The 461,373-nt window shown below is 70.5% G+C and carries 385 protein-coding genes and 6 pseudogenes (2 of these 391 cut by a window edge); 188 read left to right on the plus strand and 203 right to left on the minus strand.

Features of this window, described 5'->3' with window-relative positions; genetic code table 11:
• The 4 genes from OG406_RS04510 to OG406_RS04525 form a co-directional block, all read right to left on the minus strand.
• Window positions 1–1,395: the 5' end (the start) of an FAD-binding and (Fe-S)-binding domain-containing protein gene (locus tag OG406_RS04510; RefSeq protein WP_329184126.1), read on the minus strand. The gene continues 1,485 nt to the left of window position 1, outside the view; the window shows 1,395 of its 2,880 coding nt (coding positions 1–1,395); the start codon lies at window positions 1,393–1,395; its stop codon lies beyond the left edge, outside the window.
• 126 nt (window positions 1,396–1,521) lie between these two features.
• Window positions 1,522–2,688 carry an anhydro-N-acetylmuramic acid kinase gene (locus OG406_RS04515; RefSeq protein ID WP_329184128.1) on the minus strand — a complete coding sequence of 389 codons (1,167 nt, stop codon included), beginning with the start codon at window positions 2,686–2,688 and terminating at the stop codon, window positions 1,522–1,524.
• 166 nt (window positions 2,689–2,854) lie between these two features.
• Window positions 2,855–4,405 carry a sodium:solute symporter gene (locus OG406_RS04520; RefSeq protein WP_329184130.1) on the minus strand — a complete coding sequence of 517 codons (1,551 nt, stop codon included), beginning with the start codon at window positions 4,403–4,405 and terminating at the stop codon, window positions 2,855–2,857.
• 116 nt (window positions 4,406–4,521) lie between these two features.
• Window positions 4,522–5,502 (minus strand): N-acetylglucosamine kinase, encoded by a 981-nt coding sequence (locus OG406_RS04525; protein WP_329184132.1) that lies wholly within the window; start codon window positions 5,500–5,502, stop codon window positions 4,522–4,524.
• 195 nt (window positions 5,503–5,697) lie between these two features.
• Between OG406_RS04525 and OG406_RS04530 the strand changes: the two genes are divergently transcribed.
• The gene (locus OG406_RS04530) at window positions 5,698–6,645 is read left to right on the plus strand and encodes a MurR/RpiR family transcriptional regulator (RefSeq protein ID WP_329184134.1); all 948 of its coding nucleotides are present in this window, start codon (window positions 5,698–5,700) and stop codon (window positions 6,643–6,645) included.
• A gap of 228 nt (window positions 6,646–6,873) precedes the next feature.
• Here OG406_RS04530 and OG406_RS04535 read toward each other — a convergent pair whose 3' ends face one another.
• Together OG406_RS04535 and OG406_RS04540 are read right to left on the minus strand one after the other, a co-directional pair.
• A complete protein-coding gene (locus OG406_RS04535; RefSeq protein ID WP_329184136.1) occupies window positions 6,874–7,899 on the minus strand; it encodes a hypothetical protein in 1,026 nt (341 codons plus the stop codon).
• A 251-nt stretch (window positions 7,900–8,150) separates the two neighbouring features.
• Complete coding sequence (locus OG406_RS04540) at window positions 8,151–8,888, minus strand: hypothetical protein (RefSeq protein ID WP_329184138.1); 738 nt, start codon at window positions 8,886–8,888, stop codon at window positions 8,151–8,153.
• 54 nt (window positions 8,889–8,942) lie between these two features.
• On the opposite strand from OG406_RS04540, the gene OG406_RS04545 reads away from it, so the two are divergent.
• Window positions 8,943–10,196 carry a lanthionine synthetase LanC family protein gene (locus OG406_RS04545; protein WP_329184140.1) on the plus strand — a complete coding sequence of 418 codons (1,254 nt, stop codon included), beginning with the start codon at window positions 8,943–8,945 and terminating at the stop codon, window positions 10,194–10,196.
• A 782-nt stretch (window positions 10,197–10,978) separates the two neighbouring features.
• On the opposite strand, the gene OG406_RS04550 is transcribed toward OG406_RS04545, so the two are convergent.
• The 4 genes from OG406_RS04550 to OG406_RS04565 all read right to left on the minus strand — a co-directional run bounded on the left by OG406_RS04550 (window position 10,979) and on the right by OG406_RS04565 (window position 15,571).
• Window positions 10,979–11,515 (minus strand): DinB family protein, encoded by a 537-nt coding sequence (locus tag OG406_RS04550; protein WP_329184142.1) that lies wholly within the window; start codon window positions 11,513–11,515, stop codon window positions 10,979–10,981.
• A 22-nt stretch (window positions 11,516–11,537) separates the two neighbouring features.
• A complete protein-coding gene (locus tag OG406_RS04555; protein ID WP_329184143.1) occupies window positions 11,538–11,876 on the minus strand; it encodes a hypothetical protein in 339 nt (112 codons plus the stop codon).
• 259 nt (window positions 11,877–12,135) lie between these two features.
• Window positions 12,136–14,115, minus strand: coding sequence for a WD40 repeat domain-containing protein (locus OG406_RS04560; protein ID WP_329184145.1), 1,980 nt, complete (start codon window positions 14,113–14,115; stop codon window positions 12,136–12,138).
• 109 nt (window positions 14,116–14,224) lie between these two features.
• Window positions 14,225–15,571, minus strand: a complete 1,347-nt coding sequence (locus OG406_RS04565) for a hypothetical protein (RefSeq protein WP_329184147.1) — start codon at window positions 15,569–15,571, stop codon at window positions 14,225–14,227.
• A 762-nt stretch (window positions 15,572–16,333) separates the two neighbouring features.
• Between OG406_RS04565 and OG406_RS04570 the strand changes: the two genes are divergently transcribed.
• Both OG406_RS04570 and OG406_RS04575 read left to right on the plus strand, forming a co-directional pair.
• Window positions 16,334–17,536, plus strand: a complete 1,203-nt coding sequence (locus tag OG406_RS04570) for a hypothetical protein (RefSeq protein WP_329184149.1) — start codon at window positions 16,334–16,336, stop codon at window positions 17,534–17,536.
• A gap of 474 nt (window positions 17,537–18,010) precedes the next feature.
• On the plus strand, window positions 18,011–19,042 hold the full coding sequence (locus OG406_RS04575) for an ADP-ribosylglycohydrolase family protein (RefSeq protein ID WP_329184150.1): 1,032 nt from the start codon (window positions 18,011–18,013) through the stop codon (window positions 19,040–19,042).
• A 638-nt stretch (window positions 19,043–19,680) separates the two neighbouring features.
• Here OG406_RS04575 and OG406_RS04580 read toward each other — a convergent pair.
• Entirely contained in the window at window positions 19,681–22,989 is a 3,309-nt protein-coding gene (locus OG406_RS04580) for a S8 family peptidase (protein ID WP_329184152.1), read from the minus strand.
• Window positions 22,990–23,314: 325 nt separating this feature from the next.
• Between OG406_RS04580 and OG406_RS04585 the strand changes: the two genes are divergently transcribed.
• Window positions 23,315–23,710: an Imm7 family immunity protein gene (locus tag OG406_RS04585; RefSeq protein WP_329184154.1), complete on the plus strand. Its 396-nt coding sequence runs from the start codon at window positions 23,315–23,317 to the stop codon at window positions 23,708–23,710.
• A 13-nt stretch (window positions 23,711–23,723) separates the two neighbouring features.
• Here OG406_RS04585 and OG406_RS04590 read toward each other — a convergent pair.
• Window positions 23,724–23,834, minus strand: a pseudogene (locus tag OG406_RS04590) (IS5/IS1182 family transposase); the annotation flags it as partial.
• A 700-nt stretch (window positions 23,835–24,534) separates the two neighbouring features.
• On the opposite strand from OG406_RS04590, the gene OG406_RS04595 reads away from it, so the two are divergent.
• On the plus strand, window positions 24,535–25,173 hold the full coding sequence (locus tag OG406_RS04595; RefSeq protein ID WP_329184156.1) for a dihydrofolate reductase family protein: 639 nt from the start codon (window positions 24,535–24,537) through the stop codon (window positions 25,171–25,173).
• 250 nt (window positions 25,174–25,423) lie between these two features.
• On the opposite strand, the gene argG is transcribed toward OG406_RS04595, so the two are convergent.
• Complete coding sequence (argG, locus tag OG406_RS04600; protein WP_329184158.1) at window positions 25,424–26,872, minus strand: argininosuccinate synthase; 1,449 nt, start codon at window positions 26,870–26,872, stop codon at window positions 25,424–25,426.
• 234 nt (window positions 26,873–27,106) lie between these two features.
• The gene (locus OG406_RS04605) at window positions 27,107–29,926 is read right to left on the minus strand and encodes a helix-turn-helix transcriptional regulator (RefSeq protein ID WP_329184160.1); all 2,820 of its coding nucleotides are present in this window, start codon (window positions 29,924–29,926) and stop codon (window positions 27,107–27,109) included.
• A 112-nt stretch (window positions 29,927–30,038) separates the two neighbouring features.
• Between OG406_RS04605 and OG406_RS04610 the strand changes: the two genes are divergently transcribed.
• The 5 genes from OG406_RS04610 (at window position 30,039) to OG406_RS04630 (ending at window position 34,599) form a co-directional block, all read left to right on the plus strand.
• The gene (locus tag OG406_RS04610; RefSeq protein ID WP_266850512.1) at window positions 30,039–30,905 is read left to right on the plus strand and encodes an alpha/beta fold hydrolase; all 867 of its coding nucleotides are present in this window, start codon (window positions 30,039–30,041) and stop codon (window positions 30,903–30,905) included.
• The gene (locus OG406_RS04615; protein WP_329184165.1) at window positions 30,902–31,621 is read left to right on the plus strand and encodes an SDR family oxidoreductase; all 720 of its coding nucleotides are present in this window, start codon (window positions 30,902–30,904) and stop codon (window positions 31,619–31,621) included. Before OG406_RS04610 ends, OG406_RS04615 begins: the two co-directional genes overlap by 4 nt.
• A 157-nt stretch (window positions 31,622–31,778) precedes the next feature.
• Window positions 31,779–32,543 carry a DUF427 domain-containing protein gene (locus tag OG406_RS04620; RefSeq protein ID WP_329190648.1) on the plus strand — a complete coding sequence of 255 codons (765 nt, stop codon included), beginning with the start codon at window positions 31,779–31,781 and terminating at the stop codon, window positions 32,541–32,543.
• A gap of 170 nt (window positions 32,544–32,713) precedes the next feature.
• Window positions 32,714–34,111, plus strand: coding sequence for an FAD-dependent oxidoreductase (locus OG406_RS04625; RefSeq protein WP_329184167.1), 1,398 nt, complete (start codon window positions 32,714–32,716; stop codon window positions 34,109–34,111).
• A 179-nt stretch (window positions 34,112–34,290) separates the two neighbouring features.
• A complete protein-coding gene (locus OG406_RS04630; protein WP_164369248.1) occupies window positions 34,291–34,599 on the plus strand; it encodes a hypothetical protein in 309 nt (102 codons plus the stop codon).
• A gap of 104 nt (window positions 34,600–34,703) precedes the next feature.
• On the opposite strand, the pseudogene OG406_RS04635 reads toward OG406_RS04630, so the two are convergent.
• Window positions 34,704–35,627 (minus strand): annotated as a pseudogene (locus tag OG406_RS04635) (short-chain fatty acyl-CoA regulator family protein); the annotation flags it as partial.
• A 345-nt stretch (window positions 35,628–35,972) separates the two neighbouring features.
• Window positions 35,973–36,422 carry a hypothetical protein gene (locus OG406_RS04640; protein WP_266850516.1) on the minus strand — a complete coding sequence of 150 codons (450 nt, stop codon included), beginning with the start codon at window positions 36,420–36,422 and terminating at the stop codon, window positions 35,973–35,975.
• 771 nt (window positions 36,423–37,193) lie between these two features.
• On the opposite strand from OG406_RS04640, the gene OG406_RS04645 reads away from it, so the two are divergent.
• Window positions 37,194–38,300, plus strand: a complete 1,107-nt coding sequence (locus tag OG406_RS04645) for an alpha/beta hydrolase family protein (protein ID WP_329184170.1) — start codon at window positions 37,194–37,196, stop codon at window positions 38,298–38,300.
• 19 nt (window positions 38,301–38,319) lie between these two features.
• Here OG406_RS04645 and OG406_RS04650 read toward each other — a convergent pair whose 3' ends face one another.
• The 3 genes from OG406_RS04650 to OG406_RS04660 all read right to left on the minus strand — a co-directional run bounded on the left by OG406_RS04650 (window position 38,320) and on the right by OG406_RS04660 (window position 40,830).
• Complete coding sequence (locus OG406_RS04650; protein WP_329184172.1) at window positions 38,320–38,499, minus strand: hypothetical protein; 180 nt, start codon at window positions 38,497–38,499, stop codon at window positions 38,320–38,322.
• A 757-nt stretch (window positions 38,500–39,256) separates the two neighbouring features.
• Window positions 39,257–40,222, minus strand: a complete 966-nt coding sequence (locus OG406_RS04655; protein WP_329184175.1) for a CU044_5270 family protein — start codon at window positions 40,220–40,222, stop codon at window positions 39,257–39,259.
• 2 nt (window positions 40,223–40,224) lie between these two features.
• Entirely contained in the window at window positions 40,225–40,830 is a 606-nt protein-coding gene (locus tag OG406_RS04660) for an RNA polymerase sigma factor (protein WP_327408049.1), read from the minus strand.
• Between the two features lie 181 nt (window positions 40,831–41,011).
• Between OG406_RS04660 and OG406_RS39385 the strand changes: the two are divergent.
• A pseudogene (locus OG406_RS39385) lies at window positions 41,012–41,236 on the plus strand (DUF6207 family protein); the annotation flags it as partial.
• Between the two features lie 225 nt (window positions 41,237–41,461).
• On the opposite strand, the gene OG406_RS04665 reads toward OG406_RS39385, so the two are convergent.
• Window positions 41,462–43,201, minus strand: a complete 1,740-nt coding sequence (locus tag OG406_RS04665; RefSeq protein WP_329184179.1) for a carboxylesterase/lipase family protein — start codon at window positions 43,199–43,201, stop codon at window positions 41,462–41,464.
• 184 nt (window positions 43,202–43,385) lie between these two features.
• Between OG406_RS04665 and OG406_RS04670 the strand changes: the two genes are divergently transcribed.
• A complete protein-coding gene (locus tag OG406_RS04670; protein ID WP_266850521.1) occupies window positions 43,386–44,327 on the plus strand; it encodes a MerR family transcriptional regulator in 942 nt (313 codons plus the stop codon).
• 133 nt (window positions 44,328–44,460) lie between these two features.
• On the opposite strand, the gene OG406_RS04675 is transcribed toward OG406_RS04670, so the two are convergent.
• On the minus strand, window positions 44,461–45,222 hold the full coding sequence (locus OG406_RS04675; protein WP_329184180.1) for a hypothetical protein: 762 nt from the start codon (window positions 45,220–45,222) through the stop codon (window positions 44,461–44,463).
• Window positions 45,223–45,872: 650 nt separating this feature from the next.
• On the opposite strand from OG406_RS04675, the gene OG406_RS04680 reads away from it, so the two are divergent.
• A complete protein-coding gene (locus OG406_RS04680) occupies window positions 45,873–46,514 on the plus strand; it encodes a uridine kinase family protein (RefSeq protein WP_164369253.1) in 642 nt (213 codons plus the stop codon).
• A 567-nt stretch (window positions 46,515–47,081) separates the two neighbouring features.
• On the opposite strand, the gene OG406_RS04685 is transcribed toward OG406_RS04680, so the two are convergent.
• The 4 genes from OG406_RS04685 to OG406_RS04700 form a co-directional block, all read right to left on the minus strand.
• Complete coding sequence (locus OG406_RS04685; RefSeq protein ID WP_329184182.1) at window positions 47,082–48,515, minus strand: carotenoid oxygenase family protein; 1,434 nt, start codon at window positions 48,513–48,515, stop codon at window positions 47,082–47,084.
• A 54-nt stretch (window positions 48,516–48,569) separates the two neighbouring features.
• Complete coding sequence (uvrA, locus tag OG406_RS04690) at window positions 48,570–51,089, minus strand: excinuclease ABC subunit UvrA (protein WP_329184183.1); 2,520 nt, start codon at window positions 51,087–51,089, stop codon at window positions 48,570–48,572.
• Between the two features lie 492 nt (window positions 51,090–51,581).
• Window positions 51,582–52,769, minus strand: a complete 1,188-nt coding sequence (locus tag OG406_RS04695) for an Ig-like domain-containing protein (protein WP_443067139.1) — start codon at window positions 52,767–52,769, stop codon at window positions 51,582–51,584.
• Between the two features lie 908 nt (window positions 52,770–53,677).
• Window positions 53,678–53,884 carry a hypothetical protein gene (locus tag OG406_RS04700; RefSeq protein ID WP_266850525.1) on the minus strand — a complete coding sequence of 69 codons (207 nt, stop codon included), beginning with the start codon at window positions 53,882–53,884 and terminating at the stop codon, window positions 53,678–53,680.
• Window positions 53,885–54,209: 325 nt separating this feature from the next.
• Here OG406_RS04700 and OG406_RS04705 point away from each other — a divergent pair, with 325 nt between their 5' ends.
• Window positions 54,210–55,364 carry a hypothetical protein gene (locus OG406_RS04705; protein WP_329184186.1) on the plus strand — a complete coding sequence of 385 codons (1,155 nt, stop codon included), beginning with the start codon at window positions 54,210–54,212 and terminating at the stop codon, window positions 55,362–55,364.
• A 109-nt stretch (window positions 55,365–55,473) separates the two neighbouring features.
• Here the strand turns inward: OG406_RS04705 and OG406_RS04710 are convergent, their stop codons facing one another.
• Together OG406_RS04710 and OG406_RS04715 are read right to left on the minus strand one after the other, a co-directional pair.
• On the minus strand, window positions 55,474–55,797 hold the full coding sequence (locus OG406_RS04710) for a hypothetical protein (RefSeq protein ID WP_266850527.1): 324 nt from the start codon (window positions 55,795–55,797) through the stop codon (window positions 55,474–55,476).
• 629 nt (window positions 55,798–56,426) lie between these two features.
• Window positions 56,427–57,797, minus strand: coding sequence for an FG-GAP and VCBS repeat-containing protein (locus OG406_RS04715; protein ID WP_329184189.1), 1,371 nt, complete (start codon window positions 57,795–57,797; stop codon window positions 56,427–56,429).
• Between the two features lie 463 nt (window positions 57,798–58,260).
• Here OG406_RS04715 and OG406_RS04720 point away from each other — a divergent pair.
• Window positions 58,261–59,069, plus strand: a protein-coding gene (locus tag OG406_RS04720) for an IS5 family transposase (RefSeq protein ID WP_329184191.1) whose coding sequence is annotated in 2 segments (ribosomal slippage) — window positions 58,261–58,605 and window positions 58,608–59,069 — 807 coding nt in all. Because the reading frame shifts where the segments join, the coding sequence is not laid out codon by codon here.
• A gap of 16 nt (window positions 59,070–59,085) precedes the next feature.
• Here the strand turns inward: OG406_RS04720 and OG406_RS04725 are convergent.
• The 3 genes from OG406_RS04725 to OG406_RS04735 form a co-directional block, all read right to left on the minus strand.
• A complete protein-coding gene (locus OG406_RS04725; RefSeq protein ID WP_329184193.1) occupies window positions 59,086–59,622 on the minus strand; it encodes an SMI1/KNR4 family protein in 537 nt (178 codons plus the stop codon).
• Between the two features lie 93 nt (window positions 59,623–59,715).
• Window positions 59,716–60,516: a DUF4253 domain-containing protein gene (locus tag OG406_RS04730; RefSeq protein ID WP_329184195.1), complete on the minus strand. Its 801-nt coding sequence runs from the start codon at window positions 60,514–60,516 to the stop codon at window positions 59,716–59,718.
• A gap of 421 nt (window positions 60,517–60,937) precedes the next feature.
• Window positions 60,938–61,222, minus strand: a complete 285-nt coding sequence (locus OG406_RS04735) for a hypothetical protein (protein WP_326841642.1) — start codon at window positions 61,220–61,222, stop codon at window positions 60,938–60,940.
• A gap of 415 nt (window positions 61,223–61,637) precedes the next feature.
• On the opposite strand from OG406_RS04735, the gene OG406_RS04740 reads away from it, so the two are divergent.
• The 5 genes from OG406_RS04740 to OG406_RS04760 all read left to right on the plus strand — a co-directional run bounded on the left by OG406_RS04740 (window position 61,638) and on the right by OG406_RS04760 (window position 67,254).
• Window positions 61,638–62,078: a hypothetical protein gene (locus OG406_RS04740; protein ID WP_326841643.1), complete on the plus strand. Its 441-nt coding sequence runs from the start codon at window positions 61,638–61,640 to the stop codon at window positions 62,076–62,078.
• A 258-nt stretch (window positions 62,079–62,336) separates the two neighbouring features.
• The gene (locus OG406_RS04745; RefSeq protein ID WP_329184199.1) at window positions 62,337–62,720 is read left to right on the plus strand and encodes a DUF6188 family protein; all 384 of its coding nucleotides are present in this window, start codon (window positions 62,337–62,339) and stop codon (window positions 62,718–62,720) included.
• Between the two features lie 548 nt (window positions 62,721–63,268).
• Entirely contained in the window at window positions 63,269–64,615 is a 1,347-nt protein-coding gene (locus OG406_RS04750) for a hypothetical protein (RefSeq protein ID WP_326841645.1), read from the plus strand.
• A 711-nt stretch (window positions 64,616–65,326) separates the two neighbouring features.
• On the plus strand, window positions 65,327–65,875 hold the full coding sequence (locus OG406_RS04755) for a SigE family RNA polymerase sigma factor (RefSeq protein WP_266618306.1): 549 nt from the start codon (window positions 65,327–65,329) through the stop codon (window positions 65,873–65,875).
• Window positions 65,872–67,254, plus strand: coding sequence for an outer membrane protein assembly factor BamB family protein (locus tag OG406_RS04760; RefSeq protein WP_329184202.1), 1,383 nt, complete (start codon window positions 65,872–65,874; stop codon window positions 67,252–67,254). The genes OG406_RS04755 and OG406_RS04760 overlap by 4 nt, the downstream gene beginning before the upstream one ends.
• 1,527 nt (window positions 67,255–68,781) lie before the next feature.
• On the opposite strand, the gene OG406_RS04765 is transcribed toward OG406_RS04760, so the two are convergent.
• Window positions 68,782–69,198, minus strand: coding sequence for a hypothetical protein (locus tag OG406_RS04765; RefSeq protein WP_326841648.1), 417 nt, complete (start codon window positions 69,196–69,198; stop codon window positions 68,782–68,784).
• Window positions 69,199–69,721: 523 nt separating this feature from the next.
• On the opposite strand from OG406_RS04765, the gene OG406_RS04770 reads away from it, so the two are divergent.
• On the plus strand, window positions 69,722–70,252 hold the full coding sequence (locus tag OG406_RS04770) for a COG4315 family predicted lipoprotein (protein WP_329184204.1): 531 nt from the start codon (window positions 69,722–69,724) through the stop codon (window positions 70,250–70,252).
• 31 nt (window positions 70,253–70,283) lie between these two features.
• Here the strand turns inward: OG406_RS04770 and OG406_RS04775 are convergent, their stop codons facing one another.
• Window positions 70,284–70,805, minus strand: a complete 522-nt coding sequence (locus OG406_RS04775) for a DUF6529 family protein (RefSeq protein WP_266850535.1) — start codon at window positions 70,803–70,805, stop codon at window positions 70,284–70,286.
• 373 nt (window positions 70,806–71,178) lie between these two features.
• Complete coding sequence (locus OG406_RS04780) at window positions 71,179–71,562, minus strand: hypothetical protein (RefSeq protein WP_329184205.1); 384 nt, start codon at window positions 71,560–71,562, stop codon at window positions 71,179–71,181.
• A gap of 246 nt (window positions 71,563–71,808) precedes the next feature.
• Here OG406_RS04780 and OG406_RS04785 point away from each other — a divergent pair, with 246 nt between their 5' ends.
• Both OG406_RS04785 and OG406_RS04790 read left to right on the plus strand, forming a co-directional pair.
• Complete coding sequence (locus OG406_RS04785) at window positions 71,809–72,756, plus strand: alpha/beta fold hydrolase (RefSeq protein ID WP_329184206.1); 948 nt, start codon at window positions 71,809–71,811, stop codon at window positions 72,754–72,756.
• A 170-nt stretch (window positions 72,757–72,926) separates the two neighbouring features.
• The gene (locus tag OG406_RS04790; protein ID WP_081222282.1) at window positions 72,927–73,196 is read left to right on the plus strand and encodes a GlsB/YeaQ/YmgE family stress response membrane protein; all 270 of its coding nucleotides are present in this window, start codon (window positions 72,927–72,929) and stop codon (window positions 73,194–73,196) included.
• Window positions 73,197–73,683: 487 nt separating this feature from the next.
• Here the strand turns inward: OG406_RS04790 and OG406_RS04795 are convergent, their stop codons facing one another.
• Window positions 73,684–74,538 carry an ANTAR domain-containing protein gene (locus OG406_RS04795; protein WP_329184209.1) on the minus strand — a complete coding sequence of 285 codons (855 nt, stop codon included), beginning with the start codon at window positions 74,536–74,538 and terminating at the stop codon, window positions 73,684–73,686.
• Between the two features lie 400 nt (window positions 74,539–74,938).
• Window positions 74,939–75,559: a TetR/AcrR family transcriptional regulator gene (locus OG406_RS04800; RefSeq protein ID WP_164369073.1), complete on the minus strand. Its 621-nt coding sequence runs from the start codon at window positions 75,557–75,559 to the stop codon at window positions 74,939–74,941.
• A 161-nt stretch (window positions 75,560–75,720) separates the two neighbouring features.
• Here OG406_RS04800 and OG406_RS04805 point away from each other — a divergent pair, with 161 nt between their 5' ends.
• Together OG406_RS04805 and OG406_RS04810 are read left to right on the plus strand one after the other, a co-directional pair.
• Window positions 75,721–76,455: an SDR family NAD(P)-dependent oxidoreductase gene (locus OG406_RS04805; RefSeq protein WP_164369074.1), complete on the plus strand. Its 735-nt coding sequence runs from the start codon at window positions 75,721–75,723 to the stop codon at window positions 76,453–76,455.
• Between the two features lie 34 nt (window positions 76,456–76,489).
• Window positions 76,490–77,113 (plus strand): NADPH-dependent F420 reductase, encoded by a 624-nt coding sequence (locus OG406_RS04810; RefSeq protein WP_329184212.1) that lies wholly within the window; start codon window positions 76,490–76,492, stop codon window positions 77,111–77,113.
• 146 nt (window positions 77,114–77,259) lie between these two features.
• On the opposite strand, the gene OG406_RS04815 is transcribed toward OG406_RS04810, so the two are convergent.
• A complete protein-coding gene (locus tag OG406_RS04815) occupies window positions 77,260–78,219 on the minus strand; it encodes an NAD(P)H-dependent flavin oxidoreductase (protein WP_266618292.1) in 960 nt (319 codons plus the stop codon).
• Entirely contained in the window at window positions 78,216–78,830 is a 615-nt protein-coding gene (locus tag OG406_RS04820) for a redoxin domain-containing protein (protein ID WP_164369077.1), read from the minus strand. Before OG406_RS04820 ends, OG406_RS04815 begins: the two co-directional genes overlap by 4 nt.
• Window positions 78,831–79,145: 315 nt before the next feature.
• Between OG406_RS04820 and OG406_RS04825 the strand changes: the two genes are divergently transcribed.
• Window positions 79,146–79,616, plus strand: coding sequence for a VOC family protein (locus tag OG406_RS04825; RefSeq protein ID WP_329184215.1), 471 nt, complete (start codon window positions 79,146–79,148; stop codon window positions 79,614–79,616).
• 190 nt (window positions 79,617–79,806) lie between these two features.
• Here the strand turns inward: OG406_RS04825 and OG406_RS04830 are convergent, their stop codons facing one another.
• Window positions 79,807–80,856 carry an aldo/keto reductase gene (locus tag OG406_RS04830; RefSeq protein WP_329184217.1) on the minus strand — a complete coding sequence of 350 codons (1,050 nt, stop codon included), beginning with the start codon at window positions 80,854–80,856 and terminating at the stop codon, window positions 79,807–79,809.
• A gap of 121 nt (window positions 80,857–80,977) precedes the next feature.
• On the opposite strand from OG406_RS04830, the gene OG406_RS04835 reads away from it, so the two are divergent.
• Complete coding sequence (locus tag OG406_RS04835; protein WP_329184219.1) at window positions 80,978–81,529, plus strand: TetR/AcrR family transcriptional regulator; 552 nt, start codon at window positions 80,978–80,980, stop codon at window positions 81,527–81,529.
• Window positions 81,530–81,639: 110 nt separating this feature from the next.
• On the opposite strand, the gene OG406_RS04840 is transcribed toward OG406_RS04835, so the two are convergent.
• The gene (locus OG406_RS04840; protein ID WP_329184221.1) at window positions 81,640–82,335 is read right to left on the minus strand and encodes a hypothetical protein; all 696 of its coding nucleotides are present in this window, start codon (window positions 82,333–82,335) and stop codon (window positions 81,640–81,642) included.
• 175 nt (window positions 82,336–82,510) lie between these two features.
• Between OG406_RS04840 and OG406_RS04845 the strand changes: the two genes are divergently transcribed.
• Window positions 82,511–82,951, plus strand: a complete 441-nt coding sequence (locus OG406_RS04845; protein ID WP_329184223.1) for a DUF6086 family protein — start codon at window positions 82,511–82,513, stop codon at window positions 82,949–82,951.
• Between the two features lie 70 nt (window positions 82,952–83,021).
• Here OG406_RS04845 and OG406_RS04850 read toward each other — a convergent pair whose 3' ends face one another.
• From OG406_RS04850 to OG406_RS04875, 6 genes are all read right to left on the minus strand, one after another.
• Complete coding sequence (locus OG406_RS04850; RefSeq protein WP_329184225.1) at window positions 83,022–84,767, minus strand: caspase family protein; 1,746 nt, start codon at window positions 84,765–84,767, stop codon at window positions 83,022–83,024.
• Window positions 84,760–85,176, minus strand: a complete 417-nt coding sequence (locus OG406_RS04855) for an effector-associated constant component EACC1 (protein ID WP_266850544.1) — start codon at window positions 85,174–85,176, stop codon at window positions 84,760–84,762. The genes OG406_RS04850 and OG406_RS04855 overlap by 8 nt, the downstream gene beginning before the upstream one ends.
• Before the next feature lie 326 nt (window positions 85,177–85,502).
• Complete coding sequence (locus OG406_RS04860; protein ID WP_329184227.1) at window positions 85,503–86,195, minus strand: response regulator transcription factor; 693 nt, start codon at window positions 86,193–86,195, stop codon at window positions 85,503–85,505.
• Window positions 86,196–86,198: 3 nt separating this feature from the next.
• Window positions 86,199–87,341, minus strand: coding sequence for a sensor histidine kinase (locus tag OG406_RS04865; protein ID WP_329184228.1), 1,143 nt, complete (start codon window positions 87,339–87,341; stop codon window positions 86,199–86,201).
• A 127-nt stretch (window positions 87,342–87,468) separates the two neighbouring features.
• Entirely contained in the window at window positions 87,469–88,335 is an 867-nt protein-coding gene (locus tag OG406_RS04870) for a CPBP family intramembrane glutamic endopeptidase (RefSeq protein WP_329184230.1), read from the minus strand.
• 456 nt (window positions 88,336–88,791) lie between these two features.
• Complete coding sequence (locus tag OG406_RS04875) at window positions 88,792–89,733, minus strand: SDR family oxidoreductase (protein WP_329184234.1); 942 nt, start codon at window positions 89,731–89,733, stop codon at window positions 88,792–88,794.
• 178 nt (window positions 89,734–89,911) lie between these two features.
• Between OG406_RS04875 and OG406_RS04880 the strand changes: the two genes are divergently transcribed.
• Both OG406_RS04880 and OG406_RS04885 read left to right on the plus strand, forming a co-directional pair.
• Complete coding sequence (locus OG406_RS04880; RefSeq protein ID WP_329184236.1) at window positions 89,912–90,754, plus strand: helix-turn-helix transcriptional regulator; 843 nt, start codon at window positions 89,912–89,914, stop codon at window positions 90,752–90,754.
• 373 nt (window positions 90,755–91,127) lie between these two features.
• Complete coding sequence (locus tag OG406_RS04885; RefSeq protein WP_329184238.1) at window positions 91,128–92,639, plus strand: pyridoxal phosphate-dependent decarboxylase family protein; 1,512 nt, start codon at window positions 91,128–91,130, stop codon at window positions 92,637–92,639.
• Between the two features lie 258 nt (window positions 92,640–92,897).
• Here OG406_RS04885 and OG406_RS04890 read toward each other — a convergent pair whose 3' ends face one another.
• Window positions 92,898–93,074, minus strand: a complete 177-nt coding sequence (locus OG406_RS04890; RefSeq protein WP_267049401.1) for a CsbD family protein — start codon at window positions 93,072–93,074, stop codon at window positions 92,898–92,900.
• Between the two features lie 183 nt (window positions 93,075–93,257).
• Between OG406_RS04890 and OG406_RS04895 the strand changes: the two genes are divergently transcribed.
• Window positions 93,258–93,428, plus strand: coding sequence for a hydrophobic protein (locus OG406_RS04895; RefSeq protein ID WP_067385923.1), 171 nt, complete (start codon window positions 93,258–93,260; stop codon window positions 93,426–93,428).
• 191 nt (window positions 93,429–93,619) lie between these two features.
• On the opposite strand, the gene OG406_RS04900 is transcribed toward OG406_RS04895, so the two are convergent.
• On the minus strand, window positions 93,620–93,958 hold the full coding sequence (locus tag OG406_RS04900) for a MerR family transcriptional regulator (protein WP_329184241.1): 339 nt from the start codon (window positions 93,956–93,958) through the stop codon (window positions 93,620–93,622).
• An 876-nt stretch (window positions 93,959–94,834) separates the two neighbouring features.
• Between OG406_RS04900 and OG406_RS04905 the strand changes: the two are divergent.
• A pseudogene (locus tag OG406_RS04905) lies at window positions 94,835–95,419 on the plus strand (SigB/SigF/SigG family RNA polymerase sigma factor); the annotation flags it as partial.
• A 496-nt stretch (window positions 95,420–95,915) separates the two neighbouring features.
• Here OG406_RS04905 and OG406_RS04915 read toward each other — a convergent pair.
• The gene (locus OG406_RS04915; protein ID WP_164369089.1) at window positions 95,916–96,947 is read right to left on the minus strand and encodes a C40 family peptidase; all 1,032 of its coding nucleotides are present in this window, start codon (window positions 96,945–96,947) and stop codon (window positions 95,916–95,918) included.
• A 664-nt stretch (window positions 96,948–97,611) separates the two neighbouring features.
• On the opposite strand from OG406_RS04915, the gene OG406_RS04920 reads away from it, so the two are divergent.
• Entirely contained in the window at window positions 97,612–101,241 is a 3,630-nt protein-coding gene (locus OG406_RS04920; protein ID WP_329184242.1) for a BTAD domain-containing putative transcriptional regulator, read from the plus strand.
• Between the two features lie 37 nt (window positions 101,242–101,278).
• Here OG406_RS04920 and OG406_RS04925 read toward each other — a convergent pair whose 3' ends face one another.
• Window positions 101,279–102,481 carry a ricin-type beta-trefoil lectin domain protein gene (locus tag OG406_RS04925; protein WP_329184244.1) on the minus strand — a complete coding sequence of 401 codons (1,203 nt, stop codon included), beginning with the start codon at window positions 102,479–102,481 and terminating at the stop codon, window positions 101,279–101,281.
• A gap of 506 nt (window positions 102,482–102,987) precedes the next feature.
• Window positions 102,988–103,626: a helix-turn-helix transcriptional regulator gene (locus OG406_RS04930; protein ID WP_329184246.1), complete on the minus strand. Its 639-nt coding sequence runs from the start codon at window positions 103,624–103,626 to the stop codon at window positions 102,988–102,990.
• Window positions 103,627–103,900: 274 nt separating this feature from the next.
• Between OG406_RS04930 and eccCa the strand changes: the two genes are divergently transcribed.
• The 14 genes from eccCa (at window position 103,901) to OG406_RS05000 (ending at window position 137,573) form a co-directional block, all read left to right on the plus strand.
• A complete protein-coding gene (eccCa, locus tag OG406_RS04935) occupies window positions 103,901–107,929 on the plus strand; it encodes a type VII secretion protein EccCa (protein WP_329184248.1) in 4,029 nt (1,342 codons plus the stop codon).
• Entirely contained in the window at window positions 107,929–109,326 is a 1,398-nt protein-coding gene (gene eccD, locus OG406_RS04940; RefSeq protein WP_329184250.1) for a type VII secretion integral membrane protein EccD, read from the plus strand. Before eccCa ends, eccD begins: the two co-directional genes overlap by 1 nt.
• Before the next feature lie 11 nt (window positions 109,327–109,337).
• Window positions 109,338–110,630, plus strand: a complete 1,293-nt coding sequence (gene eccB, locus OG406_RS04945) for a type VII secretion protein EccB (protein ID WP_329184252.1) — start codon at window positions 109,338–109,340, stop codon at window positions 110,628–110,630.
• 5 nt (window positions 110,631–110,635) lie between these two features.
• On the plus strand, window positions 110,636–113,320 hold the full coding sequence (locus OG406_RS04950; protein WP_329184254.1) for a hypothetical protein: 2,685 nt from the start codon (window positions 110,636–110,638) through the stop codon (window positions 113,318–113,320).
• Window positions 113,317–116,559, plus strand: coding sequence for a right-handed parallel beta-helix repeat-containing protein (locus tag OG406_RS04955; RefSeq protein ID WP_329184256.1), 3,243 nt, complete (start codon window positions 113,317–113,319; stop codon window positions 116,557–116,559). Before OG406_RS04950 ends, OG406_RS04955 begins: the two co-directional genes overlap by 4 nt.
• 122 nt (window positions 116,560–116,681) lie before the next feature.
• Window positions 116,682–117,017 (plus strand): WXG100 family type VII secretion target, encoded by a 336-nt coding sequence (locus tag OG406_RS04960; RefSeq protein WP_164369096.1) that lies wholly within the window; start codon window positions 116,682–116,684, stop codon window positions 117,015–117,017.
• A 45-nt stretch (window positions 117,018–117,062) separates the two neighbouring features.
• A complete protein-coding gene (locus OG406_RS04965; RefSeq protein ID WP_164369097.1) occupies window positions 117,063–117,353 on the plus strand; it encodes a WXG100 family type VII secretion target in 291 nt (96 codons plus the stop codon).
• A gap of 1 nt (window position 117,354) precedes the next feature.
• Window positions 117,355–117,981: a hypothetical protein gene (locus OG406_RS04970; protein WP_164369098.1), complete on the plus strand. Its 627-nt coding sequence runs from the start codon at window positions 117,355–117,357 to the stop codon at window positions 117,979–117,981.
• A gap of 161 nt (window positions 117,982–118,142) precedes the next feature.
• Complete coding sequence (locus OG406_RS04975) at window positions 118,143–120,383, plus strand: WXG100 family type VII secretion target (RefSeq protein WP_267049391.1); 2,241 nt, start codon at window positions 118,143–118,145, stop codon at window positions 120,381–120,383.
• 58 nt (window positions 120,384–120,441) lie between these two features.
• Window positions 120,442–120,873: a YbaB/EbfC family nucleoid-associated protein gene (locus tag OG406_RS04980; protein WP_164369100.1), complete on the plus strand. Its 432-nt coding sequence runs from the start codon at window positions 120,442–120,444 to the stop codon at window positions 120,871–120,873.
• The gene (locus OG406_RS04985) at window positions 120,866–121,234 is read left to right on the plus strand and encodes a WXG100 family type VII secretion target (RefSeq protein WP_266850556.1); all 369 of its coding nucleotides are present in this window, start codon (window positions 120,866–120,868) and stop codon (window positions 121,232–121,234) included. The genes OG406_RS04980 and OG406_RS04985 overlap by 8 nt, the downstream gene beginning before the upstream one ends.
• A gap of 31 nt (window positions 121,235–121,265) precedes the next feature.
• Complete coding sequence (locus tag OG406_RS04990) at window positions 121,266–135,563, plus strand: WXG100-like domain-containing protein (RefSeq protein ID WP_329184261.1); 14,298 nt, start codon at window positions 121,266–121,268, stop codon at window positions 135,561–135,563.
• 212 nt (window positions 135,564–135,775) lie between these two features.
• Window positions 135,776–136,375: a hypothetical protein gene (locus OG406_RS04995; RefSeq protein WP_266618243.1), complete on the plus strand. Its 600-nt coding sequence runs from the start codon at window positions 135,776–135,778 to the stop codon at window positions 136,373–136,375.
• A gap of 586 nt (window positions 136,376–136,961) precedes the next feature.
• Complete coding sequence (locus tag OG406_RS05000; protein WP_203658508.1) at window positions 136,962–137,573, plus strand: response regulator transcription factor; 612 nt, start codon at window positions 136,962–136,964, stop codon at window positions 137,571–137,573.
• On the opposite strand, the gene OG406_RS05005 is transcribed toward OG406_RS05000, so the two are convergent.
• The 6 genes from OG406_RS05005 to OG406_RS05030 form a co-directional block, all read right to left on the minus strand.
• Window positions 137,548–139,647, minus strand: a complete 2,100-nt coding sequence (locus OG406_RS05005) for an ATP-binding cassette domain-containing protein (protein ID WP_443067050.1) — start codon at window positions 139,645–139,647, stop codon at window positions 137,548–137,550. The genes OG406_RS05000 and OG406_RS05005 overlap by 26 nt on opposite strands.
• Window positions 139,647–141,545 (minus strand): ABC transporter ATP-binding protein, encoded by a 1,899-nt coding sequence (locus OG406_RS05010; RefSeq protein WP_329184267.1) that lies wholly within the window; start codon window positions 141,543–141,545, stop codon window positions 139,647–139,649. Before OG406_RS05010 ends, OG406_RS05005 begins: the two co-directional genes overlap by 1 nt.
• Window positions 141,546–141,695: 150 nt before the next feature.
• Entirely contained in the window at window positions 141,696–141,824 is a 129-nt protein-coding gene (gene ramS, locus OG406_RS05015) for a mycelium formation morphogenetic lantipeptide SapB (RefSeq protein WP_058940762.1), read from the minus strand.
• Between the two features lie 58 nt (window positions 141,825–141,882).
• Window positions 141,883–144,468: a class III lanthionine synthetase LanKC gene (gene lanKC, locus OG406_RS05020; protein ID WP_329184273.1), complete on the minus strand. Its 2,586-nt coding sequence runs from the start codon at window positions 144,466–144,468 to the stop codon at window positions 141,883–141,885.
• Window positions 144,469–144,709: 241 nt separating this feature from the next.
• Window positions 144,710–145,576, minus strand: coding sequence for a hypothetical protein (locus OG406_RS05025; RefSeq protein WP_329184274.1), 867 nt, complete (start codon window positions 145,574–145,576; stop codon window positions 144,710–144,712).
• A 244-nt stretch (window positions 145,577–145,820) separates the two neighbouring features.
• Complete coding sequence (locus tag OG406_RS05030) at window positions 145,821–146,402, minus strand: TetR/AcrR family transcriptional regulator (protein WP_327408091.1); 582 nt, start codon at window positions 146,400–146,402, stop codon at window positions 145,821–145,823.
• Between the two features lie 114 nt (window positions 146,403–146,516).
• On the opposite strand from OG406_RS05030, the gene OG406_RS05035 reads away from it, so the two are divergent.
• Window positions 146,517–147,653 (plus strand): FAD-dependent oxidoreductase, encoded by a 1,137-nt coding sequence (locus OG406_RS05035; RefSeq protein ID WP_329184277.1) that lies wholly within the window; start codon window positions 146,517–146,519, stop codon window positions 147,651–147,653.
• Between the two features lie 73 nt (window positions 147,654–147,726).
• Here the strand turns inward: OG406_RS05035 and OG406_RS05040 are convergent, their stop codons facing one another.
• The gene (locus tag OG406_RS05040; RefSeq protein WP_329184278.1) at window positions 147,727–148,749 is read right to left on the minus strand and encodes a tetratricopeptide repeat protein; all 1,023 of its coding nucleotides are present in this window, start codon (window positions 148,747–148,749) and stop codon (window positions 147,727–147,729) included.
• Window positions 148,750–148,769: 20 nt separating this feature from the next.
• On the minus strand, window positions 148,770–150,125 hold the full coding sequence (locus OG406_RS05045) for an MFS transporter (protein WP_329184280.1): 1,356 nt from the start codon (window positions 150,123–150,125) through the stop codon (window positions 148,770–148,772).
• Window positions 150,126–150,728: 603 nt separating this feature from the next.
• Between OG406_RS05045 and OG406_RS05050 the strand changes: the two genes are divergently transcribed.
• From OG406_RS05050 to OG406_RS05075, 6 genes are all read left to right on the plus strand, one after another.
• Window positions 150,729–150,902, plus strand: a complete 174-nt coding sequence (locus tag OG406_RS05050) for a hypothetical protein (RefSeq protein WP_327408095.1) — start codon at window positions 150,729–150,731, stop codon at window positions 150,900–150,902.
• A gap of 123 nt (window positions 150,903–151,025) precedes the next feature.
• Window positions 151,026–151,997 (plus strand): tetratricopeptide repeat protein, encoded by a 972-nt coding sequence (locus OG406_RS05055; RefSeq protein ID WP_329190650.1) that lies wholly within the window; start codon window positions 151,026–151,028, stop codon window positions 151,995–151,997.
• A 212-nt stretch (window positions 151,998–152,209) separates the two neighbouring features.
• Window positions 152,210–152,467 carry a hypothetical protein gene (locus OG406_RS05060; protein WP_329184282.1) on the plus strand — a complete coding sequence of 86 codons (258 nt, stop codon included), beginning with the start codon at window positions 152,210–152,212 and terminating at the stop codon, window positions 152,465–152,467.
• Between the two features lie 19 nt (window positions 152,468–152,486).
• Window positions 152,487–155,228, plus strand: a complete 2,742-nt coding sequence (locus OG406_RS05065; RefSeq protein WP_329184284.1) for a helix-turn-helix transcriptional regulator — start codon at window positions 152,487–152,489, stop codon at window positions 155,226–155,228.
• A gap of 194 nt (window positions 155,229–155,422) precedes the next feature.
• Window positions 155,423–155,605, plus strand: coding sequence for a hypothetical protein (locus OG406_RS05070; RefSeq protein WP_329184287.1), 183 nt, complete (start codon window positions 155,423–155,425; stop codon window positions 155,603–155,605).
• 263 nt (window positions 155,606–155,868) lie between these two features.
• Window positions 155,869–156,453 carry a TetR/AcrR family transcriptional regulator gene (locus tag OG406_RS05075; RefSeq protein ID WP_329184288.1) on the plus strand — a complete coding sequence of 195 codons (585 nt, stop codon included), beginning with the start codon at window positions 155,869–155,871 and terminating at the stop codon, window positions 156,451–156,453.
• Window positions 156,454–156,526: 73 nt separating this feature from the next.
• Here OG406_RS05075 and OG406_RS05080 read toward each other — a convergent pair whose 3' ends face one another.
• Entirely contained in the window at window positions 156,527–157,003 is a 477-nt protein-coding gene (locus OG406_RS05080) for a tautomerase enzyme (RefSeq protein ID WP_329184289.1), read from the minus strand.
• Window positions 157,004–157,413: 410 nt separating this feature from the next.
• Between OG406_RS05080 and OG406_RS05085 the strand changes: the two genes are divergently transcribed.
• The 11 genes from OG406_RS05085 (at window position 157,414) to OG406_RS05135 (ending at window position 171,580) form a co-directional block, all read left to right on the plus strand.
• The gene (locus OG406_RS05085) at window positions 157,414–160,035 is read left to right on the plus strand and encodes a LuxR C-terminal-related transcriptional regulator (RefSeq protein ID WP_329184291.1); all 2,622 of its coding nucleotides are present in this window, start codon (window positions 157,414–157,416) and stop codon (window positions 160,033–160,035) included.
• A gap of 297 nt (window positions 160,036–160,332) precedes the next feature.
• Window positions 160,333–161,193: a hypothetical protein gene (locus tag OG406_RS05090; RefSeq protein ID WP_327408101.1), complete on the plus strand. Its 861-nt coding sequence runs from the start codon at window positions 160,333–160,335 to the stop codon at window positions 161,191–161,193.
• Window positions 161,194–161,555: 362 nt separating this feature from the next.
• Window positions 161,556–163,022, plus strand: a complete 1,467-nt coding sequence (locus OG406_RS05095) for an MFS transporter (RefSeq protein WP_382749848.1) — start codon at window positions 161,556–161,558, stop codon at window positions 163,020–163,022.
• Window positions 162,991–163,893, plus strand: coding sequence for a PhzF family phenazine biosynthesis protein (locus OG406_RS05100; RefSeq protein WP_327408103.1), 903 nt, complete (start codon window positions 162,991–162,993; stop codon window positions 163,891–163,893). Before OG406_RS05095 ends, OG406_RS05100 begins: the two co-directional genes overlap by 32 nt.
• A complete protein-coding gene (locus OG406_RS05105; protein WP_329184296.1) occupies window positions 163,890–164,891 on the plus strand; it encodes an ornithine cyclodeaminase family protein in 1,002 nt (333 codons plus the stop codon). The genes OG406_RS05100 and OG406_RS05105 overlap by 4 nt, the downstream gene beginning before the upstream one ends.
• Window positions 164,892–165,002: 111 nt before the next feature.
• On the plus strand, window positions 165,003–165,977 hold the full coding sequence (locus OG406_RS05110) for a threonine ammonia-lyase (protein WP_329184298.1): 975 nt from the start codon (window positions 165,003–165,005) through the stop codon (window positions 165,975–165,977).
• 174 nt (window positions 165,978–166,151) lie between these two features.
• Window positions 166,152–166,370, plus strand: a complete 219-nt coding sequence (locus OG406_RS05115) for a DUF1272 domain-containing protein (RefSeq protein ID WP_327408106.1) — start codon at window positions 166,152–166,154, stop codon at window positions 166,368–166,370.
• Between the two features lie 279 nt (window positions 166,371–166,649).
• A complete protein-coding gene (locus tag OG406_RS05120) occupies window positions 166,650–168,818 on the plus strand; it encodes an MMPL family transporter (RefSeq protein WP_327408107.1) in 2,169 nt (722 codons plus the stop codon).
• Window positions 168,819–169,053: 235 nt separating this feature from the next.
• Window positions 169,054–169,725: an enoyl-CoA hydratase-related protein gene (locus OG406_RS05125; protein ID WP_327408108.1), complete on the plus strand. Its 672-nt coding sequence runs from the start codon at window positions 169,054–169,056 to the stop codon at window positions 169,723–169,725.
• A gap of 310 nt (window positions 169,726–170,035) precedes the next feature.
• Complete coding sequence (locus tag OG406_RS05130) at window positions 170,036–170,611, plus strand: hypothetical protein (RefSeq protein ID WP_329184301.1); 576 nt, start codon at window positions 170,036–170,038, stop codon at window positions 170,609–170,611.
• A gap of 270 nt (window positions 170,612–170,881) precedes the next feature.
• Window positions 170,882–171,580, plus strand: a complete 699-nt coding sequence (locus tag OG406_RS05135) for a DJ-1/PfpI family protein (protein WP_329184303.1) — start codon at window positions 170,882–170,884, stop codon at window positions 171,578–171,580.
• A gap of 137 nt (window positions 171,581–171,717) precedes the next feature.
• On the opposite strand, the gene OG406_RS05140 is transcribed toward OG406_RS05135, so the two are convergent.
• A complete protein-coding gene (locus OG406_RS05140; RefSeq protein WP_327408111.1) occupies window positions 171,718–172,188 on the minus strand; it encodes a MarR family winged helix-turn-helix transcriptional regulator in 471 nt (156 codons plus the stop codon).
• A gap of 138 nt (window positions 172,189–172,326) precedes the next feature.
• Here OG406_RS05140 and OG406_RS05145 point away from each other — a divergent pair, with 138 nt between their 5' ends.
• The 5 genes from OG406_RS05145 to OG406_RS05165 all read left to right on the plus strand — a co-directional run bounded on the left by OG406_RS05145 (window position 172,327) and on the right by OG406_RS05165 (window position 176,738).
• Window positions 172,327–173,025 carry a DJ-1/PfpI family protein gene (locus tag OG406_RS05145; RefSeq protein WP_327408112.1) on the plus strand — a complete coding sequence of 233 codons (699 nt, stop codon included), beginning with the start codon at window positions 172,327–172,329 and terminating at the stop codon, window positions 173,023–173,025.
• Window positions 173,026–173,277: 252 nt separating this feature from the next.
• Window positions 173,278–174,078: a DsbA family protein gene (locus OG406_RS05150; protein WP_329184304.1), complete on the plus strand. Its 801-nt coding sequence runs from the start codon at window positions 173,278–173,280 to the stop codon at window positions 174,076–174,078.
• A gap of 195 nt (window positions 174,079–174,273) precedes the next feature.
• Window positions 174,274–174,798, plus strand: coding sequence for a GNAT family N-acetyltransferase (locus OG406_RS05155; protein ID WP_329184306.1), 525 nt, complete (start codon window positions 174,274–174,276; stop codon window positions 174,796–174,798).
• Between the two features lie 73 nt (window positions 174,799–174,871).
• On the plus strand, window positions 174,872–175,792 hold the full coding sequence (locus tag OG406_RS05160; RefSeq protein WP_327410946.1) for an NADP-dependent oxidoreductase: 921 nt from the start codon (window positions 174,872–174,874) through the stop codon (window positions 175,790–175,792).
• Window positions 175,793–175,871: 79 nt separating this feature from the next.
• Window positions 175,872–176,738 carry a class I SAM-dependent methyltransferase gene (locus OG406_RS05165; RefSeq protein WP_329184308.1) on the plus strand — a complete coding sequence of 289 codons (867 nt, stop codon included), beginning with the start codon at window positions 175,872–175,874 and terminating at the stop codon, window positions 176,736–176,738.
• A 782-nt stretch (window positions 176,739–177,520) separates the two neighbouring features.
• Here OG406_RS05165 and OG406_RS05170 read toward each other — a convergent pair.
• The 4 genes from OG406_RS05170 to OG406_RS05185 form a co-directional block, all read right to left on the minus strand.
• The gene (locus tag OG406_RS05170) at window positions 177,521–177,973 is read right to left on the minus strand and encodes an ATP-binding protein (RefSeq protein ID WP_327408117.1); all 453 of its coding nucleotides are present in this window, start codon (window positions 177,971–177,973) and stop codon (window positions 177,521–177,523) included.
• A 337-nt stretch (window positions 177,974–178,310) separates the two neighbouring features.
• Entirely contained in the window at window positions 178,311–178,556 is a 246-nt protein-coding gene (locus tag OG406_RS05175; RefSeq protein ID WP_329184310.1) for a helix-turn-helix domain-containing protein, read from the minus strand.
• 435 nt (window positions 178,557–178,991) lie between these two features.
• Complete coding sequence (gene galU, locus OG406_RS05180) at window positions 178,992–179,891, minus strand: UTP--glucose-1-phosphate uridylyltransferase GalU (RefSeq protein WP_329184312.1); 900 nt, start codon at window positions 179,889–179,891, stop codon at window positions 178,992–178,994.
• Between the two features lie 27 nt (window positions 179,892–179,918).
• Entirely contained in the window at window positions 179,919–182,222 is a 2,304-nt protein-coding gene (locus OG406_RS05185) for a bifunctional glycosyltransferase/CDP-glycerol:glycerophosphate glycerophosphotransferase (protein ID WP_329184313.1), read from the minus strand.
• Between the two features lie 1,119 nt (window positions 182,223–183,341).
• Here OG406_RS05185 and OG406_RS05190 point away from each other — a divergent pair.
• Window positions 183,342–184,094, plus strand: coding sequence for a hypothetical protein (locus OG406_RS05190; protein ID WP_329184314.1), 753 nt, complete (start codon window positions 183,342–183,344; stop codon window positions 184,092–184,094).
• A gap of 462 nt (window positions 184,095–184,556) precedes the next feature.
• On the opposite strand, the gene OG406_RS05195 is transcribed toward OG406_RS05190, so the two are convergent.
• The 4 genes from OG406_RS05195 to OG406_RS05210 all read right to left on the minus strand — a co-directional run bounded on the left by OG406_RS05195 (window position 184,557) and on the right by OG406_RS05210 (window position 188,061).
• Entirely contained in the window at window positions 184,557–184,850 is a 294-nt protein-coding gene (locus OG406_RS05195) for a DUF1330 domain-containing protein (protein WP_267049383.1), read from the minus strand.
• Between the two features lie 33 nt (window positions 184,851–184,883).
• A complete protein-coding gene (locus tag OG406_RS05200; protein ID WP_329184316.1) occupies window positions 184,884–186,317 on the minus strand; it encodes an MFS transporter in 1,434 nt (477 codons plus the stop codon).
• Complete coding sequence (locus OG406_RS05205) at window positions 186,314–186,676, minus strand: MarR family winged helix-turn-helix transcriptional regulator (protein WP_323178242.1); 363 nt, start codon at window positions 186,674–186,676, stop codon at window positions 186,314–186,316. Before OG406_RS05205 ends, OG406_RS05200 begins: the two co-directional genes overlap by 4 nt.
• Window positions 186,677–187,020: 344 nt before the next feature.
• Window positions 187,021–188,061, minus strand: coding sequence for a helix-turn-helix transcriptional regulator (locus tag OG406_RS05210; RefSeq protein ID WP_266618230.1), 1,041 nt, complete (start codon window positions 188,059–188,061; stop codon window positions 187,021–187,023).
• A 300-nt stretch (window positions 188,062–188,361) separates the two neighbouring features.
• On the opposite strand from OG406_RS05210, the gene OG406_RS05215 reads away from it, so the two are divergent.
• From OG406_RS05215 to OG406_RS05230, 4 genes are all read left to right on the plus strand, one after another.
• Window positions 188,362–189,735 carry an ATP-grasp domain-containing protein gene (locus OG406_RS05215; RefSeq protein WP_329184318.1) on the plus strand — a complete coding sequence of 458 codons (1,374 nt, stop codon included), beginning with the start codon at window positions 188,362–188,364 and terminating at the stop codon, window positions 189,733–189,735.
• Window positions 189,732–191,744: a PEP/pyruvate-binding domain-containing protein gene (locus OG406_RS05220; protein ID WP_329184320.1), complete on the plus strand. Its 2,013-nt coding sequence runs from the start codon at window positions 189,732–189,734 to the stop codon at window positions 191,742–191,744. Before OG406_RS05215 ends, OG406_RS05220 begins: the two co-directional genes overlap by 4 nt.
• Window positions 191,741–193,117, plus strand: a complete 1,377-nt coding sequence (locus tag OG406_RS05225; RefSeq protein WP_329184323.1) for an MFS transporter — start codon at window positions 191,741–191,743, stop codon at window positions 193,115–193,117. The genes OG406_RS05220 and OG406_RS05225 overlap by 4 nt, the downstream gene beginning before the upstream one ends.
• Before the next feature lie 504 nt (window positions 193,118–193,621).
• Window positions 193,622–195,265, plus strand: a complete 1,644-nt coding sequence (locus tag OG406_RS05230; RefSeq protein WP_329184325.1) for a M4 family metallopeptidase — start codon at window positions 193,622–193,624, stop codon at window positions 195,263–195,265.
• A 384-nt stretch (window positions 195,266–195,649) separates the two neighbouring features.
• Here the strand turns inward: OG406_RS05230 and OG406_RS05235 are convergent, their stop codons facing one another.
• The 3 genes from OG406_RS05235 to OG406_RS05245 all read right to left on the minus strand — a co-directional run bounded on the left by OG406_RS05235 (window position 195,650) and on the right by OG406_RS05245 (window position 199,473).
• Entirely contained in the window at window positions 195,650–196,225 is a 576-nt protein-coding gene (locus OG406_RS05235) for a DUF305 domain-containing protein (RefSeq protein ID WP_329184327.1), read from the minus strand.
• An 11-nt stretch (window positions 196,226–196,236) separates the two neighbouring features.
• Window positions 196,237–197,607: a DUF1996 domain-containing protein gene (locus OG406_RS05240; RefSeq protein ID WP_329184329.1), complete on the minus strand. Its 1,371-nt coding sequence runs from the start codon at window positions 197,605–197,607 to the stop codon at window positions 196,237–196,239.
• A 144-nt stretch (window positions 197,608–197,751) separates the two neighbouring features.
• Window positions 197,752–199,473: a discoidin domain-containing protein gene (locus OG406_RS05245; RefSeq protein WP_329184331.1), complete on the minus strand. Its 1,722-nt coding sequence runs from the start codon at window positions 199,471–199,473 to the stop codon at window positions 197,752–197,754.
• A 328-nt stretch (window positions 199,474–199,801) separates the two neighbouring features.
• Between OG406_RS05245 and OG406_RS05250 the strand changes: the two genes are divergently transcribed.
• Window positions 199,802–200,794: a LacI family DNA-binding transcriptional regulator gene (locus OG406_RS05250; RefSeq protein ID WP_267049374.1), complete on the plus strand. Its 993-nt coding sequence runs from the start codon at window positions 199,802–199,804 to the stop codon at window positions 200,792–200,794.
• Window positions 200,795–200,827: 33 nt separating this feature from the next.
• Here OG406_RS05250 and OG406_RS05255 read toward each other — a convergent pair whose 3' ends face one another.
• A complete protein-coding gene (locus tag OG406_RS05255; protein ID WP_164369124.1) occupies window positions 200,828–201,181 on the minus strand; it encodes an amphi-Trp domain-containing protein in 354 nt (117 codons plus the stop codon).
• 310 nt (window positions 201,182–201,491) lie between these two features.
• Here OG406_RS05255 and OG406_RS05260 point away from each other — a divergent pair, with 310 nt between their 5' ends.
• From OG406_RS05260 to OG406_RS05280, 5 genes are all read left to right on the plus strand, one after another.
• Complete coding sequence (locus OG406_RS05260) at window positions 201,492–202,865, plus strand: DUF2252 domain-containing protein (RefSeq protein ID WP_329184335.1); 1,374 nt, start codon at window positions 201,492–201,494, stop codon at window positions 202,863–202,865.
• A gap of 159 nt (window positions 202,866–203,024) precedes the next feature.
• Window positions 203,025–203,438, plus strand: a complete 414-nt coding sequence (locus OG406_RS05265) for an SHOCT domain-containing protein (protein WP_164369115.1) — start codon at window positions 203,025–203,027, stop codon at window positions 203,436–203,438.
• Between the two features lie 662 nt (window positions 203,439–204,100).
• Window positions 204,101–205,069, plus strand: a complete 969-nt coding sequence (locus OG406_RS05270) for a tetratricopeptide repeat protein (RefSeq protein ID WP_329190653.1) — start codon at window positions 204,101–204,103, stop codon at window positions 205,067–205,069.
• A 359-nt stretch (window positions 205,070–205,428) separates the two neighbouring features.
• A complete protein-coding gene (locus tag OG406_RS05275) occupies window positions 205,429–205,767 on the plus strand; it encodes a cyclic-phosphate processing receiver domain-containing protein (protein ID WP_329184337.1) in 339 nt (112 codons plus the stop codon).
• 406 nt (window positions 205,768–206,173) lie between these two features.
• A complete protein-coding gene (locus OG406_RS05280; protein ID WP_329184339.1) occupies window positions 206,174–207,196 on the plus strand; it encodes a DNA-directed RNA polymerase subunit alpha in 1,023 nt (340 codons plus the stop codon).
• Window positions 207,197–207,462: 266 nt separating this feature from the next.
• Here OG406_RS05280 and OG406_RS05285 read toward each other — a convergent pair whose 3' ends face one another.
• Together OG406_RS05285 and OG406_RS05290 are read right to left on the minus strand one after the other, a co-directional pair.
• The gene (locus OG406_RS05285) at window positions 207,463–208,059 is read right to left on the minus strand and encodes a nucleotidyltransferase family protein (RefSeq protein WP_329184340.1); all 597 of its coding nucleotides are present in this window, start codon (window positions 208,057–208,059) and stop codon (window positions 207,463–207,465) included.
• An 80-nt stretch (window positions 208,060–208,139) separates the two neighbouring features.
• Window positions 208,140–208,643, minus strand: a complete 504-nt coding sequence (locus OG406_RS05290; RefSeq protein WP_385444386.1) for an NUDIX hydrolase — start codon at window positions 208,641–208,643, stop codon at window positions 208,140–208,142.
• A gap of 349 nt (window positions 208,644–208,992) precedes the next feature.
• Between OG406_RS05290 and OG406_RS05295 the strand changes: the two genes are divergently transcribed.
• Window positions 208,993–209,961 (plus strand): DUF5996 family protein, encoded by a 969-nt coding sequence (locus OG406_RS05295; RefSeq protein WP_329184342.1) that lies wholly within the window; start codon window positions 208,993–208,995, stop codon window positions 209,959–209,961.
• A 344-nt stretch (window positions 209,962–210,305) separates the two neighbouring features.
• On the opposite strand, the gene OG406_RS05300 is transcribed toward OG406_RS05295, so the two are convergent.
• The 3 genes and pseudogenes from OG406_RS05300 to OG406_RS05310 form a co-directional block, all read right to left on the minus strand.
• Window positions 210,306–211,043: a flavodoxin family protein gene (locus OG406_RS05300; protein WP_267049370.1), complete on the minus strand. Its 738-nt coding sequence runs from the start codon at window positions 211,041–211,043 to the stop codon at window positions 210,306–210,308.
• A 142-nt stretch (window positions 211,044–211,185) separates the two neighbouring features.
• Window positions 211,186–211,314, minus strand: a pseudogene (locus tag OG406_RS05305) (cupin domain-containing protein); the annotation flags it as partial.
• Window positions 211,315–211,657: 343 nt separating this feature from the next.
• Window positions 211,658–212,242 (minus strand): TetR/AcrR family transcriptional regulator, encoded by a 585-nt coding sequence (locus OG406_RS05310; RefSeq protein WP_329184345.1) that lies wholly within the window; start codon window positions 212,240–212,242, stop codon window positions 211,658–211,660.
• Window positions 212,243–212,298: 56 nt separating this feature from the next.
• Between OG406_RS05310 and OG406_RS05315 the strand changes: the two genes are divergently transcribed.
• Window positions 212,299–213,078, plus strand: a complete 780-nt coding sequence (locus OG406_RS05315) for an SDR family oxidoreductase (RefSeq protein ID WP_267049368.1) — start codon at window positions 212,299–212,301, stop codon at window positions 213,076–213,078.
• Between the two features lie 167 nt (window positions 213,079–213,245).
• On the opposite strand, the gene OG406_RS05320 is transcribed toward OG406_RS05315, so the two are convergent.
• From OG406_RS05320 to OG406_RS05345, 6 genes are all read right to left on the minus strand, one after another.
• Window positions 213,246–214,451, minus strand: a complete 1,206-nt coding sequence (locus OG406_RS05320) for an ROK family transcriptional regulator (protein WP_329184348.1) — start codon at window positions 214,449–214,451, stop codon at window positions 213,246–213,248.
• Window positions 214,452–214,464: 13 nt separating this feature from the next.
• On the minus strand, window positions 214,465–215,745 hold the full coding sequence (locus tag OG406_RS05325) for a sugar ABC transporter permease (protein WP_329184349.1): 1,281 nt from the start codon (window positions 215,743–215,745) through the stop codon (window positions 214,465–214,467).
• On the minus strand, window positions 215,742–216,518 hold the full coding sequence (locus tag OG406_RS05330; RefSeq protein ID WP_266850582.1) for an ATP-binding cassette domain-containing protein: 777 nt from the start codon (window positions 216,516–216,518) through the stop codon (window positions 215,742–215,744). Before OG406_RS05330 ends, OG406_RS05325 begins: the two co-directional genes overlap by 4 nt.
• A 112-nt stretch (window positions 216,519–216,630) precedes the next feature.
• Window positions 216,631–217,728, minus strand: a complete 1,098-nt coding sequence (locus tag OG406_RS05335; RefSeq protein ID WP_267049366.1) for a sugar ABC transporter substrate-binding protein — start codon at window positions 217,726–217,728, stop codon at window positions 216,631–216,633.
• A 704-nt stretch (window positions 217,729–218,432) separates the two neighbouring features.
• Complete coding sequence (locus tag OG406_RS05340; protein WP_329184352.1) at window positions 218,433–219,419, minus strand: TDT family transporter; 987 nt, start codon at window positions 219,417–219,419, stop codon at window positions 218,433–218,435.
• Window positions 219,420–219,771: 352 nt separating this feature from the next.
• Entirely contained in the window at window positions 219,772–220,788 is a 1,017-nt protein-coding gene (locus OG406_RS05345) for a LacI family DNA-binding transcriptional regulator (protein ID WP_081220990.1), read from the minus strand.
• Between the two features lie 285 nt (window positions 220,789–221,073).
• Here OG406_RS05345 and OG406_RS05350 point away from each other — a divergent pair, with 285 nt between their 5' ends.
• The 4 genes from OG406_RS05350 to OG406_RS05365 all read left to right on the plus strand — a co-directional run bounded on the left by OG406_RS05350 (window position 221,074) and on the right by OG406_RS05365 (window position 225,989).
• Complete coding sequence (locus OG406_RS05350) at window positions 221,074–222,387, plus strand: ABC transporter substrate-binding protein (protein WP_329184354.1); 1,314 nt, start codon at window positions 221,074–221,076, stop codon at window positions 222,385–222,387.
• Window positions 222,388–222,491: 104 nt separating this feature from the next.
• Window positions 222,492–223,487, plus strand: a complete 996-nt coding sequence (locus tag OG406_RS05355) for a carbohydrate ABC transporter permease (RefSeq protein ID WP_443067051.1) — start codon at window positions 222,492–222,494, stop codon at window positions 223,485–223,487.
• 13 nt (window positions 223,488–223,500) lie between these two features.
• The gene (locus OG406_RS05360) at window positions 223,501–224,442 is read left to right on the plus strand and encodes a carbohydrate ABC transporter permease (RefSeq protein ID WP_267049364.1); all 942 of its coding nucleotides are present in this window, start codon (window positions 223,501–223,503) and stop codon (window positions 224,440–224,442) included.
• Window positions 224,443–224,528: 86 nt separating this feature from the next.
• Entirely contained in the window at window positions 224,529–225,989 is a 1,461-nt protein-coding gene (locus tag OG406_RS05365; protein ID WP_329184356.1) for a GH1 family beta-glucosidase, read from the plus strand.
• A gap of 130 nt (window positions 225,990–226,119) precedes the next feature.
• Here the strand turns inward: OG406_RS05365 and OG406_RS05370 are convergent, their stop codons facing one another.
• Entirely contained in the window at window positions 226,120–226,410 is a 291-nt protein-coding gene (locus tag OG406_RS05370) for a WhiB family transcriptional regulator (protein WP_329184358.1), read from the minus strand.
• A gap of 771 nt (window positions 226,411–227,181) precedes the next feature.
• Here OG406_RS05370 and OG406_RS05375 point away from each other — a divergent pair.
• Window positions 227,182–228,504 carry a phosphatase PAP2 family protein gene (locus OG406_RS05375; protein WP_329184360.1) on the plus strand — a complete coding sequence of 441 codons (1,323 nt, stop codon included), beginning with the start codon at window positions 227,182–227,184 and terminating at the stop codon, window positions 228,502–228,504.
• A 762-nt stretch (window positions 228,505–229,266) separates the two neighbouring features.
• Window positions 229,267–229,767, plus strand: a complete 501-nt coding sequence (locus OG406_RS05380; protein ID WP_329184362.1) for a TspO/MBR family protein — start codon at window positions 229,267–229,269, stop codon at window positions 229,765–229,767.
• A 280-nt stretch (window positions 229,768–230,047) separates the two neighbouring features.
• On the opposite strand, the gene OG406_RS05385 is transcribed toward OG406_RS05380, so the two are convergent.
• Entirely contained in the window at window positions 230,048–231,070 is a 1,023-nt protein-coding gene (locus OG406_RS05385; protein ID WP_329184364.1) for an ATP synthase F0 subunit B, read from the minus strand.
• 202 nt (window positions 231,071–231,272) lie between these two features.
• On the opposite strand from OG406_RS05385, the gene OG406_RS05390 reads away from it, so the two are divergent.
• Window positions 231,273–231,542: a hypothetical protein gene (locus tag OG406_RS05390; RefSeq protein WP_329184366.1), complete on the plus strand. Its 270-nt coding sequence runs from the start codon at window positions 231,273–231,275 to the stop codon at window positions 231,540–231,542.
• A 34-nt stretch (window positions 231,543–231,576) separates the two neighbouring features.
• Here the strand turns inward: OG406_RS05390 and OG406_RS05395 are convergent, their stop codons facing one another.
• The 4 genes from OG406_RS05395 to OG406_RS05410 all read right to left on the minus strand — a co-directional run bounded on the left by OG406_RS05395 (window position 231,577) and on the right by OG406_RS05410 (window position 233,800).
• The gene (locus OG406_RS05395; protein WP_081220975.1) at window positions 231,577–231,762 is read right to left on the minus strand and encodes a hypothetical protein; all 186 of its coding nucleotides are present in this window, start codon (window positions 231,760–231,762) and stop codon (window positions 231,577–231,579) included.
• A 449-nt stretch (window positions 231,763–232,211) separates the two neighbouring features.
• Complete coding sequence (locus OG406_RS05400; protein WP_164372316.1) at window positions 232,212–232,415, minus strand: cold-shock protein; 204 nt, start codon at window positions 232,413–232,415, stop codon at window positions 232,212–232,214.
• Window positions 232,416–232,691: 276 nt separating this feature from the next.
• Entirely contained in the window at window positions 232,692–233,165 is a 474-nt protein-coding gene (locus OG406_RS05405; protein WP_329184371.1) for a potassium channel family protein, read from the minus strand.
• An 80-nt stretch (window positions 233,166–233,245) separates the two neighbouring features.
• Window positions 233,246–233,800 (minus strand): hypothetical protein, encoded by a 555-nt coding sequence (locus tag OG406_RS05410; protein WP_329184373.1) that lies wholly within the window; start codon window positions 233,798–233,800, stop codon window positions 233,246–233,248.
• A gap of 272 nt (window positions 233,801–234,072) precedes the next feature.
• Between OG406_RS05410 and OG406_RS05415 the strand changes: the two genes are divergently transcribed.
• On the plus strand, window positions 234,073–235,536 hold the full coding sequence (locus OG406_RS05415) for an APC family permease (RefSeq protein ID WP_329184375.1): 1,464 nt from the start codon (window positions 234,073–234,075) through the stop codon (window positions 235,534–235,536).
• 173 nt (window positions 235,537–235,709) lie between these two features.
• Here the strand turns inward: OG406_RS05415 and OG406_RS05420 are convergent, their stop codons facing one another.
• The 3 genes from OG406_RS05420 to OG406_RS05430 form a co-directional block, all read right to left on the minus strand.
• Complete coding sequence (locus OG406_RS05420) at window positions 235,710–236,912, minus strand: serpin family protein (RefSeq protein ID WP_329184376.1); 1,203 nt, start codon at window positions 236,910–236,912, stop codon at window positions 235,710–235,712.
• 396 nt (window positions 236,913–237,308) lie between these two features.
• Window positions 237,309–237,935: a hypothetical protein gene (locus tag OG406_RS05425; protein ID WP_329184377.1), complete on the minus strand. Its 627-nt coding sequence runs from the start codon at window positions 237,933–237,935 to the stop codon at window positions 237,309–237,311.
• A gap of 171 nt (window positions 237,936–238,106) precedes the next feature.
• Window positions 238,107–239,438 (minus strand): glycoside hydrolase family 18 protein, encoded by a 1,332-nt coding sequence (locus OG406_RS05430; RefSeq protein ID WP_327408148.1) that lies wholly within the window; start codon window positions 239,436–239,438, stop codon window positions 238,107–238,109.
• Window positions 239,439–239,795: 357 nt separating this feature from the next.
• Between OG406_RS05430 and OG406_RS05435 the strand changes: the two genes are divergently transcribed.
• Entirely contained in the window at window positions 239,796–240,410 is a 615-nt protein-coding gene (locus tag OG406_RS05435; RefSeq protein WP_329184380.1) for a DUF1707 SHOCT-like domain-containing protein, read from the plus strand.
• Between the two features lie 278 nt (window positions 240,411–240,688).
• Here OG406_RS05435 and OG406_RS05440 read toward each other — a convergent pair whose 3' ends face one another.
• Window positions 240,689–241,468 (minus strand): hypothetical protein, encoded by a 780-nt coding sequence (locus OG406_RS05440; RefSeq protein WP_326841693.1) that lies wholly within the window; start codon window positions 241,466–241,468, stop codon window positions 240,689–240,691.
• A gap of 439 nt (window positions 241,469–241,907) precedes the next feature.
• Between OG406_RS05440 and OG406_RS05445 the strand changes: the two genes are divergently transcribed.
• Window positions 241,908–242,573 carry a hypothetical protein gene (locus OG406_RS05445; protein WP_329184382.1) on the plus strand — a complete coding sequence of 222 codons (666 nt, stop codon included), beginning with the start codon at window positions 241,908–241,910 and terminating at the stop codon, window positions 242,571–242,573.
• Between the two features lie 58 nt (window positions 242,574–242,631).
• Here OG406_RS05445 and OG406_RS05450 read toward each other — a convergent pair whose 3' ends face one another.
• Window positions 242,632–243,771 (minus strand): PucR family transcriptional regulator, encoded by a 1,140-nt coding sequence (locus OG406_RS05450; protein WP_266618174.1) that lies wholly within the window; start codon window positions 243,769–243,771, stop codon window positions 242,632–242,634.
• An 86-nt stretch (window positions 243,772–243,857) separates the two neighbouring features.
• Here OG406_RS05450 and OG406_RS05455 point away from each other — a divergent pair, with 86 nt between their 5' ends.
• On the plus strand, window positions 243,858–244,913 hold the full coding sequence (locus tag OG406_RS05455) for a ferredoxin reductase (protein ID WP_164372307.1): 1,056 nt from the start codon (window positions 243,858–243,860) through the stop codon (window positions 244,911–244,913).
• Between the two features lie 7 nt (window positions 244,914–244,920).
• The gene (locus OG406_RS05460) at window positions 244,921–246,039 is read left to right on the plus strand and encodes a fatty acid desaturase family protein (protein WP_267049350.1); all 1,119 of its coding nucleotides are present in this window, start codon (window positions 244,921–244,923) and stop codon (window positions 246,037–246,039) included.
• 215 nt (window positions 246,040–246,254) lie between these two features.
• Here OG406_RS05460 and OG406_RS05465 read toward each other — a convergent pair whose 3' ends face one another.
• Complete coding sequence (locus OG406_RS05465; protein WP_329184387.1) at window positions 246,255–246,578, minus strand: hypothetical protein; 324 nt, start codon at window positions 246,576–246,578, stop codon at window positions 246,255–246,257.
• A gap of 604 nt (window positions 246,579–247,182) precedes the next feature.
• On the opposite strand from OG406_RS05465, the gene OG406_RS05470 reads away from it, so the two are divergent.
• The 8 genes from OG406_RS05470 to OG406_RS05505 all read left to right on the plus strand — a co-directional run bounded on the left by OG406_RS05470 (window position 247,183) and on the right by OG406_RS05505 (window position 259,258).
• Window positions 247,183–250,110, plus strand: a complete 2,928-nt coding sequence (locus OG406_RS05470; RefSeq protein ID WP_329184389.1) for a helix-turn-helix transcriptional regulator — start codon at window positions 247,183–247,185, stop codon at window positions 250,108–250,110.
• A 132-nt stretch (window positions 250,111–250,242) separates the two neighbouring features.
• The gene (locus OG406_RS05475) at window positions 250,243–253,440 is read left to right on the plus strand and encodes a helix-turn-helix transcriptional regulator (protein ID WP_329184391.1); all 3,198 of its coding nucleotides are present in this window, start codon (window positions 250,243–250,245) and stop codon (window positions 253,438–253,440) included.
• Window positions 253,441–253,609: 169 nt separating this feature from the next.
• Complete coding sequence (locus tag OG406_RS05480; protein ID WP_329184393.1) at window positions 253,610–254,707, plus strand: MBL fold metallo-hydrolase; 1,098 nt, start codon at window positions 253,610–253,612, stop codon at window positions 254,705–254,707.
• Between the two features lie 256 nt (window positions 254,708–254,963).
• Window positions 254,964–255,767, plus strand: a complete 804-nt coding sequence (locus tag OG406_RS05485) for an alpha/beta hydrolase (RefSeq protein ID WP_329184394.1) — start codon at window positions 254,964–254,966, stop codon at window positions 255,765–255,767.
• 108 nt (window positions 255,768–255,875) lie between these two features.
• On the plus strand, window positions 255,876–256,664 hold the full coding sequence (locus OG406_RS05490) for an SDR family NAD(P)-dependent oxidoreductase (RefSeq protein WP_266850629.1): 789 nt from the start codon (window positions 255,876–255,878) through the stop codon (window positions 256,662–256,664).
• A gap of 73 nt (window positions 256,665–256,737) precedes the next feature.
• The gene (locus tag OG406_RS05495) at window positions 256,738–257,760 is read left to right on the plus strand and encodes an alpha/beta fold hydrolase (RefSeq protein ID WP_329184395.1); all 1,023 of its coding nucleotides are present in this window, start codon (window positions 256,738–256,740) and stop codon (window positions 257,758–257,760) included.
• Window positions 257,757–258,236 (plus strand): cupin domain-containing protein, encoded by a 480-nt coding sequence (locus tag OG406_RS05500; RefSeq protein ID WP_267049341.1) that lies wholly within the window; start codon window positions 257,757–257,759, stop codon window positions 258,234–258,236. Before OG406_RS05495 ends, OG406_RS05500 begins: the two co-directional genes overlap by 4 nt.
• A 185-nt stretch (window positions 258,237–258,421) precedes the next feature.
• Window positions 258,422–259,258, plus strand: coding sequence for an alpha/beta fold hydrolase (locus tag OG406_RS05505; protein ID WP_267049340.1), 837 nt, complete (start codon window positions 258,422–258,424; stop codon window positions 259,256–259,258).
• A 221-nt stretch (window positions 259,259–259,479) separates the two neighbouring features.
• Here OG406_RS05505 and OG406_RS05510 read toward each other — a convergent pair whose 3' ends face one another.
• On the minus strand, window positions 259,480–259,677 hold the full coding sequence (locus OG406_RS05510; RefSeq protein ID WP_443067052.1) for a YcxB family protein: 198 nt from the start codon (window positions 259,675–259,677) through the stop codon (window positions 259,480–259,482).
• A 78-nt stretch (window positions 259,678–259,755) separates the two neighbouring features.
• On the minus strand, window positions 259,756–260,016 hold the full coding sequence (locus tag OG406_RS05515) for a DUF3040 domain-containing protein (RefSeq protein WP_329184399.1): 261 nt from the start codon (window positions 260,014–260,016) through the stop codon (window positions 259,756–259,758).
• Between the two features lie 334 nt (window positions 260,017–260,350).
• Here OG406_RS05515 and OG406_RS05520 point away from each other — a divergent pair, with 334 nt between their 5' ends.
• Window positions 260,351–261,103 (plus strand): hypothetical protein, encoded by a 753-nt coding sequence (locus OG406_RS05520; RefSeq protein ID WP_329184401.1) that lies wholly within the window; start codon window positions 260,351–260,353, stop codon window positions 261,101–261,103.
• A 91-nt stretch (window positions 261,104–261,194) separates the two neighbouring features.
• Here the strand turns inward: OG406_RS05520 and OG406_RS05525 are convergent, their stop codons facing one another.
• On the minus strand, window positions 261,195–262,457 hold the full coding sequence (locus OG406_RS05525) for a DUF6357 family protein (protein ID WP_329184403.1): 1,263 nt from the start codon (window positions 262,455–262,457) through the stop codon (window positions 261,195–261,197).
• 82 nt (window positions 262,458–262,539) lie between these two features.
• The gene (locus OG406_RS05530; protein WP_327408156.1) at window positions 262,540–263,193 is read right to left on the minus strand and encodes a hypothetical protein; all 654 of its coding nucleotides are present in this window, start codon (window positions 263,191–263,193) and stop codon (window positions 262,540–262,542) included.
• A gap of 1,005 nt (window positions 263,194–264,198) precedes the next feature.
• Between OG406_RS05530 and OG406_RS05535 the strand changes: the two genes are divergently transcribed.
• Window positions 264,199–264,675: a hypothetical protein gene (locus OG406_RS05535; protein WP_443067053.1), complete on the plus strand. Its 477-nt coding sequence runs from the start codon at window positions 264,199–264,201 to the stop codon at window positions 264,673–264,675.
• 135 nt (window positions 264,676–264,810) lie between these two features.
• On the opposite strand, the gene OG406_RS05540 is transcribed toward OG406_RS05535, so the two are convergent.
• The gene (locus OG406_RS05540) at window positions 264,811–265,203 is read right to left on the minus strand and encodes a VOC family protein (protein WP_266618155.1); all 393 of its coding nucleotides are present in this window, start codon (window positions 265,201–265,203) and stop codon (window positions 264,811–264,813) included.
• Window positions 265,200–265,502: an ArsR/SmtB family transcription factor gene (locus tag OG406_RS05545; RefSeq protein WP_164372296.1), complete on the minus strand. Its 303-nt coding sequence runs from the start codon at window positions 265,500–265,502 to the stop codon at window positions 265,200–265,202. The genes OG406_RS05540 and OG406_RS05545 overlap by 4 nt, the downstream gene beginning before the upstream one ends.
• A 392-nt stretch (window positions 265,503–265,894) precedes the next feature.
• Between OG406_RS05545 and OG406_RS05550 the strand changes: the two genes are divergently transcribed.
• The 4 genes and pseudogenes from OG406_RS05550 to OG406_RS05565 all read left to right on the plus strand — a co-directional run bounded on the left by OG406_RS05550 (window position 265,895) and on the right by OG406_RS05565 (window position 270,026).
• The gene (locus tag OG406_RS05550) at window positions 265,895–266,812 is read left to right on the plus strand and encodes an NADP-dependent oxidoreductase (protein WP_329184407.1); all 918 of its coding nucleotides are present in this window, start codon (window positions 265,895–265,897) and stop codon (window positions 266,810–266,812) included.
• Between the two features lie 923 nt (window positions 266,813–267,735).
• Window positions 267,736–268,005: a hypothetical protein gene (locus tag OG406_RS05555; RefSeq protein WP_329184409.1), complete on the plus strand. Its 270-nt coding sequence runs from the start codon at window positions 267,736–267,738 to the stop codon at window positions 268,003–268,005.
• A gap of 224 nt (window positions 268,006–268,229) precedes the next feature.
• Window positions 268,230–268,908, plus strand: a pseudogene (locus tag OG406_RS05560) (DUF4166 domain-containing protein).
• A gap of 743 nt (window positions 268,909–269,651) precedes the next feature.
• Window positions 269,652–270,026, plus strand: a complete 375-nt coding sequence (locus OG406_RS05565) for a hypothetical protein (RefSeq protein WP_267049330.1) — start codon at window positions 269,652–269,654, stop codon at window positions 270,024–270,026.
• 209 nt (window positions 270,027–270,235) lie between these two features.
• On the opposite strand, the gene OG406_RS05570 is transcribed toward OG406_RS05565, so the two are convergent.
• Entirely contained in the window at window positions 270,236–270,784 is a 549-nt protein-coding gene (locus tag OG406_RS05570; RefSeq protein WP_329184414.1) for a hypothetical protein, read from the minus strand.
• 349 nt (window positions 270,785–271,133) lie between these two features.
• Here OG406_RS05570 and OG406_RS05575 point away from each other — a divergent pair, with 349 nt between their 5' ends.
• From OG406_RS05575 to OG406_RS05585, 3 genes are all read left to right on the plus strand, one after another.
• Window positions 271,134–271,868, plus strand: coding sequence for an alpha/beta fold hydrolase (locus OG406_RS05575; RefSeq protein WP_329184416.1), 735 nt, complete (start codon window positions 271,134–271,136; stop codon window positions 271,866–271,868).
• A 798-nt stretch (window positions 271,869–272,666) separates the two neighbouring features.
• Entirely contained in the window at window positions 272,667–273,527 is an 861-nt protein-coding gene (locus OG406_RS05580; protein WP_329184419.1) for an NUDIX domain-containing protein, read from the plus strand.
• Window positions 273,520–274,785, plus strand: a complete 1,266-nt coding sequence (locus tag OG406_RS05585) for a bifunctional class I SAM-dependent methyltransferase/NUDIX hydrolase (protein WP_329184421.1) — start codon at window positions 273,520–273,522, stop codon at window positions 274,783–274,785. Before OG406_RS05580 ends, OG406_RS05585 begins: the two co-directional genes overlap by 8 nt.
• Window positions 274,786–274,848: 63 nt before the next feature.
• Here the strand turns inward: OG406_RS05585 and OG406_RS05590 are convergent, their stop codons facing one another.
• Complete coding sequence (locus OG406_RS05590; RefSeq protein WP_267049323.1) at window positions 274,849–275,313, minus strand: ester cyclase; 465 nt, start codon at window positions 275,311–275,313, stop codon at window positions 274,849–274,851.
• An 88-nt stretch (window positions 275,314–275,401) separates the two neighbouring features.
• Between OG406_RS05590 and OG406_RS05595 the strand changes: the two genes are divergently transcribed.
• The gene (locus tag OG406_RS05595; protein ID WP_329184424.1) at window positions 275,402–276,307 is read left to right on the plus strand and encodes a LysR family transcriptional regulator; all 906 of its coding nucleotides are present in this window, start codon (window positions 275,402–275,404) and stop codon (window positions 276,305–276,307) included.
• Between the two features lie 45 nt (window positions 276,308–276,352).
• Here the strand turns inward: OG406_RS05595 and OG406_RS05600 are convergent, their stop codons facing one another.
• Together OG406_RS05600 and OG406_RS05605 are read right to left on the minus strand one after the other, a co-directional pair.
• Window positions 276,353–276,814: a hypothetical protein gene (locus tag OG406_RS05600; RefSeq protein WP_329184425.1), complete on the minus strand. Its 462-nt coding sequence runs from the start codon at window positions 276,812–276,814 to the stop codon at window positions 276,353–276,355.
• Between the two features lie 428 nt (window positions 276,815–277,242).
• Window positions 277,243–277,890: an RNA polymerase sigma factor gene (locus OG406_RS05605; RefSeq protein ID WP_329184427.1), complete on the minus strand. Its 648-nt coding sequence runs from the start codon at window positions 277,888–277,890 to the stop codon at window positions 277,243–277,245.
• A 265-nt stretch (window positions 277,891–278,155) separates the two neighbouring features.
• Here OG406_RS05605 and OG406_RS05610 point away from each other — a divergent pair, with 265 nt between their 5' ends.
• Both OG406_RS05610 and OG406_RS05615 read left to right on the plus strand, forming a co-directional pair.
• Window positions 278,156–279,415: a 2-isopropylmalate synthase gene (locus tag OG406_RS05610; RefSeq protein WP_329184429.1), complete on the plus strand. Its 1,260-nt coding sequence runs from the start codon at window positions 278,156–278,158 to the stop codon at window positions 279,413–279,415.
• A gap of 11 nt (window positions 279,416–279,426) precedes the next feature.
• Window positions 279,427–280,110 (plus strand): hypothetical protein, encoded by a 684-nt coding sequence (locus OG406_RS05615; protein WP_329184431.1) that lies wholly within the window; start codon window positions 279,427–279,429, stop codon window positions 280,108–280,110.
• A 68-nt stretch (window positions 280,111–280,178) separates the two neighbouring features.
• Here OG406_RS05615 and OG406_RS05620 read toward each other — a convergent pair whose 3' ends face one another.
• From OG406_RS05620 to OG406_RS05645, 6 genes are all read right to left on the minus strand, one after another.
• The gene (locus OG406_RS05620; RefSeq protein WP_164372288.1) at window positions 280,179–280,775 is read right to left on the minus strand and encodes an HD domain-containing protein; all 597 of its coding nucleotides are present in this window, start codon (window positions 280,773–280,775) and stop codon (window positions 280,179–280,181) included.
• A 203-nt stretch (window positions 280,776–280,978) separates the two neighbouring features.
• Entirely contained in the window at window positions 280,979–281,455 is a 477-nt protein-coding gene (locus OG406_RS05625; RefSeq protein WP_329184433.1) for a polyketide cyclase, read from the minus strand.
• Between the two features lie 152 nt (window positions 281,456–281,607).
• Window positions 281,608–281,982: a fic family toxin-antitoxin system, toxin component gene (locus OG406_RS05630; RefSeq protein WP_329184435.1), complete on the minus strand. Its 375-nt coding sequence runs from the start codon at window positions 281,980–281,982 to the stop codon at window positions 281,608–281,610.
• Window positions 281,979–282,215 carry a plasmid mobilization protein gene (locus OG406_RS05635; protein WP_267049315.1) on the minus strand — a complete coding sequence of 79 codons (237 nt, stop codon included), beginning with the start codon at window positions 282,213–282,215 and terminating at the stop codon, window positions 281,979–281,981. Before OG406_RS05635 ends, OG406_RS05630 begins: the two co-directional genes overlap by 4 nt.
• Window positions 282,216–282,310: 95 nt before the next feature.
• On the minus strand, window positions 282,311–282,922 hold the full coding sequence (locus OG406_RS05640) for a dihydrofolate reductase family protein (protein WP_329184436.1): 612 nt from the start codon (window positions 282,920–282,922) through the stop codon (window positions 282,311–282,313).
• 73 nt (window positions 282,923–282,995) lie between these two features.
• Window positions 282,996–283,838: a helix-turn-helix domain-containing protein gene (locus tag OG406_RS05645; RefSeq protein WP_329184438.1), complete on the minus strand. Its 843-nt coding sequence runs from the start codon at window positions 283,836–283,838 to the stop codon at window positions 282,996–282,998.
• A gap of 231 nt (window positions 283,839–284,069) precedes the next feature.
• Between OG406_RS05645 and OG406_RS05650 the strand changes: the two genes are divergently transcribed.
• Entirely contained in the window at window positions 284,070–284,753 is a 684-nt protein-coding gene (locus tag OG406_RS05650; protein ID WP_329184440.1) for a DUF4232 domain-containing protein, read from the plus strand.
• 130 nt (window positions 284,754–284,883) lie between these two features.
• Here the strand turns inward: OG406_RS05650 and OG406_RS05655 are convergent, their stop codons facing one another.
• Window positions 284,884–285,099, minus strand: a complete 216-nt coding sequence (locus OG406_RS05655; protein ID WP_267049311.1) for a hypothetical protein — start codon at window positions 285,097–285,099, stop codon at window positions 284,884–284,886.
• 255 nt (window positions 285,100–285,354) lie between these two features.
• Window positions 285,355–285,588, minus strand: coding sequence for a hypothetical protein (locus OG406_RS05660; protein WP_267049310.1), 234 nt, complete (start codon window positions 285,586–285,588; stop codon window positions 285,355–285,357).
• Between the two features lie 276 nt (window positions 285,589–285,864).
• Between OG406_RS05660 and OG406_RS05665 the strand changes: the two genes are divergently transcribed.
• Window positions 285,865–286,365, plus strand: coding sequence for a hypothetical protein (locus OG406_RS05665; RefSeq protein WP_267049309.1), 501 nt, complete (start codon window positions 285,865–285,867; stop codon window positions 286,363–286,365).
• A gap of 133 nt (window positions 286,366–286,498) precedes the next feature.
• On the opposite strand, the gene OG406_RS05670 is transcribed toward OG406_RS05665, so the two are convergent.
• Window positions 286,499–287,710, minus strand: coding sequence for a globin domain-containing protein (locus tag OG406_RS05670; RefSeq protein WP_329190662.1), 1,212 nt, complete (start codon window positions 287,708–287,710; stop codon window positions 286,499–286,501).
• A 93-nt stretch (window positions 287,711–287,803) separates the two neighbouring features.
• A complete protein-coding gene (locus OG406_RS05675) occupies window positions 287,804–288,244 on the minus strand; it encodes an RrF2 family transcriptional regulator (RefSeq protein WP_266850691.1) in 441 nt (146 codons plus the stop codon).
• Window positions 288,245–288,472: 228 nt separating this feature from the next.
• On the opposite strand from OG406_RS05675, the gene OG406_RS05680 reads away from it, so the two are divergent.
• Complete coding sequence (locus tag OG406_RS05680) at window positions 288,473–289,246, plus strand: glycosyltransferase family 2 protein (RefSeq protein ID WP_164372273.1); 774 nt, start codon at window positions 288,473–288,475, stop codon at window positions 289,244–289,246.
• Between the two features lie 235 nt (window positions 289,247–289,481).
• Here OG406_RS05680 and OG406_RS05685 read toward each other — a convergent pair whose 3' ends face one another.
• Both OG406_RS05685 and OG406_RS05690 read right to left on the minus strand, forming a co-directional pair.
• Window positions 289,482–290,003, minus strand: a complete 522-nt coding sequence (locus tag OG406_RS05685; RefSeq protein WP_266618106.1) for a hypothetical protein — start codon at window positions 290,001–290,003, stop codon at window positions 289,482–289,484.
• A 374-nt stretch (window positions 290,004–290,377) separates the two neighbouring features.
• Window positions 290,378–291,319: a helix-turn-helix transcriptional regulator gene (locus tag OG406_RS05690; RefSeq protein WP_203660213.1), complete on the minus strand. Its 942-nt coding sequence runs from the start codon at window positions 291,317–291,319 to the stop codon at window positions 290,378–290,380.
• 249 nt (window positions 291,320–291,568) lie between these two features.
• On the opposite strand from OG406_RS05690, the gene OG406_RS05695 reads away from it, so the two are divergent.
• Window positions 291,569–291,805: a hypothetical protein gene (locus OG406_RS05695; RefSeq protein WP_081220837.1), complete on the plus strand. Its 237-nt coding sequence runs from the start codon at window positions 291,569–291,571 to the stop codon at window positions 291,803–291,805.
• Between the two features lie 354 nt (window positions 291,806–292,159).
• On the plus strand, window positions 292,160–292,402 hold the full coding sequence (locus OG406_RS05700; RefSeq protein ID WP_241539850.1) for a response regulator transcription factor: 243 nt from the start codon (window positions 292,160–292,162) through the stop codon (window positions 292,400–292,402).
• A gap of 94 nt (window positions 292,403–292,496) precedes the next feature.
• Here OG406_RS05700 and OG406_RS05705 read toward each other — a convergent pair whose 3' ends face one another.
• From OG406_RS05705 to OG406_RS05785, 17 genes are all read right to left on the minus strand, one after another.
• Window positions 292,497–293,615, minus strand: coding sequence for an LLM class flavin-dependent oxidoreductase (locus tag OG406_RS05705; RefSeq protein ID WP_329184446.1), 1,119 nt, complete (start codon window positions 293,613–293,615; stop codon window positions 292,497–292,499).
• Window positions 293,605–295,248, minus strand: a complete 1,644-nt coding sequence (locus OG406_RS05710; protein ID WP_329184448.1) for an amino acid adenylation domain-containing protein — start codon at window positions 295,246–295,248, stop codon at window positions 293,605–293,607. Before OG406_RS05710 ends, OG406_RS05705 begins: the two co-directional genes overlap by 11 nt.
• Window positions 295,245–296,138, minus strand: a complete 894-nt coding sequence (locus OG406_RS05715) for an OAM dimerization domain-containing protein (protein ID WP_329184450.1) — start codon at window positions 296,136–296,138, stop codon at window positions 295,245–295,247. Before OG406_RS05715 ends, OG406_RS05710 begins: the two co-directional genes overlap by 4 nt.
• The gene (locus tag OG406_RS05720; RefSeq protein ID WP_329184451.1) at window positions 296,135–298,921 is read right to left on the minus strand and encodes a lysine 5,6-aminomutase subunit alpha; all 2,787 of its coding nucleotides are present in this window, start codon (window positions 298,919–298,921) and stop codon (window positions 296,135–296,137) included. Before OG406_RS05720 ends, OG406_RS05715 begins: the two co-directional genes overlap by 4 nt.
• The gene (locus OG406_RS05725; protein ID WP_266850704.1) at window positions 298,918–300,321 is read right to left on the minus strand and encodes a KamA family radical SAM protein; all 1,404 of its coding nucleotides are present in this window, start codon (window positions 300,319–300,321) and stop codon (window positions 298,918–298,920) included. Before OG406_RS05725 ends, OG406_RS05720 begins: the two co-directional genes overlap by 4 nt.
• 100 nt (window positions 300,322–300,421) lie before the next feature.
• Complete coding sequence (locus tag OG406_RS05730; protein ID WP_329184452.1) at window positions 300,422–301,045, minus strand: GNAT family N-acetyltransferase; 624 nt, start codon at window positions 301,043–301,045, stop codon at window positions 300,422–300,424.
• Window positions 301,042–302,139 (minus strand): pyridoxal phosphate-dependent aminotransferase, encoded by a 1,098-nt coding sequence (locus OG406_RS05735; protein ID WP_329184453.1) that lies wholly within the window; start codon window positions 302,137–302,139, stop codon window positions 301,042–301,044. The genes OG406_RS05730 and OG406_RS05735 overlap by 4 nt, the downstream gene beginning before the upstream one ends.
• A complete protein-coding gene (locus OG406_RS05740; RefSeq protein ID WP_329184455.1) occupies window positions 302,136–302,597 on the minus strand; it encodes a cupin domain-containing protein in 462 nt (153 codons plus the stop codon). Before OG406_RS05740 ends, OG406_RS05735 begins: the two co-directional genes overlap by 4 nt.
• Entirely contained in the window at window positions 302,597–303,946 is a 1,350-nt protein-coding gene (locus OG406_RS05745; protein WP_329184456.1) for an ATP-grasp domain-containing protein, read from the minus strand. The genes OG406_RS05740 and OG406_RS05745 overlap by 1 nt, the downstream gene beginning before the upstream one ends.
• A 10-nt stretch (window positions 303,947–303,956) precedes the next feature.
• Window positions 303,957–304,700 (minus strand): GNAT family N-acetyltransferase, encoded by a 744-nt coding sequence (locus OG406_RS05750; protein ID WP_267049299.1) that lies wholly within the window; start codon window positions 304,698–304,700, stop codon window positions 303,957–303,959.
• 43 nt (window positions 304,701–304,743) lie between these two features.
• The gene (locus tag OG406_RS05755) at window positions 304,744–306,150 is read right to left on the minus strand and encodes an MFS transporter (protein WP_267049298.1); all 1,407 of its coding nucleotides are present in this window, start codon (window positions 306,148–306,150) and stop codon (window positions 304,744–304,746) included.
• The gene (locus tag OG406_RS05760; protein ID WP_267049297.1) at window positions 306,147–307,211 is read right to left on the minus strand and encodes a methyltransferase; all 1,065 of its coding nucleotides are present in this window, start codon (window positions 307,209–307,211) and stop codon (window positions 306,147–306,149) included. The genes OG406_RS05755 and OG406_RS05760 overlap by 4 nt, the downstream gene beginning before the upstream one ends.
• 96 nt (window positions 307,212–307,307) lie before the next feature.
• Window positions 307,308–308,708, minus strand: a complete 1,401-nt coding sequence (locus OG406_RS05765; protein WP_267049296.1) for a CurL C-terminal domain-containing protein — start codon at window positions 308,706–308,708, stop codon at window positions 307,308–307,310.
• A 6-nt stretch (window positions 308,709–308,714) separates the two neighbouring features.
• On the minus strand, window positions 308,715–313,232 hold the full coding sequence (locus OG406_RS05770; RefSeq protein ID WP_267049295.1) for a non-ribosomal peptide synthetase: 4,518 nt from the start codon (window positions 313,230–313,232) through the stop codon (window positions 308,715–308,717).
• Window positions 313,229–313,639 carry an acyl carrier protein gene (locus tag OG406_RS05775; protein ID WP_267049294.1) on the minus strand — a complete coding sequence of 137 codons (411 nt, stop codon included), beginning with the start codon at window positions 313,637–313,639 and terminating at the stop codon, window positions 313,229–313,231. Before OG406_RS05775 ends, OG406_RS05770 begins: the two co-directional genes overlap by 4 nt.
• Window positions 313,640–313,716: 77 nt before the next feature.
• Entirely contained in the window at window positions 313,717–314,565 is an 849-nt protein-coding gene (locus OG406_RS05780) for a hypothetical protein (RefSeq protein WP_267049293.1), read from the minus strand.
• Between the two features lie 63 nt (window positions 314,566–314,628).
• A complete protein-coding gene (locus tag OG406_RS05785) occupies window positions 314,629–315,993 on the minus strand; it encodes a tryptophan 2,3-dioxygenase (protein WP_267049292.1) in 1,365 nt (454 codons plus the stop codon).
• 411 nt (window positions 315,994–316,404) lie between these two features.
• Here OG406_RS05785 and OG406_RS05790 point away from each other — a divergent pair, with 411 nt between their 5' ends.
• Window positions 316,405–317,076: a VOC family protein gene (locus tag OG406_RS05790; RefSeq protein ID WP_266618066.1), complete on the plus strand. Its 672-nt coding sequence runs from the start codon at window positions 316,405–316,407 to the stop codon at window positions 317,074–317,076.
• 144 nt (window positions 317,077–317,220) lie between these two features.
• Here OG406_RS05790 and OG406_RS05795 read toward each other — a convergent pair whose 3' ends face one another.
• Window positions 317,221–317,955 carry a hypothetical protein gene (locus tag OG406_RS05795; protein ID WP_329184463.1) on the minus strand — a complete coding sequence of 245 codons (735 nt, stop codon included), beginning with the start codon at window positions 317,953–317,955 and terminating at the stop codon, window positions 317,221–317,223.
• Window positions 317,956–318,121: 166 nt separating this feature from the next.
• Here OG406_RS05795 and OG406_RS05800 point away from each other — a divergent pair, with 166 nt between their 5' ends.
• Both OG406_RS05800 and OG406_RS05805 read left to right on the plus strand, forming a co-directional pair.
• Window positions 318,122–318,451 carry a putative quinol monooxygenase gene (locus OG406_RS05800; RefSeq protein WP_266850730.1) on the plus strand — a complete coding sequence of 110 codons (330 nt, stop codon included), beginning with the start codon at window positions 318,122–318,124 and terminating at the stop codon, window positions 318,449–318,451.
• 132 nt (window positions 318,452–318,583) lie between these two features.
• Entirely contained in the window at window positions 318,584–319,003 is a 420-nt protein-coding gene (locus tag OG406_RS05805; protein ID WP_329184466.1) for a GNAT family N-acetyltransferase, read from the plus strand.
• 68 nt (window positions 319,004–319,071) lie between these two features.
• On the opposite strand, the gene OG406_RS05810 is transcribed toward OG406_RS05805, so the two are convergent.
• From OG406_RS05810 to OG406_RS05820, 3 genes are all read right to left on the minus strand, one after another.
• The gene (locus tag OG406_RS05810; protein WP_266618058.1) at window positions 319,072–319,455 is read right to left on the minus strand and encodes a DUF2267 domain-containing protein; all 384 of its coding nucleotides are present in this window, start codon (window positions 319,453–319,455) and stop codon (window positions 319,072–319,074) included.
• A 209-nt stretch (window positions 319,456–319,664) separates the two neighbouring features.
• Window positions 319,665–320,120, minus strand: a complete 456-nt coding sequence (locus OG406_RS05815) for an ester cyclase (protein WP_329184468.1) — start codon at window positions 320,118–320,120, stop codon at window positions 319,665–319,667.
• A gap of 71 nt (window positions 320,121–320,191) precedes the next feature.
• Window positions 320,192–321,223: a medium chain dehydrogenase/reductase family protein gene (locus tag OG406_RS05820; protein WP_329184470.1), complete on the minus strand. Its 1,032-nt coding sequence runs from the start codon at window positions 321,221–321,223 to the stop codon at window positions 320,192–320,194.
• Window positions 321,224–321,522: 299 nt separating this feature from the next.
• On the opposite strand from OG406_RS05820, the gene OG406_RS05825 reads away from it, so the two are divergent.
• On the plus strand, window positions 321,523–322,986 hold the full coding sequence (locus OG406_RS05825; protein WP_404122410.1) for a hypothetical protein: 1,464 nt from the start codon (window positions 321,523–321,525) through the stop codon (window positions 322,984–322,986).
• Between the two features lie 37 nt (window positions 322,987–323,023).
• Here the strand turns inward: OG406_RS05825 and OG406_RS05830 are convergent, their stop codons facing one another.
• The 7 genes from OG406_RS05830 to OG406_RS05860 all read right to left on the minus strand — a co-directional run bounded on the left by OG406_RS05830 (window position 323,024) and on the right by OG406_RS05860 (window position 329,615).
• On the minus strand, window positions 323,024–323,491 hold the full coding sequence (locus tag OG406_RS05830; RefSeq protein WP_329184472.1) for a DUF5990 family protein: 468 nt from the start codon (window positions 323,489–323,491) through the stop codon (window positions 323,024–323,026).
• Between the two features lie 198 nt (window positions 323,492–323,689).
• The gene (gene pgm, locus OG406_RS05835; RefSeq protein WP_329184474.1) at window positions 323,690–325,330 is read right to left on the minus strand and encodes a phosphoglucomutase (alpha-D-glucose-1,6-bisphosphate-dependent); all 1,641 of its coding nucleotides are present in this window, start codon (window positions 325,328–325,330) and stop codon (window positions 323,690–323,692) included.
• A 114-nt stretch (window positions 325,331–325,444) separates the two neighbouring features.
• The gene (locus OG406_RS05840; RefSeq protein WP_329184476.1) at window positions 325,445–326,458 is read right to left on the minus strand and encodes an MASE1 domain-containing protein; all 1,014 of its coding nucleotides are present in this window, start codon (window positions 326,456–326,458) and stop codon (window positions 325,445–325,447) included.
• Between the two features lie 119 nt (window positions 326,459–326,577).
• Window positions 326,578–327,405 carry a PP2C family protein-serine/threonine phosphatase gene (locus OG406_RS05845; protein WP_267049283.1) on the minus strand — a complete coding sequence of 276 codons (828 nt, stop codon included), beginning with the start codon at window positions 327,403–327,405 and terminating at the stop codon, window positions 326,578–326,580.
• Window positions 327,406–327,585: 180 nt separating this feature from the next.
• Window positions 327,586–328,353: an LmeA family phospholipid-binding protein gene (locus OG406_RS05850; RefSeq protein ID WP_329184479.1), complete on the minus strand. Its 768-nt coding sequence runs from the start codon at window positions 328,351–328,353 to the stop codon at window positions 327,586–327,588.
• Complete coding sequence (locus tag OG406_RS05855) at window positions 328,350–328,967, minus strand: TetR/AcrR family transcriptional regulator (protein WP_329184480.1); 618 nt, start codon at window positions 328,965–328,967, stop codon at window positions 328,350–328,352. Before OG406_RS05855 ends, OG406_RS05850 begins: the two co-directional genes overlap by 4 nt.
• Window positions 328,968–329,066: 99 nt before the next feature.
• Window positions 329,067–329,615 carry a GNAT family N-acetyltransferase gene (locus OG406_RS05860; RefSeq protein ID WP_266618043.1) on the minus strand — a complete coding sequence of 183 codons (549 nt, stop codon included), beginning with the start codon at window positions 329,613–329,615 and terminating at the stop codon, window positions 329,067–329,069.
• A 96-nt stretch (window positions 329,616–329,711) separates the two neighbouring features.
• Between OG406_RS05860 and OG406_RS05865 the strand changes: the two genes are divergently transcribed.
• The 3 genes from OG406_RS05865 to OG406_RS05875 all read left to right on the plus strand — a co-directional run bounded on the left by OG406_RS05865 (window position 329,712) and on the right by OG406_RS05875 (window position 331,972).
• On the plus strand, window positions 329,712–330,146 hold the full coding sequence (locus tag OG406_RS05865; RefSeq protein ID WP_329184483.1) for an OsmC family protein: 435 nt from the start codon (window positions 329,712–329,714) through the stop codon (window positions 330,144–330,146).
• Between the two features lie 127 nt (window positions 330,147–330,273).
• Window positions 330,274–330,750: an ATP-binding protein gene (locus tag OG406_RS05870; RefSeq protein WP_266850748.1), complete on the plus strand. Its 477-nt coding sequence runs from the start codon at window positions 330,274–330,276 to the stop codon at window positions 330,748–330,750.
• Window positions 330,751–331,030: 280 nt separating this feature from the next.
• Window positions 331,031–331,972: a Ppx/GppA phosphatase family protein gene (locus OG406_RS05875; protein WP_164372243.1), complete on the plus strand. Its 942-nt coding sequence runs from the start codon at window positions 331,031–331,033 to the stop codon at window positions 331,970–331,972.
• A gap of 172 nt (window positions 331,973–332,144) precedes the next feature.
• Here the strand turns inward: OG406_RS05875 and OG406_RS05880 are convergent, their stop codons facing one another.
• Window positions 332,145–333,248, minus strand: a complete 1,104-nt coding sequence (locus OG406_RS05880; RefSeq protein WP_329184487.1) for a hypothetical protein — start codon at window positions 333,246–333,248, stop codon at window positions 332,145–332,147.
• A 350-nt stretch (window positions 333,249–333,598) separates the two neighbouring features.
• On the opposite strand from OG406_RS05880, the gene OG406_RS05885 reads away from it, so the two are divergent.
• Window positions 333,599–333,955, plus strand: a complete 357-nt coding sequence (locus OG406_RS05885; RefSeq protein WP_239155293.1) for a hypothetical protein — start codon at window positions 333,599–333,601, stop codon at window positions 333,953–333,955.
• Window positions 333,956–334,138: 183 nt separating this feature from the next.
• Here the strand turns inward: OG406_RS05885 and OG406_RS05890 are convergent, their stop codons facing one another.
• From OG406_RS05890 to OG406_RS05910, 5 genes are all read right to left on the minus strand, one after another.
• Window positions 334,139–336,682 carry a discoidin domain-containing protein gene (locus tag OG406_RS05890; RefSeq protein WP_329184490.1) on the minus strand — a complete coding sequence of 848 codons (2,544 nt, stop codon included), beginning with the start codon at window positions 336,680–336,682 and terminating at the stop codon, window positions 334,139–334,141.
• A 378-nt stretch (window positions 336,683–337,060) separates the two neighbouring features.
• Window positions 337,061–338,749: a tetratricopeptide repeat protein gene (locus OG406_RS05895; protein ID WP_329184492.1), complete on the minus strand. Its 1,689-nt coding sequence runs from the start codon at window positions 338,747–338,749 to the stop codon at window positions 337,061–337,063.
• Window positions 338,750–338,856: 107 nt separating this feature from the next.
• Window positions 338,857–341,130 (minus strand): M4 family metallopeptidase, encoded by a 2,274-nt coding sequence (locus OG406_RS05900; RefSeq protein ID WP_329184495.1) that lies wholly within the window; start codon window positions 341,128–341,130, stop codon window positions 338,857–338,859.
• 491 nt (window positions 341,131–341,621) lie between these two features.
• Complete coding sequence (locus tag OG406_RS05905) at window positions 341,622–343,145, minus strand: MFS transporter (protein ID WP_406379640.1); 1,524 nt, start codon at window positions 343,143–343,145, stop codon at window positions 341,622–341,624.
• A gap of 253 nt (window positions 343,146–343,398) precedes the next feature.
• Entirely contained in the window at window positions 343,399–343,572 is a 174-nt protein-coding gene (locus OG406_RS05910) for a CsbD family protein (protein ID WP_267049275.1), read from the minus strand.
• A 216-nt stretch (window positions 343,573–343,788) separates the two neighbouring features.
• On the opposite strand from OG406_RS05910, the gene OG406_RS05915 reads away from it, so the two are divergent.
• The 3 genes from OG406_RS05915 (at window position 343,789) to OG406_RS05925 (ending at window position 345,386) form a co-directional block, all read left to right on the plus strand.
• Window positions 343,789–344,346 carry a DUF5709 domain-containing protein gene (locus OG406_RS05915; RefSeq protein ID WP_329184497.1) on the plus strand — a complete coding sequence of 186 codons (558 nt, stop codon included), beginning with the start codon at window positions 343,789–343,791 and terminating at the stop codon, window positions 344,344–344,346.
• A gap of 489 nt (window positions 344,347–344,835) precedes the next feature.
• Complete coding sequence (locus OG406_RS05920) at window positions 344,836–345,015, plus strand: CsbD family protein (protein WP_164372238.1); 180 nt, start codon at window positions 344,836–344,838, stop codon at window positions 345,013–345,015.
• Window positions 345,016–345,017: 2 nt separating this feature from the next.
• On the plus strand, window positions 345,018–345,386 hold the full coding sequence (locus OG406_RS05925; RefSeq protein WP_081221963.1) for a low affinity iron permease family protein: 369 nt from the start codon (window positions 345,018–345,020) through the stop codon (window positions 345,384–345,386).
• A gap of 72 nt (window positions 345,387–345,458) precedes the next feature.
• Here the strand turns inward: OG406_RS05925 and OG406_RS05930 are convergent, their stop codons facing one another.
• Genes OG406_RS05930 through OG406_RS05940 form a run of 3 tightly spaced genes read right to left on the minus strand, consistent with a single transcriptional unit; the run spans window position 345,459 to window position 348,639 of the window.
• On the minus strand, window positions 345,459–346,355 hold the full coding sequence (locus OG406_RS05930) for a carbohydrate ABC transporter permease (protein ID WP_164372237.1): 897 nt from the start codon (window positions 346,353–346,355) through the stop codon (window positions 345,459–345,461).
• Window positions 346,352–347,332, minus strand: coding sequence for a carbohydrate ABC transporter permease (locus tag OG406_RS05935; protein WP_164372236.1), 981 nt, complete (start codon window positions 347,330–347,332; stop codon window positions 346,352–346,354). The genes OG406_RS05930 and OG406_RS05935 overlap by 4 nt, the downstream gene beginning before the upstream one ends.
• Window positions 347,329–348,639 (minus strand): ABC transporter substrate-binding protein, encoded by a 1,311-nt coding sequence (locus OG406_RS05940; protein ID WP_267049274.1) that lies wholly within the window; start codon window positions 348,637–348,639, stop codon window positions 347,329–347,331. Before OG406_RS05940 ends, OG406_RS05935 begins: the two co-directional genes overlap by 4 nt.
• A 553-nt stretch (window positions 348,640–349,192) precedes the next feature.
• Here OG406_RS05940 and OG406_RS05945 point away from each other — a divergent pair.
• Window positions 349,193–350,347, plus strand: a complete 1,155-nt coding sequence (locus tag OG406_RS05945) for a hypothetical protein (protein ID WP_267049273.1) — start codon at window positions 349,193–349,195, stop codon at window positions 350,345–350,347.
• A gap of 80 nt (window positions 350,348–350,427) precedes the next feature.
• Here OG406_RS05945 and OG406_RS05950 read toward each other — a convergent pair whose 3' ends face one another.
• From OG406_RS05950 to OG406_RS05970, 5 genes are all read right to left on the minus strand, one after another.
• Window positions 350,428–351,030 (minus strand): GOLPH3/VPS74 family protein, encoded by a 603-nt coding sequence (locus OG406_RS05950; protein ID WP_164372234.1) that lies wholly within the window; start codon window positions 351,028–351,030, stop codon window positions 350,428–350,430.
• Between the two features lie 345 nt (window positions 351,031–351,375).
• A complete protein-coding gene (ykgO, locus tag OG406_RS05955) occupies window positions 351,376–351,498 on the minus strand; it encodes a type B 50S ribosomal protein L36 (RefSeq protein ID WP_081220789.1) in 123 nt (40 codons plus the stop codon).
• 40 nt (window positions 351,499–351,538) lie between these two features.
• A complete protein-coding gene (locus tag OG406_RS05960; RefSeq protein WP_164372233.1) occupies window positions 351,539–351,799 on the minus strand; it encodes a type B 50S ribosomal protein L31 in 261 nt (86 codons plus the stop codon).
• 76 nt (window positions 351,800–351,875) lie between these two features.
• Complete coding sequence (gene rpmG, locus OG406_RS05965; RefSeq protein WP_164372232.1) at window positions 351,876–352,040, minus strand: 50S ribosomal protein L33; 165 nt, start codon at window positions 352,038–352,040, stop codon at window positions 351,876–351,878.
• A 188-nt stretch (window positions 352,041–352,228) separates the two neighbouring features.
• Window positions 352,229–352,822, minus strand: a complete 594-nt coding sequence (locus OG406_RS05970; protein ID WP_329184508.1) for a TetR/AcrR family transcriptional regulator — start codon at window positions 352,820–352,822, stop codon at window positions 352,229–352,231.
• A gap of 211 nt (window positions 352,823–353,033) precedes the next feature.
• On the opposite strand from OG406_RS05970, the gene OG406_RS05975 reads away from it, so the two are divergent.
• Window positions 353,034–353,921 carry a class I SAM-dependent methyltransferase gene (locus OG406_RS05975; protein ID WP_329184510.1) on the plus strand — a complete coding sequence of 296 codons (888 nt, stop codon included), beginning with the start codon at window positions 353,034–353,036 and terminating at the stop codon, window positions 353,919–353,921.
• A 249-nt stretch (window positions 353,922–354,170) separates the two neighbouring features.
• On the opposite strand, the gene OG406_RS05980 is transcribed toward OG406_RS05975, so the two are convergent.
• A complete protein-coding gene (locus tag OG406_RS05980) occupies window positions 354,171–354,857 on the minus strand; it encodes a DUF4232 domain-containing protein (RefSeq protein WP_329184512.1) in 687 nt (228 codons plus the stop codon).
• A 215-nt stretch (window positions 354,858–355,072) separates the two neighbouring features.
• On the minus strand, window positions 355,073–355,873 hold the full coding sequence (locus OG406_RS05985) for a hypothetical protein (RefSeq protein WP_267049268.1): 801 nt from the start codon (window positions 355,871–355,873) through the stop codon (window positions 355,073–355,075).
• 404 nt (window positions 355,874–356,277) lie between these two features.
• On the opposite strand from OG406_RS05985, the gene OG406_RS05990 reads away from it, so the two are divergent.
• The 5 genes from OG406_RS05990 to OG406_RS06010 all read left to right on the plus strand — a co-directional run bounded on the left by OG406_RS05990 (window position 356,278) and on the right by OG406_RS06010 (window position 361,772).
• The gene (locus OG406_RS05990) at window positions 356,278–356,982 is read left to right on the plus strand and encodes a response regulator transcription factor (RefSeq protein ID WP_203660203.1); all 705 of its coding nucleotides are present in this window, start codon (window positions 356,278–356,280) and stop codon (window positions 356,980–356,982) included.
• The gene (locus tag OG406_RS05995; RefSeq protein ID WP_329184515.1) at window positions 356,979–358,466 is read left to right on the plus strand and encodes a sensor histidine kinase; all 1,488 of its coding nucleotides are present in this window, start codon (window positions 356,979–356,981) and stop codon (window positions 358,464–358,466) included. Before OG406_RS05990 ends, OG406_RS05995 begins: the two co-directional genes overlap by 4 nt.
• A gap of 47 nt (window positions 358,467–358,513) precedes the next feature.
• Window positions 358,514–358,948: a hypothetical protein gene (locus OG406_RS06000; RefSeq protein ID WP_267049266.1), complete on the plus strand. Its 435-nt coding sequence runs from the start codon at window positions 358,514–358,516 to the stop codon at window positions 358,946–358,948.
• On the plus strand, window positions 358,948–359,139 hold the full coding sequence (locus OG406_RS06005; RefSeq protein WP_329184517.1) for a hypothetical protein: 192 nt from the start codon (window positions 358,948–358,950) through the stop codon (window positions 359,137–359,139). Before OG406_RS06000 ends, OG406_RS06005 begins: the two co-directional genes overlap by 1 nt.
• Before the next feature lie 275 nt (window positions 359,140–359,414).
• Window positions 359,415–361,772: an ATP-binding SpoIIE family protein phosphatase gene (locus OG406_RS06010; RefSeq protein WP_267049264.1), complete on the plus strand. Its 2,358-nt coding sequence runs from the start codon at window positions 359,415–359,417 to the stop codon at window positions 361,770–361,772.
• Window positions 361,773–361,813: 41 nt separating this feature from the next.
• Here the strand turns inward: OG406_RS06010 and OG406_RS06015 are convergent, their stop codons facing one another.
• The 3 genes from OG406_RS06015 to OG406_RS06025 all read right to left on the minus strand — a co-directional run bounded on the left by OG406_RS06015 (window position 361,814) and on the right by OG406_RS06025 (window position 364,199).
• Complete coding sequence (locus OG406_RS06015; RefSeq protein WP_329184518.1) at window positions 361,814–362,263, minus strand: ATP-binding protein; 450 nt, start codon at window positions 362,261–362,263, stop codon at window positions 361,814–361,816.
• 115 nt (window positions 362,264–362,378) lie between these two features.
• Window positions 362,379–363,626: an NAD(P)/FAD-dependent oxidoreductase gene (locus OG406_RS06020; RefSeq protein WP_443067054.1), complete on the minus strand. Its 1,248-nt coding sequence runs from the start codon at window positions 363,624–363,626 to the stop codon at window positions 362,379–362,381.
• 225 nt (window positions 363,627–363,851) lie between these two features.
• A complete protein-coding gene (locus OG406_RS06025) occupies window positions 363,852–364,199 on the minus strand; it encodes a PRC domain containing protein (RefSeq protein WP_081221959.1) in 348 nt (115 codons plus the stop codon).
• Between the two features lie 265 nt (window positions 364,200–364,464).
• On the opposite strand from OG406_RS06025, the gene OG406_RS06030 reads away from it, so the two are divergent.
• From OG406_RS06030 to OG406_RS06075, 10 genes are all read left to right on the plus strand, one after another.
• Window positions 364,465–364,836: a hypothetical protein gene (locus OG406_RS06030; protein ID WP_164372137.1), complete on the plus strand. Its 372-nt coding sequence runs from the start codon at window positions 364,465–364,467 to the stop codon at window positions 364,834–364,836.
• A gap of 547 nt (window positions 364,837–365,383) precedes the next feature.
• A complete protein-coding gene (locus tag OG406_RS06035; protein WP_266850775.1) occupies window positions 365,384–365,923 on the plus strand; it encodes a hypothetical protein in 540 nt (179 codons plus the stop codon).
• Window positions 365,924–366,402: 479 nt separating this feature from the next.
• Complete coding sequence (locus tag OG406_RS06040; RefSeq protein WP_329184524.1) at window positions 366,403–368,535, plus strand: hypothetical protein; 2,133 nt, start codon at window positions 366,403–366,405, stop codon at window positions 368,533–368,535.
• Between the two features lie 86 nt (window positions 368,536–368,621).
• Complete coding sequence (gene pelF / locus OG406_RS06045; protein ID WP_329184526.1) at window positions 368,622–370,160, plus strand: GT4 family glycosyltransferase PelF; 1,539 nt, start codon at window positions 368,622–368,624, stop codon at window positions 370,158–370,160.
• Window positions 370,157–371,527 carry a hypothetical protein gene (locus OG406_RS06050; protein WP_329184528.1) on the plus strand — a complete coding sequence of 457 codons (1,371 nt, stop codon included), beginning with the start codon at window positions 370,157–370,159 and terminating at the stop codon, window positions 371,525–371,527. The genes pelF and OG406_RS06050 overlap by 4 nt, the downstream gene beginning before the upstream one ends.
• 102 nt (window positions 371,528–371,629) lie before the next feature.
• Window positions 371,630–372,631: a GDP-mannose 4,6-dehydratase gene (locus OG406_RS06055; protein ID WP_164372218.1), complete on the plus strand. Its 1,002-nt coding sequence runs from the start codon at window positions 371,630–371,632 to the stop codon at window positions 372,629–372,631.
• Window positions 372,632–372,663: 32 nt separating this feature from the next.
• Window positions 372,664–373,377 (plus strand): nucleotidyltransferase family protein, encoded by a 714-nt coding sequence (locus OG406_RS06060; protein ID WP_164372217.1) that lies wholly within the window; start codon window positions 372,664–372,666, stop codon window positions 373,375–373,377.
• 7 nt (window positions 373,378–373,384) lie between these two features.
• Window positions 373,385–374,314, plus strand: coding sequence for an NAD-dependent epimerase/dehydratase family protein (locus tag OG406_RS06065; RefSeq protein ID WP_329184533.1), 930 nt, complete (start codon window positions 373,385–373,387; stop codon window positions 374,312–374,314).
• On the plus strand, window positions 374,311–374,973 hold the full coding sequence (locus OG406_RS06070; RefSeq protein ID WP_164372215.1) for a spherulation-specific family 4 protein: 663 nt from the start codon (window positions 374,311–374,313) through the stop codon (window positions 374,971–374,973). The genes OG406_RS06065 and OG406_RS06070 overlap by 4 nt, the downstream gene beginning before the upstream one ends.
• A gap of 291 nt (window positions 374,974–375,264) precedes the next feature.
• Window positions 375,265–377,127 (plus strand): M1 family aminopeptidase, encoded by a 1,863-nt coding sequence (locus OG406_RS06075; protein WP_329184535.1) that lies wholly within the window; start codon window positions 375,265–375,267, stop codon window positions 377,125–377,127.
• Between the two features lie 62 nt (window positions 377,128–377,189).
• Here the strand turns inward: OG406_RS06075 and OG406_RS06080 are convergent, their stop codons facing one another.
• Window positions 377,190–377,681, minus strand: coding sequence for a MarR family winged helix-turn-helix transcriptional regulator (locus OG406_RS06080; protein WP_266850791.1), 492 nt, complete (start codon window positions 377,679–377,681; stop codon window positions 377,190–377,192).
• Window positions 377,682–377,944: 263 nt separating this feature from the next.
• On the opposite strand from OG406_RS06080, the gene OG406_RS06085 reads away from it, so the two are divergent.
• Entirely contained in the window at window positions 377,945–378,907 is a 963-nt protein-coding gene (locus OG406_RS06085; RefSeq protein WP_164372212.1) for a quinone oxidoreductase family protein, read from the plus strand.
• A 154-nt stretch (window positions 378,908–379,061) separates the two neighbouring features.
• On the plus strand, window positions 379,062–380,036 hold the full coding sequence (locus OG406_RS06090) for an alpha/beta hydrolase (RefSeq protein WP_329184539.1): 975 nt from the start codon (window positions 379,062–379,064) through the stop codon (window positions 380,034–380,036).
• A 31-nt stretch (window positions 380,037–380,067) separates the two neighbouring features.
• On the opposite strand, the gene OG406_RS06095 is transcribed toward OG406_RS06090, so the two are convergent.
• Together OG406_RS06095 and OG406_RS06100 are read right to left on the minus strand one after the other, a co-directional pair.
• Window positions 380,068–381,438 (minus strand): vWA domain-containing protein, encoded by a 1,371-nt coding sequence (locus OG406_RS06095; RefSeq protein WP_266617980.1) that lies wholly within the window; start codon window positions 381,436–381,438, stop codon window positions 380,068–380,070.
• A complete protein-coding gene (locus tag OG406_RS06100) occupies window positions 381,435–382,292 on the minus strand; it encodes an AAA family ATPase (protein WP_164372342.1) in 858 nt (285 codons plus the stop codon). Before OG406_RS06100 ends, OG406_RS06095 begins: the two co-directional genes overlap by 4 nt.
• Window positions 382,293–382,549: 257 nt before the next feature.
• On the opposite strand from OG406_RS06100, the gene OG406_RS06105 reads away from it, so the two are divergent.
• From OG406_RS06105 to OG406_RS06115, 3 genes are all read left to right on the plus strand, one after another.
• Window positions 382,550–382,753 (plus strand): hypothetical protein, encoded by a 204-nt coding sequence (locus OG406_RS06105; protein ID WP_266617979.1) that lies wholly within the window; start codon window positions 382,550–382,552, stop codon window positions 382,751–382,753.
• A gap of 308 nt (window positions 382,754–383,061) precedes the next feature.
• Window positions 383,062–384,081: an LLM class flavin-dependent oxidoreductase gene (locus tag OG406_RS06110; RefSeq protein WP_266850799.1), complete on the plus strand. Its 1,020-nt coding sequence runs from the start codon at window positions 383,062–383,064 to the stop codon at window positions 384,079–384,081.
• Window positions 384,082–384,144: 63 nt separating this feature from the next.
• Window positions 384,145–385,647: a metallophosphoesterase family protein gene (locus OG406_RS06115; protein WP_329184545.1), complete on the plus strand. Its 1,503-nt coding sequence runs from the start codon at window positions 384,145–384,147 to the stop codon at window positions 385,645–385,647.
• 59 nt (window positions 385,648–385,706) lie between these two features.
• On the opposite strand, the gene sthA is transcribed toward OG406_RS06115, so the two are convergent.
• Window positions 385,707–387,110: a Si-specific NAD(P)(+) transhydrogenase gene (sthA, locus tag OG406_RS06120; RefSeq protein ID WP_081220762.1), complete on the minus strand. Its 1,404-nt coding sequence runs from the start codon at window positions 387,108–387,110 to the stop codon at window positions 385,707–385,709.
• A 231-nt stretch (window positions 387,111–387,341) separates the two neighbouring features.
• Here sthA and OG406_RS06125 point away from each other — a divergent pair, with 231 nt between their 5' ends.
• Window positions 387,342–387,815, plus strand: a complete 474-nt coding sequence (locus OG406_RS06125) for a hypothetical protein (RefSeq protein WP_266850804.1) — start codon at window positions 387,342–387,344, stop codon at window positions 387,813–387,815.
• 207 nt (window positions 387,816–388,022) lie between these two features.
• Window positions 388,023–389,924 carry an AMP-dependent synthetase/ligase gene (locus tag OG406_RS06130; protein WP_329184548.1) on the plus strand — a complete coding sequence of 634 codons (1,902 nt, stop codon included), beginning with the start codon at window positions 388,023–388,025 and terminating at the stop codon, window positions 389,922–389,924.
• A gap of 283 nt (window positions 389,925–390,207) precedes the next feature.
• Here the strand turns inward: OG406_RS06130 and OG406_RS06135 are convergent, their stop codons facing one another.
• Window positions 390,208–390,858: a DUF6629 family protein gene (locus OG406_RS06135; protein WP_266850808.1), complete on the minus strand. Its 651-nt coding sequence runs from the start codon at window positions 390,856–390,858 to the stop codon at window positions 390,208–390,210.
• 79 nt (window positions 390,859–390,937) lie between these two features.
• On the opposite strand from OG406_RS06135, the gene OG406_RS06140 reads away from it, so the two are divergent.
• Window positions 390,938–392,647, plus strand: coding sequence for an ATP-binding cassette domain-containing protein (locus OG406_RS06140; RefSeq protein WP_329184550.1), 1,710 nt, complete (start codon window positions 390,938–390,940; stop codon window positions 392,645–392,647).
• Between the two features lie 129 nt (window positions 392,648–392,776).
• Here OG406_RS06140 and OG406_RS06145 read toward each other — a convergent pair whose 3' ends face one another.
• Entirely contained in the window at window positions 392,777–394,285 is a 1,509-nt protein-coding gene (locus OG406_RS06145) for an aminotransferase class V-fold PLP-dependent enzyme (RefSeq protein WP_329184552.1), read from the minus strand.
• 168 nt (window positions 394,286–394,453) lie between these two features.
• Here OG406_RS06145 and OG406_RS06150 point away from each other — a divergent pair, with 168 nt between their 5' ends.
• The 9 genes from OG406_RS06150 (at window position 394,454) to OG406_RS06190 (ending at window position 402,618) form a co-directional block, all read left to right on the plus strand.
• Window positions 394,454–394,669: a DUF4177 domain-containing protein gene (locus OG406_RS06150; protein ID WP_081220757.1), complete on the plus strand. Its 216-nt coding sequence runs from the start codon at window positions 394,454–394,456 to the stop codon at window positions 394,667–394,669.
• Between the two features lie 191 nt (window positions 394,670–394,860).
• Window positions 394,861–395,670, plus strand: a complete 810-nt coding sequence (locus tag OG406_RS06155) for a VOC family protein (RefSeq protein ID WP_266850814.1) — start codon at window positions 394,861–394,863, stop codon at window positions 395,668–395,670.
• Window positions 395,671–395,865: 195 nt separating this feature from the next.
• Window positions 395,866–396,318, plus strand: a complete 453-nt coding sequence (locus tag OG406_RS06160; RefSeq protein WP_081220755.1) for a Crp/Fnr family transcriptional regulator — start codon at window positions 395,866–395,868, stop codon at window positions 396,316–396,318.
• Between the two features lie 117 nt (window positions 396,319–396,435).
• Window positions 396,436–397,251, plus strand: coding sequence for an N-formylglutamate amidohydrolase (locus tag OG406_RS06165; protein WP_164372200.1), 816 nt, complete (start codon window positions 396,436–396,438; stop codon window positions 397,249–397,251).
• 203 nt (window positions 397,252–397,454) lie between these two features.
• On the plus strand, window positions 397,455–398,756 hold the full coding sequence (locus OG406_RS06170; RefSeq protein ID WP_329184557.1) for a DUF4032 domain-containing protein: 1,302 nt from the start codon (window positions 397,455–397,457) through the stop codon (window positions 398,754–398,756).
• Window positions 398,757–398,850: 94 nt separating this feature from the next.
• On the plus strand, window positions 398,851–400,527 hold the full coding sequence (locus OG406_RS06175) for an FAD-dependent oxidoreductase (protein ID WP_267049249.1): 1,677 nt from the start codon (window positions 398,851–398,853) through the stop codon (window positions 400,525–400,527).
• The gene (locus OG406_RS06180) at window positions 400,524–401,993 is read left to right on the plus strand and encodes an ATP-binding protein (RefSeq protein ID WP_329184561.1); all 1,470 of its coding nucleotides are present in this window, start codon (window positions 400,524–400,526) and stop codon (window positions 401,991–401,993) included. The genes OG406_RS06175 and OG406_RS06180 overlap by 4 nt, the downstream gene beginning before the upstream one ends.
• Window positions 401,990–402,340, plus strand: a complete 351-nt coding sequence (locus OG406_RS06185; RefSeq protein ID WP_164372196.1) for a UBP-type zinc finger domain-containing protein — start codon at window positions 401,990–401,992, stop codon at window positions 402,338–402,340. Before OG406_RS06180 ends, OG406_RS06185 begins: the two co-directional genes overlap by 4 nt.
• A 62-nt stretch (window positions 402,341–402,402) precedes the next feature.
• Complete coding sequence (locus OG406_RS06190) at window positions 402,403–402,618, plus strand: hypothetical protein (protein WP_164372195.1); 216 nt, start codon at window positions 402,403–402,405, stop codon at window positions 402,616–402,618.
• Here the strand turns inward: OG406_RS06190 and OG406_RS06195 are convergent.
• Together OG406_RS06195 and OG406_RS06200 are read right to left on the minus strand one after the other, a co-directional pair.
• Window positions 402,603–403,085, minus strand: coding sequence for a hypothetical protein (locus OG406_RS06195; protein WP_329184564.1), 483 nt, complete (start codon window positions 403,083–403,085; stop codon window positions 402,603–402,605). The two genes, OG406_RS06190 and OG406_RS06195, sit on opposite strands and share 16 nt — an antisense overlap.
• Window positions 403,086–403,242: 157 nt before the next feature.
• Window positions 403,243–404,691 carry a serine hydrolase domain-containing protein gene (locus OG406_RS06200; protein ID WP_266850825.1) on the minus strand — a complete coding sequence of 483 codons (1,449 nt, stop codon included), beginning with the start codon at window positions 404,689–404,691 and terminating at the stop codon, window positions 403,243–403,245.
• 322 nt (window positions 404,692–405,013) lie between these two features.
• Between OG406_RS06200 and OG406_RS06205 the strand changes: the two genes are divergently transcribed.
• A complete protein-coding gene (locus tag OG406_RS06205; RefSeq protein WP_329184566.1) occupies window positions 405,014–406,723 on the plus strand; it encodes a serine/threonine protein kinase in 1,710 nt (569 codons plus the stop codon).
• A gap of 22 nt (window positions 406,724–406,745) precedes the next feature.
• Here the strand turns inward: OG406_RS06205 and tgmB are convergent, their stop codons facing one another.
• Window positions 406,746–407,702 (minus strand): ATP-grasp ribosomal peptide maturase, encoded by a 957-nt coding sequence (gene tgmB, locus OG406_RS06210; protein WP_164372191.1) that lies wholly within the window; start codon window positions 407,700–407,702, stop codon window positions 406,746–406,748.
• 13 nt (window positions 407,703–407,715) lie between these two features.
• Window positions 407,716–407,907: a putative ATP-grasp-modified RiPP gene (gene tgmA, locus OG406_RS06215; protein ID WP_164372190.1), complete on the minus strand. Its 192-nt coding sequence runs from the start codon at window positions 407,905–407,907 to the stop codon at window positions 407,716–407,718.
• A gap of 252 nt (window positions 407,908–408,159) precedes the next feature.
• Between tgmA and OG406_RS06220 the strand changes: the two genes are divergently transcribed.
• Window positions 408,160–409,188 carry a hypothetical protein gene (locus OG406_RS06220; protein WP_382751171.1) on the plus strand — a complete coding sequence of 343 codons (1,029 nt, stop codon included), beginning with the start codon at window positions 408,160–408,162 and terminating at the stop codon, window positions 409,186–409,188.
• Window positions 409,189–409,376: 188 nt separating this feature from the next.
• Here OG406_RS06220 and OG406_RS06225 read toward each other — a convergent pair whose 3' ends face one another.
• Both OG406_RS06225 and OG406_RS06230 read right to left on the minus strand, forming a co-directional pair.
• A complete protein-coding gene (locus OG406_RS06225; protein WP_164372189.1) occupies window positions 409,377–410,531 on the minus strand; it encodes an FAD-dependent oxidoreductase in 1,155 nt (384 codons plus the stop codon).
• Between the two features lie 76 nt (window positions 410,532–410,607).
• Window positions 410,608–411,342: a TetR/AcrR family transcriptional regulator gene (locus OG406_RS06230; RefSeq protein ID WP_267049243.1), complete on the minus strand. Its 735-nt coding sequence runs from the start codon at window positions 411,340–411,342 to the stop codon at window positions 410,608–410,610.
• Window positions 411,343–411,521: 179 nt separating this feature from the next.
• On the opposite strand from OG406_RS06230, the gene OG406_RS06235 reads away from it, so the two are divergent.
• Complete coding sequence (locus tag OG406_RS06235; RefSeq protein ID WP_327408218.1) at window positions 411,522–412,217, plus strand: DUF2238 domain-containing protein; 696 nt, start codon at window positions 411,522–411,524, stop codon at window positions 412,215–412,217.
• Window positions 412,218–412,245: 28 nt separating this feature from the next.
• On the opposite strand, the gene OG406_RS06240 is transcribed toward OG406_RS06235, so the two are convergent.
• The 6 genes from OG406_RS06240 to OG406_RS06265 form a co-directional block, all read right to left on the minus strand.
• On the minus strand, window positions 412,246–413,229 hold the full coding sequence (locus tag OG406_RS06240) for an aldo/keto reductase (RefSeq protein ID WP_081220740.1): 984 nt from the start codon (window positions 413,227–413,229) through the stop codon (window positions 412,246–412,248).
• A 72-nt stretch (window positions 413,230–413,301) separates the two neighbouring features.
• On the minus strand, window positions 413,302–414,258 hold the full coding sequence (locus OG406_RS06245) for a DUF389 domain-containing protein (RefSeq protein ID WP_266850834.1): 957 nt from the start codon (window positions 414,256–414,258) through the stop codon (window positions 413,302–413,304).
• A complete protein-coding gene (locus OG406_RS06250; RefSeq protein ID WP_266850836.1) occupies window positions 414,249–416,027 on the minus strand; it encodes a cation:proton antiporter in 1,779 nt (592 codons plus the stop codon). The genes OG406_RS06245 and OG406_RS06250 overlap by 10 nt, the downstream gene beginning before the upstream one ends.
• Window positions 416,028–416,091: 64 nt before the next feature.
• Entirely contained in the window at window positions 416,092–417,135 is a 1,044-nt protein-coding gene (locus OG406_RS06255; protein WP_267049242.1) for a cytochrome d ubiquinol oxidase subunit II, read from the minus strand.
• Complete coding sequence (locus OG406_RS06260) at window positions 417,132–418,610, minus strand: cytochrome ubiquinol oxidase subunit I (protein ID WP_327408220.1); 1,479 nt, start codon at window positions 418,608–418,610, stop codon at window positions 417,132–417,134. The genes OG406_RS06255 and OG406_RS06260 overlap by 4 nt, the downstream gene beginning before the upstream one ends.
• A gap of 48 nt (window positions 418,611–418,658) precedes the next feature.
• Window positions 418,659–419,498 (minus strand): SDR family oxidoreductase, encoded by an 840-nt coding sequence (locus tag OG406_RS06265; protein ID WP_266617947.1) that lies wholly within the window; start codon window positions 419,496–419,498, stop codon window positions 418,659–418,661.
• A 490-nt stretch (window positions 419,499–419,988) separates the two neighbouring features.
• Here OG406_RS06265 and OG406_RS06270 point away from each other — a divergent pair, with 490 nt between their 5' ends.
• From OG406_RS06270 to OG406_RS06280, 3 genes are read left to right on the plus strand one after another with little or no spacing between them, the layout of a single operon-like run.
• Entirely contained in the window at window positions 419,989–421,365 is a 1,377-nt protein-coding gene (locus OG406_RS06270) for an RICIN domain-containing protein (RefSeq protein ID WP_164372181.1), read from the plus strand.
• 37 nt (window positions 421,366–421,402) lie between these two features.
• Window positions 421,403–423,643: an RICIN domain-containing protein gene (locus tag OG406_RS06275; protein ID WP_266617944.1), complete on the plus strand. Its 2,241-nt coding sequence runs from the start codon at window positions 421,403–421,405 to the stop codon at window positions 423,641–423,643.
• A 22-nt stretch (window positions 423,644–423,665) separates the two neighbouring features.
• Complete coding sequence (locus OG406_RS06280; RefSeq protein ID WP_329184578.1) at window positions 423,666–424,958, plus strand: ThuA domain-containing protein; 1,293 nt, start codon at window positions 423,666–423,668, stop codon at window positions 424,956–424,958.
• A gap of 64 nt (window positions 424,959–425,022) precedes the next feature.
• Here the strand turns inward: OG406_RS06280 and OG406_RS06285 are convergent, their stop codons facing one another.
• The 3 genes from OG406_RS06285 to OG406_RS06295 form a co-directional block, all read right to left on the minus strand.
• A complete protein-coding gene (locus tag OG406_RS06285) occupies window positions 425,023–426,168 on the minus strand; it encodes a glycoside hydrolase family 88 protein (RefSeq protein ID WP_267049237.1) in 1,146 nt (381 codons plus the stop codon).
• A 259-nt stretch (window positions 426,169–426,427) separates the two neighbouring features.
• On the minus strand, window positions 426,428–427,261 hold the full coding sequence (locus OG406_RS06290) for a DUF1206 domain-containing protein (RefSeq protein WP_164372177.1): 834 nt from the start codon (window positions 427,259–427,261) through the stop codon (window positions 426,428–426,430).
• Window positions 427,258–427,416 (minus strand): hypothetical protein, encoded by a 159-nt coding sequence (locus OG406_RS06295; RefSeq protein ID WP_164372176.1) that lies wholly within the window; start codon window positions 427,414–427,416, stop codon window positions 427,258–427,260. The genes OG406_RS06290 and OG406_RS06295 overlap by 4 nt, the downstream gene beginning before the upstream one ends.
• Before the next feature lie 237 nt (window positions 427,417–427,653).
• Between OG406_RS06295 and OG406_RS06300 the strand changes: the two genes are divergently transcribed.
• The 5 genes from OG406_RS06300 to OG406_RS06320 all read left to right on the plus strand — a co-directional run bounded on the left by OG406_RS06300 (window position 427,654) and on the right by OG406_RS06320 (window position 432,712).
• The gene (locus tag OG406_RS06300; RefSeq protein WP_081220729.1) at window positions 427,654–428,577 is read left to right on the plus strand and encodes a MurR/RpiR family transcriptional regulator; all 924 of its coding nucleotides are present in this window, start codon (window positions 427,654–427,656) and stop codon (window positions 428,575–428,577) included.
• Between the two features lie 309 nt (window positions 428,578–428,886).
• Window positions 428,887–429,270, plus strand: a complete 384-nt coding sequence (locus OG406_RS06305; RefSeq protein WP_081220728.1) for a hypothetical protein — start codon at window positions 428,887–428,889, stop codon at window positions 429,268–429,270.
• Window positions 429,271–429,384: 114 nt separating this feature from the next.
• The gene (locus OG406_RS06310; RefSeq protein ID WP_081220727.1) at window positions 429,385–429,702 is read left to right on the plus strand and encodes a YkvA family protein; all 318 of its coding nucleotides are present in this window, start codon (window positions 429,385–429,387) and stop codon (window positions 429,700–429,702) included.
• Window positions 429,703–429,771: 69 nt separating this feature from the next.
• Window positions 429,772–431,187, plus strand: a complete 1,416-nt coding sequence (locus OG406_RS06315; RefSeq protein ID WP_329184583.1) for a CAP domain-containing protein — start codon at window positions 429,772–429,774, stop codon at window positions 431,185–431,187.
• A 259-nt stretch (window positions 431,188–431,446) separates the two neighbouring features.
• Window positions 431,447–432,712 carry a serine hydrolase domain-containing protein gene (locus OG406_RS06320; protein ID WP_329184585.1) on the plus strand — a complete coding sequence of 422 codons (1,266 nt, stop codon included), beginning with the start codon at window positions 431,447–431,449 and terminating at the stop codon, window positions 432,710–432,712.
• On the opposite strand, the gene OG406_RS06325 is transcribed toward OG406_RS06320, so the two are convergent.
• The 3 genes from OG406_RS06325 to OG406_RS06335 all read right to left on the minus strand — a co-directional run bounded on the left by OG406_RS06325 (window position 432,699) and on the right by OG406_RS06335 (window position 436,313).
• Window positions 432,699–435,086 (minus strand): glycoside hydrolase family 65 protein, encoded by a 2,388-nt coding sequence (locus OG406_RS06325; protein ID WP_329184587.1) that lies wholly within the window; start codon window positions 435,084–435,086, stop codon window positions 432,699–432,701. The two genes, OG406_RS06320 and OG406_RS06325, sit on opposite strands and share 14 nt — an antisense overlap.
• Window positions 435,083–435,823: a beta-phosphoglucomutase family hydrolase gene (locus tag OG406_RS06330; RefSeq protein ID WP_329184589.1), complete on the minus strand. Its 741-nt coding sequence runs from the start codon at window positions 435,821–435,823 to the stop codon at window positions 435,083–435,085. Before OG406_RS06330 ends, OG406_RS06325 begins: the two co-directional genes overlap by 4 nt.
• Before the next feature lie 88 nt (window positions 435,824–435,911).
• Window positions 435,912–436,313: a YybH family protein gene (locus OG406_RS06335; RefSeq protein ID WP_329184590.1), complete on the minus strand. Its 402-nt coding sequence runs from the start codon at window positions 436,311–436,313 to the stop codon at window positions 435,912–435,914.
• Window positions 436,314–436,416: 103 nt separating this feature from the next.
• Between OG406_RS06335 and OG406_RS06340 the strand changes: the two genes are divergently transcribed.
• Entirely contained in the window at window positions 436,417–437,115 is a 699-nt protein-coding gene (locus tag OG406_RS06340; RefSeq protein ID WP_164372170.1) for a nucleoside/nucleotide kinase family protein, read from the plus strand.
• Window positions 437,116–437,158: 43 nt separating this feature from the next.
• Here OG406_RS06340 and OG406_RS06345 read toward each other — a convergent pair whose 3' ends face one another.
• A complete protein-coding gene (locus tag OG406_RS06345) occupies window positions 437,159–437,824 on the minus strand; it encodes a peptidoglycan-binding domain-containing protein (RefSeq protein WP_329184594.1) in 666 nt (221 codons plus the stop codon).
• A gap of 170 nt (window positions 437,825–437,994) precedes the next feature.
• On the opposite strand from OG406_RS06345, the gene OG406_RS06350 reads away from it, so the two are divergent.
• Entirely contained in the window at window positions 437,995–440,460 is a 2,466-nt protein-coding gene (locus tag OG406_RS06350) for a polysaccharide lyase 8 family protein (RefSeq protein WP_266617919.1), read from the plus strand.
• Between the two features lie 54 nt (window positions 440,461–440,514).
• Here the strand turns inward: OG406_RS06350 and OG406_RS06355 are convergent, their stop codons facing one another.
• The 6 genes from OG406_RS06355 to OG406_RS06380 form a co-directional block, all read right to left on the minus strand.
• A complete protein-coding gene (locus OG406_RS06355; RefSeq protein WP_443067055.1) occupies window positions 440,515–441,441 on the minus strand; it encodes an alkaline phosphatase family protein in 927 nt (308 codons plus the stop codon).
• 53 nt (window positions 441,442–441,494) lie between these two features.
• Window positions 441,495–442,550, minus strand: coding sequence for a hydroxyacid dehydrogenase (locus OG406_RS06360; RefSeq protein ID WP_266850868.1), 1,056 nt, complete (start codon window positions 442,548–442,550; stop codon window positions 441,495–441,497).
• 2 nt (window positions 442,551–442,552) lie between these two features.
• Window positions 442,553–443,479 carry a carbohydrate ABC transporter permease gene (locus tag OG406_RS06365; RefSeq protein WP_329184598.1) on the minus strand — a complete coding sequence of 309 codons (927 nt, stop codon included), beginning with the start codon at window positions 443,477–443,479 and terminating at the stop codon, window positions 442,553–442,555.
• Complete coding sequence (locus OG406_RS06370) at window positions 443,476–444,438, minus strand: carbohydrate ABC transporter permease (RefSeq protein WP_329184600.1); 963 nt, start codon at window positions 444,436–444,438, stop codon at window positions 443,476–443,478. Before OG406_RS06370 ends, OG406_RS06365 begins: the two co-directional genes overlap by 4 nt.
• Window positions 444,439–444,542: 104 nt before the next feature.
• The gene (locus tag OG406_RS06375; RefSeq protein WP_329184603.1) at window positions 444,543–445,850 is read right to left on the minus strand and encodes an ABC transporter substrate-binding protein; all 1,308 of its coding nucleotides are present in this window, start codon (window positions 445,848–445,850) and stop codon (window positions 444,543–444,545) included.
• 115 nt (window positions 445,851–445,965) lie between these two features.
• Window positions 445,966–447,057, minus strand: a complete 1,092-nt coding sequence (locus OG406_RS06380) for a substrate-binding domain-containing protein (protein WP_329184605.1) — start codon at window positions 447,055–447,057, stop codon at window positions 445,966–445,968.
• 313 nt (window positions 447,058–447,370) lie between these two features.
• Here OG406_RS06380 and OG406_RS06385 point away from each other — a divergent pair, with 313 nt between their 5' ends.
• The 4 genes from OG406_RS06385 to OG406_RS06400 all read left to right on the plus strand — a co-directional run bounded on the left by OG406_RS06385 (window position 447,371) and on the right by OG406_RS06400 (window position 449,960).
• Entirely contained in the window at window positions 447,371–448,051 is a 681-nt protein-coding gene (locus OG406_RS06385; protein ID WP_327408230.1) for a DUF6445 family protein, read from the plus strand.
• A 197-nt stretch (window positions 448,052–448,248) separates the two neighbouring features.
• On the plus strand, window positions 448,249–448,608 hold the full coding sequence (locus OG406_RS06390) for a luciferase domain-containing protein (RefSeq protein ID WP_164372162.1): 360 nt from the start codon (window positions 448,249–448,251) through the stop codon (window positions 448,606–448,608).
• Between the two features lie 135 nt (window positions 448,609–448,743).
• The gene (locus OG406_RS06395) at window positions 448,744–449,415 is read left to right on the plus strand and encodes a TetR family transcriptional regulator (RefSeq protein ID WP_164372339.1); all 672 of its coding nucleotides are present in this window, start codon (window positions 448,744–448,746) and stop codon (window positions 449,413–449,415) included.
• Window positions 449,416–449,543: 128 nt separating this feature from the next.
• Window positions 449,544–449,960: a Zn-ribbon domain-containing OB-fold protein gene (locus tag OG406_RS06400; RefSeq protein ID WP_382752805.1), complete on the plus strand. Its 417-nt coding sequence runs from the start codon at window positions 449,544–449,546 to the stop codon at window positions 449,958–449,960.
• Between the two features lie 67 nt (window positions 449,961–450,027).
• Here OG406_RS06400 and OG406_RS06405 read toward each other — a convergent pair whose 3' ends face one another.
• Both OG406_RS06405 and OG406_RS06410 read right to left on the minus strand, forming a co-directional pair.
• A complete protein-coding gene (locus tag OG406_RS06405) occupies window positions 450,028–450,414 on the minus strand; it encodes a PPOX class F420-dependent oxidoreductase (RefSeq protein WP_164372160.1) in 387 nt (128 codons plus the stop codon).
• A 53-nt stretch (window positions 450,415–450,467) separates the two neighbouring features.
• Entirely contained in the window at window positions 450,468–451,109 is a 642-nt protein-coding gene (locus OG406_RS06410; RefSeq protein WP_266617906.1) for an HAD family acid phosphatase, read from the minus strand.
• A gap of 259 nt (window positions 451,110–451,368) precedes the next feature.
• Between OG406_RS06410 and OG406_RS06415 the strand changes: the two genes are divergently transcribed.
• Together OG406_RS06415 and OG406_RS06420 are read left to right on the plus strand one after the other, a co-directional pair.
• Window positions 451,369–452,721: an NAD(P)/FAD-dependent oxidoreductase gene (locus tag OG406_RS06415; protein WP_164372158.1), complete on the plus strand. Its 1,353-nt coding sequence runs from the start codon at window positions 451,369–451,371 to the stop codon at window positions 452,719–452,721.
• Window positions 452,722–452,874: 153 nt separating this feature from the next.
• Window positions 452,875–454,269, plus strand: coding sequence for a S1 family peptidase (locus tag OG406_RS06420; RefSeq protein WP_164372157.1), 1,395 nt, complete (start codon window positions 452,875–452,877; stop codon window positions 454,267–454,269).
• 1 nt (window position 454,270) lies between these two features.
• Here the strand turns inward: OG406_RS06420 and OG406_RS06425 are convergent, their stop codons facing one another.
• Both OG406_RS06425 and OG406_RS06430 read right to left on the minus strand, forming a co-directional pair.
• Entirely contained in the window at window positions 454,271–454,459 is a 189-nt protein-coding gene (locus OG406_RS06425; RefSeq protein WP_081220706.1) for a hypothetical protein, read from the minus strand.
• A 71-nt stretch (window positions 454,460–454,530) separates the two neighbouring features.
• Entirely contained in the window at window positions 454,531–455,226 is a 696-nt protein-coding gene (locus tag OG406_RS06430; RefSeq protein ID WP_266617901.1) for a L,D-transpeptidase family protein, read from the minus strand.
• 191 nt (window positions 455,227–455,417) lie between these two features.
• On the opposite strand from OG406_RS06430, the gene OG406_RS06435 reads away from it, so the two are divergent.
• A complete protein-coding gene (locus OG406_RS06435; protein WP_329184613.1) occupies window positions 455,418–456,815 on the plus strand; it encodes a pyridoxal phosphate-dependent decarboxylase family protein in 1,398 nt (465 codons plus the stop codon).
• A gap of 6 nt (window positions 456,816–456,821) precedes the next feature.
• Here OG406_RS06435 and OG406_RS06440 read toward each other — a convergent pair whose 3' ends face one another.
• From OG406_RS06440 to OG406_RS06455, 4 genes are all read right to left on the minus strand, one after another.
• Window positions 456,822–457,631, minus strand: a complete 810-nt coding sequence (locus OG406_RS06440) for an SDR family NAD(P)-dependent oxidoreductase (protein ID WP_266617897.1) — start codon at window positions 457,629–457,631, stop codon at window positions 456,822–456,824.
• Window positions 457,632–457,776: 145 nt separating this feature from the next.
• A complete protein-coding gene (locus OG406_RS06445; protein WP_266617895.1) occupies window positions 457,777–458,703 on the minus strand; it encodes an SDR family oxidoreductase in 927 nt (308 codons plus the stop codon).
• Between the two features lie 176 nt (window positions 458,704–458,879).
• A complete protein-coding gene (locus tag OG406_RS06450) occupies window positions 458,880–459,509 on the minus strand; it encodes an MBL fold metallo-hydrolase (protein WP_081220701.1) in 630 nt (209 codons plus the stop codon).
• Window positions 459,509–460,594 carry an S-(hydroxymethyl)mycothiol dehydrogenase gene (locus OG406_RS06455; RefSeq protein ID WP_329184618.1) on the minus strand — a complete coding sequence of 362 codons (1,086 nt, stop codon included), beginning with the start codon at window positions 460,592–460,594 and terminating at the stop codon, window positions 459,509–459,511. The genes OG406_RS06450 and OG406_RS06455 overlap by 1 nt, the downstream gene beginning before the upstream one ends.
• 145 nt (window positions 460,595–460,739) lie before the next feature.
• Between OG406_RS06455 and OG406_RS06460 the strand changes: the two genes are divergently transcribed.
• Window positions 460,740–461,373, plus strand: partial view of an ABC transporter ATP-binding protein gene (locus tag OG406_RS06460; RefSeq protein WP_329184620.1) — the 5' portion only. 1,121 nt of this gene lie beyond the right edge of the window; the window shows 634 of its 1,755 coding nt (coding positions 1–634); it begins with the start codon at window positions 460,740–460,742; the stop codon falls past the right edge of the window.

Genomic DNA, 461,373 nt, shown 5'->3' on the forward strand with positions numbered 1-461,373 from the left:
ATCGACCTCTGCGGACGAGTCGAAGTCCTGGGTCAGCATGAAGTGCACGTTGCCGTCCCGGGCATGCCCGAAAATGACGGTGTTGTCGTAACCGTGCTGATCGAAGAGACCGATGAGGCCTTCGCACGTCTCGGTGAGCCTGGACATGGGTACCGCGACGTCTTCGAGCAGCGCGGTGGTGCCGACGGGGCGGGCCGCGGCCACAGCTGTATAGAGGCCCTTCCGCAGGTGCCACAGCTTCGCTCGCGCCTTGGCGTCACGGGTGAACCGTGCGCCGCCGATGACCGGGATCCGCGACAGAGCCGGCCGTGCCGCGGCGAGGACCGACTCCAGTGCTTCCACCGTGTCTTCGGTGAACTCCACGAGCAGCGCGGCGTGGCTTTCGATCCGGAGCCCCCGTAGCTGTTCGTCTGCGCTTGCGTCCGTCTGGGCCACGCGCAGCGCAGCGGCGTCGAGCAGCTCGGCGGTTCGCGCTCCTGCGGCCAGCAGTGTCGGCAAGGCGTCGGTGGCTTCGGCCAGGCCGGAGAACATGAGCAGGCCCGTGGAGGCGTGCGGCATGACCGGAACGGTCCGGAAGACGGCGTGCGACACGAATCCGAGCGTGCCCTCGCTGCCGATCATCAAGTGGGCCAGGATGTCGACCGGCAGCGTGTGGTCGAGGAAGGAGTTCAGGGCGTAGCCCATGGTGTTCTTCATGGAGAACTGGTGCGCGATGGTCGTGCGAGAGGTCTCCGAGGCGCGAATCCGATCACGCAACCGGAGCAGGCCGGAGTGGAGTTCGGGTTCTCGCGCTCGCAGGAGACCGTCGGCGTCGTGGGCCGCCGAGTCGACGATCGTGCCCGAGGGGAGAACGAATTCCAGCGATTCCAGCGTGCGGTAGGTGTTGTCCTGGGTACCGCACGTCATGCCGCTGGAGTTGTTGGCCACCACCCCGCCGATCGTGCAGGCCGACTCGCTGGCCGGGTCGGGGCCCAGACGTCGGCCATGGCGCGCGAGCCGTGCGTTCGCCTGGCGGACCGTCAGGCCGGGTTGAACTCTGATACGCAGCCCGTCGTCGAGTACCTCGGCCTGACGCCAGTGGGTGCGCACATCGACCAGCAGGCCATCGGTTCCTGCCTGGCCGGACAGGCTGGTACCGCCGGAACGCAGGGTCAAAGGCAGACCCGTGGCGCGTGCGGCGGCCATCAAGGCCCCCACTTCCTGGGCGGAGGCCGCACGCACGACGGCCTGCGGATCCAGCAGATAGTGAGAGGCGTCATGTGCCGCGGCCGCTCGCTGCGGCACGCCCGTCAGGACCCTGGAAGGGTCACTGACGCAGGAGCGCAGCAGTTCGGCCAGTTCGCCGGCTCGGTTACCGCCGGCGGGGCTCGGTGGGACAACAGATGCAGGGCTCATGGGTCCTTCAGTACGTCGTGGCGGCCGGGGCCGTCTGCATGCACGCCGGTTGAGAGTTCCTCTGGGCGCCGAGCCTCGCCCGGCCTGCCGGTGACGGGGGTCCGCGGCCGTCGTTCCGGGGTGACGTCAGCTGACGATGCGCAGACGCCGCGGCGTATCTGCCACCGCCGGCAAGCTGAGGGGGCCGCGTCCCGGCGTGATGTTTCCCAGGATGGATTCGTGGCGGGCACCGGTGGTGGAGGGAAGCGCACCGCGCACGCCATGAACCGTCAGGAAGCCGAGGACGGCGAACGCCAGCGCCTCCTTCGCGTCGGAAGGCACGCCCAGGTCGTCACTGACCAGCAGGTGGACTCCCGGCAGTTCGTCGCCGATCATCGCGGTCATGACCGGATTGCGTACACCTCCACCGGACATGATCAGTTCGGTGACGTTGTACGCGCGACAGGCGTCAGCGACGGTGACGGCGGTGAGTCGGGTGAGCGTGGCAAGGACGTCGTCCTGGTCGGTCACCGGTTCTGCCGCGAGGACGTCCAGCAGGTACGGCAGGTGGAAGAGCTCCTTGCCCGTGCTCTTCGGTGCCGCCCGTCGGTAGTAGGGATCTTCGAGGAGGCGCGAGAGCAGTCCCGCGTGGACCTGCCCCGCAGCGGCGCGCTTCCCGTCCTCGTCGTAGTCGCGCGCCCCCTGGGTGAAGTGACGTACCGCGGCATCGACGAGGGCGTTGGCGGGCCCGGTGTCGAAGGCCACGGGGCCCTCGCCCGGCGCGACGACGGTCACGTTGGCGATCCCGCCCAGGTTCAGGGCCGCGGGCGTCCCGGTGCGGCCCTGCAGGAGAAGGGTGTCGAGCAGGCCGACCAGCGGTGCGCCTTGTCCTCCTGCCGCTACGTCCCGGGCGCGCAGGTCGGAGACGACCGGCAGGCCGGTCGCTTCGGCGATCCACGCGGGCTGACCCAGCTGCAGGGTTCCTCGCACGGTGCCGTCCTGTACCCAGTGGTGCACCGTCTGCCCGTGTGACACCACGAGGTCGGCGCCGTCCGGGCACAGTGCGCCGACGGCGTGGACAGCGGCCTGCGCGAAGGCCTGGCCCACAGCGGTGTCGAGCCGGCAGACGTCCTCCATCGTTACAGCGGCAGGCGGCAGTGCGGCGCTGATCCGCCCTCGCACGTCGTCGGGGTAGGGCAGGCTCACGGCGCCGCGGGGCCGCAGGACCAGCGCGTCCCCCTCGACCGTGATGTCGGCGGCGGCAGCCTCGATGGCGTCGTAGGAGGTTCCGGACATCAAGCCGATCACACGCATGACACGCCCCCTTCGCGGCGCCGCAGAGGTCCTACCGGTGAGACGAGAGGGCCGGCGAGGGTACGACCGGAGGTGCGCATCATGAGTGCTCCAAGATGGGCGGCCCGGGACGACTCCGGCGACGATGGCCGGGACCGCCCCAGGCCGGGGCGTGCTGCGGTGATGTTCAGGCCACGGTCACGGTGTCCGTCGCGGGTTCGTCGGCCGCTCCTGCCGGCTTCGGGACCGGTGCCTTGTGGAACAGGCTCATCACGCCACCCACGATCAGGGTGACGAGGACGCCCAGGGGCACCAGCCACTGGGCCGCGATGGCGGTCGGTACCGTTCCTCCGGCCGCCGTGACATCGATCTTGACGCTGCGCACGACGTACGTCATGACGCACACGGTGACGAGGAAGGCGATCACGGCGTCGATCTCGTTCGAACGCTTGACGAGCCGGCCCAGCAGGAACGCGCCGAGCAGTGCGCCGTAGGTGTAGCCGGCGATCGTCAGACCGGTGACGTACACGTTGCCGGTGCTGGTGCTGAAGGCACAGGCGAACACCGCCATCAGCGCGGCCCAGACCAGTGTCATCACCCGCGCCAGCTTGAGCAGTGCCTCGTCCGAAGGAGTCCGCTTGAAGAAGGCCTGGATGATGTCCGAAACGGTGGAGTTGGACATGGAGTTCAGTGCGGACGACAGGGACCCCATGGCAGCGCCCAGGATGCCGGCCACCAGCAGACCGGAGATGCCTACGGGCAAGTCGTGCAGGATGAAGTGCGGGTAGAGATTGTCGGCGCTGTCGAGCCCCATGTCCGCAAAGGTCTTCTCGCTGTTGTAGCTCCACAGCAGCGCGCCGACGAGAGAGAACGCCGCGAACTGGACGGCGACGAAAATGCCGGAGCCGATCATGGCCTTCTGGCTGTCACGCAGGCTGTTGGTCGCCAGGATGCGCTGGACGATCAACTGGTCGGAGCCGTGGCTCGCCATCGCGAAGATGGCGCCGCCGATGATCGCGGTCGGCAGGGCGAACGAGCTGGTCATGACGTGCGCCAGGTCGAAGTCGGTGTCGAACAGCTTGAACCGGCCGGCGTGCAGAGCGTCGGAGAAGCCTGCCCCGCCCACGTGACCGCTGAGGACGGCGATCGCCAGGATGGCTCCGCCGACGTACAGCACCATCTGGATGGCGTCGGTCCAGATGACGGCTTTGATGCCGCCCAGGTACGTGTACAGAACGGTGATCAGAGTCAGCACGATGATGATGAGTTTGTAGCTGGTGTGGACGCCGAGCTCGTCGAGCAGGAGCTTGATGGGGATCGCCGAGGCGAACAGGCGAACGCCTTCCGCGAGCAGCCGGGTGAAGACGAACGTCACCGAGGCGAGCCCCTGAAGCTTCAGTCCGAAGCGCTCTCCCAGGTACTGGTAGGCGCTGACGAACCCTCCACGCTTGTACAGCGGGATGAGGACCGTGGCGACGACCACGCGGCCGATGATGTAGCCGAAGGCAAGTTCGACGTTGCCGAAGCCACCGCCGTTGTAGGCGGCACCCGGCACGCTGATGACGGTCAGAACGCTGGTCTCGGTGGCCACGACCGAGAAACAGACGGTCCACCAGGGCATCTTGCCTTCGCCGACGAAGTACTCCTTCGCCGATCTTTGGCGTCCTGACAGGCGCAGGCCGATCCAGGCGATCGCGATCAGGTACGCGACGATCACCAGAAGGTCGAGGTGACGCACGGGCTCACTCCTTTGTGGGGCAGGTGCGGTCGCACCGAGAAGGGACGGCAGGTGCCGGTGCACCGGTGGGGGCGACGGAACGGGGTGGCGTCAACGGCGCGCTGCCCCTGTGGCCATCACCCAGGGGACAGAGACGGGCCGAGGGCCTCGCGTCGGACACGTTTGACGGACGCCTCGTGCGGCAGTCGGCCGGCGAAGGCAAGGGTGCGCGCTCCGGCCAGCGGGTCACCGAGTGGAGGGACCCTGTGCAGGGGCAGGCTCGAGGCCGTGATCAGTGCGTCGAACGGGCCGATCAGCGGCTCACCGAGGCCGACCAGACCACCCGTGACGGCGACGGGCAGGGAGCGCCGTCCGGCAAGGGGCCGGGCAGCCGCAATCACACTCCGGGCCAGAGCCGTCGCGGCCGCGTGCATGATCTCGCCGGCGGCGCCGTCCGCGGCGGCTGCCGCCAGGCCGACTCGGGGAGCGAACGACGCAGCGACGCGAGCAGGATTCTCTTCCTTGGAGAGGATGGCAGGAAGCCGGTCGAGGTCTCCGAAGAGTTCGGTCGCATCGTGACGCAGGACGGTGTCCGCGCCACGGCCGTCGTGGGCGTGCAGCGCCGCCCGGAGCCCGGCCAGCCCGATCCAGGCGCCACTGCCTTCGTCACCCAACCAGGGGCCCCATCCGTCGACGCGGGTGAAGGTCCCGTCGTCACCGATGCCCACGGCGACCGCTCCGGTTCCGGCAGCCAGCACCACCCCGGCCTGGGCCCCCAGCGCGCCTGCATGCGCTGTCACCGCGTCGCTGGTCACAGCGACCTCGTCGGCGGACAGCTGGGCGAGAAGACGTCCCGCCAGCTCTTCCGCAGCTTCGGGCGCCGCTGCGGCGCCGGCTGCTCCGACAGAGACGGCGGCCAGGTGCGTGCCGTGCCACTGTCGAAGAATCGGCCTGCTTGCGGCGAGCACCGCGGTCTCGGCGGTGGCTGCACCACCGAGTCCGGCCAGGCCAGGGGCGCCGGCCCCCTCGCACAGGAGCAGGGGCTCATCGCTGTGGTCGGTCCAGATCGCGGCGCGACAGCCGGTCTTGCCCAGGTCCACAGCCAGCACGGCTGTCATGCGAAGACTCTCCTATCGGAGACAGGCAGCTGGCCGTCTCGGTTCGTCAGTCCGCAGGGTCGTTCGATGTCCAGCGAGTATCGGAACAGCAACCTCCGCATGTCAATAAGTTACGGGCAATCATTTCTGAAGTTTATTTTTGACCCCCGACCCGGAACGTCGCTAGGCTGGCCCCATCCACAACAGGAGGACCGCATGGCGCATCCGGCCCCCCGACGCGACGCCGTCGACACCGCGCGAGAACCGGCGAGCGCAGACATCCTGATGCGCATCCGCGGGGCGCTGCCTTCCCTGGCCCCCTCCGAGCAACGCGTCGCGGAAGCCGTGCTCTCCAATCCAGCCGCGGCCGCGCATCTCCCCATCGGCGCCCTCGGCAACCTGGCAGACACCTCGAGCGCCACCGTCATGCGCTTCTGCCGAGCCATCGGTCTCGCCAAATATCCTCAGCTACGACTCGCGCTTGCCAGCGCGGCCGCACGCGAAGACGTCCTGGGCGGCGACAGGCCGGCAGTCACCACCGACATCAGCGCGACGGACACACTCGACCGCATCGTCGAGAAGATCATCTACAACGAGGTCCGAGCCCTCGAGGAGACCGGCACCGGAGTCGACATCGACACCCTCAGCCGCGCCATCGACGCCGTGAGCCACGCCCGCCGCGTAGACATCTTCGGCGTCGGCGCCAGCGGCTTCGTGGCACAGGACCTGCACCAGAAACTCCATCGCATCGGCCTGATGGCCTTCATCTGGACGGACACGCACGCCGCGTTGACGGCGGCAGCTCTGCTCAGGCCTGAAGACGTCGCCGTTGCCATCTCGCACTCCGGCACGACGCAGGACACGATCGAGCCCCTACAAGTCGCAGCGGAGCGTGGCGCAACGACCATCGCTCTCACCAACTTCGCCCGCTCCCCCCTCGCGCAAAGCGCAGACCTGGTGCTCACGACCAGCGTCCGGGAGACCCCGTTCCGCTCCGGCGCCACCGTCAGCCGGATCGCCCAACTCGCCATCATCGACTGCCTCTTCGTCGGAGTCGCCCAACGCTCCTACGACGAGTCGACAACGGCCCTGCAGAAGACCTTCGGCGTGATCCATCGCCGCACCCGCCAGCCGGCTTCCCGCCGCTCCCCTGGCGACGACTGAAGCGTTCACAGCGTGTCCGGGCAGCTCAACCATCCTGCCGTCGGCCGGTCGTGCACTTCAAAAACACGCGCTCCGAAGGTCCATCCCCGACGCCGCAGAAGGCATTAGCGCGTGCCTCCTAGTCGATGACGTTGTTGGACAAGCCGTGGCGCACTGGATCCGTCTTGACTCTGCGGAAGCGCGTAGTTGGAGAGCCCGAAGACGCCGCGGCTGCACGCTGCGGACGGGCTACGTCATCAACTCGATGTGCGGATGCTCGGGCTCTGCCGGGCAGACGAACAGGTGCTGCCGGTAGCCGCTACCTATCTGGACCCCGGTCGCGTTGTAGCCGCGGTGGCCGGGGTACGGTCCAGCACCGGGGTGGGGGTGCGGAGACCAGCTGTTCCCGGCGTCGTCCCCTTCCTCGAACGTGGCGACGGTCATCAGGACCTCCATGCCCGTGCCGCACTCGGAGCAGGATTGCGAGCTGGGGTCGGTGGAGTTCCAAGCGGGCCAGCCGCCGACCTTCCAACCAGGTGCGTTGGACAGCACACAGTCGTAGTACGTGTCCGGGTCCATGTCTTCCTCTGCTGCCTGCGGCACACTCCATTCCTTGAGCTGCTCCCGCAGTTCCTCGCTCAGCTCCAGATGGTCGGGGTACTCGGTGATCTGCTCCGGTTCGAGCACGCACGGTTCCGGTAGATAGCCGTCGAACTGCACTGCGGGCGGCTCGGGGGGCGTGTCGAGGATGTCGGTGACGGCGGCTGCCGAACGCCAGCAGAGCAGCGTCCTGGGCATGATCGGATGGTCGAAGGGGCACCACAGAACCTGCAGCAGGTCCTTGCCCTCGGGCGGGCTCAGATCGGGCACATCCCGTACGTACAGCTGCGCGACGGGCAGCATCGCCATGGGGCCGTCGTACGCCTGGGCCGCCCGCCTCACCGGATACGTCCGACGGGGCCGGATCCGCTCGAGACTCTCCCGTTCCTCCGGAGTCAGGTCCCGGCCGTGCGAGGCGGTGAAGATCCGTCGTTCCAGCCGCAGATCCGCCGGGGACTTGGCTGGGTTGATGCCATCCACCACATGCGGTTCCTCGCAGTGCGGCCACGGCTCCTCGGCGGGCCACAGCAGCGGCCCGCCGATCGAGCTGTCGTGCCACGTCGGCGCCCCAGGGCGGGGGTGCAGGCGGGTCGCCGTGCGGGCCAGCGGGGCCAGTTGGGGAAAGACCGCGGCAACGTCGATCGGCCGTGGCGGAGTGACGGGGGTGACATTCATGGCAGCAATCTTGCCAATCGCCTCTGACAACGGCCCTCGTGGCCGCCCCACGAAGAGCTCCGGCACGGGCGGCACCCGGGAGAACGCTACCGCCCGTCCGCTACTGGCAGTTGCCCCGCGAGCGGGTACACGATCGCCGGGTGGATGTCCGTCCACGCGGACTCCCTGTGGCCGCACACCGCCTGCTGATCAAGCCGGTCGGCAACGGGACAGGCGCCCGCCACCACCGGCATCAAGCGCGCTGCCTTTGTTCAGCTGTGCCGCATCCAGATGTTGGGCTCGCGATACACGCCGCGATCGGCAGATCGGTCGACCCGAAGCAGGCTCAACCCTCCTGGAATCACATAGTCACCCGACTCCGGGAAGGCCATCCCTGTCCACTGCTCCCACTCAGCAACCGTGCCGGTCATCGTCTGCGAAGCCGGCGCCGCCGCAAGGATCTCGGCACCGAGACGCTGATGGGTCCGTATCCACGGGTCAAGGGCCATCCCGTCCGCACGGCTCCACCTCATGAAGGCCTCGATGGGAGTCAACGGATACTGAGCCTTCATCGTCGGGCGAACCGGCGCGATGACCTGGACCAATCCGGCTTCCTCAGCGGTCCGGCGCAGGGCTTTGAGGGTCTCTCCCGCAAGTCCGCGCCCCTTGAGCGACGGGGTGACGACAGCTCCGCAGATGACCAGGGTGTTGGCTTCGACCCCCTGCTCACGGCCCTCGACCGCACGGACAAGGGCCTGGGTGTATCCGGTGGGGAGCGTCCCGGTCAGACCGTCCCAGTGGATCGGTACACCCCAGCCCGCCGCGACGGGCGCCTCATGCTCATCCACCAGCATGAGGTCCAGTCCGGCGAACCACTCGCGGACCCTGCCGATGTACTCCTTCACCAGCCGGTCAGCGGAGATGAACTCCTGAAAGCCCTCGCTGAAGAGCTCCTTCAGCTGCTCATCCCGCCACGTGCGCGCGTCAGTTCGCTCGATCTTCAATGCCATGCCTGTTCATAACACACAGGCTCTCAGCTTCCGTGTCTGTGGAAGGCTGGACTGATGATCACTAGCGCAAGGGCGGACTCGGAATCGCTGGCCGGCGGGGCTCTCGATTGGGTGTTGAGGGCGGCGAGGACCGTCAACGACGGTCTGACCTGGCCTAACAAGCTGGCCGACGAGCAGACCAGCCCAGATTTGTACTGCGGGACGTCGGGGGTCTTGCCGGCCCTGCTCGACGCGTGGCGCTACTTCGAAGACGACCGGTATGCGGATGCGGCCGTGCGCGGTGCCCGCAGCGTCGCAGCCGCAGTCGACGAATGGGAGGACAGCGGCCTCTACACAGGGGTGGCTGGCATGGCAGTCGCTCTGCGGGGCGTGCACCGGGTCTTGGGCGACACCGCCGCCGGAGCGTCCGCCGACCGTGCGCTCGACGTTCTGCGGGCGCGCTTCGACGGAACAGGGTGGAACGACTGCTACGAACTCATCGTCGGCAACGCAGGCATAGCGCTCGCCGCTCTGGAACTTGGTGATCTTGAGCTGGCTCAACTGGCCGTGCAGCGCTACGCACTTGCTGCTGAGCCCACCGCAGGCGGCGTCCATTGGGAAATCCGTGCCGGCGCTGAACCCCGCCTGCACCACATATCGCACGGCACTCTCGGCATCGTCCACGCCCTCGCTGCGGTAGGACACGCAACTGGCCGTCCGGACCTCGTCGAGCTGGCCCTGGCCGGGGCCGCCGACATCGTCTCCCGCAACGACGCCGGCCCCAACGGCTTCCTCGTCGCCCACTCCGACCCGCAACAACAGCACGAGAAGATCGAGCGCTACAGCTACGGCTGGTGCCACGGCACAGCAGGCGACGCCCAGGTCTTCCGCCTCCTGAACCACATCCAGCCCGACCATCCTGCTTGGGCCGGCCTCGCCCACCGTTGCTGGCACACACTGCTCAACTCCGGTATCCCTCAGCGCACCCGACCAGGGTTCTGGGACAACAACGGCCGCTGCTGCGGAACCGCCGGCGTCCTCGCCCTCGCCTGCGACCGGCACGTCGAACACGGCGACGGCCGCACCTTCGCCGACATCCTCGTCGCCGACCTCGCAACCCGCGCCACGACCGACGCCGACGGAATCCGCTGGTCCAACATCGAACACCGCGAAACACCCAGCGTCCTCCCCGCCACCACCGGCTGGGCCATGGGCAACGCAGGCATCATCCGCGAACTTCTGCGCCACGCGCGCATCTCCGCCAACAAAGACCCGCGATACGCCGTCCCCTTCCCTGACCACCCACCCACGGCCCGGCCAACAGGCTGATTGGAGTGGGGGGTTCATCGAGGGGCCTTTCTCGTTGATCGGCTCCATGGACGACACTACGGCCGAGCATGCGGCAGGGTTCCTTCGCTGTGCGGGCTTCACTCCACCGGGTACCGGGCCGTCGATTCGTGCGCACGCTGATCTGATCTGTTCTCTGAACCTTGCAGTCGGATGCCGCGAGCACCGTGAGGGCGATGGCTCAGGGCAGGTGCCTACGGACCCCCGTCCATGTGATGAGCTGGTCCTTGGCAGGTCCCGGCGGCAGGAAGTCCACAAGCCGCTCCAGATGAGCGTCTTGCTCTTGTAGCGGCGAAGTTCGCCGATCTGCTCGATCCGGAGTTCGCGCCAGTTCGTGGACAGTGTTGCGAGCTGACCGAGGTCGAGGGCGAGGGTTGCGAGGGTGTCGGCGGCGAGGGCTTCAGGATCCCCGTCTGAATCGGTGTCAGGGCCAAGGTGATCGATGATTCAGGTACGTAGCGCGAGGTTCTGGCGGACCTTCCGGTCGTGACTCCAGGGGGTGTCGCCGGGCAGACGTGCGTTGGCGTTCAAGGACAGCTTGGCCCAGCGAAGGCGGGCGGGCCGTGCCTCGTCGGATTGGTAGGCGTGGGACCCGGGCGTTGCGCGCCTGAGCCGGCGAAAGGGGTCAGGGGCGGTCGCAGGACCTCTGGTGACCAGCATGTGCTCACGGATAGTTGGCCATTTCGCTCAGAAGTAGCTGGTCAGTACGGTAGCGATTCGGCGCACGCTGGGCCGAAGCATGCTTCGTGGGGTGCAGCGGTCGGCTACTCGCCGGTGGCGCCATCGATGGCCTCGCGGAGGAGATCGGCATGACCGACGTGGCGGGCGTACTCCTCGATCACGTGCTCAAGGACGAACCGCACATCGGTGTCACCGAATTCCGGGTTCGGCACGATGCGCGCGACGTCGAGGGTCACCTTCGCGAAAACCTGCCGCGATTCCTCGCACGCCTCGAGGTAGTCCTCGTAGACGTCCCTGGCCGGCGTAGCGTCCGACTCGTCGTACCACTCGCCACCGTCAGCGGTGACGTAGGTCCGATGGGGAAAGAAGCGAGGGCTCGTGCCGGCCAACGTCCGCTGGAACCAGGCCCGCTCAACCCCCTGCAGATGGCGCATGAGACCCAGCAGGGTCAACGCCGAAGACCGCACAGGACGTAGCCGCAGTTGTTCATCCGAGAGGCCCTCGCACTTCCACAGGAAGGTCGCTCGGTGGTAATCGAGATTCGAAGCGATCACCTCCAGCCAAGGGCTCGATACTGCTCGCTCAGGCCGGACGATCTTCTGGACCACAATGTCGCTCACGGTGGAGTCTCCTCACTGGTCATCAAGCTTGGTCGATTTCGCATGTGCCCATGGTCCGGGAACTGGCCGGCACTCGCCGCCGAAAGGCCCCCGCCGCCCGGCCTTCCGCACTTCGGTACGCGCTCTGCGTCGCGAGGACCCCCAGGCGCCGGGCCCCGCGGATCGCCGCCAGCGGCGAGGACTTCGCCGGCTTCTCGACCCTCACCTCCAGCTGAGCCAGCAGACCGGTGACGGCTTCCGGGAGCGGGACGACCGAGCGCTCCACCTCAACGGAGTGCTCGTCCCAGTCCCGCATACAGATCTCCGACGCCATGGGAACCGCCGTCTGAAGGTCCTGGTCACCGATCTCCTCCCAGTCCAACGCTCCTCGGGCCCGTGCCAGCCGCAGGACCACACCGCGCGCAGCGCAGCTACGCGCGGGCCCTGCCAGGGCCGGCCGTCGTTGACGGTCCACTGGGACACCGCCCGACCGCCGCCACCTGAACTCGCGTCGAGGTGCACGGGCCGCGGGACCGCTCCGGCGTGGCAGGCCCCGAACCCGGTCGGCGGACCCTCGCCCGGCTGCGCGCGCCGATGACAGTTCAGGGTGCTGTGGCTGGCCGTTTTGCGGCCGAACGCGTTCACTGCCGCGCGAGCTGGAGGCTGAGGACTCCGCCGTCGCCTCCTACGATCAGGTCCGCACCGGCGGTGGTCACACAGGTGAGCGCCGCTTCGAGGGCGATGTGTTCCACCGTGCCGGTCTTCGGCTCCCACACCCGCAGTCGGTGGCCGTGGCGGGTGCCGGCGACCAGGACCGTGCGCCCGTCCTGCAGAGTGGTGGCGGTGATGAGCGGCACGCCGGCGGTGCCTGTGGAGGCGGGCAGACCGTCGCTGACCGGGGCACCGGTGGCAGGGTCCCACAGCATGACCACACCTTGGTTGTCTCCCGTGGCGAGCAGGGCTCGGTCGGATGTGGGCACTGCCGCCACAGCCGCCACCCGGTGGTCGGCATCGGCGAGCGCACGCGCGCTCAGCTGCACGGCCGCGCCAGACGTCCATGGGTCGTCGACGGCTGGATCCCACACGTGGAGGCGGCCTGCGGTGTCCGAGGCTGCGATCAGCGTATGGCCGTCGGAGATGGGGACGGCGGCGATCGACTGGATCGGACTGCCGTAAGGGTTGAGGCGTCCGACGCATTCACCCGTGTCCGGGTCCCACATCCGGACTGCGCCTCGGGGGGTGGCGGTGACGAGCAGGATGCGGCCGTCGGGGATGGCCGCGGCGCACATCCCGGTCAGCCCGCCGGGACAGTCGCCCGCCGATTCCCGAACCCGCTCCCTGGTGGCAGGGTTCCACACGGCGATCGTCCCTGTGTCGCCTCCGCTCGCCAAAAGGACGCGGTCGGCGGGCAGAGCCATGGCCGTCATCGAGCGGATGCGATCAGGATGTCCTGGCAGCAGGTCATGGACGAGTCGTCCGTCGGCCACGTCCCACAGGCACACCACGCCTCTGTCCCCGCCGCCGGCCACCAGCGTCGGCCGACCGGGACGGGACAGTACCGTCAGTGAATCGACGCTCCCGAACGAACCGGGAGCGGAGTCGGAGAACACGACCATACGGCTCCAGGGTGTGCCGTCGGCCGCGAGCACCCTGGTCCCGTCCTGCCGGAAACGAGTTCCCGTTCCCGCTCCTCCTGTTCGGCCGGCCGTCGCCGAGACAGTCGCCCCAGCGGCGTCCGTCGAAGCCTCCGTCGGACGCTCCTGGGGGTACGCGCCGTCCGGGTTCTCCGCCAGGCCGTCGGCGATCGTCCAGAGACGCTCGCAGTCCCAGCAGCGGAAGTGTCCGGTGAGCGACATCAAACTGCGGGCCCATTCCCTACCGGCCCGCCGCGGGCTGCCCTTGACCGCGACCATGCCGGCGACCAAGCACAGCACAGCCTGCCCCGGCATTTCGTCGGGTACCCCGGCCGCCGCGACCTCGCGTCCCACCCGCAGGAACGACTCCCACCCCTCCCCCAGCGCATCGCTCCGCAACGCTGCGGCGGCCTCGCCCCAGGGATGTCGTCCCGCACGGACGCGAACGGGATCAGGCAACTCCGGTGCCTCCAAGGGCGGATGCACCGGATCCCTGAAGAAGTCCGGGATCTCGGTGTCGCTCTCACACCCGGGACACACCAACTGAAGGCCACTTTCCCGGAGATCGCGAAGGCGCCACACTGCCTCGCCCATGTGATGGCCGGCGAAGGCCACACAGGAGAGCACGAGGTGGGCGCACACCTGCGCGGGAGCACCGGCAGAAAGGAGGCTCCGTATGGCCGCCTCCTCAGCCGCCCGCAGCGCTGTGCTGAACCCTGCCTCCAGATCGGCCGGGACGGGAGGCCTGTCCTCCGCGGTCACGATGCATCCCAGGTCCACCCAGAAGTCCACGGTCCGCCCCGGAGGCAGGGCCGCTGCCGCCTCGATGAGATGAGGCAGGGCCGCGTAGGCGCCGTCGAAGACGGTTCCGTCGTCCAGCAGACCACCGGCCAGGGCGGTCCAGCCCTGTCTCCACTCATCCCTGTCCTCGGTGTCAGCCGCCGAGGCCAACTGCGCCAGGAGCGCTTTCACCTCCTCGGCCTTCACACCACGAAGGTCACGCCAACGAGGGCTGTCCAAGGGCAACTTCGGAATCATGGATGAAGTCTCGCAATCGGCACTGACAATCGGAGGCTTGGCGTCCGACAGCCATCGCTCAGCTCGTCAGCTGGTCGACGACCACGGCCACTGAGCGGGGCATGATCCGCTCCAGGACCGGCAGAACAGGCTCCCAGCCGCCGAGAACCACCACCTGCGCAGCGAGCCTGCGGGCCCGGGGCGGCTCGGACAGCTCCACGAGTGCGGCCAGCGCGCGGGCTCGTGTCCCGCGACAGACGATCGAGCGGGTCAGCGTCTCGGCGCCGTCCAGATCACCGTGCCGGGCCATCCCTCGGGCGACAGCGAGAAGCGCCTCACCCTGTGCCCAACCGTCGTCGATCAGACGGGCCATGGCCTCGGCCCTGCCCTGCTCGCCGCGCAGCACCAGCTTCCGGACCACGTCGATCAGCGCCCTGTCATGCGCCCGACGGTCGGTGATCGCGTGCGCGAGAGCCTCAGCCCCGTCCGTGTCGCCAGAGCGGGCAAGTTCTCCGACAATATCCGCCTGCTGCGCCACGGACAGATCCAGGTCGAGCCCCTCGGTGAGGGCCATGGCCCTCTCGACCTGCCCATGGCGGGCGAGAAGGAGCGTCAGCGACCTCAGCAAAACATTGTGATCACGGCCATCACCGGTCTCGAGCAGTGTCTCGGCCCGGTCGGCCAAGGCCAGGGCAATGTCGAGGTCGGCGTTCTCGTCGACCGCATCCAGCACACACGCCAGGTCCCGGGCGTCGAGCGGGAGTCGGGCGGAGACTGGGTAAGCAGCGGACCCGTCCAGGTCTCCGTCCAAGAGCGTGCCCTGGTCACCCGGTTCGCCGAGTGCCCATCCGCATCGCCTGCCGCCGGCCCCGACGGCGGATCCGGGCGGGGGGCGCAGAAGAGCGTCGAGACGGCGGAAGTCCCCCTCACGCGCCTCCCGCGCCAACACCACCGCCAGGGGACGCGGCTTGAACCACCCGGTCGGGTTGCGAGACCGGGCCATCTCCTCCACACGATCGGCCAGTTCCGCCGCCCGGTCGTGGTCGCCGGTGGCGACGGCAACCTCCACGAGGAAGCCGAGCATCTCTTCCATGCCGTCGACGGCGCAGCGACGCGCCTCATCGTCGGCACGAGCGGCAAACCTGCGCGCCTCAGCGATGTCGCCGCGGTCCGCCATCGCCTTCGCCAGCAGGGCCCAGGCCCACCCCCAGTTGTGCGGGTAGCGGATCCTCTCCGCCAGAGCGACAGCCCTGTCCCCCTCACCGGCACGCGCCCACACCGGCACGAGAGAGACCAGTGCCTGGTCCCGCAACTGCCTCAGGGGAATCGACTCGGCCAGCGCCTGAGCACCGCTTAGATCTCCCGCGCCCACCGCAGCCTTCACCAGCTCCAGAAGCTCTGTACCCTGCTCGAGCTCGTCACCCATCGCGTACGCCAGCTCAGCCGCGCGGACGAGGTGACCGGTGCGGGCGAGCGCCCTCCGGAGCCATCCACGAGTGAGACCGGCGCCCGGCTCTCTTCCCACCGACAGCCGCAGAAGGGTCAGCAGGCAGGGCTCGAACCCCCCTTGCGCGATGCTTCTTCCCACGTCGTTCTCCGGTGCCGGGCCGCGGCGTCGCTCCCATTCCCGCAACATGAAGAGCTCTGGCCCCCACTGGGCCAACCCCTCTGGCATACCTGGTACCCCCCTGGTACAGCACCCCGGCTGTCCGCCCGCGCAGCCGGCCCAACAATACGGCGGGACTCCATCGGATCGTCACCAAGTTCCCCTCGCCATCTGGGCGTTCGCCGATGACGTACGGCCATGATGGCAAGAGCCCATCGGTGACCGGCGGGCAGAGGACGGGCCGGGCTCGGGGGCAGGCCGTACAGCGGTACGCGCCCGGAATGACGAACTCGATGCCGGCAACCCGAAACTCCGCCCGGCAACGCATGAGCAACGGCCGACTCCCGATTCCGAACAAAGCGCGGACGCAATGAAGTTCCCGCACGATCATCACGATCGTGCCCGCAATCTCAGCGTCCGGCCGTGGTCGGCAGAACGGGTGATCAACCCGCTCCCTTTCGACCGGCAGACGGCTCCGGCGCCGAAGTGGCCTCGACTGCATGGTTACCCGGATGCGGAGATCCGCCAACAGCAACTACAGTCATCTCGGGCATATTTCAGGGGGTGGACATGAAATATCGAATGCTGACCGCGGACGTGGTGAACCTGCTTCTCGGAGGCGGGGAGGCAACCCCGAAAGGCATCGAGACCACCGCCCTGGAAATGGTCCGCACGGGCCGACTTCAGGGTGAACAGAAGGCCGACGGAACACTGACCGTACGGACGATTCCGCCCACCGCCGACTCGGCAGCGCTGCGGCCCGTCGAGACACTGGTGGTCGAACGAATCCGCCAGCGCAGCCGAAGCGGTGTCGACCGTGTGCCGATAGGCGCCCTCGGGCCGGGCGACGGCGACGAGTTCTGGGTATGGTGGCGCGACTTCCAGAAACGTGTCCGCGACGAGACGACGGCCCTCGGCCTCATACGGCCGGCCCGGAACAAGTACGTGACGCTGACGTATCGGGGTGCGGCTCTCGCCGCCTGGTTCGGCGCCCTGTGGGCCGGAGTGTCGTGGAGTCCCTACGGGATACGGATTCTTCTCCAAGCAGTCCTCGTACTCAGCCTGTTGGGGCTGGTACGGCTGTCGGACGTCCCGCTCGGATCCGAGCCCAGGTTGACCGCCGAAGGACGGCAGGCCGCGCGCGAGTGGCGGACCCACGACCGCGACGGAGAACATCGGCTGCCCAAACACCAGGTGGGAACGGCTGGTCCCGAATCGGCGCTTCCCGTACGCGAGCCGCGGCAGATCTGGTCCTCGTACGGCAGAACCTGGCACGTCGTGGACGCCGGGCCGCTGGATCCCCCGCGCTGGGGACACCTGTGGCAGTTCGTCGTGCTGGCCGTGACCGTGTGCGCCGGCTTTGTCGCCATGCTCGTGGTGAGCCTGACCGCGCGCCCGCCCTACGGCTGGGAATGGGACACCGCTCCGGTCCTCACCGGCGTACTGCTGTGGAGCCTGTGGCTACCGGCCCGCCGTCATGTCCTGGCTGTTCCCGACGAGTCCAGCTTTCGCGGCGCCGTGATCTCGCGCTGGGACTACGACACTCACTATGACGACCCCCACACGGATGTCACACACTACTGCTGCTCCATCGAGGATCCGGCAACGCGGAAAGCTTGGTCCTTCGAGGTGGACCGGTGGAGCCGACCGATGTATTCACACAAGGCGAACCCGCAGCTCAAAGACCGGTTCCGAGTGGGGGACATCGTCGATGTCCACTGCAGTCCGCGTCAGCGCAAGATCCATCGGATCAGTGTGGTCGAGGCCGTGTCGCGGGCCGACTGACGATCGGACCCGCTCTCCGACACCCCTGCGGCCGCCCGCCTCGCGCCTTCACGAGGTCGGGTGCCTGATGCTTGGTCAAATAGGCGGAGATACCCATTTACTCCTGAGCGACCAGGACTGTGATGGACGGGGTCTCCATGTGGATGCCCGGTGTGGACGTCTACGAAGGGGCGTCCGCACCGGGCACGAAGGCCGGCCCCGAAGGACTCCCGCGGCCGCGTGACCAGGTGCATGCGCAGGTTTCCCACACGAGGGCGACAGTAAGCATCGGACCCCAATAAGCGTCCCATTGACGATAAGTGGAGCGTCGTGCGAGGCTGACGTAGTCGTCGCGCCGGAGATGTCCTGCACGAGCATCTTGCTGTGACCAGCGCCGTTCTGATGGTTCCGATCAGGACGACTGACCACTCCCCACCACCTGACGCCACCTTCCGAGCCCGGTGTACGCGGGCCATCGCACCGTCTGGAGTCCGCATGGCACGCATTCCCGCACCCCACCCCGAGCTGGACGCACGGGCTGCCGATCGGGCCGCCGGAGTGCTGCTCGGCGCTGCGGTGGGTGACGCACTGGGCGTGCCGTACGAGTTCAAGGCGACGCTGCGCGAGGATCAGCGGCCGATGATGATCGGCGGCGGCCTGGGACCGTACGAGCCCGGTGAGTACTCCGACGACACCCAGATGCAGGTCTGCATCGCCCAGGTGGCGGCGACCGGAGCGGATCTGCGCGACCCGGAAGCCCTGGACGCGATCGCCGCCAACTTCCAGCACTGGCTCGGCGAAGGCGCCAGCGATGTCGGCAACCAGACCAGCATGATCCTGAGCATCGCCGCCCGCGCACCCGGGTCGGCGGGCACGGCGATGCGGGAGGCGGCCCGCGAGTACACCGCCCGCAACGCGCGCAGCGCGGGGAACGGCTCCCTGATGCGCACCGGGATCGTCGCCCTCGCCCACCTCGGTGACCCCGCCGCGATGGCCGAGGCCGCCATCGCCGTCAGCGCGCTCACCCACCCGGACCCCGACTGCGCCGATGCATGCGTGTTGTGGTGCTCCGGCATTCGTACCGCCGTACTGGACGGGACCTTCGACGGGGTGCGTGCCGGCCTGAACTTCCTGTCCGCCGAACGCCGGGGCATGTGGGCGGAGCGGTTGGACGGGGCCGAGGCCCACCCACCGCGCCACTTCACCAACAACGGCTGGGTCGTCCACGCACTCCAGGCCGCCTGGTCGGCGATCACCCGTACCGGCGTGCCTGAGTTGCGTCCCGCCGAGGGCAGTTTCCCCGCTCAGCACCTTCAGTTGGCCCTGGAGGCGGCGGTGCGTGCCGGAACGGACACCGACACCGTCGCGGCGATCGCCGGTTCCCTGCTCGGCGCGCGCTGGGGCAGTTCCGCTGTCCCGCTGGAGTGGCAGCGGGCCGTAACCGGCTGGCCAGGCCTGAAGGGGGCCGATCTGGTCCGGCTGGCACTGCTCACGGCCCGCGGCGGCAGCGACGACATCGCCGGCTGACCCTCGACGCCGCAGCTGCCGTCCTCCCACCCCGGCTTCGCCGTACCCCACCCGCACGACCCCGGGGTGATACTGGGCAGCCTGACCACGGCCCAGGGCGTCGAGCCGGTCGATGTCGATGCCGTGGTGTCACTGTGCCGTACGGGCACGGGACCGGTCCTGGACGGTAGCGACGTCGGTTCAGCATCACGAACCCCCACGTGGCCCTCAACGACCGCGACTTCAGCACTCTCGGATCGGATTTTGAACGATCTGAAGGTGCAAGGGTGAGGATCCGGATGATCAGCTCCGCCGAGTGCCGGCTGCTGGGTTCCTGGACCACCTCACCTGACCCGGCGCCTCGACCGCAACGGCGTCAGGCCGGGGTATGAAGCACCCCGACCTGACGCACTACCTATGCAATTGCCTGAACCCGCATCACTCTCTTGAACTGCCAAGACGTCTACGGGCCATCGACAGCCGCGGACGCCTGCCCAAGCGATTCAGGATGCGCGCAGACTGAGGTTCCGGCACCGTCCAGGTGCAGGTTTTCCCAGTTCCAGCCCGGTCCCGTACTGATCTGGCGGGGCCGGGCTGCCCGCTACCCGGGGTACTGCCGGGGCCTGTTGCGAACAGCGATGAGGGGCCCGGCAGTGGTTCTACTTGCCGTAGTACGCGTTGTAGATCGAGACCGTCGACTTGTTGCCCTTCTTGTCGGCGATCTTCGCGTGGAAGGAGATGGCCTTCCCCTTCGCCGGGTTCTTGACCTTGATCTTGCCGTTGACCACGGTGACCTTCTTCCAGGTCTGGCCGTAGTCGTAGGACACGTACACCGCGAGCGACTTGAGGTTGCTGCCCTTGGCGGCGCCCTCGACGACGACCGGGAAGGTGACCTTCTTACCGGCCTCGACCCGGTTGTCGAGGCCGGTGGTCGCCGCGAAGCGGGCGACGGAGACGGGCAGCTTCACCAGGTTCGCGGTCTTCTTCGAGCGGAACGTGAAGCTCGTGTCGACGCGCGTGGCGGCCGACGCGATCTTGACGCTGCGCTTGACCGACGTGGTCAGCTTGTATTCGGCGTCGCCCGAGGGGACCTTGAACTCCTTCTCACCGAACAGCGGGTCGTCGTTGGAGCCGACCTTGGTGCCGTTGCGGTACAGGGTCGAGGTGACCGAGGTGAAGGCGGAAGAACCCGCGTGGGACTTGCCGTCGGCGAACAGCGGGAGGTAGCCGGAGATGCTGTTGCCGTCGCGGTAGACGCCGAAACCGGTGTTGAGGTGCGGTCCGAACACGGCCGTGTTGAACGTCTTGGAGTAGGTCTGGCCCGCCGTGAAGGTCTGCGAGCCGCCGAGCGTGTAGAACGCCTCGGAGACCGGGAAGCCGTCCTCGTCGACACCGCCCGACTGCTCGAAGTCCAGGTCCCACTTCACGCCGCCGGACGTGGACAGGTAGAGCGTCCGCGTGCCGGGGAGCTTCTGCGAGATGCCCATGGAGGACGAGCCGGAACTGCCGGGCAGCCAGCCGGCCGCGGCCACCGAGCCCTTCTTGCCGCTCGCGCCGGAGCCCATGCCGACCTTCACCTTGGCGAAGTCGCCCGCCTTGTAGTGCTTCGTGTAGCCGGTGGCGAGTTCCTTGACCACGGCGCCGGTCGTGGTGTCGTACTCCTTGGCGGCGCCGCTGCTCCAGTGACTGTCCCACTGCTGACTCAGCGAGCCGTCGGTGACCTGCGGACCGAGGTGCGCCGTACGGAAGTTGGCGTACGTGTCCAGGAACCAGCCGAAGCTGATCCCCATGTCGGAGGAGTCGATCGCGTACGACGGTGACGCGAACTCCGACTTGGCTGCCGTGTCCGGCACGGTGAGGTCGACCGGCTTGGCGACGCGCGCGTCCAACGTGAGCGTCGTGTTCCTGGTGACGCTCAGCTTCGGACGGGCCAGCCAGTCGGCACCCTTGCTGAAGTCCTCCGGGTCCACGTACACGCTGGCGTTGAGGATGTAGCCGCCGCGGGGCACGCGGACGGTGACGGTGCCGTCGGGGTCGTAGGGAGAGTAGAACTTCTCCTTGCCGAGACCGGTGAGGCCGAACAGGTCGGTGCTGTAGTACTGCGCCGGCTTGCCCTCACGGTCGAGGAACTTCAGCGTGACGTCGTAGGACTCCACCTCGCGCTGCACCGCGGCCGCCGTGCGCACGGTCTGGCCGGCGCCCGTCGCGGTCACGTACGCGGAGTACGCGCCGTCGGTGGTGCCGCCCAGCTTGGTGTTCACGGTCATGTCGACGGAGGCCTTGCCGCCCGCCGGGACCGTGACCGTGGTGGCGCCGAGCTTGAAGAAGCCGGCCGGAGCGGCCTGCCCCTTCGGGTTGGTGCCGGCCACCGCCAGCTTCAGCGTCACGTCCTTGGTACCGAGGTTGCGGTACGTCAGCTGCTTGGCGACCGGCGTGTCGTCGGTGTGCGGCCACTGCTGAAGTCCGAAGCTCAGCGACGACGGGTCGGCGATCACGGACTGCTTGATGGCCTTGTCGACCTGGATGCGGCCGGAACCCTGCTCGAACGGCGTGTACTTGCCGCCCTTGGCGGAGCCGGTCAGCGCGCCCTTCAGGTCGGCGTACGTCCAGTCCGGGTGCTCCTGCTTGAGGATCGCCGCCGCGCCCGCCACGTGCGGGGTCGCCATCGACGTGCCGGAGATCGTGAGGTAGCCCGGCGGCTTCTCCCCGACCTCCTGGTCGATGAGGCTGCCCGGGGCGGCCGCCGCGGTGATGTCCACGCCGGGCGCGGTCACGTCGGGCTTGATCTGCCCGTCGAGGCCGGGACCGCGGCTGGAGAAGGAGGCCAGCTCGTCCTTGTCGTCGACCGCGCCGACGGTCAGGGCCGCGGCCGCGCTGCCCGGGGAGCCGACGGTCTGCTCGCCGAAGTCGCCGTCGTTGCCGGCGGCGATGGCGAACAGGATGCCCTTGGTCTCCGAGAGCTTGTTGACCTCGGCTTCCAGCGGATCGATCTCCGGGGTGTCGCCGCCGCCGAGGCTGAGGTTGACGACGTCGGCGCCCTGCTCGGCAGCCCACTCCATGCCCGCGAGGATCTGCGAGTCGTCGCCGGAGCCGTCGTCGCCCAGGACCTTGCCGTTGAGCAGCTTCGCGCCCGGCGCCACGCCCTTGTACGTGCCGCCCGACTTCGCGCCGGTGCCGGCGGCGATGGAGGCGACGTGTGTTCCGTGGCCGAACTTGTCGGTCGCGTCGGCGGAGGTGGAGAAGTTCTTGGCCGCGATCACCTGGTCCTTGAGGTCCGGGTGGGTCGCGTCGATGCCGGTGTCCAGGACGGCGATCTTGACGCCCTTGCCGTCGTAGCCCGCCGCCCACGCGGTGGGGGCGCCGATCTGGGGCACGGACTTGTCCAGGCTGGCCTTGCGGACGCCGTCGAGCCAGACGTGCGCGATGCCGGAGGCCGTCCTGTCGCCGTTGGTGACCGCGTCCCACAGCTCGGGCGCGTCCTGCTTCGGCGTCTGGATGGCGTCCGCATTCAGGGACTTGAGGTTCGCGCGGAGCTTGCCCACGTCCCGGACGTCGGCCTTGGTTGCCGAGGCGGCGCCGCTGTAGCCGACGATGACCTTCAGACCGCGCTTCTGGGACTTACGGGTGGCGGCCTTGTCGAGTTCGGTGACGTCGAACAGGCGCTGGTCGAGCGTGCCGTTCGCGACCAGACGGGCGACGTCGGCCGGTATGACGTAGGTGTGTGCGTCGACCCTGCGGGTCTGGGCGGGTATGTGCTCGCGGCCCTTGGCTGGCTCCAGGCCGACGACCCGGGCCTTGGAGTCGAGCACGACGCGGTCACCGGTGATCAGCGTGAGGCGGTGCTTGGACGTGAGTTGAGCCTTCGGGGCACTCGCCTGCTCGGCTTTCGCCGACGCCGGGCTGGTCATGCCCGCCGCCAGGGCCACGGCGGCCGCCGTGGCGATCGTGACCGCGCATGCCTTTTTCACTTGTCTGCGCAAAACTCCCCCTCGTGGAAGTACCGGGCGAGATTCCCCTCTTCACCCGACCGGGGGAGCTTTCGCACGCGCGTACGTACACCCCCGGAACGCGCAGTATGGCGGGGAGGTGATCACGCAAGTGCCTTACAACGGCACCTTGTTACACGTTCGTCGAGTTCTCCTTCACCGTGACCTCTGAGCTGATCACGACCCGCGCGACATCGTGCCCGCGATCGCCAGCCACGGCCCCCTGCACGCCACCGACCTGAGGCGTGTCCGGCGGATCATGCTCTGGCCGGAACGGTGAAGCGGTTCATGTCACTACGATCGTGAGATGTTTGAGTACCACGGGTGGATCACGCTCAGGGAGACCGCAACCGATGATGACGATGAGCCCCGGTTGCGACAGATCGTCGATGAGCTTCGCCATCACATCACCCAGATGGGCAGCCCATACTTGCTTGACCTCAGGTGGATGAACGGCGCACCGTTCATCCACCTCGGCGGCTCTTCCAATCACCGCTCATCCCCCGACGTCGGCGAACTGTTTGAGCATGTTGCCGTGGTCGCCCCTGGTTCCTACGGGCTCCTCCACGTTTTCGATGACGAGGAACCGGATCGCGAGAACGAGGTACGTGTGCTGAGGCTCGTTCGAGGCACGCTCACGCAGCACACGGAGGCATTGCTGTCGCCGTACATTCCGACGGTGGAAGATCCCTTCACGAGTTGAGGCGTCGTCGGGGTCAGGCTTGGAGCCAGAGCCGGTTCGCGGCCACCGTGACGGTGCTGTGGAAGACGTAGGCCCATTTGTCGAAGCGAGTCGCGACGGCACGGAAGCTCTGCAGCCCATTGATCTGGGATGCCGCCCGATCCGTGTCGTCCATCCCCAAAGACGAGCCGGTGCGCACCAAGGTGGCACTGTGCAGGGTCGGTACAAGCAGCCCCAGCGCCACTCCTGCCAAAAGGACCAGTGGCTCGTGCCACCTCAGGCTGTAGCCCGTCACATCACTGACACGTCCCGCTGACACTGCCGCTCCCACCTCCTCACACGCGCCCTGCGTCACCTTCATCAGACACCAGACACGGGCCCGGGCCGCTCATTGAAGCCACCGCGGAGGGAGACACGGCCCGAATACTCCGCGATGAACCCGCCACCGCCTGCCAGGCTGATCCCGTCTGGCCTCAAGCTCCCGCTCGCTCGCGCAGCCGCACGGGCCACCGGCGCGAGGACGCCTGGTGACGGCTCGCATCCTCGGGGACGCCATCGTGTTGCGGCGGGCGCGGAGGCGTTCGAAAACGCACGGTCCGCACACGCCATCGAGAAGGTCCGTACGGGAAGACGTAACGACCCGGAAGCGGCGGATACGGCCGTCGAGTTCGGGCCGCACGTCACCGTGATGGTGCTGGGCTCCACCCCCGCGGACCTGGCTGCCGCCCGGGCAGCCCCGGACGAAAGACGCCGCCGCCGAGAGAAGGTGCCCGGGGATGTCGATCCAGGCAGGCTCTGTTCGACGCAGGGATGAGAGAGCGACATCGATACGAGAGGTGAAGGCCATGCCCAAGGTCCGCGTACACAACGTGACGATCTCCCTCGACGGCTTCGCGGCCGGCGCGAACCAGCGGCTGGACGCCCCGTTCGGCGACGGCGTCGGCTGGGGTGACGACCTGCACAGCTGGTTCGTCTCCGCGGCGGAGGATTCCGCCGCGGGAAAGAGCGGAATCGATGTCGACTACTTCATCCGCGGCGATCGGAACATCGGCGCCACGATCATGGGGCGGAACATGTTCGGGCCGCAGCGCGGGCCGTGGGAGGACGAGTCCTGGAAGGGCTGGTGGGGCGACAACCCGGCCTACCACCACGACGTTTTCGTGCACACCCACCATCTGCGCCCGACGCTGGAGATGGTCGGCGGAACGGCCTTCCACTTCACCGACGAACCGCTCGAGACGGTCCTCCAGCGCGCGTTCGACGCCGCGGGCGGCAAGGACGTCCGGATCGGCGGCGGCGCCGCGGTCATCCAGCAATATCTGCGCGCCGGGTTGATCGACGAACTCCACCTGGCGATCGCGCCGATGCTCGTCGGGCACGGGGAGCGACTGTTCGACAATCTGGGTGACGGGATCGACGGCTACAGGGTGTCCGAACTGGTCGGCTCGCCGACCGTCACGCACGCGGTGCTGGTCCGCCGCTGACGCACGGGGGGGGCAGGGATCACCGGTCAGGAAGGCATCGCGGCCGTCGAAGACAGACCGGCCGAACCCGGCGCGTCGCGAACTCCCTCCGGACGCGCATCAGGGCGAGTCGACGGCCGGGAGGCCGTGCCGACTGCGCTCGTCGACTCAAGTGCGTGCGGTGGCCGGCAGGACCGCCGCTCGGGCCCGCCCGTAAAGGCCCCGACGGTGAAACCGTCGGGGCCTCGCGAAGAACCGCGAGTCGATCTGCTCAGTCGGTGCCCGATTCCATGGCGGCACGGTCGAGCATCTCCTCATCGCCCGAGACCTCGCCACGGGAGGCGATGGCCTGGGAACCGCCCTGCGACATGGCGCCGATCAGCCCGGTCGAGGCCGCCTGGGCCGCACCGACGAGCGCGGCCTGGTCGGTGCCGACCATACCCATGCCCGCGTACTGCTCAAGCCGGGCACGCGAGTCGGCGATGTCGAGGTTGCGCATGGTGAGCTGGCCGATCCGGTCCACCGGGCCGAACGCCGAGTCCTCGGTGCGCTCCATCGACAGCTTGTCCGGGTGGTAGCTGAACGCCGGGCCGGTGGTGTCGAGGATCGAGTAGTCCTCACCGCGCCGCAGCCGCAGGGTGACCTCGCCGGTGACCGCCGAGCCGACCCATCGCTGCAGCGACTCCCGCACCATCAGGGCCTGCGGGTCGAGCCAGCGGCCCTCGTACATCAGCCGGCCCAGACGCCGTCCCTCGGTGTAATAGTGGGCGAGGGTGTCTTCGTTGTGGATCGCGTTGACGAGGCGCTCGTACGCGGTGTGCAGCAGGGCCATGCCGGGCGCTTCGTAGATGCCGCGGCTCTTGGCTTCGATGATCCGGTTCTCGATCTGGTCCGACATTCCCATGCCGTGGCGGCCGCCGATCGCGTTCGCCTCGATCACCAGGTCGACGGGGGAGGCGAACTCCTCGCCGTTGATCGTCACCGGGCGGCCCTGGTCGAAACCGATCGTCACGTCCTCGACAGGGATCTCCACCTGGGGGTCCCAGAATCGCACGCCCATGATCGGTTCAACGGTTTCGACGCCGGTGTTCAGGTGCTCCAGCGTCTTGGCCTCGTGTGTGGCGCCCCAGATGTTGGCGTCCGTCGAGTACGCCTTCTCGGTGCTGTCGCGGTAGGGCAGCTCGTGGGCTCGCAGCCACTCCGACATCTCCTTGCGGCCGCCGAGCTCCGTGACGAAGTCCGCGTCCAGCCAGGGCTTGTAGATGCGCAGGTGAGGGTTGGCGAGCAGGCCGTACCGGTAGAACCGCTCGATGTCGTTGCCCTTGAACGTCGAGCCGTCGCCCCAGATCTGTACGTCGTCCTCGAGCATCGCCCGGACCAGCAGGGTGCCGGTGACGGCGCGGCCGAGCGGCGTGGTGTTGAAGTAGGCACGCCCGCCCGAGCGGATGTGGAAGGCACCGCAGGCGAGCGCGGCGAGGCCCTCCTCGACCAGAGCCGCGCGGCAGTCGACCAGGCGCGCGATCTCGGCGCCGTACATCTTTGCCCGCCCGGGCACCGAAGCGATGTCCGGCTCGTCGTACTGGCCGATATCGGCGGTATAGGTGCACGGGACGGCACCCTTGTCGCGCATCCAGGCGACGGCGACCGAGGTGTCGAGGCCGCCTGAGAAGGCGATGCCGACGCGCTCGCCGGTGGGCAGTGAGGTGAGAACCTTGGACATGGGTAGAGTATGCAGGCTTCTGCATTTTCATGCAAACGGTCGTTTGCCCCTTCGGACGCTACCGATGCCGGCGAGCTGTTGCATCGGACTGAAGGGCGCCACATGGACCGCGCGTAGCGCCGAGCGCATGCAGTCAGGACCGTAGGAAGTGATCAGCCGCCTGCGAGCCCTGCGACAGCGCTCCAACCGAACACATTTGCCGAGACGGCAGCCGAAGCCTCGGGGGCTGCCACATCAGGCCCTCGCTTCATGGTCGGCGGAGACCGGGCGAGTCACATCGGTCGGCCCTGTCGCCAGCACGCTGTCGAGTTGGCTGCGTGAGACGATGCCCAGCTTCGTGAAGACCTTGCGCAAGTGGTACTGGACAGTGCGCGCGCTGATGAAGAGGCGGCTTCCGATCTCGGGGTTGGACAAGCCGTCACGGGCCATCCTGGCGATCTGTGCTTCCTGTGGCGTCAGGGTTTCGTTCCCGGCGGGCGGGACACGCCTGCCCGCGTTTCCCCCGGCGGCGCGCAGTTCTCGGGCGGCACGTTCGGCGAACGCGGTGACTCCCATTTCCTTCAGCATGGTGTGAGCTGTCGACAAGTGCTTGCGCGCGTCGCCGCGTCTACGTCGACGGCGCAGCCATTCCCCGTACAGCAGATGGGCGCGGGCCAGGTCGACTCGCAGTCGGGTCTTGCCGAGCCGGGCGATCGCTTCGAGGTGGAGCGGTTCTGCTGAGTCGTCGTCGGTGAGTTGTGCGCGTGAGCGTGCCTCCACGCCGAGGACCCAGTCGCTCCTCGCCGCCTGGGCCATTTCGCCGAGTTGGTCGCAGGCCTTTGTGGCAACGTCCTTCATCCCGCAGCGTGCTGCCGCTTCGACAAGTTCCGGAAGGGGCCAGCAGAGTGCGGCCAGATCTTTGTCGTAGGACGTGGCGTTCTGACCTGCGGCTACGGCTTCCTCATATCGGCCGAGGCCGTTGAAGAGCAGGGCTTTGGCCCACTCGGCGAAGGTGATGCCGATGCCTTCGCCGCGCTGGGTTGCGTCCTGGAGTGTCGCGGCGGTCAGGGCGGCGACTCCGTCCTCGTCGCCGCGCAGTGCGGCCAACGCCATGGCGCCGTAGGGGGCGAGGCCGCTTCCGGTTGCTTCCTTGGCCACCTGCAGTTCGTCGATCAGCGCCGCCGCGGCAGGGAGATCACCGGCGAACAGGAGCGTGTAGGCGCGTTGGGTGAGAGCCAGCGGCAGTTCGCTGAGCGCCCCGGTCTCGCGGGCCAGTTGAAGGTAGCGGATGGAGAGCTGGTCCCAGATGATGTCGTCCCACAGGCGGATTGCCGTAATGGCCGCCAGCCACATCCAGCGGAGTTCCTCCTCGTTCGTCATACCGGCTCCGAAGTCCGCGAGCGCCCTCTGCAGGGTGGGAACGCCCGCCGCGTACTCCGTGTTGAGCGCCGCGGCAGTGCCTTCGAGCAGGAGGTCGGGGTCGGATGCGGAATGGAGTGGGGGTGGTGCTGTGCTTGCGGCGCTTGCCGCCTCGTCGACGTGGCCGCCGGGGCTGGCCAGGCGGCCGGCGAACACCGCAGCAGAGAGAGCGTCCAGGTAGGTGGCCCGGGAGAGCGTCACATCGATGGGTTCGAGCTGCTTCGCTGCGCGCAGAAGCAGGATCGGGGCGTCGCCGCCCCGGCTGGTGATGAACGCCAGTTGTGCGCGTAGTACGTCGGCGTTCGCCTGCTGGAGAGGTGTGAGCGGTCCGAGTTCGGTCATGGCCAGCAGGTCGCGCGCTGCTTCGAAGGCGCCGGCTTGCGTCTCGGCCTGTGCGGCCGCCAGGGCCCGTCCCGCTCGCTGTGCTGGATCGACCGTGAGCACTGCTGCCCGTCTGAGGAACGCGGCTGCCGCGGCGAGGCCTCCGCGCGCTCGAGCGCGGTCGGCGGACCCGTCGAGTTCTGTGGCCACGTTCTCGTCCGGCCCCACTGCCGCCTGCGCACGATGCCACGCGTAGCGGTCGGGGTCGAGTTGCTGATCCGTGGTTTCGGCCAGCGCCTGGTGGGCTGCCCGTCGTTGGTGCGCGGAGGCGCCTCGGTAGGCGGCTGAGCGGGCCACCGGGTGCCTGAAACGCACCCGTGCTCCGAATTCGGCCAGGTCCGCGTCGGCTGCCGGGGCCGCCGCGGCGGAGTCGACTCCCAGTCTGCCGGCAGCCCGCCAGAGGAGTGCCGGATCGCCGGAGGGGTCTGCGGCAGCGATCAGCAGGAGGGTCCGGGTCTGCGGGGGCATCGCCTCGACACGGCGTTGGAAGGTCTCTTCGATGCCGTTCGCGAGAGGTGCCACGCCGGGGAAGCCGAAGCCGCCTGCCAGTTCGGTGGGGGTCAGTCCGCGAGCCAGTTCGCGCAGGGCCAGGGGGTTGCCTCGCGCTTCCAGGATGATCTGGTCCCGCACTCTGGCGTCGATCGGTACGCCCAGTACCGCGTTCAGCAGGCTGCGGGCCTCTGCCTCCTGGAGGCCGTCGACGGGGAGGTCGGGCACTCCGGCGAGTTCGGCGGTGTCTCGCCGGCGCGTCGCGAAGACCAGGGCGATCGACTCTCGTCCGAGCCGGCGCGCGACGAAGGCGAGAGCCTGGGCCGACGCCTTGTCCAGCCATTGCAGGTCGTCGACCAGGCAGATCAGTGGGTGCGGCCCTGCTGCCTCGGAAAGCAGGCTGAGCAGGGCCAGGCCCACGAGGAATCGGTCAGGGGGCGGTCCGGCGCTCAGCCCGAACGCGGTGCGCAGTGCGTCGCGCTGGGGTGAGGGGATCCGGTCCAGCAGGTCGAGCACCGGCGAGCACAGCTGGTGCAGCCCGGCGAAAACCAGTTCCATTTCGGACTGAACGCCGACGGCGCGGAGGACCCGGAAACCAAGCGCTTGTACAGCGGTGTATTCGAGGAGCGCCGTCTTACCTGCGCCGGGTTCACCGTGCACCACGAGCGCCTGGCTTCCGCCGGAACGAACGTCTCCGAGCACCCGGTCCAGCTCGCCGCATTCGACGCGCCGACCTGTCAGTTCTGCCGCTCGTCTCCCTCTGGGCACGTTGGGCGGTGTTCGCACACCACCACAGTATCTCCGCGGTTGGACCGGCGTGGGTGACCGGCCAGTGGCGGATGCGCTCAGCATCTGCCGAGCGGCAGCCTTGGGGCGAACGCCTCGGAGAGGAGCAGCCATGACGACCGTCCATTACCGCTACGCCGCTGTCGGGGGGCAGAAGCTGTTCTACCGTGAGGCCGGCCCGCCGGACGGGCCGGTCGTGGTGCTTCTGCACGGCTTCCCCTCCAGTTCCTTCATGTTCCGGAACCTGGTTCCGATTCTGGCGGAGCGCTACCGGGTGATCGCTCCGGATCACCTCGGTTTCGGGTGCTCGGACGCGCCGTCGGTCGACGAGTTCGAGTACACCTTCGATGCCTTGGCGGAACTGACGGCTGGGCTGCTGGACCTGCTGGGGGTCTCCCGGTACGCCATGTACGTGCAGGACTACGGAGCGCCCTTGGGATGGCGTCTGGCATTGCGGGATCCGGCTGCCGTGACGGCGATCATCAGCCAGAACGGCAATGCCTACGAGGTGGGCTTCGCGGAGGACTTCTGGAGGCCGGTGCGGGCCTACTGGGCCGAACAGAACGCGGAGACCGAGGCGGCGCTGCGTCAGGCCCTGACGCTGGACGTCACCCGCTGGCAGTATCTGCACGGTGTGCCGGATGAGACCTTGGTCAGCCCGGACACGTGGCTCCACGACTTCGCACTCTTGAGCCGGCCCGGCAACGACCTGGTGCAGCTGCGGCTCTTCGCCGACTACGCCAACAATCTTCCGCTGTATCCGAAGGTCCACGCGTACCTGCGGGAGAGCCGGGTGCCCCTGCTGGCCGTCTGGGGGCGCAACGACGAGATCTTCCTCCCCGACGGCGCCCTCGCTTTCGCCGATGACGCGCACGACGCGGACATCTGCTTGCTCAACGGCGGCCATTTCCTTCTGGAGAGCCGGCTGGACATCGCATCGAGCATCATCCTGCCGTTCCTGGGGAGGGCACTGTCATGACCGGTCCGCTCCATGAGCAGTCGGTACTGGTCGTCGGGCGAGCCGGCGGGATCGCTCATGCGGTTGCCGTCGCCGCCCGGGATGCGGGCGCCCGCGTCATCGCGGCGGGCAGGCACCGACAGCGGCTCGCCGACCTCTACGCGGGCGAGCCGGACATCGCCGCCGAAGCCGTCGACCTCACCGATGAGGGTTCCATCGCCGCGCTCGCAAGCCGGCTCGGGAGCCTCGACCACGTGGTGTCCACCGCGTCGGCACGCGCCCGCGGGCGTCTCGGCGACCTGGCCGGCGACGCCGTCCGGCTCTCCTTCGACACCAAAGTGATCGGCCCGCTCCTGCTGGCCAAACATCTGGCCCCACGGATGCGGCAGGACGGATCCTTCACCCTCTTCTCAGGGGTCGCGGCATCGAAGATCACCGTAGGCACCCTGGCGGTGGCGATCACCAACGGCGCCGCCGAAGTGCTGGCCCGTTCGCTCGCCCTGGAACTGGCTCCGCTCCGCGTGAACGCCGTCTCGCCGGGTGTCATCGACACCGGGGCCTGGGACGCCCTCGGCGACCAGGCCAAAGCCCAGTACTTCGCCGACATCGGCGCCCGCAACCCCGCCCGGCGGATCGGAACTCCACATGACGTCGCCAACGCGGTGCTCTTCGCCATGACCAGCACCTTCCTCACCGGCGCAACGCTGCCTATCGACGGCGGCGAACCACTCACCTGACAGGCACCGGAAGCCGTGCCGTGCCCGATCCGAGAGGAGCAGAACCATGGGCCTTTCCTGGCAGCAAGGACCACTCGCCGCAGGGGCTGTGGGCCGGTTCCTCGTTCCCGGCCCACTCCCCCGGCGGATGCTGTTCGCCGAACCGCTCCGTCGAAGGATGCGCGTCCGCTTCGGAGAAGGATGGATTGCCGACAGCGAAGACGCCGTACTGCTGCACGAGCCCGGCCGATACCCCGTGGCCTACTTCCCGCCTGCAGACATAGACGCTGGCGTCCTCCAGCCCACCGAGCACACGACCAGGCACCCTGACCTCGGGGGGACGTCCTGGTACACCGTGCGGGCCGGGGATCGCGTCAAAGAGCGGGCCGCGTGGCAGCACACGGACCTCCCCGAGCACGCTCAGATTCTGCGGGATCGCGTCGCCTTCGCCTGGCCCGCCATGGACGCCTTCTACGAAGAGGACGAGCGGATCGCCGGCCATGCTGCGGACGCCTACCACCGCATCGACATCCGCAGGACCAGCCGCCACCTGGTCGTGCGGGGCGGGGACCGGGTGGTCGCGGAGAGCAGGCACCCGGTCGTTCTGTACGAGTCCGGGTTCGCGCCCCGTTGGTACGTTCCGCGCACCGACGTCGACCTGGCCGCACTGCACTCCGTCGAGGGGCAGACGTTCTGTCCGTACAAGGGTCTGGCCAGCTACTACGACATCGCAGGCGCACGACGGGCCGCGTGGTCGTACGAGAACGCCTGGGACGAAGTGCGCCGTATCTCGGGGATGGTGTCGTTCGAACCGGACGAGATCGAGGTACGTCTCGACGGTGTGCGGCAGCGCCTCGAGCCGGGGCAGACCGTCGTCGCGCACGGCGTCGACCGCAACCTCGACCTGCCTGAGGCTCCTCCTCGCCCCGCTCACCTCGACTGAACCCGGCAACTGCCGTCACGCAAGCCCTACTTCAAGAGGGAGCAGACGGGTGCCCTCGACATGACGACGGAAGCCCGTGCGGGGCGAATGCGGTTGACCGGGCGCACGAGCTGTCGCATTCCCTCGTAAGAAGCGCCCACGCAATACCCCTTTGACTGCTGGAGGTAACAATGAGCACCGACCCATCCGATCTGCACGCTGACGTGCTCGTCATCGGATTCGGAAAGGGCGGCAAGGCCGTCGCCGCGAAGATGGGGCAGCTTGGCAAGACGGTCGTCCTGGTCGAGCAGTCGGACAGGATGTACGGCGGGACGTGCCCCAATGTCGGCTGCGTTCCCACCAAAGCGCTCGTTCACCACGCCAATCAGCGTCGACCGGAGGACTCGCCGCAAGACTGGTACGAGCGCTCCGTCGGCGAAGTCCAGGCCCTCACGGCCCTCTTCCGTGCCGGCAACTTCGAGGGGCTGAACGGAATGGAGACCGTGCAGGTCCTCACAGGACGCGCGGTGTTCCGGGACTCCCACACGGTGTCCGTCGGTGATGGCGCCGGACGGCTCACCGTCAGAGGCGACATCGTTCTGCTCAACACCGGCTCGGCACCGATAGTGCCTGACATCCCAGGCCTCAAGGTCAGCAAATACGTCCTGACCAGCACGGAGTTGATCGAGACAAGCGTTCTTCCCCCGCGCCTTGCCATCATCGGTGGCGGCTACTTGGGGCTGGAGTTCGCCTCCATCTACCGCAGGTTCGGCTCCGAAGTGACCGTGCTGGAGACCGCGGAGGACATCCTGCGACGCGAGGACGAGGACGTCGCCGCCGCCGTGAAGACGATCCTGCTCGACGAAGGAATCACCATCGCGACTGCGGCACGCGTGCTGGAAGTCACCGATGGTCCGGCAGGGGCAAACGTGGTCTACGAGCGCGATGGCAGCAAGCATGTCATCGAGGTGGATGGTGTCCTGGTCGGCGCAGGGCGTCGCCCGGCGACCTCAGGGCTGAACCTTGAAGCGGCGGGGGTGGCCGTGACCGATCGGGGCGCGGTGCAGGTCGACAAATATCTCCGTTCGAGCCAGCCTCACATCCTCGCTCTCGGCGATGTCAACGGCGGCCCGCAGTTCACCTACATCTCTCTCGACGACAGCCGCATCGTCCTCGACCAGTTGATCGGCGAAGGGCTCCGCAGTACGGAAGACCGGGTGGCCGTGCCCCACACCCTCTTCATCACACCTCCGTTGGCGACTGTGGGGCTCACCGAGAGGGAGGCACGCGCCGCAGGCTACCGGGTGAAGATCACCAGCCAGCCAGTCGCTGAGATCATCGCCATGCCGCGGGCCTATGTCGTCGAGGAGACCCGCGGAATGATGAAGTTCGTGGTCGACCTGGAGACCGACAAGATCTTGGGTGCCGCGCTGCTGAGCACTGATGGACAGGAAATCATCAATACCGTCGCCCTGGCGATGAGACACGGCATCACCGCATCCGAACTCCGCAACTCCATCTACACTCACCCCAGTTCGACGGAGGCGTTCAACGACGTACTGGGTGTGGTGGTGCGCAGCGACACGTAGGGCACCGCGACCCGCACGCACTGTCGTGGCCGCCCCGAGATTGCGGGCGGGTGTGCCAGGAGACCGTTGTCTACGAGGCGGCTGCGTAGCTCACAGGGCATCAGATGCCCTCTCCCGTACACGTTCCGTCTTTCCGATGTTCGTTCTGATGACCCCGGGCCGGCACTACAGTGCGCGCCGTGGAGATACCCGACTACCTACCCCACTGGTGGGTCTGGATCATGCTCGGCCTTGCGGCGCTGCAGGCCATCGGCCTTGTTCCGATCAGTGGCCGACTGCGTGCCTCGGATCCCGCCGTGCGGTCCGAGGCACGCTTGGACTTGCTGGATGCCGTGGGCGCTCTGCTGTCCTTCGGTGGCTTCGGACTGACCCTGGTGGGGTCGGCGTCCTGGTTCTGGCTCGGGCTGGTCGGCTTCGCTCTCATGACGGCCGGGTACGCGGTCAAGGGCGTTCGCCTGTTGCGGGCCCGACGTCGTCCCACCGGCTGACGCCCGCCGGCTCCTAGCTGTCGGCTCCCAGGTCGTTCCGCATGGCGTCCCGGAGGGCTTGATATGCCTGGTCGAAGCGGAGGCGGCCTGCGGCATGCGGGGCGCTGTCCCGGGTGCATCCGTCGGCCGCGGTGCCGGGTGACTGCGCGCGCGGTCCACAAGTAGCGCTGCCCGTCGGACATTCCCGCGATCTGGACGTGGACGCGGCCGGGCGCGGCGAAGGCCTCGTAGACGTTTCCACAGCGGGCAGGTTCCACCGGCCCGGGAGAAGTGGAAGCCGGTGGCCGACTGACGCTTGGACATGTTCCCGGCCCGGTCGACGCGTACGAAGGAGAACGGCACGCCGCGCAGGCGGGGCCGCTGCAGGGTGCTGAGCCGGTGGCAGACGGTCTCGTAGCCGAGGCCGTAGCGGTCGGTGAGGCGCTCGATGTCATAGCGCACCTCTTCGGCAGCCGCGTGGAAGGGCCGGTACGGGAGGATGAGCGCGGCGGCGAAGTAGTTGGCGATGCCGAAGCGGGCGAGGGCGTGGGTGGCGGAGCCCTCGGGAAATTTGGCGGTGGCCTGGCGGTCCAGTTCCTCGTCGTACTCGAGCAGGGCGGCGTCGCCATGCGGAACGCGCGTTGTCCTGGTCGCTGCCGGTTGGACAGGTGAAGGGTTCGGGGCGCCGCGTCGTAGTGGTGCAGTCGGTCTCCGGCTTCCGCCGCCAGGTGGACGCCGTGTCGGTCGGCGAGTCTCGCCATGAGCGCGCGCAGGACCTCTCCCGCCCGGATGCCGATCTCCTCGGCGAGTTGCTCCGCGGCGAGGTCCGTGCCGTGCAGGTCGTTCTGGTGGCGGTAGAGGAAGTCGCGGATCTCCTCGTGTGGCGAGCGCGGGGTGTCGTGCTCGCCGCCCCGGCCGTCCGCCACCTCCGTGAGCCGTTCGGACAGGCTCTGGTTGCGGCGGCCCAGATCGAGCAGGACCTGGGCCACACCCGGCATCCGTGAGGCGAGCTGCGCGAGGTCGGCCGCTGCGACGCTCGACTCGGCAACTCGGGGTCCGCTCCGCACGCCGGGTGAATCGCTGTTGCCGCCGCGTTCCAGGGTGGCCCATCCGTAAGTTGCCAGTGCCTTCGAGCCCTACTGCGTGAGCCAGCAGAGTGTGGCCACAGCACCGCTCAGCGCAATCGAGAAGCACTGCGCACGACCGGCGCCTCACCCGGTCCTCGTCAGCTATGGCCAGCCTCACCCGGCGACTCCACGGCCAACCGGTGGGGGCTGGCTAGGTCGCCGGGTCCGCCGTAGTGCTTGTTGAACGACTCCCCAGGGGGCCCGAGGGCGATCGAACCCGCTTTCCTGGGGTTTCACGGGGCCGGCGTGCGCCGGACGACTTGGCGGTCATGTCTGGCACTGAGAGGTCGCGGCGCCGGTCCAGTTGCTCCAGGCGCCTCCCGCGGGTTTAACGTGGACGCGAATCTCGACTTTGGCGTTGACGACGAAGCAGACCCGGGTGGTGCTGCCGATTTCGGTGGGACCGGTGGTCGAACGGCGGGGGACGAGGGCGCGTCCGTTGCCGATCTTGACCCAGTGGCCACCGGAGACGACGCGGAAGAAGGCTTCGTACTCGACGTGGGCGGCGTGGGGGCTGGTGTTGCGAAGAACGACGTGGGCCTTGATGTCGCGGGTGTAGATGCGTCCTTCCTTGCCCTTCTCGGCGCTGATGCAGCCGTTGGCCGCGATGCCCCCGGTGGAGACGGAGCCGCCGCAGGCGACGGCGGCGGCGTGGGCGTTGGCAGCGGGAAGCAGGAGGGCGAGCGCGGTGGCGGAGGCCAGGGCTGCGGTGCGCATCAGACGCATGGAAGTCCTTCCGGTTGAGGAATGTCCCATCTTCTACCGGAATTTCGAATTGTTCCTCCTCCGCCACCCTTTCGCGTGACCTTCTTCCGCGCGTAGCCCCGCGCGGGCGGCGAACCTACGGGCAGCGCCCCAAGCGGGTCGCCACCGCATCGGCCGCGGTTACCAACGGTCCCGGCCGCACGAAGATCTCCATCAACCGCGCAGCGGCGCGGTCGGGTTCTATGTCAAACGCCTCGTGGCCATGGCTGACGACTCACGCATACGCGGCCGCGTGCCCCTCGGGACAGGGAGCAGGCCGCGCCCCGACCCGAAGTGCCGGTGGAAGAGCACCCCTTGCGGGAGGCTGACGGCCCGAAGCCCATAGTTCGGACGTGGTCGCCGACCGATCCGCCCGCCCTGTGGGGGCGCCAGAAAGGCACCTGGAGATGGGCGCTCGTGACCGCCAAGCGGGACTGGCCCGACCGACACCGACGGGACGACATCGAAGTCACACCGCACCGTCTGGCGGCTCTACGCAGGACTGCGTTCACCAGTAAGAGAACGGTGAGAACCGATAATTGATCCGGCTTTCGGCGCCAAATGACCTAGTCTTTAAGGAACTTGACGATGAATAGGTCGGTCGATGGCGTTCTCTTTACCAGGTTTGCAGTGCGCCTCAGGTCCGGCCGCGGAAGGAGTGCAGTGCCTCCCGTACGCCCGAATCGCCGTTCCCTCATAGCCGGTGGCCTCGCAGTAGCCGCCGCAACCGCCGTTCCCCTGTCGGTGTCCACGCCCGCAGTGGCAGCCGGTCTCATCCCCATCCGGCTGGCCGGGCCGACCGGTCCCGCTCCGGTGGGCGCCGCAGAGCTGCACCTGGTCGACCCGTCGCGGACCGACCCCTGGTCGGGGCAGCCGCGCGAGGTGATGGTGACCGTGACGTACCCGGCCGCCGACGTGCGTGGCCGCGCGATGCTCCCCTGGCTGCCCTCTGGTGCCGAGCGGGCCCTGAAGGCCCGCTTCGGGGGCGCGGTGGACGGCTACGCGCTCCCGAGGACCCACAGCGCGAACCGCGCGCCGGCCCGGCCCGGCCGCCGGCCGGTGCTGCTCCACTCGCCGGGATATAACGCGGACCGCACGTTCAACACGCTGGTCATCGAGGAACTGGCCTCCTGGGGCTATGTAGTTGTCGCGATCGACCATCCCTACGACTCGGGCGAGGTGGAGTTCCCGGACGGCCGCGTGGTCGTCAACCGCCCCGACGACGCCAGCGACGAGGCCCGCACGGCCGCGGTCGCGGTGCGCGCCGCCGATCTGCGGTTCGTCCTCGACCAACTGACCGTGCTGGAGCGGGGCGGCAACCCCGACGCCGAGGGGCGTCCGCTCCCGCGCGGGCTGCGCGGGACGCTGGACCTCACGCGGGTCGGCGCTTTCGGGCACTCCCGGGGCGGCGCCGCGTCGGCCGCGATGATGTACCTGGACAAGCGGGTGCGGGCCGGCGTCGATCTGGACGGCGCGCTGTACGGGCCGGTGGTCAAGCACGGTCTTGACCGGCCGTTCCTGCTGATGGACACGGTGGTCCACGACGGGCTGAACGAGGACGAGACCTGGCCATCGTTCTGGGCGCACCTGAGCGACTGGCACCGCTGCCTGCGGCTCACGGACGCCGACCACAACTGCTTCACCGACATCGTGGCCATCGCCCCGCAGCTCCCCGAGGCGGTACGCAATACGCTGCAGATCGGCCCGATCCCCGCCGACCGGGCGGTGGCTGCCGTACGGGCGACCGTGCGCGCCTTCTTCGATCTCCAGCTGCGCGGCCGCCCGGACGCCGGGCATCTGCTGTGGGGGGCTTCGCCGCGCTATCCCGAGATCGAGTACGTAGCCGGATAGCAACCGGCGCCGGACGCCCTCAGGCGGTCTGCCCGCGGCCCTGCCACACGACGACGGCCGCCACCAGCAACACCCCGACTGGGCGGGCCCGTTCGGTACGAACGAGGAAGAAGGCCCGGACCTGGAGAGGGCGGACCAGAGCGGGCCCGTCACGCACCGGCAGGTGGGTCAGTTCCCACGCGGTGGCGGTCAGAGTCACGGCAGTTGGCGCCGATCAAGTCCTGGGACATCGCGGCCCCCGCGCCAGGCAAGGGATCGGCAGCCAGTTTGTGTAGGGCGTGCCAGGAGTCGTACGCGGCCAGCAGTACCGTCCCATGGTGGTGCAGGTCGGCGTAGACCCCACGGGCGCCCTGCAGCAGCAAGGTGCTCAGAACCCAGCGCCGCAGCCAGGGTCGAGGGTTGCTGGTAACGATCTCCAGGCCGGCCGGGGGGCCGGGTGTCGTCGGATCACCACCTTCGCGGCGGCCGATCAAATCCACGGCAGTGGTTTCTTCGCGGGTCAGGACCGGAGCGGTGCGCGGCGGCGGGCTACCGCCGCCGCGCATCCGCAGGATGGCTGGCCAAAGAAGCCGACCGGCGCCCCAACACACTGCATCCCCTACTCGGCCCACCGCCCGCATCCTCAACGGTGGCGATCTCCCACACAGCCAGAATATGGAGGCGGCCCAGGAGGAGTACGTCCGTCATGCTTCCCAGATCCGGCGTCAACGACATTAGGCGTCCGGCAACTCCAGTGCCCGCTCACAATCGTCACCGGTCGACCAGCCCGCACAACCGGAGGAAGCGCGCCGGAGAGCGCGGTCGCGCCTCCGGCGTCCGGACAGCAATGTTGTGCGGCAACCGCCACGTCCTCCCCTCCCCTCCCCCCGCCGCCGGGCTCGCGGAGCGCGCGCCCGGCGGTCTCGGAAGACGGGCGGCCCGCCCCCGTGGCGCGGGCCGCGGAGGATCGCGGTCGGTCAGTCGCGGTTGCCCGCCTTGTCCACCACCGCCGTCGTGACGATCGAGTCACCGCCGAGGACCTTGCCGTGCGCCGAGATAATCTGGGTGCCGACGATCCGGTAGGTCCTCGGGTCGATCAGCCACCGGTCGTGGATCGATTCACCGGTGGCGGAGTTCTCCCCACGGAAGTAGTTCAGGGCGATCACCCGGCGTCCGGCGGCGGTGTCGACCAGGTGGCCGGTGACCTCTCCGCCCGGTACGAGTGCGAGGGCGCGGTAGAGAGACGCCAGGCCCTTGGCCGGCATCACGTCGGCCGACAGCAGGACACTGATCTCGGAGTAGTCGTTGCGTGCCTGTGCGGCATCCTTGGAGTCGGCGATGGCATCCTGCTCGCGCAGCGCCTTCAGCGTCTGCTTGCCGTCGGCGGGCAGGGCGGTGAGGACCCGGTACATCTCACGGGGCGAGCGGTCATCGCCCTCGCCGCCGTTCTCCAGGTGCATCTTGGTGACCTCGAGCGGGTGGTGCTTCAACTGGAAGGCGCTGGCGGAACCGTCGTAGCGGATCCAGTTCTCCACATCGCCCACGCGTTTGTTCGCCTCGTTCGCAGGCTCCTGCACCGACTTGGTGTAGATCCATTGCTTCGCCTGCGGAACGGTGCCGTCCGGCTGTGTCTGGACCGCGTCGGCGGCCTGCCGCAGGAACTCCGCCGCGCTTACTCCCTTGAAGCGCACGCCCTGCGTGGCTGCGGGCTGCACCGCGCGCCCCTCGCCCTTCCCGCCCACCAGCAGGGTGGCGGCGACGGCGACGGCGGTCACCCCGGCCACGACCGCGACGATCGCGAACTCCCGTCGTCGCCACAACGCCCGACGCGACTCCCTGGCTCGCACGGCTTCGGTGAGCCGTGCCCGCCCCGGTGCGAGCCGGCCTCGGTCGGGTACCGGCGTGTGGGCGCGCAGCTCACGCACTTCGGTCATCTCGTCCATGGCTAGGCCACCTCCGCGGTGTCGATCACGAACGTGGGATCGGCGCCCAGCGCCGTACGTACCTTGCGTCGCGCCCGGTTGAGCCGCGAACGAACCGTGCCGACGGGTATGTCCAACGCCTCCGCGACCTCCTGATAGGTCAGTTCGGCCCAGGCGATGAGCAGCAGGACGTGCCGGTCCGGCGCCGACAGTCCCGCGAGAGCGCCGGCCAGCGGGCCCTGCGCCGCGATCCGGCTGTCGGTGTCCTCCAGCCAGAACGGGCCCCCGGACGCGGCGAGCGGGTCGTGGCCGGTGCGGGCGAGCACCCTGAGCGCGCGCACCTCGGCGCGGCGCTGCTTGCCGATGAGGTTCCCGGCGATGCCGTACAGCCAGGGGCGCGCGTTGGCGCGGCTGTGGTCGTAGCGGGACCGGATCCGGAAGGCGATCAGGAAGGTGTCGGCGGTGATGTCGTCAGCGGCCGCGTCGCCCAGGCGACGGGCCGCGTAGCGGTGGACATCGGGGGCGTAGCGGTCGTAGAGCGTGGCGAACAGCTCCGGCTCCTCCAACGACTGCGCGACGATCTCCGCGTCGTCCATCGTCGGTGCCGTGGACGGCGGTGGTCCGCTCACAGTGCTTCCCCTGACTCCTCGGTGCGTGCCGGTCACCTGTTGTTCCCCGCTGACATCCAAAAGGTTCACGGTTTCGCGAAAGCCGTCGCACCCCCGGTGAACACGCAGGCGCTCAGGGAATCACCGCCTTCGGTACCTTCCGCACGGAGGGGCCCAGTCTCCGAGGCTCGTCCGACCGTTCGCGGATCGAACGACTCGAGATCCGGGTGAGCCCGGCGCCCGGTTGCGCTTCCTCGCCGATCCGCGCCAGGCGCCCGACGCACAGACGCCCGGGCCGCGGGGTTGTCACCAGTTCCAGTTGCAGAGGCCGCCGCCCGTCCTCACCGCCGACGCCGCGAGCCGGGCACCCTCCTTCCAGACCGTCGGGAGGCCATCGCGGTCGTGTCGTCGACGTCGGCGGCTCTGAGCCTCGTGATGCAGCGGTCGGCCGGCTCCCCCACGGCGGCAGAGCGAACACCTCGACGCCATCGTTCTTAGGATCGATGACCTCCTTCGGCAACGGCCACCGGGCGAGCTGCTCCAGCGGCGAGATCTCGGCCGAAGGCGCCTCGAAGTAACCGAAGGCGCCTCGAAGTACATATCCCACTCGACGGTGGTGCTGTCCGGCTCGATGAAGTGACAGGACCCAGACTCAAAGGCCCGACCGATTCGCCGGCGGCTCATTCGCCAAGCGGTCCCACAAGGAGCATCCGTGCGCGGTGAACGCGTCCACGGGGCGAATGCCGCCCCGTCCCGAAGCCAGCGACTGCACCGACGGCCTCAGCGGGGACGACACGCGGAAAGCGGGCCATCGAGGTGCGCCGGCGGTGTTCGGGTTGCCGGTGCGCGCGAAGTTCGTCCAGTAGCCGACCATCCGGTCCGACAGGGCGGACTGCTCACCGGTCAGTGGTCGTTCGGTGGGAAAGGAGGGGAACAGGTACGGCATCTCGAAGCCGTGCGCCGCACCGTAGGGGAAGCCCGGGTTCGTCGGCAGGCCGGCAAGGACGGGAGCCTCTCGGTCGCTGAACGCGTAGGCGTACAGCGGCAGGTCCCGAGCGTGGGCGGCGATGGCGCGGCCGGCTGCCAGCGTGGTGCACGTGAAGGACCGGTCGGTCAGCGCCGCGGCCCAGGCCAGCGCGGGAGAGCCATGGCGTGCTGCCGGGTACTGTGCCTCGACGGCCGCGGCCGCGGGCCCGAAGGCCTCCGTCAGTCGGGCGCGATAGTCGCTCTCTGTGCGGAGAGGGAACGCGCCGAGCGACACGCCAACGAACATCCGCATCTCGTCGTGGTTGGTGCCCAGCACGACCGGCACGCGGTGGAAGCGTCCCGCTCGCAACGCCTTGTCCGGTGCGACCAGCAGTAGCCCGTTGCCGTAGGCAGGACGGTTGAACGACTGCATCAGCTGCGCGGTGGCAAGGCGTCCGGTGCTCTGCCCGCGCAGGCACGTGAGCACCTCCCTGGCGGCGCCCTCCGTGCAGCCCAGCTGCCGGGCGGCTTCCGCGCCTGCCGTCTGGACATCGGTCTGCGTGGCGAACGGCTCGTACGCCGGTGTTCCGGGGGCGAGAGCTCCCCGCGGGAAGGACGTCAGGCAAGAACCGCTCTGCAGGACGGCGCTTTGGAAGAGGCCCGCGGCCGTCGGTGAGGTGAGGTGCGCGCAGATGCCGATGGCGCCCGCGGACTCGCCGAACAGCGTGACCTTGCCCGGATCTCCGCCGAAGCGCAGGACGTTGGAGCGGACCCAGCGCAATGCGGCTTGCTGGTCGGCCAGGCCGAACGGCGGGACGGTGCCCAGTGCGGCATGTCCGAAGTAACCGAAGATACCCAAGCGGTAGTTGACCGTGACGACGACGGCGTCACCCTGAACCGCCAGGCGTTCCGCGCCGTAGTCGCTGCCGGAACCGCCCAGGAACGCGCCGCCGTGCATCCACACCAGCACGGGCCGCTTCTTCCCCGTCGGCTTCGTCGCGGGCACCGTGACGTTGAGGTAGAGGCAGTCCTCCGAACCGACGACAGCGCCTGCATCCGAGGGCCCGCCGACGCCCGTACCCGGTGCCGGCATCTGCACACAGCGCTGCGCCGGCTGTGTCGCATCCCTGATGCCCTGCCATGCGGCAGCCGGCACGGGTGCATGCCAGCGCAGCGGTCCGGTCGGCGGTGCGGCGTAGGGCAGGCCTTCGAAGGTGGCGTACGCACCGTGCGAGACGCCACGTACCAGGCCCAGCTCGGTTCGGACGACGACACCGCCCTGCCCCGCGGAGTCGACAAGACCAGGGCGTGCGTCGGCTGGTGTGACCGCGGCCATGAGGAGGGCCGCCGCGCTCAGCAACGGGAGGAGCACCCTGCGAAGAGCGGCTCTCCGCACGGAACTCGGCGCGGTCGTGGTCGGGGACATGGGCTCCCACCTTCTTGGGTCGGGGACGGCACGGGACAAGGGCGTGCCGGGCCGCGATCGGTCGTACGCGGGCACACCGGCCTGGCTGGGCCCGGTACGTGCTCTGAACAGGGGCATCGGCGCGGACGGTTGCTGCCGGTGATAAATACGCTAGAACCTCCCGCGCGCTGGAGGTTCAAGAGCTGTGACGCAAGAAACGTGGAGCATCGGCGAGCTCGCGGCCGGCACGGGCCTTCCCGTCAAGACGGTCCGCTACTACTCCGACAGCGGCCTGCTTCCCGTGGCCTCCCGCAGCAGCGGTGGCCATCGCCGCTACGGCCCCGAGGCATGGGAGCGGATCCGGCTCATCAGACGCCTGCGGGCGTTGGACACCCCCATCGCGACCATCACCCAAGTGGTCACCGGCGAGCGCACACTCGACGACCTGGTGTCGTCCGAGCTCGGAGCAGTGCAGGAACGCCTGGCCCAACTCCGGTGGCGCGAGGCCACACTCAAGGCCCTCGACCACTGTGCAGCCGAGGAGCGCCTACGGCGGCTGGAGATGCTCTCACGGGTGCAGAGGCTGCCGGAGGCGCAGCACAGGCTCACCGAGCACTGGTACCGGGAGCTGTCCCCGGCCATGCCCCGACGCCGACTCGACATCATGATCGCCATGTTGGCCCCGGAGCCACCACAGGACCCCACCCCCGTCACGGCCCTGGCCTACGCCGAACTTCATCTGCTCATCGCCACGCCCAGATTCACCCGCTGGACCCAGGACCACGACGAGGAGATGCGCGACGGCCCGGCCTTCTACGCGGAGATCGACGAAGCCGCGACCCTGACGGCATCCGCCCTCGCCCAGGGACTGCTGCCCGGGGCGGGACCCGTGGTGGACGCCTTCGTGTCGGCCCACGCCCGAGCCCGCGGGGCGTCGGACTCCCCTGCCTTCCGCGCCTACCTGCACCGGCTGGTGTCACGGTCGTCGGCTTTCGATCCCCGCCTGGAGCGGTACTGGTCCCTGGTCGGCACCACCACGGGTGGCCGCGTGCTGAACATGACGGTGGCGCATCGATGGCTGACTGAAGGCCTGCATCTCTCGATAACCGGCACCCCGCCGTCTCCGACGCCTCTTCACACGCCGTGATGGCACGCCGTGACGGCACGCTGAACCGTTCGGACGCCGCCATGCTCGCCGGAACTCCCGACTGCGCAGCGAGGGCCCCGCCGGAGCGGGGCCCTCGCTGCGCAGTCGGGCGCGCCGACCGTAGTACGGGTCCTCAGCTCACGTCGACGTAGTCGCCGGAGGAGTTGCTGGCACCGGTGGTGGTGTTGCCGCTGTAACGCCAGCGCCAGGTGCCGTCCTGGGAAGCCGTCACCGTGGTCTTCAGGTGACCGGTGCTGCCGGCGGTCACGGACTTGACCGTGGAGTAGGTGCTGGAACCGGCCAGCTTGAACTGCAGCTTCACCGACCGGCCGCCGTAATTGTCATAGCGGTGCTGACTCCAGTTGGCGCGCTGCACGGTGCCCGTAACGGTGATCTGCTTGCCCTTTGCGACGGGCTCCGGGGACGCGTTCGCGCTCTGGATGCGCGAGGCACGCTGGAGGCTGACCGTCGCGGAGAGCAGGTCGTCGTCGTAGCCACCGTTCTTCTTGATGGCCGTGCCGAGAGTCTTCCACGCGGCGGCGTCACTGTTGACGAGGTGATTGCCATGACCGACCGGCATCCCGTTCGGGTCGATGGTCACCGTCTCGTCGCAGGCGCGGAAGGTGTAGCCCCCCGCAGACGACGTCCTGCAGCTCCACCGGGTCGAGGAGATCGAGAGCATGTACCTGGTGGACCCGCTGCTCCGGTACGCATCGACATACCAGTCGTCGAGCGCCACGTTGCTCTTCACCGTGTACGTCAGTCGGGCCTCGACTTCGGCACTGATGCCGACGACGATCGGCTTGCCGTTGTTGAAGACGACTTTCGAGAAGGAGATGTCGCTTTCAGCCGCGTGCGCGGCCGGCGCCGTGAGCCCCACGCCCACCAGCGTCATACCCCCGGCCACCACCGCGGCGGCTACGCTCCGCGCGGTCGCCGGTCTGTTCCGCTGTACAGCAGCGGATGTTGCAGTGATCAATCCCCACCCCTGAGTCACATACGAGAGCGGCGGGCCCGCTGCCCGCCGTCGGAACTCTAGATCATCCAGGGGCGGCACCCGGCGCCGCTCCGCGCCCGGTGGCCAGGGCGCTGACCGTGTCACCACCCCGACCGAGAACACCGCAACCGGCCGGCCTTACCGCTTCGCCGGCACCTACCAGGACCCCATGGACCTGCACCACATGGGCGCCCGCGACGAAGACTGTCTGGGAGGCGGCTGCTCCGAAGACACCGACGGCAACAGCGGCGGGTGCCTCACGGTCGGCGTGGGAAAGAAGGCAGTCACCCAGGACAACGCCTTCGGACGGGCACACGCCGCTGCCCATGAGCCAGCGGTGCGCCTCGGACCCGTTGCCGTCCGGACCTTTCTGCTGATCACCGGGGTTCCAGCCGCGGTAGGAGTCGTACAGGTCGAGCAGAGCCTGGCGGAAAGAATCGGGCTGCGCTTCACCGCTTGCCAGGGGCGATCTCGTCGCCGTACATTCCCTGCACCCGGCTCGTCCGGTCGCTTCGTCTATCCCTTTGAGCACATGAGGAGCGCCCGCTATGACGGGTGTACTGGCGGTCGCAGGCGGCACCGCATCCGGCAAGTCCACTCTTGCCGAAGCCCTTTCGCTGCAGTGTCCCGAGAGCATCGCGCTGATCCATCTGGACGACTACTACGTGCCCGCGCACGACCCCCTGAGGGGTGTGTGGACGGTCAGTGCCGACCACCACGCCATCCTGGACTGGAACCATCCGGGCTCGATCGACGAGACAGCGGTGACACACGCCATTGACGCGGCGCTGCTGCGAGCCGGTGTGCTGCTGGTGGTGGTCGAGGGCCTGTTCGCTCTGACCCTGCCGTCCGTGGTCCGGCGAGCCGCGTGGCGGGTGTATGTCGACACCCCCGACGACATACGCCTGGCCCGCAAGATCCTCCGGAAGATCGAGGTGCAGCGGCAGGACCCCCGGCTGTCCCTGCGCAACTATCTGCAAACCGGCAGAGACCGCCACGCAGCCCACGTCGCGCCCTCCCGGGCGGCGGCCGACCTGATCGTGGACGGCACCGCGAGCGAGGCAGAGATGCTGGCGGTCGTCATGCCGCTGATCGGACCGGCCCTCGCGCCACTACCCACGGCGCCCTCGCAGGCGCAGAGGGTGTGCGATGTGCCCCGTAACGCCGGTGTCCCTGTATTCGCGCTGTGAGGTGCCCGAGGCTCCCGGAATTCATTCGTCGTCCATCGGCCTTCATGCCGGTGGTGAAGCGAATCTGATGGTCGCGTCGCGGAGCGTCGCGGATTCAGGTCCGGCGGAGTCGGGGAAGAAACAGGAAGCCACGGGTTCCCGACCCAACCCCGCGGCGCGTAGCGGCACAGCGACAAGTCGGGAAGGCCACAATCCTCTGGCCTCCGCCCGAGGTGCAAGTCAAGGCAGCGCGGAAGCCGGCGGCGCTGCGGCGGCGACAGGTCTGGCTATGGGCCTCAGAGCAGGAGTGGTTTCGACGCACTGACGGATATCACTTGGGTGCATCAGCCACGAATGGCGATGGGACCTCGACATTCCCAGGCGACGCATGGTTCAACTCCGCGACCTTCGGGACCCGAGTGCGGAGGAAGAGACGATGCCGAGCGACGCGCCGTTCGGCGGCCTCGCTCTGGTTGTGCCAGAAGTGCCGCCGGTCCGCGACCTGGACGGGCTGCGGCGCACCGACAGTGTCTGTCGACGGGTGTGGCGCGGGCTCACTCGTGGCAGACCACAACCGCCACGGCGGGGTCACTCCTCGGTGGGCAGCCAGTTCCCGTGCAGGCCCAACGGGACCCGCACCGGAATCCGCACCCGTGCGACCGGGCCGGAGCCAGGGTCATCCGCCGGGATCACCAGCAGCCAACTGCTCTCGTCCGTACGGTCGGTGGCGTACGTCATCCAGTAGCCGCCCTCGCCGCCAGGGGAGCCGGGAGACGGGGCGAACACCGGCTCCCCGACGGACAGGTCCCCAGCGTCCCAGCTCACGCTGGTGCCGTCGGTGTCCCTCCCATCGTACCAGCGCAGGGCGTTGTACTCCCCCGGCAACAGGTCCAGGTCCCCTGTCTCCGAGGCCACCGCCAGTTGGTGATGCCGTCGGCCGATCAACCGGTCGTCCGTACGCGGCAGCTCCATGCGCGCGTCATCCAACAGGGTGCGGCGCATCGTGCCGGCGAGCGGGTCGATGACCGCGCGGACCAGCCCTCCGGCATTGGCTCCGGCCGACGTGTCCGGCTGCCCCATGGAGAGGTGCGACCACTGCACGTACTCGAGCACGACGTCACCGCCGTCAGGCTCCGCGTCGTAGGCGTTGACCGTGTGCCACAGCCAGAAGGCGTCGTCGGACGCCCAGCGCACCTGACCCCCGTCGCGAGGAATCAGTGCCACGCGCGTGCCCTGTTCCGGACGCCAGTCGATCAATGACCCGCCGCTCATCGCCGCGGCCAGGTCGAAGAAGACGGGGGCGAGTACCAGCACCAGGAAGCGCGCGGTCAGGGCCATGTCGTGGATCATCATCGGGGCGTCGAGGCCGTCGACGGTGGTGGGGCCGCGGACCACGTCGCCGGCGGGCCCGATGAGGGACCAGGTGAGGAAGGGCGGCTCCAGGGCGTAGCAGAAGACGGCCATCTCTCCGGTGAGCGGATCGATCTTCGGGTGCGCGGTGATGCCGGCGGGCAGCGCGCCGCCGAACGTCTCCTTGCCCGCGGTCTCCAGTTCCTCGGTCATCAGGAACGGGCACCCGGACTCGGCGAGTGCGAGCAGGCGTCCCGCGTGACGCACCACGTTGATGTCCGGCAGGTCCCGGAAGGTACCGGCCAGTGCCGGTTCGACGTCCGGGACCTGGGGAGTGATCATCGATTCCAGTCCGCCCCACAGGGCGCGTCCGGCCTGCTCTTCCGCGACCACCGCGGGGGTACGGACGAAGCGGTTGCGATAGCGGGCCTGTCCGCCGGAGATCCACACTCCGTGGAGCATGCCGTCGCCGTCGATCGGATAGAGGAACGAACCGATCGGGCTGAAACGAGGGTTGGGCCCGTTGCGCAGGAACAGCCCGTCCAGCTCCGCCGGCAGCTCTCCCGTGACCTCGAGCCCGGTCTCGTCCACTTCCTCGGTCACCGGGGCGAACCGGCCGGAGAGGTGGGGTACGCGCGTGGGGTCGAACGTCTGCGGAGCGTGCGTGGCCATCACGGCCTCCCTCGACGGCGCGATGAGCGTCGTGTGCGTGTGCCGCCTGCATCTTCATTCAATAGCTCCATCGGGCCCGCTGCAATGTGTGTGCCGGGCGGGCACGACAGCGCGGAGCCGGGCCGCTAGATAGGGCGCGGTGGCGCTGCGGCGGGCCTTTGCCACCTTGGCCGGCTGCCCGGCCGCGACCACCCTGCCGCCCGCGTCGCCGCCGCCCGGTCCGAGGTCGATGACCCAGTCGGCGGTGGCGATCGTGTCCAGGTCGTGCTCGACGAGGACGACCGTGTTGCCGGCGTCGACGAGCCGGTGCAGCTGTCGCAGCAGCAGTGCGATGTCCGAGGGGTGCAGCCCCGCGGTCGGCTCGTCGAGCAGGTAGAGCGCGTGCCCGCGGCGGGCTCGCTGCAGTTCGGTGGCCAGTTTGATGCGTTGTGCCTCACCACCGCTGAGTTCCGTGGCGGGCTGGCCCAGCCGCAGGTAGCCCAGTCCCACCTCGCGCAACGTCTCCAGACTGCGGGAAGCGGCTGGGACGGCGGACAGGAACTGGGCGGCGGCGTCGACGGACAGGGCCAGCACCTCCGCGATGTTCTTGCCGCGGTAGGTGACTTCCAGCGTTTCGGCGTTGTACCGGGCGCCCTCGCAGGTCGGGCACGGCGCGTAGGTGCCGGGCAGGAAAAGCAGTTCCACCGCGACGAAGCCCTCGCCTTGGCAGGTCTCGCATCGCCCTTCGGGCACGTTGAAGGAGAACCGCCCGGCCGAGTAGCCGCGCGCCCTGGCCTCGTCCGTCGACGCGTACAGCTTGCGCACCGCGTCGAACATCCCCGTGTACGTGGCCAGGTTGGACCGGGGAGTCCGACCGATGGGCCGTTGGTCGACCAGGACCAGCCGGTCGAACGACTCGACCCCCGACGTGTCCTGGACATCGACCTCCAACTGCGCCTCGTCGGGCTCCTCGGGTGCGAGTCCGAGGTGGCCGCGGACGACCTCGGCGAGCACCTGCGTCACCAGCGTCGACTTTCCGGAACCGGACACGCCCGTCACCGCCGTCAGCACGCACAGTGGTACGTCGACGGACACGTCGTGCAGATTGTGGCGGGAGACGCCGCGCAGGTGCAGCCAGCCGTGCGGTGTGCGCGGGCGGTGGTCGAGCGGCTGGGCGCGCCCGAACAGGTACTGGCTCGTGGCCGACTCCCCGACCGCCTCAAGGCCCGCGACGGGGCCGCTGTACAGCACGCGTCCGCCGCCCTCCCCCGCGCCGGGGCCGATGTCGACCACCCAGTCCGCCCGCCGTACGACGTCCATGTCGTGCTCCACGACGAACAGCGAGTTGCCTGCCGCCTTGAGCCGGTCCAGCACGTCCAGCAGGGGTTCCGCGTCGGCCGGGTGCAGGCCGGCGGAGGGTTCGTCGAGGACGTAGACGACACCGAACAGCCCCGAGCGCAACTGGGTGGCGATCCGCAGGCGCTGCGCCTCGCCGGGCGACAGGGTCGTCGAGCGGCGTCCGAGGCTGAGGTATCCGAGGCCCAGGTCGAGCAGTACGTCGACCCGTGCGACCAGATCGGCGCAGATCCGGACCGCGACCTCGGTCGTTTCCCCGGATCGGGCGGTCGACGTGGTGGCGTCGGCCCTGGATCGCCCGGCGACGGGTCGCAGCAGCGCCACCGCCTCGGTGAGCGGCATCGCGTTGATCTCGGCGATGGACCGTCCGGCGAAGGTCACGGCGAGCGCCTCGGGCCGCAGTCCGCTGCCGTGGCACTCGGGGCAGGGCACGCTTCTGACGAACCGGAGGGCCCGTTCGCGCATCTTCTCGCTCTTGGAGTCGGCGAGGACGTGCATGACGTGCTTGCGGGCGCTCCAGAACTTGCCCTGGTAGCCGTAGTCGACGCGGTCCTCCTCCGGCTCGACGTACACCAGGGGCTGCTCGTCCGTGTACAGCAGCCAGTCCCGGTCCTTCTTCCTGAGCCTGCGCCATGGCCGGTCGATGTCGATGCCCAGGCCGTTCACGATGCTGCGGAGGTTGGCGCCCTGCCAGGCGCCGGGCCACGCGGCGATGGCCCCCTCGCGGATGCTCAGCGAGGGATCCGGGACGAGCAGGTCCTCGGCCACGTCGTGCACGACGCCCAGTCCGTGGCACTCCGGACAGGCGCCGGCCGCGGTGTTGGGAGAGAACGACTCGGCGTCCAACCGTGGAGCGTGGGGTGGATAGGTGCCGGCGCGGGAGTACAGCATGCGCAGCAGATTGGACAAGGTGGTGATGGTGCCGACCGTCGAGCGCGAGCTGGGCGACCCGCGCCGCTGCTGCAGGGCCACGGCGGGCGGCAGTCCGGTGATCTCCTGCACGTGCGGTGCGCCGACCTGGTGCAACAGCCTTCGGGCGTACGGCGCCACGGACTCGAAGTAGCGCCGTTGGGCCTCCGCGTAGAGCGTGCCGAACGCGAGCGAAGACTTGCCCGAACCGGAGACGCCGGTGAAAGCGACCATCGCGTCCCGCGGAACGTCGACATCGATGTTCCGCAGGTTGTTCTCACTGGCGCCCCGGACATGCACGAAGGGGTCGCTCGCGTCCTTGCCGACCATCCTTCCTGACTACCTCATCGGGCCGGGAACCGCGCGACGAGGGCTCGGTCCGGTCGGCGGGCATTTACGCCGCACGAAGGGAGTCAGCTGTATCTGGTCGCGTTGCTCGGACATGGCGAAGCAGACTTCGACGCCACCGTCGCAGGAGTGGTGCATGCACGGCATGCAGGTGTCGGTGACGAGCATTCCCACCCCTGCTCGTCTCCACCATCGCGGTCTTCGGGCAGGGGGTTCGCTGTCCCCGCTTGGGCCCGAAGACCGCGCGATGGCCGGTATGGCGTGGTGTGGCTCGCCATCACGTCCCGCGTCGGACTTCAACCCGGCGCGAGCCGCATCGCTCATGGAGCCCCGCCCGACGACCGGGCGGGGCTCCACCTGTTGCATGCATGTGCTCTTCGGCAGCGACATCGTCACAACCCAGGCGCCAGGCGGTGATGTGCCGGCCGCCGCCTGACGGGAGGGCTCAGGTTCGCGTACGGGAGCGCTGTGGCGTCAGTTCGATGCGCTGCCCGAGACCCACTGGCTCCACGGCATGTTCCAGTCGCTGAGTCCGTTGCCCGGGGCGACGGTGGCCTTGTCCGGGGAGTTCTTGACGATCACGACGTCGCCGGTCATCGAGTTGTCGAAGAACCATGCGGCGGGCAGCTTGCCGTCGTCGGCGTTCCTGACGTCCTTCAGTCCGACACAGCCGTGGCTGGTGTTGACCTTGCCGAAGACCGAGTCGCCACCCCAGTAGTTGCCGTGGATGAACGTGCCCGAGTCGGTCAGGCGCATGGCGTGCGGCACGGCCTCGATGTCGTAGGAGGGCTTGCCGTTCTTCTCCGTGAGGCCGACGGTCGCACCGTTCATGTGGATCTGCCGGTACTTCTCGGAGATGACCATCTGGCCGTTGTACGTCGGGTGCTCGGCGCTGCCGGCCGAGATGGGGATGGTCTTGATCGTCTTGCCGTCCCGCACGACGGACATCTGCTTCGTCTTGGCGTCGACGGTGCTGATCTGGCTCCGGCCGACCTTGAACGTGACCGTCTCCTGGACGCCGTCGCGGCTCATCTTGACGGTGACGGTGGAGCCGGGCTTCCAGTAGTGCTCAGGGCGGAAGTCCAGCCGGCTGTTGCTGAGCCAGTGGCCGACGACCTGCTCGCCGCTGCTGGAACTGACCTGGATCTTCGACTTCAGTGCGGCCTTGTCGCCGATCGCCTTGTCGAAGGTGAAGGTCACGGGCATGCCCACACCAACGGTCGAGCCGTTCTCGGGCGAGAGATGCCCGAGGAAGTCGTTGGGCGGGGAGACCGTGGAGATCGCGGCGTTTTCGATGGCGGAGCGGCCCTTCGCATCCTCGGCCTCCGCCGCGACCTGATATCGGGTGGCCTGCTTCAGCGGGCCGGACGGCGTCCAGGACGTACCGTCCGCGGACAGGGTGCCCGGAACCTCGGTACCCGTCGCGACGTCAGTCATGGTTACTTTGGTGAGCTTGCCGTTACTTACGGCGACATTCACGGGGTCGTTGATTCCGACACCGTGGGCCCCGCCGGGCGTGATCTTTATTCGGGCGTCGGAAACGTCCTGGGTATCCCCGTGATGCGCGTGCGCCTGCGTTTCAGGGTGAGCCCCGGTGTCGCCGGTGGCGGCGTAGCTGGTACCGGCCAGGGCCGTGAGCACGAGGGCCCCGGCCGAAGCCATCAGCACGGTGCCTCGCTTGCGTGCGGTGATCAAACTCTTCTCCCGGGCCGCTGGTCGTTGATTCCCCCGACTGCTTTGCGGAGGGGCAATGAGCCCCGAGGGTCTATTTTTACTTATTAGTCCGTTTTAATGGGCAGATTGTGATGGGTTTCACGCATTATGTGTGCGGCACTGAGATCCGCCCGACGGCCGGATGCCGTGTGATCGATCCGTCCTCTTCGACCGCAGCGCAGGCCTATGGCGACAGGTCTGGCGGTGACCTGGTTCATCGGCGCTCGGTGCGCGCTGTATGAGGTGCGGCAGGCGCCCCAGCCTCGGGCCAAGGCGGCGCCTGGCGCCGCCACGCATGCGAGCGTGGGCGGGCACCTTCACGGACGAGAGCAGCCGCTGCCGCGCCCGGTGTCCGGGTGCCCGCTCGCACTGGCTCTCCGTAGACGCGTACACGTCAAAGTCGACGCCGGCAGATGGAATGGCCGCCTCAGGAACGATCGCCCGAGGGCAGAACGAGGTCATCACCAGGCCGCTGAGGCCTCTCAGCCTGCCCTGATGGAGCTGAGGATCCGGCGGACTCCGCCGAGGACCGCGGCGCGATCACCCCGCCCGTTAGGCGACGAAGTCTCGACGGCAGTGTCGAAGATCCGCACCTCCTGATCGGCAGCGGGTCCCAGACAGACGAGGGCCCGGTCGAGTTCCGGCAGTCTCAGGCCGTCACAGAGCTCGCCTCGCGCGAGGGCCACCAGGTCGGTGGTGACGCGCTCGCGGTCGCCAAACCTCGGGCCATTTGGTCCCCGCCGCTCAGTTCGTCGCCCTGTCCCGCGCGCCGTCAGTATCGAGCCGGATGAGGCCGTGAATCTCCACAGTGATCGCCACGACGGCGTTCTCACCTTCAGGTCTGACCGTGGCCTCTGTCAGGGACTGCGTCGCCTGCTGGTAGCGAAAAGGATCAGCGCGGTGAGTGCAGCGAGCACGGCCACGACGATGGCGGCTTCCAGCTCGATGACGGCCAGGACGATGAACAGGACGACGGCCAGAATGCACCCCACGACGATGCGACTGCTGTCGGTTCGGCGCATGCGCTTGGGGGGCTTCCATGGATCGCCTTCGTGGAACGCCATCGGCGCCTCCGGGATCGGTCTCTGCTTCCAGGGTGCGCCGGATGGACGGACCACGCATGGCAGGGCTGTGGTCGTGAGGTCAGCGAGCGTGGGCGACGGTGACGACCACATGCCGCGTTGGCCCGCAAGAGCCTCGACAGTGAGCCCTCGCGCTGCCGCCCTCCTCAATGCCGGGCCATCGCCACCTTCGGGCATCCAGCTATCCGCCGGCCCGAGTGAGACCCGACGCTGGTCGATCCGAAGACTCGGTCTCGGCTCGCGGCTGCGGATCGGCGTCGTTGACCATCGAGGCCATCTCTCGGACGCGGCCCGCTAGCATCCGGCCATGAGACGAGACCAACCACCGAGGCCCCTTGCCGTCGGCAACGTCCTCACGGTGTACTCCGATGCGCTCGGCGCCTGGACCGCCTCGCAGGTCACCGGCTTCGACGTCGCGGCACAGTGCGCTGCGGTGCTCGAGCTGGACTGGTCCGGGACCGAGCCCCGGACCGTGGCCGACCTGGGCGACGACGTGCGGCCGCTCCGACTCACGCACCACAGCTGGGGCGGCAAGGTCTCGCACTGCAACCACGGGTGGATCCTTCCGAGGAGCTTCACGGTGATCGGCTCCCTGCCCTCGCTGGTGACCGCACCCACTTACTCCTATGGCCCGACATGGGGGCGGGGTGAACAACTGGCCCGGCAGCGGCACTGGGACAGCGGTGACCGCGAGGACTGGAATGCCCCGTACGCATTGACGTGCACAGCCGACGAACTGGCCGACGAACACACCCGCGACGTTGTGCAGGCGGGTGTCAAACACCTCACCGTCCATGGGATAAGCCGCCTCGACTGCGCCCGCCTTGTCAGCGCCTTCCCGAATCTGACCCGCTTGTCGCTGTCGGGGAACCTGGGCACGCTCACCTCGGCGGCCGTCCTGAACCAGTTGCCACGGCTGCAGGGGCTCACCATCCGTGACCTGTTCGGGATGGAGCCAACAGACTGTCTGCTGCCGCGCCAGGTCCCGGAGGTGGAGGATGTGTCGCTGTACGGCATTCCGGCCGACTACGCGGCCGCAACGCGCAAGACCTGGCGTCCACACATGCGGCACGGAGTGGAGCTCGACATCCGCGGCGCCCGTAAGGCGGAATGGGTAGCGGCCAACGCCGCCAATCCGCTCCGCGACTGGGACGGCCGAGAGCACATACCCCGCACCAGTTACCGCAAGGCCGTCACCCAGTACAAGGCCACACGGGACGCCTTCCTATCCGAGATCGCCAGCGGCGAGCAGCACGGCAGCATCTTGGAGATCGGGCGCGCCTTCGGAGCCGCATTCAACACACTGGACCGCCGCACAGGCTTCATCGAAACCGTGGAGCGTGAAGAGCTGTTCGACGCTCTGGACTTCCTTGCAGGTGAAGCACAGACAGCTGCCGGGCACGACCTGAGCACCGCCCGCGCGGCACTCATCGAAGGCGTGGACTCCATCCGCGACTGGTGACCGCCGACGATCGACTGCCACTCGCCGCCCTTTCGGCCGGCGAACCCCGGTCCGCACTCGGTGCAGAAGCCCGTCGATCACCTGTCGATACTTGTGGATCAGTGATGGCTCACAATGATTCGCGACCCAGGTGCTCGAGTCCGTCGATGGCGCTGAGGCGGGCGTGCAAGGTGGGTTCGGGTGTTGAGGTCTCTGTGAGCAAGAGGACGCGGACCGTGGGGTGTTCCGGGGTGTAGAGGTCGTCCTGACCGCCGTCGCCGGGGATGGCGTTGGGCTGGATCTCGATGCGCCCGTAGGCGCCCTGGGCGAGTTGGTAAGCGCCTCGGTAGTCGCTCTCTCGCTCGGTAAAAACCACATCGAGGTGGGTGGTAACCAGCCGAACCAATTCGCTCCCGGTGTGGGAGTTGGTGCTGTAGATGTCGTAGTCGGTCATGGTGAACTGACCTTATCCCGTCGTCCTGATCCCGTACCTGCCACGCTGCGCCCCACCGGTGCTGACAGATACCTGCGTTGGAGGACCTCGATCAGTTCGTGGAGCACGCCCCACGCCCGCAAGGCCGGGGCCCCCGGCGACAACCCGGTGCATGCCGATCTGTCCATGAGCATCAACGAGATCGCCGTCAGCGTCGACCACACCTGACCTGACACGAGCGGTGACCTCGTTGCACAGAGCGGATTGGCGGCCTCGGGAGGCCGAACTCGCTGTCGATACCGCCCGCGTGGCAGCGCGGCGGAATGCACTGGCTGCCCGATCGCACGGGTGCCTACGAAGATGCCTCTATCGCCAGCACAAAGGGCAAAATCGACCGGCCGGAACCGCCGCAACGCCGCCCATGGCGCAGCCGGCAGCGGCACGCGCCGTGCGCTGCGGTCCTGCGGTCGCGGCCATCTCCCGCCGTGCCGGCCGGATCACCTGGCGCCGCGGATGTGCTGGCGCAGCAGATCGCCCCTACGGTGATCACCGCGCGGTCCGCCGTGCGTCGGCCGGCGATGGAACGGCAAGCGGGGTGCGCCCCGGTGGTGTGCGCACCAGAACGCGCCCTCTTGCCCGAGCGTCCCGGCTCAGCCGCTGATCGGCGCGCCGAACTCGGGGTACCAGTCCTCGCCGGTGGCGAGCCCGATGGTCTCCGCACTGAAGCCGACCCCGCGGGTGAAGGTGATCCGCACGCCGTCGCCGCGCAGCGAGGTGAGCGCGCCGTACCAGCCGTTCTCGCCGGGCGCGCCGACGGCCAGGTCGAGCCGACCGTCGCGGTCGGTGTCGGCCAGCGCCAGGGCCTCGCCGAAGGAGTCGCGGGACTCCGCGACGCCGGGCACGCCCGGGGTGTCCTGGTGGAAGGCGTACGAGCCGGTGCCGGTCAGGCCTTTCGCGGAGCCGGGGAGCACGGTGACGGAGCCGGTGAAACCTGTCAGGCCCACACCCTCGTCGATGGCGCCGGTGACCAGGTCGGCCCGTCCGTCCCGGTTGACGTCGCCGAGCTCGACGGACCAGCCGAAGCGGTCGCCCTCCTCGACGACCCCGGGCACCCCGGCAGTGTTCTGCGTGATCACGACCGCCCGTCGGCCGTCGACACCCTGCGCCGAGCCCTGCAGCACGGTCACGCTGCCGCCGTCCCGGGCGCCGTGCACCTCCTCGCTCCCGTAGGGCTGCCCGGACACGACGTCGCCGTGGCCATCGCCGTCCACGTCGCCGATGGCAAGGGAGAGCGCCGGTGGCAGCTCGCCCGCCGCGCGACGCTTCGCCGGAACCCCGGGTGAGAGGTAGAGGACGCCACCGGAGCCGCTGAGCGGGTTGGTCACGGCGGCCAAGTCGTCCCTGCCGTCGCCGTCGACGTCCCCGGCGGCAAGCGCGGTGATGCCGGTGCCGGTGGCGGGCATCGCCGACGCCTCGAAGTCGGCGTGCGCAAAGCCCATTTCGCCGGACTGGCCAGTACTCCGGTTGAGGTAGAGCCACAGATGGGTGCCGCTGCCCGTGCTCGCCGCGATGTCGGCATAGCCGTCCCCGTCGAAGTCGCCGGCGGTGACCGCAGTGCCGAAACCGGTCTGCTCGATGCCCAGCGGCTGGCTCAGCGCCCCGCCCGCACCGAGTCCCTTCGGGCTCCCCCACAGCACCGTGACCGTGCCCCAGTCGTCACCGCGCGGGACGTCCTCGCCGGGCGAGCCGACCGCGAGGTCGGTGTATCCGTCCTTGTTGAAGTCCCCCGCCGCGGTGGACGCGCCGAAGCGGTCGAACGCCTCGGCGACACCCGGCACACGCGGCGTGTTCTGACTGACGACCGCCGTCCGCGAGGACTTGATCCCGGCGGACGAGCCGTAGGCGACGACGACCGCCCCGGCCAGGTTGTGCCCGTCGATCGCCGCGTCGGGCGCGGAGACGGCGAGAGTCGCCGTAGCCGTCGCCGTTGAAGTCGGCAGAGGGCATCGGTATCCGGGCATGGGCGACGGCCGGGGGCAGAAGGACGGAAGCCGCGAGGGCGGCCGGCAGCGCGGCGCCGACGACGATGAGTCTTCGCATGACACGACAGACCCCTTCCTGGCGCCGATGGTTGTACGAACGCCAGACGGGAGCCGAACGCAGCGGAGCGTGAACCATCTCAAGAGCCATGCCCGTCCCCTGGCCAGTGCTCGCCGCCGCTGCAGCGACTCAACGTAGCTCCACAGGCGGCAGTGAGATCCAGAACCCCCGGCCGCCCGGGCTGTCATCCAGCGACTTCGGCTCGTGCTTGGCGTCCGCCGAGCAGGTGGCCGGCCTGGCCAGCAGCGCGCGGGTCCTTGGCCGTCGCCCTGTCGTCGCCGCGGCGCCCCGCGAGGCGGGCGCTATCGGCTCAGGACAGCCCAGGCGCAACGGGTGCTCTAGTTAGAAGCCATCTCATTTGGGCGGCTCGGTATTCTGTGAGTCATGGCGGGGATCGTTGAGCGGCTGGTGCCGGACGAGTTGTGGGAGTTGTTCCAGCGGGTGGTGCCGGAGGCGCCGTCGCGGCCGCAGGGCGGTGGTCGGCGTCGGCACGGTGACCGGGAAGTGCTGGCGGCGATCGTCTTCGTGGCCACGTCGGGTTGTACCTGGCAGCAGCTGCCGTCGGCGTCGTTCGGCCCGTCGGGAGCGACCGCCCACCGGCGGTTCTCGGAGTGGTCGAAGGCCAGGGTATGGGCCAAACTCCACCGCCTGGTCCTCGACGAACTCGGTGCCCGCGGCGAGCTGGACTGGTCGCGGTGCGCGATCGACTCGGTGAACATGCGGGCCCTGAAAAGGGTGACCTGACAGGTCCGAATCCTGTCGACCGGGGCAAGTACGGCTCGAAGATCCACCTGATCACGGAACGGTCGGGTCTGCCCATATCCGTCGGCATTTCCGGGGCCAACCTGCACGACAGTCATGCCCTCATGCCGCTCGTGGAGGGCATCCCGCCGATCCGCTCGCGCCGCGGCCGGGTACGGCGCAAGCCCGGCAAACTCCACGCCGACAAGGGCTACGACTACGCCCACCTGCGGCGATGGTTACGCGCACGCGGCATCACCCACCGCATCGCCCGCAAGGGAGTCGAGTCCTCCCAAAGGCTGGGCCGCCACCGCTGGACCGTCGAACGAACCATGTCCTGGCTCGCCGGCTGCCGCCGCCTCCACCGACGCTACGAACGCAAGGCCGACCACTTCCTCGCTTTCACCAGCATCGCCTGCACCCTCATCTGCTATCGCCGACTCACCAGATGAGCCAGCCCAGGCAACTTCAGCGCCTGTGCAAGCCCGCGCCCCACAGAGCAGAGTCTTGCATGGCCTTGGCCCCGCCACCTGCGCTCAACATCCTGAAAAGGAACTGCGTCATGCCACAGTCGAAGCGCGTCCAGGTGTCGTCGCCGTGGCTGAAGAAGACCACTGGCCAGTCCTCCGGTGCGCCTTGGGTAAGCCAGCAGTACAGGTCACCACTACCATCCGCTCCCCAGGCCACCAGGTCCCCGACTGCTGCATCGATGACGTTGGGTTTGGTGTCCATCCACGTAGCTCGAGCGTCTGCGGTGATGAACCCCATGCCGCCTTTCGGGGCTCCCGGTTCGTCACAGGTGTCCGGAGTGACGGTCGAAGGAACCAACACACTGAGATCCAGATCCGACAGGCCATCCCCGTATTGCGCGAGGAACGCCTTGAAGTCTGGCGGGAACACGAGTCTCCAGGCCGTTTGCACAGCCTCCCAGTGCACCATTGCCCCTGCTCTGGCCGGGGGCGGCACCAAGCGGATCAGGCCAGCGAGGCCATCACTGTCAATCATGTCCCTGCTCCGTCCCTTCACGGGTCGACTTACAGCGATGCCGTGTGAGTCGAACCCGGATGACACCCTAACTGGGCCAAATGAGATGACTTCTTAGTCCCACCAGAAGCACCACAGGGGCGCGTCTATGAGGGACGCCGCGTAGTCCGGGAACGGTGTCGGCGGGTCGTCGACGATGTTGTCGGCCGTAGTCAGAAGGTGTTCGAGGGCAATGTGGTCGGCTTGCTCTTGGTTCCGAGGCGGGCAAGCGACGGAGACGTAGAGCGTCGCTCCGATCGCGGCGATGACCCGCGCCCCGAAGCGGTCCTCCCAACTGCGCAACAGGGCACACAGGAACGGAAGGGAGGCACCTCTCGTCCAGCCGAGCAGAGCGGGGATGTCGGCGCTCCGCTCTGCGGCGACGAGTGCGAGGCTTGCCCCCGCAGGCGTATACGGGCGTTCGTCGACGAGGTGGGCGAGGGCTGTTCGCGCGGCCTCCTCCGGGTCGGTTCCCGAGCCGAGGAACGTGCCCGCCGCGAGCCCCGGCCAGTGGTCGAAAGGTGGGCCCGGATCGTCCTCCCACTCTTCGACGAACGGCTCTAGGTCGTCCGGAAGCTGCACCGGCAGGGGCGGGTTCTCCTTCCAGCCGCGTCGCCGCTTCCGGTCTGCGTGCCAGCTGGCTTCCAACTCGGCCTCCAGGTCCACGGCGGCTACCGCGGCAACAGCCGAAAGCTCGGGCTGGTCGTCGTCCGGATAGCAGAGGACCGGTAACAGACCGGTCTCGCCCTGCCGCAGCTGGGCGCGCGCCCGCGCCTCCAGCGGATCGTGAGGAGGCCCGTCCGAGCGCCACATGACCGGAGAATTCGGGGGTACGCACCGCCCCGCGGGCAGCCCGTCGGGAAGGGAGAACGTCATACGCGGAGCGTAGGGGGCCCCTGTGACAACGCCCTCGCCTCGCGGCCTTCGACTACTCGCCGCCGAAGCCCTTCTGTTGGGCTGCTGCCAAGTTCCAGCATGCGCGGCACTATGCCGCGGAGCATCGACACTCCCGTAGGCCGAACAAGACCGTCGCCGTACGGGTGCCGCGGCTCAATCCCTGTAACGGTGCTACAAGCTCGAGCACTATTGCCGTGCGCGCCCGACCTGCGAGGAGGGAGGCACACTCGACGGATGGCTTTGCCGACGTGCCCCGTGGCCAACGTCGATGACGGCCACTACATGATTGCCCTCCGCGATCAAGCATCGACTCAGGCGAACTGACAGATCTCGACGAATTCCGTACGGGGCTGGCCCAGCCCGTCATGAGTCATGACGCCGATACTCGGCCCGCATGCCGCTACAGACCACGCAGGGCCTCGTAAAGATCGTCGTAGGCCGTCCAACAGTCGATGCTGCCGTCGTCATAGAGGCTGCCCATGTACCAATCGTCGTGCTCAACAGGCTTCACGAGGCACAGGCTGTGGAACCCCAGGACAAGCTCTGGATGCAGTCGCTCCGGGGCTCCCGCGCCAGCCACCCACTGCACTGCCCGGTTTGGATCCAGCGCGACAGCTTCCCGGTCTCCGGAAACGTCGCGGATTCGCTGAAGGGTCCAGCCTGGGGGGAGTTGTGCGTCTGCCATCCTCGGATGATCTCATCCGCCGGCGTGGACGACAGATTTAGGAGTTCGATCCGGGACCACCCTGACTGCTGCCGACTGGCGCGACGCTTGGTCAGATGCGCGGTCAGGCCACTTGGACAGCACGACTTACGTCCTCACAGCCAGTTGTGGGTGTTAGAGGTCTTCTGATCCACAGCAATAGCGGGACCGTCAGCGACAGTCATTCCGACCATTTCGAGGCCCGAGAAGGGCGCTATCGGACACAGGCGGTTACCGAGCTGCCGTACAGCGCGCATCACTAGTCGTTCCAGCGATGCGGCCCGCCCTCGTCCCATCAGCTGACGCTCGTCGGGTCGCGGGACTTGTCCTGGCGATCACGCAGTCGGGCGCCTCGATGCTACTTTGACCGGAATCGTGAAAAGGGGCGGGCGAATCCGTGGACGGTGACCTGCGGCGTGCAGTCGTCGTGACGCTTGGCGAACTCGGCCGAAGCGATGACTGGCGTGACCGGGCGGATGCAGGTCACAGCTTGGCAGGGTTCGCCGAGATGCCGGAAGCCGAAGAACCACTGCTGAGGCTCGTCCTCGATCCGGGTGACACCTTTGTCACCCGGCAGACCACGGAGGGCTTGCTTCGCCGAAAGGACAGGGTCGGACTGACGATCGTCGCGTCCGCACTGGCAGTCGCCAACGACAACCACGCCGATTACATCCACGCCGCGATCGTCTACGTCTTCAGCATCCTCTCGAGTGACCTTGACGAGGCGCTACGGCTCTGCGAGGAGCTGTCCAGCGACACCGACGATCGTGTTGTCCTGGGGGCCCGTCGGCTGCACGAGAGCCTGTCAGAGATCAATCCCGTCCTCCGCCGCTCCTAGTGGCCTGCGCCGACCGGCCACTGACGCTGGCCGCCAAGGAGCCTCGCTTTCGGAGAGAGCCTGGGCGAACGCGGGCGTGACCTGTGGAGACCTGCTTTGGCACAAGATCCGCGTGCGCCGTCAATGTCCTTGATTCCCCTGCGGTTTCCTATCCGTGCCGGCACGAGAGCGGACGGGCACCTGCTGATCGGTGGCCCTACTCTGACCGTCAGGTTGTCGGCTTGCTGCGGAATGCGGGGAGACAGAGTGAGGGTTCCAGTGGCCTTGATCGGCTCTCGGGTAGAGCGCACATCATTTGATCAGCAGGTGCGGCTGAACTTCTGCGCCCTGGACCCAGACGAGGGGTACCGGCTGGACGCCGAGTTGGTAGTGGAGATGCCGTTCCTGCTCCAGGACGCCTCTGGCGAATGGCACGAACTGGACCCCGGCACAGGCCTCAGGCTTGCACCTGTTCTCACGCTCTATGGACAGTCGGTCGCCGCGGTCGACGTGCGTGACCAGGGTGCGTTGGTCATCGACTTTCAGAGTGGCGCAGGACTCTGGATCGGTCCGGATACTCAGTTCGAGTCCTGGCGTCTGGTCGGACACGGTGTCGCGCCCCTCATGGTCGGTCCAGGCGGTGAGGAGGGGTGGGAACGCTGATCGGCGACTGGACGTCGCTACCGGCCTGACCTGTGGTTCGCTCGCCCAAGCCGCGCCTGGCGGCGACGCATTGAATGTGTGACAGGCACCGATTGGACCTTCGGCCTGCAGACCGAACATCCGCGCTATGGTCAGCGCCGACCTGTATAGGCATAGCATCAATGACCGGATGCTGCGGAAACATCGCGCCATCAGCCAAGGGTGGGCAGACGGGCTCGTCGGACTCGCCCGAGCCCACAGCGTAAACGTCGAGCAGTGCCGCACAGCCAGGAACACCGGCACCAAGTCGAAGGGCGCCGAGAAGCGAGTCACCTGGCGGTCCCCGCGCCTGCGGTGGTGGTCCCCCGAGGCGCCTGACTTACGGCTTGGGCCCTCGGGGGTCCCACCGTGCGCGGCATCGGCCTCCTCGAGAGGGAGTCGTCCCGTGCATGCGGGACGGTCGCGGGCATGTGCGCCATGCGGTAGCAGCCTGGCCTGGAGTCTCACTCCGCCTGTGCCCTAGCCGAAGTGGCAGGCGGCGTCAGGGGCGAGGGTTAGGGTGCGTGGCCGTGGACGCTTCCGATCTTGACTACCGCGCCCGGACACGGTCCGGCTGCATCCCACCTGACCTGGTCTCGCGGCTGCTCGAACGCGGCTATGCCCATGTCGTGGAACTGGAGGCCGGTCGCGGCGAGTGGTTTTGCGCGCTGGCGTGGGCCCGGTTGCTCGGTGAACAAGGCCGCCAGGCCGACGCGTTGGAGATCCTGGCCCCGTATCTGGCAACCGGCTGGTGGACAGCCGTCGAAGCCGCAGCTGAACTGCTGGAGGGCTGGGACCGCGTCGACGAGGCGATCGAGATCACTCGGATCCGCATGAAGGCCGGACATCTGATGGCGCTGGAGTCCTATACGCGCCTGCTCGCCCGGCATGGCCGAGCCGAGGAGGCGTTCCGTCTCCTGCGACCGCAGATCGACGAGCCCTCCCTCGCTACGGCACTGGTCGACGTCGCGGAAGAAGCTGGCCAGGATGAAGAGACGGCAGCACTCCTGGCCGCCCGGATCCCGGACGAGCACCGCTGCGACTCTCCATGGTGCTGCCGAGGGCTCGATCCCGACACGGTGGTCGGCCTGCTCGCCACGATCCGCGAACGCCAGGGCCGCATCGACGAGGCCATCGCCCTGCTCCGCACCCGGAACATCACCTCGTTCAACGGCCGGGACCAGCTGGCAGATCTGCTGGCCCGACATGACCGGATCGGAGAGCTGCGCGCCTACGCGGCAGCCAAGAACGATGCCGCGTGGCGTCTCGTGGAACTGCTGGAGGAACGCGGCGATATCGAGGGGGCGATCGCGGCATGCCGGCAGGCCGACCGGCCCATAGCCCACGACCCCAACTCGGCTGTCCAGCTCGCGCTGCTCCTGGCCCGGCACGGCCGAGAGAACGAGGCAATCGATGTCATATGCGCCCTCGCCGACGCCCGCCCCGGAGACGACTGGATCCTCCACACCCTGTCCGAACTCTTTCTCGACCAAGGCCGCGCCGAGGACGGCCTCGCCTACCTTGATGCCCTCGCCACCACGCGCGCGGGCGAAGAGAACTGGGATCTGTACTGGATACGGCTGCCTCTGATCGCCGCCCACCACGGAGTCGACGACGCGATCGCACAGGCCCGCTCCCATCCCGAAGGAACCACCTGGTACGCGGAATCGCACATAGCCGAGCTCCTCGCAGGTACCGGGCGCATCGAGGAGGCTGTCGCCGTTCTCGAACAGCACGCCTCCCAGAACAGCCATGACCTTGCCGGCTACCTCATCGACCTCGGCCGCGTCCAGGACGCCCTGGCCATCCTCCGACCACCCATCCCCCAGGCGGCTGCGCCGGTGAACGGACCCTGGCACGAAGATCCCCCGTTCTGAAACCTGCCCAGCTCGATGCGCCTTCGGGTGAAGACCCCGGCGGTTTCAGGTTGTCCAGGTTGATCGCTTACCACCGGAGCCGCTAGCCAGGGCACCCATCCTTCGGATCCGCCTCTATACCAATCGACAGCAGTCACTTCAGCACGCTGCCCATGCCCAGGCCGGGAAACCTTGTTCAGAGCGCGGTCAGCACTCTCAGGCGTGCGAGCGTGTCTGCAGACGCTCCGTCCACCCCCACCTGGCGGTCGACCCGCCTTGTCCGCGGGCACTCCTTCACCGAACGAGCGCTCGTGTCCTTCACTTCCCTCTGCGAGTGCGGAGCCCCGAATCCGCAACAGACGAAGTCGTGCACGTCCGGCTACGGGGCTTCGCCCCGGAGGGTCGACTGTGCACGACAATCCGCCACCTGACCTGGACTGCCCCCGTCGTGATCGGATGTGACGCTGGACGTCGGGACGGGCTGCCGGAAGGGACCACAGCGGGGCAGAGAAGAGAGATGACAGCGTCGGCCTCGGGGGGACCTTGCCCGGAAGCCCGCAGCCGCCCTGGCCCGGAAAGCCGTACGGGCGACGACACCGCAGCCCCGCAGGACCGCACCGCCGACCGGATGCTCTCCGAGTTCACCGACCGCGCGCGAGAAGTTCGTAACGGCAGACATAGATTGCCGACGGTTCGCGCGTCCTTGAGGGCGTTGAGAAACGGGAGGGCCCCATGGACCCGCAGGACCACGAGAGATTCCGGGACTTCGTCGATGCCCGATGGAGCGCCTTGCTGCGCCTGGCGAACCTGCTCACCGGCGGTGACCGCCACGAGGCCGAAGACCTCGTACAGACCGCTCTGATGAAGGCGCTGGGCCGCTGGCGGCACATCGAGGACCCGGAAGGCTACGTGCGCAAGGTGATGTACCGGCACCAGATCAGCCGTTGGCGGCTACGCCGACCGCACCGCGAAGCGACGTTCGCCGCACCGCCCGAGAGTTTTGGTGTCGCCGACGGCACATCCGCTGCTGACCTGCGGATCACCGTGGGCCAGGCGCTGACCCGACTGACGTCGCGACAGCGCACCGTCCTGGTGCTGCGCTACTTCGAGGACCTGTCCGAGACAGAGGTCGCCGCCGCGCTGGGCTGCTCGGTGGGCACCGTACGCAGCACCACCCACCGGTCGCTGGCCCGGCTGCGCAGACTCGCCCCGGAGCTCGGGGCCACCGAGCAGACCACAACCACCCCGAACAGCATGTCCCTGAAGGGAGCCCGCACATGAACGCCGACCAGAACACCGACCTGCTGGACAGCGCGCTCCGCGATGTCCTGCACGCCTGGACCCCGTTGGGCCCGGGCGCTCCCGCGGACATCGCCGAACGCATCGTCCGCCGCCGACGGCGACGGAACCTCATGCGCGTCACCGGCGCCGCCCTCGGGCTGGCCGGCATCACCCTGGGCGCTGTGATCGCCACCGGTGCGGGCGCCGACAACGGTGCGCAGCCGCCGGCCGCGCAGGTGAGCAAGCGGAGCAAACTCCTCTGGCAGACCGCGTTGCCCGCCAAGTCCTGGGACGCCTGCACTCTCGGCGCCGAAACAGGTGACGTGTACTGCCGGGGCGTGGCGTACGACAACATCGGCGTGGACGCCCGTTCGGGAAAGGTCGAATGGCAGCGGAAGTCCAAGGACTCCCACGGCGGCAGCACCCCCTCAGGATCGATGCCCGGAGTCCGTGACGGGGTGTTGTACACCTACGCCGATCACGCCCCGGGGGCGCCCCGTGCCGGCACCGACCTGGTCGCCCTCGACGTCCACAGCCGGCAGGTGCTGTGGAAGCACGAGCTGGCCGACGACAGCCGAGGCCGGACCTCGGCCGTGCCGTTCGACGGCGGGATCCTCGCCAACGCCCCGACCTTCAAAAGTGTGGTCGCTCTGGACGGCACGACGGGCCGGACGCTGTGGACGTACACATGGAAGAAGGCCGACTGCGACCGGGCCGTGATCGGCGGTGTCCCTTACCTCACGTGTTCGCCGGACAGCGAGAAAGAGCCACAACAGAGCACCGTCGTCCGCCTCGACCCGGCGACAGGCACGCCGCGAACGGTCGCGACCGTCAACGGCCCGACCGTATACATCGGTACGGACGGCGACACCGTGCTGCTGGGTGGGATGACTGGCGCGCAGAAGTTCGTCAGCGATCCCGGTCCCGCCACGCTGACCCGCGTAGACACCCGTTCCAACTCGGTGACGACGCATCACCTCGACGGCCTGCCGACGGGCGTGGTCGCCGACGGCCTCATCCTGGGCACCGACAGAAGAGGCAACGCCGTCGCGTACTCCGCCGACAGCGGCAAGCCGCAGTGGTCGCGCAGCCTCGGGCTGACGCTGCGCAAGGCGAACGACCCCATGATGCGCGAACTGCCCTCCGCCGCCGCGGTGGACCTCACCAGCCGGGTGGCGTACTACCTCGATCCGTCCGGGCACCTGGTGGGCCTCGATCTGGACAGTGGTGCGGTGCGCTGGCGCGGCCAGGTACCACTGCCGAAGAGCCCGATCGAGGCTGGGATCGCTCCCGAGCTCATGAATTACGGCCACAGCCTCATCGGCCAAGTTGGCGGAGAACTCTTCAGGATCGCGCCCCAACTGCCGCACGCGAGTTGACGGGCCCGAACCAGCGAAGCTCCGCGGACTCGTCAGGCGAACCTGGAGCCCGCGGGGCCGGGGGCCGGGGGCCGGGGGCCGGGGGCCGGGGGCCGGGGGCCGGGGGCCGGGGGCCGGGGGCCGGGGGCCGGGGGCCGGGGGCCGGGGGCCGGGGGCCGGGGGCCGGGGGCCGGGGGCCTGAGCGTCCCGCTCCTTCCCCGGTGCAGCCCGGCTCCGTGCGATCGGCCTCGGCAACCGCAACCGGGCAACTCGGCACCGTCCATTTCGCCCTCGGTACGGTCGCGGCCAGGAACACCGGCTCACGAGGTGGTGCGTGATAGCGGTTGCGCATGCTGTGCCGGTACGGGGTATGGCGTCCCCCCTACAGGACAGTTGCTGGGCACCCGCCCGCACGGCGGAGGCAGCGCTTCAGGATGAGGCGCTCGATCGCCGGAGAACGCTCGGATTGACCGCCGTCAGTGCTTGATGCCCACTCGTCGAGCTTGTGGATGAGGGGGTGACGCAGCCAGGGCTTCACGGCGCTTGATGACCCAGCGACCAATGACGAAGAAGAATCCGATCGTGGCTGCCACCGCGGTCAGCACACCGCCGGGGAAGCCGTCGTCTCCGTCCGGGTACCGGTCACCGCACAGCCGGGTCAGCAGGGGCCGCTCGCCTGATGCCTCCAGGCACACCGTCTGGCCTTCTGCGAGACGTAGTGCTTGCCGCCGAGTTCCTTCAGGACGGTGTGCCGGTGGCCCGCCACGGTGTACACGATCTCACCGCGGTCGTTCCCACCACCTCTGCCGGCGTGAGGCACGATGCGGGCCACAACGCCCGTGACCCGTACTCCTGTTCTGTCGAGGAGCTCCGCCTGCCGCCAGTCATGCACCAACATTCCTACCGTGAGGCAGGTGATGCCGAGGCAGACTGATGCGAAGAACGCATGCCACCGATGCTTGGGGGCCCGCAGTCTCGGACCAGACATTTCCCCACTCACCTGTGTCACGTCGACGACCACGAACACCGCCTACTGGAATTCAGCCGCTCCGCGGGCACGTCCGAGCGCTCGCGGGGAACGACCCCTGCAGTCCGAAGGTGCTTCGTGTGGCCCAACCCGGAGCCTCACACACGTGTCGTTTCCCAGGCATTGCCAGATCCCGGAAGAGACTGATGCCGAAAGCTGCCGTGTCTGTGTATCGCCAGCGTTCCCAAGCACCGGCCATGGTCGCCCCGGGAGCGTGCTTTCGCAGGTCGTGGCGTCGACTCAGATGCTGTTGGCACGCATGGCCGTCCCGGGCAGCCTCATCACTCGCGCCCGCGGTCGCCGTTCGCGCCGGCTGGTGCGGGCTCTTCGAGGTCGCATCAAGCGCAGGGTACGTACAAGCGGTGGCATGGATGCATGAGACCCGGCAGCAGGCCACCTCACCGGATGAGCGGCTGTCCGGCGGAGCCGGCCAAGCGGGTGGGAGGCAGCTTGAGGAGTTGCAGCGAGTCACCACTTCGCTGAAGGCGGGGAGCCATGCGACGTTCTCACAGCGGGTTGGCTCAAGCAGTTTGCGAGAATCTGCAGGTGAAGCCGTCGTCCGGATCACCGACAGTCCACTCGAGGACCAGCCGGTTCTGCTGCTGAGCGAAGTCCAACGAGTAGATCATCTGGTCATGCTTGAGATCGAGAGTGTGCGAGTAGACGTCCTTGGTGTCGTTGAAGAGATACCACCTGCCCTGCCCGGATAGCTTCCCGGTGACGGCATCGGACTGGGCGGAATACTCGGTAGGGAAGTTCTTGACGCTGAATGTGTGGTCGACGTCCACCGTCAAGACCGTGTGACAGGTGCTACTCGACCACCGACCGGTCAAGTCTTTCTCGGTCACATGAGGCGGCGGAGGGAACCCACATGCCCCCACGAACCACAGTGTCGCCGCAGCACCGATGGTGCGGATGGTTCGAATGTGCAGATTCACAATGGCTTTCCTTGCGGGCCTGACCCCATCCCGGGGGCGACGGGGGCCAGACTAGCGACGCCATGAGGGACCTCACGACGTGCCCCCTACGAAGTAGCGGCTGACGCAGACGCCCAACGCTGTGAGCAGTCTGCATGCCGGGGGCAGCGCTTCGTCGTTCCTCCTTTCGTCCGGCCCACGGACAGGCTGCGGCTGACGGCCGGCCGGCCCCGTTGACCGGAAAGCAGCACATCGCGCCCCGTCCCGGTGACACAGCGGTCCTGATGGGGTCCTGATGATCACGTGGCCCTTTCGCTTCCGGCTGCGGCAGTACACCAAGGCGAGCCTGTGGATCGTTCCGCTGCTCGGGATCTCGTCGTACCTCGGGTGATCGAACTAGGTGCACAACCCCTTCGACCGCGTAGGCCGATTTCAACCCTCACCCGACAGCTGTGGCCAGGTTGTCGGCATCGGTGTGTACTGGAAGGTACGCGGCGCGCGCCCACAGAGAGCGGAGGCCGCAACATCCCCCGAGGCGATTCTCGTGAACAACCACGCCAGAGCATCTATCGCTGCCATTGGATCGGCGCTTCTGTTGTCCGCATCCACCGTCGCGTACGCCGCCGGCGGCAGTCACAGTCCGGCGAGTGTTGCAAACGCCGCGTCATCATCGGCGAGCGATTCATCTTCCGTGACGGTGTCCACCAAGTCCACGCCGCTGGGAAAGATCCTGGTGAACAGCAAGGGGCACACCCTCTACCTGTTCCAGTCCGACAAGAAGGACAAGTCCACGTGCAACGGGGACTGCGCCAAGGCGTGGCCGCCGCTGAAGGCGAACGGAAAGACGATCGCCAAGGGCGGCGTCAACAGCAAACTGCTGTCGACCATCACGCGCAGCGACGGCTCCAAGCAAGTGGCGTACAAGGGGCACCCGCTCTATACGTTCGCCGACGACACCAAGGCCGGCCAGACCAACGGGCAAGGGATCGATGCCTTCGGCGCCAAGTGGTACGTGCTGGGCACCGATGGCAAGCAGATCACCAAGCAGGCGTCATCGCAGAGCGGCGGCTACTGACCGGCACGTGCAACGCGGCTCTTCGACATGTTCAGAATCCCGGCGTGTGGAACCCGTTGAGTTGCCACAGTGCGGCGGTGTACCACAGCAGGGCGATCGAGCAGAAGAGGAGGCCGCCGACGGCGGGCAACATCCACCCGGGGAGTCTGCGGCTGCGGACCACGACCACCTTGGCGGCGAACGCGCCGTACAGGACGCAGCCGGTGATCGAGTGGATCGCAACGCGCGATGTCGTCAGCTCAATGCCGTAAGCCACGAGGCAGTGGTAGGCGATGGGCACGGAGAGCAGGAAGGCCGCCAGCCCGGTGAATCGGTGCGTCATGGACACGACGCGTGAAGAAGGCTTCGACCCGGGCAGCCGACCGTACATGCGGGCCGCGAGCAGGAGCTGGATCAGTGCGAGTCCCAAAAGCGCGCTGCCGAGGCGGGCCTTGAGCGTCATCGCGTCGTCATAGCGGGCCCCGAACAGGCTGCTGTTCGGATCCGGCGTCAGGCCGCGGCCCACGAAGTAGACCCCGAGGCCTACCGCGACGGGGATCAGAAGCAGCGCCATCACACCGACGCTCGGGCGCTGGTGACCTCGCGGTCCAGGAGCACCAACTCCCGCTGAATCCCGAGGGTCTTGGCGCTGTTCCCCTCGCCGATCCCCCGTCACGCGGCGTCTCCTGCTGGGCACGCCGACTCCAGCTCGGGGAACAACAATCCGAGTGACTGCCGTAGAGACTGCCGCTTCAAGAGAGCTCCGTGGAAGTGCGGTGGCTGGAGCCCTCACGATGGCGCCGGATGCGCTCCACGGCTTCGTCGCCTCCCCGTAAGCCGCGAGGTTTCACCCGTTGGACGGCCTCGCAGTCTGCCCCCGGCGTCCCTGTGCAGGACATGAAGGCACATGCCGACCTGCTGTAGTCAGCATCCGGGGTCCTGCCCCCCTACCGGGCCGTCGCGCGGAAGAGGGCCAGGAGGGTCTGGGCCGACGGGGCGGCCGCATCGAAGAACTGCGTGGCCAGCGTGGGTGGAACGGCCGTTCCCTGGATCCGGACCTCATGGCAGCTGAAGCAGAATGCCGCCTCGAACAACGCCAGGTCGAGGGTGTCCTCGTAGGCGCGGATGCTCCAGCCGGGCGAGAAGCCGCAGCGGTACTGTTCGCTGCCGGGCAGGGTCTCGATCAAGGTCAAGGCGTCGGTGGCCTCGCTCCCGGCCCAGTGGGTGACCACCTCGCCAGGGAACGGGGCGCCTTGCTTGTTCGGGAGGGCGGAGATCCTGACGACTTCGATCAAGGCGGTGGCTGCGACGGCTTGTGCGGGGAGCTGCATGCACCCAGTCTGCCCTCCGGCCGACGGACGCTCCGAGAACCCCGGAGCCAGCGCGGGATGCCCGGGCCGCTCCGTCACACCCGTCAGCATCGGGGGCGGGCACGAGGGGCCAGGAGGGGGTAACCCCACCCTGCTCACTGGCCCCAGCCTCATCACCAAGAGACCTGCCAGCCGGATCGTGTGAGCAGCCAGGGCTCCGAATGATGGGACGGGCACCACAGCGCCTCAGCCACCGAAGGATCACGCATGTCCCGCACCCCCCGCAAGCACCGGTCGGCGTACCGCGTGCTGTCGTCTCTCGCCTTGCTGACCATGTCCGCCGGTGCCGTCACGGCATGCAGCGGCAGCGATTCCTCCTCCAACCGGTCGGCTTCGTCGTCCGCCGTCTCGTCTGCCTCGCCAGGAGGGGCCGAGGCAGGCAGCACGGCGGCCGAAGCGAAGCTGCGTATGGTCGACAACGGCGGTCACCGGGTGGCCTTCTACGTCGCGCGGGGCAACGGTTCGACCATCGTCCTGGACTCAGGCGGTGGCGAGTACTCCTCGCAGTGGAAGGACATCGCCCCCAAGCTTCACGCGGCAACCGGCGCCACCGTCATCACCTACGACCGGGCAGGTCTCGGCAAGAGCGACGTGGTGCCCGGCCCGTGGAAGGTCGAGAGCGCCGTCAGCGACCTCAAGGCAGGGCTCCAACAGCTGGGCGTCACCCATGACGTGACGTTGGTGGCCCACTCCCAGGCAGGCGAGATCGCCGGCTACCTGACCAAGGACGATCCGAAGCTGCTCTCCGGTGCGGTCCTGATCGACGCCAACCTTCCTCAGTTCTTCACGGACGAGGAGATCCCCCGTCTCGTAGCCGCGTCCCAGCCGGACGTCGACGCCGCGAAGAAGGATCCCGAGAAGCCGGCGAACCGCCAGCTCATCTCTACCGCGGAGGGCTTCGCCGCAGCGCACCAGGCATTCCACAAGGTTGCGTGGCCGGACTCGGTCCCGGCAACGGTCCTGGTGTCGGATAAGACCCCGTTCGCCGGCTCCCCCGAAGACGCGCAGCGCTGGCGCGACGCCGCCGCGACGTTCGTCAAGGACGCGCCCAACCGAACGCTGGTCACCGCCAAGGGCACCTCCCACGAAGTGCCGACGGAACGTCCCGACCTCGTACTCAAGGTGATCGAAGACGCTTTCGCCGCACACCACTGACACGCTTCTCCTCACGTCGGTCGCCAACTCCTGGTGCTCGCAGACGGCTTGCGGACGGCCAACGCCGTCCGAATGCGCCCGCGTAGCCGTCCGTGAGGTTTGAGATCGCCGACACGGAACACACGGAGTCCTGACACAGCCTTTATACGACCAGGTAGGAGACACACATCATGGGCATCATCGCCTGGATACTCATCGGTCTGCTCGCCGGCATCATCGCCAAGGCGCTCATGCCCGGCAAGGACCCGGGCGGCATCATCATCACGATGCTCATCGGTATCGCGGGCGGTCTCCTCGGCGGCTGGCTCGGCAAGGTCATCTTCGGCGTCGACTCCATCGACGGCTTCTTCGACCTCTCCACCTGGATCGCCGCGATCATCGGCTCGCTCATCCTCCTGGCCCTGTACCGGGTCTTCACCGGCAACCGCCGCCACGCCTGACCCCACCCCGGCACCTTCGTTCGAATCGGCTCCGCCCTCCCTATCAGGGGAGGACGGAGCCGCCGCGTTTCGGCCTGGAGCACGCCTCGGTGTGCGTCCCCTCCGAGGGACGTGACAGTGGCCGTCCACGGACCGACCGGACGACGACCGAGATCCGGTAAAGAACCCACGGCTTTCTGCCAGAGGCGGGAGGGAGCAGGGACGTACGCAGCCCGCGCCGCAGAAGGGCAGTGCCGAAGCGGTAGTTGGGTGGGGATGCATATGCGGGTCCGGGCATTGAGCACAGTCGAGCCGACGCACAGCCGCCCCGCAAGGGTGGCGGCTCCCGCCTGACTGTCCAAGCGAGCCCCGTTCGCGAAACGCTGTCTCTGCATCGACCAGAGCCTGCACCCGCCCGGCCAACACTCTCATACAGCGGGCCACGGGGAGGGCACGCGTCGTCGCCTTCCGAACGGTGAGCCGGGACGACGGCTGCCGGCTTCGGTGCTCAGCGCGCCGTGCCAGCAGTGGCGTGGAGGTGTTCCAGAGCGTCCAGCACCGCGGTCTGGCGGTGCCAGTGCAGCCAGCGACCCACCGCGGCGCCCGTGGACGCCAGGGCTGTGAGCTGCGGCCGGCTGAACCCTGACAGGGGGCGCTCGTGATGGGAGGAGATCAGGCCGACGACCTGGCCGGCACGGCTGATCAGCGGAAGGCTGTGCGCAGCGCGGCTTCCGGCCTGCAGGATCGCCTGCCGCGAGTCCTCGTCGAAGAGGTCGGCCGACTCCACGTCCTTCACGGTGACCTGCTGGCGCTGCCGGGCAGCCTGGGCGCAGGCAGTGGTCGAATCCTGCACGAAGGCGAAGAAGTCGGTGAACTGCCGGTTGAGCCCTGTGTGTTTCTCCAGACGCAGCATGCGGTGCTCAGCGAGCTGCACGTTGCCCATGCCTGTCTCGGTGATGTGCAGGACACGGCGCAACGCGGCCTGCAGGACCGCCCCATGACTGCTGCGCTCCTCCGCCGGTACCCCCAGACCCGGCAGGGCGGGGGCCGCAACGCGTGGGCGGCGCGGAAACCACTGCACCGCGCCCGCATCCGGGCCCGCGATACGCACCACAAGGTCGGCGAGCGTGTGCAGTTTGATGTTGAAGCGCTGCGAGGCACCGCGCAGCAGGTCGAACCCGTCGGCAGGGGTGGCCAGCCTGTAGCGGTCGACGAGTACCTGCTGCGCAGCCTCGACGCCCGCCCGGCCCAGCTTCCGGTTACGCAGCTCAAGGGACTCCACCTGACCAGCGAGAGCAGCTCCGAGATGCACCTGCGCCCGACCGGAGGCCGAGCCGGCGGTCCTGGGGTTTTCATCGCTCATGACGGGTACTTTCTGGCAGCTCAAAGACACGGGCCGCAGAAGCGTTCACCAAGCGTCCTACGGCGTGCCTGAGTCCTAAGCACCCCCGCCAGCCTAAACACAGCATCGAGGGAGCCGATACGGGGCATCCAGATCCGTCCGCCCGCGCGGGCAACCGCTCGCGCCGCGGGGCTGGGGACAGGGGGTGGCGTGTCCAGGTGCGGGAGCAGGGCAGCCGGCCCAGCCCCATCCCGCCGTTGAGCTGTCCGGCGTTGCGTTGAGGCTGTTCAGCAGCCTTGCAGCGTGTGTGGCCCAGCACCTGCCAGGCCGGCCGCGTCGGCAGCTCCCCCGGGGCGACCGTCGGCTCGTCGGCTTCCCCTGCCGCCACCTTGCGCGTGGGGCCTGGCCGCAACGTGCCACGTCAGCTTGGCACTTCCTCCCGTCGCCGGTCATCGCCGACCGTGTCGGGGATGACGGAGACGGCGTTGTCGATGAGGACGGCGGCGATGGCGGCGGCCGTGGGGAAGGCGTCGGCGTTGAGGACCCGGGTGCGAGCCGCGGCGCCGTCGATGAGCAGCGCGAGCTGCTCGCCGAGCTGTTCGGGGTCGGCGGCGCCGGCTTCGCGGGCGGTGTCGGCGAGCCGCACGGCGACGGCCATCTTGTACTCCCGCGCGTACTGGGACGCGGGGTGCTCAGGGTCGTGGAGCTCTACGGCGGTGGCGATGTAGGGGCACAGAGGCGTGGTGGGGGCAACGTCGAAGGCGGCGAGGAGCCGTTCGCGGGGCGTGAGGTCGGTGCGGTCGAACACGCCGGACAGAACGGAGGGGTCGAACCGGCGCAGGTACTCGGCGACGAGTTCGTCCTTGCCACCGAAGTGCTGGTAGGCCGTGCGCTTGGACACCTCGGCCGCGGCGCACAGCTGGTCCATGCCGGTGCGGTTGATGCCCTGCTCGCGGAACAGCTGCTGGGACGCGCCGAGGATGCGCTCGCGAGCGCCCCTGCCGCGGCGGCGGCCCGTGGGGCCCTTCTCCAACTCCGTCATGGCCCCACCCTACCGCAGGCGGGTAACGAGCGGTGTACATAGTTTGCCCCGTGACCAATAGCCCCGTACGGTAACCACACAGGACGGTGTACTTAATCCCGTCGCCCCAGGTGCGCACGGCACCACCTGGTCAACGGCACCACCTACTCAAGGGAGCGACCATGGGAAAGCTCGACGGCAAGGTTGCGGTCATCACCGGCGGCACCACCGGCATGGCACTGGCCGGGGCGAAGCTGTTCGTCGACGAGGGAGCGCACGTCTTCATCACCGGCCGCCGCCAGGACGCCCTGGACGAGGCCGTGCGGCAGATTGGCCGCAACGTCACCGGTGTCCAGGGTGACGCCGCCGACCTGGACGACCTGGACCGCCTGTACGACACCGTCAAGCGGGAGAAGGGCAGCCTCGACGTGCTGTGGGCCAGTGCCGGCGGCGGCGAGCCCGCTCCGCTCGGCGAGATCACCGAGGCTCAGTTCGACACCTGGTTCGGACTCAACGCCCGCGGCACCCTGTTCACCGTCCAGAAGGCCCTCCCGCTCTTCAACGACGGCGGCTCCATCCTCATGACCGGCTCCAACGCCTCCCTCGGCGCCTTCCCCGGCTGGAGCGTCTACGCCGGCAGCAAGGCCGTCCAGCAGGCCTGGGCCCGCGTCTGGCTCAACGAGCTCAAGGACCGCCGCATCCGCGTCAACGTCCTGACTCCCGGCCAGGTCGCCACCGCCAAGCAGGCGGAACTCTTCGACGAGGCCACCAAGCGCCAGTTCGAGTCCCTCATCCCCCGCGGCCGGATGGGCAGCCCCGACGAGATCGCCAGCGCCGCGCTCTTCCTCGCCTCCGACGACTCCAGCTACGTCAACGGCATGGAACTCGTCGCCGACGGCGGCACCACCGCCATCTGAACCCGACACCACACCAACCAGGGCAGGACATCTCATGAGCAGCATCAGCGTCATCGGCACCGGAAACATGGCCCGCACCATCGGCGCGCGGGCGATAGCGGGCGGCAACACCGTCGAGGTCATGGGCCGCGATCAGTCCAAGGCCACTGACCTGGCCAAAACGCTCGGCGGCGACACCACGACGGGAGAATGGGGCACCGCTCCGGCCGGGGACATCGTCATCGTGGCCCTGTTGTACGACGGTGTCGTGCCGGCCATCGTCCAGTACGGCGACGCACTCGCGGGCAAGGTCATCGTCGACATCAGCAATCCCTTCAACTCCACGTTCGACGGGCTGGCCCACCGCGAGGAGACCTCGATCGCGCAGGAAGTCGCCAAGGCCGCCCCGGCCGGCGCCGACGTGGTGAAGGCGTTCAACACCGTCTTCCGTCAGGTCCTGGAGAAGGGCAGGCCCGATGTCTTCATCGCCGGGGACGATGCGCCGGCCAAGGCACAGGTGGGGGCGTTCGTCGAGAGCCTCGGGCTGCGCCCGCTGGACGTCGGCGGCCTGAACATGGCGCACTGGCTGGAGGGCGCGGGCGTGCTCACGGTGGGCCTCGCCAACCACGGGGTGGGGAACCTTGACTTCTCCCTCGGCGTCAGCGAGCTCTCCGTCTGAGCAAGCAGTCGACGGATCACCAGCCTTACGCGCACCAGCGTCGGGCCGAGGGGTGAACCGTCGCCCGCCGGCTGTTCGAGGAAATCCGCGAGCGCGGCCACGCCGATGACGCCGTGCAGCACGTCCACCCTCCGAGACCTGCGGGCTCAGATCCGAGAGGTGAGCTCCGCGACGATGTCCGCCGCCGGCTGCGACCTCCTCGCGAGGGCGACGCTCTGCCCTGCCCACATCGAGAGCGCCTCGATGTCACCCGTGGTCCCGGCCATGGGCGGCGCCGGCTCGTAGCGGACGATGGGCTCGCCGGAGGTGAAGTGCGCGATGACATCGCCGGCGCCTGGCCGCTGCGCGAGCGGAGGGCGGCCCGCGGCCTGCCACGCGTCGGCGGTCGAGTTGCGCAGCGCGCGGTGGGGAGAGTCGGGCCATCCGACCGAGTACAGGTCGGCGTACCGCTGCGGGTCGGTCTCCGCCGCGGCGATCAGGCGGCGCCGGTAGTCGTCGTGGATGGGCATCTCCTCGGCCAGCAGGAACCGCGTGCCCAGCCACGCGGCCTGCGCACCCAGCGCCAGCACCGCCGCGACGCCCCGCGCGTCGCCGATGCCGCCGGCCGCGATCACCGGTACCGGCGCCACCGCGTCCACCACGGCCGGCACCAGAGGCAGCGTCGCGACGGTGCCCCACACGTGCCCGCCGGACTCCCAGCCCTGCGCCACGACCACGTCAACGCCGGAGTCGACCGCCCGTCGCGCCTCCTCGGCGGTGCCGACCGTGTGCAGGACGATCCCTCCGGCGTCGTGGACCTGCTCGGTGTAGCCGCTGGGGTCGCCCATGAAGAACGACACGATCCGCAGGCCGGCGTCGAGCGCCTGGTCGAGGCGGCGGTGCCGATCCTCGGTCAGCACGAGGTTGCCGCAGAACGGCCGCTCGGTCAGCGCCGCGGTCTCACGGACCACAGCCGCGACATCGTCCGACCACGTCAGCGTCAGCATGCCGAGCGCGCCGGCGTTCGACACCGCCGCGGCCAGCGCGGGGACCGCGACCATGGGCGCCAGGACGATCGGCTGCTCGATCCCGAGCAGGGCGCACACCGGCGTGGGCAGCGTGCTCATCCCTCACCCTCCGGGACATAGGAGTTGGGCATCGACTCGGGGGAACGGCGGTCCCACCCGTGGAACTTCGAGAAGTCGCCGGCGTCCCAGGCTTCGCGCAGTCCCGGGGTGCTCAGATCCCAGTCCGGGCGCATCTCGCGGGTGGCCGTCCGCAGGTCGTGCCACAGGTCGACGAAGGACGGGCGCCCCCAGAACCAGTAGCCGTTGTAGACGCTGTGGACCACCAGCCCCGGCTTGAGCACGAGCGTGTGCGGGATCATCGGGTTGTGCTCGGGGTCGGTGTACTCCTGGATGTCCAGAGCCTGCTGGACGGTCCGCTCGGGGTCGGACAGGAACGGCCACTGGGCGCCGACGGAGGCACGGAACTCCTGCAGCGTGTGATGGTCGTCGGTGGCGATCGTGGCCACCTGCGTATAGCCCACCGCGATCTTCGGGTAGTTCTCGGCGAGTTCGCGGTGCTGCCAGTTCTCCTTCGGACAGTAGTGGCCCCGCGCGAGCGTCAGGATCAACGGGTCCCCGCCCTGGATCTCGCTCAGCGTGCGCACGGTGCCGGTGTGGTCGGGCAGCGCGAAATCGGGGAAGGTCCCACCCGGGACGATGTCGGAACGCACGGGATGACCGCCTCTCCTGCGATGCCGCGGGTGCGACCCACCCACGGCTTGGCGCAGTGTCTGTGTGCTGTACGTCAGGACATGACTGTGCGGGGAGGCACGAACATGCCTGGCCGCTGCCGTTGATGTGTGACCGGCTGCGCTTCCGTGCACACCTCCGCGTCGCTCCAATGGCCTTGAGCGGGGAGCCATCCGTGTAGAGCTGCCGGCGAATCGTCCAGGACGGCGAGCTGGTGCATCACCGGCCGCCTCGAAAGGGGAACCTTCCGTCAAGGCACATCAACGGATCATGAGACCGACAAGTGGAGGCACCGGATGGCCGAACTCCCGCCACCGCCGGAAGGAATCCTGCTGGCCCACTTCATCGTCTCGGACGATGGCGAACGCTCCCGACGCTTCTACACCGAAGTGCTCGGCGGCCGGCTGGCCTACTCCGGACCTGGAGGCCTGACCTACGTCTCACTGGCCAACAGCTGGATCATCATCAACGGCGGCGGAGGCCCGACGGACGACAAGCCGTCGGTCACCCTGGAGACCCCGCGCGATTCCAGCCGGGTCAGCAGTTTCCTCAACATCCGCGTCAAGGACATCCACCCCTTGTACGAGGAGTGGAGCGCCCGTGGCGCCGAGTTCCTGACGCCGCCGAAACAACACGAGTACGAGATCCGCTGCTACATCCGTGACCCCGACGGCCATCTGATCGAAGTGGGGCAGGCCACCGACCCGGAGGGGGACTGGACACCGGCTCACTGGCCCCCGAGTTCCCGCACCGGCGATTCCGAGTGAGCTCTGAGGTCGCACGTCGCGCCCCGCCGTGAACCTCGGCTGTGCGAGGTGCAGAGGGCGGCCCTCTGAGCCGGGTGGCAGCGGGCAGGTTTCCCCCGGCCCGCCGCGCAGCCGCTTCGCATACGCCTCATGTCGGCTCCTCACGTCATGGAGGGGAACCCGGCTGCGCGCACTGCATGTCGGGCGCGGGTCAGACGTTGGCGTAGCCGGGGATGCTCGCCTTGATGCGTTCCAGTTCGCGGGCGTCGGAGACTCCCTGGAAGTCGTGGCGGGGGGTGTACGGGGTTTCCAGGCGTCGGGCTTCTTCGTCGGTGAGGTCCAGGTCGAGGGAGGCGACGGCGTCGTCGATCTGCTGGATGGTGCGTGCTCCGACCAGGGGGGCGGCGACGACGGGGTTGCGGCGCAGCCAGGCGAGGGCGACCTGGGCGCGGGAGACGCCGTGGGTGTCGGCGATGGCGCCGACCTCGTCGATGATCTGGCGGTCGCTGTCGGCGTTGGCCTGGTAGAGGGTGTCGGCGTAGGCGCCGTCGGTGGCGGAGCGGGTGCCGGTGTTCGCCTGGTCGGCGGGGCGGGCGAGGCGGCCGCGGGCGAGGGGGCTCCACACCATGGTGGCGACGCCTTCGTCGGCACACAGGGGGAGCATTTCGCGTTCCTCTTCGCGGGCGAGGAGGTTGTAGTGGTCCTGCATGGTGACGAAGCGGGCCCAGCCGTGGCGTTCCTGGAGGTGGAGGGCCTTGGCGAACTGCCAGGCGTGCATCGAGGACGCGCCGAGGTAGCGGGCCTTTCCGGCCTTGACCACGTCGTGGAGGGCTTCGAGGGTCTCCTCGATCGGGGTGTCGTTGTCCAGGCGGTGGATCATGTAGACGTCGACGTAGTCGGTGCCGAGGCGGCGCAGGCTGTTGTCGATCTCGGACATGATCGCCTTGCGGGACAGACCGCCGCCGTTGGGGCTGCCCGGTCGCATGGCGTGGCGGACCTTGGTGGTGATCACGACGTCGTCGCGGTCGGCGTAGTCCTTCAGGGCCCGGCCGAGGATCTCCTCGCTGGAGCCGTAGGAGTACATGTTCGCGGTGTCGAAGAAGTTGATGCCCGCTTCGAGGGCGTGCTTGATCAACGGGCGGCTGCTCTCCTCGTCGAGGGACCAGACGGGGTGGCCGCGGTCGGGCTGCCCGTAGGTCATGGCGCCGATGGCGACCGGGGACACGTCGAGGCCGGTGCGGCCGAGCTTGGTGTAGCGCATGGGAAGGCTCCTACAATGAACGTGCGACACAAGCGGAGATATCTCCGCCTGACCTTCGCCACGCTAACGGAGAGCTCTCCGGATCGCAGTCGGAACACGGCACGCACACCAGGAGAACGCCATGCCCGACGCAGCGCCGCAGCGCTCCGACGCGCTGAAGAACCGCGCACTGATCCTCGAGGTCGCCCACGACGCGCTGGCCGAGTCCCCTGACGCATCCCTCAACTCGATCGCCAAACGGGCCGGCGTCGGCCCGGGCACCCTCTACCGGCACTTCCCGACCCGCGAGGCACTGATCCTCGAAGTCCACCGTCACGACACAGAGCGCCTCGTCGCCTCCGTACCGGACGTCCTCGCGGCACACCCCCCGCTCGACGCTCTGCGCCGATGGTTCACCACCCTCGCGAGCTACGTGCGCATCAAGCACGGGATGGGCGAGGCACTGCACTCCGCGGCCGCACAAGAGGTCGTCAGCGCCTCGTGGCCCCCCGTCACCACAGCCGTCAAGCAGCTCCTCGATGCCTGCGAGAGCGCCGGCGAAGTGCGGCCCGGCATCGACCCCGTCGACGTCATCATGCTGCTCAGCTGCCTGTGGCGGACCCCCAACACCGCCGCCGGCACCGCCCAGGCCGACCGCCTCCTGGAGCTGGCCATCGACGGCTTCCGGCCGTAGACACTCTGCGGTGGGCTGCCACCGTCCTGCTGCCCGACCCCTGGTCGGTCGGAGACCGGCAGTGGCCAGTGCCGTGACCGAATAGGTTCACCAGGTCTCGACGCACGGCACTAGCTGGTCCAGGGCAGGCGAATGGCTTCGATCTCAGGGTCCCCGAGGAGCGCCTCGATCAGCGGGCCGGCGCCACAGACCTTGGTGCCCCACAGGTCGTAGTCGGTGCAGACGACCCAGGAGCGGTCTGTGGCCCACAGGTTGGACGGCGTGTACAGGATGTCCGGGTTGTCGAAGAGGGACGGGGCGTCGCCTAGACGGCCGGAGTGGACCTGTCCCTTCTCGAAGTCCTGGGTGACGAGCGGGTTGTAGTACGCCAGGCAGGCGGTGTCCGCCCCCTGGAGGCTGTGCTCGGCCAGGAACCGGATCAGCTGGTCCCATGTCGGCCTGTCGAGACTGCCCTCGGCAGGCCATTCGATCGAGCCGGGCCTGATGCCGGCCGCCTTCGTGGAGGGGAAGCAGCGAAAGCAGGGGTACAGGCCCTGTGGAACGACCGGATCACCGATGCGGTCGGCCAGCTCGGCCCAGCGCAGCCGCTCCCACCCCGGGCCGGGATGCTCGTCCCTGCTCTGGCTGTCGTTGACCGAATTGCTCGCGGACGTCCCGCGCTCGTAGATGCCACCGAGCACCCAGGCAGCATCGGGCCGCCCGGGTACCTCGTAGCCCGTGAGGCCGTCGCCCTGGGCGAGCTCGGCGAGCCAGCCAGTCTCGGAAGCAGGCACGAGGGGCCACAGGGCGAGGATGTCATCGGGCATCGGGCCAGGCTACGAGCCTCGGCCTCAACCAGTACCGCGACCCGGTGAGACGTGCCGGTCACAGCACCGCCGCAGCCCTCATCTGTCACCGACGTCTGGCCAAGACGTAGCGCCGCCGACGGCACCGACCCTGCTGGATACGCTGACCTGTCATGACCAGGTGAAGGGTGCCGCGATGAGCCAGTACTTCGACATCGGCGACGAGACCCTGTGGAACCCGTCCAATGGAACGTCCCGCATGTTCCAACGTCAGGTAGCGGTCTTCGAAGCGGAGCTGGAACTCCCGTCGGGCATCGGGCCAATGGAGAACGACGAGTGCCAGATCAGTCCCGATACCTTCGAAGCCTTCGTCAACGCCCTCCTGGCGAGGCACCGAAGAACGAGCCACGGCATCTGGCTCGCGCTCTCCGAAGGCTTCACCGCTACAGTGCTCGTTCTTGCGGAACGCGCCGCGATCAAGGTGGACTGGGCACCGCACGGAGCCACCCCGGAGGCCGCACTCGAAGACGTGCAGGTTTCCACCGCCACGGGGTTGTCCGCCCTTGCGGAAGGCGCCGCCTGGGCCGCGGGCCTGCGCGAGCGGGCACGGGAGTTGGGACGGCGCATGCCGCGCTGACCAGAGCGACCGGGTCCGACTAACCGATCGCACCCGTTTACCGCTGCAGCCCGCCATCACAAATGACCTCTCAGGAACGCCCGGTCACAACGGTGAGGGTCCGTGCCCAGACGGGTTTGGCGCGGCCGCTCGGCCACAGGAGGCCGTCGGGGGTACGCACGATCACCCATTGGCCGGGGGCGGGAAGGCCGATGACCTCGACGGGGGTCGGGGACTTCGTGTCGAAGGGCGGGTCGCCGCCCTTGACGCGTGCGGCGTAGAAGGCATGGGGGAACGTCAGGCTGAGGTCCTCGGACCACAGTACGACGCTCGGGCTCAGGTGGACGGTCACCGGTCCGTGGTCGTCCTCGCCCGTGATCGGTGGGGGGTCATGGACCTTCAGCAGCATCCTGGTGACCGGTAGGGACGGGAGGTGGAGCAACCGGCGCAGGTGGAAGAAGATCCAGCTGGAATGCGCGGAAGCGATCAGGCCGGACAGGCTGACGACGGCCAGGAGCGTCAGGGTCACTCCTGCGCTGAGCAGCCACCAGGTGCGCCCCCGCGCGGTCAGCGCCAAGGCCACGAGCAGGCTCACGGACACCGCGCTGCCGAGCAGTGATCCCAGCGCGGCCCAGACCTCTCGCGCCAGCCTGCGGTACACCGCATCGCGGGACATCAGGACAGAGTGGGTGCCCTCGGTCCTGGTGGGCCGGTTCGCGGTGGGCCAGGTCCCAGCAAGTCGCGCCTGCTCGAAGGCGGCAAGCTGCCGCGCCGACCAGCTCAATGTCCCCGTTTCTGCCGGCAGGGCGAACCGTACGTCTCCGTCCGCCGTCGCCGTGGCGACCGGCCGGTCCCGCACCCCCCGGACCTCGAATCGTCCTTCGGTGAACCACAGGCCCCGGACCTCGTCCCCGCCACCGGCCGCGACCAGTTCGTCGCGGTGGACGGTCAGGGTTCCGGCCGGCTCGGTCAACAGGACGTGCAGCACTCCGCTGAAGTGATGCTCGACCAAGGGGCGTTCACTCACACCGCGCGCGTTCGTGAACAAGGGCCGCAGATCCGGCGCCCCAGGGGCGGCGGCCGGCTCCGGCATCCCCTCGACCGATCCCGGCCCCCTTCCCACCCGCCGTGCCAGCGCCACATGCCCCGCCCGCCCCTCCGACTTCATCTCCGGACGCTGGCCCGACCCACGCATGCGGTCGTACACGTACTGATAGACGTCCTCGACCGTTGCGTACCCGCCCTCGCCCGCCGCCCCGTGCCGCAACCCCGCCACCAGAGCGGCGGTGAAGGGGCTGGGTCGGCCGTCGTCGGCCGCGTCCGCCGCCGTCTCCAGCACTCCGCACCCCGTCATGACGAACCGGCCTCGGCCGGCGAACCGGGCCGCCGTCTCGTCGCCCTTGGCCGTCGCCGCCCGTCCGCCGAAGCAACAGTCGAGGACGACGACGATCGTGCGGGCCGCGCAGTCGTCCAGCAGCTCGTTGACGTACGACTGCCGGACCGCGCGGGTGCGCAGCCAGTCGAGGGTGGTGTCGTGGGTGCACAGGTGGAGGCGGTTGTGCAGGTCGAGCCGACCGTGTCCGCTGTAGTAGACGAACAACTGCTCGCGTGCCGTGGCCCGATGGAAGAAGGTGAACAGTGCTTCTTGGACCTGCTGAGTCGTCCCGTCGAGTACCGACGTCACCTCCCACGGCAGGCCGACCTCGGGGTCGGTGAGCGCGGCACGCAGTTCCGAGAGGTCGTTTGCCGGGCCGCGCAGCCGTGTCAGTGCCGGTTCGTCCGGGAATTCGGCGTTGCCGATCAGCAGGGCACGGTACGCGACGGGGGCCTCAGCCAACGGGGGTACCGTCCGGGTCCGGTTCGTCCTCAGCCGCTGCCGCCCCGAAGCCGGTCGCCGCCCGCAGCCCGTGTTCCAGCGCGGCCTGCAACGTGGCGTTGTCCGCCGTGGAGGCCACAGCCGTGAATTCGCCCTTGCGACCGTCCACTTCCCAGGCGAGGCGGACCGTGCGGTCCCGGTCCCGCACGAGCCAGGCCTTCACCACCGCCACCACGCCGGCGACCGCAGCCGGGGTGAGCAGGACGGCCACGTCGGGCAGCCAGCCGCCCTTCGTGCCGGGCCGGGCCGTGGTCGGCTGCCCGGTCACCAACCGAGCCTCGCGCGCCAAGTCATCCTGCAGAAGCCGTACTTGGGACAGCCACCTGTCGTCATCGGCATCGAAGCGCTCGCTGCTTGCCGTGACCGACACCCGTAGTTCCTCCACGCGCCCACCCCCCTTCGGGAGCGTACTAGCCGGCTCCCTCCCCCGCCCTGCGTCTGGACGTACCAGGGTCCGCTCAGGTCGTCCACCGTCCCGGACCCGGCGAACGGCGATCAAGGTGCGCAAGATGGCTGGACAGCGCCGCGCGCCCATGAGGACATGGCCTTGTCGCCAACTCGGGCCGACGCCGTGCGCTCACGAGGCAAGACGTGTGCTGCGCCGGGGAGTGCCCGCCGCCGGTCAGTCGATCCCAAGGGCGGGCCCGTTCCGCGCGGCACGCGTCCGTCCGGTGCCGCTGCGCGCGACGGTTGGGCTCAGGGCTCGAAGGAGACCAATCCCGCCCTGTGCGCCAGGACGACGGCCTGGACGCGGTCCCGCAGGTCGAGTTTGGTGAGGATCCTCGAGACGTACGTCTTGACGGTCTCGAGCGTGATGAACAACTGCGTGGCGATCTCCGCGTTCGACAGGCCTTCGGCGAGATGCCGGAAGACCTCCAGTTCACGGGGCGTCAATGTCTGAACCACCGCCGCACTGTCCGGCCGTGACGCCTCGGCCGGACGCAGGCGTTCGGCGAAATGGCCGATGAGGTGGCGGGTGACGGCCGGAGCGAGCAGCGCCTCGCCCTTCGCCACCGTCCGGATCCCGTTGACCAGTTCGGACGGCGGCGCGTCCTTGAGGAGAAAACCGCTGGCACCCGCGTGGAGGGCGTCGTAGACGTAGGCGTCGACGTTGAAGGTGGTGACGACCAGCACTTTCGGCGGGTCCTGGACGTCGGGGCCCGCGAGTTGCCGCGTTGCCTGAATGCCGTCGAGGAGAGGCATTCTGATGTCCATGACCACCACGTCGGGATCAAGGCGCTGTGCGGCGTGGACCGCCTCGTGCCCGTTCTCCGCCTCGCCGACCACCTCCATGTCGGGCTGGGCGGAGAAGATGGTCACGTAGCCGGTGCGTACGAGTGCCTGGTCGTCGCAGACGAGCACGCGGATGGGAGGAGGCGCCTTGTCCACTCTTCACTCCTGGATGGGGACGGAAGGGATGGTGGCATGGACTTCGAATCCTCCGTCGGCGCGCAGTCCTGCCTTTAGTTGGCCGCTGACCATCTGGATGCGTGCTCGTAGACCGGGAAGCCCGCGTCCGCCCGCAGTGCTCTCCTCGGCTTCGAGGGGGCCGGTGGCATGGGCGGGTCTGTCGGTGGTCACCGTGATGTCGAGGAGTGTCGCGGAGTGTTCGACCACGACGCGGGTCGGTGAACCGGCCGCGTACTTGAGCGCGTTGGTCAGCGCCTCCTGAACCACCCGGTAGGCAGCAAGTTCCACATCCGCGGAATGCGCGTGCCGCGTGCCCAGTTCCCTGAACTCGATGGGCTGCCCGGACCGGCGGGTCTGCGCCACCAGGTCCTCCAGCCGACCCAGGGCGGGTGCCCGCCCCTGGAGTGCTGGACCGGCTGGGGCGCTGTCGGCGGTCGCCTCCAGTACACCGAGCAGCAACCGCAGCTCTTTCAGGGCTGTTCGGCCGGTGTCGCTGACGGCGGAGAGCCCCTCTGCCGCCTTGTCCGGCGCGGAGGTGAACACGACCTGGGCCGCGTCCGACTGGACGACCATGGCGGTCACGTGGTGCGTCACCACGTCGTGCAGTTCACGGGCGATCCGTGCCCGCTCGGCGGCCGCGGCCTCCTCGACGACCAGTCGGCGCCGCTGGACTTCACCCACTCGCCGCCCGCGCACCGTACTCCCTAAGATCCAGAACGCGGCCAGAGCCAGATAGAACGCGAGATAGTCCGCCACGTCCTGAGGTGAGCCGAGCCGGTCAAGGGCAACGGCCAGGACGCCATAGCCCCCAGTCATCGCCCCCACCAGGCGCAGGCGCCGACAGCCTTGGTGGGCACCGGCCGAGTACAGAGCCAGATAGAGTCCCAGACTCGCGAACGTCGTGGTGAAGCCCATCGCCTGATGCACCGCGAACGCGCCCGCCACCACGACGAGACACACGGCAGGTCTCCGGCGTCGAACCGCCAGCGGCAGCGTCTGAGCAAGGATCAGACCGACGCTCCACAGGCTTGGCGGGCGCTGCGGCAGATCCCCTATCTGCGCCCCGACGGTGGACAAGGTCGCCAAAGCCGGAACGAGCGCCACCGCAGCCGCCCCGACAGCCACAACTCCATCCGTGGCGAGGGCGCCCCGCGCCCTCCACCAGTCAGGCACCGAGCCGGTCAACTGCGCCCGGGCCAAGACTATCTGACGGACAGTCACTGTCACTCCTTCCGTCATCCGGCCCGGGGGGTCAGGCGGACCTGCGCGACACGAGTCTGCCACTGCGGCCGGCGAGGGTGACCATGCGCACAGCGATCAGCAGACCGACGACGAGGGTGACCAGGGCGGCCTCGAGTCCGAAGTCGCCTCCGGTCAGCCATGTCCCGCCGGACACCTCGACGGTGAACAGGCCCTCGGGGGTATGCCCGGAGACCGGGATGCCGAGGAGCTGCTCCATGAGGTTCCAGACGAAGTGCAGCCCCGCGACGAACCAGATGCTGCGCCGCCACAAGAACGCGGCACCGAGCATCACACCCGCTTCCAGGGCGATGCACAGCGCACTCCACGCGGTGGCGTGCGGGGCGCCCAAGTGGGCGATGCCGAAGAACAGTCCGGTGATCACGATGGCGGCACGGCTCCCCCACATCTGCTCCAACGCCTGCAGTGCGACGCCGCGGAACATCAGCTCCTCGGTCACCGCGGCGGCGGCCTGGACCACCACCGCGCTCACAACGACAGTGAAGAAGCCGTGGCCGGCCCAAGAGAACGAGTAGCCGCCGAACATCACGATCAGCAGTGTCGACAAGAGCACGAAGCCCAGGCCGATCGCACCGCCGAGGAGAGCCTCGCGGCCGGCTCCGTGGAAGGCGATCTCCGGCGTCGAGCGATGCGCCAGGCGCCGCATCACGAGCCAGTACACACCCACCGCCGCAACCGCGCCCACCGCCGGAACCGGTCCAGGACCCGCAGCCGTCAGACCCGACACCAGGCCCAGGCCCAGCAGACCGGCCAGCATCCAGCCGAGCGGTGACCGGAACAGCCGGCTCAGGCGGCCCTCACTTGGTTGTTCAGGGTCAGGGGTAGGGGCGTTGCCCCCGGCAGTGGACTGCGTGCTCATCGTGGCCTCCTGCATCGCGGTCGCACCGGCGGCGACCCGAACACCACGCTAGGAACTCGGCGATGTCCCCGAATCCCCCGTGCAGGGACACCAGTTGTAGCTCGCGCGGGGGATGCGCTGAGCCGTCCGGCGCCGCACACCGTCTGACTCCGTGATGACGTCGCACACTCCATGGCCTACGTCATCAGCCGCGGTCGACCCGGGCGTTGGCCGGCGCGAGCTCCGCCGAACCGGAGGAGCCGGCACTCCAGGCCCGCATCCAGGGAGTCGAGCCGCACCGTCAGCGAACAACTCTCCCGAGTCCACGCGGAGGCGGCGAGCAGCCGGGTGATGGCGTCGTGCCGGTCGGCCACGGCCCGGGGGACGCCTGGTGAGTGGGTGGCTGTGAATGAGTGGCCGTGGATGGGCGGCCGTGGATGGGCGGCCGTGGATGGGTGGCCGTGGATGGGCGGCCGCTCACGTCATGTTCAGCGGCACCTTGGTGAGCTGCTGCGTGAGGTCCCACATGCGCCGTGCGTCGCCAGGGCTCCGCAGGCGCGAGAAGAGCTTCTGCTCCGCGGGCCGGCCGCCAAGACCGCCGACGCCGTTCGGGCCGAAGAACCTGCCGCCCTGGTCGCCGGGTGTCGTCGCCGCCATCAGCGCGGGCAGACCGGCGCTCGTGACGGTGCCCACGACGCCCAGCCGGGAGAGCGCGGTGACCACCCGACGGGCCGGAACCGCTGCGGCGCGGCCGATCTCCGGACGCGCCGCGAGCAGGTTCGTCGGGGCGACACCGGGGTGCGCGAGGTTGGCGGTGATGCCCCAGCCGCCGGCCCTGCTGCGCCGGTCGAGCTCAAGGCCGAACAGCCCGTAGGCGATCTTCGACTGGGAGTACGCGTCCATGCTGTTGTACGAGCGCTCCCAGTTGGAGTCGTCCCAGTTCACGGAGCCCCGGTTGGCGGCGATGCTCAGTTGCAGGGTCACCCGCGCGTCTCCGTCGCGCAGCAGCGGCAGCAGGTGCCCGATGAGGGCCGCGTGGCCGAGATGGTTGGTGCCGAACTGCAGCTCGAAGCCGTCGACGGTGGTCTGTCGCTCGGGCGGGTTCATGACGCCCGCGTTGCCGATGAGCAGATGGATCGGGTCGCCCTCCTGCCGCAGTGTCTCGCCGAGCGCGGCGGCGGACTCGAGCGAGCAGAGGTCGAGGGAGCGCAGCGAGACGTTCGCCTCGGGCGCTCGCTCACGGATGGCCGTCAGTGCGGCCTCGCCCTTGCGGGGGTTGCGGACCGGCAGGATCAGCTCGGCGCCTGCCGCAGCGAGGCGGGTGGCGATGACGAGCCCCATGCCGTCGCTGCCACCGGTGAGGACGACGCGCTTGCCGGTGAAGTCGGGGAGGGTGACGTCGATGGGTCGGCGTGCCATGGTGGCGTGCTCCTTCTGCATGTCGAGTGGTCTCTTCGAGCATGCGACGTCGCCGTGACCGTATCCACGGCCTGACGATCAGTGGCTGACGGGGCCGTCCTCGGCGCAGGGGTGGATCGGCAGGCCGTGGATACCGGCGTCCGGACGAGGTAGAAACGATCGGGACGAGAGGATCCGCATGGAGATCGATCGCACCGGGCTGGCCGACTTTCTGCGGCACCGGCGTGAGGCGCTGCAGCCGGAGGACGTGGGGTTGCCCCGTGGGCAGCGTCGCCGGACCGGGGGGCTGCGCCGCGAGGAGGTCGCGGTGCTCTGTCACATGTCTACGGACTACTACGCCCGGCTGGAGCGCGCCCGCGGGCCACAGCCGTCCGAGCAGATGATCGCCTCGATCGCACAGGGCCTGCATCTGAACATCCAGGAACGCGACCACCTGTTCCGACTCGCCGGACATGCGCCGCCTGCGCGCGGGGGTGAGACCGAACAGCACATCGCGCCGGGCCTGTTGCGGATCCTGGACCGCCTTGACGACACTCCGGCCGAAATCGTGACCGAGCTCGGCGAGACGCTCCGGCAGACCTCTATGGGCGTGGCGCTCACGGGCGATCTGACCGGCTACCGCGGCCCGGCCCGCAGTCTCGGCTACCGGTGGTTCACCGATCCCGCCACCCGTGCCCGCTACGCGGCCGACGACCACCAGTACCTCTCGAGAGTGTACGCATCGGGGCAGCGGGAGGTCGTCGCCCAACGTGGTCCGCGATCCCGGGCGGCCGGTCTCGCGGAGCTCCTGCTGAACGAGAGTGAGGAGTTCCGCGCGCTCTGGGGCCTCCACGAGGTCGGCGTGCTCCCCACGTCCGGAAAACGCTTCGTCCACCCGGACGTCGGGCTGCTCGACCTGGAGTGCCAGACGCTGCTCGATCCGTACCAGTCTCACCTTCTGCTCGTCTACACCGCTGTGCCGGGCAGCGAGACCCACGAGAAACTGCACCTGCTGTCGGTCATCAGCGCCCCGCTCCACTGACGCCCTTTCGCGCCCCCTCCACCCCTGCCCCACCAAGACGGCGGACAGCGCGGCGGGGCGGCCGCGGCACTCGCCGGCTCGCCCCTGTCTCTCCGTGACGCAACTGGGGCGCCTCCGGGACACCTGGCGGAGGCGCCCAGTTCAGTGTGGCCGGCGGTGGTGGTGACCGTGGCGGCCCCAGGAGGCTTCGCCGACGGGGCCGCCTTGGTCATCCCCGCTGTTGGCGCCGCGCCCCAAACGCTCACCCGCTGCCCCAAAGGGTTCCTCGTGCCGCCGCTTCCGGCTTCGTCCCGGGACCGTTACCGGCGCGGACGGAGGTCGTTCTGGATCATGGCCGTCCGGCCGAGTTACTGAGCAAAGGTGCCACCGTACGATGCCCACACCGCCGAAGACCGCCCGCCCGCCGCGCCTGCCTGTTGCCCAGCCGGACGCCAGTGGAGGCACCGGGCCACTCGGGGTGCACCCGAAGGTGTTCCGCGACGAACTGACAGCCGCCGCAGACTGGGTCGCCGACTACCTCGGACGGATCACCCAGCACCCGGTGACCCGGCCCATCCCGCCGGCGCACCGGCAGGCCCTGGCCGCCGCGGCGCTGCCGCACGAGGGCCAAGACCTCGGCGCCCTGCTGGAGTTCGTCGACCGGGCGATCGCCCCGTACCCGACCGGCAACGGCCATCCCGCCTTCTTCGCCTGGATCAACTCACCGCCGTCCCCCGCCGGAGTGATCGCCGAACTGCTGGCCACCGCGGTCAACGCGACCTGTGGCATGGGCGAGCACGCTCTGATGGACCTCGAACGCGGCGTGGTGCGCGACCTGGCCTCGCTGGCGGGTATGGCACCGACCACCGGAGGAGTACTGACCAGCGGCGGCTCGATGGCCAACCTGCTCTGCCTGGGCGCCGCCCGCACCTGGTTCCTGCGCCACCACGGCGCCACCGACGGACCCGCCTACGACCAGGCCCACGCGCGCCTGATCGCCTACCACAGCGACCAGGCCCACATGTCGGTCGCGAAGGCCGCCGCGGTGATCGGCCTGCCGGCGTGGCGGCTGCGCGCGGTGCCCACCACGGCGGAGCACCGCATGGACGTCGAAGCTCTGCGCGCGATGGCCGACGCCGACCGCGCAAGCGGCCTGCTGCCGTTCTGCGTCGTGTCCAACCTCGGCAGCACCGCCAGCGGCGCCGTCGACCCGATCGAGGCGATCACGCAGGTGTGCCGCACACAGGGCATGTGGCACCACGCCGACGGTGCCTGGGGCGGGCTCGGTGCCCTCGTCCCCGAGCTGGCCCCCCTCTACCGAGGCGTCGCCGACCTCGACTCACTCACCGTCGACCCGCACAAGACCCTGTCCGTACCGGTCGGCTGCGGCGCCGCACTCGTCACCGACCCCGCCCGGCTGCGCGACGCGTTCACCTTCCGCGCCTCGTACCTCGACGGCGACCAGGACTGGCCCTGGATGTCCGACTACACGATCGAACTCACCCGGCCCGGCACCCGGGCCCTCACCCTCTGGGCCACTCTGCGCCAGCTCGGCCGCTCCGGCGTGATCGACCTCCTCCAGCACTACCAGGACCTCGCCCGGTACCTGCGCCAACGCGTCCAGGCGCACCCCGGACTGGAACTGTGCACCGACGGCCCGCTGCCCGTGGTCTGCTTCGGCCTGGCCGCCACCCCCGACACCGGGTGCCCGGACTCGCGAGCGGACCTGCACACGGCGGTGGCCGCACACGTCCAGGCCCGCGGCCACGCCTATCTCGCCACCGTCTGCCACGAAGGCGAAACGGTCCTACGCGCCTGCGTCTGCAACTACCTCACCACCACGGACGACGTGGACACCCTCCTCCAAGAGGTCCAGGCCGCCATCGACCATCTCCAGGCCGCCTGACCCGCGATGTCGGCGTCTCGATCGCTGCCTTGAAGGGTGCGCGAGGGGTGGGCAGGGGGCGTGGAGTCGACCAGGGGCATGTCGGATGTGGCCATGAGCTGGAGAGGCCCCTTCCGGGCAGGGCTTCATTGCGTTGCGCGGGCTACGTCGTGTGCCGACCGCCAGGAAGTCGGTCACGTTGCCGTTGGTGGCCGCGTTGGCCCGGGCAACACAGATCCCGGCAGCCATCAGGCTGCCGGGATCGGGGGTGCTGAATGCCTACTTGGGCTTGACGGCGTCCTTGGCCTTCTCCTTGGCCGCACGCAGGTCACCCTGGGACTCCTTGGCCTGGCCCTCGGCCTTCAGGGACTCGTTGCCCACCGCGCCGCCGGCGACCTTCTTGACCTTGCCCTCGGCCTGCTCGCCCTTGGCCTGAGCCTTCTCGTCCGCAGCCACAACCACTCACCCCTGCCTCAATCGGAACTCACGTACGCCCTCCGAGTCACCCCGGATCCCATCCCCAAACCAGCTCGATGACCGCCGCGCTTTTCCAGGCCGTGCAGCGCCTAAGGAATACATAAGACCCGCAGGAATGAAGATCGGACCGTAGGGCACTCGAGGGTCCGGAGGTTGATAACTATGGTTCCTATTCTTCTTGTTCTTCTGCTCGCCCTGATCCTCTTCGGTGCCGGTTTCGCACTCAAGGCGCTCTGGTGGATCGCCGTGATCGTCCTGATCGTGTGGGTCCTCGGATTCGTGATCCGCCCGACAGCCAGCGGCGGCAAGCGTGGCCGCTGGTACCGCTGGTAGACAGCCCGAACAGCACGCATACACACACATGGGTGGGGCCCGACGCCACAGCGTCGGGCCCCACCCATGTCCCGCCCCGTGGAGCGCAGGACGAAATCGGTGAATCCGGCGAACGGGTTCGTGTTCGGACCGGGCTCGGACCACCAGGACACGTGGCGGGGCATCGAGGGAAAGCTCGTTGATCGTTCCGCTCAGGCTGCGGCGGTTGGATCCGCAGCTTCGGACAGACGGCGGTATGCGGCGTTGATGCGCCGGGCTTCTTCGAGCTGGTCCTCGAGGATGACGATGCGGCAGGCCGCCTCGATCGGCGTGCCCTGGTCGACGAGCTCACGGGCGCCGGCCGCGATGCGCAGCTGGTAGCGGGAGTAGCGGCGGTGCCCACCCGGGGAACGGAGCGGGGTGATCAGGCGGGCTTCCCCGATCGCGCGCAGGAACCCCTGAGTGGCGCCGAGGAGTTCGGCGGCTCGGCCCATGGTGTAGGCGGGGTAATCGTCGTCCTCCAGGCGGCTGAACGAGTCGTCCGCTGTCATTGCACCTCTCTCATGAAAACGCGTGGAGGGGCCCTGGCGCTCGTCGCGCCAGGGCCCCGAAGGAACTGCTGCTACACCATCTGCCGGCCTTGATACTGCACCGGCCTTCTGTTTCCGCGGGCCCGACTCGACTGCCGTCGGGGACGCGGGGATCGCGGTTGCTCGACCGGAGACCACCTCACTATCGATGTCCTGCGGTACCCGGGCTCAGGCAATCCGCCCGGGCGATCCTGATGGCGCCTCGCTCCTCCGTTCATTCCCTCGTGATCCAGCGCTCCCGGGAGGGCTGACTGCGCTGGAGCCTGTGCGTAGTGCGTGTACTGCTCTGCACCACGGGTGATGCGAATTACCCCGAACTGCTCGGTGACCTGAACGAGCGTCACTCTTCGACAGCCAGCCCCGTCGCCCGTCCTGCATATACCGCTCTGGCTTGGAACCCCACTGCCGAACCTCCCGGTGCGCGCGCCCGCAGCCGACGCCTTCACCGAGGTACCACTCACACACCTGCACTGCGGGATACCGCGAACTGCACCTTCAACTGCGGTTCTGCGTGCGGCGACCCCTGATCACTGCGGGCCACCCGGTCCGGTCGTCAGCCCCGTCGCCGTCCTGCGACAACTCTGGCTTCGAAGCTCCACCACCGCACCGTCCTGCAACTGCACTTGCCTGTACCGCTGCCCGGCAGTTCGTGTCTGCCAGGCCCTGCTGATCTCTGCAACAAGAGAAACCATAGCCAGGCGATCTCGCAATGTCTACTCCAGCCAGCATAGATTTTTGTGTGCCGTTCAGAGAGCAAGTCGTCCTCGAACAACGCCGATGGACGGCCCCGCCGTGTGCCCGGCCGGGGCACACGCGCATCACACGCAGCACTCCTGTGGCACGATCGGCCTCATCAAAGCCATCGACCGGTTCGAGCTGACCCGCGAAGTCGAGTTCACCACCTTCGCCGTGCCCTACATCGTCGGTGAGATCAAGCGCTTCTTCCGCGACACCACGTGGGCTGTCCACGTCCCGCGGCGCCTGCAGGAGGCTCGGGTAGCCCTCGCCAAGGCCACCGAGGAGCTCCGCAGCCGGCTGGGCCGCATGCCCACGACCCGGGAACTGTCCGCGCTGATGTCACTGTCGGAGAAGGACGTCATCGAGGCGCGGAAGGCCGCGAACGGCTACACCTCGACGTCCCTCGACGCTGCCATCACCTCCAGCGAGGACGGCGAGGCCGCCCTCGCCGACTTCATCGGCGTCGACGACTCCGCCCTGGAGCTCGTCGAGGACTTCAACGCGCTCGCCCCTCTGATCGCCGGGCTCGACGACCGCGAGCGCCGCATCATCCACATGCGGTTCGTCGACGAACTGACCCAGGCCCAGATCGGCGAACACCTCGGCGTCTCCCAGATGCACGTCTCCCGCCTCCTCAACCGCACCCTCGCCAAACTCCGCGCAGGCATGCTCACCACCAGCTGAGGCCGACGGGGCCGCCGCGCGGGCCGGCGTCCGCCCGATCTTCGGCGTCGACGTGCGCGCTGCTTCACCGGCGCCGCCCCCGCACAGTGCACCGCGTCATCGCGGTGCACAACACCCTGTGTAGGCGTCCGTCCGAGGCGATGGACGATGTCGCCAGGGATCGGGTCTGTGGCAGGAGGCGAGTCGCCGGTCCGGCCCCGACGTATCGGCTTCGCCGAAAGACATGCCGAGGCTCTCTACCGCCCGGGCCAAGAGAAGTTCGGGGCGCTTCCCGTTGCCGGCCCGATCGGCCGGAGCGGCGGGCCCGTCATGATGTCACCCGGCTCATGAATCTGCTGGACGCGATACCCCGTATCCGCAGGGGTCCGGGGCCGGTCACATCACCGGCCCCGCTGCCTGTCGGCCGACCGTGGCCACGACTATGACACGTACCGTCGGCCACTCCGCGTCCGCGGCATCACACCGGCGATCGCCCACCGCGTGGAGGCCTGCGCGCTCAGCCCGCGATGCGCACGCCGAACTGGAAGGATCCGATCGTGCTCATCGACTCGTAGCGCACATAGGCGCCCGGGTACGGGGCGTGCAGCACCTGGTTGTTGCCCGCGTAGAGACCGACATGCTCGGTGTTGTTGAAGAAGACCAGGTCACCGGGCTTGAGTGCGCTCATGCCGATCCGCGTTCCGTCGTTGACCTGCGTGTAGGTGACCCGGGATATCTGGACACCGGCCTGGCCGTACGCCCACTGCGTGAGGCCGGAGCAGTCGTAGGAGCCGGGGCCCGTGCCGCCCCGGCCGTACGGCTTGCCGATCTGCGTGGCGGCGGCGTTCAGCGCGGCGGTGCCGAACGGGGAGGCGGCCACCTCGTTGCCGAGGTCGACCTGCTGCGCCGCTGTCCGGCTGGCCTTCTGTTCGGCGTGGGCGATCTCTTGGCGTTCGGCTGCGGTCAGCGTGTTCAGCAGCTTCTGCGCCTTGTTGAGCTTGTCCTGCACCACTTTCTTCTTCTCGCCCAGCTCGGTGCGGGTGTCCGCGAGGTCCTTGAGCTTGAGCGTGGCCTCGGCGCGCTGCTGGGCAAGCTCCCGCTGCTTCGCCTGGACCTTTCGCAGCGACTCCAGCTGCTGCGCGGAGACCGACTCCAGCGTTGACGCCTTGTCGAGGTAGTCGTCGGGGTCCGCGGAGAGCAGCAGCTGAACGGACGGGTCGATGCCGCCGGAACGGTACTGGGCGCTGGCCATCGCGCCGATGCCCTCACGCAGTTCGTTGAGCTCGTCCTGCTCGCGGGCGACCTTGCTCTGGAGCAGGCCGATCTCCTTCTGGAGCTTCTCCTGCTTCTCCTTGGCCCCGTCGTACTGGTTGGTGGCCCGCTCCGCCTCTTTGTAGAGCTTGTCGACCTCGGACTTCACCTCGCTCTTCGCGGGCTTGGGGGCCGCGTTGGCGGCCTGCGAGGTGAGCGCCACGGCAGCGGCGGCGGTCGCGGTCATCACCGTCACACGGGCGCGGCTGGGTGACTTGGGACGACGGTGAAGCGCCACGAAGACAAGCTCCTTCTTCCTCCACCGCCCGCGCAACTGCCCGTGGACGGCGCCCCCTTCACCGTCACCCACCCCTTGCGAGCGATCGTTCGTGCGAAGGTTCGAGACCTCACCTTAGTGATGTTCTTGTGACCGTTTCAAAGTTTGATCAGAACAGTTGGGATCATCTTCCGCATCCATTGCGTGCAAATCGATCACAATGCGCCCTGGAACGGAGGGGAAGGGCAGCGCCTTCAGCGGATCGTGCGACGGGGCAGCACCACCTCGCATCGCTATCGACGCGCGATGACGCTGCCGGCCTCCGCCCACGGGAACCGGGTCCCGGTGATCGCCCGACTAGTCCAGTAGTCCAGTAGTCCAGGCTGACGAGGATGAGGTCGCGAGGTAGCGCTCCGGCCGGCCCTGCGCGGCGGATGTCCGGAAGGATCAGGGCGCGCTGACACGGCGTGAAGTGAGCGACTGTCGGGCGCAGTTCGGGGCTTTGTCCCGGATCCGACAGCCACGACCCTCGCCTTCGGGGTGGCCTTGCGTACCCAGTCGGACACGCTCCGCGGCGCGTCGGGCGATTCTTTCTTCCGCCCTTGGTCAAGGCGCCGCACAGGCGCCTCGCCACCGCGCGCCGCGCTTGGATCGGGCCGCCGGGTGCGCTGTAGATTTGCGCCTCATGCTCTGTGTTCAGGTCCTGGGGCCGCTCGGTGCTGACATCGGGGGAACTCCGGTCCATCTGGGGAGTCCCCGGCAACGCGCGGTCCTCGCCCTCCTGATGGCGAACCGCGGCAACGTCGTACCCGTCGACCGGCTCATCGACCGCCTGTGGTGCGGCCGTCCCCCGGAGAAGGCGCCGGCGTCCCTGCACGCCTACGTCTCCAACCTTCGACGGGTCCTCGAACCCGGCAGGGCACCCCGTACCCCGTCCGGCGTCCTGGTCAGCGCCCCTCCCGGATACGCGCTGCGGCTGCCGCAGGACGCGGTCGACGCCTGGCGGTTCGAGGAAGCCGTACGGCAGGCGCGCACACTGCCCCCGCCGGAGGCACGACGACTCCTGGAGGAGGCGCTCGGCTGGTGGCGGGGAGCGGCCTACGGGGAGTGGGCCGACGAGGAGTGGGCCGGGGCCGAGGCGGCCCGGCTGGCCGAACTGCACAGCGTGGCAAGGGAACTCGCCGTCGAGGCGACGCTCCGGTCGGGGGCGGCCACCGAAGCCGTGCCCTGTGCCGAGGCGCTCGTACGCGAGCACCCGCTGCGCGAGGAGGGCTGGCGGCTGCTCGCGCTCGCGCTGTGGGCGAGCGGCCGCCGGGCCGACGCACTGGCCGAACTGCGCCGGGCGACCGCCGTCCTGGCCGAGGAGCTCGGCCTCGGCCCCGGCGAGGTCCTGGCCGGGCTGCAGTCCGCGATGCTGACGGACCGGACCGAGGTACTGCGCGCGGTGGTACCCGGAGTGGGTCCGTCCGAGACCTCGGCGTCCGTCGCGCCGTCCGCCGGGGCGACGATGACCTCCGTGCGCGTCCAGCAGCCCGCGGCGCCTCCGCTTGCTCTGCGGAAACCCGGCCAGGAACCGGTTCCGGTATCCGACCCGGAGGTTGCCCCCGTCCCGGCGGACGAGGCGACGGTCGCACCGCTCCCCTCCCAAGAGCCGTTCGTCGGACGGGACACCGAGTTGCGGGCACTGGACGACGCCGCCCGGGGCGCCCGGCTGCACGGCGGTGTCGTCCTGGTGACCGGAGAGGCCGGAGCGGGCAAGTCCGCACTGCTCGGCCGGTTCCAGCAGCGGTTGCGGGCCGACGGCTGGACCGTGGTGATCGGACGCTGCCCCGAGTTCGACGGCGCGCCGCCCGCCTGGGCGTGGACGGAGGCACTCGGCGAACTCGCCCGGCGCACTCCCCCGGCGGATCCCGCGTCCCTCGGCGCCCTGCTCCACGACGGTGAGTACGGCGGGCACGGAGACCACGACCGCCACCCGAGCGGGCAAGGACCGGAGCAGGATCCCGGGTTCGGTGACGGGTGGGCGGTCGGGCGGTTCCGGACGCACCGGGCGTTCAGCGCGTGGCTGCGCTCCGCCGCCGGCGCGTCCCCCCTCGCCGTCGTCATCGACGACCTCCACCGGGCGGACGGCGAGACGCTGGCCCTGCTGGAGCGCACCGCCGAACTGACCGGCGTACCGGTGCTGGTGATCGCCGCGTACCGCCCGGCCGAGACGGGCGACCGGCTGGCCGAGACCCTCGCCGAACTCGCCCACCGGTCACCGCACCGGCTGGCTCTGGGCGGCCTGCCGTCGCACGCCGTGGACACCGTGGTCCGGGCGCTGTGCGGCGCCCCGGTCGACGCCGCCACCGTGACCGCCCTCGCCGAGCGGACCGGCGGCAACCCCTTCTACGTACGCGAGAGCGCCCGGCTGCTCGCCAGCGAGGGTGCCCTGGTGGCGATCTCCGAGGTGCCGCAGGGCGTGCGCGACGTGCTCCGCCGGCGACTGCGGCAGCTCCAGCCGGGCGCCCTGGCCGTCCTCCAGCTCGCCTCGGTGGTCGGCCGCGAGTCCGAGGTGAGCGTGCTCATCGAGGCCGCGGATCCCGAACGCCACCCGGAGCACGAGGTGTTCGACAGCCTGGAGGAGTGCGTCCTCGCCGGGCTGCTCACCGAACCGGCGCCCGGTCTGGTCCGGTTCGCGCACGCCCTGGTCCGCGACACCGTGTACACCGATCTGGTCGGGGTGCGCCGCGCGCGCCTGCACGCCCGGGTCGCGGACGTCGTACGCCGTCGCCGTCCGGACGATCTGGCGGCGCTGGCCCATCATTTCGCCCGGTCGGCGACGGCGGCGACAGCATCGCTCGCCGTCGAGTACTCGCTCGGCGCGGCCGATCTCGCGGAGCGCCGCTACGCCCACGACACCGCGGCGGAGCTGCTGGAGCAGGCGATCGAGTCGTTCGCCCTGATACCTGTCGACGACGAGATCACCGGCGACGCGCGGGCGGCTCGGCTGGTGGCGCTGCTCGGGCGGCTGCTGCGGGCCGAGATACGGGCCGGAGCGGTGGTGTCCGCGCGCAGCACCCGGCAGCGGGCGATCGAGGCGGCCTCGGGCGTCGGCCACGACGCGCTCGTCTCGGTGGCGCTCGGCGCGTCGATCGGGCCCGGACTCGCCCTGAGCGGACCGCAGGGGCTCGTCGCCCCCTCCGCACTCGACCATTTCGCCGACCGCCTTGCCGCCCGTGCCGCCTCCGATCCGGTGGTCCTCGCCCTCGTCGCGCGGGCGGCTCCCGGCGAGCAGACCGGCCCGGACAGTGCGGGTCACGGCGGCCGGGGCAACCGCTCCGAAGCACCCTGCCCCGTGAGGGAGCGGGCGGCCGCGCATCGGCTGGCCGTCGCCCGCGCGGTCGGCGACCCGCTGCTGATCTCCTGCGCCCTGACGGCCGCGTCCGCCGCCGTACCGGAGGGCTCCCCCGACCACCGCGCGCTCCTGGCGTCCGAGCTGCGGGTGCTGGGCTACGCCCACGACCTGCCCGCCAACACCTGGGTACGGGAGCACATCAGCGGCATGGCCGCGGGTGCCCTCAACGATGTGGCGGGCGTCCGACGGCACACCCGCGAGGGTCGGGCCGTCGCCCGGCGGCACCGGCTGGTCGAGGCGGAGGTCGTCAATCTGTCGACCCAGGCCATGCTGGCGCACGTCGAGGGCCGCTTCGCGGACGCCGAGACCGGCTACACGGACGTACGGGACCGGCTCCGGGCCAACCGGTCCGCCCACGGTGACCTCGTGCACACCCTCGGACTGACGACCGTGCGACTCAGCCAGGGGCGCCCCGAAGACGCCGAACCACTCCTGCGTTCCGTTCACGACCCCGCGGATCCGGTCACCTCGCTCGCCCTGGGCGTGGTCCTCGCACGCCAGGGCCGGCTCGACGAGGCCCACGCGCTCGGCGTCTCCCCCACCGCTCCGACACCCGACCACCTCTACAGCATCGCCTTGTCCTTCCGGGCCGAACTGGCCTGCCTGCTGGAAGACCACCGCGCCGCACGGGAGTTGGTCCCCCTCCTGCTGCCCGTGCGTGGTCAGCTCGCGGGTGCCGCCAGCATCTCCTTCGTCACCCGCCCCCTCGCCCAGTCCCTCGGAGAGATCCACCGGCTGCTGGGCGACGAGACCGCGGCGCTGCGCGAGTTCACCCGCGCCGAGGAGGTGGCCCTGCGCTGGGGCTCCCCGCATCTGACCGCAGCCGCCCGGGCCGCGGCGGCGGTACCGGACGCCACGGGCCGGGACGGTTCGGAGGGCCTGGATCCCGAGCCCTCGGGCCGGCACTGCCTCCGATAGCCCGGCCGGGCCGCCCGGCCGAGGGTGGCGTCTCCGGTCAGCCGAGGTGCCACTTCTGGTTGGACGTGCCACCGCAGTCCCAGAGTTGGAGTCGAGTCCCCGCGGACGTTCCCGAGTCCTTGGCGTCGACACACTTCCCGATCGTGGTGTTGACCAGGTCGTGGGAGCCGTTGAGGTTGAACTTCTGGGCCCAGCCGCCGTTGCAGTGCGCCAGTTGGATGCCTGCGCCGTTGGAGGCGGACGCGGTGGCGATGTCCATGCACAGCCCCATCGAGCGGACGCTGCCGTCCGACGCGAACACCCACTGCTGCCACGCGTCGCCGCCGCATCCCTGGAGCGTCAGTGGTGAACCGTCCGAGCCCTTGTGCGCGGAGACGCCCACGCACCGGGAGGACGCGTAACCGACGATCATGTCGCCCGTCGCCGGTTTGGTCCCGGAGTTGGCCGCGGGCTTGGAATCCGACTGCTGCGTCGTCGCGGGTTTCGTGCCCGCCTTGTGAGGGGACGCGGCCTCGACCGCCGTGCCGTCGTGAGCGGCGGGAGCGTGCTCGGGGTCCGGTCCCTCGCCGTCGGGCGACGACGAACTCCCTTTCTCGGCACCGCCCTTGCCCACATGAGGCTTCTTGCCCGGTTCGTCGCCCGAACGGTGCCCCCGCGCGGACGGGAACGGCGAGGCGGACCGGGACGGCAGGACCGATCCGTCCGGGCCGACCGTGGGAACGGCGGCGTCCTCGACGTGGGCCGCGCTCGGCTCGGAGTCGTCGCCCCCGGGGACGGCCATGAACGCGACGGTGCCGAGGCCGAGTGCCGCCAGCACGGAGACGGCGGCCACCGTGCCGATGAGCCGCGCGCTGCGCTCCGGCTGGGCCGCGTCCGTGTCCGCGCCGCCGCGAGCGGGGGCCAAGGTGGTGGCCCTCGTCGCCAGCAGGCGGGACAGCCTGCCGGGTCGGCCGTCACCGAGAGACGAGGTGGAGCCCGGTCCCGGGGTGGAGTTCGAGCCCGAGTTTGGGTCCGAACCCGGCCCGGAATCGGCGGAGTTGGTGTCGGACGCAGCCGCGACTCCGGGTGCGAGCGTGTCCCCGGTCCGGCCGTCGGAACCGGCGCCCGGCTCGGGTACGGAGCTGCTCGCCTGCTCGGGCTCGGGTGCCAGTGAGGAATCCGAGGCGGGGCCCGGGTGGGGCCCGCGCCGGGGTTCGGCGGAGGTCACGGCGGGCGACGGCTCGGGCGCGAGAGTGCTCACGGGCACTGGATCCTCGGCTCGCGCGTGCGCGGAACCGGTTGCACCACCGGGGTTGTTCACGGGCGCCGGTGCGGCGGACGGGGTCGCGTGCGCCGGTTCGTCCGGTGCACGTGTCGCCGCGGAGCCCTCCGGCGCGGGCTCCGTGTCCGCGTTCGGCTCGGGGTCCCCGGCAGCGGACCCCGTGACCTCCTCCGCCTCCGCGTCCGCGGCCTCGGCCTCGGCCTCAGGTTCCGGCACCGTGTCGGGGTCCGGCTCCGGCAGCCAGGGCAGGGGCTGCTCCCAGACAGCCGCGTCCCCGGCCACTTCTCCGGTCGGTTCCGTCGGTCCGGTCCTGTGTTCCATGTGCGCCTGCCCGCCTCCGCGTCTGGTGGTCTCCCGTTGCCCGAACCTAGGAGCACCCGCGACGGCGATCCCGACGCCTGCGGCGAACTCTGCCCGCCCGAACGGGAAACGCTTCCCCTGCGACCGGTCGGAGCGCGCGGTCCGCGTCCACGGTGGCCCCGGTTCTACAGCGTTCCCGAGCGCAGGGCGAACGCGACCGCGTGGGTGCGGTTGCGCAGGCCGAGCCGGTTCATCATGACGCTGACGATGTTCTTGATGGTCCGCTCCGAGTAGTTGAGCTTCTGGGCCACCTCGGTCGTGTCGAGACCGTCGGCCAGGAGGCGGAGCACGTCGACCTCGCGCGCCTCCAGCCCGGAGGTGGTCAGCCCGAGCGGTCGGAGCACGTCGCGCTGCACCCGCCTGATGTGGTCGATGAGCTGGCCCTGCACCGGCGCCGGCAGCAGGGCAGCGCCCTCGGCGACCGCCCGTACGGCATCGACCACGTGGTCGAAGGTGCTGTCCTGACGCCACATCACTCCGCGCAGGCCGAATGCGACGGCGCGCACGAGCTGGGCCTCGCCGATGCGTCCGGTCACCAGCACCATGCTCATGGCGGGGTTGGCGGCGCGGGCGGCGACCGCCTCCATCAGCACCATCGTCTCCTCGGTCACCTCCGCCGTGAGCAGCAGCACCACGTCCGCGTCGCGGTGCTCCTCCTGGGGCAGCACCTTCAGCCCCGGGTACCTGCACAAGGACCAGGCGGCCCCTTCGCCCGTGATGGGGTCACTGGCGAGGACGGCGATCGAGATCATCCCCAACGTCACTGATGTCCTTCCTGGTTCGGACCCTGGACCCGGGTGAGGTCGAGGCCCTGGTACCGGCACGGCGTCGGGCGACCGTGGCGGCGGACGCTCGGAGATCGTCGCCGCAGCGCCTTGGCACTCACTTGGCGTGTACTTGGCGTGTTTGCCCGTCCGGCCACGCTTCGCTGTCCGCCGGGACAGACATCGGTCCGTGCGGCGGGGCCGGAGGGGCACCCTGCCTACGCTCGGCACGAAGACTGGCAGCAGGAAAAGCCGCAGGAAAGCAGGAAGCACGTTGAGCACCGTGGTCGCCAAGCGCTCTCCGCGTGCCGAGGGTCCGCCGATGCCCGAGGGGCAGGTCGAACTCGCCGAACCCCCCGTCCTCGGGGAGCCGGCCACCGCGGACTTCGGCTCGGTGATGATGTACCTGCCGATGGGCCTGGGCGCCGGGGCCATGGTGCTGATGTTCTCGGTCGGCAGCGGCGGCACGTCGATGTACATGATGACCGGGATGATGGGCGTCGCCATGGTCAGCATGACGCTGATGCAGGTCGGCCGCCCGGGCGCGGAACGACGACGCCGTATGCGGGCCGAACGGCGTGACTACCTGCGCTACCTCGGGCAGAAGCGGACCCAGGCCCGGCAGGCGGCCGAGCAGCAGCGGGCGGCGCTGCTCTGGGACAACCCGGACGCCGGGGAGCTGTGGGCGCTGGCCCGCGGCCCGCGGCTGTGGGAACGCAGGCCCGGTCACGACGACTTCGCGCGGGTGCGCATCGGGCTCGGCACCCGCCGGGCCGCGCTGGAGTTCCTGCCGCCGCAGACCAAACCGGTGGAGGACCTGGAGCCGCTGTGCGCCATCTCGCTGCGCCGGTTCACCCGGGCCCACCAGACGGTTCCCCTGCTGCCCGTGCCGGTGTCCCTGCGCCGCTTCACCAGCGTGGAGTTCACCGGGGAGACCGATGACGCGCTCGCCCTGGCGCGGGCGATGCTCGGACAGCTCACGGTCCTCCACTCCCCCGACGAGCTGCGCGTCGCGGTGCTCGGGGACGACGAGGCACTGCGCGCCTGGGACTGGCTCAAGTGGCTGCCGCACAACGCTCATCCGTACGAGGAGGACGCCGCGGGACCCGTACGGCTCGCCGCCGGTGACCACGACGCCCTGCTGGACCTGCTCGGGCCCGAACTGCGCGACCGGCCCGACCACGACCCGGCGTCCGCCCCGAGTGTCGCGGAGCCGTTCACGGTCGTCGTCGCCCACGGCGTACGGGTTCCCGAGACGTCCAGGCTGCTCGGCGCCGGGGTGCGCGGGGTGGTGCTCCTCGACCTCACCGGTGCGGTGCCCGGCGGCCCCAAGGTGCTGCGGCTCACCGTGCGCGGCGGCCGGGTCGACTTCCCGAACGGCTCGGAGACCGTGTCCGGGCAGGCCGACCGGCTCGGCCCCGTCGAGGCGGAGACCCTGGCCCGGACCCTGGCCCCGATGCGCACCGGCGGTGGCGTCGACCTGGTGGACCGGCCCCTGGAGTCCGACTTCGACCTGACCTCCATGCTCGGGATCCGTGACGTGCGCGGCTTCGACGTGCCCGCCAAGTGGCGTCCCCGGCTCGCCCAGGACGCCCGCCTCAAGGTGCCGATCGGTGTCACCGAGGACGGCGAGATCGTCGAACTCGACCTGAAGGAGTCCGCTCAGGGCGGGATGGGCCCGCACGGGCTGCTGATCGGCGCCACCGGCTCCGGCAAGAGCGAGCTGCTGCGCACGCTGGTGATGGGCCTGGCCGCCACCCACTCCTCGGAGATCCTCAACCTGGTCCTGGTGGACTTCAAGGGCGGCGCCACCTTCCTGAACATGGACCGGCTGCCGCACACGTCGGCCGTCATCACCAACCTGGCCGACGAACTGCACCTCGTCGACCGCATGCGTGACTCCATCAACGGCGAGATGATCCGCCGTCAGGAACTGCTCCGCGAGGCCGGTTTCGCCTCGCTCTACGAGTACGAGAAGGCGCGCGGCGCTGGCGCGAGCACACTGGCCCCGCTGCCGTCGCTGCTGATCATCGTGGACGAGTTCTCCGAACTGCTGGCGAACAAGCCGGAGTTCATCGAGCTGTTCGTGTCGATCGGCCGGCTCGGGCGCAGCCTCGGCGTGCATCTGCTGCTCGCCTCCCAGCGTCTGGACGAGTCGCGCATCCATCGCGTCGAGGGCCATCTCTCGTACCGGCTCGCGCTGCGCACCTTCTCCTCGATGGAGTCGCGCAGCGTGATCGGCACCTCCAGCGCGTACGAGCTGCCGTCGGCTCCCGGCAACGGCTATCTGAAGGTGGACACCACCAACCTGGTCCGGTTCAAGGCCGCTTACGTGTCCGGCCCGGTTCCCGCGGCTCCGAACCCGGACGAGGCGGGTCGCCGCGAGGGGGCCGCGTTCGAGGTGACCTCCTTCGGCCTGGAGACGCGCGGCGAACTGGCGTCGGTCCGTGCCGAGGAGGAAGCCGCGGCGCTGGTGTCGCTCGCGGAGGAGGCGCTGCGCGACCAGGGCGGCGAGGGGGACACGGCCGAGAACGGCGGCGAGAGCGCCGACGAGAGTCTTCTCGACGTCCTCGTGGGCCGACTGGAGGACAACGGGCCGCCCGCCCGACAGGTATGGCTGTCGCCGCTGTCGGAGTCGCCCGCGCTGGACGAGCTGCTGCCCGGCATCGTGCCCGACCCGGTGCGCGGCATGGGCGCGTCGGACCCCCGCGCGCAGGGCGCGCTGCGGGTGCCACTGGGGTTGGTGGACCGGCCGTTCGAGCAGCTGCGCGAGCTGCTGGTCGCGGACCTGTCGGGGGCGGACGGCCACCTCGGTCTGGTGGGTGCGCCGCAGACCGGCAAGTCGACGCTGCTGCGCTCCCTGATGCTGTCGCTCGCCCTGACCCACACGCCGGCAGAGGTCCAGTTCTACTGCCTGGACTTCGGAGGTGGCGGTCTGGTGTCGACCGCCGGTCTGCCGCACGTCGGCTCGGTGGCGACCCGCCTGGAACGCGACCGCGTCCTGCGGACCGTCGAGGAGCTGTCGCAACTCCTGGAGCGGCGTGAGCAGTTGTTCGCCGCGCGGGGGCTGGAGTCGATGGCCGCCTTCCGGGCGCTGCGCGCCGAGGGCACGGTCGACGATCCCTACGGTGACGTCTTCCTGCTGGTCGACGGATGGGCCACGCTCCGGCAGGACTACGACGACCTGGAGCAGCGGGTGATGGAACTCGCCGCCCGCGGGCTGTCGTTCGGCCTGCATGTGGTGGTCTCCGCGGTCCGCTGGTCCGAAGTGCGGCCCCGGCTGCGCGACATGCTCGGCACCAAGCTCGAACTGCGGCTCGGCGACTCGATGGAGTCCGAGGTCGGTTCCCGGGCGGCGGCCGGTGTGCCGCACCAGCCGGGCCGGGGCCTGACCGCGTCCGGGCACCACTTCCTCTCCGCGCTGCCCCGGCTCGACAGTTCCTCGCGCACCGACGACCTGACGGCCGCCACCAAGGCCGCTGTCGCGGAGATCGACACGTTCTGGACCGGCGGCAGCGCCCCCGGTGTCCGCCTGCTGCCGACCGGTCTCGACGCGCGACGGCTGCCGACACCCGCGGACACCCGCGACCTGAAGTTCTGTCTCGGCTGGGACGAGCAGCGGCTCGCGCCCGTGTGGCACGACTTCGGCGCCACCCCGCACCTGCTCGTGTACGGCGACGGCGAGACCGGCAAGACCAACGCACTGCGTCTCGCGATCCGCGCGATCACCGCCCGCTACCGCCCGGAGGAGGCCCGCATCCTGCTGGCCGACCCGGGACGCGGACTCCTCAAGGACGTGCCCGAGGAGTACCGCGTCGGCTACGTGGTCGACAACGACGGGCTCGGCAAGCTCGCCGAGAGCGCCGCCGTGTCGGTGGGCAAACGGCAGCCGGGCGCCGACGTCACGCCCGAGCAGCTGGAGAAGCGGGACTGGTGGACAGGACCGCTGCTGTTCGTCCTCATCGACGACTACGACCTGTTCGGCGGCGGCCCCGGCTCCGTTTCCCCGATGACTCCCCTGGTGCCGCTGCTCGCGCAGGGCGCCCACATCGGACTGCACCTCGTCGTCGCCCGCAGCACCTCGGGCGCGATGCGCTCGGTCATGGACCCGCTGATCCGCCGCATGTGGGAGCTGGGCAACCCGGCGCTGCTGTTCTCCTACCCCAAGGAGGAGGGCAAGTTCATCGGCGAGGCCAAGCCCCGCACCCTCCCGGCCGGGCGGGCCCAGCTCGTCACCCGCCGCACCGTCAAGCTGGTCCAGACCGGACTGGTGTCGGCGTCCCCCGTCCCCACAGGAGCATGATGACCACCGCCGCACCGCTGACGGGACGGGCCACCGAGGTCTGCCGCGTCACCGTCGAGACACCGGACGGCCGCACCGACCTGTCCGTCCCGGTCACCACCCCGGTGTCCGCCCTGCTCCCGGTCCTGCTGCGGCAGTTGCCCACCGGAGCCGCCGCGGACGGCACGCCGTGGGTGCTGCAACGGCTCGGCGAGGAACCGCTCGCCGCCGAGGCCACACCGGAGAGCGCCGGGCTGCGCCAGGGCGACGTCCTCCATCTGCGGCCCGCCGAGGCGCCGTTGCCCGCGCTGCACTTCGACGACGTCGCGGACGGCGTCGCGCACACCGTGGGCGACGGCACCGGCCGGTGGCGGCCCGAACTCACCCGGGGTCTCGCCGCGGGCCTGGCCTGTCTCGCCCTCGCCGGCCTCGCCGCCGCGCTGCTCGGTGCGGGCACCGGTCCCCGTACGTCCGCCGTCGCCGCGGCGGTGGCCGTGGTGCTGGCCGTCGCCTGCGCCACAGCCGCCCGCATGGGCGCCGACCGGATCAGCGTCCTGGTCGCCGGACTGGGCGCCTTCGGCTTCGCCGGTCTCGCCGGTGTGACACTGCGCGCGAGCCACTCCGGCGGCCACACGCCCGGCCTGACCGGGGTGCTCCTCGGCGCCGGCTGCGTGATCGCGCTGGCGGGTGCCCTGTTCGCCCTGGGAGCGCTGCCGCTGGTGGTCCCCGGCACCGTACTGCTGACCGCGATCGCCGCGGCGGCCGGTGCGGGACTCGCCGAGGGTGCCGGGCTGCGGGGCGACCAGGCCGCCGCCGTGGTCGCCGTGGCCCTGTTCGTGCTCGGCCATCTCGCACCCCGGCTCGCGCTGCGCACCGCCCGGCTGCGGGTCCCCCAACTGCCGCACGACGCACGGGAACTACAGCTCGACATCGAACCGGAGCCGGACGCGCGGGTGGCGCTCCGCGTGTCCGTCGCCACCGCGTGCCTGGACATGATCAGCGTCGCCTCCGCGCTGGTCTGGGCCGTCGCCCTGTGGCTGCTGACGGCCGGTGAGCACGGCTGGACCGGCTGGCTGCTGCCCCTCGCGCTCAGCCTCGCCGTCCTGCTCCGCGCACGCGGCACGAACGGCACCCTCCAGCGGGCCCCCGCCGTCCTCGCGGGCGCCTACGGGCTGGCCCTCGTCCTGGTCGTGCGCACCGCCGCGAACGGACCGGCGGGACGTGTCGTCGCCCTCGCGGTGCTGCTGGCCGCGGCCGTCCTGCTGCTGGTCGGCGCCTGGCGGCTGCCGCGCGCCCGCCTGCTGCCCATCTGGGGCCACCTGGGCGACCTGCTGGAGATCGTCACGGCGATCGCCCTGCTGCCGCTGCTGCTCCAGGTCCTCCACGCGTACACGTACTTCCGCGGCCTCGCGGGCTAGGGCGGACGACCGTGCAGACTCGACGCGATCACGTACAGGCGTACCAGTTCGCCATGGGCCGGCTCGCCTCGGCCCTCGTCAGCGGCGACCCCGGACGCGGCGACAGCCCGACCCGGCGGTCGGCCCTCGGCTCCGTGTTCGGTGTGGGGGTGGTGGTGCTGCTGTGCGCCGGGTTCGGCGTGTACGGACTGATCTCCCCTGTCGCGAAGGACGACTGGCGCAAGGACGGGGCCGTCGTCCTGGAGGAGGACACCGGCAACCGTTACGTCTACGCGGGCGGCGTCCTGCGCCCGACCCGCAACTACGCCTCCGCGCTGCTCATCGCGGGCAAGCGGGCGACCCCGAGGACGCTCTCCGCGAAGTCCCTCGCCGGCGTGCCGCACGGCGGTCCGGTCGGCATCCCCGGCGCACCGGACACGGTGCCGGACGCGTCCGCGCTGACGACGGGACCCTGGGCGCGCTGTCTGCCCGGCACCGGGTCCCGCGTCGTGGGGCAGACGCTCGCCTTCGGCCCGTCGGCGGCCGCCCTGCACCCGTTGCCGGCCGGCCGTCAGGTGCTGCTCAAGGGTCCCAAGAACGCCCGCTACCTGCTCGTGCGCGGGGTCAAGCACCCGGTTCCCGACGATTCCGCCCTCATCGCCCTCGGCCTGGACGACCAGACACCGCTCAGCGCCGCCGCCGACTGGCTCACCGCGGTCCCCACCGGCGCCGCGCTCGACGCGCCCGTACCGCCGGGTGCCGGGAAGCCGGCCGGGAAGGTCGCCGGGCAGGCCGCCCGGGTCGGGCAGCTCTTCCGCACCAGCGCGGGCGGGACCGAGCACCGCTACCTGCTGCGCTCCGACGGGCTCGTCCCGGTCAACGCGACCGCGTACGCCCTGCTCGCCGCCCGCCCCGGCGCGCCCGAACCCCGCCGGGTCACCCAGGCGGACATCGCCGTCGCCGAGGTGTCCGCGGAGCGCGGCCCCACCGACCGGATCCCCGACGTCGGCGGCGCCCGCGCGCTCGACGGCGGAACGGTCTGCCTGGAGCACCTGTCCGACGGGCGTGTCCGGTTGACCGTGTCCGACGTGGCCGAGCGCCGGGTCGCCCTGCACGCCGGCGCCGGCGTGCTGGCCGTCCCGGCCGGCGGCGGGGGCCAGTACCTCGTCACCGAGCAGGGCGTGAAGTACCGGATCGCGGACGACTCGGCCGCGCGGGCCCTCGGCCTCGCGGACACCAAGCAGCGGCTCACCCTGCCCGCGAGCGCCCTCGCCCTGCTGCCCGACGGCCCGGTGCTCAGCCGCGCCGCCGCCGGAAAGGGATGAGCCCGATGGGCAGGCTCAAGCTGCGCGCGACACCGGTAGGGGGCGCTCTCCTCGTCCATCCCAAGGGCCGGCTCGACGAGAGGGCGGCGGGTTTCGCGGGCGGGCTCGCGCGCGACCCGCAGCACACCCTCGTCGTCGTCGACCTGCCGGCCCAGGTGCTCGCCGACGAATGGGAGGCGGTGGCCAAGGTGTTGTCCTCCTCCCGGCACGGCAGCATGCGGATGGTCTTCGGCCGGGGCAGGGGCGACGACGTACGCACGGCGGCGGGGCGGATCGCCGACCGGCTCGGCCGCGAGGTCCTCGCCCCGGACGGTGCCCTCGTCCCGACCCTCGCGGGCGGTCTGTTCGTGCCCGGCGACGAGGGCGCCGCGTGGCTGCGGTTCCGGCCGGGACGTGCCGTCCAACCCGACTCCCAACGGTTCCCGAAGCCGCGATGGGAGTTCACGGTGCCGACCCGGCCACGGCCGGCCGGTGTCCGCACGACCACCCAACCGGTGCCGTCCGGCGTGTGGTTGAGGAACAGTGGCGATCCGCTCTCGGGTCGGCATCGTCGAGCCGTCGAGACCGTCCCCACGGACACCGAGAACCTTCTCGTCGTCCTCGGCAGCCCCGGCACCGAGCCGCTGCCCGTCGACGACGTGGCCGGCTACTGGACCACCGTCCTCCCCAACGCCCGCTCCGCGGTGCGGTTCGTCCTCTACGGCACCCTCGACACCCCGGACTCGCTCGCCCCCGGCCAGGGCCTCGCGAACGCCCTGGACCACGAGGTGGTCCTGTACGCCGAGTTGCCCTCCGGCGTGCCCGGACGGGCGGGGCACACGGAGCCGCCGGACCACACCGTCTACAGCCCCGCGCACGACACGGCCCGGCCGGCCCACCCGGAGTCGACCGGGGAACCCGCGCGGACGGCCCTCGGCGGGGAGGAGGCTCGTCCCGGTGCGGGGGCGGAGGCCGGACCTGGGACGCCGTCGGGTTCGACGGTCGTGTCCGGCTCCGCCTCTCAAGGTCCGACGACAACGCCTGAGGCAGCCCCCTCGACTGCGGCGACCATGGCTGACGGCGTCCCGTCGGTTCCGGCGACCGTGCCCGAGGGAGCCCCGTCGGCTCGGCCGACTCTCCCTGGTGACGGTGCGACGTCGGACGGTGCGACGGAGCCCGGAGCGTCCACACCGTCGGCCGCCCTCGTACCGGAAGGTCCCGAGCCCGTCACCACCCCGGTCCTCGCCGCGCGGACCCCGTCCAGGCAGTCCGTTCCGCGCATCCGCACGGAGTCCGGGGGCTCGGAGCCCTCCACCCGTACCGCCGAGCCGCGGGGTTCCGACACCTCCGCGCGGCCCGACTCCCCCGCAGAGCAAGCGACTTCGGCGGCACACGCCGTCGCCGGGACCCCGCCGGCCCCCGTGGGCGAACCCGTGCCGCCCTCGGGGAGTTCTCCTTCGGAGCGGAACTCCCCTGCGCGCGGCACGGCACCCGAGGCGGATCCCGGCCCGCCCGAACCGAGCGCCGTATCACCGGATCCACCCGCGGTCGACACCGATCCGGACCGGACCGGCGTGCTTCCGCCGGACACCTCCGGGCCGGCCGAGGACGCGGCGCCCGACCCCGGCACGGCACCTGCCCCGCCCCGGACCTCTGACGCTGACGCTGACACGGACACGGGCCCACCGTCCGTTCTCCCCGACGGCGTCGGCCCGGGTGCCGAGGCCGGCGCGTCGCCCGTCCCCGCGACGCGACCCGTCCGGCCCGCCGCCCCCCGATTCCGGCTGGAGTCGGGCGCGCCCGCCCCCGAGCCGGTCTCTGTTCCGGCGCCCGTCCCGGCGCCCGCGGCGACCGCCGGGGCCCTCGTGACGGCGCCCGCTCCGGCCGGTGAGGCACCCGGCGTGCGGGTGCAGCCCGTACCCCGGACGGCGGCCTGCGCGCTGCCGCCCGAACGTGGGGTCGCGCAGGAACGGGACTGGGTGCGGCGGACGTACAGCGAGCAGTACAACGCGACGGCCGGGTCGGTGTCGCGGATGATGTCCGAGTCGCCGGGCCTGCGCGGCGGGTCGAGGACGGAAGCGGCGGACGCGCTGACCGAACTCGTCTCCGTGCGGCTGTACTTGTCGGGCGACAGCCGGACGGCCGACGCCGCCGTGCGCACGGCGACCGCTGGTCCGCACGTGCCGCTGGCCCGGTGCGTGACGGCCGGCCTGCGCCGGCTGCCCTCCTACCGGGGCCCGGCCCTGCTGCGGACCCGGCTCGCCGACGCGGAGCGCGCCTGGTACCGGGACGACAGGCTGGTCACCGAGTGGGCGTTCTGCCACGCGCGGACGTCGCTGCACGCGGGCCCCCGGGGCGGCGGTGCCGCCGACGTCCTGATCTGGTCGATGACCGCGCGCCGCACCGGCGCGCTGGACCCGGCCGTGCCGGACCGGGTGGTGTTCCTGCCCGGGACGTCCTTCAAGGTGCTGCGCACCGTGGGCGACGCCGTGCTGATGCGGGAGGTTTCGCCCTCGGAGATCGCCGTGGACGGCCGTGTCGACCTCCAGCGCGTGAAGCTCGACGAGATCGCCCTCAAGGGTCTGGGGAACATCGTCGACGCCCTGGAGAAGGCCGGCACCGACGCCAAGGCGGAGAGCGCCGACCCGCCCGGACTGATCCTCACCCCCGCCACGGGGCGTACGGGTCGCACAGAAGGAGCCAAGCCGTGAGCAGGCAAGTCCTGTTGGTGTCCCCGGACCGCCCGGGCGCCCACCGTACGATCGCCCGCGCGCTGGCCGAGGCCGCGGAGGGGGCGCTGGTCACGGTGGCCCCCGGCCGGTACGAGGAGGCGCTGGACATCACCCGGGCGGTGACCCTGGCCGCCGAGGGCGGTGCGGGGTCCGTCCGGGTGCACGCGGCCTCCGGCAGCACCGTCGTCGTCGACGCGGAGGCGGTCCAGCTCTCCGGCCTGGTGCTGTCGGGTGCGGACCCGGAGGCGCCGGTCCTCGACCTGCGGCGCGGACAGACGGCGTTGGACAACTGTGTGATCGAAGGCGCCGCCTGGACGGCGGTGCTCGCCTGGAACGAGGGCATCCTGGCCGCCCGCGGCTGCAAGGTCAGCAATCCGAACGGCGCGGGCGTCGTGGTCACCTCGCGGGGCGGCAACGTCCTGGAGGACACGGAGATCACCGAGGCCGGTTCGTCGGCGGTCGTGGTCGCCGAACAAGGGCGTCTCGACGTACGGGACTGCCGCCTCGACCGTGCCCGCGGCAACGGCGTCTGCGTCAACGGCGGCGCGTCCGCGACCGTCGAGTCCACCCGGATCAGCGGGAGCGGCAAGCCCGCGGTGGCCGTCGAGCAGGAGGCGCGGGCCGTATTGCTCCGGGTGACCGTCACGGGCAGCACCGTGCTGGACGCCTATCTCACGAGCCGGGGCGAGACCACGCTCACGGACTGTACGTTCTCCGGTTCGGCCGGACAGTCGGTGCACATCGCCGACGGTGCCGCGCCCCAGCTGCGCGGCTGCACGATGACGGGTGCGGCGCGCAGCGGCCTCCAGGCCGCCGGGGGCGCCCGGCCCCGGCTGGAGGACTGCGAGATCAGCGGCAGCCCGGTCGGACTGCACGTCACCGGCGCGGCGACCACGGTCACCGCGACGGGACTCGTGGTGCGTGACGCGGCGACCGCCGCCGTCCAGGCGGCCGACTCCGGCACCGCCGAACTGGAACGGCTCACCGTGGCCGGCACGTCGGGCGCGGGGGTCCGCGCCCAGGGCGGCGCGCGGCTCACCCTTCGGGACGCCACGGTCACCCTGAGCGGAGGCGGCGAGGGGCTCGCGCTCGCCGGGAAGTCGACCGCGTATCTGGCCGGCTGCGCGCTGCGCGGCTGCGGGGCCGTCGTCGGCGAGAGCGCCGAACTGACCGCGCACGACAGCGAGTTCACGGGGTCCGCGACCGACGCTGTGCAGGTGCTGGCGGGCGGCTCCCTCACCGCCGTCGGCTGTCGGATGACCGGCGCGAACGGGCACGGCGTCAACGCCCACGCCGACGCCCGCACCGATCTGAGCAACTGCGCCGTCGCGGACAACGCCCGGGACCGTGCGGCGGACGCGGCGTCGGCAGCCCCGGCCCCGGCGGCCCACCAGCAGGACGCGGAGGCCCCCCGATCCGGTACGGGCCCGCTGGCCGAACTGGAGGCCCTGGTCGGCCTGGAGAGCGTGAAGCACGAGGTCACCGGGCTGATCAACCTCAACAAGATGACCAAGCGGCGGACCGAGATGGGGCTGCCCATGCCGCCGATGAGCCGCCACCTGGTCTTCGCGGGGCCGCCCGGTACCGGCAAGACGACGGTGGCCCGGCTGTACGGGGCCGTCCTCGCGGAGCTGGGCATCCTCAGCCAGGGTCACATCGTCGAGGTGGCCCGGGCCGATCTGGTCGCCCAGATCATCGGCGGCACCGCCATCAAGACCACCGAGGTCTTCAACCGGGCGCTGGGCGGGGTGCTGTTCATCGACGAGGCGTACACGCTGACCAACCAGTCGCGCGGCACGGGCCCCGACTTCGGCCAGGAGGCCGTCGAGTCGCTGATGAAGCTGATGGAGGACCACCGCGACGAGATCGTGGTGATCGCGGCGGGCTACTCCGAGCACATGGACCGCTTCCTCGCCTCCAACCCGGGCATGGCATCGCGGTTCGCCCGCACGGTCGAGTTCCCGAACTACGCGCCGGACGAACTGGTCACCATCGTGCGGGGGTTGTGCGCCAAGCACTACTACGAGCTGTCCGACGACGCCTTGGAGGCGCTGTCGCGCTACTTCGAGGACGTGCCCAAGGGCCCGACGTTCGGCAACGGCCGCGTCGCCCGGCAGGTGTTCGAGTCGATGATCAGCACACAGGCGTCCCGGCTGGCCGCGCAAGCGCCGGAGCACGACAGCGACCTGAGCCGCCTGACCGCGGCCGACGTCACCCCGGTGCCGCAGGCGCCCACGCCCGAGGGACAGGCGCGACCGACGACACGGGCGCACACCCAAGCGCCGCCGTCGGAGCGGGACGTGGCACCCGCGCCACCCGCGACGCCGGCCCCGGTCTCCGCTTCCGGCGTCCCCACGTCCCCTGCTGCGGCGGCTCCCTCGGCCGCGACTGCGCCGAAAGCGCCCGTCGACGCACCGGCCGCGCCGGAGACTCCTGCGGCCTCATCCCGCGCGAAGGCACACCCCGCGCCGGCGTTCGCCGGCCGCCACCTGGCCGCCCTCACCGGCCTCGGCCCGGTGCCCGAGGCGCTGGCCGCCCGGGTCGAGACCTTGGTGGGACTCGGGCAGGGCACCGCCGGACTGGCCGACGTCATCCTGGAGGGCGCTCCCGGCAGCGGACGCCGTGCCGTGGCCGCCGCCTACGGGCGGGCGCTCGCCGAACACGGCGTGGTGGCGTCCGGCGCGTTCACTCATGTGCCGCTCTCCGCTGTCCCGGCCCGCTGGCCGGAGCAGCCGCACGCGTACCTGGCCCACACGTTCCGGGAGGCCACGGGCGGGCTGCTGGTCGCCGAGGCCGATCACGCCTTCGAGCGCCGTCCGGCCGCCGAACGGGACGCCGTGATCGACGCGTTGGCGGCCGGGGCCGCGTCCCGCGACGCACAGGGTGCCGTCCTGGTGCTGTCCGGCAGCGCCCCGTACCTCATGGACCTGCTGCGGGACCGTACGGATCTGGCGGCCTCGTTCGCCGAGTACCTGCGGCTGCCCTCCTGGACCGGTGCCGGACTGGCCGAACTCACCCGGCGGCGGCTGGCCGTGCTGGGCTTCGAGGTGGACGACGACGTGGCGGCGGCACTGGCGGGCCAGGACCCGGCGCACGGCGCCCACGGCGCGCACCGGCTGGCGGACCGTGTCGCCGCACGCGCCCGCGCCCGCCGCCTGGTCCTCGACGACCTCGCCGAGGACCTCCCGCTGCCCGCGGCGACGCTGGTGGCCCCCTGACCGGACGAACGGGCAGAGATTCGCGGTCGGTCGGGCAACGTGCCCGGAATCCGGTCAACGACCGCCACCGGCCCCCACGACGATCGTGACGACCGACCATCCCACGGACGAGAGGAACGGCCATGGCCGGCAACACAGAAGCATCGGTGGACATCGCGGGCATGAAGCTCGCCCAGGGCAGCTTCCAGACCGCGGTGGACGAGGCCAACGGCAGCTACACGCAGATGGAGAGCCAGATCGACGCCCTGCGGGCGAGCTGGACCGGTGACGCGGCCAGCACCTACCAGGGGGCGATGGACACCTGGCTCCAGGACTTCGCCACGGTGCGCAGCCAGCTCAACCTGATGCTGGAGAAGCTCCAGGCCAACACCGGTGACTACACCGTCACACACCAGACCACCACGGACACCGCGAGCACGCTCCACAAGAACATGACGCAGCCCCTGCCGGGCTTCTAGACACCTTCCCTTCCCCACCGACCCGTTCACATCAAGGAGCCCACGATGCCCACCTATACGGTCCAGATGAACCAGATCGAGTACGTCGTCGGTGAGATGGCCGCGATCAGCAAGAAGATCCACGACACGCTGACCGACCTGGACGACAGCACCAAGATCCACCTCAGCGAGTGGACCAGCGACGCGCGCCACACGTACAACACGGTGAAGCTGAAGTGGGACACGGCGGCGGCCGACATGGTGACCCAGGCACAGAACGCCACCACCTCGCTCGGCCACATCAACGAGGCCTACCACGCGGGTGAGCGGCACGGTGTGAGCCTCTGGGACCAGTGACATGGCGATCACGGACGAGAGCGCCGACCGGGGCAACAGCGACCCGAACGTCAACCCCAACGACTACGGCGACAACAACAGCGGTTCCACACAGGGCAGCGGCGATCACCACTACCACGGGGGTACGGACGTCCTGCACGCGCCGGGCATCCTCAGTGATCTGCACCCCTTCGTTCCGCCGCCGGTACCGGGCGGGAACGGTTCGAACGGAACCTCGGTCAGCACACCGTCACTGGACCTGTTCGCCACCAACATCGACCTGCTGATCCAGCCGGTGCGTGACGTCGCCACCGGTCTCGCGGACGTCGCCATCGCACCGGGCGCCTTCTACCACGCCAACGTGATGCGGACGAAGGTCAACGGCCCCAACGCGGACGCGGGACTGAAGAAGAGCTACGGCGACGCCCTGTCGGCCCTGGTCACGGGGCTCACCGATCTGCGGGACGGGGTCAAGCAGCTCAGCCACGACTACGGGACGACCGAGGAGGCCAACGCCATGACGGCCACCGACCTCGCGGACGCGCTCGGCAACACCGCCAACGACTTCAACACCATGATGACCTCGAACGGCGGCACCGGGATGACCGGCACCGGCAACCCCTCGACGAACACACCCGCCCCCGCCTGAGCCGGACCCGGCTGCCGAGGGCCCCCGCGCCCGGCCCCTGAGGTCCCGCCCCGGCCGGGCGGGGCCCGAAGCGGGCGCGGGGCGACGGCACCGGGGGCGGGCACGGGCGGGACGACGGACGCGGCACACACGCGGCACAGGCGCGTATCAGGAGAGCGACAGTGGCGGACTACAACAGCGGCGGCTTCCACCAGGGCGACGACGGCACGATCTTCGGCAGCCCCGACGGCTCGTCCAGCGGCAGCATCAACGACTACGACAACTGGGACTGGAAGCAGATCAAGGCGGCCATCACCGGCATGTCCGCCGGCGTCGCGACCGACGCCAACGAGTCCCACGCCCGTGCCGTCGCCGACCCCCAGTCGCTCCTGGACGCCGCCAACGCCTTCTTCCACGTGCAGCGGACCCTGGAGGGCATCACCAAGAGCCTGGTCGACCAGGCCAAGGCGCTCGCGGGCGACAACGGGCCGTGGAACGGGGCCGCCGCAGACGCCTTCCTCGACATGATGACCAACTTCTCCCGGCAGGTGAAGGCCAACGCCGATGTCCTGGCCGGTGGTTCCACCGGTGACCGCTCGGTACCCCACCAGCTGGCCAACAACGCGATCACCCTCCAGAGCGCGCAGAACAAGCTGGGCGAGATCGACAGTTGGTACGCCGACCAGGCGATCGCGATGGGCGTGACGCCGATGTCGAACGGGCTGATCCCGATCAGCCAGAAGCCCGAACTGGTCCAGATGATGAACGAGGACATGCGCAGCGTCCTCAAGAGTCTGGCGCACACCTACCAGGTCACCACGGACAACATCGTCAACCCGGTGCCGGTGAACTCCCCGGCCAACAACCCCAACGGAACGGGGGACGGCCCCCCGGACGAGGGCCCCGACCTCGGCGGACCCGACGGCGGGATCGGTGGCACGGGCGACCTGTCGGAGCTGTCGGGCATGACGGACACCGGTCTCGACCAGGGGCTCGACACGGGCGGGGGAATCGGCGGGCTGGACGGGTTGGGCGGTCTCGACCCGTCCGGCGACGTGGCGGGGTTCCCCGGCGACCCGTCCGCCCTGGACGGCACGGGCCTGGACGGAACAGGACTCGACGGGACGGGACTCGACCCCACAGGACTCGACGACCTCGGTCTCGACGGCCTCGACCCCTCGGCCCTCGACAACGCGCTCAACCCGCTCTCCTTCCCCGGGCTCGCCGGTCTCGGCGGGCTGGGCGGACTGGGGACCGGCCGGCTGGGCGCCGGCAAGGGGGCCTTCGACGGCCTGTCGACGGCCGATCCCGAGGCGTTCGGGGACACGGGGCTCGCCGACGGGCTGTCCGACGGGCTCACCGGCGGTCTGGACAGCGGCCTGGCCGACGGGCTCGCCGCCGAGTCCGGGATGCCCTCGCAGCTCGCGACGTCCTCGGGGATGCCCTACATGCCGGGCATGGGCGGTACGGGCCAGGGCGGCGGCCTGTCCTCGGAGCCGACGGACGCCTCCGGGCTGCTCGACGCGAGTGCGGAACCCTGGGAGGGCGAGGCGCTGACCGGCGGCGACGACATCGGCTCGGAGCTGGGCGCGTCGGCCGGCGGCGAAGGACTGACCACCGGCGGCATGCCGTACCTGCCCGGGACGGGCGGCATGGGCGCGGCGGGTGCCGGCCGGGACGCGACGAGTGAACGGACCGACGCCTCGGGGCTGTTGGACGAGAGCGTCGAGCCCTGGGAGGGCGACGAGGACACCGGGACGGACGAGGTCGGCGCACCGGAGGGCGCCCTCCCCGGAGTGCCGTACCTGCCCGGTTTCGGCACGCCCGGCACCGCGGTCCGCGGGTCCCGCACCGACACCGGGGAGGACGGCGGCACCGCGTCCGCCGGCGAGGACGGCGAGCGCGCCGGGGAGTCCGCGGCGGGTGAACCGGCCGTCGTGCCGGGGGCCGGTTCAGCGGCACCCGCGACGGCTGCGGCACCGGTCGCGGCCGGTTCCGACGGGCTGCCCCTGTCCGGTGCCGACGGGAGCGCCGTCGTCCCGCGTCCGGTGGCCGACGACGGCGAGGAGGACTTCTCCGCCTGGGAGGCCGGAGCGGGAGCGGGCGCCTTCGTTCCCCTGCTCTGGGCGGTGCGCGGGGAGCGGGAGACACGGGAGACCTCCGCGGACGAGCAACAGGGTGTGACGAGCGAGCCGTTGAGCACCTGGCAGCCGGAACGGCATGCTCCCGGGACGCAGTCCGCGGCACAGGTGGTCCGGGGTGCGTCGGGGTGTGGCGACGGCGGGCCCGAACCGGAGGCACCCGACGCGCCCGAGGACCCCGAGGAGGAGACCGAGGAGACCGGCCGGGGCATCGCTGACCTGCTGATCCAGGAGGAGAGCACGTGGGGTGCCGTCCCCGACGGTCCCGCGGCGACGTACTGAGTTCACCTCGGACCAGGATCCGATCCCGTCAGCACCGCCCCTAGGGAGAAGAGTTCACGTGCCCAGCCCGTACGACCAGCAGATCGAGGACCTGCTGGAGCAGTACCGCCGACAGCGCGAGCAGGCCGCCGAGACCCGGCGCCGGATCAACGCGACGACGTCGACCGCGACCGCCCCGCGCCAGACGGTGAAGGTGACCGTCGGCGCGCAGGGCGAGGTCACCGCCATCGAGTTCCCGACCGGCGCCTACCGCCGCATGGCACCGAAGGAGCTGGCGGACGTGCTGCTGGCCACCATCCAGCAGGCGCGGTCCGAGGCGCTGGACGGCGTCGCCGGAGTGCTCGCCGGGGAACTGCCGTCCGGGGTGACGGTGGCCGACCTGCTCCAGGGCCGGGTCGACCCGACCGCCCTGCTGCCCGAGGATCCGGCGATGCCGGACTCCGTCCGCGACTACGTCGACCACGGCTTCCAGGGAGAGTCCCATGAGTGACGGCACGTTCTCCGTCGACACCGAGCGCCTGGAACAGGCCGCTCCGCAGGTCCAGGAACTGGCCGGACGCATCCGGTCCATCGCGACGAAGCTCGACGGCCGGCTGTCCGCGCTCGGCGAGTGCTGGGGCGACGACGAGAGCGGCCGGCAGTTCCTGGAGCAGTACGCCGTGCCCAAGCGGCAGCTCGGGCACGGCATCACCGGGGTCGGTGACGTCCTGGACAGCACCGTCGAGGGCATCCGCACCATGGCCAAGGGGTTCGAGCGGACCGAGCAGCAGAACGTCGAGGCGCTGCGCGCGATCACACCCTCCGACTCCGCGACGGTGAGCGACGCGTCGCCGCACCGCACCCGCCGCTAGCGCACGGCACGACAGAGGAACACGGCAGCACATGAGCGTCGACATGCCCCCCGAGCTCGCCTGGGTCGCCCGGCTGGCGGTCGGCCAGGCCTGGCCCAAGGGCGACGAGGACAACCTGCACGCCCTCGGCCAGGCCTGGAACGAGGCCGCGCTGGAGCTCAAGGGGATCAGCGAGCAGATCGGCGCGTCCGGAAACGGTGTCCTGGAGAGCGTGGGCGGGCAGGTCGCGGACGAGTTCCGCGGCTTCGTCACCCAACTGGAGTCCACGCTGCCGGAGATGGCGCAGTCCGCAGGCCAACTGGGCAAGCTGGGCAAGCACACCGCCGTCCAGGTCGAGTACTCCAAGTACATGATTCTCGGTCAGCTCATCCTGCTGGCCGCGCAGATCGCCCAGTGGGCCTTCTTCGCACCCGAGGTGATCCCGCTGGCCGTCACCGCGGCGCGGGTCGCGGTGAAGATGATCCTGCGGCGGCTGCTCATCTCCGTGGCGACCGGTGTCGCCATGAACGTCGGCCTCGACGTCGCCGTCCAGACCATCCAGTTCCTCAAGGGCGACCGCACCGAGTGGAGCACCGACAACACGGTCTCCGCCGTCGTCTCGGGTGCCATCGGCGGGGCCATGGGCGGTCTGTTCTTCGGCGCGGGCAGTGTGCTGGCACCGAAGTTCGCGCACTCCTTGTTCGGCAAGGGCGTCCTGGGCGCGGCGACCGGCCTGAGCACCGCCGGGATCATGTACGGGATCTACAAGAGCGGCCAGGACGAGTTCGGTACGTCGGTCTCGGCGGGCGCGCTCGGAGCGCTGGGCGGCGGAGGCAAGCGGCGTTTCGGAGGCAAGGGAAGCACCACCGAGGTCGACCCGGTCCACGTGAACGTGCCCGGCCCGCTCACGTTCGATCTGCCCGGTCTGGAGACGGCGGAGAAGGCGGCCCTGTCCGACCCGCCGCCGTCCCCGGGCAAGTCCGCCCCCTCGACCGGCGGTGTCACCGACTCCGACAGCGTGAACGGGAACGGGACGGCGACCAGGACCGGCAAGGAGACCGGCGGAGGCGACCTCCCCGCGGGGCGCACCGACAGCGCGTCCGCCGTCCGCTCCTCCAGCGACCGCACGCAGACCGCTGCCGCCGCCCCCCACGACGGCGGCCTGCCCGGCTTCGCGACCACCCTCACGACGACACCCGGCACCGCCTCCTCCCCGTCGTCCGGCTCCTCCTCGTCGAGTCCGACCGGTCCGGCGGCAGCCCGCACGACGACGCCTGGCTCCCCGTCGACCGTCCGTTCGAGCGGTGGCAGCGGCACGGGCCTCGGCCCTGGTACGGGCAGCACGGCCGCCCCCCGCCCCGCGACGACCTCCACCGGGTCGGGCACGGCCAACTCCCCTACAGAGCAGCCACGTTCGTCCACGACGCCCGAAGGTCCGGCCCGGTCGGCGGAACCTCGGCCGTCCGTCCGTACCGAGACGACGTCACCGACAACGGGCAACGGCACGGCCACCGGGCAGGGAACTCCGACCGGCGCCCGACCGGAGACCACGGCCACCGCGACGGCCTCCTCGGCCGCGGCCACGCAACAGCACCCGGGCCCGGAGACTCCGGCGACCACCGGCGCGGAGACGCCCGCGAGCAGGGGCACCGCCGCCACGGCACAGGGCGCCCCCGCGACGGACGGCCGGACAGCCCCGGTGACGGACGCCGACACCACGGCCTCGCGTCCAGCCGTCCGGCCTTCTCCCGACCCGGGGCCCACCCCTCCCCCGCCGCCCGTCCACGGTCCCGGCGAGCAGGCTCCCGCGCCCCGCATGCGGCTCGACCGCACGCCGCGCTTCGTCGTCCGATCGTCCTTCGAGGCACGCCGGTTCACCTACCAGGGCGCCCAGGTCACCGACCTCACGATCAGGGTCGCCTTCCGCGGCGACGGCGGCGGTCACGACACCGGGGCCGTCTGGGACCGGATGGCCGACGGCGTCCGGCAGTTCCTCAACGAGCCCGGCTACCACCTCCCGAACGGCGACCGGCTGCACGTCACGGTGTTGCGGGCCCGGCCCGGCGAGGGCCCCCACCTGACCGTCGACCTCGTCGGCCGGGACCGGGGCATGGACCAGCGTTCGTGGTGGCCGGACGCCGAACCCGTCGCCTTCGCGCACGAGTTGGCCCATCAGATCGGCCTGCGCGACGAGTACCGCGACGCGAGCGCCCCGCACCGGCCCGCCGTCGAGGGCAGCCTCCAGGGCGACTACCGGGCGGCGGCCCCCGAGAACCTGCGCCAGGCGGGCCTGCGGGACCGGCATCTGCGCCTCATCGGCGCCGTGGTCGGCGACCTGGACGAGGCACCCGGTGCCTCGCGCCCCGAGCACGCGGCGTCTGCGGGGCTCCCGCACGACGAGGAGTGGGCGCGGGCCTGGAACGGCGCCACGGCCACCGACCGGAGTCATGTGTGGGTGGACCCGGTGTCCGACCCCCTGCGTCACCGTCAGGACGGCGCGTCCGCCCAGAAGGGGGAGTCCCAGGGGCCCCCGGCGGAGAACGCGTCGGGACACCGGGGCGAGGACCGCCCGGAGACGGGGGACGGGAACCGTTCGGCGGGTCAGGACGCGGCGGGTCCGCGGGAGAACGCGGCCGGCGACCGGGGGCGGAGCCCCGAGGTGATCCCCCGGATGTTCGGGACTCCGACGCACTCGCCCGACAACTCGCTGATCATGCAGCCCGGTTACGCGTCGGGCGACCAGTTCGGCATCCTGGCCTCGCTGCTCCACGATCCGAAGCGGCACGTCCTCATCGCCCGGGGGCCGGACGCGGGTCTCCCCGGCCACGACCCGGTCCGCGACAAGTCCCGGGCCATCGCGGCCTTCTACCGCGAGAGCGGGATCCCGGAGTCCCGCATCCACTTCGTGGACGTCCCCAGCATGGAGACGGGCCACAACGTCTGGCCCGCGCTGAACCACGAGGCGACGCGCATCGCACAGCAGCAGTGGCTGATCCGCAAGTCGTTCCACGACATGTTCCAGGTCAAGGAGTTGTGGGGGGTCACCGACGGCACCGAGCACGTGGCCCGCGAGTTCTCCCCGTACCTGCGGGAGCAGCTACGGGGCGCGTGGGACCTGGGCCCGCGGCACGACCCGGCGGTGGAGGCGTGGCTGGCCGGACAGGGCATACGGATCCCGGAGGGCGAGAAGCCCGTCCTGGTGCTGTGGTCCCGTTTCTCGGGCAAGGCCACGCAGTGGTCCGACCTCAGAAGCCGGATGGAGCACGACACCAGCTTCCAGGGCGTCCGCCAGCTCCTGCGGAACCTCGGGGACAGCTACAAGGCGGTGATCATCACCGGCGACCCGCACCCCGACGGCGCCAAGAACGGCAAGTGGGACGAACTGGTCCGGGACATGCGCGGTGAACTGCGGACCGACGCCATCCACCACATCACCGGCTTCTGGCGCGGCAGCGACCCGGCGCTCACCGCGTGGGGCGGCCAGACCCGGACCGGCCAGTTCCGGCTGTACGACCACCTCGCACGACAGCACGGCGTGCAGCACCTCGGCTTCCGCTCGGGGAACCTGGAGGCCGTCGCGCTGATCGGCCACGACGTCCACTACCTGGAGGAGTCGGGCGCCACCGGCTCCCACCGTATGGAGGCCTGGCACAACAACAACGGCACCGGCAAGACCCGTAAGGGCGGTGTCGCTCCCGGATACGAACGCATCGTCGTCGCAGACCCGCCGACCGCGTCCGGCCGCTACGCGAAGCCGTTCGAGGAGGACACACCGCCGTACAGCTCGTACCGGCCCGCCGACCCCGCCACCGGCTGGCGCAAGCCGGTCGACGTGTACGGGAGAGAACGGGGCTTCACCCATGCGGACCTGGAGTCGATCCGCGAGGAGCTGGGGCTCAACGGGCGGGGCCAGGGCCATGACGCCGTCGACACGGACCGCCTCCGGGACGCCCGGCGGCGGTACGAGGCCGTGCGCGACCAGATCCGCTCCTACCGGCACCTGGCGGGATACGACGTCGAGCGGTACCTGACGCCGATCGACCAGTTCTTCGCCCTCGCCCCGGAGGAATATCCTCACGGCGCCTCTCAGATGTACGCGGACTTCGTCGAGAGGTACCTGCCGTACTTCCCGATCGTCTGGGAGACCCAGCGCCGCGTCCAGACCACGGCCTGGCAGGCCTACTACGAGCAGCAGGCGCAGTCGGGTTCCCAGCAGCACGCGGGCGGCGACGAGGTCGCGCCGCGCGCCCCGCAGACGAAGACCACGGGCGGCACCGGGGACAGCGGCGTCGTCGCACAGTCCGACGGCACCGCCATGATGACGCGCCAGGCGCCCGCCTCCGCCCACGGCCGGCCCTCGGCGGAGGCACCCGCCGAATCCTCCGCGCAGGGGCGGGCCCGCGCCGACGCGGCTCCGGAACACCCCTCGCTGTCGGTCGTGCCCACCACGGACGGCTTCGCCGAGCTGCGCCATCTGTCGTCGACCGGCGTCACCCCGGCCGACGCGCGGGCCCGCTACGGCATGCCCGAGGCCAACTTCACCAAGTTCAAGGCGATGGCGGCCAAACACCGCTTGACGATCGATGTCCGGCCGACCAACCCGACCGCACCCGACTGGCTCGACCAGGGGAAGCTGCCCAAGCCGAAGGACATCAAGGCCAAGTCGATCAACGACGTGGACGTCCATCTGGGAGCCCGGGCCGAACACCGCGGCCTGATCGGCTACTTCCGGCCCCGGATGCCCGAGCGCGGGGACATCGACGACCGGACCTGGAGCCGTGTCGAGGCCCGGTTCGCCCAGCGGAACGAGGAGTTCGAGACCCTCGCCCCGGTGATGGAGGGCCTGACCGCGCAAGGGAAGTTCAAGGTCGAGGACGGTCTCGTGTTCGGCCGGGACAAGGAAGGCGGCTGGCGGGAGATCACCGGCGACCACGACGTGTTCGACATCAGTACGCCGGGCAGTACGCGGCTCAAGGGCAGCCCGTACGACCGGGTGGTCGGCGAGATGATCGGCAACGACATGGCCGTCATGCACGGCGCCCACATGGACTGGGAACCGTCGTCGCCGTTCAGCAAGGGCATCTTCACCAAGATCGTGGAGTCGCACCAGGAGGGCGGCGAACCCCTGCTCCGCTTCCGCCCCGGCATGAACGAGGCCGAACTCGTCCACGCCCGGCCCGTCGTGCTCCAGCCGCGGCCCTCGTCGAGCGTGCGGGTCGACGCCCCGGAGACGAGGCCGGAGACCCCGCCCGGGGAGCGGGACGCGGCACCGGCCGAACCACGGAGGCTTCAGCCGTCGGCCTCCCCCACGCCGCCCCAACTGCACTTCAAGGCAGCCGAGTCGGCGACCGTGCGGCCTGACTCACCCCTGCCCGCTGCCGAATTGCCGCCCGCCCCTCGGGAACTGCCTCTCAAGGAGGCCGAGTCGAACCCCGCGTCGGCGGTACGGCAGGCCATGGCCGAACCCGAGCCGCTGGTCGTCGAGCCCGAGGGCGACCCCATGAGCCCGCCGACGCCGACCGGTGATTCCGGCCGTGCGGGCGGACCCCCCGAGCCCGTCGTGCACCGGGCAGCGTCTCCGGAGCCGCACGCCCCGCCGCCGGCCCGGCTGGGCGGCCGGTACCAGCGGTCGCTGGCCGGGATCAAGATCACGGACGCGCCCGGGCCGGAGGCGCTGCGCGCCCGGGTCCTGGCCACACTGCCGCACGAACACCGGACCGACCGGCAGGTCGTGCAGAAGCTCGACGCCGAGTTCGACCCCGCCACCTTCCGTGCGCAGCACGACCAGATGGTCAACGGCGGCCGGCGATTCCGGCTCCTGGTCGGCGGCGTCCCGCACGACGTGCTGCTGAGGGCGCACCCCGCGGGCTGGCGCCACCAGGCCGACGGGCCCCGGACCGACACGAACGACGGCAAGGGGTTCGAGCGGACCGCCGAGGCCAAGCGGCAGGACGAGCCCAAGAAGACCTCCCTCACCACCTCCGAAGCGGGCCTCGACCTGGCGCCGGTCGTCATCCGTCCGGTCCCGGGCCACGCCGACCAGCTCGGCATGGTCACCCCCTCGGTGAAGGCGGGCGGTGTCTCGCACGCCGCCGACACCTCGGTGACGAACGGCTCGGAGTCGGTGGCGAAGACCGCTCTCACCGGACCGACCGACACCTATGTCTCCAGCTTCCGTTACGAGGCCGAGGTCATCGGTCCGGACGGCAGCCCGCTCCGCCGGCCGAGCACCGTGCAGATCGCCGCCGACGTCACGGCCGAGATCGCCCGCCCTACGACGGACCCGGACGCCCCGAGGACGGCGCGGGCAGACGGCTGGCTGCACGACCGGGCAGGAGCCGCCGAGGGGCGACCGCTCGACATCACCGGACTCGACACCGTCCGCGATGACGTCTTCCGCCGCCTCCCCCGGGAGGGACGTCCGGACGGCATCGCCCACCACGACATCCTCGACTTCCTGTCCCCGCAGAACGTCGTCGACGGTTTCGAGCACGCCGCCGGCTGGGGCCTGACCTCGAAGCGGCTCGACCTCTCCGACGGCGGACACGCCTGGCTGCGCCTCACCCTGGAACCCGAGACCTCCGTCCACGAGGGCACCGTCTCCGACAAGCGCACCGTCAGCAGCAAGGCGACCGGCGAGCACGGAACCGGCCGCACGGACAGCTCGAACTGGTCGGTCGGCCTGAACGGCGGCGGGGCCCGGCGGCTGTGGGAGAGCCGGGACACGAGCGAGTCGAGCTGGCTCACGGTCACCGGCGGCTACACCTACGCCCACAGCCAGGCGCACCAGGAGAAGGGCAAGCAGACCTTCTCCCTGGAGAACAGCTTCGAGCACGCGGGCAGCGGCGACCTGATCGGTACCCGGGTGCGGTTCCGTGTCGAGGTGCTGCGCGATCACCTGTCCCCGGGGACGGACGGTCTGCGCGCGGTCCGCCACGAGACCGCCCCGCAGGTCGCCGGCCGGGACGAGGAGAACGCGCCCGCCACCCCGGCGGGCGAGGTCCTCCGGGTCCGGCCCCGCCCCGCCGAAACCCCCGACGTCCAGGACGGCCACGCGGAACAGGGGCCGCCGGACGGGCCCGGCACCCGTGCCGTGCCGCGGAACCTGCGCACACCGCTGACGGCCCACCGCACCGCGTTCGTCGACGTCCCCGGCTCGGTGGAGCTGGAGGCGCACATCACGCGGCAGTTGCACACACTGGCCCCCGGCGTCCTGCCGCCGCCCGACGCCGCCGCCGGCCGGGTCACCCCGCAGGCCATGGAGAACCAGCGCCTCCTGCGCGAACGCGTCTCGGGCTCCGGCCTGCGCGCGGAGGGCGGACCCCTCCTCGACGGCACCTTCCGCATCACCCTGGACGCCTCCCACCTGCCGGGGCTGCCCGGCCGGACGTACGAGGTGGTGATCCGCGCCAACACCGGGACGGGCGCACACGAGGGGGCCGTACGCTCGACGGCCAAGAACACGGTGACTCGCGGCCACGCCTCCGACAAGGGCGTCACCCGGGGCAGCAAGCACACCGGCGGAGTCAGCGGCAACGTACGCAGGGCGCTCAACCCGGCGGACACGGTGCGGGCGTTCGGCCTCGGTGGAGCCGACGGTTCCTACGGTCCTGCGCGGCAGACCGTCGCCGGGATGGAAACCCAGGTCAAGCGCGGTTTCCAGCACAAGGGCCAGGCCGACGCGTTCCGCTATCCGGTGACGTACAGCGTCATGATCGGTCCGCACCGCGAGGGCGAGCCGCCGGGTGCCCTGCCCGCGGACCGGCCCGCCGACGGAGGAGCCCCGCACCCGGTGCGGGAGGTCGTCCCGGCGGACGGCGAACCGCTGCGCGTGGAGGTGCGGCGTCCCGAGGTGTCGGCGGCACCGCGCTACCTGCGGCCCGCGCGGCTGCCGCAGTTGCACGCCGTGGCGCACGTCGCCGACGAGGCGGGGTTCCAGCGGCAGGCGGAGACCGCACTGCGCGGTGCCTACGCGTCCCGTACGACGGACAGCGAGCCACCGGCGGTCCCCGACCTCGGCGAGGCGGTCCGGTCCCTCTCCGGGCAGGCGCAGCTGCGCGGTCTGGTCTCCGCCTCGCACGCGGGCTGGGCCAACACCCTCGACCAGCACGTCGGCGACGGCCGTGACCCCGACACCGTCGGCCTGTCCGTCCGTACCCGGCTGACCGACCTCACGTACCAGGAGACCCTGTCCGGGGACGCCACCCTCGACCTGGAGGTGAAGGCGAGCGGGTCCACCACGGTGACGGACCAGACGTCCTGGGCCCTCAAGGGCAACCTCGGACCGGACTTCGGGTCGTTCCCGGAGACCGCGGCGGGCGAGCTGACCACCGGCTACCAACTCCGCGGCGGATTCAAGGGGAAGCTCGGCGGACAGTGGGACGGCGCCGACACCCTCAAACAGCAGACCAGCACGACGCGCAAGGTGAGCCACACCGGCACCTGGCACGTCTACCGGGCCACGGCCGAGCTGAGCGTCGCGGGACGGATCACCGACGCGGCGGGAGTACCGCACGTCGGGCGTGCCGTCCGGCGCGACCACGAGGTGCTCGTGCTGTTGTCCGACGAGGACGTGGCCCGGCTGCATGCCGGGCCACCGGCACCGGACGCCGCCGGCCGCGCGGAGGACGCTCCGGCGCCGCTGCGGGCCACCCTGCTCGACCAGGGGGTCTCGGGCGGTGCCCTGGTGGAGATCCCCGACACCGACCCCGTCCTGCGGGCGATCGACCACCAACTGCGGGGCGTCAACGAGGACCTCGTCCCGGTCGCGGCCCTGCCCTTCGCGGACACCTTCTCGCCGGACGGCCTCGCCGCCCGGTACGACGAACTCGTGGGGCCCGGCGTCCTGGACCGGCACGTCGAGGAGACCCGTGCCGGGCGCGTCGTCACGGAGGTGCTGGTGCGCGGGATCACGGACGGCTGGCGCGACGACGGCTCGCGTTCGGACCGGCCGCTGACCCGCGAGGTGAGCGCGGCCCACACGGTCAAGGGCAAGGCGGCGGCCAAGTGGGCGCTCGGCGTGGAGGCCAACTTCCGCGGCTCCGTACGGCCCCCGGTCCCGCACCTGAACGCGGCCTCGCTGGCTCCCGCCGGGGCCGTCGAGGGCGGCCGGGGCACCGGCGCCGAGTCCGGCGTGACCACGACGGTCGGCCACAAGACCTCGGGCTACGGCGACACGAACGCCCGGTTCGGCACGCGCATGGCGTTCGAGGTGACGGTCACCCGGCGCACGGAATGGGGACGCTTCGTCCACCTGACCCGGGGCCCGGAGACCGTCGGCCCGTTCGAGAGCACCGCCTGGGTGCCGGAGTCGCTCACCGAGACCGCCACGGCGGCCCCGCACCCCCGTCTCCCGGACACCCACGAGCCCGCCGTGGGCGCCCGTCCGGACGACCACGAACTCGGTCCGGTCCCACGCCCGGCCGACGCGGCCGACCGTGCCGCCTGGCGGGCCGGCCTGAGCGAGGCGCACGACCTGGTCGGCTTCGACAACGCGAAGGCCCTGCACGACACCGCCGTCCGAGCCCAGGCGACGCTGCGGCCTTGGGGCGACGGGCTGCTCGGTCAGACCGGCGCCTACTACTCGTGGGCGCTCTCGCGCGGCGCCGACATGGCCGGATGGGCGGCCCGGTCGACGCTGCCCGAGCCGCTGGTGTCGAGGGGGACCCGGTTGCTCAACACGTTCGTCGCCGACGAGCGCCTGGGCCGGGACCACGACCTGAGCCAGGAGCAACGCCTCAGTCTGGAGGAGCAGTTCGCGATCCGTCAGACGCTCTCCGGGCAGTCGCTGCCGGCGCTGTTCCACCGGTTGCGGACGGCCGACGCCCCCTACCGGGTGCCCGGCACGTCCGTCGCCCTGTCCATGGAGGCCACCGGACACGCGGTGGAGCTGAGCCGCCGTGACGCGGCCGACGACGAACTCGCCGTCGCCGTCAAGGGCGAGGACGCCACCACCGCCACCGACACCTACAACTGGGCCGTCTCTCCGCTGGACTTCTCCGTCCTCACCAGCGATCCGGTGGTCTCGGTCACGCTGAACACGGCCCGGATCGCCCGCGACCAGTCGTACGACGCGGCCCGGCCGGTCACCCGGACCCCCGGCACCCCCAGCCGTCCGACCCCCGACGCGGCCCTGCCGCACGGCAGGGCCGCCACCGAGCCCGGGAAGGCGAAGATCAGCGGTCCGGCCGCGCTGATGCGCCAGCCCGTGCGGATCACCGTGCACAGTCAGGACGACCAAGGCCGGTACGGCACACCCCGGACCGTGACCGGCCACGTCTTCCACTGGTCGACGGTCACGGCACCGGCCCCCGCCGAACACCCCGGCACGCCCGCGGCCTCCAGCGCCGCACCCTCCGTACACGAGCAGCTGCGCCCGTCCGTGCACGAGCGGCAGCGCCCCGCCGCTCTCCGCGCCCCCGCGGCCGCTCCCAGGAGTCGCGTCGCGGATCTGCGCGCCGACGAGGTCAGCGCCCGTGCCCCGCGTACGGCACAGCCGCTTCCGTCGGTCGTCCCGGAGCACGCCGCTCCCCCGGCCGCGGCCACCCCGCCGGTCACCCGCTCCGTCGGATTCACCTCCGAGGACGGGACCGCGTTCGGCCCCGACGAGGCCGCCCACGTCGACTCCCTTGCCGCCGAGGTGGCGGACGGCGCGGTGCGGAGCGCGGCCGCCGGGCTGCGGCTGCCGGACGTGACGATCACCGGCCACGGCATCGCGTCCGTCGCGGGCCGGCCCCACTTCGGCCGGTCCGTCCGGCTGGGCGCCGAACGCGCCGACGCCGTGGGCGAGTTGTTCGCCCGACGGCTCGACACCCACCTGCGGGCCCTCGGATCACCGCTGACGTCCGACGCGTTGACGATCACGCGCGAGTCACGCGGCTCCGACCTCCCGCACGGCACCGACCCGGCCCGGGACACCCCGGACGCCCGAAGCCGCGCCTTGGTCACCGTGGCCGGTCTGCCGGCCGAACATCCCTCCGTGGCCGCCGACATGACGGCGGGCGACGACCGCACCTCACGCGAGGCCACCGACGCGAACCCTTCCGCGCGGGGCGCGGTACCGCCGATCTCCGGCGAACGGCCGGCCGCCCCGGCCGAGGGGACCGCCCTGTCAGCCGAGAGGCCTGTCACGACGGCGGAACGAACGTCCGTCCCGCGGCAGCGGTCGGCCGCATCGGAGGTGTCGTCGCCCGACCCGCACGCGTCGTCGCCCGCAGCCGTGCCGCGGTCCGCCGCGGAGACCGGGCAGGCTCCCGTCCGCCCCGAGCAGTGGCGCGGCCGACGGGAGCGGGCGGCGTGGGCCGTGCTGCGCACCGAACGGTACGACCCGGCCCGCCGTCCCTGGTCGGACCGGCCGGCTCCGGGGATGCTGGCCGGACGGGACGTCGTGGTCCGGACGGCGATCGCGCGGGTCCAGGCCGACGACGGCCGCTGGGTGCGCAACCTGTCACTCCATCTGCCGGTGCGGTTCGGCGCCGGCTTCGGCGCCGACGACCTGGGCGCCTACCGGAACCGGCTCCAGACGCTGCTCGACACGCATGTCAACGACGGGCTGCGACTGCCCGGTTCCGGCGACCAGGTGCACATCGACGTGGAGGTGGAGCACCGCCCGGACCACCCGGAGGCCATCGAGATCAGCAGGAGCGACCAACCCGTCGGGGACTGGGACCAGTTCACCTTCCCGCTCGGCACCCGGGAGGGGATCGCCGACGACGCGAGGGCCCTCCACGAGATGCTGCACTACGCGGGTCTGCCCGACCGCTACCACGACCCGTCGACCCTCTTCCGCCGGCTGGAGCGGCAGAGCGACCGGCACGGTGTGATGGCGGACATCGACACGATCGAGGTTCCCGAGGCCTACGCCCGGGCCATCGAGGCGGTCACCGATTCCGGTCCTGTCCTGCGCGACCTCCCGAACACCGGCGAGGCCGCGCCCGGCCTGAGCCATGGCGCCGCCCGCGACGCGCTGCTCGCGACGGACGCGGTCCGGACGGGCATGGAACGCCCGCCGGCCGCCGCGCCGTTCGCCGGCCGCGACCACACCGAGGTCGAGAGGCTCGTCCGGAACGTGCTGCACGAGGACACCCGGACGGACCGCGGCCGCAACTGGACGGGCGCGGGACGACCCCGGCTGGACGCCGCCCGCTACGCCGTGGTCCGCGCAGACGGAGTGCAGGAGACGGCGGAACTGCCGGCACACGCGTACGTCGTGACGGCCCGCGCGTCCGAGCGGCACATCACCCTGGAGACACCCGGCGGCACGTTCAGGCTCTCCGATCCCGAGGATTTCGCCGCCCTGCTGGCGAACGATCCGCACCGGCCCTCCCACGCCGACATCGTGCTCGCCGTACGGGGCCTCCCGGAGGGCGCCCTCGGCCTGCCACGGGCGGTCCACGAGGCGACGGGACGAAGGGTCTGGACCCCCGCCGGTGGCACCCTCGCGTTGCGGACCGTGCGGACGACGGCCGGGACGGCGGAGCGCGTCACCCTGTCCGGCGCCGACCCGCACTGGGAGACGACCGGCGAGCCCGATCCGTTCGCCTCCCTGCGGGCGAACCGCCTGGTCACGGACGCCTACACGACCACGGCCCCGCACGAAGCGGTCCTGTTCCAGCGGCTTCCCGCGACCGGCTTCGCAAGATTCCACGCCGCCGACCCGGCCCATGGCGACAGCTCGGCCCTGGTGCTGCCCGTCCAGCAGTTCGAGGAGGTTCGCGTCGGTGCCGGCTCCCGGATCGAGGTGTCCGAGGACCGCACCCTGGCCGTGGACGACAGCGGCAACCTGAGCCGGCACGCGTACGCCACGCAGCGGGCCGTCGACGACGCGAACGTCCGGCTGGCCGCGGCCGGGAGCAAGGTCCGGCTGACCACCGAGCCGGAGGTCACCCTCGTCCCGCGGCGCGAGGACGGATCGCCCGGCGAGCCGTTGCTGCGCATCAGCCCCACGTTCCTGACCCGCTCGGGCCGCTCCGACGAGGAGGCCTGCCGCGACTTCGCGCAGATGGTGTCCGGCGAGGTCCGGGCCTCCCACGCGGTGTTCCGGGTTCCGGGCGCCGGTGTCTCGACGGGCCGGATCAGCGCCCTCGACACGGCGGAGGTCACCGGCACGCACCACCTCGCCCAGTCCCTCCTCCAGGTGGCCGACGGGCATCTCGACCCCGCCGACACCGGACCCGCGTGGGCCTCGGCCCGGCTCGGCGAGGACGACCGGGCGGTCGGCGGCCAGGGCGGGGCGCCGCTGCCCGGCGAGGAGTACGGCCGGGCGCTGAGCTACGAGGAGGTGGACGACCCGCGGCGCGACGCCCTGACGGCGGCCGCGCTGCGGATCGGGATCAACGAGGGCGCCTGGGCGCAGGTGGGCGAGGGCTACCTCGTCCAGTCCGTCAACGCGGCCGGCCCCGCCGGCCATCCGTCCCTCGACGTCAACTACGCCAAGCCGGGCGCTCCGGAAGGCTCGCACTTCGGCTATCACTTCGCCTCGGTCGTCCTGTCCAGCGAGGACGGCAGGTCCCAGCTCACTCTGGAGAACCACGCCCGGGTCAGCAGGACCCGCGCCGAGATGGCGCGGGCGGTCGAGTACAACCTGAGCCAGTCGGCCGACGAACTGCGCTCCGTGGGCGATGCGTTGGCCCGCGGCGTGCGGCGCGCCGAACAGCGCGGGGCGACCGAGGAGGCGGCGCGGCTCACGGCCCGGGTCCGGCTGACCGAGTCGCTGGTGGCCGCGAAGGAGGCGCGCGATCGGGGTGCGCCCGAGGCCGAGCAGGACCAGGCCCTGCGGCAGGCGGCCACCCGCATGCTGAAGATCGCCCCGATGATCGAGGGCAAGGCGCAGTGGTACTTCCGCTCCTACAGCCGCCGCCCCGGCGAGTCCCTGCACGAGACGCAGGGGGCGCTGCTGTCCGACCACGACTCGGCGGAGGCGAACCCGCTGACCCTGGTGGTCCTGCACGGCCACAGCCCGCCGCTGCACCGCTTCATCACCTTCGAGGCGTCGGGCGCGATGGCCGACGGCGGCCAGTTCAAGCTCGGCCAACTCGCCGAGCACCTGGTCCGGGTCGGCCTGTGGAACCGCGACCACGGCCTGCCCCTGCCCGCGGTACGGCTGACCGGTCACGGTGACGGGCACGCCCCTCATCTGGACGTACGACGCACCGGCGAGATGGCCGCTCTCATCCGGGAGGATCTGCGGGCCCGTATCTCGGACCTCCTGCGGGAGCGCGGTGCCCACGCGGACGCTGACGCCTTCTCCATCTCCGTCGCGTCCGGTCTACGGCGTGACGACGGCGTGGACCGCGGCATGGAGGTCACCTTCGAGATCGACCACTGGGAGACAGCGGGCGAGGACGTCTGACGCGGGTGCGCGGTGGGCGGTGCGCCGGCCTGCCCTGTGCGGCCCTGTACGGATTCCCGCCACCGCCGGACCGTACGGCGGCAGGAGGATCGTCCTCGGCATCAGCACCGCGCGCCTCGCCCCCAACTCAGCCCTGCTGACCGGGCCGTGGCCAGGCACGCGAGCGGCGGATCTTTAGACTGTCCGTGGTCGTATGAAGAAGGAGAAACAGCGTGAACACCGAAAAAGTCATGGCTCGACGTCTCACGGTCGAGGAGGTTTCAGAATTGGGTCTCCAGGAGGAGATCTTCGTCTCGGCGGAGCTGGACGACCTTTCTCTCGACTGCCACGCTCCTGCTTTCCTCACGAAGCCCGGAAAGTACTTCGACGGGGGGTCCTTCACAGCAAGGACGGTCTTCGGTAAGGAAGTTCAGATCCTTCCGGACAATGCGGAAGAGCGTGGGATCTGGGTTGCCGACGAGGCAGGGGAAGAGATCGAGGTTCTTCAGAGTGCCGGCGTCCTCCTGAACCTCGCGCTCTTCGTGCCCCAGGGGGACAAGGAAGCTCTGGAGGCGCTCTACACCGCCGCACGAGAGGCGTTCGGCGCGGGAATCGTCCAGCGCTGGAGCGAGGAAGTCGTGGCGGTGCCGGACGTCAAGGTCGACCTGTTCGAAGAGCCGGTCCGAGGGCGCAAGGGCACGAGCGCCCAGAACCGCGACCGCCGCGCCTTGGACATCTACCCGACCCGAGTGCGGTTCATGGAGGCCAGCGCCGGCTGGAAGTTCATAGTCGAACCGCACCACGAGGTCATCGACGACACGCCAACCATCTGAGCCGACAGCGGCACGGACACCGTGCGCCGACGGCCGCGATCTCTCACCGACCGATTTCCGCGCACAGCACGAGCCCATCGGCTCGGGACGGGGCGGGACGCCGGTGCCGGCGACCCGCCCCGCCCGCTCGACCCGCAACTGGTGCGGAGCATTCCGCGCATTGCCCGATCAGGCGTGTGGAGGAGCCCACCACGTGCAGGAGTGGCCGTTCGCGGTGACCGGGCGCCGAAACCCCCACCCTCCGTCGGTCGCCGTGGTCACCGAACCTGCATGGATCACGCCTTTCTTGACCGCCTGCGCTTACGGCCGGCGCGACCGCCACGGTCCGCCCACGGCCGACGGACGGTCGCTGCCGCGGACGGCGGCCCCCCGTCATGAGGGCGTATGCGTCCCGACGTGAGCGGCGGGCGACTGTCCGGCCGATTTTCGCAAGGATCTTGGCGCGCCGACACGGCATGGAAGTGAGCCACCCTCGAAAACCGTTCGGGGTTCCCTCTCGGCCTCTCGGGAAGCCGGAGAGACGAACAAGACGGATGCCTGGTGTGTGCATGCCGGGTGGAGGATCGAGAATCGAGAGGTGACACCCATGACCGCGGTGCTCGTACTGCACAGCGTCAGCCTGATGCGCTCCGCGCTGACGGCACTCCTACGGACTGAACCCACGTTCGACGTGGATGCGGCGGGCTGGATGTCCGCCCGAGAGAACACAAACGGGCTGCACCCCGACGTGTGCCTGGTCGACCTCGACTGTCCCGGCGCGACCTCCTTATTAGAGGGCGGCGCCGGGAACACGGGCGAGCGGGTGCCGGTGCCACGCGCCGGGCTCGTCGTCCTGGCGTCGGCCGGACGACCCGGAGCGCTGCGCAGAGCGTTCGATGCCCAAGCACTGGGGTTCGTGGACAAACACAGCTCCGCGCAACGGTTGATCAAGGGCATCACGGAAGTGGCCGCGGGTCAGCGGTTCGTGGACGCGTCACTGGCCTGTGGGTTCCTCGAAGCTTCCCAAATGCCGCTGACCACGCGCGAACTGAGCGTGCTGGCACGGGCCGCCCAAGGCGAGACGGTGGCGGAGATCGCCCGTCGACTCCATCTGACCAGCGGAACGGTACGGAACTACATGGCCGCGGCGACCCGCAAGGTCGGCGCCCGCAACCGCATCGACGCCATCCGCATCACGCAGGGCGCCGGCTGGGTCTGACGTCGCGGGCCGGGCCGACCGCTGTGACCGCACCCTTCGACGCCGGGGGGTCCTCGTCACGAAGCCCGGGCAGGGACGCCCTCACACCGCGGCCCTCCGATTCCTCGTCTCCGCGGGCGCGGCGCTCCGATGCGCGTCGATCACGCTCCTCCGCAGCGGATGCGGAGTCGTGGTACCAACGGCCGACCAGGTCGCGGTAGAGCTCCGACTCGGCCAGAAGGGCGTCGTGCGGTGCACACAGGGCTCGGTCGCCGTCCAGGACGAGGACTCGGTCGGCCCGCAGAGCGGAGCTGATCCGGTGGGCGACGAGCACGAGGGTGCCGGGGCGCTCGGCGAGGACACGCTCGGTCCGCTCCTCGGTCTCCGGGTCGAGGTGACAGGTGGCCTCGTCCAACAGCAGCAGGGGGGCTGGGGACACATAGGCGCGTCCGACGGCCAGTTGCTGGCACTCCCCCAGTGAGAGGAGACGCGGGTCGACCCTCCCGTGCAGGCCGCCGAGCCGCCGCACCAGGTCTTCCAGACCAAGGAGGCGCGTGGCGCGGTCGAGGTCGGCACGGGAGGCGTCGGGCCGGAAGTACGCGAGGTTCTCGCCGACGGTCCCGCTGAAGACGTACGCCCGCTGCGGCAGGAGTGTTCGGCGCGGCTGCGGCTGCGCCAGCCCGTCGGGACCCGGCGCGGCTCCCGCCACCCGTACCGAACCGGCATCCGGCGTGAGTGTCCCGGCGAGCAGCGAGGTGAGGGTGGACTTGCCGATGCCGCTCGGCCCGACGACCACGAGGTGCTCGCCGTCCTCAACGGTCAGGTCCAGCTCCCGCAGCACAGGGCGGGCTCCGGTGCCGTACGCGAAGGTCACGCCTCGAAGCTCGGCCGCAGGGGTCCGTACGGACCGGCCCGACGTCGCGAGCCGCGCAGGTCGGGGAGTGTCGTCGGGTAGCCGTCCGGACGGATGCGCACGAGGTTCGACTGGAGGCTGGGCCGTCGGGATGTGCGGGATGGGCAGGGCAGGGTAGTCACCCGGGTCGGTGAACCGCTCCAGCACGACCAACAGGCGGGTGCCGGCCGTTCCGACGGCCGTCATCAGGGCGTGCAGGGCGGGCAGGAGTGCCTGGACCAGGTACGTCAGAGCTCCCAGCAGGGCGCCCGCGGTCAGTCCGCCCTTGATGAGAAGAGGAGTCGCGGCGAGAAGTGCGACCAGGGGGAGTCGGCCGGCGACGCCGAGCGCGAACGATCGTACGGCCGCCCAGCGTGCCAGCCTCCGGGACAGCCGTTCCTCGACGTCGATCAGCCTGCCGATCTCAGCGGCAATCCGGGTTCTGGCCCCGCACGCCGCCACGTCGCGCAGGCCGGCGGCCGCCTGCCCGGACAGGGCGGACAGTGCCTCGTCGGCGTCCAGATAGGCACGCTGTGCGGCCGCCATGGGAGGAAAGGTCGACAGGAAGAGGACGAGTCCGGCCAGCAGCGGCGGCAGTACGACGATCAGCAGCGCCGGGTCGAGCGAGGCCATGCCGAGCAGCGCGCCTGCCGTGGTGAAGACGAACGAGCGGGCGGTCAGGACCAGGCCGGCGAAGCTGTCGCGGGCGATCTCGGTCTGGTGCGTGAGTCGGGACACGGCCGCGGTCGGGTCGGCTCGTGCCGGCTCGGCGAGGGCGGCGCCGAGCGCCTGGTCCACCGCCCGGCGCATCAGACCGTCGCGGAACGGTTCGACCAGGTCGGCCAGTCCTCGGAAGACCTGCCGGACGGCGAAACCGCCGAGCAGCGTGGCGCCGGCAGCGACGCAGAGCCAGAGCAGGCCGGTGCCGGTACGGCCGGCGAGGAAGCCGTCATCGAGCGAGCGGGCGACGCCGTAGCCACCGAGGAACGTCTGAGCGCTCTCCAGGAGGGACCAGCCGGACAATGCGAACAGGACAGGTCGGTGCCGGCGCAGGAATCGTCGGCCGTCCGGCAACACCTTTGCCAGGGAGCCACGTTCATCGCTCCTGATCGACTTCGGGTCGTCCGGGGCTCGGCGTGTCGACGGTCGGGTCGTGTGCCGGGGCGAGGAGCCGCCGATGGCTGCCGGGCGGGCTTCGTTCATCAGGCCTCCTCCCCCGCTGCCGGGTGTCCGGAAGTGGCACCGGGTGGCGCACCGCTGTCCGGGGCCGTTCGAGAGGTGCCCGGACGGTCCGGTCCGGCCTCCGCCGTGGCGGTGAAGACGGCGCGGTAGTCCGGCATCCGCCACAGCACGTCGTGCGGGGCCATCCCGCGGATGCGGCCCTTCTCCAGCCAGAGCACCAGATCGGCACCGGCCGCCGTCGACAGTCGATGGGCGACCAGCAGCCGGGTGCCGGCACGGACGTCCTGGGCGAGCGCGCGCTCCACCTCCCGCTGGGTGACGGTGTCCAGGCCGGACATCGCGTCGTCCAGCACGAGCAGCCGTCCGGCGTGCGCGAACGCCCGGGCCAGCCCCAGGCGCTGGCGCTCACCTCCGGACAACGGTGCGTACGTGAGCGGGGTGTCGTATCCCTGCGGAAGACGCGTCACGAAGGTGTCCGCTCCAGCCGCACGGGCGGCGGCGCGTACGGCCGCGGGGGGCGGTGCGACGGCGCCGAACGCGATGGCGTCGGCGACCGTGGTTCCGAAAAGGGCGGGCTGTGCGAAGGCGTGAACCACCTCCGTGCGCAGGTCCTCCTCGGTGAGCCGGTCGAGCGGGACGCCGTCCAGACGCACGCTGCCCTCGTCGGGGTCGGCCAGTCGGCCCGCCACCGCGGCGAGGGCGGACGTGCCCGAACCGGAGCGGCCCACGACGGCCACCGTGGTCCCGCCGGGCACGGTGACGGTGACGTCGTCAAGGACACGGGCGCCGTCGCGCACGACACCGACACCGCGCAGCTCCAACGTCCCCGGTCCGCCTGCCGGCAGGGTCGACGGACCGTGCGCGACCGGGGCCAGGAGGGCAGGTTCGACCGTGCGGCGAGCGGCCGCCCTTCCCTTCACGAGGGACCCGACCACCCCGGCCACCGCCCCGGCGCCCGCTGCCAGCGCCGCGTACCGGGAGGCGGCGACCAGGTCACCGACGCTCAGGTGTCCGGCGGCGAGCCGCAGGCCTCCCACACCGAGCACGAGACAGACGAGCAGCGGCATCAGCACTCCGCTGTGCGCGACGGCACGCCCGTAGACCCGCCACATGGCGCGGCCCTCGGTGGCGAGGCGTGGCAGGTCCGCGAGCACGCGCCGTCGTTCCCGACGCGCGGTGCCCGCCGCGGCGACGGTCTGGGCTCCGCCCAGCACTTCGGCGAGCCGATCGGCGATCTCCGCCTGGACCTCCTGATACCGGCCGACGGCCACGGACGAGGTACGGGCGAACGTCCGCAGGAGCAGCACCAGCAGGGGGACCCCCAGCAGAAAGGCCGCGGCGGTCCACACGTCGATGACGGCCAGGGCGATAAGGGCACCGAGAGGCGGGAGCAGAGCCGCCAGCGCTCCCGCCGAGGCGGCGGGGACGGTGCCCGCCTCGGTGGCGTTGGCGGTGAGCCGGGTGGCCAGATCACCCGGCGCGAAGGATGCGGTGGCGCGGTTCGGGTCGGCGCGCAGGAGCCGGTCGAGTGTCCGGGTGCGCAGCCATGAGGTGGAGCGCGCGTTGACGGTTCCGACGAGCAGGGCGTCCGCGGAGTCGAGCAGGATCTCCGCGACGACGAGCGCTGCGCACGCGAGGGTCCATGGGGTGGCGCCCGGCGACCGGGAGAGGAGCAGGTCCAGAGCGTGCCCGAGGACCGCGGGTTCAGCCAGCGAGACGAGCGCGGAGGTGACGGAGCAGAGGAGGATCGCGAGGCTGTGTCCGCTGCTGTGGCGAAGTGCCTGGCGCAGTACGCCGTCACAGGCGGCACGGACCTCCGAGTCTTCCTCTGCGTCGCTCCCGGCGATGGACGGGGTGGCCGGTGGGCCCGAGAGGTCCGGGCGATCCGGGAGATCCGGGAGATCCGGGGCGGAGGTCATCGTGGAGGTCTCCTCCCCGGGAACGGCTGGGATGCGTGGTGTGGAGGCCGATGTCGGACTCGGGTCGATGACCTGTCTTCGCCGGTCTCAGCGGGCTTCGGTCTCAGCGGACGTCGGGCGTGGGCGTCGCCGGGCAGACCGGCCGGTGTGTCAGTTGCAGGTGGTGACGGACAGGCTGCTGTCGCCGCAGAGCAGCAGGCTCGCGCGGCTGCCGGTGGCGACGTCGCCGGTGGCCTCTTCCTTCGGGGTCTCCATCGACTGCAGGTCGAGAAGCGTCATCGTCTTTCCTTTCGATCGGGGACTGTGAGCGGTTCGTACGTCCTGCGGGTGGTGCACTTCACGATCCCTGTACGGGACCGGCTTGTGGGTTCCGCCGGGGCGGCGGGAGGAAGGGCAGATGCACGTCTCCGCCGGAGGCGGCGCTGCCGAGGGCGAGGAGGCAACCGGCGGTGCCGGTGGCGAGGTCCATGGAAAGCCGCATCATCTGCTCGCCGGGAAAGGCCAGATGGCCTTCGTAGGGGACGGCGTGCCGGGTCAGGGCGTCGATCTGTCGGCGGACGTCCCCCGGCGTGGTGCCGGGGCCGGGAGCGGTGGTCCGGCTGAGGTGCAGCACCATGCCGGCGGCGCCGCGGAAGAGGCCGGGTTGGGCGTAGAAGGTGGCCTGTGCGGCCCGTACGATCTCGCGGCGCGCTCTCTCGAGGTCCTCGTCCGCCCGGTGGGCGAGGTAGTCGTCGAGCACCATGCCGATGCCGACACTGCCGGCGCCGAGGTACGGCATGGTCCGCCAGCCCTCGTCGACCTGGAGTGTTCCGGAGGCGCTGCGGACACACCGGGCGAGGTCTTGCCGGAGCGCGTCGCCTGCCCGGTCGAGCAGCGTGGTGTCACCGGTGCGTTCGTAGAGGCGGACGAAGAGGAGGGCCGGTCCGGACGCCCCGTACAGGAGTCCGGCGCGGGTGATGCCGGGAACGGCCTCGGCGACCAGTTCGGCGCAGCGCCGAGCCGCTTCGTGCAGGGCCGGTGTTCCGGTCGTGGTCGCGAGGGAGTCCAGGGCGAGTCCGACGCCGGCGAGGCCGCCGTGGAGATCGGGGGCGATGCCCTCCCAGGGTCGGGCTTGGGCCGACTCGGCGAGTTCCAGGGCTCGTTCGGGGTGGCCGAGGCGGTCCAGTGTCCAGGCGATGCCGGTCAGTCCGTCGTAGAAGCCGATCGGGGTGCCGGACTCCGGTGCCTTGGTGTGGCGCAGAAGCCACTCCTCCGCCTCGGTGTGCGGATCCGCGCCGGTCTCGGCGAGGGCGTACAGGACACCGGCGGTGCCGTACCCGAAGGTCGCTCCGCCGCCGGTGGTGGCGAACTGGGCGATGTCGCCGGGGAAGAACCGGTCGTCGCGCTCCGGGGTGGCGGAGGCCAGGAGGGCGCGGACCATCGAGTCGCGGCTGCGTGGCCAGTCGCCTGGTTCGACGGGCAGGTACGGTCCGGCAGCGGGTCGGGCGGTGCCGCGGGTGATCTCCTCGACCGCCTCGTCCAGGAAGCGTCGGTCGACGGGGAACTGTTCGGCGGCGATGTCCGCCAGGTGTCGGGCTTTGGCCCTGTCGAGGGGAAGCAGACTGGTGAGCGGCAGGAACAGGGCGAGCCGCAGGCAGGCCAGGGCGTACCGGTCCACGTCGCGTCCTCGCCGGTCGGCGGGGGCGACGAAGCCGGGGTTCGCGACGGTCTGGCGTCGGCCCTCGTCGATGGGGGCCGCGGCCTCGAAGTCGATGAGTGTCACGGACTGTTCGTCGTCGGAGACCATGATGTTGAAGAGATGCAGGTCGTTGAAGACGACTCCGCGAGCGTGCACCGCGTGCACCGCGTCCTCGACCAGCCGGTGGATACGCAGGGCCCAGGCGGTGTATTCGGCGAGCGCCTCGGGGCCGGGGTCGGACTCGATGAGGGGGTGACGGCGGGCGAAGAAGGTGTTGAGCGGTCTGCCCTCCACGAACTCCATCGCCAGGAACTGGTGGTCTCCGACGGAGAACGTCCCCCGCACCTCCGGGGTGCAGCCGAGTCCGGAGAGCCGCTCCAGCGCTTCTTGTTCGCGGCGCAGCCGGGCAACCGCGTCGGCGCCGTCGGCGGCCAGTCCTGCGTGCGGGCGGGCCTCTTTCAGGACGACCTTCTCACCGGTGGCACGGTCGCGGCCGACGTAGACCCCGCCTCCGTTGGAGAAGTGCAGGGCGCTCTCGACGGCGTAGGGAAGTTCGCCGACGGTGACCGCGGCACGGGCCTCGAGGTGCGGCGCGAGGAAGGCCGGCGGCTCGATCCAGTCGGGTATCCGGAAGGCGGGCCCGCGCAGATCCGGGACGAGGCATCCGTCGGGGCGCCGTACCGCGGGCCGCTGCTCCCCCTCTTCGTCGTAACAATGGCGGCGGGTGAAGCTGCCGTAGCGGAGGTGGACCGGTCCGGATCCCCAGCGCAGGTCACTGAGAATGTAGGGCGCAGGCTCGCCGTCGAGGAGGGCGGCGAGGTCTTCGGCGACGTGGTGACACCGCTCGTCGTCGGACGGGTACACGGTGATGAATTTGCCGCTCGCAGCCCGATCCGCGTACTTGGCGTTGCGATGGTGCAGCAGATAGCGGCTGGGCACGAACTTGTAGGCGACACGCTGCTCTTGGCAGTAGGTCGAGACCCTCGCGAGGACGGACTCGGCATTGCCGAGGCACGCGGACACATGGATCTTCCAGCCCTGTTCGGGAAGTTGACAGTCCACCGGCCGCAAGGCCAGCCAGTCGCCGACGCGGTGACGCTGCCAGCCCTCGGGGACCGGTGCGAGGGCCAACTCGTACTGCTCCCCCCTTCGGTCGGCTGCACCGGCCGGGCCGGTGTTCATCCGGTGCGGAGCGTCGTAGAAGTGCGGGTCCGCGTCACAGAAGGCGGCGTAGCCCTTGATCACGTCCACTCCCTCGGTCGGCGGTACCGGCTCCGTGTCGGCCTGACAGGAAGAACGGTGTCATCCGGCGAAGGGGCGCCGACAGTCACACACGTCAGCAACTGACCGTGCGAAACGCATGGGTGAGGCGGACCTTGGGGAAGGGTGCCTGCACCACGCGGACAGCTCTTGGCGAACTCAGTGCCGTCGCGGCGTCCTACGCCGGGTCACCACCGGGCGCGCAGCACGTGCCCGGTGGTGAGCATCAACGGTTGAGGTCGAACACACCCCAGGCGGTGAACGGCTCGGTCTGGACGTAGATCCGGCTTCCTCGGCCTACGACTCGCCGACGGCCGGGGGCAGCGCCATCGGGCAGGGTCAGCACGCCGACGTCCGTCGACTCGACGGATGCTTCGACGATCCTTCCGTGGGTGAGTCGGTCCCGTTCGCCGCGGTAACCGCCGTAGAAGGCGACCCGCTCACCGTGGACGGCCACCGCACGGGAGCCCCGTACGCGGTTCGCCCACACCCTCACCGGCCGATCGGTGCGGTCCGGGCGGATCTCGACGAGCGGGAAGTCCGTGTATGGGCACGCCCAGGCGGCGGCGCCCGACACGTTCAGGGCGTAGCAGTCGAAGAGGCCGGGGATGCGGGCGCCGTCCGATGTCCAAACGAGCCCGCCCGTGGCGGTCCAGCAGCGGATTCCCACCGGATTCTCGTCGAAGTGCCCGACCCAGATACGGCCCGCCTCGTCCACGAGCAGGTGCTCGATGGCGTCTCCGACGCAGAAGGACGAGGTCTCGCGGCCGAGCGCGTCGAAGACCTGGACCTGGTTGGCGTCCTCGTCCCGGTGGACGCGGGACGCGGCGACGACGAACCCGCCGTCGGGCAGGCGGTCCAGGTGCGGCCAGCGGGCCCGCACGGCGCTCAGTTCGGTGCGTTCGACGGTGCCGGCCGGATCGACGGAAACGACCAGCGCGTCAAAGGGCTGGACATCGCCACGTGGCTGCGGAGCGCGTTCGGCAAGGAGCCAGTGGGCGGCGCCGAAAACGTCGACCGTACTGGTCAGGACATGGCGGTCATGGTGCCCTTGGGGCAGGCGGGCGTAGGGAACGAGGACGGTCTTCTGCACGGGCGGGCTCTCCTGGGTAGGCGGTCGGACACGGCCAACGGGCGCTGGGGTGAGCGGCGGTCGGCGGCGCGCGAGCGGTGGAGAGCGCAGCGGGATGCCTAGAGGGCATGGCCCTTTCTGGTCGTCATGAGGTGATCGTGGTCGACATCCGACGTGGGGACAAGCCATTTCTCCAGGAGGTCTACGAGTCGGACAGCTGAGTTAGGTGGGCCGGGAGAGTGGGCGCGGTCCCCGAATCCGGACGTCAGCCCTGCCCAAGGGTGGCTTGAATGGCAGGGGTGAGGGTCGCGACAATCTGCTCGGGTGAGAGCTCGGCGACCGTCGGGATGCGCACGATGTAACGGGTCAGAGCGAGACCAAGGAGTTGGGCTGAGACCAGTCCGGCCCGCACGGCCGCCTCTGGGCCTGCAGCGCTCGCCAGTGCCGGTGCAACCTGGGACGCGAAGATCGCATGCATCCGCTCGGCAGCGTGGTCGTTGGTGACCGCAGAACGCAGGAGCAGAAGCAGGGCATCACCGGTCCCGTCGCGCTCCCAGCGGTGGAGAAAGTGTCGGACCAAGGCTTCGGCACGGTCGGCTGCCGGGACGGCGGACAGGTCGGGCAGGTCCAGGTCGATGTCGAGTGCGGCGTCGAGGAGTTGGGCCTTGTTGCCGTAGTAACGCATGACCATCGAGGGATCGATTTCCGCGTCGGCTGCGACAGCGCGGATGGTGGTGCGTTCGAAGCCGTGCGTGGCGAAGCGGCGGCGGGCAGCCTCGAGGATCAACGCCTTGGTGCGGTCGGAGCGTCGGGCAGCCGCGGGAGGACCGTCGATGGAGTGCGTCATGCCTGCGACTGTAGCCAACAGCTGTTGACTCTTCAGGATCGCTCCGTGCATTCTGACAACAAGCGTTGGCCAACACGTGTTGGCAACCGATCGTGCCCCATCCGGAGGTCCGCCTTGAACAGCCCTGCGCTCGCACTGCCCGATCGCACCGAGGTCGCGATCGTGGGGGCGGGCCCCACCGGCCTCGCGCTCGCGGTGACGCTGGCACAGGCCGGCGTCGACTTCGTGCTGCTGGACCAGCAGGACGAGGGGGCCAACACCTCGCGTGCCGCGGTCGTGCACGCTCGGACTCTCGAGGTGCTTGACGAACTCGGCGCATCCAGTGAGCTGATCAGCCGAGGTGTGAGGCTCACCCGCTTCACCGTCCGTGACGGCACTCGTCGACTGCTCACCGTCCCCTTTGACGGGCTTCCGACCCCCCACCCGTACACGCTCATGGTTCCGCAGTACGAAACCGAGGCGGTCCTACTTGCACGACTGCGCGCCTTGGGTGGTGACGTCCACCGACCTCGGCAAGTCAGCTCCATCGCCCAGGACCAGGAAGGCGTGACAGTCACCACCAGCACCGGACAGACCCTGCGAGCCTCCTACGCGGTCGGCGCGGACGGCATGCACAGCACGGTGCGAGAAGCCTCCGGCATCGGCTTCCGCGGAAGCTCTTACGCCGAATCGTTCGTCCTCGCCGATGTGGTCATGGACTGGTCCCCGGGCCCTACCGAGGTCTCCCTGACCTTCGGAGCCGCAGGCCTTGTGGTCGTCGCCCCGTTGCCCGGCAACCACTACCGCATCGTCGCCACCACAGACCAGGCTCCCGAACAGCCGGACCTCCCCTTCATTCAGCAGCTCATGGACCAGCGCGCCCCCGGCCAAGCCTCGATCGCCGACATCGCCTGGTCCTCCCGCTTCCGCGTCCACCACCGTGTCGCCGACAGCTACCGTGCCCAGCGGCTCTTCCTTGCCGGAGACGCGGCCCACGTCCACAGCCCCGCCGGCGGCCAGGGCATGAACACCGGCATTCAGGACGGCTACGCACTGGGCACCGCTTTCGCCGGAGACACCCTCGACGACTACGAGGCCCGGCGACGCCCAGTCGCCGAACGCGTGGTCGCCTTCACCGACCGTATGACGCGCATCGCCACCACACGCAATCCCGCTGCCCGCACCGCACGCAACACCGCCATGCGCCTCCTGGCCCACACTCCCCTCCCCGGCAGGCTCGCCACCGAACTCGCCGAGCTCAACTACCGGTGAGCGAGCGGCGGTCGTAGCGCGCGGCTGCCCTACCGCAGTTACTTTCTCCGGCCGGTCACGACGGCATCGACGGTCACGTGTTCAAGACGCCGAGGGTTGGATGGTCCGCGCGGACGGCGCCGGTGAGGATGGCTCCGGCGCGGGTGTCGAGGCTGCGAGCGCGTTCTGGATTGCCCAGGGCGCGGTGGAGGTCTGCGAGGTTGGCCAGGACGGGAGCGAGGTCGGGGTGCTCCGATCCGAGGGATGTCTCCAAGGCGTCGAGTGTCTGCTGATAGAGATCTTCAGCTGCCTCGTGATGACCGAGTTGATGGATGAGGGCGGCCAGGTTTCCCCGTGCGATCACGTAGTCGTAGTGCGCCGGTCCGTAGGCGGCCTCGAAAGTGACCATCGCGTCGCGGAGAAGGACCTCAGCCTCCTCCAGCCGGCCGAGTCCCATGAGTATGGGTGCGAGTGCGGCGCGGTCGGCGGCCACCTCTGGATGTGTCGGGCCCAGTGCGCGCTCTCGGATGGCGACGGCCCGGCGGGCCGGTGCTTCCGCGGCCGCGTAGTCGCCGCGGGCGTGCGCAAGGCCCCCGAGGTTGTGGTGGACGTCAGCGAGGCCCAGATCGTCTGCGGTGTCGCTGGTCTCGAGCAGCGTCAGGGCGATGTCGTAGGAGGCGGCGGCTCGTTCGAAATTGCCGCTGTATTTGCACACCATGCCGAACTCGTTGTGGAACACGGCGAGATCCTCCGGAGCCGGCTCGTGGTCGTCCGCGATGGCCAGAGCCTCGTGGAGGATCGCCTCGGCTCTCAGGTAGCGGCCCTGGACGCGATGAAGGGACGCGAGTTCGCGTCGCGCGTGCAGGAACAGCTGAATGCCCTCCGGCTCGCAGAGATGCTGTGCTGCGCGTTCCGCGGCCTCGCTGAACCGGCCGACAGCTCTCGTGACTTCACCCACCGCATGGTCGACAAGCCCTGTCACCAGGTGGGTGTTGGCCACTGCCAGGGGCCCGAGGCCGTCCGCCAGCAGGGCGGCACGACCGGCGCAGGCTCGTGCCCTCGGATGATCGCCCGCCTCCAGCGCCTGCAGGCAGTCCGTGAGCGCCTCGCGCAGCACGGCCGCGCTCCTCGGAAGAGTCATGTCCGGTTCTCCTGCTGATGCGCCGGCACCGGCGTTGTGGACTCCGTCGAGGTGTCAGGAGCGGGTGGGTCGATGAGGTCGACGGTGGGCGGGAGCCGACGTCTGAGCTTGACGGCCAGGACCGCAGCCGTTGCGCAGGCCACCACCAGGCCGGCCAGCAGCAGGAGATCGAGTCCCCGCTGGAGCAGCAGTCCCGCGGCCGCTGGGCCGATGGCGTACCCGGCGGTGTAGGCGAAGGCAGAGGCTCCGTTGTAGCGACCGCGCAGCGCGCGAGGGGCGATGTCGTTGACGAGCGCGGGGAGAACGGGTGCGAACAGCGTCTCCCCGAGGCCGAAGACGGTTGCGGCCAGGATGAACAGCACCGCGCCCGTGTTGTGGCCCGTGTCACGGCCGGCGAGTACGAGCATCCATGCGCACGCCCATAGGGCGCACAGCACAACGAGGGCGCTCGTGCGCCGTTTGCCTCGCGTCGCACGCAGCACCAGGAGTTGGGAGGCGGTCACCGTGACCGTGTTGGCGGCGAACGCCAGCCCCACCACCGCCGTACTCACATGGGCGGAGACAGCCAGCGTCGGGAACGCGGCGTTGAACTGGGCGAAGCCCACGGCGACCAGCAGGGCGATCAGCAGCCAGACGCGGAGGAAGAGACCGTCGCGGATGATTCTCCGATACCCGCCGGCTCGATCAGCGATCGTGCCCTCACCCTCCAGGTCGATCGTCTGCTGCCCGGGCCCCGTGGTGTGAGGGAGGCGCCTGCGCGCGACCCAAAGGAGCGGGACGGCGAGGAAAAAGCTGACGGCGTCCAAGACGTACAGCGACACGAACGTCGATGGGCGGCCGACGTGAGCGACGACCGCGGCCAGCAGTCCGCCCACGGCCATTCCGGCATTCATCGTCGCGTGCCGCAACGCGAACACCGACGAGCGCCGCCCCTCCGGTACGACCTCGGCGAGCAAGGTGTCCAGGGCCGGCCAGGCCAGCGCCGCACCGAGGCCCGTCACTGACGCTCCGGCGAACGCCTGCCACTCGTTCGACACTGTCGCCAGCAGGAGCGCTCCCGCACCGGCAGTCGTCCATCCCAGAGCCAGCACCGCGCGCGGGCCGTAGCGGTCAGCCCACAGACCGCCCAGTGGATTGCCCACCAGGCCGGCCAAGGCCAGCGTGGCGGTCGCTGCGCCCGCGGTGCCCAGATCGAGGCCACGCACGGAATGGAGGTACACGACCAAGAAGGGCAGGGTCAGCCCGGACCCCACCGCCGACAAGGCGTCAGCCCCCAGGACTCCCCACACCTGAAGGGGAAACGGAGGCCTTGCATTCTGGTTTCCCGCCACCTGCTGCCTCGCCTCCATCATCAGTCCGCGTCACGCGAACACTGCGTCCGCCAGGGGGCTGGACCACTGCACGATGTGAGCCGCCCCTACGGGAGCGGACCGGCCGGAAGCCGGCCCCCTCCCGTCGATGAGGAGGGACAGCACCCACTGCCCCGCCCGATCTGCTGTCCGGTCAGCGCGACACGAGAGCCTGGTTGTGCTGCACACCCTGCCCGCGGCGGACCACGGCCTGGTTGTGCTGCGGACCCATGCCCCGGCGGACCACGGCCTGGTTGAGGTACGTCATGAGTTGCTCCTGTCGTCGACCAGTTGTTCCGCCCATCGTGCGTGCTTGATGGCGGTCCTCCGTGAGCAACTGCTACTCAAACCACGTGACGTGTCTCTGCGGGCTCCGTCGGCGATGAGATTGCGTGCGGGCCAGGAGCAGCCGGCACCTCGACTGCACTGCCGCTCGGGCCACTTGAGGCCTCCGCTGCCGTGTGCCGGCCAAGAGGGCGGAGGTGTGCGGCTCAGGTTCGGTCGCATGCGGCGGGCGGACTGAGTAGCGCTTGCTCAAGCGGACGGTGAGGCGGGCTGCCAACGTCGAGGTCTCCGCATCCAGCGGATACCGAGAGGAGTCTTTCCATGAGGACCGGGTCGTACAACCACAATGAGATCGTCGTCGAGAGCAGCGCGCGTCCTTCCGAGCCGGCGCCGAAGGACATCAAGGCGCGCGTGACGCTCCGGGCGGGAGCGATCGGCGGGAACCACAACCAGATCGTCGTGTGCCACCCCCCGCTCGCGGAGGCCGGCGCGTAACAAGGATCCGCTCGCGCAGGCGGGCGCGTAACAAGGGCGGGCGGCCTCGGAACGTCGACCAAGGAATGAGCAGGCGTCCTGGTCGCGCCGGGCGTCGCCCGCACTCTCCCGAAAGTGACGCAGATGACCGGTCGTGAACGTACTCGGGCCGTGCAGGCGGCCATGGATCGTGCCGAGCGCGCCCTGGAGGCAGGCCGGCCACGGGAGGCAGAGGATCTACTGCGCGGGGCGATCACCGCCGGCGCACTCACGCCACGCACGTCTTGGGCGGAACTCGTGGATGTGCAGGACTTCGAGGTACGCGGCATGGTGGCCACCGCGTGGCGGATGCAAGGCAGGTACCGGCAGGCCGAACTGCTTCTGTCGCTGACTCTCGGCGCAGCGGAACGTGCCGTCGGTCCGGCCTCCCTCACCGTGGCGTGGTTGTGCAACGAGTGGGGGGTCCTCGGCAAATACACCGGCGATTTCGACGCCGCCCAAGCCCGCTATGTGCGGGCGCTGGAAATCTATGAAGAGGCGTTCGGACCGGACCATGACACCGTGGCCATGGTGTGTCACAACCTCGGCGGGCTCGCTCACGCGCGCGGTCAGGCGTGGGAAGGGGAGCCATGGGCCGCCCGCTCGGTGCAGATCCGCACCCGGCTTCATGGGTCGGACCATGTCCTCACTGCCCTCGACGCAGCGGCGTGGGCTGCCCTGCTGGAGGGGTGCGGGCGCCTCGAGGAGGCTGAGGACCTGCTACGCCAGGCACTCCGCGTGTTTCGGGATGTCTTTGGCCCCGACGGCTATGACGTGGCCGTGACCCTGCACAATCTCGCCGCCGTCCAGCACCGTCGCGGGGAACTCGCCGTTGCCGGTTCGCATTACGCGGACGCTCTCAGCCTCAAGGAACGTCTGCTGGGCATGAACCATCCCGACCTGGCACCGACGCTCGTGAATCTGGCGGCGGTACACGAGTCCCAAGGCGACCTCGGGCGTTCCCGGGCGCTGCACGCGCGCGTCGTTGAGCTTCTGCACCGTAGAGTCCACGAGACCCATCCCACCCTGGCCGCGGCCCGAAAGGCGCTCAGCCGACTTGCCGCGGGGGTTGGCTGACCCCGGTGCGTCCTGGGGAGAGGACGGCACTTCAAGCACGATGTTGAGTACCGGATACTCAGTACTTGTCGCCCTGAACGGATGTCTCCTGGAGCGGTACTGAAGGAGCCCTTCGGATACCACTGTTCGCGTGAAGGTCAGCGGCATCCGGCGGGCGCCGCCCCCTCGACTGCCCCTGAGCGAGCCGTCGTTGGACCGACCTGGAGAAAGCCATGCACAAGCCTCTGGTGGCAGCAGGGCTCACCGCAGCGACAGCAGCCATGCTCCTCGCCGCCCCCGTCGCGTCGATCACCGTGGCACGGCTGGAAACCCCGGCACGCGCGCGCAACAGCGTTTCGCCCACCCCTGCGATGCGTGAGACCGACCGTCCTGTCGGCATCGGCTGTCGGGGCAGTGAGGCGGGTGAGGGGTGGCGGGCTGCCGTCGAGCCTGTCGCGTGCCGTGACCTCCACACGAGCGACACGCACTGAAATCGCCCTATCACATGCCGTGACCTTGCCGACCGTCCGGCAGGGTCATGCCCGCGAACGTACGCGTAGCATGGGAGATCTGTCGGCCTCTGGACGGTATGTCATGCAGAGCTGGGAAGGCAGATGGCCGCTCGTCGGGCGGCAGTCGCACCTGGACTCCTTCCGCAGGGAACTCCTGGCCGGCCGCATTCGCGGCTGGTTGATCTGCGGACCGGCCGGTGCGGGAAAGACGCGGCTGACGGAGGAGTTTCTGGGTCTGGCGGCTGCCAGCAAGCGACGCACGGCCAAGGCGGTGGCGAGCCGCGCCGCCGCCCAGGTGCCCTTGGGCGCGATCGCCCACATCCTTCCCGCCGGTGTCGACATGTCCGACCCCGTCCAGGGCTTCCACGCCGTGGCCCAGTCGCTGTCGGAACCGGCTCGTCCCACCATCGTCCTCGTCGACGACCTGCACATGCTCGACAGTTCGTCCGCTGCCCTGCTCGGCCAGCTCCTCGACTCCGGCACGATCTCCCTGATCGGCACGGCCCGCACCGGCGAGCAGCCCAGCGACGTCGTCGACGGTCTGCTGCAGCGCGGCGACCACATCAGCCGTACCGACCTGGACCACATGGCTCGCGACCAGGTCGAGGAACTGCTCCAGCGCGTTCTCGACGGCCCGGTCAGCCGACGCGCTCTCCATACCCTGTACGGCGCCAGCGACGGAAACCCTCTGTTCCTGAGAGAACTCGTGCTGGGAGCCATCGCCGGGGAGAAGCTCACTCTCCAGGACGGAGTCTGGGACACCTCGGAGGAGCCGCTTCCTGTCACTCCGCATCTCAGAGACCTGATTGCGGGCCGCATCGCTTCCTCACCGCCGGCTGTACGTCCCCTGCTTGAATCACTCGCCTTCTGCCACACGCTCTCCCTCGCCGACGCCACAGCCCTCGCCGATCGCAGCGACCTGGAGCACCTGGAGCGATCAGGCATCGTCGAGATCTCCGTCCAGGGGGCCCGGGTCACCGTCGCGCTGGCGCATCCTCTGTACGCCGAGGTCATCGCGGCCGAGACCTCCGCCCTGCGGCGCTACGACCTCGCACTGCGCCAGGCCGAACGCATCGAGTCCCACGGCCTCAGGCGCCGCGACGACGCCCTGCACGTCGCCTCCTGGCGGCTGGCGGCCACCGGCACCGCCGCGCCCGAACTGCTCCGCCAGGCTGCCGCCATCGCCATGAACTCCAACGACCACGAGCACGCCATCGAACTGCTCAGCGCGATCAAGACCGACCAGCACACGACGGAGAGCCGTGTGCTTCTCGGCCGGGCCTTCATGCACACCGGCCAACTCGAACGCGCCGAAGCCGTCCTCGCGGAAGCCGACGCGCAGGCCGGCAACGACCACGAGAAGATCATTACGGCGACGACTCGCTGCACCAATCTCTTTTGGGCCGACCCCGACCCGGCTCGGGCTGTCGCCGTGTGCGCCGCAGCCCGCGCCACCCTGTCCGACCGATCCGCCGCGCAGCAACTCCGCCTCATGGAGGGAGCCATGCTCACGGTGGGAGGCTCGCCGGTGCCGGGACTGCAGATTCTCGACGACCTGCCTGACGACCCACCTCAAGAGGACCTGGACGTCTGGCTGGCGACGATCACTGCGAAGACTTCCGGCCTGACGTTCGTCGGCAGCGTCGAACGGGCCCGGACCCTGTCCGAACGGGCCAAGGCCGCTCACGAGGCCGTCGGCGAGGGCAAACTGCTCCCCCATCCCGCCATGCAGGTGGCGCCGCTCGCACTGGCGCTCATGGAGGTGGGCGAGATCGACCAGGCCCGTCGGCTCTGCCTCAGCGCCGCGGACAGCCTGCAGGCCGCACACTCACCTGTGACCCGTCAGTTCCTGGCTTTCGAAAGTGCCCGTGCGGAGTGGCTTGCGGGCCGCCCTGTGAGCGCCCGCCGCTGGTACGCCGAAGGAGTCGCCACAGCACGCACGTACCACCTGGACAGGGTCACCCGGTTGCACATGTCGGGGCTGATGGCGTGCGCGGCGCTCACCGGCGACATCGACACGGCCGCCTCCCTCGTCACCGACTACGAGGACATCGCGGCAAGTGGTGGCCTGACGGGCGAGGAATCGCTCGGCATCGCCTGGCTGCACGCCGCTCGCGGTGAACTCAGCCGCGCACGGGACCTGTTGCGCCATGCCGCAGACCGGGCCAGGCGCACGGGTCACCTCGTCTCCGAAGCACTGGTACTGACGGACATCGCACGCCTGGGTGACCCGAAGACGGTCCAAGAACGTCTGACCGTGCTCTCCACCCAGGGCGACGGCGCCTTCACCCCCGCGCGGGCACGGTTCGTCACTGCCCTCGCGGACAAGGATCCACAGGGCCTCATGGCGTCCTCGGAAGAGCTCGAGCACATGGGTGCCCAGCTCCTCGCCGCCGAATCGGCGGCCGCGGCAGCCGACGCCTGGAGGCGAAGGGGAGACGCCCGGAAGGTCACGGCCGCCACCGCTGACGCGACGCGCCTCGCCGACCTGTGTGAGGGGGCCCGAACCCCCATCCTCTCCACCATCGCCGGCGCGGTCGAGCCTCTTACGAAGCGGGAACAGGAGATCGCCCTGCTGGCTGCGTCCGGGAAGACCAGCAAAGCCATTTCGCAGCATCTGACGCTCTCTGTCCGCACAGTCGACAACCATCTGCAGCGCATCTATCTCAAGCTCGGAGTCCGCAGTCGCGGTGATCTCGCGCTGGCCCTGAAACACGAAGAACCCTCCGATCGGGCGTAGCCGGCAAGCAGTTCTGGCGGGCTCTCCGGTCGGTTCCGGTTCCCCACCACTGCGCGCACGTGCGGGCGAGTTCCGGCGGGCTCCGGATACGAGTACCGACTACTCATCCAGGTGCGTTGGGTGCCCGCATACGTTTCAGGCCTCGGATCGCCGCACACCGGCGGGGATCCGCTGGACACGAAGCAGGAGAAGCCATGAAGGACGTTGCCCCGTTCGGAATCACCCGCGCCGGCAAGGCCGGCAGCATGAACCACAACGAGATCGTCGTTGCCATCGAACTCGAAGCCGCGGTGGACGCGAACACGGCGCCCGTCTCTGTATCTGCCGTCAGCAAGGCCGGCAGCATGAACCACAACGAGATCGTCATTGCCGACTGAGTCCTTCAGCGCCCAAGGGAGCCCGGTCAGTTCCGCAGGAGCGGATCCGGCCGGGCTCCTCTGTATGCCCTCTGACATGGATCGGTGGATGAGGGGGAGGAACGTGTCGGCAGGCTGGTGACGGATCTGAACGTGGCAAGGCGCTCTTGCGTCGTTCCGCCGGCGTGCCCTGGCGCCGTTCGGGGCCGGTCGGACTGATCAGCGGCACGACGCCCCTCCCGCCCTAAGATATGACGATCGTTATATCTAGAAGGTGGAGACAGGTGCCGAAGAGCAGCACGCCGTCCCGCGAACGCATCGTGGCCGGCGCCGCAGACATGATCAGCCGGCGCGGCCTGAGTGCCACCAGCATCAGAGAGATGGCCAAGCACGCCGGAGCACCGCTCGGCTCGACGTACCACTACTTCCCCGAGGGCAAGCAGCAGTTGGCGGCGGAGGCCGTTCGTCACACGGGCGACCGGGTGGCCCGGAGCCTGGCCACCGAACTGGCCGCGGGGCCGGCCGCCGGACTGGACGCCTTCGTCGCTCTGTGGCGGAGGATCGTGGTCGACACGGACTTCCACGCAGGCTGCCCCGTCCTTGCGGTCGCCATCGAAGAGCCCTCCGCCGCCGAGGTCTCGCCCGCACTCGCGGCCGCCGCCGAGGTCTTCGAGCAGTGGGAGGATCTGCTCGCCATCTCCCTGCGGGAGCACGGCGCCGGAGCCGAGCAGGCCGCCCAGATCGCCACACTGATCGTCGCCTCTGTCGAGGGCACGGTCGCCATGTGCCGCGCCAGGCGCAGCACCGAGCCCCTCGACCGCACGGCGGTCCAGCTCCAGACCCTCATCGCCACCGCGATCGACGGCTGAACGGAGCGGCCCCGAGCGCGTCATGGCGGCAGCCGACACGGCCGCGGTATCTCGGGGTTCGCCGGGGGCCTTCCTAGGCCCTCAGGGCGGAGCGGATCGCCTCGGCCTTCTCCGGTGTGAACACTCCACTGTCGAGGAGGGAGAGGATCGACAGCACGCCGCCGCCGGCACCCCAACTGCCTTCGTCGATCACGCGGAAGTTCACCCACCAGGCGGGCGACGGCTCCGCCGTGCCGCAGACGTCGCTCATCGCGGCCAGGACGCGCTCGATGACCTGAGTACGGACTTCCCGGCGCCAGTCGCCGTCCATGACGGCGACGTCGATCACCATCACGTCGAGGTCCGGGCCCGCGTCCGCCAGCAACAGGCCGCCGATAGCCAACATGTCGGGGTCCCGCTCGACGAAGTGCACCTGGAATCCGACCCGTGCAGCCGGGGCGAACTGTCCGACCTCCGGCACGAGTACGGCATCGGTCAGCGTCTCAGCCAGTTTGCGGCGCTGTTCCAGTCCGAGGCGGTCCTTCGAGGTGTTCACGGTGATGACGGTCATGGCCTGCCTCCCACGGCATCTATCGTCAGAGGAGGCTACACCGGTCTTATAACGACTGTTATAGCGAAGGGGCCGGCGTCTCGGGCGTCCGAGTCGCGTACCAGAAAGTACTGGCGCTGCCGAGCCGCTACGGCACGTGGCAGGAGACAGCGGCCGTCAACCGCCATCTCTCCACGATCGCTGCCCATGATTCAAGGATACCGACCCGATTCCTGATCGACGAGAAAAGCTCCAACGAGGGACAGAAACCGCCTTCGACGCGCAGGAAGATATCCCGCACCACCGGTTCTCCACCGACTCTCTCCGTTGCCGGAATTCAAGAGCCCACGTATCATGTGTGTGCCAGGTTCTTGCCACATGCGCCCGGCGAGAGGGTACAGATGGATGAAATACGTGCACATAATTGGCCTTTGACGGGGCGGGACGCAGAACTCTCCAGTTTCGAACGATCCCTACTGGATCGAGACTGCAAGGGATTCGCCATCCACGGGGCTTTGGGCGTAGGAAAGAGCCGACTCGCCGGTGAGTGCACCAAGCGGGCAGCCGATCTGGGCATGAAAGTGATGCGGGTGACCGCCACCAGGAGTGCATCCGACGTTCCTTTCGGTGCAATAGCCCACATGATTCCCTCAGGGAACAAGGCGACGGAACTCACGGAAGTGGTGTCGGCTATTTCAGCCGGTCTGAGTTCCGAAAACAAACGCGTCGTGTTGCTCGTCGAAGACCTGCCACTCCTTGACCCGTCGTCCCGCATCGTCCTGCACCGGCTGCTGGATGCCGATCTCATATTCCTGGTCTCCACTGCTCGGACAGCGAGTACGGACAGTGCGGCCTCTGCGGTCTCGTTGCAGCAGTATCCTCTTGCGCGCATCTACTTGGAGGACACGGACCAGGCGACGGTGCATCGACTCCTGGAAGCCGCACTGGGCGGTTCCGTGAGTAGGCGTACGTCGTACGAACTGCACCTCAAGAGCGGCGGCAACCATCTCTTCTTGCGTGAACTCGTTCGCGCAGCCGTCGAGTCGAACTCACTGAAGAACGACGGTGAGGTCTGGGAGATTTCGCGCGACGGCGCCTTCAGTGCCGCAACTCCCGAACTGACCGACTTGATCCTTTCCAGACTCTCCGCCATCCCTGCCGAAGACCGATCCCTGATCGAGGTTCTTGCGATCTGCGGGGAAACCTCCACGAACGTCTCACCCTCCTCGCAAGAAGAGGAAACTCTCATCAGGCTGGAAAATGAGGGACTCGCCGAAGTGAGCCTCGACGGCCAGAGAGTGGCTGTCACCCTGGCTCACCCCCTGTATGGCGAGGTGATACAGAAAAACATGCCTCTTTTCCGGAGGCGTCAGATCCTCCTCGGCCAAGTCGCCGCTATGGAGGCATTCGGCCTGAGAAGGAGAGACGACTTCTTCAAGTCGGCTCTGTGGAGAGTGGAAGCCACCGGAAGCGCGGACAAGCAAACCTTGTACCGTGCCGCCAGAATGGCACGCGATGCCCATGACTACGAACAATCCCTCAAACTGCTTGAAGCCGTTCCGGACAGAGAGCGGGACATCGCATTCCTCCTCCTCTGGGGAGACTCCCTGGTACAGGCCAGTCAGATCTCGAAGGCCGAGGAAGTTCTTGTTCAGGCTCAATCACTCGCATCGAACGAGGAGGAGCTGCTCGACGTAGTATTTGCCCGCGTGCAGAATCTCTTCTGGTCGGAAGGCCGAAAGGACGAGGCACTGGCCGTCATCAAAGAGGCCAAGAAGAACGTCGTCACTCCATCAGGCACTTACAAGATCCTCTCATCAGAGGCGACCATACTCGTCGCGTGCGGACAACCTGCAGCCGGACTTGAGGCGATAGAAAGCATGGCCCACCAGCCCCCGGGCCCCAAAGAGGTGAATGCCTGGCTCATCACCCTCGCGTTCACATCGCCCGCCCTGACCATGACGGGGCGCACCGAGGAAGCAATCGACGCCGCAGAACAGGCGTATGAGACGAATCTGAAGTACAACGACCAGGCTCTCTACCTTCACCCCGCCACCCAGTTGAACAGCCTCACCCTTGCTCTCTCCGAGTCAGGCCGTCTGGAGCGGGCCCGCACCGTCGGCCTCGGTGCACTGGAACAGGTCCTGGAGGCACGAGCGGCCATAGCGACTGTCTGGGCTGCGATGCACCTCGCCCGGGTCGAGTGGCTCTCAGGCCATCCCGGCCCGGCACGCCATTGGTACGCCGAGGCCGCCGCCCTCGCGAGGACACACCACCAGGGGCTGGCAATGAGGTGGGCTCTCTGTGGACTCGCGGCCGCAGCAGCACAGTTGGGGGACACGGACGGAGCGAGAAAGGCCATAGCGGAAGCCGAGCGGTACCCGGACGTGGGGCTCTTCGTCGGAGAGAACATGTCGGCGACCGCCTGGCTGAACGTGGCCGACGGCGACCTTGTCGCGGCCCGCCGTGTACTGACCGCCGCCGCCCGCGAGGCGAGAGATGCAGGTGTGCGCAATACGGAGGTCGCGCTCCTGGTCGACATTGCCCGCCTGGGTGACGCACGCGGCGTGACATCAAGGCTGACCGAGCTGGCGGCGTGCTGCGACGGAGCGTTCACGGCCGCGCGCGTACGTTATGTGAAGGCCCTGGCCGCCGACGATCCAGCCGAGATGATGGCGTGTGCGACGGAGTTCGAGGGTCTGGGAGCGGACCTCCTCGCTGCGGAGTCCGCCGCCACCGCCGCCGCGGCGTGGAGGCGGATGGGTGAGACGCGAAAGGCCACGGCCGCCGCGAACCAGTCAGCGGCTTTGGCGCCACGCTGCGGCGGAGCGCGAACTCCGGCGCTGGACACCGCCATCGAACCCGCCGCGGCCCTGACATCACGCGAGCGGGAGATAGCCATTCTCACCGCCACCGGAGCTTCGGCTCAGGACGTCGCGGAGAGCCTCTCGATATCCCGCCGAACCGTACAGAACCACCTGTACAACATCTACGGCAAGCTCGGAGTCTCCAACCGATCCGAACTCAAGAAGACGTTGAACGGAAACGGCTGAGCCGACTGCCGATCCATCTGTTCGTTCCACTCCCCCAGGAGCACTGCCCCTGGCGCAGTCCCACCGGGCGGGGTTGAGTCGCACCCGTCGACCTCTGGATGAGCACGGATTACTTACGGTCGACGCGCGACCTCGCGCTTGAATTCATCCCCTCGGCAGCCGAGAGCAAGGCCGACCGCTCACACGACAAGCGACTGGTTCAGCAACGACGACCAGTTCCTACGGGTCGTGGGGCGCGGCCGGCTCACGCTGCTCGAAGAGCACATGGAGCGGTACGACAGAAGGAAGAGTGGCCAGATGAAGAGGTTCGTGGTTGCGCTGTGCACAGCGTCGGCGTCCGTTGCCCTGGCAGTCCTGCCGGCCACGGCGCAGGCAGCCGGAACGGAAGACGGAGCCCCTCTGGTTGCGGCCGAGGGCGAGATCATCGATCAGCTCGGGACGCTCGGCTGGCCCGGCCAGGATCCGGAGAACTTCTATCCCGGCGCGGCCGGTCACGCCGACTCCGACACGGCGTCGGTCGTCTGGGGCACCCCGGGGAACCCCGGTTCCTACCAGGTCGAGGCCAAGTGCGCCCAGTTCCTCACCGCCTCGCTCAAGCATGCCTACACCTGGGCCACGGACACATGGTTCACATCCGGCATCGGCTTCCGCAGCCCGTCCTCGGAGCAGTACTACAAGGCCTTCACGGACACCGCCCCCGGTGGGGCTCTGGAGAAGATGAGTGACCACATCAGCCACCCCTCCGCGCAGCGGGTCAGGGATCTGCACACGGGGTCCGTCATCGCCGTGAAGTATCTGGACGGATCGGAGGGCGGAGCAACGGGGCACATGATGACGGTGGAGTCCGTGTCCTCGTTCGAGCGTGACGGCAACAGCGCTACACAGGAGTACGCGGTCACAGTTGCCGACAGCACCTCCAACCCGCATGGTGTGGCGTTCTCCTCCAAGACGTCGCCCCACTGGGCGTTCAAGGACAGCCGTGTCGAAGGCTCACCGGGACTGACCACGAAGGAATGGAGCGGCGCAGGCCGGGGAACGATCTTCATCCAGGCCGACGCGACGACCGGTAGGCCGACCGGGTACTGGTGGGGCAGGAATGAGGCCGCCTTCAACAAGGTCGCCGACCGGCCCATGGTCTTTGTCGACATCACCCGATAACACTCCGTGTAGTGCCCCGTGCCACCCGTCACCTCGCCGGGGTGCTACGCGGCGGGGCTGATCCGTCCTGGTCGGGCAGTGAGTACCTGTTGCTCATGCCCCGCCGCAGGTCTTCTTGCGATCCTGGATTTCAGGCCCGATGCGACGCATCGCCGCAGTTGAGCAGGTACGACCGGCTCCGGCGAATCATCGCGGCCGGATTTCCCAGCACACCGCGTCCTTGCCGATCTCGATCCAAGGGGTGTCTTCTGATGAATGCAGGACATGCGTTGTCCAGCCGACCGGAGCGGTCGGTGCGAAAGGTTCGCCACGGTGCGGTTCTGGCCGTGACCTGCCTGGCTCTGGCCACGGTCGTCTCGGCTATGGCCTCACTGAACGTGGCGCTGCCCGACATCGCCCGCGAGACGCACGCCAGCCAGACCCAGCTGTCGTGGATCATCGACGCCTACAGTCTCGTCTTCGCTTCCCTCCTGCTCCTCGCGGCGACTCTCGGTGACCGCTTCGGACGGCGCAAGGCCCTCCTCGGCGGACTCGGGCTGTTCGCGGCCGGGTCCGTGGCCGCCACGTTCTCCTCGGATCCCGGGGTACTGATAGCGCTCCGCGCGGTGCTGGGTGTGGCGGCGGCGTTCGTCATGCCCGCCACGCTGTCGACGATCACCAGTACCTTCCCTCGTGCTCAGCGGGCGAGGGCGGTCAGTATCTGGGCCGCAGTGGCCGGGGCCAGCGCTGTTCTGGGACTGCTCGCTTCCGGCGCCGTACTCGAGGTGTGGTCGTGGCGGTCGGTGTTCTGGCTGAACGTGATCCTGGCCGTTGTGGCCGTCATCGGGACGTACCTCTTCGTTCCGGAGTCCGCCGAGAGCGGCAAGCACCGTGTCGACGGCGTGGGAGCGGCCCTCACCGTCGTCGGTCTGGGCGTACTGGTCTACTCGGTCATCCAGGCGCCCGAGCACGGCTGGGGCAGCATCCGCACACTGGGCGGCATCGGTGCGGGACTCGTGGTCCTGGCCGGGTTCGTCGGCTGGGAGCTGCGGCACCCTCAACCGCTGCTGAACCCGCGGCTGTTCCGCAACAGGCCCTTCGCAGCGGGGACCCTGTCGATCACCCTCCAGTTCTTCGCCTTCTTCGGGTTCATCTTCGTGATCATGCAGTACCTGCAACTCGTCCGGGGCGACAGTGCCCTGGTCGCCGCCCTGAGCGTGCTGCCGATGTCCGCGGCGATGATCCCCAGTGCCCGTCTGGCCCCACGTCTGGCGGCCCGGCACGGTGCGCGCCGCCCCTGGGTGATCGGCCTCATCGGTGTCGCCACGGGCCTCGTCGTGCTGGCCGAGCTTGACGCCGGCAGCTCGTACTGGCTGGTCCTCGTCGGTCTCCTCCCCCTGGGCGCCGGTATGGGTCTGGCGATGACTCCGGCCACGGCGGCCATCACCGATGCGCTGCCGCCTTCCCTGCAGAACGTGGGCTCAGCGGTGAACGACCTGTCCCGCGAACTGGGGGGTGCCCTGGGCATCGCGGTCCTGGGGAGCGCCCTGAACGCCGGCTACCGGAACGGCCTCGACGTCGGCACACTTCCCGCCCCGGTCGCCGACGCGGCCCGCTCATCCCTCGCGGCAGCCAATGTCGTAGGCACCAGGACGGGCAACATGTCTCTGGTCGAGCAGGCGCGTGACGCCTTCTCCTCCGGTCTGCATCTGGCTCTGCTCACAGGAGCCGGCGCAGCGGTCCTGGCCGCGGTCGCCATAACTTTCCTCCTCAGGCGTTCCAACAGCGCCTCCACTGCCCCTTCGAGAGAGATACCTGATGACGAAGCCCGTCCGGCGCGCACCATTTGACAGGTCCGTGCACTACTTCCACGTAGACGTCTTCAGCGGAACGCCCTTCAGCGGAAACAGCCTCGCCGTCTTCCCCGGTGCGGCCGGTCTGAGCGGCTCCCAGATGCAGCGGATCACCGAGGAGATGCGCCACTTCGAGTCCATCTTCCTCCAGGAGATGAACGGAGGGGGCAGTGCATGGCGGGCCCGCGTCTTCGATCTCCGTGAGGAACTGGATTTCGCCGGGCATCCGGTCATCGGGGCCGCGAGTGTTCTGCACGCCGTGGCGGGCGGTGACACCACCCGGACGTGGTCGCTCGAACTGAAGGCCCGGACAGTCGAGGTGGTCACCGAGCGCCGTGGCCGCGGACGGTACGCGAGCGTTCTCGACCAGGGCCCTCCGCAGTTCCTCGGGCAGCCCGTCCTGGACGACCTTGCTTCGTGGTTCTCCCTGGACGAGGAGGATCTCCACGCCCAACTGCGTCCCGAGATCGTCTCGACCGGGCTGGACTACCTGATCGTTCCCGTACGGGCCGGGGCGCTGGAGCGAGCTCGGATCACCTCCGACATCGGGCAACCGCTGGCGCGGATCGGTGCGCAGTTCGCCTACCTGCTGGACGCCGACACCCTGGAAGGACGGCACTGGAACAACGACGGTGTCGTCGAGGACGTGGCCACCGGCAGTGCCGCAGGATGCGTGGCGGCCTACCTTCGGCGGCACGGCCGCCTCGGCGACGACGTCCGGCAAGTGCTGCGTCAGGGCCGGTTCTGCGGCCGCCCCAGCGAGATGACCATCAGCGCCCACGGCGATCCGCACGACATCACCTCGGTGCGCGTCGGCGGAGAGGTCGCCGTCGTCGCCCACGGCCGCCTCGAAGGGGTGCCGCAGTGACGGGCGCCCCTGCCTACTTCACTCCGCAGGAGATCCGGAGCGCGGTCGGCTACCGAGACGTTCTGGAGCCCGTCGCGGCGGCGTTTCGCGACTACAGCCGGGGGCTCGGCGCGTCACCGGCCGCTGTGTTCGCACCCGCCGGTCCCGATGGTGACGTGCACGTGAAGTCGGCGTGGCTTCCGGGGCGGCAGATCTTCACCGTGAAGGTCGCCTCGTGGTTCCTGGAGCGTGCCCGCCGCGGCGGAACGCCCGGGAGCGGCGTCATCGCCGTGTTCGACGCCGCGACGGGCGACCTGCGGGCGCTCCTGGACGACGAGCATCACCTCTCGGATGTACGGACGGCCGCCGCCGGGGCCCTTGCCGCGCGCACCATGGCGCGGCGCGACTCGAGCGTCCTGGGGGTCATCGGTACCGGTGCGCAGGCCTACCTCCAGACGCTCGCCGTGGCAGACGAACTCCCGCTGCGCGACGTACGAGTGTGGGGCAGGCGTGCGTCCCGTGTCAGCTCGCTCGCGGCGGCGTTGCGTGCCAGGCGGCCGGACCTGCGCGTCATCGGTGTGGACAGCGTCCAGGCCGCGGTCGAGGGTGCCGATGTCCTGGTGACGGCGACCTCCAGCACCGAACCCCTGGTACACGAAAGGTGGTTGACGCCTGGACTGCACATCAACGCGGTGGGCGCCGACGATCCGACGAAAGCGGAGCTGACGCTGGGGAGCCTGTGTCGGGCGGACCGGATCGTGGTCGACAGCCGTGAACTCACCGCCTTTCACGGCGACTTGTCACGGTTTCCGGAGGAGGAGCGCCGTGTCGACGCCGAACTCGGCGAGGTGCTCGCCGGTTCGGCACCCGGCCGCGAGAACGGCGAGCAGGTCACCGTCTGCAAGCTCGTCGGTCTCGGCGTCCAGGATCTGGCGGCGGCGGAGGTCGCCCTCGACATGCTCGGCTCACCGCACCGTGGGGCAGCGCCTCCGGCGCACGCACGGGAGATACACCGGTAGGCGAGGACAGCGGGCACGTCAGAAGTCGGGCGTCGATCCTCCATCTCACCACGGACTCCAGGCGGCGACGGTGGGCCTGGAGTCGCGAACCGATCTCATGAGGGAACTGTCATGACACTTCTGAGCCTTGCTGACATCCACGCTGCCGCCCGGCGTCTTGACGACGTCACCGTGCGCACGCCTCTCATGCCGTGCCCGTGGGCCGGTGACGCCGCACGATCGCTTCTGCTGAAGCCCGAGAATCTCCAGGTCACCGGATCCTTCAAACTCCGAGGCGCGTACAACCGGCTGGCTTCGCTGTCCGCCGAGGAACGCCGGCGCGGAGTGGTGGCTCAGTCGAGTGGCAACCACGGCAAGGCCCTGGCGTACGCGGGCCGCCTCCTGGGCGCGGAGGTCACCGTGGTCGTACCGGGCACCGCCGCGCAGGTGAAGGTGGACGCGATACGGCATCAGGGCGCGACCGTGCGCGAGGTTCCAGCCGCGGAACTCGCCACGACCACGCGGATGCTCGCCGAGGAGTACGGCTACATCGTTGTGCCACCCTTCGATGATCTCGGCATCATCGCCGGCCAGGGCACGGTGGGTTCGGAGATCTTCGAGCAGACGGCGCGGTTGGGCGTGGTGCCGGACACGGTCCTCGTTCCCGTGAGCGGTGGCGGCCTGATCTCCGGGGTCGCGGCCGCCCTCAAGCAGTTGCTGCCCGGCGTACGGGTGGTCGGGGTGGAACCCGAGTTGGCCGCCGATGCCCGGCAGAGCCTTCACAGTGGACACCGGGTCAGCTGGCCCACGAGGCTGACCGGCCGCACCATCGCGGACGGCATGCGCAGCAGTTCGGTGGGCACGATCCCCTTCGCTCACATCCAGGAGTATGTCGACGACATCGTCACGGTGTCGGAGGACGAGATCCGTGACACGGTCGCCGTTCTGGCACGCGAGAGCCATATCGTCGTGGAGCCCTCGGGTGCCGTCGCCACAGCCGCCTACCTCCATCGCGGAGACGACCTGCCGTCCGGCAAGGTACACGTCTGCGTCGTCAGCGGCGGCAACATCGACAGCGGGCTGTTGGCCCGCATCGTCGCCGGTTGAGCCCACACCGGTAGGTACAGAAGCCGTCAGCCGCTCGGCCGGTGTGGTGCGTCCGGTGATCCGACCGAGTCCGGGAAGCCATCTCGCCGGAGCGGCCGGGGTCGACCAAGGGCTGCCGCATGCTGTTCCCTGCCGGCCACCGGCAGCAATCCGCCCGAACCCGCGAGGAGAACCATGGCCCTGGAGATGCGCGACCGCTGCGAACGATGTGAACGTCCACTCCTGATCGAGGCATCGTCCGCCCGTATCTGCTCGTACGAGTGCACCTTCTGTGTGTCCTGCAGCGACGCGATGCAGGACACCTGCCCCAACTGCGGCGGAGAACTCGTCGCCCGTCCCCGTCGTACCCCCTCCGCCACCGTCGAGCTGACGAACAGCCAACCCGGCCGGTGATCGCGTCGTCCCGCCATGGGCGTCGTCGTCCTTCTCCCATACCTCTTCGCTGCGAGCCAGGCTCCTGTCCACGCGGCGACGTGCCGGGGGTGAGGACCATCGAACTGGCTCTCCAGGAAGTGAGCACCTTCTACTCAGGCGGTCACATCGCCCGTGGCCCACCGTGGACATCAAGAGGGCGTGTACACAGGTGGTCTTCGCGGTCGGCTCGCACCGGTCCGGGGACGCCATCACCACGGCGCGTCTTCGACTGTCCCCACCACACGACCGGGAGCCTTCGTGGCTACGTTCCTCTACCTGCTGTCCAGGGCCGCCTTCCGCCGCCGCCGTCTCGTCGCCGTGATCTGGATCGCGCTGCTCGCCTGCGCCGGGGTGGGCGCAAGCATGGCTTCCAGCGATGTCACGTCCTCCTTCTCCCTTCCGGGGACAGAAGCCCAGAAGGCTGTCGGGCTTGTCGAAACACGCTTTCCCGGGAGCAGCCCCGATGGTGCCCTGGCGCAGATCGTCCTGAAGGCTCCCGCGCCGGAGAGGCTGTCGGACGCTGCCCGCCGGGCGGCCGTCAGAGACCTTGTGGAAGAGCTGAGGTCAGATCCGGAACAGGTGGCGGCCGTCACTGATCCGTACGAGGCAAAGAACGTGTCCCCGAACGGGTCGACCGCCTTCGTCTCCGTCACCTACAACAAGCCGCCGGGTTCGCTGCCGGACGCGACGCTCAAGTCCCTTGACGACGTGGCCTCCGAGGCCCGCGAGAGCGGTCTGACGGTCGAGGTGGGCGGGACCGCCCTGCAGGCCGCGCCGGAGCCCGGCATCGGCGAGGTGATCGGCGTCGTCATCGCCGCGGTGGTCCTGGTCATCACTCTTGGGTCGCTGGTGGCCGCCGGTCTGCCTTTGCTGACCGCGATATTCGGGGTCGGCACTGGTATCGCCACCATCACCGCGCTGGCGAGCACCTTCGAACTCGGCTCCACCACATCGACATTGGCGATGATGATCGGGCTCGCGGTCGGCATCGACTACGCGCTCTTCATCGTCTCCCGTTACCGGGCGGAGCTCGCGGAGGGGCACGACCGGGAGGAGGCGATCGGCCGGGCGGTCGGCACTGCCGGCTCCGCTGTCGTCTTTGCGGGCCTGACCGTGGTGATCGCTCTGGTGGGGCTGGCCGTTGTCGACGTTCCGATGCTGACGAAGATGGGCTTCGCCGCTGCCGGCACGGTGGTCATCGCCGTTCTCATCGCCCTGACGGCGATTCCTGCGCTGCTCGGCTTCGCCGGCAGGCGCGTCTCGCCCCGTACGGCTGGCCGGGCCACAGCGAAGCCCAACGGTGGCGTTCGGTGGGCGCGCTTCGTGCTGCGCCGTCCGGCCACTGTGCTGATCGTGGGTCTGCTCGGCCTCGGAGTCGTCGCCATCCCGGCCGCGTCCCTGCAGGTGGGTCTGCCCGACGACGGCTCACAGCCCGTCAGCACAACGCAACGTAAGGCCTATGACCTGCTGTCCGACGGCTTCGGTCCGGGATACAACGGACCTCTGGTGGTGGTCGTCGACGGCGACCGCGAAGCTGCTTCCGCCACCCGCGCGACACTCCAGGGCATGGAGGGTGTCGCCTCGGTCTCCCCCACAACGGTCAATGAAGCCGGTAACACCGCGATGATCACCGTCGTCCCCGCGGATCGGCCTTCCTCAGTCGCCACCGAACGACTGGTGCACTCGATCCGAGAGGCCACGGGCGACCAGGTGCTGGTCACCGGCACGACAGCGATGAACGTCGACTTCTCGCAGCGCATGAACGACGCCCTGCTGCCGTATCTGACGCTGGTCGTGGGCCTCGCGTTCCTGCTCCTGATGGTGGTCTTCCGGTCGGTGCTCGTCCCTCTGAAGGCCGCGCTCGGCTTCCTGCTGTCGGTGGTGGCGGCACTCGGTGCGGTCGTCGCGGTCTTCCAATGGGGGTGGCTGGGCTCCCTGTTCGGTGTGGAACAGACAGGGCCGATCATGTCCATGATGCCGATCTTCATGATCGGTGTGGTCTTCGGACTGGCCATGGACTACGAGGTCTTCCTGGTATCACGCATGCGTGAGTCGTACGTCGCGGGAGAACGGCCGGGGACGGCCGTCGTCACCGGCTTCCAGCACGGAGCTCGGGTCGTCACCGCAGCCGCAGTGATCATGATCGCGGTCTTCTCCGGATTCATCGGTTCAAGCGAGCCCATGGTCAAGATGATCGGCTTCGGGCTGGCCATCGCGGTGTTCGTCGACGCGTTCGTGGTCCGGATGGCGCTTGTGCCGGCGGTCCTTGCCCTGCTGGGGCACAAGGCCTGGTGGCTGCCCCGATGGCTTGACCGGCTCCTTCCCGACGTGGATGTCGAAGGCGAGAAGCTCCGCGCGAGGCTGCGTTCCGCGGAGGCGATCCCGCCCGGAGGACCGGACGAGAGACGTCCGCTGTCTCGGGTCTGACATTCCCCAGGTTCCGGGGGCCCTGCATGAGCGGCGGCTCGGGCCCCCGGCCACGTGACGGCCTCCGTGGGGACGGGACCGTCGCGAACAGGTGGCCGTGTCGCACAGCAGAGCGGAGCAACACGGCCACCTGTATCCCCCGCAGTGACAGTGGCTGCCAGAGGCTCCCTGTCGGCAGTCCGCCGCTGAACCGATCAACGCGGACCACAACTGGTCCGCTCCCTGGAGGAGTTGTATGCCCACCCTCGAACGTCAAGGCGACGTCTTCGTTCTCGACCTCGGAGACGGTGAGAACCGCTTTCACCCCGACTGGCTCACATCCGTCAGCACAGCGCTGGACGCGGTAGAGCGAGAGACCGGACCGCGCGCACTCGTGACCGTCGCCACGGGGAAGTTCTACTCGAACGGGCTGGACCTGGAGTGGCTCTTCGCCCATCTCGACCGACACCGGGACTACGTCATCTCCGTCCAGGGGCTGTTCGCAAGGATGCTGTCCCTGCCCGTCACCACGGTTGCCGCACTGCAAGGACATACCTTCGCCGCCGGCGCCATGCTCTCCCTCGCCCAGGACTTCCGGGTCATGCGCGCGGATCGCGGCTACTGGTGTCTGCCCGAAGCAGACATCAACATCCCCTTCACACCCGGGATGTCGGCGCTCGTCCAGGCACGGCTGACTCCGCAGACCGCCCACCAGGCCATGCTCGGGGCGCATCGCTACGGCGGTGTCGACGCCGTTGCCGCCGGGATCGCCGACCGAGCGGTCACCGAGGACGAGGTACGCACGACCGCGATCGACATCGCCCGGTCCCAGGCCGACAAAGCGGGCAACACGCTGGGAACGATCAAGACTCGTATGTACGCATCGACCCTGGCCACGCTCCGGGACACGACTCTTCCTCTCAGCTGACTCACGAGGCCGGGCGAAGGGTTCGACTGCCTCGGCGTTCCGGAATCGAGTCGAGCAACCTGAGCTCGGGCCGCACCGGAAGCGGCGGTGGAACAGGACCAGAAATCCAAGGCGGCCTTCGCGCCCATGACCCCGCCCCCCCTCCCGAGCCCTCCGACAAGTGAACTACGCGCCGGCCAGGAAGAGATGGGACTTCGCCGTCACAGCGACCGGGTGCGCGATGACGGGCGGCTCTCCAACGCGTCGCGGTCGATGGCCGGATGAGACATCTTGCTCACGATCCCCCTGCCCTTGATGGGAGTTCCACGACATGACCACAGCACCGAAGGCGTCGCCCGTTCACTCCGGTCTCTGCCACGCCCGATCAAGCGGAGTGGCGTGCGATGCGGAAGCGGCCGCGCGCTACCAGCTGTGGTGGACTGCCCAGCAGACAGCGGAACGAGCCGGGCGACCGCCCGCCCAAGCAGACCACCTGAGGCAATGGGCCGGCGTTCTCATCGATGCTCTTCTCGCTTTCGACGACGGAATGACCCGGTTCCCCGGTCCTCACGCCGACATATGGCGGCAGCGGATGTCCTCGTCCACCCGGCATCACCTGCAGCCGATCACGGAGAGTCTGCCGACGCAGCGATGGCTGGTCCACGCGCGCCACCGAACACAGATCCGGCTGCCGCTCTCCACCGACCGACGTCTGTTCCTGCTCTGGGTCTCCCATCTGGTGGACGCGGTCCTCGGCCTGATCGGACAAACCGCTGCGGCCGCCGCACAGTCAAGACAATCCGGCGGGCCCCTTGAAGTCACGGCCTACCTGCTGCACGTGCGACACAACCTCTTGCACGCCTGCCAGCACCTGAACAGGCATGGTCCGGGGCCCTCAGAAGGGTGAGGTTCCAAGTTCCTCGCCCTCGACATCCACCTTGCGTGGCCCTTCACACACCCGCAGTCGCACCCTGCGGCTCCGGAGGTTCCCCGGTGAGACATCCTGCTGGGCCGGAGCCGCCGAGTCGGGGCCGCCCACTGTAAATATCGCTCCTTTCGGAACTAGTATGCCTAGGTAGGATTAAACGGAAATATCCCACTTGAGCACGCTGGGCTGCGGAGCCTGTGCTGTTGTCCGCCGCTGGCACGGAGCCCCCTCACGCGAACGAGGCGCGGCATGAGCAAGATCAAGTCAGTACTCTTCCTCGGGTTCCCCAACTTCGGCGAGCAGGATCTCCTCGCGCCGTGGGAACTGCTCCGGTCCCTGGCCTGGACATTCGGCCAGCGAGGGGAGGAGCTCTCCGTGACACTGGGCAGCTTCGAGGGGGGCACCCTCACCACGCACATGGGCGCCCGCGTGGAGAGCGAGACGACGGTCTCAGGATCCGACCGCTACGACGTGTTGTACGTCCCTGGAGGCATCGGAGCGGGGGCCGCCAGCCTCAACGAGGCGGTAGTGGATCTCGTGCGCGCCCACCACGAGGAAGGGCGCTGGGTGGTGGGCAACTGCGCGGGCCTCAGCGTGCTGCATCGCGCGGGCATTCTGGGAGGAAGCGAGGTCACCGCACCCGCGACCGTGTCACGCCGCCTCGAGCAGCGGGGGGAAAAGGTTGCGGACCCTCGGCGCGCCTGGAAGATCGACGCAGCCCGCAAACTGATGACGATCGGCGGCGCCGGCACCGTGCACCCGAGCACCATCGCCCTGGTGTGGCATCTGTTCGGCGAAGACGACGCACGCGATCTCGCGGCGACGTGGGACACCCTCCCGCTCCACGGCGAGTCTCTTTTCGCGCTTGACGGCCCTGCCCTCAACGACGACGAAGCCGCCAAGACCAAGCTCCAGGACAACTGGGAGGACACGTTCCTCCCCGTATAGGGACCGCACCGACGCGCCCGGACGGACACGTCCGCCGCGGCTGACCGGCAACCGGGTCCGGGACGGCACGCGCGGGCGCCTCCCATGAACGACCGTCGAACGGGAGCGCCCCATCAGGGCGTCGATGCCCCGCGGGCTTACGTCCGACCGAGGTCCGCCGGACGCTGGGCGCGTCCAACCTTGCGCAGCAAGTCGGCAAGTTGTTCCTGCTCCGCCGCCGTGAGTCGGTCCAGGTCGTCGACGACGGTTCGGACGTACGAGGGCATGATCGCCTGCACCACTTCACGCCCGGCATCGGTCAATTCGATCATGACCACACGACGGTCGTGCGGCGCCTTCTCGCGCCGGACCAGACCTCGCTTCTCCAGGTTGGTGATGACGACCGTGAAGTTGTTCGGGCTCTTCAGGTGCTTCTCCGCCAGACGCCCGGCGGGCAGCGGGCCAACGTAGTACAGGGTTTCCAGGGCACCGAACTGGCTTGTCGTGAGCCCGGCGGCGGTCAGGGGGGCACTGGTGCGCGCTTCCACCGACGCGGCCGCCCGGATGAGCTTGATGAAGAGGTCCAGTGACCGCTTCTCGCGGGCGCTCCCGTCGAAGTGCGTCGGCATCGCACACCCTCTCCGTCAGTCGGTCCGGTCGTGGCAGACCCTATCCCGAAAAATTTTCCATCCAGTTGGAATAGTCATGAACCATGAGTATGTTGTGAGGAGTGACCGGCTCAACCGTCATCAACAAGGAGCACCACCATGAGCGACATCAAGAAGGTCCTCTTCCTCGCCTTCCCCAACGTCGGAGAGCAGGATCTCCTCGCACCCTGGGAACTGTTCAGGGCGCTTGCCTACGACCTCGGCCAGCAGGGCGACACGTTGGAGGTCACCCTCGGCAGCTTCGAGGGCGGGACCGTCACCACCCACATGGGCGCGCAGATCCAGACCGACAAGGTCACCCCCGACGACCGGTACGACCTGGTCTACGTCCCCGGCGGCATCGGTGGCGGTGCGGCCTCCCGCGACCCGCAGATCCTCGACTTCGTCCGGGCGCACCACGACGAAGGTCGCTGGGTGGCCGCGAACTGCGCCGGAGTCGGTGTCGTCTTCCGCTCGGGCATCCTTGACGGGACCCGGTTCCAGGCCGCTGCGGTCCTTGGCCGCCGCCTGAAGGAACTCGGAGCGGACGTGGCCGAGCCGCGACGCGCCTGGTCGGTCCTTCCCGAGGCGAAGGTCTTCACAGCAGGCGGCGCCGCCACGGTGCACCCGAGCACCATCGCGCTCGTCGCTCACCTCTTCGGCGAGGATCGCGCTCGGACGCTGGCCGGCACCTGGGACACCCTGCCGCTGCACGGCGAGTCCCTGTTCGCCCTGGAGGGCCCGGTGTCGAACGATGACGAGGTCTTCGTGAAGGGCCTGCGAGACGGCATGGAGAAGGTCTTCCTCCCCGAGGACTGATCCGATGACGGAGGAGGAGCGGTGCGAGGTGAGGTCAGTCCAGTTCCTCCACCGCTCCCCTCCCGGCCCCTGCACCCCGATGCGACACCAGAACAACGGAGACACCCCATGAATGAGTCTTCCCGGACCCCTGACGGAGGCGCCTGCGACCTTGAGTCGGGCGTCTGCACCCTTCCCGGCAACGAGGCCGCACCGTCCCGCACAGCCGCAACCTCTCCCGGTCCGCAAGCCGATCGCACGCGCATCACTTACGTGACCGACCCCATCTGTTCGGCCTGCTGGATCCTCGAGCCGGCCTGGAGGTCTCTCACCGAGCGCTACCGCGACCTCATTGAGGTTCGGCACGTCTACGGCGGCCTCCTCCGTGGATGGCAGGGCTTCCATGATGCGGGCAACGGCATCCGGCGCCCCGAGGATGTCGCCCATCACTGGGACGAATTCTCCGAGCGCTCCGGACAACCCATCGACTCCTCCGTCTGGTTGAGCGACCCGCTCGACTCGTCGTACCCGCCGAGCATCGCGCTCGCCGCCGTCCGACTGCTGGCGCCCGAGGCCGAGGAAGCCTTCCTGCGCCGCATGCGCGAGGAACTCTTCCTGAACGGTCGTAACATCGCCCGCCCTGAAGTCCTCGACGAACTGGTCACAGAACTCGGCCTGCCTGTGGCGCCCTACCGTGAACTGGTCGAGAAGGGCGCCGCCACAGCCGAGTTCGAGCGCGACCTGGTCCTCACCCACGAGCTTGGAGCGCGCGGCTTCCCGACCCTCATCCTCGAGGGCCCCGACGGTCGCATCAAGCTCCACGGCTGGCTCGGGCAGGACCGCCTGGAGGAGGCGTTCCTCTCGGTGTCCGGTGCGGCGCGGCGTTCCCCGATCGCCTCCGTCCGCGAAGCAATGGACCGGCTCGGCACAGGTACCTCCCTTGAGTACGCCGCGCTCACGGGCCGGTCCGTGGCTTCCGTGGAGCGACAGCTCGCCGAGGCCGGCGCGGAGCTGCGCACAGCGGGCCAGGGCAAGGTCTGGTCGCCGCCGTCTCGCGTACGGGAAGTGGCTTGACCCGTTCCCGCCGCTGCCGATGTCAGCCGATCCGGCGGTCCCGTCCGGCGAGCCACCCGGCCAGAAGCTGAGGCAACATCAGCAGAGACATCAGGACCAAGGGTGTCCGCCAGCTCCCGGTGTGCTGGTAGAGCGCTCCGGGGGGGGAGAGAATTACTCATCACCCTCGGAGCGGCGTGGTCCTACCATCGGCGAATGGCACCTTCCGCATCGAGCGAGTTCAACAGCCGTGGCACAACTGTGTTCGACGTGCGCGAGTTGCAGCTCGAACACGACGACGCGGCGGCGGCGAGCGTGAACCGTGTCGGGCGGCGCGCCTATGCCGTCGAGGCCGAGCTGATCGGCTTCGACGGGATACCGGGGTTGCAAGAGAGCGTGGACGACATGCGCGGTCAGCCGTTGCGCTGGCTGGGCGCCGTCGCGGGCGGCGGACAGATCGCCGCCTTCGTCGCCTGGCAGAGCCCTGCCGAAGACAACATCGTGGACATCGATCGCGTCTGTGTGGATCCCGAGTGGTTCCGCTGCGGTCTGGCATCACGATTGATCCGCCATCTCCTTTCCGACCTGGCTCCCAGCGGCGACGCCCATGTGAGTACCGGTGCCGATAACAGCCCGGCCATTTCACTCTATGAACATCTCGGATTTTCTCGCATCGGCACAACGGAGCCCGTCCCAGGACTCCACATGGCTCATTTTCTGCTGAGACGGACTCAGCAATGAAGAGCTGCCGGTGACGAATGTTGAGTATCCACTACTCATATCTCCTCGCAGCCAGTCTGATATCGATGAACACATGCGACGAATAATGCAGAGCAGATTGGGCGGCCCGGACGTTCTCGAGGTCGTCGAGGTCGATGTTCCACAACCAGGACCGACAGAGGTCCTGGTCGAGGTGAAGGCCGCCGGCGTGAATCCCGTGGACTGGAAGATACGCACCGGTGGAGGATTGGGTGACCTGCCCTTCTCGGTCGGCTGGGACCTATCCGGAGTCGTGACAGCCGTAGGAGCGGGCGTAACGCGCTTCAAGGTGGGAGACGAGGTCTTTGGTATGCCACGGTTTCCCGCCGAGGCAGGCGCCTACGCAGAGTTCGTGACCGCTCCGTCGAGACATCTTGCTCTCAAGCCGCCCGGCCTCGACCACCTCCAGGCGGCGGGCCTGCCCCTGGCGGGTCTTACCGCTTGGCAGGCGCTGGTGACGGTGGCTGGGGTCACCGCAGGACAGCGGGTGCTCATTCCGGCCGCCGCCGGAGGCGTGGGCCACCTCGCCGTTCAGATCGCCAAGGCTCACGGCGCTCACGTCATCGCTACGGCCAGCGGCGCAAAGCACGATTTCATCAGGGGCCTCGGTGCCGACGAGGTCATCGACTACCGGAGCTCAGAAGTGAGCACCCAGGTGAAAGACATCGATGTTCTTGTGGCCACCGTTGCCGGCCAGATCCGGGGACTGGCTGAAGTACTGGTGCCCGGCGGCCGGGTCGTCGCGCTCAATGGCGCCGACGCGGAGACGGTCCAGTGGGCCGCAGAGAACGGTCTACGCGCCGATTTCATGCTCGTGGAGCCTGATCGCGCCGATCTGGAACGCCTGGCCTCCCTCGCGGAGGAAGGTCGGCTCGCGGTCCACATCGACAGAGTCTTTCCTCTGGGCCAGGTGGTCGACGCCCACAAACTGGGTGAGGAAGGGCGCACCACGGGCAAGATCATTCTGACTCCGTAGACAACTGCCGCACCGAGGAACGCACCGCGTGGAAGCCGGCATGGGCGTCGGCTTCCACCGAAGTTCGAGGAGGTCCTCCATGGCTGCCAACAGACCCGAGACCGCAGGCACCCCCAAGGAGCACACAGACCGTGATGCTGCCCGCGGCCTCGCCGACAACAGAGCCCTCTGGGACACGCTGGCCGACTTCCACGGGACAGATCCTGATGACCGGTCCTACGACGTGGAGTCCTTCCTCGCCGGTCGGCAGACGCTGCGTGGGATCGAGAAGCAACTCACTGGAGACGTAGCGGGTAAAGACCTCCTGCACCTCCACTGCCACTTCGGCATGGACACACTGAGCTGGGCCCGCTTGGGCGCGCGTGTCACCGGTGTGGACTTCTCCCCTCGCGCCATTACGAAAGCGCGCGCTCTGGCTGAGCGTGCAGGTCTGACCGCGGAGTTCATCGAAGCGGACGCTCAGCGCCTCCCTGACAGCCTGCGCGCCAGATTCGACCTGGTGGTCGCCACGTACGGAGTCCTGTCCTGGATCGCCGGTCCCGCCGCGTGGATGGCTGGAGCCGCGGCGGCGCTGCGCCCGGGCGGCCGCCTGGTTCTCGTAGACCTGCACCCCGTCTTCCAGACGGTCCTTACCTTCGAGCCCTTCGTCGCCGACTGGCCCTACGGCGGCGGCGCGCCACAGCACGACGCCATGACGGGTACCTACGCCCACGCCGACGCCCCGCTCGCACCACAGGAGTCGACGCAATACCCCTATTCGGTCGGCGAGGTGGTGACCGCAGCTGCTTCGGCGGGATTGGTCGTAGAACAGCTCGGTGAGCACACAGAGGCCGAGACCGACGGGCGTCACATCCTGCCGCAGGGCCCGGACGGTCTCTTCAGGTTCCCCGTCAGCGGCACCTATCTGCCGATCCTGTACTCACTGAGGGCTGTCCGACCTTGCTGAGGCCAGTAGATGCCATCGGCGGGATGAAGCCCAGAACCGTCCAGACCCGCATCGTCCAAGCATGCGTCCTCGTCGGCAGGCACCGGTCGCGCGCCGGCGGCCGGTGAGGCGGCCGAAGCATCACCTGTGCTCATTCAACCGCACCCTGCGCGAGTGGGCCTCCCGTCGACGTCGGCGTCACGGTTGCACCCGCGGACACGTCGACGTTGTGCTCCCGAACGTTCATTTGCCCTGTCGCTTGACCGGCCGTGGGAAAACACAGCGCGTAGCACGATGAATCGAATGACTCCGGCCAACGCTGAGACCGAAAGGTAGACGCCGTACTCGAGCAGCGCCGCAGGCTTGGGCGACGCCTCGTGCAGGATCAGCAGAGCCCCTGTCGTGAGAGCAAAGCTGAGGGCTACCGTCAGTGAGGACTGCAGGTGTACGCCCCATCCGCCGCGCGGGCTGCGGAAGGTGACGCGCTGATGGACTTCGGTGGCAATGACGGTGGAGACAAGCGTGGTCAGCGCGTTGGCAACCGCCAGGGGTAGGACACGGTCAAGCAGCACCAGCGCACCACTTGATGCCACTCCCACGGCCCCTCCACATACGACGAAGCGGACGAAGACAGCCCACGAACGGTTCGCCGGCCAGTGCGAGGTCGACTCCACGCTCACGAAATAACCTCCGAGGTCCCAAGGGGTCCGGACAGGCCTGCCTGATCCGGCGCTGCGCGGACGGGCTGCGTTCGGCAGTGATGCGCGCTCGGCGGAGGATCGAGATCGTCGGCGCGCACGTCGTCAGGCGGCGTCGAAACTCGCCCAGTGGTCGATGAGACCTTCGCTTTCGCTTCCGGCCCCGGCCTGGCTTGCAAGAGCAGAGATGATCATGTCGCCGCGGCCGTGTTCGCCCGCGGGCCGGGCAGCCGCCCAGTTGTCGGGGGCGGTCTCGGGTCCGCCGTCACTGACGTGGACTTCGACGGGGCCGGCGCCGTCGGTGGAAGCACGCAGGTGCAGCACGACGGGCGGCAGGGCGTGGGAGACGGCGTTGGTGACGAGTTCGGAGATGACCAGCAGAGTGTCGTAGACCTGGTCGTCGTCCAGGCCCCACGCGGCCAGAACAGGGCGCGCCTCGTGCCGGGCCGAGGCAGGAGCGTGAGGTCCGTGCTCCAGCAGCAGACCGAACACGTGCTCCCCGGTGGAGGCAGCCGTCTCGTCGCGCTGCTGCCGACGCGGGATCGTGGTCGTGTTCATCGAAATCACTGCCTGAAGAGCTGAAGCGGTTTTCCTGGCTCTTCCAGAACACCTCCAGACGGCCGGGAATCCATGAGCAATCCATACCCAACCGCGGATGATCGGGAGGCACTGCCTCGTCGTGGAGTCGGTAGGGACCCCTTCTCGCCCGGGTGGACACCTGCGTGCTCCCGCATCACGCCCCCGCGTCCACAGGTGGCGGTCCCGCACCGGCTCGTGGACCGAGGGTCCCTCTACATCGTCGATGTCTCCGCGGTTCATCAGGCGCCAGACGCAGCGCCCCTCTGATTTCTCTGCGGCCGACAACAGGAACGGCGGGATAAATGCCCAGGTGCCACTAGCATGGCGATAGCGAGTCCGGATCGAACGAAGGTTTTATCTTTTGCGCGAAAAGTAGAGCGACGCGGGTCAGCCGAATGGTTCGACCGTAAGGCTGAAGAACTGGATGTCCGATCTCTTCCTCCACCTCCGCCAGGATGCGGCACAGGGAAAGAGGAGTGATGTCCAGCAGTTCGGCGGCGCGCGTGAGAGAACCGGTGAGGGCCATGGCCTGCAGGGCTTCTGTCTGTTTCACGTCGAGCATTGCTCCACTCCAGTATTACTTCCTGCTGCTATGCCACGGCGACGGGCTGATGGCTTCGCCTACTGCTGCGGGCAGCGTCTCCTGTTTTCTTTTCATGGGTCCTGAGTACTGAGTGCTCATTCCTGAGCGCTCTCCGCCATCACAGGGCAGAGTGGCCTCCCTGCCGCGGTGTGGGACTTGCAATCTCGCCGTGGCCTTCCACGGTGCCGGGCCACGACGTGCGCGGACCGGGAGAGGGCCACCGGGGCTCCACCGCCGCAACGGCCTGGTCGACGGCTCGATCGACTCACCCGAACCGCGCGTCTGAAACGAGCCCGACCGAGGTGGCCTGTGTCCGGCCGGGTGACCTCGTAGAGCAGCCTCTAGGAGGAGAAGGCAGCGCTCGACAGGCCGAGGCGCGCGTGAGCAGCCGGTCTCGCGGCGCTGCTCAAAGTCCTACATCTCCTCGGCTACGTAACGTCGAAGCCAGGTCCGGAAGTCCGGTCCCAGGTCTTCACGTTCGCACGCGAGTCTGACAATGGCACGCAGGTAGTCGCCACGGTCGCCGGTGTCATAGCGGCGGCCCTTGAAGACGACGCCGTGCACGGGGCCGCCGACCTTCTCGTCGGAGGCGAGCTGCTGGAGCGCGTCGGTGAGCTGGATCTCGCCGCCACGGCCGGGCTCGGTCGTGCGCAGTATGTCGAAGATGTGCGGGTCCAGGACGTAGCGCCCGATGATGGCGTAGTTGCTGGGCGCGTCGGACGCGTCGGGCTTCTCGACCAGCCCGGTCACCTTCACGAGGTCGCCCTCGCCCGTGGGTTCGACGGCGGCGCATCCGTAGAGGTGGATCTGCTCGGGAGCGACCTCCATGAGGGCGATGACGCTGCCGCCGTGCTGCTCCTGCACCTCGACCATGCGGGCGAGCAGGGGGTCGCGCGGGTCGATCAGGTCGTCGCCGAGGAGGACGGCGAAGGGTTCGTGGCCGACGTGCGGGGCCGCGCACAGGACGGCGTGACCGAGTCCCTTGGGGTCGCCCTGGCGCACGTAGTGCATGGTCGCGAGGTCGCTGGACTCCTGGACCTTGGCGAGCCGCCCGGCGTCGCCCTTCTTCTGGAGCGCCGACTCGAGCTCGTAGTTGCGGTCGAAGTGGTCTTCCAGCGGGCGCTTGTTGCGGCCCGTGATCATCAGGACGTCGTCAAGACCCGCCGACGCGGCCTCTTCGACCACGTACTGGATCGCCGGCTTGTCGACGACCGGCAGCATCTCCTTGGGCGTGGCCTTGGTGGCCGGCAGGAACCGGGTCCCGAGGCCCGCCGCGGGGATGACAGCCTTGCTAAGGGGAGGGCGCGAACCCATGTGCGTTCGCCTTTCTGATCGTGGGCTTCAGGCGCGGCTCAGGGCTGTGTCTGCCGGGGGCCGGCCAGGACGGGGCGCCTGGGCCGCCACGGCTGGCGCGGGAGCCGGCGTTCGCTCCTGCAGTGGGAGCACCGGAGGGATCGCGACCTTCTCCGTGAGGAAGAGGTGTTTGACGATGCGCTCCGCTGCGTTGCCGTCGTCGTACTGGACGAATCGGCGGCGGAAGGCTGCCCGGAGTTCAGCTGCCGCGGGGCCGTTCCAGGCACCCGAGCGAAAGGTCTCGATCAGCTCGTCCTCGGTGGTCGCCGTCGCTCCGGGGGTCTCGCCAGGAGTCTGCGAGAGCACGTCGAAGTACACGCCGCGCGCCTTGCGGTAGACCTCCCAGTCATCCGCGTAGGTGATGATCGGGCGGTCGAGGCAGGCGTAGTCGAACATGATGGAGGAGTAGTCGGTGATCAACGCGTCGGCTGCCAGACAGAGGTCCTCCACGACCGGATACCTCGACACGTCCTTGACCAGGCCGCGCTCCTGCAGTGCCGCCAGGCGGGGGTCGCTGCCATAGAAGTAGTGGGTGCGTACGAGCAAGATGTAGTCGGGGCCCAGTTCACGGCAGAACCGTTCCAGGTCGATGCGGGGGACGTATCCCTTCTGGTAGTCGCGCACCGTGGGGCAGTAGAGAACGGCAGTCTTGCCTTCTTCGATGCCGAGTTCAGCGCGGATCCGGCTGACGTCCTGTGCCGTGCTTTTGAAGTAGACGTCGTTGCGCGGGTAGCCGTACTCGATCGCCTCGAAGGCACAGGGGTAGACGCGTTCCCAGATCTCCGTCGAGTGCTGGTTGGAAGTCAGGCTGAGGTCCCACTTGTCGGCTCGCTCCAGCATCTTGCCAAAGCTCATGCCTTTGCCCGCAGCGGGGAAGCGCTGCTGATCGATGCCCATCTGTTTGAGTGGCGTGCCGTGATGGGTCTGCAGGTGGACCTGTTCCGGGCGTTTCACGAAGTTGTTCGGGAAGTTGACGTTGTTGATGAGGTACTTGGCGCGGGCCATGACCTCCCAGTAGCGAGGTGAGTTCGCCACGACGAAGTCGATGCCGTCGGGTACGGTCCCGACCGACTCCTTGCGGACGATCCAGACGCCGTGCACGTTCGGCGCCAGTTGCTTGGCCTTGTGGTAGATGGCCGCGGGGTTGCAGGCGACGCCGCGGTTCCAGTAGGCGGAGTAGACAGCGAGGTTCTCGTCGACGGGGCGGCGAAGATGGAGTTGGTACAGCCGGTTGTAGGCGGTCTTGCCGAGTCTGGTCCTGGCCTTCGTGGCGCCGCGGAGCAGTTGGCGTCGTTTGTCGGTGGCGAAGGACATCCCTGCGTATGCCGTGTAGGAACCCCGCTCCAGCATCTGGAACCTGATGCCTTGTGGCCCTTGAGGGATGGCGAAGTCGCTCGGCCTGTAACGCCTGTACTGCTCGGACGACAGCTTGAAGAAGTCGCTCCGGTCCTTGGGGAGGATGCGGTCCTGGCGGGCGAGGGTGAAGAGGAAGTGGCTGGCCATGCGCTCGAACAGCAGGGCACGGACCGGCGCCAGACGGGGGTTGGCGTCGAGGAAGTCGAAGAGCCGGGCGTACTGCTCGAAGATCCCGAAGTGCTTGCGTCCCGGAGTGCGCATGGAGTTTCCCCGGCGGCGCTGGCGGTACTCGACACAGACGTGATCGAGAGCGGCGATGCGCTCGGCGGTGAGCATGGTCTTGTAGACCATCAAGGCGTCCTCGTAGATGCCGTCCGTGAACACGAAGCCGTTGTCGATGTAGAAGTCGCGGCGGTAGGCGCGGTTCCACACGACGGCGAACATGGTGAGGAACTCCGGACGTTCCAGCGCCGTGAACACGCCTGTGCCGGCGCTCTCCAGCATCTCGGTGGCCGCGCTCGGCTGGATACGGTTGTCCCAGTAGGTGCGGACGTGGTTGAGCAGCAGGATGTCGGGGCGGCCTGTGAGTTCACAGCGTTCAGCCATCGCCTGAAGTGCGCCGTCGGCGAGGGTGTCGTCGCTGTCCAGGAAGAGGATGTATGCGCCGCGCGCTCTGAGGGCGCCGACGTCTCGGGCCTTTCCTATGCCGTGGTTCTCTTCCAAGTGCACTGGTATGACGCGCCCGTCCAAGCTCGCGTACTCGTCAAGTATGCGGCCGCAGGCGTCGGGCGAGTCGTCGTTGATCGCGATAATTTCGAAGTCGTCGAACGACTGGGAGAGAACGGAGTCCAAACATGCTCGCAGGTATCCCTGAACCTTGTAGACGGGGACGACCACGCTGAACGTCGGTTCGGCATTCTCATTCGTGACGGGCATGCGCTGGAACTCCTGGGCTGTGAAACAGAATGAACGTCGCTTTGGCGATCGAGGCACCGAGCGGATCGCTGGGAGCTTGCGGCCTCGAGTTGCGATCCTGCGCAACTCCCCCGGCCGCTGGGGTGTGTGACACCTTGCGTCAACCCGGGCGTCTGGAAGTGGCTTCACCGGCCGGTACGGCTGGAACATCAGAGCTCGACGACGTCGCCACACTGCAAGCATGTGACGTGGCCGTCACCGGACGGCTCAACGGAGCTATCCCGTCTGCAGTTCTCGCAGTAGCGACGGGAAAACCACTGATCTTCCTCTGCCCATCCGCCCGAAGGGCCCGATGACTTGTTCCGACGCCATGGGATGGAACGGATAGAGATCGCACGTCGATATCGGTACGGGGACACAAAGGGAACCTGTCTGCGCAATTTGATATTCATGGGGCACGCGCGATGTTCTCCTCAACGCGGCGAGGGTGTCGCAAGGCGTCACGATGGCGCGCCCATGCCGGGAGGGCCCGCCGAAGGGCCGTTCCGCCAGTCGCGGAGAGAGTCACTGGGCGGCCAGTGCCGGCAACCGCAGGGCAAGCCCTCCGCCCGCGATGAGAGTCCAGACAGATGACTCGTCACCGGGCACGGGCTTCACCGACCGAGGATGGCGGGCTGATGCTGTGTGCCGGTGAAGACTCATCCTTGCGGCTGGGGTGCATGGCATCGTTCGGAGTGAGCCGCGTCCCAGGGCGTACGCGGCGCCGGGAGGCAGGGCAAGCTCCGTGTCACGTCGACCATCTGGGTCGCCTGCAAACGTGGCAACTCTGCCGACAGCGGCACCGGTCCTCCACACGTAATGAGCAAAAGGGACAATCTTCACAGGGCGATCCAGAGTGTCCGCCGAGTAGAGGCCGGGCTGTGGACGACTGGGCAGCTTCCCCGCACCGCAGCCCGCGGGCCGCGGTGCGGGGAAGCTGCCTGATGTGATCACTCGTGTGGGGGGGGTGATCGTCACTTGGATCATTCGATCAGCAGCCCGAGCGCCAGGCGTGAGTATTCGATACTCACGTCGCGGAATCCGCGTCGATGACCTTGTATCTGGATGTGGCCCGGCCGAGCTGATGGCTCCCCACCACGGATGATCCGCAGCACCTCTCTCCTCGACCTGGTGAACACCATGGACCTCGAACTCGGCGGCGCTGCATGCGGGATGACGACCGATTCGACGCTGATCCATCTCGCAGACCGTGTCGACGACGGGCGCCTGCCCGATCCCCGAGCATCGGCCGGGGAGCAGCTAGATCTGCTGGTCACCGGGCACTTCATCCGCCAGACTCGGACGGGTTCCGGAGGACCTCGCTGGTCAGTTCGGGAACCCGCGACCGAAGAGGAGTCGACGATGGTCCACCTGCGACTCGTCTGGGTCCTGTCCGGACACGGTTGGGCCGACTGCACGGTCAGTGACGACCGTGCGGAAGTCGAAGTCACGGTCTCCTATGTCACTGCCGGCCCCGAAGAACTCTTGACGGCAGTAACGCGCCTGGTCGTCGGCGAGACGGAGTGCCGAGCACAGTTCGAGGCCGAGCCCACTGCCTTCCGCTGGGTCTTCCATCGTGAAGACACCAACGTGTGGATCCGCCTGCTGGAGCTGGCCGACGGCAGGGACCACGACAACAGAGGGACCGAAATCTGGTCCACTCAGCAGACCATCGACGTCGTTGCCCGAACAGTGATCCGTTGCTTCGACGAGATCGTGCGGGAGTACGGCGAAAGCACGTACCGCGGCAAGTGGGGTGAGCACTTCCCCCGCACCGAGCTCGAAGCCCTCAGAGCCGCGTGGCGCGAACACCGAGGCGGCTGGGCACCAATCTCGACACCGTCAGAGCTGTGACCTTTCGGCGATACCTCGTTCGAGTTCACCGGAGCGTGTGCGTTCTCCCGAACGCGGGATCCGCCCGATGACCAAGGTCCACGGCGATGTCGGCGTCCGCGACAGCGGATGTCGCCGAGTGGCTCATGGATTTCGATGCTCAGGGGTGCTGTCGGCAGAAAGGTGGCCCCGGGCCTCCGGCCGGAGTGGACGGGCCCCAGACCTCTCGACGACGGCGAAAGGCTGGACCCGACCGTAGCGCCGACGAATTGAAGGCGCGGTTGCGCACCAGCGTCTTGGAAACACTGGTGGTAGACCGACAGCACCCGAGGATTCGTAAGCCTGCCGGAGGGCCAACGACGGTTGGCCAGGTCATGCGACCAAGGTCTGCTCCCGGCTCGACGAGCCCCTCGGGCCTGCGCGTCGGCGACGTCCACCGGGCCGGGTCGGCCCGCCTTCAGTGAAGCTCCGACCGGACCTCGGTCAGTCGATGCCTTCGACGATGCGGAAGTCGCGCTCGACGCCGTCGGAGAGCACGACCAGCGCCTCCTGGTAGGCCGCACTCTCGTGTGCCGCGACGGCCTGCTCGTAGCTGTCGAACTCGATCAGGACGGTGCGCTCGGCGATTCCGGCGTCGTGCGCCACGACCCGACCGCCACGGACGAGGACACGGCCGCCCCCGGCCGCGACGGCCGGACCGGCCAGCTTGTTGTAGGCAGCCAGTTTCTCAGGGTCTGCAATGGTGCGGTAGGCGCTGACCCAGTAGCCCTTGGGCATGGAACCTCCATTGTTGAAATGAGTGCATCCGACTTACGGGGTGGTCTCGGACGAGCGTCGGCGGGCGAGCGCGAGGCTTGTCAGCGTCGTGATCGCCATGGCGCCGATGCCGACCAGCGCCGCGGTGGTGTAGGCACTGTCGTCGGGGAAGAGGTGGCCGGGGCCGGTGCCCGCGGCGAGGATCAGGCCGCCGAACGCGCTGCCCAGGGAGTAGCCGACGCTGCGGACGACGTAGTTGAAGCTCATGGCGCTCGACGTCTCGCTCTTGGGGGTGACGGCCAGGATGACGCCGGGCATCGCGGCCGAGAAGCCGCCGACGCCGAAGCCGAGCACGCCCATCGCCGCGAACAGTTCGGCCAGGTCCGACCGGGCCGCCGCGAACAGGGCGAACCCGCCGCCGACCACGACGGCGCTACCGGCCAGGAGCAGGGGGTCGGCTGTCCGCGTCCGGACCCGCGGCCTGAGCTTGCCCGCGACGAACCCCAGCACCGAGAACGGGATGAGGACCAGCCCGGCGACGAAGGTCGTCAGCCCGAAGCCGTAGCCGGCGCCCTGCGGCGTCTGCGCGTACCGGGTGATGAGCGTGAGCAGGAGGTACATGCCGATCCCGCCGACGAACATGGCGAGGTTCGCCCCGGCGACCGCCGGGTGCCGCACCGCCCGGACATCGACCAGGGGTGTCGTGCTGCGCAGCTCGATGACGACCCAGACGCAGAGCAGCGCCACCGCGACGACGGCGAGGCCCGCCGCCACGACGAGGTGCCGGCTCCACAGATCCCGTTCGCCGGCGAGGAACAGCACCAGGACCAGCGCGGCGGCCAGGACGATCGCGCCGGCGACGTCCACGTGGGCGGAACGGCCTTGGGGGGCTTCGGGCATGGAGCGCCACGCGGTCAGGAGGGCGGCGGCGGTGACGACCAGGCCGAAGCCGTAGGCGGCCCGTACCCCGCCGAACTCGGCGAGCAGTGCGGCCAGCGGGTAGCCGACGCCGGCCCCGATGATCGAGACCACCGAGATCTGGGCGATCACGGCCGCGCTGCGCTCCTCGGGGAGGTGGTCCCGGGCCACGCCCATCATCAGCGCCGTCAGTCCGAGCCCGACACCCTGGGCCGCCCTGCCGGCCAGCAGCCACGCGAACGGCAGCGGGAGCACGGTGAGAGCGCTGCCGGCGACGACGACCGCCAGCGTGGCGAGGATCGTGGCCCGACGGTGCGGGCCTGCTCCGAGCCGGCCCAGGACCGGCGTGGCGACGGCGCCGCTGAGCAGCGCGACGGTCAGCGTCCACTGCGCGCTGCCGAGCGGGACGTGGAACGAGGTCGCCACGCTGGTGATGAGGGGCGTCCCGAGGCTGGCGACCGCGGACACGACCAGCGCGATGAACATCAGGGCGGGGACGAGCAGCCGCGCCTCGGAACGCGCCGCAGGGAACGCCTTCGCCGCGACCCCGCCGACCGGCTGCCCGGTCACCGTTGCGGCCCTTCGCGGTCCTGGTTTTCGACCTCTGCCAGATGCTTGAGCGCCGGAAGGGCCGCCACCAGTGCCTCGACCTCGTCGCCGGTGAGCTCGCCGATCAACCGCTCGAACGCGTGGACGCCCGCCTGGCGCCGCGTCCGGACATAGGAGGCGCCGGCCTCGGTCAGGCACACGAGCGTGACCCTCTTGTCGGACACGTCGCCCCGTCGCTCGACCAGGCCGGACTCCTCCATCACCCGGACCAGGGTGGTCATCGCGGGCTGGGTGACGCCCTCGACCGCGGCCAGATCGGTGATGCGCCGCGGGCCTGTCCGGTCCAGGGTGGCCAGAGTGGCGGCGGACGTCAGGCTCATGTCCCGGGGCAGGCGTCTCGCGGCCCTGGTGGCCAGGCCGTAGAGAGCTGCGCCGATGGCTGCGGACGCGCCAGGAGCGGTGTCGTGACGACTCATACGCGAAGCATAGCCCTTTTATATTCAGAGTCTATGGAAATGGTCGACTGACGCCGTCGGCACCGCCCGGTGCGGACCTGGGGCGCCGAGGCCCTCGGCCCCACCCATGCGGTCACCGACGCCATGCACTCCGCCAACGTCCGCGCGACGAACCCCAACCGGAGGGCCGACCACTCGGCATCGTCGCGCCCCGGCAACGGGGGGTGGGGGTGCTCGCGCCACCCCACCCCCAAGGCTGCCCGGATCGGTCACACCGGGCTGGACGGATGAGCCGCCGTGGGCGAGCGAGGTGGCCACGCCTGCGGCGAGAGGATGCCGAGGACGTAGGCCCGGGCGACCAGGGCGGGTCGAGTCGGTGCTTCCAGGAGGACGCGCAGGCGACTCAGGTGATAGTCCACCGTCTGGCGCGACAGACACAGTTCCTCGGCGATGTCCGCATTGCTCCGGCCTGCCGCGAGCAGGGCGACTATGCGCACTTGCGCGGCGGTCAGCGCAGGCTGGGTCTGCAGGCGTCGGCCCAGGTGGGTGGCGACGGCCCACACGCCCCGCACGCCCGGCGCCGTCGTGCCGACCGTGGTGAGCCGAATGCGAGCCCTGCGCTGCCAGCCTTCTCCGTCGACGATCACCGCTGAGGCCTGGGCGCTCCTGCGTCGGCCCGTGATCAGGTCGTCCCAGGCCCGGAGCAGGTCGACGCGGTCGGGAGTGTCGGCGAGAAGGGAGTCGGCGCGCAGGCCGGTCAGATCGGAGAGGCGGAGGCGCAGGATCTCCGCCGTGGCGGTGCCGGCCTCGCTCACCCGGCCATCGGGGGAAAGCCGGACGCAGGCCACCCCGCTCTGGTCACGGAGTGCGTGCAAGTCCGCCTCGGCCCGGTGTCGTTGGTCCATCACCCGGACGTAGTCCGTGACATCGACGTAGATGCCCGCGACGCAGTGTTCCGCACCCCAGTGGACGGGGAATCGATAGCCCGCCGCGTGGGCGGAGGATCCGTCGGGGCGCCGGTAGGTGAGGGCGTGCCGCACGGATTTGCCGTCGGTGAGCACCTGTTGGTCCATGGCGAGAAAGCGGCCGACGTCGGCGGGCTCGTCGAGGTCCGACAGATGGCGGCCGATCACCGCGTCGCGTGTCGTGCCGTACAGGTGGGCGTAGGCGTGGTTGGCCCACACGTATCGGCCGGCGCTGTCGCGCATGAACGCGGCGGCCGGAGCGAGTTCGGCGAGGGCGCCGAACGGGTTCTGGCCGGGTGGACCCGTCATGTGAACCGGCCACGCCTTGAATTCCGTCTCGTTCACGATCCAACTCCTTGAATGCCGCACGATGTGACGTTGGGTGACATCTCATGTGTAAGCCGTAGCACCCTGGGAAGTCGGGGAGGCCGGGCACGCTCACGCTCTGCACCGCCCGTTCGCTAGCGCATCACGGCATCTTCACATGACGCCGATCACGGACACGCATAGGGCATTTGCCTGAGTGGTTCGCGTTCTACGGCCGCTGGAAGGCGAGTTGGGACTGGTTCGCTTGAGCAAGGCGCACCGGGCGGACGTGAGTGCTCCCGACAGCGAGTACGTCGACTTCGAAGGAGATGGATCCACATGAGCCAGGTGCTGTACGTGCATGCCAAGGGCGGCCCCCCGGTGGGTCATGCCTTAGCGCGGGTCGCCGCGAGGTCCCCGGTGCACCTGCTGGCACTGAGCGAGCTGCCCGTCGAGGTGGCGGACGACGCGGCGCGCCTGTGTGCCTCGGTCGTCACGCCGCCCGGGACGGAGCGGCGGGATCTGGTCGAGTTGATCACCGCCCGCGCCCGCGAGGTGGGGGCGGACGCGGTCCTCACCTTCTCCGAGTACGCGGTGGTCGCGGTGGCGGAGGCGTGCCGACTGCTCGGCCTGAGGGGTGCCGGAGCCGCCGCGTCCCTCGCCCGTGACAAACGGCTGATGCGTGCCACCTGGGATCGCCGCGGTGTACCGCAGCCCCGTTTCCGTGCCGTCGCGAGCCTCGCCGAACTGGACCAGGCAACCATCGAGTTGTCATGTCCTCTACTACTCAAGTCCGCCTGGAGTGCGGGGTCGACCGCGCACCAGATCATCGACGAGCCCGGGCAGGCGCGGCACGCCTGGCACCGCTCGCGTCAGGTGATGGCGGAGTCGGCACAGCTCGGCTTCGCCGAACTGCACGTGCAGGGCGCGTCGGAGGACTTCATCGTCGAGGAGATCGTGACCGGCCGGGCCGAGGAGTGGTTCGACGGCCCCGGCTGGGGCGACTACGTGAGCGTCGAAGGCGCCGTCGTCGACGGTGAGTTCCGGCCGGTCTGCCTGAGCGGGCGGATGCCGACGGTGGCGCCGTTCACCGAGCGCGCCGGCATCACGCCGGCCGCCGTCGGGAGCGGAGCGCAGGACAGGATCGTGGAGCTTGCCCGGCAGTCCGTGGACGCGTTGGGGCTGGAGAACTGCGGCACCCACACGGAGATCAAACTCGGAGCGGACGGCCGGATGTGGGTCATCGAGACGGCCGCGCGGTTCGGCGGGGCGATGACCGTGCCGCAGATCGAGGAGGTCTTCGGCCTCGATCTGGTGGGTCTGTTCACCGATCAGCTGCTCGGCCGTTCGCCCGCGTGGCCCGCCTGCGCGCTGACGCCCGCGGACACCGAGCGCGCGGCGGGCTCGCTGGTGGTGCTCGCGGTCAACAGCGACGGCACCCCGTGGGCGCGGCGGGGCCGGTGGGACTCCTCGACGGTGGTCCGCGAGGCACCGGTCGGCGCGGACAGCACGCTGTCCGTGGTCCGGGAGAGCTCCCTGCCGGACGGCTCGCCGGTACCGGTCTACGACCCGGCGGGCGGCGCCAACACCATGGCCGGGCTGTGTCTGCTGTCGGCCGACCGGCCGCAGACGGTCGTCAGCGACTTCAGCGCCCTGGTGGAGGCCCTGCCGGACATCCTGCGGGCCGACGCCGCCGAGGAGGCTCGCGCATGACGCTCGCACAGGGCGAGACCCGCGCCCCCGACGCGGCGGGCGACGGTACCGTCGTCGGGGCCAATCTGTCGCTGCCCCTGTTCCGCACGCTGTCCGGCGTGCTCGCCGGGCACCCGTACCTGAAGGTCGTGGTGGACCGGGCCGAGGACACCTGGCATCTGCTGGACACCCGGGTGCACCCCTTCCACGTCGACTACATCGCCACGCGTGTCCTCGGCATGACACCGCAGCAGCTCGACGCGGAGCTGGACGCCTTCAACGCCTCGGTGTACATGGCTCCGGACCGCCGCTTCCTGCTGGGAGTCCTCTCGTTGCACAGCGACGAGGACACCGACGGTGCCGAACGGCCCTTCCTCGTCCTGGAGACGACCGAGGCGGACACCATGCAAGGCCCCCTGCTCCAGGACTTCTACGACTACGTACGCCTCCGCGTCGACGGACGCCTCCCGTTGCTCCTGAAACCGGCGAACCACGGCCAGGAGCACGAACTCGCCACCGTCAGCGACGCCCGGCTCCCGAGGATCCTGAGCCAGGAGCTGTTCGGCAACCGCACCCGGACCTGCCTCAACCCGGGCGTGGCGCAGGGACGTCTGCGGTACTTCCGCAGCCCGCAGGAGTACCGCGCGGGCGCCGCCGCCTTGGGCTGGTCGGACATCGTCGCCATGGCGGGCCTGCCCGACGACGTGCCCCGAGTGGCCGGCTTCATCAACACCGCCGCCACGACACCGCTTTCGCACACGAACGTGCTGGCCTCGGGCTGGGGCATCCCGAACGCGATCATCCGCGACCTGGACGATCTCGTGGAACGGCACGGCCTGGACGACGCGTGGGTCGACTACCACGTACGCGAGGACACCATCACCCTGGAACGGCTGAGCCGCGCTCCCGCGCTGGAGCGGCCGGTCTGGGACACCCAGCGCATCCACCTCGGCGCCCCGCTCATCGGGGACGCGCCGATCATGGAACTGCGCCGGCTGCGGAGCGACGACCGCGACAGCTACGGCACCAAGGCCGCCCATCTCGGTGAACTGCACCATGTGCTGGACAGTCGCACCGCGGACCTGACCGCCTTCTACGCCCGTCCCCGCCCGCCCCGGCCGGACCTGCTCGCCCATCTCGGCTCGCGGCTCGACGAACCGGGAGCGCCCCTGGAGCGGCTCCGGTCCTCGGCAGCCGAACGCGTGGCGCAGACGGTCCGGGCCCCGCGGGGTGTCGCACTGCCCTTCCACCTGCACCATCTCTACCTGACGTCGTCGCCGGCCCTCCAACAGGGCATAGGCAAGCTCAAGATGGCGCTCGAACTCGACGCGCTGGACATGATCGACTCGCTGTCGCTGGATCTCCAGCACCTGATGCGGAACACGCCGATGCCCGACGAGGTGACGCGCGCCATCACCGGAGCGGTACCGCAGCTGCTGGCCGACGGCCGCCGTCTCGTGGTGCGTTCCTCCTCCAACGCCGAGGACCTGCCGGGGTTCTCGGCGGCGGGGATCTACGACTCGGTGACGACCGTGCACGGCGCGCGGCAGCTGTTGGACGCCGTCGTGCATGTGTGGGCCTCGCTGCTGTCCCCGCGCAGCGTGCGCATGCGGCACCAGGTGGGCATCTCGCTCGACGACACCTACATGGGGGTGATCATCCAGGAGTACGCGCCGGCCGACCTCGGCGGCGTACTGGTCACCTGCAACCCCACGCGCCGGGAGGACTTCCGCAACGTCTACCTCAACTGCACGCCCGGTTCGCCCGAGCGCGTGGTGGACGGCACGGTCCTGCCGCACCAGTACCTGTACAACACGGTGGAGGGCGGCGGCCGCACCGTGGCCGTCGGATCCTCGGGCACGGACCTGGCAGCGGGCACCCGAGCGGCGCTGGCCCGACTGGCCCTGGCGGGGCGGCTGTTGCAGTCCCACTTCAGCACGGGCGACCCCGACGACGCCCTGGACATCGAGTGGCTGATGACGGACGAGGGGGCGTTCCAGCTGGTCCAGGTACGCCCGTACGCCCGATGAGGCGCCGTACGTTCCCCCTGCGGCGCCGCGCGCCCCAGAGGGATCTGACCCCGGCCGCCCGCCGTGTGATCCGCCTCAACAACGGGTTCCAGCTGCTGTTCAATCTGCTGTGGTGGATGCCCGTCTTCTACGCCTACCAGCGGGACGCGGGCCTGTCCGACGGCCAGATCTTCGGCATCCAGAGCATCTACTACGTCGCCTTCTGCCTCTTCGAGATCCCCACCGGGCTCGTCGCCGACCGCATCGGGGCACGCAACTGCCTGTGGGCGGGCGCGGCGGTCATGACCGCCGCGAACATGATGCCGGTGTTCTCGCCCTCCTACACGGGCTTCCTCGTCCACTTCCTGGCCATCGCCGCCGGCCGCTCCCTGACATCGGGGGCGGCCAGCGCCTGCCTGTACGACGGCCTGCGTGCGGAGGGGGCGGACGCGCACTATCTCCGCGCGGAGGGCACGGCGCGTGCTCTGGGACTGGCCGCCAAGGTGGTCTGCTGGCCGCTCGTCGGACCGCTGATGACGCTGGCTCCGCAGTCTCCGTACGTCCTGAGCGCAGCGAGCGCGGCAGGCTCCCTCGGATGCGCCCTGGCTCTGCCCCGGCTCGCTCCCCGCGACCCGGTCGCGGGGAAGAGCGGCTCCGGACAGGGCGGCACGGCGCTGCTGCGCGACACCGGAGCCGCGTTGCGGGCGCTGCGGTCGTCGCCGTGGCTGACCCTGCTGATGGTGCAGGGCGTCGGCGTCTTCACGCTGTCACGGATCTGCCAGGTCAACCTCTTTCAGCCGGTGTTGCTGCACCATGGCATCGGTGAGGGCAGCCATGGCAGCGTGCTCGCGGCGATGACGGTCGCCGAGGCGGTCGCCTCGGCGCGGCCTCAGTGGCTGGGGTCGCGGCTCTCGCCCACGGCCTGGGTGTCCCTGCTGAGCGTGGGGCTCGCGGCCACGCTGGCGGGCACCGCCGTCGGCGGCCCCTGGGCCGTGGTGGGTCTGCTCTGCGCCTTCGCCGCGATCACCGGCTTCTGCTACCCGGTACAGCGCAAACTCATCAACGACGCGATCCCCGAGGGCGCTCCGCGCGCCACCCTGCTGTCGGTGGAGAGCATCGTGGACCGCGGGGTGTGCGCCCTGGCCGCGGTGGCCGCGGGTGCCTATCTGGCGGCGGACCGGATCGACGCGCTGCTGTGGCAGTCCGCCGCCGTCACGTGTGGGGTGATCCTGGTGCTTCACTTGGCGCTGCGCCGCGTGCACCGGGCGCGGCCGGCTCCTGGAACGGGCACCGCTCACGGCGCGGTTCCGCGATCCAGGGAGGCGGCGACGACGCTCCCGGCGGACGAGCCGGTCGCGCTGCCCGTCGACGAGGGAGCGGCCCCGCGGCACTGATCTGAGCCCGGGACCGAGCGGGAGCACGCAAGCCGACCTGCTCCCCAAGGTGCCTGCCGTGGTGCCGTGTTCGGCTCCGCGGCGGGCACCGACGGCTGCCCGTCCTGTCCGCGGCGAGCGGCAGGACCGGGCGTCACCGGCAGGTTGTCAGGGTGGGCCTGGCTCCGTTGCCCGCCGCCGCGGGCGCAGCGGTCTTCACATCACACTGGTGGCTCTGTTCAACCAATTCGCGCGGCATGCACAGGTGGAACGTGCTGTGCGTCGCATGTGAAGGGCGCGTGGGGTTGTTGTCATTTGTGACCCCCATGCATGGCGCGAGCGCGATCACTGAGGTTGTCTCTGGGTGTCAGACCCAACTGCCCCCGGAGTGTCGAGGATTGATGAATCGCGCACCTCCTTCGCCTGTTGTCATGCCCCTGCCTTTTCGGGGTGTGCCCTTCATGTAGCTCACACCGGCCGACTCCACACCAGCCGGAAAATCCCCCCACGGAAACTGGAGCTCGCATGACCTCCCGCACCACGCGCCACCAGCACGCGGCCCTCGCGGCATCCATCGCCGTCGCCACCGCAGCCGCCCTGATGAGCACCTCGCTCACCGCGTCGGCCGCCCCCCTGCCCACCGCCGACTCCGCGCGGCCGGCTGCCGCACCCGTCGCGCTGTCGGCCACCGCCCGCACCGGCCTCCTGCACGACGCGCAGGCCAGGCTCGCCGAGACGACGAAGAACATAGGTCTCGGCTCCAAGGAGAAACTGGTCGTCAAGGACGTCGTCAAGGACGCCGACGGCACCGTCCACACCCGCTACGAGCGCACCTACGAAGGCCTCCCGGTGCTCGGCGGCGACCTGATCGTGCACACCTCCGAGGCAGGCAGGACCGAAGGCGTCAGCAGAGCGTCGAAGGCCACGCTGAAGCTCGCCTCGCTCACGCCGCGGATCGGCGCGCCCACGGCGCAGAAGCAGGCACTGAGCCTGGCGAAGAAGGACGGCTCGGCGAAGCCCACTACCGACCGGGCTCCGCGCAAGGTCGTCTGGGCGGCGAGCGGCAAGGCCGTCCTCGCCTACGAGACCGTCATCGGCGGCTTCCAGGACGACGGCACGCCGAACCAGCTGCACGTCGTCACCGACGCCGCCACGGGAAAGAAGCTCTTCCAGTACCAGGGCATCGAGACCGGCGTGGGCAACACCCAGTACAGCGGCAAGGTCGACCTCTCCACCGCGCAGTCGGGCTCGTCCTACACCCTCACCGACGACACCCGCGGCGGCCACAAGACCTACAACCTGGACCACAAGCAGGACGGCACCGGCACGCTGTTCTCCCAGGACAGCGACACCTGGGGCGACGGGAAGACCACCAACGCCGCGACCGCCGCCGCGGACGCCGCCTTCGGCGCGCAGGCGACCTGGGACTTCTACAAGAACACCTTCGGGCGCAGCGGCATCAAGAACGACGGCAAGGCCGCCTACTCCCGCGTGCACTACGGCAACGCCTACGTGAACGCGTTCTGGGACGACAGCTGCTTCTGCATGACCTACGGCGACGGCACCAACGACAGCGACCCGCTGACCTCGCTCGACGTCGCCGGCCACGAGATGAGCCACGGCGTCACCGCCAACACCGCCGGACTGGAGTACAGCGGTGAATCGGGCGGACTGAACGAGGCCACGAGCGACATCATGGGAACCGGCGTCGAGTTCGCCGCGGACAACAGCACCGACGCCGGCGACTACCTCATCGGCGAGAAGATCGACATCAACGGCGACGGCACACCGCTGCGCTACATGGACAAGCCGAGCAAGGACGGCGGTTCCGCCGACTACTGGACCTCGTCCGTCGGCAACGAGGACGTTCACTACTCGTCCGGCGTCGCCAATCACTTCTTCTACCTGCTGTCCGAGGGCAGCGGCGCGAAGACGATCGGCGGCGTCGACTACGACTCGCCGACCAAGGACGGCTCCAAGGTCACCGGCATCGGCCGGGACAAGGCCCTCCAGATCTGGTACAAGGCACTGACGACCTACTTCACGTCCACCACCGACTACGCCGACGCCCGCAAGGGCACGCTCTCCGCGGCCGGTGACCTGTACGGCGCCGACAGCGCCGAGTACAAGGCCGTCGAGGCCGCCTGGACCGGGGTCGACGTGCACTGAGTCGTCCCCCTCCCGCCCACACTGGATGGCACCCAGGACTACGGCCCGGGTGCCATCCTGTGCTGTCTCACACGGCTGCCCACCGTCGGTGCAGGCGTCAGCGGCGGCGCTTGAAGTACCCCCTCTGATGCAGTCGGTGAATGATCCAGGGGACGAGCGCCAGCCACACCGCCAGGAACGCCCACTTCAACCATGGTGGGCCGTCAGGTCTGTTGTCCTGAGCCAGCCCGGAAGCCACCACAAGCAGCGAAGTCATGCCCACCCGGTGCCCGCCCAACGACGAAGGACACGCGGAACCTACCAATCCGCCGCCCGCCGACTTCCGTCAGAGGTCGACGCACCCGCCGGTGCGTCGACCCCCGTTTCGTCATCCTTCCTCTCCGGTCACCCGGCCGTGGCTCCGCCCGGTGATGACGTCTCCGCCGGGTGCACCTCGTTGAGCCGGGAGGTCTGCGCGGTCGTGTTCCTTGCGATGGTGGCGGCCAGGTCCTGCGCCTTGCCCGCGTGCCCCTGGGTCCGCTCGCCGGCACAGAGCATCGCGGATTGTGCGAGGTGGGCGTGCAGTGCTTCTGCGAGGAGCTGGTCGAACGCCTTGCCGGTCAGGGTCCCTGCCCGCTCGATGGTGGGGAGGCTGACCATGCCGGGCATGTTGTGCCCTTCGTGGGGTCGGCTGTCGGGAACCCCGGAGAGGTCCAGGAGTCGGTGGAGGCGCTTCTGGTCTTCGTGAAGTTGTGTTCCGGTGTCGGCCGCCAGTGCCTCCAGCGCCGGACTTGCCGCGTGGGAGGGTGCGAGATCGGTCAGTGCCTGCGCACGCTCGGCCATGGGGATCATCAACTGGATCCAGGCGATGTCGGTCGGGCTGAAGGCTGTCGTCGGCGGTGCGCCGGTCCGGGACGACGTGCCGGTTGTCGGCTGCGAGGTGCAGCCGACAACCAGCAGCGCCATGACGGTGGCGCACACCGGACGCAGGGTCAGAAGGTGCCGGCGGAGTTGCACTTGGCCTTCTGAACGATGCAGTCCTTCACGCGGTGCCCCAGGGCGGCGTTTTCCCACGCGTTGAAGAAGTCACCGTGGATGGAGGAGGCCATGCCCGAGGCGAGTCGGAGCCCCGCCGCGCTGCCGCTGGTCGGGTAGCTGACCACGAAGGAGAGGTTGGGGATGGCGACGGGATAGGCGCCACTGCACTTGCCGTCGTAGGTGTAGGCGACGTGGGACTTGTGGTCGGGACTGTCGAGGTTCTTGCCGTCCCAGCAGTCGGGGAAGACGAGTTGGTGGGTGAGATGGGCGGTGGGGGCGCAGACCGGCCAGTTGCCGTCGGTGCTGCGGCCGATCTCGCCGCCCGCGCCGGCGCACCAGTACTGCCCGGGTGACCCCGCCGGCGTGGGTGTCTGCGCCTTGGCGTCGCCCGCGATCATGCGGAATCCCTCGGGGAAGGGCAGGGTCGCCGCAGGGTCGGGCAGCCGGGAGCCGTAGTAGACGATCATGTTCTGCGGTTCGACGGCCTTGTTGCCCTCGTACAGGCTGGGGATCCAGTACGCGGAGAGGTCGTCCGCAGGCGCGCAGGTCGTCGCGGCGTTGCCGCGCAGCGACTGGGCTGTGGAGAAGGCGTCGGTGCTCTTGTTGCCGAAGAAGCTGTGCATGTGGGAGGCGCCGGCCAGGTTCGGCAGGACGATGGGATCGTCCTGCTTGGAGTGGCTGTAGTCGCAGGTGGCGTTGAACTCCGGAACCCGGACCACGTCGGCGGGCACGGGCGCGGCCGTCATCGCACGGAACTGTGCCACCTGGGCGTTCCACTTGGCTTGGTCGATCGGCACCCATCCCGCGGCCGGACCGCTGCCTTCGCCGACGAAGGAGAACCAGTTGATGTTGACGAAGTCGCCGGGTGTCGTGCTACGGAGAACGGCGAAGACGGTTTGCGGACCGGTGGGGTGGGTGGTGACGTCGGTGGTCCGGGTCGCCCAGTTCTGCCAGCCGCCGGTGGGGGCGGTCTGCAGGACGGCGAGGAGCGGTCCGGTCGCGCTGGTGGTGCGCAGCTCGATCGTGCCCGTACCGACCGCGGAGGCGATCCGCGCCGATACGGTCAGCCGGCCGGCGGTTCCGAGGTCGACGTTGTCGAAGCGCATCCAGTCGCCGTCGGCGAGGAACGCCGCGTTCTGCCCTCCTCCCGCGTCCGCGGTCCCTTCCAGGGCGACCCCTGACTGGGCGGCGTAGGACTCGGCCTGGACGGTGACCGTGGCGGCTCGCGCCTGCTGGGTGGAGACGGTCAGGCTCAAGGCCGCGGCCAGGGCGACCACCAGCGCTTCCACTAACAGCGTGTACAGACGTGCGGGTTGTCTGTGCATCTCACTTCCTTCACGTGCGTCGGGGGTGAAGAGCTGGAGAGGTGGTGGGAGGAGGGGGTGACTGTTCGGAGATCCGGGTGGCTTCGGTCGTCGTACGGGGGGACGGACCGAGCGGCTTGGATGTTCGCGGACGTCGGCCGGTGTCTATTGGTAGACCCGTACGTAGTCGACGAGCATCCTGGCCGGGAAGGGGGTGGTGGCGTCGGTCGGGCCGGGCCAGTCGCCGCCGACCGCGAGGTTGAGGATCATGTAGTGCGGGTGGTCGAAGATCCACGGCCCTCGGGTCTGTTCCACCTGTTCCTTGTCCAGGGTGAACACGGTCTGGCCGTCGAGGCTGAAGGTGATGCCCTTGCTGTTCCAGTCGGCGGCCCAGGTGTGGAAGTCGGCGGAGAAGTCCGCGCTCTGGGGCAGCTTGTAGGGTGAGCCGATTCCGCCTCCGCCGTTGTAGGCGGGTGCGTGGACCGTCGAGTAGGCGGTCTTCACGTCCTTGCCGAGAATCTCCATGATGTCGACCTCACCGTTGTACGGCCACGGCCGGCCGGTCAGGAAGTCGGCACCCATCATCCAGAACGCGGGCCACAGTCCGTTGCCCTTGGGGACCTTGATGCGTGCTTCGACGCGTCCGTAGGTGAACTGGAAGGAGGCGCCCGTGTTCATGCGCGCCGAGGTGTACTGGCAGGTGGTACTGCCGCTCAGAGGGTCGCTCGGGCACGACGATCCCGCGGTGGCCTCCTTGCGTGCCTCCATGACCAGGTGCCCGGATCCGTCCATCGCCGCGTTGCGGTGGTCGGTGTAGTACTCCAGTTCACCGTTCTGCCCGGTCCCCGGATCGGCTCGCCACTTCGAAGCGTCCGGCTTGTTTCCCGCGGCACCGTCGAACTCGTCGCTCCACACCAGCCGTGGCGGGTTCGCGGGGTCGCTCGGCAGGGGCGGCGCCGGCAGCGGATCGCCACCGGTGCCGTAGACCTGGAACTCCCACAGCGAGTAGCCGTACGGGGTGGCACGTTCCGTGCCGTACATGCGCACGTAGCGACCGGTGCCGGAGACGGCCAGTGTCTGTTTGAATCCCGTGCCGGACGTCGTCGAATAGATGGGGGTCCAGTCCTGACCGTTCGGCGAGACCTGGATCTGGAAGGACTTGGCGTAGGCGGGATCCCACTGGAGGACGACCTTGCTGATCTGCGCGGTCGCGCCCAGATCGACGGAGATCCAGCCGGGATCGGTCCATCCCGTGGTGGTGCTGGTCGCCCAGCGAGAGGCCGGATCGCGGTCGAAGGCCCGGGCGGGCGTGCACTCCCAGCAGTTCTGATCGGTCTGGGAGGAGGAGGCGGCGCCCGTCCTGCCGTACGAGAGGAGGGTGCCGGTGCCACCCGTGCCACCCGAGCCGTCGGTGCCGTACACCTGGAACTCCCACAGCGAGTAGCCGTATTGGGTGCTGCGCTGCGTGCCGTACATCCGTACGTAGCGGCCCGTGCCGGTCACGGCCAGGCTCTGGGTACCGCCTGTGCCCGTGGTCGTCTGGTGGACGACCGTCCACTCCTGCGCGTTGTCCGAGACCTCGATCCGGAACGCCTTGCCGTACGCAGCCTCCCAGTTGAGCGTGACACGACTGATTTTCGCGCTGGACCCGAGGTCGATCTGGATCCACTGCGGATCGGTGAATGCGCTGGACCACCGGGTGCCCGGGTCGCCGTCGACGGCGTTGCGGGCGTCGAAGGGTCCTTCGGCGCTCGAGGCGGTGGCGGCCTTGCCCTGCGAGAGCAGGACCTCGGCCGCCTGAGCGGGTGGGGCGGGCAGTGCGACGAAAGCAATCAGCGAAGCAGCAACTGCCAAGAAGAGGCCAAATCTACGGACGAGCGTTTGCATCTGCGACTCCTCAAGTGGGGTTTGAGGCGAGGGAGCGCTCCCTGAGGGGAGAATGGAGGGGGCGTCAGACACTGTCAAGTCCGTTGGCCACCAAGAAATTTGAGCGCCATGATCGCCTCACGTACTGAGGGAGCGGTTCCTGAAGGCCGCCCCCTCACGGCAAACAGGCACGGTGTACCGCAAAGCGATTCAGGCCATCAAGCAGGTCTGAGCCGTCCGGCCTGCGGATACGCTGCTGGCATCGCCACGACGCAAAGCCGGAGGTCGCCCCGATGAGAAATCTCGTCCCAGACACGTACGCGGGCGGCGGCAGGGAGGACGGCCAGGCATGAAGCGCCCCACTCTCGAAGTGGTCGCCGCCCGGGCCGGCGTGTCCAAATCGAGCGTTTCCCGCGTCATCAACGGCGAGACGACCGTTGCCCCACAGATCCGAGACGTCGTGATGCGCGCTGTCCACGAACTCGGGTACGTGCCCAACGGAGCAGCACGCAACCTCGTCACGCGTCGCACCGACACCCTCGCCCTGGTGGTCTCCGACCCGCCGCAAGGCGTCGTGTCCGACGACCCCCTCTTCTCGGCCGTCGTGCGCGCGGTCAGCCGAGAACTGGAAGTAGCCGGCAAGCGGCTCGTGCTCATGCTCGCGGAATCGGACCAGAGTCGTACCAGAGTGGAGCAGTACGTCGCCGGCGGGCACGTGGACGGCGTCCTCCTCGTCGCCCTGCACGGTACGGATCCGCTGCCCTCAGCGCTGGCCCGGCAGGGCCTGCCCGTGGTCTCCTTCAACCGCACCTCAGCACACGACGTCCCCTACGTGGCCCTGGACAATGCCGGTGGGGCAGCGCTGGCGGTCCGTCACCTTCTCGACCGTGGCCGCCGCCGTATCTCGACCATCACCGGACCGCTCGAACTGCACGAGGCGCGGGAACGCCTCGACGGCTACCGCCGTACGCTCCGCGACACCGGCCGTCGCTCCATCGTGGCCCTGGGCGACTTCACCAGGGTCTCCGGCGCCGAAGCCATGCGTCAGCTCCTGGATGACGATCCCGACCTCGACGCGGTGTTCGCGGCCAACGACCTGATGGCGATCGGAGCCCTTCGCACCCTCCACCAAGCCGGACGCCGCGTCCCCGAGGACGTGGCCGTCGTCGGCTTCGACGACATCGAAGCCGCGTCCTACACGACCCCCGCCCTCACCTCGGTCCGCAGCCCCATGGCCGACCAGGCAACCGCCGCCGTGCACCTGCTCCTCGGCCTCATCGGCGGCGGCCCCTCGAACCCGGTGATCATGCCGAATGAGCTGGTGGTGCGTGAATCGACCTGAGGGGCTGCCCTCCGCTTCTTGACGCGCCCCGACTCAGGACTTCCTCGTCGCCGTCCTTGCCTTCTTGGCTGCCGTCCCGCTGCGTGCCGGGGTCGCCGGCTTGGCCTTTCGAGGTGCGGTGTCTTCCGTGACGGCGCCCGCTCGCGACGCCCGGGCTCGGGATGATGTCGGCCATTTGAACTCGATTTCCAGTTCGATCTCTCCACCGCTGACCCCGACCTCTATCTCGCTGCGGAGGTCGTCGGGTATCCGAAGGTTCAGCCGTCCGGACCCGAGCTCCAGTTCGGCCTCCCCTCCGTCCCGCAGAGCGGTGGCCAGCGCCGTGAGCTGGTCAGCGGCCTCCTGGCGCGACATAGAGCGCTTCTGCTCGAACTTGAGGTCTCTCATCATGTCTCCGATCGGCATATGGCTCGGCGCCCGGTCCGCCCCGCACAGCCACACGTGAGGCCAGTCGGAGTACTTCCAATCTGGCTCTTCCGGGCCCGCCTCGCACGTCGGGCCCGGAAGAGATGCCCTGGGCCGCCGCACGGTCACCCCCAGCGGGTGAAGCAGTCCCGCCACCGCGTGCCCACGCTGAACAGGGCCGGCGGCGAAAAGCTTGCCTCCCGCGGATCCGCTCTGCGGCGACCGCGCAGCCGAGCCCGACGGATCCACGGCGCGGCGGAGCGTCTCGCCCGCAGACCTCGAAGGAGGCCACGTGACCACGCCCTCTCGCGCCCCGGACGGGCCTGCCCACAGCGTGTCCGACGACCCCGCCGCATGGGGACGGTCCGTGCGCGGTCACCTTCCTCTGCCGGTGCTGGGCGAGTGGACCCCGTCGCTTCACCGACCCCACCTCGTGGATCTCTTGGACAAGGAGGCCGAACCGCGCCTCCCCGACCTGGTCCCGATCCGCTACAGCCGCATGGCCGGCTCCCTCAGCGCCTTCTACCGCGGGACCCCGGCCGTCATGGCGGCCGACCTGGCCGGCATGCCCGGCACGGGCCTGACGGTACAGCTCTCAGGGGATGCGCACCTGTCCAATTTCGGGCTGTTCGCCTCGCCTGAGCGTCGTCTGGTCTTCGACCTCGACGACTTCGACGAGACGCTGCCGGGCCCCTTCGAATGGGACGTCAAGCGGCTCGCCGCGAGCCTCACCGTCGCGGCCCACGACAACGACATCCCCACGGAGACTGCCGCAGAGATCGCCACCGAGGCGGCCCGGAGCTACCGCACCCACATGAGCGAGCTCGCCGCATCCACAGAGCTGGCCGTCTGGTACGAGCACATCGCCGCCGACGACCTGCTCCAGGAACTCGGCAACTCGCTGCAACGGGAACGGCTCCACGACACCCTGGACAAGGCACGGCAGACCGACAGCGGCAAAGCGATCGAGAAACTCACCGAACTCGATCCCGACGGCACACCCCGGTTCCTCCACGCTCCACCGTTGATCGAACCGGTCGACGAGCAGGACCGCACGGTCGTCGACCACGTCTTCGACGCTTACTGCACCAGCCTGCCGTCGGCGCAGGCCCGGCTGCTGGAGCGGTTCCGCATAGTGGATGCCGCCCGCAAGGTGGTCGGCATCGGCAGCGTCGGTACTCGTTGCTACGTTCTGCTGCTGCAGGGACGCGCCGCGGGCGAACTCCTGCTGCTGCAGGCCAAGGAGGCTGAGCCCTCCGTCCTGGCCCCGCATGTGGACGTGACCGTCCCGCACGAGGGCCGGCGGGTGGTGGAGGGGCAGAGACTGCTCCAGGCCGTCGGCGACATCTTCCTGGGCTGGTCCACCGGCCCCACAGGACGCCCCTTCTACTGGCGGCAGCTCCTCGACATGAAAGGCTCCGCGTCCATCCAGGGCATGTCCGGCAGCCTGATGCACAAGTACGCCGGACTCTGCGGCCGGGCACTGGCCCGCGGTCACGCCCGCTCGGGCAACCGCGTCGCCGTCGCCGCCTATCTCGGCCCCGACACATCCTTCGACCAGGCCATCAGCGCGTTCGCCCTCGCCTACACCCAGCAGACCCGCAACGACTACAACATCTTCGCCCAGGCCATCAACGACGGACGCCTGCCCACGGCTCCCTCCTGACGCCACCAATCCGAGGACGACGCTCCAGCCCTCAACCGCGAGGCGCCCTCGGCCACCCCGACGCAGCAACGGTCACCCACTGGGGGTGATCCGCCTGTCCGAGCCGGCGCCGCACCATCAGGGACCGTAGCCACGTCGTACCTCGACAGGAGTTCGCCCATGAACGGCTCGACACTCGAACTCGCCGCGGACTACCCCCTGCTGAACGTGTTCTGGAGCATGCTCTGGTTCTTCCTGTGGATCCTGTGGTTCGTCCTGCTCTTCCGGATCATCGGGGACATCTTCCGCGACGACTCCCTGAACGGCTGGGGCAAGGCCGGCTGGTGCGTCTTCGTCGTGATCCTGCCCTTCCTGGGCATCTTCGTGTACCTCATCGCGCGAGGTCGCGGGATGGGCGCGCGCGAGGCACAGCGCATCCGGAAGGGCGAGGAGGACATGGAGTCCTACATCCGTGAGACCACCGGAACCACCGGCAAGGCCGACGAGCTGGCGAAACTGGCGGAACTCAAGAGCGCCGGCCACCTCACGCCCGGCGAGTTCGAGGAGGCCAAGGCGAAAGTCCTCGCCGCCTGACGGGCTGGTCCTCGCCTCGGCTGCCGGGAGGCAGGACCGCCGGCAAGGAGGCCACGTGGTCTTGGCGAGCGCTCGTATCAGTCTCCCCCGACGCCACGACCTTGACCGGCAAGGCGCATCACAGGCCGAGCCAGCCGTACAGGCGCGGATGCCGCGCGTCGGCTGTGCACTCGTCACCGAAGCCACCCGTTCGGGCAGTTGACGGGTCGTAGACCGAGCCGTAGGGATCGGAACTGAGCGTCCTCGCGGGACAGTCGGGGCCGACAGGCTGCACCGACCACCAGGCAAACAGACACAGCCCAGCAAGGACGATCAAGCTGACTCGGCGTCGACGCGAGCTGAACAGGAGAGACGGAGACACCCCCGGATCGTACGCATACACCTCTCACCGCCTCACCGGCGCCGAACCTCAGCGCCACCCTCTTCTCACCGATGTCCCGCGATCGCGCCTTCGGCGAGCCCCTCGAACAGGGCATGGCCGTCGACGGGGTCGCGCGGGCCTCACCCCAGGCCGCGAAGCGTGTGAAGTCAAGAAGAAGGCAGACCAGCCGCTGTGTGTCCGGTTGCTGGCGATGATCGCGGATCGCCCTGATGCCCAGAGCGGAAGTGCTCACTCACAGAACCCAGGCGACGAGTATTCTCTGGCGATGTCCAATCAGTCGGTGACGGCGGGAGTCAGTCTCGCTCGTGTGATGGCGCACTGCGGCGGAAGCCCGGTGGGCGCCGTCGGTCTTTTGGTGGGGGCGATAGCCTCGGCACCAGCGGCTCCGGAGCCCTACGCGTCCCTCGCCGAGTTGTGGCAGGGCCAACACTCGGAGCTGAAGGAGAGGCTCGAAGAGGACGGCTCCTTGAGCGCTGTCCTGGCGCAGGCGTACTTCCTGTTCCTTGAGGGGGACATGGACAACGCGGTGATGGCCCTCGGTTCGGTCACGGGTGTGCGGAGCGACGTGGCATGGGGTGCCGCACCCTGGTTCGGCGACGCCCGCTTTCTCGGCGCGGTGAGTGCCGCTGCGCTGGCCGAGGCGTGTCTGCGGGTCTTGGACTACGGCCACGACCTGGACACCGACGAGATGCGGAAGCGGTTCGCGCCCTGGTTCCATGCGCTCGACGTGGTGTCCGACCGGGATCCCGTGCCGGAGTCGCTGGCCGCCATGGCCCGGCTCCCCCGCGCCTGCGGCCGATACGAACTGTCCTTCGTGTTGTGCGACCGCGCCGATGCCGTCGAACGGGTCATGTGGACAGCCGTCGCGCGAGCGGCCACCTGGCGTGAGTTGGGCAACCTGGATCAGGCTGCCGCGGCCTTCGAATGCGCCCTACGCCTGGACTCCGCCAACTGGTCCCTCTACCTCGACCTGGCGGACGTGCGTGCCGAGCAGGGCGACTTCGCCACAGCCGCGCGCCTCGTCGAACGCGGCCTCGAATACGAACCTTGCGACGTCACCCTGCGCGCGGCGAGCGCCGCCTACCGCACACGCATTGCCGGCTCATCCGACGACCTCAAAGCTCTGATCACCCTGGCACCGGAGATCGCGAACGCCAACTACCGAAACCTTTTGATCGACTACGCGTGTGCGGGACCGGAGCTGCCCCAGGTACTCGTTGCCGAAGCCCACCAGATCCGTATGAGCTGAAAGGACGGTCGTCCAACCGGTTCACCCAACAGCGACGTCGAGCGCGCGGTGCGACCCCCGGGATCCACTGCTGACGTTCCCCGGACCAAGCCATGACCGAACGGCGTCCACTCTGCTCGCCTGAACGCCGTTCCACGGGTGACTACTTCAAGCGAGGCATCCGAGTGGAACGCCCCGGCAGGGACACACTCATCCGACCGTCACACTGACACCTCGCCGTCCCGCACTTTTCCAACTCTGCGATGCTGCGCCGGGTTACGTATCAGGCCGACCAGAGGTGGAACCGTGGCGAGCTGCACGGACCCAGCTCGGCGATCACTCCCCTGAGCAAGTCGCGGTCGTGCCCTGATAATGCTCGGGTGAAAGAAGAATCGCCGACCCCAACACCCGTCATCCTCGGCATAGACGACCTCCGGCCACTGCCCTGGACCACGCGGATCGCGCGCAGCAGTGGCGAAGGAATCAAGCTCCTGCAAGAGCACCGCGACAGCTTCATCGACGAACTCTGGCTGGACCACGACCTCGGCGGTGACGACACCATCCTGCCCGTGGTGACCCTCATGGAAGAAGCCGCGTTCAACGGCCGACCCTTCCGCATCGGCACGGTCTTCGTACACAGCTCCAACCCCACGGGCGCGGAGACCGTCGTCCGGTCACTCACCCGCTGGGATTACCAGGTCCGGCGGGCAACGGCATAGGAACGTGATTTCGAGGTCCGCCCTCCCCGTTCTCGTCCGCGCTGCCGTAGTCGTTGGGCGAAACGAGCGTGACCTTGAGAGTGCGCCTCGCTCAAGCCGCCGGTTGGGGAGAAGAATCCGTCCACGACGCAAGAGCCAAGACACCCGCCTGGTCTGGCAACTCGACGACGCTGACGCCTCCCACCGTTTCCTCAACTCCGAGCAGCCATCCACTGGCTCAGGACATGTGCCGATCTCTGCGGATGCGGCCCGGCGACCTGCTATGGAGCTGCGCGTTCACCCCGCGCGCTGAATCAACGGCGCGTCGGCTACGCCATGGCGTACTCTGCGGCGGCCGTATCGCACGTACCCTTCGTAGGGTCCACGGCGTCCATAGCGGGCGCCAAACTACTGGAGGCAACACCACGTGCTGATTGCTCAGCGTCCCTCGTTGACCGAAGAGGTCGTCGACGAATTCCGCTCCCGGTTCGTGATCGAGCCGCTGGAGCCGGGCTTCGGCTACACCCTCGGCAACTCTCTTCGCCGCACGCTCCTCTCCTCGATCCCCGGCGCCGCTGTCACCAGCATCCGGATCGACGGTGTCCTGCACGAGTTCACCACCGTGCCGGGCGTCAAGGAGGACGTCACCGACCTGATCCTCAACATCAAGCAGCTCGTCGTCAGCAGTGAGCAGGACGAGCCGGTCGTGATGTACCTGCGCAAGCAGGGCCCGGGTCTGGTCACCGCCGCCGACATCGCGCCCCCGGCCGGTGTCGAGGTGCACAACCCCGACCTCGTCCTCGCCACGCTCAACGGCAAGGGCAAGCTGGAGATGGAGCTGACCGTCGAGCGCGGTCGCGGCTATGTCTCCGCCGTTCAGAACAAGCAGGTCGGTCAGGAGATCGGGCGCATCCCGGTCGACTCGATCTACTCGCCGGTGCTGAAGGTCACGTACAAGGTCGAGGCGACCCGTGTCGAGCAGCGCACCGACTTCGACAAGCTGATCGTCGACGTCGAGACCAAGCAGGCCATGCGTCCCCGTGACGCCATGGCGTCGGCCGGTAAGACCCTGGTCGAGCTGTTCGGTCTGGCGCGCGAGCTCAACATCGACGCCGAGGGCATCGACATGGGCCCGTCCCCGACGGACGCCGCCCTCGCCGCTGATCTAGCCCTGCCGATCGAGGAGCTGGAGCTCACCGTTCGGTCGTACAACTGCCTCAAGCGTGAGGGCATCCACTCCGTGGGTGAGCTCGTCGCCCGCTCCGAGGCCGACCTCCTGGACATCCGCAACTTCGGTGCGAAGTCCATCGACGAGGTCAAGGTCAAGTTGGCCGGACTGGGCCTGGGCTTCAAGGACAGCCCGCCCGGATTCGACCCGACCGCCGCCGCCGACGCCTTCGGCGCCGACGACGACGGGGACGTCGGCTTCGTCGAGACCGAGCAGTACTGACCGTCGCGTTACGCCGGTCATAGAGGCACTTCGCGTCCGGGACCCTCGTCTGGGGCGACATCCTCGCCTCAGGCGTAGCGGAGCTCGTCGAACCGTGCACCGCCGACGACCTGGAGGAGGCCCGCCAAGCGGATGGCCTCCTCCAGGAAGAACTCAAGGCGAGGAGAGCAGTCACTGACGGTCTTGCCAGCGGCTTGAACGGCTCACGCAGGGCCTCGGCTCAACCTCGTCCGTCATGGCTCCGGATGATCACCCGCATCTGAGCGTCAACCCGGCCACGGCAGCACGGTGAGCTCCGGCCACTCGCATCTCCAGCGAGCTGCCTTGGTCTCGTACACCTCCCTCGGGGCAAGAACCGGGTTCGGCCGGACCACAAGGTTGAACACGTCGGACAGCCCGTGGGGCGCGTAGATACGCCACCCGCCGTCGGCTTCCAGCCGCACCCCCAGACAGCACGTCGTCGAGGCGAACGAGTCGATCGCCGCCTCGGTGGACTCGTGGGGCGGGCACGGCACGCCGAATTTCTGTTCGTACCAGAGATGCACACGAGCCTCGTTACGGATCTCCACCTCGGCCGGCAGCCCAGCGAACAGCTCCTGCCCTGCCTTGATCACGGCATCCTCCGCCTCCCAGGACAGGTCGGCGGCGTCGAAATAGAAAATGTCGTAGTCCTTGATGCCGCTGGTCGGGGGCCTGTCGGTGACCGCGTTCCACACTGTCTGGAACAGGCAGCCCGCCGTCACGTACCAGCCCGGCAGCTCCATCGTCGCCGCCCTGCTCATCACCTCGGTCAGAACCTCGTTCCGGGAGAGCACGGACCGCAAGCCATCGAGTTGCTCATCGAGCGAGAGTCGGCCAAGCATCTTTACTCCGCATCACGAACGGCCGCTCGCACAACGCGTGGCGGCCTCAAACAGGTGCCCCAGCCGCGGGGCGGGCAACGTCAGGACTGCGCGGCCCGGAACGCGAGATACCGGCTGAAGGCTTCGTGGCTGTCGGGGGTGAAGCGCCACTCCAGCAGAGCCGACCGGAGCTCCGAATCGATCAGCCAGCCATGCCAGGCGACCTCGTCAGGATCGGCGGCCACCCTGGTCGGCACCACGACTTCGTGCACGCCGAGCCAGTGAGGGCTCAGACCGCTGCGGTTGAGGAACGTGAAGAGCAAGCGCGGCAGCACACGAATGCCCAGCTCTTCGGCCAGCTCCCGCGCCGCGGCCTGTTCATAGGACTCGTCGACTTTCACGGCGCCACCGACCATGGCCTCGTGGAACCCTGGGAAGCGCGACAGCTGCTCCGAACGCCGGTGGACGAGGATGCGCCCACGCTCATCACGGCAGACCGTGACGGCGACTCGGTGCAGCCAAGCCTCACGGATGGCCTGCCCGCGGCCGACCACTACCCCCAGCGCACGATCTTGATCGTCTACACGTTCCACCCATTCGTCCACGACGCACAACCTTGGCAGAGCCCACCGACAACGCAGCTTCCTGGCAGTCAGTTGGCGGCGTTCGGCGTCCTGGAGGACCATGCCCAGAACGTTCGTACAGCCCGGCGGAGACAGCGCTGATGCGCGCCACACTGTCATCCGACCTTGCTCGCAGGCGGCTCCCGGTACCAGCGAGGGTGCCGTTGTACCGTCTGTGGCACGCCCAGGGCGATCCGACGCGGGCGAGAGAAGGCGGGCCTCCGAGGCCCGTGGGAGAATCGGTGCATGCGGTCGTGAGGCTGTCGTGCCCGGAAAATGCGGCACTCCACGGCTGTCCGCGACACGTGGATCGATCCGCCGGGAGGCTCCCGTGAGCGAACGTCCCGAGGCATGGCCGGTACTCGACCACGCGGAACTGGCGCCCATGATCGAGTATGTGAACCGGGTGGTCCAGGTCGCGGGCAAATACTCGCTGGACGACCCCTTCGAAGTCGGGTGGGGCAACATCGTCCTTGAGGTGTCCCCTCGCGGCCTGCGCACGCCGACGTTCCGGCGGAAGGGCGCGACCTTCACGGTGCACTACCGGTTGCTCGACGGTGACGTGCTGATCGAGACCGACCGGGGCTCGCGGACGCTGTCGCTGGCGCGGACGTCGGTCGCCGACTTCTTCACGGCGTTCTGCGAGGCGGCGTCCGAACTGGGCATCCCGCATCCGGGTACCACGCAGATCTGCGAGATCCCTGCCGCTCCGTCGAACTTCGCTGACGACCGGGACGAGCGGGTGTGGAACGCTCAGTCGGCACGTCTGATGTGGGAAGCGTTCGATCTGGCCGCGGACGGTCTGGAGGCGTGGCAGGCCCCCTTCCTCGGGCACCGGCCGCGTGTCGGCGTGATGTGGGGCGGGTTCGACCTGTCGTCGACCCGCTGGCGCCCGAACCGGACGAAGCCCGGCCCGGAGGGCCCGCCGTTCATGCGCAACGCACAGTTGCACGCATACGTGTCGGTGGGATTCTCCTTCGACAACACCCACAGCGACGGCACGAGCCCGCTGGACATCGGTATGTACGCCTATATCTGGCCGCAGCCGGACGGTCTCTCGGGCTGCAACTGGGGTGTCGAGGGCGCCGACTGGCACGCGGACCTCGGCCTGGCGTTGCTCCCGTGGCAGGACCTGCGCCGGCTGCCGGACCCGCACGGCGCGATCATCGGCTTCGGCGACGCCGTTTACGACGCGGCTGTACAGACCGCGGGGTGGCCGACCGATCTGATGGGGCCGCGGGTCGACGGCTGGCACATGAGCGAGCACCAGCCGACCGAGAACGTGGGGCAGCAGGGCTGATCGGATGCGATCCGGCCGGGTTCGGCCGCGGTGGTGAGACGCGACGACATGCCGCCGACCGGCCGCGGCCCGCCGGCTGACCCCCGCCGAGTCGAAGTGGGCGGTCCTCGTGCTGCCCGCCGTCCCTGCTGGAGGACAGCATCGTCATCACTACGCCCGACGGGTGACGGGCCAACACCGCGGACAGGAAGGCGTGTCGAAAGCGGGGCCCGGCCATCGGTGCGAAGGCTCAACCGAGTTGGGCGGTGACGCTTGCGTCTGCACCGGCCTCTATCGCGCCGTCCAGGCCGTGACTTACGTACCCGGCCCCTGGACCGACCGGGCCACCCGTTCGTCTCGGCCGCTCACCTGTGTTCGGGGTTCGCCGCATCGTGACGGCAGCCCGCGTCCCAGGCGGCGCGGACATTGCCGTAGGCGGGGATGCCCCCGGAGTCCTTGAGCAGTCGCGCCATGTGCAGCAGGTTCCACGTCATGAAGGTCGTGTTGCGGTTGGTGAAGTCGTTTTCCGGGCCGCCTGAACCCTCGTCCAGATACGAGGGGCCCGGCCCGGCCTCGCCGATCCACCCGGCGTCGGCTTGCGGCGGGATGGTGTAGCCGAGGTGCTGAAGGCTGTAGAGGACGTTCATGGCGCAGTGCTTGACGCCGTCCTCGTTGCCCGTGATCAGGCAGCCTCCCACGCGGCCGTAGTACGCGTACTGTCCGGCCTCGTTCAAGAGCCCGGAGCACGCGTAGAGACGCTCGATGACCTTCTTCATGACCGAACTGTTGTCGCCCAGCCAGATGGGCCCCGCGAGCACGAGGATGTCCGCGGCCAGGACCCTCTCGTACAGTGCCGGCCACTCGTCGGAACGCCAGCCGTGTTCTGTCATGTCGGGCCACACGCCACTGGCGACGTCGTGGTCGATGGCGCGCACGATGTCGACGCCGACGCCCTGCTGTCGCATGATGGCCGTGCTTCGGTCGATGAGGCCCTGCGTGTTGCTCAGCTCCGGTGACCGCTTCAGCGTGCAGTTGAAGACCACGGCTCGCAGATCGTCGTAGCGGGCCGGCGGCGCGGCGGAGTCTGGGGCCTGTGCAGTCACTGGTGCCTCCGTTGTTTCGATCGCTGCGCCCGTCGCCGCGGGCCGCTTCGATCCTCTCGTGGATCGCTTGGGAGCCGCGGTCCTTGACGGTGCACGCGTACAGGAACCACTCCCCCGGCCGAACCCGGAACTGGCCCGCCCTGGGGGTGCGGGTGTCGAATTCGGCGGCTTCACCGGGGCCCATGGTCAGGTCGTTGTCGCCCAGGACCAGGCGCAGGCGTCCGTCGAGGACGCAGATCCATTCATAGCCCTCGTGGCTGGCCCGCTCGGGCTCCGGCGAGCGCATCTTGGGCGAGATGATCATGTGTAGGCCTGGAGTGCTCGCAGTGCCACCACCCCCGACGGCGTTCCGGTCACCATCCACGACACCGTCGTCAGAGCCGAGCGCACCCGGTGAGGTCCCACCCGGTGCCCCTCGCAACAGTCGGACGGCCAGTGGCTACCGGGCGTCCAGGACGCCGAGGAACTGGACGTCGTCGCTCGCCGGGGATCGGATGACCACCGCGTCGAAGGGCCCCGGCCGGTGAGCCCCACGACCACGCCACCGGCCGCTCCCGTGGAGGACTGAGCGCCGAGGTCTGCCGCGCCGCGGACGGGAACTGCCGGCCCCCGGGTCAGGAAGCCGGCAGGGTGATGCTGTCGACCGCGGCGTCGGCGATCCGGTTCCTGGTCTTCGCGTCGACCCCCGCCTTGGCGAGGGCTTCGAGCCCACGCTGCGTGGTGAGGATCAGTCCGCCGAGCGCCTCGGCGTCGGCTGCCCGGTCCACGTGTCCGGCGCGCTGCGCCTGCTCGACAAGCAGGCGGCAGCTGTCGAGCAGCCCTTCGTACGTCGCTAGTGACCTGGTCGCGACGGCGTCGTTCTCCGACGCCAGTTCGGCCGTGGCCTTCGCCAGCAGACAGCCGGGCCGACGGGTGTCGTCGTCCGGCGCCGTCAGCCATCCGCGGAGACGGTCGAGCGCCTGGTCCTCCGGGCCTTCGAGCAGGGCCGCTGTGCCCTCCTCGGAGCCTGCGCAGTACTCCTCGAATATGCGGAGGAACAGGGCCTCCTTGTCGCCGAACGCGCCGTAGAGGCTTCCCTTACTGAGTCCGGTCGCCCGGGAGAGATCGTCGACCGAGGTGCCGTGGTAGCCGGTTTCGTTGAACTGCCGGTGCGCGGCAGCCACGACGTCCTGCTCATCGAATTTCCTTGGTCGCCCCATGCATCCACCATACGTCGTTCTGAACCATCGGTCCAGAACCTGTTATAGTGGACCGTATGTTCAGAACTGGTAGTGCACCCGACCCCACCGAATTCGCCGGCAAGCGCGCGATCGTCACGGGAGGCAGCCGCGGTATCGGCGCGGCCATCGTGCAGCGACTCCTCGACGGCGGCGCGACCGTCGTCACCACGGCGCGTCACGCCACCGACGAGACGCCGAAGGCCGCCACCTTCATCCAGGGCGACATCGCCACACTCGCGGGCGTGCAGGCATTCACCGCGGCAGCACTCGCCGAGCTCGGCGGCGTCGACATCGTGGTCAACAACGCGGCGGCGGCTCGCGCCCACATCGGGGGCATCGCATCCATCCCCGACGAGGAATGGATCGACGCACTCAACCTCAACTACCTGTCCGCCGTGAGGGTCAACAACGCGCTCCTGCCGGCCCTGCGCGAGGCCGGGGCGGGCGGCGCGATCGTCAACATCTCATCGGGAGCGGCCCTCACACCGGCGCCGCCGCTGGCTCACTACGGTGCCGCCAAGGCCGCCCTCAACACCTACGGCAAAGCGCTCGCTTCCGAGCTCGCGCCCGCCGGAATCCGCGTCACCACGATCGTCCCCGGCAACGTGCTCACCCCGGGCGCCGACGCGATCCGCCAGAACTTCGCCGACGCGATGGACGTTCCGCTCGACGCCACCACGGCGGGCATCCCGCTGGGCCGTCCCGGAGACCCGCGCGACATCGCCGAGGCCGTCGCCTACCTCGCATCCGACCGGGCCCAGTGGGTCACCGGAGTGTCCCTGACCGTCGACGGCGGTGAACTCCCCCTCATCTAGCTCCGGTTCGGCCGGCCTCTCGTACGGCCCGCCGCGACGCCGGCGGCACGAGAGCTGTCCCAGGCCGCCGGGGCGTCCCTCCTGAACGTGCTGAAGCCGGTGCGGGACCAGGAAGGCGTCCGGGGTGGTCGCGGCGTCCTGTCCGAGTCCGCGCTCGCCTCACGACGTCATGCCCCGGCGCGCGCCAGCGTCTCCAGGGGCCCGCCCAGGATCTCGGAGAAGGCGAGTTCGGCGGCTCCGACGAGCACCGCGTCGTCGCCGAGTTCCCCCACCCGCAGCCGCAGGTTCTCGCGGGAGGGGGTGAGGGCGATGCGGTTGATGCGGCTGCGGATCTGGGCGGCCGATCCGAGGAACACCTCGCGCAGGGTCCCGCCGAAGACGACCGTGCGCGGGTTGAACACGTTGACCAGGTTGGCGACACCGATGCCGAGCCAGTCGCCGACGTCGTGCAGCGCGGCGCGGGCGGTGATGTCGCCGCGGTCGGCCGCTTCGATGACGGCGCGTACGGCCTCCCGGCCGGTGGCAGCCGGATCGCGCCGCGCGGCCTCCAGCAGGGCGCGCTCCCCCGCTTCGGCTTCGAGGCAGCCGTGCGCTCCGCACCCGCAGGGCCTGCCATGGCGCGGGTTGACGACCATGTGCCCGATCTCGCCCCCGTATCCGCAGTCGCCGTGCAGCAGGTGGCCCCCGGTGATGACACCGCCTCCGATGCCGATGTCGCCATGCAGGTACACGAGGTCCTGGCAGCCGGCCCCGGCACCGCGCAGGTGCTCGGCGAGCGCACCGAGGCTCGCCTCGTTGCCGACTGTGACGGAAAGGCCGATGCCCAGCCGGCGGGTGAGGTCTTTGCCGAACTCCTCGTCCTGCCAGCCGAGGTAGGGCACGGCACGGACGAGGCCGTCGGGACGGCGCACCATGCCGCGGACGGCGGCGGCCACGCCGACGCAGTGGGTGCCGTGCGGTGCCGCGTTCACCATGTCCAGCGCGGAGCCGGCGAGGATCTCGGCCACCTCGGGGGCGTTGCGAGGGCTCGGCGGCATGGAGATCTCCCTGCGGTCGAGGAAGATCCCGCCCAGGCCGATGCGGGCGGCGGCCAGCCGGTCCACACCCACGTCGAAGGCGAGGACGTACACGCGGTCGGACTCGGGCCGTACGACCAGGGACGGCCGGCCGGCCCTGCCGGTCTCACGGGGCAGTTCCTCGCGGACCAGGCCGGCCGAGCCCAGCTCGCTGACGAGACCCAGGATCGTGCTGCGGTTGAGACCCATGCGCTCGGCGAGGACGGCCCGCGACATGGATCCGCCGATGTGTACGTGCCGGAGCAGGGTGCCGAGGTTGTGCCGGCGAATCTCCTCCTGCGAGGGACCGGCTTTCATGGAACCCCAGACATCATCGTTGTACGGCCCGGCGACGGGACAGCGCATCCACGCCTGCGGCCACCAGCAGTACCGAACCCGTGACAGCGTACTTGACCCCTGAGCTGTACCCCATGAGTCCCATGCCGTTCTGGATGACGGCGACGACCATGCCGCCGAGCACGGCGTCGATGGCCCTGCCCCGCCCGCCGAACAGGCTCGTCCCGCCGATCACGGCCGCGCCGACCGCCAGCAGCAGCACGTTGCTGCCACCGGTGTTGGGGTCGACCGAGTTGCCCCGGGACGCGGCGATGATGCCGCCGACTGCTGCCAGGGAGGAGCAGATGACGAACGCGGAGATGCGGATGGCCGCGACGTTGATGCCGGCCCGGCGGGCCGCCTCGGCGTTACCGCCCACCGCGTAGATGTGCAGACCGAACGAGGTGCGCTGGAGCAGGAACGTACCGGCGAGGAGCAGGAAGGCGATGACCGGCACCACGATCGGCACGCCCTTGAGGGAGTCGACGACGATGTTGCGGCTGCGTTCCTGGTTGAGCAGATGGACGGCGATCGTACCGAGCACCGCCAGGCCGCCGATCCTTGCTGCGAGCAGGGTCGGTGGAGCGGGGGCGAGCCCGCGCCGGCGCCGGTTGCGGCTCTGCCGGAGTTGGATCGCCGCGTACACCCCGACACTGACGGCGAGCAGGATCCAACCCGCCGCGGGCGCGAGGTTGTTGTTCGCGACGGCCAGGATCGTCTCGTCCCGGATCGAGACGTTGGTGCCTTCCTTCAGCAGCATCAGCACGATCCCCTGGAACCCCAGGAAGGCAGCCAGCGTGACGACGAATGACGGGATGCCGACCTTCGCCACCAGCAGGCCGAGCACCAGGCCGATGACCGTGCCGGAGAGGATCGCCGCGCCGACCGCGCCGTACCAGGGCCATCCGTGGTCCGTGAGCAGGATGGCGAGAACGGCGGCGCACACCCCGCTGGCGTACCCCGCGGACAGGTCGATCTCGCCGAGGAGGAGGACGAAGACCAGGCCCATGGCGATGGCGATACTGCCGGCGCCCTGCGTCAGCAGGTTGGCGAAGTTCAGTTCGGACAGGAAGACCGGGCGCAGGGCGGAGAAGAACACACACAGAACGATCAGGCCGAGTACGGCGGGGATGGCGCCCAACTCGCCGCCCCGTACCCGAGCGACATAGTCCTTGGCGACCGAGCCCAGACTGGCGGCTCCGGCCGCTCCGTTCTTCTTCGACGTACCGGCACCACGCGGCAGTTCCGGCTTCTCGGGGGCGACTGCGGCGGTCATGCGGTGACTCCGTTGCTGTGGGCGAGGCCGAGGTCTCCGCTGCGGCCGGAGGTGATGAGTTCGACGACCTGGGAGTGCGTCACGTCCGACGTACTGACCTGGGCGGCCATCCGTCCGAGGAAAAGGGCGGCGATCCGGTCGGACACCGCGAAGACGTCGTTCATGTTGTGCGAGATCAGGACGACGGCGAGACCGTTGTCGGCCAGCCGCCGGACCAGTTCGAGGACCTGTGCCGTCTGGGCGACACCGAGCGCGGCGGTCGGCTCGTCCAGGATGACGACCTTGCTGTTCCACAGCACGGCCTTGGCGATGGCCACGGTCTGCCGCTGGCCGCCGGAGAGACTGGAGACCTGTTGGCGGATGGACTTGACGGTGCGGACCGACAGCCCTTCAAGGGTCCGGGCGGCCATCTCCTCCATCGTCGTGTTGTCGAGGACGAGCCCGCGGCGCTTCTCGCGGCCGAGGAACATGTTCTGCACGATGTCGAGGTTGTCGCAGAGCGCGAGGTCCTGGTACACGATCTCGACGCCCAGGGCCGCCGCCTCACGGGGGCTGTGCACCTGGACCTGCTCGTCTTCGAACCAGTACTCGCCGCCGTCGATCGGGTGGGTGCCGCCGATGCACTTGACGAGGGTGGACTTGCCTGCGCCGTTGTCTCCGACGAGGGCGGTCACCTCCCCTGGATGGACGTCGAAGGACACGTCGTGCAATACCTGCACGGGGCCGAAGCTCTTGTCGATCCCGCGCAGTCGGAGGATCGGGGTAGCTGTCATGGAAGACGGCTCCTTAGGGTCATGAGGTCCCGGGTCCCGGGGAGAGGGGAGCCCCGGGACCAGAGGTCGGGCCGGCCGGACCGGGGTGACGGACCCAGGCCTCCGTTCAGGGCTACTTGATGCCGGCCTGGGCGCACAGGGCGGCGTACTTGCCCTTGCACAGCTGTCCCTTGGTGACGTAGCCGTCGTCCACGACGTCCTTGACGTTGTCCTTGTAGATGGCCACGGGCGTCTCCAGCACGGACGGCACCTTGCGCTTGCCCTCGGGGTCCTCGACGGTCGCGTTCGTCTCGCCCTTCTCGGCCTTGGCGAGGGAGACGGCGAGCTTGGCGGTGGCGTCGGCCTCCTTCTTGACCGCCTTGTAGACGGTCATGCACTGGTCGCCCGCGAGGATGTGCTGCAGGGCCTGCACGGTGGCGTCCTGGCCGGTGACGGGGACCTCGCCATTGCGGTTCTGCTTGCGCAGGACGGCGATGGCCGCGTTGCCGAGGGTGTCGTTGGCGGCGAGCACGCCGCCGATCTTGGGCTCGCTGGTGAGCATCTGCTCGAAAATGGTGCTCGCCTCGGCGCTGTCCCAGTCCGGGACGGACTGGTCCGGGCCCTTCACGTAGTCGCCCGACTTGTACTTCGGGTCGAGGACGCCGTTGTAGCCGGCGGCGAGGAGAGTGGCGTTGTTGTCCGTCGGTGAGCCATTGAGGGTGGCGACGATGGGCTTCTTGGCCTTCATGTCGCTCAGGCACTTGCTGAGGCCCTCGCCCTGCAGTTTGCCGACCTCGGTGTTGTCGAAGCTCACGTAGTACTGGGCGGACCCGCCAAGGGTGAGCCTGTCGTAGTCGATCGTGGCGACGCCCTGCTTCTTGGCCTTGTCCAGAACTGCTTTGCCCGTGCCGCTGTCGAGGTTCACGATGACCAGGACGTTCACACCGCTGGTGATCATCTGGTCGGCGATGGTCTGGAATTCCTGCTTGTCGGCTTGCGCGTTCTGTATGTCGAAGTCGACGCCCGCAGCCTTGAACGCCTCGGAGAGGTACTTGCGGTCCGCGGTCTCCCAGCGGGCCGAGGACTTGCTGTCCGGGAGGATCACACCGATCTTCGGCTTGGCGCCGGAACCGGAGCCGGAGTCCGAGTCGCCTGATGAGGAGTCGCTGCAGGCGGCGAGCGAGCTGGCCAGTGCCACCGAAGCGGCGGTGAAGAGGAGTCCCTTGCGCATGGGCAGGGTCCTTTCTGACGTTACGGCCGGACGGCCGGACGTTCGAGGGTGGTGAGAGGAGGCGGAGAACGGGTCTCGGGGAATTGCCGGGTGTCGGGTGATCCGCCCGAACTGAATGTTGTGAGCGGGAACTTACGGCGCTCCTGACGCCGTGCCCAGACCGTGGACGGTGCTATTTGTCATCTGCCATAACAATTAGGTGACGCCCGTCACAACGCGGTGGCCCCGTCGCCTCCCCCGCCTCATCCACCCGGCGAGCGCGAGGCCGTGCGATGGCCGACGCCGGTCTCCGGGCCGGCCGATGCGTTCCGAGCCGCTGCTCGTCGGCCGAAGCGCCCACGGCTTGCGCGCGCCTCTTCCGCTCAGCCGGTGAACCGGGTGAGTTGGGCGGGCCGGGGCCACCCGGGCGAGCTGGGCCTGAAGCCCAAAGGCGCTTCCCCCTACGGCCGGTGGTGAGCGCAGGACGGATTCCGGCGGGCACGGGGCGGCAGCCGGCTTCTCCCGTCCGACGGGAACGCTGCCGATACGCCGCGGCGCGGGCGGGACCGGACCGGTCCGCGCCCTGAACGAGTACGTAGATCCGGCAGGGTCCGTCGTACTCGGCCGGCTACCGGACTCAGGTGGGACGCGGCCCGGCCGGCAGCAGATCATCCTCAAGGATCAGTGCGGGCGGTGACGCCGGCGGGATGTCGTCGCCGCACACGTCAGTTGTCGGCGGCGCTTCCGGCTGCCTGCGGTGGCGGCTTCGGAAGAAGCTGCCGGCGGCCGAGGGCGATCAGCGTCCGTACGGCGACAGCCCCGACGAGTGCACTGACCGCCGCCAGCACGAGGTACGTGTAGGTCAGATGCCCGGCAGGACGGCCGGATTCGATCCAGTGCAGGGTCACGGCGCCCACCGCTGCCCACGAGAACGTGAACGACCAGGTGCTCGGTGTGAACTTCAAGGACCGGAACAGCGGCAGGAGACGGAGTTGCGCCAGCACCATCAACAGGCCGTATCCGGCGAGGCCCGCGGCGAAGGCGTCGACCCGGTCCCCGTCGATGGCGAAGTAGGCAAGGGAGGCCACTGCGGCGGGGGCCACTTCGATGGCGAGCGTCGGCACGAGTGGCGTCGCCAGTCGAGGGCGGAACAACAGGCGGGCCAGGATCATCGAGCCGAGGATCAGCCAGCAGACCAGCCCCAGTCCCAGCATGACCTGCGCCAGGCGCTGTTGTCCGACCTCGGCCGCCGAGGCGGCAGCGAGAAGACCACCGGCGACCGTCGGCAGGAAGTACCCCGGGTGCAGATGGTCCAGCACGAGGGGACCGTAGATCCACTGCCCGGTGAGCCAGCCTCCCAACAGCACGGTCAGCACGATGAAGACGTCGACGACGATTCTTCCGGCGCTTTCGGCATGCGGTGCAAGGCCTTGGGCCGCCAAGAGCATCGGGGTGATCAGCGCGAGTGAGACGAACGGGCCGGCGACGGTGTCCGTCAGGTCGGCCATCAGCCGTCCCCTGCCCCCGGCGACGTACCTCAGATAGCCGACCAGGGTGCTCAGCCAGACCAGCGCGGCGATGGCCAGGAGCACGTCTGCGACGGTGTCGGGCGCGTGGCCCTGCCGGCCGGCGGTCACCCACAGTTCCGCAAGTCCCGCCAGTCCGAACGGCATTCCGAAAAAGTTGAGCGGAATGCGGGGGGCAACCATCATCGACTCCTAGCCGGCTCACACGTTTCCCGGGCGCGGACTCGCCCTCTCCAAGCGGTTGGCGGTGGATCGAACGCGGAGTTCCCGACACCTGATGCGATCAGGCCCGCAGCCTTTCCCGGCAGCGGGTCAGGTTCAAGCTGCCGCGGCCGGTGAGGGTGCGGATTCCATCGGGCGGACCAGGAAGTCGTGAAGAAGGCCCGAGGTGTCTTCCCGGTGCGATGTCAGCAGGAAGCGGCCGCCGTACGGGAGACGGACCTCCGCAGGGGACGGTCGGCGGCGGATACCCGGGCCCATCGGATCGAGGGCCACAAGCGGGCGCGCGGTGGTCGCGCACGACCGCCTGAGGGGCCTGCTAGGAGGACTCCCGCACCACCAGCTCCGTGGGAAGGACGATGTGCCGGCGAGGTTCCTCGGGGTCATCGATCTCCGCCAGCAGAATGCGGGCGATCGTGCTGCCGATCTCTTCGACCGGCTGACGCACGCTGGTGAGGGGCGGGTGGGTGTGCCTGGCGATGATGGAGTCGTCGAACCCGACCACCGCGACGTCGTCGGGAACGCGCCGCCCCTGTCGGCGCAGCTCCGCGAGCGCACCCGCAGCCATGACGTCCGAGGCGACGAACACGGCGTCGAGCGCGGGGACTTGTTCGAGAAGTGAGCGCATGGCGGCCCCGCCGCCCTCCTCGGTGAAGTCGGAGGAGGCCACGAGCCCTTCGGGGACCTCGTGGCCCGCCTTCTCGAGGGTTTCGCGCCACCCCTGGAGCCGGCTACGGGCCACGTCCATGTCCAGGGGCCCGCTGATCGTGCCGATCGTCCGGCGTCCCCGGCCGAGCAGGTGCTCGACGGCGGCCGCGGCTCCGCCCGCGTTGTCGGAGTGCACGTGGCTGAGCGACTCCTCGGGCGAGCGGCGCCCGGCGAGCACCGTGGGCAGACCCATGTCCTCCAGCAGCCCCGGCAGCGGATCGTGTTCGTGCACCGAGACGAGGAGTACACCGTCCACCCGTCGCTCGGCCACCGACTCGGTGAGCTGGTCCCGTTCGGCCTGATCGCGTACGAGGACGAGTTGCAGTTGCGTCCGGGTCTCGGCCAGCGCGGTGCTGACCCCGCGGATGACTGCCGAGAAGTAGGGCTCGGAGCCCAGTCGGCTCTCCGACTCGGGAATGACCAGGGCAACGGAGTTGGTCCGGCTCGTCACCAGTCCCCGGGCGACCGAGTTCGGGACGTAGTTCAGTTCGGCGATGGCGGCGAGTACGGCGGCCCTCGCCTTCTCGCTGACGAGTTCGGAGCCGTTGATGACTCGTGAAACCGTGGTGCGTCCGACGCCGGCGCGGGCGGCCACGGTCTTGATGGTCGGGCGTTGCCTGCCCCCCATGGCATCTCCTCGCTCGCGCGCTGTTCCACCGGCTTTCACCTGCGCATTGTGCCAGACCCTCCCAAGGCTCCCGGAAGGTCCCGGCGCGCGGGCGCGACATCGTTCCGCAACGAACTGGATTCACCTTCTTGACAGGAGCCTCAGGGGGCCGCCACGCTTCGGGGCCTTGAGTGGGTACGTTCCCACCATGCGTTGGGAACGTACCCACCAGGACATATCGGGACCTGCGGAGCGGACCGTGGGACCCGAACTCCGGTGCGTCAGCGCCGCCGCTAGGAGGACGAAATGGACAAGGCCCAAAGGAAGTTGCGTACACGAGCCGTGGCCGCCGTATCGGTCGTGTCGGCTCTCGGCCTGGTCGTGGGCTGCGGGAGCAGCGACAGCGGCGGGACGGGCGGAGGCAAGAAGGACGGCAAGGTCACCATCACCATGGGGCTGTTCGGCGTCATGGGCTTCAAGGAGACCGGGCTGCTCGACACGTACATGAAGGAACATCCGGGCGTCGTCATCAAGGCCGACGTCGCCGGTGACGAACAGACCTACTACACAGCGCTGCAGACCCACCTGGCCGCGGGCAGCGGGCTCAAGGACATCCAGGGCATAGAGATAGGCCGAGCCAAGGAACTGGCCGACACCCAGAAGGACAACTTCGTCGACCTGGCCGACGTGTCCGGCACGGACCACTTCCTGCCGTGGAAGCAGAGCCAGGTCACCACCAAGGACAAGAAGGTCATCGGCCTCGGCACCGACATCGGTCCGATGGCGGTCTGCTACCGCAAGGACCTCTTCAAGCAGGCGGGCCTGCCGACCGAGCGCGACGAGGTCGCCAAGCTGTGGGAGGGCGACTGGTCCAAGTACGTCGATGCGGGCCAGCAGTTCAAGCAGGGGTCCAAGGACGACAAGGTCGCGTTCATGGACACCTCCAGCGGACTGTTCAACGCCATGATCTACGGCCACTCCCAGCAGTTCTACGACAAGCAGGGCAAGCTGATCTATGCCTCCAACCCTGTCGTGAAGGACGCCTGGAAGCTGGCTTCCAAGGCGGCCACCTCAGGTCTCACCGCCAAGCTCCGCCAGTTCCAGCCCGGTTGGGACCCTGGCCTCGCCAACAGCACCTTCGCCACCACCGTCTGCCCGGCGTGGATGCTCGCGCACATCAGCGAGAAGGCAGGGCCGAAGAACAAGGGCAAGTGGGACGTCGCGAAGGCACCGCAGGGCGCCAACTGGGGCGGATCGTTCCTCGGCGTCATGGAGAAGAGCCCCGTGAAGAAGGAGGCGCAGGAGCTGGTGGCCTGGCTCACCGCCCCCGAACAGCAGGCCTACCTCTTCAAGAAGATCGGCAACTTCCCCTCGTCGCAGACCGCGCTGGAGATGCCGGACGTCGTCGACGCCAAGTCGGACTACTTCAGCGGCGCACCCATCGGCCAGATCTTCGGCGCCGCGGCCAAGGAGATCCCCGACGAGCAGGTGCTGGGCCGCAAGGACGGCACCATCAAGGACATCTTCTCGCAGGGCCTGACTTTGATCGAAGCGCAGAACAAGAGCCCGAACGACGCGTGGAAGACCACTGACGAGCGCATCGAGAAGGCCGCCGGCTGACCTCGGGCACCGCTGCCCACCCGCCGCGCCGCCCGGCGTCCCCGCACGGCCCGCCGGGCCGGCCCGTGTCCGCTTCTCACACCCTCCAGGAAGGACCCCTTCCGGTGGCCATCTCCACCTCGACACCCCCTGACGGAGCCCCCGGCCACACCCTGCCGGCCGGGGACGGCACCGGCGAGGACGGTCTTCGGCGCCGCACGCTGCTGCACCGCCTCGACGTGCGCGGCGCCCCCTACGCCTTCGTCGCCCCGTTCTTCGTCGTCTTCGCCGCCTTCAGCTTCTACCCGCTCGTCTACACCTCGTGGATCTCCCTGCACCGCGTCGAACTGTCGACCCTGAACGTCATGGAATGGGTCGGCTTCGACAACTACACGGCCCTGTGGGACGACGACCGCTTCTGGAACGCACTGATCAACACCATCACCATCGGCGTGCTGTCGACCGTGCCGCAGCTGATGATGGCCCTGGGACTCGCCCACCTCCTCAACTACCAGCTGCGCGGCTCCACGTTCTTCCGCGTCGCCGCCCTGACGCCCTACGCCACGTCCGTGGGCGCCGCCGCCCTGGTGTTCACCATGCTCTTCGAACGCGACTTCGGCATGATCAACTGGATGCTGAGCCTCGTCGGCGTCGACACCATCGACTGGGAGAACAACAAGTGGGCGGCGCAGACGGCGATCTCCACGATCGTCATCTGGCGCTGGACCGGTTACAACGCCCTGCTGTACCTGGCGGCGATGCAGGCGATCCCCCGCGACCGCTACGAGGCCGCGGCGATCGACGGCGCCTCACGCTGGCAGCAGTTCCTCAAGGTCACCGTCCCCGGCATCCGCTCCACCATCGTCTTCACCATCGTCCTGTCCACGATCGGTGCCACACAGCTCTTCGGTGAACCCCTGATCTTCGGCCAGGGCCCGAACGGCATCACCGGGGGAGCCGACAACCAGTACCAGACGCTGGGACTGCTGCTGTACGAGGAGGGCTGGAAGAACTACCAGATGGGCCGGGCCGCCACGGTTGCCTGGGCGATGTTCCTCCTGCTCATCGCCGTGTTCGTCGTCCAACAAGTCGTCCGGCGCGTCCTCGCGCGCAGGGCGTGACCGGGAGATCCCCATGACCACAGACAGCATCCCGGTCCGTACGGCGGACGCGCCCCCCAGGACCGCACCGAAATCCCGCAGGAACACAGCACCAGGAGGACAGGGCCGGCGACTCTTCCGGCACCCGGGTGCCGGACGCCAGCATCACGCGGGCCCGGTCGCCTACATCCTGCTGGGGATCGCGGCGCTGTTCTCCCTCTTCCCGCTGTACTGGACGATGGTCGCGGCGTCGACCGACAACACGCGCGTGACCCAGACGCCTCCGCCGTTCCTGCCCGGCCCCCACCTGCTGGACAACCTCGCCAAGGCCTGGCAGGACGCCGCATTGGGCAAGGCCATGCTCAACAGCCTGATCGTGGCCGGGGTGATCTCCCTGTCCACCGTCCTCTTCGCCACCCTGGCGGGTTTCGCGTTCGCCAAACTCCGCTTCAAGGGCCGCAACATCCTGCTCATGCTCGTGATCGGCACCATGATGGTGCCGCCCCAACTCGGCGTCGTCCCGCTGTTCATGATGATGGCGGAGCTGGGCTGGGGGCAGAAGCTGCCCGCCGTCATCTTCCCCACCCTCGTCAGCGCCGTCGGGGTGTTCTTCATGCGGCAGTACCTGACCGAGGCGCTCCCCGACGAACTCGTCGAGGCCGGCCGCGTGGACGGTGCACACTCCCTGCGCATCTTCTGGAGCATCGTGCTGCCCATCGCCCGCGCTCCCATGGCCGTACTGTTCATGATCACGTTCGTGCACGCCTGGAACGACTTCTTCTGGCCGTTCATCGTCCTCGACATGACCAATCCGACGGTGCCCGTCGCCCTCACGCAGCTGAGCGCGGGATACGTCCGCGACCAGTCCCTGATCATGGCAGGCGCGCTGCTCGGCACGCTGCCCCTGCTCGTGATGTTCGTCGTCTTCGGCCGCCAGATCGTCGGCGGAATCATGCAGGGCGCCGTCAAGGGCTGACCGGCCCTCCAACCCGCCGCGCCCGGGTCTTCGAGACCCGCCACCCAGTCGCCCTCCCGCACCGCAGCACCACTGGAAGGACTCACGTGACCACCGCCATCCGACGCGTCGCTCCCACCCCGGACACCACCGACACCGGGCGATTCCCGCAGGGGTTCACCTGGGGCACGGCGACCGCCGCCTATCAGATCGAAGGAGCGGCCTCCGTCGAGGGCCGCACTCCCTCCATCTGGGACACCTACTCGCACACCCCCGGCAGGGTACGCAACGGCGACACCGGTGACGTGGCCACCGATCACTACCACCGCTGGCGGGAGGACGTCGCGATCATGGCCGATCTCGGCGTGAGCGCCTACCGCTTCTCCCTGTCGTGGCCCCGAGTGCAGCCGACCGGCCGCGGCCCCGCCGCCCAGAAGGGGCTCGACTTCTACCGGGCCCTGACCGACGCCCTGCTGGAAAACGGCATCGAACCGGTCGTCACGCTCTACCACTGGGACCTGCCCCAGGAGCTGGAGGACGCGGGCGGCTGGCCGGAGCGCGTCACCAGCGACCACTTCGCCGACTACGCGGCCCTGGCGGCCCGTGCCCTGGGGGACCGGGTGAAGACCTGGACCACCCTCAACGAGCCCTGGTGCAGCGCTTTCCTCGGATACGGCTCCGGTGTCCACGCCCCCGGACGTACCGATCCGGTCGCGGCGCTGCGGGCCGCACACCACCTCAACCTCGGCCACGGCAAGGCCGTTCAGGCACTGCGCGCCGAACTGCCGTCCTCCGCGCGGGCATCCATCACGCTCAACATCCATCACGTGCGCCCCCTCACCGAGTCCGCCGAGGACATCGACGCGGCCCGCAGGATCGACGCACTGGCCAACCGCGTATTCACCGGCCCGATCCTGGAAGGCCACTACCCACAGGACCTCCTCGACGACACGGCGCACCTGACCGACTGGTCCTTCCTGCGGAACGGCGACACATCCACGATCCACCAGCCGCTCGACTTCTTGGGCGTCAACTACTACACGCCCACCCTTGTCTCCGCGGCCACCAGTGAGGCCGGTCACCACTCGGACGGCCACGGGGTGAGCGACCACAGCCCCTGGCCGGGCGCCGACCAGGTCGCCTTCCATCGCCCCGCGGGCAGCACCACGGCGATGGGCTGGGCCGTGGATCCCAGCGGACTGTACGACCTGTTGCTGCGGCTCAAGGCGGACCACCCCGCCATGCCGTTGATGATCACCGAGAACGGCGCGGCGTTCGACGACTACGTCAACCCGGAAGGCGAGGTGACGGACCCGGAACGGATCGCCTACCTCCACGGGCACCTGTCGGCCGTGCGGCAGGCCATCGCGGCGGGCGTCGACGTCCGCGGCTACTTCCTGTGGTCCCTGCTCGACAACTTCGAATGGGGCTACGGCTACAGCAAGCGCTTCGGCGCCGTCTACGTCGACTACCCGACCGGCAAGCGCATCCCGAAGGCCAGCGCGCGCTGGTACGCCGACGTGGCGCGCACGGGCCGCCTCCCGGAGGGCAAGAACGACGACAGGTGACGTCAACGAGCGCCGGTGCCGGCCCTGCTCCCCTGCACCGGCCCGCTTCCAAGGCCCGCGCCGCCCCCTCTTCCCAGAGAGTCTCGGGCACCGTCCGGCCGGCAGTACGCGGCGCGTGACTCCCCCGGTGTCAGCCGGCCCGGGGGACCGCGCCGGCCCGAGCCGCATCCAGAACATAGAGCCAGGACGCGACGTTCGGCTGTCGCTTCAGGAGCACTCTGCGCTCCCGCTCGGTCATGCCGCCCCACACCCCGAACTCAATCCGTTCGTCGAGCGCCTCGGCCAGGCACTCGGTACGCACCGGACACCCCATACAGATCACCTTGGCCCGCTTCTGCCGTGGACTGTCGGCAAACAGTGCGTCCCCATCGGAACTACCGCAGGCAGAGTTCTGCCTCCAGTCGGTCTTCGCCCTCGTCATACCGTCCCTCTCCCCCGCGGCTGACCAGGATGACTGCCGTTCACCACGTCGCCATCCCGGAACGTCACCGGCCCGGACACGGTCCGGATCTCCTCGGCCCGACGGGTGACGTGCACTGCGGTCTTCCTCAACATCCCATCCTCTATACGCGAGGCAAGCTTCTTCGTCTCAGGTTGGTCCCGATGCCCCCCGCCCTGGACTCCCAGGATCTGCGGCCCACGGCACTGGCGGACACAGGCCGGTGGCCCGGCTCCACCAACTCCGGGTCGATGTCAGTCTCGTCGGAGTCGGCGGTTTGTCGCACAACGTGCCGAGCGCGACCACGTTCCTGCGCGTGCCGTAGGACATCACCCGGGCCGCGGCCCCAGCAGGCCCTCCTGCCACACCCCGCGCACGGCAAGCGAGTGGCGAGGACCCGACGGCCACCGCCGTATGCCTCTTGACCTGCACAGACCACTGTGTTTCGCTCATCTGATCCAGGCGGCGACCTGGCTCGGGACTCGGGGAGATCCATCCAGTGGGCGCGGCTGCCGGAACACACGGGCACGCACGACCCTTCGCCCTCCCTCAGCGGCTCTGGCCCGCCGGGGCGGCGGGGAGCCGGCACCGGCTCCCCGCGGAGCGGAACGCGAAGTCCCCCCGGTCAGGAACCCGTGCGGGGTCCTTTCCGTCTTGCCCGGGTGAGTGGGACGGGCAGCACAAAAAAGCATCTAGTGAAGCGGTCGGGCATTGATACACATACGGCGCCAGCCACGCACAGGACTGTGGGCCGTGACGGCCGTCGCGGTCTTCGGGTTCCTCATAGCCCTGGAACTCGCCGTACGCCATTACGGCATGCCGGGCCCGATCACCACCCAGGCCCGCGAGGTGTTCTGGCCACCCAAGTCCGGCGGGCTGCTCTACGCCAGCATGGCGCTGATGATGGTGGTCCTCACCTGGCGCCAACGCTTCCTCGCCCTCGGCGCGGCGATAGGCATCGACGTCGTCTTCGGGTTGGTCCGCTGGGCGGCCGGCATCGAACTGGGCGAGGGGCACCCCTTCGGCAACGGCGCCCTGTGGGTGATCCTGGGCTGCGCGGTCCTCGCCCTCACCCGCCGCACCGGCCCCGAACGCATCCTGCTGCTCAAGGGCGTGGGACTCGCCCTGATCCTCATGGCCGGCCGCAAGACGGGTGACGCCTGGCTGTACCTGACCTCCAGGACGCGCCCCATGGTGCTCGACCAGTACGTGGCGACCGCCGACCACGCCCTGGGCAACCCCTCCTGGTTCGCCGGCCGGCTCGTCACCGCGTCCGGCTCGATCGGCTTCAACGTCCTCGACTTCGTCTACGGACAGCTCCCGGTGGCCGCGGTCGTCGTCGCGCTGTACCAACTGCGCCACGTGGCCACCGAACGCCGCTTCCCCCGCCACCACCTGGTGCGCACCTTCCTCACCATCGGCCTCATCGGCCCGGCGTTCTACCTGATCTTCCCCGTGGTCGGCCCCGTCTTCGCCTACGGCACCGGCGCCGAACACTGGGAGGGGATCAGCCTCTGGGCACCGCACATGCCGGCCAGCGCGCCCTGGGCCGTGGCCGACCTCTGGCCGAACACGCCGTCTCCGCTCAACCCCCCGCACCCCATGCCGTTCGACGAGATCACCCCCCGTAACTGCATGCCGAGCCTGCACACCGCATGGGCCACCGCGATCTTCATCCACTCCCGCAAGGGACCCCGCGCACTGCGTTGGGCCGGCACGTTCTGGCTGGTCGCCACCCTCGCCGCGACCCTCGGCTTCGGCTACCACTACGGCGTCGACCTCATCGCCGGTGTGGTGTTCACGCTCACCATCGAAGGGGCCCTGCGCGCCCACGACCGCAACTGGGACCGGTCCGGGATCCAGCTCGTCGCCCACGGCTCGACGGTCTTCGCGGCCCTCCTGCTGTCCTACCGCTGGCTGCCGGTGCAGATGGCCGCCCACCCCTGGCTGGCCGGCCCCCTGCTGCTCCTCGCCATGGGCTCGGTGATCCACCGCTACGTACGGACCGACACGTCCTGGGAACCGGGGCCGGCATCCGCCCCGAAGCCGGCCACGCCGCAACCCGAACTGATCTGACGGCGGTTGCGCCTCCGAGAATTCTGTCTCGGAGGCATTGCGGAACACTGTCCGACGCTGCGATGGTGTTCCTGTCGCGCGCTCCCACTCGCTCTGAACCTCAGGGGTGAGTTGGAGCTTTTTTTTGGCCTCAACTCGCCTGGTCGGGGATGGGTTGGGACCTTCGCATCCGCGGACGGTCCTGAGATGAGGACCTGCCCGCGGATGTCGAGTCGCAGCTGGCAGGCCCTCCGATCGTTGGAGGACCCGTCTATGACGGTACCGATTGACGCGGGTGCGGGGCTGATCTTCCTCGCGTCGTGCGTGGTGGGGTATGCCGTCCACCGGCATACGCGGAAGACTTCCACGACTCTTCCGCCCACGGGGGACATCGGCGCCTCGTTCACCGCCGGGGCTACGGCCTTGGCTGCGCTGGCCTTTCTCTTCGGTGCCTCTGCGCCGGCAGTCGACGCCGGCCCTGGTGGCCCCCAGCCGAGTACTGCGGTGACGCCGGCCGTTCCCGGTCCGCCCGCACCCTCGGCTTCACCGGAAGCGAGTCCGTGACAGCTCCGCATGCACGGTCGGGCGATCGCCGCGGTGAGGCCGTACGAGGCGGCCCCTGCGGCGGTTGTCCGGGCACGATCCAAGGCTTGCTGCGGTTGTCCGGGCACGATGCAAGGCTTTCAGGCCGTCCGGCTGCCGGATCGTGCCGACGGAACGGACGGGAGCCGTCGCCGAACGCCGCGGGTGTGAGACGACCCCAGGGAGGGGACTCGGCTGGACATGAAGCTCTTGAGTGAAGGGCACACCCAGGCGGACAGCCGGTGGCCGTACGTTGCCGCCGCAACAGCGGTCGCCGCGACCGCGGTGGCCGGAGCGGTAGCCGTGGACCCGGACAGCGCCTGGTATCGACACCTCGACAAACCGTCCTTCCAGCCGCCCCCGTGGGCTTTCGGCGCGGTATGGACACCGTTGTACGCCTCCCTCGCCTGGGCGGGCGGACACGCACTGTCTCGTGCCACGAACGCGCAGCGAGGAGCCCTGGCGGCATCGCTGGGCACGAATCTGGTGCTCAACGCCTCGTGGAACTGGCTCTTCTTCCGCCGGCACAGCACGAGGGCCGGACTTCTCGGCACGCTCCTGATCGACCTGAGCAACATCGCTCTCATCCGGCGTACCGCGGACGTCGACCGGTCGGCTGCCCGCGCGCTGCTCCCCTACGCGGCGTGGTGCGGATTCGCGACGGCATTGAACGCGGCGATCCTCAAACGCAACCCTGCGTGATCCGACCCCCTCCACAAGGAGATGGCCCGCCAGGAAGGCAGCGGGGCGGCCATGACACTCCCCAGTGCGACCGCCCCGCAGCACATCCAGACCTGAGGTTCCCCCGATCGCGGCGTCCATGCCTCCGCGCGCTCACGTGCTTGTGGTCCCAGGCCCAGGCTGTCGGTGGGTGATCCCTTGCCACGGGTCCGCCGGCGAGGGTGTCCACGCTCCGGTTCAGCCTCCCGACTGCTCCCCGGTTGCGTCCCAGAAATCAGCGGCAGGCTGCGGCGCAGCTCCGCTATCCGCAGCCTGACGTGGTTCGGCCCGTCGTGGTCGGGTGTGGCGTCGGACTCCGGGAGGGGCTGCCGGAGGTGGATGTCGGCGGAGCCGAGGAGGGCGGTGACAGCGTCGGCGTCGGGGACGCCGTGGTCGGGAAACCCTCCGGCCGGCCCGGGCCGGGGAAGGTCAGCTGGGGCGCCGGACCGAAGTCGATCCGCATCACCGCAACACTCGGGTGCCGTCCTGCGCCACGGCCCTCACCGGCGGCAGGGACGGTCCCACCCGGCGCCGATGCGCAGGCACCACGATGAGTCCCGAAACCGCCCGCCAGCGCGTAGCCCGCCGCACCGGAGAGCACCAGCGCGCTCGCCGCCGCAGCCGAGCTCCACCACCGGCTGCGAGCGCGGCGCATCGTCTGCCGCGATGACCGGCCCTCGACTCCACGCTCGCCGGCGCTCCCGGCCGCCCGCCCGACGCCGCGGCCGGCCGACGCGGAGTCCTCCCGCGCCTGTCGGCGCTCCTCCTCTACGTCCAAGGCGGCCTGCCGGCGCAGGTGTTCGGCTTCGGCGTGGGCTGCGTCGAGGACGCGGGCCGCCTCCTCGTGGGCGGCTGTGCGGGTTGCCTCGGCCTCCCGGCGGGCCGTGTCGATGAGGTCCTTGACGGTGGCGCGCAGGTGGCGCAGCGGCGTCTGGGCCTGGCGGTGGAGGAGCTTGACGTCCTGCCAGCGGCTGCGCCAGTGCGCGGCGAGGTCGGAGCGGGTCCGTGCGCCCGGTCCCCCGGGTGCGGTGTCGGCGGGTGAGCTGACGACGCGGACGAATTCGAGCAGCGCCTCCTGGGAGGGCAGTCGTCTGCCGGTGAGGGCTTCGTTGATGCCGGCGTTGGTCAACTTCGGGCGTACCGATGCCTTGACGATGTCCCGGTACGACGGCGCGCCGTAGCGGATGTGCAGCCGGTTCAGCTCGTCGGCGAAGTCGTGCAAGGCCTCCCGGTACGCGGCCAGCTCCGCGGAGTCCTCCACCTCCCCGAGGCTACGTTCCGCCACCGGAAGGCTCCCCTCTGTAGAGGAAAGCAACGGTAGAGGAGGTGGCAGCTGAACGTCTCAGGAATCGGCCGAACGTTGGTGAACACCCCGGACCGTTCGACAACGGATCACTTCGTCACGCCGGTGACCCGCATTGTCCGGGTTCCAGCGGGAGCGTACGAGGAGCTGGGATTCACCCTGCCTGACGCGGTGTGCTGGAGCCATGAACGACATCGAGCCCACACCCCGGTCGCCCCATCCCGTCCAGCCGCCTTATCCCGTCCAACGGCTCCACTCCGTCGAGCCGCCCGTCGCCGAGACGGAGCCGGCACCCGCTGAGCGGCCGCCGCGCTACCCGTTCCTCGACGGCGTCGTCCTCTTCGTCCTCCTCGCGCTGTGCGCAGGGGTCTACCGGGTCGTCGGAGATGCCGGCTTCTCCGTCATCACCGCCGCCGTTGCCGGTCTCTACGGCACCTGGCGTCTACGCCGCTGACCACACCGGGCCGACCCGACGCGGGGCCGGCCCCTCAGAGCGCCGGCTCCGGAAGCTCTCCGGGCTCGACCACGACGACCTCGACTCGGGTGCACCCGACCGATTTCAGTGCGCGCCGGCGTTTGGTGGCCGCGCGCTTGTCGTAGTGGCCGGCCGCCGCCTGCGGCACACCGTCCGGGTCGGTCCACGTCAGGCTGTAGCGGTGTTTCGTGGGCTTCATGCGGTCATCCTCTCCGGCGCCGGACATGGGCAGACGGATGCGTGGTCCGTTCGACGCAGCAGCTTCACACGTCTGCCCCCGCGGTGGAAGACCATCCGGGTGGGACGGCCACAGGGAGGGCCGACGGGCTTGGACGGCCGACTGAGCCGCATGCGAGGCAGGTTCGGCAGGCGCGTCCGGGGATGCGCCGATCCCAGCACCGACCTGAAGGAGATCACGTGGGCTCCGGCGAGGAAGACGACCTCGCCCTCGTCGGTGCCTCGGCACTGGATGTTCGGGCAGGCCCTGGTCTTGAACTCGGCCACGGGGACGGTAGTCGGCCCACTCACCAGCCCTCTGACGCGAGACGCGAGAACGGTGGAGGGGCCCGGCGGCGCCGGGCCCCTCTTCACACGTTGATCATCAAGCCCGCGGCTCCGAAGGCCTTGGGTGGTGACGGGCTGCTGGTGTCAGCCGCGGACGATGTTCTCGGCCTGGGGGCCCTTCTGGCCCTGGGTGACGTCGAAGGTGACGTGCTCGCCCTCGTTCAACTCCCGGTAGCCGTTGCCCGAGATGTTGGAGTAGTGGGCGAAGACGTCCGGGCCGCCGCCCTCCTGCTCGATGAAGCCGAAGCCCTTTTCGGAGTTGAACCACTTCACGGTGCCGCTGGCCATACTGCTGTCCTTCGAAATAACGCCGGGGCTCCCCCCGGCTGATCTGTGAGAGGCACCTTCCGTCACCGGACGGCACCCGACACCTGTTCTACCCCACCAGCCAGGCTGATCAACCGCTCCTCGCATAACATCCTGGCGACCGACGCGACACGGATGTGATGCGGCGCCGGCCCAGCGGCCAGACCGGCCCCCCAGCGCGCACGTGCCTTCGTCACCGCCCTGTCGTCGTGGCGGAGCCCGGCGAGGTCGGCGTTGCCGACACAGAGCCTCGGCACGCTAGGAAATGGTGTCGTCCCGTGGTGCGCGGCGTCGGCTGACAGCACCGGTGATGATCTTGACAGCGACGCCCAGGATGACGAGGTCCGCGATCATCTGCCCGGTGACCACGAGACGGGCCGCGTCGCTCTTGGCCGTGAGGTCGCCGAAGCCGACCGTCGCGAAGACGGTGACGGCAAAGTACAGGCCGTCGGTGTGGGTCAGCGGGATGCCGAAACTACCGTCCGACAGTTTGGCCATGACGACGTAGGTGCCGGCGAACAGCAGCAGGAAGAACGGGACGCTGGTCGTCAGCGCCTCCACTGCCCGTAGTCCCGGAAACGGCGATCGCGTGACCGAACGAACCTGAAAGGCCACCAGGGCGACGAACCCGAACAGGCCGACGACCAGGATCGTGACAGCGACCCCCGCGGAGTAACGGTCCAGGGGCAGCAGAAAATACAAGGTCACCAGAGCGGCGGCGGATCCCGCCATCCGAAGGAGCGTGCGTACCACCCTGCCGCGGGTCGGCCTCGATCCCCGCAAGGTCTCCGGCCCGAGGCCGGCTCCGGCACTCACTTGGCAGGGTGCGCGACGGCGGCACGGACCCAGTCGTGAACAGGGCCCGGATCCAGGGCGCCGAGGAACTCGGAGAGGGGGCCCTCCCAACTGCGTGTCGCACGGTCGGCGGCTGCTGCCGCGACCGCCTGCCGGGTCTCTGCGTCCGCACCCCGAATCAGGGTGACGACAGCATCGGGACCTGCTTCGGCGAGGATCCGGTGACCCTCGCTCGTATCGGAGTCGACGTGGCTCTGGCGTACGCCTGCCGCGTGCACGCCGACCTTCGCCCCTTTCACGGTGGAGAAGGGGCCCATGAATCCCACCGTCCACGAGAAGCAGACACGCAGCAGGGCACTCACCAAGCCATTCGCCGTCAGCACGCGCGCCTGCGTCAACCGCAGTGAGCCATCCGCGTTTCCACCGACCACCACAGCTGTCACTGCGCCCCTGCGGGCCATCCTGCGGAAGCCGCGGCCGAGGCACGCCAGCATGTACTCGGCACCGTGCCGGCTGCCGAAACTGGCCAGAACAACCCACTCCTGCCGAGAGTCCGCGGCCTGCGACGTCATGAGGGAGCATCCTTTGCTGCCGACTAACAAGCGCAGCGGACCCGTCAAGGCCCACCCTTACGACCTTAGTTATCACTTTTGTCTTTTATTGCAGCATTGAACCGCCTCCACGCGCGTCGTCGACGCGCGATGCGGATGATCCGTATCGACCCCCGCTTTCGTGAGTCGGAAGGGATATAGGTATCGAAGATGGTGAAAATGGTGCCTTGATCGATCCCTGCCTGCGGCCTACCCAGGGCACTGGAGGGGCCCTGGAAGGTGAGGTGGCCTCGATGGTGGAGTCCTCCGATGTCCAAGACGATGCGGGCTCCGTCGAGGCTGGGGGCTACCAGCAGGAGCTGAAGCGGACGCTCGGCTCCTTCCAGGTGTTCGCGATCTCGTTCGCGTTCATCTCGGTGGCGGTCGGCATCTTCGCGACCTTCGACGAAGTCCTGCAGACCGCCGGACCGGTCGGGATCTGGCTGTGGCTCATCGCGGCCGTAGGACAGACCCTGGTGGCCCTCGTGGTCGCGCAGTTCGCGGCCCGTATCCCGCTCAGCGGTTCCTCCTACCAGTGGGCGTCGCGACTGACCAACCCGAAGGTCGGCTGGTGGTTCGGCTGGCTGACCTTCTGTTATCTGGCGATCGGCGTGGTGGCGGTCGACAACGCGCTCGCCAGCCAAGCGTTCATGCCGCTGGTGGGCCTCCAGCCGGACGAGGACGTCGCGCGGCTGATCACGCTCGTGGTGCTCCTCGTCCAGACCGTGTTGGCCGTGGCCTCCACGCGCCTCGTCAGCCTGATCAACACGGTCGCGGTAGGGCTCGAACTGGCGCTGGTGGTGGTCGTGGCCATCGCCCTCGTCATCGCCGTGGCCGTCACGGGCGACGGCTCGGTCGGCAACCTCACCTCGCGCGGTGTCGTCGAACACTCTCCCGACTACTTCACGGTCGGTGGCGGCCTGATGCTCGCCATGATCATGGGGCTCGCGACACTCGTCGGCTTCGACTCCGCCGCGAATCTGGCCGAGGAGGCCAAGGACCCCTTCCGCGCCGTTCCGCGCGCGATCGTGGGATCGGTCGTGGCAGCGGGCGTCCTGGGCATGCTGTTCCTGATCACGCTCACCGTCGCGATCGACGACATCCCCCGCATCAGCGCCACCGGCTCACCGGTCGCGGCGATCATGCGCGACCAGCTCGGTCCGGTGACGGAGAGGACGCTGCTGGTCGCGATCACCATCGCGTTCTTCGGCGCCGGGATCGTCGTCATGGTCGCGTGCTCGCGGCTCGTCTTTGCGATGTCGCGCGACGGACGCTTCCCCGCCCACCGGCTGATGCGACGCGTCAACCCCCGCACCAGGACACCGATTCCCGCCACCGTGCTGGTCTTCGTCCTGGGTCTCGTTCTGATGGTCGCGCTGCCAGGCACCGCGCTGCTGAAGCTGGTCACCGCCTCGACCATCCTTCCCGCGGTCACCTACGGCTCGACGATCGTGCTCTACCTGGCGGTGCGCGGACGTCTGAGCCGCAAAAGGGGCGCCTTCGACCTTGGACGCTTCGAGCTGCCGGTCGCCATCTGCGCGCTGCTGTGGACGCTTATCGCATTGTTCGTTCTGGTGACCCCGAAAGAGGCCTTCGTATCCGTCGTGATCGTGGCGGGCCTCCTCCTCCTGGGCGGCCTCTTCTTCTTCGCCATGCTGCGGTTCGATCGCCGAGCCATGGAGACCGAACCGGGCGAGGTCGACTCCTTCACCGGCTGACCACACGGCGTCCTGTCTGCTCCGAAGGGAACCCCTGACGAGGCGGCGGGGCGACAAGGCGGCGCGGATGCAGTCGGTCAACAGGTCGGCCCCGGACCGGAGAGTCCCGGTCCGGGGCTGACCTGGCCGCGCATCCCGTCACCGCGGCGTGAAGCCGCCGCGCGTCGGCGCGCTCACCACTCGTCCCCCCACTCCTCCTCGGGGAACGGCAACGGATCCGTGACCCAGCCCGCCGTCAGCACGAGGCGCGTGTGGCGATGCAGGGCGAGGAAGCCGAAGGGACGGTCGAACGCGGCGCTGATCCGAGTGGTCAAGTAGCGGAAGTCGGGTGCACCCGTCGGGCCGAGTGCGAATGCCGTCACCGCGGCGGCCTCGAAACCCGACGCGCCGAACTTGGCCATCGTCTTCTGGTTGGCCGACTCGATGGCGAGCGGGAAGTCGCTGATGCCGGGGAAGTGCCCGTGCGACGTGTCCCGTGCGGTCGTGAGCCCGAACAACCCGTGCAGCTTCAGCAGATCGTGACTCGCGTTCATCGTGTACGCCGCTGTCGTCACCTCCAGCGACGGCGGCTCGGGCCGCGTACTGTGCACCTTCTCCACCAGCAACCCGGGTCCCACCTTCCCGAAGGGCAGCCCCGGTCCCGACACGACCGTGCACCGGCCGGCGAGGAGGTCGACCCCGACTCCGAGCACGTGCCCCGGCGTCATGCCCTCCTCGCCGAGAAGCAGGTGCACGTCCAGGGCGTTGTTCCCCAGTACCTTCAGTTCGGTGACATGCCCGCCGGGTGTGTCGGTCACGCCCACCCGGTCCAGCACCGTACTGGAGCGCCGCAGACCCATCCGGGGCACGGTGGCCCATGGCTCGTACGCGGTGTCCAATGGCACCTCGTGGAAGGGGCTCAGCCACTGTGTGCGCATGGCCAGTGCGCTCGCCAGCACCAGCTGCGTGGCCTCGTTCAGCATGACCGGCATACCGTCGATCAACCCGCCGGTCCGCTGCACCGCCCAGGCGTCCAGCGCCCGGTGGTCGGCCGCGGGGTCTCCGGTGAGCACCCCGTGAGCATCGACCGGCAGCCCCGCCCGCCACTCCTTTCGCAACTCCAGAGTGCGCCGCGTCCACAGACCCAGAGCCGTGTCGAGTCCCCGCATGCTGCTCATTGCCGCGAGCAACTCATGTGCGGACTGGGCCGCTTGCTCCGCGGGAAGCCCGACAGCCTCCGCCAACTCGGCCCGGGCCACACCTCCCGCTCCATCGGCCAGGAGGGCCAACAGGGGCCACACCCCGGCCGCCGAGAACGTCGTACCGCCCTCCGATACGCCCGCCCACCGCGCGGTCAACCCGTTCACCGCACGGACCGTCGTCGTAGCGACTCCCATCCCACCCCCATCGTCAACCCGCGATTCCCCGTGCTTACGGAGAGAGGCGGTACGTCATTCCCACAGCGCCCTCCATGAAGAAGGCGCCTTGCCCAAGCGAAGGGAGCAGCACCTCGCCGCTCGGAACGGAACAGCCTCGCGTCGGCGGGGAGGACAACGCCACACTGCCTCTTCGGCCGCTGACACAAGCGCGCCCCAGTCGCGATCCACACCGACCGTTGTCAACGGTAGTTCGCGATCACGGTGGGTCGCTGTTTACTGCCCGTAGAGGAGATCCGCACCCCCACTCGCCTCACGACGGTCCGGATAGGGTGATGCAGGTCCGCAGCGCGCTGTGCCGGCGTCGGAGGGAGAGGCGGGCGTCATGCACGTGCGCTCGGTGGGTCAGGAAACTGGTCATGATGTGGACGCCAGGTCCAGTGCCCGTGCCAGGGCGGCAGTGACGGCGGCAGCATGTGCCGGCAGTTGTCGTTCAGCCCAGGTTCCGACGAGGCCGAGGAAGTCCCGCACATCCTGCTCGGCGCCCGTAACGAGCCTGCGTACCTGGTCTGTCGGCAGCTCGATCACCGGGCTTCCGTCCGTCCCGTGTGCGTCGAACGTCAGCCGGACGCCGTCGCCGACGCGTTCGGCCACCGAGGACGGATCATGCCCGAAGGAGGAGTAGCCGGTGCCGTCGAGCACCTCCAGCCAGTCCCGCCAGGCCTCCAGGCCGTTGCAGCAGCCCGGGTCGACGAAGACGGTGCCGGTGGCGTTGTCGGTCACCCGGAACCCTCCGGCGGCGAACAGATCAGGCATGGTGAGCAGCCCGTGCAGGAATGAGCCGAGCGGATCGGTCGGGCACGGCCCACGCTCCTCCTCCGGCTCGAAGTCGTTGCAGGCGGCGATCCGCATGACCGCCGTGCCTACCTCCGCCGGAGTCAGCTCCCCGTTCAGCACCAGGTGGCCGTACGACTCATGTTCACCGATCTGCCAGAGCGCGAAGTCGTCCGCGGCGAAGATCTCCAGAACGGGTTGCATCACCATCACAGGGGGATGATGCCGGACTCACCGATACAGCACCAATGGCTTTCCGTGCAGGCGCATCAGCTGCCTGCCGGTGTGGTGCTGCTGTGCGTCGAGGGTCCCGCAGTCCGCGCGCTGGGGTGCGGGGTGGCCGGTGTGAGGCCACCCCGCACGGGGTTCAGTGCCCGAGGCTCAGTGCCCAAGGGCGCGGTCGACGGTCCGTACGAGTTCCCCGTCAGGGGTATCGCCGTCCAGGGACCAGAACATCGCGCCGCCGAGTCCCCTGGCCCGGACGTAGCGGGACTTCAGCGTGAGGACCTGCGGGTCGTCGTAGGTCCACAGGGTCGTGCCGTCGAAGAGCCAGGCGTGGCCGCCGCGGGGATCGCGGTGCAGTCGGTACTGGCCCGTGTCCGCAAGGGCCTTCAGTTCCTTGTAGTCGGCGTAGCCGTTGGCCCACTTGGCCGGGGCGGGTGCCGTGGCCGGCTGGCCCAGGCCGTCGCCGCCGCCGCTGACACCGGTCCAGCCCTGACCGTAGAACGGCATGCCGACGACGAGCTTGCGGGCGGGGGCTCCACGCCGCAGCCACGCGTCCACCGTGCCGTCGACGCTGAAGTCGTCGCGGGCGTAGAGGGCGGACTGCTGGGCCGTCGTCTTCTCGCCGCTGACGTGGAAGTCGTAGCCCTGGAGGTTGACGAAGTCGAAGTCCTTCATGATCTTGCCGACCTCGAACCCGGCGTCGATCTTGGCGGGTGCGGTCGGGACGAACGCGGACAGCTCGTAGTGGTGGTGGCGGGTGCGCCCGTAGGCGTCGAGCTGTCGGCGGAACTCCGCGACGAGAGCGGTGTAGTTCCGCTTGTCCTCGGGGCGGTACACGGTGTCGGTGTCGCCCTCGGAGCCGGGCCACTCCCAGTCCAGGTCGACGCCGTCGAAGAGACCGGCGGCGGCACCGGCGCCGCCGCGGACGCCGTCCTGGGGCAGATTGCCCTTGAGATAGAGGTCCACGCAGGAGGCGACCAGCGCCTTGCGGGCGGCGGGCGTGCGGACGGAGTCCGAGAAGTGGGTCGACCAGGACCAGCCGCCCAGCGAGATCATCACCTTGAGGCCGGGGTGCGCCGCCTTGAGTTCCCGCAACTGGTTGAAGTTGCCCGCGAGGGCCTGGGTGTCGCTGTCGGCGATGCCGTCCACCGAGTTCTCGGCGTCCAGCGGTCGCTCGTAGTCGGCCCACGGATCCGACTCGCCGGGGACGTTACCCATGAGGCACTTGCCGTCAGTGCCGATGTTGCCGAACGCGTAGTTGACGTGGGTGAGCCGGGCGGCAGCGCCGCTGCGGTCGAGATCCTGTACCTGGAAGTCGCGCCCGTAGACGCCCCATTGGGTGAAGTAGCCGACGCGGCGCGGGGTGTCCTGGTGGTGGTCACCGTGGGCGGCGGCGGCCGGCGCGAACGCGGCGAGCAGGGAGAACGAGGTGACGGCAACGGCCGCTCGGGAGAGAAGTCTTCGGCGAGGACGCGGGCGTAGGCGCATAACGGAGCTCATTCCTCTGAGGCGTGGTGCAAGTGCCGTACACAGCAGTGGACTTACCTGCACGAGAAGCTATTGGTCTGGACCATCGGGGTCAAGGGTCCGGGCCGGCGTCACCCCATACCGTGCCGGGCAGGCCCGCCGGAGCGGCCGGTCACGAGCCGGATGAAACTGCCGGCCACCGGCGCGCCGCGACACCGGCTGCTCAAGTACCGGGGCACCCCGGGGGCGTGGCTCTTGCCCAGGTGGCTTGACCTGCCGCTGGTACCAGCCCACGCGGTGTCTCGGTCAGATACGAGAGCGACGCGCGGCCCTGCGTACGCCCTGCCGGCCGGCAAACCGACTGGGAGAATCGTTGGCATGACTGAGCGTTCCAGGAATTCCGAACAGGACATGCTGGCTTCCGACGACGAACGTGACCGGGCGACCGAGCGTGTTCGTGATGCCCTGGCCACAGGACGCATTGACATGACGCAGATGGATCAGCGGCTCACCGAGATATACGGCGCGAAGACGCGTGCCGAACTTGAGGTCGCTACCCGGAACCTCCCGAGTCCTGGTACCAGGGACGCACTGGTGGTGGACCGCCGCCCGACGTCCCGGTTCGCGTTGGGCATGTTCGGCGGCTTCGCCCGGAGAGGTGAGTGGGTCCTTCCGCCCGCCTTCACCGCGTGGTCAGTGTTCGGTGGCGGCCTCCTCGATCTGAGCGAAGCTCGCTTCACCAGCCAGGAGACGCGGGTGCTCGCGGTCTCGTTGTGGGGTGGAACCAAGATTGTTGTCCCGGATGACGTCGAGGTTCAGGTCAAAGGCGTCGGGATCTTCGGCCTGTTCGGCAAACGCGGAGCCCGAAAGGGAGGACCGGGTGCCCCACGCGTCGTGATCAGAGGACTCGCCCTGTGGGGTGCCGTCATCACCGAGAACAGGACGTTGGGGAACCCCCAGCACCAGGGAGAGCTCGGAGGGGGCGAGTCCTGAGCTCGATGGCGTCCGGCGAGTCAGAGCCTCGGCGTACGGGATGAGCCCCTGACAGCCGACGCGAACGTGAGTGGCTCGGTGCCCATGGCGCCCCGAGCCGGGCGCTCTCGGTGGGACCCCCAAGTGATGGGGGGCGCTTGGCCGTTGTCGCCCGGGCCACGGACGGCGGCGAGCTCGACGGCGAGGGCGATGACAGTCTTCGTCGCGCCGCCGAGCCCGCAGCCCGCCATCTCGCGGGCGAGGTTCGGGCCGAACAGGCTGGTGCCGGCCCGGGGAGATCACTTCACTACGACGTTGTCCCCGGCCGAAGTCGACGGTCCGGTCGTGGTGTTGCCGTAGTACACCCAGCGCCACGTGCCCGTCTTGGATGCCTTGACGGTCGTCTTGAGATTGCCCGAGCCGTTCGCGTACACCTTCTTCACCGTGGTGTAGGAGGTGGCTCCGGTGGGCTTGAACTGCAGGGTCACCAGGCGGCCTTCGTAGGAGGCGTACTTCCTGGTCTCCCAGTTGGCGCGCGTCACCTTCCCGGTCACGGTGACGGTGCTGCCCTTGGTTACGGGCTCGGGCGAAGCGTTGACCGTCAGACGGGAGTTGCGCTTGACGTAGACGGTGAGGCCCTCATCGTCGGTGTCACCGCCGTCGGTGTTCCCGGCGGCATCCTCGTAGTACACCTCGGCCCCGACCTTCCAAGCTCCGGCCTCGCTGTTCTGCATCTCCCACTCGCTCGGGTCGAAGAACATCGTCTCGTTGATGTCGCAGACGCTCGGGCTCACCCTGATGCAGTCACTTGTCTGGATGGCGTGCCACAGTCGATCACCCGCATTGCCGCGGTACAGAAACACCGCCGGCCACTTCCATTTGTGGGTGGTCGCCAGCCTGAAAGTGGTGGGCGCAGCGACCTCGTTCGACACCCCGATCACGATCGGCTTGCCGTCGTTCACGTGGACGCGGGTGAACGAGGCCCCGCCTTCGGCCGCGTCGGCCGGAACTGCGGCCACGCCGGTCAACACGGCGGCCGCGCCACCGGCCACGACAGCTCTCCCGAGCTTCTTCCCCACTTGATCCCCGATCTCTGTACCGAAGGGCGCCGGAGACTCGTCCTCCGGCGCGTTTCTCAGACAGCCGGGAATCACACGGGGTTGTACACCCGTGGATCACGATCGGGCATCGGGCATCGGGCATCGGGCATCGGGCATCGGGCATCGGGCGATGTTCGCCTCTACGTTCGCCTTTTGGGCGACGATGGCGGGCGTAGGAGGCTCGTTCTCGTCCAAGAGCCTCTGCTCACCGGGCTCGCGCCCTCCATCTCGGCGACGCCACGAACTCGACGAGCAAGGCGCGGGTCGGCTCGGCCCGGACGCCAGGTCCGCCCCGCAGGGTGTCGCCAGGACCACCCCGCACCGGGTGTCCAGGCCCCGCGACGCCGACCGGTCGAGTCAGCAGACTTTCTCTCACCGAACGGACGACGAGACCCACCACGGAACCGGGGAGACAGTCATGAACGAAACCGTCGCCAGGCGACTGACCGGCATCACCGGCATCGCCACGGCAGCCGCCTTCATCATCGAAGTACCCCTGTACTTCGTCTACTCGGGTCCGCCACCGGACTCCAACGTCCTGGCCCGGCTGCTGATCGGGATCCTCGCGCTGGCGTTCCTGATGGTCTTCGTGACCGTCTTCCGCGAACTCGTGAAAGCGGCGAACCCGGCCTACGAATGGGTCGGCACACTGGCTTTCGCCGCGGGACTGGTCTACTCGACCGTCACCCTGGTCTCCAGTGGGCTGGAGGCCGGTGCGGTCATCGCCACCGACCACGCCATTGATCCGACCATCACGGTCAGCGGAACCTACATCCTGTACGGATCGATCGGCCGCCTCATGCTCGGGCTGCTCCTGACCGCCGTCGGGTACGCCATAACCCGCGCCGGCCTGCTGCCCACCTGGACCGGACGCACTGCCTTCATGCTGGCAGGGGTCAACGTGGCCTTCGTGCCGTCGCTCTTCTTCGGCAACACCCCCGCACACTTCTACGCGGCGAACGGCTGGGGCACGACAGCCCTGATGGGCGCGCTCTTCAGCTATTGGATGCTCGCTCTCGGGATCGCCACCTACCGCAGTGCGTCTCGTGGAACGTCCCCCCACGCAGGAGCACTACAGCACTGAACAGCACAGAACAGAACTGCACAGCCCTGACGCGGTCCCCGGAGAAGCCACGGGGCAGTCAGCTGACCCGGGGACCGACCGCCAGCGTCAGTTCGAAGACCCGTTGCGGCGAGCCGAGATCCGGGAACAGCTCCCGGAGCTGAGACATCCGGTAGCGGACGGTCTGGGGATGGACGAACAACGCAGCCGCCACCTCGTTGCGCCTGCCATGGTGCAGCAGCCACGCCCGCAAGGTGTCCTCCAGCCGCCGCGCGGTCGCGACAGGCAAGGTCCGCAACGGCGCGAGGGCGCGGGCGCGCAAGTCCGCGAACGCGTCCACGTCGGCGCTCAGCACCAGTTCGGGCAAGTAGTCCTCGGTGTCGCGGATATCAGGAGAGAGGAAGCGCGCTCGTACGGCTCGTGCGTACGAAGCGGACGCACGGGTCCATGGCCGGGCCGGGCCGACCACGGCGGTGCGGTCGGTCAGTTGCCTCAGGAGATGGGAGCGGTCGGCGTCGGGGACCAGCAGCACGCCGGAGGCGTCCGGCAGATCGTCGAGAACGAGGGTGTTCGGGTCGAGCGTGCGGTAGGCGGGGCGGGCCTGGGCGGCGGGCAGCAGGACCGCGGTCAGCGAGACCGGGGACTGCCACCCGGCCCGTTGGGCAGAGGCCAACAGCACGTCCGTGCTCGCGCCGGCGAGGAGGTCGCGGACCAGTTGTTCGAGGTGGCGCTCATGAGCCCGGCCCTGGGCGGCGAGTTCGTCGGCGTGTCCTGCGGCGCTCGCGGCGGAGAGCTCGTCGATGTAGGCGAACGTCAGCTCTGCGAACTTGGCGACCTCGGCGGCAGGCAGTCCCGCGGGTACCGCACCCGCGGCCAGGCATCGCCAGGCCACGCGGGCGCCGACGCGGTAGGCGCCGAGCAGGGCGTCCATGGAGCGGCCGTCGCGCACCTCGCCTCGGCCCAGCTCGTAGGCCGCGTCACCGGCGTCGCCGCCCGTGACGTTGCCGCTCGCGACGTTCAGGTAGTGGCCCAGGGCGGTGCGGACGGCTCGGCGGATGGTGCCGCCCATGCGGCCGGACAGGGCGTTGGCGTAGGGAGGGACCTCGTCGATGATCGCTTGGACGATCTCGTCGGCGGTGGTCTTCAGGTCGGCCCGAAGTACGGCGACCGTCGTCTCATCCAGTGCCAGCTCGGTGACTCTCTGAATTGCATGGCTCATCTTTTGTTCCCTACGAACAATTCTGCCGACCAGATTCACGTCCTACGGACAGGACTTTACGCCCGGCGGCGCATCAAGCTGGAGTCATGACGAGTGCAGCCCTCCGCAGCAGGGCCTGGAAGCTGCTGGAGATGGTCACGACGCCTCTGCTGCCGTCGGACTACCTCGACCTGGTCAGCCCGCTGCGTGCGGGCGCCGACCTCCGAGGACGCATCGAGGCCGTGCACCCCGAGACGGATGACGCCGCGACCATCGTGATCAGGCCGGGACGGGGCTGGCGCGGCCATACGGCCGGTCAGTACGTGCGGGTCGGGGTCGACGTCGACGGGGTGCGCCTGTGGCGTGCCTATTCGCTCACCTCACCGACGAACCGCCAGGACGGACGCGTCACGATCACCGTGAAGGCGATCCCGGACGGCAAGGTCAGCAACCACCTGGTCCGCCGAGCGACACCCGGCACGCTGATCCAGCTGGACCAGGCGACCGGTGACTTCGTGCTGCCGAAGGCCAGGCCGGCCAAGGTGCTCTACCTGACGGCCGGCAGCGGCATCACGCCGGTGATGGGCATGCTGCGCGACACCGAGTTCGACGACGTCGTCATGGTCCACTCCGCGCCACGGCCGCAAGACGTGATCTTCCGCAGCGATCTGCACGACCTGGTCGCGGACAAGAAGCTGCGTCTCACCGAGCTGCACACCGACACGGGCGGCATGCTCGACATTTCCCGTCTCGACGACCTCGTGCCCGACTGGGCCGAGCGGGAGACCTGGGCCTGCGGGCCCGCGGGCCTGCTCGACGCCGCCGAAGCACACTGGACCGCGCACGGCGTCCACGAGCGCCTGCACACCGAGCGCTTCCGCCCCGGCATCGTCGTCGCCGGCGACGGTGGCGAGGTCACGTTCAGCACCACCGGCAAGACCGTCGACGCGGACGGCGCCACGCCGTTGCTGGACGTCGGCGAGGAGGCCGGCGTGCTCATGCCGTCCGGCTGCCGCATGGGCATCTGCTTCGGCTGCGTCACGCCGCTCAAGGCGGGCGCCGTCCGCGACCTTCGAACCGGCGAGATCACCGAGGCCGAGCCGGGCGTCCTCATCCAGACCTGCGTGTCCGCCGCGGCGGGCCCCTGCGACATCGAACGGTAGGAACACCTTGACCGCTATCGACCCCACCGCCCACCTGACCGCGGAGCAGATCGAGGAGCTCGGCCGCGAGCTGGACGCCATCCGCGACGGGGTGATCGCCGACCGCGGAGAGAAGGACGCCGCCTACATCCGCAAGGTGATCTCGGCGCAGCGCAAACTCGAGCTGGTCAGCAGGGGCGTGCTGTTGTTCTCGATCTTCCCGCCCGCGTGGCTGATCGGCACCGCCGGTCTGTCCGTGGCGAAGATCATGGACAACATGGAGATCGGTCACAACATCCTGCACGGCCAGTGGGACTGGATGCGGGATCCGAAGATCCACTCCACCACCTGGGACTGGGACCACGTCTCGCCGGCCGAGCAGTGGAAGCACTCGCACAACGAGCTGCACCACACGTACACGAACGTGATCGGCAAGGACAACGACCTCGGCTACGGCATCATGCGCGTCGACGAGGACCAGAAGTGGCACCCGGTGCACCTCGGCCAGCCGCTGTGGAACTTCATCAATGCCTGCTTCTTCGAGTACGGCATCGCTGCGTACGACCTGGAGCTCGGCAAGAACCTGCAGAAGAGCCGCCGCAAGACCCCGGAGTTCCGCGCCCGGGCCAAGGCGGTGGGCCGCAAGATCCGCAAGCAGGTGCTCAAGGACTACGTGATCCACCCGCTGCTGTCGGGCCCGTCGTTCTTCAGCACGCTCGCCGCCACGTTCACCGCGAACGTGGTCCGCAACGTCTGGACCCACTCGGTGATCATGTGCGGGCACTTCCCGGAGGGCGTGCAGGTCTTCGAGCGCCGGTCGATCAACAACGAGACGCGGGGCCAGTGGTACCTGCGCCAGATGATGGGTTCGGCGAACATCAGCGGCAGCAAGGCCATGCACTTCATGACCGGCAACCTGTCGCACCAGATCGAGCATCATCTGTTCCCCGACCTGCCGAGCAACCGGTACGCCGAGGTCGCCGTGAAGGTCCGCGCGTTGTTCGAGAAGTACGAGCTGGACTACGTCACCGGGCCGCTGCCCAAGCAGGTGTACTCCGCGTGGCACAAGGTCTTCCGGCTGTCGCTGCCGAACAAGAAGGCCAGGGTCGAGATGCCGGAGCGCGAGAGGGAGCTCGTCGCCGCTTGATTTCCGGGATTGGTTCAAGTCTTTCGACCGTACCGGCGGCACCGCCGGTACGGTGCGATACGTAGGGCCTGCCCCGTATTCTTCCCGGCTCGGGCGACAAACGTCTCCGACGCCACTGGCCGCAGAGCCGGGTCGGAACTGGGCCTGGGACGCCAGGTCGGTCCAGAGCGAAGCCCCCGCCACCTCGACCGACGAGGAAGGACACACTCCCGGGTCTAGAACCGGCCGGTGCAAGCCAGGCAGACACGTGACGACTCCCAGGTGGCCCGCCGTTCTTCCGCGTAGGTCGTCGCCTTGTACACCACCGCACCCCACCCCAGGCCGCCGGCTGCGATCACCAGGCCGAGCAGCACAGCTCCGCCTACGGCCACCACAATGCCGAACACCAACGCGCCCAATGCGCCCAGCAAGCCGCCGCGCGCCGCAGCCGGCGGAGCGTACTTCGCCTTCAAATCCGAGTCCGACGGCAGAGACCGCCAGTAGTGCGGAAGGTCCGCCACATTCGGCGAACCGCACTTGGGCGACGGACACACGATCATGTGCAACCTCCAGCCGAAACCATTCCGATGGCGGCAGGATCCGGATCGGGTGGTAGCCCTGGCAAGACGTACCGGTGAGTGTGTGAGACGGGCCACAACCCGGACGCAACAAGAGCCCCAGCCTGCACAGGCGGGACGCGCGCGTAGCGGAATGACTACAGAAACAACCAGGTCAGGCAGGCAGGCAGTGGAGTGCCGACAGCGTCGGCATCGACGCGCGATTCGATCGGACAGTGTCCACGGATCGATTGGCGTGGGCCCCGGATCGGTCCCGGGGCCACGCCGCGTTCCGCTGATTCGTTCAACGCTGCCCCACTCGCTATGAGTTGGACTCGAAATACCGCGAGCTGGGCGATACCTCTGAGCCGACGAGCCTCCAGGTGGCTTCCGTATCGTTGCCGGGGTTCTCCTGATCAGCAGGCCAGCGGCTGCACTGGCCTCGTCGAGCGCTCCGTGACGTGCGGTGCCTTCCTGCGTGCGTGAGTGTCCGACCAGTGGGACCACTCCCCAACTCCCCTCCCCGGCAGGGGCCTCGGCGATAAGATCATCTCTCGCTCGCACCTGCGGCGCACGCACCGATCCGATCTCTCGGGGAGACCAAGACATGAGCGTGGCCGGCAGCTCGTCCGACGCGAGCGGGCACGATGAACGTGAGGTCTTCGTCGGGCGGCGGTCCGAGTCCGAGCGGCTCGCGGCGTGTGTGGACAAGGTGCGCGGCGGGGAGGCGTGGCTGGCGGTCGTCGAGGGTGAGGCGGGGATCGGCAAGAGCGCTCTGCTACGCCAAGTCGTCTCCCCGCTGGAGGACTTCACCGTGCTGTGGGCGGTGGGCGATCCCTCGGAGACCGATCTGCCCGGTGGAGTACTGAGCCAGCTGGTGCGGCGCGTGGACAGGGAACTGGCGGCCCGGTTCCCGCTGCTGGCGCGGCCGGACGCGGCAGGGGTGTCGCCGCACGCCCTGGGCGGGCAGTTGTTGTTGCTGCTGGGCGCGTTGCAGGAGTCCGGGGGCGGGGTCGCGGTCGTCGTCGACGACGCGCACTGGGCCGATCCGCTGTCCTCACAGGTGCTGGGATTCGTGGTCCGCCGGCTCTGGGCCGACCGGGTGCTGGTGCTGATGGCGACCCGTACGGACAGCGAGCGGAGCGGCGAGGCGCTGGACCGGCTGGTGCGGTCCGTCGACCGGGCGACGCGGGTCGAGGTCGCCGGACTCGGACAGGACGAGGTCGACGAGTTGGCCCGGCGGCTGTTGGCGGTGCGGGTGACTCCGGAGTTGGTGACACGGCTGCACGGCTACACGAAGGGGCATCCCCTCTACGTGCGCACCGTCCTGGCGGAGGTACCGCTTCAGGTGCTGGGCGACGAGTCGGCACGGCGGTGGCCCGTCCACCAGTCGCTACGGGCGGGGATCGGGGCCGTACTGGGGCGCCTCCCCGCCGATTCCGTGGCCCTGGTGGAGGCGCTGGCGGTGCTGGACGGCAGGTTCCCCCTGGTCGGTGTGGCGCGGGTGGCCGGGGTGGACGACGGCGTGCGGGCGCTCGAACCGGCGTTGGCGGCGGGGCTGGTGCGATGGTGGCCGACGGATTCCGTGGGACCGGTGTCCTTGGTGCACGGATTGCAGCGGGACGCGGTCTACGCGGGCATCGGCCCCGAGCGACGGCGCGCGCTGCACAACTCCGCGGCCGAGGTGGTGGGTTCGGGAGCGGCGTGGGCTCATCGGGTGGCCGCGGCCACGTCCGACGACCCTGTTCTGGCGGCCGAACTGGAGCGTTCGGCGAACGCCGAGGCCCTCGCCGGCCGCAACGCCCTGGCCGCCACCCGGCTGCTGTGGGCGTCGTCGCTGTCCGGCGACCGTCCGGAACGGGAACGGCGTCTGCTCACGGCGTGCGCTCAGTGGCTGCTGACCTTGCAGCCGTGGGCCGCCGTGCGGTTGAGGGCGCAGGTGGAGGAGTGCGCGGAGGGAACGCTGCGCAGTTGTGTGCTGGGCGTCATGGACCTTCTGGCGGGCCGACTCGCCGTGGCCGAGGCTCGGTTGACCGAGGCCTGGCAGGAGGCACTCGCCGATCCGGACGCGAGCTGGGTGGCGCTCCTGGCCGGTACGTTTCTGACGGTCATCACGATCCGGCAGTGCCGGGGCGCGCGGACCGTCGACATCGCGGGCAAGACGCTGGCGATCGGTGACCTCGACGCGGGCACGTCCGATTTCATCCGCGCCGTGCTGGCCACGGGCCGGATGTGGGACCAGGGGCCCGGTGCGGCGCTGCTGGACGTGGCGCACCTTCCCGTCGAAGCCGCCGAGGCGTCGAACGACCAGCTCGCGACGCTGGCCACCCGTGGGGTCATGCACCTGTTCCTGGGCCGGTTGGCCGCGGCGCGGGCCGATCTGGTCACCGTGGCGCACCGCGACCGGCTGGGCGCGGGGTCCAAGCTCAGCCATCTGTCGTCGTCCCTGCTCGCGGTGGTGGAGTACCTCGCGGGTGACTGGAGTGCCAGTGAGAGCGCGGCGGACCGGGCTCTCGCGATCGCCGCGGCCCACGACCACGTCCTGGGCGACGCGGCCACGTGGTTCGCGGCCGTGTGCGTACAGGCGGGGCGCGGGAACTGGGAGGCGGCCGAGGAGTCCGTCGAGGCCCTGGAGCGGATCAACCGGACGCTGGGAGATCCACCGGCGGAGCGTGTGTACGCCGGACTGGCGGGGGCGGTGCTGGCGCAGGCCCGGGGTGACCACGCCGCCATGGTGAGGTCGTTGGCCCCACTGGTCGAGCCGGTGACCGGAGCCGAGGGCAGGGGCGGGCACAGCGGCGGGAAGGGGGACGAGGCCGGGGCCGGGGACGACCGGGTACGTCTGCGGTTCGAGCCCCTGTGGTTGTGGCAGCAGTCCCTGCTGGTCGAAGCGCTCACCGGGACGGGACGCCTGGCGGCCGCCGCCTGGGCCCTCGACGACTTCTGGCGCGGTTACGACGGCAGTGGATATCTGCGGGTCGTGGGAGCCCGGCTCAGCGGCCAACTCGCCGAGGCCCAGGGGCGGCCGCGTGAGGCGTTGGCGATCTACGCCCAAGCTCTGGGCGGCGAGCCGGACAGCCCCGACGGGCCCGACGCCGCCGGGAACCCCGTCGCGACCGGCGGGGTCGGTGACCCCGGCGAGGACACCCCGCTGTTCCGGGCGATGCTGGAACACGCGTACGGCAGGCTCCTGGTGGCGACCAGGACCGGCTCCCGGCGGGAGGCCGCACGGTGGTTCAAGTCGGCCCACGACCGATGCGACACCCTGCGGGCCGAACCGTTCCTCCAGCGGTGCGAGACGGACCTCGCCGCCATGGGCCTCACCGCTCCCGCCCACGCGCGGCAGCACGTACTCGCCCTCACCGAGCGGGAGGTGTCGGTCGCCCACCTCATCGCCGGCGGGATGACGAACCAGGAGGCCGCGACGGAGCTCTACGTCACCCAGAAGACCGTCGAGTACCACTTGTCGAACATCTACGCCAAGCTCGGCATCACCTCACGCCGCCATCTCGCAGAGGCCCTCCGAACCCCGTAGCCCTGACGACATCGCAGCGGCGGCGGGAGCCGCACGTCGGCCGCACGTCCGCGGCGCCTCGGTCGCACGTCGGCGGCCACACTAGGGTCGACCCCCAGGGTTCCTGAGCCCCCGGGGTGGTCTGCTGGGGGAATGACTGGACGCTCCCGGGCCGCAGCCCGCACCGGCCGGGTTCCGCTCACCGGTCGACACGAGGAACTGCGGGCGCTGTCCGACCTGGTCGCGGGCGTGCGTGACGGTATGAGCGCGGCGCTCGTCGTCGTCGGCGAGGCCGGTATCGGCAAGACCACGCTGCTGGACCATCTCGCTGAGACCTCCCACGACCTGCGGGTCGTCCGCACCGCAGGGACGGAGTCCGAGGCCCGTCTCGGGTTCGCGGGCCTGCACCGTCTGCTGCGGCCCTTCCTGGACGGTCTGGAGTCGCTTCCGAGTCCCCAGTACGAGGCGCTGGCCTCCGCGTTCGGGATGCTGGCCGCGCCTCGGGCCGATCGCTACCTGGTGGGGATGGCGGCCCTGACGCTGTTGGCGGACGCCGCCTCGGTGCAGCCGCTGCTGTGCCTGGTGGACGACGTGCAGTGGCTGGACCGCGAGTCCCGCGACGCGCTGGCGTTCGTGGCCCGGCGGCTGGGCGCGGAGGCGCTGGGCTTGGTGGTCGCGGGCCGCGACGAACCGGGCGGACCGGGCGCGTTCGAGGGGCTGGAGACCCTGACGGTCGGCGGACTGGCCGGCGCCCAAGCCCACGAGCTGCTCGGCCACAGCGTGGAGGGACGGGTGGACGCGGCGGTGGCCGCACGCATCGTGGCCGACGCCGGCGGCAACCCGCTGGCCCTGCTGGAGAGCGCCCAGGCGCTGAGCCCCGCGCACCTGGCCGGGACGACCCCGCTGCTCGAACCGCTGCCGGTGGGAGCCCGGTTGGAGAACCACTTCGGACGTCTGGTGGGGGGCCTGCCTCCGGAGACCCGGACCTTCCTGGTGCTGCTGTCGGCCGCGCCGCCCGAGGACGCGCTGCTCCTGTGGCGGGCGGCGGCGGAACTGGGCGTGCTCGCGCAGGCCGCGGACGCGGCGGTGTCCGCGGGCGTGCTCACCGGCGGGCGGCTGCTGGAGTTCCGGCACCCGCTGATCCGCTCGGCCGTCTACCGCAGTGCAGCAGCCGGTGAGCGCAGGCGCGTCCATGCCGCGCTCGCCGCTGTCAGCGATGCGCTGCGCAACCCCGAGCGGCGAGCCTGGCACCGCGCCGAGGCGACCGTCGGGCTGGACGACGAGGTGGCCGACGAACTCGTCGCGGCGGCCGAACTGGCCCGCGGGCGCGGCGGTTACGCCGAACGGGCCGCTTTCCTGGCCCGAGCGGCACAGCTCTCCCAGGCCAACCGGGCGGTGCGGCTCGTCGAGGCCGCCCGGGCCCATCTCGTGCTGGGCGATCCCGCGACCGCCCAGTCCCTCCTCGCGCAGGCCCAGCCACTCCTGGCCGGCGGCGACACCGTCCTGCGGGCCCGGGCTCTGCTCACCCAGGCCACCACCGACATCTACTTCGGGCGGCTCGCGGGCCTGGGATCGCCGCTGCTGGCCGCGGCCGGCGTGGTCGCGGACACGGACCGCGCCCTGGCCCGGTCCATCCTGCTGGAAGGGCTCCTGGCCGTGCTGTGCGGTGAACACGACGCGACGGCCCGCCAGGAACTCGGCGTGACGATCCTGACCTCACCCGCCCTGAGCCCGCTGCCTCCGAGCCCACCGGCGCTGACGGCGTCGGTCGGGTCTGCGCCGGTCGGGCCCGCGTCGGTCATGGTCCCGACGCCACCGGCCGTGGCCACGAAGCCGCCGGCCGCGCCCCCGCCGGCCGCCCCGGCACCGGCACCGGCACCGGCCTCCGCACCGGCGATGCTGGTCCCGGCAGCCCGGTTCGCGGCGACCGCGACCCCGCGTGCCCTGGTACCAGCGGCTCCGGCGCCGACGGCCCCGGCCCCGGCACCGGCGGTCGACGCCCCGCCGGCCGAGGTCTCGGCCCTGACCACGCCGACCGCGGTCTCAGCGTTCGCCTCCCCGCGAGCCACAGCCCCGCCGGTTGCCGCCCCGCCCGTCGTCACCACGGCGGTCGTACCCGCGCCACCCGAGCCGTCCGCCCTCCCCAGCAGCGCCGACCTCCTCCTCGAAGGCTTCGCCCTGCGGATGCACGGCGGCTACCAGGCTGCCCTGCCCCTCCTCCAGGCCGCACTCGCCGCCCTGGAACGGGACACCGACGTGGTCGGGCACGGCCTGCGCGCCGCGACCCTGGCCCTCTACGCCGCCGAGGAGGTCTGGGACGAGACAGGCGGCGCGAAGGCAGCCCGACTCGTCGAGGACCACGAGCGCGCCATCGGCGCGCTGGGAGCACTGCGCTCCACCCTGCTGGTCCGGTCGACCTGGGAAATCCGAGCCGGCCGGTTCGCCACCGCCACCGCATGCCTGGACGAGGCCCAGGACCTCGCCGCCGTCATCGGCCAGCACTCCCCCGGCCTGGCCTACCGTGTGGAACTCCTGGCCTGGAGCGGCCAAGAACCGGCGGCCCGCACGGCCGCGGACCTCCTCGTACGCGACCTGGCCAGCCGGCATGCGCACGGCGGTCTGGCCGACTGGGCCCGTAACAGCCTGACCGTCCTCGAACTCAGCCTCGGGCACTACGTACAGGCCGCGGCCCACGCACGCGTCACCTTCGACGCCGACAACCCCGGAGGCGCCCCCCGCGCCCTGCCCGACCTCATCGAGGCCTCCACCCGCAGCGACGACCGGCCCACGGCCCGACAGGCCCTCACCCGCCTCGAAGCACGTGCCCTGCCGGCCGGCACGCCCTGGGCCCTGGGGCTCCTGGAACGCTGCCGGGCCCTGGTCTCGGCCGACGACGACCGGACCGAACCCCACTTCGCCCGGTCACTGACCCTCCTCGACCGCACTCAGGTACGCACCGAACTGGCCCGTACCCACCTCCTCTACGGTGAATGGCTCCGCAGGCGCAAACGCCGCACCGATGCCCGCACCCAACTGGGCCACGCGTACCGGATGTTCACCGACATGGGGGCGGCCGCCTTCGCCGAGCGGGCCCGGACCGAGCTCCTCGCCACCGGCGCGCACCCCCGCAAGCGGGCCGGCCGCTCCCCGCACGACCTCACCGAGCACGACCTCACTCCTCAGGAACGGCGCATCGCCACCCTCGCCGCGCACGGAACCACCAACACGGAGATCGCGACCCGGCTCTTCATCACGCAGTCGACCGTCGAGTACCACCTCAACAAGATTTTCCGGAAACTCGACATCACCTCCCGGCGACAACTCAACTCCCTGCTGACCAGCGAGAACTGAGCCCGTCGTCCGTCACTGGCGGACGACATCCCCAGTCCGGTCGGGGTCCGGGCGCGCGCCGGGACTGGGGGTTCTCCCCGATACGAACCAGGAAACGCGGGTGGTGTCCTGCTGTGGCCGCACCCGCCGCCGACGACGACTCCGCCGGCCCCCTGGAAGGCCTCGACCCATGACACCGGAACCCCGCCCCACCACGACCGCGAACCGCCGGACGTTCCTCAGGACCGCGACGGCCGCGCTGGCGGTCCCCACCGCGGCCGTCCTCGTCGGCGAGGCGCTGTCGGGCACGGCACACGCCGCCACGGCCACCGCCTCGACGGATCTTCCCGACTTCGCCCCGGTCCCCACCGCCGCGACCGGCCCCGCGGTCAACGAGCAGGGCTACTTCGTCGGCCGCATCAAGGGCAACCTGTACTGGGTGACCGACTCCTACTACCAGGCGATGTTCCTGAGCACCCGCGAAGGGGTGGTGCTCGTCGACGCGCCGCCGACCATTGGGAACAACCTGCTGCGCGCCATCGCCGACGTCACCCGGGCCAACGGCCGACCGTCGAAGGTCACGCACCTGGTCTACACCCACACCCACGCCGACCACATCGGCTCCGCCCACCTCTTCGGCAAGCACGTCGTGCGCATCGCGCACAGCGAGACCCGCCGGCTGCTCCGGCTGGAGGCGGACCCCAACCGGCCGCTCCCGACCGTGACCTTCGACGACCACTTCGACCTGCGCGTCGGCGGGGAACGTCTGGAGCTCGCGTACCACGGCCCCAACCACTCCCCGGACAACATCTTCGTCTACGCGCCCGACCACGCGACGCTGATGGTGGTGGACGTCCTGTATCCCGGCTGGGTGCCGTTCAAGAACCTGGCCGTCTCGCAGGACATCCCCGCCTGGGTGAAGGCGCAGGACACGGCGATGAGTTACCCCTGGACGACCCTGGTCGGCGGACACCTCGGCCGACTCGGGGTGCGCGCCGACGGTGACGTGCAGAAGCGGTACATCGCCGACCTCACCGACAGTGTGAAGGCCGCGATGTCCCTGGACCCGACGCCGTATTTCCAGAAGTACGGCCCGTCCGGGAACTCCTGGGCGATCTTCAAGACCTACCTGGACGCCGTCGCTCAGCAGGCGGCCGGTCCGGTGATCGCCAAGTACACCGGCGTCCTCGCCGCGGCCGACGTCTTCACCCTCGACAACGCGGCCACCATGCTCGAATCGCTGCGGATCGACGCCGGGATCCTGAGCCCCTTCGGCACCCACCCGTAACCGAAGGCTCCGGGGACGGGAGCCGGGGGGAACGGCCGCGAGCCGACGCGTCACCCCGGCCCCACTCCGAAGTCCACCCCGGATTCCGACACGGACGCACTGGGGTCTTTCCCCGGTACGAACACCTTCGCCCCCGTGGTGTGCTGGCCCCGCACCGGACAGCGGACCGCCGTACCGGCCGCACCGCCCTACCGATCATCTCGCCGTACCGATCGCCTCGCCGTACCCACCGCACCGACCGAACCGAGAGGTCCTCATGACGTCACCGGCCCCCGTCCCCGTCGTCTTCATCCACGGCCTGTGGCTGCACGCCAGCTCGTGGGCCCCCTGGCTCGACCTGTTCGAGCGGGAGGGTTACGCCCCGGTCGCACCGGGCTGGCCCGGCGACCCGGGCACCGTCGAGGAGGCCCGTGCCAACCCCGAGAGCATCGCCGACCACGGAATCGACGAGGTGGTGAACCACTACGCGGCGATCATCCGGGAGCTGCCGGCCCCGCCCATCGTGATCGGGCACTCGTTCGGCGGCATGATCGCGCAGAAGCTCCTCGGGCAGGACCTGGCGGCCGCCGCCGTCGCGATCGACGCCGCCCAGATCAAGGGGGTGCTCCCACTGCCGCTGTCCGCGCTGCGCGCGACGCTGCCCGTGTTCAAGAACCCGGGCAACAAGCACCGCGCGGTCTCTCTCACGGCCGACCAGTTCCGCTTCGCGTTCGGCAACGCCTTGTCCGAGGAGGAGTCGGTGGAGCTGTTCGAGCGGTGGGCGATCCCCGCCCCGGGCAAGCCGCTGTTCGAGGCCGCCGCCGCGAACTTCAACCCGCACTCGCCGGCCAAGGTCGACACCGGCAACGCCTCGCGCGGACCGTTGCTGCTGATGTCCGGCGGCAAGGACCACACGGTGCCGGAGGCAGTCGTCCGGGCCACCCTCAAGCAGTACCGGCACTCCGACGCCGTCACCGACATCACCGACTTCCCCGACCGCGGACACTCGCTGACGATCGACAGTGGCTGGCGCGAGGTCGCCGACACCGCACTGGAGTGGCTGCGACGGCACTCCCTCTGAAGGGCCCTTCCGCCGAACGACAACTCTGCCGCGCGCAGCCGCCGTTGAACGGCACTTCCTCCGATCCGCACTCCACCGACAGCACCGGCACCGTCGAAGGGCCCTGGCATGGATCTGCACCTGAACGGCAGGACCGCGGTCGTCACCGGCGCGAGCCGCGGCATCGGACTCGCCGTGGCCGGGGCCCTCGTACGTGAGGGTGCCCGCGTCGTGACCGGTTCGCGGGAGATCACCCCCGAGCTGCGGGCGCTGGCGGCCGAAGGCGACGTCCTGTCGGTCGCGGTCGACCTGACCGCGCCCGAAGGACCGGCCGAGCTGATCGCCGCGGCGACCTTCGCGTACGGCGGCCTGGACATCCTGGTGAACAACGTGGGTGCCGTCCGGCCCCGCACCGACGGCTTCCTCGCGGTGACCGACGACGACTGGGCGGCGACGCTGTCCGTCAACCTCCTGGCCCCCGTACGCACCACCCGGGCCGCGCTCCCCCATCTGCTGGAGCGTGGAGCGGGCAGCATCGTGACGGTCAGCTCCGTCAACGCGTTCCTGCCCGACCCGCTCGTGATCGACTACAGCGCGTCGAAAGCCGCACTGTCGAACTTCTGCAAGTCGCTGTCCAAGCAGGTCGGCCCGCAGGGCGTTCGCGTCAACACCGTGAGCCCCGGCCCCGTCACCACCGGTCTGTGGCTGGCGCGCGACGGGGTCGCCGCGACGGTCGCCGCCGCCACCGGCGCCTCCGCCGACGCCGTGGCCGAGCGGGCCGCCGCCGACGCCGCGACCGGCCGGTTCACCCGCCCCGACGAGGTCGCCGACCTCGTCGTGTTCCTGGCCGGCGATCGGGCCGCGAACATCACCGGGTCCGACTTCGTCGTCGACGGCGGTCTCGTCAGCACGCTGTAACCAGCCGCGGCCGCGGCCCAGCCGCAAGCACTCCCCTCCCCGCAGCAACTCCTTCCCCTTGACTGGAGCACCCGTGAAGCACCGTCATGCCCTTTTCCGGCCACGTGTCCTGGCACCGCTCGCGATCGCCGCGGCGTTCGGCCTCAGCGCCGCGACCCTCTCCGCCGCCACCGTCTCCGCCGCGACCCCGCACACCAGGACCGCGACAACCGCGACGACCACGGCCCGGTCCGCCGCCCCCGTGGTACCGGCCGGGTTCACGGAGCACAAGGCCGCCGGCCTCGACTACGTGATCGGCGGCCACGGTCCGACCCTCGTCCTGCTCCACGGCTACCCGGAGACCTGGTACGAGTGGCGCGCCCTCCTGCCGGAGCTCTCCCGGCACTACACCGTCATCGCGCCCAGCCTGCCCGGCGCGGGGAAGAGCGACGCCCCGGCCGACGGCTACGACAAGAAGTCGATGGCCGCAGCCGTCCACACACTGCTCCGCAGGATCGGACACGCCGACGACATTCGGCTGGTCGGCCACGACATCGGCTCGATGGTCGCCTACTCCTACGCCGCCGCGCACCCCCGCGACGTGAAGAAGCTCGTCCTCAGCGAGGCCCCGATCCCGGACGCGAGCCTCTACACGTTCCCGTCGCTGACCGCCGCCGGTCCGGCCGCCTGGAACTTCGGCTTCTTCTCCCTCGCCAACGGCCTTCCCGAAAAAGTCGTGGCCGGCCGTGAGAAGGAGTGGGTGGGCGGATTCGTCGACAGCCTCGAAGTCCGCAAGGGTTCCGTCACCGACGACGACACGGCCGTGTTCGCCGAGGCACTGAAGGACCCGGCCCACCTGTCGGCGAGCTTCAAGTGGTTCCGGACCTTCCCTCAGGACGTCGAGGACAACGCCGTCAACCGGCGGACGAAGCTGACCATGCCGGTCCTGGCGGTCGGCGCCTCGGGCAGCCTCGGCGAGGCCGTACCCGACCAGGTCCGCCGGTACGCGAAGAAGGTCACCGGGGTCGTCGTCCCCGACTCCGGCCACTGGATCTATGAGGAGCGTCCCATGAAGATGACCGCACTCCTGCTCTCCTTCCTCGGGCGGACGTCGTGATCGCGCCCTTCCCCGACAACACCTTCGCCGGAGCCGGCGGCGAACCCTTCTGGTTCCTCGGCGGCCGGGCCCGGATCCTGGTCCCCGGCAGCACGACCGGCGGAGCCCTCAGCGTCATGGAGTTCTTCGACACCGCCGGCCACGCGCCGCCGCGCCACATCCACGCGGACGAGGACGAGGTCTGGATCGTCCTCGACGGAGAGGTGTCGTTCTTCGTCGGCGACCAGCGGCACGAACTCGAAGCCGGCCAGATCGCGTTCGGCCCGCGCGGGGTGCCCCACAGCTACCTGGTCCGCTCGGAGACCGCGCGTCTCGCCGTGGCGTTCACACCGTCGCGGGTCGAGGAGTGGTTCAGCGCGAACGGCACTCCCGCCACCCGCCTCGACGACGTGGCTCCCGCCTTCGACATCGGGAACATCCTCGCCTCGGCGGAGTCCTTCCGCGTGAGCGTCGCGGGCCCGCCGCCGACCGCCTGACCACCGTCGCCCTGCGACATGCGATCCCGCCGGCCGCGCACGGCCCCAGACCTGCCGCCGGTGCCCGCCCCGGACCCGCCTCAGGCCTGCTGCGGACCTGCCGGCGGCCCCACCAAGAGAAGGACTTCGTCATGCCCGGAACCCCGTCAGTCCCTCCGCACGGAAACCGCTGGTTCCACCGACGCGTGGCCATCCCGGCCGCTCTGGCCGTCGCCGTCCTGACCGTACCGGCCGTCTCCCCAGCATCCTCGGCGTCCTCGATCGCCTCGGCACCGGCTCCATCGGCGGTGGCCGCGCAGTCCCGGCACACCTCCAAGCCCACCGTCGTCCTGGTCCACGGCGCCTTCGCCGACTCCTCGGGCTGGAGCGGGGTCGTCGCCCGGCTCCGGCACGACGGCTATCCGGTCATCGCCGCGGCCAACCCGCTGCGGGGCCTGGACTCCGACGCCACCTACGTCAGCAGCCTCCTCGACTCCATCCCCGGTCCGGTGGTGCTGGTCGGCCACTCGTACGGCGGTGAGGTGATCACCAACGCCGCGGTCGGGCACGCCAACGTCAAGGCCCTGGTGTACGTCGCGGCCTTCGCTCCCGATCAGGGCGAGAGCGGCCTGGCGCTGGTCGGTCTCAACCCCGGAAGCCAACTCGGCGAGGCGCTCGTCGTCCGGCCCTACGCGGTCGCCGGCGGCGGCGGAGCGGACGGATACGTCGACCCGGCGAAGTTCCGCACCGTCATGGCGGCCGACTTGCGAGGATCCGACGCGGAGTTGCTGGCCGCCCAACAACGCCCGGTGGACCTGGCGGCCCTCCAGGCACCGAGCGGTGTACCGGCCTGGAAGACGATCCCGTCCTGGTACCTGGTCGCCGGGGCCGACCGGGCGATCCCGGCCGCGACCGAGAGGTTCATGGCCCACCGGGCCGGCGCTCACACCGTCGTGGTCGACGACGCGTCCCACCTGGTCATGCTCTCCCACCCCGGCCGGGTCGAGAACCTGATAGTCCAGGCCGCCAAGGCGACCGACTGACGGTCGAGTTGGGATCCAAGGCTGACCTCAGGGGAGTTCGACGGTTCTTGATCCCGGGGGGCCTTTGTACGGTTCGGCCGGGTGGGCGGCGGTGAGCACCACCCGGCCGGGGCGGTGGAGGGCAAGGCGGGAGGCGCGGCCGGTGACGAGGCCGACGCCTTCTGCGCCTCGACGGCTCGGAGGGCGAGGCCTCGTTCGAGGTCGCTGCGACAGCCCTGGAGTCAGAGCCTGCGGATGTGCCGGTCCAGCAGGGTCCGGATGCCGTCCACGTCTGCCAGCTCTCGCACGCCCCGCTTGGGCAACACGGTCAGGCACGAGACGCCTTTGTCCCCGCTGAGCAGGACGAAGGTGTCGGGGGTCTCGGCGTAGTGCGGGGCGGCGGTCCAGTTCAGCCGGCTGGAGCCACCCGTGTTGCTCACGGTGGCACCGGAGTCGTCGACCCTGGCGCTGTACGCCCCGTTCCGCGACGCGATCTTGTGGAACTGGCGGGCCGTGAGTCAGGGCTGCAGCACGAACATCATCACGGCGAGAAAGCCGGCGAGCACCAGCGACTGCGTGTCGGGGGCCTCACCCTTCGCCAGCGGCACCACCGAAACGCCGACGAGCACGGCCACACCCATGACGGCGAACCGCTGCGTCCGCTGGGCACGGCCCGACGCCTTGGACCGCGCCTTGAGCGCCTGTCTCATGTCCTCACGCGTCAGCTGGTACTCCAGCTCGACGTACTCCCCCACCGTGGTTTCCGCACGGTCCTCCATGAGCCCTCCCCTTGGACCTCTTCATGATCGAACGAGGGGAGAATAGCCTGCGAACAGGCCGATGACACCCACGATTTGCCCGTCCTGACCCACCGCGAAGGGCTACCGGCAGGCAGGCCGGCAGAGCGCCACAACGCCGACCGGACAGACCGCCGCGAAGCGGGCTACCCAGTGATCCAGTGGGGCACTCCGCCTATCGTCCAGCGGGGCCGGGCCCGGGGGCGAGGGGACAACACCCGAGGTCATAGCCGTACTATCCCCCCTCACAGATGCGATCCAGGGGTGGGCAGTGAAGAACGTCGTCATACGAAGATGGGCCGTCGGAGCCGCAGGCATGGTCCTGGGCCTCGGAGCGGTCGGCTGCGGTGCCGAGAAGGGCGGGGGCTCCACCGCGGTCGACGCGCCCGGCGCGGAAATCGCCGCGCGAACAGCTCCCGCCACGACGCCGAAGCCGAAGCGCCCGGCACAGCGCCCCCTGACGCAGGATCAGCTCGAACGCGCCGTGGTCGACAAACGGGACCTGCCGGGGCTGGAGGTCACCCGGCTGGGCTCCGGCACGGACGGCTTCGGCGACGGCACCGTCAGTGCCCTGCCCGCGGAGGCCACGCGTCCCGCGTCCTGCGCGCCGGTCGGCTCCGCCGTCAGCGGCGGCGCCAGCAGGTACGCACCGCTCGGCAGCGTGACGCGTATGGCCCAGACCAAGAGCGGAACCTCCACCTTCCAACTCGTGTCCTATCGCGCGGCCGACGCCGTGCGGGTGATGGACGAACTGCGGTCTGCCCTGGCGACCTGCACGACCTACACGGTGAAGTGGCCGACGGACACGACCTTCGAGGACCTGCGTTCCGCCGGCGATCCTCATCAGGGCGACGAGGGAGTCTCGTTCCGTCTCGACGTCGTGGCGTCCTCTCCTGGCGGCGACGACGATCCCGTCAGGACACTCCAGAGCTTCCAGGTCATCCGCTCGGGCTCCACCGTGGCGGTCTTCTCCGCGTTCGACACCGACGCCCACAAGGTCAAGCAAGTTCCCGCGGCGCTCGTGACCGCCCAGATGAAGGTCCTGGGAACCGGCGGCCACCGGTCGTAGCGCGCTCGGGTGGATCGTGTTGCTGAGCTCCGCACACGGACTGGGGGTACGTGCGCGGGCTCTCTCCCCCGCCCTCCGGCCGGATCCCTGACTACCGGGTGTCGCGCCGCCGACGCGCGCGTTCGAACTCGGCGACATCCGACAGCCAGGGACCGTGGTGTTCGAGTGCGGCGCAGCCGCCTCGGACGAAGGCGCTCACCAGGTTCCGGTACCCGCCGATCCCGTCGACCAGGCTGTACTCGACCCGGTACTCCGGATCCGCCCCGCCTTCACCCTCGCGCAACGTCGTGATCCGGGCGATGGAGTCGGCGTAGAAGTGGAGCTGGATCCCTTCGCCCATCTCCTCGTCCTCGATGGTGAACACTTCATTGTCCGCGGCAGAGCGATCACCGACGAACTCCCAGAACTCCGCGGCGGCAGTGCGCGGACTGTTCCGTAGCCACTTCTTCTCGGCGCCTTTGTCGTCGGTGAACGACAGGGCCGTCTTCATCGCACTCCCACCGCGTTCGGCGCGGTGGTCGGCGGCGGCCTCGTCGTCCTCCATGGGCGTGCTTCCAGCCCGGCCCGCGGCCTCCGAACACATCAGGAAGCTCACGGTACGCACAGCGTCGTCGACGAGTTCAGGATGTGCACGGCGCACGGCCTCTTGGACCGTTGTCTCCATCCGCGCCCAGTCACGCCTGTCCGTAGCGCGCTTTCCCCGTCGTGGATCGCGACCGATCCGCATCCCGGCGCACGCCCGCTCCGCAGTGGCGATCACCCGCATCACCTCGGGCAGCAGAGCGGGATCGACGGCATCGGGTATCCGCCTCGGAACTGTCGCGCCGTGCAGATACTGGCCCGTGTACCTCAGCATCGCGGCGTCGAGGGGACCGAGTACTGCTCCGCGCTCGGCCCGACGGTGGTTCGCGTGGTACTCCTGCGCTCGTTTCTCGTTCGACGTCTCTGTCGCCGCGCGCATCGCCGCGCATACCTGACCGCGCTCCAGTAGACCGATGTCGGCCCCGTGCGCGATGAGACGTCTCCTGTCCCAACGGATGCGTTGGAAGAGCGCGTCGACGTCCGCGGGCGCGGCGAGGAGGATCGGGTCCAGGAGCGCGACGGCAGCTCCCTCGTCAAGTCGGCCCCGGGTCCCGGCGGCGTCGCATAGCGGAAGGACCGCACTCCACAGCAGCAGGTGTCTGGCCAGGTCCTCCTGGATCACCGCAAGGTGGGCTTCGCTGATCGAGAACGTGAACGTGCGAGGATCGTGGTTGGCGTCGGCCCCGGCACCGAGCGTCAGCTTCAGTTCGCCGTCCTCGCGGATCACGTTCGGGATCCAGCCGCTCTGGCGCGTAAAAACGACGTCTCTCATCGGCTCAGTCTTCCCTGGAGCGGCACCCGGCCGGCATCATGGCGATGTCGCAGCCCCACCCGTGCCCCCCCGTGCCACCTGTTCACGACCACCGTGCACATTCCACGTCGAGGCGCTTATCGGTGCGCACCCACACTTCGCCCGGTGTGCTCTCGGCCGGGGCGTCGACTCGTTCGATGCCCAGGAACTCGATCAGCTTGAGCAGCTCGGCCCGTTCGGCTCGGTCATCCTCGACATCATGCGCGTCGAAGAAGACATAGTGCCGGCCGCTCGGGTCCACGCTGCCCGAATCTGCCCAGATCCGAGCGACTTCCTCGATCGCCGCCGCTTCCGTCGTCATCGTGGCGGCGCGGGCGGCACCGCGGACTTCCGGTGACGCGTCGAGGTGAGCGACGTCGGAGGTCCACTGGCCGAAGCGGTCGAGCCCGGCATATCCGTTCTCGAAGAACAGCATCGCGCTCGGGAGGAAGCGATTGCCCCTGTCGACCTTGAGGTGTTCCGACCGAGGTCGGTTCCCGTCTTCGATCCGGGAGATCACACCCTGCCCGGGCGTGAGCACCAAACGCTGCCCCGAGGGTTCGTCACTGATGGTGTAGGTCTCGGCATCCCGCTCACGGAAGAACGCAGAGAACGCTACGTAGGCTTCCTGAGGGTCGCCCACAGAGACCTGTCGGTCGTCGCCATCACCTACAGAGAAGACGAACTGTTTCGGTCCGGGGCTGTAGGGGCGAGCCATGTGCGTATGCGTCCTTCGTTCATGTGTGATGGCTCCGCCAGCGTAGTGGAGTCAGAGGGGACGGAACGGCGAGAGGACCGGTCAGATCGGCCTGCCCCCACACCCCGTCAGCCGTCCCACCCTGCCAGGCCCACCTCGCCGCGGTGGAAGGCCTCGGGCCCGAGAGACGCTGAAGCCGTACGCCCGGGGTATCCGCCTGAACATGCTTGCTCTGATTGCCTACCGCTCCTACCACGGCACAACAACCGTGTGGGCCTTCGTCGTTGCCATCCTCATCGTGCTGGTGGCCGGTTGGTGCATCCGACGCCGACGGTAGCCGCGACACCTGGCAACGCGAGGAGAAATCCCCCGACGGCCAGGCCCATGCTGGACGCGATACCCCGCATGCGCGGGATGCGCGGGCAGCCACGTCACTGGCCGGCTGACTACTCGCCGACGCGGCTACGCCTACGACGAGTACCGCCGACTGTTCCGGGCTCGCGGCAGTGGGTGGTCTCTTGCCGGGCGAAAATCGCGAAATGGGGTCCGGTTTCGGCTGCTACATGTCGCGATCGTTGGTCTCGGACGCTGGTGTCAGCCACCGCAGGCGGTCCTTTACTTGTCCGCTCGATAGAGCTTGATATTCCTGTTGACGAAGAGGTGGACGTAGCCGCACCGCCAGCAGATCAGGCCGGTGGCGCTCTCGTCGGCCCAGGCCAACTTCATGAACTCCATGCCGGTGCTGTTGAGCAGGACATCCCGCTCTCGGAACAGATCCCCTTTGCAGACCTGGCAGTTGAGCCAGACATCGCCCAGTGCTGCACGTACCGGTTTTTTCGCCATCGCGTGAACGCCCCCGTCCCTGCCATTCGTAGTCGAAGTGAACCTATGTCTCCGACATGCGCATGACTATTGGCTTTGAGCAAGATCAGAGGTTCTCCCCGACCGCAGGGCGAGCGTCTTTGTGCGCGGGAACCGGCAGCTCGTGCACCACGTCAAGTCAACTGGTACGAGAGGAAGGTGCACGTGACAAGGTTGGCTGTTTCGGTCGGCAGCGGCCTGCTGGTCGTCGGGATCACGGCAGGGGTGTGGTGGAACTGGTTCCGCGAGCCATACACCCTGGCCGACGGGCCCAAGGTCGACGTGAAGGTGCGGGCGGAAAAGTCCACGTACCCCGACGTACAGGAGACGACCGAGGACGTCGACACTCTCGTACGGGTCTACGTGCAGCGGCTCAAGGGCGGAGACGCGAAGGGCATAGCCGAGCTGGCCGGCCCCGCTTACAAGCAGCCTGGGCCCACCGCGGCCACGTACGTGCGCGAGTACGGCCAGGCAGCGGGCGGCCCCGTTGACGTCACCGTGCTGGAGGGGCCGGTCAGCTACTTCAACTCGGTGACAGTGGCGTACAAACAAACCGGTCAGCGGCAGGAGCTGCTGCTGGTGAAGGATGACGGGCTCTGGTGGATAGGTCTCGGCGACGGCGACCCCGCGGCGGGCTTGTAGCGACAGCCACGAAGGGCGAGCCCTGACGTGCGGACTCTGGATGATGTCGACGTCTCCAGGCTCGCCGGCTGTTTCCGCCTCGTGGACTTGGCACAGGACCGGTCGAGAACTTCAGCCACGTGACACCCGGATGCTCTACTGCGGCTGCGAGGCGATCTGGATCAGGTTGCCGCAGGTGTCATCGAAAACGGCGGTGGTGACGGGGCCCATCTCCAGGGGCTCCTGAGTGAAGCGGACGCCGAGACCGAGCAGGCGCTCGTACTCCCCCTGTACGTCCTCGACGGCGAACTGGGCGAGGGGGATGCCGTCCTGGACGAGGGCGTCGCGGTAGGGCTTGACGGCCGGGTGCCCGGCGGGTTCCAGAAGGAGTTCGGTGCCGTCGAGCTGCTCGGGCGAGACGACGGTCAGCCACCGGGCCTGCTCACCGAGCGGGACGTCGTGCTTCTTCACGAAGCCGAGGATCTCGGTGTAGAAGTGCTCGGCCTTGGCCTGGTCGTCGACGAAGACGCTGGTCAGGTGGATCTTCATGGGGTGACTTCTTCCGGTGGGGAGGTGTCGGGCACGGGCCATCGTTCGGTGATCCGCCGCAGCGGCGAGGTGTTCAGGTCGTGGAACTTGTAACGGCCTTCCCGTCGGGTCTCGACGAGACCGGCGGCCTCCAGCACGGCGAGATGCTGGGAGACCGCCTGCCGCGAAAGGCTGAGCTGGTGCTTCATGGACAGTCGCGAGCAGATCTCGAACAGGGTCTGTCCGGACTTCAGCGCGAGCTCGTCGAGGATGGTGCGGCGGGTGGCGTCGGCCAAGGCTTTGAAAATGTCGTCGGCCACACCCACACCATAGGCAAGTGCCGGCTTGCCTATCAAGTCTCAGGGCTCCGTGTCTCCAGTCCGCACCACCGACGGTTCGCCCGCGGTGGGTGGTCTCGCAGCACCCGCCGACGCCCGCCGACCCGACGAGAGACAGCCCAAGCGTGCGGTGACGCCGCGCTTCGCGGTCGAAAGTCCCCTGAGTGGCCCAAGGTTTCGCCATGAAAATGGACCAAACCCGTGGGCTGCTCCACTCCTACGATCGGAGACATGACGACGCGCGAAGCGCAGTCCGGCCGGCGCTGACCGGATCGGCCTGCCGTCTCCTGTCAGCCCGCCGAGGGGATGCCGAACGGATCCTCCGCCCGGCAGCGTCTGCACCGAAGAGACAAGCGACCAAGGAGGCAATTCCCATGAAGGCGATCGTGGTGAGGGACCGCACCGCGGAAACGGCCGGGATGACGCTGGAGGAGCGGCCAGAGCCGTCTGCGGCGATCAACGACGTCATCGTGCGGATTCACGCATCGGGCTTCGTGCCCACCGAGATGGAGTGGCCATCGACCTGGACCGATCGCGCCGGCCGTGACAAGACCCCGTCGATCCCGGGCCACGAGCTGGCCGGAGTGGTCACCGCCCTCGGCTACGGCACGACGGGACTGTCGGTCGGGCAGCGGGTGTTCGGCCTCGCCGACTGGCACCGTGACGGCACCCTGGCGGAGTACGTGGCGATCGAGGCACGCAACCTCGCACCCCTGCCCGGCGACGTCGACTACACGGTGGGCGCCTCCCTGCCCACCTCAGGTCTGACCGCGTGGCAGGGACTGTTCCAGCACGGCCGCCTTCAGCCCGGCCAGACCGTCCTCGCCCACGGCGCGGCCGGCGCGGTCGGGACGATGGTGACCCAGCTCGCACGGGAGGCCGGCGCCTACGTCATCGGCACCGGACGCACCGCCGACCGTGAGAAGGCACTCGACTTCGGCTCGCATGAGTTCGTCGACCTCGCGCATGACGCGCTGGAGGACGTCGGCGCCGTCGATCTCGTCTTCGATGTCCTCGGTGGCGACGTTCAGAAGCGGTCCGCTGCCCTGATCAGGGCTGGAGGAACGCTCGTGTCCGTCATCGGTCCGGTCGAGGCACGACCCGCTGATGGCCTGGCGGTGGACTTCGTGGTCGAGGCCGATCGCGCCGAACTGGGTGAGATCGTGCAGCGGGTGCGCGACGGAAGGCTGCGGACGAACATCGGTGACGTCTCGACCCTCGACGACGCCGTCGCCACCCTCAACCCGACCGAGCGACGCAAAGGAAAGACGATCATCCGCGTTCGTCCTTGAGGACTCGGGAACGGCGACCCCCGGCGGCCTGGGCAGGCGGGCGTCATTCCTCGCCTCCCACGGCGGACCGCTGGGGCGTCCACAGAAGGGCGCCGTGGCGCCGCTCCCACCACAGGCCGGTCCGCCGTGTATGGGCGAAACCGGTAACGAAGAAGAGATACGAGGGTCCGCCCGGAGCGGGCTCGGATGTGCGTGGACGCCTGACGCTTGAGGCTGTCATGATCACGCGGCGTGTGCCGCAGTCCGGCCGTCTCTCGTGCGGCCTCGCCTCTTCGGTTTGGGGACGCTACTGAGTGCCGTCGCCGTGGGTTCGAAGGTGGTCGGCGCCTTGGTGTTCGCGGCAACCGACCTGCTGCGGGGGGGGGTGACAGGACTGGTGTCGGTCGCAGCGCTCCTTCTCGGCGTGCATGCCATTCGGACGTCCCAACGTTCCGCACATGCCGATGCGCGAATCTTGGACAAGCTCTAGCCACAGGCAGCATTCAGGCGGGAGAGGCGGGGCACAAGGCGCCGCCCGGTCCGCAAGCTGTCTGCTCGTGGAGACAACCAGAACCCCAGTCACCGTGAACCGGCTGGGAGCCTTTCGCGCCGCGCAGCTGCGAACGCGTCCAGCGCGGCCCACAAGACACAGCACCCACCTCAAGGCTCTCAGTTGCTCCGACCACCGACGCAGCCAGAGTTGACGGTCGGGTCCCCGTGCTTCCGACGCCACGCCCGCCTGCGACTGGCCGACGAGCCTTCCCCTCACGTGGCGGCAGGCGGCCCGGCGACCGCCTTCGTCGGTCCTCGGCCTCGGCGATCGCGGGTTCGCATCAGCCATGAGACGAAGCATTTGAACATGTTCAATACTGCTGGCAGGATGACGTCCGACAACCGTCCACGGCTTGAGGGCGGTTGCGCCTCTACCTCTGAGGACCGATGACATGGCTCTGGCTCTGCTCCTGCTTCTGATCGTCGCTGGGCTCGTCGTCTTTGCGGTCACCGTGCTCGGCATCCATGCCGTGCTGCTCGGACGCATGCCCGGCCCACGGCTGGCGGGATGGATCCGCCGGCCAAGGCTCTGGGGAGTCGGCGTGCTGCTCATGGTCTGTTCCGCACGGTTCGGCGGCGCCACCGCGCTGGTGATCGGGCTCGGGCTGGTCACCCTGGGCCATGTCGCGAAGCCCGCAGCCCGACCGCAGCTGCCCCGTTGATTCGACCCGATACCCGGCCTCGGTGGCCCGACCGAGACCAAGTGCAACGTACTCGCCCGCCACTTGCTCCTTCCTCCCCCGGGTATCCGCGAACTCCCTTGAGACGACTGCGACAACTGCCAGTACGAAGGTGCGACCTGGCCGTGCGACACCCTGCACGGCCTCGCGTCGCCTCATGCCGATCCGCCGAAGTACCCCGCAACGTCCTTGAACCGGGAGCAAATGTGACCTCGATATTCCAGACCCACATGGGCGCCCGCTTCGGCCGCCTGCACCCCGAGATCCGGCGGCGCTTCTCCGTCGGGCTCCACAGTGGCGAAGCCTGCGTCGGGCGCGGGACGATGGAGCAGATCCGCCGGTGCCCCTTTCGTCAAGCCCTTCCTCCGGCTGGGCGGCACGCGCAACATCCTCGTCCCACGTCAGGGGCGCCAAGTACCTTTCGTCATCGAGAACTTCCCCTATATGGACTCCTTCGGCCGCGAGACCGTCACCTTCGTACGAACCTTCCAACTGCCCGACGGTCCGCACCGATTCGACGCCACGATGGTCTCCAGTCCGGAGCGCGACTGCATTGTCGACTATCTCGGCACCCACCAGCACCTCGCCAGCGACCTCCACATGAGCGCCGAGCCCGACGGCTCGCTCCTCATCCGCTCCGGCCAGCACCGCTTCCGCGAGGGTCCCGTCGACGTTCGCGTCCCGTCCCTGATCGGGGGCGACGCCGAGGTCCGCGAGTCATTCGACGAGACCACCGGCCGCTTCCATATCCGTGTGCGCGTCACCAACCGGCACTTCGGATTTCTCTTCGGCTACCAAGGCTCCTTCACCGCCGACTACGTCAAGGCGGACGAGAGCGGACTCCGCGCCGATCTGCGGCCAGTCCGCGAGGAAGCCCGCGCGTGAGCACGTCCGGCCGGGCCCCGCCTCGAACGCCTGCTAGATCCCTGCACCCCTGGGCGAGCAGGGCAACGCCAACGCCGCGGGCGGGCCGGCGACCGATGGCGAGCGGAATGGCCTCGGCCTGCGGTACATCGCAGGACGACCCCACACCCGCCTCTTCCGACGCCGTGGTCGGCCCGTGGCGCAGCGACTGCCGTGCCACTCTGCAGATCAGCCAGACCGGCCGGTTCACGTTCGCCGACGTCCCCTCCGCCGATGAACCGAGCTTCAAGCAAGCCCTGTGCGGAGGCGGTAAGTGGCACATCTACCGCGGCGGGCGGCAACACATCACTCCCGAAGGGAACAAGCGTGAATCGACCAGACTGGCGCTTCAGGAGACGCGTTGCCATTCTGTACGGCCTTGCAGGCGTCATCATCTCCGGGACGGCACGGCTGGCGAAGTCGGGACTGGGGGTCGATGTTTCAGACCTCATCGTGGTCCTCATCGCAGCAGCTACAGGCGCCCTGCTGGGTCTCGTCCTCCCGCGCAGTTGGATTCCGTCCGCCAAGGATTGAGCGGGCAGAGGCCGGCTACCGGACCTCCCGGCCCGCTCACCGAAGCTCCCGACCACGCAGCCAGCGCAGGTATCGGCTGCGCGGCGGACGGGTTGAGAGGCGCACGGAGGCCCCACCCCGATCCGCTGGACCAGGAACGTCGTGCCACACTCGTCCGCACTTCAATACGTGCAGGTCGAGAGGGGCTGACCTTGTCAGAGGGTGTGAAGGCAGGGTCGGCCTGGAAGTCGGGCCTGGCGTTCGTGGCGGTGGAGGCGGTCTGCGTCGGCGCCGCTCTGTGGTACCCCGGCGAGCTCATACTGGCCTTCAGCACCGGCTGTATCTCTCCTGGTGAATTGCCGGACACCTCGCGCGAGATGTTCGACCCCTTCAGGGTGATCGCGGTCATGGCCCTGGTCATCATCAGCGTGGTTTCGACCGTGCTCGCCTATCGGATACCCCTGCAGCAGTCGGAGGCGAAGCAACGGTCGGTTGCGGCTCTGAAAGGGCAGTTGGGGTTGTCTCTCGTGATCATCGTGGCGTCCGTCGCCCTCCATGATCCGCACCGCATATACCACTGCGGGTGACTTCGGCGCGTGAGGCCGCCGCTGTCGGCGTACCGCGGTGACGTACGGCGACCGTCGGACCCGTGACCGAACGCCAGCAGTCGCAGGACGACCGGTCGGCCCGCCCGCGAACCTCAGTGTCCATCGCGACCGACTGATCCACCCGCGGCAGCAGGACACAGCCTGAACAGCCGGTGTAACCCGCCGTCTCGTAAGCGGCAGCCACCAGGTCACGCCTCGGTACGCGCCTCCGGTGGCGGTGCAGGGGGCGTAGGCGGTCGCTCGATGGTGAACGCTCGGGTGACCGGATCGACTCGGGCCGACAGCACCGTCCCCTGCGTGGCGCTTCCGAACCGGTGCTGCGGGACCTCATTGCTGCACTCGAAGGGTTCGAAACCCGGGCCGCTGATGCGCATCAGGAGGCGGACCTGGTCGTAGTGGTCGTTGGTCGGCGGTGCGGAGGCGACCGCCAGAACCAGCGCGGTCGCGTCGACGCCCAGCGCGGCGAGTTGGAGCGTGGCACGCCGTTCCTCACGCGCGGAGAGGAGGGTGGACAACCCGACGCAGGCGACGAACGCCGCGGCCAGGGCGAGGCCGGCTCCGACCCACACCCACCCACTGCCCGTCGCATCGAGGTCGGCGACGGTCCGGACGGTGACGTAGACGGAGGCCCCTCCCGCGCCGAGGAACAGGACCGCGCCCACGGCGCACGCGACTGCTGTGATCACCGGGCCCTTGGGGTCCAGCAGGACGGGTTCATGGGCGCGAGTGCTGGCCATGGTCGCACCCTAGCCAAGGACATGGGGGCGTGAGCAGGGGGCGACCCGGGCAATCGACGGCTTCCGGCCGTAGAACGCCGAACCTCCCAGTACACGAAGCCCATGACCCTTCACGCACAGCATGACCGGGCAAGCTGGAGCCAGGAGGCGGTCGCGGTCGGCAGGTCGGCCCCGCGCACATCCAGACAGCAGCGCAGCTGGAACCCCGCAGACCTTCGTTCACAGCGGAACCTCACCCGTGGCGTTCTCCGTATGGATTCACGCGTCGACGCATACTGGTAATGACCGCTCAGGGGCTTGGTCCGCCGCCGGCCGACCGTCCCCGATCCACTGTCGCGAGGTGACGCTCATGGCCACCTTTCTCCTGGTCCACGGTGCCATGCACGGTGGATGGTGCTGGCGAAAGGTACGCGACGCCCTGACGGCACACGGACATCGGGTGTTCACGCCCAGTCTCACGGGACAGGGCGAGCGCAGCAGCCAGTTGTCGCCGTCGGTCGGAGTCTCCACCCACATCGACGACGTGACGGATCTGCTCTGGTACGAGGATCTCCAGGACGTCCACCTCGTCCTGCACAGCTACTCCGGCATCCTGGCGGGCCCGGTCGCGGAACGCGCGCGAGGGCGCCTGAGCAGCGTGGTGTGGCTCGGCGGGTTCGTCGTGAGCCCGGGTGAATGTCTCCTGGACGTCGAACCGCCGGAGGTCGCCCGGCGCTATCGCGAGCAGGTGGCCGCGGCCGGCGAAGGCTGGTACCTGCCGGCCGACCCCGCCTTCCTGTCGCAGTGGGGTGTACGCGACGAAATGGTCCGCGCCTGGGCAGGTCCCCGCCTCACGGCCTTCCCGTTCCGCTGCCAAACCGAGGCCGTACGATTCGACCCCGCGCCTCTCGAAGCACTCCCCCGGTTCTACGTACGGCACACAGAGCCGCCGTTGCCCAGTCTGGACGCGTCCTTCGCCACCGCGGTCGCCCAGGGTTGCGCCGTACGGACACTCGCCGCCGGTCACGACATGATGCTGGAAGCACCCCATGCGACGGCCCGCATCCTCCGGGAGATGACGGCACTCGCGGACTCATCGCCCTAGCCAAATACCAGTGCACCACGGATGGTTGGGCGAACGCTGCGCCTCCCAGCTCCGGGCCGGAATCAATCAGTTCGACTGCGCTCCCATTGCATAGGCTGAGCCACCGCGATGAGGGAGGGGATGTCTCGGAGGCCGTCGGCCGACGAAGCGGTGGGGCTGCTTGAAGGTGAATGGGGAACAGAGCATGCCGCACTCGCCGGCCTTGACGCGGAGAAGGTCTGGCAGGCGTTCCTCCGCTTCTGTCGATGGCTGTTCGACGTCTCGGAGCGCCCGATGGTGATGGCCTTCTGTTCCAGTACGGGACCTACTCGTTCGACGGTTGTCAGACGCTCACGCTGAGTCTGACTCGGCAGTTCGAGGTGTCCGACGCCGATGGTGATCACGATCACTACGTGCAGGTCCATTGCGAGATCCGATACGCGTCCGGACTTGCCGTCGAGGCACTGGGGAGCTTCGGCTCTTGGTTCTTCCACGGCGCTGGTGCTGTCGCGCCGTGGCCCGGTACGCCGCCCGTTCGGTGCGAGGCGCAGTGCGAGCGGTGCTCTGGTGCGGAATTTCGAGCTGCTCCTTTGTACTGCCGCGAGCTGAGGCTGAGGAGTTCCACACCTCGCACACCACCTCGGGCTCCCCCCATGTTGCGCCGCTCGGGTGGGGCGGCTGCCCGACGGTCTCGCCATCGCCGATCTCGTCGAAAACACACCGTTCGTCGGAAAGCTCGGGCGGTATCCGGCATGACCGACCCGTCCTCGAGGAAGCATGGTGGGGCCGCTCCGGCCGCACCCGCACATGAGGAGGCTCATGACCGACGCCGCACCGGGCACCCCCGAACGCCACATGCACTTGCTTCCGCGCTCCTACGACCAGGTCGAAGCCGGACGCAAGACGATCGAAGTCCGCGTCGCCACCCCGGAGAAGGCCGATGTCTCAGCCGGAGACACGATCGTCTTCCACGACCGAGGCAGCGGCCGGGAACTCGACATCAAGGTGAACCGGGTGACCTCGTACACCTCGTTCGAGGCCCTGCTCAACGTGGAGGACCACACCCGCATCGACCCGGACGCGACGAGAGCCGAACTCCTGGCCGGCCTCCGGGCGATCTACCCGCCGGCCCAAGAAGCGCTCGGTGTCATCGTCATCGCTTACGACCACCGGACCGCACGGGCCGGCCGCCCCACGCCGATGACGCCCTCCCAGTACGCGGAGACGCTTCCCCATCACACCATGTACGGCGGCCTGTACGTACGGGACGACCACGACCGGCCGGTGCAGTTGCGGTCGGTCCACGGATCCCGGCCCTGGCAATTCCCCGGCGGCGACCTCGACGTCGGAGAAGACCCGCTCCAGACCGCCCATCGTGAAACGTTCGAGGAGACCGGCCTCGAACTCGACGCGGACACGCCGCGACTGCTCATGGTGTACTTCCTGCGCACCAGCACCCAGACGTCCCTCGACAAAGCAGGGCTCATCTTCGACGGCGGCCGGCTCGGCGCCGATCAGCTCCGCCGGATCCGCCTCGATCCCGCCGAACACGACATGTGGGCCGTCCACGACCTACCCGACTGGCAGGTGCTGATGGCCCCTCGCGACTTCGCCCGCCTCGACGCCGTCGAGAGAGCCCGCCGCGGCGAGGGCCCCGCCTACCTCGTCACGCATGCCTGATCCGCGTCACGCCGCCCACCGAGGAGTCGACTTGCCCGCCGAGGACATCAACAGCGAAGCCTGGAACGTCTACGGGCGACGCCAACTCGCCCGCGCCTACACCCCGTCGGTCCCTGACCAGATCTCCTGGACACCCTGGGAGAACGTCGGACCGGGCGTCGGAATCCTCGGAGACATCGCCGGCCGACGCGTCCTGGACATCGGCTCCGGAGCCGGCCACCACGCCGTCCACCTCGCGCAGGGCCACGGCGCCCACGTCACCGGCATCGAACTGTCCCCCACCCAGCACCAACGCGCCGTCTCCGCCCATGGACACATCGAGAACGTGGAGTTCGCCCAAGGAGACGTCGCCGAGTACCTGGCCGATGCCGAACCGTTCGACGCCGCCTACGCCATCGGGACGCTCGCTTTCATCGACCCCCACCGCGCCCTTCCGGCACTGTACGAAGGTCTGCGTCCCGGAGCGCCGCTGGTCCTCTCCCTCCTCCACACGGACCTCCACGGTCATGGGCCCTCCACGAAGCCGGCTCCACGCGAACAGATGATCCTGCTGCGCGACGACCCGCCTTTGGCCACCCAGATGTGGGTACTGGCACCCCAGTTGTGGGAGGCCCTGCTCACGCAGTACGGCTTCCGCGTCGAGGCGATCGACCTGCTGCACCACCCTGACAAGAACGTCCCGGTCATCCAACAGCTCATCCACGCCCGCCGGCTGACGCACCGGCCGGCACGGATCAGCAGCCGCCCCCGCACCACCGAACCACCGACCCCTCACGCAGCCGTCGGCGTCGGAACCATCCTTCTCGGCGAGCAGGGACTCCTCCTCGGCCGCCATCGCCGCGGCACCCTCGAACTGCCGGGCGGAACCGTCGAAGCCGGGGAGTCGTTCGAAGCCACCGCCGTTCGCGAACTCGCCGAGGAAACCGGACTGATCGCCGAGCTCGGCGACGTTCAGCTCCTGGGCACACTCGTCGACTACGTGGAGGGAGTCCCGCGGATCACCGTCGGAGCGATCGTTCACGCCTGGCGGGGAGAACCCGCCACGCAGCCCGACGAGAGCGTAGGCGACTGGGCATGGCACCCCCTCGACCGCCTCCCCAACGGCCTCTTCGTATGCAGCGCCCAGATCCTCACAGCCTGGCGCCCTGACCTGCCCATCGACCACACACCCGCGCACTTCACGCCCTTCACCCCGGCATCCCCCCACCAACAACGACGGACGGTCCTCCGTGAACGGGAGCACGGGCCCAGCTCGTAGGCCTCGGAGCAGGCGAGGGATTCTCTTGGCGCCGGCGCACCGCCTCGGAGCACCCCGCCCGCACTAACCCCGCCCCTGGAGACCCTCCCTCGCCGCGCCCAGTTGGCGCAGGAGGCTGTGATGGTCGGTGCGTACCCACTCCTCGACGAGGCGTCCGCGGTCGTCGAAGCGGAAGATGTTCATCAGGTCGAAGACGACGCGTTTGCCGTTGGGGGGCAGCGGGCCGATGGGTGACTGGGTGAACTCGCGGACGAAGGTGCCTTCGATCCATGTCTGGCAGGCCAGGTGGTCGCCCTCGGCCACCACGATGCCGCGTCGGATCGACCGGTCGTCGAAGGCCTCGCGTACTGACGCGAAGTAGGCGTCGAGCCCGGCGAAGTCGGATTCGAAGCCGTCGGGTCCGTGGAAGCGGAACTTCTCCGTGTCGAAGTACGTCGCGGCCTCGGCCGGAGCCTCGCCCGACACCTCCAGCTCACCGGCCCGGACCAGGCGCGCCACCAGTTCGTCTCGTGTGTATCGCTGTGTCATACCGCCAGCCTGCACTCTCCCCAGGCATGCGGTCCAACGATGGTTCGGCATCGTTTCCATGAGGAATACGCATGTTAGGGTCGCGATCATGGCCGAGTTCACCCTCGCGGGTCTCCGCATCGTTCACCAGGTCGCCGCCGCGGGATCGTTCACGCGGGCTGCCGAAACGCTCGGCTACACCCAGTCGGCCGTCTCCCGTCAGGTCGCCGCCATGGAGGCGGCGGCGGGCGCGCCGATCTTCGACCGCGGCCGGCGTGGGGCCGCGCTCACCCCGGCGGGCCAGGTGCTCGTCCGCCGCGCGGCGGAGATCCTGGCCGACATGGCGGAGACCGAGCTGGAACTCGCCGGTCTGCGCGACCGGCTCGCGGGCCGTCTCACGGTCGGCGCCTACCCCACCGCCGCCATGGCCCTGGTCCCGCGAGCGACGGCGCAGGTGACCTCCGGCCATCCGGGTCTCGCCGTCGTCCTGGAGGAGGCATCGACACCCGCCCTGCTCCGCCGCCTGCGGACCGGGCGGCTGGATGTGGCGGTCATCGGGGTCGGCCACGGCCTGCCGGAGTACGACGTGAGCGAACTCCGGCAGGCAGCGGTGCTCCAGGGCGACATTCTGGTCGTCGTCCCGGAGACGCACCGCCTCGCCGGCCATGACGGCACCACGGTGGCGGATCTGGCCCAGGAACTCTGGATCGTGGGCGACGGGGCAGCGGGCGAGCCCCAGTTCGGCGCCTGGCCGACGTTGTCGGACCCCCGTATCGCCTACACCGCGCGCAGCTGGTCGACCCGCCTCGCTCTGGTCGCGGCCGGCCTGGGCCTGACCGTCATCCCCGACCTGGCGCTGCCCGCCCTGCCGAAGGGCGTACGCGCCGTGCCTGTCACCGACGGCCACTGGCCCGGCCGCGCCACCGTCGTCGTGACCCGACCACACCCTTCCGCCCAGGCACAGGCGATGGTGTCAGCCCTCCAGGATCAGGCGACTCGCCTCCACGAGGCCTGACCCGGGCCTCCTCCGCGCGCCGACCTCACCGGGCGGGACGCCGTCCTACGGCTCGCTGGTGAGCTGCGGGTCCTTCGTCTGGTCGTAGACCTCCTTGCCTGCTGCGTCGTAGGCATGGATGTAGGGGCTCGGACCCGCGTAGTGCGGGCCAGGAGGGGTGTCGGGACGGAGAGTTGCCGCGTAGACGAACGCGCCGCCCGCCATGACAGCCGGGTACTCCTTCGGTTTGTTGCCGTAGCTGACGGTGACCTTGGCAACGTCAGTGGTGTAGTGCCCCGCGCCCAGCATGAGGTACTGCCCCTTGCCGGCGGGTTCGCGGGTGGAGTCGAAGTACTCGATCGAACGGCCGGTCCCCCACAGGCGGTTGTTGATGAAGGTGGGTGGGGAGTCCTGGCTGCTGCCCTTGTCGCCCTTCGAGGCGCACTGCACGTACTGGTCGGCGGAATCGACGGCGACGACGACACCGTCGGAGTTGTCCGAGACCACGGGGGTACGAACGGCGATCACGGCGTGATACTGCGACGCGTCCGGCCCCAGGCAGGAGGACAGGATCTTGGAGACGGTCCCGGGATCGATCGGGGCCGTGGTCGCGTTGGTGATGGTGAAGGCGTCCGGTGACGACTCCGAGTGGGTTCCTCCTGACGTGGAACCGCGGCTTGTGCTGGGAGTCGGTGACGGGGCGCTCGTCCGGTTTTCACCGCTCCGCGCGGGATCGGCGACGCGCGGTTTCGGCTGCCCGGTCGCACCGAACGCGGACACGGCTGCGACACTCACCGCCGCGACACCGGCCGCGACACTCAGCGGCACTGCCCACCTGCGAAGCGGCGAAGCGGCCTTGTGCTCTGGACCGATCTTCATCAGTAGCTCCTCGCGGATCCGCCGGTGGTTCGGCAGATCACGATCGGAAGGAGCCGCAGGAATGCCCTGCATGTCATTCATCGTGCGACTTCCTTCGGGTTGACGGGATTCCTCGAACTGAATGACGCCGCGACCGTGGCATCGCCGACGAGATCGGTCCCGAGCCTCCGACGCGCGCGGTGCAGTCTGGATTTGACGGTTCCCACCGCCACCTTCAGCACCGCTGCGGCCGCCTGCTGGTCCAGACCCGACCACACGCAGAGCTCGACGACTTCACGTTCGTGGCGCGGCAGCCGAGCCAGCGCGCGGTGGATCTCCGACATGCGAAGCTCGTCGTCCACCCTGCCGGCCACACGGTCGGCGTGGTCGCCCACCGACTCGTCGTGCGAAACGAGCCGGTGCAGCAACGCCTCGGCCCGCCGCAGTCGCCGCCTGGTGTTCGACAGCAGGCCGTCCGCGATGCCGAGCAGCCACGGCAGAGCGGAGTCGCGGTCCAGCACGGTCTCGGATCGTCGACGCCAGGCATGCAGGAACACGGTCGATGTGACGTCCTCGGCCTCGGACCAGTCCGCGGTCCGCCGGAAGGCGTAGTTGTAGACGGCCTTCCCGTGCCGGTCAAAGATCCGACCGAACGCCTCCCGGTCGCCGTCGACAGCCCTCGTCCACAGCTCGCGATCAGATATGTCTCTGACCGGTACGGCGGGACCAGCGTCGTTCAGTTCCATGCTCTATACGTGTCCGGCAGCCGACCGAAGGTTCCCGCAAAGCCGACTTCGCTCCAGGTACTTCAGTGAACTGCGGTGGTGTCCGACGTGAGGACCGTAGAACGGGGGGCCGGCCGGTGTCGACGTCCGGCACGATATCCCACGATCCCAACCCACCTGCCCTGTATCGGTATTTACACCGCCTTTGCGGGTTTCGTCTGCCATCCTGCGAGCGGGGTCACACCGTTCCGGGTGCGTGACCATTGCGTCGAGACGGGGTCGAGTGGTGGCGTCAGTGGATGTGGTGCGGGAGTCGGCGCTGGCCGGTCGGGTGGTGCTCTTCGAGGAGTCGGCGCGAGACGGAGCACAGGCCAAAACGTTGATGGGCGCCGACTTCCGGGTGCGGCTGGCCCGGGAACAGGGGGCGATCTTCGGAGCGGACGGGCCGCGGCATGTGGTGTTCGCGGCGGGTTTCCCCTCGGTGTGTGCGCAGGAGTACGAGGCGACGCGTCATGTCGCGCTGGAGGCACAGGGTTCGGTGAGCCCGGCGGCGATCTGCCGGGGCACGGTGTCGGACGTGCGGCTGGCCCTGAGCTCGGTCCGGGGTGCGGCGCACGCGCGCGTGATGGTGATCGTGGCGGCGTCGGAGGCGACCGCGCAGGCCCTGGTGCACAGCAATGCCCGTGAGGCCCTGGCCGGTGGCCTGGACGTGGTCAAGGCGGCCGTGGACCTGGCGGACGGAGTCGCCGTGGATGTGTGCCTGGTGGACGCGCCGCGCGCGGACCACGCTCTGGTCGGCGAGTACGCGGGGTCGATGACGGCCCAGGGCGCGGGCACGATCGTGCTGGCCGACACGGTCGGTGATCTGCTGCCCGGGCAGACCCGGGCCCTGTTCCAGCGGGTGGCGACCGCGGCGGGACCGGAGGCGGTACTGGTTTCCCACCTGCACAACGACCTGGGCCTGGGCCTGGCCAACACCCTGGCCGCGCTGGAGAGCGGGGCCAGGGTGGCCGCCTGCTCCTGGCTGGGGATGGCCGAGCGCAGCGGAATGGTGGCCACCGAGCAACTACTCTTCCTGCTCGCCCACGATCCGGCGAAGGCCGCGCAGGTCCTCGGCCCCGATTGCGTGCCGTGGTGGACGACGCCGGACCTGACCCGGCTGCCCGGCATCGCCCGGATGGTGTCCGCCGAGACCGGCGTCCCGCTCACCGTCACCACGCCCATCGTGGGCACCGGCGTCGCCAGCATCTCGACCGGTACCCCTTTCACGCACCCCAGGACGTTCCAGCCCTACGATCCCGAGCAGCACCTGGGCCTTGCCCCGAGCGTGGTGCTGACCCACCTCGCCAGCCAACGCGTCCTGCGCGCGGTCGCCGAGCGTCTCGGGCGTCAACTCACCCCGGCCCAGACGCGTACCGCTCTGGCCTGGGTCAAGGACCGCGCCTACCGGCAGGGCCGGGCCGTCGTCGCCGACGCGGACTTCGCCACCTACCTCGAAGGCCTCACCGCCGACGCCACCGCGCCCACTCCCACGCCCGCTGCCTGAACGGACTCCCGATGCCGGTCACCGCACTGCCCGACACTTGCCCTGCCGCCGACGCCCTGGCCGCCGGACAGGCCGCGATCCTGCCCAACCCCAGCCCCCTGACGTACGTCGTCGCCGCCACCGATCCCCAAGTGGTCAACAACGCCAAGGGGCGGCCCGCCGGCCAGGAAGTCGCCCTATGGGTCCACGACGACACCACCTGGGCCGACCTCTCCCCCGCACTCGACCTGACGCCCGCCGCCCTCGACAGGGCACTCGACCTGCTGCGCACCGAACACGTCACCCTGCTGGTGCCCCTGCACCAGGACGCCACCCCGCCCCCCTGGGCCCTCCCCGCCCTGCGCGACAGCCACCTGCTCCTCTTCGGCGCCCGCTGGCGGCCCCTGGCCTCGCTGCTGGAACGGTTTCCCCGCCTGTACGTCAGCAGCGCCAACCGCACCGGCCAGGCGCCCGCCGCCACCGCCGTCCACGCCTCGACGATGTTCGGCCCCGACATCCACATCACCAGCGCCGACGCCCTGCGCGACATCGACACCCCGCACCACGCCACCACCATGCTGCGCATCGCATCCGACGGCACGTTGACCCACGTCCGCCACGGAGCCCAGGACCTCGCTCACGGACCCGACCCCGCCCAGTACCTGGAGCACCTGCGCACGGTGGGAGGCCGGAAAGGGGCGTCCGCGCGCTGGTGATCGGTCGCCTGCCGCCCGCGAAGAGCGGTCGTGGACCAGGTTCTCGGCGGCGGGCGGGCTCGCGGCCGCTAAACCAGTGCGTGTTGGTGCTCGGCCGCCAGGTCGGTCAGCTCCGGTTCGCCGAACATCGCGCGCAGGTTGTCGAAGGCGGCCGTCTTGTCGGGGCCGAAACGTGCGACGTACCGAGCGTACGAGGCTGCCGTGAGGAATCTCGGCGGAGTGGACTTGGTGTGGAACTTGTCGGCGTACATGACGAGTTGCTCCTCGACGGTGACCGCCACATAGTCGGCGGCCGGCAAGGGCAGGCCCTGCCGTTCGATGTCCTGTCTCGTCAGTCCGACTCCCGTGTGGCAGGAGCAGAAACGACAGAGTTCCTCGGAGAATCCTTCCTCGGCGAGGATTTCGTGGCCAAGGAGTCCGTGACGCACGTAGCCGCGTTCGTCGACCCGCCCTGATGCGTCGAGGAGGCGGTAGACGCCGATGTCGTGGAGCAGGGAACCGGCCCGTACAAGGTTCTCGTCGACTTCTCGGCCTGCGGAAGGGATGAGTCTCTTCGCGATGGACCAGACGATCTGGCAGTGCGTGAAGACCACGTCGAGCGCTTCGGTGTTCGGCGCGTACTTCTCGTGCAGTGATCGGATCTCGGCGAGGCCTGGAGTCTGCATCACCCGAGCTTAGGAGATCGGCGCAACCGGCTCGATCACCAGACGAACGCCCGTGGTGGCGGCACCAGACTCGCGGACGTACCTCTCCCCCGCACCCGGCGGTTCCACGAACCGGCCCCACCCGCCGAGGAGTTGCCGCAGGGGAGTCACCGCAGGGCCCGGGCTCCTGACTCCGCACGGATCAGGGGACGCCCGGCCGCGTATCAGGGGCGGTCGACCGATTCGACGGTGCGAGCGAGAATGCCGAGCGTGGCGCGCAGACCGGCCTCCGGGATGACGGGGAAGATGCCGGCCTCGCGGTACTTGTCGTCGATCTGGCTCCAGTCGTAGTACGACGTGACGAGGGTGCCCCACTGGCTGGGTTCGAGGCGGTAGCCGTAGAGGTGGCGGATGGGCGGCTGGACGGTGCCCGAGATCGTCCATTCCAGGAGCGCGTCCCGTTCGTAGCCGGTGACGATCACCGTGACGTCGTACCGGCCCATGGGGAGGTCTCCCAGAGCCTCCCGGTCCATGTGGACGACGAACTCGTCCGCCACCGCGCTCACGCGATCGCCCTCTGCGGACTGCAGCATCCCCGAACTGTCGATGTCCACGTGGCCCTGCGGGGATCGCAGCACTTCGAAGATCGTCGACGGGGATGCGGCGATCTGGCGAGTGACTTCAAATCGGTCTGTCGTCATGCCTCACCCTTACATGCTTCCTCCAGCCGACCTGCGGTGGGGAAAGCCCCGTCCGTCGATCCGCGGCGCTGACGCGGTTGCGGCGCTGGGGGTGCTGTGACCAGGAGGGACCGCGGCGGAGGTCGGTCGGCCCATGCATCTGGGGCCGGAACTCAGCGGGCGGCCCATCCCTTGACCTCGGCGGCGATGCCCCTGACGTCCAGGGCGTCGCGGCTGATGCGGGCCGCGAGCGCGGCGGCCTGCTTGGGCTGTACGTCCACGATGACGCCGCTCACCGACAGGTACGAGGCGGCTACGACGGCGCCGAAGAGTTCGTTGGAGTGCGCCAGCGCCGGGCAGCGGATGAGCTGATGCATGAGGGAGGCGGCTCGGTGGTGGACCTCGGTGTAGACGGGGGTGTCCATGACCGCGTCGGTGTGCCGGGCCGCCGCTGCCGCGAGCGTTCCGAAGTCCGTGACGTCGGGGTCTCCGGGAAGGTGGCGGTGTGCGAGGTCGAGAAGCCAGGCGCGGTCGATGCGCACGATCACGCGGCGGCCGCCGACCCGCGGTCGGTGTCCGGGGCCCCGAATTCCTCGGCGAAGGCATCGGCGAAGAGGTCGGTGAAGTGCGCGCCCGCGGCGAGGAAGCGGTGCCGTACGTCGTTGCCCTCGTCAGCGAGCACCTGCTTGGCGTACTCGGGCACGGTCAGCCCTGCGGCCTCGGCCCGCCTCTCGATGGTGGCTGCGGTCTCGTCGTCCACACGCACGTTGATTTGCTTCACACGGAAAGCGTAGCGGGGAATACGAGGCGCTACAACGGCTTCGAGTGCACTCCCGTGCTCACTCGCGTGCTCCTGCGCTCCTGTGCTCCTGTGCTCTAGCGGCGCACCTTGAACTGCAGGTGGAGCACCCTGTCACCCTGGATGACCACGTGCGGATCCTCCAGCAGGTGCTGTCCGTCGATGCCGCCGAAGAAGCGTCTGCCCGATCCGAACACCACGGGGACCACGTCCATCGCCACCTCGTCCACGAGACCGGCCGCGAGGATCTGAGCGCCCACGTCGCCGGCGTTCACGGCGACGACCCGCTCCCCGGCGAGCTCCTGGGCCGTGTCGATCGCGGCCCGCACGCCGTCGACGAAATGGTAGGACGCCTCCGGGTGCCACCCCTCGGGCTTGGGCCGATGGGACACCACGACCACGTGATCACCCGCGGGTGGCCTGCCCTCCCACCCGTTCACCAGGTCGAACAGGTTGCGGCCCATCACGATGGTGCCGATCGACTCCCACATCGACCGGACATGATCCGCGGAGGCGTGCGAGACCTTGAAACCGCTGTCGGATCCGGAATGGTCCTCCTGCTCGCCCCGGCCCACGACGATCGGGACGTCACCGCTGAAGTACCACTCGTGAAGGGGCCCGACCTCGCCCTTCTCGTCGGCGATGAAGCCGTCCACCGACACCACGCTGTGCATGATCACCCTGCCCATGGGTCCTCCTCCACGTCTCCTTGCGGGTTCACTGCAATCCTTGCGTGGCCGGAGGATCTGGGCATGTAAGAAATCAATCAGCGGGCATCGGGCCGTAGTCCTGCGGGCCTCGCCGCTCGGCGGGGAATCGACGCCGGAGAGCCAGGTACTCCGTCGGCGTGTGACCGGTGAAGTCCTTGAACTCCCTGCTGAAGTGGGCGTGATCGAAGTAGCCCGCACTTTGCGCGAGGTCCGCCCAGTCGACCGGGCCCAGGGCGTCCACGGAGATGATCAGCCGGGCAAAGCGGTAGATCCGCGCCACGTGCTTCGGGGTGACACCGACATGAGTCTTGAACAGGTTGGCCAGGTGATTTCCGCTCACCCCGGCGGCGTCGGCGAGCGCACCGACCGAGATCCCGCCATGCGTCATCTCCAGACGCCCGCCCGTGTGCCGCACCAGGTCGAGGCCACGCGCCGGGGCGTCGGCGAGTCGCGACCGCAGCTCCTCCTCCAGGACGAGCAACGTCTCGGCGGGCGACGTGACGTCACCGAGCCGGTTGCGCATCCGGTCCACGGAGCGCCGCCACACGGCGTCGACGGGTACCCATCGGTTGCGCAGCTCGGCCGCCGGCATGTCGACGAACGGCGACATGCCCCACGGTTTGAAGTGCACCCCCACGAGCCGGACATGCGCGGGGTACTCGAAGAGGAAGCGCCTGGTCCATACGCCCATGAACCACCCGTCCGTGAACACGGCCGGCGGCGTCGCCCGGTCGGAGTCCCACAGGCGGACGGGCCCGTCCAGGTGGAGGAACAAGTGTGCCGACGGCATCGGCGGGACGTTCACCAGCCGGTGGGTCGGCACCCCGGACAGGCAGTAGATGTCGTCGATGAACCGGTCGAGCGGCGGCGCGGGCACCCGGCCGGCGTATTCCATGGAACCAGTGTGGCGGCTCGACCATCGCCTCGCGAGAGGGCTCGGCCGTCGCCCCGCACGGTGGCGGCGCCGGCTCAGCCGTCGACCGCCTCCCTGTCGACCTCCTGAGCTGTTCGAGCACCCCTGTGACAGAACGAAGACGTCGTGAAGAACCGCCCGTAACTCGGTGCGAGATACAAATACTTCTGACCGCACAGACCGCACGGACCGCACCACCCACGGGGGAACACCATGAAGCACACCCGCGTCACCGCTCTCGCCGCCGTCAGCCTCGCCGCCGCTCTCTCGCTCACCGCGTGCAGCGGTGAGGGCTCGGGCAAGGACTCCTCCGCGAAGGGCGCCTCCACCTCGTCCTCGGACGCGTCCGCTTCGTCCTCCTCGCCCTCGGACGGCGGCTCGGACTCCGGCGGTTCGACCGCCAACGACACGAAGCCGGACTCCAGCGGCCAGGACGCCCAGGCGGGCACCGGAACCGGCGGCACGAAGGGCGCCTCGAAGGCCGGCGCGAAGGTCACGTTCTGCAAGACCGCGAATCTCGCCATCGACGCCGTCGACGCCGCGCCCGACAAGACCTCGGGCCGGATCAACATCACCATGATCAACAGGGGTTCGACCACCTGCTCGGCCACTGGTTTCGCCGGTGTCGACATCAAGGACGCCGACCACACCTCGAACCCCATCGAGCGCGGCCCGGCCCAGCCGCGTATCACCATCCTCAAGCCCGGCGACACCGCGATCTTCGACCTCGCCTACACCATCGACGCCACCGGCAACAGCCTCTCCTCCCCGACCGACATCCTGGTGACGCCCCCGAACGAGACCCACACCGTCAGCCTGGACTGGCCCGCCGCCGCCGGCCAGATCAAGGGCGCCTACACCGACGTCCAGGTCTACCCGACCCACACCACCAAGTAGGAGCGGTGGTTCCTGGCCCGGCCCGGCGGCCAACCGCAGGGGGCAGGCCAGGTACCGACCGGGGGGCGGGGGTCGAACCCCTGCGACCGTCCGGCACCGCCAACTCGCGGCGATGGTCTCCCGCGTCCCCTCAGCGTTCTTCGGGGCACGTCGAGGAGGCTGCGGGCATCATCCAGTAGATGGTCCGGTCCTTCATGGCGATGCACGTCTGGTCCGCGGCGGTGTCGGCGGTGATGCGGAACGGCTTGCCGTGGTCGTCGAGCCTCAGCGTGCCGCTGCGGTCCCCGCTGCGCCACGAGATGGCGAGACGGAACTCCGTGTCGTACTTGGTCGATTGAGTCCGCACGACGAAGTACTCCGCGTCGCCCCTCTTGATGGCGTAGGGCCAGCCCCTGAAGGGGGAACCTCCGGTGTCGGGCCGATCGTCCGGAACCGCCTTGAGGGAAGCGGAACTTCGGTCGAGGTCGACGGTGAAGAGACGCTGGGGAGCTTCCGAGCCGCACGGGTTGACCACGTGAAGGCCCCGGACGGGACGGTGCCGGGCGACGATCTCCGTGCGCGCCCCGGTGAGAATCAGCAGCTCAGCCCACCGTGCGAGCCATCAGTCGCACACGATCGTCGAGATGGTCTCGTAGTGCGTTACGGGGACGTACTTGATCACCCAGTGGCCGTTCTCCCAGACCTGCTGGGGCACAGAGATGGTGACCGGAACGACCTTGATCACCGTGTGACAGGCGGCGGGTGCGGCCTGAGCCCCCGTGGAACTCATGAGTACGCCTCCACCGGCCAGCACGAGTGCGGCGGCCGTTGCGGCGGCAGCCCTGCGGATACGCATGTGAATCACCTCAGACTCTGAAAGATGGTTTTGCCTGGTCAGCCATCACTTTCGACGACCCGAGGGCGATACGCCATCATTTCGACCCCTGTTGAAATGGCGGCCCGCCGAGCCGGGCTGAAGCAACGGGCCATGGAGTCGAGCGGTTGGTGGGGCGGGGCGAGGGCGGAGCCCCGATGAGCCGACGAGAGGGTGGTCTGGGTGGCCTTGCTCATGGCATCATGCCGCTCCGGTCGGCCTGAAGCCGGCGACCACGCAGCCCATCGGAGCGTCCTCATGGCAGTGCCGGCGCCCCGCCGCCCGAGCCGGAAGGACGCGCGACGCGGGCGCATCGTCTTGTCCTTCTTTCTCGCGATTCCCCTACTGGGCCTCATCACCATGCTGAGTGCAGCGCTGTTCGACCTCGTGCCGGCCAATGCCGTGCGCAAAGGACAGGGGGCCCACGGCATCTACCGCGTCACGGAGAAGAGTTGCGGCACCCATGGCTGCGTCATCGCGGGCGACTTCACGATCACCGGCGAGTCAACGCCCCTGTGGTCCGGCGTGTCGATCAAGGACGACGGCTCCGGCCTGTCTGTGGACCAGAACATCGCGGCCATCGAGGTCGACGGCAGTGTCTACCGAACCGGCGATGCAACCTGGAACCATGATCTGTGGGTCCTCACGCTGGCATCTCCGGCTCTGGCGTTGTGGGGATGGCTCGTCGTCTGGCGGCCGGCGGTACGACGCCGAGGTGCGCTGTGGAAGCACTTGTGGGCCCCGCTTCCGCTGAATTGACGCGGGTGGAGGCGACATCGACGCGCTGGTGCCGTAGGACCTGTCCACACCAGTCGACAAGAGACACGTGAACCTGACGGCACATCAAAGTGACCGTCAACCGGGCTGAGAACCAGGAACGTTCATGCCTTCCTCAAGGGGTGGGCGATGGCTCTCGGCCGAGCCAGAGGTCGGGGCCGAACACCTCGTAGTGGACATTCCTCGGTGCCACGCCCTGGGCGAGCAGTTGGGTTCTCACCGCTCGCATGAACGGCAGGGGTCCGCAGAGGTAGGCGTGGACTTCCCCGAGGGGAGGAAGACCGGACAGGTCGACCAGGCCGGTTCGGTCCTCCGTGTCCGCGCCGCGCGGGTCCTCGTACCAGAAGTGCGCCTGCCCGTCCGGGAGTTGCCGGGCCAGCATCTTGTGCTGACGGCGCCACGCGTGCTCGGCCGGGGAGCGGTCTCCGTGCACGACGGTGACAGGGCCCCGGTGTCGTTCGAGGACGAGTTGCTCCAGCATGGCGTGGATCGGCGTGCATCCGATGCCGGCCGAGGCGAGAAGGAGGGGGGCGGTGGCGTCCTTGACGACCAGGTCTCCGTACGGGGCGGAGACTCTCAGGTCGCTGCCCGCCCGCACGTGGTCGTGGAGGTGATGGGAGACCTCGCCGTCCGGACCGCTGCCGCTCACGCGCTTCACGGTGATGTACCGCTTGCCTGGGTCTCTGTCGGCCCGCGACAGGCTGTACTGGCGTATCTGGCGCGCGCCGTCGGCCAGTTGGACCTGCACGGAGACGTACTGCCCGGGACGGAAGGCGGGTGCCTTGGTGCCGTCCGCGGGGGTGAGCGCGAGGGTGATGACATCCTCGGTCTCCTGGGTGCGGGCGGTGACGACCCATGTCTTCCAGGTGTCGCCGACCAGTACACCGTGCTGGGCGTAGAGGCGCTGTTCGATGGTGATGAGGCTGTTGGCCAGGAGCCAGTACACGTCGTCCCACGCTGTGGCCACTTCAGCGGTGAAGGGTGCGCCCACCACCTCCGCGACGGCCGCCGTCAGATGCTCGTGCACGACGGGGTACTGGCCCGGGCCGACGCCGAGTGAGGCGTGTTTGTTGGCGATGCGTTCGAGCATCTCGTCGGGGCGGCGGTCCGGGTGGTGCACCAGCATGCGGGCGAAGGCCGTCAGTGCGCCGGCGAGGGCTTGTTGCTGGGAGCCGACGGCCTGGTTCCCGCGGTTGAAGAGGTTGCGCAGCAGGTTGGGGTGTGCGGCGAAGAGCCGTTGGTAGAAGCGGCCGGAGATCTCCCCCAAGGCGTCTTCGACCGCCGGGAGCGTGGCTCTGACTACGGCTGAGGACTCGGCGCTGAGCAAGACGGACTCCCATGAACGTTGAATAGACATGTCAGATGCATATTTTTGGACGGCGAAGCGGATCCTCGGACGGAGAAGTCCTCCACCTTCCCCTCAGGAGTTAACGCCCACCAGCGCGACCAGGACGGGCCCCGTCGGCGCCTGGGCCAGATCGTCGACGGTCAGGGGGTCCAGCGAGGCATAGAAGGCCTCCTGGGCTCGACGCAGGGCCCCGCGGAGCCTGCAGGCGGCGTTGAGCGGACAGGGAGTCGCCCCTTCGCAGTCCACGACATCCCCCTCACCCTCCAATGCCCTCACCAGGCCGCCGACGGACGCCCGCCGCCCGCGCGCGGTGAGCGACAGGCCGCCACCGCGGCCGCGCCGCGACTCGACCAGGCCCAGATGCTGCAGCTGGGCCGCGACCTTGGTCAGGTGCGAGTACGGCACCTCCATCGCCTCGGCGATCTTCCTGATCGTCGTGGTGGACTCCTCGCCGATGGCGGCGAGGGACATGACGATCCGCAGAGCGAGGTCGGTCGACTTGGTGAGCCTCATGACCACACCCTAGCCCATAACATGCATCTCATATGAATCTTTATTGCTTGCGTCCGGCTTCGCGCTGATGTCGGCCGTGTACGGCAGCGTGTGCGTCCGTCCTGGTCGTGGCGGAGACGGCCCGCGAGTGCGCCCGGCCACGGGAAGAGCCCGGCCGGGGACCGGGGGGCCGGAACCTGCGACTACACTTCGGGCTCCGTCAATCGCTGGTACGAAGTGAGGAAAACCGTGCCTCTGGTGTCTGTCGTGATGCCCGTGTACAACGCGGCAGCCACTCTTGGATCTTCGGTGCGATCGGTGCTCGCCCAGACGCACACCGATGTCGAACTCCTGGTCACCGACGACGCGTCCAGCGACGAGTCGATGGAGATGCTCCACGACCTCGCCCGGCAGGACGAGCGGGTCCGCCCGGAGGCGGCCCCCGGCCGCGGGGGCGCGGCCCGAGCCCGCAACCAGGCCATCGCCCGGGCCCGCGGCGACTATGTCGCCTTCCTCGACAGTGACGACATGTGGCTGCCGACGAAGGTGGAGCGGCAGTTGGAGTTCGCGGCGACGTCCGGTACGCCGCTGACGTTCACGTCGTACTACAAGATGGACGCCGAGTACGACGGTGAGGCGGCCGACTTCGCTCCCAACGGCCGCGTGATCTGGGCGCGAGAGCGTGTGGACTACCGGGCGATGCTCACCCAGGACCACATCGGGGCGCTGACCGCCATGTACGACCGTGGGCTCCTCGGTACGAGGCTCATGCCGGACATGCCCAAGCGGCAGGACTACGCGTTGTGGCTGTCGATCATGCGTGACGGCCATGACGCCTGCGGTCTGCGCGAACCACTGGCGGTGTACCGGGCGGGACGCGCCGGGTCCCTGTCCTCCAACAAGCTCGGGCTCGTCCCGTACAACTGGGCCCTCTACCGCGAGCACGAACACCTCTCGGTTCCCCGGTCGGCGCGGGCCCTGGCCGGAGCCGCCTGGCACTCGCTGCGCAAGTCGCAGATCTGATCCGTCCGGCGGGTCCGTCGGCCAGGCCGCGGGCTCGGCTGTCGCATGTGCGCGGAGTCCGGTCGCCGGTCCCGCGCGGGAGGAGCCGGAGCATCGGTCGGCGGGTTTCGGACCGGCCGTGCGACCGGCCCTCGTCGACCGCCACGCTCTGATCTATCGGCGTCGGCATCACATCGGGCTGATGTATGACCCGACGGCATGCCATCGGGCGCTGACAGTCGTTGTCCTGGGTCGTTCACCACGCGGGTGCGTGCAGGCCGAGGAGCTGCAGCGTGCAGGGGGTGTGGACGTCGTTCAGGGTGTAGGTGTATCCGCGCGGGAGGTAGAGGGCCTCGCCGACCCGCAGGCGCAGATCCAGGGTGTGTGGTGGTCGAGGGGACGACGGGTGCGGGGGGTGAGTCGGTTCGACGCGGCCGCCGCAGCTTCCGTGCACCGGGAGCAGGACCAGGTCGGTCTCCGTGGTGGTGCCGGTGTGCCGGGCGCCCCGGGCGAGGGCGACGGACGAGCTGACCACCGTGCAGCCGAGGAGGGCTCCCAGACGTTCCGTCAGTTCGGCTGCCTGGTAAGGCACTTCGGGTGAGGGGGGCGGCGTGCCGAGGGGTGGGGCCTCGCGTGCCGCGGCCACCACCGCCTCGATGCCCTCCGGCCACACCAGGGCGGGTGTCCTGTCCCGGTTGACGGACAGGCACAGGGCCACATCCCTGACGAAAAGGTCCAGGCCGGCTCTGCCCGTGACCGAGGTCGATTCGAAGTCCACGTCGTGCTCCCGCTCCCGTTGGCGCAGGCCCTCCGGCGTGCCGCGACGCAGGTGAGGTCGCCGACCGCGCCGTCGCCCGCGGGTGGGACACGTGCACGGCGTCGAGGCCGGACCGGTGCCCATGTGCGGTGCCGTTCGTGCGCGGAGGGCCCGTCCTTCGTGCACGGAACATCCGGGAAGGACAGATCTGCTGTTCTTCCGCCACATGGCCGCAGGGATGGGCGGCGTCGTCGGACCGGTCCCCGTCCCTGCGGTTTGCAGGAACTCTCTCGGACCGGGCCGGTGGTGCGGCAGTCCCGGGATCACGGTACCGCAGGGGCCACGGCCCGTCGCGGCCCCTTCCGGCGGAGCGGCGCACTCCGGTGGGAGGCCGCTCAGCCGGGGGTGGGAACGTCCTCCGCCTCGTCGTCGAGGAGCCCCGCCCGCGCCGCCAACACCCCTGCCTGGAAACGGCTTTCGGCGCCGAGTGTTTCCATGATGTCCGCGATGTGCTTGCGGGCGGTGCGCAGGGACATGCCGATCCGGCGCGCGATCGTCTCGTCCTTGAGCCCGGCCGCGAGCAGCCGGGCGATGGTGCGGTCGATGTCCTTGGCGACGAGTTCGAGTCCGTCCGTCGCGGCGTCGGAGAACGGTGCGGCCTGCATCCACGCCTGCTCGAACACCTCGCACAGGTAGCTCACGACCGACGGTTCCCGGATGACCACCGCGCCCCAGGTGCCGCCGCGTTCGGGGATGAAGGCCACCTTGCGGTCGAAGACGATCAGGCGGCCGAACAGTTCGTGCGCGGTGCGGTATTCGGCACCGAGGGAGGACACCATGGAGACGTAGGCCTGGCTGGGCCCGTTGAAGCGTGCGGTGTGGTGGTAGAGCGTGCGCATGCGGACGCCGCGGCCGAGCATGGCGCTGTCGCGGGCGAGGGCCTCCTGGAGGACCTCGGGGACGCGGTTGCCGCCGGGCTGGCTGGTGAGCATCTCCTGCGCGCACTCCTCGGAGGCGCGGTTGAGTGCCGCTCTGACCTCCTCCAGGCGGGGGATGACCTCGAGGCCGACGGACCCGCGGCTGATGCTGTCCAGGTAGTGGCCCCGCAGGTCGGCGAACTGGTCGCGGATGCGGTGCAGTTCGGCCTGCTGGGTGCGGATCTCGGCTTCCATCGTGGTCGTCACCACGGCGGCCACCAGGTCCGGGTCGACCGGCCGCAGCCGGCTCGGATCGTCCGGGTCGGCCTTCATCAGGCCCAGTTCAGTGAGGGAGACGACGGCGGCGTCGACCTCGTCGCGGCCGAGGCCCAGTTCCCGCGCGGCCCGGTCGGGGTCCATCCGCTCGTTCCTGGCGACCCACCTATAGAGGGCGATTTCCCTTTCGTTCGGTCGCACGGGCGGTTCGAATGCCCTACTTTCGTCCGCTATGAACACTTCGTCCCCTGTTCGTTTTGCTGCGAGGCAGCTTGGTGAGCACCGTGATCGGTAGTCAGGACCACGTGCGGCACGAGAGTCTTGAGGCAACGGAGAAACCGCCGCAACGGAATCCCCGAATCCGTCCAGAATTCAAATACAGGAGTGCCCAGAATGAAGTCCTTCCGCGCCGCCGCCATTGCTCTCGCCGCCGCTTCCATCGCTTTCGGCGGAGTTGTCGGGGCCGCCCAGGCCTCGACTTCGGCACCGGCCCGCACCGCGGTCACGGCGTCGGCCGCCACGGAGGGCAACACGGACGGCGACAGCGGCTGGGGCGGGCGCGTCATCACCGTCCCCACCGCCACCCGTACGGCCGGACAGCTCACGGCCGGCACCGACACGGCCGCCTGAGCCTCACCGCACGCGCGATCCGGCGGGCCCAGGACGGCCCCCGAGAGCAAGAGCGAGGACCCTGCGAGCGCGCCTGGGACGGGTAATAACCGCTGTTCCACGCGCTGCTCGCGGTCCGGGCGTCCGGTCAGCACTGCGTCCGCGCCCCCACCGTGTCGATATCCGAACACACGCTTCAGATTAGCCCGTGCGACCGACGCCCTGCTCGACGGCGCGCGGAGGGCACACAGGTGCGGCCTGACCGGCGATTCAGCAGCCGGGGCCGCCGCGTGACGGCGACCGAACCGGCTCCACCCTCCCTGGAGCACCGGGGAGCCCGCCCCATGGCCCTCACTCCCCATGAAAGGCACACGTGTGAGTCCGTTCGCCGTCGAAATCCTGGAACTCCTCAGCGACCGCGAGCTCGAAGTTCTGGGCTACCTCGCCGAAGGCCATACCTATTCCTCCATCGCGCGGAGAATGAATCTCAGCCCGCACACGGTGGACACCTATCTGCGCAGAATCCGGGGAAAGGCGGGAGTCAGCAATCGCGCGCATCTGATGGTTCTAGCCCTTCAGGTCTCGCGCCGGCACGACTTCGGCATGACGCAGGTGTGAACTCCGTCCGAACGACGGCGGAGGGCGCCGGTGGGGACACCCCACCGGCGCCCTCCGCCGTCGTGGTGCGCGCCCCGGGGGACGCGCACCCCGCTCATCCCTGAGCCCGCGCCTCCCGCTCGCGCCGCTCGACCTCCTGTCGCACCAGCGGCAGCAGGGTGCGCCCGAACTCCCCCGCGTCCTGGACCGGTTGGTGTCCGCGGAGCAGGAACGTCGTGACACCGATGTCGACGTAGTCCAGCAGGGCGCGGGCCACGGTCTCCGGTGTCCCCACCAGAGCGGTCGAGTTCCCCGCGGCTCCGGTCACCGCCGCGGGCGCCGTCCACAGGGCGCGGTCGTGCCTCTCGCCCCGCTCCGCCACGGCCAAGAGCCTCCGCGAGCCCGCGTTCTCCGGGCGTACCGACGGCCCGAGGGGCAGCGGCGGCCTGCTCCGGTCGAAGAAGCCGCCCGCGGTCCCCTGCCGTCGGAGCCCGTCCAGGATCCCGAACGCCCGCTCCCAGGCCTCGTCCTCGGTCGCGCCGAGCACCGGGCGGAACGAGACACTGATCCCCGGCATGACCGTGCGCCCGGCGGCGCGCGCTCCCGCGTGCACGGCCGCGATCTGCTCGGCGGTCTCGGCCAGGGGCTCGCCCCACAGCGCGAACACGTCCGCGTGCTTGCCGCCCACCCGGTACGCGGCGGGCGAGGATCCGCCGAAGTAGAGCGGCATGTGCGGGTGTTGGACCGGCCGCACCTCGGAACGGAAGTCGTCGAAGCGGTAGAAGCGGCCGTCGTGACCGAACCCCTCCTCCTCGGTCCACGCCCGCTTCACCACGTCGAGAAACTCGTCCGTGCGGGCGTAGCGGTCCTCCTTGGCCGCGTAGTCGCCGTCCCGCCGCTGTTCCGCGTCGTGACCGCCGGAGATGACGTGCACGGCGAGCCGCCCGCCGCTGAACGCGTCGAGGGTGGCGAAGGTACGGGCCGCCATGGTGGGGGCGACGGTTCCCGGGCGGTGGGCGAGCAGCAGTCCGAGGCGTTCGGTGTGGGCCGCGACGTACGCGGCGACCTGGCCGCCGTCGGGCGAGCTGGAGCTGTGCCCGATCAGGACGCGGTCGAAGCCGGCCTCTTCGTGCACGCGGGCGAACATCCGCGTGAAGCCGGGGTCCACGGCCGGCCCCTGGCCGCCCCCCTCGGAGTCCCGTGCCCCGATCATTCCGATGAACTCAACCGGCACGGTGGCCACCGTCCTTGGTCGTGCGGGGCGCGCCGTGCTCCTGGTTCCGGCCGGGGACCGCCCCGGTCAGCAGGGCATCGCGGTCCAGCTTGCCGTGCGGGGTGACCGGCAGGCGGTCGAGGTAGTGCAGTCGTTGCGGGAGCATGTGCGCGGGCAGCCGGCCGGCGAGCGCGTCGCGCACCCGGGCCGGGGGCACCACGGCACGGTCGGCGACCAGATAGGCGGCGAGTGCCGGGATGCGTCCGCTGTCGTCGAGGAGGCAGGCGGCCCCGTCCACGCCGGGGACCGCCCGCAACTCGGCCTCGACCTCGCCCAGTTCGACCCGGAAGCCGCGCAGCTTGACCTGACCGTCCATCCGGCCCGCGTAGTACAGCCGGCCGTCGGCGTCGGCGACGGCCCAGTCGCCGCTGCGGTAGCGCCGGCCCGGGCCGCCGGGTTCACCGGGTTCACCGGGGAAACGTTCGGCGGTCAGCTCCTGCCGTCCCAGGTATCCGTGACTCACCCCGGCTCCGCCCACCCACATCTCTCCGGGTTCACCGGGGCCGACCAACAGACCTTCCGCGTTCCGCAGTTCGACGTCCAGGTGGGGCAGTGGCCGGCCGATGGGGGTGCGGCCCGGGCGCGCGGCGGCGAGGATGTCGGGGGTCAGCGGGCAGTGCGTGACATGGACGGTGGTCTCGGTGATGCCGTACATGTTGGTGACCGAGGCGCGAGGCGCGGTGTTCGCCGCCCACCAGCGACGGATGTCGTCGGGGACCATCGCCTCGCCGCCGAGGACGACATGGCACAGGGCCGGCAGCCGGATCCCGGTGGCGGACGTCTCGGCGACGAGGTTGCCGAAGGCGGACGGTACCTGGTTGACCACGGTCACGGCCTCGTCCGCGAGCAGCTGCGCGAAGGCCTCGGGATCGGCTGCGGTGTCGCGGTCCACGACGACCGCACGGCCACCGCCGAGCAGGGCGCCCCAGATCTCCCACACGCTGAAGTCGAAACTCCAGGAGTGGAACAGCGTCCACACGTCGTCGGCACCGGTGTCGAACAGCGGAAGCGCGGCGTCGAGCAGGGCGAGCACGTGTCCGTGCCCGACCACGCATCCCTTGGGAAGACCGGTGGAGCCCGAGGTGTAGATGGTGTACGCGGTGTCCGGGGGGAGCGCGGGCGCTCCGGGGACGGCCCGGCGGGCGGCGAGGGTCAGCGGTCCCACCTGGGCGAGCGACGTCTCCCCCGGTGCCGGTGGTCCCTCCGTGAGGACCAGTGTCGTGCCCGAGTCGTCGAGCAGGTGGCGCTGCCGGTCCCGCGGATAGCCGGGGTCGACCGGCAGGTAGGAGGCACCGGCGCCCAGGATGCCGAGCAGCCCGCTCAGGGCGGCCCGGGACCGACCGGCCCGCAGGGCAACGGGCTGCCCGGGCGACACGTGCCCCCGCAGGACGCGCGTCACCGCGTCGGCCTCCTCGGCGAGCCGTCCGTACGTGACCGAGCCGCAGGCGTCGGTGACCGCCGTACGGTCGGGCATGCGGGCGGCGATCTCGCGGAACCGGGTGTCGAGGCGGTCCTCGGGCCCTGCACCCTCCGTCGCGGTGGCGGGGGCGCTGGTGTTCGCCGCGGGGACCGGGGGCGTCGGCTGCCCGCTCACAGGAAGCTCCTGTCGGCGGACACGGCGGTTCCGGCCGTCTCTTCCGCGTCCTCGCCCACGCTCGCCGACTCTCCGTCGTGCACGCTCTCGTCCAAGTCCAAGTCCACGTCCAGGTCCAGGTCCAGTTCGCGAACGCGGGAGCGTCCGACGGTCAGGGCGTGTACGAGGTAGCTGGCGACGTCGTCCGGCGTGGTGCCCCGGCCGAAGATGCGGTCGACGCCCAGGTCCGCGGTCATGGCGGGGTCGAACCGGGGGCCGCCGACGACCAGAAGGGGCCGGGGGCGTCCGGCGTAGGCGGCGTCCAGTTCCGCGCTCAGTTCACGGACGTTGGCGAGATGGGCGTCGCGCTGGGTGACGGCCTGGGAGACCAGGACGGCGTCGGCGTTCTCCCGGACGGCCCGGTGCACGAGGTCGGGTACGGAGACCTGGGCGCCCAGGTTCACGACGCGCATCGAGTGGTAGTACTCCAGGCCCTTCTGGCCCGCGAACCCCTTGATGTTGAGGATCGCGTCGATGCCGACGGTGTGCGCGTCCGTTCCGATGCAGGCGCCGACCACGACGCAGTCGCGCCCCAGGTTCTCGTGCAGGCCCTCGTCCACCTCCTGGGAGGACAGCAGCGGGTACTCGCGCTCCACGACGTCCACGGAGTCGAGTTCGACCTCGTGCACGACCGGGCCGTAGACCACGCAGAACGTGAACTCGGTTCCTACCGGGCGGGCGTGGACGAGGAGGGGGCGGTCCATGCCCATCTGGCGGGCCAGTTGGAGGGCGGTGCCCTCGGCGAGCGCGCCGTGCGGCAGCGGGAGGGTGAACGAGAGCTGCACCATCCCGTCGCCTGTGGTGTCCCCGTAGGGGCGGACCGCGGGCGGCGGTCCGGCGGGGGTGTTCATCGCTGATCTTCTCCTTCACGGTCGGAGTCCTGGGACGTTTCGAGCAGTTCGACGGCCGGGTTGCGGTAGCCGGGGGCGCACTCGGCCACCCCGTCCCGGCCGCGGCCTCCGTCGACGGGGCGGCGCATGCCGCCGAAGGTGCCGGCGGCGATGGCGTCCAGCAGGCCGTGTTCACCGATCCGCTCCAGCAGGTCGACCGCTTCGCGCAGCACCACGTCGGCGCGCCGGGTGATGGCGCCGCCGGGTGCCGGGCGGAAGTCCTCCTCCAGGGAGCCGGCCGCGTTCATCACGTACCGGACGTTCTGCAGCGCCAGGTCCCGGTCGGAGAGGAAGGGGGTGACGACGGCCTCGGTCATCATGCCGACGAGCAGGATGTTCTGCCGGGTCAGTGCGCCCGCGAGGTTGAAGAAGCCGTTGAGCAGGTAGCCGCGGAAGATGTCGCCGGTCATGTGGCGGGTCGGCGGCATCCACTTGAGCGGGGCGTCGGGAAACAGCTCGCGGGCGAGCAGGGCGTGGGCGAGTTCCATCTGGAAGGAGTCGGGCAGGTCGGGATCGATCTCGAAGGCGTGTCCGAGGCCGAGTTGGGCGTCGGTGAGCCCCGCCTCCTTGCCGAAGTACTCGTTGAGGAGTTGGCTCGCGGTCACCGTGTGGGCCGCGTCCATCGCGTCGGCGGTGGTGAGGTAGTTGTCCTCGCCGGTGTTGATGACGATGCCGGCGCGGGCGTGCAACTGGCGGGAGAACCGCTGGTCGACGAAGGTGCGGACCGGGTTGATGTCGCGGAAGAGGATGCCGTACATGGAGTCGTTGAGCATCATGTCGAGGCGTTCCAGGCCCGCGAGGACGGCGATCTCCGGCATGCACAGACCGGACGCGTAGTTGGTGAGGCGTATGTAGCGGCCGAGTTCGGCGGACACCCCGTCCAGGGCGGCCCGCATCAGGCGGAAGTTCTCCTGGGTGGCGTAGGTGCCCGCGTATCCCTCGCGGGTGGCGCCGTGGGGGACGTAGTCGAGCAGCGACTGTCCGGTCGAACGGATCACGGCGATGACATCGGCGCCGCCGCGGGCGGCGGCGACCGCCTGCCGGACGTCCTCGTGGATGTCGCCGGTGGCGACGATCAGGTAGATGAGGGGGCCGGTCGGCTCGCCCCACTGCCCGATCAGCCGGTCGCGTTCACGGCGCCGGCCGTCGATCACGGCGAGGCCGCCCGCCATGGCGCGCCGGGCGTCGGCGACCGCACTGCCCGCGGCGGCACCCTCGGGCAGCCGGAAGGACACGTCGCGGGCCGTGGCGCGCGAGGCCAGTTCGGTGAGGTCGCGGCAGGAGCCGGTGCGCAAGGCGTGCCACACGGGCAGGGCCACGCCGTGTTCCAGGCCGACCTGGTCGCGGACGGCGTCGACCAGTCGGTTGGCCCAGGGGATGCCCTCGGCGTCGGCGCCGGACAGCCCGGCCAGTCGCAGGGCGGCCCGTTCCACGGCGACCGTGGTGTGGGACCGGGCCATGTCCACGACGGCGCCCCCCGCGCGCGCCGCCAGTTCCCGTGCCCGGCGCACGAGTCGGGGGTCGAGGCCCAGCTTTCCGGCGGGGGCTGTGGTGGCCCGAGGGGTGTGGCCGGGGTCGACGACCACGGCGGAGGCGTCGTTCGCGACTGCGGGAGCGATGCGATCGATCGCCGGGGCGGGGGCGGCCACCGCTGAGTCCTCCTGCCGGGCCGTCCGGCCGATCCTGCGGTCGAAGAGGGCCCGTACGCCGGGTTCGGTGCGGACCAGGTGGAGTGCCTGCTCGGCGTGGCCGGGCTGGTAGCCGTTGCCGATGAGCATGGTGACGTCGGCACGCAGTCCCTCGGCGCCGAGCGCGGCGGCCGGGAAGGAGGTCGCCATGGAGAAGAAGACGACGGTGCCGCCGTCCTCGGTCGCCAGCACGGCGGCGTGTTCGCAGCCGGGCACGTCGGTGCAGACCACGGTGATGTCGGCCGGGCCACCGTGGGCGGCCAGTCCGTCGGCGAGTGCCACGGCGTCACGGGCGTCGGCGCGCAACACCGAGCCGGCCAGGCCGGATGCGGTGAGGGCGATCGCCTCCACCTCGTTCGGGACGACACCCACCAGGCGGCCGGCGCCGGCGCGGCGTGCGGCGGCGAGCGCCAGGCTGCCCGACTTGCCGGCCGCGCCCAGGACGGCCACCGAGGGGGCGCGGCCGGTCCGGGCGGCGTACTCGGCGACGGTACGGCCGGTGAGCGCCGGAGCTCCGCAGACGTCCAGGACGGCGAGGGACAGTTCGTCGGGCAGGTCGGCGGGCAGGACCGCGGCGACCGAGCGTCCGAAGAGGATGGCGTGTCCGCGGGCCGGCACCCGCTCCCCCAGGCCGTCCCAGTCGCGCAGGCCGTCGGTGAGTTCGAGCGGGGTCAGGGTGAGGGAGACCAGGGTCGCCACCCGTTCGCCGGCCTTGAGGCCGAGCGGCGTCTCGGGTCCGGCCTCCGCGACGGTCCCGATGAGCATGCCGCCGGAGCCGGTGACGGGGTTGTGCATCTTGCCGCGCTCCCGCACGATCGCGCGGACCGCCTCGCGGATGGCGTCACCGTCGCCGCCGTGTTCCTCGTGGAGCTGGCGGTAGGACGCCGCGTCGAGGTTGAGGTACTCGACGTCGATGCGGACTTCGTCGTCGCGCAGCCGCGGGTCGGGGTCGAGGCGCAGGGCCGCCTGCGGCAGCACTCCCTCCGGGGCGAGCACGCGGTGCAGGCCGAGCGGTGAACCGGGCTTGCCGGGCGGCGTGTTGGTGGGCGTGTTCACTGCTCCTCCCCCGGCTGCCACTGCGCCCAGTGGGCCTGGCCGGAGGCGGGCAGGGTGTGCAGCGGGTCGTAGTAGTGGTGGGTGCGCTTCAGGGCGTCCGGGGCGTCGTGCTCCACGGAGGTGAGGTAGTTCTTCGACCAGTCGGAGACGCCGAGTTCACGGTCGTACGCGTCGGCCTGGTGCACCCAGCGCTTGCCGACGTAGGGGACGTCGCAGACGAGGCGGGGCGTGGCGAAGCCGGGGAGGTAGCCCATGATGGCGTGCTGGAGCCGCTGGGCCTCGGCGAGCGGCAGCCGCCAGTGCTCGGCGCCGGGGACCATGTCGCAGAGGTAGAAGTAGTAGGGCATGATGCCGGCGCTGTCGAGGAGGGCGAAGCACAGGTCGAGCAGTGCCTCGGGGGTGTGGTTGACGCCGTTCAGGAGCACCCCCTGGTTGCGTACGTCGCGCAGTCCGGCGGAGAGCAGCGCGCGGGACGCCTCGGCGACGAGCGGGGTGATCTGCTGCGCGGCGTTGGCGTGGGTGTGCATGGCGAGGCCGACGCCGCGGGCGGAGGCCTTGGCGGCGAGTTCGGCCATGCCGTCGAGGACGTCGGGCGCGAGCCAGTGCTGCGGCAGCCCGATCAGTCCCTTGCTGGCGAGCCGGATGTCGCGGACGTTGTCGAGGTCGAGGAGCCGGTCGACGAAGGAACGCAGCCGTGGCCAGGGCACGTTGGCGACGTCTCCGCCGGACACGACGACGTCGCGGACGGTGGGGGTGGCGCGCAGGTAGGCGATCATGCGGTCGAGGCGGTCCGCGGGCCGCAGCACGAAGCGGTACTTGTCGACCTGCGGGGTGGAGGTGCCGACGAGGTCCATGCGGGTGCAGTGCCCGCAGTACTGCGGGCAGGTGGTGACGAGTTCGGCGAGCACCTTGGTCGGGTAGCGGTGGGTGAGTCCTTCGACGACCCACATCTCGGCCTCGTGCAGCGAGTCGCGGGAGGCGAGGGGGTGGCTCGGCCAGCGCGGGTGCCGGTCGCTGGCCACCGGCAGCATGTAGCGGCGCACGGGGTCGGCGTACCAGTCGGTGGTGCCGGGGGCGGCGGCCGGGGCGATGGTGTTGAGGACCTGCGGGGTGAGCAGGATCGGCATCGTCGCGAACTGCTTCTGGTCGGCGGCGAGGTCCTCGTAGAAGGCGTCGTCGAGCCCCGTGCCGGCGAGTTCGCGCAGCTGGCGGACTCCCTTCACGCAGTGGGCGCGCTGCCACTGCGGGTCGCGCCACTGGGCGGAGGTGACGTCCCGCCAGCCCGGGAAGCGCCGCCAGTCGGGCTCGACGGCCTCGTGGCGTCGGTAGCCGTACGGCTGGGCGAGCGCGTCGGCCGGTGCCCGGGTGGGCGGCGCGGTCGGCGGGGGTGCGGTCTTCACGAGGTGCCTCGGTTTCTCCCGGCCGCCGCGGCGGGTGGGGATTCGGGACGGGGCACCGCACGGAACGGCCGTGCGGTGCCGCCGGGTTGAGTGGTCTCGGTCAGCGGGTGAGGGCGTGGACGAGGACGCCGTCGCGGTCCGGGCGGCGCTCGAAGCCGGCGCGTTCCATGACCCGCTGGGAGGGCACGTTGTCCGCGGTGGTCGTGCAGACGACCGTGTCCACGCCGGGCTGCTGGAGTGCCCAGTGGGCGAGCGCGGCCAGTGCCTCGGTCGCGTAGCCGTGGCCGCGGGCGTCCGGGTGCAGGTCGAAGCCGATCTCGGCGGCGGCGTCCTGCGGCGGCCCGTGGAAGCCCATGCCGCCGACGACGAGCCCGTCGGCCTCGCGGACCAGCACGTACATGCCCCAGCCGGAGCGGTGCAGGCCGGCCGTGTGGGCGCCGGCGAGCATGCCCGCGGCCTCCCGCGATCCCTCCCCGGGGGTGCCGCCGAGCCAGGGCAGGTCCGCGGTGCGGCCCTCACGCAGTTCGAGCGCCTCGGCGGGCAGGACCTCGCGCAGCCGGAGCCGCTCGGTGGCGAGGACGGCTGTGGGGCGGACGGCGACCTGCCGGCGGCAGGTCGCCTCGTCCCCCGACCAGCCGGTGCCGCGCCAGCCGTCGGGGAGTTCCCCGGTGGACGGCAGTACGGCGAAGGCGTCGTGCGGGTCGAGGGCGATCACGTGGGTCACTGCTGCTCCTGTGCTGTGGTGGTGCGGGACACGGGCATGTCGCCCGTGCGGCGGTGGGTCACGGGGTCGACGGCGTCGAGCGCGTCGAGCAGGCGGTCGAGGTGGCCGGCCGGGCCGACGGAGATCCTGAGGTGCCCGGCCAGGCCGAAGCGGCCCGCGTCGCGGACGAGGATGCCGTGGTCGTCCTCCAGAAGCCGTTCGGCGCGGGCGGAGTCGCCGACCGGCACGGCGAGGAAGTTGGTCACCGAGGGCAGGGCGTGCCGGCCGCGTGCGGCGAGTGCGGCCCGGAACCCTTCCCGCGCGGCGGTGTTGCCGCTCCGGACCTGCTCCAGGTGCTCGCGGTCGGCGAGGGCGGCGACGGCGGCGGCCTGGGCGGCCCGGTTGACGCTGAAGGGCATGGTGCCCTGGACCTCGCGCAGCCGGGCGACGAGGTCCGCGTCGCCGACGGCGTAGCCGATGCGCAGACCGGCGAGGCCGTGCGCCTTGGAGAAGGTGCGCAGTGCCAGGACGGGCGCGCCGGAGCCGAGATGGTCGAGGATCTGCGGGGTGCCGGGCGGTGCGAAATCGAGGTAGGCCTCGTCGACCACGAGCGGGGTGCCGGTGGCCGCGGCGCGCTCGACCAGCAGGTCCAGCTCTGCGCGGTTCAGCGCGCCTCCGCTGGGGTTGTGGGGGTTGCACACGTAGGCGATGCCGGCGCCCTCCATGGCGTCTGCCAGGGCCGTGACGCCCGGGGAGGTGCCGTCGAGGGGGACTTCGTGGCAGCCGCGACGGGCGTTCTCCAGGCAGATGCGGTAGCCGGGGAACGTTCCGGCGGTGGTCACGCCGGGGCGGCCGGGGTCGCCGACGCACAGCGCGGTGAGCAGGACCAGTTCGTCGCTGCCGTTGGCCACGGCGACCTGTTCGGGGCGGACGCCCAGCAGATCGGCGATGGCCCGCGCGGGGGCGGTGCGGGTGGGGTCGGGGTAGGTGCCGGTGTCGTCGACGGCGGCGTGCGCGGCGCGCAGGGCGTGCGGGCTGGGCCCGTACGGGCTCTCGCTCAGGTGCAGTCGCAGGGGTGCGGCCCGCGCGGTGCGGGCGACGGTCGGGGCGGTCATCGTTCGCTGCCGAGGAGCAGGCCGAAGCAGTAGCTGCCGGGCTCCGCCTCCAGGGTGAGGAAGCGGTGCTCGGCGCCTGCGGGGACACGCAGCAGGGCGGGCGAGGCGAGTTCGTGCCGTTCACCGTCCACGAGGACGTCGATGCGGGCGCCGCCGGGGTTCGGCGAGACCAGGAAGTAGATCTCGTCGACCGCGTGCCGGTGCGGGTCGGCGACCGGCTTGCCGACGAGGTGGGTGATGGGTCCGCCCGCCAGCTCGACGGGCACGCCGCCGAACATGTCGGCCGTCAGATAGAACGGCGCGGGCGCGTGGTGTCCGGCGACGGGCAGGAACTGCGGGATGTCGGTGCGGATCTCCGCTCCGTTCGCGACGGCGCGACCCCCTTCGGCGGAGGCGGGCGCGGCGCTGGAATCCCTTCCGGTGGAGGGGAGTTCGGTGGTGGCCGGCTCGGTGGTCATCAGGAGGCCTTTCGTACGTCGGTGGGGGCGGGGTCGGCGCCTTGTCCGGGTCCGGCCGGGACCAGGTCGCGGGCGCGCACCGTGCGTTCCTCGGGTGTGCCGGGGGTTCCGGCGAAGGTGTAGGTGAGGGTGTCGAGGGCCCGGTCCAGGACGGCGAGCATGGTGTCGTGGTCGTCGGCGGTGCCCCAGAGCACGGCCAACTCCCCCGTGGCGACACCTGGTTCGACCGTCCGGCCCGGCTGCACCCGGGTCTCGTAGGTGTCGACGCCCGGCAGGCCGCGCACCTCGCCGACACCGCGTACGCCGGTGAGCAGTCCGCCCTCGGCGGGTGTCGGCAGCGCGCGGGCGTAGGTCACACGGTCGTCGGGCACCCAGGTGGTCGGGAGGGGCCGCCCGAGGGCCACTTCCGCGGCGAGGAGGACGGGGTCGAGTCCGCCGGCCAGGCGGCCGAGGCCGGCCTGGAAGCCGCCCAGCCGGCCGTTGACCTCGATCAGCCGGGGGCCGTCCGGGGTCAGCTTCACCTCGGTGTGGGTGATGCCGGTGCGGACGCCGAGCGCCCGGACGGCGTCCGCGGCCAGGGTGAGGACGGCGTCCCGCTCGGCGCCGGTGACCGGGGCCGGCCAGAAGTGGCCCACCTCGCGGAACGGGGGTGCGAGCGGGAACTTGCCGGTCGTCGCCCAGTGGGTGACCCGCCCGTCCAGGACGGCGCTCTCCACCGAGACGTGGTCGCCGAAGGGGCCCGCGCCGACGCCCTCCAGGTACTCCTCCAGGACGAGGGCCTCCTCGCCTCCCGCGGACGCCGGTGCGGTCAGCAGGCGGGTGGCGAGCGCGGCGCCCGTGGCCGCGTCCCGCACGAGGTGGGTGCTGCGACTGCCCTCGCCGCGCAGGGGTTTGAGGACGGCGGGCAGGCCGACGGCGGCGAGCGCGGGCGCCCAGTCCCCCGGGGTGCGCAGCAGCCGACAGCGCACCGGGTCCACGCCCCGTTCACGGAGCCTGCGCCGCTGCTCGTACTTGTCGGTGAGCAGCCGTACGGTCCGCGCGTCGTGGAAGGGCAGACCGAGCCGGGCGGCGAGCCCGGCCGTGGTGCCCAGCCGGCGCTCGCTGTAGGTGAGTACGGCGTCGGGGCCGTGTTCGCGCAGGAGCTCGGCGGACGCGTCGAGGGTGTGCGCGTCCTCCTCGTGGACGGGGACGACGGGTGTCAAGTCGGCGAGGAGTGGGGCGAGTTCCTCGGTGTGCCGGGAGGGGCACACGGCGAGGACGACGTCGCCGAGCGGTTCGAGCCGGTCCACGATGTCCGCGGGCGCGACGGAGCCGAAGTCGTAGACGACGGCGATGACGGGGCGTGGCATGGCCGTTTCCTCAGACGTCGGCGTGGTCGGGTTCGGGCGCGTACCGGACGCCGGAGAGCGTGGCGGCCAGGGCGGGTGACAGGGATCCGGAGGGCGCCTGCACCGGCCGGGACGTGGACGCCGCGCCGAACAGGTCGAGGGCCGGTTCGAGGCCGGCGATCTCGGCGGGGACGGTGCGGGCGGCGGCCCAGTCGGCGCGGGTGAGGCGGTAGCGGTCGCTGACGGCGCGTTCCCCGCGTACGGCGTTGATCTGTGTCCCGTCGTGGGTGAAGCCGAACTTGCGGCACACGGCCTGCGAGGCGGTGTTGCCCCTGCGCACCACGGAGAAGGCGTCCTGGGCGCCGAGTCCGGTGAACGCGAGTTCCAGGGAGGCGGCCCGTGCGTGTCCGCCGAGGCCGAGGCCCTGGTGGCGCAGTCCGAGCCACGAGGTGAGGAGCACCTCCCCGGTCACCGCGAAGTCGCGGGCGCCCAGCGACTGGGAGCCGACGACCTCGCCCTCGTGCACCACGACGAGGTAGAGCGTCCAGTCGTCGGCGGTCCAGTCGGCCATCGCCCTCCAGTGCCGCTGGAGGACGCGGCGGGCGACGGTGGCCGGGTCCCCGTCCGTCCACTGGGAGAAGAAGGGCATGAAGCCGGGGGTGTGCACGCCCTCGGCGCCCAGGTCGGCGAGCGCGTCGAGGTCCTGTGGGGTGGGGTGGCGCAGTTCGACGAGCGGGGTGCGCACGGTGATGCCGGTCAGCGGCCAGTTGTGCATGGCGGGTGCCTCCTCGGGGGCTGCGGCGGGATGGGGGCGCCGGCTACGGGGCGGTGGTCACGGGGGCGGAGTCCTTGGCGGACGGTGCGGTGGCCACGGCGTCGGTGGCCGGGGTGCCCTCGGGCGCGCCGGTCCGCGCGTCGAGGGGGTCGGGGTTCCCGTCCTGCGCGGCGGTGTCCGCGGGGTCGGGCAGGTCGGCGGCCGACGGCAGGACACCGCGGAACGCCGTTCCGACCAGGGCGACGGCTGCGCAGACCGCGATGAGCGAGACGACCAGGGGCAGACCGCCGGCGAGGGGCAGGGTGGCGCCCGCGAGCAGGGGTCCGGCCACGGATCCGGTGGACACGGCCACCGACAGCATGGCGTTGACGCGGCCCCGGGTGCGTTCCTCGGCGAGGTCGTTCAGCAGGCCGGTGATCACCGGGAAGACCAGGGCCTCACCGACCGACAGCAGCAGGACACCGGCCATCGCGGTGACGGTGGCGGTGGCGCCGTGCTGGCGTCCGGCGACCAGGACGAGGGCCCAGGCCGCGGTCCACAGGGCGCCGGTGGTGGCGAGGACGGTGCTGCGCCGGATGCGCTGGATCCGCTCGCCGAGGAGGACCTGGGTGAGCACCGCGACGACGATGTTGACGGCGAAGGTGCCCGAGAGCCCTTCGGGTCCGACGGCGCCGCCGGCCGTGAGGTAGCCGGGCAGGCCGGATCTGAGCTGCCCGTACGACACGAGCGAACACAGGGTGAGGGTGGCGAGGAGGACGGCGATCGACCGCTGTCCGAGGACCTCGCGGTAGCCCACGGGGCGCCGCGCGGTGCCGGCTTCGGCGGGGGTGGCGGAGGGGCCTGTCGCGCGGTCGAGTCGCGGGAGCAGCAGGAAGAAGGCGGCACCGGCGGCCAGGAAGGTGCATCCGTCGGCGAGGTACAGGGCCGCGAACCTCGCCGCGTCGGAGCCGGGCCCCGACGCGGCGACCAGTCCGCCCACCAGGACGCCGAGCCCGGTCATCGCGTTGAACACCGCGTAGTCGGCGGAGAAGGCGAGGCCGCGTTCCCGGGCAGTGGCGGCGCCCGCGTAGAGGAAGCGCAGGACGGTGCCGACGCCGCTGATGCCCAGGCCGTACACGACGGCGGCGGTGAGGGCGGTGGGCGCCGAGGTGGCGAACGCGTACAGTCCGGTGCCCGCGCCCGCCACGCACATCACCAGGGTGACCACGGAGCGGGGTGCGAGCCGGTCGAGGACGGCGCCCCAGGCGAGGCCGCCGAAGACGGCGGTGCCGGCCTGGACGGCCAGGGTGGCGGCGGGGATCCAGGCGGCCAGACCGCGGATCTCGCCCAGGTAGATCCAGAGGAAGGGCAGCACGAGGCCGCCGCCGAAGGAGTTGACCGCGTTGACGGCCAGCACCGCGCGGGTCCGCGGGGAGAACTCCCGCACGACCGCGAGGGGGTTGACGCTCATCGGGCCTCCAGCACGTACAGCCACGAGTGCGGGGTGCCGAACGCGACCGTGCGGACCGGGTGCAGTCCGGCGCCGGCGAACAGCTCCTCGTAGGTCTCCTTGGTGTGCAGCGGTACGCCCATCAGCGCGTGCGCGAGTTCGTAGCCGAGGGAGAACACCGGCAGGGTCGAGGAGCCCTCGGCGTCGGGGCGGAGCATGGTGTCGGCGAGGACGAAGGTGCGGGCGGCGGGGAACGCCTCGCGCAGCCGGGTGAACAGGTGCGGCCGGGTGTCGGGGTCGGCGAGCAGGTCGTGCAGCAGGAAGAAGCTCATCACCGTGTCCACCTCGGCGATGGCGTCGCGGTGGGCCTCGCGGTGACAGACGTCGAGCACGTCGGCCTGTACGGCCCGTACCCGGTCCTCCAGGCCGGCGTCGGCGATGGTGCGCCGGCCCAACTCGGTGGCGGGGCCGCTGATGTCGAGTCCGAGTCCGCGGGTTCCCGGACGGCCTCCGACGATCCGGCTGACCCGGGCGGAGATGCCGCTGCCGAGGTCGGCGAGGGTGTGGAAGTTGATGCCGGCGAGGACGTCGTCGAGGGTGTTCGCCATGAACGAGCGGTCGTTCTGACCGGAGCCGAGGGCGACCATCGCCTCGTCGCGCAGCAGGTCGTCGCCGAACGTGGCCTGGCCGGTGGCCAGTCGGGAGGCGCCCGCGAAGAGGTCGCTGTAACCGCCGACCGCCCAGGTGAAGTAGCCGCGCATCCGGACGGTGTCGCGTCCGGCGTCGGTGAGGACGGCCGTGTCGCCGTCGTCCTCCAGTCGCAGCCAGCCGCACACGGCGGCGGCTCGCAGCACCTCGCGGACGATCCGTTCACGGACGGCGGGGCCCGCGCCGCGGACGAACTCGGGGATGTCCAGGCGGGGGTCGTCCGCGAGTCGGTCCAGGACGCCGAGCCGGTCGAGGGTGTGCACCACGGTGGCGGCGACATAGCCGTTGAACGCCTGGTCGACGCCGATCGGGGCCGGCGCCGCCCCGTACCAGTCGGCGGGGAGTTCGGTGGGCGGGGTGTGCAGGAGGGTCATCGGAACTCCGGGTCAGGAGGAAAGGAGACGGATGGAGTGGAGCGGGAGGGGAGGGCGTGGTGCGGGAGCGGACGGGGTGGTGAAGTCCGCGCGTGGTCAGGCAGGTTCGGGCTCGGCGATCGGCGTCGCGGTGGTGGGGTCGGGAGCTTCGGCGCCGAGCAGCGCGCGGAGTTCGTCGAGCAGCAGCCGCGGGTCGGCGGTGGCGGAGAGCGGCTCGTAGAGCCCGAGGGACAGGGCCCAGTGGGCCGGACCGGCGCGGACGCAGCAGCGCAGGAGGGGCTCGTCGCGCAGGCGGAGCGGTTGTCGGGCCGCGTCCCGTACGGCGGCCCGCAGGTGCTCGGGGCCGGCGTCCGGGTCGGTGGCGAGGTGCGTGGGCCGGACGGTCGCGGTGGGCAGGGTACGGGCCCGCCAGCGCCCCGCGGGGTCGGAGAACACGGTGCGCAGGACGGGGTGGCGGTGCTGGATCTCGTCGAAGGCGGCGGCGATCTCGGCGGGTGCGGGCAGTGGTCCCGGCAGCACCGTCTCGACGGTCACGTTGTGGTCGCCGGAGGAGCCGTGGCGTACCAGGTCGTAGAAGAGCCAGCGCTGTTCGAAGGGAGTGAGGGCGCGGGTCGCGGGCCCGTCGGCCGGTCCCGCACCGCCCGGTTCGCGGCGGCGGAAGGGGTGCCCGGGCAGCCGGATCCGCCTGCCGTCCCGTCCGAGGGTGGTGTCGACGTCGAAGCCGCGGCGCCACAGCTCCGCGAGCAGCCGGGCGTACGCGGTCCCGTCGGCCGTGTCGAGCCGGAGCGGGTCGGCGTGGCCGGTCTCGCCGGTCACCGACTCGCCCGTCGCGCACGGCGTGAGGGACCCGATGATCACCACGGGTGCGGTCGGTTGCTCCGGGTGGGCGGGGGTGCCCGTCGGGTTCTCCTGTACGCCGGCCGGAGGCGTCGCGTGCTCGGCGGCGGCGCGCAGCGCGGCGGACAGCGGGAGGTCACCGCGTGCCGCGGCGGCGGCCCAGGCGCCGGCTCCGTGGCCGTGCACCGCGTGCGGGGTGACGCCTCGGGCCAGCAGCCAGGCCACGGCGCCGTACTGGACGGCGGCGGCACGCGCCGCGGTGGCGTCCCCGCCGTCCCGGCAGGCGTCCTCGGCCCGGCGCAGCGCCTCGGCGGTCTCGGGCAGGTCGGGGACCGACGCGGGGGCCGGTGTTCCGTCGAGCACGAGGAGGGGTCCGGCACCGGGCTCGCGGACCGGAGGTGTGTGCGCGCCGTCCGACTCCCTGAGGAGGAGCGCGAGTTCGGCGGTGTCGGTGCCGATCACGGCGTCCCGGCAGGGGAAGCGTTCCCGGCCGGCGTGCAGGGCGCGGGCGATGTCGTCGGGAGCGGTGTCGGGCTCGCCCTCCAGCCGGTCGGCGAGCCTGTGCCGCAGGACGGCGAGGGCCTCGGGGTCACGGGCGGACAGGGCGAGGACGCGGGGCAGGTCCGCGAGGGTCGCGGGTCGGACCAGGGAGTCGGCCATGGCGGGTCACACCCTTTCGAGCTGGGGGACGGGGACCGTGACGGGCGGGCCGGCGCGGTGTTCCTGGACGACCACGTGGGCGTTGGTGCCGCCCACACCGAAGGAACTGACACCGGCGGTACGGGGGCGGCCGGTGTCCTCGGTCCATGGGCGCCCCTCGTCCAGCAGGGACAGGCGGGTTCCGGCGGCGGTCAGTTCCTCGATGGGCTCGCCCACGTTGGGTGTGGCGGGCAGGTGGCCGTGGTGCACGGCGAGCACGGCCTTGATCAGTCCGGCGAGGCCGGCGGCGGTGTTGCAGTGCCCCACGGATGCCTTCACGGAGCCCACCGCGACGCCGGGCCCCTCCGGGCCGAGCGCGTCGGCCAGGGCGGTCGCCTCGATGGCGTCGCCGAGGCGGGTGCCGGTGCCGTGGGCCTCGACGAAGCCGACATCGCGTCCGCTGACGCCGGCGTTCGTGAGGGCGTCGCGGATGACCCGGGACTGGCCCTCGACGCCGGGTGCCGAGTAACCGATCCTGGCCCGGCCGTCGTTGTTGACGGCGCTGCCCCGGATGACCGCGTACACGGGATCCCCGTCGCGTTCGGCGTCGGCGAGCCGGCGCAGCAGTACCGCTCCGGCGCCGAAGCCGCCCACGGTGCCCGACGCGCGCCGGTCGAAGGGCCGGCACACGCCGTCGTCGGCGTAGAGGAACCCAGGGCGGTAGCGATAGCTGCCGTCCGACGCGGGGTCCAGCGAGACCGCGCCCGCGAGGGCGTAGTCGCTGCTGCCGGTGAGCAGGCTGCGGCAGGCGAGGTGGACGGCGTAGAGGCCGGTGGAGCAGGCGGTGTCCAGCAGGAGGGCCTCGCCCCACAGGTCGTGCAGATAGGCGAAGCGTGAGGCGACGAAGGTGGGGTCGGCGTTGACGACGTCGTCCACCCTGGCCTCGGGGTCGGTGTCGACGACCTTGGCGCAGCCGGCGTAGAGGCTGGTGCGGGAGGCGATGTCGGACAGGCGCAGGGAGGCGTCCTCGACGGCGGACCACAGGACCTCGTGGAGGACACCCTGTTGGGGGTCGCCGTCGCGCAGGTCGTCGGGTCCGAACCCGAGGAGGTCGGCGTCGTACCGGGCGCCTTCGGCGGCCATGCCCCAGCGCGCCACCCGCCGCTGCCCGTCGGGCAGGTGGGTGATCACCGGGCCTGGTCCCTCGCTGAAGCAGTCCCGTCCGGTGCGCAGGTTGTCCCAGAAGGACGGGAGGTCGGCGGCGCCCGCGAACCGGGCGGCCATGCCGACGACGGCGATGGCGTCGTCGTCGCCGGTCCTGCTCCGCACCGTGGCGGCGGCGGCCGGCCGTGGGGGTGCGTCCTCGCCGCCGAGCAGTCGGGTCTGCGACCGTACGGTGCCGTGCCGCAGCAGGTCGGCGATGGCGGGCTTGGTGCCGGTGGCCCGGCGCAGTGCCGCCTGGAGCCGGACCAGGAGCAGGGAGTGTCCGCCGACGTCGAAGAAGTTGTCGTCGGGGCCGAAGGTGCGCTCGCCGAGGAGTTCGCTCCAGGCGGCGTGGACGGCCCGCTGGAGGTCGCTGCCGTCCACCGCCGTCCGGGTGGTGCGGAGTCCGGGGGTGGTGAGGTCCGGGGCCGGTGCGGGAGTGGCCGTGTCCTCGGGGCGGGGCAGCCGGCGACGGTCGATCTTGCCGTTGGGGGTCAGGGGCAGTTCGTCGAGGGCGACGAGATGGGTGGGGACGGCGAAGGCCGGGAGGCAGGCCCGCAGATGGCGCATGACCTCGGGGTGGGCGCCGGGCCGGCCGAGGACGGCGTATCCGACGATCTCCTTCTCGTCCCGCTCGTTGCGGCGGGCGGTCACGAAGGCGGCGGTGACGTCGTGGTGCGCGCGCAGTGCGGACTCCACCTCGCCCAGCTCGACGCGCTGGCTGCGGATCTTGATCTGGTTGTCGGCGCGTCCGATGAACTCCAGCTGTCCGTCGGCGGTCCGGCGCACCCGGTCACCGGTGCGGTAGAGGCGGCGGCCCGGCTCGGTGCTGAACGGGTCGGCCCAGAACCGCTCGGCCGTACGGGCCGGGTCCCCGAGGTAGCCGAGCGCCACGCCGGTGCCGCCGAGGACGAGTTCGCCCGGCATGTACGGGGGTGCGGGGACGAGGGTGTCCTCGAAGACGACGTGGGCGACGGTGCCGGGGACGGGGCCGCCGATGGGCAGGGTGCGGGCGCGGTCCGGCACCTCCTCCACGGGACACCAGGTGGAGGTGAAGGAGTTCTCCGTGGGGCCGTAGCTGTGCAGGAGGGTGCCGGGCCGGGCCCAGCGCAGCGCCTTGCGCAGATGCGGTACGGAGACCAGTTCGCCGCCGAAGTACACGCGGCGCAGGGTCTGGAGCAGGTCGGGGGCGTCCTCGATGAGGCGGTTGAGGAGCGGGGTGGTGACCAGGAGCGTGGTCACGCCGTGGTCGCGGACGGCGGTGCGCAGGGCGGTGGGGTCGAGGACGAGTTCCTTGTCCAGGACGACGAGCCGGGCGCCGTGGGTGAGGGCTCCCCAGATCTCGTAGGTGGCGCCGTCGAAGTTGAGCGGCGACAGGTGGGAGACGGTGTCGTCGGGGCCGAGCGGCAGGAAGTCGGGCCGGTGCATCATGCGGACGACGCCGCCGTGGTGGAGCAGGACGCCCTTGGGCCGGCCGGTGGAGCCGGAGGTGTACAGGACGTTGAGGACGCTGTCCGGGCGGGCCGTTACGGCGGGCGGGGTGGCAGGGCACGTCGCTGATGCCTGGGCGATGCCCTGAGGGGTGTGCACGGCGAGGCCGTCCGGCGCGCGCCCGGTCTCGGAGGGCTCGGCGATCAGCAGCCGGGGGCGCGCGTCCGCCAGCACCAGGTGGAGCCGGGTGTCGGGGTGGTCGGGGTCGAGCGGCAGATAGGCCGCTCCGGCCATGGCGACGGCCAGCATCGCGGTCACGGTGTGCGGGCCGGGCCGCAGCAGCAGGGCGACCAGGTCACCCTCCCGGACGCCCCCTTCGCCCCTCAGCCAGTGGGCGGCCCGGGCCGCCGACTCCACCAACGCTCCGTAGGTGAGGGTGACTTCACCGTGCACGACGGCGACGGCGTCAGGGGCGCGCCGCGCCTCACGCAGGACGAGGTCGGGCACGCTCGACGCGGCGAGCGCTTCCGCGCCGGCCGGGTCACCGGCACGGGAGGCATCGGGACCGTCCTCGGACGCGGTGCTCTCCTCGACCACGGCGGAGTCGGCCAGTCCCGCGAGCAGCTCACGGCACCGCGCGCCGGGGCGTTCGGCGGCCGCGAGCAAAGCGTCGAGTTGACGCACCATCAACTCGGCCGAGGCGGGGACGTACAGAGCCGTGTCGTAGTCGATGCGCAGGACCAGGCGCTCGGGGTACTCCAGGGCCGCCAGCGCGAGGTCGTACTTGGCCGAGGCGGTGTCCAGGTGCAGGATGCGGACGGTCGCGCCGGGCACCTGCCGGGGGGCGGTGCTCCGGGGCTGGTGCAGGAACACGGCCGTGTACGCGGGGGCGGTGGCGGGGGCCGGTGGTCCGCCCGCGGCGAGGGCGTCCATGGAGTCGAGGACCTGGTCGCCCAGGCGCCCGGCGTGCTCGCCGAACTCCTCGTCGGGCACCATCCGGCTCCGGACGGGCAGGACTCGGGTGAACAGGCCGACGGTGTCCACGGCGTCCGGCTCGTCCCGGCCGGCGAACGGCATGCCCAGAACTCCGTCCCGCTCACCGGACCAGGCGTGCAGCAGCAGCGTCCAGGCGGTCAGCAGGACAGTCGCGGGAGTCACTCCGAACCGGACCGCCATCCGCCGTACGGAGTCCAGGCGTTCGGCGGACAGGGTGCGCTCGGCCCATCCGGGCGCGCCGCGCAGCCGGTCCTCGGCGCGGACGAGGTCGGGCAGTGGACCGAGCGTGACGGGTTCGTCGTCGAGCAGCTCCTCCCAGTACGTGCCCGGAGCCCGGCCCGGCGAGTCGGCGCCCGGGTGCGCAGCAGCGGTGGGATCTCCGGAGCCGAGGCCGGTCGGGCCGGCGGGCGCGGCGGCGAGGGGAGGCGACCCGGCGACGCGGGCCCGGTAGGCGGTGAGCACGTCGGCCGCGACGAGGTCCACCGTGTGTCCGTCGGCGACGATGTGATGGATCGTCAACACCAGGAGGGCGCCGTCGTCGTGGAGCAGCGCCTCGGCACGCAGCAGGGGTGCGCTGCCGGGGTCGAGGGGGCGTTCGGCGGTCCGTACGGCCTCTCGGTGCGCCTCGTCGGAGCGGCAGGAGCCGGTCCGGCGGGAGACGCCGAACGGGACCGGTGCTCCGGGCTCGCGGCGGAAGCGGAGCTCGCCGTCCTCGTCGTCGAACCGGCCGGCCAGCTCCGTGCGCCGGGCGAGCAGGTCACCGAGGGCGAGGCGCAGCGCCGGCACGTCCAGGTCGCCGAGGAACTCCAGCGCCACCGGCACGTTGTAGCGGCCGGACTCCGGTTCGCAGCGGTCCGCGAGCCAGATCTCCGTCTGGGCGGCCGAGGCGGGCCGCCCGATGTCGTGGCCGGTCACGGGCGCTCCTCCCCCGCCACCGCGACGGACACCGCGCCGGCGGCCGGGACCGCCGACGACGGCTGCGGATCCGCTGTCACGCCCGCCGGCACGGCTGTGCCCGCGGTGAGGCCGGTTCCGGTGTCCGCGGTGCGCGGGAGCGGTCCGCGGGGGTCTGCGGCGAGCTCCTCGGCGAGGGCCCGCACGGTGGGGTTGCGGAACAGCACCCGCACCGAGATCCGGCGGTCCAGCGCGGTGCCGAGTTCCCTGACCACCTGAAGGGCGCCCAGCGAGTGGCCGCCCACCTGGAAGAAGTGGTCGTCGTCGGTGAATTCGTCGTGCCCGAGCGCCTCGGTCCAGGCGCGGCGCACCAGCACCGCGGTCCCTGTGGGGTCACCGGTGCCGCGTGTCGCGGATTCGGTCGCCATGGCGGCAGTCGTGTCCTTCCGTCGTTCGTCCTGACAGTGGTCGGCCGTGCCTCGTGGGCGGCGGTGCCGGGCCGCTCTCAGGCGGGTGTCTGCTCGTCGGGCACGAACGCCCGGTAGGTGTCGTCCACGGAGTCCCACAGCCGGGGGAACAGGCTGCGTTCGGCCATGGCGCGTACGCCCGAGGTGGACTGGCCGCGCAGGCTCTTGGGCAGACCGTCGCGGGTGTCCTCCGCCGCGGCCGTTCCGGCCTCGGGATGACCGCCGAGCTGGGACCACACCAGTCGCAGGTGGTGGTGTTTCCAGGCGGCGACGGCTCCGTCGAGCCGTAGGAGTGCCTGGCGGACGAGGGCGAGGTCGGGTGACCTGTCCGCGCGGTCCGGGGCGGCGCCGCGGCCCTGGGCGACGACGAGTTGTCTGAGGTCGAGGTCTTCGCGCGCCACGGCGGCCTCGGTCTCCTGCCACAGCGCGGTGGCCGCGCGGCGCAGGTTGCGGGCGCCGGGCGAGTCGAGCCCGGTGGTGTTCTCCGGGAACGTCTCGCGCATCGTCAACAGGCTCTCCTGCGGCAGGAATTCCAGCAGGACACGGACGGCCTGGACCGCGACCTCCCCCAACGCGCTCGCCCGCTCCAGGAGTTGTGCGGCGAGGAGATAGTCGCGGTCGCGCAGCAGGCCGGCCGCGCGGCGCATCTCGAAGTGCATGTCGCACCAGGCGTACTCGGTGATCAGGTGCACGGTCTGGAACAGCCGTTGGTCCGGGTGGACGAGCGTGTCCTCGGGCAGCAGGGCCGACAGGGCGGTGGTGAGCCGGGTGTCCTGTTCGTAGTTGCTGCCCCGGTCGTACTCGTAGACGAAGAGCCGGTTGCTCTCGTCGGGGTTCATCACCCGGCGGGCCGTTCCGGGCCGCCCGGTCTGGGCTCGCTTGCTCATCGTGGTGGACGCCTCCGGGCGCGGGGTCGGTGCGTGGGCGGGCGGGGAGCGGGTCGTCGACGGTCAGCCGACGAGGGCGCCCTGACGGTCGGGGGCGGGGAACAGCCGGTTCTCCAGGACCGCGGCGAGGTAGGGGACGCCCTGGGTGTAGCCGGTGCCTGAGCGTTCGCCGATCATGCGGACGGCCAGGCGGTAGTGGGTCTGCTTCCACCGCTGGTGGACGCCTTCGAGCCGGTCGGCGGCGGCCTGGAGAACGGCGGCCTCCTGGGCGGGCAGCCGTCGTTCGGCGATCAGGTCGTGCCAGGTCCCCTGGACGGTGGGCCGGCCGTTCACGACGCGTTCGCGGACGGCGGGCACGGAGGTGTAGGCGGCGGAGGCGAGCCGGGCGAGGCTGGGGGTCGAGCACAGGGACTCGAAGGTCTTGTAGCCGGCGGACTGGATGGCGCTGGCGCCCTCGGTGAAGTCCCGGAAGACCCGGAAGGCCTCGGGCCGCATGGTCGCCAGCAGGGAGAACAGGGGCAGCGACTCCTTGAGGACGGCGGCCACCGCGTCGACGAGGTCGGCCGCTTCCCCCGGCCGGTTCTCGTCGAGCCGCCGGACCGCCGCGGCGAGGGCCGCCGCCATGAAGGTGAACGTGGTCTCGAACGACTGGAGTGTCCGCAGGAACAGGTACTCGTCGTGCAGCACGTACACCGGCTGGACGCTCGCCGACAGCAGCAGGGACTGGGCCGGGGAGGCCGCTCGCAGGACGTCGGCGGCGAGTCGCCCGCCGGGCGTGCGCCCCGGGACGGCGGCCGCGGCGGCCGCGTCCACGATCCCCTCGGGCAGCGCGCGCAGCGCGGCCGGTTCCATCACGCGCACGGCCAACCGGACGCGCTTCGCGACCAGTCGGGACTCGGGCGGCATGCCGTGCGGGTCGTCGGGGGTGTCGGTCAGCGCCCGCTGTTCGAAGCGGACCAGGTCGGCGAGCAGGAGCAGCAGGACCTCGTCGCGTGCCCTGCGGGCCGCGCGCCAGTCGGTCGTGGCGGGCCGGGTCAGCAGGGAGAGCGCGGTGTAGCTGGGGTAGTCGTAACGGCCGTCGTACTTGTCCAGGACGACGTCGAGGAACCCGCGCAGGAACGCCGTTCCGTCCTGCGGACGGATGCCGTCCCGTGTCTCCGTGCCGTCCTTTCGAACGCTGCCGGGCGCGGACTCGGGAGGGCCGGGCAGCGCCGCGCGGATCTCGTCGAGCCGGGTGAGCAGGTCGTCGGTCAGGAAGTGCTTGCCCACGGACCGCAGGTGCGTGAGGAGCATGTCGTAGGGGAACGCGGCCGGTTCGGCGGCCTCCGCCCAGGTCCCGAGGTGGTTCAGGACGGTGGCGACGCCGGGAGACGCGACAGGGGACGCGGTCGGGGCGAGGGCCGCCGGGGCGGATTCGACGGAACTCATCGGGAAATCCACAACGCTGTTATCGAGGGTGCGTTCATCACTCGGTGCCGGGGAATTCGGTCGAACATGGAAGGAAGTCCTCATCTCGGTGACGACAGACGATCGGGTCTGCGTGACGACTGACGATCGGGCGTCCACGAGGAATTCACCTGGCCCTGGAACCGACCGCAATCACTTTCCGAGAGAGATCCTGCGCCGTATGCCGAGAACTCCCAAGTCACCGGTATCCGGTCACGTCCACCCGGTCACGGCGCCCCGTTCCCGCCTGCGCGGTCCCGGGATTCCGTGACGTGACACGGAGTCGGATCCGTGCGCTGTCGAGGCGAATTCCCTTCGACTCGTGGCACCCTTCCCGGGTTTGTTCTCGCGTGCCGGAAGACACCGCCCCAACCCCTCTGGGACGATGGGGCCATGGACAGGATCAGCAACAGCGAGATTCTCGCGGCGATCGCCGCCGAATTGCCCGACTGGCGCAAACTGGCCCAGCCGCTCGCCGCCCGCTATCGCACGGGGGACGCCGTTTCGGGAGCCGCTTTCGTCGCGGCGGTCACGCAGGCCTCGGTCGCCGCCGGACACGGCGTACCGGAGATCAGGCTGGCTCCCGGGGTGGTCGACATCGGCCTCTACGGCGTCGACGCGGCGGGAGCCCGGTGGGTCACGCCCAAGGATCTCGAACTCGCCCGTGTCATCACGGGACTTGCCCGCGAGCACGGGCTGGGGGCCGCCCCGGACGAGGTGACCCAGGTGGAGATCGCCCTCGACACCGCGGACGACACGGTGGCCGGCCCCTTCTGGGCCGCACTGCTCACCGGGGACGCGGGCAACACGGTGCACGACTCCGCCTTCGACCCGACGAACCGCGTCCCCTCCGTGTGGTTCCAGCGGACCGACCCGCACGAAACACCGCGTCAGCGCTGGCACATGGACCTGTGGCTGGCTCCCGAGTCGGCGCGGTCCCGCATCCGGGCCGCCGTCGCCGCCGGGGGCACCGTGGTCGACGACTCCGGCTCCCCGTCGTACACCGTGCTGGCCGACCCGGAGGGAAACAGGGTGTGTGTCTGCACGGCGGTCGGCCGCGACTGACCTCAAGGCCTCATGAAGCCAAGACGCCAAGACGCCAAGGCGCCATGACCTCATGGCCTCTCGATCCGGTGACCTCGTGATTCCGTGGGCTCCGCGAGGTGAACACCGGCCATGCGCACGGCCGTTGGTCGGAGGACATGGGCTTCAGCAGAGCCTCGACGTCTCGGTGACCGCGTACGCCTCCAGACCGGGGGTCGCGAGCAGGTCCGCCACACAGGCGGCGGAGCCTCCGACATAGGTGCTCACGAGGTCCACGTCCCCGCCCACGCACCAGGCCCGGTCCTCGGGCCACCACAGGTCGGGGATCTCGGGCACCCCGTCGTCCGACCCGCGCTGCGGCGAGTCGGCGTCCGCGAGGGAGCCGGAGAGCAGGATCTCGTCGCGTCCGGGCGTACGAAAGACGGGGACGCCGTCCCAGTCGTAGTGGCCGTAGCCCTCCCAGAGTCCGTACCAGCACCGGTCGGGCGTGCCGGTGTGCCGGGCCAGCACGCCGGCCAGTGTGCGGGCCACGTCAGCGGGCACGGGACCCTCCTGCGGGTGCTCGTCCCACACCCCGGGGACCGCGGGTGTGTCGTCGTTGCGGTGGACGAGTCGGTCCTCGTCCCGCACACCGATCAGGGCGTGCCAGGCCGTCGTCGCGGACACCGGCCGGCCGTACACCGGGGCCACCCGGTCCCAGCGCACCGGTTCCGTGCCGAGACGGGCCGGGTGGAGGATGCGCGCGTACGCCTCGAAGCCGGGTGCGCTCACTCCCGCGACCGTGCCGAACCCGCCCGCGCCGGACGGCCGTTGCTCCAGCCAGCGGGCGGGCGCGAGGTCGTTGCGCTCGACACGGAGGGTGCCGTAGACGGACGGGGGCGAAGAGCGGTGGACGTCCATGGGTGCAGTGTGACCTGCGTCCGGTCGCCCGCGCACCTGGTGAGGCCCCGGCCGGGCCGCGGGGCGCGGGCCCGCACGGACGTTCCACCGGTCGGCCCAGGGGCCTGTGGCGCTCCCGCCCCGTCGGCGGAACAGAATGGCTCATCACCCAACGAAGGAGTGTCCGATGATCTTTATCACCGCCCGGTTCAGTGTCCGCCCGGAGTACGCCGACCGCTGGCCGGAGATCACCGCCGACTTCACCGCCGCCACCCGCGCCGAACCCGGCTGCCTGTCCTTCGACTGGTCCCGCAGCGTGGAGGACCCGACGGAGTACGTCCTGGTCGAGGCCTTCCGTGACGACGACGCCGGGGCGGCCCACGTCCAGTCGGCCCACTTCAAGGCGGCCCAGCAGACACTCCCGCCCCATCTGTCGGCGACGCCGCGCATCGTGAACATGAAGCTCCCCCAGGACGACTGGTCGCTCCTCGGGGAGATGGCCGTCGAGGGCGACTAGCGACGTGTCGGCCAGGTCCGAGCGCCCGAAGCCGCCCGGTCCGTCGCGGAGTTCGGGGGGCCGGGAGACGGTCCCCCGCTCCGCCGCCGGAGGGCGTTGCCTTCCGCCTCCGCCCCACGTACCGTGTAGCAGATGAAAACCGATAGTGACCCTTACATCTTGGATGCCGGGACGCCCTCCGTGGAGACCTACCGCAGGCTGCGCACCGGGTCCGGCCTGAGCGGCAAGCCCGTCGAAGCCGCACAGGCGGGACTGCCGAACACCTGGCACGCCGTGTCCGTCCTCCATGACGGCGAGCCGGTCGGCATGGGGCGGGTCATCGGCGACGGCGGCTGCTTCTTCCAGGTCGTCGACATCTGCGTCCTGCCCGACCACCAGGGGCGCGGGCTGGGCAGGCGGATCATGAAGGCGCTCGTCGACGAGCTGGAGCGGCGCGCCCCGGACGGCGCGTGCGTGTCCCTGATCGCCGACGGCGACGCCCGGTTCCTGTACGAGAAGTTCGGGTTCACGCCCACGGCACCCGCGTCCATCGGGATGCACCGGACCGTCTGAGAACGACCGTCGCCCCCACCCGCGGACACCCCACCGCTCCCGCCCCGGATCGGACGGGCCGCCGGCGGTCAGCCGGCGAAGTCCTGGACGGGCTGGGAGAAGTCCGAGCCGAGCTGCGACATCAGGTTCCCGAACTCCTTCTCGCTGATCGCGTCGCGCAGCGTCACGAGGACCGCGCGGACACCGCTGTCGGCCTCGCTCTTCTTGAGCATGTTGCGCTCGGCGACCCGCCGCACGGTCTCGGCGTAGCTGAAGGCCTCGATGGCCGAGGTGGCTCCACGGCGGACGGACTCCGCGAGGCCTTCCGGCAGTTCCCGCTCCAGGGCCCGGTCCTCACCCCCGCTCAGCCGGTGGGCGAGCGTCTCCAGCGTGGCGCGCGTCAGATCGGCCGACTCCTGCCGTGACAGTCCTGTGCGCTCCGACACCGCTTGGACGAATTCCCTCTCCTCCACGCGCTGTCTCCTTCTTCCGCGCCGGTGGTCCGGCGGCTCGGCAGTCTGGCGGGGTGGTGTCCCGGAGCCCTGACGGTCTCGCGGGCCCACGGCCCTGGATCCACCCTGACACGCGACCGCCGGGCCCGCGCGGGCAGGCCGCGGCCGTCTCACCCCGCGCCGGTGACCGCGCCGCCGCACTCGGGCGCGCGCACCGTCGGCCGCGCAGGTCACCGGACCCCGAGCTGGGCGAGGAGATGCAGCAGGTCGGAGTTCACCCAGTACTCGGCGTACCTGCCGTCGCGGGTGCGCAGGGTGTCCGTACCGGTGAAGGCGACCGCTGTTCCCGGCGCCGCCTCGGCGCCCGGGAAACCGCCCGCGTAGGTGCCGCCGGCGGTCCAGCGGACGGAGGTGAAGGCGCCGTCCACGAGGGGTTCGACGTCGATCGCGAAGCGCAGGTCGGGGAATGCCGCGCGGGTCTGCCCGATCCAGGCCGCGAGGCCCTCGGCACCTCGGACGGCGCTGCCGTCACCGCCGTCGAGCAGGGCCGCGTGGAGACGGAAGTCGGGTGTGACGGCCTCCGGCGCCAGGGCGAGATCGCCGTTCCACAGGCGCAGCCACACGTCCAGCAGGGCGAGGGCATCGGCGCGGCTCGAAGTGGCGTCCGGGGCAGGGGTGTTGGTCATGGCGGGTCCTCACGTTCTCCGGTCGGGGGTGCGGCGACGGATTCGGGCCTCGGGCTTGCGAGGCCGTGGGTCTACGGGTTGAGGACGACCTTCCCGGCGACGGTGCCGGACTCGGCGAGCCGCAGGGCCTCGGCCGCGCTGGTCAGGGGGAGTTGGGCGGCGATCTGCGCGGTGACCTCACCGCGGCGGAGTGCGGCGAAGACCTGCGTGAGGTCGGCGCGCAGCCGGGCCCGGAACGCGTTCTTGGCCAGGGCGCGGCCACCCCAGACGTTGAAGAAGTAGGCGTGCCGGCCGTTCGGCAGGGCGTTCCACAGCCAGACCCGGCCGAGCAGCTTGAGCACGGGCCACTGCTTGGATCCGGTGTCGTCGCGGGTGGAGGCGCTGCCGTAGGAGACGAGCGTGCCGCCGGGCGCGAGGAGGTGCCAGGAGTCGACGGCGCTGCGGCCTCCGACGTGGTCGAAGACGGCGTCGACGCCTGCGGGGGCGATCTCCCGGACACGGGCCGGAATGTCGTCGGTCCGGTAGTCGACGGGGGTGACGCCCTGCTTCCTGAGGGCGTCGTGGTGGCGGGCCGACGCCGTGCCGATCACCTTCACGCCCGCCGCGTGCGCCAGCTGGACGAGCACGGAGCCGACACCGCCGTTGGCGCCGTGCACCAGGATGGTCTGCCCGGCGCGGACATGGGCCTTGCGGTGCAGCATCTGCCAGGCGGTGATGCCGTTGACGACCACGGTCTCCGCTTCCGCCGCCCCGATCCCGTCGGGCACGGGCACGACGTCGGCCGCCTCGACGCGGACGTGGGTGGCCCATCCGCCGACCTTGAGCAGGGCGGCCACGCGGATGCCGGCGAGGGCCGGGTCGACGCCGGGGCCCGTGGAGAGGACGGTGCCGACCAGGTCGTAGCCGGGCACGAAGGGGAAGGGCGGCTGGTCGTAGTACCGCCCGCGCCGCATCTGCTGCTCGGCGAAGGACACGCCGGTCGCCTCCATCCGGATCACGACCTCGCCGGACCCGGCGACGGGGACGGCCCCGTGCCGGATCTCCAGGCCCTCCGGCTCCACCTTGCCCGGCAGGACGACCTCGACGAGTGTTTCGGCGTTCATGACGACCTCCACTGAGTTCCACGCTGGTTACTGGCCTTCGCTTTAGTTAGAGGCTATAACTCGTTCGCGTGACGGTCAAGCGGTTTCGTGACAGGGTCTAACGAACGCGCCAACCCTTCAGGCGTCGGGTGATCCGCGCCCCCGCACCTGCCGGACCCATCCGGTGGCAGATGTCCGGCGGCCGGCTCGGGCCGAACACTATGAACACAACGATCACGGCCATGGATCTCCCCGGGCGGGCTTCCTAGCATCACGCCCGACGGCGCGACGACGCGCCGACGAGGACAAGGAGCCGCGCCGTGAACAGGTCCAGCACGCCCGTACGCCTCCCCCGCAGGTCCCGGTCGCGCGGGCCGCGCCGCGCCACCGCGGCCGCCCTGGTCGCCGGTGCGATCGCCGGGACGCTCACCCTCGCACCGCCGGCCGGCGCCGTCACCGCACCGCCCGCCGCCGTCGACTGCCCGGCCGACCTCGTGGGAAAGGCGACCTGTTACACCGGCCGGGACGGCAACGGCGCCTCCTACGCGATGGCCGTCCCCACCGCCTGGAACGGCTCGCTCGTGATGCACGCCCACGGCGGCCCGGACCTCGGCGCGGAGTCCGACCCCGCCCGCAGCGTCGGTGACCTCGACCGGTGGTCCGTGATGGTCGACCAGGGATACGCCTGGGCGGGATCCTCGTACCGCCGCGGCGGCTACGGGACGCGCATGGCCGCCGCCGACACGGAGAACCTGCGACGCCTGTTCGTCGGAACGTTCGGCACCCCGAAGCGGACGTACGTGCACGGCCAGTCCTGGGGCGGGAACGTCGCCGCCAAGGTCGTCGAGACCTACGGCGGCAGACGCGGCCCGTACGACGGCGCGCTGCTCACCAGCGGTGTCCTCGGCGGCGGCTCGCGCGGCTACGACTACCGCGTGGACCTGCGCGTCGTCTATCAGTACTACTGCCGGAACCACCCGAGGCCCACGGAGCCGCAGTACCCGCTGTGGCAGGGGCTGCGCGCCGACTCGACGATGACCTCCGCGGGACTGCGCGCCCGGCTGCAGGAATGCACCGGCTTCTCGTCCCCGCCCGAGGACCGCACGCCGCTCCAGCAGCGCAACCTCGACGACATCCTGGCCGTCACGCATCTCCCCGAGCGGACCCTCGAATCACACCTCCGGTTCGCCACCTTCACGTTCCGGGACATCGTCCGCGACCGGCTCGGCGGACGGAACCCCTTCAGCAACGAGGGTGTGCGGTACGCCGGTTCGCACGACGACAAGGCGCTCAACGCCGGCGTCGAACGGTTCACCGCCGACCCCGCCGCCCGACGCGACCTCTCGTACGACAGCGACCTGACCGGCAAGGTCTCCCTGCCCGTGCTGACCCTGCACGCGATCGACGACCCGACGGCGTTCGTCGAGCACGAGGCCGCCTACCGGGCCACCCTCCAAGGCGCCCACCGCGCCGACCACTTGGTGCAGACGTTCACCCGCGAGACCGAGCACAGCGAACTCAGTGACGCCGAGTACGCCAACTCCCTTGCCGCACTGGACTCCTGGGTCCGCACCGGGCGGAAGCCCACCGCGCGGTCGATCAGTTCGAGCTGCGCCGCGTTCGACCGTGTCTACGGCACCGGCTGCTTCTACTCCCCCGACTTCCGCCCGGCCCCGTACGCGTCACGCGTCAGGCCCCGTCCCGGCGGACTGGCCTGGCCCGCGATGACCGCCACCCAGGAGCGGAGCTGGAGCCGGATCGACGGGATCGGGATCGCACCCTGAGCCCGGTCCGCGCCGAGGGCGCCCGGGGGCGGACCGGTTACGCGGCCGGTTCCGCCGTCCAGGTGATCTGCGGCGGCACCACCCGGGCACAGCGCGGGTGGCCGGACTCGTCGGTCAGACCGAGCCGGGCGACGAGCAGTCCTTCGCGCGCGGCGGCGGCGAGGACGTCGGCGGGAACGGCGTCGAGCATCAGCTTGGCGCGGCGGAACATGCTGAAGATGCCCGCCTCGTCGACGGTGCCCCAGGACAGGTAGATGAACCGGTGCCCCAGCCGGTCCTGCACGTACGGGCCCTTCACCTCGATGCCGGTCTCCGACGGTTCCGCCGTGCAGTCGAGGGACCAGGTCGCGGTGGCGCCGTCGCCCGGCTGGGGGTCGAGCAGTTCGGCAGGGCGGTCGCGGCGCTGGACGGCCACGTGGATGTTGTCGTACGCCGAGACGGCGCGGCCCTCGGGGGCCGGGCACGTGCGGCCGGGCAGCTCGACGGCGTCGATACGGATGCGCATGCGAGCCATCATGCCGCCCAGGGGCCCGCGGCCCGCATGCGCGGTGGCCGGGGGCCACGGCGCGGACGGACCGGGGGGCGCCCCTGACACAGCGTGCGGCCCTCCGGAGCCCGCCCCACCGGAACAGAGCCGGGGGCGTCGCACCGTCTCTCGCGGTGCGACGCCCCCGGCTCCCGCGTACTGCGCGGACTCCGTGGCTCAGCCGGACAGGGCCGCCGAGACCACGGCCTTCGCCTCGTCCTGCACCTGACGGAGGTGGTCGGTTCCCCGGAAGGACTCCGCGTAGATCTTGTAGACGTCCTCGGTCCCGGACGGACGGGCCGCGAACCAGGCGTTCTCCGTGGTCACCTTGATGCCGCCGATCGGAGCGCCGTTGCCCGGCGCCTCGGTGAGGACGGCCGTGACGGCTTCGCCGGCGAGGGTGTCCGCGGTGATCTGCGCCGGGGACAGCTTGGCGAGCAGCGCCTTCTCCTCGCGGGTCGCGGGGGCGTCGATCCGCTCGTAGGCGGGCTCGCCGAACCGGCCGGTCAGCTCGGCGTAGTGCTCGGAGGGCGTCCTGCCCGTCACGCCGGTGATCTCGGAGGCCAGCAGGGCCAGGATGATCCCGTCCTTGTCGGTGGTCCACACCGAGCCGTCGCGGCGCAGGAAGGACGCGCCGGCCGACTCCTCGCCGCCGAACCCGATGGAGCCGTCGACCAGCCCGTCCACGAACCACTTGAACCCGACGGGCACCTCGATCAGCTCGCGGCCGAGATCGGCGGCGACCCGGTCGATCATGCTGGAGGACACGAGCGTCTTGCCGATCCCCGTGCCGGCCGGCCACCGGTCCCGGTGGGAGTACAGGTAGCCGATGGCGGTGGCGAGATAGTGGTTGGGGTTCATGAGCCCGCCGTCCGGCGTCACGATGCCGTGGCGGTCGGCGTCGGCGTCGTTGCCCGTGGCGATCTGGTAGCGGTCGCGCTGCGCGATGAGCGAGGCCATGGCATACGGCGAAGAGCAGTCCATACGGATCTTGCCGTCCCAGTCCAGCGTCATGAAACGCCAGGTCGGGTCCGTGGTCGGGTTGACCACGGTCAGGTCGAGCCGGTGCTGCTCGGCGATGCGGCCCCAGTAGGCGACCGAGGCTCCGCCGAGCGGGTCGGCGCCGATCCGGACACCGGCGTCGCGGATGGCGTCCAGGTCCACCACGTTCGGCAGGTCGGCCACGTAGGCGCCGAGGAAGTCGTAGCGTCCGGTGCCCGGGGCGCTCAGCGCCTGCGTGTAGCTGACGCGGCGTACGTCCTTCAGACCGTCCCTGATGAGTTCGTTGGCGCGGTCCTGGATCCAGGAGGTCGCCTCGGAGCCCGCGGGCCCGCCGTTCGGCGGGTTGTACTTGAAGCCGCCGTCGCCCGGCGGGTTGTGGGACGGCGTGACCACGACGCCGTCGGCGAGGCCGGTGGTGCGGCCCCGGTTGTGGGTGAGGATGGCGTGCGACACCGCCGGGGTGGGGGTGTAGCCGTCCTCGCTGTCGAGGAGGACGGTCACGCCGTGCGCCGCGAACACCTCCAGTGCGGTGACCTTCGCGGGCTCCGAGAGCGCGTGACTGTCGATGCCCAGGAAGAGCGGGCCGTCGGTGCCCTGGCGGTCGCGGTACTCGCAGATGGCCTGGCTCGTCGCGGCGATGTGGTCCTCGTTGAACGCGGTCGCCAGGGACGATCCGCGGTGTCCGGACGTGCCGAAGGCGACGCGCTGGCCGGGGTCGGCCGGGTCGGGGTGGAGCGCGTAGTACGCGGTGACCAACCGGGCTACGTCGACGAGGTCCTCGGGGCCGGCCGGCTTGCCCGCGCGCTCGTGCTGCATGTGCCCGCACCTCCACATCGGTGGTTCTTCGCTTGTGGTCCCATCTTTCCCCACCGGGGTCCACCGCGGCACGGTGCCCTCACGGTCGGGGTCGTGGGAGGGGCCCGTCCGCGGTCATTTCAGACGGTCGTCGTCGTCCTCGTCCGGGGGCGGCGGACGGGGTGGCGGGTTCCCGGCGGTCAGGTGCTCCAGCACCTGGACCAGTTCCTGACAGGCCCGTTCCACGGAGCGTCTCGTGTTGCGCTGTTCGGTGATCACCGCGGACAGCAGCAGGGCCGTCAGCGCCATGGACCCGTTGAACGCCTGCAGTTTGATCATGACCGAGGTGTTGCTGAGGTCCACGAAGGGCCCGGTGTGGTCCGTGGCGGCGATGGTGGCCAGGACCGACGCGAAGAGGGCGCACACCATGCTGCCCGCCAGCTCGAAGCGCAGCGCCGCCCAGATCAGCAGGGGGTACACGAGGTAGAGCAGGCTGAGACTGCTGCGGGTGGCGTACGGCACGATGACGCAGACCGCGGCCAGCAGGAGCACGGCCTCCTTCCACCGCGACAGGTTCAGCGGCCTGCGGAGGGTGTAGGCCATGAGCAGGACCGGGGTGATGATCAGGACGCCCATCGCGTCACCCACCCACCAGGCCAGCCAGACGGGCCAGAAGTCCCCCCAGGCGAGCTTGCCCGTGGCGATCAGGATGCCGACGCCCGACGTCGCGCTGATCGTCATGCTGCCGAGGGCGGCGAGGAAGACCAGCGCCAAGCCGTCGCGCAACCGACTCAGATCGTTCCGGAAGCGCACCTTGCGCAGCAGGAGGTAGGCGCACACGGGGGCGATCGTGTTGCCGGCGACGATGCCGATCACGGACGGCGTGATGGAGGAGAAGGAGGAGAGGGACAGGACGACCAGCAGGGCGCCGAGGGCGATGCCGAGCCAAGCCCTGATCCCGAGGATCAGCAGGACCGCGACGGCCACTCCGGTGGGCGGCCAGATGGGGGTGAACACCGCTCCCTCGACGGAGAGCCGCCGCACGAGTCCGAGCCGTCCCGCTCCGTAGTAGCAGGCGGCGATCGCCAGCGTCTGGAGCGCCAGGACAGCCGGCCTGCGCAGCTCGTGGGTACCCACCACACGAGCCATCAGACACCTACCCCGCCCGCTCGGCGAGGCGAGGCGGCTGTTCGGCGCCGGGAGCGTCTGCCGATCGGACCGCCTGAGGAAACGGAGCGCGCCGGACCGGGGCGACCGGCGGGAGGGCCCTAGAGGTGGGCGCCTCGGCCGTCGTGGCCGACGACGAGCACGGCCGCGTCGTCCTCGTGCCCCACCCGCTCGGCCCCCTTGATGACGGCGGCGGCCAGTGAACCGGCCGACAGGCCCGCCACGGCGGCCACGCCCGCGAGCCGCACGACTTGGTCGAGGCCTTCGTCGACGCTCATCGACGGCCCCTCGACGACACCGTCGGTGAGGAGCACGAAGACGCCGCCGACGGTGAGCCGGTGCCGGGTCACCGGGTACTGCGTCCCCGAGGCGATGCCGAGCGGCGGACCGCCCTCGTCCTCGGTGATGCCGGATTTTCCGTCCGCCGTGGCCCACACGCACGGTATGTGTCCGGCCCGGGCACTCTCCAGCAGGCCGGTGGTGGGATCGAGGCGCATGAAGGTGCAGGTCGCGAAGAGGTCGGCGCCGAGCGACAGGATGAGCTCGTTGGTGCGGGCCAGCAGTGCCCCGGGCTGGCTGGTCACGGACGCGAGGGCCCGCAGGCCCACCCGGACCTGGCCCATGAACGCCGCGGCCTCGATGTTGTGCCCCTGCACGTCGCCTATGGACAGGCCGATCCGTCCGTCGGGCAGCGTGAAGGCGTCGTACCAGTCGCCGCCGACGTTGAGGCCGTAGCACGCGGGCGCGTACTGGACGGCCAGCTCGAAGCCGGGAGCGGAGGGCATGTGGCCCGGAAGCATGCCGCGTTGCAGCGCGATGGCGAGCTCCACCTGCGAGCGCTGGAACTCCGCGCGTTCACGCGCCTGAGCGGTCAGCGACCCGAGCCTGGCCAGCAGCTCGTCGTCGTCCGTCGGCGGCTTGCGGGACATCGACCACCCCGGGAGGAGAACCACACAATGAGAAAAGGTTAAAAACTCTTCTATCGGATGATAACGACCTCGGGAGCAGGACCTGACATCGTGCGGTTCCGGCCGGGGCTCACCCCGCAGCCCCGGGGTTCAGGCGCGGGAAGAGCCGCTGGGCGTTTCGGGTACACGGCGCGGCTGCGGTCAGCCGTCGATCCGGCCCCCGCCGGAGGCGCAGCCGGACGCCCCCGAAGCCGTTCCGGCCTGTCCCCCGACGCCTCCGGGGGCCACCGTGAAGTCCAGGACGAGACCGTCGGAGCCGGCGTGGGCGCCTGTCAGCGTGGCTCCGCGCGGGAGCTTCTCGATGTCGATCGTGCGCGGTTTCAGCTTGTCCGCGAACTCGTCGGCGCCCGGCAGCGCGGAGAGGGCCGACACCGGCACGTCCCGGCCGAGGATCTGGACCGTCGCGGGCGCGATGGTGAGGCTGTGTGTCGTGGTGGTCAGCTTCGTCACGACCGTGACGGGCATTCCGGTGCCGCCCGCCGTGCCGCTGAGCGTGAGGTGCGTGCCGTCGGTTCCGGTCTTCAGCCCCTCCGCGCCGGCTGCGCTCTTCGCGTCGGCGGTCCTGTCGAGGGACCCGTAGGCGATGGTCGCGGTGGCGGTTCCGCCTGCGGAGGAGCCCCCGGTCGACACGTCACGCAGGTACACGTCGACGTCCATGTCGGTGCCCTGGCGTCGTACGCCCTCGGCGCCGACGTGGACGGTGCCGACCGTGCCGGTGAGGGCCTTGAGTCCGGCGAGGGTGTCGTCCAGGTCGACCTGCACCCCCCGCGTCGCGCCGAGACGGCACGCGGCGGTCTCCGCGACCCGGCCCCGCACCGTGTGCTCGACGACGAGGTCGGTGGTGACGGCTCCCGCGACGGCGGCGGTCAGGCATATCGCGGTGATGACGACGCGACGGCGATGGCTCACGAGCTGGTGGCTCCGATCAGGGAGAGGAAGGTGAACGCCTGCGGGAGCAGACGGTCGGGTTCCGCGGGAAGTCCGGCGGTACGGCGGTTGCGCAGGGTCCGCAATACGGCGCGCGCCGCCGACAGCGCGCAGGTGGCGATGACGGCGGCCTGCAGGTCGGCGTCCGGCGCTCCCTCCGGGAGGCGTTCCAGGACGAGCTCGGTGAGGCGCGCCTCGAACTGCTGGAACTGCCGGGACAGACCCTCGCGCGCCTGCTCCCGGATCTCGCCGAGAGGATGCGCCAGCGCGGTCAGGCTGCTGGTGGCGAAGTAGGCGACCGCGTCGTTGATCGCCCCGCAGGCCGCGTCGAGGGGTGCCTCGTCGCGCGGCCGGGCCAGGAAGGCCTCCTCGATGCGCGCGTACAGCTCGACGCCGTCGGGCAGGAGCAGGGCTTCCTTGTTCTCGAAGTAGCGGAAGAACGTCCGCTCCGACACGTTGGCCTCGGCGGCGATGTCGGCCACGGTCGTCTGGGCGAACCCCCGCTCGGCGAAGAGCCGCCCGGCGGCCTCACGCAGTCCGCGCCGGGTCTCGTCCTTCTTCCGCTCCCGCAGACCGGGCCGCTCGCTCTCAGACATGGAGTCACCCTCACCACCGGCGCCAGGTCTGTCAATTGTCAGCTCTGCCATTTCAGCGGGTGAGGGTGCTCCTCATACACGTCCGGCTATATGTCCGGGTCAGAGCGTGGAGGCCGCGCCGCCGGGCTTCAGGAGCCCGCCCACCCACCAGTCGTGCGGTACGCCGTCGACCTTGCTGCGGTCGCGCAGCGTCCCCTCGACGGTGAAGCCGAGCCGCTCGGCGAGCGCGCGGGACGGTGCGTTCCCGACCATCGCCCACCATTCGAGCCGGTGGGCGCCGAGCGCCTCGAAGCCCCAGTCGCACAGGGCCCGCGCCGCCTCCAGCGCGTAGCCCTTGCCGCGCTGCTCCTTGTCCGCCCAGTAGCCGAGTTCGTAGACGCCGTCGAAGAGTCGCGTCAGACAGAACGAGCCCACCAGAGCCCCGTTGTCGGAGCGGAACGCCCCGAGGATGTGGTCCCGGTCCTCGGCCCAGCCCCGGGCCGTGTGCACCGCGACGTAGTTCTCGGCGTCCTCGCGGCGGTACGGCGTGGGCACCGGCGTGTAGTGCTGGATGTCCGCGTCCTGACAGGTCGCATACACGGCGTCCGCGTCCGAGGCGACGAACGCCCTCAGAACGAGCCGCCCGGTCTTCAGCGTCACGGGTTCCATGCGGGGAGTATGGGCGGCGCCGGCCGGGCCTTTCCAGTGGATTTCCCGGTGCCGCGACCTGAGGCGAACCCGGCGGCGGGATCATAGGCTGGGTCCATGAGTGACAACAATCAGCGGCTCGTCGGTGTCGAGCGGACCGGGGCCGGGCGGTTCACCGCGACGAACGCGCGCGGTGGGACCATCTCGTTCGGTACGGGAGCCGAGGGGGACGACACGTTCACGCCCGTCGAGCTGCTGCTCGCCGCCATCGGCGGCTGTACCGCCGTCGACGTCGACGTGGCGACGACCCGGCACGCGGAGCCCGAGCGGTTCAGCGTCACCGTGACCGGCAACAAGATCACCGATGAGCTGGGAAACCGGCTGACCGACCTCGCGGTCGCCTTCGCCGTGGCGTTCGGCGACGGCGAGTCCGCCGACCGTGCCCGTGCGATCCTCCCCCGCGCGGTGAAGACCTCTCACGACCGGCTCTGCACGGTCAGCCGCACCATCGAGGTGGGCACCCCCGTCCAGGCGACGGTCACGGACGTCTGACCTGGCAGGGACGTGCGCGCGGTCGTGGGGCGACGGGTGGAGGACGATCGCGGGACGGGGTGGAGTGAAGCGTGGTTTTCGGGGAAGACGCCCGTACGTCGGAGCGGGCGGATGCAGGACGGAACGTATGGGCCGATCGGTGAGTGAAGCGGAACAGCGGAATCAGCGGGGTGCACTGATCGAGGCATCCGTCGCGTACGACGGCGACTCCGCGTGCATAGCCGAGGCGCGGGCGTTCGCCCGTGACTTCCTGACGGAGGTGCAGGCCGTCGTCGGACTGCCCGTCTCGGGACGCGTGATGGGCATGGTGCCCCTGGTCGTCAGCGAGCTGGTGACGAACGCGGTCAAGTACGCGGGCGGCCCCTGCCTGTTGTCCCTCGAAGTGGACCAGGGCGCCGTACGAGCGACGGTGTGGGACTCCGATCCGACGCTTCCGGTGGCCCGTGCCGCCGACGTGGGCCGGGTCGGACAGCACGGCCTGGAGATCGTCATGGGTGTGTGCCAGGCCTTCGAGGTGCACCGCGAGCCGGTCGGCAAGCGCATCACCGCGGTCGTCGTGCTGGCCGACGCCCCCGCCAGCGACGTGACGCAGCCCGTCGCCTGATCCCTCCCCCCTCCCCTGCCCCTGCCCCTGCGTCGTACAACCGGATCCCGCATCGCCCGGCGTGGAGGTCGCCGGGTGAGGCCGTGAGCCGATGACGTCCACCGGTGACACCTCCCGGTGGCACACGGGCCCGCGCGGGTCGGCCGGCGCCGCCCCGTGCGAGGTCGCCGCGGGACGTCCGGACAGCCGTGACGACATCGTGTCGCGACTCCGAACGCGGCATGCGGGAGAATGACGAGTTCGACCATCTCTTCCAGGCCAGGAATACGGGGGTTCCCACGTGCGGCAGGCAGGTGTACTCGACGTCGGGTGTCACAGCGCGTTGCTCACCGTCGCGCGTCGTCGCGGCGGGACCGACATGGAGCCGGTGCTGTCCCGCAAGGTACGGCTGCAGCTTCACGAGACCCTCGACGCCCACGGCCGCCTGGACAAGACAGGCGTGCGCAGCGTCCAGCTGGCCGTCGCCGAGACACTGGCCGAGGACGGCGAGACCCTGCCGGACGTGTACGCCTTCGCCACCTCCGTGATCCGTGACGCGCCCAACCGCGAGGAGGTCCTCGCCCAGGTGGCGCGCGCCACCGGCACCCGGCTGCGGGTGCTGTCCGGCGAGGAGGAGGCCCGGCTGGCGTACGTGGCCGCACGGCACTGGGCGGGCGCGAAGCCCGGCTCGCTGCTGGTCCTCGACATCGGCGGCGGGACGGTGGAGATCGCGTCCGGCACCGCGAGACAGCCGCGCACCACCCTCTCGCTCCCGCTGGGAGCCCGTACCGTCACCCGCGAGTGGAAACTCGGCGAGGCCGTGTCGTCGAAGCGGCGGCTGGCCGAGGTCCGCGACCACTTGGGCGACCGCCTCGCGGCGGTGACCGATCTGCCGCAGGCCGAGCCGGACGGACGCGTCCTGGCCTGTTCGAAGACCTTCACCCAGCTCGCCCGCTACACCAGCGCCGGCCGCCCCCGTCCCCTCGCGCAACAGCGGCTGACCATCGACGAGGTACGGGCCGCGGTGCGCGTCCTCGCCAAGCAGGGGTCGGCCGGCCGGAGCAGGCTGCCCGGCATCTCGCGCCACCGCGCCGGACAGTCCCTGGCCGGCGCCCTGGTCGCCGAGGCCCTGATGGACGCGTGCCGCGCCACGAGCGTGGAGATCTCCCCCTGGTCCACCCGCGAGGGTCTCCTCCTGGAGCGTCTCGGGGCTCTGCGCAGCAAGGGATCCGCCCGCCGCTGAACCCGGCGGCCGCTTGGGGCGAGCGCCCCGGCCCCGCGCCGGGCGTCCTCGTACTCGTACCGGGTCGGCACGCATCAACCGTTTCCGTCGGTCGACGCCGTCCCGGGGTGGCCCGCCCGGCGAGCGGAGCGCTGATCACTCGCCGGGCGGGCCGTTCAGCGGCCGCCGCCTGTCAGCGGGCCACTCGGTCGGGGTCCGGCTTCGCCGCCCGTGGCGGTGCGGGGCGCCGGGCGTTCCACCCGGTGGCCAGGGCGACGAGCAGCGCGGCCAGGGCCACCAGAGCCGTGGCCGCCGAGGCGGCACCGGCCGCCCACGGCGGTGCTGCCGCGATGTCCAGCGCCTGGGACAGGGACGTCGAGTGGAGCCGGCCGTCGAGCAGTTCGAGGGCGGCGAGGGCCGACGGCACCAGGACGGCCGCGACGAGCAGGGGCACCGCGCCGCGCAGCAGCAGGCCCGCCGCGAGGACGAGGCACAGCGCGAACACGGCCACACCGAAGCCCCGGACCGGCAGCGAGGCGCCGTCCTGGCGCAGCGGCAGGTACATCGCGCCGCACACGACGAGGGCGACGGCCGCCACGCGGCGCGGCCAGTCCGGGGGTGCGGCGGTCCTCACGGGGTCGCGCTCCTCCCGTGTCCTGGGCGCACGTTCGGGGTGCTCCCACGGTGCGTCACGGTCCTGTCCGTTCGCGGGCCTCGCCGTGGGGCCGGCGGTCTCCGCGGCGGACGACGGTGCCGACGCTGTCGCTGTCGCCGCGGGACGGTCGTGCTCGGGGTCGCCCGCGGCCGGGGCGTCCCGGCGGGTGCGCTCGTCGGACAACCGGCCGATGAGTTCGACGAGTTCCTCGACGGGGCGGTGCGCGGCGACGGCGCGAACGGCCTCCTGGGCGCAGTGGGCCTCGACCGACGGGCTGTGCAGCAGCGCCATCAGGCGGCTGACGTCCTCGACGGGGCGGGACTCGGCCGCCGAGCGGATCACCTCGTCCGCGCTGTCGGGATCGCGGGGCGGGCTGGCCAGCTCGGCCACGAGCCGGCCGACGTCGTCGACGGGGCGGTCCACCGCCACGGCCCTGAGCGCGTCGACGGCGGCTCGGGCGTGGTCCGGTGACTGTTCCAGCAGCGTGATGAGCTGGATGACCTCTTCCAGGGGCCGATCGGCGACTGCCGCGTGCACCAGGCCCTCGAACGGGTCGGGGTGTTGCGGTGGGGGCGGGGTGTCGTGGGTGTCGAGGGATATGCCGGAACGGTCCGGGGCGGGAGAGGAAAGGGGGGTGCTCATCTTCTTTGCTCCAAATACTGTGCTGCGGCCGCGCAGGCGACGCACGGTGCGACCGCTCTCCGGTCCCCGATTCCGTTCGCGGCCCGCTGCCCATTACTAGGGGCGCGGGTCGCCGCCCGCCACTCGGACGGGGCATCGGTGTGAGGCTCGGGTCACCCGCCCGGCCGTACGTTCCGGAGGGCGCCCGCGTCGTCGCCGGGTCCCTCGTGAACGCGCGTGGCGTGCGGAGGGCGGGAACAAACCCGGGTCCACCGACGCTGATTCGGACAGCTGACGGGAACCGGTGGACGGGGTCCCACCTCGGACGGTGGACCGGCCGACGGGACTGTTCGTGGAAAGGCGTGAGAGCGATGACGAGGTTCGGACAGGTGCGCGCGGACGGGGCGAGGGCGGCCGACACGCCGCTGGTGACGTCCTGCGGCCGAAGGATCGCCGTGAAGGAACTGCGGCTGTTCTCCCCGGACCGGCCGATCGGCCGCGTCACGCTGGACGTGGGGCCCGATCAGGGCGACGAGCACGGGGCCTGGGCCTCGCTCACCCCGGCCGAGGCGCGGGAACTGGCCCGCCGCCTCGTGGCGCACGCGGCTCTGGTGGAGCCGGCCGGTCCGCCCGACCACGAGGGTGCCCGAGCGCACGACGACCCCTTCGACACCGTTCCGGACAGGATGCCGGCCCGCCCGGGACGGCTGCGCCGCCGCTCGTTCTGAGACATCCGGAGCCGGGAGCGCACCCTCGTGTGGGTGATGTGCGGCCGTCGGCGTCGGCCGCTGCACCAAGCGCGAAAAAAGCGATGCGGGTGCCGGGTTCCCTCCTCGGAGAGGGAACCCGGCACCCGCGTCCTGTCATGCCGTGCCGTCGGCCGTCAGACCATCAGGCAGTCACGCTCACGCTCACGGGAACTGCGTGATCTTCGAGGGAACGGTGTCCGTCCCCGACGTGGGTGAACCGGTGTTGTTGACGACGTGGGCGTACTGACCCTTGCCGCCGAGGGAGATCACCAGGATGTCGTGCAGCTTGATCCCTGTCTTGACCGGCACCTGGAAGCCGTGGGCCTGCACGATGGACGGGTCCGAGGTGAAGTTGCAGTAACTTCCCATGCCCCATGCCTCGTGCACGTTGACGGAGTCGGCGACCTTGTAGGCCGCGTATCCGACGATGCCGTCATGGGTGATGGCGGCGGAGTTCGGCACGTCGTACGCCTTCTCGTTCTGGAAGAAGATCGTGCGCCCGCGTTCGCCGTTCCACAGCACGTCGTACTTGTTGAAGTGTTCGACGAACAGGCCGGTGGTGAGCACGTCGTCGCCGTTGACCACGAGGCCGTAGTCGGCCCGGTTGGTCTCCCAGCCGACGCCTTCACCGTGGTCGGCGCGCCAGAGCCAGGTGTGGTCGACGACCACGTCGTCGCTGTTGACCACCACGGAGTTGGTGGCGAGGCCGGGGCCGGCACCACCGATGCGCACGAACACGTCCTGCATGGTGGTGGGGTTGGCCGCGTGGTCGGCGGAGCTGTTGGCCGGGCCGATCTGCAGCAGGGTGTTGGAGTTTGACCGGCCGGCGTCGATGAGGAACCCGGCGAGCCTGACTCCGTCGACGTCCGCCACGTGCATGGCGTCGACGCCGTTGTCCGGAATGATGGTCGCCAGACCGAGGCCGAGGACGACGGTGTTCGCCCGGGTCACGTTGATGGTCTGGTCGAGGTGGTAGACGCCCGGGGTGAAGAGCAGGTTCAGGCCCTGGGCGAGGGCGGCGTTGATGGTCGCCGCGGTCGCGCCGGGCTTGACCACGTAGAACTGGTCCAGCGGGAGCGACGTACCGGGTGTGTTGGGCCAGGAGACGCCGCGCGCGTTGGTGCGCTTGGAGGGCACGAACACCTTGTACGCGTTGCCGTCCATGTAGAGGTACGGCTTCTCGCGCGAGACGGGGGTGTTGTCCAGGGTGGTGTACGGGCCGGAGTCGAAGTTGGTGGCCGGGGCTCCCTGCACACCGGAGAACGTCATGTTCCAGACGCCGTTGGTCCAGCCGCCGACGGAGCTGTCACGGGTGTACCACTGCTGCTGGGAGTAGGGGCCGACCGTGCCGTCGATCTTGGAGTCGGCGATGTAGCCGCCGGAGGCCCAACCATAGCCGTTCGGCGCGAGGTTGAGGCCGCCCTGCACGTGGATGCGGCGGAAGGGGGCCGCCTGGGCCACCGCCCACCGGTCGGTGCCGTTGGAGGGCGTGATCGACAGGTTCTCCGCCGAACGCCAGAAGTTCTGGGTCGCGTTGCCGTTGAACCAGCCCGCGTCGACGGTGATGTCACCGTTGATGTGGACGTCGTCGGGGTTGAGGCCGAGGCCCGAGACCGAGGTGTAGAAGCCGACCTGGGCGTTGATCCCGTTGTAGGTGCCGGGCTTCATCAGGAACTGGTAGCGGCCGGTGCCGAACTGGTTCGACTCCTGCTGCGCGAAGACCTGGTCGAACTTGGCCTGGAGGTTGGGCGTCGAGGGGTCGACGACGATCACGTTGGGGCCGAGGTCTCCGCCGCCCTGCACGGGTCCGCTGCCGCCGCCTGAACCGGTGTGGACGGCCACCTCCCAGAGCGAGTATCCGTATCCGGTGCCACGGGTCGTCCCGTTGATCCGCACGTAGCGGCCCTGGCCGGAGATGTCGTAGGACGTCGAGCCGGCGGTGCCGTCGGTGACGGACTTGAGCGTGGTCCAGCTCTGCCCGTCCGCGGAGGCCTGGATCTGGAAGGCCTTGCCGTACGCGGCCTCCCAGTTGAGGTCGACGCGGCACAGGTCCTTGGACGATCCGAGGTCGACCTGGATCCACTGCGGGTCGGAGGCGGCGCTGGCCCAGCGGGTGCCGGTGTTGCCGTCGAACGCGGCCGACGCCGGGGTGCCGGCGTTCTCGGTCGAGGAGGCACTCGCCGTCTTGCCCTGGGCGGCGTTGGCCGTGTCACAGCCCGCGGGCGGGGTGGTGCCGCCGCTGCCGAACACCTGGAACTCCCAGAGGGAGTAGCCGTACTGGGTGGCGCGGTGGACGCCGTACATGCGGACGTACCGGCCCTGCCCGGAGACGTCGAGGCTGTCGGTGCCGCCGTCGCCGCCGGTCACGGACTTGATGTCGGTCCAGGTATTCCCGTCCGGGGACGTCTGGATCTTGTAGTCGCTGCCGTACGCGGCCTCCCAGTTGAGGACGACCTTGGTGATGGTGGCCGACGAGCCGAGGTCGACCTGGAGCCACTGGGTGTCCAGGGCGGCGGAGGACCACCGGGTGGCGGTGTTGCCGTCGACGGCGTTGGCGGCCGCGGTGCCCCCGTTCTCGTCCGAGGACGACGTGGCCGTCTTGCCCTGGGACAGCGGCAGGTCGGCCGCGGCGGCCGGGCTTTGCAGGGGCAGGGTGACGAGCGCGGCCATGGCGGCGAGCGCGACACCCAAGGATCTCAGTTTCATGCCGTGACTCCATGCGGGTGGGGTGACGAGCGGAGCGGACGCACGGGAACGAGGACGCAGGAGGGAGCTCTGCCCCGTGCGACCGATGAGCGTGAACCAGCCCTGGGAGGCGCTTAGTTCACGGTTTGATTTAAGTAATGAACCATTGGGGTGGCAAGAGCCGTGACGCGAGTTTCTTCAACTCGCTTTCACAGCGGCCCGATCGGTGAACCGCCCCGAAGGACGTGACCTGGAGGGAGACGGCGAGGGCGGACCGGGCGCGGCGGGCGTCCCGTCAAGGCTTGAAGGCACGACCGCGCCCGGCGCGCCTGCGCGCAAGGCCGGGGGCAGTGCCGGGGCCTGTGAAAGAGGCTTCTCCGAGGGAGGCGTGACGGCGCGTCAGCAGCAGTCGTGGTCCGCCGCGCCGGTGGCGGGCGTGGTCTTCGACGTCTCCAGGCGGCAGAAGCAGGACGCCTCGATCCGTACGTCCGCCTGCGCGAGCGCCGTCCTCAGCTGCTGTCCCACGATCTGCGCCTCCCCCGTCCTGCCGAGCCTGACCAGGCACTCGTGGAAGCCGTGCAGGGCCCAGACGTTGCCGGGGTGCTGGGAGGGGCGGGGCAGCGTGTCGTCGACGCCGAGGTCGGCACGGTAGACGGCTTCCGCCTCGGCCACCCGTCCCTGTTCGAGCAGCAGGGCTCCGTAGGCGTGCCGGGTGGGCTGCATCCAGCCCCACGGCTCGTCGTAGGGAAGGCCGTCGTCCAGGGCGATCGAGCGCTCCAGCGCGGCGAACGCGGTGTCGTGGTCGCCCTTGCGGTAGGCCAGTTCGCCGTCGAGCATCTCCGACGCGATGGCGAGGATGTCCGCGCAGGTGTTGTTGAAGAGCATGCGGGTCTCGGGGACACGGGTGACCGCTTCGCCGAACAGGTCGCGCTCCGTCTCCGCCTCGGTGACGCGGCCGGTGGCGGACAGGGCGACACCGCGCGCGTAGTGGAGCATCGCCGTGGTCACGCAGTGCAGCCGAGGGTCGGCGGGCAGGGGCAGGCGCAGGATGTCGTCCCAGCGGCCGAACCGGATCAGCACGTGGACCCGCATGGCGAGGAAGCTCTCCAGCCAGTCCGCCATCGGCGGGCTCTGTACACGCAACAGCTCGTCGGGGATGGAGGCTTCGAGCTGCGCGGCGGTCTCCAGGGCGATCGCCGACCGGCCGAGGAACATCGCTCCGTAGATCCGGAAGTGGTAGTTGTGCGAGCGGTACAGGGTGTAGAAGTTCATCGCGCCCGCCCGCGCACGGTACTTCTCGTCAGCGGCGATCGCGGTGCCGTTGTCCGCCACCACCCGCCGGTAGTCGCCGCACAGCACGTCCAGATGCGTGGGCATGTGCTGGAGATGCCCCGCGTCCGGCACGAGTCCACGCAGCCGGTCCGCGACGGGCAGCGCGGTCTCGGGCGTGGGAGACATCTCCATGAGGTGGATGTACAGGTGCAGGAGTCCGGGGTGCCGCTCCCCCGCCTCCGTGGCGAGCGCCCGTTCCAGTACCGCCCTCGCCTCGGCCGTCCGGGCGCCCTCGGCCGGTTCGCCGGTCCGCAGGTCCCACAGCTGCCACGGGGTGAGGTTCATCAGCGCGTCGGCGTGGAGGGCGGCGATGTCGAGGTCGTCGGGGGCGCCTTCGTACACGGCGCGCATGGCGTCCGCGTAGGGCGCGTTCCACACCGAGCAGTCCTCGACGGGTTCCGCGCGCGGGTAGCGCAGCTCCAGCGCGCCGATCAGGGCCTGTTCGGCCGGGGTCGCGGTCTCCGACTTCGCGCGTGCGAACCGCACGGCGGCGTGGGTTCGTTCGACCGTACGGCTCAGGTCGTCGCCGTCGAAGAACTCCCACGGCTTGTTGTAGTTGGGCCCGAGGGCGTAGGCGATGCCCCAGTACGCCATGGCGCAGTCGGGATCGGCCGCCGCGGCGGCCTCGAAGCAGGAGACGGCCTCCTCGTGGTGGAAGGCGTAGGACCACACCAGCCCGCGGTCGAACCACCGTTGCGCCTCGGGCGACGTGGTCGTCACCGGACGGCTGTGGGTGCCGAGGTCGTAGTAGTCCATCCCGCGCTCCTCAGACTGCTGCCGAAAGGGTGCCGTCCTCTCCATCGTGAGGCATCCGGGGAGCGTCCCGCCGCCGAAGCGACGGGACGCCCGCGTGGAGCATGGGGTCAGGGCGTGATCCGCCACTGCTGGATGTAGCCCACGTCGATGGAGGCGAGGTCGCGGACGCGCAGCTTCCAGGTGCCGTCGACCGGCTGGGCCGAGGCGTCCACCGTGAACGTCTGGTCCACGTTGTCGGCCGAGCCACCGCTGCGGTTCAGCAGCGAGTACACGGTGCCGTCGGGGCCGACCAGGTCGACCGTCAGGTCACCCCGGTAGGTGTGCACGATGTTGACGTAGACCTCGGTGGTGGCCGAGGCGTTGCCGGGGCGGCCGGTGATGGTGACCGGCGACTCGACCGCCGCGCCCAGGTCGGGGATGTCCACGCGGGTGCTGTTGGCGTAGACGTAGGCGACGCGCCACGTGAAGCTCACCGAGACGGTGGCGCCGGTGCTGTCGGTCACGGTGACGGTGGTGTCGCTGGTCCCGGTGGTGGTGGGGACCCCGGAGACCAGGCCGGCGGCGCTGATGGTCAGGCCGTCCGGCAGGCCGGTGGCGGTGTAGTTCAGGCTCGCGTCGGCGTTGGTGGTGTAGGCGTCGACCTGGAGCGAGACGTCCTGGCCGACCCCGGAGGTCTGGTCGGCTATCGGGGCGATGTTGACGCCCAGGGCGACGCGGTCACCGACGTCGATGCCGGCCCAGGCGTCGGCGACGGCGAGGTAGGTGGCGCTGTAGGCGCCGAAGAGGTCGCCCGCGGCCCGGAGGGTGGCGACCCTGGCACCCGCGTAGTCGGTCGTCGACGTCATGTACGTGGTCAGCGCGCGGTACCAGATGCGGGAGGCGTTCTCGATACCGACGCCGGTGACCGGCAGTCCGTCGGCGGTCGGGCTGTCGTACGCGACGCCGTTGACGGTCTTGGCACCGCTGCCCTCGGAGAGCAGGTAGAAGAAGTGGTTCGCGGGGCCCGAGGAGTAGTGGACGTCGAGGCCGCCGAGCGAGGGGTCCCAGTAGTCGCGGGAGGATCCGTCCCTGGAGGGCTTGTCCATGTACCGCAACGGCGTGCCGTTGCCGCGGATGTCGATCTTCTCGCCGACGAGGTAGTCGGGCACGTCCGCCGCGAGGTCGGAGTGGAACTCCACGGCCGCGGCGAAGATGTCCGACGTCGCCTCGTTGAGGCCGCCGGACTCTCCCGAGTAGGTCAGGTTGGCGGTGGCGCTGGTGACGCCGTGGCTCATCTCGTGGGCCGCCACGTCGAGCGCCGTCAGGGGGTGGGTGTTGCTCGCGCCGTCGCCGTACGTCATGCAGAAGCAGCTGTCGGACCAGAACGCGTTGACGTAGTTGTTGCCGTAGTGGGCCCGGCTGTAGGCGGCGACGCCGTCGTTGCGGATGCCGTTGCGGCCGAAGACGTCCTTGTAGTAGTCCCAGGTCGCGGCGGCGCCGTACGCGACGTCGACGCCGGCGGTCTGCCGGTCGCTCTGGGTTCCGTCGCCCCAGACATCGTTGTCGTCGGTGTAGAGCGTCCCGGTGCCGGTCGTCCCCTGGTTGAGGTCGTAGGTGCGGTGGCCCGCCCGGTCCGCGTCGACGAGTTGGTACGAGGAGCCGGAGGGCGTGGTGGAGAGGGGGACCGTGCCGCTGAACTGGCCGGTGCCCGTGCCCGTGTGGACGTCCTCGTACCGGGAGGCGACCTTGCCGGTGGCGGCGTCGGTGACGACGTGCAGCGCGCTCGGCGTCCCGTCGTGCTGGACCCCTTCGACGACGGACTCCCAGGCCAGCACGGGCCGGCCCTCGGCGGCCCACACGACGAGCCGCGGCGCCGCGTCCACGGCGGGACGTCCGACGGCCGCCTTCCTGCTCACGGCGAGGGCCTTCGCCCTGGCGTCGGCGGCGGACCTGCGGGGTGTGGTGCTCGGCACCGTGATGGTGGAGCGGGTGGCCTCGGACACGGTGGTCCGGCCGTCCTTCAGGTGGACGACCAGGTCGCCGCCGAGCACCGGGAGTCCGGCGAACGTCCGCTCGTACCGCGTGTGGGTCGTGCCGTCGGCGTCCTGGACCACGTCCTTGACGACGAGCTTCTCCCGGGTGCCGAGTCCGAGCCGGCGCGCGGTGGCGCCCGCCTCGGCCGTGGCGTTCTTGACGAGGGTCGTGCGCCTGGCGGGCGACAGCGGGACCTGGGCGACCGCCGCCCGGGGTTCGGCGGTGATCCGCGTGGTGGCGGGGCCGGGGTCCGCCGGGGCGGCGGACGCGGAGCCCTGGAGGGCGAGGGCGAGCAACGAGCCGGCGGTGGTGAGGGCGAGGGCGCCGGCACGTCTGCGTCGACGCGCGGAACCATGGTTCCCGTTCAAGGTCGTCTCCTTCTGCGGGGGTGGCCCGGGGGGCGCCCGGGCTGCCGGGCCGGCGGGTGAGGCCGGTCCGGGGGCGAGGGCGGGAAGGAGCGCCGCACGACGGACCGCACGAGGACACACGCGGTTTCGGCGGCGCGTGGAGCGTGAGGGTGCGCGAGGCACGGGTGGGGGATGGCGGTGGGGGCGAGAGACGTGAGGGTGTGAACGAAGCGTGAACGTTCGCCAGCAGAGTGACATCAGCCCGACTGCCTTGTCATGGAGATGACAAGACAACGGCTGGAATTGACCACGGCTCACCGGGCGTTCGTCACCCGCGCACGACCCTTTCGGAGGCTGTGCGTCCGCTGTGAGCGGGGCCGTCGTCGCGAGGGACCGGGCGACGGGTTCCGGCCGCGGGTGACGGCGCCGGACCGGCGCCTGGCGCGGAAGTGCGCCGGACCCCGCACCGGCCGGTCCGAGCGATGGTCACGCGGCGCCCTGCGGTCTTCCTCTCAGGGCTGACTCGCGTGCGTGTGGCCGTGGGACCACTCGGGCGGGCAGGGCGGCTGGTCCTGATCGGGTTTGCGGTCGCGCAGCCAGTCGTACACGGCGAGCGCGAACGCGCAGAGGATGGCCAGCGTCCCCGATCCCACGGCGATGGCGACGGCGGAGCGGTAGTCGTGGTGCTCCGTGCCGAGCACCATGTAGAAGAGGCCCGGCAGGGCGGCCGTCCCGACGGCGCCGCCCAGGCGCTGCGCCGTCTGCAGGGCGCCGCCGGCCGCTCCCGCCATCCGTACGGGCACGTCCCGCAGGGTCATCGTGACGTTGGGCGAGATCACGCAGCCGCTGCCCAGGCCGCCGACGAACAGGGCGGGCGCCGCCCACCAGACGGCACTGTCCGCGGAGCCGAAGCGCAGGATCAGTACGGCACCGCCGAGTCCGAGGGCGACGCCGGCGAGGCCGCAGACCGTCAGCAGCCGCCCGAACCGCTCCACCAGCCGTCCGGCGATCACGGCCGCCGCGGCCGAACCCACGGCGAACGGCGTCACGGCGAGCCCCGAGCGCAGCGGGGAGAAGTGCTCGCCGTTCTGGAAGTACAGGGCGAACACCAGCCACACCCCGCTGAACCCCACGAAGTACAGTGCCGCGATGGAGGCTCCGGCCGCATAGCCCCGCGTGCCGGTCACCAGGCGGGGGTCCAGCAGCGGCTGCCCGTCGCGCGCCGCGAGGCGCCGCTCCCAGCGGGCGAACGCCACCAGCAGGATCAGCCCGACGAGGAAGAGCCACCATCGTTTCCGTACGCCACCCGACTCCGCCATCACCAGCGGCAGCATCATCGCGAGCACCCCGCCGCCGAGCAGCAGCACGCCCGGAAGGTCGAGCCGTTCCCGGCGCCTCCGGGCGACCTTGGGCAGCATGCGCACCCCCAGCAGGAAGGCCACGGCGCCGACGGGCACGTTCACGTAGAAGATCCAGCGCCAGCCGTCGGGGCCGTCCGCGAGTTTCAGGATGAGCCCGCCGACGACGGGGCCGACCGCGCTGGAGATGCCGACCGTGGCGCCGAAGAGGCCGAAGGCCCGTCCGCGCTCGGCTCCGCGGAACATCTGCTGGATGAGAGCGGAGTTCTGCGGCGCGAGGCAGCCGGCCGCCACACCCTGAGCGAGCCGGGCCACGATGAGCCAGGTGATGTTCGGTGCGGCGCCCGCCCAGGCACTGCACAGGACGAACGCGGCGAGGGCCCACAGGAAGATCCGCCGCCGGCCGATCGCGTCACCGAGCCGTCCGGCGGTGACGAGGACCAGGGCGAAGGTGAGGGCGTAACCGGAGACCACCCATTGGATGGACGGGGCCGAGGCGTGCAGGTCCCGTTGCATGGAGGGCAGGGCGACGGCGACGATCGTGACGTCGAGAAGGCTCATGAACCCGGCGGCCAGCGTCACCCACAGGGCGTGCCAGCGCCGCGGATCGGCTCCCTCGGCCGCCCCCTTCGAACTGTCTCCGCGTCCTCCGTCTGCCTGCGTGTGCCGCGCTCCCACGCCGGGGGCTCCTCTCCGCCGCTCACCACCATCTTCGGTACGCGCGGCCGTCCGGCAACACGAACGGCGCGGACGGCCGGTCCCGACCCCACCACGCCGGCACGGCGGACCGGATCACTGCCTTCGCCGGACACACGCCGGTGGGGCCCGTTCCGAGGAACGGGCCCCACCGCGTTCGGCCCGACGGCCGCGTCGGTTCCGGCCGATCACCGGGCGACCGTCGCGCGGCCCGGCGCCGGAAGCCGTCCCGGCGTCAGTGCTTGAAGGCGTCCTTCGTCTTCTCCTTGGCCTGGCGTGCGTCGCCCTTCGCCTTCTCGGCGCGGCCCTCGGCGGTCATCCGCTCGTTGCCCACGGCGCGCCCGGCGGCCTCCTTGGTCTTGCCCTTGGCCTGTTCCATCTTGGCCTTGGCCTTCTGGTCACCAGCCACAACTGCTCACTTCCCCATCAGGATCGACATCAGCTGCTGGGACGTCGGGTGACCGCCCGGGCCTGGATCAAACGTGAAACCCTCGGATCACCCTTGGCCGTTCGGTCACTCTGCGTGTCGTCGTGCCGTTCCGGGGTGCCGGAACGGGTGGGCTGGGCGAGCCTGGGTACGCGGGGCGATGACACACATCGAACCATCCGGGAGGTCGCTGACGACATGGGCAGCCAGAGCGAGGACGACACCATGGGTGACGAGGTCTACCAGCCGGAGGGCCTCGACGACCGCGAGGACGAGGGCATCCTGGACGCGGAGGACACGCTGGAGGACCGGGGTGCCGACCCCTACGACGAGGGGTGGTCTCCGCCCGAGCGCCCGCTCGGGGTGGAGCACCAGGGCACCACGGAGCGTGAACAGCGTGAAGGGGAGACGCTCGACGAGCGGCTCGCCGAGGAGCGTCTGGACCCCGCGCTGGAGGAGCCCGACGACGACGGCGTGGGCGATCTGGAGGGCGGGGACGGCGAACCGCTGGACGACGAGGTGGGCACGGACCGCGCCGGCCGCCTCGTGTCGTACGACGGTGACGCCCTGGCGGACGCCGAGGACGACATGCTCGCCGAGGACGTCGGGATCGACGGCGCCGCGGCCTCCGCGGAGGAGGCGGCCGTCCATCTGGTCCCGGACGACGTTCCCGAGGACGCGGCGGACGAGGACCTCCGTCAGGCTCAGCGGGACGAGATCCGCCGACTGCGTTCCGAGACCGACGCCGCTCCCTGATCCGTCCCGCCGGCTCGTCTCGGCCCGCGCACGACACGAGGGCGCGAACCCCTGTGCGGGGTCCGCGCCCTCGTCGTACGAAGCCCGGGTGCCGGCGGCGGTCAGTCCTCGCCGCGGACTATGTTCCCCTCGGGGCCGGACCGCTCCTGGCGGGCCGTCCGCTCGGTGGTCGCGGCAACGCAGGTCCGCGGACCACTCCCCCGACGGCGCGTCTCGGCCCACTCCGTCTCGGTCCGAATGATGGTCCTGCTCCTGCTCGTGCTCCTGCTGTCCGCGGTCACGACGCTCATCTTCCTTCTGTGTTGGGCCCGTTCGGGACCGGACTTCCCTGCGGCTCTGGGCTTTCCCTACCGGGTCCCCGCTGGCGGCGCGGAGAAACCCGGCCGTTGCCCGCGAGAACCGGACAGCGGCCGGTTTGCGCGGCCGTCCGCGGGCCAGACGGTGGGTAACGCCGCAGCGCGGCACGGAGCCCCAGAGAGGACGACGACGATGAGGTTCAAGGGCAACGCGAAGGTGAGACAGCTCAAGGGCAAGGTGACCGAGTCCGTCGGGAAGGCCATGGGCGACCCGTCCGTGCAACGCGCCGGGCGCCGTGAGCAACTGCGCGGCAAGGCGCAGGAGATGACGCAGACGGCGTCGGACCGCGTGCGCAAGTGGACCAAGCGCTGACCATGGTTCTCCAGCATCCCGCCGACCGCGGCGGCGACGACCGCGGCAGGTTCGAGCGGCTCGCCGAGTCCGCGTCGCGCTTCACCAGCTCGCCGGTCTTCTTCGCGATCTGCGTCGTGCTGGTGTCGCTCACGATCGCCGTGCACTTCGCCGGGCTCTCCCTGGAGTGGCTGCTGCTCGCCGGTGACGCGATGACGACGGTGACGCTGCTGCTCCTCGCCCTTCTGAAGAACTCCGAGCTGCGGGGTGAGCGGGCCCTCCAGCGCAAACTGGACGCCATCGCCGCGGCACTGCTGGAGGCGCAGGAGGGCGCACCCGGCACGGCCCACAAGAACCTCAGGAGCGTGATCCGCATGGAGGACGAGACCTGAGACACCGAAGACGTCGTACGAGGGGCCCCGCACAGACGCTGTGCGGGGCCCCTCGTACGACGTGCTCCTGTCTCAGCCCTTGTTGGCGCCGAGGGTCAGGCCGCTGACGAACTGGCGCTGGAGCGCGAAGTACACGATCAGCGTCGGGATCGCGGTGAGCAGGGCGCCCGCCGCCACCAGGTTGGGGTCGGTGAAGTACTGCCCGGAGAGGTTGTTCAGGGCCGAGGTGATCGGCATGTTCTCCCCGGTCGAGATGAGGACGATGGCCCAGAAGAAGTCGTTGTAGATCCAGATGGACAGCAGCGTGGCCAGGGCCGCCATCGCCGGTTTGCACAGCGGCAGCACGATCTGCCAGTACATCCGCCACACCGAGGCGCCGTCGACCAGGGCGGCCTCGGTGAGTTCGTCCGGAAGCATGCGCATGTAGTTGCTCAGCACGAAGGCGCAGAACCCCGACTGGAACGCCACGTGGATGAGCACCAGGCCGAGCGCGGAGTCGTAGAGCTTGCCGCTCGCCGTGATGCCGGGCAGGTCGACGAGCAGGTACATCCGGTACAGCGGGGTGATGATGACCTGCTGGGGCAGCAGGTTGCCCGCGGTGAACACCAGCAGCAGGAACACGTTGAGCCGGAAGTCGAAGCGGCTGACGTAGAACGCGACCATCGACGACAGCAGCAGCGTCAGCAGCACGGCCGGGACCGCGATGACGAGCGTGTTGACGAAGTAGTGCGTCATGTCGGACTGCTGGAACGCGTTCTTGAAGTTGTCGAGGCTCAGCGTGTCCGGCCAGGACACGTATCCCTTCTCGCTGGTCTCCCCGTACGGGCGCAGGGCCGCGAACATCGCCCACAGCAGCGGGGCGAGCCAGGCCAGCGACGTGACGACGAGGAACACGTGCAGCAGGACACGGGCCGGGCGGACCGGGGGCCGGGGCCGCTGCCGGTCGAGCGCGGCGGTCGGGGTGCTCATGCGCGCCGCTCCTTCCGGAAGGTCGCGATCAGGTACGGGATGATGACCGCGAGGGAGATGACCAGCAGGACGACGGCGATCGCGGAGCCGTAGCCGATCCGGCTGGACTCACCGATGATGTTGTTGGTGATCAGGATCGACAGCAACTCGGTGCCCTGGGCGCCCTTGTTGAAGACGAAGACCAGGTCGAAGGCGCGCAGCGCCTCGATGATCGTGACGACGAGGACGACGGTGTTGGTGGGCCGCAGCGTCGGGAAGATGACGCTCTTGAACGTCTGCCACTCGTTCGCGCCGTCGAGTGCCGAGGCCTCGCGCAGCGAGGGGTCGACGCCCTTCAGGCCGGCCAGGTAGAGGATCATCATGTAGCCGGTGTGCCGCCAGGACGCGGCGATGAGCACGGCCCACAGGTTGAGGTGCGGGTCGCCGATCCAGTCGATGTAGTGGCCGGGCTTGTTGGCCCCCACGAGGCTGTTGATCAGGCCCGTGTCGGGGTTGTAGACGAGCTGCCAGACGAAGCCGGTGACGGCCAGCGAGACGACGACCGGGAGGAAGAACGCCGTCTGGTAGACGCGGCTGAACCGGATCCGCTTGTCGAGCTGCACCGCGAGGAACAGGCCCATCGGGGTCGGGACCAGGATGAGCACGACGAACCAGATGATGTTGTGCTGGACGGCGGGCCAGAACTGCGGGTTGTTGGTGAACAGCTCCCGGAAGTTGTCCAGGCCCACCCACTTGATGGAGTCGAAGCCGATGCCGTCCCAGGTGGTGAAGGCGAGGGCGATCGAGGCGAAGGCGGTGACCCAGACGAGGGCCACGTGCAGGACCGTGGGCACGCCCGCCATGAGGGCGAGCGTGATGCGGTCACGGCGGGTCAGCAGACGCCGGCGCCCTCGCGGGGCCGCCTTCTGCTCGTGCGCGGGCCCCGGAGGCGGCACGGCGGCGGCCTCCGGGGTCTTCGTGTCGGTCTCGGCGGTCATGCGGAGGCGAAGATCGTCTTCTTCTGGCGCTCGATCGAGGACAGCAGACCGTCGACGCCCTTGGGGTTCTGGAGGAACTTCTGCAGACCGGGCTGCATCACCGTCGAGGTGAAGTCCGGGCGGGAGTCGCGGTCCATGAACTGGGTGAGGCTCTTGGCGCCGCTGATCATCTCGTAGGCCTTCTTCTGCAGCGCGCTGTACGAGGAGGTGTCGGCCTTGGAGGAGGCGGCGACCACGCTGGAGTCGGCCTTGAGGTAGATCTGCTCGGCGGCGGGAGTCCCGAGGTACTCGAGGAGCTTGACGACTCCGCTGTGGTTCTTCGGGGCCTTGCTGACCATGAAGCCGTCGGTGGGCGCCTCCACCGTGTCCTGCCCGTAGGCCGGGTTCATCTCGGGGAAGGCGAAGAAGTCGAGGTCGTCGAGGTCGGCCTTGTTCGTGAACTGCTGGGCCACGAAGGAGCCGAGGAGGTACATGCCCGCCTTCTTGGCCACCATGGTCTGGGCCGCGTCCTGCCAGGTGCGGCCCATGAAGCCGTCCTGGTGGTACGGGAGCAGCTCGGCCCAGTGGTCGAAGACGGCCTTGACCTTCGGGTCGGTCCAGGAGGCCTTGCCGCCCATCAGCTCGACGTGGAAGTCGTAGCCGTTGAGGCGGAAGTTGATCTGGTCGAAGGTGCCCATCGCCGGCCAGGCGTCCTTGTCGGCGAACGCGATCGGGACGAGGCCGTCCTTCTTCATCTTCTTGCAGAGGGCGACCAACTGGTCCCAGGTGGTGGGGACTTCGTAGCCGTGCTGCTGGAAGACGCTCTTGCGGTAGAAGATCGCCCAGGGATACGTGTAGAGGGGCACGAAGTAGTACTTGCCGTCCTGGCCCTTGCTGAGCTTCTTCATGGCGTCCGGGAAGTTGCCGCCGATCTTGTCCCACACGTCGTCGATGGGCGAGGCGAGCTTCTTGGACGCGAAGAACTGCATGCGGTAGCCGGCGAACCAGTTGAACACGTCGTCCGGGGTGCCCTGGAGGTAGGAGTTGATCTGCTCCTGGAAGGTGTTGTGGTCCTTCGTGTTCACGTCGACCGTGAGGCCGGACTGCTTCTTGAACGCCGCGTAGATCTCGGCGAAGGCCTTCTTCGGCACCGCGTCCGAGGCGTTGGAGCCGAGCGTGACCGTCTTGGGGTCGGCCGAGCTGCCGCTGTCACCGCAGGCGCTGAGCAGGGGTATGCCGGCGCCGAGCGCTGCCGCGCCGCCGATTCCTCGGAGCAGCGTGCGGCGGCTGGGAGTCGGGGCGGACGAACCCGGGAGGTGAAGGTGCATGACGGCTCCTGTGGGCAGGGTTCGGTCAGGGAGGACGACCGGCCCGGAGGCCGGAAAATCGATCAAAAACCAACTCGACCGAACAACGTGGGCGTAATGACAGCCGGATGTCACCATCGTCGTCAAGACCCCGCACCTCACGTGCCCGAAACGTGACCGACACACCTGGACGTCAACCACTCTAACGGTCAAGGAAGTTGTCGACTTCCCCAACGAAGGTGACCATAAGTCAACAGCGGCGGACGGGAATTGGACACAGCCGGGCCCTGGACCCGGGCCGCCACGCCCTCCGCAGCCACCCGCCCAAAAGCCGCCCCGGCGACTCCCCACCCGTCCACCCCGAGCCGCCGACCCGCTCCCCCGGTCCGCCCGCGACCGGCCATCGGCCGCTCCGCGCCCACCGGCCCGAACGGAAAAACCTCGACGCGCCGCAAACCGCACATATTCACGCGAGGGCGGAGGTCCGTGATCCCCGAGGGGGCCACGTCCCCGGATCATGGTCCGAGGTGACCATACTGGGAAGGCACACCACACCCCACCAGCAAAGTGACTCATGCCGAAGTCCTCCACAGACCGTCCCACCGCGCCGGACACCGTCTGGCTGGCCGCCGGGCGCCACACCGGCCCCGCCCCGCAGAACGCTGTCCGGGAGCATCTGCGGTCACTGAAGAACAGCGAGCGGATCCAGGACTTCCTGGAGACGGAGAGCGCCTCGACACCGGGCGGTCACGTCTTCGAGGCCCGCTGGTTCGTCGCCGACGGCGTCACGGTCCGGGCACGGCTCGTCACCGACGGGCGCGAGGAGGTGGACGGCGACCGGCACTGGACGCTGGCGGCCGAGGCCGAGCGGCCCTGGGAGCTGGCGTGGGCCTCCCCCGCCGACGTGTTCTGGCCCGCCGGGAGCCACATCGCCTGGGACCGCGACGCCGCGGCCGGCCTTCTGCTGCAGGACATCAACCCGCTGCCGAAGGACGACGCGGCGCTGCGCCGGCTGATCAAGGACAGCGGACGGCAGAGCTGGAGCATCAACGTCGTCGTCCACGAGGCCATGACGCCCGACCGCGACGGGCTGGTCCCCCTGGTCCGGCGGCTGCCGCCGGGACTGCGGCACCGCGTCGTGGAGCACCGCGCCACGCCGGAGCAGTACCACGCGGTCAACTGGGCCCTCGGTGATCTCGCCGCGTCCGTACCGCGCGGCGGGGCCGTCATCCTCTCCGGCACACCGGCGCGGCTCGGCTACGACCAGGAGGACTTCAGCGTACGGAGCGTCTTCCTCGACGGCTCCGAACCGACGGAGCTCCTGGACAAGGTGCTGCGCTTCGCCGCGCTGCCCTGGCCGCTGCCCGACGACGCGGCCGCCGCCCTGACCGAGCTCCGTGAGGACTGGCGTCTGCTGACGCTGGAGGAGGAGCTGGCCAAGGCGCGGGCGCAGGCCGCCTCCTACGCCGAGGCCCTCGACGCCATGACGACGTCACGCGACCTGTACCGCGAGGCGACCGAGCTGGCCCACGCGGCGCTCGCCGAGATGGAGGAGTTCCGTGACGCGGCGTCCGCCGTCCGCGCCGCCGCCGAAGGGCAGGAGAGGAACCCCCTGACGAAGACCCTGCAGCGGGTCTCCGACACGCTGCGCGCCCGGCGCGCACCCCGGGTCGAGGCGCAGCTCCAGGAGGCGCGTGAGAGCGTGCACCGGGCCCGCGAGTCCGGCTGAGCGGGCGGGCCCCTGCCCGGGCGGGGCCCGGCGACAGGTCCTCAGCCTCGTCGAACCCGCGCGATCTCCGCGGAGGTCCTTCAGCCTCGCCAGATGTTGGCGAAGGCCGCCTTCTCGATGGACCGCCGCTGACGGACGGCCTCCAGCTCCATCACCGCGTCGTGCACGGCGACGAGCACGGTCGTGACGCCCTCGTCGACCACGGCCGGCGTGTCCTCGGGCTGCTCGACGGGAATCCCGACGACCTCCGCCAGGGCGAGGAGGACGGGCTCGTCGGCCGCCCAGCGGTGCAGGGCACGGGTGCGGGCCGGCGAGTCCGCCAGTTCCATGCGCTCCCCCTTGAGCGACAGCCGGCCCCGCTTCTGCCGGACGAGCTGCCCCGACTGTTCGAGGTCGCTCTGGTAGGCCCCCGCCAGGTCCCTGCCCCGGCGCCAGAGCCAGTCCTCGACCCGCTCGTACGGCGCGTCGTGGCTGAGCTTCGCCGCCGCCTCGTCCAGCAGCCGGTCGTCCGTCGCGGCGCCGGACTTCGGCACCATCAGGTCGCCCTCCAGCACGAGAGCCCCGGCGCCGACGAGATCGATCACCTCGGCCCCGGCGAGGGCGAGCGACAGATCCCCCTGTCCCACCGGACGGTCCGACTCCCTGTCCATCGTGATGACGAACAAGTCCCTGGCCGTGGTCACGAACGGCTCCCCTCGGAGTTCTGCGCCCGGCGCGACCCTCACGCATCGGTTCCCGTCGTCCGCGCCCCACCGTCCGCCGGCGATCCGGTCGCCGGGGAAGGGCACGTCACAGTCGTGATCGTAACGCCAGGGAGGTCCGGGAGCCGTGAGCCGCGGGCCGGACGGGCAGGTCGGCGGGGCGCCGTACGGGGACCCCTTCCCGGCCGCGGCGCCGCAGGGGGCGCCGGACCCGCAGGCCCGGGCCGCCTGCGGCGGTGTCCGCCGGGACAGCGGGGTCCCGCACACGCGCCCGGCCCGGCCCACGCGGACGCGTGAGCCGGGCCGGATGTGTTCCCCCGACGCCCGTCAGCCCTGGCGGGCCTTGAGACGCGGGTTCTTCTTGTTCACGACGAAGACCACGCCCCGCCTGCGCACCACCTGGGCGCCGGGCTTGGACTTCAGGGAGCGAAGTGAATTGCGTACCTTCATGGTCGGACTCTCCTCCTGCCGAACGCGACGGACTCTGGACTCAGGTCCGGTTCGCCGCGGCGCGGCCGTAGCGGCGCTCGAAGCGCTCCACCCGGCCGGCGGTGTCCAGGACCCGTGAGGTCCCGGTGTAGAACGGGTGGCTCGCCGACGAGGTCTCGACGTCGATGACGGGGTAGACCACGCCGTCCTCCCACTCGATCGTCTTCGCCGAGTCCGCGGTCGAGCGCGTCAGGAACGCGACGTCCGCGGCACGGTCCCGGAAGACGACCGGACGGGATACGGGATGAATGTCGGTCCTCATGGGGTTCCCTCCTCGATGGCGGCAGGTCGGTCCCTACGGACGTCGGCCACCCCTGCCGGGCGTGGCCGACGTGCGGTCAGCGCTCCTCGCGGAACGCGACGTGCCTGCCCGCCTGCGGGTCGTACTTGCGCAGGACGAGCCTGTCGGGGTCGTTCCCGCGGTTCTTGCGCGTCACGTACGTGGCGCCGGTGCCGGCCGTCGACCTCAGCGTGACGACGGGGCGTGCGGTGCTGCGTGCCATGAGGTCCTCCTTCGCCCACCATGCACGAGCCTTGACTCGCGCATGCCAATCAGTTACGTGAGCTGTAACAGCGCACCCCGCGTCCGCATTCCCGACGCGCGTCGGGGCTCTCGAAACGGACGAAACCGGACGTCGGGCACCGGGCACCGGGCACACGCGATCGCCCGCGATCGCCCGCGCGCGGAGCCTCAGCCTTCGCGCAGGACGCCGGCGAGGACCGAGTTCACCATCCGGCGGACGGCCTCCGCATCGGGCCTCGCGTCCTCCCTGCCCGCGAAGAGGAGGTGGCCCGTCCCGATCAGGGTGAGCGCGAGCGTGTCGGTGTCCGCTTCGGGCGCGATACGGCCCAGATCGCGCTCGGCGCGCAGATAGGAGGCGATCATGGCGCCGGCCTCCGTCAGCACGGGCAGCCCCACGGGAGTGGTGAGCCGCAGCCGGGCACGCAGCGCGTCCCGGGCGGCGACGAGACCCAGCATGCCGAGGGCGAGGGGACCGAACACGTCGGCCAGCGCGGCGGTCAGCCGGTCGGCCACGGCGGCCGTTCCGGCTGTCTCGCGCAGGACGCCCGCCTGTTCACCGATGAGAGCGATCCGGTCCCGCACCAACTCCGCGAGGAAGTCGTCGAAGTCGGCGAAATGCCGGTGCAGGACACCCTTGGCGCAACCCGCCTCGGCCGTCACCGCACGGCTGGTCAGCGCGTTCGGCCCCTCACGCAGCAGGATCCGCTCGGCCGCGGCGAAGAGCTGCTCACGGGCGTCGCGCAAGGCCACTCCGGTCGGCATGAATACGTCCACCTTCCTGTTCCGGGCGGGTGCGCCCACTCCGCCGCCATGCCCGTCCCCGTCATGGCCGCCCTGTCCGTGATGGTCGGCCGCCCCCTGCGCCGAGGTCCGGGGACGGCTCCCCGCCTCGTTCTCACCGGACGCGCCCGGCCGGTCCGGACGCCCCGTTCGACCGTTGACGAGTGGGCATGCGCCCACTCATAGTGGGCGCATGCCCACTGTACCGGCGGGAGAGCCGCTCCCCTCACCGCGAGAACCGCACGAGCACAGGTCGACGGCGGAGTCCTTCGGTTCGGACGCCGAGCGCTACGACCGGGTGCGGCCCGGTTATCCCGAGGCCTTGGTGCGGCGGATCGTCAGAGGCAGTCCCGGCCGCGACGTGCTCGATGTGGGATGCGGCACCGGGATCGCCGCCCGGCAGTTCCGTGCCGCGGGATGCGCCGTCCTCGGGGTCGAGCCGGACGGGCGGATGGCCGAGGTGGCCCGGCGGCTCGGCACGGAGGTCGAGGTGTCGGCGTTCGAGGCGTGGGAGCCCGCCGGGCGGCGGTTCGACGCCGTCGTCGCCGCGCAGTCCTGGCACTGGGTCGATCCGGTCGCGGGAGCGGCGGGTGCCGCCGGGGTGCTGCGGCCCGGCGGTCGGTTCGCCGCGTTCTGGCATGTGTTCGGTCCGCCGGCCGAGGTGGCGGAGGCGACCGCGACGGCCTGTCGGGCGATGCCCGACTCGCCCTTCGACTTCGCGGCGATGGCCCGGCCGTCCACGGACCCCTACCGGCCCGTGCTCGACCGGACCCGGGACGGGCTTCACGAGGCCGGCGGCTTCGGTGAGCCGGAGGAGTGGAGCTTCGCCTGGGAACGGTCGTACACCCGGGATGCATGGCTCGACGTCCTTCCCACCCAGGGCACGCTCACCCGGCTCCCGGCACACGCCCTGACGGGTGTCCTGGCCGAGGTGGGCTCCGCGATCGACGCGATGGGAGGCCACTTCACCCTGCGGTTCACGACCGTGGCGATCTCGGCGGTACGGACGGACGACCGGCCGGACCGGCCGGCGTCCCGGGCAGCGGCGGGGCGGGGCGGCGGACGCCCGGCCCGGCCGTAAAGGACTGCTGCGCGCTCCCCTTCGGGGTCCTGCCGAACGGGACGTTCGACAGTGACGGTTTCCAAGGGCTGTGGCCACCAGGGCAGTTCATGCTCGCGACGTACGGGTCCGCACTGGCCCATCCGAACGGGCTGCTGGTGCTGTTCACCGTGCGGCTGCCTGCGGCGGCCTGGATGCTTCTGATCGCGAGGACCGCACGCCGTCGCCGTCCGGACGTCCCAGGGCGACGGCGTGAACGGTCGCGGCCGCTCAGGAGGGCTTGGTGGCCGTGACCGGAGTGGCGGTCACCGTGTCGTCGCATTCGGCCACCACGCCGTCGTCGAGGGCGACCTGGTGCGCTCCGGCACCGGGAAGGCCCACCACGAGGGTCGGATAGGTGGCGGGGTCGGCCCCGGACGCGCAGTATCCGTCGCCCTCGCCCTGGACCTGCTTGAACGTCAGCTTGATCCAGGCCTTCCCGCCGGGGGCGAGGACCACCCGGGCCGCTGTACCGGTCGGGGTCACCGCGAGCGGACGGCCCTTGTCCGGGGAGCCGTTGGCCGCGCCCGCCACGGTCGGATGTCCCTGGAGGGAGCACGACGCGCCGGACGTGTTGGTGAACTCGACGACCGCCGCGCCCGTTCCGGTCCCGTCCGGCCGGACATCGGCCTGACGCATGGACGTTTCCAGCGCCTCCGCGGCGCAGGGCGCGGCCGCCGGGGCCGAGGAGGCACCGCCCGAACCGGGCTTCCCGGAGGGGGTGTGCGAGGACGGCGCGCCCGAAGGTCCCGCACCGCCCGTGGGTGCCGAGGAAGCGGCGGACGGCGCGGACGGCACCGAACCGGTCCCGTCGTCGCCCGGCTGGCAGGCCGTCATGAGAAGTGCGGCGGCCGAAACGGCCGCCGTCGCCAGAGCGGCCCTGCGGGCGGCCGACCCGTACCGCGTCCCGTTGAGCATGGAGTCCCCCGATGAGTTGGTCGAGTGCCGGTCACTCACCGGCACCCGTCGCTACAGAGTGCGCAGGGGCCGCCGGAGGTTCGCGTCCGGACGGCCCTGTGACGCGACGGTGACGCGACGGGCACGGACCCGGACGCCGTCCGGACGAGGACAGCCCCGCGACCGCGCGCCCGTACGACCCCGAACGGCACTCCTACGGCCTTCGCGCCCCCGTCTCACGAGGCCGTTCCGTCGAACTGGAAGCGGAAGGCGATCAGGCCGTCGGTGCTGCCGCCCTCCGCCGTGAGCGACGCCGCGGAACGGTCGAGCCGCCCCGTGAACGTGGTGCCCGAGGCGAGTGCGTGCGGATAGCCGCCGGGCAGCTCGCCGAGGTCGGAGCGGCAGGGGACCACCGGGCTGGGCCAGTTGAGGAGGTTGAGGGCGATCGCCTGCTGGGTGTGCGGGTCGGTGAGCCGGGCGTCGAGTTCGCCGTCGGACCAGTCGATGTCCCAGTACGTGAGCAAGAGACGGGGATCGCGTGGGTTGCCGGCCAGGTCCTGGGAGGACGTCGTGCTGACGGCCGAGGACCAGAAGGACACGGCGCCGGCCCGGGAGGGATCGCCCGCCGCGAACAGCATCGAGAACGGGTTGGCCTCGGTCTCGTCCCCGCCGGTCCGCGGACCGCTCAGGTTCAATGTGCTGTTCATGGAGTAGGTCCTGCTGCCGGCGAGCCTCCGGGAGCCGTCCGCGGCGCAGTAGTCGTAGACGTCCACGGAGATGTCGGCGGTGCCGCTGTACTCCGTGCCCCACAGGGCCGACGCGTCCGACGCGTCGGCCCGCACGGTCTCTTCGTCCGAGGGCTCGGTGACCGGCTCCTCCGTCGGCGTCGGCGTGTCCGTCGGCTCCTCGACCACCGTGGGCGTCGGATCGGCCGTCGAGGCGGCCGGCGTCGGCGGGCTCGACGAGGAGCCGCTCACGGCGGCTGTCGAGGCGGCGTCCGACGGGGTGCCGTCGCTCCCGCATCCGGACAGCGTCACCCACAAGAGTGCCAGGCAGAGTGCCGGGACCAGTCGCGTCCGGGCTCTCCCGCCCGTCCTTCGTCCATGCGTCACGGCAGGCATGACCTTCCCCTCCCCCACACACCGGGACGCTCCCCCACGAACACCCCTGACCGGGGACATTACGCTGCGCGGTCTGACGCTCACGCCCCGGAAAGGCCGTTCGTTACCGATTCGTGCCGGACGTCCGTGATCGTCCCCCACCGGTCGCGCGGCCGGACGACCGCCTGACCACTCCGACCGAAAGCACCACCCAGGGCCCGTGGTGATCCCGCACGCGACGGTCACGACGGGCCCTGGCGAACCGTCCCGCGAGGCGGCTGGTGCACCATGGTCGGCGACCGGGCCGGACGGCGGCCGGTCGGCGGGCCGGGAGGGTGGCGATGGGGCGAGATCGGGGCCGGGTCCTCGTCGTCGACGACGACGCGGCGATACGGCGTTCACTGGAGCGCGGCCTGCGCCTGGGCGGGTTCACCGTGGACCTCGCCGACGGCGGCAGATCCGCACTGGAGGTGCTCCGGCGGACGCCGCCCGACGCGATCGTGCTGGACATCTCGATGCCGGACCTCAGCGGCATCGACGTCTGCCGGACGCTGCGCGGCGAGGACAACGACGTGCCGGTCCTCATGCTCTCCGCGCTCGACGAGACCGCCGACCGGATCGCGGGGCTGCAGGCGGGCGGCGACGACTACCTCGTGAAGCCGTTCGCCCTCCAGGAACTGGTGCTGCGTCTGGAGGCTCTCCTGCGGCGCAGACCGCCGAAGGACACCGACACCGTCCGGGTCGGCGGTCTGTCACTGGATCCCGCGGCCCGGGAGGTCAGCCTCGACGGCCGCCGACTCGACCTGACCCGGCGGGAGTTCGAGCTGCTGCACGTCCTCGCGCTCAACACCGGCATCGTGTTGGGCCGGGACCAGCTCCTCGACCGGGTCTGGGGCTACGACTTCGACGTGCGCAGCGACGCGGTGGACACGTTCGTGAGCTATCTGCGGCGCAAACTGGAGACGGCGGGCCGCGCCCGGATCATCCACACCGTGCGGGGCGTGGGGTTCGTGCTGCGCGACGACGGACCGGAGGCCGGACGATGAGGCTGTCCACCCGTATCGCGCTGGCCGTCGGCCTGACCGTGCCGCTCCTGGTGCTGGCGACGGGCTGGCTGCTGCTGCGGCTGGTCGCGACGGACCTGCACCACCAGCAGGACACCCACCTGCGGGAGAGCGCGGCGGCGGTGGCGAAGGACGCCCGCGGGCTGCTGCGGGCGAGTGCCGCCGACCGGTCGGCGGCGGTCGAACGCGCCCGTGAGCGGCGGCTGTTCACCTCGGCCCTGGATGTCGGCGTCCGGCTGGTCGGCCCCGAGGAGACGTTCACCGGCGGCCCTCAGCCGGACCAGGCGGTACCGCTGCCCGCGAGCGCGCCGGCGCCGGTCACCCTGCGGGACGGCGGGGACACCTGGCGGATCCTGTCGACGCGGGTGGCCGTCGGCCGGGCCGGTGCGCGCGGAACCCTCTGGCTGTTCGCCCCCGACACCGCGAGCGACACCCAACTCCGCCTGGTGCGCAGGCGCGTGGTGACCGTGGCCCTGTTCGCCGCGCCGTTGTCCGGGCTGCTGGCCGGGGCGGTCGCGGGGCGGGCGAGCCGTCCGCTGCGGCGGCTGCGGGACGGCGCGAACGGCCTGGACCCGCGGACCAGCACGGCCCGTCTGGACCACACGCCGACGCGGATCGTGGAGGTCGACGACCTCGCCCACACGCTCCAGAGGGTCCTCAGCCGCTACGACGAGCAGGCCGCGCGCACGGCGGAGGCGCTGGCCACGGCGCGTTCGTTCGCGTCCGCCGCCGCGCACGAACTGCGCACCCCCCTGATGAGCATGCAGACCAATCTGGAGATCCTGAGCGACCACCCGCGCCTCCCCGGGCCGGACCGCGAGGAGGTCCTGGACGACCTGCGGCGTGAACACGCCCGGCTGCTGGGCCTGTTGGTCATGCTCCGCGAGCTGGGCCGCGGGGACCTGGTCGAGGCGGACGCCTTCGGCCCGGTCGACCTCGCGGACGTCGTCGAGGCGAGCGCGCGGGAACAGCGGCACCGCCACCCGCTCGCCCACCTCACCGGCGACCTGCCGCCGGGACTGCGCGTGTACGGCTGGGAGCCGGGGCTGCGGACGGTGGTCGACAATCTCCTCGCCAACGCGCTGGTGCACGGCAGCGTGGACGGACGGCCCGCGCGGGTCGACGTGACGCTGCGCGCGAGCGGCGGCGACGCCGTCCTCGTCGTCACCGACCGGGGCCCCGGCATCGCCCCGGAACGCCGGGCCGAGGTGTTCGAGCGGTTCAGGCGCCGCCCGGACAGCCCCGGTTCGGGCCTCGGCCTCACCCTCGTGGCCCAGCAGATCGACCTGCACCGGGGCCTGGTCCGTATCGTCGAGCCGCCCGCCGGTACCGGTGCCCGGTTCGAGGTGGTCCTCCCGCTCGTCGACGGCGCGGCGGAGACGGAGGCGACGCTCCCCCTCCAGCGGAACTGGATGATCACGACCGCCGGTGACCGGCCACAAGAATTCCACAAAGAGGACTCCTAGCGTGCCCGGGGAGCGGACAACCACCCCGGAAGGAAGAGGAGTTCAGCATGGCGAAGACACCGATGACGCCCAGGACGCCGACGGGATCGAGGACCCGGACGACCGTCGTCTCGCTGATGGCCGTCGGAGCGCTGCTCGGCGCGGCCGGCGCCGCGACGGCCGACGACTCGGGGAAGAAGCCCTCCGGCGCGCCGACCGGTGACGGTGCCCACGCGCTGTGCAAGCGGGCACCGAAGATCGACAAGCGGATCGCCCGGATCCTCGACCGGCTGAACGGCGACGTCACCGAGCGCGGCTCGATCACGCGGCTGGAGAAGCGCGTCGCGAACGCGAAGTCGGCGGGGCACACGGAGATCGAGAAGTACCTCGACAAGCGGCTCACGCACCGCCGCTCCCTCGTGCCGGCCCTGGAGAACCGCCAGAAGGATCTGGCGTCCGTCGTGAAGTGGTGCAAGGCCAACAAGAACGGGGCGGACGCGTGATGCGCGCCCGGCATCTCGCCGTGGCCGTCGCCGCCGCGGCGCTGCTGCTGACCGGATGCGGCGGCCATGCGGACACCTCGGAGAAGCCCGCACCCGCCTCGTCCCCCACGGACCTCGCGCACCTGCAGAAGCTGGTGCACGGCGCGGAATCGGCGGCGCGTTCCGCGGAGTCGGTCATGGCCAAGGACTGACGGCTCCGGGAGGCGCCGGGAGTCCGGCCCCGCCCGCACCGGCGTACCCGCCGGCGCGCCCCCTGCCCGGCGATCCCGGGCAGGGGGCGCGTCGCGTGGTGGCCCGGCGGCTGCCGACGCGCCCCGCTCTGGACGAGGTCCTACATTGGAAGAAGCGGTGCTCGGTGGACCGATGAGCACACGGTGCGCGACATGACCTCCTCCGGTGAGAATCAGCCGCCGAAGCCCTCCCCCAAGCGGAGGTGCGCAGCCGGACCACAGCAGAGGTGATTCCGGTGACTGATGAGGCTCCGCTGATCGTCGTCGACGGCGCCGGTGTCGTCGTCCGATGGAGCCCCAGGGCGCAGGAACTCTGGCGGCGACCGGCGTCCGAGGCCGTGGGAAGGACGGCCCTGGACATGGTCATGCCCGAAGGCGAGGACCCCGACGACCCGCCGGAGCCCGGTTCCGGGACGTCCGGTGTCCGGGACCACGAGGGCAACCCCGTCGACCTGCGCGTCCGGCCGGTGCCGCTGCCCGACGGAGCCGCGGCCTGGGGAGTCTTCGAAGTGGCCGGCGACACCCCGGCCACCGGGCCGCGGGACGAGACGCCCGACACCAGGAACGCCGTGTTCGACGCCCTGCGCGCCAACGTCGTGGAGGCGTTCTTCGTCCTCGACGCGGACCTGCGCGTGCTCAACCTGAACAACCCGGCCGTCGCGCTGTGCGGCGTCACGGCGGACGAGGCCCGGGGCAGGCCGGTCGCCGAGGTGTGCCGGCCCTCCCGTCCGCAGGAGTTCGACGGCATCCTGCGGGAGGTCGTCACCTCGGACACGCCCGTCACGGACTACGTCGTACGCCTCGATCCCCTGGGCGGTGCGGGACCGGAGCGGTTCGTCCGGGCCTCCGCCTTCCCGCTCAAGCACGGGCGCGGAGCGGTCGTCTCCCTGACCGAGGTCACCGAGCACATGCGCACCGAGCGGCGCATCGAGACGCTCGCCTCGGTGCGGGAGCGGGTCGGGCGGAGTCTCGACGTCGTCGCCACCTGCGAGGAGCTGGTGGACGCCCTGGTGCCGGGGTTCGCCGACATCGCGGTGGTCGAGGTGGTCGACGCGGTGGTGCGGGGTGAGGATCCGCCGCTCAGTCCGCTGGGCCGCGAGGTGCCGCTGCGCCGGGCCGCGTTCCGCAACGGCGGCCCCGACCGGGCCGCGCAGGCCCATCCGCTCGGTGACGTCCGCGCGCTGCCGGCGCCGACTCCGTACTCGCAGGTGCTGAGCGACCTCACACCGCGGGCCGTCACCCTCGACGAGGACACTCCCTGGCTCGTCGCCGATCCGGAGCGGGCCCGTGCCATCCGCGCCTCCGGTGCCCGGATGCTGCTCACCGCGCCGCTCGCCGTGCGGGGCGCCGTCCTCGGCCTGCTGAGCCTGTACCGGGTTCGCCCGAACGACGTCTTCGACGCGAACGACGTGGCCCTCACGCACGAGCTGGCCACCCACACGGCGCTCAGTCTCGACAACGCGCGCCGCTACACCCACGAGCACACCATCGCGGCGGCCCTGCAACGCCATCTGCTCCCTCCGGACCCGCCCTCGCAGACGGCCATGGAGTTCGCGCAGCTGCATCTGCCGGCCGACGCGGGCGCGGGCACCTGGTTCGACGCGTTCAGCCTCCCGGGCGCGCGGACGGCACTGGCCGTGGGCGAGGTGGGCGGGAGCGGTATCGACGCCGCGACCGCCATGGGGCAGCTGCGCACCGTCGTCCGCTCGCTCGCGGCGCTCGACCTGGACCCCGACGAGCTGCTCGCCCGCCTCAACGACACCGTCGTACGTCTCGCGTACGAGCGTCAGGCGCTGCCGTCGGGTGATCCGCTGCACCAGGAACCGCTCAGGGCCAGTTGTGTGTACGTGGTGCACGATCCGCTGCGCGGTGTCTGCGCCATGGCCTCCGCCGGGCACCCCGCGCCGGTCGTCGCGCATCCCAGCGGGGTGATCCATGTTCCGGACCTTCCGACGGGACCGTTGCTCGGCAGCCGGGACGGGCCGCCCTTCGCCACGGCGTCCGTGCCGATGCGGGACGGCAGTGTTCTCGCCCTGTGGACGCCGTCCTTCCCGGCGTCCGACCGCGTGGGCGGACGCCCGTCGAAGCTGCTGCGCGAGGCGCTGACCCGGCTGGACCGGCCGCTGTCCGAGCTGCGGGACGACATCCTCTACCGGTTGCGCGGCACTCCGGGCACGCACGACGTGCTGCTCCTGCTGGCGCGCACCCGGGCGTTCCCCCCGGACCAGGTGGCGACGTGGCCGCTGGATCCCGTACCGGAGGCCGCCGCGACGGCACGGCATCACACGCAGCACCGGCTCAGGCTGTGGCGGGTGGGCGAGGAGACCGCGTTCGCGACCGAACTGATCGTCAGCGAGCTGGTGACGAACGCCGTGCGCTACGGGGCGGCGCCCGTCCAGCTCCGGCTCATCAAGGACTCGACCCTCACCTGCGAGGTGAGCGACGGCGGCGGCGCGGCCCCTCGGATCCGGCATGCCCGGACGGTCGACGAGGGCGGGCGCGGTCTGTTCATCTGCCAGGAGATGAGCCACAACTGGGGCATCCGCTACTCCGGGAACGGCAAGACGATCTGGACGGAACAGACGCTCCCCTAGGGCCTGTCCGGTCCGCGTACCCCACAGAGGGGACGCGGGCACTACCCCTGCGCGGCTCCCGCGGGCACGCCCGCGCCCGCGCACTCGACGTCGGCCCAGACGGTGTGCCCCTCGCTGGTCGGGACGTCCCCCCAGCTTCGCGCGAGGGTGTCCACGATCAGGAGTCCCCTGCCGCCGTCGGCCAGGGAGAACGAGGGATGACGCCAGGTCGCGCGCACGAGGCCGGCGTCGAGTCCGGTGCCGGAGTCGGCGACCTCGATGTGCACGAGGCGGCCCTGCGCCGTGCTGCTCAGGCTGAAGACCACCCGGACCGGCGGCACGCCGTGACCGAGGGCGTTGGCGAGCAGTTCACCGGTGACGAGGAGGATGTCATCGCCGGCGGTGCGCCCCAGCCCCCATTCGGCCAGCTTGCGCCGGAGGGCGCCGCGCTGCCCGCACAGAGCGGCCTCTCCCGCTGACGGGACCACACATTGCATATACGTAGATTCCATGATTTTTCATCCCTTATGTTCCCTCAAGGGAGATCCGTAGCCGCCGCGCCCGCGGATGGGGCGGAACCCGCGACGTCTCGGAACGGGACGACGGCCGGACGGCCCGGGCCGCCCGTCACGGCTGCCCGGCCAGGTCCCGCGCGACCTCGCGGGCGGCGCGTGCTCCGGACGCGAGGGCGCCCTGCACCGATCCCGTCGTCCGATGGTCCCCGCACACGTAGCGCCCCGCCGAGAGCCGGGCGGCACGGGTGAGCGGCTGGGGCGGGGGCATCGCGGGCAGGGCGTCGGGAATGGTCCGGACGGTCAGCGGTTCCCAGCCGGAGGTGTCCGTGCCGTACGCCTCGGCGAGCGCGTCGCGCAGCCAGACCTCCTGCCCCTCCTGCTCCGGGCCGAGGACCGAGGTGGCGATCAGCGACGTCCCGGGGGGCGCGTAGCCGGGAACCACCTCGCTGAGGACGCAGGTGTTGAGGAAGCGTCGGCGGGTGTCCGTCACCAGCGTGGGCTCGGCCAGCGGCGTGCTGGGCGCGGCGTGGTAGTACGTCGTCACGACACGGTAGGCCGGGAGGTCGAGGTCCGGCAGCAGACGGCCGGCGGGGCCCGGGCCCGTCGCCACGACCACGGCGCGCGCGGCGAGTTCGGACCCGTCGTCCAGCTCCACTCCGTCGTCGGAGAGACGTGCGACCGGCGTGTCGAGGCGCACGGTGTCCGGGGGAAGCGCGTCGGCCAGCCGACGCGGCACCGCCCCGATGCCCGCGCCGGGCAGGCACAGCGTGCCGCGGAGCATGCTGCGCCAGACGAGGTGGAACACCTTGCCGGAGGTCTCCAGTTGGTCCTCCAGGAACACTCCGGACAGGAAGGGCCGGAAGAACCGTTCCACGAACTCCTCGGAGAAGCCCGCCGAGGCCAGCGCCGTGCGGGTGGTGCGGTCCTCACCGCGTTTCAGGGAGCGCGCGGGGCCGAGCATGTCCCGGCCGGACAGGACCGCCAGCGCGATCAGGTCGCGGGTCCCCGCGAGTCGCCCCGGTCGCAGGTCGCCCAGGCGCCGGGGACCGCGGGTCGGGTCGCTGAAGCGCAGCGGACCGTCCGGGGTGTGGACCAGGACGCCGGGGGTGAAGGGACGCAGGCGCAGGTCGCGCAGCGGGAGCCGGCGCCGGACCTGCGGATAGGACGTGTTGAAGACCTGGAAGCCCCGGTCGATGACGAATCCGTCGTGCCGGTCGGATCGCATCCGGCCGCCCACCCCGTCCGACGCCTCCAGCACCCGGACGTCGTAGCCGTTCCCGGCGAGATCGTGGGCGCACGCCAGACCGGCGAGTCCACCTCCGACGACCAGGACATCGGGCACACCGCGCTTCGCGGTCATGGGCATCATCCTCCGAGCAGCCGGTCCGTCCGCGCGCCGGTGGGCGCGCTCTGGTCCGGGCGCACTCCGGCGTCCGTACGGCGACGGCCGCGCCCTCCTCGACCGATCTTCCCGTCGGGTCCGCCGGGCGGATGCGGGGCCACGCCGGGGCGGCCGTATCGGGTCCGGACACGGACGACGCCGGTGCCGCCCCTCTCGGGGGCGGCACCGGCACTCGCGTTCGGGTCAGTGGCCGGATCCGTAGTGACCGCCGAGCTGGTCGCGGTAGTGCGGATCACCGAGATGCTTCTCCTTGTCGAACTCCGGTGCCGACTTGATCTCGTCCTTGGTCCGCGCGACCTGGATGGTCCTGTCCTCGTGGCTGATCGACGTGATCGTCCCGGCGGGCAGCAGGACCTCCTTGCCGAAGATCCAGACGCCGGTGTCGACGACGATGTACTGAGAACCGACCTCGTCGGAGTGCTTGTCGACCTTGCCGATGTGGCCGTCCGTGGCCTCCACCTTGTAGCCGGTGAGGTCCGCGTCGGGCGTGTGACCGGCGGTCGGGCCGTAACCCCAAAGGTTCTCGTTCACGAAGAATTCCTCCAACTCCTGTGCGGGTGTGCGCTTCGGCTTCGTGCGGCGCACCCCCGGTGACCGGAGTCCGGTCACCCCTTCGCAGCGTGTCGTCCCGCTGGAGAGGACCGGGTGTCCCGTTCCCGGAGGCCGACACCCCTTGTCCGGCGATTTCTCCATTGCGCCACACGGAAGGCGGGCGGCTCCTCGCGGACACGCGTGTTCGCGGGTTTCGCGGGCATCCGGATGCCCTTGGCGATGGGCCTCCCGGAGGAGAGCTGTCATGTATCTGGCACGTATGCACGGTGGTGGGACGGCCGACGGGCAGGCCTGGCTGTGGGCACTGGGGGCTCTCGCGCTCTACTGCCTGATCAGCTACGGCCTTCAGTACCGGACGCGGGCCCGGCGCGGCTCCAGCCGTCCCGCCCGGGACGCACTGCACGACCTCAAGGACCGCGAGGAGCCGCAGTCCCCCGGTCAGCACTTCGCCAGCCGCATGATCATGCTGGGGGGCGGCGCCCTGGTCGGACTGGTCGCCTTCCTCACGTCCGGGGGTCTGCGCGTCGCCGCGGTGGCGTTGACCGCGGTGGTGGCCGTGACGGCCTGGGCCTTCTACGACCACCGTGCGGAGTCCCGCTCGCTGGAGCACGGCTGAAGCGACCGGCCCGCTCCGCGCCCGCCACGCTCGGGGGCGTGAGCGGCGGCACACCCAGGGGGACGAACGATTGCGGCCCCGCCTCGCGGTCCAGGGGGGCGGGACGGCGGGCGGGGCCGAGTGCTCGGGGGTGCCGGGGGGGGAGGCAACCACGAGCTGACCTTCTTGTGCCCTCTCCCTCCCGCTTCATGCACGGGAATGTCCGGTCGCGTTCGAGGCCCCCGCCGACACGGGGCCTGACCGGCCGGAACACCGCTCCCTGGCCGGATTCGCCGCGGGATCGGACCCTTCGGCGAAGCCCGCACGACCGGGCCGGCGCACGGTATCCGCCAATAGCGGAGGCTCGCCCGGACCGGCATGCCCCGCCTGACGCCGTCAGGCACCGGTTCCGCGTCACCCGGTCATCGCAGGGCGGTCCACGAAAACGGCAGCCGCGCACGGCACCTCCACACCGGGCACACCGGTCGTCCACTTCCGGCCGCCAGTGACACTCCGTGGCCGTACGGGGGCAGACGGTGCGTGCGCCGCCTGCCTAGCCTCCCGGGCCATGCGATCAACACAGCCGAGACGCCTCGGTCTCACCTCCGCCCTCGCCCTCGCCTTCGCCCTCGTCATGGCCCTCTTCGGATCGGCTCCCACCGCGAGCGCGGCCGACCCCGCCCCGGCCGACCTGACGTTCACCAGCGACAGCGCCACGACCACCCCCGGCGGCACGGTGAACCTCTCGATGACGATCACCAACCACCGGACGTACGACGTGTGGTTCGTCTACCAGACGATCGAACCAACCTGGCTGACCACCCAGCGTCCCGATCTGAAGTACACCTTCAGCGGCTGCACCCTGGCCACGGCCACCGGCAGCGTTCCGTGTTCGGGCACCGGGCCCACCAACCTCGGCCCGAACTACGGGTCCACCATCCCGCCCGGCCAGAGCCGTACCGTCACGCTGACCCTCCAGGTCGCCGCCGACTCCGGCTGCAACGGGAACATCGGCTTCTACTCGTACTACTACGCCGAGTTCAGCGACAGCACGAGCACCAGCGGCGGGCCGGCGTACACGCCCGAGACCCGCGTGCTCTGCGCCTGATCCCTCACCTTCAGGGGCGGCCGGCCCGCGCGACGCGCGCGGACCGGCCGCCCCTCGGCATCGGTTCGCCGTCAGGAGCGATGCGCCCCGGGAGAGGATGAGGGTGACCTAAAACCGATCACTCACCCTGATGACCCCCGTGGTCTGGACCACTGGCACCACGTTCGGGCGGACTCCGGTGTTCCAGATCCGCCACTCCTCAAGGCGGGGCCAGCACAGGCGCCCCCGCCGGCCTTCACGCCGCGTGCGCCCCGGCGGTCAATGCATCCTCAACTGGCCTTCTCGTGGCGTCTGTTGGATACCTGCTCTTTTCCGTCATGTTTCGCAGCAGGCGCACGAAAGCTACACAGAGACATCACTATGTGACGCGACGAGAGCGTTGACGACCGACGTCTGAGGGGGGCGGTGGCGTCACGCCAGGGGGTGGTCCGCTCCATGGGAGCAGCACTCACCCCTGCCCGGGGAGGGGACTTCACCGCATGAAGCGGACCATTCGCACGACCGCGCTCACGGTCGGCGCGCTCATTGCCTCGCTCGGCTTACCCGCCGGCACGGCACACGCCGATCCGGTCGCACCCCGCATCGATCTGCGGGTGCTGATCGTGAGCGACGGCGGACCCGCGACCGACGCCATCGCCGCCGAACTGGACACCGCCGGAACGCCGTACACCGAGGTCGACCTGGCGCAGTCGGGCCGCCCGGTCATCGACGCCGGATTCCTCGCGGACACCGTCGCCGGCGTCCCGCGGGCCAGGTTCCAGGCGGTCGTCCTGCCCAACGACAACCCGTTCGCGGCGAACTCCGCCGAGATGGCGGCCCTCGCGGCGTACGAGCAGACGTTCGCGATCCCGCAGGTCGACGCCTACACCTACGCCCGTCCCGAGGCCGGGCTCCAGTACCCGGTCACCGGCGGCTACTCGGGCAGCCTCGACGGAGTGCGCGCACAGGTCACGGCCGCCGGCAAGGCCGGGCCCTTCGGCTATCTGGACGGCGCCGTCCCGTTCGAGGACAACTCGCCCGACGTGGGCGAGAGTTACGCGTACCTGTCGGCGCCCGCGGCGGGGGCCGACTTCACGCCCTACGTCGACGCGCCGATCCCCGGAGGCTCCTCGCGCGGCTCCCTCGTGGGCGAGTACCGGCACGACGGCCGCCGCGAACTGGTCGTCACGTTCGTGTACAACCAGTACCAGCAGCAGTTCCGGCTGCTGGCGCGCGGCATCGTGGAGTGGATGACGCAGGGCGTGCACCTCGGCGCCTCGCGCAACTACTTCGCCGTCCACGTCGACGATGTCTTCGCCGGTGACGACCGCTGGGACACGACGCTCAACTGCACCCCGGGCGACATCGACTGCCCGCAGGGCGCAGGCGTGGCCAACCCGATCCGGATGACCCCGGCGGACGTCGACCACGCGGTCGCCTGGCAGACCGGACAGAACTTCACCCTCGACCTCGCGTACAACGGCGCGGGCAGTGTCGACCAGCGCGAGGACAACAACGGCGCCGACCCGCTGGCGGACAGGCTCATCGCCGACCGCGACCGGTTCCGCTGGATCAACCACACCTTCACGCACGCGTTCCTCGGCTGCGAGCAGGACGTCAGCGTGCTGCCCTGGAGATGCGCCACCACCGCGGACGGCAGCACCTCATGGGTGTCGCGCACCGCCGTCTCCGACGAGATCGCCGCCAACCGCTCCTGGGGACAGACCGCCGGACTGCCGCTGGACAACCAGGAGTTGATCACCGGTGAGCACTCCGGTCTGAAGCTCTCGCCGCAGCAGCCCGTCGACAACCCCAACCTGGCGCCGGCGCTCGCCGACAACGGCGTCACCTGGCTCGGCTCCGACAACTCCCGTGAGACCGGCCAGCGTCAGGTCGGCCCCGCCACCACCGTCCCGCGCTACCCGATGAACGTCTTCTACAACGCGGGCCGGGCGGCCGAGCAGGTCGACGAGTACAACTGGATCTACACCAGCCGCGCCCAGGGCGGCAGCGGCATCTGCGAGGACCACCCGGACACCTCGACGTGCCTGCCGGCGCCGCTGAGCACCAGCACGGGCTACGCCGACCACATCGTGCCGCTGGAGACCCGGATCGACCTCGGCCACGTGCTCTCCAACGATCCGAAGCCGCACTTCATCCACCAGTCCAACCTCGCCGAGGAGCGCATCGCGTACCCGGTGCTCGACGGGGTCCTCGACGGCTACAAGGACCTGTTCGCGGACGACACCCCGGTGGTGAACCTGCGGATGAAGGACATCGGCGTCGAGCTGCGGCGCCGCGCCGTGTGGAAGGCGGCCGTGGCCTCCGGTCAGGTGAGCGCCTACCGCGTCGGCGACACCGTCACCGTGCAGGCGCCGAACGGCGTCGCGATCACCGCCACCGCGCCCGCCGGCACCAGGTCGGGCGCCGCGGACTTCGGCACGGCGTACGCGGGCGCGGTCTCGGGATGGACGGCCTCGGCCGGCTCACCCGTCACGCTCGGCCTGCCGTCGGGCACGCCCGCGCTGTCCGCGGCCGTCCGCGCGAAGCGGCAGCCCGCGACCAGCGGCACCCCGCGCACCCGCGTACCGGCGGGCGTCAGCGAACAGGTCCCCTTCGCCCCGGACAACTGAGCGGCGCACCGACCGAAGGTCCCGGCCGCACCCTGGGCGGCCGGGACGGGCACGACCACCCCACACCTCGGCCGTGGAGCACACCGATGCACGTTCCCCGCGGCGCGCGCGATCCCAACGCGACGCGCGTCACCCTGCTCACCGAAGGCACCTACCCGCACAGTCACGGCGGCGTCAGCGTCTGGTGCGACCAACTCGTCGGCGGTATGCCCGACATCACGTTCGAGGTCGTCGCCGTGACCGGCACCGGCCGCGAGCCCGTCGTCTGGGACATCCCCGCACACGTGGCGGACGTCGTGGCGGTCCCCATGTGGGGGCCCGCACCCGACGGCCGTCCGCCCCGCGGCCGCCGCCGCAATCAACTCGCCGCTGCCTACGAACAGTTCCTGACCTCCCTGCTCGACCCGTGTGCGGAGGAACGGTTCCCCGCGGCGTTGTACGCGATGGCGCGCGCCGCGGCGGACGGCATGCTGAGCCCCTTCCTGCGCGGCGACCACGCGATCCGCGTGCTGACCGGTGTGTGGAACCGTCCGGGCCTCGCCGTGCGGGAGGCCCGGCCGACCCTGCACGACGCCCTGACCGCGACCGCCCTGCTCGAACACGCGCTGCGCCCGCTGGCCGCGCCGCTGCCCGAGCACGGAGTGGCCCACGCGGTCAGCGGCGGCGTGGCCGCGCTGCCGGGCCTCGCCGCCCTCGAACAGCACGGCGTACCACTGCTGCTGACCGAGCACGGCGTCTACCTGCGCGAGCGCTATCTCGGCTACCGCACCGGGCCGTACCGCTGGCCGGTGAAGGCCGTCGTCCTCGGCTTCTTCCGGCTGCTCGCGGAGGAGACGTACCGGCGGGCCGCGCTGATCACCCCCGGCAACCGGTACAACCGGCTGTGGGAGGAGCAGGGCGGTGCCGCGCCCGAGGCGATCCGGACGGTGTACAACGGCGTGGACCCCGCGGCCTTCCCGCCGGCGGGTCCGGAGCCGGAGCCACCGACCCTCAGCTGGGCCGGCCGGGTCGACCCGATCAAGGACCTGGAGACGCTGATCCGCGCGTTCGCCCTGGTCCGCGAGCAACTCCCGGACGCCCGGCTGCGGTTGTTCGGCGGCACACCGCGTGGGGGTGAGGCCTACCGGGAACGGTGCGAGGCGCTGGCCGCCCGACTCGGTCACGCGGACGCCGTCACCTTCGAGGGACGGGTCGAGGACATCAGGGACGCGTACGCCGCGGGCAACGTGGTGATGCTCTCCAGCATCAGCGAGGGCTTCCCGTTCACCCTGATCGAGGCCATGTCGTGCGGGCGGGCGACGGTGTCCACGGACGTGGGCGGGGTGCGCGAGGCCGTCGGCGACAGCGGTCTCGTCGTACCGCCGCGGGATCCGGATGCCATGGCGGCCGCCGCCCTGGAACTGCTCGGCGACCCCGCCCGCCGGCGCGCCATGGGTGAGGCCGCCCGGCTGCGGGTCATCGAGCAGTTCACGCTGCGTCAGACCGTCGACACCTTCCGGTCCATCTACCTGGAGCTGTCGGCCCTCGGCCGGTACGTCCCCGGTGTTCCCGGGACGGCCGGAGCCCCGCTCACCTCGGTGGGCGCCGAGGTGGTCCCGTCGAGACCGAGGAGCCTGGCCGGATGAGCGGACCGATGGCCCTCGAACCCGGCGGCGCGCAGGACACCCTGTCCCTGCGGACCGCCGGTGACCGCCCCGCCCCGCGCGCGCCGGAGGGCGGCACCCGCCAGGACGCGGTCGACCTGCTCGCGGCCGAACTGGCCGACGGCATCGGGCCGGCCGTCCACCCGTACGAGGTGGCCGCTCTGCTGGAGTCGGAGGGACTGACCGCCGAGGTCATCCAGGAACGGTACGGACACCCGAACCTCTTCTCCCTCGCGTCCGCCCTGTACGAGCGCGTGCCGCGTACGTTCCCCGAGCCGGCCAGGCCCGCGAACCCCTGGCGACCCGATCATGTGCGCTGCGCGCTGCGCGGGGCGCTGTTCGCCCTGCCGGGCCTGGCCTATCCGCTCACCGGCCCGCTGTGGCACGCGGGCCGCGACCTCCGCGTCCTGGTGGTGGCCGGCCTGGTCTCCTGGGCCTGGGGCCAGGCACTCGGGCACCGCGCCTACCTGCGGATGACCACGGGCCGCCGCGAGGCCGGCCGCACCCTCCTCAAGGGGGCGCCGCTCGGCGCGCTCACCGCGACCGCGGCCGGATCACTGATCGCCGGATCCGGCACGGCGGTCGCGGTGGCGGCGGCGCAGTCCGTGTATCTCGCGGCGGCCGGGGTGCTGCTGGTACTGGGCGGGGAGCGGCTGCTGCTGGCCGCGCTGGGCCCGCTCGTCGGCGGCGCCCTCGCCCTGCCCTGGTGGGAACCGGGAGACACCCTGCGGCTCACGCTCCCGTTGCTGTCGGTGCTCGGCGCCGTCGCTGCGGCGGGCTGGGTGCTGCGCGCCGTCCTGGCCACCGCCCCGGCCCCCGGCGGCGCCCGCCCGGCGCTCCTGCGCTCCCTGCCGTACGGCCTGTTCGGACTCTCGGCCGGGATCCTGGTCCTGCTGGAGGGGCGGCAGCATCCGTACGCCGTGATCGTGCTGACGGTCAGCATGGGTCCGGCGGAGTGGCTGCTGTACCGGTACCGCGGGATGTCGGTGGCGGCGTTGCGGGCGACCGCGACCCCGGCCGCCTTCCTGCTGCGCTCGGCGGGCGTCCTCGGGCTCTGTCTGCTCCTCTACGTCCTGCCGCTGCTGCCCGCCGCCCTGCTCACCGGAGCGGAACCGGCTCCGCTGCTGCTGCTCGCGGCCACGCTCTGGATCGCGCTGCTGCTCCAGGCCTTCGGGGTGGCCTGGCCGCCGGCCGCGGTCTGTCTCGCGGCGGCCGGCGGGGCCGCCGCGGCCGCGGTGCTCCGCTCCCCGCCGACCGCACTCGCGCTCTCCGTGTTCTGCGGCATGGCCGCCCTGTGTCTGACGGCCTGTGCCGTGCGGCTGCTGGGGCGGCCCGCCCCGCACGCCTGACCACCGCCCGCGGAACGCCCGGACCACCGCGTCCGCGGGACCGCCGCACGCACCGGAAACACCTCCGCACCGCCCGAGCAACCGACCGGAAGGAACCACGAGTTGACCTCCGCACCGCTCGCCGCCGTCACCGGAGCCGAGGGTTTCATCGGCTCCCACCTCACCGAGGCGCTGGTCGCCTCCGGGCACCGGGTGAGGGCGATGGCCCAGTACAACTCCTTCTCCTCGTACGGCTGGCTGGAGACCCTGAGCGCCGACGTCCTGGAGCACGTCGAGATCGTCCTCGGCGACGTCCGCGACCCCGGCTCGGTCCGGGGGCTTGCCGAAGGCGCGGACTGCGTCTACCACCTGGCCGCGCTCATCGCGATCCCGTACTCCTACCAGGCGCCGCACAGTTACGTGGACACCAACGTGACCGGCACCCTCAACGTGCTGGAGGCGGTGCGCGCCCTCGGCACGCCCCGGCTGGTGCACACCTCCACCAGCGAGACCTACGGCACCGCGCAGACCGTTCCGATCACCGAGGACCACCCCATCAACACGCAGTCCCCGTACGCCGCTTCGAAGGCGGGCGGGGACAGGCTCGCGGACAGCTACCACGCGAGTTTCGGCACACCGGTGGTCACCCTGCGGCCGTTCAACACCTTCGGCCCTCGTCAGTCCATGCGCGCGGTCATCCCGACCGTCATCGGCCAGGTGGCCGCGGGCGAACGCACCATCACCCTCGGCGACCTGCGTCCGACGCGCGACTTCACGTTCGTGCGGGACACCGCGCAGGCGTTCCTCGCGGTGGGCACGGCGCCCGCCGAGCAGGTCGTCGGCCGCACCTTCAACGCCGGTACGGGCGGGGAGATCTCGGTCGGCGACCTGGTCGCCCTGATCGGCAAGGTGATGGACACCGCCCTCGACGTGCGCGAGGACGCACAGCGCGTCCGGCCGCCGAACTCCGAGGTGATGCGTCTGGTCGCCGACGCGACCCGGCTCACCGCGGCGACCGGCTGGAGCCCGGCCCACCAGCTCGAACAGGGGCTCGCGCACACCGTGGAGTTCTTCCGCGACCCGGCGAACCTCGCCCGCTACAAGACCGGCATCTACAACATCTGACCCGTCCGGCACGACCACGAAGGAGGAGCCCCATGCACGCTGTGATTCTCGCAGGAGGCAAGGGCGTCCGGCTGCGGCCCTACACGACCGCGCTGCCCAAGCCGCTCGTGCCCATCGGCGACCAGCACGCGATCCTGGAGATCGTGCTCCGCCAGCTCGCCTCGGCCGGGTTCACCGGCTGCACCATCGCGATAGGCCATCTCGGGGAGATCATCCGCGCCTACGTCGGCGACGGCTCCCAGTGGGGTCTGGCCGTCGACTACGCCACGGAGGAGAGCCCCCTCGGCACCATGGGGCCGCTGCTCACCATGCGGGAACGGCTCCCGGAGTCGTTCCTCGTGATGAACGGCGACGTGCTCACCGATCTGGACTTCGCCGATGTCCTGGTCCAGCACCGGAGTTCGGGCGCGCCGCTGACCATCGCGACGTACGCGCGCAAGGTGCACATCGACTTCGGTGTGCTGACCACCGCCGACAGCAAGGTGGTGGCCTTCACGGAGAAGCCGAGCATGGACTACCGCGTCTCGATGGGTGTGTACGGTCTGTCCCGGTCCACGCTCGACGGCTACACCCCGGGACTGCCGCTGGGCTTCGACGAGTTGGTCCTCGACCTGCTGCGGAGCCGGAACGAGCCGCACGCCTACGACTTCGAGGGGTACTGGCTCGACATCGGCCGCCCGGACGACTACGACCGGGCGAACGCCGAGTTCACCACCCGCAAGTCTCTGTTGCTCAAGGGAGCCTGACCGCCGTATGCGCATTCTCGTCCTGGGCCACACCGGCTATCTGGGCGGCCATGTCGTCGAGCACCTGCGCGCCCTGCCGGGCGTGCGGGTGTTCGGCGGCGGCCGCTCGCCCGGCGCGGAGTTCGGCGTCGACCTCGCCACCGACGGCCGGGAGCGGCTGGCGGCGACGCTGGCCGAGGCCGCGCCCGACGCCGTGATCAACTGCGCCGGGGCCACCGGCGGTGACGCCGTAACCCTCGCCGAGGTCAACTCCCGTGGCCCGGCGGTACTTTGTGCGGCGCTGCGCGAAGCGGCGCCGGCCGCGCGGCTCGTCCACCTGGGCTCGGCGGCCGAGTACGGACCCGGCGTCCGCGGCAGCGCCGTCACCGAGTCGGCGGCGACCCACCCGCTCACCCCCTACGGGGCCACCAAGCTGGCCGGGACGGTCACCGTCAGCGTGTCCGGGCTGGACGCGGTCGTGCTGCGGGTGGGCAACCCGGTGGGACCCGGCGCACCCTCGGCCGGCCTTCCGGGCCGGATCGCGGGGCTGTTGCGCGCGGCCGGGGCGGACCCGGACGCGGTGATCCGGCTGGGCGACCTGTCGGCGTACCGCGATTTCGTGGACGTACGCGACGTGGCGCGGGCGGCGGTGGCCGCGGCGAAGGCCCCGGGGCCGCTGCCCCGGATCCTCAACATCGGCGCGGGCAGGGCCGTTCCGGTGCGGGACCTGGTGGGCGGGCTGGCCCGCGCGTCCGGGTTCCGGGGACGGATCGAGGAGAAGGGCGCCGGCTCCGACCGCTCCGGCGCGGTGTCGTGGCAGTGCTCCGACATCACGGCCGCGGCTGAATCCCTGGGCTGGCGCCCCGCGTCGACCCTCGACGACTCGTTGACCGCGCTCTGGGCATCCGTGTCGGAGGCCGCCCGGGTCGGGCGGCCGGAAGGCGACCAGGTGCGATGAGCCTGCTGATCCCGCTGTATGTGCACCCGAGTGAGGACCCCGGCGCCTGGCACCGTCTCATCACGTCGGCCGACCGTACCTACGGTGTGGTCATCAACCCGGCGGACGGGCCGGGCGCGGGCCCCGATCCGGCGTTCACCGCGGCGACCGGCGCGCTCCGGGCGGCGGGCGCCCGGCTGCTCGGCTATGTCGACACGGACTACGGCGCGCGCGATCCGGACGAGATCGCGGACGAGGTGCTGCGCCACCGCGACTGGTACGGCACCCAGGGCTGCTTCCTCGACCGGGTGGCCTCGACCCCCGAAGCGTTGCCGGTCTTCAAGCGGCTGGTGCAGAGCGTCCGCCGGCTGGGCGCGGCGCCCCTGGTCCTGAACCCGGGCGTCCACCCCGCTCCGGGGTACGCCCGTCTCGCGGACCTGCTCGTCACGTTCGAGGGCCACTGGTCCACGTACGTCGCGGCGTTCAGCAGACCGGAGTGGACCGCCCGGCACCCGTCCGAGCGGTTCTGCCATCTCGTCTACGGCGTCCCGGAGGCACTGGTCCCCCTCGCGGTACGCACCGCCCGCGACCGCGGAGCGGCGGTGACGGGCCCGGTGACAGGCGAACTCCCCAACCCGTGGTCCCGACTGACGCCGGCCTTGAGTACACCGGAGTCCTGAGGGGCGAGGAGCGGCCGGATCCGGTACGGGGCGCTCCGCTGGAGGGGCCCCGGTCCGGGCATTCGCATGATTCACCGAAGCGCCTCCTTTCCCGCGCTTTGATGGCATGTCTCGGTCAAATCTGCCACGCTTCCGGGAGCCGTCGTCCTGACCCCAGGGCGGCGGGACGGACATCTCACCAAGCGATCGCGCGCACCCGCGCGCGGCCCGCGGCCGTCCACCCGGCGCACCCCAGTCGTCGCGGGCGGCCACCGAGCAGGCCGGAATCCGGCCGCCTCAAAGGAGTTTCGTGTGAGACCAACCCCCCGCAAGGCCATCGTGGCACGCCTCCTCAGCGTCGCCGCCCTGGCCGCCGTCTGCCTCCCCAGCGCCCCCGCCGCGGCCGCGTCGCACGCGACCCCGGCGGCGGCAGCCGCCTGCACCCCGGCCCAGGTCGTCACCAACGGCGGCTTCGAGAGCGGAACGTCGCCCTGGACGCAGTCGTCGACGAGCGTGATCACCAACCGCTCGGGACAGTCCGCCCACGGCGGCAGCAGCTTCGCCTGGCTGGACGGTGTCGGCAGCACCCACACGGACACGCTCTCGCAGAGCGTGACGATCCCCTCCGGGTGCAGCAGCGCCAGTCTGACCTTCTGGCTGCACATCGACACGGCCGAGACGACCTCGTCGACGGCGTACGACAAGCTCACCGCCAAGATCGGCAGCACCACGCTGGCGACATACTCGAACCTCAACAAGGCCTCCGGGTACACCCAGAAGTCGTTCGACGTGTCGGCGTTCGCCGGTCAGACCGTGACCGTCGCGTTCACGGGCACCGAGGACTCCAGTCTGCAGACCAGCTTCGTCCTCGACGACATCGCCCTCAGCACCTCGGGTGACACGACCCCACCGGCCGACTCCGTCCGCACCCCCGCGGCCCCGGCGTACACGGTCAGCCTGAGCAGCAACACCAGCGGCACCGTCTGGACCGGTCACGAGAGCGCGACCTTCACCAACGCCTCGTCCACCGCGCTCAGCGAGGTGTACCTGAGGCTGTGGGACAACTACCACGGCACGTGCACCGCGCCGCCGATCACCGTCAGCAACGTCACCGGGGGCACCGCGGGCGCCCTCTCCGTCGCCTGCACGGCCCTGAAGATCACGCTGGCGTCGCCGCTGGCCCAGGGTCAGAGCACGTCGATCGGCTTCGACCTGGGCATCGCCGTGCCGAGCGGCGCCGACCGCTTCGGCTACGACGGCGCGTTCAGCTTCATCGGCAACGCCCTGCCGGTGCTCGCGGTGAAGGACGGCGCGGGCTGGCACCTGGACCCGTACACGAACAACGGCGAGTCCTTCTACTCGCTGGCGGCCGACTTCAAGGTCACCCTGGACCACCCGACGAGCCTGCTCGTCCCGGCGACCGGCACCTCGGTCGACACCCCCGGCTCCAGCGGACGCACCGTCACCACGGCCACCGCGTCCAAGGTGCGTGACTTCGCCTGGGCGGCGGGCCCGTTCACCAAGATCTCGGGCACCTCCCCCGCCGGCACGGCCGTCAACGTCTACTCCGTCTCGGGCATCAGCTCCGCCAACGCCCAGTCGATGCTCACCACCGCCAAGTCCGCGGTGGACGCGCACGCGGCACGTTTCGGGGCCTACCCGTACGGCGAGCTGGACGCGGTGATCGACAACAACTTCTGGTTCGGCGGCATGGAGTACCCCGGGTTCGTCCTCGACCTGGTGAGCACCACCGCGCTGACGCACGAGATCGGTCACCAGTGGTTCTACGGCATCGTCGGCGACGACGAGTACAACAGCCCCTGGCTGGACGAGGCGTTCACCGACTACGCCACCGACCTCGCACAGAACAAGACCGGCGCCAGTTGCTGGAACAGCGTCTCCTGGGCCTCGTCCGCCGAGAAGATCACCAACTCGATGGCGTACTGGGACGCGCACTCGTCCCGCTACTCCACCGTCATCTACGGCTACGGCAAGTGCGCCCTGCACGACCTGCGGCGTCTCCTCGGTGACACCGCCATGGCCAAACTCCTGAAGGACTACGCCACTTCGCACTGGTACGGGGTGTCGACCACGGCCGAGTTCAAGGCGGCGGCGCAGGCCGCCACGGCCACGGACCTGACGTCCTTCTGGACGACCCACCGCATCGAGGGCTGAGCCTCGCGCCGATCCGCCGCGGTGTCACCCCCGGGTGTCGCCGCGGCGGATCCGCTCGCGCGTCATCCCGCCCCGTTCTCCTGGGCGTTGCCGAGGATCTTTCCGGCCAGGGCGGTGACCTGGGCGCGCTCACCGGTGGTCAGTGACGCCGTCAGACCCGCGATCTCGCGTCCCATCTCAGCGGTGCAGCGGCCCGTGAGTTCCCGGCCCGCGTCCGTCAGTTCGACCAGAACGGCCCGGCCGTCGTCGGGCGACGGGATGCGCCGGACCAGACCGCGTTTCTCCGCGCGGGAGACCAGGCCGGTCATCGAGGACTTGTCCAGGCCCAGCAGCCGGGCGAGTTCGAGCATGCCGGGCCTGCGGTCGCGCAGGATGCCGAGCAGGCGGACCTGGATCAGGGAGAGCTCGTGCTCGGACGCCATGCGCGCCAGCACGCCCTGCACCAGGAACGACAGCTGGACCAGGGCGTCGACGGTGTCTCCCTGTTCGGCGGCGCCCCCCTGTTCGACAGCCTCCGGCTCGCGGGCCGGTTCCCTGGTGTGCCCGACGGGCATGGCGGTTCCCCCTCCTGGTTCGGGCGCGGTCCGGTTCGGGTGCGACACGCGGGCGCGGTGTGCAGGACGCCCTCCGGGCCGGACGCCGGGGCGACCCCCACGGAGCCGACCGACCCCACTCGGTACGTGACCCAAACTACCTTGACTTAGTACGTGCCGCAAACTACCGTCCAAGTAGTACGTGACACAAACCAAATAGCCGGGTCCTCTCGCGACGGTTCGCCCGCGTCCACAAGGGTCCGGCCCGGCCCAGGAGGCACCCCATGCACGCCGCTGTCGTCCACTCCTTCGACGCTCCGCCCCGTTTCGACGTCTTCGACACCCCCGCGCCCCGGAGTGAGCACGAGGTGCTCGTCGACGTCCTCGCGGCCGGTCTCCACCCCCGTGTCCGCTCCGCCGCCGACGGCTCCCACTACACCTCGGACGGCGTGCTGCCCCTGGTCCCGGGCGTGGACGGCGTCGGCCGCACCGACCGGGGCGAGCTGCTCTACTTCGTCGCCGCGGACGACGTGCCGGGCACCATGGCCGAGCGGGCCGTCGTCGACCGCCGCCGCGCCGTCGCCCTGCCGGACGGTACCGACCCGGTCGCGGTGGCCGCCGCGATGAACCCGGCCATGTCCTCCTGGATCGCCCTGCGCCGCCGCGTCTCCCTCCGGCCGGGCGCCGGTGTCCTGGTGCTGGGGGCGACCGGCAACGCGGGGCAGCTCGCCGTCCAGATCGCCCGTCGGCTCGGCGCGGGCCACGTCGTCGCCGCCGGACGCGACGGCGAGCGGCTCGACCTGGTGTCCCGGCTCGGAGCGGACGACACCGTCTCGCTGCTGGGCGAGCCCGAGGAGGTCGCCGAGCGGCTCGCCGCGAGCGCCGCCGACGTGGACGTCGTCATCGACTACCTGTGGGGGCCGGCCGCCGAACAGGCCATGCCCGCGCTGCTCACCGCGCGCACGGAGCGCGCCAGGGCGCTGGCCTGGATCCAGATCGGGTCCATGGCCGGCGCGGAGATCACCCTCCCGTCCTTCCTGCTGCGTGCCGCCAACCTCCAGATCATGGGGAGCGGCCAGGGCTCGGTCACCACCGCCGGGATCGTCGCCGAACTCCCCTCTCTCGCGGCGGAGATCGCCTCGGGCACCCTCGCCGTCGACCCGCTCGTCCTCCCGCTCTCGGAGGTGGAGCGCGCCTGGAGCACACCGACCGCCCCCGGACAGCGCCTCGTGCTGGCTCCGCACTGACCGCACCCGGTATGCCCTCGGCCTTCCCGGAGTGCGCCGGGCGGGCATGGGCCGCCCGGTCGGGGGCAGGTTCCGCCACACGGCGGCTCCCGGTCCGGGGGCGCGGCGCCGATCATGGTCGAACGAGCCGCCGGGCTCAGCGCGAGGAGACGTCATGCTGCTGGTACCGCCCCCGTTCGACCCCGACCTCGCGGCCGCCCTCGCCGCGGTCGGCCCGTCGGCACCGTCCGGGCTGAGCCTGGAGGAGATCACCGCCCTGCACGCCGGACCGGACATCGCGGTGCCCGCGTTCGACCTCACGCAGGACGGCGCCTTCGTGACCACCGACCGGACGGCGCCGGGACCCGAAGGCGCCCCCGACGTCTCCCTGTTCGTGGCGACGCCCGCGGCGCCTCCCCAGGACGGTCAGCCACGTCCCGTGATCTACCACGCCCACGGCGGCGGCATGATCCTCGGCAACAACCGGGCCGGGGTGGAGGTCGTCCTGGAGTGGGCGACGGAACTGGACGCGATCGTGGTGTCCGTCGAGTACCGGCTGGCGCCCGAACACCCCTATCCGGCGGGGGTGGAGGACGTCTACGCCGGGCTCCTGTGGACGGCGCGGCATGTGGCGGAGTTCGGCGGCGATCCCGAGCGGATCGTCGTCGCGGGCGCCAGCGCGGGCGGCGGTCTGACCGCGGCGCTCGCCCTGCTCAGCCGGGACCGCGGGGGCCCACGGGCGATCGGCCAGGTCCTCATGTACCCGATGCTCGACGACCGCAACGACACCCCGTCCGCGTACCAGATGGCGGGCGTCGGCGCGTGGGACCGTACGGCCAACGAGACCGCCTGGACCGCCGTGCTGGGCGACGCCCGAGGCGGCCCGGACGTCCCCTCCTACGCGGCTCCCGCCCGGGCCACCGACCTCGCCGGGCTGCCGCCGGCCTTCCTCGACGTCGGCTCCGCGGAGACCTTCCGGGACGAGGTCGTCGACTACGCGTCTCGGATCTGGCAGGCTGGCGGCGTCGCCGAACTGCACGTGTGGCCGGGCGGCTTCCACGGCTTCGACTCCTTCGCCCCGGACACCCCGCTCTCCCGCACCGCCCGCGCCGCGCGGATCACCTGGCTGCGCAGACTCCTCGCACCCTGACCGGCGGGCCGGGTCCCCGCGGGCCCACGGGTCAGACGGGCAGGAGGCGGCCGATCAGTGCGCTGAGCTGCTGGGCGTTGCGGCACTCGTGCATCTCCACGAGTTCCGCGTAGGCGGGAGCCACGGAGTCACCCGTGCCCCACTGCGAACGCGCCTCGGGATTCAGCCAGTAGACGCGGCGGGCCTGCCGGGTGAGCCGGCGGACCGCGGGCAGGTTCGGGTCGCTGTTGTTCGTGCGGGCGTCGCCGAGCACGAACACGGTCGTCCGGGGGCCGACCGCGCCGGAGTACCGCTCGGTGAACTCACCGAACGGCACCCCGTAGTCGCTGCTGTCGTGCCAGCCGGTGAGCGTGGCCTCCGTATTGATCCGAGCGCCCAGCCCGTCCGGGTCGGCGGCGCCGTGCACGAGCAGCCCGGTCACCTCGTCGACCCGGTTGACGAAGGCGAAGACCCGCACCTTGCTGAACTGGTCGTGCAGCGCCTGCACCAGCAGCATCGTGAAGTCGGAGAAGCCCGAGACCGAGCCCGACACATCGCACAGCAGCACCAGTTCGGGGCGTACCGGGCGCCGTCGGCGCAGCACCGGACGCATCGGCACCCCGCCGGTGGACAGCGATCCGCGCAGGGTCCGCCGCAGGTCGATGGTGCCGCGCCGGGCCCTGCGGCGGCGCGCGGCGAGCCGGGTGGCGAGCTTGCGCGCGAGCGGCTGGACGACCCGGCGCAGCTCGGCGAGGCGGTCGCGGCCCGCGAACAGGAAGTCGACGCGGTCGGCGGTCGTGGCCACCGCGCGCCGGGCGATCTCGTCACGGTCGCGCCGCTCGGCGACCCGGCGGCGCGCCTCCGAGGCCACCAGCCGGCGGAACGCCTCGATGCGCCCCCTGATCTCGTCCTCCAGCAGCCGGTCGGTGAATCCCGGCGCCCCGCCCTCCGAGCGCACCGTGTCCCGTACCCGGGCCATCAGCGTCTGCGGACGGAGCCGGTCGAGCGTCTGGTACGACGACCAGCCGTCCGTGGCGGTCGTGCCGCCGTATCCGCCGAAGCCGTCGACCGCCTCCATCGCCAGCCGTGCCATGAGCGCGCGGTCGTCGGCGGCCAGCGCGGCGGCGAGCCGGTTCCGCAGGTCCTCCCGGTCCGCGGGCGCCGGGGCGTCGGGGGCTCCGACGCCCCGGGGGAAGTAGACGTCGAAGACGGGGTCGAACACCCGCCGCTGTCCCGGGTTGTGCAGGAGCGTGGCCGCGAGTCCCTCCCGGAGCAGGTCGCGGTCCGCGAGGCCGAGCGCCTCGACGGCCTGCGCGGCGTCCACGGTCTCCCCGGTGCCGATCCGCACGCCGTGCGAGCGCAGCGCGCCGACCAGTCCGGTCAGCCGGTCCGCGACACCGGCCGCCGGGCCGGCGCCGGTCACACGGCACCCAGGTCGAGCTTGGCCGCCGCCTTCAGGATGTCGTCCTGGTGCTTGAGGAGCACGCCGAGGCTGTCGCGCACGACGTCCTCGTCGAGGGTGTCGGCGCCCAGGGCGAGCAACGTGCGGGCCCAGTCGATGGTTTCGGCGACGGACGGGACCTTGCGCAGGTCCATCTCGCGCAGCGCGCCCACGACCCGCACCACCGACTCCGTGAGCGCCCGGTCGAGGCCGGGCACCTTCAACCGGACGATGCGGCGCTCCAGCTCCTCGTCGGGGAAGCCGATGTGAAGGAACAGACAGCGGCGGCGCAGCGCCTCGGACAGTTCACGGCTCGCGTTCGAGGTGAGCACCACGAAGGGCCGGCTGGTCGCGGCGATGGTGCCCAACTCCGGGACGGTGACCTGGAAGTCGCTGAGCACTTCGAGGAGCAGTCCCTCGACCTCGACATCGGCCTTGTCCGTCTCGTCGATCAGCAGGACCTTCGGATCGTCCCCGCGGATGGCGGTCAGCAGGGGACGCGGCAGGAGGAACTCCTCGCTGAAGATGTCCGTCCGCGTCTCGTCCCAGCTCTCGTCGCGCCCGGCACTGATGCGCAGCAGCTGCTTGGCGTGGTTCCACTCGTACAGCGCCCGGGACTCGTCGACGCCCTCGTAGCACTGGAGGCGCACCAGCCGGGCCCCGGCCACCTGGGCGACGGCCTTGGCCAGCTCCGTCTTGCCGACTCCGGCGGGGCCCTCCACGAGGAGGGGCTTGCCGAGCCGGTCGGCCAGGAAGACCGTCGTCGCGACGGCGGGCGAGGCGAGATAGCCCGTCCCGGCGAGGCGTGCGGAGACGTCGTCGACGGATGTGAACAGCAACGGTGCCTCCAGCGCGCGGACGAGCTCGGACTCACTATCTAAGCGCTTGTTCAGGTCACCTGTCACGTGTGACGACGCCCACGGCCGCGCGGGCCCGGCCCCTCATGGAGGAGAGCGCGGTGCGGACGATTCGAGCACCGTCGAATCATGTGGCGTCGGGGCGGACCCGTATGGCATCAAGGAGGCAGGGCCGCGGCGGCCCACCCGAGGCGAACCGCGCCGAGGGACGCCCGGCTCGTCTCGGGGAGTTCGTCATGCGTCTGCGCAAGCGTGGTGTCGCCGCGGTGTTCGTCGCCGCGGCCGCCTTCACCGCCGTCGGCCCGCAGGCCGTCGCGGTCCCGATGCCCTGGGAGACGAGCCGGGTTCCGGCCGTCGCGCCGCAGGGGGACCGGCCGGCGGCCGGGGCCGACGGGGCCGGCAGGGTCACACCGCTGTGCGGCAACCCCTGCTACCAGTAGCGGCGGGCGCACACCGCCCGCCGCCCGGAACCGGCTCACCTCGCCCCTCGGCGGGGTGACGCGGGCCGGCGCAGAGGTCTGGCCCGTCACCACGGGGGGAGTGACGGGCCAGACCCTGCGTCCACGGTCCCACGCGCGACGGGTCTCGCGCAGTCCCTTCGCCAAGTCCCGTGCCGGACGACCGCTCCTCGTCCGTGCGGGAGCGCCGTGAGCTGCCCGGCCCTCCGGACGGTCCACGGTGATCGCCTGCGACAATCGACGGTAGCGCTGGTGTTCGGCAGACCGTGCCGCGACCGTTGGAGGAGCCTGTGCCCCTGCCCTCACGTCCCTTGCGGAAGCTGGGCTTCCTGACCATCGGGCTGTTCGACGGGAACGACCCCGGGCGGGGCCACGAGTCGACGCTGGAGATCATCGAACTGGGCGAACGGCTCGGCTTCGACAGCGCCTGGCTGCGGCACCGCCACCTCCAGTACGGCATCTCCTCGCCCGTCGCCGTCCTGGCCGCCGCCTCGCAGCGCACCCGCCGTATCGAGCTGGGGACGGCCGTCACCCCGGTGGGCTGGGAGAACCCGCTGCGGCTGGCCGAGGACCTGGCCACCGTGGACGTGCTGTCCGGGGGCCGCCTCAACCCGGGGGTCAGCGTCGGCCCGCCCCTGCACTACGAGCAGGTGAAGCACGCGCTCCACCCGGACACCGCCGCGTCGGAGGACTTCGGCTACGCCCGGGTGGAGCGGCTGCTGGACTTCGTGCGGGGCAAGCCGGCCACCGACTTCAGCGGGGTGGAGGGCTTCGAGGTGTACTCCGACCGCGTGCAGCCGCACTCCCCCGGCCTGGGCAGCCGGATGTGGTACGGCGGAGGCAGCCTGCGGTCCGCGCGGTGGGCGGGCGAACACGGCATGAACTTCCTGACCAGCAGCGTCGTGAAGGCCGAGGAGTCCGAGGACTTCGCCGAGATCCAGCTCAGTCACGTCCGGGCGTTCCGCTCCGCCCACCCGGACGGCGACCGGGCCCGGGTGTCGCAGGGCCTCGTCGTGATTCCGACGGACGGCGCCACACCGGCGCAGCGGGAGAGGTACGAGGAGTACGCCCGCAAGCGGCTGCCGCGCACGACGACGCCGCAGGGCCCGGCCCGCATGATGTTCGCGCCGGACCTCGTCGGGACGTCCGAGGAGATCGCCGAACAGCTCTACGCCCAGGCCGCGTTCCAGGAGATCGACGAGGTCGCGTTCGCGCTGCCGTTCACCTTCGCCCACGAGGACTACGTGCAGATCCTCACCGACATCGCCACGAAGCTCGGCCCCGCGCTCGGCTGGCGTCCGGCGGCCTGAGCCCGGCGCGGAGCGGCGACCCCTGGTCCGGGTGCGCGGAAGATCGGTTGTTACCGTGCACCCGTGGCTCACTCTTCACGCGACACGGCAGAAGGCGCAGGCTGGGGAAACGCTCAACTCGGGACGTACAAAGGGCTGATGCCCGCCCGGGTGGAGAAGCTCTCCTGGCTCGATCCGAGGACGCTGTGGCCGGCTCGCAACGGCGTGCTGGCCTCGTGGTTCGGGGATCCGACGGGCCGGACCCGGGGTCGCTGGGTGGAGCAGCGGGTGGCCGCGGGCGCACCCGCCGACGCGGTCGTCCGCCGCACGGACTCCGACCACTTCTCGTTCATGGTCATCGGCGACACCGGTGAAGGCGACGATCCCCAGTACGCCGTCGTGCCGGGCTTCCTGAAGGCCAGTCAGGGGACGGACTTCGCCGTTCTGGCCAGTGACGTGATCTATCCGGTGGGCAGCACCGAGGACTATGGCACGAAGTTCTTCCGCCCGTACCGGGACTACCCGGCGCCCATCTACGCGATACCGGGCAACCACGACTGGTACGAGGACCTGCAGGGCTTCATGCGGGTCTTCTGCGAGGCGCCGCCGCTGACGCCTCAGGCGCGTCCCCGCCCGTTGACCCGGGCGTGGTTCAGGTCGCTGCTCTGGCACTCGCCGGGCGCGGCCGACGAACAACGCCTGGCCGAGGCAAGGGCGTTGCGCTCCGAACCGTCCCAACAGGCCGTCCAGCCGGGCCCGTACTGGGCGATCGACGCCGGACCCGTGCGGATCATCGGGATCGACACGGGCCTGCTGGGGACCATCGACGCCGAGCAGGGGCGCTGGCTGCGCGAGGTGTCGCGGGGCGAGCGGCCCAAGATCCTGGTGACCGGGTCCCCGCTGTACGTGGACGGCGAGCACCACCCCTGCGCCATCGAGGGCGGCGGCACGGTCGACGCCATCGTGCGCGACCCGGAGCACCACTATGTCGCCGCGATCGGCGGCGACATCCACAACTACCAGCGCTATCCGGTACGGGTGGACGGCGGCCGCACCATCCAGTACGTCGTCGCCGGTGGCGGCGGGGCGTTCATGCACGCCACGCACACGGTCCCCCGGGTCTCCGTCGCCGACGTCACCGAGGAGGAGTTCCGCTGCTACCCGCTGCGCGGCGACTCCCTGGCCTTCTACAGCAGGCTGTACGGGCGCCGGCTGCGGATGCCCCGCTTCTTCACGCTCACCGAGGCCGAGGCCACGGCGGTGATCGCCGAGCGGCTCGGCATCCCTCCGACCCGCACGCAGGGGGAGCCCGTCCGCCTCACCCGCCGTATCCGCGTCGTCGCCAGTCTGCTCGGGGCCGGCCGGCGCCCCGGCCGGAACACGCACTTCCGGCTCCCGGTCCGCAAGACGTACACGCAGTTGTTCTCGCCGGGCTCGGCGACGTACAGCCCGCCGTTCTTCAAGTGCTTCCTGCGGCTGGACGTGACGCCGTCCGCGGTGCATCTGCGCTGCCACTCCGCGACCGGCACCCTCGACCACGAGATCGATCCGCCCGTCGAGGACGAGGTGACCATCCCGCTGTCCTGACACCGCTCGCGGACGGGTCCGGCCCTCACGGGGCCGGACCCGGTCCGTCGCGGGTGCGGTCAGTCCCGGAGGCGGTCGATCTGGCGGATCTTGTTGGTCGCGTCCAGTGCGGCCACCTTGTAGGACTCGGCGAGGGTCGGGTAGTTGAAGACCGCGTCGACCAGGTAGTCGACCGTGCCGCCGCAGCCCATCACGGACTGGCCGATGTGGATCAGTTCGGTCGCCCCGGTGCCGAAGCAGTGGACGCCGAGGAGCTTGCGGTCGTCGGGCGAGACCAGCAGTTTCAGCATGCCGTGCGAGTCGCCGATGATCTGTCCGCGGGCCAGCTCCCGGTACCGGGACACGCCCACCTCGAAGGGCACGCAGTCCTCGGTGAGCTGGTCCTCCGTCTTCCCGATGAAGCTGATCTCGGGAATGGTGTAGATGCCGATCGGCTGGAGGTCGTGCATCCGGTTCACCGGCTCACCGCAGGCGTGGTAGGCCGCCGTACGCCCCTGCTCCATCGAGGTCGCGGCGAGGGCCGGGAAGCCGATGACGTCGCCGACGGCGTAGATGTGCGGGACCTCGGTGCGGTAGTGCTCGTCGACGGTGATCCTGCCGCGCCGGTCCGCTGACAACCCCGCCTTGTCCAGGTCGAGTTCGTCGGTGAGACCCTGCCGGCCCGCCGAGTACATCACGGCGTCGGCGGGTATCTTCTTGCCGCTCTCCAGGACCGTGAGCGTGCCCCGGGCGTGCCGTTCGACGGCGGCGACGGTCTCGCCGAACCGGAAGGTGACGGCGAGATCCCGCAGGTGGTACTTGAGCGACTCGATCACCTCGACGTCGCAGAAGTCGAGCATCCCGGAGCGCTTCTCGACGACCGTGACCTTGGATCCGAGGGCCGCGAACATGGAGGCGTACTCCATGCCGATCACGCCCGCTCCGACGATGACCATGGAGCGCGGCACCTGCTCCAGGTTCAGCACGTTGTCCGAGTCCATGATCGTCCGCCCGTCGAACTCGACGGTGTCGGGACGTGCCGGACGCGTGCCGGTGGCGATGACGATGTGGTCGGCGCTCAACAGCCTCTCGTTGCCGTTCACTTCGACCAGCGCGACGGTGTGGTCGTCCACGAAGCGGCCGGTGCCGGCGAAGAGGGCGACGTGGTTGCGGGACAGCTGGCTGCGGATGACGTCGACCTCGCGGCTGACCACGTGTTCGGTGCGCGCGGTCAGGTCGGCGACGGTGATGTCCTCCTTGAGCCGGTAGCTCTGGCCGTACAGGTCCCGCTGGCTGAGGCCGCTGAGGTAGAGGACCGCCTCACGCAGCGTCTTGGAGGGGATGGTCCCGGTGTGGATGGAGACCCCGCCGACCATGTCGGGGCGGTCGATGACAGCGACCCGACGGCCGAGCTTGGCTGCGGCGATGGCAGCCTTCTGGCCGCCCGGGCCGGATCCGATGACGAGCATGTCGAAGTCTGGCACCTCCGGAGTCTGTCAGTCGGAGGCCTCTCCTCGAAAGGGCGAACGGAGGATAGTTCAACGGAACACGGACACCGGGACGGGTGTGCGGGGCTTTCCGGGGGACGCCGACGACCGGCCGACGACCCCTCGGGTCACTCCCGGCTCCGTCCCGCCCCGACGCCGCACCGGGCACAGCCGCCCGGAGCGCGCCATCATGGCCCGTGGGGCCGGGACCCGCTCGTGGAGGCTTGGATGCCGAGGAACGCGTTGCCGCACGTCGACGACCACACCACCGCCGTCGAGGCGGCGCCCGACGTCCTCTGGCGCGCGCTGTGCGAGGTCCTCGACCGGTCCGGCGCCCGTCCCGGCGCCACCGGTTACGCGCGGCTGGTCGGCTGTACCGACCGCGCGGCAACGGGCCCGCGTCCCCTGGCGGCGGGCTCCGCGCTCCCCGGCTTCCACGTGACCTCGGCGCTCCCCGACCGCGAACTCGTGCTGGAGGGCGGCCACCGGTTCTCCTCCTACGCCCTGGTCTTCCGCATCGAGCGGACCGGCCGGGGCCGCTCGGCGCTGACGGCCGAGACCCGCGCCGTGTTCCCCGGTGCCACGGGCGGCCTCTACCGCCGGCTCGTCGTGGGAACGGGCGGTCACACATGGGCGACACGACGCCTGCTGGCGTCCGTGCGCCGACGGGCGGAACGCGGCCCGCGACCGACGACGGCGTGAACTCCGTCCGCCCGATCCCGCCGGGCGCAAGGCCCTCTCCGGCCGCCCCGCGCCGAAAAGAGGCCGCGCGGAGAACGAATTCGGGGTGACCGCGGTACGGCTGCCGGAACGGGGCCCGGCCGTCGCCCGGGTGGGCTACATTCGGGAACCCTCGACATCGGCGCCTCCGGGGGTGAGGTCCTGTCGAGGAGAATCCCGGAGCGGCGAATGCACCAGTCCCACCTCTCTCCCTCGCCGGCCGCACACCTGCAGGGGGGACTCGCCGACAGCCTCTACGCCGCGGCGCGGGACACCCCTGACCTTCCTCAGCTGGCCCGCCGCCCCGAAGGCCGATCGACTTTCTGGACGCAGGTGACGGCCGCCGAGCTGTGGGACGAAGTCGTCGACGTGGCACGGGGGTTCGTGCGCTCCGGCATCCGGCCCGGGGACCGGGTGGCCATCATGTCGCGCACCCGGTACGAGTGGACGGTCTTCGGCTACGCCCTGTGGTCGGTGGGCGCCGAGATCGTTCCGGTCTACCCGACGTCCTCGCACGATCAGGTCGCGTGGATCCTGCGGGACGCGCACTGCGTCGGTGTGGTGGTCGAGGACGAGCAGGGGGTCATGACCGTCGGCTCCGCGTGCGCGGCACTGCCGTTCCTGCGCCACGTCTGGCAGTTCGACGCCGGGGCACTCGACCGGCTCGTGGAGCGCGGACGCGCGATCCCGGTGACGGCCGTCGACTCGCTGCGCAGAATCGTGCTGCCCGACTCCACCGCGGTCATCGCCTACACCTCCGGCACGACCGGACCGCCCAAGGGCTGCGCCCTCACCCACCGCAGCCTGGCCAGTCCCTGCGACACCGTCCTCGAAGGCTGGGGACACACCGCGGCGCCCCCGGGAGAACAGCCGGCCGTCCTCGCCTTCCTGCCCTTCTCGCACGCGTACGGCCTGATGGTCCAGGGCGTCTGCCTGCGCGGCGGCATCCTGATGGGACACGAGCCCGACCTGCGGGAGGAGGCGCTGTCCGAGGCCATGCTCTCCTTCCGGCCGACCTATCTGTACGCCGTCCCGTTCGTCTTCGAGAAGATCTACAAGAACTTCCTCCGCGCCTCCCAACGAGCGGGCCGCGGGGCCCTGTTCGAGCGGGCCGCACGCACGGCGCAGGACTTCGCGCTGGCCGAGGAACGCCTGCGGCTGGGCACCGGCCCCGGCCCCGGCATCGATCTGAAGCTCCAGCACTCGCTCTACGAGAGGACGGTCTACCGGCGACTGCGCGGCACGCTCGGCGGCCGGGTCTGCGGCGCGGTGTCGGGCGGCTCGCCCCTCAATCGTGAACTCGCCCTCTTCTTCGCCGGAATCGGCATCCTCGTGCACGACGGGTACGGACTCACCGAGACCAGCGGCGGGATCACCGCCCAGCCGGTCGGGCGGGAGAAGTTCGGCACGGTCGGGCGCGCGCATCCGGGCACCCAGATCCGGGTGGACGACGACGGCGAGATCCTCGTGTGGGGGCCCTCCGTGTTCCAGGGCTACGTCAACGACGAAGAGGCGACACAGGCGGCGTTCCGGAGCGGCTGGCTGGCGACCGGGGACGTCGGCCGGATCGACACCGAGGGCTATCTCACCATCACCGGCCGCAAGAAGGACATCATCATCACCAGCGGAGGCAAGAGCGTGGCACCCGCCGCCCTGGAGGAGCGACTGCGCGCCCACCCGCTGATCCACCAGGCCGCCGTCGTGGGCGACAACCGGCCCTGTGTGGGCGCCCTCATCACGCTGGACCCGGAGTTCGTGACGCACTGGCGCGCGTCCCGGGCCAACAGGGACACGGCGGCCCGGGACGCGCGGGAGGAGAACGAACTGCGCGAGGAGGTCAGACGTGCGGTCGCCGGGGCCAACAGCACGGTGTCCCGCGCCGAGACCATCCGGGTCTTCCGCGTCCTGGCCGAGCCGTTCGACCTGGCCAACGGACTGCTGACGCCCTCGCTGAAACTCCGTCGGGACGCGATCGCCCAGCGGTACGCGGCCGAGATCGAGGCGATGTATCAGACGTCGTCGCGGATCCCGCGGGAGTCCGCGCTCACCGAGCCGTCGATCTGGGAGGAGTCGGACGACGTCTTCCGGTGAAAGGGGCGGGCCGCGGTACGGCCCGGGGTGTACGTGCCTCCCAGGAGGGACTTCAGGGGCGTGACACGGCTCCTGGTCGTCGGCCGGTGCGTGCTGTTCATGCGTCCACTGTGCGCCGGGGCCGGCGGCGCGACCAGATCCCTCCTGTGCGGGGGACCACCGGTCCTGGTACCGACTCCACCACCATGACCGGGAATAGACCGGGCGTCGCTCCGGCAGGACCCACGCACGGGCGGAGCCGGGCGTGCGCCATCCTGCCGTACGGTGCCCGCGCCCGTCGGCGTCAACCGCCGGTGCCGGAACGCACCGCGGCGGGCCGGTCGGCGCCCGGCCGGGAGGCGACCCAGGCGAGCAGGGCCACCGAGCCGACCGCGGCGAACGCGCACCAGGTGGAGACGAACTCCAGCTCCCAGAGGGCCCAGCAGATCACCGCGCCGCCTCCCATGAGCGCGCCGATCAGCAGCAGGCCCCGGTCACCGGAGAGCAGCAGCGCGCCCACCGTGGCGAACAGGTAGCCCGCGATGACGAGTTCGGGCCGGCCCAGCCGGACGGCGTACCCCATGGTGTGGCCGCGGATCTCGGCCGTCACGGGGTGGGCGACGAGGGCGTACGCGAGGGCTGCGGCGGTCGCGACGCCGGACGCGAGCGGCAGCAGGAGACGGCGCCGGGCCCGGGTGGGTGCCGCGCACAGCACGCCCACCGGCACCCACAGCGCCAGCAGGGGCAGGGCGATCACGGCCCAGACGACGGTGGCGGGACCCGTGCCGCCGCCCGCGTCCCACACCCGGGACTCGACGATCTGATGCGCTCCGAGCAGCAAGGGCAGCGCGGCGAGCGGAAGGTCCGCCCTCCTGCGCACACGGGCCACACTGGCCGCCCCCACCGCGGCGATCCCGGCACCGGCCACCAGATCGGCCGTCGCACTCCAGCACATCGCCGCCCTCCGAGTCCGCCGTCGCATGATCCCGTCCGGGGCCCACGCTAACCCGGCTCCCTCCTGGCATGCTGCCTCCATGCCGACACCCACGCAGCCGAGTCCGCCCGTCGCCGAGGACGGACCGGCCCCGCCGGTCGACGGTCTGCGCTTACGGGCGCGCCGGATTTCCCAGGAGGTGCGCGGCGCCGGGCGCGTCCTGCACGACCTGTCGTTCGACGTGGCGCCGGGGCGGCTGACCGTGATCGCCGGAAGCAGCGGCGCGGGCAAGACGGTGCTGCTCCAGACGCTCGCGGGGCTGCGTCGGCCCACCGCGGGCGAGGTGCTGCACGACGGTGCCCCGCCCGGGGCGCCGGGTCCGGAGTTCGGCTTCGTGCCGCAGGAGGACATCATCCACCGCGAGCTGCCGCTGGGCCGGACGCTCCGGTACGCGGCCGGTCTGCGGATGCCGCCGGGCACGCCGGCGGAGACCGTGGCCGCGGACGTGGACCGGGTCCTGGAGACGCTGGGGCTGATCCACCGGGCCTCGACGCCGGTCCGCGCGTTGAGCGGCGGTGAACGCAAACGGGCCTCCATCGCCGTCGAGTTGCTCACCCGGCCGCGGGTGATCTTCCTCGACGAACCGACCTCGGGACTCGACCCGGTCACCGGGGCGGCGCTGCTGCGGACCCTGCGCGCGCTGGCCGAGGACGGCACCACCGTGGTGCTGACCACGCACGTCCTCGCCGACCTGCTCCGCTGCGACCAGGTCGTGTTCCTCGCCCCGGGCGGACAGCTCGCGTACGCGGGTGAACCGGCCGCTCTCCGCGAGGCGTTCGGTGTCGGCACGGTCGAGGAGGTGTACGAGGCGGTGGCCGACGGCGTGCGCGTCGAGGGCACCACTCCGGAGGAGACTCCACGAGCCGGGACGAACTCCGCTCCCCCGCGCGGCAGTCGTGTCGGCGCCCTGCGGCAGTGGGCGCTGCTTTCCCGCAGGGGAACGGCGCTGCTGCTGCACAGCAGGCTGTCGGTCGCCGTCCTGGCCGGTTCGCCGGTGATGATCGTCGCGATGTTCGCTGTGCTGTTCCGGGCCGGTGCCTTCGATCCGGCGTCGCCGGATCCGGGTTCGACCGCGATGATCATGTTCTGGATCGCGTTCGGCGCCTTCTTCTTCGGGCTGACCTACGGGCTGCTCCAGATCTGCACCGAACTGCCGGTGCTGCGCAGGGAATGGCTGGCCGGGCTGCGGATCGGCCCGTACATCGCCTCGAAACTGACCACCATGCTGCCCGTGCTCGCGGTCGCGGACGCGCTGCTGCTGCTTGTCCTGCGCGCCGTGGACCGGCTGCCTCCGGCGGGCTGGGACACGTACGGCTCGCTGTTCGTGACGAGTGTGCTGGCCTCGGCCGCCGCTCTGGCGCTCGGGCTTCTCGCCTCCGCGGTGGTGTCGGAGCCCGGTCAGGCGACCCTGATGCTGCCCCTGCTGTGTTTTCCCCAGGTGCTGTTCTCGGGGGCGTTCGTGCCGGTCCCCCGGATGACCGGTGCCGGGCAGGCCGTCAGCTGGGCCATGACGAACCGTTGGGCGTTCGAGGCGCTGGGCAGCGGCGTGGGGCTGGAGCGGCTCTGGCGCACCGGCGACTCCCCGCTCGGACCTCCGCTGCTGGCGTCCTACGGCGACTCGTTCGGCCATCCGGCGGCCCGCGGCTGGCTGATCCTTGCCGGCTTCGCGCTGCTGTTCACGACCCTGACGTGGGTCGTCCTGGTCCGCCGGTGCCGCGAGGGAGCCGTCCGCAGCCGGGACGGCCGGTGAAGGCGTCCCGGGCCGCGGCTCGGCGCGGACACCCGGCCGGCCGCGACACCTGAGGCACCACCAACGGGGCGGGTCCGGGGCGGAGTTGCGCCTCGCCCACCCCGAACCCGACCGGCGCACCCTCCGGAATCAGCACCCCATCCGCGCCGCCAGGCCCGTGCTGCCCGGCACGCGGTCACGGTAGGTCTCCACGACGAAGGCCAGGAAGGTCGCGATGTCGGCGGGCTGGGAGGACACCCCGACCGACACGCGGACGGCTCCGGCGGAGGGGAGCTGGAGGAGATCCAGGTACTCCTCCAGGGAGCGGGGCAGTCCGCGTGCCGCCGAGTGGAGCCGGCGCAGCGGCAGGGCGAACGCCGCCTCGCCGGCGCCCGGGTTGCAGAAGCAGCCGGTGCGCAGGGAGATGCCCCGTGCGGCGCTGTCCCGGGTGACGACCCGCTCGTCGACGACGGTGCCGTCCGCTCCGAGCAGGTTCAGGGCGACCGTGCCGCCGCGGCCGGTGGCGGCGGTGTCGTCGGGACCGTACACCCGGACCATCGGGGAGCCGTCGCTGTGCCGCAACGCGCGGAGTCCGGTGAGGAGTTGGCCGGTCAGGGCGGTGACGTGGGTGTGTACCCGGTCCATCCCGACGTCCGCGATCCAGCGCAGGCCCGCCGTCACGTCGGGCACGGAGAGGAAGTTGACCGTGCCGTCCTCGAAGGCCGCCTCGTCGTCGGCGAGGACGTGCCACTGCGCCTGGGCGCTGACCGCGTAGATGGTGCCGCCCGAGAACCAGGGCCGACGGAGCCGGGAGAGCGCCTCGCGGCGCGCTATCAGGCTGCCGATCCCCGTCGGGTGCCCGAACACCTTGTACCAGCTGACCACCGTGAAGTCCGGGTGGTGGGTGGAGAGATCGAGGCGGTTGGCCGGTATGAAGGCGGCCACGTCGAGCAGGACGTCGTACCCCTGCTGCTGCGCGCGCTCGATCCAGTCCAGGGAGTGCTGGACGCCGGTGAAGTTGCTCTGGGCCGGGTAGGCCAGCAGTCCCCGGCGGCCGGTGTCGCCGCTCGTCTTGCGGCGGAGGCCGAGGCGCCCGCGTAACAGGCCGCTTCCGGCGCGCGCCAGGATGCCGCGGCCCGGTGCGGACAGGGCGGCGCGCAGCCGCTCCTGATCCATCTGGAGGCCGCTTCCGCTCACCGGCACATAGGCCGTGGTGGCGCCGCGCGCCCGCGCGTACTCGCGCAGTCCGTTGACGGAGTTGTGGTTGTCGAGCGACATGACGAGTCGGCTGCCGCGGGTGAACGGGTACGCCTCGCCGACCAGGCGCAGGGCGCCCGTCGCGTTGGGGGTGAAGACGACCGCGTACTCGGCGGGGTCGGCGTCGAAGTGACGCAGGACGGCCCGGCGCGCCTCCGAGAGCAGGAGGCCCGAGGCGCGGGAGGCCGGGCTCTCGGAGTGCGGATTGCCGAACAGGCCGCCGGTGATCCGCTCCGCGCTGCCGGTGACGAGGGAGCGCGGCGGCAGTCCGGCGCCCGTGTGGTCGAGGTAGGTGTGGCCGCCCTCGTCGAGGTAGCCGAACTCACGCGCGCGCAGGTCCGCGAAGCTCGCGGGCCTGTCCGCCGTTCCGGATATGGAGCCTTCCGCGGGTGCCTTCTCCATCGCTGTCCCCTCCGCCCGGCCGGACGGGGACGCGGGCCACCGACCGGCACTTCATGAAGTTTCAACAAAGCTCTGTGTACGGTCCGGTTCGTCCCTGTGCCGGGCCCGCGATCGGTGGTTGGGTGGTCCCCGGCCATGCCATCCAACACGCAGGAGAGCCCCGCAGCCATGAGCAACCCCTATACCTACGAGTACAAGGTCGTCACCTTCCGTGAGTCGCTGATCGGCGACGCGCTGGACAGCGGCAAGCTGGAGAAGGTCCTGAACAAGCACGCCGAGGACGGCTGGGCGCTCAAGGCGATCACCTCCGCCGACGTCAAGGGGCGCATAGGCCCCGGCGCCGTCGAGGGTCTGCTGCTCACCCTGGAGCGGCCGCGCGGCTGACTCCGCGCCGTGCGGGGAGCGCCGAGCCGGGAGATGCTGGAGCCGATGGGACAGCGGATCCGCAGGTGCTTTTGAGCCGTCGGAGGCCTTCCGGCACGGAGGGCCTCCGACGGCTGGGCGACGTCCGGTGCCGGGCGAGTGCCCTGCACCCCCCGCGACCGCTGCCGGCCAGACGTCAGGACGGTCACTCGATGCAGAGCGATGGAACACTCACCCCCGATGTCGTCACCAGCAGTTCGGTGTCCGGAGCACCGTGCTGGGTCAGCCTGACCACACGCGACCTGAAGGAAGCCCAGGGCTTCTACACCGCGGTCCTCGGCTGGCACTGGTCCTCGGCCACCAGGATGGGTGACGGGTACCGGGTCGCCCGGGCGAACGGCATCCCGGTCGCCGGTGTCTCGGAGGTCGACTTCGTGGCGCGGACGGCGGTCGCCTGGATCCCGTACTTCGCCGTGTCCTCGGCGGACGAGACGGTGGCCCGCAGCCAGGAGCGCGGCGGCACCACCGCCGTGGGACCGATCTCGCTCCCGCCGGGGCGGGCCGCGCTGCTGGCGGACCGCGACGGCGCGGTCTTCGGCATCTGGGAGGGCCAGCTCGTGACCGGCTGGGAGCGCTGGCGGCAGGCGGCCCCGTCGTACGTACGGCTGCACACCCGGGACGCCTTCGACGCGGCCATCTTCTACGGGGAGGTCCTGCGGTGGGCGTCCGCGGCCCCCGGCGGCTGCGAGGTGCACTACGAGGGCAACGAGGTCGTGCTGCGCAGCGGCGACGACGTGGTGGCCCGGATCTACTCCGGAGCGGTCGAGTCGGGCCCCGACCCGACGGTGCGGCCGCACTGGCAGGTCCACTTCGCGGTGGACGACGTCGAGGCCTGCGTCCGCGCGGCCCGCGACCACGGCGGCACAGCCCACCAGCAGGGGTTCGGCTCGATGGAGGCGATCCTCACCGATCCGGACGGGGCGCGCTTCACCGTGACCTCCCGGGACCGGGTCGCCGGATGACCCGGCCGGACGCCGACGCCGCCTGACGTGACAGGCCGCCTCCCTGCCGGGCGCCGGCCGCCTCCCGAGAATCCACACCCCCTACGACGCGACGGATTACTCCGTTCGGGCTCCAATGGAAGGTGACGGGATACCACCGGAACGACAGGTGCCGCCGACCCCCGCGGTTTCGCGGCGGCCCGATGGAGGTCCGCGATGCCCACTGCTCTCCGGCTCCTGCCCGCCCTCTCCCCCGAGCACCGCGAACGGCTCATGGGGGTGGCGCGCGAGGTCTCCTTCCCCGCCGACGGTCCGATCTTCGAGGCGGGCGGCACCGCCGACCGCTTCTGGGTGGTCCGCTCCGGGACGGTGTCCCTGTACCAGCGGGTCATCGCCGAACGCCGCATCACCGTCGCGCAGCTAGGCCCCGGAGACCTGCTGGGCTGGTCCTGGCTGTTCCGCCCGCACACCTGGGACTTCGGAGCGGAGGCGTTCAGCCCCGTCCGCGCCTACGAGTTCGACGCCACCGAGGTACGGGCCCTGTGCGACCAGGACCCGACCCTGGAGCTGTCGCTGACCCGGACCATCGGCGCCATCCTGGCGAACCGCCTGGAGACCACCCGGGCGGCCCTCATCGAGCACTACGCGCGCCACGGCGGCAGCGGCTAGGAGACCCGCGGGCCGGCCGGCCGAGGCTCCCCCCGGGGTGTCTGCCGGCCGCCCGCGACGGGAGCACCTGCCCCGCCTCCACGCGACGGAGCGGCCGGGCTGGGATAGGAAGTCCGTATGGACGACACTCTCGACTCCGCGGCCTCCCCCGACTCCTTCGAGCTGCTGCCCGGCGCGGTCCACTCGCCCGTGATCCTGCACGTGCCGCACTCCGCCCGGGAGATCCCGACGCCGGTCCGCGCCGGGATCGTTCTCGGCGACGCGGCGCTGGAGGGCGAGCTGGACCACATCACGGACGCGCACACCGACGAGCTGGCGGCGGCCGTGGCCGAGGGGGCCGGGCTCACCCCCTGGCGTTTCGTGAACCGGCTCTCCCGGCTCGTGGTCGACCCGGAGCGGTTCCCGGACGACCGGGAGGAGATGCTGGCGGCCGGGATGGGGGCCGTCTACACCCGGACCACGCACCGGGCGCCGCTGCGACCGGCCGACACCGATCCGGGGCCACTGGTCGACCGCTACTTCCACCCGTACGCGCAGGCGATGACCGACGCGGTCGCCGGCCGGCTCGCCGCCACCGGGCGGGCCGTGGTCGTCGACATCCACTCCTACCCGACGGCCCGGCTGCCCTACGAGCTGCACGGCGACGGGCCGCGGCCGGCGGTCTGCCTGGGGACCGACTCCTTCCACACCCCGCCCGAGCTGGTCGCGCTCGCGGAGAAGGCGTTCGCGGGCCTGGGCGGGGTCGGGATCGACAGCCCCTTCTCGGGCGCCTACGTGCCCCTGCGGTACTACGAACGGGAACCGGCGGTCACGGCCCTGATGGTGGAGATCCGCAGGGACACGTACATGACCGAGCCGGGCGGCCGGCTGCGCCCCGGATTCGCGCGGCTGGTCGCGGCACTGACCATGCTCGTCGACACCGCGGGCGGGTAGCTGCCGGAGGGTCCTCTTCAGGTCCAACCACCCGATTTTCAGGCCGAGTCGGGCGCTGGAGCACCTCGCCGGGCTGGACCTGGACGAGGAGACCGCCGCGCCGTTCCTGTCGGGCGACGCCCGGCGCGTCTTCCGCCCCGGCGATCATTCGTAGATGCTGGAGCCGCAACAGCGTTCGATCATGAGGTGAGGGCGGCCCAGTCATGGCTCTGCAGATCAGCGCCACCAACCCGGAGCACCCCGCGCTCCTGCTCGAACTGCCGTGGCAGCTGCCCCTGGAGGAGTGGCCCGAACACCATCTGGTGCCGCTGCCGCGCGGCATCTCCCGGCACGTGGTGCGCTACGCGCGGGCCGGTGACGAGGTGGTGGCCGTCAAGGAACTCGCCGAGCGGCCCGCGGTGCGCGAGTACGAACTGCTCCTCGGTCTGGACCGGTTGAGGATCCCCGCCGTCGACCCGCTCGCCGTGGTCACCGGGCGTACCGACGCCGCCGGTGAGCCGCTGGAGTCCGTGCTGATCACCCGGCACCTGGGCGGCTCGCTGCCGTACCGGTCGATGTTCGAGACGACCATGCGGCCCGCCACCATGCACCGGCTGATGGACGCGCTGGCCGTCCTGCTGGTGCGGCTGCACCTGGCCGGCTTCGCCTGGGGCGACTGCTCGCTGTCGAACACCCTGTTCCGGCGCGATGCCGGCGCCTACGCCGCGTATCTCGTGGACGCCGAGACCGGCGATCTGCATCCCCAGCTCAGCAGCGGGCAGCGGGAGTACGACCTCGATCTCGCCCGGGTCAACATCAGCGGCGAACTGCTCGACCTGGAGGCGGCCGGCGCGCTGCACCCCTCGGTGGACCCGATCGAGTTCGGCACGGAGATCTGCGCGCGCTACCGGGGCCTGTGGGAGGAACTGACCCGCACCTCCGTCTATCCGGCGGGCAAGTACCACTACATCGACCGCCGTATCCGCCGGCTGAACGATCTCGGGTTCGACGTCGCCGAGATGCAGATCGCGCACTCCTCGGGCGGCGACACGGTCACGTTCGTTCCCAAGGTCGTCGACGCCGGACATCACCAGCGCCAGCTGCTGCGGCTGACCGGTCTCGACACCGAGGAGAACCAGGCCCGGCGGCTCCTGAACGACCTGGAGAGCTGGATGGCCACCCAGGACGACTACGCGCCCGCGGGCTCCGGTCACCGCACGGGCGGCGCGCCCGCGGGGTCCGCCCGGCCGGAGGTCCTCGCCCACCGCTGGGTCCGGGACGTCTTCCGGCCGACGGTCCGGGCCGTGCCGGCCGAACTGCGGGGATCCATGGACCCGGCCGAGCTGTACCACGAGATCCTCGAGCACCGCTGGTTCCTGTCCGAGCGCGCCCAGCACGACATCGGCCTGGACACGGCGGTCGAGGACTACGTCGGCACCATCCTCCCGAAGGTCCGGGAGCCCCTGTCGCCCCAGGTGGACGAGCCCGAGCCGCCCGGTGCCCACCCGGTTCCTGAGCAAAGGTGACCGATCGTACATACGATTGGGGCTGTGTCCGCCCGGCGTGCCTCGCGGCGTCCGTCGGGCGGCGACGCAACTGACCTCTCGGGGTGGGAGACCAATGACCCAGGCCGCCAGTCCAGCGCGGACCGTCATTCTGACCGTCGATGACGATCCCGGGGTGTCGCGCGCCGTCGCCCGTGACCTCAGGCGGCGGTACGGCGAGGAGCACCGCATCGTGCGCGCCGAGTCCGGGGACGCTGCCCTCGACGCCTTGCGCGAGCTGAAGCTGCGCGGGGACCAGGTGGCCGTGATCCTCGCCGACTACCGGATGCCGCAGATGGACGGCATCGAGTTCCTCGAACAGGCGATCGATGTCTTTCCGGGAGCCCGTCGTGTGCTGCTGACCGCGTACGCGGACACGAACGCGGCGATCGACGCGATCAACGTCATCGACCTCGACCACTACCTGCTCAAGCCCTGGGACCCGCCGGAGGAGAAGCTCTACCCGGTGGTCGACGACCTCCTGGACGCCTGGCGGGTCAGCGACTACAAGCCCGTGGGGGCCTGCAAGGTCGTCGGGCACCGCTGGTCGGCCCGCTCCTCGGGCGTCCGTGAGTTCCTGGCCCGGAACCAGGTGCCGTACCGCTGGTACTCCTCCGACACACCGGAGGGCGAGCGCCTGCTCAGGGCCGCCGGACAGGACGGGCAGCGGCTGCCCCTGGTGATCACCCCGGAGGGCACGCCCCTCGTCGAGCCGGACGACCATGACATCGCGGCGCACGTCGGGCTGGCCACGACACCCACCTCGGAGTTCTACGACCTCGTCGTGATCGGCGGCGGTCCGGCGGGACTCGGCGCCGCCGTGTACGGGGCGTCGGAGGGCCTGCGGACCGTGCTCGTGGAGCGGTCCGCGACCGGCGGGCAGGCGGGCCAGAGCTCCCGGATCGAGAACTATCTCGGCTTCCCCGACGGCGTCTCCGGGGCCCAGCTCACCGACCGGGCGCGGCGGCAGGCGGCCAAGTTCGGCGCCGAGATCCTCACCGCGCGCGAGGTGACCGGACTGGAGGTGACCGGCGCGTCGCGGACCATCCGCTTCTCCGACGGCTCCTCGATCTCGGCGCACGCGGTGATCCTCGCGACCGGCGTGTCGTACCGGCAGCTGGACGCGCCCGGCCTGGACGACCTCACGGGCTGCGGAGTGTTCTACGGCTCGGCGCTCACCGAGGCGGCCGCCTGCCAGGGCCACGACGTGTACATCGTGGGCGGCGCGAACTCCGCCGGCCAGGCCGCGATGTACCTGGCGCGCGGCGCGAAGTCCGTGACCATCCTGGTGCGCGGTGCGTCGCTGGCCGCGTCGATGTCGCACTACCTGATCGAGCAGATCGAGAACGCGCCCAACATCACGGTCCGTCCCGGCACGGTCGTCGAGTCGGCGCACGGCGGCGACCACCTGGAACAGCTGACGCTGCGCGACGTGGAGAGCGGCCACACCGAACTCGTCGACGCGCAATGGCTGTTCGTGTTCATCGGCGCGGCGCCGCTCACCGGCTGGCTGGACGGAACGGTGCTGCGGGACGGCCGCGGATTCATCATGGCGGGACCGGACATGACGCCCGACGGCCAGCCACCGCGCGGCTGGGAACTGGACCGGCCGCCGTACCACCTGGAGACCAACGTGCCCGGCGTGTTCGTGGCCGGCGACGCCCGCGCGGAGTCGGCGAAGCGGGTCGCGTCCGCGGTCGGAGAGGGAGCCATGGCCGTCATGCTCGTCCACCGTTATCTGGAGCAGTCGTGAGCGGGCAACAGACGCCGTGCGACGTCGCGGAACTCGGCACGCTCTTCCTGTTCGAGAAGCTCGACGACGACCAGCTCGACCGGCTGTGCCGGGAAGGCCGCGTCGAGCTGTTCGAACCCGGACCGGTCTACACCGAGGGCGACCCGGCCACCTGCTTCTACGTGCTGCTCGAAGGCACCGTGGTGATGTCCCGGCGGGTCGGCGGCGACGACGTGGAGATCAGCCGGACCTCGCAGCGCGGGGTGTACGCCGGGGCGATGCAGGCCTATCTGAACGGCCGGAACGAGGAGGTCTACAAGGGGTCCGTACGGGTCACCGAGCCCTCCCGCTTCTTCGTGCTGCCGGCGGAGAAGTTCGCCGCCATCCTGCGGGACTGGTTCCCGATGGCCGTGCACCTGCTGGAGGGCATGTTCTTCGGCAGCCAGAACACCCAGCGCACCATCGGGCAGCGCGAGCGGCTCCTCGCGCTCGGCTCGCTGTCCGCGGGTCTCACGCACGAGCTGAACAACCCGGCCGCCGCGGCGGTGCGGGCCACCTCGGCGCTGCGTGACCGGGTGGCGCACATGCGGCAGAAGCTCGGCGTCATCGCGTCCGGCCCCTACGCGCGCGACACGCTGGAGACGCTCGTCGAGATCCAGGAACGGACCGCGGAACAGGTCGCCAAGGCCACGCCGCTGACCCCCATGGAGGCGTCCGACCGGGAGGACGCGCTCGGCGACTGGCTCGACGACCACGACATCGCCGGCGGCTGGCAGCTGGCGCCGACGTTCGTGCAGGCGGGGCTCGACACCGACTGGCTGGACCAGGTCGCGGCGGCGGTGGACGGGCCGACTCTCGAAGGCGCGGTCCGCTGGCTGAACTACACGGTCGAGACCGAACTGCTCATGAACGAGATCGAGGACTCGACCACCCGTATCTCGCACCTGGTGGACGCGGCCAAGCAGTACTCGCAGATGGACCGCGCGCCCTACCAGGTCGCCGACGTGCACGAACTGCTCGACAGCACCCTGATGATGCTCGCCGGCAAGATGGGTTCCGGCATCAAGGTCGCCAAGGAGTACGACCGGTCGCTGCCCCGGATCCCCGCCTATCCCGGCGAGTTGAACCAGGTGTGGACGAACCTCATCGACAACGCCGTCTCGGCGATGGACGGAGAGGGGAAGCTGACGGTGCGCACCGCGCGCGACGGCGACCATGTGCTCGTCGAGTTCCACGACACCGGCTCCGGGGTGCCCGACGAGATCCGTGACCGCATCTTCGACCCGTTCTTCACGACCAAACCGGTGGGTGAGGGCACCGGCCTCGGCCTGGACATCTCCTGGCGGATCGTCGCCAACAAGCACCACGGCAGCCTGGCGGTCCAGTCCACGCCCGGGGACACCCGCTTCCAGGTCCGCCTCCCCCTGACCGGTTCGGACACCCCTGCCGCCCCTGGCACCCCTGACACCTCTGAGGAGTCGACATGACCACGCCGAACGGAATCGATCCCTCCGTCCCGCCGAGCGGCACCGGCTGCACCGAGTGCGACGCCTCCGGCGGCTGGTGGTTCCACCTCCGGCGCTGCGCCCAGTGCGGCCATGTCGGCTGCTGCGACGACTCCCCCTCCAAGCACGCCACCTCGCACGCGCAGAGCACCGGACACCCGGTCATCCAGAGCTTCGAGCCCGGCGAGAACTGGTTCTGGGACTACGACACCTCGGAGCTGTACGACTCGGGGCCCGAGCTCGCTCCGCCGGGAAGCCACCCGCTGGACCAGCCCACTCCGGGGCCGGCGGGACGTGTGCCGGCGAACTGGGCCGAGACCCTGCGCTGAGTCCCGCGGCCCGGTTCGCCCGTCCGGATGCGCGACGCGCCGGAGAGGACGATCCTGGAGACATGTCCGGACGGGCTCCATTGGTAGTGCATCCGGCCCTGAACACCAGCGGCCGTCAGGTCACCGCGCGTGGCGAGAGCCTCGGCGTGGCGTTCTCGGACGAGGATCTGATGGAGTTCCTCAGCCGGGCCGGACTGCCGGACGCCGAGGATCTGCTGGACGATCCGGCCTGGGTCAAGTGGCGTGGCGGTCAGGCGCACTTCTACGGAGCCGGGTAGCGGGAACCGGGCCGGGGCGGCAGCACGGCGAGAGTGCCGTTGGCCTGGCGCAGCGCCAGTTCCAGCGGCAGGGCGGGATGCAGGGCGCCGGTTCCGTCCGGCGGAATGACCCACTCCAGCGACCCGGCGGACCGGTAGGGCGGCGGTACGGCCACCCAGGACCCCCTGCCGAGGTGACGCAGCCCCGCGCCCACCCATCTGCTGGCCGGGTCCGGCGGCAGGAAGAAGCCGACACGGTGGGCCGCGGCGTCGAGCAGGGTGGGGCCCGGGGGCATGGCCGGATCGCACCAGAGGATGTCGAGGGCGATCAGGCCCAGCGGCTCGGGGACGCTGAGCACGTCCCAGTAGCGCCCGGCCTCCAGGAGCACGCCGCCGCTCCCCCGGTCCCACTCCCGTTTGCACACCTTCGGGTCCGTCGCGGCGGCGGCGAGCCACTCCACACTCTGGGTCCACGTCGCGTTCGTCATGGCTCACCCCGGGGTCGTCCGCTCCGTCCTGCGGACGCGGAGTCGGGCACGGACCGGGGGCCCGCGGTCGTGCCTCAGTCCCTCGGCATATGCATGGTGGTGGACTTCGCCCTGGGGCGGAAGGGGTGGCGCGGCATGGCGTTCCGCTATGGCCGGTTCACGCCGGGTACGAGGGTGCTCGCAGAGAGTGCAGGGAACGCGCGTGCAGCGGGGTGGTGTGCCAGCGCGCGGTGAACGTCCCGTCGGGGAGCGAGCAGGTCACGGTGAGGCGGTGCGGGGTCTCCACGAACAGCACGTCGACGCTCAGGGTGTCCGGGTCGGTCCAGCCGCCGCTGACCGCCGTGGGCGCCGGCCCCTCGTCGAGGGTCCAGCCGGTTCCCAGCCGCAGGTCGAGCCGCGTGTCGCCCTCCACCAGCGTGACGCGCCGGCCCTGGTCGCCGTCGGCCACGAGCACCCGCGTGAGGGTCGGAACCGCGTCGCAGTGTCCGCCCGCCGGGGTGAAGGCCGTGTCCGACCACACGTGGGTCCGTCCGGCCGGTTCGGGGGTCGCGGCGACCGGCGGGAGGGCGAGCCGGGCGAGGCGCCGCCCCAGGGCCTCGTCGGCTCCGCCGTGGTCCTGGGCCGGCAGCGGCGCGGTTCCGAAGGCGGGCAGCAGATGCCGCCACATCAGGTTCAGCAGCTCCTGCAGCTGCTCGGTCGCCGCGGTCGTGGCGATCACCGCGTCGTGCTCGGGCAGGACGACGCAGAACTGTCCGTACGCGCCGTCGCCCCGGTAGCCGTGCCGCGACCGCCAGAACTGGAGCCCGTACCCCTGCTGCCAGTCCGAGCGGGCGCCCTCGGGGCTGCCGTCCGCGGTGGAGACGTGTGCGCGGGTGGCCTCGCTGATCCACGAGGCGGGCAGGATCCGCCGCCCCTCCCAGACGCCTTGGCCGAGATAGAGCTGTCCGAGCCGGGCGACCGCGTCGGTCGCCGCGTGCATCCCGCTGAAGCCGATCTCCCGGCCGGCCCTGTTCCGTGTCCAGGCCGTCTCGCCGATGCCCAGCGGGTCGAACAGCCGCGTCCGCAGCCAGCCGGTCAGCGACTGGCCGGTCACCTTCTGGACGATGCTCGCGAGCGCGTAGGTGGCGGACTGGTTGTAGGCGAACACCGTCCCCGGTTCGCGGTCCGGCGGGATCAGCAGGAAGCCCCGGACGGTCTCCTTCGGGTCGAGCAGGACCGCGTCGCCCCAGGTGTCGACGAGATGCCCGGAGGCCATGGCGGCGACGTGCCGGACGAGCAGGGCCCGGCTGCGGGGGTCGGTGATGTCCGCGTCGAACTCGGGGAAGTAGGAGAGCACCGGCTCGTCGAGGTCCAACAGGCCCTCGGCGGCGGCGAGTCCGGCCGCCGTGGACGTGAAGCTCTTGCTGAGCGAGTAGAGGAGTTGCAGGCGCTCGGGCGTGTACGGGGCCCACCAGCCGGAGGCGACGAGGTGCCCGTGGCGCAGGATCATCAGGCTGTGCGGCTCGATGTCCGGGGCGGACTCGACGGCGTCGAGGAACGCGGTGATCCCGGAGGCGTCGACTCCCTGCTCGGCGGGCGTGCTGACGGGCAGCGGACGGGCACTCATACGGACGGCCTCCGGACGGCTCGGGCGGTGGACGGCTGCGCGGCACGGTGCTCCAGAGGAGACACTGTGTGCAGACGGCATCTTTCCGGGGCGCCCCTCGCGTGTCCATGGCCGGCCGGCGCGAAGGCCTTCGCGTCCTCCCGTACGAACCCGCGGATCGCGCGGCGGGCGGTCCGGGAACCGCGGCCTGAACTGTTCGTACGTGTACGCGACTTCGGAGATGCCACGAAAAAACAGGCATCTCGGCGCGCTCCGCGTTGAACACTCCCCGTCACCTCTCGCGTACTTCCGGGAAAGGTGGGGGCCGGGTGAGCAACGAGGGATGGCGATGGTCACGGTGCACGACTCAGCGGGCGAGCTGGTCGCCGGGAGATACCTGCTGCTCGACGTCGTCCTGCGCGAGGAGGGCCGGACCTGCTGGCTCGGCCAGGACTCCGCCCTGCGCCGGCCGGTCGTCCTGACCTGGTCGCGCGTGGCGGCCCCGGCGGGCGAGGAGTCCGCCGCGGGAAGCGAGGCGTCGGCGTCCGGGGACGCTCTACGCGGGGAGACCGAAGGGCGGGCCGCCGACCGCATCCTGCGGGCGGCCCGGGTTCTCGGGGCCGCCTGTCCCGGCCGGGTGGCCGCGGTCCTCGACGTGATCGAGGAGCCCGGTTCCGTGTGGACGGTCACCGAACGGCCCCCCGGCACCCCACTGACCGACCTTCTCTCGGGCGGTCCCGTCGGGCACGTCCGGGCGGCCCGCGTCGGACTCGGCGTCCTCGACGTCCTCGCCGCCGCCCACGCCGAGGGGCTGCCGCACGGGGAGCTCGGTCCGGGACAGGTCTGGACGGACGAGTTCGGCACGGTCACGGTGACCGGCTTCGGCCAGGCGGATTCCGGGGACGCGCCGCGTCTCACGGCTCCCGCGTACGCCTCTCCCGAACAGGCCCGCGGTGAGGGCGGCGCAGCGGCGGCCGACCTGTGGGCACTGGGCGCCATGATGTACGCGATGACCGAGGGACGGCCCGCCGTCCGGGACCGGGGCCGGCTGGACGCGACGCTCCGGGCGGTCGACCGGCTGCCGATCAGGGCGCCGCTGCGCGCCGGACCGCTCGCGCCGGCCGTCCAGGGCCTGCTGCGCTGGGACCCCGTGGAACGGATTCCGGACACCGTCGTGCGCGAGTCCCTGACCCGCATTCTCCGGCAGGACCTCGAAGAGGCCGAAGCGCCCGGGCCGCCGAACGTGTTCTGCGGTCCCGGCACCGACGTCGCGGACCGGCGGGCGGGTGCGCGCCGCGTGGGACACGCGCCGGGAGGGCGGCTCACCGGCCGGCCCGTGCTGCTGGGCGGCGCGCTCGTCGCCACGGTCGCGGTCCTCACGGTGCTCGCGGTGACGGGCGGCCTGCCGGGCGGGGACACGTCCGGCGCGTCCGCCGCCACGTCCGCGCCGTCGCGGTCCGCCGGCGCACTGCCGCCGGGTCCGGTCCCCACGGCCCCCGTCGCACCCTCCGGCCGCACTCCTTCGGGCTCGCCGTCGGGCTCTCCGTCGAGCTCTCCGTCGCCGTCCGGCGGCGCCGGCGGGAGGCTGCCGGACGGTTTCGTCACCTATCGGGCGGCCCAGGGCTTCTCCGTCGCCCTTCCGCGGGGGTGGAAGCCCGTGGAAACGCAGTCGTCGGGCGATCTCTCGTACCGGGTCACCTTCGGCGCGAGCGGCGACCCGCGCACCCTGGCCGTCACGTACAGCACACAGCTCGGGCCGGATCCGGTCGCCGTGTGGACCGACCTGGAGCCCGCGCTGCGCGCCGACACCGCCGGATACCGACGGGTGGGCGCCATCCGGGCCGTGACCTACCGCGGGATGAAGGGCGCCGACATGGAGTGGTACTCGGGTTCCGGGGACGAGCGGCTGCGTACGTTCGGACGGGGATTCCTCGTCGGCGGTCACCGGGGCTTCTCGCTGCGCTGGACGACCCCCGCGGTGGACCGGGGCACGACGGCGGACCGGCGGGCCCTGGACGCCGTGCTCACGTCCTTCCGGCCCCCGGTGGGCTGAGTCATGTCATCAGGGGTTCACGTCAATGTCCTTCCGGAATCCGGAAGTCGGGTCTTCGCAGCGCCAGCCACAGGGCGACCTCGTCCGCGATGGGCTGACCGGTCTCCAGTTCGACGAACCCGAACTGGCCGCCCTGGTTGCACTCCAGGAACCACCACACGCCGTCCGCGTCCTCGGCGAAGTCGAAGGCCGCGTAGGCGAGTCCGGTGAAGACGAGGTAGTCGTGGACCGCGCGCCCGATGCGCTCGGGCACGGCCGCCAGCGGCTCCCAGCCGTTCTCCGTCTCACCGAACCGGCCGTCCACCTGACCGGGCTCGGCGGTCTTGCGGGCCGCGAACATCCGGTTGCCGATCGCGGTGAGCCGGATGTCGGCCCGCTTGGGGATGTACCGCTGGAGCAGCGCGGGACCGGCCGCGACGCCGGAGAAGTCCGTGTCCGGTCCGACGAGTGTGGTCGGCAGGGCCACCCGGGGTTCGCCGGGCGGCGGTCCCGAGGCGGACTTCACCACGACGTCCCGGTACTCCTGGACGAACTGCTGCGCCACCCGGGGAGCGGTCGTGATGACCGTGGGCGGCACCGCGAATCCGCTGCTGTGCGCCACCCGCAGCTGCCACGGCTTGTGCCGCGCCTGTTCGGCGCGGCGCGGGTGGTTCATCCAGCGGGTCGAAGCGGAGTAGAGCATGCCGAACAGGGCCTGCCGCGTCTCGGCGGTGAGCCACGCGGAGGGCTCGGCGGCGTGCGCCGCCGGCTCGCCCGGCCTGCGCACCCATACGGAGCGCAGGCCTCCCATGCTGAGCACATGGCCGTTGACCGACAGGTAGCCGTCGAAGTCACCGTGGGCGTAGTCGGCGGAGAGCACCGCCTTGCCGGGCAGGTCGGCTGGGTCGAGGCGCACCATGGGCACGCCCCGCTCATGCAGTTTGGCCACCACCATGTCGGCGGTGACGTCCTGCTCGGCCGTGAGAATGAGAACCGTCATGCGCGCGTGTCCGTCAGTCGTCGAAGTGCGTCTGGGAACCGGCCGTCGACGTCGTGGTGCCGGTCGCCAGCAGCAGCGCGCGATCGGTGACGGCCGGGCGGCCGTCGGGCAGCACGTTCAGTTGCAGGGCCGCATCGAAGTGGTACGGGGGTATTGCGGCCGACTGCCCTGAGGGCAGGGCGTAGTTGAGAGTGAACGGTCGCACGAAAAATCCTCCCGCGGTCGCACGATGGTCGGCACCCACCCGTACGTGACACGGCCGTAAGGAATTCATCACTTTCCGCCACATCGGGGTGAAGGCCATCACATCGCGTCGTTTCTGGCTTACTTGTTTCGGATTTACTTGGGTGTCCGCTTGGTTCCGCTCCACGCGTGGTTACTTGGTTTTCACGCAGAGCTTGGGCCAATGCTTCATTCTCCGTGACATCAACGCCCCACCATCCCAGGAGAGTTCCCGGTGACCGTTGCCATCGCCTCGACAGAAGACTTCGTCGTGCGCCCCGAGGTTCCGAACCCCGTCGAGCGGGACGCCCGCGACTTCGGCGCCTACGCGCGGACCGGCGGCTGGGCCTTCGGGCTCAAGGTCGCGCGCAGCGTCCGCCCCGGCGGTCAGTCCGCCGACGAGACGCCCAAGGTGTCCGCGAAGGACTTCGCCGAGCTCGCCGGATGCTCCCCGGAGCGGGTCATGCGCTACTACAAGGCGTGGGACAGGGCCGCCGACGACGGTCTGGTGCCGCACTTCGAGATCCTGCTGCCGGGTGAGGACATCGAACTGCCGGACGCCGAGGTCTGGTCCTCGTACTACGTGTCCCGCTCCAGCGCCGCCTCCGAGCGCGGCACCGCGATCGCCGAGGCCGCCGAGGCCGAGGGCATCCGTCCCACCAAGGCGCTGGAGGTGGCGGAGAACCCGACCGCGCTGCGGGCGGCGATCCTCGCCGATCCGTCGACGGCCCAGGCGGCCCGGGCCGCGCTCCTCGACCGGGTGAAGGAGGACCCGGCCCTCCAGACCGAGCTGGCCCGCGACATCGCCCGCACGGACGAGCTGAAGAAGGCGGTCGCCACCGAGAACAGGGCCGCCGACCGCATCGGCTATGTGCGCCAGATCGCGGAGAAGGGGCAGATCAGGACGGCGGCCGGGCAGACGCTCGACGCCCCGGCGGAACTGCGCTCCGAGGCCGAACGCCACCTGTCCCTCCTCGACGAGCTCGACGAGGGCGAGGACTCGGGCGAGTGGGCGTCGGAAGCGTACGACACGATGAAGAACCTGGTCGTCGAGACGGTGGAGGCCGACCCCGAACTGCGCGTCCAGGAGCGGCGGACGAAGTTCTACAACAGCCTCCAGAAGGCGACGAAGGTCTTCGAGGAACTGACCTTCGACGACGCCGACGACATCTACGAGGACGACATGGTGCAGCGGCTGGAGGAACTCCAGGAGGCGATCGGCACCGCCATCACGGCGCTGCGCGGGGCGGCGGCCCGGGACTGAACCGGCGCGCACGGCCGCACGGGAGGGACTCCGGTGCGGCCGTGCGCTCGTCCGCACGGGAGGGACTCCGGTGCGGCCGTGCGCTCGTCTCGGCGGGCCCCGCGGACGAGTCGCGGTACCGCGGTCGCGGGGCGACGCGTTGCCGTGCCCGCCGGAATGGCGGCCCGTCACCCGCCGCGCCGCGTACGTCAGTCGGCGTCGGGACCGTAGGAGTCCATGAGGTCGAGCAGGCTCTGCGGGGTGCCCGGGCCGAAGCAGACCTCCAGGTTCGCCGCCGACTCGGCCGCCGCCTGCTCCGAACGCGGGAACAGTGCCTCCTCGTAGGCGGTCAGGGCCTTCTCGGTGTCGTCCGGGTGGGCGGCGAGGGCCAAGGCGAGTTCGGCGCCGTCGAGCATCGCGAGGTTGGCGCCCTCGCCGGCGAACGGGGACATCAGGTGGGCGGCGTCCCCGAGGAGCGTGACCCCGGGGACACGGTCCCAGCGCACGCCGACCGGCAGCGCGTGGATCGGCCGGGCGACGAGCGCGCCGTCCGCCTCGGCGACCAGGGAGCGCAGGCTGTCGTCCCAGCCCTCGAAGTGCTCCAGCACGCCCCGCTTCGCCGCCTCCGCGTCGGAGAAGTCGACGGGGCCGGAGACCGCCCAGTCCGCGGGGGTCCGCAGAGCGGCGTAGACGTGCAGCGAGCCGTCCGGGTCACGGTGGCCGAGGAACCCCTTGCGGTCCGCGAGCGCGAACAGGAGACCGCCTCCGACCACGCCCGCGCCCTTCGGGTGCCGGGTGTCCGCGTCCGCGAGGTGCATCTCGACGAAGGACAGGCCCGCGTACGCCGGGGTGGCGTCGGTGAGCAGCGGCCGCACCCTGGACCACGCTCCGTCGGCGCCGATCAGAAGGTCGGCGGTGAAGGTGCTCCCGTCGGCGAGCGTCACCTCGTGACGGCCTCCGGCGAGGGTCCGTACGGCGGTGGCCTTGGCGCCCCAGCGGACGGTGCCCTCGGGCAGCGAGCCGAGCAGGACGTCGCGCAGGGCGCCGCGGGAGACCTCAGGGCGCTGCCCGTCCTCTCCCGAGTCCTCGCGCAGGAGCGTGCCGTCCTTGTCGATGATCCGGGTGGCCTCACCGCCGGCGTGGATGATCGCGCGGAAGGCGTCGTAGAGACCCGCGGCACGCAGCGCGGCCTGTCCGGACTCCTCGTGCATGTCGAGCATGCCGCCCTGGGGACGGGCGGTGGGCGAGGCGTCGAGGTCGTACACGGCGGCCTCGACGCCCTTGACGTGCAGGACACGGGCCAGCATGAGGCCGCCGAGTCCGGCGCCGATCACGGCGATGGGGTGGTGGGGGGTGGTCGTCATGACTGTCTCCTTGCGCTGAGGTGGGCGTCACCGTGGGGCGGCGCCACGCGTGGTCACGGCCGGAGGCCGGCGGCGGTCACGGGGTGTCGGTCGGGGGCGGGGTGCCGGGCACGTCGGGCGTGTCCGGGCGGGGGGTGTGCAGGACGCCGTTGATCAGGACCTGAAGACCCCAGTGGAGGCGGGCCTCGCCCGGTCCGGAGAGCAGGTCGCTTCCCAGTTCGGCGATGTGCGGATGCCGTTCGCCGGAGGCCCCGCGCACGGCCGCGGAGAGCGCCGCCCACTCGCCCGCGCTGTCGGCCGCGTCCTTCTCCCCCGCCGCGTGCTCCGCCGCGGTGGCGGTGACGAACTGGAGCAGCGCGTCGATGCCCCAGGCCGCTCGGGGCCCGGGGACCCCGCCCTCGTCGAGCAGGGCGAGCAGCGCCTCGACCAGGTCGAGGTAGCGCTCGCCGGAGGGGCGCGCCACCAGGGCGGACCGGGCGAGCCCCGGGTGTTCGAACAGGACGTCGGTGTAGGAGGTGAGGACCCGTACGAGCCGGTCGCGCCAGTCGCCGTCGCCGCGGACCGGGCTCAGGTCGACCCCGCCGAGGAGGTCGTCGAGCACGGCGGCGTGCAGTTCCGCGGTGTTGCGCACGTAGACGTAGAGCGAGGCCGGGCCGGTGTCGAGTTCCTGCGCCAGGCGGCGCATGGTCACGCGTTGAAGGCCCTCGGCGCGCATCAGCGCGACGGCGGTCCGGACGATGCCGTCCCTGGTCAGGGCCGGCTTCGCGGGACGTTCACGACGGCTGGGGCGGGAGGCGGGATGGTCTGTCACTCCTCCACGGTAACGAACATGTTCGTTGCGAACAAGTTCGGCACGAACATGTTCGCCTCACGCGTCGTCGCCGCGCGGATCCTGCCCGCATACACAGCGCGCCGGTGAGTAGCCGTACTCATGTCGTCGCCCCGGCCCTCCCCGACCATGGGGGCACCTGAATCCCAAGGAGCCCGCTCATGCCCGGATCAGCTCTCGCCCCGTCCTCCCGCCACCCGCTCTCCCCGCGGCGGGACCGGCGCCGGCCCCTGCCCGCCGTCCTCGTCGGCGTGGTGGTGCTGGGCATGGCGGCCTCCGCCTGGCGTCCGCACGACCTGACGACCTGGCTGCTGGAGACGGTGTGGGTGCTCGTCGGGCTGCCGCTGGTGCTGCTGACCTGGCGTCGCTTCCCGCTGACGAACCTGCTCTGCTGTCTGCTCGCCGCGCACGCGCTGGTGCTCGCGGCGGGCGGCCACTGGACCTACGCGCAGGTGCCGCTGGGCGACTGGGTGCGCGACGGCCTCGGCCTCGACCGCAATCCGTACGACCGGTTCGGGCATCTCATGCAGGGCTTCGTGCCGGCGGTCCTGGTACGGGAGGTGCTCAGCCGGACGTCACCCCTGCGGGGCAGCCGGTGGCTCGCGCCGCTGACGGTGTGCGCCTGTCTCGCCTTCAGCGCCCTCTTCGAGCTGTTCGAGTGGGCGGCGGCGGTGATCGGCGGACACGCGGCGGACGACTTCCTGGCGACCCAGGGCGACGTCTGGGACACCCAGTGGGACATGTTCTGCGCCCTGATCGGCGCGGTCGTCTCGGTGCTGGTGCTCAGCCGGCTGCACGACCGGCAGCTCGGCACGCTCCCGGCGGCGGAGCGGCCCTCAAGGGCCGCAAGGGCCTGACGTCCGCCGCCGGGTACCGAACCGCCTTCTACCAGCGGCCCTCGACCTGCTCCTTGATCCGCCGCTCGTACAGCTCCTCGACGGCGTCCAGCGTCGCGCGCGACAGCTCCGGGAGCTTCGCCGCCGTCGCGTTGAGACGCGCCTGCTCCGGAGAGCGCGCCCCGGGGATCACCGTGGTCACCCCCGGCTGCTGCACGATCCAGCGCAGCGCCAGCTGGGCCGGCGTGTACCCCTCGGGGGCGAGCGCGGAGAACTCGGCCGCCGCCTCCACGCCCGTGGCGAAGTCGATGCCGGAGAAGGTCTCGCCCTGGTCGAAGGCCTCACCGTGGCGGTTGTACGTCCGGTGGTCGTCGGCCGCGAACACGGTGTCCTTGGTGTACTTGCCGGACAGCAGGCCGGAGGCCAGCGGAACCCGGGCGATGATCCCGACGCCCGCCTCCCTGGCGGCCGGCAGCACCTCCCGCAGCGGCTTCATGCGGAAGGCGTTGAGGATGATCTGCACGCTCGCCACGTTCGGGCGGGCGATCGCGGTCAGCGCCTCGGCGCACGTCTCGACACTCACGCCGTACGCCGCGATCCGCTCCTCCTCGACCAGGGTGTCGAGCGCGTCGTACACCGCGTCCGAGGAGTACACGGGGGTCGGCGGGCAGTGCAGCTGCACCAGGTCGATCCGGTCGACGCCGAGGTTGCGGCGCGAACGGTCGTTCCAGGCACGGAAGTTGTCGAGGACGTAGTTCTCCGGGATCTGGTCGACGCGGCGGCCCATCTTGGTGGCGACCTCGACGTGCAGGTCCGGCCTCGCGCTCAGGAACGTCGCGATGGTCTCCTCGCTGCGCCCGTCGCCGTACACGTCGGCGGTGTCGAAGAACGTCACCCCCGACTCAGCCGCCGCCTCCAGAACGGTGAGGGCGTCCTTCTCGCTCACCTCGCCCCAGTCGGCACCCAGCTGCCAGGTGCCGAGACCGATGACCGACGCATGCTGACCCGACCTGTGGAATTCGCGCTCGTCCATGGCGTCAGTCTGACACTTCCTCCCGGCCGGACCGGACGCCGCGGCTCCGCGCGTCCCGTGCCCGCGGCGGCGTCACGCGGTGGCGGCGCGTGCGTCCCGCCGACCGACCCGGCGCCAGATGGCGCGCTGGCTCCGCAGGGTGAGCGCGCCGACCACGATCAACACCACCACGTTGATGAGGAGTTGGATGATCGATCCGCGTGCCTCGGTCCAGCTGCCGAAGGCGGCGGAGACGCTGAAGTCGGCGGCCGCGGGGATGGTGGTCACGGAGATGAAGACACCGAGGAGTGCGCTCGTCCGCGCCTCGGTCAGCGACACGACCCCCACGACGCCGGCCAGGGTGGCGACGGCGATCGAGAAGAAGTCGGGTGTGTCGATGAGGCTGGAGACGGGCCGCACCCCCTTGCCGAACGCCGGGGACTCCAGACCGAATCCCCGGATCACCAGCGCGAAGAGGAAGGTCGCCACGATGGCCATCAGGAACCCGGCCAGCAACGCGGTCAGCCCTTGCCGGATCCTCGGGCCCGAGCGCCGGTCGATGCCCAGCGCGACACTGACGATGGCCCCGTACTCGGGTCCGACCACCATCGCCGCGACGATGAGGATCTGCGAGTTGGTGACGATCCCGACGGCGCCGATGAGTCCGGCGACCACCAGGTAGAGGTAGAAACTCGGCGCGTAGGTGCCCTGCGCCCGGATGCGTGCCTCCACCTCCTCCCAGACCGGTGCCCGGGAGAGCGCCCCGAGCCGGTGGGTCCCGACCTCCCGTGCGGCCCGCCCCGACAGGGCCATGTCGACCGGTTCGATGACGATCGAGCCCCGCTCGTCCAGGCGCAGGTCCCGCAGCCCGCGCAGCAGAGCGTTCGCGCCCCCGGTCAGCACGTCGCAGGCGAGGGCGTCGCCGTCGGGGTGCCGGGCGATGCCGGGCTGCACCACGAGGTTGAGGACGCACGGGTCGGCGGCGAGGAGCGCGACCACCGCGTCGGTCAGCTCGGCGGGGCTCACCATCCGGACGTGGATCATGTCCATGCGGGGGCCTTTCCGGACACGGGCGGCCCGAGCACGACAGCGGTGTCGCCCGCCCCCGGTTCGGGAGTGCGGGTCCGGGTGACCGGGTCGAGCCGTCCGTCGGGCCGTACGAGGAACAGCAGCGCGTGGCCGTCCGGGACGCCCTCACCGGCCGGGCGGCAGACGATCCGGGCACCCTCCTCGTAGCGGCGGGCCAGTTCGGGTCGGCTCAGCTCCCCTCCGAAGAGCGTGTCGCCGGGGGTGTACGGCGCGACGACGCCGTGACTCGAACTGGGGGGCCCGAGCCGGTGCACGAACCCGTCGACCGTGCCGCTCAGATGCGCCGAGGCCAGTGCGTTGAAGTCGTCCTCCTCGGTGAGCAGCAGCACGCCGGTGATCCCTTCGAGTTCGGCGCCCTCGCCGGTGGCGGCGGCGAGCAGTTCGCCCGGCGCGAGCGGCAGCCCGGCGGCGCGGATCAGGTCGCGTTGCCGTTCCTGTCCCGCCCACATCAGCACGTCGAGTCCTGCGGTCCGCAGGGCGAGGCCGAGGTCCACGGCCCAGGGGTCCCCGCCGACGAGCAGCGGGCGGGCGCGCGCGGGCCGGAGCACGCCGAGCCGCCGGGCGACGGGGTGGGCGCTCAGGCCGTAGAGCGTGACCGTGGTGACGATGACCAGGAACGTGGCGGGCAGGATCTTCTGGGCTCCGCCGACGTGGCCGGCGACCAGGGTGGCGGAGAAGGTCGACGCGGTGGCCGCGGCGACGATGCCGCGCGGGGCCATCCAGCCGATGAACGCCCGCTCGCCGCGCGGGACGTCGGTGCCGAGCGTGGACACGAACGCGACGAGCGGGCGGACCACCAGGACGAGCGCGGCGACGAGGACGAGGGTCGGCAGGACGACGTGCCGCAGGGAGGACGGTGTGACCGTCGCGGAGATGGAGATGAACAGCAGCCCGATGATCAGGGACACCAGGGTCTCCAGGAACGGGCGGCGCGCGGGGAGGTTCATGCCCGGCAGGTTGGCCAGGGCCATGCCCATCACCACGGCGGCGATGAGACCGGTGTCGTCCCGGATCGCGTCGCAGGCGGCGGCCACTCCCACCGCGGCGGCCAGCTGCACGGTGGTGCCGAGCACCTCGCCGAGGTTCAGCCGGCGCAGGAGCAGCCACAGCACGGCGGCCCCGACGGCTCCCCCGACGAGTCCGATGGCCGAACTCGCCGCGAACTGACCGATCTTGCCGGCCGGGCCCCGGCCGTCGTTCGCGACGACCGCGTGGAAGACGAGCGCCCCGAGGATGCCCCCGACGGCGTCGATGAGGGAGCCCTCCCAGATCAGGATCCGCTGCAACCGCTCCGTCGGGCGCACGAAGTTGAGCAGCGGGCCGACGACGGTGGGGCCGGAGACGATCAGGATCACGCCGAGCATGACGGCAGCGCTCTTCGACATCCCGAGCAGCGGCACGGCGAGCACGGTGGCGCCGGCCCAGGTGATCAGTGCCCCGAGCCAGATCAGCCGGACGACCACCCGCCGCATGTGACCGTGCAGCCTGCGGATGTCCAGGCCGAGCCCGGCCTCGTAGAGGATCACCGCGACGGCGAGCGACACCATGGGTGAGAAGGCGTCGCCCAGCAGGTTGTCCGGGTGGACGACGTCGGTGAGGGCGCCCGCGGCGAAGCCGACCGGCAGCAGGACGATCAGGGCCGGAATGCGGAGCCGGCTCGCCAGCAGTTGGGAGCCGACGGCCAGGACGACGATCAGTCCCAGGCCTTCGAGCACCTGATTGTCCGTCACGGCAGCCTCCTGGCCGGTCGGCTGGACCGGCGGTCGTTTCCTTGAGGTCGGGTGGCGGCCGGTCTCAGCTCTCGCCGGACGGCCGGGCGCCGCCCTGGACGTCCGCGTCGGTCTGGGCCTCCAGCAGTCCGCGGGTGTCCAGGCGGTAGAGCACCACGAGGGCGGGCCCCACGAGGACGACCGCGACGCCGGTGACGATCAGCAGCCAGTGCAACGAGGCCGGCGCTCCGGCGGCCTGCTGCACCGTGAGGGACGTCGGCACCAGGTAGGGCCGCTGGGCCGCTCCCCAGCCGGCGATCACCAGGGCCACGGCGGCCACCGAGGTGAAGCGGGCCCAGCCCGCGGCCCTTCCGGCGACCAGCCAGGCGGTGGCCGCCGCGGCGACCGCGGCGAGGACGACCAGCAGCAGCCCGAGGCCGTGGGTGAGCCGGTCGTACACGTACGACGTGTGGTCGCGGGTCTCGGCGAGTCCGATCAGGGCGAGGACGGCGACGACGGCGAGGCTGCACCAGGCGCGGCGCCGGAAGTACACGACCATGTCGGGGGCGTCGAAGCGGTGGGCGTCCGCGGTGAGGAAGACGGCTCCGAGGAACGCGGTGGCCGCGACGGCGAGGAGTCCGGCGACGACGGAGGTCGTGCCGGCCCAGACGTGCGCGGTGGCCGGGGTTCCGGGGGCGGCCCGGCCGGAGGCGACCCCGCCGACCGCCGCGCCCAGGAAGAACGGGGTGAGCAGGGAGGCGACGGCGAACACGGCCCCGAAGAAGCGGCGTTGGGCGAGCCGTCGGCTGGGCTTGCGCAGGGCGAACCCCGCTCCGCGCAGCACGAGGCCGACGGCGGCGAGGGCGAGGGGCAGCCACATCGCGCTGAACACCGCCTCGAAGAAGACCGGGAAGCCGGTCCACATGAGGACGAGGACGAAGATCAGCCAGACGTTGTTGACCTCCCAGACCGGCTCCATGGCGTGGTCGATCAGGTCGCGCGGCCGTCTCCCCCGCCGGGTGCCGCCCGCGGTCAGATCCCAGAACCCGGCGCCGTAGTCGACGCCGCCGCCGCAGGCGTAGGCCGCTGTCGCGAGGAGCAGGATCCAGGCGGCCACCGTTGCGGTCATCGGGTGTCTCCCGGCTCGGAGCGGGACTCCGGTGGACCGGCGCCCCCGGTGGCCTCGACCGTCTCCCGGCGGGGCCCGTACGGCGTGTCGAGTTCCGGGTCGTGCCCGTCCCCGCCGTCCGGCTCCGTGCCCGCGACCCGCCACCGCCGGCTCATCCGCAGGACGACTCCGAGGAACGCGCCGAACATGAGCACGTAGACGACCACCACGATCCCGAACATGATCCACAGGGAGGTGGCGGGGGTGGACGTCACCGCGTCCGAGACCCGCATGTGCTGGTAGACGATCCAGGGCTGGCGGCCCACCTCGGTGGTGATCCATCCGCACTCGACGGTCACGACGCTGGCCACGCCCGCGAGTGCCGCGCAGCGGAAGAACCAGACGGAGCGGGGCAGGTCGCGGCGGCGGAACCAGCACCAGCCGTACCAGAGCGCGAGGAGGATCAGCACGCTGCCGATGCCGGCCATGATGTCGAACGTCCAGTGCACGATGGTGGCCTGGGTGGGGGTGGGGCGGTCCGCCGCGGGCACGGACGTCAGCCCGTTGACCTTGGTGCCGGGGCTTCCGCCCGCCAGGATCGAGTCCAGCTGCGGGACCTTGATGCCCCCGGTGACGCTGCCGTCGGGGTGCAACCGGCCGAAGAGGTACTCGGGGACGTGGGTGTCCGTCTTCCAGACCAGCTCCGCGGCGGCGAACTTCACCGGCTGCTTCTGGTAGACCTGCCGGGTGATGTTGTCGCCGAGGAAGAACTGCACCGGGGTGAGGATCGCCGCGACGGTGAACGGCACGCAGAACCCGAGCCGGTGGTACCGGTCCCGGCGCCCCCGCAGCCACCCGACCGCGTACACGCCGGCCACCACATAGCCCGCCGTCAGGAACATCGCGACGACGAAGTGCCAGTACTGGGGGCCGAACATCGGGGTGAACACGGCCGAACGGATGTCGACGTCGGTCGGCCTGCCCTGGGAGTCGAGCCGGAAGCCCTGCGGGGTGTTCATCCACGCGTTCGCGCCGATGATGCCGAAGGCCCCGAGCAGCGCGGCGAACGGCAGCGGGGTGGCGAGCCAGAAGTGGGGCCATGGCCTCAGACGCCGCCAGCCGTAGAGGTAGACGGCGATGAGGACGGCCTCCAGGAAGAACGCCCAGGCCTCCACCCCGAATCCGAGGCCGAAGACGTCACCCCAGGTGCCCATCATCTTCGGCCACAGCAGCCCGAACTCGAACGACAGCACGGTGCCGGTGACGATGCCGACGGCGAACTGCACGGCCATGACGGCGGACCAGCGCCGGGCGAGCAGGAGCGCGACCGGGTCCTTCCTGCGCAGCGCCCGGTGGTGCATCACGAGCGTGATGAACGGCAGGGCCACACCGAGCGGCACGAGGATGATGTGGGTGGCCAGGGTGAAGGCCATCAGCTCGCGCGCGGGGAGCATCTGCGCGGGAGCGTCGGCCAGGAGGGTCAATGCCTTGTTCATGCTGGCCTATCGGCTGGTGACGACGGTGGGAGGTGCCGGGCCGCCGTCTCAGCCGCCGGTGGCGAAGCCGGGGAAGAGCGTCATCCCGCCGTCCACGAACAGGGTGGTGCCGACGACGTAGTCCATGAGGTCGGAGGCCAGTACCGTCACCGCCGTGGCGATGTCCTCGGGCTCACCGACCCGCCGGTAGGGGATCAGCCGGAGGAGTTCCTGCTCGGCCTCGGGGGTGTCCCAGGCGCTGCGGTTGATCGGGGTCTTGATGGCGCCGGGCGCGACCGCGTTGACGCGGATGCCCTGGGGGCCGAGTTCCTGGGCGAGGGTCTGCATCAGCATCAGGACACCGCCCTTGGAGGCGGCGTAGTTCAGGTGGCCGGACCACGGGATGAGCTGGTGCACCGAGCTCATGCATACGATCTTCCCGGCGGAGCGGGAGACGTCCGGCACGACACCGCGCCGCAGGAACTCCTTGGCGGCCTCCCTGGCGCACAGGAACTGGCCGGTGAGGTTCACGTCGATGACCTTGCGCCACTGCGCCATGGTCATCTCCGTGACCGGGGCGTCCCGTTGCAGTCCGGCGTTGGCGACGAGGAGGTCGATGGTGCCGAACTCCTCCAGCATGCGCGCGAACATGCCGACGACCTGGCCCTCGTCGGAGACGTCCGCCTCGTGCGCGAAGGCCCGTACGCCGAAGGCCTGGATCTGCCGGACGACGTCCTCGGCCGCGTCCTGTCCGGACACGTAGTTGACGACCACGTCGGCGCCCGCGCGGCCCAGCGCGATCGCGGTGGCCAGTCCGATGCCGGAGTTCGCCCCGGTCACCAGGGCCTTCTGGCCCCGCAGGAGCGGCAACGCCGCCAGCTGCCGACCGCTGTCCACACCTGAGGTCACTGCCGTCTCCCGTTCGTCGGTTCGCCGTGGCAGGGAACCACTCCGCAGGGGGGCCGGGGAGGGCGGACTCGCCCGGCTCGGCCGTTGGGGGTAACGGGGTCCCTCCGGCGGAGCAACGGCGCGCCATCGCGGGTCACCGCCCGCCGGGAGCGGAACACGCCCCGACCGCCCGAGGTGACCGACGTGTCGGTCCTGCCGCGACCGCCGGCCCGGACGCGCTTCAAGAAGTGAACCGCGGGCCACGACCACACCGTGCGCGACGGACGAATACCCGTTGAACCGGGTCGAGTTGGCCGAACCTCGACCCTCGCACTCCTTCAACTCCTCGTGCAGTCCTTCAATTTCGAACGGTTCTTTGTTTCATCTCTTGACGCCTCTGGTGCAGACCTTTAGGTTCACCGATCACCACAACTCCATGAATGCAGTTGCTGTTCATGGACATGAACGCCCCCCACCATCAGCCATCTGCGAAGGGCTGTGAATCCCCCAGATGATCCATTCATCCCTCGCGCGCTCCACCGCGCTCCGTATCACCCTCTCCACCGCCGCGCTCACCCTCTCCGTCGGCGCCCTGAGCGCCACTCCGGCGGCGGCCGCCACCGGCACGATCACCGGGCTCGGCGGCAAGTGTCTCGACGTCGCCTCCGCGAGCTCGGCGAACGGCACCGCCGTCCAGCTCTACGACTGCAACGGAACCGCCGCCCAGCAGTGGACGGTCGGCTCGGACGGCACGGTCCGCGCGCTCGGCAAGTGCCTCGACATCACCGGCAACTCGACGGCCAACGGCGCACGCCTCCAGCTGTGGGACTGCGGCGGCGGCGCGAACCAGAAGTGGACGGTCACCACCGCCCACGACCTCGTCAATCCGCAGTCGAACAAGTGCGCAGACGTCACCGGCAACACCTCGGCCAACGCGACCCCGGTCCAGATATGGACGTGCACGGGCGCCGCCAACCAGAAGTGGACCGCGCCCGGCGGCGGCGGCACCGCACCGAGCGCGCCGATGGCCGTCGCCCCGTACCTGTACAACGGCTGGGGCAGCCCGCCGAACCCGGCGACGGTGATGAACGCGACCGGCGTGAAGTGGTTCACCCTGGCCTTCGTGCTCAGCAACGGCTACTGCAATCCGCAGTGGGACGGCAGCCGCGCGCTGACCGGCGGTGTCGACCAGCAGACCGTCAACACCGTCCGCGCGAACGGCGGCGACATCATCCCGTCGTTCGGCGGCTACAGCGGCAACAAACTGGAAAGCTCCTGCTCCAGCGCGGGCGAACTCGCCGGCGCCTACCAGAAGGTCATCAACGCCTACGGGCTCAAGGCCATCGACATCGACATCGAGGCCGACGCCTACAGCAACGGAACCGTCCAGCAGCGCACGGTCGACGCCCTCAAGACGGTGAAGGCCAACAACCCCGGCCTGAAGGTGTACGTCACCATCGGCACGGGCACGAGCGGCCCCGACACCAGTCTCATCAACCGGGCCGCGAACTCCGGTCTGAGTGTGGACAGTTGGACCATCATGCCGTTCGACTTCGGCGGCGCCGGCCAGAACATGGGAACGCTCACCACCCGGGCCGCCGAGGGCCTGAAGACCGCGCTCAAGAACGCCTACGGCTACAGCGACGACCAGGCGTACCGGGACATGGGCATCTCCTCCATGAACGGGATCACCGACCAGAACGAGACGGTGACGGTCGCCGACTTCCAGACGATCCTCGGCTACGCGCAGCAGCACCATCTGGCGCGCCTGACCTTCTGGTCGGTCAACCGGGACCGCCCCTGCACGAGCGGGGTCGCCGACAGCTGCTCCGGCGTGGGCCAGTCGGACTGGGACTACACCCGCGTCCTCGCGAAGTACACCGGCTGACCTTCGTCACACCCCCCACCAGCGCAGGAGTGCTCCCATGTCCCGTTCCACCCTGTCCAGAAACAGAAGAACGTCCGGCCGGCACCGGATACCGAGACTGCTCACGGTGACCGCCCTCGTGGCGACGACCCTGTCGGGTCTGTCCGTCGCCGCGCAGGGCGACGCGGTGGCCGCCACCGGCGCGGCCGCCGCCCTGCCGACCGGCTGGGCCACCGTCGTCAACGCGGGCAGCGGCAAGTGCGTCGACGCCCGTGCCGCCGGTACGGCCGACGGAACGGCCGTCCAGCAGTACGCGTGCAACAGCAGCCAGGCGCAGCAGTGGCGCCTCACGGCCACCTCGGGCGGCTACTACCGGGTCGACAACCGCGCCGACGCGACCAAGGCCTGGGACGTCACCGGTGTCTCGGCCGCGGACGCCGCACCGGTCCAGCTGTGGACCTACGGCGGCGGCGCCAACCAGCAGTGGCAGGCCGTGGCGGAGTCCGGCGGCGCCTACCACTTCGTGAACCGCAACAGCGGCAAGTGCCTCGACGTGCCGAGCGCGTCGACGGCCGACAGCGTGCAGTTCCAGCAGTACACGTGCAACGGCTCGGCGGCGCAGTCCTTCTCCGTCAACCCCGTCGACGTCCAACAGCCGCCCGGCACACCGGACCTCGGTCCGAACGTCACCGTCTTCGACCCGTCGACGCCCGCGGCCACCATCCAGAGCAGCCTCGACGCGGCGTTCCAGCAGCAGCAGACCAATCAGTTCGGCACCGCGCGCAAGGCCTTCCTCTTCAAGCCCGGCAGCTACGACGCCAACGCCAACGTCGGCTTCTACACCCAGGTGGCAGGTCTCGGGCTGTCCCCCGACGACGTCACGATCCGGGGCGCGGTGCACGCCGAGGCCGACTGGTTCCAGGGCAACGCGACCCAGAACTTCTGGCGTTCGGCGGAGAACCTGTCGGTGACCCCGACCTCGGGTTCCGACCGGTGGGCGGTGTCGCAGGCGGCGCCGTACCGGCGGATGCACCTGCGGGGCAACCTCGCCCTCGACGACGGCGGCTGGTCCAGCGGCGGCTACATGGCCGACACCCGGATCGACGGCCAGGTCAACTCCGGCTCGCAGCAGCAGTGGCTGTCGCGGAACACCGAGTGGTCCAACTGGACCGGCTCGAACTGGAACATGGTGTTCGTCGGCGCGAAGAACGCTCCCGCGAACAGCTTCCCCAGCCCGCCGTACACCACGGTGAACCAGACTCCCGTCTCCCGCGAGAAGCCGTTCCTGTACGTCGACTCCGCGGGCGCCTGGAAGGTGTTCGTGCCCGGCGTCCGCACCAACTCGACCGGGGTCTCGTGGGGTTCGGGGACACCGGCCGGCACGTCCCTGCCGCTCTCGGACTTCTTCGTCGTGAAGCCGGGCGCGACGGCCGCGCAGCTGAACGACGCGCTGGCACAGGGCAAGAACCTGCTGGTCACCCCCGGCGTCTACCACCTCGACCAGACGCTCAAGGTCACCCGGCCCGACACCGTGGTGCTGGGCCTCGGCCTCGCCACCCTCATCCCCGACAACGGCGTCACCGCCATGACGGTCGCCGACGTGGACGGCGTCCAGCTCGCCGGACTGCTGATCGACGCCGGCACCACCAACTCCGCGCAGCTGCTGGAGATGGGGCCGAGCGGCTCTTCCGCGGACCACGCCGGCGACCCCAGTTCGCTGCACGACGTGTTCTTCCGCATCGGCGGCGCGGGCGTGGGGAAGGCCACCACCAGCCTGACGATCAACAGCGACGACGTCATCGGCGACCACCTGTGGCTGTGGCGCGCGGACCACGGCAGCGGAGTCGGCTGGACCAGCAACACGGCCGACACCGGGCTCGTCGTGAACGGCGACGACGTGACCATGTACGGCCTGTTCGTCGAGCACTACCAGAAGTACCAGACCGTCTGGAACGGCAACGGCGGGCGCACGTACTTCTACCAGAACGAGATGCCGTACGACCCGCCCAACCAGGCCGCCTGGATGAACGGTTCGACGCAGGGCTACGCCGCCTACAAGGTCGCGCCGTCCGTGACGAGCCATCAGGTGTACGGGTTCGGCAGCTACTGCTACTTCAACGTCAACTCGTCCGTCGCCGCCGAGCACGCCATCGAGGCGCCGAACAACGCCAACGTGCGCTTCAAGGACATGGTGACGGTCTCGCTGGGCGGCACCGGCACCATCCGGCACGTGGTCAACGACCGGGGCGGGCCCTCCAACTCCTCGACCAACGTCGCCAACCTCGTCAGCTACCCCTGACCCCTCCGGGAAGGACCGTCCGATGCACATCAGCAGATCCGGTCCGGCACGCGGAATCCTCGGATTCCTCGTCCTGCTGGCGACCCTGCTCGGCCTGGCATCACCGCCGGCCGCGCACGCGAACACCACGGCGGCGCCCTTCAAGGTGCTCGCCCTCTACAACGGCACCTGGGACGCGGCCCACATCAGCTTCGTCCACGAGGCCAACGACTGGTTCCCGAAGCAGGCCGCGGCGAACGGCTTCACCTACACGGCCAGCAACAACTGGGACCTGCTCAGCAACGGGGGCGTGAACGCCTACCAGGTCGTGCTGTTCCTCGACGACCTGCCGCAGACCGCGGCCCAACGCTCCGGTTTCGAGCAGTACATGCGCGGTGGCGGTGCCTGGATGGGCTTCCACGTCTCGGCCTTCACCACCGACGCGCAGAGCTGGCCGTGGTACCACAACCAGTTCCTCGGCACCGGCAACTTCCGGTCCAACACCTGGGGCCCGACCACGGCCGTGCTCAAGGTGGAGGACCGGACGCACCCGTCCACCGTGAACCTTCCGGCGACCTTCACCTCGTCGGTCAGCGAGTGGTACAGCTGGTCCAACGACCTGCGGCAGAACCCGGACATCCGCATCCTCGCCTCGATCGACCCGAGCAGCTTCCCGCTGGGCACGGACCCGAACCAGACCTGGAACAGCGGCTACTACCCGATCCTGTGGACCAACACGAAGTACAAGATGCTGTACGCCAACTTCGGCCACAACGCGATGGACTACGCGACGAACACCACCCTGTCGTCGACCTTCGCGAGCTCGACCCAGAACCGGTTCCTGCTGGACGGGCTGAAGTGGCTCGGCGGAGCGGGCGGGTCGGTGCCGCCGGCCGGTCCGATCTCCGAGACCGCCTGGTACTCCCTGGCCAACGCGGGCAACGGCGCCTGCGTGGACGCCCGGGCGGCCGCCACGGCCAACGGGACCGCGATCCAGCAGTACGCCTGCAACGGCACGCAGGCGCAGCAGTTCCAGTTCCGTTCGACGGACAGCGGGTACACCCGCATCACGATCCGTCCGAATCCGCAGCAGGTCGTCGACGTGACCGACCGGTCGACGGCCGACAACGCGGCGCTCCAGCTGTGGAGTTGGTCGAGCGGGCAGAACCAGCAGTGGCAGCCGGTGCAGGAGAGCGGTGGCCGCTATCACTTCACCGCCCGGCACAGCGGCAAGTGTCTGACCGCCGCGGGTCCGGCGACGAACAGTGTGCAGCTGACCCAGCGTGCCTGTGACGGCTCGGCGGCGCAGAGTTTCGCCCTCACCGCACAGCCCTGACCGGCCCGGGTCCCAGGGGTGCCCCCGTCGCGTGCGCGCGGCGGGGGCACCCGTGCGCCGTCGGTCAGCGCGCCAGCCGGGCCAGTTCGGTCCCGGCGAGCAGGAAGGCGCCGACGCCGAAGTCCGCGGTGCTGCCGTACGTGACGGGCTGACTGGACTCCGGGCGGTCGCCGACGCCCTGCACGTAGCCGAGGAAGCCGTCGGAGTGCACGGCGGTGGCCACCAGGCCGTTCCAGGCACGGGCGGCGACCGGGAGGTGGACCGAGCGGTCGACCAGACCGGCGGCGACCGCGTACGCGGTGCCGTACAGGAAGAAGGACGTGCCGCTGGTCTCGGGGCCGGGCAGATGGGCCGGGTCGGCGAGGTCGACGTTCCAGAAGCCGTCGGCGCGCTGCACCCCGGCGACGGCCCGCACCAGACGGGTGAGCGTGTCGCGGTACTCGGCGGTGTGTGCCTCGGTGGCGGGCAGCGCCTTCAGCGTCTTCACGTGGCCGCCGGCCACCCAGCCGTTGCCGCGGGACCAGACGACGGGCCTGCCCGAGGGGGAGACGATGCCGCCGGGCAGGAACCGTTTGTCGCGGTACCAGAGGCCGCTCGTGGCGTCGTACAGACCGGGGCCGCCCTCGGCCCGTTTGGTGTGGCCGTACAGGGAGTACAGCTTCTGCCAGTACGCCGGGTCCGCGCGCAGGGCGCCGAGGCGGGCGAAGGGCGGCATGGCCATGTGCAGGGCGTCGTCCCACCACCAGTCGTCGTTCTTGTCCGGCTGGTCCTCGTGGACCATCCGGTGCAACGACGTCTCGATCGCGGTGAGTTTCCGCTCCTCGGGCTCGCGCTCGTAGAGGTCGAGGTAGGCCTGCCCGGCGCAGTGGTTGTCGGCATGGCGGGTGGTCACGCCGCCGCTGAGGCCGTACGCGTGCTTCTCCGCCCAGTTCCGGGCGTAGGTGAGGTAGCGGGAGCTGCCCGTCAGCCCCTGGAGGGCGAGCAGTCCGCTGAAGAAGGTGGCGTTGGCCCAGCCGTTGTCGCCGGGGTCCGGGTGGGCGCCGATCCACTGGTCGGCCACACGGCGCAGGACGGCGGTGATCGCGGCCCGTGACGGCAGGGCCGGTGCGGCGGCCCGTGGGGAGGCCTGAGCGGTGCCCGAGAGGGTGGGGAGGAGAGCCGCGGAGGCCGTGAGAGCGGCCGCGCCGGAGAGCAGGCGTCGTCTGTCCATGTGAACAACTCCTACGGATGGGGACTCCCATCCTCAACTCCCGCCACAGCGACTGTCCATGACCGCGCGTCAACTTGTCGCGAAGTGGAGGTTGTTCAGAGTGGTGGACGCGGTTCGCTGCCGGGAATCGGATTCCCCGTGCGGTCCACGCGGAATTCCCGGCATGCGCGACCGGTCACAGCACGGCGGGCGGTGCCCCTCCTGGGGGCACCGCCCGTATCGCCGCCGCGGGACGGCGGCCCGAGGCCGCCGAGTCGCGTCACACCTTGCGCCACCGCGCCATCGCGAACGAGAACACGCCGAACAGGATCAGGCCCACGGCGACGAGCGCCAGCAGCCACGGACCCATCGGGGTACCCGCGAAGGAACGGAGCGTGTCGTCCATCCCCTTGGCCTTGTCGGGCTCGTAGTCGATCGCGGCCCGTACGGCGAACACACCGGCCGCGGCGAACACGGCGCCGCGCGCCGTTCCGCCTCCCACACCCGTCACGTCGACGACCTGGCGGACCCGCTTCGACATCTCGCCGAGCTTCAGGTGCTTGTGGTACTTGCGCATGATGGCCCGCACCGCGATCCACACGCCGGCCGCGACGAGTCCCACGCCCACGGCGCCGACGATCCACTGGCCGCCGGGTATGCCGAGCGCCTTGGCCGTCACGTCGCGGGACTTCTTGTCACCGGCTCCGCTGCCGCGCGAACCGGCGGCGAAGGAGAGCACGGAGTAGGCGACGAATCCGTAGAAGACACATCGTCCGGCCGCCATCAGGCGCTTGGCCGGCTTGCCGCCGTCCTCGCCGGCGGAGCCGAACACCGCTTCGGACAGCCGCCACAGCGCCATGCCGACGACGCCGATGCCGAGCGCCCACAACAGGACGGCGCCGAAGGGCTTGGAGGCGATCTCCTGCAGGGCACCGCCGCGGTCCGCCTGCTGCCCGCTGCCGCCGAAGGCGATGCGCAGGGCGAGGACGCCGACCAGGGCGTAGATCACGCCGCGGGCGGTCAGTCCCGCCCGGGCCGCGCCTTCGCGTGCCGTTCCGGTGGCCGCCCGGCGGGCGCCGACCTGGCCCTCGCGGGCCACCGCTCCGGCGTTCACGCGGACACCGCCTCGTGCGTCGCGCTCGTGTCCAGCAGCACCATCATCACACCCTCCATGTCACCGGTCGCCGCGCCCGACTCCTGCGGGGCGAAGGCGGCACCGGGGGCTTCCCGCTGACGTCGCGTCGCGAGCAGACCTCCCCGTGCCTCCACGGTCGGTTGCCCCGAAAGTTGCCCGGCAGACGCCGATTTCCGTCCGGGATCACCGCCGGGCTGAAACCGTCGGTCCACGTCGGCGCGGTGACGGACGTGGCCCGAGCGATCCGGTGACCGGCTGTGCCGCCGGGCCGCCGAGACCCGGCGCAGGCCCCGTTCGCAGCGCCGCCCGCCCAGGTCAACACGGTCCGTGGGCTATGTTGAGGTCTCGTGGGAGACGAAGGAGGCGCACCGGTGCCATCGCCGCAGCAGGCACGCGCACAGGCATCCGCGATCACCTCGGGCCGCACGGCACCCGAGGCGGGCGCGGCTCCCATGTCCCAGCTCAGGGAGCTGTTCGACGGTCCCCGGCTCTCTCCGGGCCAGCGCAGGATCGCCCAGTACCTGATCGAGCACATCACCGAGGCGGCGTTCCTCTCGATCACCGATCTCGCCGAGCGGGTGGGTGTCAGCCAGCCTTCGGTGACCCGTTTCGCGGCGGCGGTGGGCTTCAGCGGTTACCCGGCGCTACGGGAGCGGCTCCAGGCGATCGCGCTCAGCGCCCTGGGCAGCACACCGGGTACACCGGCCGAGGTCACCAGCAACGAGCTGCAGGCCGCAGTGGACGCCGAGATCGAGAACCTGGAGAACCTGCGGCGGGACTTCGCCGACCCCGACGAGGTGATCCGCGTCGGCCGGGCCCTGTCGGAGTCCACCCCCCTGACGGTCCTCGGACTGCGCATCTCCGTGTCCCTCGCCGAGTACTTCACGTACGCCGCCCGTCGTATCCATCCGGACGTCCGGATGGTGACGCGCGGTGGCTCGGTCGCCTACGACGCGCTGCTCCAGTCGCGGGAGGCCGGCGGCACCTGGGTGCTGGCCTTCGGGATGCCCCGGCACGCGCACGAGACGCTCACGGCCATGCGGGTCGCGCGCAGCGCCGGTCTCCAGGTGGCGCTGATCACCGATCTGGGGCTCGGTCCGCTGGCGGACGAGGCGGACGTCACCTTCGCCACCGGGACCGGTTCCCGGCTCGTCTTCGACTCCTACGCGGCGCCCGTGGTGCTGTCGGCGGCCCTGCTGCAGGCCATGACCGACGCCGATCCGGAGCGGACCCAGGGGCGCCTCGAGGAGTACGAGCAGGTCGCCGAGCAGCACCAGTTCTTCCTGAAGGACTGACCGCACCGGCCGTCGGCCGCCCTCCCCGTACCGGCTGTCACCACGGCATCACGGGATCAATCACATCAAAGCGCGCATGAATGTTTTCATGTCCTTGCGCATCTGGCGGTATATATAAATACTTCTTGCGGATCGCGACCCGGAGGCCTCCAGGTCACGACCCTGACCACCCGGGGCCGTCCGCTCCTACCCGCAACGGGTCCCGGGTGATCGAGCGGGACTCGCCTCGGCGAGACCCGTGGTGGCGGCCCCGGTCATCCCCTATGCCGGGGCCGCCCCAGAGTCCCCCGCCGACGTAACCCGGAAGCGATGAACATGGCCCTGACGTATTCCCCGATCACCTCGGACTGGCCGTGCCAGGTCAAGACACCCGGCAGTTTCGACTGGGAGCGATCGGCGGTGAAATGGCTGCGCGAGCTGGTGCCGAGCCGCTATGCGAGCTATCCCGTGCTGCACAAGCACCCCGTGCTGCTCGCCCGCCACGCACAGCTCCAGGTGCAGCAGGAGATACGGGTCGCCCGCACCGCCCTGCAGACCGCCCGTTCCGAGCTGCCCGGCCTCGGCCTGCACGAGGGCGTCATCGAGCACACCATCAAGCTCTACGCCGCCGAGCTGATGCAGCTCCAGCACATCGCCCGGAGCATCCGCACGGTGTCCCAGGCCCTGGTGGACCACCCCCACCCGCGGCACTGAGCCCTCGGCGAGAAGCGGGAGCGTCGTACGGATGGCCGAACCGGGTGCGATAGCCGGGGCGCGAGCGGGCACACGGAAGGCAGTCACATCCCGACGAGAGCCCTGGACGGACGCATGGATACGACCTCATGGACCGTGGTCATCATCGTCGCGGTCCTCGCGGCCGCCCTGCTCGGCGTCGCCCTGGTCCTGCTCGGCCGCCTCGTGCGCACCCGGCGCGATCTGCGGCGGGCCGGACTGCCCACGGGATCCAAGTGGGTCTTCTGGGGCGCCGTCCTCTACCTGGTGCTGCCGACGGACCTCGTACCCGACCCCGTCTATCTGGACGACATCGGTGTCATGCTGCTGGCCCTGCGCTCGATGCGCTCGGCCGCCGCGCCCGCCGACCCTCTCGCCGAGCGCGGGAACCCGAAGGATCGGGCGGTCCGTTGAGCGTCTGACGGCCCGTGCCGCGCCTCCTCCCGGCGTGCGGCGCGGATCATCCGACCGACGGGCGGTGGCATGAGCGAGCTGGTTCCCGGGGGCAACACCCCTCTGCCGGGCGGTGCCCTGACCCTCAGGGTGCCGGGTCCCTTCGACGTGTCCGCGCTCGTCACGGACACCGACGGCCAGGTGCGCGGCGACGGGGACTTCGTGTTCTACAACCAGACGTCGGCGCCCGGTGTCCGGCTCGACGGCGACCGCCTCACCGTGGACCCGGCGCGGCTGCGGCCGGGAGCGGACCGTGTCACCGTCGTCGTCAGCCCCGCCGATCCCGGGACGCCCCTCGGACGTCTGCCCTCCCCCGCCCTCCTGGTCAGCGCGCCGGACGGCCGCACGATCGCCCGATTCACCCCGCCCCGGCCCCAGGCGGAGACGGTCCTGCTGCTCGCCGAGCTGTACCGACGCGGCACGGCATGGAAGCTCCGCGCCCTCGGCCAGGGGTACGCGGACGGACTCGCCGGTGTGGCACGGGACTTCGGCATCGAAGTGACCGAGGACACCGGCTCCGTGCCCTCCGGCGCACCGCCGAGCCCTTCGCCGGCCACGCGACCGCACCCGGGGCAGGGGGTGGCTCCGGTCGTCCGGACCCCGACGCTGCTGGACCTCGGACCGATCGGCGCGGGCGCCGGTTTCGGCCCGACGTCCGGTGACGGCACGGGCACGCACGGATTCCTCGAGGCCGCGAACTCCGCGCGTGCGGCGGCCGGTTCCCCGCCCGTCGCCCTCGACGCCCGGCTCATGACGGCGGCGCGGGCCCATGCCGCCGGTATGGCGGCCGGAGGCCTGCTCAGCGCGGAGAGCCCGGACGGGGTCTCCGTCTACCAGCGCGTCGTCTCGTCCGGGTACGCCTATCTGACCATCGGCGAGCACTTGGTCTCCGGGCCACGCACCCCGCGCGAGTTCGTGGAGTACTGCCTGTCCTCGGAGCGGTCCCGGAGCACCGTGTGCGACCCCGGATTCGAGCAGGCCGGACTGGCCCAGGTCGCCGACGCCCGCTCCGGCGACCTGTACTGGACCGCCCTGTGGGCACGGCCGTTCAGCCCCGCGGGCCTGGAGCGCACGGCCCGGGAGGTCATCGCGCTCACCAACACCGAGCGCACCGCGCACGGGCTGCCACCCCTCGCCCCCGACTCCCCGCTCACGGCGGCGGCCCAGGGTCACAGCGCCGACATGGTGGCCCGCGACTTCTACGCGCACACCTCCCCGGAGGGCCGCAGGCCCTGGGACCGGGCCGCCGCCGCGGGCTCCGGGCGGCGCACCATAGGGGAGAACATCGCCTGCGGTCAGCGCTCCCCCGCCGAGGTGGTCCTCGGCTGGATGAACAGCCCCGGCCACCGCGCCAACATCCTCAAGCGCGACTTCACCCACATAGGCATCGGCCTCGCCGGCGGCGGCCGGGCGGGGACGTACTGGACACAGCTCTTCGGCGGCTGACCGGCCGTCAACCGGATCGCTCCCCGCACCACCCGGCGGACCATCAGCACGGCGCCCGGCACCGTCACCCCTCAGCCACCCGTCCCCGACGGCCGCTTTCCGCCAATCCACCGATTCCCGTCCACGGATTCCGGTTCACCGGCGGGCAATGCGACCCCCGCGCGTCTTCAGCGCGTACAGATGGGGGCGACGCCCGCATCCGCGGCGCGGTCCGGGCCGGCACGGCGAACCGGCAGACGGCACAGGGGAGAAGAATCAGATGGTCTCAGGAACGGTGGGTACGGGCACGGCGTTGGGCGCGGTTCTGGTGTCCCTGCTGGCGGCCCCGGCCCAGGCCGTGACCCCGGCGGACACGGACGGTCCGGGTGCCCGGCCGGCCGCGGCGGTCGCTGCGGCGCCCGACGACGCGGGGCTGCGCGCCATCCTGCGCACGGCCCGCACACAGGGCGCTCCGGGAGCGATGGCGAGAATCGACGACAACGGCACGGTGCACCGGCTGGTCGAGGGACTCGCCGACCGGGCCACCCGGCGGACGATCAGCACGAACGACCGCTTCCGCGTCGGCAGCATCACCAAGACGTTCTCCGCCGTCGTCCTCCTCCAGCTGGTCGACGAGGGCAAACTGAAGCTCGACACGTCGGTCAACAGCTACCTGCCGGGGCTGCTGCCCGACAACCGCATCACCGTGCGGCACATCCTGAGCCACCGCAGCGGCCTGTACGACTACACGAACGACCTGTTCGCGCGGACCGTCCCCGGTTTCGAGGCCGTGCGCACCAAGGTGTTCAGCTACCGGGACCTGGTGAAGCTGTCCCTCAGGAAGGCGCGCACGAACGCGCCCGGCGCCGCCTACTCGTACTCGAACACCAACTTCGTCGTCGCCGGTCTGCTGATCGAGAAGCTCACCGGGCACGGTGTCGCCGCCGAGTACAAGAAGCGCATCTTCACGCCGCTGAGCCTGGCCGACACCGTCTATGTCCATCCCGACGCGACGATCCCGGGCCGCCACGCCAACGGCTACCTCACGCCCGACGCGGCCGGCGCGGCGCTCGTCGACTCCACCCGGCAGACCGCCTCCTGGGCGCAGAGCGCGGGCGCGATCATCTCCACCCCGCACGACCTGGACGTGTTCCTCTCCGCCCTGGCGCGCGGCAAGCTCATGTCCGCCGCGCAGCTCACCCAGATGAAGAAGTGGACACAGGTCAACAGCAACACGGCCTACGGCCTCGGGCTGCGCCGCCGTGACCTGTCGTGCGGGATCTCCGTGTACGGCCACACCGGCACCGTGCAGGGCTACTACTCGTACGCGTTCACCACGAAGGACGGCAAGCGCAGCCTCACCGCGCTCGCCAACACCTCCAACAACACCAAGGTGCTCAACACCATGTACCGCACCCTGGAGCCGGCGTTCTGCGGCAAGTCCGCCGCCGCGTCCGCGGTCCGCGGCGCCACGCGGTCCGGCGGACCCGCCACGGCTCCGCCGGAGCGGCACGAGGACATCGCGCCCGGCATCACCCGCGACTGAGCGCGGCGGAACCCTCCCCGGCCTCGTCCCGCCCCTGGCTGTTCGGCCGCCGGTGGGCGGGCTGGTCCGGGGCGGGGCGTGACCGTTGCGCCGGGATCGGCAGGCTGTGGGGTTTGTCGGCGTCGACGGTGAACGGCTCCCGGTAGTGGTGGATCTCCAGGGGCTCTCCGCTCGCGAGCGTGTACGTGGCGACGTCCTGGTGGATCTCCACGCGCAGCCGGCGGCCGAGGAGTTCCAGGGAGAACGCGAGACGGCTGAACCGCTCGGGCAGCCGGGGTGCGAACTCCAGGGTGTCGCCGTGGTGCCGCAGTCCGCCGAACCCGGCGACGAGCGCCATCCAGGTCCCCGCGAGCGACGCGATGTGCAGTCCGTCGCGGGTGTTGTGCTCCAGGTCCTCCAGATCCATCAGCGCGGCCTCGACCAGGTAGTCGTAGGCGAGCCCCGGGTGACCCGTCTCGGCGGCCATCACCGCCTGGCAGCAGGCGGACAAGGAGGAGTCCCGGACGGTGAGGGGCTCGTAGTAGGCGAAGTTGCGGGCCTTGTGCTCGTCGTCGAAGAACGGGCTGCACTTGTACATGGCGAGCACCAGGTCGGCCTGCTTGACGACCTGCTTGCGGTAGATGTCGAAGTACGGGAAGTGCAGCATCAGCGGGTACTGGTCGGGCCGCGTGGCGGCGAAGTCCCAGCGCTGGTAGCGGGTGAAGCCCGCGTTCTGCTCGTGGACACCGAGTTCGTCGTTGTACGGGATGTGCATCGCGTCGGCGGCGTCGCGCCAGGCCGCGCTCTCCTCCTCGTCCACGCCGAGTTCGGCGGCGCGCCGCGGGTGCCGCTCGACGACGTCCGCGGCGGCGAGGAGGTTCGCTCGGGCCATCAGGTTGGTGTACGTGTTGTCGTTCGCGACGGCGCTGTACTCGTCGGGGCCCGTCACCCCGTCGATGTGGAAGTGCCCCTGGTGGTCGTGGTGGCCCAGTGAGCGCCACAGCCGTGCCGTCTCGGCCAGCAGCTCGACGCCGGTCTCCCGCTCGAAGTCCGTGTCGCCGGTGGTGGCGGTGTAGCGGACGACGGCGTCGGCGATGTCGGCGTTCACGTGGAACGCTGCGGTGCCGGCCGGCCAGTACGCGGAGCCTTCCGGGCCCGCGATGGTCCGCCAGGGGAACGCGGCGCCCCGCAGGCCGAGTTGGGCCGCCCGCTCCCGTGCGGCGGACAGGGTGCTCTGGCGCCAGCGCAGTGCCTCGGCGACGGCGTCGGGCGAGGTGTAGGTGAGCAGCGGCAGCACGAACGTCTCGGTGTCCCAGAAGGCGTGGCCGTCGTACCCGGACCCGGTCAGGCCCTTCGCGGGGATGGCGCGCCGCTCGGCGCGGGCGCCCGCCTGCAGGACGTGGAAGAGGGCGAAGCGGACGGCCTGCTGGATCTCCTCGTCGCCGTCCACCTCCACGTCGGCGCGCGCCCAGAAGTCGTCCAGGTAGGCGCGCTGTTCGTCGACGAGTCCCTGCCATCCGCCGTGCTGGGCAGCGGCGAGGGCGGCGTCGACCTGGTCGCTCACGGCGGGCAGGGAGCGGTTGCCCGACCAGCCGTGCGCGACGAGCTTCTCGACGCGCAGGGTCTGGCCCGGTTCCAGGACGGAGGTGACCGTGAGGCGGGCGAGGTCGTCGCTGCTCTCGCTGGTCATGGTGGTGCGGTCGGGTCCCTTGACGGCGTGGTCGGCCGCCGCGGCGACGCGCAGGGCGCTGTGCCGGGTGCGGTGCACGAGCCGCAGCCTGCGGCCCGTGGCGAAGTGCTCCTCGGACTCCAGCGGCGACTCCAGGGCGACCGCGGCGCGCGGGTCCCCGGAGCGGCCGGGCAGCTGCTCGTTGGCCACCAGCTCGGACTGCACGACCACCCGGGTCCGGTCGTCGAGGGGTTCCACCTCGTAGGCGACGGCGGCGATCGCCCGCTGGGTGAAGGACACGAGCCGGGTGGAGCGCACCCGGACCGTGGAACCGGCCGGCGACGTCCACTCGCAGGTGCGGGTGAGCAGACCGCTGCGCAGGTCGAGGACCCGCTCGTGGGACCGCAGCTGTCCGTACCGCAGGTCGAACGGCTCGTCGTCCACGAGCAGGCGGATCAGCTTGCCGTTGGTGACGTTGATGACCGTCTGCCCGGACTCCGGGTAGCCGTAGCCCGCCTCGGCGTAGGGCAGCGGGTGCACTTCGTGGACGCCGTTGAGGTAGGACCCGGGCAGGCCGTGGGGTTCGCCCTCGTCGAGGTTGCCGCGCCAGCCGACGTGGCCGTTGGCGAGGGCGAACACGGACTCGCTCTGCGGCAGCAGCCGCAGGTGCAGGTCGCTCTCGCGCAGGGTCCAGGGCTCGACACCGTACGACGTGTGGGTGATCACGCCTCCTCCGTCAGCTCGGACAGGTCCTGTACGACGATGTCGGCGCCGTGGTCGCGCAGTGCGTCGCCCTGGCCGACCCGGTCGACACCGACGACGTACCCGAAGTGGCCCGAGCGGCCGGCGTCCATGCCGGCCAGCGCGTCCTCGAAGACGGCGGCGGCGGAGGGGTCGGTGCCGAGGTCGTGGGCCGCGGCCAGGAAGGTGTCCGGGCGCGGCTTGCCCGGCAGCCGTCGTTCGGCGGCCACGACACCGTCGATCCGTACGTCGAAGAGGTCCTCGGCGCCCACCGAGCGCAGGATGTCCTGGCAGTTGGCGCTGGAGGAGACGACCGCCGTGCGCAGACCGCGGGCCCGGACGGCCTCGACGTAGCGCAGTGTGCCGTCGTAGGCCTCGACGCCGTCGGTGCGGATCATGTCGAGCAGCAGCTCGTTCTTGCGGTTGCCCAGCCCGTGGACGGTGACGCGGTCCGGCGGGTCGTCCGGGGTGCCCTCGGGGATCTCGATGCCGCGCGAGGAGAGGAAGGTGCGCACGCCGTCGGCGCGCTGCAGCCCGTCCACGTACTCCGCGTAGTCGTGGTCCTTGTCGAAGGGCCGGAAGCCCTCTCCGTCGCGGTCGCGCAGGAAGTCGTCGAACGTCCGCTTCCAGGCGGCCGCGTGGACCACGGCGGTCTTGGTGATGACGCCGTCGAGGTCGAAGAGGCACGCCAGGATCTGTTTCGGCAGGCCGAGCTCAGTCATACCCACAGTGTTCCCCCGGTTGCCGGGTCCAGCGGGTGTCGAGCGCCACACGAGTCGGTGTCGGCTCCGCGGCGCGTGCGCGGCGGCCTCACGGAGTGTCGTCCGGGAACGAGTGGTGTTCGTGCGCGACGCTCCAACGCCCGCCCTCCTTGCGGAGTCCGACGGTCAGGCGCAGCCTCAAGTCGGGCTTCTTCGCGAACTCCTCCGGTGTGCCGCAGCGCAGCAGGGCGTGCGCGTACGCCACGTCGTCGCCGGCGACGACGTCGAGGGACTCGACGGTGAACGACGCCCCCTGGGCCTGCCAGGCGAAGAACGGGGGCCAGGTCTCCCGGTAGGCGTCGATGCCGCGGACGCCTTCGTAGGGCGGCGGCACGTCGTACATGACGATGTCCGGCGTGTGGTCGGCGAGGACGCCGTCGAGGTCGCCCTCGTGGACGGCGGCGGCCCAGCGTTCGACGAGGGCGCGGATCTGCTGTTCGTCCTGGTTCATGGTGCATCCCTGCCCCGTCCGGCACCGGACGTCCCCGGTCTCCCCCGAGGCCGATACTGGAGGGCATGGACATCGCCTCCCTCCGGCCCCTCGCGGGGCGCGCATGACCTTCGACGACCTGGTGGAGCGGGCCGCTTCGCTGGTACGGCCCGGCCGGCGCGCCCTCCTCGGCATCGCGGGCGGGCCCGGCTCGGGCAAGTCGACGCTGGCGGAACGGCTGGTCCGGGGGCTCGACGCGAGGGGGGCCTTCGGGGTCGCCCACGTGCCGATGGACGGGTTCCATCTCGCGGACGCCGAGCTGGACCGGCTCGGCCGGCGCGACCGCAAGGGCGCCCCGGACACCTTCGACGCGGCCGGGTACGCGGCGCTGCTGTGCCGGCTGCGCGCGGACGAGGAGGAGGGCCTCGTGTACGCGCCCGGATTCGAGCGCGTCCTCGAACAGCCCCTGGCCGGTGCCGTTCCGGTCCCCCGGTCCGCCCGGTTGATCGTCACCGAGGGGAACTACCTGCTGCTCCGGGACCGGGCCTGGGCCCGGGCGCGCGAGCAGCTCGACGAGGTGTGGTTCTGCGACCTGGAGGACGCCGAGCGCGTCCGGCGGCTGGTGGCGCGCCACGAGGAGTTCGGCAAGGACCACGACACGGCGGTGGCGTGGGTGCTCGGCCCCGATCAGCGCAACGCCGAACTGATCGCCGCGACACGGGACCGCGCGGACCTGATCGTGGACACCGGGGCCCTCGGACCGCCGCGCACGGAGGACGGGCCGGCGTCGCGGGCGCAGGAGGGTGGCGACGTCACCCGGTGACGGACTCCCCGAGGACACCGTCGGGCACGCGGCGTGCGGGCGGTCACGGCAGCGTCGTCCGGGACTCCAGGTCGGCCCGCGTGTCGTCTCCGTAGACGCCGGACTCGTCGCCGCGGATGCCGTACCAGAGCTGGAAGCGGGCCACCGCGTCGGCGAGCGGCGCGTCGAAGGTGCCGTCGGTGGCGCCGTCGTCGTACACGTTCGGGATCCGGAGCAGGCGTTGCTGGAGGGCCGTCACCTCCGGGCCGCTGTCGCCCTGTCGGAGCGTGCCCGCGCCGTCCGGGTCCTGCGCACCGGAGGAGGCACGGCCGACGGGTGCCGTCGGGGTCCGGGCGCCGGCGCCCGTCCGGGACGCGTCGTTCTGGTACGCGCCCGACAACAGGAGCGCGAGGGCGATCCCGGTCAGGGCCGCCGCGGCGACGCCGACCGCGAGCGCGGTGCGGCGTCGGGTCCGCGTCCGGATCCGGGTCGGTTTCCGTGCCGCCGGGACCGGTGTCAGTTCCTCTGTGTCGTCGTCGGAGGGCGGCAGGATGCGGCGGGTCGGCAGCGGGACCGACTCGTAGCCCTCGTCGGCGTCGCGTCCTTCGTCGTCCTCGCGCACCTGCCGGACGAGTTCCGCCAGGGCCTCGGTGCGGCGGCGACGCTGGATGTGGGTGGGTTCGATGGCGGAGCGGCCGGTGGATCGCCCGCGTTCGGGTGGTGGCGGCACACTGCTCCCCTTCCGTGCGCGTGGTCTGGGGCCGTCTGCGGGGAGTGATACGCGAGCGCGGCCCGCAGCGTTCAGGCCGCCGGAACCGTCCGCCACACCAAACGATCGATACGGTCAATTCGGTAAGAGTTGTTGAGCGTTTGAACGAAGGCGTGCTAGAAACCGCCGTCATGACGACTCGTTGGTCACGCCGTGGTTTTCTCGCCGCAAGCAGCGGCACCGCTCTCGCGCTCGGGGCGCACAGCGCCGCCGATGCCGCACCCGCCGCTCCCTCCGTGAGACCCGGTGCCGCGGCGACCGCCGAGGCCGCGGACGAGTTCGCGACGCTGCGCGCCAGGTGGCGCACACTGATCCTGGGCGAGGGGTTCAGCCCGACCGCCGAACCGTTCAAGAGCCGGCTCGCCGACCTCGGGACCACCGCGAGCGGTCTGCGGTCCACGATGGCACCGGCCACCGGCTCGCTCTGGCCCGACCTGGTCTACGCCGACCCGGACCCCGACACCGACCAGGAGTCCTACGGCTTCTCCGGCAACCTGAACACCAGCTACACCCGGCTCGCCACGCTCGCGCAGGCCTACTCCCAGCCGGGCACCGGGCTGACCGGCGACAGCGCCCTGCGCGACGCGATCGTCACCGGCCTCGACCACCTCCACGACGAGGTCTACAACGCGGCACAGACCCGCTACGGCAACTGGTACAGCTGGCAGATCGGCGCACCGCAGGCGCTGCTCGACGTGTGCGTGCTGATGTACGACCAGTTGTCCGCCGCGCGGATCAGCGGATACCTCGCCGCGGTCGACCACTTCGTGCCGGATTCCGCGGTCGCCGCGTACACGGGGACGAGCACCGGCGCCAACCGGGTCGACCTGTGCCGGGTGCTGGCCCTGCGCGGGGTCGTCGGCGCGAACGCCGCGAAGATCGCGCTGGCCCGGGACGCTCTCTCCCCCGTCTTCCCGTACGTGAGTTCCGGGGACGGGCTGTACACGGACGGTTCGTTCATCCAGCACACCACCGTCCCCTACACCGGGTCGTACGGGTCGGTGATGCTCGGCGGGCTCGGCATGCTGTTCGCGCTGCTGGCCGGATCCACGTGGGCGGTCACCGACGCGGGCCGGCAGATCGTCTTCGACGCGGTGGAGAAGGCGTGGGCGCCCTTCCTCTACAACGGCCTGGTGATGGACGGCGTCTCCGGCCGGGCCGTCAGCCGCGGGGTGTCCGCCTCGGACGCGCAGCACGTCCAGCAGGACGACCATCTGCGCGGCCACCCGATCCTCGCCTCGATCGTGCTGCTCGGGCAGGGCGCGAGCAGCACGGAGAACGCGCGCTGGCGCGGTCTGGTCAAGGGGTGGATGCAGCGCGACTACTACAGCCCGCCCCTGAGCAACCCCTCCCTGGGGCTGACAAGTCTGTCCCGGCTCAAGGGCGTTCAGGACGACACCTCGGTGTCGGCGATCGCCGAGCCGACCGGGCACCGCCTGTTCACCAACATGGCCCGCGCCACCCATCGCCGCCCCGGCTGGGCCGCGTCGATCAGCATGGCGGACCGCCGGATCACCTACTACGAGACGGGCAACGGCGAGAACCTGCGCGGCTGGCACACCGGTTCCGGAATGCTGTACTGGTGGGGCGACAGCTACGCCAACGGCCAGTACAGCGACGCCTTCTGGCCCACCGTGGACCCGTACCGGCTGCCCGGCGTCACGGCCTCCCGCAAGGCGCTCGCGGACGGGGCCGGCGGGGACTGGGGCGCGTCCCTGCCGGACGTGAACTGGGTGGGCGGCGCGACGGACGGGCAGCGGGCCGCGATCGGCCAGTACCTGAAGGGACTCCAGAGCACGCTGCTGGCGAAGAAGTCGTGGTTCTGCCTCGACGACGCGATCGTCTGCCTCGGCGCGGGCATCACCTGCACGGACGGTACGGCGGTGGAGTCGACGGTCGACAACCGCAACCTGGGGCCCACCGGCAGCTCCGCCTTCACCGTCAACGGCACCGTCAAGCCCGCCACTTACCCCTGGTCGGCGACGCTGTCCGGCACCTCGTGGGCGCACATCGCCGGCCACGGCGGTTACGTCTTCCCCGGTGGCGCCACGGTCAAGGCGGTGCGGGAGGCGCGGGACGGCAGGTGGAGCGACATCAACAAGGGCGGTTCCACGACCGTCGTGAACCGCAAGTACCTGACGATGTACGTGGATCACGGCACCGCTCCCTCGGCCGCCACCTACGCCTACACGCTCATGCCGGGCGCGTCCGTCGCGCAGACGCAGGCCAGGGCGGCCGCCACGACATGGCTGACCGTGCTCGCCAACACCGACGACCAGCAGGGCGTCAGCGTCCCTTCGCTGGGCTTCACCGGGGTGAACTTCTGGTTCGCGGGCACGGTGGGCACCCTCACGGCGAGCAAGCCGTGCTCGGTGATGATCAGCGAGAAGAGCGACGGCACCGCGGTCGTCTGCGTCAGCGACCCGATGCGCGCGCAGACCGGTCTCACCCTCACCTGGAACAGGGCGGTCGCCTCGGTGACGTCGAAGCCCTCGACCGTCACCTCGGCGACCACCGGGTCCGCGCTCACGCTCACCTTCGGCGACCTCGGCGCGACCGCGGGCGTCACCCAGAAGATCACGGTCAAGCTGGGCTGAGCGCAAGGAGCCCCGGGCCGCGCTCGGCGGACCCGGGGCTCCCTCGACGCTTTCTCAGGAGGCCGCCATCTCCGAGGGCCGCGTGTCCGGGGCTCCGGACGTCCCCTCCGGCGCCCGGAGCCTCGACGTCCCGACGGCCGTGAACGGCCGGCCGTCGAGCGTCCAGTGCCGGTCGGCTTCGCGGCCCAGCGAGGCGAACACCTGGGCGGCGACGTCGACATGGCGCACGACCGCGGGCGCCGCCCCGATGTCCGGGCCGGCGGCGATCACCCACGCGGCGCGTTCCTGCTCCGAACGGCCGCCGTGGCCACCGGCGTCGGCATGCCCATGGTCGGTCACGACGAGGACCGTCCAGTGTTCCCGGTCGTACGTGGGCCTGCCGCGCACCGCGTCCAGCAGCCGGCCGACCCGCGCGTCCGCCCGCCGCACCGACTCCTCGTACGCCTCACCGCAGCCCAGGTAGTGGGCCGTCTCGTCGGGTGCGCCCAGGTAGACGAAGGACGCGTCGATGGCGTCGCCCGCGTCGGCGAGGACGCGCGCCGCCTCGGCGGTGATCTGTTCGTCGCAGCGGTCCCAGGCCTCGGGGGTGTCCTCGGTCGGGGCGACGTGGACGCTCCTGGAGGGGGCGCGGAAGAGCGGGCCGCCGTCGCCCACCTGGAGGAGCGGCTGCCAGCCGGCCGCGACGAACGTGCGGCGGCCGTACTGCCGCGCCAGGCGGGTCGCGAAGTCCGGGAAGACGTCGAGCCGGTGGCCCGCGAAGTCGTTGCTCCACACCCCGTGCTTGTCGACGCCGACGCCGGTGACGACGGTCGCCCAGCAGGGGCCGGACATGGTGGGGGTGCGGTCGTCGACCTCGACGGGCGCGAGGAAACCCTCGGCGGCGAGGGTGTCCAGGTGGGGCGTGGGCAGCCGGCGCAGCGTGTCCAGGCGGACGCCGTCGATGCCGACGACGAGGACACGGCGGTCAGCGGGGGCGGACATGGAGCTCCCTCGGGGGTGGTCGGGGGGCGGGACGCGGATGCGGCCGTCGCCGTTCAGGCCGAGCGGGTCAGTTCGTCGGGGCCCACCCCGTACGTGAACGGCAGCCCTTGGGCGTAGCGCTGCACCTCGTCGACGGCCCAGTCGGTCATGCGGCCCAGCTCGTTGCCGAGGGAGCCCGCGATGTGCGGGGTGAGCAGCACGTTGGGCAGGCTGTAGAGCGGGGACGAGGCGGGCAGCACCTCGGGTTCCGTCACGTCGAGGACGGCGCGCAGGCGTCCGGCGACGAGACACTCGGTGAGCGCCTCGGTGTCGACGAGCGAGCCGCGCGCGGTGTTGACGAGGGTCGCGCCGTCCCGCATCAGGCCGAGCCTCCTGGCGTCGAACATGTGCCGGGTCTCGGGGAGTTGGGGCGCGTGGATGCTCACCACGTGGCTGCGCCGGACCAGGTCGTCCAGCTCGACGGGCTCGACTCCGAGGGCCCTGGCGTCGGCCGGATCCACGTAGGGGTCGTGCAGCAGCACGTTCAGGTCGAAGGGGCGCAGCAGGTCGATGACGCGTCGGCCGACGCGGGAGGCGCCGACGATGCCGACGGTGCGGCGGTGGTTGCCGTAGCCGGTGAAGTACGGGAGCAGTGCGGGCTGTTCGCGGGAGGTGGCGTAGTCGTGGGCGATGTCGAGGACGCGTTTGTTCGCGAACAGGATGGCGGCCAGCGTGAACTCGGCGACCGGCACCGCGTTCGCGTCGGCGGCGGAGGACACGGTGATGCCCTGCTTCCAGACCGACGCGGTGACATGGTGCTTGACGGAGCCGGCAGCGTGGACGACGGCCCGCAGCCGCGGCATGCGGGCGAGCGCGTCGTCGGTGAGCAACGGGGCGCCCCAGTGGGTGAACAGGACCTCCACCGCGGCCAGTTCGGCGGGGTCCACGGCGTCGAAGTCGGTGATGGGAGCGGTCGCGTCGAGGGTGGCGATCCGGGCCAGACGGTCCAGTGCGCCCTCGGCGACGAGCGAGCGGTGGATCTCGGGTCCCATGGCGAGGGCGGTCCGCGGGCTGCGGGCCGCGGCCGGCAGGTCCGAACCGTCCGGGAGGGTGCCTTCCGGTGCGAGCATGGTCACTTCACCGCGCCCGCGGTCAGGCCCGAGCGCCAGAAGCGCTGGAGGCAGACGAAAGCGACGATCAGCGGGACGACGGCGACGAGCGAGCCGGTGATCACCAGCGAGTAGTACTCGGGCTGTTGCTGCGTGACGCTGTTCCACATGAACAGGCCGAGGTTGACGGGGTAGAGCTTCTCGTCGTTCAGCATGACGAGAGCGCCGAAGAAGTTGTTCCAGCTCGCGGTGAACGAGAACAGGAAGATCGTCATGAAGGCGGGGGCGAGCATCGGCAGCGCGATCCCGGCGAAGGTGCGCACCTCTCCCGCGCCGTCGACGCGAGCGGCCTCCAGGACCTCGTTCGGGACGTACCCCTCGGAGAAGACGCGGGCCAGATAGACCCCGAAGGGGTTCACCAGCGCGGGGAGCAGCAGGGCCCAGTAGGTGTTGACGACGCCGACCTTCGTGGCGAGCAGGTACATCGGGAGCTGGATCACGGTGGTGGGGACGAGGACGCCGGCGAGGACCGCCGCGAACAGCTTCTCCTTGCCCTTGAAGTCGTACTTGTCGAAGGCGTAGCCGGTGGCGACGGACAGGAACGTCGAGGCCCCCGAGCCGATGACCGAGTACAGGACGCTGTTGCCGAACCAGCGCAGGTAGATGCCGTCGTTGAAGGTGAAGACGTGATGCAGGTTGGTGAACAGGTTGAAGTCGCCGAGGGCGAAGCCGGAGGTGCCGAAGAGGTCCCGGGGGTTCTTCGTGGCCGCCAGCAGCAGCCAGCTCACCGGCATCAGGGTGTAGAAGGCCGCGACGATCAGCAGGCCGTTGACCACGCCCTTGGACAGCAGCGCGCCGGGTGAGGTGCGGCGCCGGCGTTCGGATGCGGCCGCGGGCTCGGGGTCGGTCCGGGGGCGGGCCGGGCTCGTGGTGTGCGTGAGGGTGCTCATGAGGCGGCCTTCCACCGGTTGCCGAGCCGGGTGACGATGTACGAGAGGATCACGCCGAGGAGGGCCAGCAACAGGGACGCGGCGGCGGCGAGTCCGTAGTCGTGCTGCACGAAACCGGCCTTCCAGATGAACAGGGTCGGTGACCACTCGGTGTCGACGGAGGGCGCTCCGCGCTGGTTGAGCAGCTTGGGCTCGGTGAAGATCTGGATGGCGCCGACGCAGGTGAACAGGACGGTCATGACGACCGCGGAGGCGATCAGCGGGACCTTGATCTGCAGGGCGGTGCGGAGGGCGCCGGCGCCGTCCACGACGGCCGCCTCGATCGTCTCGCGCGGCACGGCCTGCAGCGCGGCGTAGAAGATGACCGTGTTGTAGCCGATCCACTGCCAGGCGCACAGGTTGACCATGGAGGAGAGCACATGGTCGTTGCTGTAGAAGTCCCACGATCCGCCGAGGGCGCCGATCCCGTCGAGCACGGGGCTGAGTCCCGGGGTGTACAGGTAGATCCAGATGATCGAGGCGATCAGTCCGGGGATCGCGTGCGGCAGGAACAGGGCGAGCTGGAAGAACCGTTTGGCGCGGGCCATCGCGGAGTCGACCAGCAGCGCGAGGACGAGTGAGCCGCCGATCATCACCGGGATGTACAGGGCGCAGTAGAGCGCGATGTGCGCGAAGGAGGCGCGGAACCCGGTGTCGGACAGGGCCTTGGTGTAGTTGCCGAGCCCGGAGAAGACGCGTTCGGTGCCGCCGAAGCCGAGTCCCGAGGAGCGTTCCTGGAAGAGGCTCATCCACACGGCGTAGCCGATGGGTGCCGCCATGACCGCGGCGAACAGGACGAAGAACGGGGTGACGAAGAGGGCCGCCGCCCGGCGCTGGCCGCGCCGGAGCTTCGAGGGGCCCGGGGGTTTCGCCGGGGAGGTGTGCCGGGCCTTCACGGCCGGGGCGAGAGGTGCTGCCACGGTGGGGCTCCTTGGCGGGCTGGACGCTTCGGGGGGAGTGCGGGAGGGCGGGCGAGGACCGGGTCCGGCCGGGACGCGGGACGCGAACGGCCGGACCCGTCAAGTCACTTGGCGAGCTTCAGGCCGCGCTCGGTGATCCCCGCCTCGGCCTTCTTCTGGCCTGCCTCGATGCCGCCGGCGAAACCGGACTTGGCCGTGGCGTCCTGGACGGCGGTGTAGACGTCGAGCTGGTTCGGTCCCCAGGTCCAGCCGGGGACGATCGCGTCCACCTGCTCGGAGGCGAGCTGGTAGAGGTCCTGGCCGTTCAGGTAGGCGGTGTCGAACTTGGCCGCGGCCACCGCGCGCATCGCGGGGTCGGCCGGCACGGCGCTGCTGGGGGACTCCAGGTCGGCGAGCCGGGCCTCGACGCCGGCCTTGTCCGTGGTGAGCCACTTGATGAACTCGGCTGCCTGCTCGGGGTGTTCACTGCCCTTGAGGACGCCGTAGGAGGTGCCGCCGTAGTTGCCGGTGGCGGGGGTGCCCCAGTTCGGCATGGGGGCGGCGGCCCACTTGCCGGAGAGGTCCGGCATGGCGGTCTTCAGACCTCCCGCCGACCAGGAGGCACCGAGGAAGGAGAGCGTCTTCCCGGCCGTACGGGCCTTGGTCTCCTCGGGGCTGTACGCGGTGTACGACTGGACGAGGCCGTCCTGGAGGAGGCCGTCCCAGTACGCCGCGACCTTCCTGCTGGGCGCGTCGTTCACGGCGGGCTTCCAGGCGTCGCCCTCGGTGGTGAACCACTTGCCGCCGGCCTGCCAGGCGAGGGCCGCGAGGAGCGCCGAGTCGGACTTGGGCATGGAGGCGAGCCGGACGTTCTTGTCCTGCTTCTTCACCTTGGCCGCCGCGGTCTTGAAGTCGGCCCAGGTCTTGGGGACGTCGATGCCGTACTTCTTGAACAGGTCGGTCCGGTAGTAGTAGAGCTGCGGCGCGACGTCGTAGGGGACGGTCCAGGTTCTGCCGCCGAAGGTGACCAGGCTCTGCACGGCGTCGGGGAACTTCGACTTGACCGTTTCACCGGCGTACTTGGTCAGATCGATCAGGTTTCCCTGGCTCGCGAACTCCGGGACCATCTGGTACTCGATGGTCGCCACGTCGGGCGCGTTGCCGCCCTTCACCGCGTTGGACATCTTGCTGTATCCCTCGGTGCCGCTGGGGATCTCGGTCAGCTTGACCTGGATGTCCTTGTGCGTCTTGTTGAACGCCTCGACGGTCGACTTGGCCCCGAGCGTCCAGGTCCAGTAGGTCAGGGTGACCGGCTTGCCGTCCGACGCGGCGGTGGAACCGCCGTCGTCGCCGCCGCACGCGGTGGCGAGCAGGCCGAGGGCGGCGACGGTGGCGGTGGCGGCTATACGGAACGAACGTGAAGTGCGCGACATTGCACGGCTCCTACGAGACCTCGTACGGGAAGAGGCGGATGCAGGACATCATTTGTGCGCACACGATCAGAGTCAAGAGCGTTCGACCAAGACAATCAAAACGATCGCCGAACGATCAGCTCTCGGTCGGCATGCCGCCGCAGGACGAGCGGACCCTCAACTCGGGGAGAAGTTCGAGGTGTTGCCGGGGCGCCGGGCGCTGACCGCCCGCGCGTTCGGCGAGCCGCTGGAGCAGCAGCCCGGCGGCCAGCTCCCCCACCGACCGCTTCGGCGGCGCGATGGCCGTGAGCGGGACGTCCGCGAGACCGGCGACCTCGTCGTCGTAGGCGATCAGCGCGAGGTCTCCGGGCACGGCGATGCCGCGCGCCTGGAGCTTGGGCACCAGCACGATGGCGTCCTCGTCGCTGTGCACCAGCGCCGCGGTGACACCGCGCCGCTCCACCGCCTCCACGAGGTAGTCGATGCTCGCCTCGTAGTCCCCGTGTTCACGGACCGACGGCGCTCCCGCGTCGACATCGAGACCCAGGGAGGTCACGGCGGCCAGGAAACCGGAGGAGATCTGCGCCGCGTGCGGGCCCTCCTGGAGGACCGCGGTGATCCGCCGGTGCCCCAGGGACGCGAAGTGCCCCACGGCCACGGCGGCGCCGTGCGCCCGGTCGGTGCGGACCCGGTCGAGACCGGCCGCGGGGTTCCCGGCGGGCGCGGACCGCTCGACCAGGACGGCCGGCACCGGGCAGTCCAGGAGCCACTTCTCCTGGCCGTCCACAGGGACGCCGCCGAACCAGCTGGGCGCGACGAGGAGCCCCTCAGCACCGCCCGCCACCAGGTGTTCCGCCTGGACGGCGTCCTCGGAGTCGACATACCCGGTCATCCCGAGGACGAGCCGGCCGCCCTGGGCCCCGACGGCCTCGCGGGCCCCGCGGACGATGTCGGCGAAGATGTAGTTGGTGGTCGGCACGATCATTCCGATCACCGTGCCCTCGGCGGACACCGGACGCGGCCGCTCCTCAGCCGCGGTGTCCCCCGTCCACACCACCGCCCCGTGCAGCCGCTGCACCCGGCCCTGCGCCGCCAGGGTCTCCACGTCGCGCCGCAAGGTCACGGCGGAGACGCCGAGTTCGTTCGCGAGGTCGGCGACCCGGAGACTGCCGCGCTCCCGGACGAGTGCGAGCACCCGCTCATGACGCTGGTCGACGTGCAGTCGCATGGCTCCCCCTGGGGCAAGGCCGGACGGACGATCTACGGGCGAGCGCGGAGCGTGATCCCGTGAGGTCACTGTACGCCCACCATCGTATCGATCGCTTTCGCTCAATACGATCGATCACTGCGTGCGCACCCATCCGCGGGCGGACGCGGACGTCCACCGCTCACCGGTGGACGCGGCCGCCGCCCACCGGTGGGCGGCGCATCCCGGCACGGTCGCGCGGCGACGGCCGAGTTGACGGAAGGTTGACCAACCCCACGGAAGGTTGACCAATTCCCTGGAGATCGCTGACGCATGCATCAATATCGTCGGCCGCATGCCCCCACAACCTCCGAGAACACCCGCGCTCCCGGTCCTCCCCTACCGGAAACCCACGCGCGACAGGGACTACTGGGTCTTCGACGACGTCCTGCCCGACCCCGACGCCGTACGGTCCCGGTGCGTCGCCAAGGACGACTGGGTCAAGGGCCATCCGTACACGTCGGAGAGCTGGCCCGGGCTGCGCACCATGCCCGGCCTGGAGCCGGCCGAACTGGGGCGCGTGGAACGGCTCGTGAAGAAGGCGACCGGCGCCCGTGAGCTGTGGCAGCAGGCGACACCCTCCGGTGCCACCCTCAACCACAACTGCGTCCAGGTCGTCGGCAAGGACGAGGGGGAGCCGCGCCCGCACACCGACTCCCGTGCCCTGTGCCGGTACGCCGCGGTGCTCTATCTGAACCCGAACGTCCCCAAGGACTGCGGGACGAGCTTCTTCCGGCAGAACCTGCCCGGCGGACGGCTGGGCGGCAACGTCGTCGCGGCGCCGCACAACAACCTGGTCGAGGCGCTCGGGACCCGGTTCGTCGCCCCGGACTCCTTCGTCGAGGACATCCGTGTGCCGCACCGCTACAACCGGCTGCTCCTCTACAACGCCAACCTGATGCACACCGCCACCGACTACTGCGGGACCACCATGGAGGACAAGCGGATGACCGCCGTCTTCTTCTGGATGGCGTGAACGCGGGGTGCTCCCCGGCAGAGCGGCCCGGCCCGGACGGTCCGGGCCGTCGTCCGCGCTCCGCGCCGTCCGGAACGGACAGCGGATGGGGCAGGGCCGTCCAGCAGCCGGTGCAGGCCGGACATTTCCGCGCTACGACTGGGTTACGTCGTGCTCAAGTCCTGGTGGCCGAGCGGTGATCTGGTCATGATGGGCATATGACCTTGGCCTCCAGAGCCATGACGCGACTGGCCGTATGGCCCGACCTCGCGGAGACCCGGCCCAGCTGCGGCACGGGACGGGCGCTGGGCGCGGCCCGCTGCGAGATCCTCCACTTCCACTCCGACCAGGACGTGGACCTGCACCTCACCGACCGGGCGATCCGCCGGTACGAGGACCACCTCAAGGACACGACGGCCGTCCGCATGGTGCCCGGCTCCCGCTGGGTGACCATCCACCTGGAGGTCGACTCCGACATCGACCTGCTGCTCACCCTCGTGAGCGTCGCCCTGCAGGCTCACATGAACGGCCACCTCACGGGCGACGACACCCTGTCGGCCGCCTGCAACGACCACTGACGTCCCGGCAGGGCACTCAGTTCCCTCCCTCATGGGTACCGAGTGCCACGGTGTCCGGTTCGGTGCTAGTTTCCGACCATGAACGACGCACCTGGGCCCGCCGTTTGCGCCGACCCGTCCGCCGTCCGCCCCCCGATGCGGGACGCCCTGGTCGGGGCCGCCTTCCAGCTCTTCCTGGAGCGGGGCTACGAGGGGACCACCGTCGACGACATCGTGGCGCTCGCCGGCGTCGGACGCCGGTCGTTCTTCCGCTACTTCCCCTCCAAGGAGGACGTGGTCTTCCCCGACCACGAACGCTGCCTGGCCGACATGAAGGCGTTCCTGGACGAGGGGGACGACACCGCCGACGACCCGGTGCGGCGGGTCTGCGACGCCGCACGGCTCGTGCTGCGCATGTACGCGGAGAACCCGACGTTCTCCGTCCAGCGCTACCGCCTCACCAAGAAGGTCCCGGGACTGCGCGCCTACGAACTGTCGGTCGTCTGGCGCTACGAGCGCGCCCTCGCCGAGTACCTCCGCGGTCGCTCCGCGGGACGGCCCGGCGGCACGCTGCATGCCGACGTGGTCGCGGCCGCCGTGGTCGCCGCGCACAACAACGGCCTGCGGTCGTGGTTGCGTTCGGACGGCAAGGGCGACGCCGAGGCCGCCGTCGACCAGGCGCTCGGGTACGTGCAGGAGACGTTCGGCGGGTCGCCGGGAGCAGCCGTCGCCGAGGCGCCGGAGGACGTGGTCGTGGTGGTCTCCCGGCGCGGGGCGCCGCTGTGGCGCGTGGTGCAGGAGATCGAGTCGGCGTTCGGGCGGGACTGACCCTCTCCGTATCCTCACATCCTGAGGGTACGGAGTGCCTTTACGGGTGACACTCAGTGCCATACGCTGTCGGTGTGCACGGCGCGCCGCGCACCTCAGATTCCGGCCGAGCGCAGGGAGTTGACCTCGTGTACCACCCAGGAAGCGCCCTCCCCCCGGGCCTCGGCCACGCGACCGACGTGCTGGACGTCGCCGCCGACGAACACCCCGGAGACCGTCTCCTCTTCCAGCGGTGCCGCTGGTGCGCCACCGCCATGTACAGCCGCCTGATCTGCCCCGTGTGCGCGGGCAGTGAGCTGCGGACGGAGGCGAGCGCGGGCATGGGCATCGTGCGGCACTCCACCGTGATCCACCGCAACACCCCGGCGGCGCGCAACGTCTCCCTCATCGAGATGACGGAGGGGTTCACCGTCCGCGGCCGCGTGATGGGCTCGCCCGCGACGATCCACAGCGGTGACCGGGTCCAGCTCTCCACCGCCCAGGACCCGGTGCGCCGTCAGCCGGTCTTCCAGCTCGTCGACGGCCCGTTCAGCGCCTGGAGTTGAGCCGGGCGGCGCCACGCTCACACGCTGAGGGGGATCCCGGTCCGGGGCCCCCCTCGGCGTGCTCGGTTCACGGAGTGGGCGTGATCCGGAGGCCGACCGTTCCGCTCTCGCCGCGGCGCAGGCGGCTGCCGAACAGGGTCAGCCGGCCCATCAGTCCGTACTTGCGGGCGATGAGCTTCCGGTAGCGGGCGGTGTCCTCCGCGCCGACGATCTCCGCCGTGGCGGGGACCGGCTCTCCGGTGGGCCTGCCGCGGACGTCGCAGGGGCCGACCAGTACGTCGGCGCGGTTGCGGATCCGCTTCACCTTCCAGCTGTCGGTGGTCGTCCACGCGCCGAGCGCGGGCCCGTCCCGCACCACCCAGACCGGCGTGGCGACACCGGTGCCGTTCTTGCGGTAACTGGTGATCAGCAGGTACTTGCCCGAGCCCAGGGTGTCCAGCGAGACCTCGTCCATGGCGGCAGTGTAGGCGCGTACCACCGCCCGGCACCCGGTGGCACGGTGCTGTCCTAGGACAACTGGCCGTCGTAGTCCGGCAGCTTGAAGGTGCGCTCGGCGTGGCCGCCCACCAGGTCCGTCGTGTTGTTGCCGACGTTGGCGACGATCGTGTAGCCGAGGGACTCGATGTGGGCTCGCTTGCCGGTCTTGTAGGCGCTCACCTCGTCGAAGAGGTCGGGCAGGTCACGGACGTAGAGGCCGTCCACCGGGTAGCCGACGCTCCGCAGGTTCCATTTCGTCTCCGAGGCGATGATGCCGGGGCGCGCGGTGACGAAGAAGACGGCGACACCGCGGGAGTGCGCGTACCGGGCGAGCTCCAGGGACGCCTTCACCGCCGGGGTGGGGAGCTGGTACCAGGGGTGGAAGTCGGTCTCCAGCGTGGTGTTGTCGATGTCGAAGACGAGCGCGAGCTTCTGTCCGCCCGCGTTCGCGGTGCGCTGGGCGATGTACGGCGTCGCCTGGTCGACGACCCCCTGGACGTCACGCTGCCAGGTGGCGTAGTCGACGTCGGCCGTCGCCGTCGTGCTCGCGACCGCGCTCACCGGTGCCGGTGCCGCCGCGGCGGACCCTGCCGCCGTGACCGTCCCTCCGATGCCCAGCGCCACGACCGCCGACACCGCGCCCAGCCGGCGTCCCACACCGCGTCCCGTCATGCCAGTCCCCTTTTCACGTCTCACGACTCAGGTCTCAGGTCTGTCTGTGGAGTGCGCGCACAGCGCTGCGGCGACGGAGTCCGCCCGTCGCCGCGGCTGACATGATCCTGGCAGCGCGTGTACGGAGAGGGAAGAGACAGTTACTGATCGGTAGAGAAACGTGGGGGCGTCCCGGTGGCCCCCGGTGCGGTGGCAGACGTCCGCGTCCCGTGTGAGCCTGAGCTCGCGGCGGGGCAACAGCGGAGAGAGGGCTGCTCGGATGCACGCACCGAACATCGTCATCGTCGGCGGCGGTTTCGCCGGGGTCGAGGCCGCCCGCGGTCTGGAGCGGACGCTCGCCCAGGGCGAGGCGCGGATCACCCTGGTCAGCCCCACGGACTACCAGCTGTATCTGCCTCTCCTGCCCCATGTCGCCGCCGGAGTCCTGACGCCGCAGTCCGTCGCCCCCTCGCTGCGCCGGATCCTGCGCCGCACCGCGCTGGTGCCGGGCGGGGTGATCGGCGTCGACACGCAGGCCAAGGTGTGCGTCATCCGCAAGATCACCGGAGATCTGGTCGATCTGCCCTACGACTATCTGGTGCTGACTCCGGGCAGCGTGACCCGCACCTTCGACATCCCCGGCCTCGCCGACGAGGCGCGCGGCATGAAGACGCTCTCCCAGGCGGTGTACCTCCGCGACCACGTGATCGCCCAGCTCGACCTGGCGGCGGCCACCACCGACGACACCGAGCAGGCGGCGCGGCTCCAGTTCGTGGTGGTCGGCGGCGGATACGCGGGCACCGAGACGGCGGCCTGTCTGCAGCGGCTGACCACGGCGGCCGCGAAGCGCTATCACCCCCGCATCGACCCCCGTCTCATCAAGTGGCACCTCGTGGACGTCGCGCCGAAGCTGCTGCCGGAACTAGGCGACAAGCTGGGTGCGAGCGCGATGCGGATGCTGAGCGACCGGGGCCTGCACATCTCGCTGGGGACGACCGTCGCCTCCGTCACCCAGGACGAGATCACCCTCACCGACGGACGGGTGCTCCCCTCGCGGACGCTCGTGTGGACGGCCGGTGTGGCGGCGAGCCCGCTGGTGGACTCGCTGGGCGCGGAGACCGTGCGCGGCAGGATCGTCACCGAGCCCGACTTCAGGGTGCCGGGGCTGGACGGGGTGTTCGCTCTCGGCGACGCGGCGGCGGTGCCCGACCTGGCCAAGGGCGACGGCTCCCCGTGTCCGCCCACCGCGCAGCACGCGGCCCGGCAGGGCCGGCACGCGGCCAAGGTCCTGGCGGCGAAGCTGCGCGGGGAGCCCACCCTGCCCTACCGGCACAAGGACCTCGGCCTGGTCGTCGACCTCGGCGGCCACGACGCCGTCTCCAAGCCGCTCGGCATCGGCCTCAAGGGTGTGCCCGCGCAGGTCGTGGCCCGCGGCTACCACCTGTACGCGCTGCCCACCGGGTCGGCCCGGTTCCGTACGAGCGCCAACTGGCTGCTCAACGCCGTCGCGGGCGACGACTTCGTGCGTACCGGCTTCCTCGCGGGCCGAAAGGGCACCCTGCGGGACTTCGAGCGTACGGACGTGTACCTGACGCCGGAGGAAGTGACCGCCCGGACGCGCGCCCACTCGTAGCGGCGCACCGCGTTCTCGCCTCCGCCCGCGCATCACTTCCCCTTCACGGTGGCGGTGAACGCGCGGGCGGAGGCGCACGTATGAGGGGAGGGCTCTCGACCGGAGCTCCCGGCGGCTGTGACGCCGCCTCCGCTCGGCTTCGGGAGCCCCTGCATGAGGCACGCACGACGACGGATCGTCCGACGGGGGGCGCGGTTCGCGGCTGTCGGCGGCCTGCTCTGCGGAGGCCTGATGGTGACGCACGCGATGGCGAGCGAACCGTCCGACTCGTCGCGTGCCACGGGGAGTTCGGTGCGTTCGGCCGTCACGACGGGGGCAGGGCTGGTGTCCCGGCTGGGCACCGCGCGCACCGCCGGGACGTGGGTCGCCGACGACGGCCGCCCCGTCGTCGCGGTCACCGACGCGGACGCGGCGGCCGAGGTCAAGCGGGCCGGTGCACGCCCGAAGGTCGTCCCGCACAGCATGAGTGACCTCACGTCGGCGACGCGGGAGCTGAGTTCGGCGCCGCGGGTGCCGGGTACCGCGTGGGCGGTGGACTACACGAAGAACGAGGTCGTCGTGCAGGCGGACAGCACCGTCTCGGCGTCGGACTGGTCGCGGATGACGAAGCTGGCCGACGGCATCGGGGACGAGGTGCGGATGCGGCGCACCCAGGGCACGTTCACCACGCGGGTGAACGGCGCCTCGGCGATCTTCTCCACGGGAGGGCGTTGCTCGGCGGGCTTCAACGTCACCAACGCGAGCGGTGAGTTCATCCTGACGGCCGGGCACTGCGGTCCGGCCGGTTCCGTGTGGTTCGCCGACAACTCCGCGCGCCGGCAGGTGGGCCGGACCGTCACGACGGCCTTTCCCGGCAGCGACTTCTCCCTCGTGCAGTACGACGCCGGGCAGGCGCCCGCCACGGGGAGCAACATCGTCGCGATCGGCGGCGGCAACGGCGTGCGGATCAACGGCGCCGCCGATCCGGCGGTCGGCCAGCGGGTCTTCCGCAGCGGCAGCACCAGCGGTCTGCGCGACGGGAAGGTGACCGCGCTCGGCGCGACGGTCAACTACCCGGAGGGGACGGTGACCGGGCTGATCGAGACCACGGTGTGTGCCGAACCGGGCGACAGCGGCGGCCCGTTGTTCTCCGAGGGCATCGCGCTCGGGGTGACCTCGGGCGGCAACGGCGACTGCACGAGCGGCGGTACGACGTTCTTCCAGCCGGTGACGAAGGCGCTCACGGCGCTGGGAGTGCAGCTCGCCGGGCAGGCACAGGGTGCCGGCGGTACGGCGGCGACCTCGTCGTCAGCGCCGTCGGCGCAGGCTTCGGCGGCCCCGCAGGGCGCGGCCGGGGCGCCGGGGTCCGCGGCACCCGGCGCGGTGGAGGCGGTGGGTGGTACGGGGACGGCGCAGACGTTCGTGTCACGGATCACGGACCCGCGGAACGTCGGCCCGGGCCTGCTCGTGATCGCGGGAAGCATCATCGCGCTGGTGGCGACGCGCTTCGTCCGGTCCGAGCAGGACCGCAAGGCCTATCGGAGGCAGTATTCCCAGAGTTGGGGGTGAGTCAGGCGGCCTGTGTGGCCGAGGGCGAGTCGGCTTGTGCCCACTCGAGCACGAGCCGCTGGTACTCCCGCCGCTCTTCCATGCTCAGTGTCCCGCCCGCCCGGAACCACAGGGCCCTGATCTCCTCGTTGACCTGGTCGGCAGAGCGCCGGGTCTCGGTGTCAGGAGTGGTGGACATGGTGTGAAGCATACGGTCCTTGCCGTGAAGACGATGTGAGTAAAGGTACACCGGACGACATTACGGACCGTGAAGCTCATCACTCAGGTGCCGGGCTTGCGTCCATACACGTAGACGTCGTCGCCGTTCTTCAGCAGCGACCAGTACTTCTTGGCCGTGGTGGAGGTCATGTTGACGCAGCCGTGCGAGCCGGGCGGGTTCCACATGCTGACCCCCACGGAGTGGAAGGCCTGGCCGCCGTCGAAGAACTGGCTGTAGGGCATGGCCACGTGGTAGATGCTCGACACGTGGTCGATGTGCCGCCAGTAGATCTTCTTCAGGCCGGTGCGGGTCTCGTAGCCGTTGCGCCCGGTGCGGACCGGGACCGGGCCGTAGACCAGGCGGCTGCCGTCCTGGATCCAGCTGATCTGCAGGGTGAGGTTCACACAGGCGATCCGGCCCTTGTTCACCGGGCACTTGCCGTCCTTGTTGGGCTTGTTGCCCACGGCCTTCTGCTTGTTCATGAGATCCATCACGCCCCAGGTGACGGGTCCCGCGTAGCCGATGTTCGGGGTGATGCCGTGCTTGGTCTGGAAGGCCTTGATCGCCTTGCAGTCGGCGCTCGACTGCCGGCCGTCGACCGGACGCCCGAGGAACTTCTCCACCTGCTTCTGGTTCGGGCCGGCGGATGTGGTGCAGCTCGCGGCCTGTGCGGGCGTGGCGCCCAGGGCGAGGGTGAGCGGTGCGACCAGTCCGGTGATCCCGAGCGCGACGGCTCCTCGTCTGCGTATGTCCCCCATGGCGGGCCTTCCGTGTCGTGTCCATCGTGTTGTCTGCCTGCCTAGACAGCTCTCGACGGCATTTCGTTGTGCGGCGACGCGAGCCGGGACCGAACGGTGACATTCCTCGCCGATCGGCGTCGCCCGGTACCGGTCCAGTTCCCGCGGATTGGACCGAGGACCGGGCGGGGTGACGCGCCTACGCTGCGCTCATGCATCCCGCTCTCGCCGAGGACCTCGCGCGTTTCCCCGAACTCCTCCAGGCCGCCCGTGACGTCGCCGCCCGTGAGGTGAGCGGTGTGGACGGCCGCCCGGTCGCCCATCCCGGCGGCGCGCCCGGCCCCGAGCCGCTGCCCGTCGAGGGTGAGGGTGCGAAGGGTGCCCTCGCCCGGTTCGCGGGCCGGTGGGCACCGGGGTTCTCCGGTTCCGCCGGGCCGCGCTACCTCGGCTTCGTCACGGGCGGCGCGACCCCCGCCTCCCTCACGGGGGACTGGCTGACCGGCGTCTTCGACCAGAACGTGTCCGGCAGCGCCGGTTCCGTCGCGAGCGCCCTGGAACACGAGACGCTCGGGTGGCTGCGCGAGCTGTTCGGGCTGGGCGAGGAGCACCGCGGGGCGTTCGTGAGCGGGGCGACGGTCTCCAACACGGTGGGGCTGGCCGTCGCGCGGGAGTGGCTCGGCGAGCGCCGGGGGGTGTCCGTCGAGCGTGAGGGCGCGGCGGCGCTGGGCCCCGTGACCGTGCTGTCGGGCAGTCCGCACTCCAGCGTCTCCAAGGCGCTGTCCGTGCTCGGCCTCGGCCGGGACAGCCTGTGTCCGGTGCCGCTGCTGCCCGGCAACCGCGAGGCCGTGGACGTCGCCGCGCTGGACGCCGCGCTCGGCGCGGTCGACGGACCGGCCGTCGTCGTGGCGAACGCGGGAACGGTGAACACCGTCGACTTCGACGACCTGCGGGCGATCGCCGCGCTCCGGGAGCGTCACGACTTCTGGCTGCACGTCGACGCCGCGTTCGGCGGCTTCGCCGCCCTGTCCCCCGCGTACGCCCCGCTGGTCGCGGGGCTGGACGCGGCCGACTCCGTCTGCGTCGACCTGCACAAGTGGCTGAACGTCCCCTATGACGCGGCCGTGCAGTTCACCCGCCGCCAGGATCTCCAGGTGCGGGTCTTCCACAACGCCTCGCCGTACCTCGGACTCCCCACCGGCGAACCGGACTTCCTGCACCTGACGCCGGAGAACTCCCGTCGGCTGCGGGCGCTCCCGGCCTGGTTCTCGCTGGCGGCGTACGGCCGGTCGGGGCATCGCGAGATCGTCGAGCGGAACGTGACGCTCGCCCGGCGTCTCGGTGAACGCATCGCCGGCGTGCCGGGACTGCGCCTTCTCGCGCCGGTCCGCCTGAACGTCGTCTGCTTCACGCTCGCCGACGATCCGAGCGAGCGGCGGGTGCGCGAGCTGGCCGCCGCGATCGCCGAGTCGGGCGAGGCGTTCGTGACCCCGACGTTCTACGCGGGGACGCACGGGCTGCGGGCGGCCTTCAGTAACTGGCGTACGACGGAGGAGGACACGGACCGGGTGTTCGAGGCACTCGTGCGCGTCGGCGCGGAAGCGCGCTCCTGAGACGGCTCAGCCTTCCTCGTCGTCTTCCCCGGGGCGCCCGAGAGCCTGCCGGAAACCGGTGTTGACGGCCAGCACCCCGCCGTCGACGCGCAGGGTCGTGCCGGTGATCCAGGCGGCGTCGGCGGAGGCGAGGAAGGCGACGGCGGCGGCGATGTCCTCCGGTTCCCCGACCCTGCCGAGCGGATACAGCTCGGACGCGATGGCGAGATCGTCCTCGCGGCCCTCCCAGGCCGTCGTGCGGACGGTGCCCGGCGCCACCAGGTTGACGCGGACGCCCCGCCGGCCCGCGTGCCCCGCCAGGGTGCGGGTGAGCGACATCAGTCCCGCCTTGGCGGCACTGTAGGCGTGGTTGCCGAAGTCCTGGATGCCGTTGACGGAGCCGATGGTGACGATGGCGCCGCGGCCGGAGGCCACCAGGTACGGGAGGGCCGCGCGGGAGCAGCGGAAGGCGCCGCTCAGTGTGATGTCGAGGTCCCTGGCCCAGTCCTCGTCGCCCTCGTCCTCGAAGAGCGGGGTGTCCGGGGTGCACCGGTAGGCGTTGTTGACCAGCACGTCCAGGGAGCCGAAGGTGTCCACCGCGTACGCCACCGCGGCCTCCACCTGGGACCGGTCGCCCACGTCACAGGTGAACGCCTCGGCGCGCCCGCCGAGTTCACGCAGCGCGGCGGCCGTCTTCTCGGCCGCCGCCAGGTCGACGTCGGTGACCAGGACCCGGGCGCCTTCCTCGACGAACCGGCGGGCGGTCGCCGCGCCGATGCCCCGGGCCGCGCCCGTGATCAGAACCCCGTGTCCCTCGAATCGCCTCATCGCAGTCATGGCAGGGAACGTACTGCCATGATCGGCGCCGCGAACAGACGTCGTACGCCCGCGATCTCGTAGGGATCCGCGGGCGTCGGGATCCCGGCTACCGGCTCCCGGATTCCGGCGCCCGCCAGCGCCACCGCCCGCGTGACCGGTTTCCTCAGCGGTACCCGGTCACGTCCGCGGGCTTCCCCTTGTCCTGGACCTCGACCATGTAGCGCCAGGCGTCGGGACGGCTGCCGTCCCGGTCGGTGAAGCCGTACTCCCGGGCGAGCCGGCCGCCGGAGAGCGACTGCCCGTTCCAGCGGGCGACGTCCGGGTCACCGGCCAGCGCGGCGACCGCGCGCCCCACGTAGAACGGCGTCTCGGAGATGGCGAAGTGCGGGACGCGTTCCTCGGCGTCGTGCCAGTTCTCCTCGGTCACGCCGAAGGCTTCGAGCATGATCTCCGAGCGCATCCAGCCGGGCGTGAGCGCGACGGCCGTGGCGCCGCGGGGGCCCAGTTCGTGTCCGAGGGCGAACGCCATGCGCAGCACGGCGGCCTTGGCGATGTCGTAGAAGAAGGACACCCGGTAGGTGTCGCGGTTGTACTCCGCCGTGCCGTCCGTCATCTCGACGACCAGGCCGCCGGGCCGGCGCAGCAGCAGGGGCAGGGCGTGGTGGCTGGTGACGGCGTGCGTCTCGACGGCGAGCCGCAGGAGGCGGAGGCCGTTGTCGAGGTCGTGCTCCCAGACGGGGGTGTCCCACTCGAAGAGCTTCTCTGAGCCCCAGATGTCGTTCACCAGGACGTCCAGGCGCCCCTGTTCGTCGGCGATGCGGGCGACGAGCGCCTCGACCTCGGCCGGTACGAGGTGGTCGGTGGGGACGGCGATGCCCCGGCCGCCCGCCGCGGTGACCAGGTCGGCGGTGTCCTCGATGGTCTCCGGGCGGTCGTACTCGGAGCGCCGGGCGCGGGTGCTCCGCCCGGTCACGTAGACGGTGGCGCCCGCGGCGCCCAGTTCCACCGCGATCCCCCGGCCCGCTCCCCTGGTCCCGCCCGCGACCAGCGCGACCTTGTCCCGCAGTGTGCCTTCCGACGGCCCTGACATGTCCGACCTCCTACCGTGGCGCACCCGGGCTGTCCCCGCCCGTGTGTCGCTCCGAGCTTCTCCCGGAAGCCGGACATCTTCTGTCAGGTATTTCGGAGCGTTGCGGCTGTGCCTCCGGATGCCTTCCCGGCGGTCCCTCCGAGGGGCCGCCGGGTCCGGCTCGTCCGGGCGACCCGTCAGTGCCCGCGGGCGATCCACTCCTCCAGGTGCGGGGCCTCCGCGCCGATCGTCGTCGTGTCGCCGTGTCCCGTCCGCACGACCGTGTCGGCCGGCAGGGCGAGCAGCCGGTCACGGATCGAGTCGATGATCGTCGGGAAGTGGGAGTAGGACCGGCCGGTCGCTCCCGGGCCGCCCTGGAAGAGGGTGTCACCGGAGAACAGGGTGCCGAGGCCCGGGTCGTAGAGGCAGACCGCGCCCGGTGCGTGGCCCGGGGTGTGCAGCACGGTGAGGTCCGCGCCCGCCGCCTCGATGACCTGCCCGTCCTGGAGCCAGGCGTCGGGCAGCCGGTCGGGGTGGGTGACCTTCCACAGCGGCAGGTCGTCGGGGTGCAGCCAGATGGTGGCGCCGGTGCGCTCGGCCAGCGCGGGGGCGGCGTCGATGTGGTCGTTGTGGGCGTGCGTGCAGATGATCGCGGTCAGCCGCCGGTCGCCGACGGCCTCGGCGATGGCGTCGGCGTCGTGCGCGGCGTCGATGACGATCGCCTCGTGGTCGTCGCCCACGATCCACACGTTGTTGTCGACGTCCCAGGTGCCGCCGTCGAGCGAGAACGTGCCCGAGGTGACGAGGTGTTCGATGCGGGCGGCCATCAGAACATCACCACCGAGCGCAGCACGTCGCCGTGGTGCATCCGCTCGAACGCCGCCTCGATGTCGTCCAGCGCGATCGTCTCGCTGACGAACGCGCCGAGGTCCAGGCGGCCCTGGAGGTGGAGGTCGATCAGCATCGGGAAGTCGCGGGAGGGCAGGCAGTCGCCGTACCAGGACGACTTGAGGGAGCCGCCGCGGCCGAAGACGTCGAGCAGCGGGAGTTCGAGCTTCATCTCCGGGGTGGGGACCCCGACGAGGACGACCGTGCCGGCGAGGTCGCGGGCGTAGAAGGCCTGCTGGTACGTCTCCGGGCGGCCCACGGCGTCGATGACGACGTCGGCGCCGAAGCCGCCGGTGAGGGCCCGGATCGCCTCGACGGCGTCGTTCTCATGGGAGTTGACGGTGTGGGTCGCGCCGAGCTTCTCGGCGGTCGTGAGCTTGCGGTCGTCGATGTCCACCGCGATGATCTTCGCCGCGCCGGCGAGGCGTGCGCCCGCGATCGCCGCGTCGCCGACTCCGCCGCAGCCGATCACGGCGACCGTGTCGCCCCGGCCGACGTTGCCCGTGTTGATGGCTGCGCCGATGCCGGCCATCACTCCGCAGCCGAGGAGACCGGCCACCGCCGGGGAGACGGAGGGGTCGACCTTGGTGCACTGGCCGGCGGCGACGAGCGTCTTCTCCGCGAAGGCGCCGATGCCGAGCGCCGGGGACAGCTCGGTGCCGTCCGTCAGCGTCATCCTCTGCTTCGCGTTGTGGGTGTCGAAGCAGTACCAGGGCCGCCCGCGCAGACAGGCACGGCACTGCCCGCACACCGCGCGCCAGTTGAGGACGACGAAGTCGCCGGGTGCCACGTCCGTGACCCCGTCGCCGACCGACTCCACGATCCCGGCCGCCTCGTGACCGAGCAGGAACGGGAAGTCGTCGTTGATTCCGCCCTGCTTGTAGTGCAGGTCGGTGTGACAGACCCCGCAGGCCTGGATCTTCACCACGGCCTCGCCGGGTCCCGGATCCGGCACGACGATGGTCTCGACACGCACCGGCTCGTTCTTGCCCGGTGCGATCACGCCCCGTACTTCCTGCGCCATGTGACTGAGCCCCTTTTCGTAGTCGACGTTCCGTCGACCGACCCTACGGTGTGACCGACCGGTAGAAGGCCAGGTGGCCCCGGCGTCCGGGGTCCCGTCGCCGACGTAGCCTGAGTGTCCCGTCTCAACTCCCGCGAGGAGCGCCGTGAGCCTGACCGACACCGCGGGGCAGGTGCCCCCGTGGCGCCTGCTGCTCGGGTACGTACGACCGCACCGCTGGGCGCTGTTCGCGGGCGCCCTGCTCGCGCTCGCCACCGGGGCGACCGGCCTGGTGCTGCCGCTGGTGGCGCGCGGGCTGATCGACGACCTGTCGCACGACCGGGCCATCGGCCGCGCGCTGCTCGGGATGGCCGCGTTGGTGGTGACCAACACGGCCGTGGGGGCGCTGGGTTCGTTCGTGCTCCGGCGCACCGCCGAGTCGGTGGTGCTCGGCGCTCGGCGCGCGCTGTCGTCGTACCTGCTGCGGCTTCGGATACCCGCGGTGGACCGCAGCGAGCCCGGCGACCTGATGGCCCGCATCACCTCGGACACGACGCTGCTGCGCGAGGTCACCACCGATTCGCTGGTCGGCCTCGGCACCGGTGGTCTCACGCTGGTGGCGACGATCGTGATGATGGGTCTGGTCGACGTGGTGCTCCTGGGCGTCACCGTGGGCGTGGTGGTGTGCGCGGGGACGGTGCTCGGACTGATCGTGCCGCGTATCAACCGGGCCAGCCGGCGGGCGCAGGACGCGGTCGGGGCGATGGGGGCCGCGCTGGAGCGGACCCTCGGCGCGCTGC

The sequence above is a fragment of the Streptomyces sp. NBC_01428 genome (assembly GCF_036231965.1).
Classification (GTDB): Bacteria; Actinomycetota; Actinomycetes; order Streptomycetales; family Streptomycetaceae; genus Streptomyces.

Excerpts from the sequence above, each read along its gene's own strand:
- OG406_RS04515 (WP_329184128.1), bottom strand. The coding sequence starts at position 2,688 with ATGCGTGTGATCGGCTTGATGTCCGGAACCTCCTACGACGCCATCGAG.
- OG406_RS04525 (WP_329184132.1), bottom strand. The coding sequence starts at position 5,502 with ATGACAGCCGTGCTGGCTGTGGACCTGGGCAAGACCGGCTGTCGCGCC.
- OG406_RS04530 (WP_329184134.1), top strand. The coding sequence starts at position 5,698 with ATGGCGCATCCGGCCCCCCGACGCGACGCCGTCGACACCGCGCGAGAA.
- OG406_RS04535 (WP_329184136.1), bottom strand. The coding sequence starts at position 7,899 with ATGAATGTCACCCCCGTCACTCCGCCACGGCCGATCGACGTTGCCGCG.
- OG406_RS04540 (WP_329184138.1), bottom strand. The coding sequence starts at position 8,888 with ATGGCATTGAAGATCGAGCGAACTGACGCGCGCACGTGGCGGGATGAG.
- OG406_RS04545 (WP_329184140.1), top strand. The coding sequence starts at position 8,943 with ATGATCACTAGCGCAAGGGCGGACTCGGAATCGCTGGCCGGCGGGGCT.
- OG406_RS04565 (WP_329184147.1), bottom strand. The coding sequence starts at position 15,571 with ATGGGTGACGAGCTCGAGCAGGGTACAGAGCTTCTGGAGCTGGTGAAG.
- OG406_RS04570 (WP_329184149.1), top strand. The coding sequence starts at position 16,334 with ATGCTGACCGCGGACGTGGTGAACCTGCTTCTCGGAGGCGGGGAGGCA.
- OG406_RS04575 (WP_329184150.1), top strand. The coding sequence starts at position 18,011 with ATGGCACGCATTCCCGCACCCCACCCCGAGCTGGACGCACGGGCTGCC.
- OG406_RS04585 (WP_329184154.1), top strand. The coding sequence starts at position 23,315 with ATGTTTGAGTACCACGGGTGGATCACGCTCAGGGAGACCGCAACCGAT.
- OG406_RS04595 (WP_329184156.1), top strand. The coding sequence starts at position 24,535 with ATGCCCAAGGTCCGCGTACACAACGTGACGATCTCCCTCGACGGCTTC.
- argG (WP_329184158.1), bottom strand. The coding sequence starts at position 26,872 with ATGTCCAAGGTTCTCACCTCACTGCCCACCGGCGAGCGCGTCGGCATC.
- OG406_RS04610 (WP_266850512.1), top strand. The coding sequence starts at position 30,039 with ATGACGACCGTCCATTACCGCTACGCCGCTGTCGGGGGGCAGAAGCTG.
- OG406_RS04615 (WP_329184165.1), top strand. The coding sequence starts at position 30,902 with ATGACCGGTCCGCTCCATGAGCAGTCGGTACTGGTCGTCGGGCGAGCC.
- OG406_RS04620 (WP_329190648.1), top strand. The coding sequence starts at position 31,779 with ATGCGCGTCCGCTTCGGAGAAGGATGGATTGCCGACAGCGAAGACGCC.
- OG406_RS04625 (WP_329184167.1), top strand. The coding sequence starts at position 32,714 with ATGAGCACCGACCCATCCGATCTGCACGCTGACGTGCTCGTCATCGGA.
- OG406_RS04640 (WP_266850516.1), bottom strand. The coding sequence starts at position 36,422 with ATGCGCACCGCAGCCCTGGCCTCCGCCACCGCGCTCGCCCTCCTGCTT.
- OG406_RS04655 (WP_329184175.1), bottom strand. The coding sequence starts at position 40,222 with ATGGACGAGATGACCGAAGTGCGTGAGCTGCGCGCCCACACGCCGGTA.
- OG406_RS04665 (WP_329184179.1), bottom strand. The coding sequence starts at position 43,201 with ATGTCCCCGACCACGACCGCGCCGAGTTCCGTGCGGAGAGCCGCTCTT.
- OG406_RS04675 (WP_329184180.1), bottom strand. The coding sequence starts at position 45,222 with ATGACGCTGGTGGGCGTGGGGCTCACGGCGCCGGCCGCGCACGCGGCT.
- OG406_RS04680 (WP_164369253.1), top strand. The coding sequence starts at position 45,873 with ATGACGGGTGTACTGGCGGTCGCAGGCGGCACCGCATCCGGCAAGTCC.
- OG406_RS04685 (WP_329184182.1), bottom strand. The coding sequence starts at position 48,515 with ATGGCCACGCACGCTCCGCAGACGTTCGACCCCACGCGCGTACCCCAC.
- uvrA (WP_329184183.1), bottom strand. The coding sequence starts at position 51,089 with ATGGTCGGCAAGGACGCGAGCGACCCCTTCGTGCATGTCCGGGGCGCC.
- OG406_RS04695 (WP_443067139.1), bottom strand. The coding sequence starts at position 52,769 with ATGGCTTCGGCCGGGGCCCTCGTGCTCACGGCCCTGGCCGGTACCAGC.
- OG406_RS04700 (WP_266850525.1), bottom strand. The coding sequence starts at position 53,884 with ATGGCGTTCCACGAAGGCGATCCATGGAAGCCCCCCAAGCGCATGCGC.
- OG406_RS04705 (WP_329184186.1), top strand. The coding sequence starts at position 54,210 with ATGAGACGAGACCAACCACCGAGGCCCCTTGCCGTCGGCAACGTCCTC.
- OG406_RS04710 (WP_266850527.1), bottom strand. The coding sequence starts at position 55,797 with ATGACCGACTACGACATCTACAGCACCAACTCCCACACCGGGAGCGAA.
- OG406_RS04715 (WP_329184189.1), bottom strand. The coding sequence starts at position 57,797 with ATGCCCGGATACCGATGCCCTCTGCCGACTTCAACGGCGACGGCTACG.
- OG406_RS04725 (WP_329184193.1), bottom strand. The coding sequence starts at position 59,622 with ATGATTGACAGTGATGGCCTCGCTGGCCTGATCCGCTTGGTGCCGCCC.
- OG406_RS04730 (WP_329184195.1), bottom strand. The coding sequence starts at position 60,516 with ATGACGTTCTCCCTTCCCGACGGGCTGCCCGCGGGGCGGTGCGTACCC.
- OG406_RS04735 (WP_326841642.1), bottom strand. The coding sequence starts at position 61,222 with ATGGCAGACGCACAACTCCCCCCAGGCTGGACCCTTCAGCGAATCCGC.
- OG406_RS04755 (WP_266618306.1), top strand. The coding sequence starts at position 65,327 with ATGGACCCGCAGGACCACGAGAGATTCCGGGACTTCGTCGATGCCCGA.
- OG406_RS04760 (WP_329184202.1), top strand. The coding sequence starts at position 65,872 with ATGAACGCCGACCAGAACACCGACCTGCTGGACAGCGCGCTCCGCGAT.
- OG406_RS04775 (WP_266850535.1), bottom strand. The coding sequence starts at position 70,805 with ATGGCGCTGCTTCTGATCCCCGTCGCGGTAGGCCTCGGGGTCTACTTC.
- OG406_RS04780 (WP_329184205.1), bottom strand. The coding sequence starts at position 71,562 with ATGCAGCTCCCCGCACAAGCCGTCGCAGCCACCGCCTTGATCGAAGTC.
- OG406_RS04785 (WP_329184206.1), top strand. The coding sequence starts at position 71,809 with ATGTCCCGCACCCCCCGCAAGCACCGGTCGGCGTACCGCGTGCTGTCG.
- OG406_RS04790 (WP_081222282.1), top strand. The coding sequence starts at position 72,927 with ATGGGCATCATCGCCTGGATACTCATCGGTCTGCTCGCCGGCATCATC.
- OG406_RS04795 (WP_329184209.1), bottom strand. The coding sequence starts at position 74,538 with ATGAGCGATGAAAACCCCAGGACCGCCGGCTCGGCCTCCGGTCGGGCG.
- OG406_RS04800 (WP_164369073.1), bottom strand. The coding sequence starts at position 75,559 with ATGACGGAGTTGGAGAAGGGCCCCACGGGCCGCCGCCGCGGCAGGGGC.
- OG406_RS04805 (WP_164369074.1), top strand. The coding sequence starts at position 75,721 with ATGGGAAAGCTCGACGGCAAGGTTGCGGTCATCACCGGCGGCACCACC.
- OG406_RS04810 (WP_329184212.1), top strand. The coding sequence starts at position 76,490 with ATGAGCAGCATCAGCGTCATCGGCACCGGAAACATGGCCCGCACCATC.
- OG406_RS04815 (WP_266618292.1), bottom strand. The coding sequence starts at position 78,219 with ATGAGCACGCTGCCCACGCCGGTGTGCGCCCTGCTCGGGATCGAGCAG.
- OG406_RS04825 (WP_329184215.1), top strand. The coding sequence starts at position 79,146 with ATGGCCGAACTCCCGCCACCGCCGGAAGGAATCCTGCTGGCCCACTTC.
- OG406_RS04830 (WP_329184217.1), bottom strand. The coding sequence starts at position 80,856 with ATGCGCTACACCAAGCTCGGCCGCACCGGCCTCGACGTGTCCCCGGTC.
- OG406_RS04835 (WP_329184219.1), top strand. The coding sequence starts at position 80,978 with ATGCCCGACGCAGCGCCGCAGCGCTCCGACGCGCTGAAGAACCGCGCA.
- OG406_RS04840 (WP_329184221.1), bottom strand. The coding sequence starts at position 82,335 with ATGCCCGATGACATCCTCGCCCTGTGGCCCCTCGTGCCTGCTTCCGAG.
- OG406_RS04845 (WP_329184223.1), top strand. The coding sequence starts at position 82,511 with ATGAGCCAGTACTTCGACATCGGCGACGAGACCCTGTGGAACCCGTCC.
- OG406_RS04870 (WP_329184230.1), bottom strand. The coding sequence starts at position 88,335 with ATGAGCACGCAGTCCACTGCCGGGGGCAACGCCCCTACCCCTGACCCT.
- OG406_RS04875 (WP_329184234.1), bottom strand. The coding sequence starts at position 89,733 with ATGGCACGCCGACCCATCGACGTCACCCTCCCCGACTTCACCGGCAAG.
- OG406_RS04880 (WP_329184236.1), top strand. The coding sequence starts at position 89,912 with ATGGAGATCGATCGCACCGGGCTGGCCGACTTTCTGCGGCACCGGCGT.
- OG406_RS04885 (WP_329184238.1), top strand. The coding sequence starts at position 91,128 with ATGCCCACACCGCCGAAGACCGCCCGCCCGCCGCGCCTGCCTGTTGCC.
- OG406_RS04895 (WP_067385923.1), top strand. The coding sequence starts at position 93,258 with ATGGTTCCTATTCTTCTTGTTCTTCTGCTCGCCCTGATCCTCTTCGGT.
- OG406_RS04900 (WP_329184241.1), bottom strand. The coding sequence starts at position 93,958 with ATGACAGCGGACGACTCGTTCAGCCGCCTGGAGGACGACGATTACCCC.
- OG406_RS04920 (WP_329184242.1), top strand. The coding sequence starts at position 97,612 with ATGCTCTGTGTTCAGGTCCTGGGGCCGCTCGGTGCTGACATCGGGGGA.
- eccD (WP_329184250.1), top strand. The coding sequence starts at position 107,929 with ATGACCACCGCCGCACCGCTGACGGGACGGGCCACCGAGGTCTGCCGC.
- OG406_RS04950 (WP_329184254.1), top strand. The coding sequence starts at position 110,636 with ATGGGCAGGCTCAAGCTGCGCGCGACACCGGTAGGGGGCGCTCTCCTC.
- OG406_RS04960 (WP_164369096.1), top strand. The coding sequence starts at position 116,682 with ATGGCCGGCAACACAGAAGCATCGGTGGACATCGCGGGCATGAAGCTC.
- OG406_RS04965 (WP_164369097.1), top strand. The coding sequence starts at position 117,063 with ATGCCCACCTATACGGTCCAGATGAACCAGATCGAGTACGTCGTCGGT.
- OG406_RS04970 (WP_164369098.1), top strand. The coding sequence starts at position 117,355 with ATGGCGATCACGGACGAGAGCGCCGACCGGGGCAACAGCGACCCGAAC.
- OG406_RS04985 (WP_266850556.1), top strand. The coding sequence starts at position 120,866 with ATGAGTGACGGCACGTTCTCCGTCGACACCGAGCGCCTGGAACAGGCC.
- OG406_RS04990 (WP_329184261.1), top strand. The coding sequence starts at position 121,266 with ATGAGCGTCGACATGCCCCCCGAGCTCGCCTGGGTCGCCCGGCTGGCG.
- OG406_RS05000 (WP_203658508.1), top strand. The coding sequence starts at position 136,962 with ATGACCGCGGTGCTCGTACTGCACAGCGTCAGCCTGATGCGCTCCGCG.
- OG406_RS05005 (WP_443067050.1), bottom strand. The coding sequence starts at position 139,647 with ATGAACGAAGCCCGCCCGGCAGCCATCGGCGGCTCCTCGCCCCGGCAC.
- OG406_RS05010 (WP_329184267.1), bottom strand. The coding sequence starts at position 141,545 with ATGACCTCCGCCCCGGATCTCCCGGATCTCCCGGATCGCCCGGACCTC.
- ramS (WP_058940762.1), bottom strand. The coding sequence starts at position 141,824 with ATGACGCTTCTCGACCTGCAGTCGATGGAGACCCCGAAGGAAGAGGCC.
- OG406_RS05030 (WP_327408091.1), bottom strand. The coding sequence starts at position 146,402 with ATGACGCACTCCATCGACGGTCCTCCCGCGGCTGCCCGACGCTCCGAC.
- OG406_RS05045 (WP_329184280.1), bottom strand. The coding sequence starts at position 150,125 with ATGATGGAGGCGAGGCAGCAGGTGGCGGGAAACCAGAATGCAAGGCCT.
- OG406_RS05050 (WP_327408095.1), top strand. The coding sequence starts at position 150,729 with ATGAGGACCGGGTCGTACAACCACAATGAGATCGTCGTCGAGAGCAGC.
- OG406_RS05055 (WP_329190650.1), top strand. The coding sequence starts at position 151,026 with ATGACCGGTCGTGAACGTACTCGGGCCGTGCAGGCGGCCATGGATCGT.
- OG406_RS05060 (WP_329184282.1), top strand. The coding sequence starts at position 152,210 with ATGCACAAGCCTCTGGTGGCAGCAGGGCTCACCGCAGCGACAGCAGCC.
- OG406_RS05070 (WP_329184287.1), top strand. The coding sequence starts at position 155,423 with ATGAAGGACGTTGCCCCGTTCGGAATCACCCGCGCCGGCAAGGCCGGC.
- OG406_RS05080 (WP_329184289.1), bottom strand. The coding sequence starts at position 157,003 with ATGACCGTCATCACCGTGAACACCTCGAAGGACCGCCTCGGACTGGAA.
- OG406_RS05090 (WP_327408101.1), top strand. The coding sequence starts at position 160,333 with ATGAAGAGGTTCGTGGTTGCGCTGTGCACAGCGTCGGCGTCCGTTGCC.
- OG406_RS05095 (WP_382749848.1), top strand. The coding sequence starts at position 161,556 with ATGGCCTCACTGAACGTGGCGCTGCCCGACATCGCCCGCGAGACGCAC.
- OG406_RS05100 (WP_327408103.1), top strand. The coding sequence starts at position 162,991 with ATGACGAAGCCCGTCCGGCGCGCACCATTTGACAGGTCCGTGCACTAC.
- OG406_RS05110 (WP_329184298.1), top strand. The coding sequence starts at position 165,003 with ATGACACTTCTGAGCCTTGCTGACATCCACGCTGCCGCCCGGCGTCTT.
- OG406_RS05115 (WP_327408106.1), top strand. The coding sequence starts at position 166,152 with ATGGCCCTGGAGATGCGCGACCGCTGCGAACGATGTGAACGTCCACTC.
- OG406_RS05125 (WP_327408108.1), top strand. The coding sequence starts at position 169,054 with ATGCCCACCCTCGAACGTCAAGGCGACGTCTTCGTTCTCGACCTCGGA.
- OG406_RS05130 (WP_329184301.1), top strand. The coding sequence starts at position 170,036 with ATGACCACAGCACCGAAGGCGTCGCCCGTTCACTCCGGTCTCTGCCAC.
- OG406_RS05135 (WP_329184303.1), top strand. The coding sequence starts at position 170,882 with ATGAGCAAGATCAAGTCAGTACTCTTCCTCGGGTTCCCCAACTTCGGC.
- OG406_RS05140 (WP_327408111.1), bottom strand. The coding sequence starts at position 172,188 with ATGCCGACGCACTTCGACGGGAGCGCCCGCGAGAAGCGGTCACTGGAC.
- OG406_RS05145 (WP_327408112.1), top strand. The coding sequence starts at position 172,327 with ATGAGCGACATCAAGAAGGTCCTCTTCCTCGCCTTCCCCAACGTCGGA.
- OG406_RS05155 (WP_329184306.1), top strand. The coding sequence starts at position 174,274 with ATGGCACCTTCCGCATCGAGCGAGTTCAACAGCCGTGGCACAACTGTG.
- OG406_RS05160 (WP_327410946.1), top strand. The coding sequence starts at position 174,872 with ATGCGACGAATAATGCAGAGCAGATTGGGCGGCCCGGACGTTCTCGAG.
- OG406_RS05165 (WP_329184308.1), top strand. The coding sequence starts at position 175,872 with ATGGCTGCCAACAGACCCGAGACCGCAGGCACCCCCAAGGAGCACACA.
- OG406_RS05170 (WP_327408117.1), bottom strand. The coding sequence starts at position 177,973 with ATGAACACGACCACGATCCCGCGTCGGCAGCAGCGCGACGAGACGGCT.
- OG406_RS05175 (WP_329184310.1), bottom strand. The coding sequence starts at position 178,556 with ATGCTCGACGTGAAACAGACAGAAGCCCTGCAGGCCATGGCCCTCACC.
- galU (WP_329184312.1), bottom strand. The coding sequence starts at position 179,891 with ATGGGTTCGCGCCCTCCCCTTAGCAAGGCTGTCATCCCCGCGGCGGGC.
- OG406_RS05185 (WP_329184313.1), bottom strand. The coding sequence starts at position 182,222 with ATGCCCGTCACGAATGAGAATGCCGAACCGACGTTCAGCGTGGTCGTC.
- OG406_RS05190 (WP_329184314.1), top strand. The coding sequence starts at position 183,342 with ATGATCCGCAGCACCTCTCTCCTCGACCTGGTGAACACCATGGACCTC.
- OG406_RS05195 (WP_267049383.1), bottom strand. The coding sequence starts at position 184,850 with ATGCCCAAGGGCTACTGGGTCAGCGCCTACCGCACCATTGCAGACCCT.
- OG406_RS05205 (WP_323178242.1), bottom strand. The coding sequence starts at position 186,676 with ATGAGCCTGACGTCCGCCGCCACTCTGGCCACCCTGGACCGGACAGGC.
- OG406_RS05215 (WP_329184318.1), top strand. The coding sequence starts at position 188,362 with ATGAGCCAGGTGCTGTACGTGCATGCCAAGGGCGGCCCCCCGGTGGGT.
- OG406_RS05220 (WP_329184320.1), top strand. The coding sequence starts at position 189,732 with ATGACGCTCGCACAGGGCGAGACCCGCGCCCCCGACGCGGCGGGCGAC.
- OG406_RS05225 (WP_329184323.1), top strand. The coding sequence starts at position 191,741 with ATGAGGCGCCGTACGTTCCCCCTGCGGCGCCGCGCGCCCCAGAGGGAT.
- OG406_RS05230 (WP_329184325.1), top strand. The coding sequence starts at position 193,622 with ATGACCTCCCGCACCACGCGCCACCAGCACGCGGCCCTCGCGGCATCC.
- OG406_RS05240 (WP_329184329.1), bottom strand. The coding sequence starts at position 197,607 with ATGCACAGACAACCCGCACGTCTGTACACGCTGTTAGTGGAAGCGCTG.
- OG406_RS05245 (WP_329184331.1), bottom strand. The coding sequence starts at position 199,473 with ATGCAAACGCTCGTCCGTAGATTTGGCCTCTTCTTGGCAGTTGCTGCT.
- OG406_RS05250 (WP_267049374.1), top strand. The coding sequence starts at position 199,802 with ATGAAGCGCCCCACTCTCGAAGTGGTCGCCGCCCGGGCCGGCGTGTCC.
- OG406_RS05255 (WP_164369124.1), bottom strand. The coding sequence starts at position 201,181 with ATGAGAGACCTCAAGTTCGAGCAGAAGCGCTCTATGTCGCGCCAGGAG.
- OG406_RS05265 (WP_164369115.1), top strand. The coding sequence starts at position 203,025 with ATGAACGGCTCGACACTCGAACTCGCCGCGGACTACCCCCTGCTGAAC.
- OG406_RS05285 (WP_329184340.1), bottom strand. The coding sequence starts at position 208,059 with ATGCTTGGCCGACTCTCGCTCGATGAGCAACTCGATGGCTTGCGGTCC.
- OG406_RS05310 (WP_329184345.1), bottom strand. The coding sequence starts at position 212,242 with ATGGGGCGACCAAGGAAATTCGATGAGCAGGACGTCGTGGCTGCCGCG.
- OG406_RS05315 (WP_267049368.1), top strand. The coding sequence starts at position 212,299 with ATGTTCAGAACTGGTAGTGCACCCGACCCCACCGAATTCGCCGGCAAG.
- OG406_RS05320 (WP_329184348.1), bottom strand. The coding sequence starts at position 214,451 with ATGAAAGCCGGTCCCTCGCAGGAGGAGATTCGCCGGCACAACCTCGGC.
- OG406_RS05325 (WP_329184349.1), bottom strand. The coding sequence starts at position 215,745 with ATGACCGCCGCAGTCGCCCCCGAGAAGCCGGAACTGCCGCGTGGTGCC.
- OG406_RS05330 (WP_266850582.1), bottom strand. The coding sequence starts at position 216,518 with ATGACAGCTACCCCGATCCTCCGACTGCGCGGGATCGACAAGAGCTTC.
- OG406_RS05335 (WP_267049366.1), bottom strand. The coding sequence starts at position 217,728 with ATGCGCAAGGGACTCCTCTTCACCGCCGCTTCGGTGGCACTGGCCAGC.
- OG406_RS05340 (WP_329184352.1), bottom strand. The coding sequence starts at position 219,419 with ATGATGGTTGCCCCCCGCATTCCGCTCAACTTTTTCGGAATGCCGTTC.
- OG406_RS05345 (WP_081220990.1), bottom strand. The coding sequence starts at position 220,788 with ATGGGGGGCAGGCAACGCCCGACCATCAAGACCGTGGCCGCCCGCGCC.
- OG406_RS05350 (WP_329184354.1), top strand. The coding sequence starts at position 221,074 with ATGGACAAGGCCCAAAGGAAGTTGCGTACACGAGCCGTGGCCGCCGTA.
- OG406_RS05360 (WP_267049364.1), top strand. The coding sequence starts at position 223,501 with ATGACCACAGACAGCATCCCGGTCCGTACGGCGGACGCGCCCCCCAGG.
- OG406_RS05370 (WP_329184358.1), bottom strand. The coding sequence starts at position 226,410 with ATGACGAGGGCGAAGACCGACTGGAGGCAGAACTCTGCCTGCGGTAGT.
- OG406_RS05380 (WP_329184362.1), top strand. The coding sequence starts at position 229,267 with ATGAAGCTCTTGAGTGAAGGGCACACCCAGGCGGACAGCCGGTGGCCG.
- OG406_RS05390 (WP_329184366.1), top strand. The coding sequence starts at position 231,273 with ATGAACGACATCGAGCCCACACCCCGGTCGCCCCATCCCGTCCAGCCG.
- OG406_RS05395 (WP_081220975.1), bottom strand. The coding sequence starts at position 231,762 with ATGAAGCCCACGAAACACCGCTACAGCCTGACGTGGACCGACCCGGAC.
- OG406_RS05400 (WP_164372316.1), bottom strand. The coding sequence starts at position 232,415 with ATGGCCAGCGGCACCGTGAAGTGGTTCAACTCCGAAAAGGGCTTCGGC.
- OG406_RS05405 (WP_329184371.1), bottom strand. The coding sequence starts at position 233,165 with ATGGCGGGATCCGCCGCCGCTCTGGTGACCTTGTATTTTCTGCTGCCC.
- OG406_RS05410 (WP_329184373.1), bottom strand. The coding sequence starts at position 233,800 with ATGACGTCGCAGGCCGCGGACTCTCGGCAGGAGTGGGTTGTTCTGGCC.
- OG406_RS05415 (WP_329184375.1), top strand. The coding sequence starts at position 234,073 with ATGGTGGAGTCCTCCGATGTCCAAGACGATGCGGGCTCCGTCGAGGCT.
- OG406_RS05420 (WP_329184376.1), bottom strand. The coding sequence starts at position 236,912 with ATGGGAGTCGCTACGACGACGGTCCGTGCGGTGAACGGGTTGACCGCG.
- OG406_RS05425 (WP_329184377.1), bottom strand. The coding sequence starts at position 237,935 with ATGGTGATGCAACCCGTTCTGGAGATCTTCGCCGCGGACGACTTCGCG.
- OG406_RS05430 (WP_327408148.1), bottom strand. The coding sequence starts at position 239,438 with ATGCGCCTACGCCCGCGTCCTCGCCGAAGACTTCTCTCCCGAGCGGCC.
- OG406_RS05435 (WP_329184380.1), top strand. The coding sequence starts at position 239,796 with ATGACTGAGCGTTCCAGGAATTCCGAACAGGACATGCTGGCTTCCGAC.
- OG406_RS05445 (WP_329184382.1), top strand. The coding sequence starts at position 241,908 with ATGAACGAAACCGTCGCCAGGCGACTGACCGGCATCACCGGCATCGCC.
- OG406_RS05450 (WP_266618174.1), bottom strand. The coding sequence starts at position 243,771 with ATGAGCCATGCAATTCAGAGAGTCACCGAGCTGGCACTGGATGAGACG.
- OG406_RS05455 (WP_164372307.1), top strand. The coding sequence starts at position 243,858 with ATGACGAGTGCAGCCCTCCGCAGCAGGGCCTGGAAGCTGCTGGAGATG.
- OG406_RS05465 (WP_329184387.1), bottom strand. The coding sequence starts at position 246,578 with ATGATCGTGTGTCCGTCGCCCAAGTGCGGTTCGCCGAATGTGGCGGAC.
- OG406_RS05470 (WP_329184389.1), top strand. The coding sequence starts at position 247,183 with ATGAGCGTGGCCGGCAGCTCGTCCGACGCGAGCGGGCACGATGAACGT.
- OG406_RS05475 (WP_329184391.1), top strand. The coding sequence starts at position 250,243 with ATGACTGGACGCTCCCGGGCCGCAGCCCGCACCGGCCGGGTTCCGCTC.
- OG406_RS05480 (WP_329184393.1), top strand. The coding sequence starts at position 253,610 with ATGACACCGGAACCCCGCCCCACCACGACCGCGAACCGCCGGACGTTC.
- OG406_RS05485 (WP_329184394.1), top strand. The coding sequence starts at position 254,964 with ATGACGTCACCGGCCCCCGTCCCCGTCGTCTTCATCCACGGCCTGTGG.
- OG406_RS05490 (WP_266850629.1), top strand. The coding sequence starts at position 255,876 with ATGGATCTGCACCTGAACGGCAGGACCGCGGTCGTCACCGGCGCGAGC.
- OG406_RS05515 (WP_329184399.1), bottom strand. The coding sequence starts at position 260,016 with ATGGAGGACCGTGCGGAAACCACGGTGGGGGAGTACGTCGAGCTGGAG.
- OG406_RS05520 (WP_329184401.1), top strand. The coding sequence starts at position 260,351 with ATGGTCCTGGGCCTCGGAGCGGTCGGCTGCGGTGCCGAGAAGGGCGGG.
- OG406_RS05525 (WP_329184403.1), bottom strand. The coding sequence starts at position 262,457 with ATGAGAGACGTCGTTTTTACGCGCCAGAGCGGCTGGATCCCGAACGTG.
- OG406_RS05530 (WP_327408156.1), bottom strand. The coding sequence starts at position 263,193 with ATGGCTCGCCCCTACAGCCCCGGACCGAAACAGTTCGTCTTCTCTGTA.
- OG406_RS05540 (WP_266618155.1), bottom strand. The coding sequence starts at position 265,203 with ATGAAGATCCACCTGACCAGCGTCTTCGTCGACGACCAGGCCAAGGCC.
- OG406_RS05550 (WP_329184407.1), top strand. The coding sequence starts at position 265,895 with ATGAAGGCGATCGTGGTGAGGGACCGCACCGCGGAAACGGCCGGGATG.
- OG406_RS05555 (WP_329184409.1), top strand. The coding sequence starts at position 267,736 with ATGGCTCTGGCTCTGCTCCTGCTTCTGATCGTCGCTGGGCTCGTCGTC.
- OG406_RS05570 (WP_329184414.1), bottom strand. The coding sequence starts at position 270,784 with ATGGCCAGCACTCGCGCCCATGAACCCGTCCTGCTGGACCCCAAGGGC.
- OG406_RS05575 (WP_329184416.1), top strand. The coding sequence starts at position 271,134 with ATGGCCACCTTTCTCCTGGTCCACGGTGCCATGCACGGTGGATGGTGC.
- OG406_RS05580 (WP_329184419.1), top strand. The coding sequence starts at position 272,667 with ATGACCGACGCCGCACCGGGCACCCCCGAACGCCACATGCACTTGCTT.
- OG406_RS05585 (WP_329184421.1), top strand. The coding sequence starts at position 273,520 with ATGCCTGATCCGCGTCACGCCGCCCACCGAGGAGTCGACTTGCCCGCC.
- OG406_RS05590 (WP_267049323.1), bottom strand. The coding sequence starts at position 275,313 with ATGACACAGCGATACACACGAGACGAACTGGTGGCGCGCCTGGTCCGG.
- OG406_RS05595 (WP_329184424.1), top strand. The coding sequence starts at position 275,402 with ATGGCCGAGTTCACCCTCGCGGGTCTCCGCATCGTTCACCAGGTCGCC.
- OG406_RS05605 (WP_329184427.1), bottom strand. The coding sequence starts at position 277,890 with ATGGAACTGAACGACGCTGGTCCCGCCGTACCGGTCAGAGACATATCT.
- OG406_RS05615 (WP_329184431.1), top strand. The coding sequence starts at position 279,427 with ATGCCGGTCACCGCACTGCCCGACACTTGCCCTGCCGCCGACGCCCTG.
- OG406_RS05620 (WP_164372288.1), bottom strand. The coding sequence starts at position 280,775 with ATGCAGACTCCAGGCCTCGCCGAGATCCGATCACTGCACGAGAAGTAC.
- OG406_RS05625 (WP_329184433.1), bottom strand. The coding sequence starts at position 281,455 with ATGACGACAGACCGATTTGAAGTCACTCGCCAGATCGCCGCATCCCCG.
- OG406_RS05640 (WP_329184436.1), bottom strand. The coding sequence starts at position 282,922 with ATGGGCAGGGTGATCATGCACAGCGTGGTGTCGGTGGACGGCTTCATC.
- OG406_RS05645 (WP_329184438.1), bottom strand. The coding sequence starts at position 283,838 with ATGGAATACGCCGGCCGGGTGCCCGCGCCGCCGCTCGACCGGTTCATC.
- OG406_RS05650 (WP_329184440.1), top strand. The coding sequence starts at position 284,070 with ATGAAGCACACCCGCGTCACCGCTCTCGCCGCCGTCAGCCTCGCCGCC.
- OG406_RS05660 (WP_267049310.1), bottom strand. The coding sequence starts at position 285,588 with ATGCGTATCCGCAGGGCTGCCGCCGCAACGGCCGCCGCACTCGTGCTG.
- OG406_RS05665 (WP_267049309.1), top strand. The coding sequence starts at position 285,865 with ATGGCAGTGCCGGCGCCCCGCCGCCCGAGCCGGAAGGACGCGCGACGC.
- OG406_RS05675 (WP_266850691.1), bottom strand. The coding sequence starts at position 288,244 with ATGAGGCTCACCAAGTCGACCGACCTCGCTCTGCGGATCGTCATGTCC.
- OG406_RS05690 (WP_203660213.1), bottom strand. The coding sequence starts at position 291,319 with ATGGACCCCGACCGGGCCGCGCGGGAACTGGGCCTCGGCCGCGACGAG.
- OG406_RS05695 (WP_081220837.1), top strand. The coding sequence starts at position 291,569 with ATGAAGTCCTTCCGCGCCGCCGCCATTGCTCTCGCCGCCGCTTCCATC.
- OG406_RS05715 (WP_329184450.1), bottom strand. The coding sequence starts at position 296,138 with ATGAACACCCCCGCCGGACCGCCGCCCGCGGTCCGCCCCTACGGGGAC.
- OG406_RS05735 (WP_329184453.1), bottom strand. The coding sequence starts at position 302,139 with ATGACCGCCCCGACCGTCGCCCGCACCGCGCGGGCCGCACCCCTGCGA.
- OG406_RS05740 (WP_329184455.1), bottom strand. The coding sequence starts at position 302,597 with ATGACCACCGAGCCGGCCACCACCGAACTCCCCTCCACCGGAAGGGAT.
- OG406_RS05745 (WP_329184456.1), bottom strand. The coding sequence starts at position 303,946 with ATGCCACGCCCCGTCATCGCCGTCGTCTACGACTTCGGCTCCGTCGCG.
- OG406_RS05750 (WP_267049299.1), bottom strand. The coding sequence starts at position 304,700 with ATGCACAACTGGCCGCTGACCGGCATCACCGTGCGCACCCCGCTCGTC.
- OG406_RS05755 (WP_267049298.1), bottom strand. The coding sequence starts at position 306,150 with ATGAGCGTCAACCCCCTCGCGGTCGTGCGGGAGTTCTCCCCGCGGACC.
- OG406_RS05760 (WP_267049297.1), bottom strand. The coding sequence starts at position 307,211 with ATGACCCTCCTGCACACCCCGCCCACCGAACTCCCCGCCGACTGGTAC.
- OG406_RS05765 (WP_267049296.1), bottom strand. The coding sequence starts at position 308,708 with ATGGCCGACTCCCTGGTCCGACCCGCGACCCTCGCGGACCTGCCCCGC.
- OG406_RS05775 (WP_267049294.1), bottom strand. The coding sequence starts at position 313,639 with ATGGCGACCGAATCCGCGACACGCGGCACCGGTGACCCCACAGGGACC.
- OG406_RS05780 (WP_267049293.1), bottom strand. The coding sequence starts at position 314,565 with ATGAGCAAGCGAGCCCAGACCGGGCGGCCCGGAACGGCCCGCCGGGTG.
- OG406_RS05785 (WP_267049292.1), bottom strand. The coding sequence starts at position 315,993 with ATGAGTTCCGTCGAATCCGCCCCGGCGGCCCTCGCCCCGACCGCGTCC.
- OG406_RS05790 (WP_266618066.1), top strand. The coding sequence starts at position 316,405 with ATGGACAGGATCAGCAACAGCGAGATTCTCGCGGCGATCGCCGCCGAA.
- OG406_RS05795 (WP_329184463.1), bottom strand. The coding sequence starts at position 317,955 with ATGGACGTCCACCGCTCTTCGCCCCCGTCCGTCTACGGCACCCTCCGT.
- OG406_RS05800 (WP_266850730.1), top strand. The coding sequence starts at position 318,122 with ATGATCTTTATCACCGCCCGGTTCAGTGTCCGCCCGGAGTACGCCGAC.
- OG406_RS05805 (WP_329184466.1), top strand. The coding sequence starts at position 318,584 with ATGAAAACCGATAGTGACCCTTACATCTTGGATGCCGGGACGCCCTCC.
- OG406_RS05815 (WP_329184468.1), bottom strand. The coding sequence starts at position 320,120 with ATGACCAACACCCCTGCCCCGGACGCCACTTCGAGCCGCGCCGATGCC.
- OG406_RS05820 (WP_329184470.1), bottom strand. The coding sequence starts at position 321,223 with ATGAACGCCGAAACACTCGTCGAGGTCGTCCTGCCGGGCAAGGTGGAG.
- OG406_RS05830 (WP_329184472.1), bottom strand. The coding sequence starts at position 323,491 with ATGCGCATCCGTATCGACGCCGTCGAGCTGCCCGGCCGCACGTGCCCG.
- pgm (WP_329184474.1), bottom strand. The coding sequence starts at position 325,330 with ATGCAGCACGAGCGCGCGGGCAAGCCGGCCGGCCCCGAGGACCTCGTC.
- OG406_RS05840 (WP_329184476.1), bottom strand. The coding sequence starts at position 326,458 with ATGGCTCGTGTGGTGGGTACCCACGAGCTGCGCAGGCCGGCTGTCCTG.
- OG406_RS05845 (WP_267049283.1), bottom strand. The coding sequence starts at position 327,405 with ATGTCCCGCAAGCCGCCGACGGACGACGACGAGCTGCTGGCCAGGCTC.
- OG406_RS05855 (WP_329184480.1), bottom strand. The coding sequence starts at position 328,967 with ATGTCTGAGAGCGAGCGGCCCGGTCTGCGGGAGCGGAAGAAGGACGAG.
- OG406_RS05860 (WP_266618043.1), bottom strand. The coding sequence starts at position 329,615 with ATGGAACCCGTGACGCTGAAGACCGGGCGGCTCGTTCTGAGGGCGTTC.
- OG406_RS05865 (WP_329184483.1), top strand. The coding sequence starts at position 329,712 with ATGAGTGACAACAATCAGCGGCTCGTCGGTGTCGAGCGGACCGGGGCC.
- OG406_RS05870 (WP_266850748.1), top strand. The coding sequence starts at position 330,274 with ATGGGCCGATCGGTGAGTGAAGCGGAACAGCGGAATCAGCGGGGTGCA.
- OG406_RS05880 (WP_329184487.1), bottom strand. The coding sequence starts at position 333,248 with ATGAGCACCCCCCTTTCCTCTCCCGCCCCGGACCGTTCCGGCATATCC.
- OG406_RS05885 (WP_239155293.1), top strand. The coding sequence starts at position 333,599 with ATGACGAGGTTCGGACAGGTGCGCGCGGACGGGGCGAGGGCGGCCGAC.
- OG406_RS05890 (WP_329184490.1), bottom strand. The coding sequence starts at position 336,682 with ATGAAACTGAGATCCTTGGGTGTCGCGCTCGCCGCCATGGCCGCGCTC.
- OG406_RS05895 (WP_329184492.1), bottom strand. The coding sequence starts at position 338,749 with ATGGACTACTACGACCTCGGCACCCACAGCCGTCCGGTGACGACCACG.
- OG406_RS05915 (WP_329184497.1), top strand. The coding sequence starts at position 343,789 with ATGGGCAGCCAGAGCGAGGACGACACCATGGGTGACGAGGTCTACCAG.
- OG406_RS05920 (WP_164372238.1), top strand. The coding sequence starts at position 344,836 with ATGAGGTTCAAGGGCAACGCGAAGGTGAGACAGCTCAAGGGCAAGGTG.
- OG406_RS05925 (WP_081221963.1), top strand. The coding sequence starts at position 345,018 with ATGGTTCTCCAGCATCCCGCCGACCGCGGCGGCGACGACCGCGGCAGG.
- OG406_RS05930 (WP_164372237.1), bottom strand. The coding sequence starts at position 346,355 with ATGAGCACCCCGACCGCCGCGCTCGACCGGCAGCGGCCCCGGCCCCCG.
- OG406_RS05935 (WP_164372236.1), bottom strand. The coding sequence starts at position 347,332 with ATGACCGCCGAGACCGACACGAAGACCCCGGAGGCCGCCGCCGTGCCG.
- OG406_RS05940 (WP_267049274.1), bottom strand. The coding sequence starts at position 348,639 with ATGCACCTTCACCTCCCGGGTTCGTCCGCCCCGACTCCCAGCCGCCGC.
- OG406_RS05945 (WP_267049273.1), top strand. The coding sequence starts at position 349,193 with ATGCCGAAGTCCTCCACAGACCGTCCCACCGCGCCGGACACCGTCTGG.
- ykgO (WP_081220789.1), bottom strand. The coding sequence starts at position 351,498 with ATGAAGGTACGCAATTCACTTCGCTCCCTGAAGTCCAAGCCCGGCGCC.
- OG406_RS05960 (WP_164372233.1), bottom strand. The coding sequence starts at position 351,799 with ATGAGGACCGACATTCATCCCGTATCCCGTCCGGTCGTCTTCCGGGAC.
- rpmG (WP_164372232.1), bottom strand. The coding sequence starts at position 352,040 with ATGGCACGCAGCACCGCACGCCCCGTCGTCACGCTGAGGTCGACGGCC.
- OG406_RS05970 (WP_329184508.1), bottom strand. The coding sequence starts at position 352,822 with ATGCCGACCGGAGTGGCCTTGCGCGACGCCCGTGAGCAGCTCTTCGCC.
- OG406_RS05975 (WP_329184510.1), top strand. The coding sequence starts at position 353,034 with ATGCCCACTGTACCGGCGGGAGAGCCGCTCCCCTCACCGCGAGAACCG.
- OG406_RS05980 (WP_329184512.1), bottom strand. The coding sequence starts at position 354,857 with ATGCTCAACGGGACGCGGTACGGGTCGGCCGCCCGCAGGGCCGCTCTG.
- OG406_RS05990 (WP_203660203.1), top strand. The coding sequence starts at position 356,278 with ATGGGGCGAGATCGGGGCCGGGTCCTCGTCGTCGACGACGACGCGGCG.
- OG406_RS05995 (WP_329184515.1), top strand. The coding sequence starts at position 356,979 with ATGAGGCTGTCCACCCGTATCGCGCTGGCCGTCGGCCTGACCGTGCCG.
- OG406_RS06000 (WP_267049266.1), top strand. The coding sequence starts at position 358,514 with ATGGCGAAGACACCGATGACGCCCAGGACGCCGACGGGATCGAGGACC.
- OG406_RS06005 (WP_329184517.1), top strand. The coding sequence starts at position 358,948 with ATGCGCGCCCGGCATCTCGCCGTGGCCGTCGCCGCCGCGGCGCTGCTG.
- OG406_RS06015 (WP_329184518.1), bottom strand. The coding sequence starts at position 362,263 with ATGGAATCTACGTATATGCAATGTGTGGTCCCGTCAGCGGGAGAGGCC.
- OG406_RS06020 (WP_443067054.1), bottom strand. The coding sequence starts at position 363,626 with ATGACCGCGAAGCGCGGTGTGCCCGATGTCCTGGTCGTCGGAGGTGGA.
- OG406_RS06030 (WP_164372137.1), top strand. The coding sequence starts at position 364,465 with ATGTATCTGGCACGTATGCACGGTGGTGGGACGGCCGACGGGCAGGCC.
- OG406_RS06035 (WP_266850775.1), top strand. The coding sequence starts at position 365,384 with ATGCGATCAACACAGCCGAGACGCCTCGGTCTCACCTCCGCCCTCGCC.
- OG406_RS06040 (WP_329184524.1), top strand. The coding sequence starts at position 366,403 with ATGAAGCGGACCATTCGCACGACCGCGCTCACGGTCGGCGCGCTCATT.
- pelF (WP_329184526.1), top strand. The coding sequence starts at position 368,622 with ATGCACGTTCCCCGCGGCGCGCGCGATCCCAACGCGACGCGCGTCACC.
- OG406_RS06050 (WP_329184528.1), top strand. The coding sequence starts at position 370,157 with ATGAGCGGACCGATGGCCCTCGAACCCGGCGGCGCGCAGGACACCCTG.
- OG406_RS06060 (WP_164372217.1), top strand. The coding sequence starts at position 372,664 with ATGCACGCTGTGATTCTCGCAGGAGGCAAGGGCGTCCGGCTGCGGCCC.
- OG406_RS06065 (WP_329184533.1), top strand. The coding sequence starts at position 373,385 with ATGCGCATTCTCGTCCTGGGCCACACCGGCTATCTGGGCGGCCATGTC.
- OG406_RS06070 (WP_164372215.1), top strand. The coding sequence starts at position 374,311 with ATGAGCCTGCTGATCCCGCTGTATGTGCACCCGAGTGAGGACCCCGGC.
- OG406_RS06080 (WP_266850791.1), bottom strand. The coding sequence starts at position 377,681 with ATGCCCGTCGGGCACACCAGGGAACCGGCCCGCGAGCCGGAGGCTGTC.
- OG406_RS06085 (WP_164372212.1), top strand. The coding sequence starts at position 377,945 with ATGCACGCCGCTGTCGTCCACTCCTTCGACGCTCCGCCCCGTTTCGAC.
- OG406_RS06090 (WP_329184539.1), top strand. The coding sequence starts at position 379,062 with ATGCTGCTGGTACCGCCCCCGTTCGACCCCGACCTCGCGGCCGCCCTC.
- OG406_RS06105 (WP_266617979.1), top strand. The coding sequence starts at position 382,550 with ATGCGTCTGCGCAAGCGTGGTGTCGCCGCGGTGTTCGTCGCCGCGGCC.
- OG406_RS06125 (WP_266850804.1), top strand. The coding sequence starts at position 387,342 with ATGCCGAGGAACGCGTTGCCGCACGTCGACGACCACACCACCGCCGTC.
- OG406_RS06130 (WP_329184548.1), top strand. The coding sequence starts at position 388,023 with ATGCACCAGTCCCACCTCTCTCCCTCGCCGGCCGCACACCTGCAGGGG.
- OG406_RS06135 (WP_266850808.1), bottom strand. The coding sequence starts at position 390,858 with ATGTGCTGGAGTGCGACGGCCGATCTGGTGGCCGGTGCCGGGATCGCC.
- OG406_RS06140 (WP_329184550.1), top strand. The coding sequence starts at position 390,938 with ATGCCGACACCCACGCAGCCGAGTCCGCCCGTCGCCGAGGACGGACCG.
- OG406_RS06145 (WP_329184552.1), bottom strand. The coding sequence starts at position 394,285 with ATGGAGAAGGCACCCGCGGAAGGCTCCATATCCGGAACGGCGGACAGG.
- OG406_RS06150 (WP_081220757.1), top strand. The coding sequence starts at position 394,454 with ATGAGCAACCCCTATACCTACGAGTACAAGGTCGTCACCTTCCGTGAG.
- OG406_RS06155 (WP_266850814.1), top strand. The coding sequence starts at position 394,861 with ATGCAGAGCGATGGAACACTCACCCCCGATGTCGTCACCAGCAGTTCG.
- OG406_RS06160 (WP_081220755.1), top strand. The coding sequence starts at position 395,866 with ATGCCCACTGCTCTCCGGCTCCTGCCCGCCCTCTCCCCCGAGCACCGC.
- OG406_RS06165 (WP_164372200.1), top strand. The coding sequence starts at position 396,436 with ATGGACGACACTCTCGACTCCGCGGCCTCCCCCGACTCCTTCGAGCTG.
- OG406_RS06170 (WP_329184557.1), top strand. The coding sequence starts at position 397,455 with ATGGCTCTGCAGATCAGCGCCACCAACCCGGAGCACCCCGCGCTCCTG.
- OG406_RS06175 (WP_267049249.1), top strand. The coding sequence starts at position 398,851 with ATGACCCAGGCCGCCAGTCCAGCGCGGACCGTCATTCTGACCGTCGAT.
- OG406_RS06185 (WP_164372196.1), top strand. The coding sequence starts at position 401,990 with ATGACCACGCCGAACGGAATCGATCCCTCCGTCCCGCCGAGCGGCACC.
- OG406_RS06190 (WP_164372195.1), top strand. The coding sequence starts at position 402,403 with ATGTCCGGACGGGCTCCATTGGTAGTGCATCCGGCCCTGAACACCAGC.
- OG406_RS06195 (WP_329184564.1), bottom strand. The coding sequence starts at position 403,085 with ATGACGAACGCGACGTGGACCCAGAGTGTGGAGTGGCTCGCCGCCGCC.
- OG406_RS06200 (WP_266850825.1), bottom strand. The coding sequence starts at position 404,691 with ATGAGTGCCCGTCCGCTGCCCGTCAGCACGCCCGCCGAGCAGGGAGTC.
- OG406_RS06205 (WP_329184566.1), top strand. The coding sequence starts at position 405,014 with ATGGCGATGGTCACGGTGCACGACTCAGCGGGCGAGCTGGTCGCCGGG.
- tgmB (WP_164372191.1), bottom strand. The coding sequence starts at position 407,702 with ATGACGGTTCTCATTCTCACGGCCGAGCAGGACGTCACCGCCGACATG.
- OG406_RS06225 (WP_164372189.1), bottom strand. The coding sequence starts at position 410,531 with ATGACGACCACCCCCCACCACCCCATCGCCGTGATCGGCGCCGGACTC.
- OG406_RS06235 (WP_327408218.1), top strand. The coding sequence starts at position 411,522 with ATGCCCGGATCAGCTCTCGCCCCGTCCTCCCGCCACCCGCTCTCCCCG.
- OG406_RS06240 (WP_081220740.1), bottom strand. The coding sequence starts at position 413,229 with ATGGACGAGCGCGAATTCCACAGGTCGGGTCAGCATGCGTCGGTCATC.
- OG406_RS06245 (WP_266850834.1), bottom strand. The coding sequence starts at position 414,258 with ATGGACATGATCCACGTCCGGATGGTGAGCCCCGCCGAGCTGACCGAC.
- OG406_RS06255 (WP_267049242.1), bottom strand. The coding sequence starts at position 417,135 with ATGACCGCAACGGTGGCCGCCTGGATCCTGCTCCTCGCGACAGCGGCC.
- OG406_RS06260 (WP_327408220.1), bottom strand. The coding sequence starts at position 418,610 with ATGAACAAGGCATTGACCCTCCTGGCCGACGCTCCCGCGCAGATGCTC.
- OG406_RS06270 (WP_164372181.1), top strand. The coding sequence starts at position 419,989 with ATGATCCATTCATCCCTCGCGCGCTCCACCGCGCTCCGTATCACCCTC.
- OG406_RS06275 (WP_266617944.1), top strand. The coding sequence starts at position 421,403 with ATGTCCCGTTCCACCCTGTCCAGAAACAGAAGAACGTCCGGCCGGCAC.
- OG406_RS06280 (WP_329184578.1), top strand. The coding sequence starts at position 423,666 with ATGCACATCAGCAGATCCGGTCCGGCACGCGGAATCCTCGGATTCCTC.
- OG406_RS06285 (WP_267049237.1), bottom strand. The coding sequence starts at position 426,168 with ATGGACAGACGACGCCTGCTCTCCGGCGCGGCCGCTCTCACGGCCTCC.
- OG406_RS06305 (WP_081220728.1), top strand. The coding sequence starts at position 428,887 with ATGAACATGGCCCTGACGTATTCCCCGATCACCTCGGACTGGCCGTGC.
- OG406_RS06310 (WP_081220727.1), top strand. The coding sequence starts at position 429,385 with ATGGATACGACCTCATGGACCGTGGTCATCATCGTCGCGGTCCTCGCG.
- OG406_RS06315 (WP_329184583.1), top strand. The coding sequence starts at position 429,772 with ATGAGCGAGCTGGTTCCCGGGGGCAACACCCCTCTGCCGGGCGGTGCC.
- OG406_RS06320 (WP_329184585.1), top strand. The coding sequence starts at position 431,447 with ATGGTCTCAGGAACGGTGGGTACGGGCACGGCGTTGGGCGCGGTTCTG.
- OG406_RS06330 (WP_329184589.1), bottom strand. The coding sequence starts at position 435,823 with ATGACTGAGCTCGGCCTGCCGAAACAGATCCTGGCGTGCCTCTTCGAC.
- OG406_RS06335 (WP_329184590.1), bottom strand. The coding sequence starts at position 436,313 with ATGAACCAGGACGAACAGCAGATCCGCGCCCTCGTCGAACGCTGGGCC.
- OG406_RS06340 (WP_164372170.1), top strand. The coding sequence starts at position 436,417 with ATGACCTTCGACGACCTGGTGGAGCGGGCCGCTTCGCTGGTACGGCCC.
- OG406_RS06350 (WP_266617919.1), top strand. The coding sequence starts at position 437,995 with ATGACGACTCGTTGGTCACGCCGTGGTTTTCTCGCCGCAAGCAGCGGC.
- OG406_RS06355 (WP_443067055.1), bottom strand. The coding sequence starts at position 441,441 with ATGTCCGCCCCCGCTGACCGCCGTGTCCTCGTCGTCGGCATCGACGGC.
- OG406_RS06360 (WP_266850868.1), bottom strand. The coding sequence starts at position 442,550 with ATGCTCGCACCGGAAGGCACCCTCCCGGACGGTTCGGACCTGCCGGCC.
- OG406_RS06365 (WP_329184598.1), bottom strand. The coding sequence starts at position 443,479 with ATGAGCACCCTCACGCACACCACGAGCCCGGCCCGCCCCCGGACCGAC.
- OG406_RS06375 (WP_329184603.1), bottom strand. The coding sequence starts at position 445,850 with ATGTCGCGCACTTCACGTTCGTTCCGTATAGCCGCCACCGCCACCGTC.
- OG406_RS06380 (WP_329184605.1), bottom strand. The coding sequence starts at position 447,057 with ATGCGACTGCACGTCGACCAGCGTCATGAGCGGGTGCTCGCACTCGTC.
- OG406_RS06385 (WP_327408230.1), top strand. The coding sequence starts at position 447,371 with ATGCCCCCACAACCTCCGAGAACACCCGCGCTCCCGGTCCTCCCCTAC.
- OG406_RS06390 (WP_164372162.1), top strand. The coding sequence starts at position 448,249 with ATGACCTTGGCCTCCAGAGCCATGACGCGACTGGCCGTATGGCCCGAC.
- OG406_RS06395 (WP_164372339.1), top strand. The coding sequence starts at position 448,744 with ATGCGGGACGCCCTGGTCGGGGCCGCCTTCCAGCTCTTCCTGGAGCGG.
- OG406_RS06405 (WP_164372160.1), bottom strand. The coding sequence starts at position 450,414 with ATGGACGAGGTCTCGCTGGACACCCTGGGCTCGGGCAAGTACCTGCTG.
- OG406_RS06410 (WP_266617906.1), bottom strand. The coding sequence starts at position 451,109 with ATGACGGGACGCGGTGTGGGACGCCGGCTGGGCGCGGTGTCGGCGGTC.
- OG406_RS06415 (WP_164372158.1), top strand. The coding sequence starts at position 451,369 with ATGCACGCACCGAACATCGTCATCGTCGGCGGCGGTTTCGCCGGGGTC.
- OG406_RS06420 (WP_164372157.1), top strand. The coding sequence starts at position 452,875 with ATGAGGCACGCACGACGACGGATCGTCCGACGGGGGGCGCGGTTCGCG.
- OG406_RS06425 (WP_081220706.1), bottom strand. The coding sequence starts at position 454,459 with ATGCTTCACACCATGTCCACCACTCCTGACACCGAGACCCGGCGCTCT.
- OG406_RS06430 (WP_266617901.1), bottom strand. The coding sequence starts at position 455,226 with ATGGGGGACATACGCAGACGAGGAGCCGTCGCGCTCGGGATCACCGGA.
- OG406_RS06435 (WP_329184613.1), top strand. The coding sequence starts at position 455,418 with ATGCATCCCGCTCTCGCCGAGGACCTCGCGCGTTTCCCCGAACTCCTC.
- OG406_RS06440 (WP_266617897.1), bottom strand. The coding sequence starts at position 457,631 with ATGACTGCGATGAGGCGATTCGAGGGACACGGGGTTCTGATCACGGGC.
- OG406_RS06445 (WP_266617895.1), bottom strand. The coding sequence starts at position 458,703 with ATGTCAGGGCCGTCGGAAGGCACACTGCGGGACAAGGTCGCGCTGGTC.
- OG406_RS06450 (WP_081220701.1), bottom strand. The coding sequence starts at position 459,509 with ATGGCCGCCCGCATCGAACACCTCGTCACCTCGGGCACGTTCTCGCTC.
- OG406_RS06455 (WP_329184618.1), bottom strand. The coding sequence starts at position 460,594 with ATGGCGCAGGAAGTACGGGGCGTGATCGCACCGGGCAAGAACGAGCCG.